Source organism: Aeromonas sp. INTO2, from assembly GCF_049860605.1.
GTDB lineage: Bacteria > Pseudomonadota > Gammaproteobacteria > Enterobacterales > Aeromonadaceae > Aeromonas > Aeromonas caviae.
Genome location: NZ_CP187588.1, coordinates 1,112,161 through 1,573,533, shown reverse-complemented (window position 1 = coordinate 1,573,533; position 461,373 = coordinate 1,112,161). Strand labels below are relative to the sequence as shown.

Here is a 461,373-nt window from a genome sequence, read left to right as displayed (position 1 = left end):
CCAAAACAGGCTTGTCAGCGATGGAGCTAAAGCGCCAGTTGGGCGTCAAATATGACACCGCCTGGATGCTCAAGCACAAGCTGCTGCAAGCCATGAAAGAGTCCGATGACAAGCAGCCCATCAGCGGCATCATTCAGCTCGATGATGTCTACTGGGGTGGCGAGCGCCGTGGTGGCAAACGGGGTCGGGGCGCGGCAGGCAAGACGCCGTTTGTGGCAGCAGTGGCCCTGAACAAGGAAGGACATCCAATCAAGATGCGGATGACGGTGGTCGATGGTTTCAAAACCAAGTCCGTTGCTGATTGGGCAAAACGGCATATTGCCAGTGGTAGCGCGGTGATATCCGATGGATTGGCCTGTTTCAAAGCGGTCAAGGAGGCCAATTGTGAGCACCTGGGTGTTGTCACCGGGGGCAACCTGGACTGGCTGGATCATCCGGCATTCAACTGGGTAAACACGATGATAGGAAATGTGAAAAACTCGCTGCGGGGCAGTTGCCATACGCTCGGAGCGAAGCATTTACCAAGGCATCTTGCGGAATACTGCTTCCGGTTTAATCATCGTTTTGACCTCAAGAGCATGTTGGTTGAATTGGGGCATGCAGTCGTGGCAAGCCCTCCGATGCCATATCGGCTCTTGAAGCTGGCTGAGGGTCATGGGTAATCAGGTAAAACATTGGGTTCGCAACGTAGAGAAAGAACCTCGACTCTCTTTCAAACTACCTGTTGCAGGTGGTTATTTCTATCCGGATTTCGTGTGTGAATTGACTGATGGTCGTTTGCTGGTTGTCGAATACAAGGGTCAACACCTGCAAGATAACGCGGATAGTCGGGAGAAAGCAGCAGTTGGAGCACATTGGGAGAAAACCAGTGGTGGGCAATGCCTTTTCTTGATGGCAACGGCAGACAATAAAGGGGCTAATGTATCAAGCCAAATTAACTGAAAATCGATGCTAGATAGACAATGTTTGGCCTCGTAAAAAATCGAGGCGTTATACCAAATCTAACAAATAAAAAGGGACTGCAAAACGCGCTGCGCTTTCAGTCCCGCTTATTTTAAGATTATTACTTTCATCAGATGTGCATTTCACGTTATTGGTGAAGGTGTTTTAACCTCATACATATCATGTTCAAACTTCTTACACATCAATAAGATTGATGGAGCAAGCCAGACTAACTTTCAATAGTTAGTTTTGCTCGAACCAACATCAATAATGGCTATACTTTTACTCTTGAGAGTACATTTATCGCCATTTTGTAATTTTCTATAATAGTAGATTCATTCACATTGTCAGCCCCCATCTCTGCAAGGAAATTCTCAGCAGATTGGTAGTCTCCACCTGGCATATAGTAACTAGGCATGTTGCTACGGGCCCAATCAGAATGTACTTGATCATAAGTAACAGTACGACCATTCTCATCATTGTAAAATGCATCAGCAAGATCATCATAATATGTCTTAATAGACACACATGTACAGGACCTTAAGCGGCGAGTCCATTTAAAACGCCTTCCAAGGTCCTGTTCTGTATCGACTTTCTCTGCTTGGTTCGGCAGGCGTTCTTGGCCAAATAATCGGCAGCCCATTCCAATCTTTCCCTTATTTCTGTCAGCGCCCTATGGGCCACTGCTTCCAATAGCGGTAGCCACCACGTCGCACTGTTCTTCGACGCTTTCAGCATCGATAGCGCCCCACTCATCACACTCTGCGCGACCCGTCTCTTCATCACCAGCGACAGCAGGCTCGTCCACACCAACCCCTCGGCAATCGCTTTCTCGCCCGTCACAAACCCCTTGAGCCGGTTGTGCGATTTCCACTCTTTAAATAACAACTCCACCTGCCAACGGCAGCGATACAGGCTCATCACCTGCTCTGCTGACCATGCTGCTCGCGGTAGGTTCGTCATCCACAGACAGAACCGCTTTTCCTCAGCAAACCAGCGCCGGATCAACCGGTACTCGACCTGGCCGGACTTCACCACCATATCCAGTACCTCGGCCCGACAGCGTCGCCGTCCGGCCTCTCTCAGAGATAGTCCCGCCAGCTTGGGTACTTCCCGTCCATCACCGCGCCAGGCTTGGATTATCTTGGGGTTCAGGCTTTTCGTGCCGCGCACCAGATAAAATCCGCCAGCGTCGTTCACCTGCTCAAACCAAGCCCTGTCAATGTAACCTGCGTCAGCCAGCAGCAGGCAGTTGGTCAGCGTGTGGGCTTCAGGCAGAAATTGCCGTTCCCCTGCGGTATCGGCAGACACACTCATGCACAACGGGCTCTGCTCCGACAGTGACATGGTCATATGGCACTCGATAGCTGCCGGACTGATGGTCTTGAACCGGCCGGGAAAATCAGCAGCAAGGCGCCGATGCACCGCAAAGGAGGTGCCATCGTGCAGTAACACCTGCTTGAACGCGCCGAGGGAGGCTGCTTTGAGTTGATGGTCGATACGCAAGGCGATGGCCCGCTCGACCAGGGCTTTCATAAACAGGGCAAAGCTCTCTTTGCGCAGCTGATTGTGAAACGGTTTGTAAGAAACCTGATGGGTGTTTACCAGTTGCAAGGCATTGAAATGGCGGTGTAAACCGGCAATGTCATTGACCTGGTCGCCTCCCATGGCCCGCAGCAGTGCAGGTACGAGCATGGCTGGGGTAATGGCACGCTGACGCAGACAAAACTTGCAGAGCCGAGCAATGCGCTCGAGTGCGGCGGGAGCCAAGAGTTGCTCCAGATAGTAATTAGCGTTGATAATAGTCATAGGCTTCGCGCGTGTTGATTTTGTTTGGCGATAAAATCAGATCACAAACGAAGCCTTTTTTATATCTATTTCAATTGGTTGCCGCTAAAGATCCTGTACATGAATAGACACATCATCTAATGCTCTTGCAACAAGCATTGCAATGTCCTTATTTACAAGGACAAACGGGGGGAAATCATGAAGTTCATACATATAGTTACTATTTTTGAGCACCACATGCTTATCAAGGGCATAGGTGTTCCTGATTACCCATGACCCTCAGCCAGCTTCAAGAGTCGATATGGCATCGGAGGGCTTGCCACGACTGCATGCCCCAATTCTACCAACATGCTCTTGAGGTCAAAACGATGATTAAACCGGAAGCAGTATTCAGCAAGATGCCTTGGTAAATGCTTCGCTCCGAGCTTATGACAACTGCCCCGCAGCGAGTTCTTCACATTCCCTATCATCGTGTTTACCCAGTTGAATGCCGGATGATCCAGCAAATCAAGGTTGCCCCCGGTGACAACACCCAGGTGCTCACAATTGGCCTCCTTGACCGCTTTGAAACAGGCCAATCCATCGGATATCACCGCGCTACCACTGGCAATATGCCGTTTTGCCCAATCAGCAACGGACTTGGTTTTGAAACCATCGACCACCGTCATCCGCATCTTGATTGGATGTCCTTCCTTGTTCAGGGCCACTGCTGCCACAAACGGCGTCTTGCCTGCCGCGCCCCGACCCCGTTTGCCACCACGGCGCTCGCCACCCCAGTAGACATCATCGAGCTGAATGATGCCGCTGATGGGCTGCTTGTCATCGGACTCTTTCATGGCTTGCAGCAGCTTGTGCTTGAGCATCCAGGCGGTGTCATATTTGACGCCCAACTGGCGCTTTAGCTCCATCGCTGACAAGCCTGTTTTGGTTTGTGACAACAGGTGCATTGCCAGAAACCACTTGGTCAGTGGGAGCTTGGTGTTTGCGAAAATCGTGTTTCCAGTCAATGACATCTGATGACGGCAGTGATTGCATTGCCACACACGTGGCCGTCTTCTCAGGCGACAACAGGTCTTGTTGGCACATTCAGGGCAGACAAAGCCGTTAGGAAAACGCCAAGTGAACAGCGCGTTTTCGCACTGAGCCTCAGTGCCATAGTCCTTGAGAAACTCAAACAGGCTGTAGCCTTTCTGGAATCCTGATTACCCATGACCCTCAGCCAGCTTCAAGAGCCGATATGGCATCGGAGGGCTTGCCACGACTGCATGCCCCAATTCAACCAACATGCTCTTGAGGTCAAAACGATGATTAAACCGGAAGCAGTATTCCGCAAGATGCCTTGGTAAATGCTTCGCTCCGAGCGTATGGCAACTGCCCCGCAGCGAGTTTTTCACATTTCCTATCATCGTGTTTACCCAGTTGAATGCCGGATGATCCAGCCAGTCCAGGTTGCCCCCGGTGACAACACCCAGGTGCTCACAATTGGCCTCCTTGACCGCTTTGAAACAGGCCAATCCATCGGATATCACCGCGCTACCACTGGCAATATGCCGTTTTGCCCAATCAGCAACGGACTTGGTTTTGAAACCATCGACCACCGTCATCCGCATCTTGATTGGATGTCCTTCCTTGTTCAGGGCCACTGCTGCCACAAACGGCGTCTTGCCTGCCGCGCCCCGACCCCGTTTGCCACCACGGCGCTCGCCACCCCAGTAGACATCATCGAGCTGAATGATGCCGCTGATGGGCTGCTTGTCATCGGACTCTTTCATGGCTTGCAGCAGCTTGTGCTTGAGCATCCAGGCGGTGTCATATTTGACGCCCAACTGGCGCTTTAGCTCCATCGCTGACAAGCCTGTTTTGGTTTGTGACAACAGGTGCATTGCCAGAAACCACTTGGTCAGTGGGAGCTTGGTGTTTGCGAAAATCGTGTTTCCAGTCAATGACATCTGGTGACGGCAGTGATTGCATTGCCACACACGTGGCCGCCTTCTCAGGCGACAACAGGTCTTGTTGGCACATTCAGGGCAGACAAAGCCGTTAGGAAAACGCCAAGTGAACAGCGCGTTTTCGCACTGAGCCTCAGTGCCATAGTCCTTGAGAAACTCAAACAGGCTGTAGCCTTTCTGGAATTGGATTTTGCTTTTGGCCATGATCTCGCACCTCGATAACTGTACGTAAGATCAGTATAGTTCGTGGTAACTGACTGCTAATCATGGGTAATCAGGTAGGTGTTTTCATTCCGGTTAATGCCCCCCATCAAATGGACGAGTGCATTATTAATAACCTCAGATTCAATCGCACAGACGTCATCATTAACTTTTTCAATCATAATACAACCTCATATATTAACGAAGATTTTTCAGCACTTGTGTTTATCTATTGGTAGGTTGAAGACCTACCCCAAAGCAATGAGTTTATTGCCAAATAAAAACTTATAGGTTAACGCAAAACACATTCACTATTTGTAGTGATAAATGTATAGCGCGCGTCTAGTTGCAGTTAATTTAGGTTGATTTCATGCAAATGGCAATAGCAATTAGCAAAAATATCGAAAATATTTTTTTCATTAAATATGAACTGATTTTTGCTCTCTTTTTACTGTCCATAATGAGAAGTTTAAAACAATGAAAATCAAAAAAATCACACGGAGAAAAGTCATTTTCGTGGAAAAAATAATGGGGTTTCACATAATTATTTCCAACATAAAAAGTAAAAAAAAACAGTATAAAAATCTCGCCAAAAAATCATGAGATCATGAAAAAAAAGCTTAGATGTTCTGGAAAAAAACCGTGGCTTTTTTACGTGTGTAAACTGAGATTTCTATGCACCTACATGAGCAAAAAATCGATTACTAACAGACTGCCCCTTGCTCGACCAAGAACAAGCGTGGCGAGCGTGACGGCGAGATGCACCAGACCAAGAAGAAAGGCAATCAATGATACTTCGGCATGAAGGCTCATATCGGTGTCGATGCCAAGAGTAGCCTGACACACAGTCTGGAGACCACGGCAGCCAATGAGCATGACCTCAATCAAGTGGGAAATCTGCTCCATGGCGAGGAGGCATTTGTGTTCGCTGACGCAGCGATATCAGGGTGCGGAAAATCGTGAAGAGCTGGCGGAAAGGCACAATGTGGGCGATTGCGATTGCGATGCGACCAGGCAGGCTCAAGGAGCTCAACAAGCATCCGCGCCAAAGTGGAGCCCCCGTTTCGGGTCATCAAACGTCAGTTTGGCTTTGTGAAGGCGCGGTTCAAGGGGCTGCGCAAGAACGACAACCAACTGGCGATGTTGTTTACGCTGGTGAATCTGTTTCGCGTGGACCAGATGATACGGGCATGGGGGGGATAGCTGTGCCCAAAAATCGAGATAAGCCTCGAAAATGAGGCTAAATGGCGCTTAATAGCCGAATACTTGCGGCAAAAAGTTAGGTTTTTGGAGTGATGGGCATTTCAAATGCGGACAAAGAGCTCGTGGTGAAAGTGCGATCCACTTGTTCGCACCTTCCCTAGACTAACTGCTCGCGACACAAATCCCGTTATCCCGCAGCATTCCATCCGAACACCGTGCGACAGTGGAGTGAAACGCATCGCTGAGGTCGTAAACCGGATCGTGGAGCAAATTGAACTCGGTCACTAACAGGCTGGGGTTCATATGAGGATGGCTTGGGATTGCACCCAGCAGGTGGTTACGCAGATGCTGGGTCATCTGGAAAAAATTCTCGCCCGATAATAGGGGGGTATCCAATCGAATCAGCTCAGTGAATGGCTGTGGATAGCTAGAGTCGATGATATAGCCGCTGACCTGATAGGTGTATGTTCGAGCCCTTAGTCGCCTCTGGCATCTATGCCCATCCTCTGGTTGCGTATAGCACTGCTCCCGGGGTGGCTGCGGGATAAACTCGAGATGCGGCAGATCGGGATGACCCAGCAGGATAAATTGGGTGATCAGGCAGTGTCGAACGTCGGCGCTACCACAGCCAGCATTAAAACCAGCCTCGACGCTGTCACGTCGCAGTTGGTTGAAATGTTTAGCCAGCAAAATGGGTTGGTTATAGGATCTTTCATCGATAAATGGGAGCACAGATCCGGGCTCAGTGATATAGCCGTTTAGGTGGTAGATGAATGGGCCGATGAAAGGCTTTTTAGTTAAAATTATCATGATTAGTCCAGTGGGGGAAATTGGCAAACGGTTGCTGTTGTGATGATATAACAATCATCCTATTTGAATACTCGGGAGCAGAACCGGGAGCAGAACCCGATCACCAGCCCCACGAAAAATTAGTATAAATAGAGATATTGAAATTTTTAAATTTCTCCCGCCATTTCAAAATCCTATCGCATAGTTGATCCATCATGAGTCGCCATTGGGTATCTAAGAGAGTGCCCACGGTAAACCGAGAGATTTCCTCTGTCAAGTCAAAAAGCTGGATCATGCCATTGATTTTAAAGGAATTATTTATTGAAAAAATAATTGTACAAATTTTGCTCTTGATTTTTTTTTGCCCATTTTGGGTGTTTGTTGCACAGTTATTGACCGGCAATCCCCCCCCCGAAAAACTGGGGTGCTTATAAGTACAATTTTCTCGTATCTTGAATGCATGCACCCGTACCACTTGGCCGACGGGTCTCTCCTAACGAACTCAGAGTTGACCGTTAATACACTGAGATGAGTTCTTATTGACCGGCCTGCATTGCTAAACTCTGGATCATATATTCACATAGAACGCAGTTCTATGTGGAATTTATGAAAGTAAAGACGGCTTCCGATGAGACGCATTTTTACAAATGGCGATAAGGAGGAGAGTGCACTGAAAAAGAGGCAGCGTGAAGTTCAATCCCAGCCAGTAAAATAATAAAACCGTTTTTTTGTTTTCATGAAAAAATTCCTTTTTTATTTGAAAACAAACGGGGGGGTTAGATTTTTTTAAAATTAATACTTGATGCTTTCATACCTACTTATTTTCGAGATGTCAACCGATGAGGATAAGAGTAGATTTATCCTCATCGAGCCGGGGGATTGTTAAGGGGGTGCAATATATCACATGCAATACTTATATATATGTAGTTCATTGCACCATTGCATCCAATTAATTAGCGGATGTGGATGAATCTGCTAAATGTGTGATAGCAATGCCATCTGTTAATACATATTCAGTCCGTTCAGATGTCGCCACCCTTGTCACCCAACCATTATCGACACATTTTTTTATGTAATTTTTTGCCTGCCGTTCTTTTACAGAGAAATACTGGCAAAACCTCTCGGTCAATGTGGTGGCAGAAATCGCCTCTTGGCCTTCCAGTGCCTCCAGCAGCCCATGCATCAGCTTGTCGCGCTCCTCCCCGATGGCACTGACTAATGTCAGCCCAATACGATTAAGGAGTATTTCGTCAGGTGTTTCAACCGCCCTCGCACTGAACGTCAGGTTGTAGCGAGCGCCCTGACCCTCTCGTGTCCCCAGTGAGATGACACCATCGGCCTCACCATGAATTGAAGAAGCTCCCCGCATGCTCATTACGCCAGCGTTAACCCCACCTGCATTAGGCGATGCCTTTCTTGCGTGATGAACGATGATGTGTGCAGCTGAGCCGCTGATTTTTCGAATGGCTCGCATCACCTGACCCATTTCGCCATTGTCGTTTTCCTCTGCATTATGCATCCGAGCGAGGACATCCCAGATGATCAAATCCGGTTGAATGTCGTTGACAATATCTAGGGAAAGTGCGAACAAGTATCCCACGAACAAAAAATGAAAATTTTAGTCATTTAATATCAATGGGTTACCATTAAATGCTCTCGTGCCATATGACTTATTCGCACCTTCCCTAGTATTGCCTGTGATGCAATAGGATCTAATACATCTGTCGATTTATAATCGCCGCACCGCAAGAATGTTTTAATGTTTTTTGCATCGCCCAAGTTGGTCTGTTCCGACATGGTGTAGTACCGCTGCCAAAACAATCTGTCATTGACCTCAAAATCCATATACAATACGAGCGCTGGCCTTTTAATTTCCCAATTTAAAAATACACTACCGCTGGCTACAGCCAAGCCCAACTGCGTTGCAAGCAGCGATTTACCCGTTTTGGGCGAGCCACTAATAATCCACTGCTCGCCTTTTTCAATCAGATTATCCACCACCCAATTAGGGTTTTGCTGGCTGGAAATTAATCCCGCAGCAGGACTGAAATTATAATGCTTTTCATTATTCATAAACATACCTATATTATTGTGGTGACTTGGTACTGTTGATATGTCTCATCGTTTACATATATGCATAAGCTAATCATGCGTATATGTATAATTAACTACCCGTGTTGTTGCAGATAAAGCGTTTTTATGTATGGTATTGCGCTATCAATATAAAGGGCATGGATAATCAGGTATAAAAATGCCACCAATAATGGCGGCATTGGTCGTCTGTCCTCGATTAGCAACTGAGTCCGATCGCCCGAAGGCGTTCGAGCGCCTTATCCTGTGCAGCGTTCGAATAGTCAGGTTCCTGAGTGATCCGAGCCAGACGCTCAACCAGCCGCCTGCCACTTTCATCGAGCCTCACAGACACATCGAGCAATGACACTGTGTATTGAGTGTTACATGCCGATGCCAACGCAGCAGCCAGCACCCTGCTAGATCCGGTGCGCGGGTGTTCTGAAATGATTGCCAAAATTTCGTTTAGAATTTTCATCTATTTCCTCTATGTTGTTAAACAATATGGTACCTTTTCGGCTGTCATAAATTCTGCTGGTTAGATACTGGTTGTGATGTAAACACCCTCGATTGATCAGCACCAAGCGATGTTATGGCTGCGTTTTGTGTAATAACAAATAATCATCTAAACAGTTTTTATGGCGGGTATTGCGCCATCAATATGGATGACCGTCACCGATATATAGGCGTCAAGGTAGTTCTTCCTCGTGCCTCGTCAGACTCCACCTGGACACCTATATCCGGCTCATGTCATGCCATATTGACCGCTTCATACCCTCCATAAAAATGGGTTCTCCACCCCACTCCGGTCGCTGCGCAACCTACGGGGGTTCCGGGTTCGCTACTCTCACCACACCCACATTCTTACGTTCGTAAGAATGTTTTACCCCGCGTTCTTACGCTGTGTTGGCTCTGCGTTCTTACGGTTGCGACGAAGGCGTTCTTACGGTTGCGCCCCAGGAGGATTTGCCATGCTGTGATAGCAGCAAAGCTGTCCCCCTGTAGCCGCTCCCTTATCGGGATAAGTCGTCATCGGCATCGCGATGCCGATTGATGAATGCCGCCATGCCTCTCGGCTTTGTTGGGGCAGTTGAATCTGCGCTCGGCGAAGGCTCAGCCACTGTTGTGAGTGTAGCTACCTGGCGATAAGTTTTGTTATCCACAGAAAGCTCGGCGTGCGTTGTCCTGATATGGCTCAGGTCAGCATCCGCTGGGCAAGTGGGTAACACGTTACCATTAGCGGATTTACGATTGCCGTATTTGTCCACAGAAGACGTTGCCTGATGACCCATGATGTAGGCAATGCGCTGCCGGTCGAGCCCAGACGCTTTGAGCTCAGAGCCCATCTGATGGCGCCAGCTGTAAAAGGTCGGCAGCGATTTTCGCGTCGGCCAGAGGCTTTTGCCCGCCGCACGCAGCTTGTCCTGCAATGAGCCAATTTTTGCTTTCTTTGCCTCGGTCACCATAAGTTGCAATTCTTCTGGCGAAAGCGTGTCAAACTGTAAGACCCTATCTGCACCACGTTTGCCATCATGACTTTTTTTGGCTCCGATAACGGTGAGCCGATTACCCTGCGCAGTTATGGTGGCTAGTTCAGCAGGTCTTATCCCCGCGCGCATAAACAACAATATGGCCGCCAACATAGCGCTGTCATTACGCGCCTTAAAATACTGAATCAGTTCCACGAGGTCATCATTCTCGACCTTCTTAACTCTTTTTTGTTTTGCCTTAACCGGTATATCTGGCCTACTCAGGGCTTGAATTCGCTCGGCCGCGTCGGGAAAATTCAACAATTTTTGATGATATACCAGTGCACGGCGCAGTTTTCGCCAATAGCCAGGACTGCATTCTGAAGCGCGAGCCAACAATTCATCCGCAATGTTTTTTGCTGTGATATTGAGGCCTTTTTTCTTTAGGATTTCATAATGATTTTTTGCCAGTTTTTCATATTCCTTTTCCGTTGCCTGTGTAGCCATTCGGTCATCTCCCAGAGCGCTTGAATAACGCCTTCTTTAGATAGTGGGCAGGATTTCCCCACCCACGACGTGGATCCCTTTATTAAAGGTGCGATTTAGTTTTAAATTAATGCTGAATGCGTGATGTAAACAGTGATTTACTGCGCCACAGAAATTCGCTGCATTAAAACACTCATCAATCTCTGCATGACAACAGGAGTTGCCAGTAATGCGTCGACATCGAATTCGCTTTCAGTTTTTTTGTCTTCAGTTTTTGGATTACTGTTCGGCACATTAACTGGAGCCTGCTGACCAGCCATACAGGCATTAAATACCGTGTCTGCCTTACCCCTATAATCAGGGGCGTCCTCCATCAACCATTTGCCATAATGGCGTACCACCATCTCCGTACCGGTGTGCCCCATCTGACGGGCTATCCACTCGATGCTGATCCCCGCCGAGAGCAGTTGGCTTGCATAGGTGTGCCGAAATTGAGATGGCCCCCGATAACGCACCCCAGCAGCCTGACAGAACGGCCTGAAAAACCGCTCACGGAACTCATCAACCGAGGCATAACTGCGCCTTTTGGCGCTGTAGTAAGCCAGCAGGGTGCGTTGTTCACTCATCTGAGTGCGATTGTCCGACCTCGTGACCGTAATCTTCTTAGCCTTACGATGCTCCGCTAGCCTCATCAAGGTTTTGAGAGATCCAACAGCCTGTTCTGACAGCTCTATCGTGCGAATAGATCCCCTGGTTTTAGGCGTTTTGTACTGCCCATCAACCAACGCAAGGTCAACCAATAAGGTCTTCTTGTCGAGATTGACCGCCTCCGCACTGACCGCCATTAACTCACTGATACGCAGCCCCGTAGAGATACCGAGTTGGATGAGTGACACCTCCAGCAAATGGGTGTTTTTCAGGGCAAGAAATGCCTTAATTTCGTATTGATAAAATGGATCGGGTTCGTCCACCTCAAATTTACATTTTTTAATGCCATCCATTGGACTGGTATGAATAACACCATCGCTGACAGCTCGGGCAAAGACTTGCCTCAATATATCCAAATATTGATTGATGGTATTTCCTTTATATTTTTTGGTGCAAAATTTCACTACGAGCAGTTCAATGTCACTCGCACGATATGACGTCAGCGGTTTATCACCAATCCATTTTATCAACTGTTCTGCTTTACGCTTCGAAATGTCATAGGTTGTCTGCGCATACTGGTATTTTTTGATTTCCAGGTGCTGACGAATGGCTGCCGCCAGTGAATGCTCATCAACAATGACTGAACGCACAGTGTTGTGTTTAGTTTTTTGTTTTTGAACGGTCCTTTTATTGGTTTGTTTGTTCATAATCACCCTCATTACAGTTATAAATACTCCTTCAATTACAAAAACAGCAATAGCAAAACGTGATGCTCACGCATCGATACCGAGAGGGTAATAGTGCACCTAAAAACAGCGATATAAATTACTCTGTGACGCTATAAACAGATAAGTTTCACCTCAAAATCCTGTTAATTTGTCAAATGCCGAGTATACATTAGCGATGGCTGATGTCATTTAATCGATATAATCAAATGTTCCCGTCAGATTTTTACTCAACATTGCATCAAGTAAATACCATGTGTTATTCACTTCACCCGAATTTGGGTAATAACAACCCGTTCAGCGTATCGAAGATAGCTGTGATATTGGCGGTATTTTTTAAATCTGAAGGGGTGATAACCCTTGTTTGAACGAGATAAACGTGTCGGTGTGTTCTACGCCATATTCATTTCGTTTCGATCCTTCGTGTTTACTGTCGTTGTTATGTCCTTGTTAGCAGCTTTATCAGCATACTACAACGATTGAGGCCCACCTGTCAATGCAAATGACCCACAAATAAAAATAAATGTCAACATGTTTTTATTAGATTTTTTAAATATTTTCCAGTGCGCTTAAAATCATTATAAATCATGAAGATAGGGCCATACCCGCCCCATTAAACCGCCGAGAAATGCTCTCATATTGGTTTTTTCATGGGGGGGAGACAGCCCTGTTACCCAAAAAATATGCGTCATCTTTACGGTGATTTTCCCCCTGACAGCAGGTGGTGGGGTATCAGGTCGGTAGGAAGGGATTGGATTTTCTCATTCAGCAGCCTAATGTTCACACGTTTGCCATAGCGGCCAAACGTCAGGCCGTTTTTACTGTGTCCCGCAAGTTCGGCCACAATATGCTCAGCAACGTCCGCCTGCTGTAACTCATCGATGAAGGTATGCCGCAGTCCGTAAAGCGTGGGACGGCCCTGACCTACGATGCCAGCATCATTGAGGTGGCGTTGGAAGCGACAGGTGATGTTATGCGCCCAGTCGTCGTCTTTGCCTGATGGTTGGTCATCGAACAAAAATACCTTCCCTTGACTGCGACGACTCTCCACATAGTCCAGGAATTGATGTCCAATCAACGCACTATGCAACGGCACGGTACGGTACGCATTGGCAGTTTTGAGCTGTTGATCCGCCTCTCCCGCATCGACCATCAAACACCAAATCCCCTCAACCTGTTTGATGTTCTGAGTTTTGAGCTGGCAGGCCTCGGAAGGCCGCAACCCTGCGTACAGGCATAGCAGGGGCACCCACCAGTCCTGAATTCTCAACTTTTTGCCTTTCTGGGATTGTTTGCTGCGCAGGCTGGCAAACAGCTGAGCCAGTTGAGGGCGATGCCAGCGCACTCGCTCTTCATCCGCCCGTTTGCTCGGTCTTTTACCTGCCGTCAGCCCATCGAAAGGGTTACGACTGCAATAGTCCAGTGCCACGCACCAACGGAAGAACTGTTTCAGGGCTGCCAGATAATCGGTCTTAGTTTTGAAACTGATGTCGCTCTTGCGCAGCAAGATGTTGCGGTACTCCTGCGCCAAGGTTGGGGTCACCTGATCGGCTTTGACCCCTTTGGCCCAGGTGACGAAGGCGTTGATCCGAAGTTGGAGCTGGCCCACGGATTTATGTTGGATCCCCTCACTCGATTTGGCGTCGAGAAACTGTGTCAACGCCTGGGTAAGGGCAATCCCCTTGGCGGGGCAAGTCGAGGACTCGATGGGGGAAGCAATGGATTGGGAGGGCGTAAGAGATGCAGCAAATCCCGCAGCTTTGAAAGCGTCTAGATCGGCGCGGATCCAGCGATAGAAACTGCGGGGTGTAGTATCGGCAGGGGTAGCCGCGATTAGTGCACGAGTACGAGCTGCCACTGCTAGGTTGCGGTCTACGGCGAGCTGCCTATCTTTGGTGCAAAGGGAAGTACGGATAGCGAAGGGCAAGCCACGGTCACGTAATGACTTAGGCAGCGGGAGACGAGTGTAGTAGGTGCCGGAGGCATTTTTACTCAGATACATGATTGTTCCACCCAGTTGATCCAGGAAAAAAATCACGTAAGTCTAGAAATGAAAAAACCCGTTGAAATTCAACGGGTTATATTTGGCGGTGAGGGAGGGATTCGAACCCTCGATACGTTGCCGTATACACACTTTCCAGGCGTGCTCCTTCAGCCACTCGGACACCTCACCAAATTTTTACTGCTTTAAGTGGCTTTCGGAGCGCGCTGTGCGTGCATCTTGCCGACTTCGTCGGTGGGCAGCCTCTCGGATACCGCACCAAATTTTTGTCTGTGGTTTAACGTGTTCAGCCAACACGGTGTCCGCTGCGCCGTTGCGCTGGAACGGGGCGTAATTTAGGGGAAAGCCCCGCCGCCGTCAACGGCTTTTTAGCCGCAGCGAACCGTTCGCACATTAAACGCACAGTTCAGGTGCTGAGGTCAGTGAACGGATTCCGGTGCGACCTGGATTTCCGGCAGATTGAGGAAGCCAAGGCGTTCACATTCGGAAACCACTTCATGGGTGGCTGCCGTGGTGCTTTCAACGAACAGCAGGAACTGCTCGACGGTGAGACCCGCCTTGGTAAAGACGGTGTGACCCACAACGAGGCGTGGCAGGTTGTCATCGATGATGTCGAGGAACACCTTGAGGGACGGATATTGCATGTTGAGACGACCCAGTTCGGCCACCAGGGGCAGCAGCGATGAGGGGCGCACTTCCAGCTCGGATGAGAACAGCAGCCCTTCCTCTTCCACGAAGATCCGGCTCTCCTGGATGCCCTCAACGGACTGCAGGGAGACCATGTGGATGCCATGACACTGATCGCACACATAGTGCTCGATCCGGGCCTGTTGCAACCAACGCATTATCATTTCAGAGCTGGGGATATTCATCATTTTCACGACACGGTAGAGATCAAGGGGCGCAGTCTAAACCAATTTTCAGACAACCAAAAGCACACAGGCCGGATCCCCGTCGTCTCGCTTCTTTTTGACAGGCCCTGTGCCTATACTCAGCCATTCTCGTAGCGCACTCGCCTCCAAAGAGCCCGATGACCATCCAAGAAAAGTATCGCCTGCACCTCAAATCCCTCTCGGATGAACTGCTCGCCCTGCAAAAACCCATCCGCATCCTGGATGCCATCAAATGGCCCCGTCACCTGCAAAGCGACTTTCTGGCAAGTGGCGGCAAGGCACTGCCCGCCATCGACAGGCACTTCTATGAATCCCTCCCCCTGGGGTTCGATCCCCGCAACAAGTACCTTGAGCTCAAGGAGTTGAGGGACAGGATCCGCCGGCGCCTCGGCCCTCAGGACGATCTCGGCCGGATCCTGCAAGAGACGGTGGATCAGTACATGGTGGTCATCGAGATGCTGCGCCAGCGCGGGCAGCCTGACTTCCAGCGCTACAGCCAGCGGCTCTACGGCTCGGCAAGCGATCACCTGCGCGGGGATCGCAAGACCCTGAAGGAGCTGGGGGCCAGATTGTGCGACATCTTCTCCCTGCCCGGCGCCCGCCACCTGGTGCGTCCCTACCCCAAGGAGTTCGAGGGGGAAGTCGCGGTGGCGAGGTTGCAGGGCAAGCTGTCGAGCTACTTCAGCGACGGCACAGTCCAGGTCAAGCTCAGCGATGGCATTGTCTCCGATGCCGCCGCCGGGGGGGATTACATCAAGCTCAACTCCCACGCCCGTTTCTCGGAGCTCGATCTGCAGGTGCTGGAGGTACACGAAGGCTGGGTTCACGTCGGCACCACCCTCAACGGCCGCCAGCAATCTTACGCCACCTGGCTCGGCGCCGGCTCGCCCCGCATCACCGCCTGTCAGGAGGGGCTGGCAGTACTCATCGAGACCCTCACCTTCAGCTCCTTCCCGGACAGGGCCAAGCGCATCTCGGATCGGGTCATGGCCATCGACATGGCGGAGCGTGGCGCCGATTTCATCGAGGTGTTCCGCCACTTCGTGGCCAAAGGGGCCAGCGAGCACGACGCCTACAAGATCACCCAGCGGGTGTTTCGCGGAGGCATGGTCGAAGGGGGCGCCTGCTTTACCAAGGATCTCTCCTATGTGAAGGGCTATGTGGAGACGGTGAACTTCATTCGCAGCGCCGTGCTGGAGGGGGTGCCGGAGATCCTGCCCATGCTGTTCGTCGGCAAGGTGACCCTGGACGACATCCCCGTGCTCTATCAGCACTATCTGGAGGGGCTCATCGACGCCCCTCGCTACCTCCCTCCCATGTTTCGCGACCTCACCGGGCTCTACGTCTGGTTCGGCTTCGCCTCCGGCATGTCCCTGGTGGACATAGGCCGGGTACAGCAGCATTTTCGCCAGCTCTTCCACCGCCTGCCGGCGGCAGACCCCATCATCGCCCCTGTGGACATCGAGATCGACTGACCTCCACAGACAAAGAGGGCGCCAGATAGGCGCCCTCTTTGGTGTCCAGGCTGCACGAGCCAGCCACGGGTTACTTGAAGGCACGTCCTTCCAGATAGTGCTTGCGGCAGAGCGACACATAGCGATCGTTGCCGCCGATCTCCACCTGCTCACCGTCGCGCATCACCTGCCCCGCCTCGTTGACCCGCGAGTTCATGTGGGCCTTGTTGCCGCACCAGCAGATGCTTTTTAGCTCCTCGAACTTGTCCGCCAGACAGAGCAGGTGGTAGGAGCCGGGAAACAGTTCGCCGCGAAAATCGGTCTTGAGACCATAGGCGATCACCGGAATGTCCTGCTCGTCGACGATGCGGGCAAGCTGGTAGACCTGCTCACGGGTCAGGAACTGCGCCTCGTCAACGATGAAGACATCGATGTGCCGCTTTGCGTGACGCGCCTTGACCATCTCGAAGAGATCGCAGCTGTCGCTGAACACCTCCACTTTCAGCTCAAGGCCGACCCTGGCACTGATGACACCGGCACCGAAGCGATCGTCGATGGCGGGCGTCATGGCCAGCGGATACATGCCACGCTCCAGATAGTTGAAGTGGGCCTGGATGAGCTGGGTCGATTTGCCTGAGTTCATGGTGGCAAATTTGTAGTGCAGTGAAGCCATGATGGGGTTCCGAAACGGGAGTGATGGGGCGCATGCTAACCAAAGCCCCTGCCAAAACCAAGGGGCCCGCAGGCCCCTTGTTCTCTTATGCGACTGCCACGGCGCTATACGCCCGGGTTTTGCGCAAATGGTAACCGGAGAAGATCAGGAACCAGAGCCCGCTCACGGTGAAACCGGCCAGCGCGGAGTGCATCAGCCCCATCACCAGGTAGCCGAGCGCAGCGCCAAAGGCGATGGCCAGGGCATAGGGCAGTTGGGTCATCACGTGATCGATGTGATGGCAACCGGCCCCGGTGGCAGACAGGATGCTGGTGCTGGAGATGGGGGAGCTGTGATCCCCGAACACGGACCCTGCCAGTACGGCGGCCAGCATGGGCAGCATCAGACTGATGTCGCTGGCGGCCGCCATGTCGCCGGCGAGCGGCAGCATGATACCGAAGGTGCCCCAGCTGGTGCCGGTGGCAAACGCCATGGCGCAGGAGAGCACGAAGACCACGGCGGGCAGCACTTCCACCGGCAGATTGCCATTGGCCAGGGAGGCCAGGTATTTGCCGGTTTCCACATCGCGCACCACGGCGCCGATGGTCCAGGCGAACAGCAGGATGTTGATGGCGGGCAGCATGGCCATGATCCCCTGCGGAGCCGCCTTCATCCAGTTGCTTGCCCCGAGCTTGAGGCGCATGGCCAGACCGATGGAGACCACCAGGCTGCACAGGGCACCATAGACCAGGGAGGAGCCGACATTGGTGTTTTCGAAGGAGCCGAGCACGCTGAACGGCAGCCCCTTGTCGGCCAGCACCGCAGCCCCGGAGTCAATCATGAAATAGACGGTGGTCAGGGTGAGGGTCAGGATGGGCAGCACCATGTCAATCATGCCGCCATTGCTCTCTTCCGGACTCTCCATGTCGAGCCCGATGGGGCGCCCCTTGGACTCGTCCCACAGCTTGCCCTCCAGTGCCCACTGCTCATGCTGACGCATGGGGCCGATGTCGAGCTGGAAGGCGATCACCACCAGCACCATGATCAGGGTGAACACCGCATAGAGGTTCATGGGGATCATTTCGACGAAGGCGGAGATGGGGCTCTGGTCGGTCAGACCATGAGCCGCCATGATGCCGCCGACGAGGGCGATGATGTAGGCCCCCCAGGAGGAGATCGGCATCAGCACACAGACCGGCGCGGCGGTGGAGTCCAGCAGATAAGCCAGCTTGGCGCGGGAGATCTGGAAGCGATCGGTCACCGGACGGCAGATGGCCCCCACCGACAGGCTGTGGAAGAAGTCGTCGATGAAGAAGGCGAACACCATCAGACCGGTCAGGGACTTGGCACCCTTGCGGGTCTTGGCGCGGCGCTCCGCCCACTCGGCAAACGCCCGGGTCGCACCGGAGACGCTCATCAGACTGATGAGGCCGCCCAGCAGCAACATGAAGAGGATCATGTTGACGTTGTCACGATTGAGCGCACCGTCGACCCAGAAGATCCTGAGCACGGTATCGAGCATGTAATGCAGGGAAGCAAGGGGAGAAAACTGGTTGATCAGCAGGCTGCCTGCGACTATGCCCACCCCCAGCGACACCAGGACGCGGCGGGTGATGATCGCCAGCGCAACGGCCAGCAGGGGGGGAACGACGGACCAACCGGAGTCGGCGTAATGAACGATGTCCATGATCTCTTTGCACCTAAAGACAACAGGTGGAGATCTACCGAGAGGATCAAAGAAACAAAACCCATGGGGAGGGTATACTCCTCAGCCCCTTCAGGTAGCGCTCCATAGTGGATGACTATGGCAGTCCTGCACCTATTAGATGCAAAACCAGCAACCCGGTATGATGGCCTGGTCACTTCGGCGCCGACTCCTTTCATCGAGCATCGCAGGCATCACCCTCCGCTCGGTTACTCATAGGCAGCGCGCCTCTACTTAAAGGTATTCGCGGCACATTTTATCGAGCCGCCGGGTGATAGCAAGTTTTTTGATTAAATTTCAAGGTTTCTGTGGCCCCCATATCTGTAAAGGTAGTCAAATGGTTCATTAAAGACTCCGCTGGCGATATTTTCATCTGACACGAGCCCATTCGAAGATGTTGGCCCGTCAAACGGATAAAAATATCCTTCATACCTATTTCAAGACTTAATTTATCAGCCTAATTAATTATTTTGGCAGGCTTGACTTGGTGCCAAATACCCCTATAAATTATCGAAAAACCAGTTTTTCCCTTAAGGAAGGTGCGAATAAGTCATATGGCACGAGAGCATTTAATGGTAACCCGTTGATATTAAATGACTAAAATTTTCATTTTTTGTTCGTGGGATACTTGTTCGCACTTTCCTTAATATTTTGCTCGCGTGGTAGCCAATATGAACGAATTTCTGAAAGTGCTGTTGAATATCCGTAGCCTGCGTGCAGCTTGCCGCGATTTGACGCTGGAACAACTGGAAGAAGGCTTGGAAAAGCTCTCCACCATCGTCGATGAACGTCGGCAAGATGAATCCGCCGAACGCCAGGCCCGTGAAGAGCATCAAAAGAAAATTGCCGAATATGCCGAAATGCTGAAGGCCGCTGGGATCGATCCCGCCGAATTGGTCAACACCGTGGTGCCCGAGAATACCAAGGTCAGCAAACGTGCGCCCCGCCCCGCCAAATATCGTTATCTGGACAATGGTGTGGAAAAAACCTGGACCGGTCAGGGCCGCATGCCCTCGGTCATTGCCAAGGCCGTTGCTGAAGGCAAATCCGTGGAAGCCTTTGCTATCTGACAGCAATATCAGACCCCTTTCCACAGCAATAAAAAAACCTCGCAAGGCGAGGTTTTTTTATTGCTGCTTCGTGCGGTGGTCAGCCTCTGTCAGCCGCCTTGACCCAGAGGATCTCCGGGGTACCCGACGATACCAGCAGGTATCTGGCGATGGTGAAAAACCAGTCGCTCAGCCGGTTGAGGTAGGGCAAAACGGCCGGATTCACCCGCTCTACGCGGCTCAACCCAAGCAGCAGGCGCTCGCAGCGACGGGTCAGGGTACGCACCACATGTGCCTGGGCCGCCGCCCGCGAACCGCTCGGCAAAATAAAATTGCGCAGCACCGGCAACCCGGCACTGTAGGCATCGATCTGTTGCTCGAGCCTGTTCGTCCAAGCCTCGTTCACCTGCCACAGCGTATCCGTTTGTGATTCACTGGAAAATGCCAGCTCCCCCCCCAGATCAAACAGCTCCTGCTGCAACAATATGAGATCGGCCAGGAGAGTCGTCTCCCCGGCGGGTATTTCAGCCATCAACAAGCCTATTTGGGAATTCAGCTCGTCGATGGCGCCATAGGTCTCGACACGTTTATCGTCTTTGGCCAGGGAAGTGCCATCGGCCAGTCGCGTGAGCCCCTTGTCCCCTTGCCTTGTATATATTCTCATTCTGACATCCTGTTAATAATGGGAATAATCATGGACTCGAGTCCATTGAGCTTTATCTCGTAGGCCAGTGCCAGAGACTGGCCCAGGGTACCGGCTGGAAAACCGCTTCGCGCCATCCATACCAGATAGGGCTCGGGAATATCGATGATGCGCCGCCCCTTGTATTTCCCGTAAGGCATCTTGCTGGCCAGCGTCAGCAAGATGCGCTCATCGCTGAGTCCATCCATATCAATCGATATTCAGGTATTTATGGGTCTGGATGGAGAGTCGCCAGTTACGGGCGATGCAGGTCGCCATGGCCAGCTCCGTGGCCCTGGCTTTCTGGCTGATGGGTTGCAGCGCAATCATCACATCGGGGCGCAGCCGGGCGGTGGCCAGCAGGGCATCCAGCTCCTCGATATGGTGCTCGGTGGCCACCGGGTGCTTGATCTCGTTGGCCCGCTCCAGTGCAGAGACCAGCACCGGCAACCCACCCTTCATGCCGATCTTGGGGGAAACAGTCACCCAGGTCTGCTCATGGGTCAGCACCTCGCTGGTCCCGCTGGTTTCGATCTGCACCTGATAACCCGATGCCACCAGGGCCGAAGAGAGCTCGCGCAAGTCGTAGAGGCAGGGCTCACCACCGGTCAACACCACGTGACGGGCCCGGTAACCGAGCCGGGTAAAGCTGGCCAGGATATCTTCCGTGCTCATCTTGCTCCAGCCGTCGGACTCATTGGAACGATCGAGCACCTCGCCTGGGGCCACCTCACGCTCGGGGTCCACCACCCAGGTGTGGCGGGTATCGCACCAGGGGCAGCCCACCGGGCAGCCCTGAAGGCGAACGAAGATGGCGGGCAGGCCGGTAAATACCCCCTCCCCCTGGATGGTCTGGAAGATCTCGTTGATTGGGTAGTGCATCTTGGTCACGACTTGCTGCAAAAGGGGCGGATTATACCCCAAACCCGGGCTAGGCACAGGCTCAGGATCCGCTTTTCTCGCCCAGTCCGCTCTTCTCGTAAAGTCTGGCACGGATGCCGCTCTTGTCAGCCAGATAGTGATCCAGGCCACGGCGACGCAGCTCGCAGGCAGGACAGGCCCCGCAACCATCTCCCTGGATTCCGTTGTAGCAAGTGAGCGTCTGGTGACGCACGGTATCGAGGTGACCGTAATGATCCGCCAGCGCCCAGGTTTCGGCCTTGTCGAGCCACATCAGGGGGGTTTCGAAGCGGATGGGGCGATCCAGCCCCAGGGAGACCGCCTGATTGAGCGCCTTGACGAAGTCGTCGCGGCAATCGGGATAGCCGGAAAAGTCGGTCTCGCACACCCCTGTGATCACCGCTTCGGCGCCCACCTGATAGGCATAGATGGCCGCCAGGGTCAGGAACAGGATGTTGCGTCCCGGTACGAAGGTGTTGGGCAGGCCGTTCTCCTGAAGCTCGAAGCTCACCGGTATGTCGTCCCGGGTCAGCGCCGAAATGGCCAGCTCCCCGAGCATGGTCACATCCATTACCTTGTGGGCGGCGATCCCGAGCGCCGTCGCCAGATGGCGGGCGGTGTCAATCTCCGCCCGGTGGCGCTGGCCGTAATCGAAGGTGATGGCATGCACTTCGTCATAGCGGGCCTGTGCCTGCACCAGACAGGTAGTGCTGTCCTGCCCGCCACTGAAGACCACGACGGCTTTTTTCATGTTTTTCACTCCTCTGGGCAACTCAACGGCGGCGGCCTTGTGCAAAGTCATGCCACTGCCGGTTCAAATGGGTAAACAGGGTCATCAGCGGGGTGAAGCGCTCAGGCTCTCCTTCCCACCGGGACAACAGATGGTAGCCCGCCTCCAGGGTGGACAGTGCCTCCTCAAAGGGCTTCTTGCGAATGGAATATTGCCCGGCAATGGCGCCGAGGGTGATCCGCGGCAACCCGAGCAGTGCAGGCGAGCTGTGCAACATGCGATAGGCTTTGCGCCAGGTGCCATCGAGGAGGATGAAGTGGGCTCGCACGGTGCGCCCACGCCTCAGGAGATGCTCCCTTGCCTCTATCAGGGTCAGGGCCTCCTCATCGGGCCACAGCACGTAACACTGGACAGCGGGGTCGACAAGCAAGGCATTGAGCCCTTCGTCGTCGGAAAAATCCTCCCCCACATGGATGCGCACATCGGACAGGGACGCCGCCAGCAACGCCGCCGTCCCCTTGGGGTGACCTACTTCGGCAGGGTGTTGCAGGATATGGAGCGCAGCCAGGTTTGGCACCCGCTGAATATAATCGCACAGGCACGCTTTGAGGGCCCGGGTACAGCGTGTACAGTATCGGCTCTCTTTGTCGTTGGGCTGCTTCATGTTGTCAGAAAAATCGGGTCTGCTCTGGGTCATCGCGCTTTCGCTCGTCACTGCCTTGCTCTTTTTCACCGTGCCAAATCATCAGCTCGCCTTCGATCGCGACCTGATCGCCCAGGGCGAAGGGTGGCGCATCATAACAGGCAATCTGGCACACACCAATGGATGGCATCTGCTGCTCAACCTGAGCGGCCTGGCCGTGCTCTACAGCCTGTTTCAGGAGTACCTGACGGGATGGCGCCTGCCCGTGCTGTTGCTGCTGCTGGGAACGGCGGTCGGACTCGGCATCTGGTGGGGCTGCCCGCAAACCCAGTGGTACATGGGACTCTCCGGCCTGCTGCACGGATTGTTCGTATGGGGTGCCATGCAGGACATCCGCTTTCGCCGTCACTCCGGCTGGCTGATGCTGGCGGGCGTCGCCATCAAGCTCGGTGTGGACTTTTACAGTGCCGGCGAGAGCCCTGTCTCCGCCTTGATCGGTGCCAGGGTACACATCGAGTCACACTTCATCGGCGCACTCGCCGGCCTGCTGCTCGGCCTCTTCCCCATTCGTCTGGACGCCCAGGCCGTTCACTCCTGAGCTCCCCATAGGCAAGGCCAGCCCACGGCCAAAATGCAGCAGGCCGGATCTGGGATCCGGCCTGCGCTCATTCGCCCATTACGCCGTTACCGGCAAAGCTCGGCATTGATCGCCCCAAGCACGGCGGCGGGATCCGAGGACTGGGTGATGGGACGCCCGATCACCAGATAATCCGCACCCGCCTCCACCGCTGCCAGCGGCGTCATGACGCGGCGCTGATCGCCGGCAGCCGATCCGCTCGGACGAATGCCCGGCGTCACCAGCTTGAATTCGGCTCCCAGCAGCCCCTTCAGCACACTCGCCTCTTCCGCGGAGCAGACCACACCATCCAGCCCGGCCGTCTTGGCAAGGGTGGCCAGGCGGATCACCTGTTCTGCCGGCGTCACATCCAGACCCAGGGGCGCCATGTCGGACTGCTCCATGCTGGTCAGCACGGTTACCCCGATGAGCAGGGGCGCCTTGTCGCCGTATGGCAGCAACGCCTCTCTGGCGGCACGCATCATGCGTTCGCCACCGCTGGCATGGACATTCACCATCCAGACGCCCAGCTCCGCACTGGCCGCCACCGCCTTGGCGACGGTGTTGGGAATGTCGTGAAATTTCAGATCCAGGAAGACGTCGAACCCCTTGGCCACCAGTTGGCGAACGAACTGGGGACCAAACAGGGTAAACATCTCCTTGCCTACCTTGAGGCGGCACTGGGCCGGTGAGATCTGCTCAATGAAGGCAAAGGCGTCGGCTTCGTGCTGATAATCCAGCGCGACCAGTACTTTGGGGTCTTGCATGTCACTTCCTATGGATTGTTATGCCACAGCCAGGCGCAGCAGAGCCGAGGCCCGGTTGCACGCTGGCATCTGAAATTTTTGGGTATCCGTGCTCGCCCGGGCGTGCTGGCCTCGCTGGCGTTTACTCCCCATCCAGCCCTCGGATCGGCTTGATGGTGCCCCACTGCCGGCAGGAAGGGCATTGCCAGAACAGCGAATGGGTGGCAAAGCCGCACTGGCGGCACTTGTGGGTCGACTTGATCTTGATCTGCTCACCGACCAGCTGTTGCAGCAGCTCCAGGCTCTCCTTGGCAGGCCCCTCCTCGGCACTGGCCAACTGGAAACCGACCAGCTGATAAAAGCCCTTCATGGAGGGGTGGCGACGCAGTTGGCGCAGCACCAGCGCCCGAGCCTGACTCAACCCATCGCGGGCCTCCACCAGATTGGCCAGCGCCAGGGTCACGCTGACCCCCGCATGATCCTCTACCGCTTTTTCAAGCAGCGGGATCAGCTCCTGGCTGCGACCAAGCTGGCGATAGCATTCGAGCAGTTTTGGCATGGCTTCGGAGGCAAAGTCGATGTCCTGCTCGAACACCCGCAGGAGCTCCTTGGCCGCATCCTCGAACCTGCCCTCCTCCATCGCCAGATCGGCCAGCCGCAGGCTGGCGCGGGCACAGGCCGGGTGGGCACCGAGCGCGCGCTTGAGCTTGGCGATGCCCGCAGGCTTGTCACCATCGCGCAAGGCACTCTCCGCCTGTTCGCAATAGAAGTGGGATATGGGCTCGGCCAGCTTCTTGCCCTGGAATTTCTGCAGACGCCCCGCCACGGCGATGGCATTGTCCCAGTCACGCAACTGCTGATGAATGATCAGGAGCTGTGCCAGAGCCGTCTCTTCGAAATCGCTGTCATCACACAGCTCTTTCCAGAGTGCTTCGGCCCGATCGAGCAATCCGGCAGCCAGAAAATCACGGGCCAGCTCCTGCAAGGCAAGCTGACGCTGCTCACGGGTCAGCTGACGGGCAACCAGGTTCTGGTGGATCTTGATGGCGCGATCGACTTCGCCCCGTTGACGGAACAGGTTGCCGAGGGAGAGGTGGGTTTCGATGGTTTCGCTGTCGACTTCCAGCAGCTGGATAAAGAGATCCACCGCCTTGTCCGACTCGTCAGAGAGCAAATAGTTGAGGCCCGCCACGTACTGGCGGGAAAACTGGTTACTCTGTTGCTGGGTGTCCTGGCGAACACTCCTGCGGCCCATGTACCAGCCATAACCGGCAGCGATGGGCAACAGCAGGAAAAGCAGTTCAAGCATCGAGGGACATTATTCCTTGGTTGTCGACCGGGCAAGCTCCAACTCGCGAGATTGACGACGCATGGTTCGGTTCAGGGTGCGATTTTGCAGTTTGAGACGCAGGAACAGCAGACCAAACACCAGCCAGCCCAGCAGAAAACCGCCGGCGAAGAAGAACCCCAGCAACATGGAGAGCGAGAACTCCCCCTGGGCAATCAGGTAGTTGAACTGCACCAGCTGACCATTTTGAGAACCGATGGCAAGGGTCAGGACAAACACCAGCACCAGTGGAATGAGGGCCAAGATACGCTTCATGGGAGCTCCCTGTCTGTAGCGAATGAGTGACTGATTATCCTTAAAATCACAGGCAGACTCTAGCGCGAATGGGAAAAGAGTGTGAGAAACCCGACAACGGGCAGACTCCAAAACATAAAAATGAAAAAGGCATACTCAGGTATGCCGTTTTCTGCATTATTCGATGATGTTGACGCGTTCGCGCAACTCTTTGCCAGGTTTGAAGTGCGGGACATATTTCCCGGTCAGTTCAACCTTGTCCCCGGTCTTGGGGTTGCGACCCACGCGGGGCGCACGATAGTGCAGCGAGAAACTGCCAAATCCTCGGATTTCAATCCGGTCGCCGTTTTGCAAGGTCGATGCCATCTGCTCAAGGATCTCCTTGATGGCGGCTTCGACATCCTTGGCCGGCATATGCATGCGGCTGGCTGCCAGTTGTTCGATGAGATCTGATTTGGTCATAAGGTTAAATCTCCTTCCCCGATCACATGCAATAATCATTTTGCCAAGATAAAAAAGGGCGGCGCAATGCCGCCCTTTTCTTGCATCAAGGATTACTCACCCTTGGCGGCTTTGAACGCTTCCATCATGGCATTGCTGAACACAACTTCTTCTTGTTGGTTCAGGCTGTCGATGGCAACACGCTCATCAGCCTCGTCCTTGGCACGGACAGACAGGCTTACGGTGCGGTTCTTGCGATCAACGCCCATGAATTTGGCTTCAACTTCGTCACCAACAGACAGCACCAGAGTGGCGTCTTCTACGCGGTCACGAGCAGCGTCGGAGGCACGCAGGTAGCCTTCTACGCCGTCAGCCAGTTCGATCACGGCACCCTTGGCATCAACCTCGGTAACCTTGCCCTTCACAATAGCACCTTTCTTGTTGTCAGACAGGTACTTATTGAACGGGTCTTCTTCGATCTGCTTGACGCCCAGGGAGATGCGCTCACGCTCCGGGTCCACTTGCAGAACAACGGCTTCGATTTCGTCGCCCTTCTTGAATTCACGCACGGCTTCTTCGCCCTGGTTGTTCCAAGAGATGTCAGACAGGTGAACCAGGCCGTCGATGCCGCCATCCAGACCGATGAAGATACCGAAGTCAGTGATGGACTTGATCTTGCCGGAAACACGGTCGCCCTTGGCGTGAGTTTCGGCAAACAGCTGCCACGGGTTGGATTTGCACTGCTTCAGACCCAGGGAGATACGACGACGCTCTTCGTCGATGTCGAGAACCATCACGTCAACCACGTCGCCAACGTTGACAACCTTGGACGGGTGGATGTTCTTGTTGGTCCAATCCATCTCGGATACGTGTACCAGGCCTTCCACGCCTTCTTCGATTTCAACGAAGCAGCCGTAGTCGGTCAGGTTGGTCACGCGGCCAGACAGACGGGTGGTCTCCGGGTAACGCTTGGCGATAGCAACCCAGGGATCTTCGCCCAGCTGCTTCAGGCCCAGGGATACACGGGTACGCTCGCGGTCGAACTTCAGAACCTTGACAGCGATCTCGTCGCCAACGTTGACGATTTCGGAAGGATGCTTAACGCGCTTCCACGCCATGTCGGTGATGTGCAGCAGGCCGTCAACACCGCCCAGATCTACGAATGCACCGTAGTCGGTCAGGTTCTTGACGATACCCTTAACTTCTTGACCTTCTTGCAGGTTGGCCAGCAGGCTTTCACGCTCGGAGGTGTTCTCGGTCTCGATCACGGCACGACGGGAAACAACAACGTTGTTGCGCTTCTGGTCCAGCTTGATGACTTTGAACTCGAGTTCTTTGTTTTCCAGGTGAGCGGTGTCACGGATCGGACGCACGTCAACCAGAGAACCCGGCAGGAAGGCACGGATGCCATTCAGTTCAACGGTGAAACCACCCTTGACCTTGCCGTTGATGATACCGATAACGGTAGCTTGCTCTTCGTAAGCTTTTTCAAGCTGCAGCCAGGCTTCGTGGCGCTTGGCTTTTTCGCGGGACAGCTTGGTTTCGCCGAAACCATCTTCGATAGAGTCCAGAGCCACGTCAACGGAGTCACCTACGTTGATTTCCAGCTCGCCCATGGCGTTCTTGAATTCTTCAGCCGGGATAGCAGACTCGGATTTCAGACCGGCATCAACCAGTACGAAACCGTTCTCGATAGCAACGACAGTGCCCTTGACGATGGAACCTTGACGGGTTTCAACGGCGTTCAGGGACTCTTCAAAGAGTTGAGCAAAAGATTCGATCATTGTTTATGTCACAAATGAAACATCCACTTGCAATCCGGCACAAGCGGGGTTGTTTTAAATTATCTGCGCCATCCTTGGTGCAGACGACTGACATCAGTTTGCGCTGACATCACCAAGTTGTTGCTCTGCATAGGCAAGCACCGTTGCCAGCACTTCATCTATGGTCATGGACGTTGAGTCTACAACAAGAGCATCTTCCGCGGGTTTCAGAGGAGCGACGGCGCGATTTCTGTCGCGATCGTCACGTTCCCGAATCTCGGTTAAAAGACGCTCAAAGTTAACATCAAAGCCCTTATCTTGCAACTGCTTATAGCGGCGCTGGGCCCGCTCCTCGGCGCTGGCGTCGAGGAAAATCTTCACATCCGCCTCGGGGAAAACCACGGTGCCCATGTCGCGACCGTCGGCGATGAGACCGGGGGCTTGGCGAAATGCTCGCTGACGGCGCAGCAGGGCTTCACGTACCCGGGGAAACGCCGCAATTTTGCTGGCCGCGTTGCCCACTTCTTCAGTACGAATGGTGCGGGAAACATCCTCCCCTTCGAGGATCACCTTGACCAGCTCCCCTTCTACCTGGAATTGCACATCCAGATTGGCGGCCAGGGGAACCAATGCGGCTTCGGAATCGAGCTCCACATCGTGATGCAGGGCTGCCAGGGAGAGCACCCGGTAGATGGCACCGGAATCGAGCAGGTGCCAGCCCAGTTTTTCAGCCAGCAACTGGCACAAGGTGCCTTTTCCTGCTCCACTTGGGCCATCAATAGTCATCACGGGGGCCATCTGAGCCATAACGTTTCTCCTGCGCATTCGGCATCTTGACTGGTTGCACACATCCCTGTCGGGATGGGTTAATGGGCGCCGATTATACCCGAATGCGCCGTCGCTGGCAGTTGTCAGGGCACACAATTGCGCAAAAGTCGTCGTGATTGCACCTATTCTGACCAATCGGGTTAACCCACTTCTCACGCAAGGTTTTGTTCTTATGGTTGTTCCGGACAATGCGCGCTAAACTGGCCGCCCTTTTTTAAGCAGCTGTAGTCAGGAGCAACCATATGAGCAGCGTTACCCTCGTGGCCAAATCCAAGTTGCCGACCCCCTGGGGCACTTTCACGCTGGTTGGTTTTCAGGAAACCGGCACTGGCAAGGATCATGCCGCGCTGGTGATGGGCGATATCGCAGACGGCGAACCCGTGCTGGGACGCATTCATTCCGAGTGTCTGACCGGGGATGCCCTGTTCAGTCTGCGTTGTGACTGCGGCTTCCAATTGCAGGCCGCGCTGGAAAACATCGCCAAGGCGGGCCGCGGCGTCCTGCTGTATGTCCGTCAAGAAGGGCGAGGCATCGGCTTGCTCAACAAGATCCGGGCCTATCATCTGCAGGATCAGGGGGCCGATACCGTGGAGGCCAACGTGGCGCTTGGTTTTGCCGCCGACATGCGCGACTACACCATCTGCGCCGACATGCTCAAGGCGCTCGAGGTCAAGTCACTGCGCCTGATGACCAACAACCCACGCAAGTTGAAGGCGATGGAATCCTTTGGCATCCCGGTGGCGGAGCGCGTGCCCCTTCAGGAAGGTCGCAATCCCCACAACGAGTTTTATCTCTCCACCAAGGCAAACAAGCTGGATCACCTGTTCAAGAAATAAGGTTGCATCCACCTTGTCAGCATACGCCTCCAGATTGGAGGCGTTTTTATTGGTGATACCACTGAATCATTCAGTATCTGTAGCGCAATGATGAGACACATCCCCTTGCGCCAGCAAAAAATCCCGCAATGCCCGGTTCGCCATGGAGAGCGGATCCCCCCGCCGCCAGGCTACGCAGAGATCCAGGAAGATGGGGGGTGAAAAAGGGATGCCGGTGAGGGCCGGCTCCTCTTCCAGCGCCATGCGCAGGAAGGTGGTCACGGCGAATCCCTGGCGCACCACCGCCTTGAGCAGCGGGATGAGATTGCTTTCGAACGCGATGTCAGGCTCTACCCCCAGCCCCTGCGCCAACACCTCCATGTGTTCCCTGTGGTAGAAGCCTCGCCGGAACATGGCGAGCTCCTGGCCGAAGAACTGTGGCAGCGAGACCGCCTCAGCGCCACGCAGGGGGTGCTCCTCCCCCACCACCATCAGCATCTCTTCCCGCAGCAGCTGCGCCCCCTCGAGGGCCGGTGGCAGATCGCTGGTGATGAGGATGGCGAGATCCAGACTGCCATCCACCATGCGGCTGAGCAGCTCCCGGGTGCCCGCCTCCTCCACCCGGATCTTCAAACCGGGGTAGCGATGCTTGAACGCCATCAGGATTGGCGGGAAGTAATAGGATCCCATCATGTAGGGGATGCCGATGCGCACCTCCCCCCGCTCCAGCCCCTTGAGCTCGGCCATCTCGGCCTCGGCCTGGTGCATCTGGCGCAGCAGCCGTTCGGCGTGGCGGCAAAGGACCTCTCCCTCCGGGGTGAGGCGCACGCTGCGATCCTGTCGGTCAAACAGCCGCAGATCGAGCTGCTGCTCCAGCTTGGCGATGGCCATGCTGACAGCAGGCTGGGCCACGTTCAGCCCCTGGGCCGCCCTGGTGAAGGAGCCGGCATCGCGCACCGCCAGCAGGTATCCGAGCTGTTTCAGATCCATATCAATTTCATTTATCAGGGTAATAACTTAAATATATTATATTTATACGTTTCGTCGCACTACCCTGCACAAAAGTCGTCGGGACAACTCCATATGATCGAAGTAGGCAGTCGCGAATGGATACGTGCCACCCTGGCTCTCAGCCTGGGCTCCTTCCTGGTATTCCTCAATCTCTACCAGACCCATCCCCTGCTGCCACTCCTGGCAGAGGTTTTCTCCGTCAGCGCCCTGTCCGCCAGCTGGACGCTGGCAGGCTGCACCGCAGGGCTTGCAGGCTCCCTGCTCGTCTGTGCCCGTCTGGCTGATCGGTTCGGACGGCGGCGGATCATGCTGTGGACCCTGGCGGCCGCCATCCTGCTCTCCCTGTGCATCCCCTGGGTCACCCACTTTGATGTGCTGGTGAGCCTGCGCATCCTGCAAGGCGTCCTGCTGGCAGGGCTGCCCGCCACCGCCATTGCCTACATGGGGGAAGAGTTCAGCAAACGTGCCCTCATCGTAGCCGTCGGCGTCTATATCGCGGCCAACTCCCTGGGGGGCATCGCGGGCCGGGTGGTCGGCGGTCTGCTGGCTGGCTGGTTTGGTGACTGGCAGCACACCTTCCTCGGTATCGGGATCATCAGCCTCGCCCTGCTGCCACTGGTCATCTGGCTGCTGCCCGCCCAGCGCTGCTTCGTGGCCGTGGAGGCAGCGCCTGGGCAACTGCGCCGCGCCATCCAGAGTCACCTTGGCAATCCCCTGCTGGTGGGGGCCTATCTCATCGGCGGCCTCAACTTCATGGTCTTCCTGAATCAGTACAGCTATCTCACCTTCCTGCTGGCCAAGGCCCCCTTCTCCCTGCCGACCCAGTGGCTCGGCATGCTGTTTCTGACCTACCTCACCGGCACCGTCGCCTCTTCACTGAGCGGCCGCGGGGCCCATCGCTGGGGAGCACATCGTCTGCTGCTGGCGGGAATAACCTTGATGGCACTCGGCAGTCTGGCCCTGCTGCAGGGGAGCCTTGTCGCCATCATCGGGGGATTGCTTGTCTCGAGCTTCGGCTTCTTCCTGGCCCACGCCTGCGCCAGCGCCTGGGTCGGCCAGCACGTGGAGCACAACCGGGCGCTCGCCTCGTCGCTCTATCTGGTGGGGTACTACCTGGGAGCCAGTCTGGGTGGGCTTTATCTGCACCCCTTCTGGGAGCAGGGGGGGCTCTGGGGTCTGGTGCTCGGCATCGAGCTGGTGTTGATGATCACCGCGGGGTTGAGCCTCTGGCTCGGTCACTTGAAAGGACGTGTGGCGCCCGCTTGTACGTTGACGCCACAGGGTCAGGCTCCCGTCAACGGGCTCTCCCCTCACAGACCGTCATAATAGTCCGCCGGTACCGGCACCACGGCGCCGGTGCAGAGCTCTTCGTCTATCACCTCCTCAAGCGGGCGCAGATGAAACTTGATCTGCCCAGAGGGCAGCATCAATCCTATATCCGGATTGCGTTCGTCATCGATGTTGCCGGTCTTGAAGGGGACATCGGGATGCGTCGCCACCAAGGCCGTGAGCGAGGGCACCACCAGCTCGATATGTTCGAGCCCGGCCTGATGGCTTCGGCCCGCCTTGGGGGCGGCCAGTTCGATGCAGGGGACGGTCACCTGCTCCCAGCAGACAGGCTGGTGCAAGCGATAGGTGGCGATGGGACGACCGCCTATCATCCCCTCCACCAGCAAGACTCCGTGGGCGGCCAGCACCGCTTTCAACTCCAGATATTCCGGCAGGGTGGCGGCGCGGTAGCAGAGGTGATCCACCACGGGGGAGCCATTGACTCCCATGACGGCATGCATTTCCGTGAGCAGTTGACAAACAAATGGGGCCATGGGCCCCAGTGTGGAATCCAGGGGATGTGACATGATCACCATTTCTTCTTGGGTTGGAACAGGACGTCCAGTTCGTCCGTCTCTTTGTCCTTGATGTTTTGCAGCTCCTTCTCGCTGTGCTGCTGCAGGTGTTCTTCCAGCTGGCGCATCCCCTGACGCATGTCCTCTTCCCGCGCCAGCAGGTAGGGATCCTTGTCGGTGACATTGGCCAGCGCCCCCAGCCCCTTGGTGTAGAGCTGGCGGCAGGTGCCGTACTGCCCCTGGATCTGGGCATCCATGGCACGCTTGAGCAGGTTGGCGATGTTGATCTTGAGCTGCATCAGCTCGAGGCGGCGATCCTCCTGGGCAAAGCCCTGGGGATCTATCTTGCCCTTGTTGTGCTCGACCCGCAGCACGGCCCGCATCTTCTTCGCCAGTTGCAGCATCTGGATGGCCTGGCGGTCGGACTCCGGCGTCTTGAAATGCCCCTCGTCCTGGCTGCTGTAATTCTCCTGCACATTCTTGATCTGAAGCTGGACATCGGCGATGCGCTGCTTGACCTGCGCATTGGGCATCACCAGCGCGATGGCGCGGTAGGCATCCAGGATCCGGTGTTGCAACAGCAACACCATGTTTTTGGAAAAGGGCACCAGGTTGACGTTCAGCAACACCTCTTCGGTCTCGTCTGCCACCGCCTTGTGACGGGCAATGGCCTGGCGCTTGTCCGATTCGGCCTTCTGCTTGTATTGCTGCACCACGTTATAGGCGATGACCAGAAACAGGAGTGCGCCGATTGACAGCAATATCAGAGTTAAAATCATAGGGTGTTCACACTCCAGTCCCAATCCAATTGCGAGATCCTACAACAGCTTAGCCTCATAGGGTAGCGCCCAGATCCCGTATTGCCTCACAAGAACGCTCGCAGGCGGTGACCGCATCCGGTGCGTCATGCTCCATATCGCCCGCCGCCCCCATTACTTGAGGCAAAAACCCTTCGACTGCAGGAATCCCAGCATGAAGGGCCTCGCCTCCTTGCCCAGGATCCCCCTGATCTGCCCGCTCCAGGTCTGATCCTTGTTGTTGCTGCTGCGGGCCTGGTAGTAGTCGTGGATCTGCCCGTCGTACCGGGCCAGCAGGGCGCGATCCAGGGTGGCAGGATAGCGGTTCTCGTGCACCACCAGCGCCCGGGGCAGCCGCGGTTTTTGCTCCGGCCGCTGGGCGGGATGACCCAGGCAGAGGCCAAACAACGGGATCACCTGATGGGGCAGACCCAGCACCTCGCTCACCTCGGCCGGATTGTTGCGAATGCCGCCGATATAGACCCCCCCCAGCCCAAGTGACTGGGCCGCCAGCAAGGCATTTTGCGCCATCAGGGCGCCGTCGATGGCCCCGATCATGAGCTGCTCCACAAAGCCGGTGCGGGCCTCCGGCACTATCTGGCTGTGACGATGGTAGTCGGCACAAAACACCAGAAACTCCGCCGCTTCGACCACATAGGCCTGATGACCGGCCAGCTCCGCCAGGGTGGCCCGCAGCCCCTTGTCGGTGACCCGGATGATGCTGTTGGCCTGGAGGAAGCTGGAGCTCGCGGCGCTCTGAGCGGCGCTCAGGATCTGATCCAGCTGCTCTGCGCTGACGGGCTCTGGGGTGAACTGGCGAATGGAGCGATGGGAAAGAATGAGATCGATGGTCGGGTTCATGGTACCTCCGGGATGAAGGTCACACTCTACCCAAAAAAAGCGGGGGGCCCAAGGCCCCCCGTCACCCTCAAGGGGCAGGATAGACATAGGGGGCCTGCAGCCCAAGCGGGAACCCCAGCGCCCAGTAGAGCAGCAGGAAGCCCGTCCAGCTCACCAGGAAGGCCAGGGAGTAAGGCAGCATCATGGAGACCAGGGTGCCGATGCCTGTGCTCTTCACATACTGCTGGCAATAGACCACCACCAGGGGGAAGAAGACCATCAGCGGGGTGATGATGTTGGAGGCGGAATCCCCCACCCGATACGCGGCCTGAGTCAGCTCGGGCGAGATCCCCACCGCCATCAGCATGGGCACCAGGATGGGGCTGATGAGGGCCCACTTGGCGGAGGCCGAGCCCACCACCAGGTTGACGGTGGCCGTCAGCAGTATGATGCCGACGATTGTCACCTCTCCCGGCAACGCCAGGGCGTGAAGCACCTCGGCACCGGAGAGCGCCAGCAGGGTACCGAGGTTGGAGTCCCCGAACGCCTTGATGAAGAGGGCGCAGAAGAAGGCCATCACCATGTAGGAGCCCATCTTGTTCATGGTGGCCGACATGGCGTCGATCACATCCTTGCCACTCTTGAAGCTGCCGGCGACAAATCCATAGACGATCCCGGGCAGGATGAAGAGCAGGAAGATGAGGGGCACGATGGACTTCATCACCGGTGCGGCGAAGGTGGTGAGGGAACCGTCCGGTGCCCGCATCGGCGAGTCGCCGGGGGCCAGCGCCAGCCCCAGCAGCACCACGGCCGCCAGCATGGCGAACCCGGCCCAGTTGAAGGCCCGGCTCTCCTGGGCGCTGTAACGACCCATCTCGTCGGCGCTCTCCAGATCCTCGTTGAGGGGCACTTGCTTGAGGCGCGGCTCGACAATCTTCTCGGTGACAAACCAGCCCACGCAGATGATCAGCAAGGAAGAAGCGCCGGTGAAGATGATATTGCACAGGGTGTTGACCATGTAGTCAGGGTCGAACAACTGGGCTGCAGACTGGGTAAAACCCTGAAGCAGCGCATCCCCGCCGGAGGGCAGGAAGTTGGCGGCAAACCCGCCGGAAACCCCGGCAAAGGCTGCGGCAATCCCCGCCAGCGGGTGGCGACCCGCCGCATGGAAGATGATGCCGCCAATGGGGATCACCAGCACATAGCCGGCATCGGCGGCGGTATGGCTGACGATGGCCACCAGGATCAGCATGGGGGTCAGGAAGCGCGCAGGAGTGACCTTCAGGAGTTTCTTGAGGCCGGTGTTGATGAAGCCGGACTGCTCGGCGACCCCGACCCCCAGCATGGCCACCAGGACGATGCCAAGCGGCGCAAAGCCGGTGAAGGTGGTGACCATGCTGGCCAGAAACTCGGCCAGGCCCGCCCCGGTCAGCAGGTTGTTGACCACCACCGCCTCCCCGGTGCGGGGGTTGACCAGATCGAAGGAGAACTGGGAGCCTATCCAGGAGCCGACCCAGACGATCAGCAAGGCATAGAGGAAGAGCATGGCGGGATCCGGCAGCTTGTTGCCCGCCTTCTCCACCCCGTTCAGAAAGCGGTTCAACCAGCCGTTGGGAGGGGCCGGACGCTCGTTCACTGCAGCTTGACTCATTATGGTGATACTCCATTACCAAGGAATGAGCGCGCATACTAGCGATAACGTCTAATGGATCCCATGATATGAGACAAAAATTCGATTAATTATGTTTAATTTGGCATCTCGCACTTCATAAATGGGAGATGCCGCACATTTATCGACAACTTGCTCAATGGTTTGCGAGGGGGTAGCGACCCAGCCGGCACTGTACAGCGAACCCCGCCGCCGCCACCTCTTCCGGGGTCATGGGACGGCTGAACAGGAACCCCTGGAAGACATGGCAACCCTGGGTCTGCAGGGCCGCGAGCTCGTGCTCCTCCTCCACCCCTTCCGCCAGGATCCCGAGCCCCAGACTGGTGGCCATGGCCACCGTCGCCCGGATCACCGGCAGGTTGAGTCCCACCACGAAGGAGCGGTCCAGCTTGATGGTGTCGATGGGCAACCGGTTGAGGTAGGCCAGGGAGGAGTAGCCCGTCCCGAAGTCGTCGATGGCGATCTTGATCCCCTGCTCGCTCAGGGCGTCGAGGATCTCGATGCACCCCTTCATGTCGAGCATCAGCACCGTTTCGGTCAGCTCCAGGGTCAGCAGCGCCGCCTCCACCGAGAATACCTCGAGCAGTTGGGCCACCAGCTCCGGCAAACTGGCAGAGAGCTGGAAGCCCGAGAGATTGACCGACACCGGCACCCTCACCCCGTCCTGTCGCTGCCACTCCCCCATCTGGGCCAATGCGGTGGAGAGCACCCAGCTTCCAATTTCCCGGATGAGCCCCATCTCTTCGGCCAGCGGAATGAACTCCGCCGGCGACACATGGCCGAGCACGGGATTGTACCAGCGTACCAGGGCCTCGAAACCGATGACCCGACCTTGCGCCACATCCACCTGGGGCTGATAGCGCAGGCTGAGCTCCCCCCGACCGACGGCCTTGGCCAGGAACTGCTTGAGGGTCAGCTTGCGATGCAGGCTTTGCTGCATGCTGGGGGTGAAGCGCTGCCATCGAAGCCGCCCCATCTGCTTGGCCTGGTACATGGCCATGTCGGCACGGGTGATGAGGTTGTCGCCGTCATCCGCGTCGTCCGGGTAGATGGCGATGCCGATGCTGCCGCCGATGGTGACCTCGGGGACACCGCTCAGCTGCAGTGGCTTGCTCATCTGGGAGAGCATGAGATCCGCCACCTCCTGGGCCCGATCGCTCGCCTGGTTGAGGGGCACCAGGGCGGTGAACTCGTCCCCGCCAAGGCGCGCCAGCTCCACGTCCCGCGGGCAGATCTGCTTTAGCCGTCCGGCGACCCGCTCCAGCAGGCGATCCCCTGCCTTGTGGCCGTAGTTGTCATTGACCAGCTTGAAGTTGTCCAGATCCATGAACACCAGGGCAAAGCGACCCCCGAGGCCGCAATAGGCTTCCAGGGATTTCATCAGGCCGTAGCGGTTGAGCAGCCCGGTGAGGGAGTCGTGCCAGGCCAGGTGGCGATGCTCCAGCTCTTCGAGCTTGCGATCCGTGATGTCCCGCATGGTCAGCAGGATCCGCGCCCCCTGCTGGATATGGCGAAACTGGTACTGGAACCAGCGCATCCCCTTCTGGGTGCGGCACTCCCCTTCGGCCACCACTTCGTCCAGACGGGAGAGGCGACGATAGAAGGCCTCGTCCGCACCGGAGAAGATCTGGGGCAGCGTCAGAATGCCGGTGCCAAAGCACATGTCGAAGTGATGGTTGCCGCTCTCGAGGCGCCCCTCGTTGTCAAAGAGACAGGCCAGGGTGTCGCCGGTGGCGAGGGAGGACTCCTGATAGAGGGTGTCGGCATCGATGACCGCTTCCGCCATCATCATCTGCCGTCCGGCAAGCTGGATCCCGGAAAGACGCAGATAGACCTGCTTCTTGACCCCCTTAGGCGAGAGGGTCCACCACTCGTTGTAACTGCGCTCCTGCTGGAAATCGCCGAGATAGCGCTGCAGCAGCAGATCGATGGCGGCGGCCATGTCGGCGGAGAAATCCCGGGACTTCAGCTCGGCCAGGGAGCTCGCCTCCCAGAGCCCGAGGGCAGCATCGTTGGCCCAGTAAATATGATGACGCTGGATGTCATAGACCCAGACTGGCGTGTGGAGGACATCCATCACGGTGAGCAGGCGTTCGTCTAGCGTATTCATGTTGAGTGATGATTCATGCTGAAAGCTCATGGTCGAACCAGTCGCTTGCGCCCCCTGACAGGAACATTCACGCTGGTACAAAATCCGTTCCGGCCCATAATCGGATAACAAACGGATGAAAAAAGGCCGAAATCATATGAAAACGCTACATGTGATCCCCATGGTACGAAGAAATGGACCCACACTGGTATTGTTGGGCATGGTGATAACCATTGCTATGATTTTTATACTTTTTTTTCTTCGTGTACAACTACTAATCCCCGCCATTTCCCTCCTCCTCGCGGGCCTGATGACAATTCTTGTCGGGGTCTGGAAACTGGGTGAGCCTCATTTTAGTCTCTCTTTGTGTCAGGACTGCCTGCAATACCATCACAAGTACGGCGGCTGGATCCTGAAATGGAGAAATATTCAGCGAATTGACCAACCACGTATCCATTTGGGGTGGGATCTGGTGGAGCTGCCCTACATCGGTTTGAAAATAAAGGATTACGACGCTTTTTTGACGCTGATCACACCCCGGCTCGCCGTCCGTCTGCTGACCGAGCAGCGCGCCGTGCTGATGCAGGCCATGCGAAGCGAGCGCCCCGACTGCCCGACCGGAGGGTGCGGCAGTGGGCTCCTGGGAGAGGGACTGCTGGAGGAGAGCCGCTTCTGCTCACCCTCCGGCCAGCGCTATGAGGGGGTGATCGCCATGCTCGGCAACCGCATGGCACGGCTGCGGGATCTGCTGGGGTACGATCTGCTGGTGCCCGACAACAGCCTGGACAGATCCCCGAAAGATTTCGTCCATCTGCTCCAGCAATACCAGCGCGAGTCGAATCTAATCCAGATCAATTAAACGCCGGATTGCGCTTGCCAAGCCCGGTGACTCTTCATAAGGTCACTGGCTTGTTACAGCCAGAACACCCCCTAAAACCGCTTATGAAGTACATCGAAGAGTTCTATCTGTTCGTCAAGGTGGTGCAAGAGGGCGGTTTCTCCCACGCCGCCGCTGCGCTGGGCATGCCGACCGGCACCATCAGTCGACGTATCTCCCAACTGGAAGAGCAGCTCGGATGCAGCCTGCTGCACAGATCCACCCGCAAGCTGCGTCTCACCGACGAAGGGCTGCGCTATTACGAGCGCCTCTGTACCCCCCTTGCGGAAATAGAGCAGGCCACCGGCGAAATCCGGGGTGAGGAGACTGACATCAGCGGCCTCATCCGCCTCGCGGCCCCCATCGCCCTCTCCAACACCATCCTGGTCGACATGCTGGCGGACTTCGGCCTGCGCTATCCCGGGGTACAGTTTGACATCCGCCAGTCCAACGATCATGCCCTCCAGGCGGATCAGGACAGGGACCTGGTCTTTTTCAACGGCGAGCTTCCCCAGACCCTGCCCAACGCCCTCTGTCTGGGTCACATCCAGTACGGTCTGTTCGCCCCCCCTCTATCTGGAGAAGATGGGAGTGCCCTCCCACCCGACCCAGCTGGAAGAGCACGATCTCATCTACTGCTGGCCCCACCAGCACTGGCAACTGAGCGGGCGGGACGAACAGACGATCTGCATCAAGCGCACACCCCGCCTTTGCATCGACCAGACCCAGGCCGCCGTGCGGGCAGCCCAGCGCCACCTCGGCATCGTCAACGCCCCGCAGCACTACGTGCACCCCTTCCTGCAAGATGGTCAGCTCGTCCCCGTCCTGCCGGACTGGCAGTCGGGAAAACGTCCCTTCTACATGCTCCATTGCCAGCCCCGGTTCACCCCGTTGCGTGTTAAGATGTTCGCCGATTTCGTCGAGAAGCACTCCGAGCGCTATCGCACCCGTCAGCAGAACGATCAATTTTCACCGGCGCAGCCGCTGCCCGTTGCATCTGACGGCTGATGACCCACACTTAGCGCAATCCTCGTTGCATAGGTCGGCTAACACTATGAATGTATTGATATGTGATGACTCCGGGTTCGCGCGCAAACAGCTGGTGCGCGCCCTGCCCGCCGATTGGGATGTCACCTTGCACCAGGCAGCGGACGGGCTGGAAGGGGTCGAGCAGATCCTGATGGGGCACGGGGACCTGATCTTTCTCGATCTCACCATGCCGGAGATGGACGGTTATGGCGTGCTCGAGACCCTCAAGCGAGAGGGGGTGCGCAGCAAGGTGATCGTGGTCTCCGGCGACATCCAGCCGGAAGCCCATGAGCGTGTCATGGCCCTTGGCGCCCTCGATTTCATCAAGAAGCCGGCCTCCCCGGACACCCTCCTTGCCTTGCTCAAGCGCCACGGACTGTGGCAATCGGCCACCCAGGTGACGGCCATCCAGCCCCAGCCCGTCGCCAGCCACCAGGCTGCCCAGAGCAGCATCCAGTTCACCCCCGAGCTGCGGGATGTCTATCAGGAGCTGGCCAACGTCGCCATGGGCCAGGGGGCGGATCTGCTGGCCCGCCTGCTCGGCGCCTTCGTGCTGCTCCCCATCCCCAACGTCAACGTGCTGGAGGTCTCCGAGCTGCACATGGCGCTCTCGGCCGCCGCCGAGTCGGAGACGCTCTCTGCGGTCTGTCAAGGCTTCATCGGGGCCGGGATCGCCGGGGAGGCCCTGCTGCTGTTCCACGATGCCAGCTTCCAGGACCTGGCCCGCCTGATGAACCATCAGGGGGAGCTGGATCACGGCGCCGAGCTGGAACTGCTAATGGACACCGCCAACGTGCTGATCGGCGCCTTCCTGCGCGGCTACGCCAACCAGCTCGACACCCCTTTTAGCCAGGGTCACCCCGTGGTGCTGGGCCAGCACAGGCCCATTCAGGATCTCATTCGGACCAACCAGAGCCGCTGGCGCCGCACTCTGGCCATCGAGATCAACTATCGGGTGCAGGGCTATGCGGTGCAGTGCGATCTCTTGCTGCTGTTTACCGAAGATTCCATCGCCACCATGAACAACAAGATCATGCACATGCTCTGACCGTCCCGCGGCAGCAACCACCAGGAGTGACCATGGACATTCGGGAATTTCATTGGCTGATGAACATCGTCCAGAATCTGGACGTGGGGCTGGTCGTGCTCGACAGGGAGTACCGGATCCAGGTGTGGAACGGCTTCATGGAGAGTCACAGCGGCCGGTTGGCAGGCGAGGTGCGCGATCAAGGGCTGTTCTCGCTCTTCCCCGATGTGGACAAGGCCTGGTTCGAGCGCAAGGCCAACATGGTGTTCAAGCTCAACAACCGTGCCTTCAGCACCTGGGAGCAGCGCCCCTACCTGTTGCGCTTCTCCAACTACCGCCCCATCACGGGATCGGCCCCCTACATGTACCAGAACCTGACCCTGGTGCCGCTGGCCGACTTCGCCGGAGAGGTCACCCACCTGGCCATCATGATCTATGACGCCACCGACGAGGCCATGCTGATCACCGGCCAGCGCCAGGGATGACCGACCCTGCCATGACAACAAGGGCGCCCGATGGCGCCCTTGTTGTTGCGATGGGGAATGGCGTCAGCCACTCAGGTACTCGGTGAAGGCGTCGATCACCTCGTCGATGTCATCGTCGGTGATCTGCAGGTGGGTCACCAGCCTGAGCTCCCCGTAGCCGGAGAAGAGAATACCGCGCTCCTTCATGAAACCCAGCAAGGTGGCGGGATCTCCCTGGGTCAGGCGCAGGAATACCATGTTGGTCTGCACCTCCCCCAAGTTGAGTGCGATGCCTGGCAAGGCGGCCAGCCCCTCTGCCAGACGCCTAGCGCGGCGATGATCATCCGCCAGCCGGGCAACGTGCTGATCCAGCGCGAACAGGGCGGCCTGGGCCAGGATCCCTCCCTGGCGCATGCCGCCCCCCAGCATCTTGCGCAGCCGTCTGGCGCGGGCGATGAACGCAGCCGATCCCACCAGCAGGGAACCCACCGGTGCTCCCAGTCCCTTGGAGAGGCAGACGGAGATGCTGTCAAAAGGCGCCGCGATGGCGGCCACCGGTTCCCCGCTCGCCACCACCGCATTGAAGAGGCGAGCCCCGTCCAGGTGAAGCTTCAGCCCCTTCTCGTCGACGAATTCGCGCATGGCGCGCAGGTAGGTCAATGGCAGCACCTTGCCGTTATGGGTATTTTCCAGGCAGACGAGGCGCGTCTGGACGAAATGGGGATCATCGGGAGCGATGGCCCCCCGCACATCCTCGATGGCCAGGGTGCCGTCCGCCTGCATGGGGACGGATTGCAGGGCCACCGAGCCCAGCACGGCAGAGCCCTGAGCCTCATAGCGATAGATGTGGGAGGCCGCCCCCAGCACGGCCCCTTCCCCACGCTGGCAGTGACTCATCATGGCCAGCAGGTTGGACATGGTGCCGGAGGGCACGAACAGGGCCGCCTCCTTGCCAAGCAGTTCGGCGCCGCGGCGCTCCAGCGCATTGATGCTGGGATCTTCCCCATAGACATCGTCTCCCACCTCGGCATGCAGCATGCTCTGGCGCATGGCTTCCGTGGGTTGGGTCACTGTATCACTTCGTAAATCGATATAGCGCATGTCATCCTCCTGATGCAGGACGATGACATTAACCAGCCGACACCCGGCTGGCAAGAAACGGCAAGCGGGAATGTGAGCCCGGCGGCTCACCAGGGCAGCGACTGACCCTGCAGATCCACGAAACGGCCCGAGTGCGCGGGCGTCAGTGTGGCCATCAGATCCAGCAGGCGGACGGCGACCTCGGCGGGATCCTGCAGCAGGGCGGGATCCATCTCCTGAAGAAAAGGTTGCTGCATGGGGGTATTCATGAGGCCGGGATGCACGGTGATGACACCGGCGCCGGGAAAACGTCCGGCCCACTCACCCGCCAGGATCCGGGATCCCATGTTGAGGGCGGCCTTGCTCATGCGGTAGCTGTAATGGCACATGGCCTCCTGGCCCCCCTCCTCCAGGCATCCCGCCCGATCCGAGAGGGTGCAGAGCCAGAGCGTGCTCTGGGGTATCATGCGCCGGCTCAGATTGGCACCAAGGGCCAGGTGGGGCCAGGCATTGGCCAGCAGACTCTCTTCGAGCCATTGGGGGGTCACCTCCTCCACCCGCCGCTCCGGCATGTGGGCAAGATCATGGAGCAGGCCTATGGTGTTGATCACCACCGTCGGCAGGGTGGTGCTGTCATAGAGGGTGAAGAGGGCTTCAAAGGAGAGCGAGTCCACCTCCTGCAGCGGAAAGTAGCAGGCGGGATCCAGCCCCCTGGGCAGTTGCCTGCCCGCCAGCAACCACTCTTCGCCCCGTCTGGCCAGCTCCCGTGCCAGCGCACTGCCCAACCCGCCACTGCCCAGGATCAGATAGCTCATCTGCGTGTCCTTGGATTTGATCACTGCTTAGAGGGTATCAGAAGAATGGCGGACTGCCGGGAGCCCCCGTCAGGCTCAGGCCTCGGCCAGATGGCGCCCAAACTCCCGCGCCCGGGCCAGGTCCAGAAAACCGTCCGCCTGCTTGTGGCTGCGCAGGAACTGGTAATAGGCGAGCAGGGTCACCAGTTGCTCCTCGTCCGGCATGGGCTTTCCCGGACGAGTCTCCTGCACCAGCGCCCCCGCCGCCGCCAGCGCGTCCCTGTCCACCACCTCGGCCTGACGATAGAGATACCCGCAACCGGTGGCGAGCCACTCCAGCGAGCAGTTGGCCCCCATGGCAATCTGGTTCGCCTTGCCAAGGCCGGGCTCGGCCCCTTTCAGATACTTGCGGATCAGGGCTTCACTCAACCCCACCTTGCGGGCAAAGGCGCTCACACTCCCCTCCCCGATCAGGCTTTGCAGCCTGGCGGCAAATCCTTCCATCACCCCTTCTCCTCTCACTGACACCGGGATCTTGACCCGTCGGAGTCAGAACCATAGTTCGAATTCGCGAAGGGGGCATTATTGCCTTGTCCGCCGGAAGAGACCAAGATGCTGGCACATGATTTTGCCCCTTTCTTTTCGCATTTTTATGTCCAGAGGAGTCACCATGTCCGTATCCCGTCTGGCCCTGCACGAGCAAGGCCCCACCTTCTCCCGTCTCATCATGGGCTACTGGCGCCTGATGGAGTGGCAGCTCTCCCCCGCCGCCCTGCTGGACCTGATGAAATATCACCTTGATCTCGGGGTCACCACCATCGATCACGCCGACATCTACGGTGGCTACCAGTGCGAGGAGGCCTTCGGCCATGCCCTGCGCCTGGAGCCCTCCCTGCGCGATCGCATGGAGATCGTCAGCAAGTGCGGCATCGCCCTCACCGCCAATCCGGCCCACGCCCTGAATCACTACAACACCGGCAAGGGACACATCGTCGCCAGTGCCGAAGCCTCCTTGCAAAAACTCGGCACCGATCACCTGGATCTGTTGCTGATCCATCGCCCCGACCCCCTGATGAACGCCGACGAGGTGGCCGACGCCTTCATCACCCTCAAGCAGGCAGGCAAGATCAAGCACGCCGGGGTCTCCAACTTCACGCCCCATCAGTTCGCCCTGCTGCAATCCCGCCTGCCCTTCCCCCTGGTCACCAACCAGCTGGAGATCTCCCCGCTCCATCAGGAGGGGACGCTGGATGGTGCCCTGGATCAATGCCAGCAACTGCGCATCAAGCCCATGGCCTGGTCCTGCCTTGGCGGCGGGCGGCTGTTCCATGCCCCCGACTATGCCCCGCTGCGGGCGGAACTCGAGCAGATCCGCCAGGAGGTGTGCGCCGACTGTCTGGAGCAGGTGGTCTACGCCTGGGTGATGATGCTGCCGAGTCAGCCGCTGCCCCTCATCGGCTCCGGCAAACGGGAGCGGATCGCCGCCGCCGTGGCAGCCGAGTCCATTGAGCTCACTCGCCAGCAGTGGTTCCGCATCCGCAAGGCCGCTCTGGGTTATGACGTTCCCTGAGTCTGCACCAGACCCTGAAAACAAAAACGGCATGGAGGATTCCATGCCGTTTTCCGTTATCGAGACGATTCAACGATGGCGCTGGGGGCGACCACGGGGTGCATCCGTCTTCGGTTTGGCCTGATTGACCGTGATGGTGCGGCCGCCGACCTCGGTGCCGTGCAACTCGGCGATGGCCTTCTCGGCCTCACCATTGACCGGCATTTCAATGAAACCAAACCCCTTGGACTGACCGGTATCGCGGTCGATGATGATATCGACCTTGTCTACCTGCCCAAATTGGCTGAACACGGTTGTCAGTTCGTCGGCCGTCATCCGGTACGACAGATTACCTACGTAAATCTTCATGCCATCCACTCTCGATTCAAGGTGCCTTATCTATGCATCCACCGACCTGGGAGTAAGGGCACAACCCCCCTGCCGGACCAGCCACGGCATCATGCCATGGCACTTCCAGCTTCGTATCCCAAGTCCTTGATCTCTTGGGCTATCGGAGCAGGAAAGATCAAATCGAATCAGAGGCAGTATCTGAGCATTGGGATGAATTGTCGAGAAAATAGTCAGGCCGGGTGCAGCTCGGCCAGCAATGTGCCGAGGGCACGACGCCCATGCCAGGCACGTTTGAACCCGAATCGATAGACCCCGGGAGCCACTTCGTGAGTCCCTTCCCGGGACAACCCGAGCAGGCTGGTGGCCGTCGCCAGGGTCACCTCATCCAGCCCGAGATCCAGGCTGAAATCGAGCCACTGGCCATCGTGTCCCACCTTGCGATCCCGCTCCAAGCCCACCAGCACAGCTCTGGGCAGGGCCAACGCCCGGTCTTCGCCACCATTGAGCAGATAGAGATGGCGTTCATCCCAGGCAAGCTCAGCCAGACGCCAGCGCTGCCAGTTGCGCGGCAACACCATCATCACCAGCACGATACCGCCAAAGACCACCCCGACCCAGGGCAGCAGGCCCATGTCGGGATATCCCAGCCAGAGGGCGGCCACCACAGTGGCGAGACTCGCCAGCAACAGGCAGATCATCACCCCGTAAAACCGCCGGGCCGGGGGCATCAGCCAGCGCACGTTCTCTTGCGCTGCCAGCTCACTGACTCTCATCTTCTCTTCTCCTTCTGTGATGCGAACGGCCTTGCCGTCGCTGCGTTGCCGCGCATTGTGCGCGAGCGACGCGCCGCGATGCAACCGCCACCGCGACACGGATGACGGCCAGCCGCCACTCTTGGTATGCTTGGGGCTGTCTGAGCCCGCACTGGGCGCCATCCCGGGAGTCCCATGTTCGCCACCGCCCTGCTCTTGTCCGCGAGCACACTCTATGCCGAGGCCATCGGCGGCTACTCCGCCGGCTGCCTGAAAAATGCCGTGGCCCTGCCCCTCGAAGGTCCTGGTTATCAGGTGATCCGCACCAAACGGCTGCGCTATTACGGTCACCCCGACCTCATCCATTACCTGCAGCATCTGGCCAACCAGACCAGACTGGCCGGCATGCCGGATCTCTATATCGCCGACCTCGCCATGATGCATGGGGGGCCCTTTACCTCAGGTCATCGCAGCCACCAGACCGGCCTGGATGCCGACATCTGGTTCAGGATGGCTGACAGGCCCATTAGCCGCTGGGAGCAGGATGCCCCCAGGGAGTGGGCGCTGATCGACGAACCCAGCTACCGGATGCTGCCCGGCCGATTCGGCCCCAGGCAGCTCAATCTGCTGCGCCTTGCGGCTGATCGCCCCGAGGTGGCGCGTATCTTCGTCAACCCCGTCATCAAGGCCGAGGTGTGCAAACAGGCACCCGGTGAAGCCTGGGTCGGCAAGCTGCGCCCCTGGGTCGGCCACTTCAGCCACTTTCACGTGCGCCTGCGCTGCCCGGCAAACAGTCCGGACTGCCAGCCCCAGGCTCCCATTCCCCCCGGCAATGGCTGTGGGGAGGAGCTGGCCTCCTGGCTCAAGGACAAACCCCAGCTGCCCAAGGTGTCGATGAGCTACCGCGCCCCCCTGTTACCCAGGCGTTGTGAGGGCTGACCACAAGCTGTTATGGTGAACCTATTTCCGAGAGAAATATCAATGGAGAACAACAAGATGGCCACTTCACTCTGGCAGCGTGGTACCCGTGCCCTGCTGACCCTGACCCTGCTGCTGGGTTTGACCGGCTGCGGCATGAACACCATTCCGACCCTGGATGAGCAGGTCAAGGCGAGCTGGGGACAGGTCGAGAACCAGTACCAGCGCAGGGCCGATCTCATCCCCAACCTGGTGGCCACCGTCAAGGGGTACGCCAGCCACGAGCAGGAGACCCTCAAAGCGGTCACCGATGCCCGTGCCCGAGTCGGCAGCGTGCAGGTGAGTGACCCCTCCCAGCTCAAGGCGTTCGAGGCGGCGCAGGAGCAGCTCTCCAGCGCCCTCTCCCGGCTGATGGTAGTGGTCGAGCGCTACCCGGATCTGAAGGCCGATCAGCAGTTCCTGACCCTGCAGGCCCAGCTGGAAGGCACCGAGAATCGCATCGCGGTGGCCAGACGGGATTACATCGAGGCAGTACGCCAGTTCAATACCGAGATCCGTACCTTCCCCGGGGTCATCTGGTCCAAGCTGCTTTACTCCGATCTGGAAGCCAAACCCACCTTCAGCGCCAAACCCGGTGCCGATGAGGCGCCCAAGGTCAGCTTCCAATGAACGTGATGAGACACTGGCTGGCGCTCTGTCTGCTGCTCTGTGCCACGGCACTGCATGCCGCCCCCGATTTCCCGGCCCTGACCGGGCGGGTGGTGGACGAGGCCAATCTGATGTCCCGCAAGCAGGCCCACCAACTCGCACAGCAACTGGCCGTCTTCGAGAAGCGCAGCGGCGTCCAGCTGGTGGTGGTCTCCATCGACACGCTGGCGGGGGATACCATCGAAGAGTACGGCTACCAGCTCGGTCGCCACTGGGGCATCGGCCAAAAAGGCAAGAACAACGGCGTTCTGCTGATCATCGCCCAGGACGAGCGCAAGGTGCGCATCGAGGTGGGTTATGGCCTGGAAGGTGCCCTGCCCGACGCCATCGCCGCCAATATCATCCAGACCCGGATCCTGCCCGCCTTCAAGCGCGGTGACATGGTGGCCGGCATCCTCGCCGGCAGCCAGGGCATCATGCAGGCCCTGGCCGGGGAGTATCAGCCCGTGGACAACACCAGCAAGGCCGACAAGCAGGGAGGTCCCTGGCTCTTCATCCTGGTGGTGATTGCGATGATCGTGCTGCACAACCTGCGCGGCGGCGGCGGTGGGCCGGGAGGACGTCGCCGGGCCGCCTACATGGCCGGTGGATTCGGTGCCGGCTCCTTTGGCGGCCGCACTGGCGGTGGTGGTGGCGGTTTCAGTGGTGGCGGCGGCAGCTTTGGCGGCGGCGGTGCATCTGGCGGTTGGTAATCAGGGAAAAAGAGACAACAAGATGATTTCGAAACAGTTTTTCCACACCTTGCAGGCCAGGGTTCGACAGGCCGAGCAGGCCACGGATGCCGAACTGGTCACCGTGCTGGCCCCGGCCAGCGATGGCTATCGCTATATTCCGACCCTGTGGGCCGCCCTGCTCGCCATGCTCACCCCCCTGCTGGTCTTCCAGCTCGGCTTCTGGCTTGGCTGGTACGAGATCCTGCTGGTGCAGTGGTCGGTCTGGTTGCTGCTGAGCCTGCTGTTCCACTGGACACCCATCAAGATGCGGCTCATTCCCAACAAGGTACGCCGTCACCGGGCCGCCCTGATGGCCCGCCTGCAGTTTGTCGAGCAGGGACTTCACCGCACCCGGGACCGGCTCGGGGTGCTCATCTTCGTCTCGGTGGCGGAGCACTATGTGGAGATCCTGGTAGACGACGGGATCGCCCAGCACATCGACAACACCCAGTGGCAGCAGATCATCGACGACTTCGTGGTTCGGGTACGCAACAAGGAGGTCGAGCAGGGGTTCCTGGAGTGCGTGGAGCGCACCAGCGCCATTCTGACCGACGCCTTCCCCGCCACCCGGGATCAGAACGAGCTGCCTGACAGCCTGATCATTCTCGACAAGCCTTGAACGGGATTAAAAAACCGGCATTCTGTTCAAGGGATAGGCACTCGATAAAGATTATGAAAAATAAGGGGAAAAGTGGTTGACCCAGGCAGCCCTTTCCCCTAAATTACGCCCCGTTCCAGCGCAACGGCGCAGCGAACACCGTGTTGGCTGAACACGTTAAATCACAGACCAGAATTTGGTGAGGTATCCGAGAGGCTGCCCACCGACGAAGTCGGCAAGATGTACGCGCAGCGTGCTCCGAAAGCCACTTCAAGCAGTAAAAATTTGGTGAGGTGTCCGAGTGGCTGAAGGAGCACGCCTGGAAAGTGTGTATACGGCAACGTATCGAGGGTTCGAATCCCTCCCTCACCGCCAAATATAACCCGTTGAATTTCAACGGGTTTTTTCATTTCTAGACTTACGTGATTTTTTTCCTGGATCAACTGGGTGGAACAATCATGTATCTGAGTAAAAATGCCTCCGGCACCTACTACACTCGTCTCCCGCTGCCTAAGTCATTACGTGACCGTGGCTTGCCCTTCGCTATCCGTACTTCCCTTTGCACCAAAGACCGTCAGCTCGCCGTAGACCGCAACCTGGCAGTGGCAGCTCGTACTCGCGCACTTATCGCGGCTACTCCTGCCGATACTGCCCCCCGCAGTTTCTATCGCTGGATCCGCGCCGATCTAGACGCGTTCAAAGCCGCGGGGTTCATCCCTCCTCAAACACCTTCCACACCTCGTGAACCTTCTGTTGATGCCCCAGCTTGCCCCAGCAGTGGGATCATGCTCACCCACGCATTGGCGAGATTCATCGAGACTAAAACCAGTGAGGGGATCCAGCATAGGTCGGTGGGCCAGCTCCAACTTCGGATCAACGCCTTCGTCACCTGGGCCAAAGGGGTTAAAGTCGATGAGGTGACGCCCGCTCTGGCGCAGGAGTACCGCAACAGCTTGCTGCGCAAGACCAACCTCAGTTTCAAAACCAAAGGAGATTACCTCGCCGCCCTGAAACAGTTCTTCCGTTGGTGCGTGGCGCTGGACTATTGCAGCCGTAACCCTTTTGATGGGTTGACGGCAGGCAAGAAGCCGCACAAACGGGCGGATGAGGAGCGAGTGCGCTGGCATCGCCCTCAACTGGCTCAGCTGTTTGCCAGCCTGCGCAGCAAACAATCCCAGAAAGGAAAAAAATTGAGAGTTCAAGACTGGTGGGTGCCCCTGCTGTGCCTGTATGCCGGGCTGCGACCCTCCGAGGCTTGCCAGCTCAAAACTCAGAACATCAAACAGGTTGAGGGGATTTGGTGTCTGATGGTCGATGCGGGAGAGGCGGATCAACAGCTCAAAACTGCCAATGCGTACCGTACCGTGCCGTTGCATAGTGCGTTGATTGGACATCAATTCCTGGACTATGTGGAGAGTCGTCGCAGTCAAGGGAAGGTATTTTTGTTCGATGACCAACCATCAGGCAAAGACGACGACTGGGCGCATAACATCACCTGTCGCTTCCAACGCCACCTCAATGATGCTGGCATCGTAGGTCAGGGCCGTCCCACGCTTTACGGGCTGCGGCATAGCTTCATCGATGAGTTACAGCAGGCGGATGTCGCTGAGCATTTTGTGGCCGAACTTGCGGGACACAGTAAAAACGGCCTGACGTTTGGGCGCTACGGCAAGCGACTAGGTATTGCGTTGCTGCGAGAAAAAATCGAGTCAATCCCCAGCGATTTAGTCGATTTTTGAATATCAGGCGAAATAGGCATTTGAGTGGGTGAGGTATACCCGCTCACGTGCTTGCCTGGCAAAGTAACATGTTGATTTTCATCATTTAAATAGTGTGACAGGCTTCTGCTGTTACTGGTCGTTAATTTGACAATTTATTTATGTATGGAGATGGTATTCACCTGACAGTTGCCCACAAAAGGGAGTGGTCATACGGCTTCAAACCGGATAACAAAACGGTACCCCTACCGTGTTATCCGGAGTCACCGTATGACCACCAACGAGAAAGTAGCACGTCGCAAACTCAGCCTGCTAGAGCTCGCCAAAGAGCTCAATAACGTCAGCAAAGCCTGCAAGCTCATCGGCTACAGCCGTCAGCAGTTCTACGAAATTCGCCGTAACTATCAGACCTATGGCGCCGAGGGCTTGCTCGACAAACTACCCGGCTGTAAAGGGGCGCATCCCAACCGGGTCGCTCCCGAGATTGAACAGGCTATCCTCGATTACTCTCTCACCAGACCAACCCATGGCCCGCTGCGGGTCGCGCAAGAACTGGCTCTGCAAGGCATCAACGTCAGTGCGGGCGGTGTGCGTGGCGTGTGGCAACGTCACGACTTGCTCTCCAAGCATGACCGCTTGTTGCGCCTCGAGAAAACCCACAGGGAACAGACGATTGAGCTCAATGACGAGCAGATCCGCCTGCTCGAGCGCTTCAGCCCCGAGTTTCGCGAACGCCAAATTGAGGTTCACTACACCGGGGAACTGGTGGCGGTCGACACCTTCTTCGTCGGCGCACTCAAGGGGGTGGGCAAGGTGTATCTGCAAACCGTACTGGACTGCTACAGCCGCCACGCCTGGGGACGGCTCTACACCAGCAAGCTGCCGGTGACCTCGGTCCATGTGCTCAACGAAACGGTCCTGCCGTTCTTCGAGGCTCACGAGGCGCGGGTCTATACCATCCTGTCAGATAACGGGCGCGAGTTCTGCGGGCGCCCTGACCATCACCCCTACGAGCTGTTCCTGCAACTGGAGGGGATTGAGCACCGGACCACCAAGGTACGCAGGCCGCAGAGCAACGGCTTTATCGAGCGGCTACATCGCACCCTGCTGGATGAACACTTCCGTATCAAGGGGAGGACAACCTGGTATGAGTCGGTAGAGCAGATGCAGACAGACCTGGACAGCTATCTGGATCACTACAACACCCAGCGGCCACATCAAGGCAGGATGATGGAAGGACAGACTCCCTACAGCATGTTCAAAAAGGGTCTGAAATTGATACCGAAGGAAGTGCGCACTAAAGTAGCGTAAACAAGACACCGGTTTGAGGCCGGTGTCAGGTGATAACTAGATCTGTACAATTTATTTCAAATATATTGAAAATTGACATTAAATTAGGGAAAGTGCGAACAAGTATCCCACGGACAAAAAATGAAAATTTTAGTCATTTAATATCAATGTGTTACCAGTAAATGCTCTCGTGCCATATGACTTATTCGCACCTTCCTTAGTTTTTGTTAGGTTTCACTTTTTATTTGACTTGGTTTTTGCTGAATGTAATCCTGCGCGAAATTATAATAATAAAAACAGGGTGTACATGAAAAACAACAACAATCTAAAATCAGATCCTCGTGAAAAAACGTTCAAAACCGCAGTAGAGGAACACCTGAACATAAAATATCAACAGGTATCAGACGCAACCTATGATGTTTTGTGTAGAAAAGCCATGCAGCTTATCCGTAAATGGGGGAAAAAAAAGCTGGTTGATATTAATGCAACCGACATCGAAATGTATATTGCCAAACTGCTAAAACGCCTCAAAGGAAACACGGTCAATCAATATATTGACATTATGCGACAGGTATTTAACAGGGCCTATCGAGATGGCATTATAAAAATAAATCCGATGTGTCATGTCAAAAATTGTCGATTTGAGGTGGTAGAGCCTCAGCCATTCCTGCAATCAGAGATCCAGTTATTTATTGCACATCAACATATCAACCCTATTGGTGCAGCAATAATCCAGGTTGGTATTTCCACTGGACTGCGGATCAGCGAATTGTTGGCAATTAGCCGTGAGGCTATCGACCTGGATAAACGCACACTGCGTGTTGATCTAGCCCTGGTAGATGGTTGCTATAAAACACCGAAAACCAAAAGCTCCTGCCGAACAGTCGAGTTGACTGTCCCCGCGGTGCAGGCACTACGTACCCTTCTGGAGCATGCTAGGCATCGCAAAGAGAAAGCGATTTCGGTCATGTGTGCTGACAATCGTACGCGGATCAAACTGCGCCGGACTTTATTAGCCTATTATCCGGATAAGCGACGTCAATACACCAGCGTCGATGAATTCAGAGAGGATTTTTTTGAGCCGTTTTGTGCCACTGCGGGCGTTGCCTACCGAGGGCCATCGCAATTTAGACATACCTATGCCAGTCAACTGTTGTCCGCAGGTGTTAATATCGAATGGATTGCCAAACAGATGGGGCATACAAGTACCGCAATGATAAGGCGCCATTATGGAAAATGGTTAGTCGAGGATGCTGCGGATTTCAAAACATTAGCCGAAAACGCTCTTGCTCGTTGTTTCCGCCTTAATGAGAAGCCTGCTCTGGTTCCGGCCAACAACTCAGAACTGGACATGACTAAATTAATTGCCGACCCACAAATTCAGCAATATTTATTAGGGCTGGTTGCTCAATCAATGAAAAACATACATGTTGGTGAACCGCATTCTCAATCAGATTAGCGATGACTACTGTGATTCATATCGATATATTATTGATTCGATAATACGTTAAATAAGGGCCGTTAAGAGCCTAAGGAATAAAAATGGCTACAGAAAAAACAAAACTAGAATACGAAAGGTTGGCAAAACATTTCTATCTTCGCCTTGAAAGAAAAAACATCAAGGTTACAGCTAAAAACATTTCAGATGAGCTGTTGGCCTGCGCGCCTGAATATCGTCCTGACTACTGGCGTCGCCTGCGTGGAGCACTTGTCTGTCATCAAAAAAATCTGGGTTATGTCGAGGCCGCTGAGCGCATTATGGGATTACGTAATCCAGTCACGGCTCAAGGTAGCAATACTCCAATTAAGAAAAAGCAGAACAGGGTTAAGAGCATCAATCCTGCTGACCAAACCGCGCTGATCGATTATTTCAAAGCGCGGAATGATATAAGAATGGTTGCTGCGATAATACTATTTTCCTACACTGGTATCAGGCCAGCTGAACTTGCTGACATTACAGTAAATGGCGATAAAGTACGTATTGTGGGGGCAAAAAAAAGCCATGATGGTATTCGTGGTGCAGACAGGACTCTGCAATTTGAAGGCGTTGACCCTCGCTGGTTAAGCTCAATAGTCAGAGAAGCACAGTTCGCCAATATTAAATCGTTGCAAGATAAACTTCGCATTGCAGGACAAAATTTATGGCCGAAGCGCAATCATCTCCCTACATTTTATAGTTGGCGTCATCAATTGGGGTCAGAGCTCAAAGCATCCGGAATGGACCGCGTACAAATTGCCTATTTGATGGGACATCAGGCCACAGCCTCAGTTAATCGTTACGGAAATCGAAAATCAGCAAGAGGAGGACGTTTACCGAGTTGTCCTGCTGATGCTGACCTGAGCCACATTAGAGTGACTCACAGCGTGCCGTCTGCGGATAATAAAAGCTATATCCAGCCAAATACACCAATAATGGTGGTTGAGCCAAGTGAAGAATCAAATGTTAAGCGAAAAGGAATGGCTGCATTTATAAATAGAGACAAATCAAAAGATGATGGTTTCTCGCGGTAATATTCTCAATCTTTACTCATCAAAAATAGTCATGATTGGACATGTAAACACCTAATGATGGTCTTCATTGGCGTGAGAAATATAACATGTAGCGCTTACGGATGCGCACGTAAGTGCGCCATGAAAAGAGTCGTAAGTACGCAAAGAATACAACCGTAAGTATGATTTAAAACACACCGTAAGCACGGCTGTTGAAAACCATACTTACGCACGTAAGTATGGGGGTGTGTCGAGGTTACGAGACCGGAACCCCCGTAGGTTGCGCAGCGACCGGAGTGGGGTGGAGAACCCTTTTTTATGGATGGTATGAAGCGGTCAATATGGGATGACGAAGGAGGCGGGTATAGGGGTCAAGGTGGAGTCTGACTCGGGACGAGGAGGAACAACCTTGACGCCTATATCTCGGTGACGGTCATCCCATATTGATGGCGCAATACCATTCATAAAAACGGTTTGAATTTAATTGAGTGGAGCCATGTATGTTTTAACTACCCCACTCAATTAAAAAGTAGAAAATGGCAGAGGTTATATATAACAACAATCAGGTGATAACACCGAGGATAATAAAAATGAAAAATAATAAAAACAAAACAGCGGGGCATGATATTTCGTCATATGACGGTCAGAAGGACGGTGCTGCCACACAACAGGTGCAGCAGGCTGCCAGGTCGGTGATGCAGGGTAAACTGCTGACTCTGCCGGATATGAGCCCTACTGGCCGCCCCATCAAAACCAGCTCGAATTTGTTTGCTCTTATCACATTCAACGGTTGGGAGCCACGCTACAACCTGATGACGGGTGAGGCAGAACTGGCTGATGCGGATGGTGAGCGTCTGGGAGGCTCTGAGGCGGGTCAGCGATCCGCGCTGGTTGATGCCTGCCAGTTGGCAGGTGTGCCGGATGCCGTGATTGAGGAGCACCTGATCGCAATTTGTGAGCGCCACAGTTATCACCCTGTGCGTCAGTGGCTCGAACGTGGGGCACCGTGGGATGGGAAACCGCGCATCGATGCGGTTATTGCTACCCTCAATGCGGCAAATCCTGCCTATGCGAGTGCGGTGTTACATGCATGGCTGGTTGGGTGTGTCGCTGCACTCTATCAACCGCGCTGGTACTCGAAATTGGTGCCTGTGTTGGTGGGGGCACAGTCCTATCGAAAAAGCGCCTGGGTGAGCCGTCTGGCTGCTGTGGTGCAAAGTTCGACCCTCGATTGTGCCATCAATCCAGACAAGCCTGATGATGTTCGTCGCGCAGTGTCTGCATGGGTTGTGGAGCTGGCTGAGCTTGAGAGTACGACCCGACATGAGGCGGGTAGCCTCAAGGCTTTTTTGACCCGAGAGAACGACAGCTATCGCCTACCCTATGCCCGCAGCATGACCACCAAAAAGCGCCAGACTTCATTTATTGCCACGGTCAACGGGACGGATTTTCTCAAGGATACAACCGGTAACTCCAGATTTGCTGTTATCGAGTTGGCTGCGGCAGCTGATGTTGAGCGCCTCAATGCGGTCCTGGGCTGGAGCTGGAGTGCAGGCCGTTTGTCCCAGACAGACCCTGAGCAACTGCGCCAGTTTTGGCTGGAGGTAAGGGAGCGCTATGAGTCAGGAGCAACGTGGTTTCTGGATGATGCAACAGCTGCACTAGCTGCATCGGAAAACGATGCTCACACAGACAAGGGTCCATATTATGAGGTTATTTACCACCACCATCTATCGCGTCCACTGGCCTCATCTGAATGGCTCACGGCGAGCGGGCTGTGCGCCCGCCACGGTGAGAGGCTGAGCATGGCGAGTAGTTGGGGTAAGGCACTCCGGTTGCTCGCGAGCGAGGGCAAGCTCCAGAGCCGCAGGGTGCGTTCTAATAGGACCGAGTACCTGCTGCCCGTCGATAGCCCCAAAGAGAAGGGTAAAGCCGACAAGTGACTCTTAAGCCCTGCCGATAAGGCGGGGCTTTTTCTGCCCGTCTATTGGGCAAATGATTAATTGGTTAAGTGCATGTTAAGTGGTTTTTCTAGCTTCTTAACCAGCCTCAAACCCTCGCCATTACTGACCTACAGTGGTTTTTGGTTAATTGATTAAGGTGATTTATATATAAACACTGAGTAAACCTTGATAAGAGCCCATCCAGCACTCACCACGCTTCATGGCAACTTCCCTTACTCAGCTTAACCATCATTACCTCAAACGCAGTCATGGTAAGGGTTTGAGGCTGAGTAAGGGGGGATTCACTCGCTTAACCGCATCTAACCAAAGTAACCCATGACATCCAATAAAGATTACCGATCACCACCACTCGACAGGTGAATTAGGGCATGAGTTTGTAAAACGTAGGGAGACTCAGATTTTCTTATTGCCGTTGAGTGCTCAACGGCAGATTCGCCACATCAACCCCACTGCGTCCTTGTTGGTGATTATCAGGCCGGACGAGCCATGCCAAGCAACAAAGTCTTTTGATTGTTAATATTGTTTTTAGTCGTGATATAGCTCATGTTCCTGGTCGTAACATTATGATATAGTTGAACATATGACTGGGTTGATTTTAGGTTTCTCGTTTAATTGATTCAACATATTCGCGGAGGCCTCAATGGATGTGTATTTATTTATACTAAATGAATTAGTTTGCAAGTTTTGCACACGATATACTTATTGTCACCCCCCTGGCGTAAGGTTGTTGTTACAATGGTGTTTGGATTCTCAACTCTATTTTGCATACATCCAAAATGATAGATTGATCATTATACATTGATGAAGCGATTTTATTTTTAACTGATAAATATCACGTAATACTACAATTAGTAAGTCGCAGGAGTTATATGCCAGTAAAAGGTAGCATGATCACTACAGATGAATTTATATCAAAATGTAAGTTGATTCACGGTGATAAATACATCTATGACAAGACAGTATATACTGGGGCGCATAATAAAATTGTAATTATTTGTCCAGAGCATGGCGAGTTTGAAATGAGGGCTAGCGCTCATGCTGGAAAACAAAAACAGGGCTGTAAGGCTTGTGCTGGGCGACCCGAAGTAACAACTGAAATCTTCATAGCGAAATCAAAAGATAAATTTAAATCAAGATTTGAATATGATAAAGTGAAATATATAAATGCTTTCACGCACGTTACAATAACATGCCCAGAACACGGTGACTTCTCAATAATACCCAATAGCCACTTACATGGAAATGGCGGTTGTAAAGCATGCTCAGGGCGTCCTGATATAACAAACGAGCAATATATACAACGTTTAAAAGATAAGTTTGGGGACGATTATGATTATTCATCGGTTGAATATACCGGTGCCTTTAATGAAGTAAGCGTAATTTGCCGTCAACATGGGGAATTTAAAAAACAAGCTTTTCGTTTACCCCTATCAGAGGGGTGCCCTAAATGCTTACAATTTACACAGGATGATTTTTTGGCAAAGGCTATAAATACACATGGTAATTTATACGACTACACTGCCGTTAAATATATTAACACAAAAGAGTATATAACCATAATTTGTCGTGAGCATGGGCCTTTTGAACAGACGCCTAACCGCCATCTTGATGGGAGAGGATGTCCTGCTTGTGGAGTTGAACGTAATCTTCTAGCCAATAGGTCACCAGATGATTTTTGTATAGTATACTATTTGAAACTTTTATATAAGGGGCATTTTTTTTGGAAGATTGGAATTACCACAAAGAGCATTGATATACGCTATAAATTACTTGGAAAAGACGATGTAATCATTGCTGACTCGCAACAAATTAGCACTACCATTCAGATGGCCTTAAAAATTGAACATGAATTTATAAGAGTTTTTGGTGCACACTTAGAATATCGAGGCCATATTCTTAAAAATGCAAAAGGTGGAACTGAGTGTTTTAGCATAGATGTACTTGCATCAAAAGGCATGACTCTTTCCGAGTTTATAAAAAATACAGAAAATGCACTTTTAGATTAAATATAGGACTGTGATTTTTCATAAAAATCTAACAGTATAACAATTAATAAATATAATTTCATTGGAAATCATTAAAAACCCACTGCATATGCAGTGGGCGTATAGATAAGCTTACTTTAATCGTCTAAGTATAGGTTCAACAATCAGTTTTTTTATAAGATACAGAGCAAACGTATTATGGTAAAGATCAAAATACATCCCCGTAAATATAAATGTAACTGAGTCAATTGTCATCTACACTAGACGAACAGCCATCAGCTTTATGATCTATTCAAAAATATTAGTTAACATAATTATCCTCCTTTGAGTCTTTGCTCAAATGTTTCTACATAATTGTAGAAACAACCATTTATTAACTTATAACTAAAGTGAAGTCAATTGTTATTTCTGAAGTTAGGTAATGGGGATATAATCGTAATTTAACGGTAAGCGGTGGTAACTATACTTAATGGTGATCCCCTTCTACGAGCCAAAACAAAAAATATATGATCATGAGTTATCAGCAGTTTATTTAGGGAAGGTGCGAATAAGTCATATGGCACGAGAGCATTTACTGGTAACCCATTGATATTAAATGACTAAAATTTTCATTTTTTGTTCTTGGGATACTTGTTCGCACTTTCCTTAGATCAACAGCATGATTCCGATAGTCAGAATGTATGTTCACGTTCTTGACATTTAAGAATTTTTCTTTATAAAAGACGTAGAAAACTCATGGCAATAGCTTGAGTCAATTACGCTGTTTTTATAGTCGGCAGTTTCTGCGTAAGTCATTGAATGAAAAGGTTATATTTTTGCGGTGATATACAAAAGTGAGGGTTCGAATCCCTCCCTCACCGCCAAATTGTAAAAACCGACCTCAGGGTCGGTTTTTTTGCTTCAAGGCGTCTGCCAGCCCCCTGACAAGAGCAACCCGTCATCGGCGGGGGCCAGAAAAAACGGTTTGCCGCGATACCTGGCCGAGTGCCGCCCAGCCAATCCCATCCCTTCCGCCTCGCTGCTCTCTGCTCTCTGCTCTCTGTCGACAGGGGATATACCCCGAGGGCAGCCAGCCCTTTCTCGTTGACAGCGTATTACGCCAAGCAAAGAGAAAGTGACGATATAGATGACCAATATCCTCTCACAGATAGCACAGTATATTGTGATATCACCTGGAGAACTGCCTCGTCCTGCCATGCCGGCACCGTCAACCTGCTCTGCAGATCAGGCTGTACAGGCCGATGCCACCGGACAATACCGGGTCTGCGCAACCTCTCGGATATTGCTCACCGATTGGATATCGTTTTGAAAAACTGATAGTTAAATGGCTACACTAGCCTCACACATCGCATAGGGATATGGACAAATGAGTCTTATTGGCTTGCTGCTGGCCCTGGCAGCCATTCTGGGTGGCAACATGATAGAAGGGGGGCACCCCAGCGCCCTGCTCGATCTGCCCGCCTTTCTCATCGTGATCGGCGGTACCGTCGGTGCCGCACTGACCCAGTTTCCTTTCTCCGTGGTTGGTAAAACCCTCAAGCGCTTCAAGTGGCTCATCACTCCCCTGCGCCTCGACATGCTGGAGCAGGCCCAGCTGCTTGAAACCCTGGCGGGCAATGCACGGCGCAGTGGCATGCTGGCACTGGAGGGCATGATCGACGACATCAAGGATCCCTTCCTGCAAAAAGGGGTACAGATGATGGTCGATGGCTACGAGAAGACCAAAATCCACGAGGTACTGGAAAACGAGATCGAGTTCGAGCAGGAAGATATCGAACAGACCGTCAAATTCTACGAGGCCATGGGGGGCTACTGCCCGACCATGGGGATCGTCGGGGCCGTATTTGGCCTCATTCACGCCATGGGCCTGCTGGATGCCCCCGACAAGCTGGGGGGCGCCATCGCGGTGGCCTTTATCGCTACCATCTACGGGGTGTCGGCCGCCAACCTCATCTTCCTGCCCTTCGGCAACCGCTACAAGTCGTTTGCCCACCAGATCCGCCACTACAAGGAGATGACCCTCACCGGCATCCTCTGCATCGTGGACGGCGAGTCACAGCAACGGCTGCAAGTGACCCTTGAGCCTTACCTCGGAGGCCACAGTGGCGAAAAAGAAAAAGGCTGAGGCGCCGGAGAACCACGAACGCTGGCTGGTCTCCTACGCCGACTTCATGACACTGCTGTTCGCCCTGTTCGTGGTGCTCTACTCCTTCGCCATGGCCAAGCAGTCGGAGACTCGCGTGCTCATTCAGGGCTTTATCGAATCTCTTGGCAAGATAGGGCTGGTCTCCCTTCCCGCCGGCTCCCCCGTGATGCAAGGGGGCACAGGCATACTGGAACCCGAGTCCAAGACCACCCCCAATACCTCCCAGAAAGAGCAGGTGCTGGATACCCAGACGCCCGCAGCGGCGGCCGACCCTTTCAACGAGACCATCGGCTCCTCGGAGAAACCTACGGCCACGGAGTCCTGGCCCCACAAGACCAAGGAGCAGGATTGGGTCACGGTCACCAAGCAGAAGCTGGATCAGCAGCTCAAGAGCCAAATCGAGTCCAAGGAGATCGAGGTGGAGCAGCTTGGCAGCCAACTGGTGATCCGCATCGGCGAGAAGACCTTGTTCCCGGCCGACTCCGCCTTCTTGCAGCCCCAGTTCATTCCGCTGGTCAACAAGGTCTCGGACGTGCTGGCGGACATCCCCGGCATGGTGGTGGTCACCGGTCACACCGACAACTCCCAGGCGCCGGTGGAGCTCTATCGCAACAACTGGGAGCTGTCGGTGCTGCGGGCGGCCACCATCACCCACACCCTGCTGACCAACCCCAAGCTGGATTCACGACGGCTGATCGCCCAGGGGGTGGCGGATACCCAACCCCGTTATCCAAACGATACCACGGCTCACCGCCAGGCCAACCGCCGGGTGGAGATCGTGCTCTCCCAGGGCAAGGCGGCAGAGCAGAGCCTCCCCATTCTCCAACCCTGAAACAGACCCCGCCATGCGGGGTCTTTTGTTTCCTGCCATCCACCGGATTTTCAAACTATCCGGTTTTTTTCTGCTAAATAAAAACGATTGAAAACAATTCTCAAACGAGAAAGTTGACCCCGCTAGCAAAACACAATTTTCATCCCGTTGATTAATAATTAATCCTTTGAAATGACATGTAAATCAGTACGAAAGTGGCATACTACGTAACGTCATTGTTAAGTCACATGATTAATTTGGTTAGGGAAAAACCTATATGTTTGCTGATATTGCCGTCCAGCACTGGGCTTTTGCTGTCTATGTCATTGGCGCCATCTGTATCTGCTTGACCATGATAGGCCTGGCGGCCTTGCTGGGGGGACGCGCCTATGGCCGTGCCAAGAACAAACCCTTCGAATCCGGGGTGGATTCCGTCGGCAACGCCCGCCTGCGCTTCTCCGCCAAGTTCTACCTGGTCGCCATGTTCTTCGTCATCTTCGATGTCGAAGCCCTCTATCTCTTTGCCTGGTCCGTCTCCGTTCGGGAGAGCGGCTGGGTCGGCTTCATCGAAGCCACCATCTTCATCACCCTGCTGCTGGTAGGCCTCCTCTACCTGTGGCGCATTGGTGCCCTCGACTGGGCCCCGAAAAAGCGTGTCCTGACTGACAAGAAACCAGACTGAACTACCGATTATCTCTTTGAGGTTGCACCATGAAGTACACCCTGACCCGGATTGACCCGGATGCGCCCGTTGAGCGCTACCCCCAGGAACAGCGCCAGACCGTCGATGATCCACTGGCGCAGCAAGCGACCCGCGGCATCATGATCGGGCGCCTCGAAGAGGTGCTGCAAGACACCGTCAACTGGGGCCGCAAGAACTCCCTCTGGCCCTACAACTTCGGCATCTCCTGCTGCTACGTGGAGATGTGTACCGCCTTCACCTCTCCCCACGACGTGGCTCGCTTCGGTGCTGAGGTCATACGAGCCTCCCCCCGTCAGGCCGACTTCATGGTGATTGCCGGCACCCCCTTCATCAAGATGGCCCCTGTCATCCAGCGGCTCTATGAGCAGTTGCTCGAGCCCAAGTGGGTCATCTCCATGGGGGCCTGCGCCAACTCCGGCGGTATGTATGACATCTACTCCGTGGTACAGGGGGTGGACAAGTTCCTGCCGGTCGATGTCTACATTCCGGGCTGCCCGCCCCGCCCCGAGGCCTTCCTGCAAGCCCTGATGCTGCTGCAGGAATCCATCGGCAAGGAACGCCGCCCCCTCTCCTGGGTGGTGGGGGATCAGGGGATCTACCGTCCCCAGATGCAATCCGAGAAGGAACGCAAACGCGGCGAGCGGATCAACGTGACCAACCTGCGCACGCCGGATGAGATCTGATCATGAAACTGACTCGAGAATTCCCAAGCAATTACACCATGGCCCAGTGGCAAACCGCCGATCACGCCGATGCCCAGGTGGTCGGCGAGCTGTTCGCCCACTTCGGTGCCGAGCGCTTCACCGTGCAGAGCACCCGTACCGGCGTGCCGGTCATCTGGCTCTCCCGGGATCTGCTGCTGGACGTGATGGGCTTCTTGCAAAAGCTGCCCTCCCCCTTTGTGATGCTGTTCGATCTCAGCGCCACCGACGAACGGATGCGCAGCCATCGCCACGGCCTGCCGGAGAGCGACTTTACCGTCTTCTATCACCTCATCTCCATCGACCGTAACGCCGACGTGATGCTGAAGGTGGCGCTCAAGGAGAGTGATCTCCATCTGCCCACCGTCAGCCGCCACTTCCCCAACGCCAACTGGTACGAGCGGGAAGTGTGGGATCTGATGGGAATCACCTTCGATGGCCACCCCCATCTGACCCGCATCATGATGCCCAAGAGCTGGCAAGGGCACCCCTTGCGCAAGGACTACCCGGCGCGCGCCACCGAGTTTGATCCCTTCATGCTCGATGCGGTCAAGCAGGATCAGGAGCAGGACAACCTGCTGTTCAAGCCGGAAGAGTGGGGCATGGCCCGCGGCAACGAGAACGAGGACTACATGTTCCTGAACCTCGGGCCGAACCACCCCTCCGCCCACGGCGCCTTCCGCCTGGTGCTGCAACTCGACGGGGAAGAGATCCGCGACTGCGTGCCCGACATCGGCTATCACCACCGCGGCGCCGAGAAGATGGGCGAGCGCCAGTCCTGGCACAGCTACATCCCCTACACCGACCGGGTCGAATACCTGGGCGGCGTGATGAACAACCTGCCCTATGTGCTGGCGGTAGAGAAGCTGGCCGGCATCAAGGTGCCAGCGCGGGTCGACATGATCCGGGTGATGATGGCGGAACTGTTCCGCATCCAGAGCCACCTGCTGTTCCTTGGCACCTACATTCAGGACGTGGGGGCCATGACCCCGGTCTTCTTCACCTTCACGGACCGCCAGAAGATCTACACCATCATCGAGGCCATCACCGGAGCCCGCATGCACCCGGCCTGGTTCCGCATCGGCGGCGTGGCCCACGATCTGCCTGCCGGCTGGACCCGCCTCATCCAGGACAACCTGTTGAGCTGGCTGCCCAAGCGGTTGATGGAGTATGAAAAGGCGGCCATGCGCAACAGCATACTGCGGGGCCGCACCATCGGCGTCGCCGCTTACAACACGGCCCAGGCCCTGGCCTGGGGCACCACGGGGGGCGGTCTGCGGGCCACGGGGCTCAACTTTGACGTGCGCAAATGGCGCCCCTATTCCGGTTACGATCAGTTCGAGTTCGAGGTGCCGGTGGGCAGCAACGGGGACGCCTACGACCGCGCCACCGTGCGCATCGAGGAGATCCGCCAGAGCCTGTCCATTATCGAGCAGTGCATGAAAAACATGCCTGAGGGCCCCTTCAAGGCGGATCACCCGCTCACCACGCCACCGCCCAAAGAGCGCACCCTGCAGGACATCGAAACCCTGATCACCCACTTCCTGCAAGTCTCCTGGGGGCCTGTCATGCCGGCCGCCGAGTCCTTCCAGATGATAGAGGCGACCAAGGGAGTCAACAGCTATTACCTGACCAGCGACGGATCCACCATGAGCTACCGGACCCGGATCCGCACCCCGAGCTTTGCCCACCTGCAGCAGATCCCCTCGGTGATCCGCGGCCAGATGGTGTCGGATCTTATCGTCTACCTGGGCAGTATCGATTTCGTTATGTCAGATGTGGATCGTTGAGTCCTCTCGCTCCGGCAGCCGGGGCGAAGGGCAAGACGCGCAGTAAAGGGACAAGCCACAAAAGGTCAAGTCATGAGCCAATGTCAGTGTCACAATAACCAGACCCCACAAGGGCAAGGGGCATGTAGCAGCCAGCAGGGAGATTTCGTCCTGAGCCAGGCTGAGCGCGATGCCATCGAACACGAGAAACACCACTACGAAGATCCCCGTGCAGCCAGCATCGAAGCGCTCAAGATAGTGCAACAGGCCCGTGGCTGGGTGCCTGACGGCGCCATTCACGCCATCGGCGCCGAGCTCGGCATCCCCGCCAGCGACGTGGAAGGGGTCGCCACCTTCTACAGCCAGATCTTCCGCCAGCCAGTGGGTCGTCACATCATCCGCGTCTGCGACAGCATGGTCTGCTACATCAACGGCCACGAGCAGTTGCTTGCCGGTCTGAAAGAGGTCGTCAATCTGGCCCCCGGTCAGACCTCCCCGGATGGCCGCTTCACCCTGTTGCCCGTCTGCTGCCTCGGCAACTGCGACAAGGGGCCGGCCATCATGATCGATGACGATACCTATGGCGGACTCGATGCCGTCAGCCTGCTGAAAACCCTGGAGGCTTACCCATGAGCATTCAGCCAGGCAAGACGCTTGCCTCCCTCGGCACCGCCAATCGCATCCCCCGCACCGCCGAGACTCACCCTCTCACCTGGCGCCTGCGGGACGATGGCCAGCCGGTGTGGCTCGAGGAGTATCAGGCAAAACAGGGCTATGAGGCCGCCCGCAAGGCCCTTGGCCAGATGAGCCCGGATGACATCGTCAGCACCGTCAAGGACGCCGGCCTCAAGGGACGCGGCGGCGCCGGTTTCTCCACCGGCGTGAAGTGGGGCCTGATGCCCAAAGACGAGAGCATGAACATCCGTTACCTGCTCTGCAACGCCGACGAGATGGAACCCAATACCTACAAAGACCGCATGCTGATGGAGCAGCTGCCTCACCTGCTGATCGAGGGGATGATCATCAGTGCCCGGGCTCTCAAGGCCTATCGCGGCTACATCTTCCTGCGCGGCGAGTACGTGGATGCCGCCATCCACCTGCGCCGCGCCGTGGAAGAGGCCAAGGCCGCGGGGCTCCTTGGCAAGAACATCTTGGGCTCGGGCTTTGACTTCGAGCTGTTCGTCCACACCGGCGCAGGTCGCTACATCTGCGGCGAAGAGACGGCCCTCATCAACTCCCTGGAAGGACGGCGCGCCAACCCGCGGGCCAAACCCCCCTTCCCCGCCGTCTCCGGCGTCTGGGGCAAGCCCACCTGCGTCAACAACGTCGAAACCCTGTGCAACGTCCCCGCCATCATCGGCAACGGTGTGGCCTGGTATCAGGGGCTGGCACTGCCGGGTTCGGAAGATCACGGCACCAAGCTGATGGGCTTTTCCGGCAAGGTCAACAATCCCGGCCTGTGGGAGCTGCCCTTTGGCATCACCGCCCGCGAGCTGTTCGAAAACTACGCCGGTGGCATGAAGCCCGGCTATCGCCTGAAAACCTGGCAACCGGGCGGCGCCGGCACCGGTTTCCTGCTGCCCGAGCACCTGGATGCCCAGATGTATGCAGGCGGCATCGGCAAGGTGGGCACCCGCATGGGTACGGGCCTTGCCATGGCGGTGGATGACAGCATCAACATGGTCTCACTGCTGCGCAACATGGAGGAGTTCTTTGCCCGCGAATCCTGCGGCTGGTGCACCCCCTGCCGCGACGGCCTGCCCTGGAGCGTCAAGATCCTGCGGGCGCTGGAGCGGGGCGAGGGCCAACCCGAGGATCTCGCGACCCTGGAACAGCTCGTCAGTTTCCTGGGCCCGGGCAAGACCTTCTGTGCCCATGCCCCCGGCGCCGTCGAGCCCCTTGGCAGTGCGATGAAGTATTTCCGATCCGAGTTCGAGGCCGGGGTCAAGGCCCCCCATGACAATCACAAGCTGTTCAAGGGTATCCAGCCCAACCTGCTGGGCGAGCGCTGGTAAGCGCCAGGACGCATCGGGCAATAGCCGATTTCATAAAACAGGTTTCAGGGAAGTTGTATGGCAACCATTCATGTAGACGGTAAAGAGTACGAGGTAGACGGGGCAGACAACCTGCTGCAAGCCTGTCTGTCGCTGGGTCTGGACGTCCCCTATTTTTGCTGGCACCCGGCGCTGGGTAGCGTCGGCGCCTGCCGCCAGTGCGCGGTCAAACAGTATCAGAATGCCGACGACAAGCGCGGCCGCCTGGTCATGTCCTGCATGACCCCTTCCACCGATGGCACCTATATCTCCATCGAGGATGAAGAAGCGAAGGAGTTTCGCAAGACGGTAGTGGAGTGGCAGATGACCAACCATCCCCACGACTGCCCGGTGTGCGAAGAGGGTGGCGCCTGCCACCTGCAGGACATGACGGTAATGACGGGCCACAACAGCCGCCGCTACCGTTTCACCAAGCGCACCCACCAGAATCAGGATCTGGGCCCCTTCATCAACCACGAGATGAACCGCTGCATCGCCTGCTACCGCTGCGTGCGCTATTACAAGGATTACGCCGGTGGCGAGGATCTCGGGGTCTATGGCGCCCATGACAACGTCTACTTCGGCCGGGTCGAGGATGGCACCCTGGAGAGCGAATTCTCCGGCAACCTGGTGGAGGTCTGTCCCACCGGCGTCTTCACCGACAAGACCCACTCCGAGCGTTACAACCGCAAGTGGGACATGCAGTTCGCCCCCAGCATCTGCCAGGGGTGCTCGGTCGGCTGCAACATCAGCCCGGGTGAGCGCTACGGCGAGCTGCGCCGCATCGAGAACCGTTTCCACGGTGCCCTGAACCACTATTTCCTCTGCGATCGCGGCCGCTTCGGCTACGGTCACGTCAATCTGACCGACCGCCCGCGCCAGCCCCTGCTGCAGGATGGCAGTGACAAGCTGGCCATCACGGTGGATGGTGCCCTGAACCGGGCCGCGGATGCGCTGCGCACCGCCAGCGGCGTCATCGGCATCGGCTCACCCCGCGCCTCCTTGGAGAGCAACTTCGCCCTGCGCGAACTGGTGGGGGCTGCCAACTTCTACTCCGGGGTCGAGCGGAGCGAATGGAAATGCCTGCAGAAGATGCTGGACATTCTGGAGCACGGCGGCGTGCGTACTCCCAGCCTGCGCGACATGGAAGAGGCCGACGCCGTGCTGGTGCTCGGGGAAGATGTCACCCAGACCGCCGCCCGCATCGCCCTGGCCCTGCGCCAGGCGGTGAAAGGCAAGGGGCGCGAAATTGCCCGCAAGCTGAAGGTGGATCTCTGGCAGGTCGCCGCCGTGCAGACCCTGGCCCAGAACCAGCGCTACCCCTTGCTCATCACCAGTCTGGATGCCACCCGCCTGGATGACGTGGCGAGCAGCACCCTGCACGCCCCCCACGCGGATCAGGCGCGCCTCGGGTTTGCCATCGCCCACCTGCTGGATGCCAGTGCACCGACACCAACGGATCTCTCCCCCGAACAGCAGGCCCTCGCCGCCCAATGGGCCGACCTGCTTGGCAACGCCAAAAAGCCCCTCATCATCGCAGGCAATGGTGCCCGCAACGAGGCGCTGATCGAAGCGGCCAGCAACATCGCCCGCGCCCTCAAGGGCCGTGGCCAGGCCGCGGAGCTTGCCCTGGTGGCTCAGGAAGCCAACAGCCTGGGACTGGCCATGCTGGCCCGGCATGCCGCCCCGCTGGAGGCAGCCCTCGAGCGCATGGAAGGGGAAGAGAGGCTTGCCCTGGTCGTTCTTGAGAACGACCTCTACCGCCGAGCCTCCCGCAGCCGGGTGGACGCCGCCCTGGATCGCCTGCAACACCTGCTGGTCATCGACCATCAGGAGACGGCCACCGCGAAGAAGGCGGATCTGGTGCTGCCTTCCGCCAGTTTTGCCGAAGGCGATGGCACCCTGGTCAACATGGAAGGCCGCGCCCAGCGCTTCTTCCAGGTCTATGCTCCCGCCTTCTACAACGCCGATATCCAGGTGCGCGAAAGCTGGCGCTGGCTGGATGCCCTGCAAGGGAGCCAGCAACCGCGTTCGGTTCGCTGGAGCACCTTCGACGATGTGAGTCGCGATTGTGCCGCCAGCGCCCCGTTGCTCACCACCATGGGTGAAGCTGCACCCAACGCCGGCCTGCGCATTCGCGGCATGAAGCTCGCCCGGGAGCCGCACCGCTACAGTGGTCGCACCTCCATGCTGGCGAACCAGAACGTGAGCGAGCCCAGAGTCGCCCAGGATCCCGATTCGCCGTTCGCCTTCTCCATGGAAGGCTACGCCGGTGCCCGCCAGCCCCTCTCCCAGGTACCGTTTGCCTGGGCGCCGGGCTGGAACTCCCCCTCCGCCTGGAACAAGTTCCAGGACGAGGTGGGTGGCAACCTGCGTGCCGGGGATCCCGGTCGCCGCCTGCTGGAGCCGGGCGAAGGCAACCTGGGCTGGTTTGGCGCCATCCCGGCCCCCTTCCAGCCCGCCGCATCCCTGCAGGTGGTGAGCTATGACCAGCTGTTCGGTGGCGAGGAGCTCTCCGCCAGAAGCCCGGTCATCCAGGCTCGCATGGGGGAACCCACCCTGGTACTGAACCCGGCGGATGCCGCGCGCCTGGCACTGTCCCCTGACGCACTGGTGGCCTTCTCCTGGGGTGGCAACCACTGGCGCCTGCGTCTTCGCCTGAGCGATGCGCTGGCTCCGGGCCTGGCAGGGTTGCCACTCGGGGTGAACGGCCTGCCGACCGCCCTGCACCACGCCCTGATCGATAACCTGCAGGAGGTCATCGCATGAGCGACTCTCTGATGGATCTGCTGATCGAGGTCGGCAAGGCCCTGGTCGTGCTCGTGGGGATCGTGGGGGCTGGCGCCTTCATGAGCTTCATCGAGCGCCGCCTGCTGGCACTGTGGCAGGACCGTTACGGCCCCAACCGGGTTGGCCCCTTCGGCCTGCTGCAACTGGCGGCCGACATGGTCAAGATGTTCTTCAAGGAGGACTGGATCCCGCCCTTTGCGGATCGCCGGATCTTCGTGCTGGCCCCCATCATCGCCTTCACCGCCTTCATCCTGGCGTTTGCGGTGGTGCCCATCACCCCCACCTGGGGCGTGGCGGATCTCAACGTGGGGCTGCTCTATATCCTGGCGATCGCCGGGCTGGCGGTCTATGCCGTGCTGTTCGCCGGCTGGTCGAGCAACAACAAGTACTCCCTGCTCGGCAGCCTGCGCGCCTCGGCCCAGACCCTCTCCTACGAGGTGTTCCTTGGCCTCTCGCTCATGGGCATCGTCATCCAGACCGGCAGCTTCAACCTGCGTGACATCGTCGAGGCCCAGGCCGGCATGTGGAACGTGATCCCCCAGATCCTGGGCTTCGTCACCTTCCTGTTTGCCGGGGTCGCCGTCACCCACCGCCACCCGTTTGACCAGCCGGAGGCCGAGCAGGAGCTCGCCGACGGCTATCACATCGAGTACGCGGGCATGAAGTGGGGTCTCTTCTTCGTGGGGGAGTACATCGGCATCGTGCTGATCTCTTCCCTCATCGTGACCCTCTTCTTCGGTGGCTGGCACGGCCCCTGGCTGCCGCCCTTCATCTGGTTCGCCCTGAAGACCGCCTGTTTCATGGTGTTCTTCATCCTGCTGCGGGCCTCCCTGCCCCGCCCGCGCTTCGACCAGGTGATGTCCTTTGGCTGGAAAGTGTGCCTGCCCCTGACCCTGCTCAACATGCTGGTCACCGCTGCCGTGGTGCTGATGAATGCGTGAGCAAAACGAGATGGACATGACGATGATTCGGCGGTCTGCGGCAAGGAAACGCCCAGACGCCAGTGCTGATAAATGTGCAGTGAGGCACCTATGAAAATTACGAGCATTATCAAGGGTGTTGGCACCCAGTTGCGCAGTCTTGGGATGGTCTTCTCCCATGCCTGGCGCCCCCGTGAAACCTTGAGCTACCCGGAGCAGCCGGTCTACGCCGCCCCCCGTTTTCGCGGTCGCATCGTACTGACCCGGGATCCTGACGGCGACGAGCGCTGTGTGGCGTGCAACCTGTGTGCGGTCGCCTGCCCGGTCGGTTGCATCTCCTTGCAGAAGTCGGAGCGGGAAGATGGCCGCTGGTACCCGGAGTTCTTTCGCATCAACTTCTCCCGCTGCATCTTCTGCGGCCTGTGCGAGGAGGCCTGCCCCACCACCGCCATCCAGCTGACGCCGGATTTCGAGATGGGGGAGTATCGTCGCCAGGATCTGGTGTACGAGAAGGAAGATCTGCTGATAAGCGGCCCCGGCAAATACCCGGACTACAACTTCTACCGCATGAGCGGGATGGCCATCGACGGCAAACCCAAAGGGGATGCCGAGAACGAAGCCAAGCCCATCGATGTCAAGAGCCTGCTGCCCTAGGAGTCAACCATGGAACTGGCATTCTATGCCGCGGCCCTGGTCGCCGTTTACAGCACGCTGCGGGTGATCAGCACCAGCAACCCCATGCATGCGCTGCTCAATCTCATCATCTCCCTCATCGCCGTGGCTATGATCTTCTTCTGCCTGGGCGCCGCCTTTGCGGGGGCCCTGCAGGTGATCGTCTACGCCGGCGCCATCATGGTGCTGTTCGTGTTCGTGGTGATGATGCTGAACCTGGGGAGCGCCCAGGATCAGGAGAAGAAGTGGCTCACCCCCATGACCTGGGGTGGCCCGGCCCTGCTCTCCCTCATTTTGCTGGGCTTTCTGGCCCACGGCATTCTCGGCGTGACCGGCGGTGAACTGGGTCTGACCGAGGTCAGCGCCAAGGAAGTCGGTATCGCCCTGTTCGGCCCCTATGTGCTGGCAGTGGAGCTCGCCTCCATCCTGCTGCTGGCGGGTCTGGTCACCGCCTATCACCTGGGCCGCGAGGACAAGAGCGGGGAAGTGCTCTCCGTGCCTCGCACCACACAGGAAGGAGGTCAGCAATGAGCGACATCCCCGTGGTGATGCATGGCTCGCTGCCGGCAGCCCGCCCCCTTTCCATCCAGCAAGCACAAGGAGCATGGCGATGAGTGGAATTCCCATGGAGCACGGCCTCCTGCTGGCGGCCATTTTGTTTGCCATCGGCCTGTGCGGCCTGCTGATACGCCGCAACCTGTTGTTTATCCTCATGAGTATCGAAATCATGATGAACGCGTCCTCCCTGGCGTTCGTGGTGGCGGGTAGCCGCTGGGCCCAGGCCGACGGCCAGATCATGTACATACTGGTGATTTCTCTGGCGGCAGCGGAGGCCAGTATCGGCCTCGCCCTGTTACTGCTGCTCTATCGTCGTTACCACACCCTGAACGTGGACACTGTGAGCGAGATGCGCGGATGAGCCTCCTATATCTGACTTTCCTGTTCCCGCTGCTGGGATGGCTGCTGCTGGCCTTCTCCCTCGGCCGCCTCGGCGAGCGCACCTCGGCGCTCATCGGTGTCGGCAGCATCGGTCTCTCGGCCCTCACTACCCTGTGGGTCGGCATCGATTTTCTCAATACCATGCCGGAAGGCGGCGTCTATACCCAGACCCTGTGGCAGTGGATGACGGTGGGCGAGTTCCAGCCCGCCTTCCGTCTCTCCCTGGATGGGCTGTCGCTGACCATGCTGGGGGTCGTGACCGGGGTGGGCTTCTTCATCCACCTGTTCGCCTCCTGGTACATGCGCGGGGAAGAGGGGTATTCGCGCTTCTTCACCTACACCAACCTCTTCATCGCCAGCATGCTGTTCCTGGTGCTGGCCGATGACCTGCTGTTCGTCTATCTGGGCTGGGAAGGAGTGGGGCTGTGCAGCTACCTGCTGATCGGCTTCTACTACAAGGATCGCAACAACGGTGCCGCCGCCCTCAAGGCGTTCGTGGTGACCCGGGTCGGCGACGTCTTCCTCGCCATCGGGCTCTTCGTGCTCTACCGCGAGCTCGGCACCCTCAACATTCACGAGCTGCTGGTGCGCGCCCCCGCGATGTTCGCAGAAGGCTCCCCTGCACTGTCGTTCGCCTGCCTGATGCTGCTCGGCGGCGCGGTCGGCAAATCCGCCCAGCTGCCGCTGCAGACCTGGCTGGCGGACGCCATGGCGGGTCCGACCCCGGTTTCGGCGCTGATCCACGCGGCCACCATGGTGACTGCCGGCGTCTACCTGATAGCCCGCACCCACGGCCTCTTCCTGCTGGCCCCGGAGATCCTCCATCTGGTGGCCCTGGTCGGTGCCATCACGCTAGTGCTGGCAGGCTTTGCGGCGCTGGTGCAGACCGACATCAAGCGGATCCTGGCTTACTCCACCATGAGCCAGATAGGCTACATGTTCCTGGCCCTGGGGGTCGGCGCCTGGGAAGGGGCCATCTTCCACCTGATGACCCACGCCTTCTTCAAGGCGCTCTTGTTCCTCTCCGCCGGGGCCGTCATCGTTGCGACCCACCACGAGCAGAACATCTTCAAGATGGGAGGTCTGCGGCATCGCCTGCCGCTGGTCTATGCCTGCTTCCTGGTGGGGGGCTCGGCCCTGGCCGCGCTGCCGCTGGTGACCGCCGGTTTCTACAGTAAGGACGCCATCCTCTGGCAGGTGCAGGCCAGCGGCCAGAGCGCCCTGCTGTGGGCCGGTCTGGGTGGTGCCTTCCTCACCTCCCTCTACACCTTCCGCCTCATCTTCATCGCCTTCCACGGCAAGGCGCAGACCCAGGCTCACGCCGGACAGGGCCTTGCCCACCATCTGCCACTGCTGGTGCTGCTGGTGCTCTCCACCGGGGTGGGTGCATTGATAGTGCCGCCGCTCGCCGGAGTACTGCCGGCAGGCCCCGGGGATCACATCGAAGAGGGACGCCATGGCCTCGAGATCCTCTCCGGCGTCATCGCCGTGGCAGGCATTGCGCTGGCTGCCTTCCTCTTCCTCGGCGAACGTCGCCTGGCGAAGGGGATCGCACAGAGTGCACCGGGGCGGGCTCTGTCCACCCTCTGGTTCAATGCCTGGGGCTTTGACTGGCTTTATGAGCTGATTTGGGTCAAGCCCTACCTGCTGGCGACTCGCCTGCTCGGCAAGGATCCGCTGGACAGGATGATGAACCTGCCCGCCGTGCTGGCCCAGGGGGGGCATCAGCTGCTGGCCTGGACCGTCTCCGGCAAGTTGCGCTGGTACGCAGCCTCCATGGGGATGGGCGCCGCCCTGATACTGGCCCTGCTGCTGCTCGGCTGATCCATGAGCCCAATATTGTGTGGCAGGCTCAGCGCCTGCCCGACTAGAACCTAGATGAGAGCTGATATCGTGACCTTACTCTGGATCTTGCTAATTCCCTTCATCGGCGGCTTGCTCTGCTGGCAGATGGAGCGGCTCGGCGGACAGTTTGTCCGCTGGGTGGCCCTCGCCTCCATGAGCGCCTGTCTGGTGCTCTCCAGTGCCATCTGGCTCGGTGGTGACTTCACCCTCGCCAACCCCGGCCTCCCCGTCTGGGCAGCCGAGTGGCAACAACCCTGGATCCCCCGCTTCGGCATCTCCCTGCACCTCGCCGTGGACGGGCTGTCGCTCCTGATGGTGATCCTCACCAGCTTCATCGGCGTGCTGGCCATCCTCTGTTCCTGGAAGGAGATCGTCCAGCGCATCGGCTTCTTCCACCTCAACCTGCTGTGGATCCTGGGGGGCGTGCTCGGCGTCTTCATGGCGGTGGATCTGTTCCTCTTCTTCTTCTTCTGGGAGATGATGCTGGTGCCGATGTACTTCCTGATCGCGCTCTGGGGCCACTCGGTCACCGATGGCAAGTCGCGCATCAACGCCGCCACCAAGTTCTTCATCTACACCCAGGCGAGCGGCCTCATCATGCTGGTGGCCATCCTGGGCCTGGTACTGACCCACCACGCCGCCACCGGTGTCTTCACCTTCAACTATCAGGAACTGCTCAACACCCCCATGAGCAGCACGGTACAGTGGCTGCTGATGCTGGGCTTCTTCATCGCCTTCGCGGTCAAGATGCCCCTGGTGCCGCTCCATGGCTGGCTCCCTGATGCCCACAGCCAGGCGCCCACCGCAGGCTCCGTGGACTTGGCGGGCATCTTGCTGAAAACCGCGGCCTACGGCCTGCTGCGCTTCACTCTGCCGCTTTTCCCCGAGGCGTCCGCCGAGTTTGCCCCCTACGCCATGGTGCTCGGCCTCATCGGCATCGTCTATGGCGCCCTGCTGGCCTTTGCCCAGACCGATATCAAGCGGCTGGTTGCCTACACCAGCATCTCCCACATGGGCTTCGTGATGATCGCCATTTACTCCGGCAGCGAGCTCGCCCTGCAAGGGGCAGTGGTACAGATGATTGCCCACGGGCTCTCGGCCGCCGGCCTCTTCATCCTGTGCGGCCAGCTCTACGAGCGCCTGCACACCCGGGATCTGCGCCAGATGGGCGGTCTCTGGGGACGGCTGCGCTACCTGCCCGGCGTGATGCTGTTCTTCTCCGTCGCATCCCTCGGGATGCCGGGGACCGGCAACTTCGTCGGCGAGTTCCTGATCCTCATCGGCAGCTTCCAGGTGGCCCCCGTCATCACCGTCATCGCCACCTTCGGGCTGGTGCTGGCCTCGGTCTACTCCCTCATCATGCTGCAACGGGCCTGCTTCGGGACGCCCCTGGAGGCGAGCATGCTCAAGGGGCTGGATACCCGGGAGCTGACCATGATGCTGACCATCGCCGGCCTCTTGGTGCTGCTCGGTCTCTATCCCCAGCCGGTGCTCGACACCGCCAGCAGCAGCCTCCTGAGCGTGCTGCACTGGTACGCGCTGCCGGGCACGGGGGCGCTGCAATGATGCTTTCTCTTTCGCCTTCCTTGTCCATGTCGGGAGCACTGTCATGACGTTTACTGTTTCTCAACTGCTGGCCCTGCTGCCCCTGTTGCTGACCACGGGGGCCATGGTGGCCCTGATGCTGGCCATCGCCTGGAAGCGCTGTGACGACACCGCCTTCGTGGTCACCATCATCGGCCTCAACCTCGCGCTCTTCTCCCTGCCCATCGTGATGGCCCAGGGGGATCAGGGGGTCACTCCCCTGCTGCAAGTGGACGCTTACGCGGTCTTCTACATGGGGCTGGTGCTCATCGGGGCCCTGGCCACCTGTACCTTCGGTCGCACCTGGCTCAAGGGCTATCCGGACAACCGGGAAGAGTTCTACCTGCTGCTGCTCATCGCCACCGCAGGTGGTCTGGTACTGGCGGCCTCCCGTCACCTCGCCTCGCTCTTCATCGGGATCGAGATGCTGACCCTGCCCATGTTTGGTCTGGTGGGGTATGCCTATCGCGAGCGGCACTCGCTGGAAGCCAGCATCAAGTACATGGTGCTCTCCGCCAGTGCCACCGCCTTCCTGCTGTTCGGCATGGCACTGCTCTACGCCCAGGCCGGAAGCCTAAGCTTCAGCGATCTCGGTGTGACCCTGGCCCAGAGCCCGGCTCACCATCCGCTGCTGATGGGGGGCTTTGGCCTGATGCTGGTCGGCTTTGCGTTCAAGCTGTCCCTCGCCCCCTTCCACCTCTGGACCCCGGACGTCTATGAAGGGGCGCCGGCACCGGTGGCCACCTTCCTCGCCACCGTGAGCAAGATAGCCGTGTTCTGCGTGCTGCTGCGCTTCTACCTGGCAGTACCCGCCACCTCGGATCCCATGATCCACTGGCTGCTGGCGGCCATGGCAGTCATCTCCATCGTGGTCGGCAACCTCCTGGCGCTGATCCAGACCAACATCAAGCGGATGATGGGTTACTCCTCCATCTCCCACTTCGGCTATCTGCTGGCGGTGGTGGTGGCAAGCCGCCTCGGCGAGATGCCGGTGGAAGCGGCGGGTGTCTACCTGCTGATGTACCTGTTCACCAGCCTGGGGGCCTTCGGCGTCATCAGCATGATGTCCAGCCCCTATCGCGGCAAGGATGCGGACTCCCTGCACAGCTATCGCGGTCTGTTCTGGAAGCGCCCCTATCTGACGGCGGTGATGACGGTGATGATGCTCTCCCTCGCGGGTATCCCCATGACGCTGGGCTTCATCGGCAAGTTCTACCTCATCGGCGTCACCGTCGATGCCAAGCTGTGGTGGCTCAGTGGCGCCATCGTGCTCGGCAGTGCCCTGGGGCTCTACTACTACCTGCGGGTCATGGTCACCCTCTACCTGCGTGAACCCGGTATGCAACTGCGCGATGCCAGGGCCGACTGGGCCTTCTCCTCCGGGGGCCTGGTGGTGCTGCTCTCCGCCATTCTGGTGGTATTGCTCGGCATCTACCCCCAGCCCGTCATCAGCCTGGTGCAGGGCTTCCAGCACGTGGTGCTGCGCTAGCCTCAGGTTCACAGTTCACACAGCAAAACCGGCCTCCGTGGCCGGTTTTTTATGTCCGCCAAGGCCCGGTCCGGCTTGCCCGTCTGGCAGGCGATACCAGATCGGTCCTCTCAATCCATGCCATATCCTCCAGCAAGCAGCTCGCCGAGCAGCGAGCTGAAGATGGCCTTGCCCCCATCGTGCTCGCCTCCTCCTGCCCTCCCCATTCTCAGACACATGCCCATAAAAAACCGGCCACTGGGGCCGGTTTTTGGTTTCTTGCTGGCGCTTAACCCAGGCGAACCCGAGCATTGCGGAACATGCGCATCCAGGCGCCATCCTCTCCCCAGTTGTCCGGGTGCCAGGAGTTGGCCACGGTGCGGAATACCCGCTCCGGGTGCGGCATCATGATGGTGGCGCGGCCGTCCGTACTGGTCACCGCGGCGATACCGTCAGGGGAGCCGTTGGGGTTGGCCGGGTATTGCACGGTGACGTTGCCGCGGTTGTCCACGAAACGCAGCCCCACCAGACCGCTCTGTTGCAGCGCAGCCAGGTGAGCAGCATCGCGCACTTCCACGCGCCCTTCCCCGTGGGAGACGGCAATCGGCATCACGGAGCCAGCCATCCCGGCGAAGAAGGCGGACGGGGAGTCCTGCACTTCCACTAGGCTGAAGCGCGCCTCGAAGCGCTCGGAGCGGTTGCGCACGAAGCGCGGCCAGAGATCGGCCCCCGGGATGAGGTCACGCAGGTTGGACATCATCTGGCAGCCGTTGCACACCCCCAAGGAGAGGGTATCGCCGCGCTCGAAGAAGCGCTGGAACTGCTCACGGGCGTTGTCGTTGAACAGGATGGACTTGGCCCAGCCTTCCCCCGCCCCCAGCACGTCGCCGTAGGAGAAGCCGCCACAGGCCACCAGGGTCTGGAAATCTTCCAGCTTGATGCGCCCCTCGAGGATGTCGCTCATATGCACGTCCACCGCAGTAAAACCGGCGCGATCAAAGGCGGCCGCCATCTCCACGTGGGAGTTGACCCCCTGCTCGCGCAGCACCGCCAGACGGGGAGAAACCCCGCGAGCGATATAGGGCGCGGCCACGTCGTCGGACGGGTTGTAGGTGAGCCTGGCCTGCAGACCCGGATCGGTGGCGTCCTGGCGGGCGGCATGCTCCTGATCGGCGCACTCCGGGTTGTCCCGCAGGCGCTGCATCTGCCAGCTGGTCTCGCCCCAGATGGTGCGAAGGGCGGTGCGGCTGGCGCGATAAACCTCGCTGCCGGCACGCTGGAACAGGATGAGGTCGTCTTCGCGCACCGTGCCCAGCACGTGGGAGCAGGCTGCCAGACCGTGACCGGCCAGCAGGGTCAGCACCGCTTCCTTGTCTTCGCGACGAACCTGGATGACGGCACCCAGCTCCTCGTTGAACAGGGCCGGCAGCAGGTCGCCACCCACGCGATCGAGCTGGATGTCGAGGCCGCAGTGACCGGCAAACGCCATCTCGGTCAGGGTGACGAAGAGGCCGCCGTCGGAGCGGTCGTGGTAGGCAATCAGCTTGCGATCCGCCACCAGCGCCTGGATGGCGTTGAAGAAGCCCTTGAGCTGGACCGGGTTGTCCAGATCCGGGGCGCTTTGCCCAAGCTGGCGATAGACCTGGGCCAGGGCGGAGGCGCCGAGGCGCTGCTTGCCGTTGCCAAGGTCGATCAGGATAAGGTCGGTCTCACCGAGATCGGTACGCAGTTGCGGCGTCACGGTATTGCGCACGTCCTCGACCCGGGCAAACGCCGAGATGAGCAGGGAGAGCGGCGAGGTGACGCTGCGCTCCTCCCCGTCCTGCTGCCAGCGGGTCTTCATGGACATGGAGTCCTTGCCCACCGGGATGGTGATGCCAAGGGCCGGGCAGAGCTCCTCGCCCACCGCTTTCACGGCTTCGTAGAGGCCCGCATCTTCCCCCGGGTGACCCGCGGCAGACATCCAGTTGGCGGAGAGCTTGACCCGCTTGAGGGAGCCGATATTGGCCGGTGCCAGGTTGGTCAGGGCCTCGGCCACCGCCATGCGGGCGGAGGCGGCATGAGAGAGCAGCGCCACCGGGGTGCGCTCGCCCATGGACATGGCTTCACCGTGGTAGCTGTCGTAGGTCGCGGCGGTGACGGCGCAGTCAGCCACCGGGATCTGCCAGGGGCCGACCATCTGGTCGCGGTTGACGAGGCCCGTTACGGTGCGATCGCCGATGGTGATGAGGAAGGACTTCTCCGCCACGGTCGGCAGGCGCAGCACGCGCTCGGCGGCGTCGCTGAGGGTGATGCCGTCCAGTTGCAGCGCCTTGCCCTGGGCGGGCAGGCTCTGCACGTCGCGGTGCATCTTGGGCGCCTTGCCAAGCAGCACGTCCAGCGGCAGATCGATGGGCTGGTTGTCAAAGTGATCATCAGAGAGAGTGAGATGCTTCTCTTCGGTGGCGGTGCCGATGACGGCATAGGGCGCGCGTTCGCGCTCGCACAGGGCCTTGAACAGAGGCAGCTTGTCCTGGGCCACGGCCAGCACATAACGCTCCTGGGATTCGTTGCACCAGACTTCCAGCGGGCTCATGCCCGGCTCGTCGTTCGGGATGGCACGCAAGTCGAAGCGACCACCGCGATCCCCGTCGCTCACCAGCTCCGGCATGGCGTTGGAGAGACCACCGGCGCCCACGTCGTGGATGAAGATAATCGGGTTGTCGTCCCCCAGTTGCCAGCAGCGGTCGATCACTTCCTGGCAACGACGCTCCATCTCGGGGTTGTCACGCTGCACGGAGGCGAAGTCGAGATCTTCGGCAGACTGACCGGACGCCATGGAGGAGGCTGCGCCGCCACCCAGGCCGATGTTCATGGCCGGACCACCCAGCACGATGAGGGCCGCCCCCACCGGGATCTCCCCTTTCTGAACGTGCTCGCTGCGGATGTTGCCGATACCACCTGCCAGCATGATGGGCTTGTGGTAGCCGCGCACCTCGACGCCGTTGTGGCTCGGCACCTGCTCTTCGAAGGTACGGAAGTAACCCAGGATGGCAGGGCGACCGAATTCGTTGTTGAAGGCGGCGCCGCCAAGGGGCCCTTCCTGCATGATGTCAAAGGCGCTGACGATGCGGCTCGGCTTGCCGAAGTCCTGCTCCCAGGGCTGCTCGAAACCGGGGATGCGCAGGTTGGAGACGGAGAAGCCCACCAGGCCCGCCTTGGGCTTGGCGCCACGGCCTGTCGCACCCTCGTCGCGGATTTCGCCGCCGGAGCCGGTGGCGGCCCCCGGGAAGGGAGAGATGGCGGTAGGGTGGTTGTGGGTCTCCACCTTCATCAGGATGTCGACACGCTCCTGGTGATACTGGTACTCACCGTTGGCGGGGCTCGGGAAGAAGCGGCCACCCTGGCTGCCTTCCATCACCGCGGCGTTGTCTTTGTAGGCAGACAGGACATGATCCGGCGTCTGCTCGAAGGTGTTCTTGATCATCTTGAACAGCGACTTGGGCTGCTGTTCGCCGTCTATGGTCCAGTCGGCGTTGAAGATCTTGTGACGGCAATGCTCGGAGTTCGCCTGGGCAAACATGTAGAGCTCGATGTCGTTGGGATTGCGACCCAGCCGGGTGAAGTTGGTCACCAGGTAATCTATTTCGTCATCGGCCAGGGCCAGACCCAGGGTCACGTTGGCCTCTTCCAGGGCGGCGCGACCACCACCCAGCACATCTACCTGGGTAAAGGGGCGCGGCTCGTGGTGAGCAAACAGGGCGGCGGCCTCGTTCATCTCGGCAAAGACCACTTCCATCATGCGATCGTGCAGCAGGGCCACGATCTCGCTACGCTGGGCCACGCTCAGCTCACCCTTGGCCTGCACGTAATAGGCAATGCCGCGCTCCAGCCGCTTGACCTGTTTCAGGCCGCAGTTGTGGGCGATGTCGGTTGCTTTGGAAGACCAGGGGGAGATAGTGCCGGGGCGGGGGGTAACGAGGAACAGCTGACCGCTGGGGGTGTGTTCCGGGATGGTCGGGCCGTAGCGCAGAAGCTGGCCCAAGGTCGCTCGCTCGGGGGGCGACAGCGGGCTCGTCAGCTCGGCAAAATGCACGTATTCCGCATAGACGCTTGCTATCTCTACTCCTCTCTGTGCGCAGCTCTGCAGCAGCTTGTGGACACGAAACTCAGACAGTGCTGGGGCACCACGCAAGATTTCCATATACCTTTCTCACCAAGTTTTAGAGTGTGGGGGGATTTGAGACGCGCGTATTATAGGGATCAGGCCCATCCTGAACAAACGTTTTTCTCATCTCGCGCGGTGTGACTCCCTTCATACTCTCTGGTATAAAGGTGCCTCTTTTTTGACAAATGCCGATTTTTTCAACAAGGGTACTCACCTACTTGCGCTGCATTTTTCGACTGTTCATCGGGATGATGTTGACGCTGGCCCTGGCCGGTTGCGACTTCTATCACCCCTCCAGCCAACTGGAGCAGATCCGCCAGCGAGGCGAGATCCGGGTTGGCACCCTCTATGGCCCCACTTCCTATTACCAGCGTGACGACACCGCACTGGGGTTCGACTACGAGCTGGCGCAGCTTTACGCCGACTGGCTGGGGGTCAAGCTGACCATAGTACCGGCCTACAGCACCGCCGAGCTGGTCGAGCAACTGCAAAAGGGCAAGCTGGATCTCGCCGCCGCCGCCATCGTCGTGACCCCGGAGCGGCGCAAGCTGTTCCGCTTCGGCCCTGGCTTCTACCAGGTCTCCCCCAAGCTGGTCTATCGCAACGGCTCCTCCAGGCCCAAGAACCTCGGTGACATCAAGGGCAACATAGTGGTGCCGGCGGGCTCTACCGGCGAGGACCTGATGAAGGAGCTGGCCAAGCAGTACCCCAACCTGAAGTGGAGCACCAATCGGGATGCGGACGTGGAGGAGCTGCTCAAGCAGGTCGCCGACGGCAAGGTGGACTACACCGTGGTGCAGGACACCATACTGGCCCGTACCCAGCGCTACTACCCCGAACTCACCGAAGGCTTGACCCTCGCCAGCAAGCAGACCGTGGCCTGGGCCATGACCAAGCTGCCCGACGACAGCCTCTACGCCAGCATCATCGACTTCTTCGGTCAGCGCTTCATGGATGGCGCCATCGCCAAGCTCGACGAGAAGTACTTCGGCCACGTACAGAACTTCGACTTCGTCGACACCCGAACCTTCTTGCAACGGGCCAAGAGCCTGCTGCCCAAGTACCAGGCGCTGTTCCAGACCCACGCCAAGGATATCGACTGGCGGCTGCTGGCCGCCATCAGCTATCAGGAATCCCACTGGGATCCCCAGGCTCGCTCCTACACCGGGGTGCGCGGCATGATGATGCTCACCGGCCCGACCGCCAAGGCGATGGGGGTAAACGATCGCACCCACCCGGAAGAGAGCATCAAGGGGGGCGCCCGCTACCTGCAGGAGATGATGGCGAAGGTGCCCGACTCGGTCCCGGCGGACGAGAAAGTGTGGTTTGCCCTCACCGCCTACAACATCGGCTACGGCCACATGATGGATGCCCGCCGCCTGACCAAGGAGCTGGGCAAGAACCCGGACGCCTGGAGCGACGTGAAAGAGGTGCTGCCCCTGTTGCAGCAGTCACGCTGGCATCGCAAGGTACGCTATGGCTATGCCCGTGGCGGCGAGGCGCGCAACTATGTCAACAACGTGCGCCAGTACTACCAGAGCCTGCTCTGGCTCGACAACGAACAGCAGAAGGCCCATCGTCGGGAGGAGCTGGACGAGGACGACAGCAGCGAGCCGGACGTGCCGGCACAGCGTCCGGCCATCATCGCCGAAGTGGTCAAACAGATCATCACCCCCTAGCCTCGCCGGGGGGTGTGTTTTCCTGCCCTGTTCTCTGTTACCATCCTTGGGTATACGAGGGGCGCTGGAGCGAACTTATTGCAATGTATTCATTGCGTTGCAGTTCCTGCCAAGGGCCCTTTCGGCCCCACGCAAGACCAGGGAGGAGAACAGGATGCGAGCACGCAGAAGAGCCATGTTGGCCCGAAAAACCAAATGTGCCTGGAGCCCGAGACGCAAGCTCAAGCTGGCCGACATGAAACGCAAGATCTGGCACAGAAACCGCTCCTTCACGCTGCTGATAGCGGAGCACACAGTATAAACCCGGCATCAGCCGGGTTTTTTTATGCCTTGTCAGGCTGCGCTTCAAACAGAACGGTGCGTTTGGAGACCAGGGTGTTGCAGTGGTTGCAAAAATAATCCACCGCGCCGCAAGCCCGAAGCCGCTCCAGCTCCTGCCCGCAGGCAGGACACAGGGCCCGGATGCGATAACGGGCCTGACACTGGCCACACGTCGTCTCGCGGCTGCGGCTGTCCAGTTCGCCCTGACAGGCAAGGCAGGTCAGCGTGTTAATTCTCTTCTCGACTCCTCTTTAGGTCACTGTGCACCGGCATTACCCGCAGCCCCTCCCCCGGTTTGTCTGCCCTGAAGAGGGCCACCAAGAAAAACGGCTGCCGGTAAGGGCAGCCGCAGGGCTTTATTTCTTCGCTTTGGCCTTGAGCAGGCGCTTGCGCTGGCGCTCCTGGCTCAGGGTCAGGGTGTTCTTCTTGCCCTCGAACGGGTTGACCGACTCCTGGAACTCCACCCGGATCGGGGTACCCATGATCTTCAACGACTTGCGGAAGTAGTTGATGAGGTAGCGCTTGTAGGAGTCCGGCAGGTCGTTCAACTGGTTGCCGTGGATCACGATGCGCGGCGGGTTGTAGCCACCGGCGTGGGCATACTTCAGCTTGACCCGGCGACCATTCACCATGGGCGGCTGGTGATCTTCCTGGGCCATTTGCATGATGCGGGTCAGCATGGCGGTGCTGGTACGGCGAGTCGCGGACTCGTAAGCCTCGTTGATGGATTCGAACAGGTGGCCCACACCGCTGCCGTGCAGGGCGGAGATGAAGTGCACCCGGGCGAAGTCGATGAAGCCCAGACGTCTGTCCAGCTCGTTCTTGACGTCCTCTTTCACCTTCTGATCCAGGCCGTCCCACTTGTTGACCACCAGTACCACGGAGCGGCCGCTGTTGAGCACGAAGCCAAGGATGCTCAAGTCCTGATCCGTGATGGTCTCCCGGGCGTCAATGACCAGCAGGCAGACGTTGGCATCTTCAATCGCCTTGAGCGTCTTGATGACGGAGAACTTCTCCACCGTCTCGTGCACCTTGCCACGGCGACGCACGCCGGCGGTGTCGATGACCACGTATTTCTGATCGTCGCGCTCCATGGGGATGTAGACGGAGTCGCGGGTGGTACCCGGCATGTCGTAGACGATGACCCGATCTTCACCCAGCATGCGGTTGGTCAGGGTCGACTTGCCGACGTTGGGACGACCGACGATGGCGAACTTGATGGGCAGGTCGGCGAACGGCGTCTCCTTGGTGTCTTCCCGGGTGTCGAGCTCACCGGCAGCCACCATGCGCAGCAGGGCCTCTTCGTCGAACTCCTCCAGCTCCTCTTCCTCTTGTGCCTCGGTGGCAGAGCCGACCAGGGTCTCGAGGTGAGGGGCCAGGGCCAGCTCCAGCAGGCTCAGTACGCCACGGCCGTGGGCGGCCGCCATCTGGTAGACCTCGCCCAGGGCCAGACCGTAGAACTCGGACACCGCGGAGTCGCCGTCGATGCCGTCGGTCTTGTTGGCCACCAGAAACACCTTCTTGTGGGTCTTGCGCAGGTGCTCGGCGATGGCCTGATCCGCCGCAGTCAGACCGGCGCGCGCATCCACCATGAAGAGCACCACATCGGCCTCTTCGATGGCCAGCAGGGACTGCTCAGCCATCTTCAGCTCGATCCCCTCCTCGGTGCCATCGATACCGCCGGTATCGACCACGATAAATTCCAGCTCGCCCAGCTTCGCCTGGCCATATTTGCGGTCCCGGGTCAGGCCGGGGAAGTCGGCAACCAGGGCATCCCGGGTACGGGTCAGGCGGTTAAACAGGGTGGATTTCCCCACGTTGGGGCGGCCCACCAGGGCAACTACAGGAGTCATAAAAGCCTCATTCTCAAGACGACAAAGGCTCCGGGTCCGAAGACCAGGAGCCGGATATTCACATTATCGGACGATCAAGGACGCTTGAGGGCGTACAACTTGCCGTCACGGCTCTGCACATACAGGGTGTCACCCTCCACCAGCGGAGCGGCATAGAGACCACTGCTATCGAGCTGCTGCATGGCCTTGATGGTCCCGTCGGTACGGTCCAGCCAATACAGGTAACCTTCCACATCGCCGACCACCACATAGTCACCCAGGATGACGGGGGCGGTCACGGTGCGGTTTTCCAGCTGGGTGTTGGACCACAGCTCGAGACCGTTGCGACGATCGACCGCAAACAGATGGCTGCGGCTGTCGGTCAGCACGATGGCATTGCCGGTCACCGCCATGTCGCGATAACCGGAATACTTGCGCTTCCACACTTCGTCGCCGCTCATCAGCTTGCGCGCCATCAACTGGCCGTTGTAGGCGATGGCGTAGAGCTCATCACCGGCAATCAGCGGGCTGGCATCGACGTCCACCATCCGATCCAGCTCGGTGGCGCCGCGCGGGTCAGCCACCTTGGATTGACGCACCGGCTGGCCGTTGCTCAGCAGGGCGATGCCCACCTTGCCATCGGCGCGGCCATAGATGACGGCACCGTTGGTGATGATGGGGGCGCCGGCACTGCGCAGGGTCAGGGGCGGCTGCTCTTCGGACAGGGTCCACTGCAGCTTGCCCTCGTCGGTATCGAGCGCCACCAGGCGACCGGAGGTGGTCAGCACCACCACGCGGCCATCCTCGACGGCGGGGCTCGCCACCACTTCCCCCGGCACAGTGGTCTGCCACAGCACTTCGCCGTTGGCCTCGTTCAGGGCGTAGACCACCCCGTTTTCGGACCCGAGGAACAGCTTGCCGTAGCGGGAAACCAGGCCGCCGGAGAGACGGGCGCTGCGCTTGTCGGCGTTGATGGGCAGATCTGCCAGATCCACGCTCCACAGCTCCTTGCCGCTCTCGCGCTCGAAGGCGGTCACATCGCCATCACGGGCCGCTGCATAGATGCGGTCCTCTTCCACCACCGGCTTGAGCTGGGAGTAGAAGTTGCCGATGCCATCCCCGACCGAGGAGGACCAGGCGGTATCGGCAGTGAACGCGGACTCGACCTTGGGCAGGGGCGCCATGGGGTTGAGATCCTCTTCCGAACTAAACAGGGAGCACCCCTGCAAGGCGAAGGAGACAGCCACCCCCAGCGCCATTCGCTTGTACAGATTACGCATCCGGAGCCTCGCCCGCAGTGACGGCTGGCAGCGCCAGATCATCCATCTTCAGCTTGAGTTCGGCGCTGCTCTGCAGGCCGCCGGCATCCGCCGCTGCCTGATAGGCATCGCGCGCCTCTTCGGCCTTGCCCTGCTTTTGCAGGATGTCGCCGCGCACTTCCGCCACCTGGGCCTTGAAGGCGTCGTTGTTGATCTTGCCAAGCTGGGCCAGGGCCTCGTCTGCCTTGCCCTGATCGCTCAGGACCCGGGCCAGACGCAGGGCGGCGATGGGCTTGATGCTGTCGTCGCCACTGGCGGCCACCTGGGTCAGCTGCTCGGCAGCCAGATCCAGCTTGCCCGCCTTGACGGCGGCCGCAGCCAGTTGCAGAGCGGCCAGCTCGGCATAGGCGTCCCCCTTGTGGGCGGTAATGAAGCTCTTTGCCAGCTCCAGGGCGGCGTCGTCCCCCTTGGCGAGCTGGGCGGTCATCTCGTTGTAAGCCTGGGAGGCGGCTTCCTGGTTGTTCTGCTGCATCTCGTTGTAGTAGCGCCAGCCAAAGAGGCCGACCAGACCGATCACGGTCCCGGCGATCACCGAGGTACCGTTCTCTTTCCACCAGTTCTTGATGACCTCAACCTGTTGTTCTTCAGTGGTATACACTTCCACAGCTTACTCTCCTTTCGCTGCCAGCAGGGCGATGGCGGCATCGACCGAGACGGTCTGTTGCTCGGCCTGGCCACGCAGATATTTGATGGTGATCTCCCCGCTTTGCACCTCGGTCTCCCCAAGGATCAGGGCAATGGCCGCGCCGCTCTTGTCGGCACGCTTGAGTTGTTTCTTGAAGTTGCCGCCGCCGCAGTGGCTCATGAGGCGCAAGTCCGGCAGGGCATCGCGCAGGCGCTCTGCCAGGGCAAAGCCAGCCTGCTCCGTCCCCTCACCCACCATGCAGAGATAGACATCCACCGCCGGGCGGATGTCAGCATTGAGCTCGAGGGTTTCGAGCATCAGCACCAGACGCTCCATGCCCATGGCAAAGCCCACCGCCGGGGTCGGCTGGCCACCGAGCTGCTCCACCAGGCCGTCGTAGCGACCACCGGCACAGACGGTGCCCTGGGCACCCAGGCTGTTGGTCACCCACTCGAACACGGTCAGGTTGTAGTAGTCGAGGCCGCGCACCAGACGCTCGTTCACCTCGAACTGGATGCCGGCCGCCGTGAGCAGGCGCTTGAGCCCTTCGAAATGAGCCAGGCTCTCTTCGCCCAGGTGATCGAACAGACGGGGCGCCCCCACCAGGATGGCCTGCACTTTTTCGTCTTTGGAGTCGAGCACCCGCAGGGGGTTGCTGTACATGCGGCGCTGGCTCTCTTCGTCCAGCTGATCCTTGTACTGCTCCAGGTAGGCCACCAGGGCATCGCGATAGGCGGCGCGCTCGGCACTCTGACCAAGGGTATTGAGCTGCAGGGTGACGTGATCCTGGATGCCGAACAGACGCCACAGGCGGTGGGTCAGCATGATGAGCTCGGCATCGATGTCCGGCCCGTTGATGCCGAACAGCTCGACCCCGAACTGGTGGAACTGGCGATAGCGACCTTTCTGGGGACGCTCGTGACGGAACATGGGGCCCATGTACCACATCCGGCGTTCCTGGTTGTAAAGCAGACCGTGCTCGATGCCGGCACGCACACAACTGGCGGTCCCTTCCGGACGCAGGCTCAGGCTGTCGCCGTTGCGGTCTTCAAAGGTGTACATCTCTTTTTCGACCACGTCGGTCACTTCACCGATGGCACGCTTGAACAGATGGGTCTGCTCGACGATGGGCATGCGCACTTCGCTGTAGCCATAGCTGGCCACGACCTGGCGCAGGATCTGTTCTACTTTCTGCCATACCGGGCTCTGCTCCGGCAGGCAATCATTCATACCGCGAATAGCTTGGATCTGTTTTGCCACGTTGATACTCGAGAAAAAGAGGTAAAATTTGGCCGCATTATAGGGATTTTCGACCCCGAGGTAAAATCGGGTGCCCGGATGCGGGATGTAAAATCAACAACCTAAAGCCGGGGCCACCCCAGGTGGCCCCGTCATGGTTCAACCTTTGTCCACCTGGATCTGGTTGGCCGGATCCAGCATGGCAGCCCGGGCACGGATACGACGCTCCAGGGTCGGGATCAAATCCTTGTTGTCGAGCCGGTCGACCCGCTGGCCCCCCTCGTAGAAGGCACTCTTGTTGGCGGCGCCCGCAAGGCCGAGATCGGAAACCAGCGCCTCCCCCGGACCGTTCACCACACAGCCGATGATGGAGACATCCATCGGGGTGATGATGTCTTCGAGCCGCTCTTCCAGGGCATTGACCGTGCCGATGACGTCGAACTCCTGACGGGAGCAGGAGGGACAGGCGATGAAGTTGATGCCGCGGGAGCGGATGCGCAGGGACTTGAGGATGTCGAAGCCCACCTTCACCTCCTCCACCGGATCGGCGGCCAGAGAGATGCGCAGGGTGTCGCCAATCCCTTCGCTCAGCAACATGCCAAGGCCGATGGCGGACTTGACCGCGCCGGCGCGAAAACCGCCCGCTTCCGTGATGCCCAGATGCAGGGGTTGATCGATCTGCTTTGCCAGCAGGCGATAGGCACCGACCGCCAGGAAGACATCGGACGCCTTGACGCTCACCTTGAAGTTCTGGAAGTCGAGGCGATCCAGGTAATCCACGTGGCGCATGGCGGACTCCAGCAGCGCCTCCGGGGTCGGCTCGCCGTATTTCTCCTGGAGATCACGCTCAAGGGAACCGCCGTTGACGCCGATGCGGATGGGGATGTTGTAGTGACGGGCACAATCCACCACCGCACGCACCCGCTCTTCGTTGCCGATGTTGCCCGGGTTGATGCGCAGGCAGTCGGCCCCGTATTCGGCCACTTTGAGGGCGATGCGGTAGTCGAAGTGGATGTCGGCCACGATGGGGATGCGGGTCTGCTGCTTGATGAGCTTGAACGCTTCCGCCGCCTCCATGGTGGGGACGGAGACCCGGACGATGTCGGCCCCGACCCGCTCGATCCGCTGGATCTGCTCGACGGTAGCGGCCACGTCCGTGGTCTTGGTGTTGGTCATGGTCTGTACCGTGATGGGGGCATCGCCCCCAACCGGCACGTTGCCGACCATGATCTGTCTGGATTTGCGACGAACGATGGGTGATTCGTGTGCGGGCTTTTCGTGAACAGACATGGCGGACTGATTACTCCTGCGGCAGTGAGAAGCGGGCAGTCCGGCCGTTGTTGTAACGGCTCATGTCGAAGGACTTGCCCTGATATTCGAGATTGACCGCCATGGGCGCGCCAATGATGAATCTGAGTGGCTCGGGTCCTTCCAGTACCAGTTCGTCGTTCGCCTTCTTCAGACCGCTGAACAGGGTCTTGCCGTTGGCATCCTTGACGTCCAGCCAGCAATCGGCGGTGAAGCTCATCTTGAGCTGGGGCGCCTTGGCGGGCTCGGTGGTCGTGCTCTCGGCCGTCGAGACCGCACCGGAAACGTCCGTCGGGACGGCTGCGCTGGCATCCGTAGCGACCACAGGCAGGGTCGCGGTGGCACCGCTCACCACAACCTGGGTGGACACGGCATCGGACACTGCGGGCAGCACGGGCTCGGCGATCTCCACGGCGGGGGCAACATTCGCTTCCGGCGTATTGACGGTCGCGCTCATCTCGGTCGCCGCCAGGGCGTCGTCTCCGGCAGAGCGGCGCGCCGTGCTCTGCCACCACCAGGCGACGGAGAGCCCGATCAGCACCAGGATCACCAGCCAGGTCACCACCTTGAGCCGGCTGTCATTGGCCTGCTGGCGGGAGCGACGGGAGAAGCTCTGCATGTCGATATTGTCGGGGGGAGTCAGTCCCAGCTTTTCGTAGGCGGCGAGGATGGTCTCCTCGGGGATGCCCACGAGCTTGGCATAGGCCCGCAGATAGCCACGAATGAAGGTATGGGACGTGTGCTTGTCATAGGTATCCGCTTCGATGGCGGCGATCAGGGTCAGACGAAGGTGAATGCGGGACGCAACCTGTTCCCGGGTCCAGCCGAGCTGTTCACGGGCGTTGCGCAGCAGCTGGCCTGGGCCCGCTGCCTGGGAGTCGTCTTGGAAATCGTGTGGCTGTTCAGTAGTCATTGGCTAAGTAACGCTTGGCTTGTTGCGAAGTGGGATATTGCCTTACCAGCTCAGTCCCGAATTGGTGAAGTAATGCCGGTTTGTCCATGGCCTGGGCCAGCCGCAGCCGGAGCCAGAGGCTCTCCTCGTTCTCCTCTGCCACATCGGCAAAGCGCGCGAGGTAAGACTGGACATCAGGAAGCTTGCCATCTTTCATGGAAAGCTCGGCCATGTCCAGCAATAACCTAGGATTGCGGGGATTATACCCCAAGGCCAGACGATAATACTCGCCAGCCTTGTCATTTCTGTGATTTTGCATCGAGCAGAGCGCCGCATTCTCGTAGGTATCGGCGATCTTCACGTAATCGGGCTGGCTGACGGCCTGCAAGAACGCCTTTTCCGCTTCGTCGAAGCGGCCACGGTTGCAGAGGAAGGCGCCATAGTTGTTCATCGCGTCAGCATTGGACGGATCCATGGCCAGCGCTTTCTTGTAGCTCGCCTCGGCGGCCTTGAAATCCGACACCTGCTGGTAGAAATAGGCAAAACCGATGTAGACCTGAGGATTGTTGGGATCGTACTGAAGGGCGCGGTCGAGATTGAATTTGGCCTGCTCGGCATTGCCCTGGCGCAGATACTGGATACCCAGATCGAGACGAGTCTGGGCGGCGGCCTTGAGGTCGGGGCCCACTTCACGTTGGGTCGAATTCTGGCCAGCGTAAGTGGTCTCTGTGACACAGCCTGGCAGCGCACAGAGCGCTGCCACTACGATCAATGTACGGATATCCATTTCCTGTCTATACAATGGCTTAGGAGTTAAACCATTTTGACGGAAATCCCATCCTGTTGCATCCGATTTTTCATGGTGCGCTTGGTGCGGTCAATCACCTCCCCCACCAGCTGCCCACAGGCGGCGTCGATGTCGTCACCACGGGTCTTGCGCACGATGACGGTCAGGCCGTATTCCATCAGCACCTTGGAGAAACGGTCGATACGGCTGTTGCTCGGCTTGCCAAACGGGTTGCCCGGGAAGGGGTTGAACGGGATCAGGTTGATCTTGCAAGGGGTTTCCTTGAGGACCTTGGCCAGCTCATGGGCATGCTGCATGTCGTCGTTGATGTGATCGAGCAGCACATACTCCACGGTCACCCGGCCGCCGTTGGCGTTGGACTTGGCCAGATAGCGGCGTACCCCGGCAAGGAAGGACTCGATGTTGTACTTGTCGTTGATCGGCATGATCTCGGAACGCAACTGGTCGTTCGGTGCATGCAGGGAGATGGCCAGGGCAACGTCGATCTGGTCCCCCAGCATGTCCAGCGCCGGCACCACACCGGAGGTGGAGAGAGTGACGCGGCGCTTGGAGATGCTGAAGCCGAAGTCATCCATCATCAGCTTCATGGCAGGTACCACGTTGGCGAGGTTGAGCAGCGGCTCACCCATGCCCATCATCACCACGTTGGTGATGGGGCGTTTGCCGCCCACCACTTTGGCGGCACGCCACACCTGGCCGATGATCTCGGAGACTTTCAGGTTGCGGTTAAAGCCTTGCTGGGCGGTGGAGCAGAAGGTGCACGCCAGGGCACAACCCACCTGGGAGGAGACGCACAGGGTCGCGCGGTCCGCTTCCGGAATGTAGACGGTCTCCACCTCCTGATCTCCCACCTGCAGCGCCCATTTGATGGTGCCATCGGCGGAGCGCTGTTCACGGCTGATCTCGGGGGCACGGATCTCGGCAATGGCCTTGAGCCGCTCGCGCAGCGCCTTGTTGACGTTGCTCATCTGATCGAAATCATCACAACCGAAGTGATAGATCCACTTCATTATCTGGTCTGCCCGGAACGGCTTCTCGCCCAACTCGACGAAGAAGGCACGCATGGCATCCCGGTCGAGATCCAGCAGGTTGGTTTTTGTTTCGCTCATCAGGGGCCTCAGCTCACACACTTCATAAATTATCGGCTGACCTACGTCAGGGGGCGGCATTGTACAAATAATGGGTCTGGCTTTCCACCTGGAGAATAAGTGGATATTGGCAGGATGACCAAAAAACAAAAGGGAGCCGAAGCTCCCTTGGTCACCAGCAGACAACATCAGCCGCGCGGGCAGATCTCGTCGTCGGAGAAGAAGTAGGCGATTTCACGGGCCGCAGAGGCCGGGGCATCGGAGCCGTGGACGGCGTTGCGATCGATGCTCTCGGCGTAGCAGGCGCGCAGGGTGCCGGCCAGTGCCTCTTTCGGGTTGGTGGCGCCCATGATTTCACGGTGACGGCGGATGGCGTCTTCACCTTCCAGCACCTGTACCATGACGGGGCCAGAGGTCATGAAGCCGACCAGACCATCATAAAACGGCTTGCCCTGGTGCTCGGCGTAGAAACCGGCGGCCTGTTCGCTGGTCAGGTGCAGCATCTTGGCGGCGATGACTTTCAGGCCGGCGCTTTCGAAGCGGCTGTAAATGGCACCAATCAGGTTCTTGCTGACCGCATCCGGCTTGACGATGGAGAAGGTACGTTCGATAGCCATTGAGTTCTTTCCTTAACTACAGAGTTTTATTGTAGGAATCCATGTTCGGCGGCGATTATACGTAAACAAAAAACGAAATAACACACAAAAAATCAACTTTTTGTTAAACAAAAGAATCCTTGAAACAACATGGTGACTCATCTTGTGCCAGGGCAGAGAGAAAAAATGTGCGCTTGCGCACGATCGGCATGCTAATGCCTCAAAACCGTATCAATTGCTCAGCAAAGCAGCACTGGAAAGGGCACCCTGAGGTGCCCTTGTGATGCCGTTCACTGGCTCAGCGCGTCTCCGCCATCAGGGTATGGGCGATGGTGCGCATCCCCAGGGTATTGGCCCCGGGCGCCCACAGACTGTCACCGTTCTCGCTGAAACAGGCGGCGAGATCGACATGCAGCCAGCCTCTTCCCTCATCAGGGACAAAGCGGGAGAGGAAGCCTGCCGCATTGGAGGCCCCCCCCGGTCCGCCGCCCGGCACGGGGCGGCTGTTGGCGGTGTCGGCATAGTGGGACGGGCACTGCTGGCGATGCCAGGGCTCCAGCGGCAGCGGCCATGCTGGCTCCTGCTCCGCATCCGAATAGGCCATGGCGCGGCTCACCAGCCCCTTGTCCAGTCCAAACAGGGCGTTGTAACGCCCCCCCAGCGCCATCACGGCCGCCCCGGTGAGGGTGGCAGCGTCGATGATGAGCGGCGCACCAGACTCGCCGGCCAGTTGCAAGCCGTCGGCCAGGATCAGACGCCCTTCGGCGTCGGTGTTGACCACCTCCACCGTGGTGCCGTTCTTGTAGGTGAGGATGTCACCCAGCTTGTAGGCATGGCCGGATACCAGGTTCTCGGCGCAGCAGAGGATGAGCTTCACCCGCTTGTCGAGGCCACGCAGAATAGCCAGCGCCAGCGCGCCGGTGACGATGGCGGCGCCGCCCATGTCGTGTTTCATGGTCAGCATGCCCTGGGAGGTCTTCATGGAGTAGCCGCCGGAATCGAAGGTGATCCCCTTGCCCACCAGGGCGGCCGCTACCGGCGCCTTGGGATCCTTGCCCGGATTGAAATCCAGCTCCAGCATCACGGGCTCGCGGTCACTGCCACGACCCACTTGATAGAGACCGACCCAGCCCGCCTGTTGCAGCGCCTCTCCCTTGAGGATGCGATGGCTGATCCGGTCCGGTGCCAGCTCGGTGAGGAAGGCGGCGGCTTCGACCGCCAGCTCCAGCGGCCCCAACTGCTCCGGGGTGGCGTTGGTCATCTCCCGCACCCAGCGCCCGCACAGCCAGCGCGCCTCCAGCTCCTCCCTGTCCTCCTCGGACGAAGTGGCCCACTGCAACCCCACTTCCGCCTTGGGCGTCTGCAGCCCCTGGGCAAAGGCCCACTGCTGCTCCCGCTCCCAGTGGCCAGCCAGGACCACCTGCTGGATCCCCTGGCTGCACAGGCGCCGCGCCGCCTGCTGGATATCCAGCAAGGGAGTGGCGCTCACCAGATGGATCACCATGCCGTCGGCACGGTGGGAGAGCAGTGCCCCCTCCCCCCACTCGGCCGGTGCAAACTCTCGGCTCAACCAGACGTTCATGCGCACACCTCCTGCAGCCAGCGGGCAATCGTGCGAAGACCATGGCCCTTGGCCCCGGTCGCCCAGAGATCATTGCCCGACTTCTGATAGGAAGCGGCCAGGTCCAGGTGCACCCAGCCCTTGCCTTCGTCACGGACGAAGCGCGACAGGAACGCCGCTGCCGTGGTGGCGCCGGCAGTGCCTTCGGCGGATGCCACATTGCCCAGCTCGGCAAAGGCCGAGGTGAGCTGGCCTGCGTGCCAGGGTTCGAGCGGCAGCGGCCAGGCCTTCTCGTTTTCGGCGTTGGCGGCAGCCAGCGCGCGCACCTGCTCCGCCTCATCGAGAGCAAACACGGCGTTGTAGTCGCGGCCCAGCGCGGTCTTGGCGGCGCCGGTCAGGGTGGCAGCGTCGAGGATGTAGGCAGCCCCGCTTTCGCTGGCGGCCAGCAGGCCGTCTGCCAGCACCAGGCGACCTTCCGCGTCGGTATTCTGGATCTCGACCGAGATGCCGTTGCGATAAGTGAGGATGTCGCCGAGCTTGAAGGCGTGGCCGGAGACCAGGTTCTCGGCGCAGCAGAGGATGAGCTTGACCCGCTTGTTCAGGCCACGGCTGATGGCCAGCGCCAGGGCGCCGGTCACCATGGCGGCGCCGCCCATGTCGGACTTCATCGGCAGCATGTTGTCGGAGGACTTCATGGAGTAGCCGCCGGAATCAAAAGTGATCCCCTTGCCCACCAGCGCCGCGACCACGGGGGCGTTGGCATCCCCGGTCGGGTTGTAGTCGAGCTCCAGCAGCACCGGCTCGCGCTCGCTGCCACGGCCCACCGACCAGATCCCGATATGACCCGATTCACGCAAGGCTTCGCCAGCGGTGATGCGGGCGGTCACCTTGTCACCGCCGAGGCTGCGAATGAGCAGCAGAGCGGACTCCGCCAGACTCATGGGGTAGATGGCTTCCGGGCAGCCGTTGGTCACCTCGCGCACCCAGTGGGTCGCCTTGAGCAAGGCGGCGAGTTCGGCCGCTTCCTGCTCACTCTGCTCGCCGAAGTCGAGCTCGCGAACCCCCTTGGCGGCATAGAAGCCCTGGGCAAAGGCGTAACGACGCTCCCCATTCCACCCCTCGCCCACCAGCTTGATGCGCTTGATGCCGCTCGACTCGAGGCGTCTGGCCCCCCGCTGGATGGCGCGCAGCGCCTCCTTCTCCTGGCCAGCGGCCAGATGGAGATGAGCCTCATCCCCGTTGAAACTGAGCAGGGCACCCTCGCCCCAGTGGGCGGCGGCAGCCTGGGACGACAACCTTACGTTCATCATGTCAGCCATGTTCTCTTGCTTCCTTTTTATTGGCACTTTCATCAACGAATAGGGAAATCACGGGCGCAAAAAAGGCCGCTCCCTCAAGGGTCACGGCCTTCACCATATCATTACTGCACCATGAGATGCTGCACGCGCAATTCACTCATGTGTAATTAAGGGGTCATCAGTGGCGCTCGGACGCCAGATTCAGGGTGTACTTGGGCAGTTCCACCACCAGATCCTCGTCCGCCAGTCTGGCCTGGCAGCTGAGACGGGATTCCGGCTCCAGCCCCCACGCCTTGTCCAGCATGTCGTCTTCCAGCTCGTCGCTCGGCTCGAGGGAGTCGAACCCTTCCCGCACCACGCAGTGGCAGGTAGTACAAGCACAGGACTTCTCGCAAGCGTGCTCGATCTCGATGCCATTGCGCAGCGCGATATCCAGAATGGTTTCACCGGTCGCACCTTCGAGGGCCGCGCCGTCCGGACAGAGCTCGGGATGGGGCAGAATAATCAGTTTTGGCATATCACACCTTGTTGACGTTTTGTCCGGTCAGCACCTTGCGGATGGAGGCATCCATCCGGCGGGCTGCAAATTCGCCACTGGCAGCGTCCGCCGCCTCGATGGCCTCTTTGATCTGGTTGGTGGTGCCCGTGCTGCGCATGGTCAGCAGATGGGCGATAGCGGCATCCAGCTCGGCCCGCTCGGCGGGGCTCAATAAAGCCTCGCCATCGGCGGCCAGGGCGGCGTTGAGGCTCTCGACCACCCGGTCGGCCTCGACCTGCTGCTCCGCCAGCATGCGGGCGTCCATGTCCTGCTGGGCATTGACGATGGAAGCGCTCAGCATGTTGAGGATGTCATCTTCCCCCAGCCCGTAGGAGGGCTTGACCTGGATCTCGGCCTGCACGCCGGAGGATTTCTCCATGGCGCTGACCGACAGCAGACCGTCCGCATCCACCTGGAAGGTGACGCGAATGTGGGCGGCGCCGGCCGCCATGGGCGGAATGCCGGTCAGGGTGAAGCGGGCCAGGGAGCGGCAATCCGCCACCAGCTCGCGCTCCCCCTGCACCACGTGGATGGCCATCGCGGTCTGGCCATCCTTGAAGGTAGTGAACTCCTGGGCGCGGGCCACCGGAATGGTGGTATTGCGCGGGATCACCTTCTCGGCGAGGCCGCCCATGGTCTCCAGACCCAGCGACAAGGGGATAACGTCCAGCAGCAGCATCTCGGCGTCAGGCTTGTTGCCCACCAGGATGTCGGCCTGGATGGCGGCACCGATGGCCACCACCTTGTCGGGGTCGATGCTGGTCAAGGGCGTGCGGCCGAAGAACTCGCCCACCCGCTCGCGCACCAGCGGCACCCGGGTCGAGCCGCCGACCATCACCACTTCCAGTACCTCTTCCTGCTCGAGACCCGCATCGCGCAGGGCGCGCCGACAGGCCTGCAGGGTGCGTTTGACCAGGGGCTGGATCAGCTCGTCAAACTGGCTGCGGGTGACGGTACCCTGCCAGCCGGCAAAGGCGCAGACAAGGGCATCGGCATCGGTGAGGCCGTGCTTGATGCTGGCCGCCGCATCCAGCAACTCGCGCTGGGTACGGGCATCGAGTTGACCGGACAACCCGGCTTGCTCTTTGAGCCAGTCCGCCAGCAGATGGTCGAAATCGTCACCACCGAGTGCCGAGTCGCCACCGGTGGCCATCACCTCAAACACCCCGCGATGCAGACGCAGGATGGAGATATCGAAGGTTCCGCCACCCAGGTCATAGACGGCGATCACCCCTTCCTGGCCGGAGTCGAGGCCATAGGCGATGGCCGCCGCGGTGGGCTCGTTCAGCAGGCGCAGCACATGCAGACCGGCCAGTCTGGCCGCGTCCTTGGTACCCTGACGCTGGGCATCGTCAAAATAGGCGGGCACCGTGATGACCACGCCGTCGAGGTCTCCCCCGAGGGACGCGGCACCGCGCTCGGCCAGTTTTTTCAGGATCTCGGCCGAGACCTGCACCGGATTGACCAGCCCCTGGCGGGTCCGCAACTGAGGCATACCCGTCTCGGTAGCCACGAACTCGTAAGGCTGCTGGCGGGTATCGATGTCGGCCAGCGCCTTGCCCATCATCCGCTTGACCGAGACGATGGTGTTGTGGGGATCGAGGGCCGCCTCACGCTTGGCATCGAAGCCAACCCGGATGGTATCGGCCTGGTAATGGACCACGGAAGGCAGCAGATCACGCCCCTGCTCGTCACAGAGGGTGTCGGCCTGGCCGCTGCGCACGGCGGCGACCAGGGAGTTGGTGGTGCCAAGATCGATGCCGACGGCACGTTTATGCTGGTGAGGCGCGGCGCTCTGGCCTGGCTCGGCAATTTGCAGTAATGCCATGGGTAATCACAATTCCTGCGTTAGAGGGTCAAGACTCGAACAGCGAGTCTTCGAATCGTTCCAGCTCCTCGAGGAGCTTGTCGACAAATTTGAGCTTGCGAACGCAATCCGCCGCCTGCAGATCCTCACCCCTGGTGAGAGAGTCGGTCAGCCGTTGCATCAACGCCTGGTGATCATGCCTGATCTCCTGGCGAAAATCCTTGATGGCCCCCTCAGGGTCGGCGTCGCCCTTGAGATCAGCCAGCCGCTCTCGCCACTCCAGCTGTTGCATCAGAAAGGCAGGATCTTGCAGTGTCTGCTGCTCGCCGCGAATATCGGTGCCCCGCAAGGAGAGCAGATACTCGGCTCGGCGCAAGGGGGCCTTGAGGGTGGTAAACGCATCGTTGATCTGGGCAGCACGCTGCACGGCAGCAAGCTGCTCCCGCTCGGGGGCTGTCGCAAAACGATCGGGATGGAACTGGGTCTGCAGCTGACGATAGGTGTCAGCCAGTTGGCGAGTATCGAGCTCGAAGCCCTCAGCCAGCCCGAACAGCTCGAAATGATTCATCCTTCGTCCTCAGACAATAGCGCTGGGAGTGCAACCACACTCGTCTTGAACTTGAAAGCAGTGGCATGGACTGGCGTCCACACCACTGTGTTGATGAGCAAGGTGTTGATCACAAGAGACTCGCCGCAACAGGGCTCACCCTTGGGGCTGCGAGGCGTTGCAAACATGGGCGATCGGTCAATCGAACCACTTACACGCTGAAGCTTTCGCCACAACCACATTCGCCCTTGGCATTCGGGTTGTTGAACTGGAAGCCCTCGTTGAGGCCTTCCTTCACGAAGTCCAGCTCGGTGCCATCCAGGTGGATCAGGCTCTTGGCATCCACGATGATCTTGACGCCTTTCTGCTCGAATACCTGATCCTCGGCAGCCAGCTCATCCACGAACTCGAGCACATAGGCAAGGCCAGAACAGCCGGTCGTCTTGACGCCGAGGCGCAGGCCGATGCCCTTGCCCCGGTTGATCATGAAGGAGGAAACCCGCGCCGCTGCGGCATCTGTCATGGTTATGGCCATACTGCTCTCCGGACCTTAAAGACCTTTCTTCTGCTTGTAATCGGCGATGGCGGCCTTGATGGCATCCTCCGCCAGAATGGAGCAGTGGATCTTCACCGGCGGCAGCGCCAGCTCTTCGGCGATGTCGGTGTTCTTGATACCGGCCGCTTCGTCCAGGGTCTTGCCCTTGACCCACTCGGTCACCAGGGAGCTGGAGGCGATGGCGGAACCACAGCCGTAGGTCTTGAACTTGGCATCTTCGATGATGCCATCGTCGCTGATCTTCAGTTGCAGCTTCATGACGTCACCACAGGCCGGTGCACCGACCATGCCGGTGGCGACGCTGGGATCGTTCTTGTCAAAACCACCGACGTTGCGGGGATTCTCGTAGTGGTCGATTACTTTTTCACTGTAAGCCATATCTAACTCCTGCTAATTCCGTTGTTCACCAGACCCTTGCCATGCTGGCAAGGATCAGTGATGTGCCCATTCGACCGTGTTCAGATCGACGCCATCCTTGAACATCTCCCACAGGGGGGACATCTCGCGCAGACGACCGATGGAGTCGCAGATGAGCTTGATTGCGTAGTCGATCTCTTCTTCGGTGGTGAAGCGACCGATGCTGAAACGGATGGAGCTGTGTGCCAGCTCGTCGTTCAGGCCCAGGGCGCGCAGCACGTAGGAAGGTTCCAGGCTGGCCGAGGTACAGGCAGAACCGGAAGAGACCGCCAGATCCTTCAGTGCCATGATGAGGGATTCCCCTTCCACATAGGCGAAGCTGACGTTCAGGTTACCCGGTACACGCTGATCCAGATCCCCGTTGATATAGACTTCTTCGATGTTCTTGATGCCATCCCACAGACGCTGGCGCAGGGCCATGATGTGCTGGCTCTCGCTCGCCATCTCTTCCTTGGCGATGCGGAAGGCTTCCCCCATGCCGACGATCTGGTGGGTTGCCAGGGTACCGGAGCGCATGCCGCGCTCGTGGCCACCGCCGTGCATCTGGGCTTCCAGACGAACACGGGGCTTGCGGCGCACATACAGGGCGCCAATGCCTTTCGGGCCGTATACCTTGTGGGCGGACATGGAGAGCAGATCAACCTTGAGTGCTTCCACGTCGACCGGGATCTTGCCCACGCTCTGGACGGCGTCCACGTGCAGCAGGATCTTGCGGGAACGGCACAGCTCGCCGATGGCAGCGATGTCTTGCACCACCCCGATCTCGTTGTTGGCGTGCATGATGCTGACCAGGATGGTGTCATCACGCAGGGCGCCTTCGATCTGCTCAAGAGTGAACAGGCCGTTGGGCATGGGCTCAAGGTAGGTCACCTCATAGCCTTCCCGCTCCAGTTGGCGGCAGGTATCCAGCACGGCTTTGTGCTCGGTCTTGGAGGTGACGATGTGCTTGCCCTTGCCGGCGTAGAAATGGGCGATGCCCTTGATGGCCAGGTTGTTGGACTCGGTCGCACCGGAGGTAAAGACGATCTCGCGCGGGTCCGCGCCGATCAGCTCTGCCACTTGATTACGGGCCAGATCCACCGCCTCTTCGGCCTGCCAGCCGAAACGGTGGGAACGGGAGGCTGGGTTGCCGAACAGGCCGTCCATGGTGAGGCACTGCATCATTTTTTCTGCGACACGCGGGTCCACCGGACAGGTTGCCGAATAATCAAGGTAAATAGGCAGTTTCATCTTTTTCTCCGTTACGACGGGGTCACACAGCGACTCGTCGTGGAAAGCACGTTTATAGTTGGACTTTCAAGCTCACATCACCGCGTTCGGCCCGATCAACCAGGGACAACACGGTCTTCATTTGTTCATCTTGCTTGCCGGCGATACGGCGCACATCGGCCTGACCAACCAGCTCGGCCAGGGTGATATCCCCCAGAAAACTGGAGATGCGTTCGCTCAGATCCCGCCACAAGGAGTGGGTCAGGCACTGGGTACCACCGTGGCAGCCCCCTTTGCCGAGGCACTTGGTCGCATCGACCGATTCATCGACCGCGGTGATCACCTGACCGACCGAGATCTCGCCAGGGGCCAGACCGAGGCGATAGCCGCCACCGGGGCCACGTACGCTGCTCACCAGACCATGCTTGCGCAGACGAGCAAACAGTTGTTCCAGATAGGACAAAGAGATGCCCTGGCGCTCTGAAATATCAGCCAGGGGCACGGGCCCCTGCTCTGCATGCAACGCCACGTCGAGCATGGCTGTCACCGCGTAACGTCCTTTTGAGGTCAGTCTCATATGCCTTACCGTCTTGCGAACCAATCAATATGTGGCATATGGTCACATACCCGACTAAATCAGTCAAGTATATGCTTGAGTAAATCAGTCGGGATTAATCCTGTGCCCTGGACTTCTGGACAGAGGTGAGAATGCCCCGCAGGATGTTCAACTCCACCGCTTCGGGTCTGGCCCGATTGAACAGACGACGCAGTTTGCTCATCACATGGCCTGGGTGGTCATCGGCAATGAATCCCGTCTTTTGCAACGTCTGCTCCAGATGCTGATAAAACCCTTCCAGTTGCTGGGCGCTGGGGTACTCGACCCGCTCATCCTCCGGCTCCTGGTTCTGTACTTCCAGCCAGCGCATCCGCACCTCGTAACAAAGGGTCTGCACTGCCATGGCCAGATTGAGGGAGCTGTATTCTGGATTGGCGGGAATGGCCACATGGAAGTGGCATTTTTGCAGTTCGTCATTGGTGAGGCCGGTGCGTTCACGGCCAAACACCAGCGCGACCGGGTGCTCCATGCCCTCGGCAACCAGCTTCTCGCCCGCTTCACGGGGATCCAGCATGGGCCAGCTCAAGGTGCGGGAACGGGCACTGGTGCCGATGACCAGACCACAGTCGGCAATGGCCTCGTCCAGGGTCGGCACGATTCGGGCGCGAGCCAGGATATCGCTGGCCCCCGCCGCCAGGGCGACGGCCTCCTCATCCGGCTGGGCCTGGGGATCGACCAGCACCAGTTGAGTCAGTCCCATGGTCTTCATGGCCCGCGCCGCGGATCCCATGTTGCCGGTGTGAGAGGTGTTTACCAACACGATACGAATCTGATCCAACATGCCCAGTCAATCTTCAGTCAAAAATGGCGCGCAATTGTAACATAACCAATCGCTATTTTGGCACCGCTTCCAACCAGGCATTTCTGCACAAACAGGCAGATGACGCCTCCCCACCCTGCGTGGTCACGCTGACAGTGGGGTACTGCGGCTAAAGTTCGCCTGTTCGCAGCACTCGGGCTCAGCTCATTGTCGCGGCAGTGGGCACGTGCGTCTCGCGGGCACGCTCGATAAAGGTCGCCAGATCCATCAGGGGGTATTTCATCAATCCCAGCCCGTCCAGATCCAGGCTGTCCATCAGATTTTTCACCTCCAGGCCCAACTCTGTATCCCCCTCTATCTTCAGCCGGCGCTGGAAGAAGAGGGAATCCGGGTCTTCACGGCGCCCGGCGATCAGAACAAGATCCTGGCTATTGCCGCTGAAACAGACATCGGCGTGCTCACACTTCCTCGCCACTACCAATTTGCCCTCCTGCTCGCTGATAAACCAGCATAGCCCCAGATCGCTGACTTCCACTTTCAGCCACTTGCCCGTAAGAAACGCAAATTCCCCCTCTTCGATGGCCTCCCGGAATACCCTGCCCAGCAGGGCCTCCATCAGGTTTTGTTGCAGCGGGAAGGGCACCAGCTTGAGGGGGTGGCGCAAGAGACGGGGTGCCTGTTCGACCAGGCGACGTTGCAGATGTTGAAACACGATAAACTCCCAGTTTTTTGCGCATTCAAGCACAGCCCCTTCGGCAAGATCCTGTTGAAAATCAAACTTGTGCCCACTTACCTCAAGAAGGGTAAAGCCACCTAAAGCTGCCTCAGGTCAAAAAGCGGGAGGGCAAGCATGAATACAATCGGGCCACTTTTGCATTTTTGCCCTCTCGGAGCGTACCCGATGGAATTACTCTGCCCGGCAGGCAGCCTGCCGGCACTGAAGACAGCCGTGGATAACGGGGCCGATGCGGTCTACATCGGCTTCAAGGATGACACCAATGCCCGCCACTTCGCCGGGCTCAACTTCACCGACAGCAAGCTGGAAAGAGCGGTTGACTATGTCCACCAGCATGGCCGCAAGCTGCACATCGCCATCAATACCTTTGCCCACCCGGGCTCCGATGCCCGTTGGAAGCAGGCCGTGGACAAAGGGGTGGCGCTCGGTGCCGATGCCCTGATCATCGCCGATCTCGCCGTGCTCGATTATGCCAGCCGCCGCCATCCCGACATGGAGCTGCATGTCTCGGTCCAGGCCAGCGCCACCAACGCCGCTGCCATCCGCTTCTACCAGCAGCACTTCAACGTCGGCCGGGTGGTGCTGCCGAGGGTGCTCTCCATGCATCAGGTCAGGCAGCTGGCCCGCGAGACTGACGTCGGCCTCGAGGTGTTCGCCTTCGGCAGCCTCTGCATCATGGCGGAGGGGCGCTGCTACCTCTCCTCCTACATGACCGGCGAGAGCCCCAACACCGTCGGTGCCTGTTCACCGGCCAAGTTCGTGCGCTGGGAAGAGACCCCGAGCGGCCTCGAATCCCGCCTCAACGAGGTGCTGATCGATCGTTACGGCCCGGGGGAAAATGCCGGCTACCCGACCCTGTGCAAGGGCCGCTTCGAGGTGGATGGCCAGACCTATCACGCGCTGGAGGAGCCCACCAGCCTCAACACCCTCGGCCTTCTGCCCGAGCTGTTCCAGACCGGCATCCAGTCAGTCAAGATCGAGGGACGCCAGCGCAGCCCCGCCTATGTGGAGCAGGTGACCCGGGTCTGGCGCGCCGCCATCGACGCCTATCAGGCCAACCCCGAGGCCTATCAGGTCAAGGCTGAGTGGGATGCCCAGCTCGCCCGTGTCTCCGAGGGGAGCCAGACCACCCTCGGTGCCTATCATCGCCAGTGGCAATAAGGAGCCCTGTTCATGAAATTCTCTCTCGGCCCCCTGCTCTTCTACTGGCCCAAGGCCGACACCCAGGCCTTCTATCAGGCGGCCGCCGCCAGCCAGGCCGACATCGTCTATCTGGGAGAAACCGTCTGCAGCAAGCGGCGCGAACTGAAAGTGGATGACTGGATTGCCCTCGCCAGTCAGGTGGCGGGCTCCGGCAGGCAGGCGGTGCTCTCCACGCTGGCGCTGATCTCTGCCCCCTCCGAGCTAAAGGAGGTCAAGCGACTGATCGACAACGGCGAGCTGATGATCGAGGCCAACGATCTGGGGGCCGTCCAGCTCGCCAGTGAAGCCGGGCTGCCGTTCGTCTGCGGCCCCGCCATCAACGCCTACAACGCCGACGTGCTGCGCATGCTGCTTAAACAGGGGATGCAGCGCTGGGTGATGCCGGTGGAGCTCTCCCACGACTGGCTGATGCAGCTCAATCAGGATCTGGGCAGGGAGCGCCAGCAGTTCGAGGTGGAGGTGTTCGCCTATGGTCATCTGCCGCTCGCCTACTCGGCACGCTGCTTCACCGCCCGCTCCCTCAACCGGCCCAAGGACAACTGCGAACTGGCCTGCATCGACTACCCCACCGGGCGACTTGCCAGCAGTCGCGAGGGGCAGAAGGTGTTCAACCTCAACGGCATCCAGACCCAGTCCGGTTACTGCTACAACCTGGGCAACGAGCTCAAGGGGATGGAGGGCCTGGTGGATGTGGTGCGCCTCTCGCCCGAAGGCATGGAGACCCTGGAGATGCTGGAGCGCTTCAAGGCCAACGAACAGGGGATGGCCCCCCTGCTCTTGCTGCAGGAGCGGGACTGCAACGGTTACTGGCGCCAGATCCCCGGCATGAGCCTGGTGGAGTAGCGGCGCACCCCGTGTCACCAGACAGCAAAAAGGCCTCGTCAAGAGGCCTTTTTCATGGGGATCAAACCCGTTTAGTCACGCTTTGCCGCTCTTGCCCTGGGCTCCGGGTGGCTGGGGCTTGCGCGCCATCAGTTCCAGCTCCAGCAAGGCATAGCGATGCTCGATGAAGTCATAGACGTTGTTGGCCAGCGCCAGCTTGAAGTAGCTGATGGCTTCCTTGCGGTTACCCTTGGCCAGCTCGAACTTGCCGAGGTAGAAGTAAGTCTCGCACAGGCGCTCGGCGAGCTCCCTGTTGTCCTTGACCCCTTTCACCACGTTGCTCATCAACTGGGTGGCATTGATGTCGCCCGTATAGAGGCGCACCAGATCCCAGTTCCAGGCGTCGTCGTCATACTTGTTGAGCCGCTCGCGCATCCGGCTCATGGCCGCCGGTCCGTTGAGCTTCTGCTCGGCCAGATAGAGCCAGATCACCCGATAAGGGTCTTCTGGTTGCGCCTCGTAGAAGCGCTTCATATCCGCCGCGGCAAGCTCGGGGCGATTGCCGTAATAGAGCGCGATTCCCCGGTTGAGATAGGCGTAGTCGTAATCCGGGGCGAGCTCTAGGGCGGAGTCGAACGCCTCATAGGCCTCGTCGTAGTTCTGCTGTTGAACCAGATAGACACCGATGAAGTTGTAGGCCTCGGCAAAATCCGGCTTCTCCCGCAGGGCGCGGTTGAAGTCGAGTCGCGCCAGGGAACGCAAGCCCACCCGGTCAAACACCACGGCACGCTCATAGAAGAGTTCTGCCCGCTGTTCGGTCGTCAATTCCATTTCACTGAGCATCTGCCCGAGTCGCGCCAACGCCAACTCGCTCTGGTAGGAGACCTGCAAGGGGGTCGCCAATACCAGTGAAGCGGGTTGCGGCTTGGGAACTTGAGGCGCTTTTACCTGACTGCTACTGCTGCAACCCCACAAGGGGAGCAACAACAGGATACCCGTGAGGTATCCAATCCCTATCCTGACGTTCAATGAACACTCCGACGCTTACGCTTGACCCCGCATATGGTAAAGATCACGGGGCCGTTTGTCATGTGGCGCAGCCCCTCTCCCTCAAATAAATCAGGATTCGACAGGGTATCCGGCATCGCTCCAGCCGCGAAAGCCTCCATCGACGCTGACGACCCGGGAATAACCCATCTTCTGCAGGTTATCCGCCACCAGGATGGAGCGAAATCCCCCACCACAATAGAGGTAGAGTTCGGTGTCGGGATCCGGATACCGGGTCTCGATGTCACGCTCTATCACCCCACGCCCGAGATAGGTGGCCCCCGGCAGATGGCCCCTGGCCCACTCGCTCTCTTCGCGCACGTCGATCAGATGAAATGCTCGGCCCTCATCCTGCCAGCGCTTGATCTGGTGCACATCGGTTTCCTGCACCTGCGGGCGGATGGACTCTACCAGGGCCAGAAAACGGGGATTGTGTTGCATGGGCTTGCTCCTTGCTTTGGGTAATGGATGCTGGGTTGTGGGGAGCATCATGACTCACCCCGGCCACAAGAGAAAGGGCGCCTTGCGGCGCCCTTGTCTGTTACGGCAGGATCTCTTGCTGATCCGCGCCCTCTTTTTCCACCTGGGTCGGCAGCATGTGCTCCCGCTTGATCCCGAGGAACATGGCTGAGGCGCTCGCCACATAGATGGAGGAGTAGGTCCCGAAAGCCACCCCGATCACCATGGCGATGGAGAAACCGTGGATCAGAGGCCCGCCTTTGAGCAGCAGCGCCACCACCACCACGAAGGTCAACCCCGAGGTGATGATGGTCCGGCTCAGGGTCTCGGTCATGGAGAGATCCATGATCTCCGCGGTGTCCCCACGGCGTACCTTGCGGAAATTCTCCCGCACCCGGTCGAACACGACTATGGTGTCGTTCAGGGAGTACCCCACCAGCGTCATCAGCGCCGCCAGCACGGTCAGGTCGAACTCGTACTGGAAGTAGGCGAAGATGCCGAGGGTGATGATCACGTCGTGAGCCAGGGAGAGGATGCCCCCCGTGGCCAGACGCCACTCGAAGCGCACCGCCACGTAGATCAGGATACAGAGGATGGAGGCCAGCATGGCCAGGGCACCGTCGGTGGCCAGCTCGTCACCCACGGAGGGACCGACGAACTCGACACGCTTGAGCACGGCGCTCTCGTCGACCAGCTTGGCGGCCGCCAGGACCTCGTTGCCCTGCTGCTCGACCTTGACGCCCTCTTGGGGGGCCATGCGCACCAACACATCACGGCTGGAGCCGAAGAACTGCAGGGTCGCCCCGTCAATCTTCTGCTGATCCAGCGCCTCGTGCATCTTGTCCAGGCTCACCGACTGCTGGAACCCCACCTCGATGGTGGTACCGCCGGTGAAGTCCAGCCCCCAGTTCAGGCCACGATCGTACAGAACGTAGAGGGCGAGCACCGTCACCAGAGCAGAGAGGACCATACCCAGCTTGGCGAAACGCATGAAGGGGATGGGCTTTTCAAAATGTAGAATTTGAAACATGTCTCTTCCTTAGATCGGCAGCTTGTCGATGCGCCGTCCACCCCAGGCCAGGTTGATGATGGCGCGGGATACCGTGATGGCAGTGAACATGGACGCCGTCAGGCCGATCCCGAGGGTCAGGGCGAAGCCCTTGATGGCACCGGTACCGATACCGAACAGGATCACGCAGGTGATGAGCGAGGTGACGTTGGAGTCGGCGATGGTGGAGAAGGCGCGGTCAAAGCCCAGGTGAATGGCTTGCTGCACCCCGCGACCATTGCGGATCTCTTCACGAATACGCTCGTAGATCAGTACGTTCGCATCCACCGCCATCCCCAGCGTCAACACGATACCGGCGATGCCCGGCAGGGTCATGGTGGCCCCCGGGATCATCGACATGATACCGACGATGAGCACCAGGTTCATGGTCAGCGCCAGATTGGCCACCCAGCCGAAGGCACGGTAGTAGATCCCCATGAAGAGCACGATCACCAGCATGGCCCAGCCGATGGCTTCCATCCCGCTGTCGATGTTCTGCTGACCCAGGCTCGGGCCTATGGTGCGCTCTTCGACGATCTGGATGGGGGCAATCAGGGCACCGGCACGCAGCAGCAGCGCCAGGTTGTGGGCTTCGTTGGCGTTGTCGATCCCGGTGATGCGGAACTGGCTACCCAGGCGAGACTGGATGGTGGCGACGTTGATCACCTCCTCCTGCTTGCGGAACTTGCGCTTGCCGTCCGGACCAGGCTGACCCACCGGCTTGTACTCGATGAAGACGGTCGCCATCCCCTTGCCAACGTTGTCCTTGGTAAAGTTGGCCATCTTGTTGCCACCCTGACCATCGAGCTTGATGTTGACCTGGGGACGGCTGTATTCATCGAAACCGGACTGGGCACCCACGATGTGGTCACCGGTCAGGATCACGCGCTTTTGCAGTACCACGGGACGACCGTTGCGATCGTTGTAGACCTTGGAGCTCGGCGGCACGCGGCCTGCGGCAGCGGCCTGGATATCGGCAGCCTCATCGACCATGTGGAACTCCAGGGTCGCGGTGGCACCCAGGATCTCCTTGGCACGGGCGGTGTCCTGGATCCCCGGCAACTCGACGATGATACGCTCACCGCCCTGCTGCTGGACCAGCGGCTCGGCCACACCCAGTTCGTTCACCCGGTTGCGGATGATGGTGATGTTCTGCTCGAGGGCATACTTCTTCACCTCTTTGACCTTGGCTTCGCTCAGACTGGCCAGCAGGATGAAGTCATCCCCTTTCTGGTCGGTGGTGAAGACAAGATCCGCATTCTGGCGACGCAGGAAGGAGAGTGCCTTGGCCTGATCGGCCTCGTCACGGAAGACCACCTGCACCTGATCCCCGACCCGGCGCACACCGGAGTAGCGGATCTTCTGGGTGCGCAGTTCGGCGCGGAAATCCTGCACCATCTGTTCCTGCTGCTTGGCCAGCGCTTCGGCCATGTCCACTTCCATCAGGAAGTGCACACCGCCCCGCAGGTCAAGACCGAGCTTCAGGGGCGCCGCGCCGATGGCCTCAAGCCAGGCGGGGGTGGACGGTGCCAGGTTGAGGGCGGTGATGAAATTGTCGCCCAGCTTGTTGGCCACGATGTCACGCGCCTTGAGCTGGTCTTCGGTGTTGTTGAAACGGATCAGGATGAAGCCGTGCTCGAACGCCGCATGCTTGACCGGGATCTTCGCCTCGTCGAGGGTTTCCTTCACCTGGTCGAGGGTTTCTAGTTTGACTTCGGCACCACGGCTGGCAGAGACCTGCAAGGCCGGGTCTTCGCCGTAAAGATTGGGGGCTGCATATAGAAAACCGATGGCGATCACGACGATCACCATCAGGTATTTCCACAGCGGATAGCGATTTAACACGCTGTGCTCCTCGGGAGATTAGAGGGACTGGATAGAACCCTTGGGCAGAACGGCAGAGACGAAGTCACGCTTGATGGTGACCTGGGTCTGATCGTTCAGGGCCAGCACAATGTAGTCGCTGTCGGCGGAAACCTTGGCGATCTTGCCGACCAGGCCACCGGAAGTGAGCACTTCGTCGCCCTTGGAGAGGGAGCTCATCAGATTGCGATGCTCCTTGGCACGCTTGGCCTGGGGACGGTAGATCATGAAGTAGAAGATGAGACCGAACACGGCCAGCATGATGATCATTTCCATGCCACCACCCTGTGCTGCCGGAGCCGCGCCTTCTGCATACGCCTTGGAGATAATGCTCATTTAACAACCTCTTATTGATGTAGATTTGAATACTAACTTATATGTCGTTGTTATTTCACGTCATTTTCAGCCAGTGGAGGCACAGGCTTCCCTTGCCGACGGTAAAACTCAGTTACAAAGTCGTCTAATTTACCCTGCTCGATCGCGTCCCGCAAACCCTGCATCACGCGCTGGTAATAACGCAGGTTGTGGATGGTATTCAGACGGGCACCGAGGATCTCGTTGCACTTGTCCAGATGGTACAGATAGCTGCGGGTGTAGTTCTTGCAGGTGTAGCAATCGCAGTCCGCATCCAGGGTGCTGGTGTCTTCCCGGTACTTGGCGTTGCGGATCTTGACCACCCCATCGGTGGTAAAGAGGTGACCGTTGCGGGCGTTGCGGGTCGGCATCACGCAGTCGAACATGTCGATACCGCGGCGCACCCCTTCCACCAGATCCTCCGGCTTGCCCACCCCCATCAGGTAGCGCGGCTTGTCGGCCGGAATTTTCGGGCAGACATGGTCAAGGATGCGATGCATGTCCTCTTTGGGCTCACCCACGGCGAGACCGCCGACCGCGTAACCGTCGAAGCCGATCTCAAGGAGACCGTCCAGCGACACATCCCGCAGCGGTTCGTAGACAGAACCCTGGATGATGCCGAACAGGGCGTTCTTGTTGCCGAGCGCATCGAACTTGTCACGGGAGCGCTTGGCCCAGCGCAGGGACATCTCCATGGACTTGCGCGCTTCCTCGTAAGTGGCCGGGTACGGGGTGCACTCGTCGAAGATCATCACGATGTCGGAACCCAGATCGTACTGGATCTCCATGGACTTCTCGGGATCGAGGAAGATCTTCTCGCCGTTGATGGGATGACGGAAGTGCACCCCCTCCTCGGTGATCTTGCGGATGTGCCCCAGACTGAATACCTGGAAACCACCGGAGTCGGTCAGGATCGGCCCCTGCCAGTTCATGAAGTCGTGCAGATCGCCGTGGGCGCGCATCACTTCCTGACCCGGGCGCAGCCAGAGGTGGAAGGTGTTGCCAAGCAGGATCTGGGCACCGGTCTCACGCACCTCTTCCGGTGTCATCCCCTTGACGGTGCCGTAGGTGCCGACCGGCATAAAGGCCGGGGTCTGGACCACGCCACGTTCGAACACCAGTTGACCGCGACGGGCACGCCCATCGGTGGTTTTCAATTCAAATTTCATTGCTACCTCTATTCAGTCAGAGAAACAGTCTGACAACAAAGGGCCCGAGGGGCCCGGTAATATGAAGCCGGCCGGCATACTGACAAGCAGAGCCTGAACGACTTCTGAAGGGCAAGGCTTAACCCTGCACCCGGCGACGGGTGACGAACATGGCGTCCCCGTAGCTGAAGAAACGGTACTGTCCCGCCACGGCGGCCTGATAGGCGGCCATCACGTTGTCATAGCCGGCAAAGGCGCTGACCAGCATGATCAGGGTGGATTCGGGCAGGTGGAAGTTGGTGATCATGGCATCGACCACCTGGAACTCGTAACCGGGGAAGATGAAGATGTCGGTGTCATTGAAGAAGGGCGCCAGCGGCTTGCCCTGGGCCAGGGTCGCCTTGGCCGCACTCTCGAGGGATCGCACCGACGTGGTGCCCACCGCAACCACCCGACCGCCTCGGGCGCGAGTCGCCGCGATGGCATCCACCACCTCCTGAGGCACTTCGGCGTATTCCGAGTGCATGTGGTGATCTTCAATCTTGTCGACGCGCACCGGCTGGAAGGTGCCCGCCCCCACGTGCAGGGTCACGAAGGCCATCTCCACGCCCTTGGCACGGATCTGCTCGAGCAGCGGCTCGTCGAAGTGCAGACCGGCGGTCGGCGCCGCCACGGCACCCGGCTTCTGGTTGTAAACGGTCTGGTAGCGCTCCTTGTCGGCATCCTCGTCGGGACGGTCGATGTAAGGGGGCAGCGGCATGTGGCCGATGGCATCCAGAATGGTCAGCACAGGGCGCGGGTCGAGGAAGTGGATCTCGAACAGAGCGTCGTGGCGGGCACGCATCTCGGCCTCGACGGGCACGCCGTCGGCACCGCCATCCAGAAGGAGACGGGTACCTGGCTTGGGGGACTTGGACGAGCGGACGTGCGCCAGCACGCTGTGCTCGTCCAGAATGCGCTCCACCAGCACCTCCAGCTTGCCGCCGCTGGCCTTCTGGCCAAACATGCGGGCCGGAATAACCCGGGTATTGTTGAACACCAGCAGATCGCCGGGGTTGAGCTGGTCAAGCACATCGACAAAATGACCGTGGCGCAGGGCGCCGGTTTGACCATCGAGCTGCAGCAGGCGGCTGGCGGTACGCTCCGCCATGGGGTAGCGGGCAATCAGCTCGTCTGGCAGATCAAAATGAAAATCGGATACTTGCATCTTTCACCTCGGGGGAATCGGCGGCTAGTCTAGTTATCCCCCTCTTCCAAGGCAACCCAAAAGACTAAAAACCCAAGGAAGACAAGGGATAGCGGGCCATTTTGTGAGGCTGGGCCCGTTAAAAAACCTTTAAGGTTTTGTATTGACCCCGATCATGTTCTGGCGACGGGGGCTGGGCTAGGGTGGAAGCAGACACACAAGGAGGCCCACCATGATGACCCTCTCCGAGATCATGACTGAACACCCCTTTACCCTGGGTCCGGAAAACAGCGTCAAGCAGGCGATGGAGCTGATGCAGCAGGAGCGGATCCGTCACGTTCCCATCGTCGATGAACACCAGCATCTGCTCGGTCTGGTCACCCTCTCGGACATCCTGGCCACCCGCGAGTCCAAACTGCTGCTGATCAATCCGGAGCGGGAGGCGGAGTTCACCGACAGCGTCCAGCTCGACGAGATCATGACTCGTCAGGTGGCGAGCGTGGATCCCCACGCCGGCATCAAGGAGGCGGCCCTGTATCTGCAGCGCCACAAATATGGCTGTCTGCCGGTACTCAAGGGGCGCAAGCTGGTTGGCATCGTCACCGAGTCGGACTTCATCGCCGTGGCCATCAATCTGCTGGAGCTGATGGAGGAGCAGGAGCCCCCAACCGACTTTTGATCTTAAAATTCTGTAATAAAATTACAATAAAAGCGTTTTCAGCCTAATTTAACGGCTATTTAAGTGAAACACTTTCAATTTGACTGTAAAATTACACCACAAAACTTGCGTTGTGACATTTATCACACTATGATGCCCACCATGCAATGGTTGCCGAAGAGGAGATGAGGATTGTGCACCCGCCATCTTCTCTTCATATGTTTGCAAGTTTGCACACCCCGTAGTTAGTCTTTGCTGTAAAGCATATTTATCGCCATTCCTTGTTTGATGACCCGGCCCTGTCTGTGCGACGGCGCCGGGATTTTTTTATCCCTCTTTTTTCTACTGCGCCGCCTCGTCTGCCCCCTTCTCTGCTCACGCAATGAAAACAAATCCGGCCCAGCCCTTGAAAATGTGACATGCAGGACAGAAATTGAACTTCGACAATGAGTTATCTCCGAAGGCCTGAGATATTCATGTTAGGTACAGTTGTGATGGTCTATCTAATAAATAGATTTATGTGATTCAAAATTGTGGCTTTGACCGATTAGAAAAAGTCACTATGATGACTCCATCGAAAGTTAAGCGCCTCGTCTGGCACGACTCTTCAACACCAGACAGGCATATGTACATCACCAAGGAGCAAATACATGTCTACCTACATCAACACTGAAATCAAGCCGTTCAACGCCACCGCCTACCACAATGGCAAATTCGTTCAGGTGTCTGACGCTGACCTGAAAGGCAAGTGGTCCGTGGTGTTCTTCTACCCGGCTGATTTCACCTTCGTCTGCCCGACCGAGCTGGGCGACCTGGCCGACAACTACGCCGAATTCCAGAAGCTGGGCGTCGAGATCTACGCCGTCTCCACCGACACCCACTTCACCCACAAGGCCTGGCACGACACTTCTGACACCATCCAGAAGATCCAGTACCCGATGATCGGCGACCCCACCGGCACCATCACTCGCAACTTCGGCGTGATGATCGAAGAAGCTGGCCTGGCTGACCGCGGTACCTTCGTCATCGACCCGCAAGGCGTCATCCAGATCGTTGAAATCAACGCTGGCGGCATCGGCCGTGACGCACTGGAACTGCTGCGCAAGGTCAAGGCTGCCCAGTACGTTGCTTCCCACCCGGGTGAAGTGTGCCCGGCCAAGTGGAAAGAAGGCGACGCCACCCTGGCCCCGTCCCTGGATCTGGTAGGCAAAATCTAAGCCTCCCCGCTCTGAAGACCGGCCCGTTCAAGGGCCGGTCTTGTTTACGGCCCTCAGAAAATGCGCCGGTCTGCTGTGTGGACCTCTGTTTTCTGTATCCGGTCATCGTGCCGACCCGCATTCAGCAAGAAGGAATTCGACCATGTTAGATACCAACCTCAAACAACAACTCAACGGTTACTTGCAGTACATCGTCAATCCCATCGAGATCAGCGTGTCCGGCAATGACAGCGACAAATCCGCCGAACTCCTGGCATTGGCCAGCGAGATCGCCGAGATGTCCCCCAAAATTTCCCTGACCGATGGCACCAATGCCCGCAAGCCTTCCATGAGCATCGCGCCCCAGGGCCAGGCCCCGCGCGTGCACTTTGCCGGCATTCCCATGGGTCATGAATTCACCTCCCTGGTGCTCGCCCTGCTGCAAAGCGGCGGTCACCCCTCCAAGGCCGATCCGGCCGTGCTGGAGCAGGTGAAGAACCTCAAGGGCGAGTTCCACTTCGAGACCTATATTTCCCTCTCCTGCCACAACTGTCCGGACGTGGTACAGGCCCTGAACCTGATGTCCACCCTGAATCCCGGCATCACCCACACCATGATCGACGGTGCCCTGTTCCAGGATGAGGTGAACGAGCGTCAAATCATGGCGGTCCCGAACGTCTACCTGAACGGTCAGCCGTTCAGCCAGGGCCGCATCTCGCTGGAAGAGATCGTCGCCAAACTCGACACCGGCGCTGCCGAGCGCAAGGCGCAAGAGCTGAGCGAAAAAGCGCCTTATGACGTGCTGGTGGTGGGCGGTGGCCCGGCCGGCGCCGCCGCGGCCATCTATGCCGCCCGCAAAGGCATTCGCACCGCCATTGTCGCCGAACGTTTCGGTGGCCAGGTGATGGACACCGTCGGCATCGAGAACTTCATCTCCGTGCCCTACACCGAGGGCCCCAAGCTGGCCGCCAGCCTGGAGCAGCACGTCAAGCAGTACGGCGTGGAAGTGATCACCGAGCAGCGCGCCGCCGCCATCAGCAAGGATGGTTACGTCAACGTGGACCTCGCCTCTGGCGCCACCTTGAAGAGCCGCGCCGTGATCCTGGCGACCGGTGCCCGCTGGCGCGACCTGAACGTGCCGGGTGAACTCGAGTACCGTACCAAGGGTGTGGCCTACTGCCCCCACTGTGACGGCCCCTTCTTCAAGGGCAAGCGCGTGGCGGTGATCGGTGGCGGCAACTCCGGCATCGAGGCAGCCATCGATCTGGCCGGCATCGTCGAGCATGTCACCGTGGTGGAGTTCGCCGATACCCTGCGTGCCGACGACGTGTTGCAGAAGAAGGCCCGCTCCATGGGCAACATTGACATCATCATGAGCGCCCGCACCACCGAAGTCATCGGCGATGGCAGCAAGGTGGTGGGCATGGATTACGAAGATCGCACCACCGGCGAGATCAAGCATCTGGCTGTGGCCGGCATCTTCGTCCAGATAGGCCTGGTGCCGAACACCGAGTTCCTCAAAGGAAGCGAGATTGCCCTGACCCGCTTTGGCGAAATCGAGATCGACACCAAGGGTGCCACCTCCCTGCCCGGCGTCTATGCCGCAGGGGATGCCACCACGGTACCGTTCAAGCAGATCATCATCTCCATGGGGGCAGGTGCCACCGCCGCTCTGGGTGCGTTTGATTACCTCATTCGCAACCCGGCGCCGGAAGCACAAGCTACCCAGGCCGATGCCGTGACCGCCTGATAACCGCCGCCCAACAAAAAACCGACTCCCTGGAGTCGGTTTTTTTATCCCTGTCGTTGGGTCGCCAGCCTTCAACGCCCTTGCGGCGCGTCCCTCTCCTGCCCCTCTTCCCTCACCGCTCTCTCTTCTGCATCAGTCGCGGGATAGCTCGCCGGCACTGCCTCCCCTTCCAGATCCGTTCTTGGCTCCAGCTCCGCCGTCATGGGGGTGTTGGGGGGCACCGGCATGAAGACCTGGTGCTCCGTCAGCGGAATGGGGGCTCGCTTACGCCTGCGCCAGCCGAGATAGGCCGACAGCAGCAGACCGCACAGGGCAAAGTAGACGAACAGCCCCTGTGGTCCGAACGTTGCCATGGTAAAGGGGGCCAGCAGCGGACCCGTCATGGCCCCCAGGCTGTAGGCAAGCAGCAGCCCCTGGTTTGCCCCCAGCACCTGATCCGGGCGCAGTTCATCGCAGGCATGGCTGAGGCTCAAGGGATAGATGGAGAACGCCATGCCCCCCAGCAGGAAGACAAGAGTCCCCTCGACTGGCTCGCGCCAGGGCTCCGGCAGCAGCACCATCAACAACGCGATCAGGGTCAGCAGGGCGCAGAGCAGCAGGATCACCAACCGTCTGTCGTAACGATCAGATGCACGTCCGATGGGATATTGCAGACACATCCCCCCCAGGATCACCAGCGCCATCATGTCCGCCACCTGGGAGAGGGAGGCGCCGCTGTCGGTGAAATAGAGCGGCAACAGCCCATAGATGGCCCCGAGGATGAGGCCGGAGGTAAAGCTGCTGCCCATTCCCGCCGGAGTGAGGCGCACCAGCTCCAGCACTCCCACCGGCTGGGGTGCCACCATGGCCGGCGTCGCCACTCGGGAGAGAGCCAGAGGCACCACGGAGAGAGTCGCCGCCATGGCGCACAGGGCGAACGGCGTCAGCACCATGGGGTCCACCTGCTTGAGCAGCTGCTGGCCCAGGGCAAGTGAGCCGTACAGCAGGATCATGTAGAGGGACATCAACCGCCCCCGGTTCGCAGGGGTGCTTGAGACCAGCATCCAGGACTCCAGCACCACGAACAGGCCGCCGGTGGCAAACCCCCCGATCAGCCGCAGCGCCGCCCAGGTGACAGGCTCCACCACCATGCCGTGCAGCAGAAACAGAAAACAGAGCAGGGAGGCATAAGCCGCATAGGCCCGGATATGACCCACCCGGATGATGAGGCGGGCATTGATGAAGGTCCCCAGCACCAGGCCGCCGAAATAGGCAGCCGACACCAGACCGATGGCCTGGGCGGACACCTGCTCGGCGGAGAGACGCACCGTCAGCAGGGTATTGAACAGACCGTGACCCAGAATGAAGATCACCAGACTGGTCAGGGGGGACAGCAACCTTGTCAGTGCCATGGAGCCTCCTCGCAACAAAAGGGTCATGGTAGCCCCTGCCTCCCGCCCCCTTCAACCCGAATGCCCTCCCCCTGCGGGGCTATGCTTGACGGGAACCCCACATGGAGATCCGAAAGATGAGACTCATGCTGTTGTTGGCCGCCCTGCTCTTTTGCGGCAGCGCCCTCGCCTTCCACTGCCCCATGGACATGAAGAAGATAGACGACGCCCTGGCCGCAGGCCCCGCCCTCAGTGCCGAGCAACTGGCCGAGGTGAAGCAGTTGAGAGCGGACGGAGAGACCCTGCACAACGCGGGCAAGCATCAGGAATCGGTCGATACACTGGCCAAGGCCATGGCCATTCTCGGCATCGATCAGGGCTGATACCGCCCCTTCGCCGCGCGACGGTCTCTTTCGCATCGCCCGGATACAGACCGCCAAAATGAAACAAGGCCCTCGCCATCACTGGCGGGGGCCTTTTCACTGCGGATGTCAGCGCTGAACGGGGCTACACCCGGCCACTGTAGACCAGGGTGCAATAGTTGAAGGCTATCTTGCCGTCAACGGCATGGCGAGCAAACTCGCGGCGAACGAGCGCCGTCATCTGATCGTGGGCCGGCGTGCCCGCCACAGGCGCATAGGAGGAGGAGTTGAGCCGTCCAAGCACCCCGTCAAGATCGAACAGCTGGCTGTTCTCGAAGCGATCGAGCCGGTACTCCCCGGTGAAGAAGGCGCGAAAATCCGCCTCACCGAGGTTGCGATGATTGACCTCCTCGTAATCCCCCGAGTAGGCGTGCAGCCCCTCTTCATAGGCCTTGAGAAACGGGGTGTTCGTCAGCCTGTCATTCCAGATGAGGGCGACCTGGCCACCGGGCTTGAGCAGCCGCTGGCACTCCTGCCGAAAAGCCGCGCGATCGAACCAGTGAAACGCCTGGGCGACCGTCACCAGATCCATCGCCCCCGTGGGCAGGCCCGTGGCTTCCGCACTGCCGTGCAGCCAGCCGATGTTCCCCACCTGAGCGAGCAGCCGTTTGGCGGCAGCCCGCATATCGTCATTGGGCTCCACCGCCCAGACCCGCGCGACCCGGGGGGCCAGCAGGGCGGTCAGGATGCCGGTGCCCGCGCCGATGTCCGCCACCTGGGCCTCTGGCCCCATGGCCAGCTCCCTTGCCAGAAAATCCAGCATGGCGGCGGGATAACCGGGTCGATATTTCACATAGGCCTCGACCCGGGTCGAGAATCGCTGGGTACTGTCCATGGCAGACTCCTCTCTTGCTGCGGCCTTCATGCCAGCTCCCGGCCTGGTGACCAGGATCCCCATGCCACTACACTTGACCCCATCATGCAAGCCCCAAGCGGGTGGCAAACGGCGTACAGGCTGGCTTGTCACCCAGCGAAGCAGCAGGCGCTGCGGGCGGCAGGATACCCATCGGGGCGCCCGCTCACGGGCGTCGAAGGACAAACACCAGGATGGAGCTGCGACACAATGAGACCAGTCAAGAACAGGATTTGCCTCTGGTATGACGGGAATGCCGAGGAGGCCGCACGGTTTTACGCCAGCCTCTTCCCCGACTCCGCCGTCGGTGCCGTACACCGGGCCCCGGCCGACTATCCCGCCGGCAAGAAAGGGGATGTGCTGACGGTCGAGTTCAGGGTGATGGGGATCCCCTGCCTCGGCCTCAACGGCGGGCCCGGGGTCAGCCACAACTGGGCGTTCTCGTTTCAGGTGGCTACCCAGGACCAGGCCGAGACGGATCGCTACTGGCACGCCATCATCGACCATGGCGGTCAGGCGAGCGAGTGCGGCTGGTGTCAGGACAAGTGGGGCATCTCCTGGCAGATCACCCCTCAGGTCCTCACCGAGGCGATAAGCGATCCCGACCCCGAGGCAGCGAGACGCGCCTTCGAGGCCATGATGCAAATGGACAAGATTGACATTGCCACCATCGAGGCGGCGCGCCGGGGCGAGTAGCCCGTTCGCACGGGCGCCACACACAACAAGGCCACCCCTGGGGGTGGCCTTGTGCATATTGGCTGTCAGTCTTACTGCGCCGCGATTACTTGGCGTAATCCTCGGTGGGTACGCAGGAGCAGAACAGGTTGCGATCACCATAGACGTCGTCGATGCGGTTGACCGACGGCCAAAGCTTGCTGGCGCGCACGGCCTCCGACGGGAACACCGCCTCGGCGCGGCTGTAGCCACGGTTCCACTCTGCATCCATCACGTCGTCCTGGGTGTGCGGCGCATGAACCAGGGGGTTGTCGGCGAGGCTCCAGTGACCGTCCTGCACCCGGGCAATCTCGGCGCGGATGGCGGTCATGGCTTCCACGAAGCGATCCAGCTCGCGCTTGGATTCGGATTCGGTCGGCTCGACCATCAGGGTGCCCGCTACCGGGAAGCTCATGGTCGGCGCGTGGAAGCCGTAGTCCATCAGGCGCTTGGCCACGTCCATCTCGCTGATGCCACTGGCTTCTTTGAGCGGGCGGATGTCCAGGATGCACTCGTGGGCCACCCGGCCGTTGCGACCTGTATAGAGCACGGGGAAGGACTCGCCGAGCTTCTTGGCCAGGTAGTTGGCGTTGAGGATGGCGACCTGGGTGGATTTCTTGAGCCCCTCGTCCCCCAGCATGGCGATGTACATCCAGCTGATGGGCAGGATGCTGGCCGAGCCGAACGGGGCGGCAGACACGGCGCCGTTGTCACGGCTCTCCTTGTCGGTCTTGACCACGGCGTGACCGGCCACAAACGGTGCCAGGTGTTTCTTCACGCCGATGGGACCCATGCCCGGACCGCCACCGCCATGAGGAATGGCGAAGGTCTTGTGCAGGTTGAGGTGAGAGACGTCCGCGCCGATAAAGCCTGGCGCCGTCAGCCCGACCTGCGCGTTCATGTTGGCGCCGTCCAGGTACACCTGACCACCATACTGGTGAACGATGTCGCACACCTCCTTGATGGTCTCCTCGTACACCCCATGGGTGGAGGGGTAGGTCACCATCAGGCAGGAGAGCTGGTCTCCGACCTCGGCGGCCTTGGCCCGCAGGTCGTCCAGATCCACGTTGCCGGCCTTGTCACAGGCGGTGACGATGACCTTGAGGCCCGCCATCTGGGCGGAGGCCGGGTTGGTGCCGTGGGCAGAGGCCGGGATGAGGCAGACATCGCGATGCCCCTCGCCGCGAGACTCGTGGTACTTCTTGATGGCCAAGAGGCCCGCGTATTCGCCCTGAGCGCCGGAGTTGGGCTGCATGCAGACCGCATCGTAGCCTGTCACCTTCACCAGCCAGTCTTCCAGATCTGCCAGCAGCAGCTGGTAGCCCTGGGTCTGCTTGAGCGGCGCGAAGGGGTGCAGCTTGCCGAATTCAGGCCAGGTCACCGGGATCATCTCGGCGGTGGCGTTGAGCTTCATGGTGCAGGAGCCCAGGGAAATCATGGCGTAGTTCAGGGCCAGATCTTTCGCTTCGAGACGGTGGATGTAGCGCAGCATCTCGGTCTCGGAGTGGTACTTGTTGAATACCTCGTGGGTCAGCACGGCGTCGGTGCGCAGCAGATCCTGCGGAATGGCGTGATGAGTCTGGGCGGCCTGGTCGAGGGCCTCCACATCGAGGCCGTGACCCGCCCCAAGGAACAGGTCGAACAGCTCGGCTACATCGCCTCGGGTGGTGGTTTCAGAGAGGGACACACCGACTGCACCATCGAGATCCGCACGCAGGTTGATGCCGAGCCCTTCGGCCTTGGCAATGAGTGCAGCCTTGTCCGACGTCAGTACTGTGAGGGTATCGAACCAGCTTCCGTGCTTGAGGGCCACGCCCTTGGCGGTGAGGCCGAGCGCCAGGATGGTGGTCAGACGGTGCACGCGGGAGGCGATGGTTTTCAGCCCCACCGGCCCGTGGTAGACGGCGTAGAAGCTCGCCATGTTGGCCAGCAGCACCTGGGCGGTACAGATGTTGGAGTTGGCCTTCTCGCGGCGGATGTGCTGCTCGCGGGTCTGCATGGCCATGCGCAGGGCGCTCTTGCCACGGGCATCCTTGGAAACGCCGATGATGCGACCCGGCATGGAGCGCTTGTAGGCATCGCGGGTGGCGAAGAAGGCGGCGTGGGGGCCACCGTAACCCATGGGCACACCGAAGCGCTGGGCACTGCCGAACACCACGTCGGCACCCAGTTCACCCGGGGATTTGAGCAGCAGCAGGGAGAGCATGTCGGTCCCGACGCAGGCCAGCCCCTTCTGGGCCTGGACGGCGGCAATGAGGGAACGCAGATCGGTCACATTGCCGGTGGTGCCCGGGTACTGGAACATGGCACCGAACACCTCTTCGCTCACGGCCTCGCTCGCAGGGCCGACCACCACATCGAAACCGAAGTGGACCGCGCGCTCCTTGACCACGTCGATCACCTGGGGGTGAACGTCGTCGGCCACGAAGAAGAGGTTGGATTTGGATTTGGCCATGCGCTTGGCCAGCGCCATGGCTTCGGCGGCGGCGGTGGCTTCATCGAGCAGGGAGGCGCTCGCCAGATCCATGCCGGTGAGATCCAGGGTGAGCTGCTGGAAGTTGAGCAGGGCTTCGAGACGGCCCTGGGCCAGCTCGGGCTGATAGGGGGTGTAGGCGGTGTACCAGCCCGGGTTTTCCAGCACGTTGCGCAGGATGACGTGGGGCACGTGGGTGTCGTGGTAGCCCATGCCGATGTAGCTCTTGGCGATCTGGTTCTTGGCCGCATAGCCCTTGAGCTTGGCCAGGGCCTCCACTTCGGTCATGGGGGCGCCGATACCAAGCGGCCCCGGACGACGGATGGCGGCGGGGACCGTCTGCTCAATCAGATCGTCCAGGCTCTCGGCACCCACGGTGGCGAGCAGGGCCCGCAGTTCTTCCTCACCCGGGCCGATATGACGGCGGATGAAATCGGTTTTTTGCTCGAGTTCAAACAGTGACTGGGTCATTTCCCTATTTCCTGGTAATAGGTCCTGGCATGACATCCTGATAACCAAGACCTGATGTTCCTGTAGCCGGTCGATACCGGCTCCACTCATGTTCTGTGTCCGCCGCGGGCAGACGGGGAATGCGGCAAGGGCATCCCGAAGGCGCAAAGGCTGCGCCCATCCTGCAACCGCCATGGCCGCAGGATGGCAGTCATACAAGTGGGCCCTGCTGTGTTGGCAGGGCCCGGGGGCATTACTCTTCGTCCACCACGTTCTGGTAGCCTTCGGCATCCAGCAGGTTGGCGAGCTCGCCCGCGTCGTCCAGCTTGATGCGGAACAGCCAGCCGGCGCCGTAGGGGTCGGAGTTGACCAGCTCGGGGCTGCCTTCCAGCTCTTCGTTGACGGCCAGGATCTCGCCGCTCACCGGGCTGTAGATGTCGGAGGCAGCCTTGACGGACTCCGCCACGGCGCAATCTTCACCGGCGCTCACCTGCTTGCCCACTTCCGGCAGATCGACGAACACCATGTCCCCCAGCAGATCCTGGGCGTGCTCGGTGATGCCGACCACGGCTTCGCCGTTGGCTTCAACACGGACCCACTCGTGGGAGGTGGCATATTTCAGTTCGCTCGGGATATGGCTCATTTGTGCTTCCTTTATGCTCTTGGATCGCTTCAACAAAAATGGGGCGGCGAAGGTCACCCTCGCCGCCATCAATGATTACACCAGCGGCTGGCCGTTGCGCACGAAGGCCGGCTTGGTGACTTTCACGGTGACCTGCTTCTTGCGGATCTCCACCTGGGCCTGTTCGCCTATATCACGGGGCACCCGCGCCAGGGCAATGCTGTAACCCAGGGTGGGCGAGAAGGAGCCGGAGGTGATCACCCCTTCCCGTGTCTCGCCGCTCTCGCTGGTGAAGGTGACCGGCATGCCGGCACGCAGCACGCCCTTTTCTTCCATCACCAGACCCACCAGCTTGGGCTGGTTGCCTGCGGCCTTCTGGGCTTCCAGGGCGGCGCGGCCGATGAATTGGCGGGAGGCTGGCTCCCAGGCCAGGGTCCAGGCCATGTTGGCGGCGAGCGGAGAGATTGACTCGTCCATGTCCTGACCGTAGAGGTTCATGCCCGCTTCCAGGCGCAGGGTATCACGGGCACCCAGGCCACAAGGGGCCACGCCGTTGTCCAGCAGGGCCTGCCACAGATCGCACGCCTTCTCTTGGGGGACCACGATCTCGTAGCCATCTTCGCCGGTGTAGCCGGTGGTGGCGATGAAGAGATCCCCGGCCTGCACACCGAAGAAGGGCTTCATCCCTTCGACCGCCGCATTCTGCTCGGGGGTGAACACCTTGGCCGCCTTGGCCTTGGCGTGGGGGCCCTGCACCGCGATCATGGCAAGCTCGGGGCGCTCGGTCACGCTCACGGCAAAGTCGATGGCGTGATGGCGGATCCAGGCCAGATCCTTCTCGCGGGTGGCGGAGTTCACCACCAGGCGGTAGAAGGTATCGGTCAGGAAATAGGTGATGAGGTCATCGATGACGCCGCCTTCCGGATTGAGCATGCCACTGTAGAGGGCCTTGCCGGGGACGGTGAGTTTGGCCACGTCGTTGGCCAGCAGGTGTTGCAGGAAGGCTTTGACCCGCTCGCCGGTCAAATCGACGATGGTCATGTGGGAGACATCGAACATGCCTGCATCGGTGCGCACCACATGGTGCTCTTCCAACTGGGAACCGTAGTTGATGGGCATCTCCCAACCGTGGAAGTCCACCATCTTGGCACCCGCTTCCAGGTGTTTCGGATGCAATACAGTAGTCTGGATCATTGCTGTGTTTCCTTAAGCGTTCGCGACAACACTCGCAATCCGCCCCGGCTCGTCGGGAACTACGGACCACAAGCTCTGTGCTCGTTCCCGCCCGGGCGGGCAGGAGTGATTCCTTGAACGGAGCGGATTATATGACAAGCGTGCCGGGGCACCGCTCAAAAAAAACTAATCCTCACCCAACTCACTGACACCAGACACTAAGGCAAAAACAGTGATAAAAACAGCCAAAACCGCGCCATTGCGGGATTTAATGTTGATTTTTACCGTTCCGTCACAATTTACAGAAAAACGTTTCGCTTCTCGCCAACATTAAAGGCTGACACCCCGAAGGGGCATCTCGCCCTGTCAGATTAGTTTTTTTGTTAAAACCCCGGGGTAATATTAGATTTTTTCACCTTTGGCCAGGGTGGGCAGCTCCCCATCCAGCCCCATGGCGGCCCGGATCATGCCCTGCTTGAGGGGGCCAAGACCGTCGACGGTGCGAAGCCCCACCCCGCGCACCAGCTTCTTGAGGGGGTTGCTGCCCGCAAACAGTCGCTTGAGCCCCTCCATGGCCGCCAGCATGCGCGCCGCCTCGCTCTTGCGCCAGCGCTCGTAGCCCCGCAGGTTGGCGAGCAGGCCGATGTCCGCGCCCTTGCCGTGATGAATGAGGATCTGCTCCGCCAGGGCGGCGGCATCCAGCAAGCCCAGATTCACCCCCTGCCCCGCCAGCGGGTGGATGGTGTGGGCCGCATCCCCCACCAGCACCAGGCGCTCGCGGGCAAAGTCGCGGGCGTAGCGGGCGGTGAGCGGAATGGCGCTGCGAGCCCCCTCCACCTTGCACAGCCCGAGGCGCCCATCAAAGGCGGCGGTGAGCTGGCGGTTGAAGCCGTCGTCATCCAGGGCGCAGAGCGCCTCGGCGTGGGCCGCGGGCACAGACCACACGATGGAGCAGAGGTCGGGCTGCCACAGGGGCAGGAAGGCGAGCGGCCCCTGGGGGGTGAAGATCTGGCGCGCCACCGCCTCATGGAGCTCGGCACAACGCACCGTCGCCACCAGGGCGTGATGACCGTAATCCCAGCTGGTGAGGGGAATGTCTGCCTGACGGCGCACCCAGGAGTGGGCGCCGTCGGCGGCCACCAGCAGCTTGGTCGAGAGGGCCTGGCCATCTTCCAGCAGCAGCAGGGCGCCCGCTGGCCCGCACTGCAGGCTGGTGGCCCGGGCCGGGGTCAGCATCTGGATATTGCTGGCCCCCGCGATGGCGTCCAGCAGCGCAAGCTGGATCACCCGGTTCTCGACGATGTGGCCAAGAGCCCCCTGACGCAGGCTGGCGGCATCGAAATCGATGTGGCCGAAACTGTCCTGCTCCCACACCTGCATCTTCTCGTAGGGCTGCAGGCGGCGCGCCACTATGCCGTCCCAGACGCCGACCCCTTGCAGGATGTGCTGACTCGCGAGGCTCAGGGCACTGACCCTGTTGTCCGGCGTCTCACCGAGCGTTGCATCGGGCAGTCGGCCTTCCACGATGGCCACCTTGATCGCCCGGTTCTTGAGGGCGGCAGCGAGCCCCAGGCCCACCATGCCCCCCCCCACGATCACCACATCCACATCTTGCATCTGCATTCTCTTGTGTCCTTTCCGGGCGGGTCGCCAGGATCTGCGAGGCGACGCCCACAGGCGTGCCTCTTGCTCGAAATCGTCTTTGCCGCCCAGGGCGACAGCGCTTATTGGCCGCACACCTCGTTCACGAATCCCAGGGTGTGGGAGGCGAGCGGTGCCTTGAGCCAGGGCACTCTGCCCATCAGGGAGAGCGCCAGATTGCGGCCCACCACCAGGGGAGCGTGATGGTTTGAGAAGAGCTGGGCCAGGGAGGACGTGAGCCAGACGGTCTGGGCCTGATCGTCCCGCCGCTGCTGCCAGTAGCCGCTTAACACCTCAAAGCCGCCGATGTCTTCCCCCGCCGCGAGCGCACGGGCCAGGGTCCGGGTCAGCACGTCCAGATCCCGCATGCCGAGGTTGAACCCCTGACCAGCGATGGGGTGCAGCAGGTGGGCGGCGTTACCCACCAGCACGGTGCGCTGGGCCAGCGGGTAGTCGGCCACCGTCAGCACCAGCGGATAGAGGTGGCGCACGCCTGTACGCTCGATGCGCCCGAGGCGCCAGCCAAAAGCCTCCTGCAGACGGGCGAGAAAGGCGGCGTCATCCAGTGCAAGCAACCCCTGTGCCTCGTCCCGCGGCACGCTCCACACCAGAGAAGATAGGCCGTCCTGCATGGGCAGCAGGGCCAGCGGCCCTCCATCGGTGAAGCGCTCGAAGGCCCGCCCGGCGGGATCCTCGGCGGTCTTGACGGTGGCGATGATGGCGCTCTGACCATAATCGTGGCGACTGACCGGCATCTTGAAATGTTGGCGCACGAAGGAGTGGCCCCCGTCGGCCGCCACCAGCAGCCGGGTGCGGTAGCGCGTGCCGCCCTCCAGGGCGAGCGACACTTCCCCCTCGTCGGGGTCGATGGCCTCAAGCCTGGCCGGGCACAACATACGGATCTGCGGGCAGGCGGCGATCGCCTCTTGCAGCACGATGCCCGCCGCCGACAGCTCGATCACCTGACCGAGGGCGGGTAGACCATACTCCGCCGCCGACAGCCGGGTCTGGCCGCAGTGGCCCCGATCCGACACATGGATATGGGTGATGGGGGAGCAGTGGGGCGCCAGGTGCGGCCAGAGGCCGTGACGGGCCAGCGCCTCGCAGGTACCGGCGGAAAGCGCGATGGCACGGGCATCGAAACCGGGATGAGCATTGAGCTCGGGCGCACTCGCCTCCAGCAGCAGGATCTGCAGGGGGGCGCCATCCTGTCCTTTCAGGGCGGCAAGGGAGAGGGCCAGCACGGCACCGCTCATACCACCGCCGACGATAGCCACGTCGACGTGAACCAGATCAGATTGAGACATGAGAAGAGGGCATAGGCGAAAAAACGTGGGCCAATCCTACCACAAAGGTGGCGGACGGGATGCGAAGCCACGGGCAAAAAACCGCTTTGGCGCCATGGGTTAGCAGAGTACCTCCCCTGCTCTCACCCCTTGTAAAACAGAAAGAGCGCCGTGATGCGCTCTTTCATTGACCCGCTGGGCGGGCAGATCAGTGCAGGGTCGGCGGCGTGCTCGGCGCGGCCGGGCGCTTGCCAAACTCCTCGAACGCCATCATGACCCCGAGGCGCACGTGTTCGTAGAGCACCAGGAAGGAGGCTTCGTTCTCTTCATCTTCCTGATCGAACTCGGCAGAGACCTGGGTGATGCTGGCGATGTCCTGAATCATCTCCTGCAGCTCTTCGGATGCCTTGGAGAGCTCCTGTTGCACCACGCCAAAGCCGGCCAGGAAGGCCTGGGACCAGTCCACCAGCGAGTCGATGCGCTCATCGAGCGGCGCCTCGTCGCTTGGCAGCAGCAGCTCGACGCCCTTTTGTGCCATCAGGCTCTCGATCACCTCGTGATAGAGGTCGGTCATCACCTGGCGCACCGGTGCCGGCAGACCGAAACCGTCGTTGATCAGATCATTGAAATGGGGCTGCCAGCTTTTGTCGTCCAAGGCCACGCCACCGCACACCAGGCCGCATATCACGCCATGGGCCTCGACGGCCGTCGCCATGAGGTCGTGCTGTGCCATCAGGTCCGCCACGGCGGCGTATTTCAGGGGGTTTGTTTTGCTCATCTAGGATCCGCTCAAAGTTCAGGCAAATATGCAGAATTTATGGCCGAGATCCTAGCATTCTCCCCCTGCCAGAGCCAGCAAGGCCTTGAAACTTCTGCATCTGCGCTATATAGTCCCGCCCAGTTGTCCACGTGGATATAGGCGGAAATCAGCCCCGCCGTATTGAGGAAGGCATGAGCATAGAGGCCGTAGAAATCGTCATTCTGGGACGTCCCTACAAGGTGTCCTGTCCCCTGGGACAACAAGATGCCCTGCGCCAGGCCGCCGACCAGCTGACCGACAAGCTCATCGAGCTTCGTCAACGTTCCAAGGTCTCCAGCAACGAACAGCTGGCCGTCATGGCAGCGCTCAATTTCTGTCACGAGCTCTGCCTTGAAAAAGAGAAAAACCACCAATACTCTGAGACCATGGACAAGCGGATCAAGATGCTGCAACGCACCATCGAAGCCGCCTTGATCGAGCACGGACAATACGGTGAATCCAGCGAAGAGGCGCAACAGCCCTAATCGCACCGAGTTTTGAAATTCCCTGGAGTGTTTGTCAGCCGGTTCAAGTCCCCGAGCCGATATTCATACCAAACAGGGGGTCTGCCTTCTGGCTATTGAGCATGCTCGGCCCGACCGAGAAGCCTGCGGCCAGATTAGATCTCCGCCTTGAACCGACGGTTCAAGGGCCCAAACCGGCAACGGCATCTCCGGGGTACCTACCCAAAAAAAGCCCGTCATCACGACGGGCTTTTTCTTTGCCTGCGCGGTCCCCCCCTTCCACTCGCCTGCGGCGTCTCGCCACCCGGCAGGAGGCAGTAAAAAGCCCGCCAACGGGGCGGGCTCTTGGCCGTGTCAGACGGCCATCTGCTCGTGGGGCGCGCCGTGGTGGCGCAGCCACACAAAGCTCAAGGCCACGATCAGCACCATCACCGTCATGATGGCCCCCAGGGTCACCTGCCCCGTCATCGGGAAGCTGGCGGCCAGCAGGGTTACCACGCCAGCCCCCAGATTCTGCATGCCCCCGAGTACGGCTCCCGCGGTGCCAGCCTGGCCCGGGAAGGGCTCGATGGCACAGGAGGTGGCGGTCGGATAGAGAATGCCGCTGCCAATGAAGTAGACCGCAGCCCCGCCCACCAGGGAGGCGGCGCTCACCATGCCGAGCAGCCCGGGTACCAGGATGATGAGCGACCCCAGGGCCAGGAAGGCGATGCCAAGGCGCATCAGCTTGCCCTGGCTCAGGCGAAAACTCAGTCTGGCGGAAAGCCAGGCGCCGAACAGATAACCGGGCAGCGGCAGCACGAACAGCACGCTGACGGTGCGGGCACTCAGCTTGAGCACGTCCCCCAGCAACACCCCGGCCGCCGCCTCGAACACCGCGAGGCCGGCAAAGGTGGCCATCAGACAGAGCAGGTTGCCCTGAAAGCGCGGGTTGCCGAGCACATGACGATAGGCGGCGCCCACCCGCAGCGAATGCTGGCGGGCGGATGCTGGCAGCGTCTCCCCAAACCAGGCCAGCAGCGCCAGGGTGGTCAGGGCACCAAAACCGAACAGGAACCAGTAGCCGGCACGCCAGTTGAACAGCTCGGTGAGCCAGCCGCCCAACACAGGTGCCAGCAGAGGGGAGAAGATGACCCCCATGCTCACCAGGCTGTTGGCACGGTTGAGCTCGGCGCCACTGTAACGGTCGCGCATCACGGTCCGGCTCATGGCGCCCCCTGCGCCGGTGCCCAGCCCCTGGATCAGGCTGCCCGCCAGCAAGGCGGTGAAGCTTGGGATCAGCTGGATGGTGAGGGTGCCGACCAGGAAGATCATCATGCCGATGATGAGCACAGGGCGACGACCGATGCGATCCGACAAGGGGCCATAAACGAACTGGGAGAGGCCGTAGGGAATGAGGTAGCAGGCCATCACCGCCTGCAGCTGGCCGGAGGCCACATGGAAGTCCACCGCCATCATGGGAATGGAGGGCACATAGAGGGTCTGGGTCATCTGACCCACGGCGACCATCAGAATGGTCAGGAAGAACAGGGGATAGAAGCTGTGCCGATACATATGTCGTCCGAAAAAGATCAAAAAGCCGCCACCCTCCGGGCAGGGATCTGCAGGAGGTGTCTGACAAAGGTCGTTGAAGAGGAACAAGGCGGAGGACCCGCACCCGCCAGCAGCAGGACGCTCTCTGGCTTACGACAATATTAGTGATTCATATCACAAAAAACGAACAAAACTTTATAATCTGCTTACCCAAGTTTTTCTAATGCGACGGGGCCCAAGGCCCCGTCACTGTCATCTCATCATGAGGGAAGGATTCATCCTGCCCCCTCTTTACCCCACTCTTCTCACCTCGGCCGACGCGCCTTCGAACATGGGGGGGCCCGCCTCCCCCAGTCTCAGACAACGAGGGGCAACCTTGCCGGCCAGCCCCTCGTCATGGGTCACCAGCAGCAGGGCGCAGCCTATCTCTCCCAATTCCTCCAGCAGACAGGCGATGGTCTGTTGCTGGCTCAGGGGATCGAGCCGGGACGTGGGCTCATCGGCGAACAGCAGCACGGGGCGCAGCAACAGGGCCCGGATAAGCGACAGCCGCTGCAGCTCCCCTCCCGAGACCTGGTTTGGCAGGCGCGTCAGCAGCCGTTCATCCAGCCCCAACCGGGCCAGATAGTCGACAAGCCGATGGCGGGGCAGCCTGTGCAGACGCAGCACATCATCGAACTGGGTGGCGAGGCGCACCCGGCTGGCAAAGGCCTGCACCGGATCCTGATAGAGCTTCTGCCAGCGGCAGGGGGCTACCCCTTCCCGTCGCAGCACCTCCCCTTGCAGGGGGCGTTGCAGACCCAGCAGCACGTTGCCGAGGGTGCTCTTGCCCGCGCCGCTCGGCGCCATGATGGCCATTCGCTCCCCTTGCGCCAGGGCAAGGTCCAGCCCCGTGAACAGGGGTTGATCCCCATATCCCATGGCAAGCCCCTTTCCGCGGATGAGCCAGTCTCCGGTGGGAGGGACGGCCGCCTCGGGCCAGGCGGAGGGCTCCGCCGCCAGCAGGGCCCGGGTATAGGCATGGGATGGCGTGTGCAGCACACGCTCGGCGGGCCCCTGCTCCACGATCTCTCCTCCCTTGACCACCAGCACCCAGCCCCCCAATGCGCGAGCCAGGGAGAGATCATGGGTGATGGTCAGCAGATGGCGTCCACGGGCCAGGTAGCCCAGCAACAAGGCACCCAGCCTGGCTGCGGCCCGGCTGTCGAGCCCCTTGGTGGGCTCGTCGGCCACCAGCAGACGGGCCTCCCCCAGGGTGGCGGCGGCAAAGGCCGCACGCTGGGCCATGCCTCCCGAGAGCTGGTGTACAAAGGCGCCCTCCCGCCCGGCCAGTCCAAGCCGCTCGAGGGCGGCGCGGGCCCGCGATCGGGCCTCCTTGCCCCCTGGCAGCCACCCCTCCTCCACCTGGGCAAGCAACCCCATGGTGGGATCCAGCGCCAGCACCGGCTCCTGGGGCAACATCGCCAGCTCCCGCCCCCAGAGAGTGCGCAGGCGAGGCGTGTCGGCCAGGTTGTGATGGCGGCCACCCGACACCATCTCACCCCGGCCTGTCAGAGGGGCTGGCAACGTCCCCATCAGGGCATGAGCCAACAGGGATTTGCCCGAACCGCTCTCCCCGATCAGGGTCAGGGCGGTGCCGGGATGAATGGTGAAATCCAGCGCCTGCAACAGGGTTTTCTGGCCATCATCGACCTGCAACCCCTTGATTTTAATGGCCGTCATGAGGTGGCTCCTTGTGAAGATGGCATGTCAAGGCCGCGCGTCTGATGAAGCAGCACCAGGGCCAGCAACATCAGCCCCATGACAAGAATGGGGGCCAGTAGCAGACGGGGAGCCTCCTGATAGTGGGGCAGCGCCTCCGTCATCATCAGCCCCAGCTCCGGCGTGGGCGGCTGAATGCCCACTCCGACAAAGCCCAGGGTAGAGAGGGTTAGAATGGCACCCGCTAGGCCGAAGGCCATCATGGTGAGCAACTGGGGGGCGAGCTCGGGCCAGAGATGGCGCCGCACCACATGGGCATGGCCGAATCCCAGCAGACGGGACGCCTCCACCTGGGGCGAGGCGAGCAGCCCCCGGCTGCGGGCACGCACCACCCGGTAATACTCCACCCACTGGGCCATGGCCAACCCGAGATAGAGGATGGCAAAGCCACCCTGGGCCATGGCGGAGAAGAGCAGCACCAGCAACAGGCCTGGCAGGGCCAGCACGCCGTCGGCCAGGCTGCGCAGCAGACCGTCGACCCAGCCGCCGCGCCAGGCTGAGAGCCAGCCCAGCAATGACCCCAGCAGCGCCGCCGTGATGACGCACAGCAGTCCCAGCAGCAGGGAGAGCCGGGTCGCCGCCGCGAGGCGCGCCATCAGGCTGCGCCCCATCTGATCCCGCCCGAGGGGCTCCTGCCAAGAGGGATCAGCCAGAAACTGTGCCAGAACCTGAGCCGCCGGATCGGGCCAGAGCACGGGGCCCAGCAGGGCAAACAGCACCACCAGCAGGAGCAGACCCAGCCCCGTTTTGACAGACAACGACATGATCAGGACTCCTTGGGACCACGGGGGTCAATGGCAAGACAAAGCAGGTCGGTGAGGGTGTTGAGCAGCACGAAGAGCACCGCCAGCACCAGCACGGTCCCCTGAACCATGGGGATGTCGCGCCAGAAGATGGCGTGCACCAGCGCATGGCCGATCCCGGGCCAGGCAAACAGGCTCTCGACCACCACGACTCCCTCGATGAGCAGCACCAGCTGCACGCTGGTGTAGGCGATGATGCTGACCCCGGTGTTGCGCAGACCGTGGCGCCAGAAAACCCGGGCCGGCGAAAGCCCCTTGGTGAGGGCAAATCGGTAATAACCGGACTGCACCACGGTGAGCACGCTTTCACGCACCACCCGGGAGAGCACGCCGGAGAGCCCCAATCCCAGGGTCAGGGCGGGCAGCAGCAGGTTGCTCCCCTCCCCGTGCCCTGCCGCACTGACCCAGCCCAGCTCCACCGAGAGCATCACCATGAGCACCAGGCCGAGCAAGAAGGGGGGCAACGCACGCATCAACACGCTCCAGCCCAGGGTCAGGCGATCACACCATCCCCCCGGGCGCAGCGCACTCAGGCTGCCAAGCGGCAGCGCCACCACCAGCGCCAGCACCACGGAGGCGCTCGCGAGCGTCAGGGTGGCGCCCAGGTGATGACCCACGTCGGTGGCGACCGGTGCGCCCGTCACCAGGGAGCTGCCGAGATCCCCTTGCAGCAAGGCCCACAGCCAGTCGCCAAAACGGATAAGGGCCGAGCCGGCCAGCCCCAGCTCGCTGCGCACCGCGTTGGCCGCCTCGGCGGTGACATAGTCATAGCCATAACGACCCGCCGCGATGCGAAAGGCGATGTCTCCGGGCAGGGACTGCACCATCAGAAAACAGAGTCCGGCCACCAGCAGGGCAACCACCAGCGCCTGCACCAGACGCTGACCCAGTATCCCCATGACGCGAGACAAGGGTGTCGCTGTCATCGTGCGCTCCATGTCAACTTGTCCAGGCCATAGCTGCGCTCCTGGGGATCGAGTTCAAATCCCTCCAGCCCCCGACTGACTGCCGCGCTCTGGCGGTACCAGGCGATGGGCAGGAGCGGCAACTCCTGTTGCAGTGTCGTGGCTATCTCCCGGCGAGCCGCAGCGGCGTCTGTGGGCGACAAGGCTTGCGTGGCAAGGCGGGTCAGTGTTTGCGTCATGGCCGGGGAGTGCCAGTTCATCACCCCCCAGTCCGCACCGGCAGGGGCCAAGTCCCCCAGCAAAGTGACCAGGGGATCCGGTACCAGGGCATAATTGCGGGCGTAGAGACCAAGCTGGAGCGAACCGTCCTGATGGCCCGCCGGGATCTCGCTCGAGTTGCCCACCGCCACCTTGAGAGCCACCCCCACCGCCTTCCACTGCGCCTGCAGTGCCGTGGCGAGGAGCGGCAGCTCCGGACGGTCAGGGAAGGTACGTAGGGTCAGGGCGAAGCGCTCTTCCCCCTTGCGCAGCACACCGTCCTCCCCCGGCTGCCAGCCTGCCGCCGCGAAGGCCGCCCGGGCCGCCTTGACGTCATAGGCAAGCGGCGTCAACCCGAGCTGGTGCCACTCCCCCAGAGTGGGAGGAAAGAGCTGGGTTGCCGCCATCTCGGGATCCCGCAGCAGGGCGGCTGCCATACCACGACGATCGATGGCGAGACTCAGGGCACGGCGCACCACCGGATCACTCAGACGGGGATCGGCGCCATTGAGCTTGAGCTGGATGGTTCGTGGCAGGGTGACCGAGGCGATGGAGACCCGTGACGCCTGCTGCAAGCGGCGGATGCTGACCGGATCCAGCCCCCAGGCGATGTCGGCCTGACCGCTCTCGGCCATCAGGGTGCGGCTCTCTGCGCGCCCCACCGTCAGGTAGCTGACCTCCTCGATCGCGGGCCTGGCCCCCTGCCAGCCGTCGAAACGCACAGTCTCTATCCGCTGGGGTTGTTGCAGGCGGGTGATGCGGTAGGGGCCAGAGCCTATCACCTGGGTTACCTCCCCCTTGGTATCGTAGGCGGCCTTCGCCAGGATCTGGGTGCTGGGGTGGGCCAGCACGGCGGGCAGGGAGGCGAAGGGTTCGCTCAGGGTGACCTTCAAGACGCCATCTCCAGATCCGATGGACGCAATAGGAGCGCTGGTCATCACGCCGGGCTTGCGCCAGGCCTGTTGCAAGGCAAAAGCGGCCTGCTCGGCGCTCACCTCGCTGCCATCGTGAAAACGGGCCCCGGGGCGCAACGTGAATCGCCACTGCAGACCGTCATCGCTACGCGACCACTCACTGGCAAGCCCGGGTTGCAGATTGCCTTTCCCATCGACATCTACCAGGGTCTCCGCCACCTGCATGCGAGTAAAGAAGACCCCGTTGCTGGCGGGGTCGACACAGTGGATCTCCCAGGGCCCCACCATGGCAAGCGGTTTGCCGTCGGCTGCAGTCGTTCCTGCCATCAGAGCCAGGGCGAACCACCCGGCTGCGGTGCATTTTTTTGTCATCCTTTCCATCCAAGCTTCATGTTCATCAACCAAAGAAATGGCGTTATAACATAACAATTAATCAGGAAAAATGACTTTTGATTTTTGATAAATGGCTTATTTGAAAGACAAAAAGCGACTGCGATGCAGATCGTCAAACAACGGGGAGTCAAAGGGGAATAAAAAAGATGGCCCGTCAGGGCCATCATGATGGTGTCAGCGAGTCACCATCTGCTGCGCCCGCTTGACCTGATCCTCGGGGCTTTCATTGCGCGGTGGAATGGTGATGCCCTTCTGGCAGGCGGGCCTGGCTTCCATGCGTGCCATCCAGGCCTGCAAATGCACCAACCCCTCGATGGAGATACCACTCCAGTCGTGGATGCGCACCCAGGGCCAGGTAGCGATGTCGGCGATGCTGTACTCGTCCGCCAGATACTCATGGTGTGCCAGATGACCGTCGAGCACCTCGAACAGGCGTCGCCCCTCCTTCTGGTAACGCTCGATGGCGGCCGGGATCTTCTCGGGGAAATAGCGATAGAAGACGTTGGCCTGCCCCATCATGGGACCGACGCCTCCCATCTGGAACATCAGCCACTGGATGGCCTGGGAGCGGCGCTTGGGATCCTGCGGCAGCAACTTGCCGGTTTTTTCCGCCAGATAGAGAAGGATGGCGCCGGACTCGAACACTGCGAAGTCACCATTGTCCCGATCGACGATGGCCGGGATGCGGCCATTGGGGTTGATGGCCAGGAACTCGGGCTTCTTCTGCTCCATGGTCGCGAAATCAAGGGGAATGACCTTGTAGGGCAGCCCCAGCTCTTCGAGGGCAATCGACACCTTGAACCCGTTGGGCGTGGCGGCAGTGTACAACTCTATCATCTTGGACTCCTTGAACGTTCAGGGGAAAGGATCAGGCCTGGGCGCTGGACCGGGCACTCACCCGGTCATGCCAGTCCTGCAAATGGGGCTGTTCGGGGGTGATACGCAGGCCGACCACCTTGCCAAAATCAATGGTACAGAGGGCAAGAATGTCGGCGATGGTGAAGCGTTCCCCCGCAATATAGGGCACCTCGGCAAGACGGGCATCAAGCTTGTCAAACCAGATCTGAGCCTGTTGCTTGCACTCCTCCCCCCATTCGGGGAAGACCCGCTCCCGGTCTTTGTAAAAACCGGTGATATGACGAAACGCCATACCGGTCGGCAGCCAGAGGTTGAACTCGATGAAGCGACTCCACATCTCTATGGTGGCGCGCTCCAGCGCGGTGCTGCCAAACAGGTTCGGCTCTGGGTGGAGCTCTTCAAAATAGCGGCAGATGGCCAGGGTTTCACTCAGACAGGTTCCGTCATCGAGTTCCAGCACAGGAATGCGCCCGGCCGGGTTCTTGGTCAAAAAGGTGGGCGCCAGGTTTTCCCCCGCCCCCAGATCGACCTGCTGATATTCCATCTCGATCCCCTTCTCCGCCAGAAACATTCTGACCCGACGGGCATTGGGGGCTCGTCTCAGCTCATAAACCTTCATGTCACCTCCGTCGACGAACACACGGTGAACCGCGGCACAGGCCATAGCAAAGCGGCACAATGTCGGTCAGTTATGACAAATATTGTGCCCCTTGAACAGCCCGCATCGAGGGGAGATGATTAGCTGCTCAGTACCCCTGGTTGGCGCTGGCGCAGCAAGATAAGACGGGAAAGCAGCGGGAAATAGGATTCAAACTTGCTTTGCAGCACCAGGCTGCAGGCAGGATCCGCCAGTTCGGCCTCATCCAGCAGAATACCGTTGGAGACGAAATAAAAATGCGGATCCCTGACATCCGGCCCCTGTGGAGGATGTTCATACTGTCGATGCACCAACAGGGGAAGCACCGGCAATCCCAGTGCACTGCCTCCTGCCGGCCAGAGCGGAACAGGCCAGGCAGCCCCCTCTTCTTCCAGCAGCAGGATCGCCGCTTCGTCCTTCGACGGTTGCCACTGCTGGGGCTGCGCCACCCGGACCTCGGTGACATAATCGCTCTCTTCGCTGGCGGCACGCAGTGCGGCCAACACACCCAGAGTCGTCGGCGACGACGGTTTCTGACTGACTAATGACAGATTCATGGCTCATATCCCTATGCTCACCACAGCCTGTTATCCGGCTGTCGCGATAAGACTAGTTGATTACAGGTCTTTATTGGAGCCGTCAGATCTGTCAGTCACCACCCTGACCGAATGAGGGCATAGCAGTTGCTATTCCCGAATATCTTGGTAAGATGTCGCGTCCTTTTATCCCCCGTTCTTTAACATCCAGTGGTGAACCTATGCATCCGATGCTGAATATCGCCGTGCGCGCTGCGCGCAACGCCGGTCAAGTAGTAGTAAAAGCCTTTTCTCAACCTGAGAACATCGAGGTTATCCAGAAAGGCAGCAATGACTTCGTGACCAACGTTGACCGTGACGCCGAAGCGGCCATCATTCACACCATCAAAAAATCTTACCCGGAACACAGCATCGTTGCTGAAGAGTCTGGCGAGATTGCCGGTACCAATCCGGACTACCAATGGATCATCGACCCACTGGATGGCACGACCAACCTGGTCAAAGGCATTCCGCACTTTGCCGTTTCCATCGCTCTGCGCGTCAAGGGCAAGACCGAACAAGCCGTTGTCTACGATCCCATCCGTGACGAGCTGTTCACTGCCACCCGCGGCAGCGGCGCCCAGCTGAACGGCTACCGCATCCGTGTCGGCAAGGCCAAAGAGCTCTCCGGCACTATCCTGGCCACCGGGTTCCCGTTCAAGCAGAAGCACCACATCGAACCCTACCTGAAGATGTTCCAGAGCATGTTCATCGAGTGTGCCGATATCCGTCGTGCTGGCTCCGCCGCGCTGGATCTCGCCTATGTGGCCGCTGGCCGCGTCGACGGTTTCTGGGAAATCGGCCTGAAACCCTGGGACACCGCCGCCGGTGAGCTGCTGGCCAAAGAAGCCGGCGCCATCGTCACCGACTTCGTCGGTGGTCACAACTACGAAAACTCCGGCAATATCGTGGTGGCCAACCCCCGCGTGCTGAAAGAGATGCTCGGCAAGATCCGCGAAAACCTGCCGGAATCCCTGGCCAAGTAATCCCTGATACCCGTGAAAAAAATGCCAGTCGGTTCGCCGACTGGCATTTTTTATTCCTGACTACAGCGAAAATCCCGCCCCTCTCGATGACTCAACGGGATCAGATAGTGCCGTTGCGTCCCATGTTGATCACCACCCGGCGGTTCTTGGCTCGGCCAGCTTCCGTTTCGTTGGAGGCCACGTGCTGTTTCTCACCGTGCCCTTCCACCGAGATCTTGCCCTCCTCGATGCCGAGATCCACAAACACCTGCTTGATGGCATCCGCCCGCTTCTCGGAGAGCTTCTGGTTTGGCCAGCGGCCGCCATAGCTGTCGCTGTAGGCGTCGATCACCACCACATCGATGCTCTTGTCTGCCTTCACATAGTCACCGATCATCGCCAGCCGCCGCTTGGAGGCCGGTGACAACTGATCGCTGTTCTTGTCATAGGAGAGCACGCTGAAGGCGATGTCGTTGAAGCTGTAGGGCAGCAAGCCACTCAGGCAGTCCATGAACGCCTGGTACTTGACCCTGAAATTGACCGACGAAAGCGATACCCGCACCGGCCTGTCCTGACGATACCAGTCGCGATACTGGAAAGTCGGCATACGCCCTCCTTCCAGCTCGTCCAGCATGGTCCAGGCGGTCTGCCCCGCCACCAGGCCGTCAAACTGCTGATAGAACTGCAACTGGCTGATCTGTCGCCCGGCCACCCCGGGACGCCAGCTGGGGGGCATGATCCCGAGGCTCACTGTCTGGGTACGCGCCTGGGGTCGCTGCCCCTTTAGCTCGAAATCCAGATTGATCTTGCGCCCGGCCCGGCTGACAAAGGCCCCGGTTCCCCAGCGGGGAATAGGATGCTCCAGCCTGCACTCCACCTGGGTATCAGAGGTCAGGCGCCAGACGGATTGATCCAGACCGGCGCCAAATTCGGTCACGCCCGCCTGCAACTGCATACTCACTGATATGCTGATCAACCCCAACACCCAAGCATTCAACGGCTTGTCCTCCACACTATCTCGAATTATCTATCGGCAGCGGCAGGACAAGCTTTAGGTCAAAACGCTCAATGGGGGGAAGATGGAGCCATCAGCTTGAAGCTGGCGATGCGTCCCGCCAGCTCCCGGGCCAGGGCATCCAGTTCGGCACTGTGTTGTTGCAAGGTATGGGAGTGCTGGCGATGGGCCTCATACACATCGCGGATGGTCATCACGTTTTGCTGGATGTCGTCGGTCACGTAACGCTGCTCCTCGGTGGCGGTGGCCACCTGGGCCGTCATGTCGCTCACCTTGCGCACCTCGTTGACGATGTCGGTCAGCTCGCTCCCCGCCCGTTTGGCCTCCGTCACGCTAAGACCGGCCTGTTCGGTGCCCGTGTGCATGGCAGCCACCGCCTCGTTGGCCCCCTGGCGCAAACGGCCCAGCATCCGCTCTATGTCGTCCGCCGCCTGCTGGGTACGGGAGGCAAGCGCTCTCACCTCGTCGGCCACCACCGCAAAGCCGCGCCCGGATTCACCGGCACGGGCCGCCTCAATGGCGGCATTGAGGGCCAGCAGGTTGGTTCTGTCCGAGATCTGCTTGATGAGGTTGAGCGCTTCGCCCACCGACTCGGTATCCTGATGCAGGCTGTCCACCAGTTGCTGGGTATCACTCAGGGTACCCGCCACCTGCTGGATAGTGTGGATGGTCTGATCCACCTCCTTGTCACCCTGCTTCGCCCGGCCGATGGCCTGCTGAGTCGCCTGGGAGGTCTGGGTGGCGTTGCGGGCAATCTCCGCCACAGTCGATGCCATCTCGGTGGCGGCAGTCGCCACCAGATCCACCTGCCCGCATCCCCTGACTACGCCGGCATTCACCTCGGCAATGACCTCGGCCGAGCTGGCGGCGCTGCGTATCAGCACGTCACAGGAGTGGCGCACAGCCAGCAGCAAACTCTCCAGGTGCCCGAGGAAATGGTTCAGATCCCGCGCCAGGGCCCCCAGCTCATCCCCGGATCGCCAGTCGACCCGCACGGTCAGGTCGTTCTCCTGCACCAGGCGCTTGAAGGTCTGGTGCAGGGCCATGAAGCCCAGATGCAGATCCCGCACCACCCGCCAGCAGACGAAGGTGGTCAGGACGATGCACAGCAACACGCCAGCCGCCCCCCACCAGAAGTCACTGGCACTCCCGACCCGCATCTGTTCAACCCGCTCGAAGAGCTGTTGATAAAGGCTGTCTTCTATCTCCTTGAGCAGGCCTATCTTGTCGGTACTCAAGGCAAACCAGGCCTCCGCATCGACACCAAAACTGCCGCTTGCCGCCTTGTCCAGGGCCAGTTTCTCCATGGCGGCCACCTTGGCCACCACGGGTGAGGCGAGGCTGTCGTTCAGCAACTGACGCTGGGCTGGACTCGCCACCGCCTGGAAACGTTCGAGATAGGTGTTCTGGGCCGCCAGCAGGGAGATGAACTGCTGCAACAGCGCAGGCGTGAAGCTGTCACGGCCAAAGACGTTGCTGAGCGTCGCCCGCTCCAGTCCCGCACGCTCCTTGCTCTGCAGGAAGGCGGCGTAGGCATTGGTCTGCAAGGCGATGGTGGCATCCATGCTGTCGACGCTTATCTTGTCCACCACCGCCAGCAGGGCGGTCACGAGGCGGGTATAGAAGCCGACCTGTTCCGCCACCTCGACCCCCAGGGCGCTGACCCGCTCACGCATGGCGGTGAGTCCCGCCACTCCCTGCTGCACCTCGGTCAGCGCCAGCAAGGCAGGATCCTGATGAAAACGCTGCAACAGGCTGTCCACCACCTTGCGCTGGGCAGGCAGCGCATCGCGAAACTTGTTGCCGCCAGAGCCGAGGAAGCCGGCCGACATGCCGCGCTCCCGTTGCAGCTCATGGGCCAGCTGCGCCGCCTCCTTCACCACCGCCAGCGCGACCAGGGCGCCGCTCATCTCCTGTTCGACCCGATAACGTTCATAGACGTACCGGCCGGAGAAAAACAGCAGGGCCAACAGCGGCAGACAGACCACCAACATCATCTTGTGTGCCAATCCCAGCTTCTTCATCGTCCTCTCCCTCCATGGTTGACGTCGCCCATTATAAGCACAGGTGTTTCAAAATGGTCCTCTTGCCGTCCCATGGCGGCAGATAAGGGACAAGGGCACGCTTTTTTGCCATAATGCCGCCTCCTTTCACGCCGACCGAGATACCATGACCGACGCCGTTCACACCCTCAAGGGCCGTTTTCGCGGCTTTTACCCCGTCGTCATCGATGTTGAAACCGCCGGATTCAATGCCAAGACCGATGCCCTGCTGGAAATAGCCGCCCACACCCTCAAGATGGATGAGCAGGGCTGGCTCGTCCCTGACCAGATCTTCCATTTTCATGTCCAGCCCTTTGAGGGCGCCAATCTGGAGAAAGCGGCGCTGGAGTTCACCGGCATCGACCCCTTCAACCCGCTGCGGGGCGCGGTGGACGAGAAGGAAGCACTCACCGAGATCTTCAAGGGGGTGCGCAAGGGCATGAAGGAGCAGGATTGTGGTCGCGCCATCATAGTGGCCCACAACGCCACCTTCGACCACGGCTTCGTGATGGCCGCCGCCGAGCGGGCCGGCCTCAAGCGCAATCCGTTCCACCCCTTCGCCACCTTCGACACCGCCGCCCTCTCGGGTCTTGCCCTGGGACAGACGGTGCTGGCCAAGGCCTGTCAGAGCGCCAATATCCCCTTTGACAACAAAGAGGCCCACTCGGCCCTCTACGACACCGAGCGCACCACAGAGCTCTTCTGCCACATCGTCAATCGCTGGAAGAGCCTGGGAGGTTGGCCTCTGGCCAACCCGGATGAAACGACGGACACCGAAGACGAGGGCTGAACACTCCCAGCCCCTGCCCAGACAGGCTGCCCATGGCAGCCTGTCTGCATGAGGGGACCTGTCTGGGCAAGGAAGAAGGGCCATTTTCCCGGTTCCCGTTCACCGCCAGCAGAAGATGCGTCCCTTGGCCGGGATCTGCCGATTTTTTTCTCGACATTTAGCCTGTTTTTCGCAAACTAGCTGGCTTTCATACGACTGACAGCAACACAATCCATAAGGAAATCAAATGAATCCTGTTGTTATCGCGGTGGCGCTGATGCTGGTGCTCAGCCTGCTGCGGATCAATGTGGTGGTCTCCCTCGCCATCGGTGCCATCGTGGGTGGCCTGCTCGGCGGACTCTCCCTCGAGCAGACCCTCAGCACCTTCACCGGCGGCCTGGGCGGCGGTGCAGAAATCGCCCTCTCCTACGCCATGCTGGGGGCTTTCGCGGTAGCCATCTCCCGCTCCGGCATCACCGATCTGCTGGCCCGCAAGGTCATCAACCAGCTCGGCAAGGATGCCAGCAGCACCCGCATTCTCTGGGTCAAGAGCCTGCTGCTCACCTCGGTGCTCGCGGTCTCCATCTCCTCCCAGAACCTGATCCCGGTGCACATCGCCTTCATTCCCATCCTGATCCCGCCGCTGCTGCATGTCATGGCCCAGATGCAGATCGACCGCCGTCAGGTGGCCTGCGTCATCACCTTCGGCCTGACCGCTACCTACATGCTGCTGCCGGTGGGCTTTGGCGGCATCTTCCTGAACAACATCCTGGCCAAGAATCTCGTCGACAACGGCGTACCGGTGGAATTCAGCCAGTTGCCCCTGGCGATGGCCATCCCGGTATTCGGCATGTTCCTCGGCCTGCTCATCGCCGTCTTCTTCAGCTACCGCAAGCCGCGTCAGTATGATCTGGAGAAGATCCTGGCCGCCGAACCCGAGACGGTCGAGCTCAATCTCAACCACATCTGGGTCGCCCTGCTGGCCATCGCCGTGGCACTCGGTCTGCAACTGATGACCAACAGCATCGTGCTGGGGGCGCTCGCAGGCTTCATCATCTTCACCTGCGGCGGCGTCATCAAATTCCGCGAGAGCCAGGATGCCTTCACCCAGGGTGTGCGCATGATGTCCCTCATCGGCTTTATCATGATCTCGGCCGCAGGCTTCGCCGCCGTCATGAAGGAGACCCACGGGGTGGAGAGTCTGGTGCAGTCCGTCTCCAGCATGATGGCAGGTCACAAGGGACTGGCGGCCTTCCTGATGCTGCTGGTGGGCCTGCTCATCACCATGGGGATCGGCTCCTCCTTCTCCACCGTGCCCATCATCGCCACCATCTATGTGCCCCTGTGCATCCACCTCGGCTTCTCGCCCATGGCGACCATCGCCCTGGTGGGCACCGCGGGCGCGCTGGGGGACGCGGGCTCCCCCGCCTCCGACTCGACGCTCGGCCCCACATCGGGCCTCAATGCGGACGGTCAGCACGACCACATCTGGGACAGCGTGGTGCCAACCTTCATCCACTACAACATCCCCCTGGTGATCTTCGGCTGGATTGCCGCCATGGTGCTCTGAGTCCATCCCGAGCAGACAGACAAAAGGCGACCCCGGGGTCGCCTTTCTTGTCTTGCACATGCCTCAGATGACCGGTTGCAGCCCCCGCCTGCCGGCCAGGGCGCAGAGACAGGCAACCAAGGCCAACCCCATGCCGGCTGCTCCCACCCCGAGCCAGTGTCCCTGTTGCCAGACCAGCATCCCCAGGCTGGAGCCGAGGGTTCCCCCCAGGAACATGCCGGTCATGAAGAGGGTATTGATGCGCCCCCTGGCCTCAGGTCTCAGACCATAGATGCGCTGCTGATGGGCGATGAGTGCGCTCTGCACTCCGAGATCCAGCAAGATGACCCCGCACGCCAGCCCGGCCAGAGAGAGCCACAGCTCGAAGCAGATCCAGGCAAGCACCACCAGCACGGCGCCGGCCAATACCACTGGTCTGGCCCCCAACCGATCCGCCATCCGGCCTGCCAGAGGGGCCGCCACCACCCCAGCCACCCCGATGACGCCGAACAGACCCGCCATGTCGGCCCCCAACCCATAGGCAGGTTCGGCCAGGTAGAACGCCAGCACGGTCCAGAAGGCGCTGAAGGAGGCAAACAGCAAGGCCTGGGTCAGGGTCGCGCGGCGCAAGGCGGGCTCCTCGCGCCACAGACCGACCAGAGAGTGAAGCAGACGGCCATAACCGAGGGGAGAGCGCGGCAATCCGGACGGTATCATCCTGGCCATCAGCAGAGCCCCCGACAGGGCCAGGGGAATGGCCAGCCAGAACATGGCGCGCCAACTGCCATAAGCGGTGACCAGGCCAGCGACGGTGCGGCTGAGCAGTATTCCGGCCAGCAGGCCGCTCATCACGCTGCCGACCACGGCACCACGGCGGGCGGGATCTGCCAGGGCCGCCGCCACCGGGACTATCTGCTGGGCCGCCGTGGCCCCGATGCCGAACAGGACGGAGGCCAGCATCAAGGTGGTGGCACTCGTGGCCGTGGCCGCCAGCAGGGAGGCCAGCGCGATCAATGCAAACTGCCCCGGAATGAGCCAGCGGCGCTCGACTACATCGCCAAGCGGCACCAGCAAAAGCAGGCCCATGGCATAGCCGAGCTGGGTCAGCATGGCGATCAATGGCATGCCCGAGTGCCCGGGAAAGTCCTGTGCCATCACCGCCAGCATGGGCTGGTTGTAGTAGATGTTGGCAACTGCCAGGCCGCATGACAGGGCCATGGCGAAGAGCAGGGAGGGCCCGGGGGTTGCGGCCCCTCCGGCAGAAGGCGATGTACTCATGATCTTCTCCTCGTGGTAGAAGGGCTCCCGCCAGGATACGGGCCCCATGCGCACAGCCTACCCGGGGAGCGTCGCCACCAGTAGAGCGGTGGGGACCATAACAGTTATTCCGCTGGCGTATGCCCCACGCCGGGCAGGCCGGTCACGAATGCCAGAAAGGCGCTCGCCTTGGCACCGGGCTGGCGACCTGCCGGGAGCAGGGTCCAGAGCTCCTGCATGGGCAGTTGCCACTCGGGCAGCACCGCCACCACCTCGCCGCGGGCAAGCTCTTGGGCAAACATCCACTCCGAGGCAATACCGAGCCCCAGTCCTGCCAGCACGGCTGCGCGCATGCCTTCGGCCGCCGAGACCGTCAGCCTGCCTTCTCCGGAAACCACCTTCTCTTCGACGCCGCGGCGAAATCGCCACTGTTGCCCCATTCCGGGCCGTGGACTGTAAAGCACCAGATCATGCTGTTGCAGGGCCTGAGGGGTCTCAGGCTCTCCTTTGGCGGCCAGATAGGCCGGCGTCGCCAACACCCGCACGTCGCTTCGGGCGAGGCAGCGGGCGACCAGCGACGAGTCAGCCTGTTTGCCGATCCGCAGAGCCACCTCGATGCCCGCCGAAATGAGATCCACATTGCCGTCATCCAGCAGGATCTCCAGATCCAGTCCCGGGTGAGCCGCCAGAAAACCGGCAAGATGGGGAATGATATGCAGGCGGGCGAAGGTGACGGGAGCGCTCACCCGCAGACGCCCGCTCAGGCCCGCCCGGCATTGCTGCACCATGGCATCGGCCTCGTTGACCTGGGCCAGGATCTCTCTCGCCCGCAGATAGTAGGCCTCTCCGGCCTCGGTAGGCGCCAGCCCCCGGGTCGAGCGCAGCAACAGGCGGCTACCAAGGTGCGCCTCAAGCTGGGCAATCAATCTGGAAACCGTGGGTTGCCCCATCCCCAGTCGGCGGGCCACCGCCGAAAACGAGCCGGTCTCCACCGCCAGCACGAACACCTCCATCACCCCCAAGCGATCCATTTATGGCTCCTCTGCCCTGTGGCACTGTTCGTGGCACAAGGTAGCACCGGGCCTGCCCTCTCGCACCCTCGTTCTGGCAGGAGGCACAAGAAAACCGCGTCAAGGGCGGTCCTGCCATGGGAGAAAGGTGTCGGGATGAAATATCAACCAGGAACGATCGAACAGAGGGACTCGAAGACAAGGCTACAGGGGCTCGATTGCCCCAAGGCTACCCCAGTGCCACTTCCTGAATGGCGGCGCTGTGGGCGAAATAGCGGTGACAGAACTGCATGAACTCCGGCAGCGGCAAGGGACGCGAGTAGAAATAACCCTGGATCTCATCCACCCCTATGGTGAGCACCGCCTTGAGCTCATCGCTGTTTTCCACCCCTTCTGCCACGACACGCACCCCCAACTGATGAGAGAGGGTGGTGATGGTCTCGACGAACAGCGCCTGACGGGGATCCTTGTCGATGGCGGTGATGAAGGAGCGGTCGATCTTGAGCTTGTCGAAAGAGAGTTCACGCAGGTAAGAGAGCGAGGACCAGCCGGTCCCGAAGTCATCGAGGGCCACCCGCACCCCTATCTGGCGCAGGGAGTGAATGATCTGCTTGCTGAGGGCGATGTCATCGAGGGCGATGGTTTCGGTCAGCTCCACTATCAACTGGTGCAGCCCCAACGGCCCATCTTCCATCTTCTCTTCAATCTCCCTGGCCAACCCCATGTTGAACATGGAGTTGGAGAGGTTGATGGAGATCTCGAGCGGTGCTAGCACCTCCTCCGGGAAGCCGGACAGATCGAGCTGCATGCGCCGGATGATCCAGCCCCCGAGCGCCTCGCCCAACCCGTTCTCTTCTGCCAGCGAGATGATGTCGAGGGGGGCAATAAAGCCATATTCCGGATGATGCCAGCGGATCAGCGCCTCGGCCCCCAGCCTCACTACACTCTGGCCGCGCACGATGGGCTGATAGTAAAGGGCCAGTTGCGGGCATTGCGGGCATTGCGGGCATTGCGGGCAGTGGATAAGCTCCCGCAGCTCGGTCGACAGCCGGCGTTTGCGCTGATAGTGCTGATACATGCTGCTGGAGAAGAGCACATTGTCATTCAGCCGTTTGCGCTTGGCGCTGTCGAGGGCGATATCGGCAAACAACAGCATCTCTTCCGGTGAATGATCCGGTTTCACGTACTGGCTGGTGCCCATGAAGACCCGCACCCGGTGCGCCGGATCGGCGGCAAACACCAGATCCGCCAGCTCGCTGCGCAGTTGCTCCAGAAACGGGAAGCGCAGATAGGTGGGCATGGTGCCGGTGATGATGAGGGTGAACTCGTCACTGCCGGTTCGGGCAGCGAAGATCCCCTGGCCAGAGGCGGCCTTGATCCGCGCCGCAAGCCGTTTGAGCAAGGCGTCCCCCACTTCGTAACCCAGACTGTTATTGACCTCCCTGAAATGCCCCAGATCCATGAGGCAGACGGTGATGCTGCTGCGCCGCCCGGGGTGGCTGGTCCACTGCTGGAGGTGCTTGATGAGCGCCGCCCGGTTAGGGAGACGGGTGAGAGGGTCGTTCCACGCCAGAAAATGCTGGCGACGCACTTCGCGAAACAGCACCATCAACATCACCATAGTCGCCAGCATCAGAAACCCCAGGATGAAGAAGTTCTGGGTTCTCGACTCGTTGAGCAGCTCACGCTGGGCGATGGCAGAAGGCCCGGTAAAGTTTTTCACCATCACGTCCCGCACCCCGCGCATCTCGTCATCGAGCGCGGCCGTGAACATCTTGAGTGCGGGGGAATCCGGCTCCCCTTGCACCACATCCTGCTCATAATGTTCGAAGAGAGCGAGGATCTTGCCGACCGCCTTGTCCGCACCGAATCGGGCCCTGACCGACTTTGCCTCCTCCCCGTGCAGGAAGACATCGAGCCGGTTCCAGGCAATGTCAAAGCGTTTGTTCATCTCCTCCCGGCTGACGGCACCGGCACGATAGAGCTGCAAGCCCTCTTCGAAGGCGTGGATCTCCAGCTCGAGCTGGGCCAGTGCCCAGGCGGAGAGCTGGGTGTAGCGCGTCACCTCATTGAACGCGCGGTCATAGTTCCAGACCGACCAGAGGGTCACCCCCAAAAAGGTGGTCACCATCAGGATCAGGCTCAAGAACTTGCTGCTCAGCATCTTATTTGCTCTCCAGCGCCGTCAGCTGCCACACCATCCGGCTGTGATAGATCTCCTTGTTGAGTTCGGGATGGTCGGTGAGGGGATAAATGACCCAGAGCGGCCCCTTGTTGCGCAGGGTCAGAGCCTTGCCATCCTGCTTCTCGGCCACCAGCACCGGGTACTTCTCCCCGTCTTCCAGCGGCAGTGCGGCCCAGTATTCATTGACCGCGAGGGCCTTGACCTCCTGGCTCTTGAGACCGTAGATCCTGACCAGGTCCCGCAGCAACACCCCGCGATAGAGGTGCTCCCCCTCGGTCCAGGGCGTCCCCGTCTTAACTTCCGTCTGCGGCAAGGCCTCAAACTCGGCACGGGTCAGCACCACCTCCCCCTTGCCATTGCAGCACCCCGCCCCCGCAATTCTGAAGAAGGGCTCCTCCGCCAACACCATACCCGACACGAGCCATCCAGATATCAGCAACACCTTGCCAAGCCACTTGCCCATCACGCACCTCCCTGTCATACGGTTTATTTATTCATCTCACTCTGCTGACTCATATGCAAACAACAGAATGCACCTTCAGACCAAAGTCGCAGTCGTTTGCAACCAGCAACGATTGTGCGTCTTCCAAAAGTATCCAATCGATTCCCAAAGAATGACACCAGGCGCCACCCCCAGGCAAATGGATTGCACCATTTTTCTTTCACTGGCTCCTCATCAAACCGGATGCCCACCACGGCCGGAAAAAGGTGACAATCTTCGCTACGCATCTGAAAAAAAGACACAAAAAGGGCCACTCCATGGAGCGGCCTTCTCATCAGTGCAGTCAGGGTTTAGCTGTCGCGGCGCTTGTTGCCACCGAATTTGCGACCCTTGTCGAAACCGCCTTCACGGCGATCCTTGTTGAAGGGACGGTCACCCTGGGGACGGCGATCCTTGTTGAAAGGACGGTCGCCACGGAACGGACGATCACCACGGGGCGGACGGGGAGCAGTGTTGCCACCGGCCGGCACTTCGGTGTAACGGGTGATCTGCAGCGGACGCTGGCAGACACGGGCCTTCTTGATCACTTCCAGCACCTCGGCGCTCATGCCCTTGGGCAGATCGACGGTGGAGAAGTCATCGGCGATGTCGATGTTGCCGATGAAGCGGCTCTCGATGTTCGCTTCGTTGGCGATGGCACCCACGATCTGGCCCGGCTTGACGCCGTGATGGGCGCCCACGTCGACACGGTAACGCTCCATCTCCACGTCCGGGTTGTCTTTCAGCGGACGCGGTTCGAGGGACGGCATGCGACGGGCCGGACGATCGCCACGGTCACCGAAGTCACGACCGCCACGGTCGTTGAACTCACGACGCTCGAAGCCACCGCGATCGTTGCCAGCGTTGAACACCGGATCCGGAATGGAGTCATCCAGCAGCAGCGGTTGATCGCCCTGTACCAGCTTGGCCAGTGCAGCAGCCAGCTCCAGCGGATCGGCAGAATCTTCTTCAATCAGCTCGTTCACCAGGTTGTGGTAGATCTCGAGCTCTTCACCCATCATGGTTTCGCGGATGCGCTCCTTGAACTTGGCCAGACGGTGCTGGTTGATGTCCTCGGTGCTCGGCATCTTCATCGGCTCGATGGCTTGACGAGTGGCGTGCTCGATGGCACGCAGCATGCGACGCTCGCGCGGCGCCACGAACAGGATGGCTTCACCCTTGCGACCGGCACGGCCGGTACGGCCGATACGGTGAACGTAGGATTCGGTGTCGTAGGGGATGTCGTAGTTCACTACGTGGGTGATGCGCTCAACGTCCAGACCGCGGGCGACCACGTCGGTGGCGATCAGAATGTCCAGCTGGCCCTGACGCAGCTTGTCAACGGTACGCTCACGCAGTTTCTGCGGGATGTCACCGTGCAGCGCTTCACAGGCGTGACCACGGGCAGCCAGCTTGCCCGCCAGCTCTTCGGCGGCGTTCTTGGTACGCACGAACACCAGCAGGGCTTCGTAGGATTCCACTTCCAGCAGACGGGTCATGGCGTCCAGCTTGTGCAGACCGGTCACCTGCCAGTAACGCTGGCGAATGGTGGTGGCGGTCGCGGTCTTGGAGGCGATCTTGATCTCTTTGGGCTGCTTCAGGTGCTTCTGGGCAACACGACGGATCTGCTCCGGCATGGTGGCAGAGAACAGGGCAACCTGACGACCGGCCGGGCACTGATCCATGATCCAGTCCACGTCGTCGATGAAGCCCATGCGCAGCATTTCGTCTGCTTCATCCAGCACCAGGGCTTTCAGACCGGAGAGGTCCAGGTTCTTGCGACGGATCAGATCCATCACGCGGCCCGGGGTACCCACGACAACCTGGGCACCGCGGCGCAGGGCGCGGGTCTGGGTTTCGTAGGAGGCGCCGCCGTAGATGGGCAGCACGTGGAAATCGGGCATGTGGTGGGCGTAGCGTTGGCACGCCTCGGCCACCTGCAGAGCCAGTTCGCGGGTCGGCGCCAGCACCAGGATCTGGGTGTTACGGTTACCAGCTTCCAGACGAGACAACAGAGGCAAGGCAAAAGCAGCGGTCTTCCCTGTACCGGTTTGTGCCTGCCCCAGCAGATCGTGTCCCGCCATCAGGTGGGGGATTGCTGCGGCCTGGATGGGAGACGGGCGCTCATAGCCCACGTCCTGCAGCGCTTTCAATACGGGCGCGGCCAGTCCAAGCTCACTAAAAAGGGGCAGTTGTTCGGTATCAGACATAGATTCTTCCAGATTAAGGCAGGCGGCTAACACCGCGGAATAGCAAAAAGGCGGCGATTATAGCGCCACTTTGTTCTGCTGTCTTGAAAAATGTGATAGGTGTCTCAAGACGTTGGCAATTATAGAGGGATCTCGCGACTATGGCTTGCTTATTTTTCACTCATGATGCGTTATTGCGGATCACGCTTCGCCAGAGTCCTTGTCCCGCTTGTGCTTGAGCACCGCCATGGTCAATCGGCTGGTGCACAATAAACGACCACGTTCATCGCGAATCTCGATCTGCCACACCTGAGTCGTCGCCCCCAGATGCAGCGGCGCGCAGCGCCCCGTCACCATCCCTTCCCGCTTGGCCCGTAGGTGATTGGCATTGACCTCCAGCCCCACGCAATAACTCTCCTCCCCCACCGCCATGTTGGCCGCAAGCGATCCCAGCGTTTCCGCCAGCACCACGGAGGCGCCGCCGTGCAGCATGCCGAGCGGTTGATGGGTGCGGTGATCCACCGGCATGGTGGCCTCCAGCCAGTCGGGGCCAAAGGCGGTGTAGACGATATCGAGGTGGGCCATCAGGGTGTTGCGGGAGCTGGCATTGAGCCCCTCCAGGCTCATGGGTTTGCGCCAGATGGGACTGCTTTCTTGACTCATGGTGAGCGGACTCCTTGCGTGATCAACGGGTTATCGCTGCGCTGTAGCGGCAAACCAGCAGTGTCGGCGAAAAAGGCGCAAAAAAAAAGATGCCCACGCCGGGGCATCTTGCATCGAGATTGACCCTCACCAGGGATAGGTCACCCCTGGCCACTCGCCCCAGAGCTGGTCGCGCCCCGGCAGACGCGGCTCGGACCAGCGCCATACCTTGCCGAGCCAGGCGCGCAGTTCGGCTTCGAGTTCGCTGTCAGTGAGCGGCGCCTCGGCCACCTTCCAGAAGAAGAGCTCCACCTGCACCTCCGGCAGCACCGATGGATAGAGGTAAACCCCGCCCCAGAAGCGGGGCTCCCTGTCCGGGCTCCAGAGGCCATAGGCAAAGGAGCGCTTGGCCAGGAACTCGGAACGTTGCCACTCCAGATCGGCCTCGTGTTGGCTCAGGCTGAAACTGGCGGAAGGCCACACATCGTCCGGGCGAAACAGCTGATGAAGCTGCTCGCGCTCGCGCAGGATGGCGACAAACTCCACCACGGCCTGGGACGGCGTGGTGGGGAGCAACAGAAAATGCGGGTGCCGATAGGCCTTTGGCACCCGGAATCCCTTGGGAAAGTGGAGCATCAGAGCAGTTCCAGCAGGGCCTGCAGCGGGTGCTTGAGCTTCTCCCCCTCCATCCGCTTGACCTGGCTGCGGCACGAATAGCCGGTGGCCAGGCAGCGAGCCTTGGGCAGGCGTTCAAGAGGCTCGGCCCAGCTCAGACCGTAGATCCCCTTGGAGTTCTCCACCTGTTTGGCGTCGTGACCATAGGTGCCCGCCATGCCGCAGCAACCCACCGACACCGGCTGCAAACGCGCACCGAAGCGGCCGAACAGGGTGCTCCAGTCACCGTGGGTGGTGGGCTTGGCGGTCTTCTCGGTGCAGTGGGCAAACAGATACCAGGGGTCGGCGGCAGCCTCTCCCCGCAGCGGCAGCGCCTCGGCAGGCAGGGAGAGCAGCCACTCCTGGGGCAGCAGCACCTGGAAATCACCGCGGGCGGGGCCGAGCGCCTTCACGTACTCATCTCGATAGCAGAGCACCAAAGAGGGGTCGACCCCCACCATGGGGATGCCGAGGGCCGCCACCTTGTTGAGGAACTGGGCGCTGCTGGCTGCGGTGCGGGCGAAGGCGCGCAGGAATCCCTTCACGTGCTGAGGCTTGCCGTTGGGTTTGAAGGGCAGCAGGTAGGGCTGATAGCCCAGCTTGCTGGCCAGCTTCACCAGGTCACGCACCACGGGGGCGTCGTAGTAGCTGGTGAAGGGATCCTGCACGATGAGCACCACTTTTTGGCGCTGCTCGGGGCTCATGGCCTCCAGGCCCGGCAGATCGAAATAGCGGGCGCGGTGATCCCGCAGCTCCTCGGCCAGGGTCGGTACGGAGAGCAGCGGCACATCCACCATGCCGATGCTCTTCTCGGTCGCCTTCTGGGCCCACTCTTTTTCGAGGAAGAAGTTGACCAGTTTCGGCGCCTTGGCCAGCAGGGGCGCATAGCTCTCTACCGTGCCCACGAAGTAATCCTTGGGGCCGCGCAGATAGCGGCTGTGATAGAGCTGCATGAAGCGGGCGCGGAAGGTGGGTACATCCACCTTGATGGGGCACTGGCTGGTGCATGCCTTGCACGCAAGGCACCCCTCCATCGCCTCCATCACCTCGTGGGAGAAGTCATACTCGCCCCGGGCGCGGGCCACCGTATTGCGGAACTTGTCGACGATCTGCTTGAAGCGCAGACCGCCGCTTTGCAGCGCCACCTCTTCGGCAAGGGGATCGAAGCCCTGCTCCGACAACTGGCGCAGCCATTCACGCATCAGGCCAGCCCGCCCCTTGGGGGAGTGACGGCGGTCGCGGCTGATCTTGACCGAGGGGCACATGGGGGAGTCGGTCTCGAAGGTGAAGCAGAGACCATTGCCGTTGCAATCGAGGGCCCGGGTATAGCTCTCGCGCACGGCAATCGGGATCTGGCGGTCGAACTTGCCGCGCTTGGGCCCGTCCACCGAGACAAGCGAAGCGCCGCTGCCATAAGGCATGCAGATCTTGCCCGGGTTGATGCGGTTGGCCGGGTCAAATGCCCCCTTGACCCGTTGCAGCTCTTCCCACAGCTCGCCGAAGAAGGCGGGGCTGTATTCGGAGCGAAAGCCCTTGCCGTGCTCCCCCCACATCAGGCCGCCGTATTTGGCGGTGAGCGCCACCACCTGATCCGAGATGCGCCGCAGCAGCACCTCCTGCTCCGGATCGCACAAGTCCAGCGCCGGGCGCACGTGCAGCACCCCGGCATCGACATGGCCGAACATACCGTAGTCAAGGCCGTGAGCGTCCAGCAGGGCGCGAAACTCCATGATGAAGTCCGCCAGGGATTCCGGCGGCACGGCGGTGTCTTCGGTGAAGGCCACCGGCTTCTTGCGCCCCTCGGCGTTGCCGAGCAGCCCCACCGACTTCTTGCGCATGCCATAGATGGTCTCGATGCTCGGCAGGTGGTCGCACACCTGATAGCCAATGATCCCCGCCTCCCCCCTGGCCAGCAGGGCGTCGATGCGCCGGCACAGCTCCGCCACCTTGGCCTTGTGCGCATCCTCGTCGGTGTCGGCAAACTCGACGATGTTGAGCCCCTGCAGATCCTTGCCCGGCACATCCTGGATGAGATCCTTTACCGAGTGCCAGATGATGTCGGCGCGGGCCAGTCCCAGCACCCGGGAGTCCACCGTCTCCACCGACAGCGCCTCGGCCTCAACCATAAAGGGGGCATTGCGCAGAGCCGACGGGAAGCTGTCGTACTTGACGTTGACGAGCGTGCGGTAGCGCGGGATGGGGGTGATGTTGAGCCGGGCTTCGGTGATGAAGCCCAAGGAGCCTTCCGAGCCGCACAGCACCCGGCTCACATCCAGAGTGTCGGTATCGGGCTGATAGAGGTGCTTGAGATCGTAACCGGTCAGAAAGCGGTTGAGCTTGGGGAAGGTGGCTTCGATGTCGGCGCGCCGCTCGCGGCCGATGCGATAGAGGGTGCGATAGATCTCCCCTTCACGGGTCTCGAGGGCCAGCTTGTCCGCCAGACGCTGACCGGTCACCGGCTCGGTCGCCATGAGATCGCCGTTTTCCAGCACGGCCTTGAGGCCGAGCACATGATCCGAGGTCTTACCGTACACCAAGGAGCCCTGCCCCGAGGCATCGGTGTTGACCATGCCCCCCAGGGTAGCGCGGTTGGAAGTGGAGAGATCCGGCGAGAAGAAGTAGCCGTGGGGCTTCAAATAGGCATTGAGCTGGTCTTTGACCACCCCGGCCTGGGCCCGCACCCAACCCTCTTCCAGATTAATTTCCATGATCTGGTTCATATGGCGCGAGAGATCGACGATAATGCCGCCGCCCAAGGATTGGCCATTGGTGCCGGTACCGCCGCCGCGAGGGAAGAAACTCAAGGTTGCGTACTCGGGCCCCTGGGCCAGCTTGAGCATCACCGCAATATCGTCCGCGCTGCGCGGATAGAGAACCGCCTGAGGTACGACCTGATAGACGCTGTTATCCGTCGCCATCGCCAACCGGCTTGCATAAGACTTTTCGATATCACCACGAAATGCTGATCGCGCCAGCAACTCAAGAAACTGCAGGGTTGTAGGTGACAAACTGTCCTGGTAATCGAGTCTCGGGATCATGAATCCTTGTTCCCATCCTTTGCTTGATGCCGGCATTCCGGCGACAACGACCGTTCGGACCTGCCTCTTTGCGGGTGTCCGAACCAGTCCGCTCACATGTGAGCGGGCAGTATATCAGCTAGAAAACCGCTTGCGCGCGCAATCTTCACCATTTGAAAGGAGGACTTTTATGGCTCACTACAGCCATGTTATCAGTACGCTTATTCGCACCGAAAAACAGGCGCTGACCCTGTCGCTGTTTGGTTGCATCACCTTTGCCATTTTCGGGATCGGCTATGGTCTGTTCGTCGGTTCCAACGCCATCATGCTGGACGGCATCTTCACCCTGTTCAGCATGGGCATGACGGGCCTTGGGCTCATCACCGCCTACCTGGTCACCCGCCCCTCCGACGCCCGTTTCCAATACGGCTACGCCCACTTCGAACCCATCGCCAACGTCATCAACGGCGCCATCATTCTGCTGCTCTGCCTTGGCGCCCTCTATGGCGGCATCACCTCCCTTCTGGCGGGCGGACGAGAAATAGATCTCGGCCACGCCCTCATCTATGCCGTCGTCTCCACCTTCTTCTGCGGCATCCTCTATCTCATCGAGGCCGACGTGGCCGAGCGGGTCAACTCCGAGCTGGTGCGGGTGGACTCCAAGGAGTGGCTGGTGGATACCCTGCTCAGCGCCACCCTGCTCATCGGCTTTCTGGTCGCCATCGGGCTCGATACCCTGGGTTACGGCCACTACAACCGCTATATAGACCCGGTGCTGGTCTCGCTGCTGGCCCTGTGTGCCACCCTCATTCCCATCAAGGTGCTCGGTCGCAACCTGCGGGAAGTGCTAAAAATTGCCCCCAAGGGGGATGTTTCCCGGCTGGTGGCCAGCGAAGTCGAAGCCCTGCGCCTGCGCCATGGGGTCGAGTGCTACAGCCACCTGGCAAAAAGCGGCCGCCGCTTCGATCTCGAGCTCAACATCCTGGTGGCCCCCGGCCAGGAGTGGCCCGTCGAGCGCCAGGATGCCCTGCGCCAGGAGCTCTGGTCCCGCCTCGGCGACACCCTGGGAGACGCCTGGCTCTCGGTCTGCTTCACCCGCGAGAAACGCTGGTTGTAAGCCGCAAGGCGGGGCTTCCCTGGCAAGCCCCGCCTGTCCCTGTTGCCCTGTTGGGCGAGCGCCTCCCCCTGCGCGTCCAGACCCCCTTGCCAAATGGCGGCGAGTCGTTATCATCAGGGCTCACTTTTGACCCGAGGTTTTATTGCCCATCATGGACAATCCCCGAAGTAGCCCTTCGTCTTTTCCCATCAAAGCCTATCTGTACCTGCTCAACCAACGCCTCTGAAGCGATCGTCTCCGTCACCACGGCCACGCCGTGACCACGATTCACTGCATCTGTCTTCATTGAGGTCAATCACATGGAATTCTTGCTGGACCCGTCAATCTGGGTCGGTCTGCTTACCCTGATCATCCTGGAAATCGTTCTCGGGATCGACAACCTGGTCTTCATCGCCATCCTGGTGAAAAAACTGCCCCCCGCCCAGCGGGACAAGGCGCGCATCATCGGTCTCTCCCTGGCCCTGCTGATGCGCCTGGGACTGCTCACCATCATGTCATGGCTGGTCACCCTCACGGCTCCTCTGCTGCACATCTGGGATCACCCCTTCTCCGGTCGGGATCTCATCCTGATGGGAGGCGGCCTCTTCCTGCTGTTCAAGGCCACCTCCGAGCTGCATGAGCGACTCGAGGCCAAGCCCGAGGAGCAAGGCGGCACCGGCGTCTATGCCGGGTTCGGGGTGGTGATCGCTCAGATCCTGGTGCTGGATGCGGTCTTCTCCCTGGACTCCATCATCACCGCCGTCGGCATGGTGGATCACCTCGGCGTCATGATGGCGGCCGTGACCATTGCCATGGTGGTGATGGTGCTCGCCTCCAAGCCCCTGACCCGCTTCGTCAACGCCCACCCCACTGTGGTGGTGCTCTGCCTGAGCTTCCTCTTGATGATCGGCTTCAGCCTGGTGGCGGAGGGCTTCGGCTTCCACATTCCGAAGGGCTACCTCTACGCGGCCATCGGCTTCTCGGTGCTCATCGAGTTCTTCAACCAGCTCGCCCAGCGCAGTGCCCTGCGCCATGAGGCGCGCCAGCCCCTGCGCGAGCGCACCACCGCCGCCATCTTCAAGCTGATGGGGGGGAACAAGCGCTCAGCCCACCCGCAGGAGGACGAAGAAGAGGTGCAGGCTCAGCCCCTGCCCCCTGGTTTCGGTGAAGAGGAGCGTTACATGGTGAGCGGCGTGCTGTCGCTGGCCGAGCGTTCCATTCGCACCATCATGACCCCGCGCTCCGAGATGGAGTGGATCGACGTGAGCGACAGCGAGGACGAGATCCGCGCCCTGCTGCAACGGGCCCCCCACAGCCTGTTCCCGGTCTGTGACGGGGAGCTGGACGAGATCATCGGGGTGGTCAAGGCTCGGGATCTGCTGTTTGCCCTCAACGAGGGGCAATCCCTAGCAGCACTAGCCAGACAGAACGAGCCCGTCATCGTGCCCCAGACCATCAACGTGATCCGGCTGCTGGCGGAGCTGCGCCAGGCCAGGGGCAGCCTCATTCTGGTGGCGGACGAGTTTGGCGTCATCCAGGGGCTGGTCACCAACCACGATCTGCTGGAGGCCATCGTCGGCGAGCTGCCGGACGAGGACGAGACCCCCGATGTGGTGCGCGAGGGCGAGCACTGGCTCATCCACGGCACCACCAACATCCACCAGGTGGAGCAGACACTGAACTGCGACGGTCTGGTGAGCGAGAGCGACGAGTACGTGACCCTGGCGGGCATGTTGCTCTCCCACTTCGGCAGCCTGCCCGACGTCGGTCAGCAGTTGCACCTCGGCCAGTTCTGCTTCGAGGTCATGGCCGTGAGCGAGCGGCGCATCGAGCGAGTACGGGTCACCCCACTCTCCCCCTGATCATCGGTGGCAATGCAGCAAAAGAGGGCCTTTGGCCCTCTTTTTTCTGGCCCGAGCCCGGCCCCTCCCGCGCCATTGCTGCGATAACGGCAATTCTCTTCTGCAATACCCCCTCTTTTTCACAATAACAATCCCCTCTAGAGTCACCTCACTCCCAAAGATTGAGGAATCCATCATGCACCACGATCCCCTGTTCTGCCCCCTTCGCCTCGGCCAGCTGCACCTTGCCAACCGCATCGTCATGCCCCCCATGACTCGCTCCCGCGCCAGCCAGCCCGGGGACGTGGCCAACGCCATGATGGCGACCTACTACGCCCAGCGTGCCGGGGCCGGCCTCATCATCAGCGAAGGCACCCAGATAGATCCCCTGGGCAAGGGCTACGCCTGGACACCGGGCATCCACAGCGCCGAGCAGGTGGCAGGTTGGAAGCAGGTAACCGATGCCGTCCACGCCGAGGGTGGCATCATGTTCGCCCAGCTCTGGCACGTGGGCCGGGTCACCCATCCTGACAACATCGGCGGCGCCCAGCCCCTCTCCTCCTCCGCCATCCAGGCCAAGGGAGTGAAGGTGTTCGTCGACAACGGCAGCGATGCCCCGGGGTTTGTGGAGACCGTCACCCCGCGCGCCATGACCCAGGCCGACATCGACGCCGTGGTGGGGCAGTTTCGCCGGGCCGCCCGCAACGCCATGGAAGCGGGCTTTGACGGCATCGAGTTGCACGCCGCCAACGGCTACCTCATCAACCAGTTCCTCGACTCCGAGTCCAATACCCGCACCGACGGCTATGGCGGTTCGCTCGAAAACCGGCTGCGTTTCCTCAAAGAGGTGACCGAGGCGGTCTGTGACGAGATCGGTCCCGACCGGGTCGGGGTACGCCTTGCGCCCCTCACCACCCTCAACGGCACCGTGGATGCCAACCCCCAGGAGACCTATCTGGCCGCCGCGCGCCTGCTGGGCAAGCTCGGCGTGGTCTATCTGCACGTCGCCGAAGCGGACTGGGACGACGCCCCCCTGATGGCGGAGAGCTTCAAGCAGGGGCTGCGCGACGCCTTCCCCAACACCCTCATCTACGCCGGCAAGTACGATGGGGAACGCGCCCGCGCCGCCATCGAGGCAGGCTGGGCCGACATGATTGGTTTCGGTCGCCCCTTCGTGGCCAACCCCGACTTGCCGAACCGCCTGCGCCACGGCCATCCGTTCGCTCCCCATGATCCCGCCACCCTGTTTGGCGGCGGCGAGAAAGGGCTGACTGATTACCCCGTCTATGGGGCAGAGCGGACATAAGGCGGCTCGCGCCGAACGCCTTATCGGGCGGCCCCCACCAGCGTGGGGTCCGCCTGGTTGTCTTGCCAGTGCAACAACAACTCAAGACATTGTTACGCCATATGACTCAATCTGCGCTCCCTCTCTTTCAAGGAGTCACCATGACCCATACCCAGGCCTGGTGCTGGCACGCCCCCGGCGAACCGGACCAGCTCACCCTCACCCGGCAAGCGCTCCCCACCCCCGGGCCCGACGAGGTCCTCGTCGCCAACCGGATCATCGCCTTCAATCCGGTGGACTGGAAACTCATCGAACAGGGTCATCCCCACTGGCAGCCAGGCCATGTGCCCGGCGTCGATGGCATGGGCACCCTGGTGGCTTTGGGGGCCAACGTCACCCACCTGCGCCCCGGCACCCGGGTCGCCTATCACACCGACTTGCGCCACGGCGGCAGCTTTGCCCGCCACACCCTGGTGCCGGCTCGCGCCCTGATGCCGGTGCCCGATGCCCTGAGCGACGAGGCGGCCGCCGCGCTCCCCTGCCCCGGCCTCACCGCCTGGCAGGCGCTGGCCAAGCTGCCGCACCTGCACGGGGAGGCCCTGCTCATCTCGGGGGCTGGCAGCAGTGTCGGCCGCTTCGCGGTGCAACTTGCCCTCCAGAAGGGGGCCCGCGTCTTTGCCAGCGCCAGCCCGCGCCACCACCAGTGGCTCAAACAGCTAGGCGTGCAGGGGGTGGCGGACTATCGGGATCCCGACTGGCTGGCCCAGTTGCAGGCCGCCAACGGCGGTGAACCCTTCGAGGGGATCATCGATCTGGTCTCCAGCCAGCAGGCAGAAGCCTTGCTGCCTGCCCTTGGCTATTACGGCCACATGGTGACGGTGCTCGGGCGCATCGCGCGCAACCCGCTGCCCGCCTTTAGCCATTGCCACTCGTTGCACGAGATTGCCCTCGGCGCCCAGCACGCCTTTGGCTCGGACAAACAGTGGAGCCGTCTGGTAGCGGCCGGTGTCGCCATGATGGCGCAGATGGCGAGCGGCGAGCTGACCCTGCCGCCGCTGGTGGTGGGCGACTTCGACGCCCTGCCCGCCCTGCTCACCCGCGTCAAGCAGGAGGGACAAGGGGAAAAGTATCTGGTGAGGGTGGGTTGATACCCGCCCAACGATGGCACAAAGAGGCCCGCCATGGCGGGCCTCCTCCATTCAAGATGTGCAAGGCGGCCTGCTCAGTGCAGGCTCACCCCGTGCAGGGCGGCATGGAGGCGAATGTCCCGGGTCAGACGCACCTTGTCCGCGAGGCTCAGCCAGCTCGCCTCCACGGCATTGAGACTGAGGCGGCACAGCTGCTCCTGGCTGGCGACAAGCCCGTCGGCCAGGGCCTGGAAGTTGGCCCCCAGGTATCCCCCGAAATAGGCGGGATCGTCGGAGTTCACGGTGACGCAGAGCCCCTGCTCCAGCAGCCTCAGCACATTGTGGTGGGCCATCTGGTCAAACACCCTGAGCCGCACGTTGGAGAGGGGGCAGACGGTGAGGGGCAGCCGTGTGTCGGCAAGATAGCTCAGCAGCGAGGGATCCTCGACGCAGCGCACCCCGTGATCGATGCGTTGCACCCCGAGCTCCCGGATCGCCTGCCAGATGTAGTCCGCAGGTCCCTCCTCGCCGGCGTGGGCCACCACCGGCAACCCCAGTTCCCTGGCCCGGGCAAAGACCCGGGCAAACTTGCTGGGCGGGTTGCCCTGCTCCCCCGAATCGAGGCCGACCCCGTGCAGGCGCACCAGGTGCGGCATGGCCTCTGCCAGGGTGGCGAATGCCGCCTCTTCACTCAGGTGGCGCAGGAAGCTCATGATGAGCCGCCAGCTGATGCCAAAGGCTGCTTCGCCAGCCTGCAACGCCCGCTCGATGCCCCCCAGCACGGTGGCAAAAGGCACGCCGCGGGCGGTGTGGGTCTGGGGAGCGAAAAAGATCTCCACGTGCACCACGTGATCGGCAACGCAGCGCTCGAGATAGGCCCAGGTGAGGTCGAAGAAGTCCTGTTCGTGGATGAGCACGCTGGCGCCGAGGTAGTAGAGATCGAGGAAGGATTGCAGGCCGTCGAACTCATAGGCGGCGCGCAGGCTGTCGACATCGGGCCAGGGCAGCGCCACCCCGTTGCGCTGGCCGAGGGCGAACATCAGCTCGGGTTCGAGGGTCCCCTCGATATGCAGGTGCAGTTCCAGCTTGGGCAAGCCGGCAATAAAGTGCTCCATGATGACGGCTCCATCGTCAGACTCCGTGCGGACACCACCGGGGCGGCGCCCTCTCTTCGCCTTCATTGCGCACCCATCTGGCCCGCCGGAGGAGACTTGTCATCAAAGGGCCTTATAATGGCGGCACAAAAACCATAACCGATTGAAGAGACGAACAGAGGGATGCCCTGTCCCCGCTCTTGCGCCCTACAAGGAGAATTCATGAAGAAAAACGTCATCTGTGACATTGACGGCGTCATCCTGCACAACAACGATCTCATTCCCGGCGCCGACCGCTTCGTCCACCGCCTGCTGGAGCAGGGCAGCAAGCTCCTGTTCCTCACCAACTACCCGGCCCAGACCCAGAAAGATCTGCAAAACCGCTTCCGCTCCGCCGGAATAGAGGTGCCCGAGGAGTGCTTCTACACCTCCGCCATGGGCACCGCCGACTTTCTCAAGCGCCAGGATGGCAAGAAGGCCTATGTGATTGGCGAAGGGGCCCTGACCCACGAGCTCTATAAAGCCGGCTTCACCATCACCGACATCGACCCGGACTTCGTGGTGGTGGGAGAGACCCGCAACTACAACTGGACCATGATGCAGCAGGGCGCCAAGTTCGTGGATCAGGGGGCCCGCTTCATCGCCACCAACCCCGACACCCACGGCCCCCTGATGTACCCGGCCTGCGGCGCCCTGTGCGCTCCCATCGAGCGGATGACCGGCAAGAAGCCCTTCTATGTCGGCAAGCCGAGCGCCTGGATCATTCGCGCGGCTCTCAACCGGATGGAGGCCCACTCCGACGACACCATCATCATCGGCGACAACCTGCGCACCGACATCCTGGCTGGCTTCCAGGCCGGTCTCGAGACGGTGCTGGTGCTCTCCGGGGTGAGCAAGGTGGCGGACATCGACCGCATGCCGTTTCGACCGAACCACATCTTCGACTCCGTGGTGGACATCGACATCGTCTGATCCCGGGTGCCGCCCTTCCGGTAGCCTTCAGCCTGCACGGGCCCCCTTGGCAAAGGGGGCCCGTTTCGTTTAACGTAAGCGCAACATCGTTAAACAAACTAAACGGGAGCAGGATGCTCCTTCGCCACTCAAGGACGCACCATGAAGAGCCTGAACGACTGGATCCTGCTGGACAAGCACACTGTCTCCCCCACCCCGCTGATGCCAGCCCCCGAGCGCATCAGGGCCGGAACGCCGAGCCAGACGGCATGGAACCACTACTCCGACCCGAGCCAGCAGTTTCACGTGGGCTTCTGGGCTTGCGAGCCGGGCTGCTGGGCCGTTCACTATACCGAACACGAATACTGCCAGATGCTGGAAGGGGAGGCGGTGATCCACGACGAGCAGGGTGGCCGGCTGCACCTCAAACCAGGGGATCAGTTCGTCATTCCCGCCGGTTTTGTCGGGCAGTGGGAGACCCTCACCCCTTGTCGCAAGCTCTATGTGATCTTCGAACCCGCCGCGACTTGACGCGCACGTCAACCCTGACCCTCTCTCTTCAGGCGGCCGGACGGTCGCCATCCCCTGGCGCAACTTGACGCTTACGGCATGATTTTCTGCGGTTTTCCCGCTTGCAAAAGGGTTTTCCGCTAGGCATTGTGATTGGCGAGGAATGTAAATGGAATTTCGAGCCCAAACGTGGGGGGCTCATATAAAAATCAAGAGGATTACCGCCAATGTGTTCTATTTTCGGCATTCTGGACATCAAGACCGACGCCACTGCCCTGCGCAAATCGGCCCTGGAGATGTCCAAGCGACTGCGTCACCGCGGGCCTGACTGGTCCGGCGTCTACAGCTCCGACAAGACCATCCTGGTGCACGAGCGCCTGGCCATCGTCGATCCGGGCAACGGCGCACAGCCTCTCTACAACCCCGAGCGCACGCACGTATTGGCCGTCAACGGCGAGATCTACAACCACAAGGAGCTGGAGAAGAACCTCAAGGTCGACTTCCAGTTCCAGACCCACTCCGACTGTGAAGTGCTGCTGGCCCTCTACAAGGAGAAAGGCCCGGCGTTTCTGGACGATCTGAACGGCATCTTCGCCTTCATCCTCTATGACGCCGAGCAGGATACCTACCTGATTGGTCGCGACCACATGGGGATCATCCCCCTCTATACCGGCCGCGACGAACACGGCAACTTCTATGTCGCCTCCGAGATGAAGGCCCTGGTGCCCGTGTGCAAGAGCGTCGAGACCTTCCCGCCGGGACACTACCTGTGGAGCAAGGATGGCGAGCTTAAAACTTGGTACAAACGTGACTGGATGGAGTACGCGCCGGTCGAGCACAACGTCAGCGACAAGGCCGAGCTCAAAGCGGCCCTGGAAGCGGCGGTCAAGCGCCAGCTGATGTGCGACGTGCCCTATGGCGTGCTGCTCTCCGGTGGTCTGGATTCGTCCGTCATCTCCGCCATCACCAAGCTCTATGCCGCCCGCCGGGTGGAAGACGATGGCAAGAGCGAAGCCTGGTGGCCCCAGCTGCACTCCTTCGCCGTCGGCCTGGAAGGGTCGCCGGATCTCGCCGCCGCCCGCAAGGTGGCCGATCACCTGGGCACCATCCACCACCAGATCCACTTCACCGTGCAGGAAGGGTTGGATGCCCTGCGGGACGTCATCTATCACCTCGAGACCTATGACGTCACCACCATCCGCGCCTCCACCCCGATGTATCTGATGGCCCGCTACATCAAGGCGATGGGGATCAAGATGGTGCTCTCCGGCGAAGGCTCCGACGAGCTGTTCGGCGGCTACCTCTACTTCCACAAGGCCCCCAACGCCCGTGAGTTCCACGAGGAGAACGTGCGCAAGCTCGCCTCCCTGCACCTCTATGACTGCCTGCGGGCCAACAAGTCCATGGCCGCCTGGGGTGTGGAAGGCCGCGTGCCCTTCCTCGACAAGGAGTTCATGGACGTGGCGATGCGCCTCAATCCCGCCGACAAGATGTGCGGCAAGGGCAAGATCGAGAAGCACATCCTGCGGGAAGCATTCGAGGATCTGCTGCCCCATGAAGTGGCGTGGCGCCAGAAAGAGCAGTTCTCAGACGGCGTGGGCTATTCGTGGATCGACAGCCTGAAAGCCATGGTCGAGGAAGAGGTGACGGATCAGATGTTCGAGGCCGCGGCGTTCCGCTTCCCCGTCAACACCCCGCTCACCAAGGAGGCGTACTACTACCGCGCCATCTTCGATGAGCACTTCCCGCTGGAGTCCGCCGCCCGCACCGTGCCCTACGGCAAGTCGGTCGCCTGCTCCACCCCGACCGCGCTCGAATGGGATGCCAAGTTCAAGGAGATGGCCGACCCCTCCGGTCGCGCCGTGATGGACGTCCACCAGCAGGGTTATTGATCGCCTCTGACCTGAATACAAAGCCCCTCTCGAGGGGCTTTGTTGTTTTCTGCCATTCCATTGCCGCTTTTTGCCTTTCCCTTCCCTGTTTGCGGCTTGGCGCAGGAAACGCCTCGTGTCACATTGTCTGCGCCTGGAAGCAAAGATAACGACACAAGGAAGAGACCATGAAACGACTGTTACTGCCCCTGATACTGGGCACCCTCCTTTTCAATGGCGCCGCCTGCGCGGGCGACCACCTCTGGAGTCAGAGCCTGCCCGCTTACAGCCAGGGTTATGACGAGACGCGGGATCCGGCCCGCGATCTCGCCGCCGCTACCGCCAAGGCCAGTGCCGAGGGCAAGAAAATCCTGCTGCTGGTGGGGGGCGAATGGTGCAGCTGGTGCCAGGAGATGAACCGCTTTCTAGACCGGGAACCCGATCTCGCCGGCCAGCTCAACCGCACCTTCGTGGTGGTCAAGGTGAACGTCAGCGAGCAGAACAAGAATGAATCCTTCCTGAAAGCCTATCCCGAGTATCTGGGGGTCCCCCACTTCTACGTGCTGGATGCCAAGGGCAGGCTGCTCGAGTCCTTCAACACCGGGCTGCTGGAGAAGGGGAAGAGTTACGACGGGGAGAAACTCGGCAAATTTATCGCCTATTTCCAGCCAAGGACCACCCACGGCTGACTCGCCAGTCCATAAAACAGGGCCCCGCACGGTCAGTGACAGTGCAGGGCACTGATGGCTACCAAACAGGGAAGTGGCATGTCTGCGACAAACAGGCCATCCATCACCCCGGACAAGGACGAAAAAGATGTTGCGAATACTGGGCAAGGCGTCGTCAATCAATGTGCGCAAGGTACTGTGGACTTGCGCCGAACTGGCCCTCCCCTTCGAGCTGGAGGAGTGGGGATCCGGCTTCAGACCCACGGACACCCCGGCGTTTCTGGCGCTCAACCCCAATGCCATGGTGCCCGTCATTCAGGATGAGGATTTTACGCTGTGGGAGTCGAACACCATCATCCGCTACCTGGCGACGCGCCATGGTGCCAATGTACTCTATCCCGCCGAGGCGAGAGCCAGGGCCAGGGTCGATCAATGGATTGACTGGCAGGCATCGGACTTGAACACCGCCTGGCGCTACGGCTTCCTGTCGCTGGTGAGGCGCTCCCCCCAGCATCAAGACCATCAGGCCCTTCACGCAGCTTGCCTGCTGTGGTCTCACTGCATGGAGATCCTGGAGAGACAGCTTCAAACAACCGGAGGATATGTGGCCGGTCCGCACTTCTCGCTGGCAGACATTCCCATGGGGCTGTCAGTCAACCGCTGGCTGGAGACGCCCTATGATCGCCCGTCGCTACCCGCCGTGGACGACTACTACCAGCGACTGAAAGAGCGGCCGGGGTTTCGACGCTATGGGGCCAATGGCACGCCCTGAGGCGAGCAAGATAACCCGGGCAAGGAAAGAGACGGCAGACCGGGCCAACGCACTGGCCCGGTCTGCACAGCTTCAGGGCTGGGCATCCGGCTGATTGGCGGGGGCAGCCTTGATAAAGGCCTGCAACTGCTCGCAGTTGGCGACGATGCGCGCAATGGTGGGGTAGTCATCCAGGGTCATGTCAAAGCGGCGGGCATTGTAGACCTGGGGCACCAGCATGCAGTCCGCCAGGGTGACCTCGTTGCCCACGCAATAGATGCCGGCGGTGGTCATGAGAAGCTGCTCCAGCGCGGTAAAGGTCTCGTCTATCCAGTGGCGATACCAGGCATCCCGCGCCATCTTGCTCTGCCCCAGCTCCTGCTCCAGGTAGTGCAGCACGCGCAGGTTGTTGAGGGGGTGGGTGTCACAGGCGATCATGTTGACTATCTGGCGCACCCGGGCACGTTCGATGGGGGCAGACGGCATCAGGGGGTAGGCGGGATAGGTCTCGTCGAGGTACTCCATGATGGCCACCGACTGACCCAGATGCACGTCATCGTCCACGAGAAACGGCACCAGCCCCTGGGGATTGACCCGGCGGTAGGCCTTCTCCTTCTGCTCACCCTGCCGCAAGTTGACCGGGTGTTGCTCATAATCGAGCCCCTTGAGTTGCAGTACCAAACGCACGCGAAAGCTGGCCGATGAGCGCCAATATCCAAACAACTGCAGCATAGTGTGTCCCTGTGGTGGCAGGTGTCTGCCACCTGCCGTGTCGCCCGCCCCTCCAGGGATCGGGCTCTCCTAGATCGCCCGCTCGGCCGTTGCTTGCGTGACCCGCTGCAAAATGGTGCCAAACAGACTCATCCCGTTGCGATCCTGCATCGCGATGGACACTGTATCACCAAAGCGCAGAAAGGGTGTAGTGGCTTGACCTGACTCGATAATTTCCAGCATCCGCCGCTCGGCAAGGCAGGAGGATCCCCGGCTTCTGTCGTAGTTGGAGACGGTGCCCGAGCCGATGATGCAGCCCGCCCCGAGCGGCCTTGTCTTGGCGGCATGGGCAATCAGCTCATCAAAGTTGAAGGTCATGTCCACCCCGGCGTCGGGCTGCCCGAACAGGGCGCCGTTGAGGTGGGTCACCAGGGGCAGGTGGACCTTGCCATCGCGCCAGTCATCCCCCAGCTCGTCCGGGGTGATGGCCACCGGCGAGAAGCTGCTGGAGGGCTTGGACTGGAAGAAGCCGAAGCCCTTGGCAAGCTCCCCGGGAATGAGGTTGCGCAGGCTCACGTCGTTGACCAGCATCAAGAGTTTGATGTGGCTCGCCGCCTCCTGCGAACGGGTGCCCATGGGCACGTCGTCGGTGATGACGGCCACTTCAGACTCAAAATCGATGCCCCACTCCTCGGAGCCCATCACGATAGGACCACGGGGCGGCAGGAAGCTGTCAGAGCCTCCCTGATACATCAGGGGATCGTGCCAGAAGCTTTCTGGCATGTCGGCGCCGCGGGCCTTGCGCACCAGCTCCACGTGATTGACGTAGGCACTGCCGTCAACCCACTGGTAGGCGCGGGGCAGCGGGGAGAGGCACGCCTCCTCATCGAAGGGGAAGGCGTCGGGGCAGGCGCCCTCGTTGAGTCGCTGATAAACCTTCGCCAATTGCGGCGCCACTTCGCCCCACTGGTCGAGGGCCGACTGCAGGGTCGGGGCAATGGTCGTCACGTGGACGGCGCGCGCCAGATCGCGGCTCACCACCACCAGGGCGCCGTCGCGCTTGCCATTGTTCAGGGTTGCCAGTTTCATATCGAATTCCTTATTTGCCGAGCGTCTCTGGACGCTGCCAGCTGGTGACATAACCGGGGTGTTCGACCCCTTCGCAGATCGGGCCGACGGCCAGGGCATCACGGGTGTCGAGCATCACCGCCACCTCGTCGGTGAAGGTCTTGGCATGAGCCAGTCCCGCCGCAAAGGCCTTGGGATGGGGACCATGGGTGAAGCCGGCAGGGTGGAAGGTGACCATGCCCCGCTTGATGTTGTCCCGGCTGAAGAAGTCCCCGGCGTGGTAGAAGAGCACTTCGTCGAAGTCGTCGTTGCTGTGGTAGAAGGGCACCCGCAGGGCGCCTGGGTCACTCTCGATGGGACGCGGCACGAAGGTGCAGACCACGAACCGGCTCGCCACGAAGGTGGAGTGAGCCGAGGGAGGCAGGTGGTAGCGGTGGCTCATCAGCGGGCGGATATCCCGCCAGTTGAGGCGCACCACGCACAAGTCCCCGTGCCACCCTTGTGCATCCAGCGGGTTGAACGGCCAGGTGACGACCGAGACCTGATCGTGGCGCTTGATCTGCAGCGACCAGGGGTTTTCATCCTGCTGGGCCAGGAAGCGCTCGTTGATGGCGGGCACGTCCAGGGCCGCCGGATCGAAGATGGCGTGATTGCCCACCAGTCCCTTGTCCGGCAGCTGATAACTGTCTTCCGTCGCCTCTATCATCAGGATGAAGAGGGGCGCGGTGGGCTCGATGCGCCACATGGTGCCACGGGGGATCACCACATAGTCGCCATCTCTCAAGATGAGGTGCCCGTAGTCGCAGTAGAACTCGCCTCCCCCCTCGTGAATGAACAGGAGCTCGTCGCCATCGGCGTTTCGCACCAGAAACGGCATGGGCTCATGCAGGCGCCAGATGCGGTAGCGGCAGTGGGGGTTGCTGAGAATATCCGGCATCACCCAGGGGGAGAGGGAGCTCACCTCCTCCTGCAGATCGTTCAAGTCAAACGCCCGTGGCCGAAGCGGCCCTTCCCAGTTGACCCAGTCGGTGGGAGCATGCTTGTGGTGCATGTGGGTGGCCGGACCGAAGAAGCCCGAGCGCCCCAGCTCGCGCTCATAGATGGCCTGCTCCGGCAGATCGGCATGGGCCTGGCGGGAGTGGGTTCCCTCCCGATGGGGGAAGCTTATCCAGTTACGCATCGCTCGGTTCTCCGTTTTTCTGGCCCTGCGCGGCACTGTTCACCTCCCCTTGCGTGGATCCGTCCAGCACGCCACGGCGGATCTGATCCAGCTCGATGGATTCGAACAGTGCCTGGAAGTTGCCCTCACCAAAGCCCTCGTTGCCCTTGCGCTGGATGATCTCGAAGAACACGGGCCCGATCACGGTGTCGGTGAAGATCTGCAGCAGGATGCCGTCCTTCGTCGGCGAGCCGTCGATGAGGATGCGCAGCTCTTTGAGCGCGGCCAGATCCTCCTGATGACCCACGACCCGGCTGTCCACCTTCTCGTAGTAGGTGTCCGGCGTCGGCATGAAGCCGGTTCCCCGCCCTCTGAGCGTGCGGATGGTGTGATAGATGTCGGCAGAGGCGAGCGCGATGTGCTGGATCCCCTCCCCCTTGTACTGGCGCAGGTACTCCTCTATCTGGGACTTGTCGTCCGCCGACTCGTTGATGGGAATGCGAATTTTGCCGCAGGGGGCCGTCATGGCGCGCGAGTGCAGTCCGGTCAGCTTGCCCTCGATGTCGAAGTAGCGGATTTCCCGGAAGTTGCCGATCCGCTCGTAGAAATTCGACCAGAGGTTCATGTTGCCACGATGGACGTTGTGGGTCAGGTGGTCGATCTCATATAGCCCCGCGTCCACCTCGGCCATGCGGGCCTGCCAGTCGGTGTAGAAGATAAAGTCCACGTCATAGATGGAGCCCCGCTCGCCATAGCGATCGACAAAGGAGAGGGTACTCTCGCCGATGCCGTAGATGGCGGGGATGTTGAGTTCCATGGGGCCGATTTTGCCCACAAACGGCTTGGCCCCCTGGCCAATGGCGTACTGCTGGGCACGGCCGGCATCGCTCACCCGAAACGCCATGCCGCACACGCTCGGACCATGGGCCCGCGCAAACTCCTCCGCCTGGGAGTGGGGCTCGGCATTGACCACGAAGTTGATGTCCCCCTGGCGATAGAGCCAGCACTGCTTGTGCCTGTGCTTGGCCACTTCGGCAAAGCCCAGTGAGACGAACAACGCCTTGAGGGCCGCAATGCCCTTGAGATCCGGCGCCGTGTACTCGACGAACTCAAACCCGTCGGTGCCAAGGGGGTTGATGGTGTGAGTACGGGAAGAAGGGGTGGTCATGATGCGCTCCTTGCGATGAACTGATAACGAAACGGTTCACGCCGCAAGGGCTCGACAGGCAGCCCGCACGGCATTGTTAACAACTTGTTTCATTAGAGTGGCGAGCGCAGGGAATGAGAAGGGGCGGCTTTCAGATAGTTTGGCGGGGATCCGCGCCAAAAAATGTAAATGAAATGTGACATAGCAGCCCCAACCTTGCACTGCGCTCGTTAGCGTCCCGCAAGGCTGTCAGCTTTGCCTTACAGCGACCAATAACGGGGTTCGATATGGGGCAGCACCGCCCTCGCCTTTAGCAATCGAGTCCTTTGCGGGTTGATGAGCCAGGCCTGCGCCCCCAACGCCAGCAGGGGCAGATCGTGCAGGCTGTCACTCAGGGTGAGTGCGGCCTCCAGGGTCAGGAGCTCGGGCAGCAGCTTGTGCCTGCCATGGCAATAGAAGCGCGGCACCAAGCCGCCGAAACGGTAACCCATCCGCGAGCCGATGATGCGGTGAGGGAGCCTTGGCAGTTGACGATGGAGCTGGGCACGGACCAGGGCGCGGGGACTGGCGGAGATGACCCAGCAGCGGTGCCCCTCCCCCGTCAGGAGGGCTCGCGCCTCCCGATACAGACCGGGCCGGGTCAGGCTGTACTGCCGTACCAGGGCGCGCCAGGCCAGGGGGGATAGCCCGAGGGTGATGGCCCACCAGATGAGTGCAATGCCGCGACTGCGCTGACCTGGCAGCAGATAGATCACGGCACCGAACGCCATCAGTGGCCACAGCAGCAGCGGCCAGATACGGCGGCGCAAGATGAAACGCAGCAACCCCGCATGGCTGTCATCCGGCGCCAGGGTGTCATCGAAGTCGGCCAGGATCCAGCCACGGGCTGGGACTCTCGCGGTTGCAGCGCTCATTCGGTGATCTCTGCGATGGCGGCATGCAACTCGGGCAGGAGGAACAGCGCCCCCTCATCGGGCGGACAAACGAGATCGAAGCTCTCACCTGCCAGGGTGAAGGCGAGGCGCCAGGCGTGCAGATAACCGCGATCCGCCGCCGTGCCGCCGTAACGCTCATCTCCGAGGATGGCGGCTCCCACGCTCTTCAAGGCCACCCGGATCTGGTGGGTCTTGCCGGTCCGGGGCTTGATGCGATAAAGGCGCAGCCCCTCGCGCACCGAAACGGAGTCGAACCAGCTGATGGCCGGGTTATCCTGGGTGCGGCTCAGCATCCAGCTGCCGCCTCGCCCTTTTTCCATGTCCCCCTTCACCCAGCCCTGCTTCTTCTTCGGCTTGCGATCGGAGAGTGCCAGATACTGCTTGCTCACTTCCCGCGCCGCGAAAGCCATGCTGAGGGCGCGATTCGCTTCGGCGGTGCGGGCCAGCAGCACCAGCCCAGAGGTCATCTTGTCCAGTCGATGGACCGGATAGAGGTCAAGACCGGTATCCATTCTGACCCGATTGACGAGACCCGGCTCGCCGGCATCATCGTGCATGCCAATGCCCGGACGCTTGTTGATCACCATGAAATCTTTGTGCTGCAATAGTATCCGGTACATGTATAACCCTTTAGAATGTTACTTGTTAACAACTTGAATGCAGGCCTGCAGGCCATCTTCATGGACCCTCAGCACAAGAATCGCACGAATGAAAAAATGCCTGTTTTGGCTGTTGTTGCTTGGCATCACTTGCTTCTCGCCCCTCCAGGCCAGTGAACGGACACGTGATCTGCCGGAGAAGGTGGTATTGCAGTTGCGCTGGCTGCATCAGCCCCAGTTTGTGGGCTATCACATGGCCAAGGCCAAGGGGTATTACGCCGACGCCGGTCTGGATGTCGAGATAAGGCCAGGTGGCAAGGGAATAAGTCCGGTTCAGGAGGTGCTGGCCGGACGCGCCGACTTTGGCGTCGGCAACACCGAGGTGCTGACCCACTACGCCCAGGGCAAGCCACTGCTGGCGCTGGCCAGCGTCTACCAGCACTCTCCCTCCATCTTCCTGGCACGCCGCGACAGCGGCATTCTCACCGTTGCGGACATGCGTGGCAAACGGATCATGATGTTTCCGGGTCATCAGGATGCCGAACTGCTGGCCACCCTCTACTATCAGGGGCTTCACGAGCGCCAGCTCATCCCGGTACCCACTTCGGTCAACATCGACGATCTGATCGCTGGCCGGATAGACATCTTCAACGCCTATCTGAGCAATGAGCCCTTCTATCTGGAAGAGCGCGGCATCTCGGTGTCCGTCATCAACCCTCGCAACTACGGCATCGATTTCTACAGCGACATTCTCTTCACCACCCAGGCGCAGGAGCGGCTCAATCCGGAGCGGGTGGCACGTTTTCGTGCAGCCAGCCTCAAGGGATGGCGCTATGCCCTCACCCACCCCGAGGAAGCCATCGCCCTGCTGCGCACGGAGTATGGCGTCAACCGCAGCCAGGCCCACATGGAATACGAGTTGCAGATGAGCAAGGAGATGATCCAGCCGCTCTATGTGGAGATCGGGTATATGAATCCGGATCGCTTCGCTCACATCATGCGGCAGCTGGTGGAGATAGGCCTCCTTGCCAAACCGGTCTCCCTGACCCGTTTCCTCTATCAGGTCCCCTCAGAACAGTGGATCTTCTGGCGTCCATGGTTCCTGCTGAGCCTGGGTGTTGGTGGTCTCATCCTGCTGCTCTCCCTCTATCTTCTGATGAGCAACAAGCGGCTCAACCAGGAAGTGGCCCTGCGCAAGCAGCGAGAGCAGGAGATACTGCAACTGGCCCGCCTCGATCCCCTTACCGGGCTGCCCAATCGACTGAGCCTGATGGAGCAGTTGAAACACCAGGTGCAAAGCGACAATCCGGGCTGCCTGCTGTTTTGCGATCTCAATGACTTCAAGCGCATCAACGACAACTTCGGCCACAGCCAGGGGGATGCCATCCTCTGCCAGCTGGCCCGACGGATCCACGGCGCCATCGGCCACCAGTGCTATTTTGCCCGCTTGGCGGGGGATGAGTTCATCCTGCTGCTGCCGGGCTACGATATCCGTCAGGCAGAGGAGGTCACCGCCGTGATCCGCCAGGCCATGCAGGCCCCCTTCGTGGTCAATGACCAGCCGATGCAGGTGGGCATCAGCATCGGCGTCAGCCACTACCAGCATGACTGGAGCCCGGAGCAGTGGCTCATCCAGGCCGACAGGGCCATGTATTGTGACAAAGGTGGCCGCGTCATCACGCTGGCGGAGCAGTCCGGCTGACTGGCTCATCTCCCGGCACACACAGCCGATACCCCCATGAAACCAATAAACAGGAAGGCCACCCCAGGGGTGGCCTTCCTGCATTGCATGAGTCTGACCGCTCTTACCCGAAGGTCTGCCCCAGGGATTTGAGCTGGCGAGCCTTGGTGAGCAGGATGTCGCTCGAGGCGTCCATGTCCTGCATCTTGTTGCTGTTGGTGTGGGAGTGCTGGGAGATGGCGTTGACGTTGCGGCTGATGTCCTCCACCACCGCCTGCTGCTCCTCTGCCGCCGTCGAGATCTGGGCCGAGAGGTCCACCACCCGTTCTATTTCCGCCAGCACCTGATGCAGGCTCTCTGATCCCTGGCGGGTCAGGGTCACGCAGGATTGGGTCTGTTGCAGGTTCTGCTGCATCATGCCCTTCCAGCCGTTCAGGGTACGCTGGATCTGGCCTATGCTGCTCTGGATCTGCTCGGTCGCCTTGTGGGTGCGCGTGGAGAGGGTTCGCACCTCGTCCGCCACCACCGCAAAGCCTCGCCCCTGCTCCCCTGCCCGCGCCGCCTCGATGGCGGCGTTGAGCGCCAGCAGATTGGTCTGATCCGCAATGCCCTGGATCTCGCTCATCAGCACACCGATGCGGTCCGACTCCTCCGCCAGTGCCACGGCGGCCGTGAAGGCATGCTCTGCCTGGGTGGCCAGCTCCGTCACCCTGTGCTGGGTATCTTCCAGCTGTTGATCGGTATTTTGGCAGTGCGCCTTGGCCTGGGCTATCTGGTTATCCGTCTCAAGGATATTGCGGGCAATCTCGTGGGCTGTCGCCGCCATCTCGGTGATGGCCGTCGCCACCTGCTGGGTCTGGACATCCTGTTCGGCGATGTCGGCGCTTGCCTCGCTGGAGGCTGTTTTCAGATGCACCGCGAGATCCTGCAGGGAGAGGGTCGCATCGTCCACTCGTCCAAGGACGGTGCGGATCCTGGCCTGCAACAGCTTGATGTGGAAGTCTGCAATGGCACTGGCATCCTCCCCCGAATAGATGAGCCGGGTCAGGCTGTCATATTCGTCCGCGAGCTGTCGCAGATAACGGGGGGTAGTGATGAGGGTGTCACGATAGATCAGGGCCAGCCACAAGAGAGGCAACAGGGTGAACAACGGCCCCCAGGGCCCCATCAGATAGCCCCCCCCCGCCAGCATCAGCAAGACACCGACGATGGCCAGCCCGTGGCGCATCGGGCGCAGGCTCAATCCGCCCTTTCGCTCCCCCCGCTCCACGCTCTTCAATCTGGCATAGGTGCGCCCGGCCACGGCTTTCATCTCCGGCGCGGCGCGACTGCGGACCGACTGGTAGCCATTGATCCGCCCCTGCTCGAAGATAGGGGTGACATAGGCATCCACCCAATAGTAACGCCCATCCTTGCAGCGGTTTTTCACCATGCCGCGCCAGGGTTTGCCCTGCTTGAGCTTGCCCCAGAGGTCAGCAAAGGCAGCCTTGGGCATGTCCGGGTGGCGAACCATGTTGTGGTGCTGGCCGATGAGCTCAGCCCGGCTGTACCCCGCTACCCGGCAGAAGTGATCATTGGCGTAGGTGATCACACCCTGCAGGTCCGTAGTGGAGACCAGCTGTTCATTGGCAGGAAAATCCACCTCTTCGTCGATGAGATGAACCTGGCTTTTCTTCATGGCGCACACCCCTTGTTTGATCACCCACTGAGCGTAGCCAAACGCCTACGGGCAAGCAACGCAGAGACCCAGTCGGGGAGGATGGCTGAGACACAATTTGCATCCTGTTTGACGCCGCGCAAGATTATGACCCCAAAAGACCAGGTTTGGCCAAAAAACACTCGGCATTTTCCCAGGTTCACCTCTCTCCCACACGATGCATCACACCAAAAAATGGTTCCAACGAGTCTGTGTTACTGGTGTTACCAGGGGCCCGTCAGGGGAGAGCACACTTGATACGACCTTGGACCTAAGCATAATTGACGTTAACGTAAACGTAGTGTGAGATGATGCCATTCACCCTACACATCCAGCAGACACGCACCCCATGAAAGGAGTCACCATGTCCAACCTCTCCCCCTCGGCCGGCAAGCGTTTTCGCACGGCCCTGGCCAACGAAAAGCCCCTGCAGATAGTCGGCACCATCAATGCCTACATGGCGCTGATGGCCGAGCGCAGCGGCTTCCAGGCCCTCTATCTCTCCGGCGCCGGGGTGGCGAACGCCTCCTATGGCCTGCCGGATCTCGGCATGACTTCCATGAATGACGTGCTCATCGATGCCGAACGCATCACTGCCGCCACCCAGGTGCCACTCCTGGTGGACATCGACACCGGCTGGGGGGGCGCCTTCAACATCGCCCGCACCATCCGCGCCTTCGAGCGCGGCGGTGTGGCCGCCGTCCACATGGAAGATCAGGTGGCCCAGAAGCGTTGCGGCCACAGGCCCAACAAGGCCGTGGTCAGCGTCACCGAGATGGTGGACAGGATCAAGGCGGCGGTGGATGCCCGCCAGGACGAGAGTTTCGTCATCATGGCCCGCACCGACGCCCTGGCGGTGGAAGGGCTGGGCTCGGCCCTGGAGCGCGCCGCCGCCTATGTGGAGGCGGGCGCCGACATGATCTTCGCCGAAGCGGTCACCGAGCTCGAGCAGTACGACCGTTTCAGGCAGGCGGCCGGGATGCCGATCCTCGCCAACATGACCGAGTTCGGCAAGACCGAGCTGTTTGACAAGGAGGCGCTCGCCTTGCATGGCGTCGACATGGTGCTCTACCCCCTGAGCGCCGCCCGCGCCGCCAACCAGGCCGCCCTCAACGTCTATCAGACGCTTCGCCGCGACGGCCACCAGCGCGCCGTGGTCGACACCATGCAGACCCGGGAGTCCCTCTACGATTTTCTCGGTTACCACCACTACGAGCAGACCCTGGACAGGCTGTTCACCCAGGATCTTTCGACCAAGGAATAAGACGGCGACCGGCCGCCTTATGCTGGCGGCTGGCGCATCAACGGACTGAATGAGGAAACATGTGATGAGCGCCCTGCCCGAAACCACCGGCTTCAAACCGAAGAAATCCGTCGCCCTTTCCGGCACCGCCGCCGGCAATACCGCCCTGTGCACCGTGGGCCTCAGCGGCAACGATCTGCACTACCGTGGCTACGACATCCTGGACGTGGCCACCAGCTGCGAGTTTGAAGAGATAGCCCACCTGCTGGTGCACGGCCACCTGCCCAATGTGGCGGAGCTCGCCGCCTACAAGGCCAAGCTCAAGGCCCTGCGCGGCCTGCCCACCGGGGTCAGGACCGCCCTGGAGCAGTTGCCTCCCTCCGCCCACCCCATGGACGTGATGCGCACCGCCGTCTCCGTGCTGGGGTGCCTGTCGCCGGAGAAGGACGATCACAACCACCCGGGCGCCCGGGACATCGCCGACAAGCTGATGGCCTGTCTCGGCTCCGTGTTGCTCTACTGGTACCACTTCAGTCACAACGGTAAACGCATCCATGTGGAGACCGACGACGACTCCATCGGCGGCCACTTCCTGCACCTGCTGCACGGGCACAAGCCACGCGACTCCTGGGTTCGCGCCATGCACACCTCTCTCATCCTCTACGCCGAGCACGAGTTCAACGCCTCCACCTTCACCGGCCGCGTCATCGCCGGCACCGGCTCGGACATGTACTCCTGCATCACGGGAGCCATCGGTGCCCTGCGCGGGCCAAAGCACGGGGGCGCCAACGAGGTGGCTTTCGAGATCCAGAAGCGCTACGAGAACCCGGACGAGGCGGAGGCCGACATTCGCGCCCGCATCGAGAAGAAGGAGGTGGTCATCGGCTTCGGCCACCCGGTCTACACCGTCTCCGATCCCCGCAACAAGGTGATCAAGGAGGTGGCGCGCGAGCTCAGCCAGGAGCAGCACAACACCAAGATGTTCGACATCGCCGAGCGGCTGGAGTCCACCATGTGGGAGGCCAAGAAGATGTTCCCGAACCTCGACTGGTTCAGCGCCGTCAGCTACCACATGATGGGGGTGCCCACCGCCATGTTCACCCCGCTGTTCGTCATCGCCCGCACCTCAGGCTGGTCGGCCCATGTCATCGAGCAGCGCATCGACGGCAAGATCATCCGCCCGAGCGCCAACTACGTCGGCCCGGAGGATCTCCAGTTCGTGCCGCTCAAGGAGCGCAAGTGATGATCAACACGCAATATCGCAAGCCCCTGCCCGGCACACAGCTTGACTACTTCGACGCCCGGGAGGCGGTCAACGCCATCGCCCCCGGCGCCTGGGACAGGCTCTCCTACACCGCCCGCGTCCACGCCGAGAACCTGGTTCGCAAATGCGATCCGACCATCCTCGGCGAGTGCCTCGGCCAGATAGTCCATGGCAAGCGCGATCGCGACTTTCCCTGGTTCCCGGCGCGGGTGGTGTGTCACGACATCCTGGGGCAGACCGCCCTGGTGGACCTCGCGGGCCTTCGCGACGCCATCGCCGAGCAGGGGGGCGATCCCGCCCAGGTGAACCCGGTCGTGCCGGTGCAGCTCATCGTCGACCATTCCCTGGCCGTTGAATGTGGCGGCTTTGACCCCCAGGCATTCGAGAAGAACCGCGCCATCGAGGATCGGCGCAACGAGGATCGCTTCCACTTCATCGACTGGACCAAGCAGGCGTTCAAGAACATCGAGGTGATCCCGCCTGGCAACGGCATCATGCACCAGATCAACCTGGAGAAGATGTCCCCTGTCATCCACGCCGATCGCGGTTTGGCCTACCCGGATACCTGCGTCGGCACCGACAGCCACACCCCCCACGTGGATGCCCTCGGCGTCATCGCGGTGGGGGTGGGCGGGCTGGAAGCCGAGAACGTGATGCTGGGACGCGCCTCCTGGATGCGGCTGCCTTCGATCGTCGGCGTGGAGCTCTCCGGCAAGCCGCAACCCGGCATCACCGCCACGGATCTGGTGCTGTCGCTCACCGAATTCCTGCGCCAGCAGAAGGTAGTCGGCGCCTACCTGGAGTTTCGTGGGGAGGGGGCCGCCGCCCTCACCCTCGGCGATCGGGCCACCATCTCCAACATGGCGCCGGAGTATGGCGCTACCGCGGCCATGTTCTTCATCGACCAGCAGACCCTCGACTACCTCAAGCTCACCGGCCGTGACGACGAGCAGGTCAGACTGGTGGAAACCTATGCCAGGGAGGCCGGTCTCTGGGCCGATGCCCTGGCGGGCGCCCAGTACGAGCGGGTGCTGCACTTTGACTTGTCGAGCGTGGTGCGCACCCTGGCTGGCCCCTCCAACCCCCATCGCCGCCTGCCGGTATCGGCATTGGCCGAGCGCGGAATCGCGGTGGACCTGGACAAGGCTCGTGCCCAGGAGGCTGACGGCCTCTTGCCCGATGGCGCCGTCATCATCGCCGCCATCACCAGTTGCACCAACACCAGCAACCCGCGCAACGTGATTGCCGCAGGCCTGTTGGCCCGCAACGCCAACCGGCTCGGCCTGATGCGCAAGCCCTGGGTCAAATCCTCCCTCGCCCCCGGCTCCAAGACGGTCGCGCTTTACCTGAAAGAGGCGGGGCTGATGGATGAGCTGGCACAGCTCGGCTTCGGCGTCGTGGCGTTTGCCTGCACCACCTGCAACGGCATGTCCGGCGCGCTGGATCCCGCCATCCAGCAGGAGATCATCGAGCGGGATCTCTACGCCACGGCGGTGCTGTCCGGCAACCGCAACTTCGATGGCCGCATCCACCCCTATGCCAAGCAGGCGTTCCTCGCCTCCCCGCCCCTGGTGGTGGCCTACGCCATCGCAGGCACCATCCGCTTCGACATCGAGAAAGATGTGCTGGGGGTAGTTAACGGCAAGGAAGTGCGCCTCAAAGACATCTGGCCGAGCGACGAGGAGATCGACGCCGTGGTTCGCACGGCGGTCAAACCGTCCCAGTTCCGCCAGGTCTATATCCCCATGTTCACCATAGAGGAAGACCAGGGCCCGAAAGTGGCGCCCCTGTACGACTGGCGTGCGCAGAGCACCTATATCCGTCGCCCGCCTTACTGGGAGGGGGCACTGGCGGGCGAGCGCACCCTGCGTTGCATGCGGCCCCTGGCGCTGTTGCCGGACAACATCACCACAGACCACCTCTCCCCTTCCAACGCCATCCTGCCGGGCAGCGCGGCGGGGGAATACCTGGCGAAGATGGGCCTGCCGGAGGAGGACTTCAACTCCTACGCCACCCACCGCGGCGATCACCTGACCGCCCAGCGCGCCACCTTCGCCAACCCCCAGCTGGTCAACGAGATGGCGGTGGTGAACGGCGTGGTGCAGAAGGGGTCCCTCGCCCGCGTCGAGCCGGACGGCAAGGTGATGCGGATGTGGGAAGCCATCGAGACCTACATGGCGCGCAAGCAGCCCCTCATCATCGTGGCCGGTGCCGACTACGGTCAGGGCTCGTCCCGTGACTGGGCGGCCAAGGGGGTGCGCCTTGCCGGGGTGGAGGTGATCGCAGCGGAAGGCTTCGAGCGCATTCACCGCACCAACCTCATCGGTATGGGGGTGCTGCCGCTCGAGTTCAAACCGGGCACCACCCGCCTCACGCTGGGCCTCGATGGCACCGAGACCTATGACGTGGTGGGGGAGCGCCAGCCGCGCACCGATCTCACTCTGGTGATCCGCCGTCGCAGCGGCGAAGTGATCCAGGTGCCCATGACCTGCCGCCTCGACACCGCCGAGGAGGTCTCGGTCTATGAGGCGGGCGGCGTGCTGCAACGCTTCGCCCAGGATTTCCTGGCGTCGACCGCGCAAAAGGCCGCAAGCTAAATCGCAACCCCGCTCCGCACCTTTGAAAAAGGGGAAGGCATAAAGCACCCTCTCTCTTTGGGAGAGGGTTGGGTGAGGGAACATGCGTCTCCCTCGCCCGACTCCCCCTTCGGGCACCTTCTCTCCAGCAGAGAAGCTTCTTTCACCCTTTTTTGGACGATTTCTATGGCCCACCAACCACAAGTCAAAATCCCGGCCACCTACCTTCGCGGCGGCACCAGCAAGGGGGTCTTCTTTCGCTTATCTGACCTGCCCGAGCGCTGCCAGCAGCCGGGCCCGGCACGGGATGCCTTCTTCCTGCGGGTCATCGGCAGCCCCGACCCCTACGGCGCCCACATGGACGGTATGGGGGGGCCACCTCCTCCACAGCCAAGTGCGTGATCCTCTCCAAAAGCCAGCAACCCGATCACGATGTGGACTACCTCTACGGCCAGGTCGCCATCGACAAGGCATTCGTGGACTGGAGCGGCAACTGCGGCAACCTCTCCACCGGCGCCGGGGCCTTCGCCATCCACGCCGGCCTGGTGGACCCGTCCCGCATCCCGGAGCACGGCACCTGCGAGGTGCGCATCTGGCAGGCCAATATCGGCAAGACCATCCTCGCCCACGTGCCGGTGACGAACGGCCAGGTGCAGGAGACAGGCGATTTCGAGCTGGACGGGGTCACCTTCCCCGCCGCCGAGATCGTGCTGGAGTTTCTCGACCCGTCCGACGAGGGTGAAGACGGCGGCGCCCTCTTCCCCACCGGCAATCTGGTGGACGATCTGGAGGTACCCGCGTCTGTTGTAAAGAGCGGCGTACTGAAAGCCACCCTGCTCAGCGCCGGCATCCCCACGGTGTTCGTCAACGCCGAGGACATCGGTTATGAGGGCACCGAGCTGCGCGAGCAGATAAACACGGACCCCGAGGCCTTGGCACGCTTCGAGGCAATCCGGGTTGCCGGTGCCCTGCGCATGGGGCTCATCAAGCGCCCCGAAGAGGCGGCCACTCGCCAGCACACCCCGAAAATTGCCTTCGTCGCACCCGCCAAGGATTACCGTACCGCCAGCGGCAAGGAGATTATTGCCGGCGAGATCGATCTGCTGGTGCGGGCCCTCTCCATGGGCAAGCTGCACCACGCCATGATGGGCACCTGCGCCGTGGCCATCGGCACGGCGGCGGCCATTCCCGGCACCCTCGTCAATCTGGCCGCCGGGGGCGGCGAGCGCGAAGCGGTGCGCTTTGGTCACCCCTCCGGCACCCTGAGAGTCGGAGCCCAGGCAGAGCAGGTAGCGGGACAGTGGACGGTCACCAAGGCGGTGATGTCCCGCTCCGCCCGCATCCTGATGGAAGGCTGGGTGCGGGTCCCTGGAGATGCCTTCTAGCCCGCTGCGGCATCACACCGACCAGGCCAGCCAGACGAAAAGAGCCCCAAGGCGACTGCCTCAGGGCTCTTTCTTGGATGTTTCAGGCTGTGGAAATCACATCATCATTGTGGTCTTGCCACACACTCCACCTTTCTTGGCACATTGTGCTTCGCGTCCCCGCCGATGAGCCGCTTGACCTGCCCGGGTGGGCAGCGACCGTCATCCACATAGGCGGTCTCCCCAAGGGGCAGCCTGCCTGGGGGCGGATCCTGACTCAGATAGGTGACGGGAATGGGCGCAGGCGCAAACCCACTGCACCCCGACATCAGGAGTGCGCCGCACCACAGAGCCAGCATGCCTCCCCTCTTTCCTGCAACCGCCATCGCTCACTCCCTGCCTCTGTCGGGGCACCGACCCGGCGCCCCTCGTTTCGGCAGTCTACCCAGGGATGGCGCCGGGCCGACACCCGTCTCCGGCGCCGTTGTGACGATTCCAGACACAGGCAAAAATATCGGCTTTTCACGGCTTCGACCCGTAGTAGTGGGTCAGCAGGGCATCGGCCTCGTCCACGGAGATCGCCATCTGCGGCCAGCGCACGGCCTTCTCCCTGATGTCCCGCAGGCTCCCCAGCTCCGGGCGCAGTGCGCTGCCGAGGTGGCGGTTCAGGGCATCAAAGCGGGCGATCACCCCCTGTCGGCTGAAGTGCCCGGGCGCCAGATCCAGCCGATAGCCCTGAAACAGCCACTGGAGTCCCTGATAGACGGCGGGGTGGTAGACGCTGTGGTGATCCTCCTCCTCGAAGTAGCGGCTGGTGACGTTCAGGTTTGCGCCGGGCGCTGCCACCACCTGCCGGGCAAACTGCTGCAGGCGATCCCGGTGAAACGCCGAGCGCCCGAATCCCGGGGTGAAGGGGTTGTTGGCCACCGCCATGAACAGCGAGGAGGCGTGCTTGAGCGGCCCGGTCAACTCCGACGCGATGCGCTCGTAATTGCGGGGGTAATCGAACCAGAGGCTGGCGTCGATGGCGATCACTCCCTGGAACTGGCCGCCGTCTTGCGCCTGTGCATCGAGCGCCAGCAGGCCGCCGAGGGAGTGGCCCACCAGCAGGGCTGGCGCCTGGGTCCGAAACCTCTCCTCGATGAGGGGGCGCAGCTCCTCACTCAGATAGCGCAGGAATCGGGGCCCGCCCCCCGTCACGGCATAGCCGGGCCCCGCCGGTGACCCATTGGGCAAGGTCATGGTGTGGCTCGGGGTGTAATCCCGCATCCGGTCGGTGTTGTGGACCGCGACGATGATGAGGGGGGGGATAGCAGGATTGAGCCCGGCCCGCAGGGCCCGGGTGATGCCGACAACCTCCAGCAGACTCTTCTCCCCGTCGAGCAGATAGAGCACGGGGAACCGAGCCCCGGGCTCGCGTTCATATTCCCGGGGCAGGGAGACGCTGTATTGCCGCGTCTCCCCCAGCAGGGCCGAATGGTGGGTGAAGCGCTGGGCGTAGTGGAGCATGTCTGCCTGGGCAGAAGAGAGTGTGATCATGGTGAGCAGCAGGGTGATGAGTCTTGTCATGAGATGAACCAGGATTGTGTCGCCAGCCTTGGGGATCCCCCGTAGGGCGGCGCACAGAGACGACAACAGGGCCCGCAGGCCCTGCTGTCGTCGGTCGTTACAGCTTGTAGGTGAAGCCTGCCATCAGGTTCGCCGGCTCGCCGTACATGTTGAAGGTGCTGGTGGAGCCGACCCGGTAGAAGTACTCCCGGTCGAGCAGGTTGTAGAGGTTCAGGGTCGCCTGCATCTTGTCGTTGATCTCGTAACGCACCGCCGCATCGAACAGGGCATAGCCCCCCTGATGGGTCTCGACCCCCTTCTGGTTGAAGCCGTAGTCGCTCACCGCCGTCATGCCTGCCCCGAGGTGCAGCCCCTGCACCCAGTCGGCCAGGTGGTAGTCGGTCCAGAGTGAGAGGGCGTGACGGGGGATGGTGTCGAATTTCGGGTTGTGATCCCCGGCCTTCTCCTCGATGTCGGTGAAGGTATAGCCGGTCATCACCATCCAGTTCTGGCTGAGATAGCCGCTCGCCTCCAGCTCCACCCCTTGCGTCTCCACCTTGCCGGTAGCCCAGTAGGTGTTGGTGATGGCAATGCCCTGATCGTCGTAGGCCTGGGCCGCGATGTTGTCGTCCTTCATCAGGAAGAGGGTCGCCCGGGTGTTGAGCAGGCCGTCACGCAGCGAGGACTTGATGCCGGTTTCCCACTGGCTGCCCTCCCGGGGCTTGAGCAGGTTGCCGCTCTCGTCCTGGCTGGTCTGGGGCTTGAACACCTTGGAGTAGCTGGCATACCAGGCGTGTTCGTCGCTCAGGTCATAGACGACCCCCGCGTAGGGGGTGAGCTTGCCGTTGAACGCACTGGACTCGCCGCTCTGGGCTCCGGAACTCAGGGTCGTGCTGACGGCATCCAGATCGTACCAGGAGACGCGGGCCCCGGTGATCACCGCCAGCGGCTCCATCAGCCGCCAGGTCACCTTGCCATACAGACCGAGCTCCGACTGCTCCTCATGGTCATTCTTGGTGTAGCTGTAGTCCGGCTTGGCGACCCGGGTCGGGTCGAAATCGAACACATTGATCTTGCCGAGGTTGCGGTTGGTGTAGGTCTGGATGTCCGACTCGTAGAGCTTGTAGTCGGAGCCCAGCACAAACTCGCTCTTGTGCCCCAACAGATCGAACATCTGACTGTAGTTGGCATCGAAGGCCATGTTCTTCTGCTGGTTCCCCTGGCCGTTGAACATCAGCCCGGTGTTGCCCGCCGCGTCCACGGGGCCGTTGGTGAAGGTCTGCTCCAGCCGCATGTCGTGATCCATGTAGCGGGCCGAGACCTGACCCACCCCGCCGTTGGCAAAGGCGTGTTGCAGCGAGGCCCCCACATCCGTGGTGTCGGCGTCGAAGAAGTCTTCAGCCGACCCCAGGTAGGTGCTGCGGCCGATGTCGAGCAGGGAGCCGTCCTTGTACGCCGGCAGGCCGTTGGTGGGCAGGATGTCCTTGGTCTGGTGCAGGGCGTAGACGGAGAGGCGGGTGCGATCCGAGAGATCGAACTCCAGGGTGCCGTAGTAGGTACCGTTGTCGTTGTTGTTGTAGTCCACCTGGTTCTTGATGTCGGCGTTGGCCACCACGACGCGACCGCGCAGGGAACCCTCGTCGTTGAGTGCGCCCCCCATGTCCGCCTCCAGGTAATGCCTGTCCCAGCTGCCATAGCGCGCCGTGACCGAGCCCTTGAAGGCGTCGGTCGGACGCTTGAGCACCATGTTGATCACGCCCCCCAGCTCGCTGGTGCTGTTGAAGAGGCCGGAGGGGCCCCGCATGATCTCCACCCGATCCACCGCCGCCAGCGACGGCAGGGTGCCGTACTTGCTCTGCATGGGCGATGGCAGGCCGTTGAGGTTCACCTCGTCGTACTCATAGCCGCGGGAGAAGATGGAGGAGCGACCGCTGTCATTGACCAGGGTGCGCAGACCCGGCGTGAACTTGGCCAGATCGTCAACCGCCACGAAGTTGCGCTCCTCGATGTAGTCGTTGGTCAACACGGTGATCGACTGGGGGATGTCTTTGAGGGCCGCCGGCGTCTTGGTGCCGACGGTGGCCGAGTCGACCCCATAGCCTCCCGTCTCCTCCGACGGCGACATCCCGTAGAGTGGATTGCCATAGACGACCAGGGTTTCGTCCGGCTTGATGTCCGGTGTGTGTGCCCCTGCCGGGGCGGCAAAGGTGACGGCCAGAGCGGCAGAGATGGCCAGAGCCAGCGGGCTTCGCGCTTTATCCTTCAAGACAACCATAGTAAGAGTGACCTCAAGATAGAGATGATAATCATTTTCATTTGATTTTCCGGGGGCTAATATATCACTCCATCTTCCGCCGCAGTTTTGCGGTGTGGTCATTTCACTCTTCGACATGGTCAAATTGCACATGACTGACACAGTGGCAAGGGACACCAGCGCACGCCAGCGGGGGCGCTTCACCGGCAGGGTGGAGAACCTGGTGATCCAGGAGGGTCTTCGCTTTCACAACAAGGACATCGTTCACAAGGCAGACTTCGCCACCGAGCGGGAGTTGCCGCCGCAGTTGATCATCGCCATTCCCCTCGAGAGCCGGGCCCTGATGACCTATGGCGCCACTCACAGGCTCAAGGGGGGTCGCTTCCATGAGTCCGACCCCATAGTGGCAACCGCCATCCTCTATACCGAGCCCGACATCGTGCAGGGGGCGGCCAAAGCCCAGGTGCGCAGCCGCAGCATCGTCCTCTCCCTGGACCACACCTGGCTCGCCCACAACCTGGCACAGGCGCATCGCAAGGCTTTCGCACAGACCTTCAGCCGCCATCTGAGCCGCGTCGACTGGACCCTGCCCACGGCGCTTGGACAGATTGCGGAAGCGCTCAATCTCACCAGCAGCCAGAACGCCTCCGAGATGCTGATGCGCAAGGCCTTTGCCCTCAGTGTCTGGGAGAGCCTGATGACCCACCTCCAGCAGGCCGCCTCCCCCTGCTGCCAGCGCCAGAACGAGCAACCGACGCGCCTCAAGATGCTGCTCAGAGATGAAAAAGTGGACGAGATGACCCTGACCGAGATCGCGGCCACCCTCGGCATGAGCGTCTCCACCTTGCAGCGAGCCGCAAAAAAAGAGCTGGGCATGAGCCTGCAGCGCTACCTTCGCCAGCGAAAGCTGCAAGAAGCGCGGGCCAGGCTGGAGGCGCGCAGCCTCTCTCTGCAAGGGGCCGCCGCCCACGCCGGCTATGACCATGTGGCCAATTTCATCACGGCGTTTAGAAAGCAGTTCGGCTTCTCGCCGACGCGGATCGCCAGACAGGGTAAAGTGTAGGAGCTGGCGCTCTCTGCAACGCCTTGAGCCTCCTTGTTCATGCGCAATACATCTTTGTTCTGGGATAGTAGGCACCACGCAGGTGGGGTGGCGCTTGAAATCAGCGCTCGTCATCCACACATTCAGTGCATACAATGCGTTAACGAAGCACAACTGGTCGCTTCACCCCGGAAATCAAGAGGACATCAAGATGGATACCCGTTCTATCTACACTGGCACCCAGGGTGCCGTGCGCGACACCAACAAGGTGCTGCGCAACACCTACATGCTGCTCTCCCTCACTCTTGGCTTCTCAGCCGTGGTAGCCGGGGTAGCGACCGTCATGAACATGCCGCCCCTGCACTGGGCCGTGTTCCTCATCGGTGTCTACGGCCTGATGTTCCTGACCGAGAAGAACCGTGACAACGGCATGGGGCTGGTGTTCACCTTCGCCCTGACCGGCCTGCTGGGCTATAGCCTCGGCCCCATCATCAACATGTACATGAACAATGGCGGCGGCGAGATCGTGATGACGGCGCTGGGCGGTACTGCGCTCACCTTCTTCGGCCTGTCTGCCTATGCCCTGACCACCAAGCGGGATCTTTCCTTCCTCGGCGGCATGCTGTTCGTCGGGTTCTGGGTACTGCTGGTAGCCATGGTTGCCAATATCTTCCTGCAGATGAGCGCCCTGAGCCTGGCCCTGTCCGCCATGTTCATGCTCTTCTCCTCCGGCGCCATCCTGCTGACCACCCAGCAGATCGTGCGCGGCGGCGAGACCAACTACATCTCTGCCACCGTCACCCTGTATGTCTCCATCTACAACATCTTCCTGAGCCTGCTGAGCCTGCTTGGCGGCAACCGCAACTGATGGATGCTTAAGATGCACAAGACCCCGCTTCGGCGGGGTTTTTATTGGCGCCCATTCCTGTCAGGATAAGTTGCAAATCAAGGATATGAAGCGAAGTGGCCCTGATCCAAATCAGGGCCGTTTCGTTATCGACAGGTTATGCTGTCACTTTCGTTTCGCTCAAGGGTTGCCTTCATCCCATGCCCATGGACTTCTCAGGTTTATTGCGCCGTCTGCTGACCGACAGCCACATCTATTTCGCCCTCAAGGTCCTGCTCGCCATCGCGGGGCTGCTCGCCTTCGCGCTGGCTACCGGTGACATCCAGCTCACCGTGCTGCTCTCCCTCGGGGTGGTGGCCGGTGCCATCGCCGAGACCGACGACAGCCTCTGGGGCCGGGTCAAGAACCTCGCCATGACCCTGCTCTGCTTCCTGTTCGCCTCATTGTGCGTGCAGTATCTCTTCCCCACTCCCTGGCTCTTTGCCATCGGGCTCGCGGGCTCCACCTTTATCTTCGTCATGGTGGGTGCCCTCGGCCAACGCTACGCCACCATCAGCTTTGGTTCCCTGCTGATTGCCATCTACACCATGCTGGGGGCCGCCAAGGCACCGGATCTGCTCTATCAGCCGCTGGCCCTGTGCGCCGGGGCCCTCTGGTACGGCCTGGTGTCCCTGGTCTGGCTCTGGCTGCTGCCCTACAAGACCCTGCACGAGCAACTGGCCCAGAGCTACTTCGCCCTCGCCCGCTATTTGCAGGAGAAATCCCGCTTCTTCCCGGCCGACGAACACGGCGCCCAGGCCATCCGCCACAATCTGGCCCAGCTCAACATCAACCTGGTCAATGCCCTGAACCAGGCCAAGACGGCGCTCAATGCCCGTCTTCATGCCCCCGGCCGCCACGGGGTTGCCCCCGAGCTCGCGGGCCTGCTGCGCCTCTACCTGCTTGCCCTGGAGATCCAGGAGCGGGCCACCTCCAGCCACTACCCCTACAGCAAGCTGGAAGCGGAGCTCAAGCAGGGCATCGTCCTCGACGGCTTCCAGGAGGTGCTGTCACAGCTTGCCGATGCCTGTCAGCAGCTTGGCTACGCCATCCTGGTGCACAAGCCCTACACCCACCACAAACGCATTCACTGGACCCTGGAGGCCCTCGGCGATCAGCTGGAGTTCACCCACCTCAAGCAGCACTACCCCAAGACCCTGCTGACACCGATGAAGTTCCTGCGTCGCAACCTGGCCAGCATCAACCAGTTGCTGCAAAGCGCCGAAGAGCTGCAAAACCCCGCCGCGCCCCCCACCAGCCTGCCTCCCCTGGCACGGCCGGTCGCCCTGCCCCTGCTGGCATTGCTCAGGCAGCACCTGACCCCGAACTCCATGGTGTTTCGCCATGCCCTGCGGCTCTCCCTCGGGCTGGTCGTGGGCTATGGCATTCTGCAGGCGTTTCACCTGGACAAGGGGTACTGGATCCTGCTCACCGTATTGTTCGTCTGCCAGCCGAGCTACAGTGCAACCCGCCGTCGCCTGGTGCAGCGGATGCTCGGCACCTTCGCCGGCATCCTCATCGGCGTGCCCGTGCTCTGGCTCTTCCCCGAGCTGCACCTGCAGCTCGGGATCATGGGGCTCGCCGCCTTCCTGTTCTTCACCCAGGTGCGCAGCAACTACAGCGCCGCCGTCTGCTTCATCACCCTCTACGTGCTGATGGCGTTCAACCTGCTGGACGGCATCGGCTTCGCCATCCTGGGGCCCCGCCTGCTCGATACCCTGCTAGGCTGCCTGCTCTCCTACGCCCTGGTGGCCTGGCTCTGGCCGGACTGGCAATACAAGCGGCTGCCGACCCTGATTGCCAACTCCCTGTCCGCCAATGCGAAGTACCTCTCGGCGGTGCTCGCCAGCCTGCATCGCCAACGAGATGAATCCCTGGACTACCGGGTGGCCCGCAAGTGCGCCCACCTCGCCGACAGCGAGCTGGCCATGGCCTGGCAGAGCATGCTGGTGGAGCCGAGCAAGCGCCGCCGCTTCCTCGACCTCTGCTTCACCCTCACCTGGCGCAATCATGCCCTGCTCTCCTACATCTCGGCGCTCGGGGCCCATCGCGACAAACTCGAGCCCATCGAGGGGCTGGAGGAGATCAGCCGCCACATCAGCCAGACCCTGGAGCAGGCCGCCGGCCACCTGGCGGGGGAGATGCCGATCCCGCTCGCGGGAGCCTGTCCGGCCATTGCTCCGGAGAGCAGCGAGGAGCAGCTGATGCTGAGCCAGCAGCTCACCCTCATCAGCCAGCTGGCGGACGAGCTGCTGATGCTGGCCAACGACGGCCAGTTGTTGACCCGGCAGGATCAGGCCTGAGGACGCGGATCTCGCGACCAGAACCCCTGGCGACAGGGCCATGATCGGTGAAGGGGCGCGGCGGTGCCTCCGCACCGGTTGCCGATCCGGGGTCAAGGCGCTACCATGCCCGCCCAATCTCAATAACCCAGTCCCGACAGCCCCTTTGTGAGGAGCCCTTATGTCTGAGCATCATCAGCTGGAATTCAACGGCCAGGCCATCGAGACCGATGCCCAGGGCTATCTGCGTCATGTCACGGACTGGAGCGAGGCGCTGGCCCTGGTGCTGGCCGAGCGGGAGGGGATAGTGCTGGAGGCGCCCCATTGGGAAGTGGTGCGGTTCGTGCGGGCCTTCTACCTGGAGTTCAACACCTCCCCCGCCATCCGCGCCCTGGTCAAGGCGATGGAAAAACAGTACGGCCCGGAGAAGGGCAACAGCCGCTACCTCTACAAGCTGTTTCCGGAGGGGCCCGCCAAGCAGGCCACCAAGATCGCGGGCCTGCCCAAGCCGGTGAAGTGTATCTAGGCTCTCTCTGCTGCCCGATGGCCATACTCCCCTCCCCGTTTTGCACACAAAAAAAGACCGCGCCCATGTTGCCATGAGGCGCGGCCTTTTCATTTCATCACCCTGTCAGGGGTTGTAGGCCACCACTGAGCCGCTCAAGCCGGTCATCTGGCTGATCCGGCTCTGCATGCCCTGCAACTTCGCCTTGGAGACATCCGGCCCAATGAAGACCCGGTTGATCTGCCCCTGCACCGGGGTTCTCGGCGAGGTCTGGGCCGAGTAGCCCGCCGCCCTCAGCTTGCTCACCAGGGCATTGACGCTGTCTGCATTCTTGAAGGCGCCGAGCTGCAGGATCCAGCTTCCCTGGGCCGACGTGGCGGCAGGAGCCGGGGCCGGCTGGGCCATCTTGCTCGCTATAAGATCATCCATGGATTTGATCTGGCCCGCCTGCGGCTTGGCCTCCACCGGCTTTTGCACCTCGACCGGCTTGGGGGGCACCGGCTTGGGCTTGGGTTGCTCCACCGGTTTCTTGGCGATCACTTCCGGCTTGGGCTCGGGTTTGGGCTGGGGCTTGGGTTGCACCACGGCCTGTACCGGCTGCTGCTGGGTGATGGGAGCCTGACTGGCTCCCGCTGGATTGGCTCCCCCCTGATTGGCCAGGGTCACGGTATCGCCAATCTCCTCTACCTGCCACTGGGTCGCGGCAGAGGCCTGCTGCTGACTCGCCAGATGCTCGGCCGGCAGGGTGCTCGCCGCCGAGACCTGAAGCGCAGGTTTGGCGGGCTCGAGCTCCGGACGCAGGGGGATCTTGGCGAAGGCCTCGTCCTTCTGCTCCAGCTTGTTGCCGTCCATCAGGTCCGGCAGAAAGATGACCACCAGGGCGACCAGGATGACGGTCCCCACCAATCTGTTTTGAAACTTCGAAGCCAAGTTAATTTCCACCCATGTTACTTAGGATCCATTGCAATCTTGCACTCTTCGCAAAGAACGCCTCCCCTCACGCCGGCTGGCGAAGCCGGGTCCCTCGCCACCCACTTGGCCTGAAAGGGGATTATCCAGTGCAAAACCCGGCCCGTCGTCACGATGACGGAGCCAGGGGAGCGAACGGCTCAGACCGAGCCCAGAGCCAGCACGTCGGCGACAGTGTAAAACGAGCCGAACACAATGACCATATCGTCAGGACTCGATGCGGCCAAGGCGGCGCCGTAGGCATCCCCCACGCAGGCAAAAGTGAGCGCCACGCCCCGGTCGCCGCCAAGGGCCGTCGCCAACTGGTCGGCCGTGGCCGCGCGCGGGCCGTGGAGGCTTGCCAGGAACCACTCGTCAATCACACCGTCAAACTCGGCCAGCGACCCCGCCATGTCCTTGTCCTTGAGCATGCCAACCACGGCGCGGCGCCTGCCCTTGCCGGGGAGCAGGCGCAGCTGGCTGGCGAGATAGGCGGCAGAGTGGGGATTGTGGGCCACGTCGACGATGACCAGCGGCGAGGTTTGCAACTGCTGCATCCGGCCAGCCAGGCGGGCATTGGCCAGGCCGTCGCGGATGGCGGACTCCGCCAATGGCAGACCGAGGGACTCCAGGGCCGCCAGCACGGTGACCGCATTCATCAGCGGCAGGGCCGGTTTGGGCAATCCCGACCAGTGGTGCAGGCCGTGATAATCCCAGTCACCTTCATGCTCGTCACCACGAAAATCGATGCCGACCTGACGCAGGCAGGCGCCGAGGCGCGCCGCTTCGCTTGCAATGGTCGACGGCGGATTGGGCTCCCCGCTGATGGCGGGTTTACCTTTGCGATAGACGCCAGCCTTCTCCACCGCCACCGCCTCCCGGGTATCCCCGAGCCAGTCGCAGTGATCCAGGGCAATGGAGGTGATCAGGGCGACGTCCGATTCCACCACATTGGTGGCATCGAGCCGCCCCCCCAGCCCCACTTCCAGCAAGAGCACATCGGGCGCGGCGCGGCGAAACAGCCACAGACCCGCCAGGGTGGCGAACTCGAAGAAGGTGAGGGCGATGTCGCCCCGGGCGGCTTCCACCTCGGCAAAGGCCGCGCAGTGATCGCCATCCGCCAGCTCCTGGCCATTGACGCGCACCCGCTCGGTAAAGCGCAGCAGATGGGGGGAGGAGTAGACACCGACCCGGTTGCCGGCGGCCATCAGGATGCTGGCCGCCATGGCGCAGGAGGAGCCCTTGCCGTTGGTGCCCGCCACCGTGATCACCTTGAACGGCAGTTTGGTGAGGCCCATGCGGCGGGCAACCGTGCCGACCCGCTCCAGCCCCATGTCGATGTTGGCCGGGTGGATCTGCTCCAAATAAGAAAGCCAGTCGACTAGCGACCGGCTTTGGGATTGTTGCATGTGTGAACTCATCTTCAGTCTTCGATGACCTGAGTGTTCATCAGCTTGGCCAGCAGACCAGCCAGACGGTTGCGCATTTCGCGCCTGTCGATGATGAGATCGATGGCACCCTTCTCCAGCAGGAACTCGGAGCGCTGGAAGCCTTCCGGCAGTTTCTCGCGCACGGTCTGCTCGATGACGCGAGGGCCGGCAAAGCCGATCAGCGCCTTGGGTTCGCCTACGTTGATGTCACCCAGCATGGCCAGACTCGCGGAGACGCCACCCATGGTGGGGTCGGTCAGCACGGAGATGAAGGGCAGGCCCGCCTTGGTGAGGCGATCTAGGGCCGCACTGGTCTTGGCCATCTGCATCAGGGAGAACAGGGCTTCCTGCATCCGCGCACCACCGGAGGTGGAGAAGCAGACCAGGCCGCGGCCCTCCTTGATGCTCTCCTCGACGGCGCGCACGAAGCGGGCACCGACCACGGAGGACATGGAGCCCCCGATGAAGGAGAACTCGAATGAACAGGCGACGACCGGTACCCCCTTGAGGGTCCCCTTCATCACCACCAGCGCATCCTTCTCGCCCGTCTCTTTCTGGGCGGCAGACAAACGATCCTTGTAGCGCTTGGAATCCTTGAATTTCAGGATGTCTTGCGGCTCCAGCTCGGCCGCGACTTCGCTGCGTCCCTCGGTGTCGAGGAAGCTCTCGAGACGGGCACGTGCGCTGATGCGCATATGATGGTCACACTTGGGGCACACTTCGAGATTGCGCTCCAGCTCTGCCCGGTAGAGCACCTGTTCGCAAGCAGTACACTTGGTCCACACCCCTTCCGGAATGTTGTGACGACGCGGTGTGGTGATCTTGCTCTTGGGAAGGATCTTCTCAAGCCAGCTCATGGAATTCCTTAATGCATTTGTGCCTGACAAAACACATCGAGCCTTGATTGTTCAATGACTTAACGGCTCGATGGCAATAAACGACGGATCATTAAACCACAAATTTTCGGGCCCAGTTACTAAAAACTGGTCGTACCCGGTGCCGAGTCCGGCAGCCACAGCGGGCCGAGGGGCGGCCGGGGCAACCCGAATTCGGCCGGGTAATCCACATCCACCAGATAGAGGCCGCCCGCCTTGGCGGTCGGGCCCGCCAGGTTGCGATCCTTCGCCGCCAGCACCTCGGCAATCCACTCCACCGGTTGAAGCCCCTGCCCCACCAGCAGCAGGGAGCCGGTGATGTTGCGCACCATGTGATGCAGGAAGGCGTTGGCCTTGATGTCGAGCACGATGTAGGGGCCGGAACGGCTAACACACAGGTGGGTCACATTGCGCCAGGGGGTGTTGGACTGACAGGCGACAGCCCGGAAGGTGCTGAAGTCATGCTCCCCCAGCAGGCTCTGGCCGGCCTGGTGCATCAGCGTCGCATCGATGGCTTCGTGGTAGTGGCTGACGCCTTGGCCCAGGATCGCCGGGCGGTAGTTGTGGTTGTAGATGACGTAACGGTAGCGACGGGCGGTGGCGCTGAAGCGGGCATGGAAATGCTCGTCCACCTCCCTGACCCAGCGCACGGCGATGTCAGGGGGCAGGTTGGAGTTGAGCCCCAGGGTCCAGGCGCCTTCTGCGCGGTTCGACTCGGTATCGAAGTGGATCACCTGGCCGGTGGCATGCACCCCCGCATCGGTGCGACCGGCACACTGGATGGAGACGGGGTGGTTGGCGATGCGGCTGAGGGCTTTTTCCAGCTCCTCCTGAACGCTGATCACTTCGCGCTGGCGCTGCCAGCCGAAGTACCGGCTGCCGTCATATTCAATACCAAGGGCAATTCGCATGGGTAACGGTGTCTTCTGATGAAAGGATGCAGTGAAAGAAACGGGGCGGATTATACGCGCTCGAGCTCAAAAGTCCCAGACCGGGCGAGGCCGCGGTGCGGGGCCCCCAAAGAGAGAGGGCAGCCCGCGGGCTGCCCTCTCTGGTGCATGGATGACAAGGGCCTGCCTAGCCCAGGCGCTTGAGCAGCTTCTGCGCCTCGCTGCGCTGGTACTCGCTGCCCTGGGCCACCGCCTCTTCCAGCAGCTCGCGGGCGCTCTCCTTGTCGTCGATCTCGAGGTAGGCCCGGGCCAGATCCAGCTTGGCCCCCACCCCGCCGTCATCGGCATCCACATCAAAGCCGTTGGACTCCGGCAGCACCTCGGGGAAACCGTCCAGCCCCACATCCAGAGAGAAGCCCTGATAGGGTTCCTGCTCCGTGCTGCTGGCATCGGCATCGGCCAGCAGCTTGTCGATTTCAACGAAGTCGCTGTCTTGCACCTGTTCGCGGGGTTTCACCTCCCCCTGATGGGACTCCACCTCGGCGAAGGCATCCTCGAAGTCCGCCAGGGCCAGCTCGCTGGGATCCCACTCGGACGCCGTCGGCTTGGTGGGCTCCAGCCCGAGCTCGGCCAGCATGTCGTCTACATCGTCCTTGCCAAACCCCGTCTCGTCGATGTGTGGCGCCTTGGTGGCAAGCTCATCGTCGGTCGGCTCGCCAAACCCGGTCTCTAGATCGCTCAGATCGAAGTTGGCCAGTGTCTCGTCACGCTGGCTGCGGCTCTCCTTCTGGGCCTGGGCCAGATCCGCTTCCAGATCCGCGTCCAGCTCGGCAAACAGGGCGGCCTGCAGCTCCTCCTCGGTCATGATCTCGTCATGACCACGAGCAGAGGAGGTGGGCTCGTCGGAGAGATCGAGTTCCGGCACCACGGGCAGATCGAAGTCCCCCTCGTGGGCCAGATCCAGCTCGGGCACCAGATCCGGATCCCGGTTCGCCGTCGTCACCGCAGGCTCCACATCAAAAGCGGAGAGCGCCGTCTCGTCATCCCGGAAGATGACATCGGCGGCAGCACTGGCGCCATCTTGCTTCCTGCTCACTTCCGGCTCGTTGAGATCCGGCATGCCATGGAGGGGCTCGTCATCCGCGATGCCCACCGTCATCAGCTGATCAAACTCGCTGTTCTCGTCTCCCATGACCATGGAGGTCGACTCGGAGAGGCTCTTCTCCTGCTCTTCCAGCTCGCGGCGGGCACGAGCACGCAGCCAGAGCGTGACCAGGGCAAGCACCAGGAGTACCGGCAGCAGGATGATCATGGCGAGATTGAGCGGCGAAGAGAGCAGCTCCATCAGCCAGCTCTGTTTGGGCACCGGCGCCACCACGGGAGGCGTCGGATTGGCCTTGAGTTCCGCCACCTCTTTTTGCAGGGCGGTCTGATCCTGCAACTGCGCCTTGAGGGTCTCCACCTCTTCGGTCAGGGCTTGCAAGCGCAGCTTGAGCCTGTGGTTCATCTCGGTGACCTGGCCGAGCTGGGCGTTGGCATCTTCCAGGGCCAGCGCCATCTCGGTGGAAGGTTTGCCCACCGCAGTGGCGGGCAGGGGCGCCGGCGCCGTGCTGGCGGCGCTGCTCGCAGCAGCGCTCACCACCACGGGGGTGGAGACAGCCGCCTTGGCGGTCTCCTTCACCTCGGGGGCTGGAGCCGTTGCCTTGGGTGCCGCCGGGATCGGCGCCGCCTTGGGCGGTGTATTCTTGGCCACCACAGCCGGCTTGGCCGGAGCAGGCTTGCTCACCACCGGCTGGGCGACGTGGGATTGCTTGTTGGCCAGGTATTTGGGGCTCAGCCCCTTCCAGCTCGCGTTGTCGCTGTTGAAGCGACGGCGTGCTTCGGCATCCGTGATGCGCCCCGCCTCTGCGGCGGTGGGCAGCAGGATGTGGGAACCCACCAGAATATGGTTGATGTTGCCGTCTGCGAAGCTTCGGGGGTTCTTGTCATAGATGGCCACCATGGTCTGGTAGACGCTTACCCGGTTGGACGGGCGATGCTTGCTCGCCAGACTCCAGAGGGTATCGGTGGGACGCACGGGACCATAACTGCCAGCCGACGCAGCAGGCACCTGACGCACGATGGGCTCGGCTCTGGGCAGGGTGACGGGCGCCACGGGCTGGGCCCGGGGCTCTGGTTGCACCGCGGGGGGCGGTGAGCCATCCGGTCCCTTGAGTTCGACAAAGAAGGGTTCTCGCGCCCCCTCTTCGGCCTGAACCGTGCCCAGAAGCCCCAATGCGAGTAGCGTTGCCAGCGTTATGCGGGAATGTCCCATATTCGTTCCTTCGTATGACGGCCCTATCACATTGAAAAATCTGGATAGTTACCCCAAAACAATCGGCTCAATATAAATCAGGCGCCGGTCTCAAGCCAGCGATCCGACATATTTCGCGCCCGGCGGCGACCAGAAAGCAGCCCCAGACGCGAACCAGAGTGTAGAAAAAAACCTAGTCCACTGATATCACACGGTATTCCAAAAACCGGAGAGTGGGTTCCCGGTCACATACCGGGACCAGGGCGCCCACATCAAGGCGGGGTTCCCTCCCCGCCCGGGGCCGACAACCGGCCTCAGAGGTAGTCGCGTACCAGCAGTTCGGCAATCTGCACGCTGTTGGTTGCCGCGCCCTTACGAACGTTATCGGCCACAATCCACATATTGATACCACTCGGATGAGAAATATCCTGGCGTACCCGCCCGACCATCACATCATCCTGACCGGTGGCATCGCGCACCGGGGTCGGGTAGTCCCCTTCATCATCAAACAGGGTGACGCCCGGGGCATTGCGCAACAGATCCTTGACCTGCTCGGCGTCCAGCGGCTGGTGCAGCTCCACATGGACCGCCTCGGCGTGACCATAGAAGACCGGTACCCGCACGCAGGTAGGGTTCACGGCGATGCTGGCATCCCCCAGGATCTTCTGGGTCTCCCACACCATCTTCATCTCTTCCCGGGTGTAGCCGTTGTCGGTGAAAGCATCGATCTGCGGGATCAGGTTGAAGGCGATCTGCTGCGGATAGAGGGTCGGCTCCACCGGGCGGCCGTTGAGCAGGTGGGCGGTCTGGCCCGCCAGCTCGCTCACCCCTTCCTTGCCGGAGCCGGAAACGGATTGGTAGGTCGCCACGTTGATGCGACTGATGCCTACCTCGTCGTGCAGGGGCTTGAGGGCCACCAGCATCTGGATGGTGGAGCAGTTGGGGTTGGCGATGATGTTGCGGTTGCGAAAATCGGCCAGCGCATCCGGGTTCACTTCTGGAATGACCAGGGGAATGTCCTCGTCGTAGCGGAAGCAGGAGGTGTTGTCGATGACGATGCAGCCGTGCTCGGCGGCGATGGGCGCCCATTTGGCCGAAACCTCGGCACCGGCGGAGAAGAGTGCGATCTCCACCTGGCTCCAGTCAAAGGCCTCCACATCAAGGATGTCGACGTTCTTGCCGCCAAAACGCACCGTGTCCCCAGCGCTGCGACTGGAGGCGAGCGGATAGAGGGTCGCTACCGGGAAGGCGCGATCCTCCAGGATCTCGATCATGGCCTGACCCACGGCGCCGCTGGCACCCAATACCGCTACGTTGAATTGCTGACTCACTGATCTGTTCTCCTGTGATGCGGCCCGTCGGGGCCGGGCATGAGGGCCCCGACTGGCACGCGTATCGGTTTGATGACAGGCCCGCCTGATGCCGGGCCGGGGGGAGGCGCCGCCTGGGCAAGCCCCTCCCCTTGTTGAAATCGGGTTTATTGCTCCGAGACGGCAAAGCCCAGTCGGGCCAGTCTGTCGTCGGCGAAGGGCCCTTTCAGTTGCAGGGCGCCCAATTCGCGCCGCTCGGGGTAGCGCTTGCGCTGCTCATCGAAGCTGCCGGGCAGCCCGATCCGTTTGCGAAAACGGGCGTCGTCCCGGCGCACGTCATAAACAAGGTGGACAAGCTGCTTGATGAGCGCCTGATCCGCCGGCTGCCCCGGCGTCAGCTCGCGCACCTCGGGGGCAGGCAGCAGGGATTGCAGATCCTGGCGCGGGGTGCGCCCCAGTTGCCGGCACAGCGCCTCATAGAGCATCCAGGTGCCACGGGCCTTGCCTTCCAGGCTGTAACCGGCGATGTGCGGGGTCGCCAGCTCGGTATGGGGCACCAGTTCTTTGAGGGGCTCCGGCTCTCCTTCCCACACGTCCATCACCAGTCGCAGGGGATTGGATCCCTGCTGGCGGACAAGCAGGGCACGGTTGTCCCACACCTCGCCGCGGGAGGCGTTGATGAGGATCTGCCCGGCCGGACGCTCGGCGATCTCCTCGGCTCCCAGCAGGTGGAAGGTGGCCTCATCCCCTTCACGAAGATAGGGGACATGGAAGCTGACGATGTCGGCATCCAGGGCAGTGCGGTAATCCACGAAGTCGCCAGCGGCGCCGCTACGGGCCAGGGGCGGGTCGCAGCGCAGCACCTTCATCCCGAGCGCCTCGACCTTGCCGGCCACGCTCTCGCCGGTGTTGCCGGCGCCGATGACGGCGAGGCTCATCTCGCTCAAGGTCAGCTCATGGCGTTCCGCCAGAACCAGCAGGGCGGAGAGCACGTAGTCCCCCACCGACACCTTGTTGCAGCCGGGGGCGCTGAAGAAGGGGATGCCCCGCGCCGCCAGCAGCCCCTGATCGATGTGATCCGTGCCGATGGTGGCCGTGCCGACAAACCCCAGCCTGGGGCAACTCGCCAGGAGCGCTTCGTTGACCCGGGTCACGGAGCGCACCAGCAACACATCCGCCTCTTGCAGATCCGCGGCCTTTATTTCTCGTCCCGGCAGGGGAACCACTTCACCAAATTCCGCAAACAGCTCCACCGCATGGGGCATATTTTCATCAACAACGATCTTCATCGGCACGCATCTCGTCCACAAGGGCCACAGGCGCGCCATTCTAGCCCAAACGCGACGGATTTTCAGAGGCTTGTTGGCAGACCGTTCTGCGGCCATCTTTCCGCCTTCCGGCCTCAGGTGCGGGCACGATGCCCGGCAGCATCATATGTAACAGCCTGTTGCCCTCGCCCCCTTCGCCTTGACCAGAGCAACCTGACTGGCACAATGACGTCTCTTTTTAGCCGCTCGCGCCACCGAACCGGACCCCTTGATGCCGACTCACTCCTCTTCGTTGCCACGCCGCAAGGTGCTTCATTTCAATGCCCTCCTGCTCCTCCCCCTGCTGCTGCTCGTCTGCCTGCCCTGGCAGCCGTTCATGACCCAGGCCCTGCAATCGGGCTGGCTATGGTGGCCCTACGCCCTCACCCGCATGGTGGACTTGCCGGGGCTGGTCTTCACCATCGCCGCCCTGCTGCTGCTCACAAGACACAAGCTGACGCTGGACGGTCGCGCCCTGCTGGCGCTGGCTGGCGCCCTCTTTGCCGTACTGGCGAGCGACTGGGTCATCAAGAGCCTCATCAAGCTGCTGACCGAGGAGCCCAGGCCCTACCTCATCTGGCTGGAGAGCCAGGAGCTGATCCCCGCCATCCGCCAGTTCTATGGGGGAAGCCAGGCCCTTCGCAGTGAACAGGTCCACGCCGCGACCCAGTTGCTGGCGCTGCCCGCCTGGCTCGGCCAGCACTGGCAGGCAGAGGTCAACTACGCCTTTCCCTCCGGTCACAGCATCGCCGCCATGAGCCTCGCCCAGTTCTTCGGCCTGATCTGGCTGGCCCGGGCACCCGCCGGGGCCTGGCTGCTGCCACTCTGGGCCATCGGGATTGGCCTCTCGCGCACCCTTATCGGCATGCACTGGCCCCTGGATGTGCTGGCAAGCGCCCTGCTTGGCAGCCTCACCGCCCTCCTGGCCGCCCGCTGGTGGTTGCGCCACTACTGACGTCCAATAAAAAACGGGCACCTGGGTGCCCGTTTTTATCGCTTGTACGCCACTCACCCCTTCTGCTGCCAGCCCTCGGGATACTTGTAGCCGACGAAGCGCTTGGCGGCATAAGCCTTGAATTCAGGGGAGTTGTAGGCGGCCGCCACATCCTTGGCGAACGGCTTGCCCGCATCGGCGCTCTTGACCACCACCCAGTTGATGAAGTCATAGCTGCGCTCGAGGAAGAGGCCGGAGCTGAACGGGATCCCGCTTGAGGCGGCAAAGTTGCCGTTGATGACGGAGAAGTCCACATCCTCACGGGAGCGCGGCAGCTGCGCCGCCTCCAGCAGCACCAGCTTGAGGTTGTGGGGGTTCTTCACCACGTCGAACTCGCTCGCCTTGAGGGGATTGATCCCCTCCTTGAGGCTCAGCCAGCCCAGATCCTGCAACATCAGCAGCGCCCGCGCCTGGTTGGTGGGGTCGTTCGGGATGGCGACCGTGCTTCCCTCTTTCACCGCCTTCAGATCCCCCAGCTTGCCGGCGTAGAGCCCCATGGGGCCGGTCGGCACCTGGGTGATGGGCGCCAGAGAGAGACCCCGGTCTTTGGCGAAGCTCTCCAGATAGGGCTTGTGCTGGAAGCAGTTGACGTCAAGCGACCCGTCCGCCAGGGCGATGTTGGGGGTCACGTAATCGGTGAACTCCACCAGTTTGACCTTGTAGCCCTTGGCTTCGAGCTGCGGCTTGATAGAGTCGGTCACCATGTCGGCAAAGTCGCCAACCGTGGTGCCGATGACGATCTCCTTCTTCGCCTCATCGATGGCAAAGGCGGACAGCGGCAGGCTGCTGGCGAGCAACGCCAGGGCGGAAAGGGTGAAGAAGGAACGACGTTGCATAAAAACTCCCTGTCAACATGATCATCAAAACGGTGAGCGGTCGGGGGCGCGAACATGCAGTCAGCGCACAACCATCTAGCCATCCAAACGGCTAACTGAGCATACCATAACAGAGCTCGTAGCCTTCGCCAAGCAACAAAACCGGGCAAGCTTGGCCAGCACGAAGCAAAGCGCATCCCGCAACTGGATGAAAAATCTTTGACAGAGCGCGCAGTTATGCGCCTTGCCCTCTCCCTGCCTGGCGTCAAACTGACTTATTGTGGTCATTCGATACCCATTTCAACGGGTTTCCATAAGGTCCTGATGGGCTGCTCTACACCCAGGCAACACAAGGAGTCACCGTGTTCGATCATGTAGAAATCAAGGTGGTGCGTTTTGACTCCTGTCAGCACTTCTACGCCACCGTGCTGGCTCCTCTTTTGATAGAACTCAAATGGTCTGATGAGACGGCGGCCGGTTTTGGCCTGATGGGCCGCGATCACGTGGGCTTTCTGATTGAGCGGGGGCAGCAGGGCGCCTCCTGCCATCTCGCATTCAGGGCCGACGACGCGACACAGGTGGATGCGTTCCATCACGCGGGGATCAAGGCAGGTTTTGCCTGCAATGGGTTGCCGGGACTGCGTCCCCACTATGCCCCCAATTACTACACCGCCTTCCTGCGCGATCCCGATGGCAACAACATCGAGGCGATGACCTACCTTGAATGCCCAGACACGGCAAGCGAGTGAAGCAGCGCCACTCAGTCAGCCAACGAAAGCCTTCAGGCGAGGCTGTCCGCCACAAACAAGGAGACATTCATGCTTGAGCAAAACACCACCGGCCTGCTGGTGGTCGATATCCAGGGCAGGCTCGCCCGCCTGGTCGAGGAGAGCGACGCCCTGATTGCCAATACCGCCAGGCTGGTGCAAGGGGCCAGGGTGCTGGGGCTGCCGGTTGTCTGGCTGGAGCAGAACCCGGACAAGCTCGGTGCCACCGTGCCCGAATTGCAGTCGCTGCAGGCAGGCGATCTTGTGCTGCCCAAATACAGCTTCGGCGCCCTGGGGGAGCCGACGGTGGCGACCGCGTTGGCCGAAAGCGGGGTCGAGCATTGGCTGGTATGTGGCATCGAGACCCATATCTGCGTCTACCAGAGCGTGCTGGGGCTTCTCGCCAGCGGTGCCCGGGTCTCGCTGGTGGTGGATGCGGTGTCGTCCCGCTCCGCCGCCAACCGGGATCTCGCCATCGGCCAGCTTGCGGCCAGGGGAGCTGCGCTGACGTCGGTGGAGATGTGTCTTTACGCGCTGATGAGGGATTGCCGCCATCCGGCATTTCGCCAGATCCTCTCCCTGGTGAAATGACCGCCATGATGGACAACATGGCGCCCTTTCTGTTCGCCCTCATCGCCTTCGGGGCGGCACTCATGGTGACGGTGACGGGGATGGCGGCCACCCGTCACTATCTTGCCTGGCTCTGGCTGGGGATCATGCTCTTCTTCGGGCTGTGGTGGACGCTGCTGGGGATGCCGCCGCTCCTTGCCGAACCAGCCCCTCTCTGACCATGCCGCCCGGACGGCTCAGCCCCCCAGACGCTCCTGCAGATAGTCGTATCCTCCCCCCTCCCTTGGCACGAAGCTCAGCCTGTGGGTCAGACCGGGGGGCGCATCATCGGCATGATGGGAAACGAACAACAGCTGGGTTCCCTCGCCCACGAGGCGCGCCACCATCTCCCGTACCAGGTGACGGTTGAGGGGATCCAGTCCCTGCAGGGGTTCGTCCAGGATGAGCAGCGGCGGATGTTTGACCAGGGCACGGGCGATCAGCACCAGTCGCTGCTGACCGAAAGAGAGAGAGTGGAAAGGCTGCGCCCCCTGATCGGCCAGCCCCAGCAGGGCCAGCCACTGGTTGGCCAGCGCCAGCTGACGATCCCCCGGCCGGGTATAAAGCCCGATGGAGTCGTAGAAACCGGAGAGGATCACTGTCTGCACCGGGCAGCTGACACGATAGTCCAGATGCAGCGCCGGGCTCACGAGCCCGATATGGCGCTTGATCTCCCAGATGCTCTCGCCGCTGCCCCGCCGCCGTCCGAACAGATGGAGCTCATTGTTGTAACCTTGCGGGTGATCTCCGGTGATGAGGGAGAGCAGGGTCGACTTGCCAGCGCCGTTTGGTCCCACCAGTTGCCAGTGCTCCCCCTCGTCAATGGTCCAGTCGAGCCCGTCGATGATCACCTGATCTCCGTAAGCGATACGCATGGCTTTCATGACGACCCGAGGGCCGGGAGGCAAGGGCTCGGGTGTCGTCAGCGGTGGCGGCAAACGGGGGGACGTGGTTTCGGCGCGAGCCAGCTGGGCCACCTCCTGGCTGCCGAGCACCGCCTCGCGCTCCCCCGCCAGCAGCAGACGACACTCGCCGAGCAGGCCGAGGTGAGTGGCAAAGGGGGGGATCTCGTCAAAACGGTTGACGATCACCACCAGACGCAGCCCCTCTGACACCAGGTCGGCCAGCAACATCATCAAAGAAGCCCTGGCCCCCTGATCCAGGCCATCGAAGGGTTCGTCCAGCACCAGCAGCTCGGGTCGCCCCAGCAGGGCCCGGGCCAGCAGCAGCTTGCGCCCCTCCCCGCTCGAGAGGTAGCGATAGGGGCGCTCCCACAGGGATTCAATGCCAAAACGGGCCAGCAGCGCGCGTGCCTCATGCTCCTCGCCCCCCGCCTCCAGCATCAGGGTCGATACCCGATACCCCGCCTCCTCCTCTTCTCCCAGCATGTCGGTATTGCGCCGCTGCCAGTCCAGCTCCCCCAGCTGTTGCTGCGACTCGAACGAGAGTCGCTCGGCCCGGACTCGGCCCCATACCGCTCCGGCACGCACGGCCAGCTCGCCGCACAGGGCCGACGCCAGCGCCGTCTTGCCGCTGCCGTTGCTGCCGACGAAGGCCCAGCAGGCCTGCGGGGTGAGACAGAGTTCGGGAATAACCAGGGTGTGGTGGCCACGCAGGGCCAGGGTGGCGGATTGCCACTGCAATGAGGTCATGGGATCGTCCTGTGATGGGTGCGGAGCGCCTTGCTCTTTCCCCTTGTAACAGAAAAAGGGGGGCGCAGACAAAAACGGCGCCATTGCGGCGCCGTGTCATCAAAAAGCGGGGACGGGTTTAGCCGGCCTTGTGCTGCTCGGCCAGATAGAGCCAGGTGTCGACCACGGTATCGGGGTTGAGCGACACGGAATCGATCCCCTGCTCGACCAGCCAGGCGGCGAAGTCCGGGTGATCGGACGGCCCCTGGCCGCAGATCCCCACGTACTTGCCCGCCTTGCGGGCGGCGGCGATGGCCATGGCCAGCAGCGCCTTGACCGCTTCGTTGCGCTCGTCGAACAGGTGGGCGATGAGCCCGGAGTCCCGATCCAGCCCCAGGGTCAACTGGGTCATGTCATTGGAGCCGATGGAGAAGCCGTCGAAGTGCTCGAGGAACTTGTCCGCCAGCAGCGCATTGGAGGGCAGCTCGCACATCATGATGACTTTCAGGCCGCGCTCGCCACGGCGCAAGCCGTTCTCAGCCAGTATCTCCACCACCTGCTCCGCCTCACCCAGGGTACGCACGAAGGGGATCATCACCTCGACGTTGGTCAGCCCCATGACATCCCGCACCCGTTTCATCGCCTCGCACTCGAGGGCGAAGCAGGGGCGGAAGCTGTCGGCGATGTAGCGCGACGCGCCACGGAAACCGATCATGGGGTTCTCTTCATGGGGTTCGTAACCACGGCCCCCCACCAGGTTGGCGTACTCATTGGACTTGAAGTCCGACATCCGCACGATGACCCGCTCAGGCCAGAAGGCGGCCGCTAGGGTGGCGATCCCTTCCGTCAGCTTGGCCACGTAGAACTCCCGTGGGCTCTCGTAGCCCGCGATCATCCTGGTGATGGTGGCCTGGAGTTCCGGGGTCTGCTGATCGAACTCCAGCAGCGCCTTGGGGTGGACCCCGATCATGCGGTTGATGATGAACTCGAGGCGGGCCAGGCCCACGCCGGCATTCGGCAACTGGGCAAAATCGAAGGCGCGGTCCGGATTGCCGACGTTCATCATGATCTTGATGGGCAGGCGCGGCATGTTGCCCACCTCGGTCACCGCCACGTCGAAGTCGAGCTCGCCGTCATAAATGAAGCCGGTATCCCCTTCCGCACAGGAGACGGTGATGAGCTGACCATCCTGGATGTGGTCGGTGGCGTTGCCGCAACCCACCACTGCCGGAATGCCAAGCTCCCGGGCGATGATGGCGGCGTGACAGGTGCGTCCACCCCGGTTGGTGACGATGGCGGAAGCGCGCTTCATGATGGGCTCCCAGTCCGGGTCGGTCATGTCGGTGACCAGCACATCGCCGGGCTGCACTTCATCCATCTGGCTGATGGAGGAGATGACACGGGCCGGACCCGCGCCAATCTTGTGGCCGATGGCGCGCCCCTCGATCAGCACCTTGCCGGTTTGCTTGAGGGCAAAGCGCTCGAGGGTATTGGCTTCCTGGCGGCTACGCACGGTTTCCGGACGGGCCTGAACGATGTAGAGCTTGCCATCCTGACCATCCTTGGCCCACTCGATGTCCATCGGGCGACCGTAGTGCTGCTCAATGATGAGGGCCTGCTTTGCCAGGGCCATCACTTCCTCGTCCGTGATGCAGAAGCGGTTGCGCTCGGCATCGGTGGTGTCGACCACCTTCACCTGACGGCCATGACCGGCATCCCCGGAGTAGGTCATCTTGATGAGCTTGGAGCCCAGCGTCTTGCGCACCACAGCAGGGCGCCCGGCCTTGAGGGTCGGCTTGTGCACATAGAACTCGTCCGGGTTGACGGCCCCCTGCACCACCATCTCGCCCAGGCCCTGGGCGCCGGTGATGAAGACCACGTCGTTGAAGCCGGATTCGGTATCCAGGGTGAACATGACGCCGGAGGCGGCGAGATCCGAGCGAACCATGCGCTGTACCCCGGCGGAGAGAGCGACGCCCTTGTGGTCATAGCCCTGATGGACCCGGTAGGAGATGGCGCGATCGTTGAACAGCGAGGCAAACACATGCTTGATGGCAGTCATGACGGCATCGATACCGCGCACGTTGAGGAAGGTCTCCTGCTGACCGGCAAACGACGCATCCGGCATGTCTTCCGCAGTGGCAGAGGAGCGCACGGCAAAGGATGCCTCGAGCCCCGCACTCAGCTTGTCATAGGCCTCGCGCACCGCCTGCTCCAGAGCGGGCTGGAAGGGTGCTTCCACCACCCAGTCACGGATCTGCTGACCGGCCTTGTTGAGGGCGGCGATGTCATCCACATCCAGGCTGTCGAGCAGGTCGTGGATCTTGCCGTTGAGGCCGCTTAACTCCAGAAACTCGTTAAACGCAAAGGCGGTGGTCGCAAACCCGCCCGGCACGGACACGCCGACCCCCGAGAGGTTGCTGATCATCTCGCCAAGGGATGCATTCTTGCCGCCGACGCGTTCAACGTCCTGCATACCGAGCTGTTCGTACCAGAGTACGTACTGTTGCATTTGCATGTCTCCAGGTTGGGGGGCCAGGGTGACAATTCACCTGCTGTGCCAAGTCGTGTGTTTTTGTTAGTGTCTGTTGCCAACGACCATGAAAACGTTTTCTATTTATTGTCAAAAAAATCCCCGAGCAAGAGTTGGGGATGGTCGTTTGACACAGGCATTCTACAATAGCGACACAAAAAGGTAACGACTCAGGTTTGCAAGCGAGTTCACAACTTGGGCATGGCAGATCTGTTGACAAAAACGATATGGTTTCGAGAGATACTTATTTCTCGCCGCCCCCTGGAGCGCACCACAGGAGTCCGCAGTGCACACCGTATTCTATGTATCCGACGGCACCGCCATCACCGCCGAAGTCTTCGGCCACGCCGTGTTGAGCCAGTTCCCCCTGGCCTTCGAGCAGGTCACCATCCCCTTTGTCGAGACCCAGGAGAAAGCGCGCCAGGTACGGGCACGCATTGACGAGCAGTTTCGCCAGACCGGGGTGCGCCCCATCCTGTTTCACACCATCGTCGACCCCATGGTGCGTGAAGAGGTGCTCAAGGCCCAGGCCAGCAGCCACGATTTTCTCAACACCTTCGTGAGCCCTCTCGAACAGGAGCTCGGTATCAAGGCCGAACCCAGGTTGCATCGCACCCATGGCATGGAAAACCGCAAGCTGTACGACGATCGCATCGAAGCGGTCAACTTTGCGCTGGCCAACGACGATGGCATCACCACCAGGGAGTATGACGAGGCAGACATCATCCTCATCGGGGTCTCCCGTTGCGGCAAGACACCGACCAGCCTCTATCTGGCACTGCAATTTGGCATTCGCGCCGCCAACTATCCCTTTATCGAGCAGGACATGGGATCGCTGGAGCTGCCCGCCGCCCTCAAGGCCAATCGCCACAAATTGTTCGGCCTCACCATCATGCCGCAGCGGCTGCACGAGATCCGCAACCAGCGCCGCGCCAACAGCCGCTACTCCTCGCTTGATCAATGCAAACAGGAGCTGGCCAGCGTCGAGAGGCTGTTCCGCCAGGAGGCGATCCGCTTCCTCGATACCAGCTCCCACTCGGTCGAGGAGATCAGCGCCAAGATCCTGGAAGCGACCGGCCTTCGCCGCCAGCTCTGCTAACCTGCAAGGCTGCGACAGCACAACGCACCATGAGACAGAGGAGTGGCAAGATAACGAAACAGAGAAACAGGATGAAAAAATGATGCCAGCATCATCGCTGGCATCCCATCACTCGCGGGGCAAGCAGGCTCAGGGCTTGTTGAGTTCCTTGTTGTTCATCAACATGCCGTGAAAATTAATGAGTCCCCTGCCCTTGCGGACTCGCTCGCTCAGCCAGCAAGCTGGCACCAGCCCCATCCCGGCAGCAAGGATGAGCACCATGGCGATGTGGTTCACCAGGTAATCCGCTCCCAACCAGCCCCAGACAACAAGGCTGCTCATCGCCATCGTCAGCAACATGGGGGATAGCCAGATCCCGAGCCAGAGCACGACCATCACCAGGCCACCGACTATACGCTCCATCATATGAGTCCCTTTTTATCAAAGGGCAACAAGGCCATGAAAACCGGACTGAGTCAATAGATGGAAATCCATCAGAACACAAAACCAGCAACCACTCTCAAACCCCCTTTCCAGATCATGAAAAACCTGCATGTCGCACAAAATAGCAGCCGATGATGAGGAAAACAGGTGCATGAATGATCGATTATCACTATTCTGCTCGGGTTGGTAGCCGCTACAAAAAACAGCCAGCGGCAAACCGTAACGATATAAATACGGATTTCGTCACGTTTTCGGCACAAGATGCCGCGCCAGGCAGAGGACGTGCTGTGGCTGACGGGACGCGAGCCGAGTGATTTCAGCGACGTAAGGAAGGAAGCATGGATCTTCAACAACACGGCGACGAGCTCAAGCGCGGTCTGAAAAACCGCCATATCCAGCTTATCGCACTGGGCGGTGCCATCGGTACAGGCCTGTTCCTCGGCATTGCCGACACCATCAAGATGGCGGGCCCTGCGGTGCTGCTGGGCTATGCCATCGGCGGCTTCATCGCCTTCCTCATCATGCGCCAGCTGGGCGAGATGGTGGTGGAAGAGCCGGTTGCCGGCTCATTCAGCCATTTTGCCTACAAGTACTGGGGTGACTTCGCCGGCTTCGCCTCCGGCTGGAACTACTGGGTGCTCTATGTGCTGGTGAGCATGGCCGAGCTGACGGCAGTCGGTATCTATGTCCAGTACTGGTGGCCCGAGATCCCGACCTGGATGTCGGCGGCTTTCTTCTTCGTGCTGATCAACGCCATCAACCTCTCCAACGTCAAGGCGTTCGGCGAGATGGAGTTCTGGTTCGCCATCATCAAGGTGGTTGCCATTCTCGGCATGATCGGATTCGGCGGCTGGATGCTGTTCTCCGGCAGCGGCGGCCCCGAGGCCACGGTCAGCAACCTCTGGGCCCAGGGTGGCTTCTTCCCCAACGGCGTCGGCGGGCTGGTGATGGCAATGGCCTTCATCATGTTCTCCTTCGGCGGTCTGGAGCTGGTCGGCATCACGGCAGCGGAAGCGGACAATCCCGAGAAGAGCATCCCAAAGGCCACCAATCAGGTGATCTACCGCATCCTCATCTTCTACATCGGTGCCCTCACCGTACTGCTCTCCCTCTATCCCTGGGGCAAGGTAGTGGAAGGCGGCAGCCCGTTCGTGATGATCTTCCATGCGCTCGACAGCAACCTGGTAGCCAACGTACTTAACCTGGTGGTGCTGACCGCCGCGCTGTCGGTGTACAACAGCTGCGTCTACTGCAACAGCCGCATGCTGTTTGGCCTGGCCAAGCAGGGCAACGGCCCCAAGGCCCTGCTCAAGACCAGCAAGAGCGGCGTGCCCCTGACCGCCATCACCATCTCGGCCGCGGCCACCCTGCTGTGTGTGCTCATCAACTACCTGATCCCGGGCAAGGCCTTTGGTCTGCTGATGTCCCTGGTGGTCTCCGCCCTGGTCATCAACTGGGCCATGATCAGCCTGGCGCACCTCAAGTTCCGCAAGGTGAAGGCCGCAGAAGGGGTCACCACCAAGTTCAAGGCACTGTGGAGCCCGTTTGGCAACTACCTCTGCCTCGCCTTCATGGCCGCCATCCTGGTGATCATGTACATGAACGACGGCACCCGCATCTCGGTCGAGCTGATCCCGGCCTGGGTCCTGGTACTCGGTATCGGCTATCTGCTCAAACAGAAGAGCCAACGCAAGCTGGCGACCAACCTGGGCTAGGCATCGAGCCTCCTCCAACAAAAATGCCGGTCACTGACCGGCATTTTTTTATTCCATTCCCGTTTCACCTGACCCAGTTCGCGGCTCACTTGTCCTGCCAGCCCCTGCAATGACAAACCCGAGGGGTTGCCTCGGGTTTGAGTGATGGACAAAGGGGCTGTGTTATTCCAGCAGGAAGACGGCTTCTACATTGTCAGTGATGCTGATCTGCTGCTGTTGATAGCTGTTTTCCATCATGTCGGCGGCAGGGGCTGCCGCAGCCTTCATGGCACGGGTATAGACCGGCATGGGGGAACTGTTGCGGTATTCAACGCTATATACCTTGCCAAGCTTCATGCCGAAAGCCTTGGCCAGGGATTCCGCCTTGCTCGTGGCATCAGCAACAGCACCAAGCCGGGCCTGCTCCTTGATGACCTGTGGTGACTTCAGGCCGTACTCTATCTGGGTCACGGACTCCAGACCCGCCTTGAGGGCGGTGTCCATCAGCTGGCTCAACTTGTCGAGCTGGTAGAGTTTGACCGCCAGCTGACGCTGGGCACGGTAACCCACCATTTCGGGTTGCTTGTTCTGGGGGTACTGGTACTCGGGGGAGATCACCAGATTGCCAGCCTCCACGTCGCTGCGCTTGATGCCGAGGCTCTCCAGCTGGCCAAAGAAGGCTGCTACCTTGGTATCTACCTGCTGTTTGGCCTTGATGCCCTGCTTCTCCAGTGCCGTGACGGCGACATTGAGCGTCAGCATGTCTGGTTCAGCCTTCTGCTCCGCATAGCCACTGACGACCAGATGGGGGGCCTGAGGAACCTCGATGGCAAGCAACGGAGCACTGACAACCAGCGCGGACAGGGTAAGAAGGGGACGCCACATAAAAAACCTCCATCATTTAGATGGAGGTCATTATGCATGTCGTCGATTGGGATTCATATATCGTGTGTCGGCGGGATCTGGTCCAGCACCTGATTGGTCATGTCGATATTGATGCTGATCTCCCCTCCTCCTGAATTGCCATGGCTTGTCATCACGGGAGCAGGCGCCGGGCTGCCAAACAGCGATTCATCCTCAAAGTGGAACGAATCCCACGACAGAACATGACCTTGTGATAGCAGATTCGGCTCGGACGTCGTCACAACGGCCAACGCACCCCAGTCAAGCTCCTCACCGTGGCTTAGCAGCCCCTGCAAGGAGGTATCGCTCAGGCTCTGCAACGAATACTCCTGCTGCCCCCACTCATGGCCGACCAGCACCATCATGTGGGGCAGGGGGGCATCCTCTGCTGGCGTGAAGCTGATACGAGAGGCGGCAAAGTCCACATTGAGCAACCCCGCCACCTCACCATCTTCGCTCTCCAGCTCCAGACCGTTGAGCGTGTCACCCGTCATCGTGGCCTGATAGCCAAAGCGGCCGGTGCAGACGATATTGTCCTGCCCGTTCCAGCTATAGCGAATGCCGTCGATGTCGACCCAGTTGAATGACTGCATGGTGACCCTCTCCTGATACTGCAGCTATCTTATCTGCCCACTCCATCAAATAACAGGGGCCGGGCACACCCGGCCCCCATAACCTGCTTACGGATCGACCTTGAGGTTGCCCTGATCCAGCAGATCCTGAATGATCTGCAGATTGGATTTGCCAGCCGTCAGATCCACGTTGTCAAAGAGGATGGTATGAGTCGTGGTGCCACTTCCCGCGCCATCCAGATCAATGGTCAGAGTCGACTTGCCACTGCCCGGACCAGGAGCAAAGGTAAGATAGTGATCCAGTGTGCTCGCATCGGCATGCTCACCACTGAGCAGTTCACTCAGGTCCAGGACATCTCCATTGGCCCCCGTGGTGAAGTCTTTGATGGTATCCGTGCCTCCTGCATCACCTGCCATCCATTTGAAGGTATCCTTGCCAGCCCCACCAGTCAGGGTATCACTGCCGGTACCCCCAATCAGCAGGTCGTCACCACCACCACCACTCAAGATGTCGTTACCTGCCAGTCCGCTCAGGACGTTGGCATTGCCATCGCCGGTCAGGCTGTCGTTGAACATGGACCCTACCAGGTTTTCCATGTTGCTCAGGCTGTCTGTCCCTGCCCCTCCGGTATTCTGATTGGCGCCATTGACTGTGACCGTGACCCCAGCAGAGCTGTCGAAGTAACTGGCCGTATCATTGCCGTTGCCGCCATTCAAGGTGTCGTTGCCGAGCCCCCCAAGCAGGATGTCGTTCCCGGCATTGCCGTTGAGCGTATCGTTTCCAGATCCCCCAATAAGGATCTCGTCGAGATAGCTCCCGGTAAGTGTCGAACCGCTCTGCACATCCACATACACCTTGGCCGTATCTGTGGTCGTGCTATTGGTGTAGTTGAACGAACCCTCGTAAGAGTTGGGAGTCGCATTGCCGGAGGTATCATCAAATGTTACCGAGCCTGCATTGTCTGTGACGGTCCCTCCAACGGCTCCCGAGACGCCCGTGATCATCTGGGTCGCAGCCAGAGGCCCGGTGTCATTGGCAAGCAGGGCCCAATCCGGAATGGTCGCAGGGTCCTGGTTGGTGATGATAAAGTCATCACGAACCACGGTAGGACCGACCGCCGGGTTGATAACGATGGACAAGGTGCTGGACGCAGTATCCCCATCGTTGTCTATCACACTGTAACCCACGACCTGGTTTATCCCCCCGACCGGAATGGATGACGGCGGAGTATAGGTGTAGGCGCCGTTGTCCATGTCCACCTTGAGGATGCCGCCTGCAAGTGTAATGGTCCATTCGTTGGTCGTTGTATTGAAGGTCCCGGCTGATGTCCCTCCCGAGACGCCGGCGGAGTCCGTCTTCTGGTTGTAGGTATAAGTCACCCCTCCCACGGTAATGGCATTGAGCCAGCCACCATCGGCCCCGGCACTCGCCGCTACACCGTTGATAAGTTGTCCTGCCAGGGGCGGGGCTACCACGGTGCTCAAAAGGGTCGCGGTCAGTTGGCTGAAGTCAGTCACCACCACTGCGGTGGTATTCGCCGGGCTGGCACCACTGACCCCGTTGTAGGCAATGGGATCCAGTGCAGACTGGGTCGCTCCCGAGCCCATCCCGAGCGCGTACGAATTGATGTTGTTCGCCGTCAGGAAATTGGCCCAGTCCTTGGTTTCACCGCTCAGTGTCGTGCCGTCACCATCGATCCCGTTCCCACCGCCAAGCGAGTTGTTGCCATCAGGAACTGTGGCGGGGGTACCGCTCAACGAGCTGGCATTTGGCAGACCATCCGACATGAAGTAAGAGACATTTTGCGCATTAGCGAGTTTACCTGTATCGCCAAAGGCTTTGATTGCCTCGTTCAACGCATCATCGTAGTTGGTCGAGTCAGTGGGGGTAAGGCCAAGGATGATCGCCTTGGCTACATCGATCGAGACCCACACCCCGGTCGGATTGGCGGCTGAAGTGGAGAAGGTCACGATATTGACCATGACGCTGCCGTAGGCGCTGTATTTGTCCAGCAGCTCCAACGCGGACTTCTGCATCACCTGCATCCGAGTCATACCTTGATAGCCCGATGGGTCACCCATACTGCCGGAGATATCGAGGATCAACATCAGATTCGTGTTCTGCACCTGAGTCGCCTGGCCTGCATTGGTAACAGCATTGGCAATGGGGGCATCATCGCTGATCACAACCTGCAGGTTACCCGTGCCACTGTCGCCACTGGCATCCGTAGCCGACACGACGAAACTCGGACCATTCGCTGTATCACTGTTGCCTTGAACGTTGTGAGTCAGCACATTGTCTTTGAGCGTGTAGGTATAGTTCACCGTGTAGACACCGGCTGTGGGGCCGCTGACACCGGTTACCGTCAGCATTCCTTCCGTATTGTTGATCAAGGTCTGACTGCCGCCACTGGTCAAATTGTAAGCCTGCCCACCGATGGTCAAGGTAGTCAGATTTTCACCTTGGGTGTTGATGGTGAAGCTGCCATTGAATATCTCCGAATTACCACTGGCAGCCGTCCCCTCAGGCAGTCCCTCCTCATCAACCGTCGCATTGCCGATGGTCAATACAGGGACACGGGTATCCTGAGCAATATTGATGGTAAGAGTTGCCGGATCCGTATCACCATCGCCATCTTTGAGCGTGTAGGTAAATACCTCCGAGGCCCCCACGGGAACCGATGCCGCCGTGAGCGTATAACTGTATTCGCCATCCAGCCCCATGGTCAGCGTCCCATACAGCCCGGTCACGGTGAATCCACCGGCAGGATTACTGTCTGAATTGCCGTTCGAGCTCACGACCTGGCTGATTGCCGCACCATCAGCCCCCATGACGTCCACCCCGGTACCGGCTGTGCCGCCGATGGTACCCGCCCCGGTAATGACATTCCCCGTCACCGGAGTGAACACACCTTCAGTCGCACTGTCACCATCATCGTTGGCCGTCGGCACGTCATCGACAATCTGCACGCTCAGGGTGTTCGAGGCCGAGTCCCCGTCGCTGTCCACCAGGCTCACCGCGAAGTCTTCGAACAGGCTGTTGTTGCCGTTCGCCGTCGGGTGCGCCTCGTTGTCGTTCAGGGTGTAGCTGTAGCTCACCAGCCCCGTCGCCGGGTTGTACCCGGTGATGGTCAGGGTATTGCCCAGCGGCGTGGTCACCCCGCTCAGCGGGAAGCCCGCCACCACCCCGTTCACCACGATGTTGATGCCACCCACGCTCAGGGTCTTCACCCCGTCCGGCGCGCTGATGGTGAAGTCCCCCGTCACCGTGGTCGACTCCTTGCTGCTGTCCGACCCCGCCGACTCATTCTCGCCGCGGGTCGCCAGCAGGTCGTCTTCGTACACCTTCACATCCCCGCCCTCGCCCTTGGGCGTCAGGTTAGTGATGGTCACCCCGTCATCGTCGTTCTTGATGGTCAGGGTCAGGGTCGCCGTGCTCACGTCTCCGTCCGCATCCGTCAGGGTGTAGGTGAACACTTCACTGCCCACCCCGCCCCCGGTCAGCGCCTTGAAGTCACCGTCGTTCGGGTTGAGGGTGTAGATGTAGGTGCCGTTGGCATTGAGCACCAGGCTGCCGTAGGTCCCGCTCAGGGTGCCCGCAGTCACCGCCGCGCCATCCGCCCCCTGCACGTCGTTGGTGATGACGTTGCCATTGAGGACCAGGTTGTTCTCGCTCGCCACCGTCAGGTTGACGTCGCTCACCGCCGTCGGTACGTCATCGACAATCTGTACGCTCAGGGTGTTCGAGGCCGAGTCCCCGTCGCTGTCCACCAGGCTCACCGCGAAGTCTTCGAACAGGCTGTTGTTGCCGTTCGCCGTCGGGTGCGCCTCGTTGTCGTTCAGGGTGTAGCTGTAGCTCACCAGCCCCGTCGCCGGGTTGTACCCGGTGATGGTCAGGGTGTTGCCCAGCGGCGTGGTCACCCCGCTCAGCGGGAAGCCCGCCACCACCCCGTTCACCACGATGTTGATGCCACCCACGCTCAGGGTCTTCACCCCGTCCGGCGCGCTGATGGTGAAGTCCCCCGTCACCGTGGTCGACTCCTTGCTGCTGTCCGACCCCGCCGACTCATTCGCGCCGCGGGTCGCCAGCAGGTCGTCCTCGTACACCTTCGCATCCCCGCCCTCGCCCTTGGGCGTCAGGTTGGTGATGGTCACCCCGTCATCGTCGTTCTTGATGGTCAGGGTCAGGGTCGCCGTGCTCACGTCTCCGTCCGCATCCGTCAGGGTGTAGGTGAACACTTCACTGCCCACCCCGCCCCCGGTCAGCGCCTTGAAGTCACCGTCGTTCGGGTTGAGGGTGTAGATGTAGGTGCCGTTGGCATTGAGCACCAGGCTGCCGTAGGTCCCGCTCAGGGTGCCCGCAGTCACCGCCGCGCCATCCGCCCCCTGCACGTCGTTGGTGATGACGTTGCCATTGAGGACCAGGTTGTTCTCGCTCGCCACCGTCAGGTTGACGTCGCTCACCGCCGTCGGTACGTCATCGACAATCTGTACGCTCAGGGTGTTCGAGGCCGAGTCCCCGTCGCTGTCCACCAGGCTCACCGCGAAGTCTTCGAACAGGCTGTTGTTGCCGTTCGCCGTCGGGTGCGCCTCGTTGTCGTTCAGGGTGTAGCTGTAGCTCACCAGCCCCGTCGCCGGGTTGTACCCGGTGATGGTCAGGGTGTTGCCCAGCGGCGTGGTCACCCCGCTCAGCGGGAAGCCCGCCACCACCCCGTTCACCACGATGTTGATGCCACCCACGCTCAGGGTCTTCACCCCGTCCGGCGCGCTGATGGTGAAGTCCCCCGTCACCGTGGTCGACTCCTTGCTGCTGTCCGACCCCGCCGACTCATTCGCGCCGCGGGTCGCCAGCAGGTCGTCCTCGTACACCTTCGCATCCCCGCCCTCGCCCTTGGGCGTCAGGTTGGTGATGGTCACCCCGTCATCGTCGTTCTTGATGGTCAGGGTCAGGGTCGCCGTGCTCACGTCTCCGTCCGCATCCGTCAGGGTGTAGGTGAACACTTCACTGCCCACCCCGCCCCCGGTCAGCGCCTTGAAGTCACCGTCGTTCGGGTTGAGGGTGTAGATGTAGGTGCCGTTGGCATTGAGCACCAGGCTGCCGTAGGTCCCGCTCAGGGTGCCCGCAGTCACCGCCGCGCCATCCGCCCCCTGCACGTCGTTGGTGATGACGTTGCCATTGAGGACCAGGTTGTTCTCGCTCGCCACCGTCAGGTTGACGTCGCTCACCGCCGTCGGTACGTCATCGACAATCTGTACGCTCAGGGTGTTCGAGGCCGAGTCCCCGTCGCTGTCCACCAGGCTCACCGCGAAGTCTTCGAACAGGCTGTTGTTGCCGTTCGCCGTCGGGTGCGCCTCGTTGTCGTTCAGGGTGTAGCTGTAGCTCACCAGCCCCGTCGCCGGGTTGTACCCGGTGATGGTCAGGGTGTTGCCCAGCGGCGTGGTCACCCCGCTCAGCGGGAAGCCCGCCACCACCCCGTTCACCACGATGTTGATGCCACCCACGCTCAGGGTCTTCACCCCGTCCGGCGCGCTGATGGTGAAGTCCCCCGTCACCGTGGTCGACTCCTTGCTGCTGTCCGACCCCGCCGACTCATTCGCGCCGCGGGTCGCCAGCAGGTCGTCCTCGTACACCTTCGCATCCCCGCCCTCGCCCTTGGGCGTCAGGTTGGTGATGGTCACCCCGTCATCGTCGTTCTTGATGGTCAGGGTCAGGGTCGCCGTGCTCACGTCTCCGTCCGCATCCGTCAGGGTGTAGGTGAACACTTCACTGCCCACCCCGCCCCCGGTCAGCGCCTTGAAGTCACCGTCGTTCGGGTTGAGGGTGTAGATGTAGGTGCCGTTGGCATTGAGCACCAGGCTGCCGTAGGTCCCGCTCAGGGTGCCCGCAGTCACCGCCGCGCCATCCGCCCCCTGCACGTCGTTGGTGATGACGTTGCCATTGAGGACCAGGTTGTTCTCGCTCGCCACCGTCAGGTTGACGTCGCTCACCGCCGTCGGTACGTCATCGACAATCTGTACGCTCAGGGTGTTCGAGGCCGAGTCCCCGTCGCTGTCCACCAGGCTCACCGCGAAGTCTTCGAACAGGCTGTTGTTGCCGTTCGCCGTCGGGTGCGCCTCGTTGTCGTTCAGGGTGTAGCTGTAGCTCACCAGCCCCGTCGCCGGGTTGTACCCGGTGATGGTCAGGGTGTTGCCCAGCGGCGTGGTCACCCCGCTCAGCGGGAAGCCCGCCACCACCCCGTTCACCACGATGTTGATGCCACCCACGCTCAGGGTCTTCACCCCGTCCGGCGCGCTGATGGTGAAGTCCCCCGTCACCGTGGTCGACTCCTTGCTGCTGTCCGACCCCGCCGACTCATTCGCGCCGCGGGTCGCCAGCAGGTCGTCCTCGTACACCTTCGCATCCCCGCCCTCGCCCTTGGGCGTCAGGTTGGTGATGGTCACCCCGTCATCGTCGTTCTTGATGGTCAGGGTCAGGGTCGCCGTGCTCACGTCTCCGTCCGCATCCGTCAGGGTGTAGGTGAACACTTCACTGCCCACCCCGCCCCCGGTCAGCGCCTTGAAGTCACCGTCGTTCGGGTTGAGGGTGTAGATGTAGGTGCCGTTGGCATTGAGCACCAGGCTGCCGTAGGTCCCGCTCAGGGTGCCCGCAGTCACCGCCGCGCCATCCGCCCCCTGCACGTCGTTGGTGATGACGTTGCCATTGAGGACCAGGTTGTTCTCGCTCGCCACCGTCAGGTTGACGTCGCTCACCGCCGTCGGTACGTCATCGACAATCTGTACGCTCAGGGTGTTCGAGGCCGAGTCCCCGTCGCTGTCCACCAGGCTCACCGCGAAGTCTTCGAACAGGCTGTTGTTGCCGTTCGCCGTCGGGTGCGCCTCGTTGTCGTTCAGGGTGTAGCTGTAGCTCACCAGCCCCGTCGCCGGGTTGTACCCGGTGATGGTCAGGGTGTTGCCCAGCGGCGTGGTCACCCCGCTCAGCGGGAAGCCCGCCACCACCCCGTTCACCACGATGTTGATGCCACCCACGCTCAGGGTCTTCACCCCGTCCGGCGCGCTGATGGTGAAGTCCCCCGTCACCGTGGTCGACTCCTTGCTGCTGTCCGACCCCGCCGACTCATTCGCGCCGCGGGTCGCCAGCAGGTCGTCCTCGTACACCTTCGCATCCCCGCCCTCGCCCTTGGGCGTCAGGTTGGTGATGGTCACCCCGTCATCGTCGTTCTTGATGGTCAGGGTCAGGGTCGCCGTGCTCACGTCTCCGTCCGCATCCGTCAGGGTGTAGGTGAACACTTCACTGCCCACCCCGCCCCCGGTCAGCGCCTTGAAGTCACCGTCGTTCGGGTTGAGGGTGTAGATGTAGGTGCCGTTGGCATTGAGCACCAGGCTGCCGTAGGTCCCGCTCAGGGTGCCCGCAGTCACCGCCGCGCCATCCGCCCCCTGCACGTCGTTGGTGATGACGTTGCCATTGAGGACCAGGTTGTTCTCGCTCGCCACCGTCAGGTTGACGTCGCTCACCGCCGTCGGTACGTCATCGACAATCTGTACGCTCAGGGTGTTCGAGGCCGAGTCCCCGTCGCTGTCCACCAGGCTCACCGCGAAGTCTTCGAACAGGCTGTTGTTGCCGTTCGCCGTCGGGTGCGCCTCGTTGTCGTTCAGGGTGTAGCTGTAGCTCACCAGCCCCGTCGCCGGGTTGTACCCGGTGATGGTCAGGGTGTTGCCCAGCGGCGTGGTCACCCCGCTCAGCGGGAAGCCCGCCACCACCCCGTTCACCACGATGTTGATGCCACCCACGCTCAGGGTCTTCACCCCGTCCGGCGCGCTGATGGTGAAGTCCCCCGTCACCGTGGTCGACTCCTTGCTGCTGTCCGACCCCGCCGACTCATTCGCGCCGCGGGTCGCCAGCAGGTCGTCCTCGTACACCTTCGCATCCCCGCCCTCGCCCTTGGGCGTCAGGTTGGTGATGGTCACCCCGTCATCGTCGTTCTTGATGGTCAGGGTCAGGGTCGCCGTGCTCACGTCTCCGTCCGCATCCGTCAGGGTGTAGGTGAACACTTCACTGCCCACCCCGCCCCCGGTCAGCGCCTTGAAGTCACCGTCGTTCGGGTTGAGGGTGTAGATGTAGGTGCCGTTGGCATTGAGCACCAGGCTGCCGTAGGTCCCGCTCAGGGTGCCCGCGGTCACCGCCGCGCCATCCGCCCCCTGCACGTCGTTGGTGATGACGTTGCCATTGAGGACCAGGTTGTTCTCGCTCGCCACCGTCAGGTTGACGTCGCTCACCGCCGTCGGCACGTCGTCCAGCACCACGACATCCAGCCCTGCACTGGTCGTGTCGCCATCGAGGTCCGTCAACACAACGTTGAAGCTCTCCGTCAGAGCCCCATCATTTGCAGGTTTGTTATGTGTTTCGTTATCGTTCAGGGTGTAGCTGTAGGTCACGCTGCCAACCCCTGTCACCGGGTTGTAGCTGACGCCGGTCACCAGCAGTTGATTTCCCAAAGGACTGGGGATCCCCTGGGGGAAGGTGGTCAAGACCTGGCCATTGCTGATCAGCGTCACACCTCCCAGCGTCAGGCTTTGTACTCCATCTGCCGCATTGAATGTAAAGGTACTGCTCTTGGTCAAGGCTGCGCCATCGGAGGCTGAGCCATCCGGCAATGCGGCTTCATCAAGGACAAGCTCACCACCCTCGACCTGCAATCCATTCAGCGAGACAGGCTCATCTACAGGGGTGATGGTGATGGTCAGAGTGGAGTCGTTGGTATCATCCCCATCCGTTACGGTGTAATTGACCGCAGGTACAGGGCCTGTGTAGTTCAGCGCAGGGGTAAAGGTATAGGAGCCGTCGGCATTGATGATCAGCGTACCAATCCCATCCAGCGTGCTCTCAACGCCGGCAGCAATTCCCTGATTGCTACCCCAGCTATAGGAAATGACAGACGTATCAAGGGGACCATCCGGATTGTTGCTGTTGTCGAGCACATTGCCACTGATGGCCTGATCTTCCTGGGTAACAGCAGACTCATCCTGATCATCGAGCTGATTCTCGGGCAGAAGATCGTCTTCCTGCAGCACATTCTGATCGATCAACGTGTCATAGCCGGTATCGAATCCGGCCTCAGCTATGGTCGCATCTCCGATGCGATCTATGACAACAAAACCACCATTGCCACTGGCCCCAGCGACCCCGCCGATACCGCCACCACCACCGGCGGCAGGTGCCCCACCGGCAGCAGAGGCTTCGAAGTTCTTGGTCGGGTCAACCCCTTGCAGGATGGATTGTTGCAACGCCGCAATTTCTGGCGACACTTCAGGCGAGCCTTGCTGATGATTGGCAACCGATGAGGAAGATTGCCCCTCTGGAGGCATCTCTGTCCCTGCCGGGACACCATTGTCCGCTGCAGGTTTGTCATCGTAGGGCGCCAGCATCAATTTGGCATCATCAGCGATATTGAGTCTGGCGCCAGGCTGCAGGATCTCGCCAGGCTGGAGAGGGCGACTGCTGCCATCGGCAAGCAGGATCTGAACGTTGCCTTCTACGGAAGAGACGACCACGGTTTTGTCGATGATTTGGGTGCGCATATCCATTGCTCCAGGGTGACAGATCTTGATGCCTACACTCTAGATACGCCCCCGTCCTGCTTCCGTTGCAAAAATGTACAGGGTTGAGTCTCTTTGACTTCATCCGATGCAGCGAATCGAACGAATATTTTTTACATATAAAAATCAATTAAGTAACAGCGCGAGTTTTAGTGATATTACCTGTTTGTCGCGTAAAAATGATGTACATATTCTAAACAGATATAAAAAAGGGCCCTTAATGGGCCCCTTTCTATCGAGTTGTACCGCTTATGCCAGTGGAAATGCAGGGTGAACGAACCCCTGATAACCATCGATATGCAAACTGGACAACAATTCAACCTGCCGTTGATCTTCCACCCGGGTGGCGATGGTCGTGACACCCGCATTGTGGGCAGCCCGACAGACAGCCGCCAGAAAGGAGGTATCGGCGCCTGGTTCCATGACCTGGCTGGTATACCCGTGGTCCACCTTGACATAGGTGGGGGTCAGCTCTTCCAGATAGCCGAGGGACTGGAAGTGCCGGCCATAGTGATCGACCCCCCACAAGAAGCCGTGCTCTCGCAACAGCTCAACCAGATGAGTCACATACTCTTTGTGTTTCATGATGGCCGCTTCCGGGATCTCGAACAGCAGTCGCTCCTTCAGCTCCACGTTCAGCGACAGATAGCCTCTGAGCCATGTCAGGAACTCATCCGAACAGAGAGAACCCGCCGTGATATTGACTGCCAACACCAATTCCGGTTGCTGCTTGAACAAGGGGACGCAGGCTTCCAGCACCGCCTTGTCAAACTCTGCCCCCATCTTGAACTGCTCGATCGCAGGCAAGAACTGCCCTGCGAAGTAATCTGTTCCATCTCGCGAGATGGCCGCGAACAACTCGGCATGCAGGCGGGTACCATCATCGAAGCGACATGCAGGCTGTGCCTTGAAGCGCCAGAGATGTCTGGCAATGGCATCCTGCACCAGGTCTCGCCAGGCAAGGCGTCCCATCAGTCCCTGCTCATTGCCGCCTTCCATCACGACGGCACCGCGCCGCTCATTGCGCGCTTTGCCAAGGGCGTTATCCGCCTTCGTCAGCAGGGCCGAGAGATCGTCATTGCCATCACGGCCGGCGATGCCGACGACGGACAGCGCACCGCTTTCTCCCATGGGATTGACAACCAGATCGGCGATACGGCTGTTGATGAGCTCCGCCAGCTCCTTGAGCTGAGACAGATCATCGGTGGGGCAGAGCAAGGCATACTCCGTCGCCGAGATCCGGGCCAGCGCCGCGCCATCCCAGCCATCCAGCAGTTCCCTGAGCACCTGTGCAATGGACTTGACCATGTTGTCCCTTGCAGCAAAGCCCTCTTCCCGATAGAGATCGTCCAGCATGTCGACGGCCACCAGCATGACCCCGCCCTGCCCGGCCTCCGCAATCCAGGCATTGACCTGCCCGACGAAGTAAGAGCGGTTGCCAAGCCCGGAGACGGCATCCACATAGACGCGGGCTCGCAGATTCTCGGCTTCGTCGGCCTGCTCTTTGAACTGCACGGCAAGCTTGCTGGAAAGGGTATTGATGGCCTGTACCACTTGCCGCAGCTCGCGGGTCTTGGGCTCGGGAATGGCGTGGCCGAAATGGTGCAGCTCGATTTCAACCGCCTGATCGCAAATCAGCTTGAGCGGTTTGAGCAGATAATTGAGCGCCCGCATCAGCAAGAGAGTAGTGACGAGAAAGCCGACCAGGAACCAGGTGGCCAGTTCGCTCATTCCTTTCCAAAGCTCGTAGTAGGCTTGTCCAGGGTGGCCGACGACCTTCAGCTTGCCCAGTTGCAGCCAACCCGACGTCAAAATCGATTCATTGGCCACTTCAGGGAACAGATCCAGCCCAATGAACCACTGTGGGACCCCTTCAATATGGCTGCTGTTCTCCAGCTCGATGACATCCTTGGAGGCCAGCAGATCGAGACGGACCAGCTTGTAGTAACCCCCGTCGAACACCGCCTTGATCACGGATTCGGCACTGACCTTGTCGCCGTTCTCCAGATAGGGGGTCAGCGCCAGACCCAGTGCGGTGGACGTATTGATGACGGTGGTCTCCTGCTGCTGCGCCAGGTAGTTGCGGGTCGAATTGAATTGCACCCAATAGGTGGCGGCAAACAGCAATCCGAACAGCAGCAGCATGGTTGCCAATAGTTGTCTGTAGAGCGTCATAGGTTAATCATCCAAATTGACCGCAGGCCGAGCCAATCGCCCCGATGTCATGCGATTGCGTAAGTCTGTCCATAATCCCAAGCGGGATGATTGCCCGGCCAGTTCCCCTTGACCACGCGCTTTCATCAGCCACAAGTGACTACCGTTAAAACTGTAAATTGGCAACAAATCCGCCCGTTGGGTCGCCGGGCGAATTGAGCCGACAAGATTGTCCAGAATCAGGGGTACTGCCGCAGGCGCCTCATAGTAGGCAACGACCATATGAAACTGGTTATAATCCAATGCCTTGACATATACCATTCGCATTTTTTCATCAGGGATGCCAAGTTCCAGCAAGGTAAAATACTTGGAAATGCTGAAGTCTTCACAATCTCCTCCTGCTGCGCCCAGAAATTCCAGCGGTGTCGCCCAATAATCCTTCTTGTGCCACAACTTGATGTCATCGATGAAACGCATCTGGTTGAAGAACTGGTTCACCTTCTCCAGCTTCTGCCGATCCGTCAGCCCCGCTGCCTTGTTCTGCATTGCCAAAGTGCGCCAGCTGGTGACCCGTTTGCCGGCCCTGGGGCCATAGGTCTCCTCCGCGCGCTTGACCAGTTTCATATCCTCCGGTGAGAGAGGCTGGCTGGCGCTGAGCAGCAGGGGGATCGCCAGCAGGGCCAGCCATAGCAGGCGAACCCGCCAGGGCGCACGTGCACCTGCTACAGCTCGATACCCATCACGTCGGCTCCAGCCTGTCGATGCCACTTCTTTCTGTGTCATGACGCCGCCATCATCCCCTGACCACCGGACGCATAAAAGAATGACTGCAGCACGCTGCAGCCATTCCCCTTGCCTGATATGACATCAGTGGCAGGGCCATCAGTTGTTGTTGGCCTGCCATTCAGCCGGTTGCTGCACATTCAGGGCATTGAGCAGACCACCGGTGGCATTGAGGATACGATAATCTGCCAACAGGGAGTCGTACTCGGCCGTGATGTAGCTGCGGCGAGCCTCGAACAGTTCGTTCTCCGTGTTCAGCACGTCCAGCAAGGTCCGTTGGCCCAGGCCGAATTGCTTCTTGTAGGCCTGTACGGTGTCATAGCTGGCGTCCACGTGCTCTTTGAGGAAGACTTTTTGCTTGGCCAGCGACTCTTTGGCGTTCCAGGCGAGGCGGGTCCCCTCTTCCACCTGACGGAAGGCATTCATGTGAATGTCTTTGGCCTGGGAATAGAGGGCTGAGGTTGCCTTGCTTTCTGCCAGATCGGACCCACCGCGGAACAGGTTGTAACGCATCCGGACCATGGCGGTGAGATCGTCGTTACGGCCTTTGACCGCATCGATGTCCTCGTTCCAGTTCTGATCCACTTCAAAGGCTACGTTCGGGTAGAACCCGGACTTGGAGCCTTCATGCTGATACTTCGCCTCTTCGATGTCCTGCAGGGATGACAGCAGGGTCGGGTGAACCTCTGTTGCCGTCTTCAGCGCATCTTCCAGCGTTGCGGGCAGGAGTTGGGTGTTCGGTACTGGCTGAACGAGATCCTTGGGCACTTCATTGACGACACGGATGAACTCGCTCTCGGCATCCCGATAGTTGTTCTCCGCCGCCGCCTGGTTGGAGTACGCCCGAGCCACACGACCGTCGATCTGGGTCTGGTCAGCGGTCGACCCCAGACCGGAGTCGGTCCGTTTCTGGATGTCACTGCGGATCTGTTCGTGGGTTTCAAGGTTCTGCTTGGACAGCTCCAGGATCTCCTGCTGACGCAGCATGTTGAGGTAGACCTCGGCCACGCGCAGGGCCGTGTTCTCCGCCTCGGAGATCATCGCCAGGCGCTGGGCCTGGGCGGCGGCATCGGTCCGTGCCACGTTGCTGCTGACATCAAAGCCGTCAAACAGCATCTGGCGAAGGCTGATCCCGGCCTCCTTGCGCGTCATGGAGTCATCGATCGTCTGTGAATTGGGACCTGCGGCACGGGTCGAGGGACTGTCAGTCTTCTCGTAACCGACGCCACCACGCAGATCAATGGTGGGGTAATAGCCGCCCTTGGCTCCATCATGCTGATACAGTCGTGCCTGATAGAGATCAAAAGCTTCCTTGATTTTCGGATGGGTAGCCAGTGACTGCGCCACTGACTGTTCCAGCGTCTGTGCCTGGCTCAGGCCCGGGAACAGTATGGTGCCACTAACCAGCATGGCAACAATCGTCTTCTTCATGGTATCTCCAGTCATGTTGTTTTTAGATTGTTGGCTTATCGTTCTCTCAGTGCCGACTGCTTAGCCCTCAAGATGGGTTTCAGCAAGTAGTCTAGGACACTTTTTTTACCAGTAATAATATCTGCACTGGCTAACATACCGGGGATGATGGGAAGTGCGTTAAGCTCATCGCCCAGATAACTCTTCTCGGTTCGTACTCGCACCAGATAGAAGGAATTGCCCTCCTCATCCTGGATTGAGTCGGCACTTATCTGTTCAACCTTGCCATGTAAACCTCCATAAATAGTGAAATCATAGGCAGTTATCTTGACCACGGCCTCCAGTCCGGGTCTGAGGAACGCGATGTCCTTGGGCGACACCTTGGCTTCAACCAGCAGGGTGTCTTCCAGCGGCACTATCTCCATCAGGTCCATGCCCGGCTGAACGACCCCACCCAGCGTATTAATCTTGAGCTTTTTGATGGTCCCCTTGAGAGGCGCAATCACACTGGTACGATCGACTCTGTCCCTGAGGCCGACCTGGCCCTCTGACAACTGGCTCAACTTGCCTTGACGTTCGTTCAGCTCGGTCTGGGAGTCCGCCCGGAATTTCAGGGCGATATCATTTCGCTTCGAGATGGTCTCCCGCAGTACCGAGTTGAGCTTGGGCACCAGCAGGCGGTTCGCCTCCAGCTCCCCTTGCATTTCGTTGACCTGCCGCTCCAGTTTAATTAGCTCCACTTGAGGAACTATACCCTCTTTTGCGAGAGGACGGCTGATGTTCAGCTCCTGACGAGCCAAATCAACGCTGCGACCTACGGTCCGGATCTTGGCATTGAGCTCTATGGTCTCCTGCTCTTTCTGCTCGATCTGCTGTCCCAGGATGTAGAGCTGGTTCTTGAGGTTGTTTAACCGCGCCTCCTGCACCGATCTTTCACGGGCGGCATATTCGGCAAATACATTCTCGTACCCTTCGGGGAACTCGATGGCCTGTTTGTCGATGGCAACCTGTTCACGCCAGCCCAGATTGGGCTCGTTCTTGACCACCACGCTGCGAATTTCGGCGCGCAGGCGGGCGATATCCCCCTTGAGGGTGACCAGCTCCTGCTCCCGTTCGCGAAAATCCGACTTGAAGCGGGTATCGTCGATGCGCAGCAGTGGCTGTCCCTTCTCGACGATGTCCCCCTCCTTGACGAAGATCTCCTTGACGATCCCCCCTTCCAGGTTCTGGATCACCTGCAACTGGCGCGACGGTATCACCTTGCCCTGGCCGACGGTCACTTCATCCAGCTCTGCCCAGGCAGCCCAGACGATGGCGCTGACAAAAAACAGGAAGCAGGCCCACAGCAGGACTCTGGCACGGGTGGGTGTCGTCAGCAGCACGGCGGCGGCACCGTCATCCACGTACTCGAGATGTTCGGGTGCAGGCAAGACCGTATCTGAGGGCGTTTTCTTGAACCAGTGGTTAGCCATTCGCCGTCTCCTGCACCCGCACCTTGCCTTCCTTCAATTGCTGCAACACCACCTCTTTGGGACCGTCCGCCACTATCTTCCCCTGCTCCACGACGATGACACGGGAAGCGACATCCAGCATGGAGGTCTTGTGGGTGATGAGGATAAGGGTGGTTTCGGGGCCGAGCCGCGCCAGCTCCTGCTTCACGTGCATCTCTGACTGGTTGTCCATGTTGGAGGTCGGCTCGTCCATCACCAGAATGGGGGGATCGTTGAGCAGAGCGCGAGCCAGCAGGATGGACTGACGCTGGCCACCGGAGAGCTGACGTCCCCCTTCGCCAATCTGTCTGTCGAGACCGTTGGGATCCCGGTTGGTAAAGTTGGTGACCCCGGCCCGCTTGGCGGCGCGCAAGACACGGGCATCGTCCACCAGGGGATTACCCAGCATGATGTTGTCCCGCACGGAACCAAAGAAGAGGGTCACATCTTGCGGCACACAGCCGATGTTGCGGCGAATGATGGTCGGCGGCAGTTGGTCCAGCTCAAAGCCATCCAGACGCACCAGGCCGTCAGTCGGGCGATAGAGGCCCATCAGCAATTTCTCCAGCGTGGTTTTACCCGCACCAATCCGCCCGATGATGGCCACCTTCTCACCCGGCTCGATGCGCAGGTTGATGTTGTGCAGGGTACTGCTCTCCATGCCCGGATACTTGAAGGAGACATTTTCAAACTCGATGCGCCCCTGGATGACCGGATGGTGGATGTACTGCCTGCCCTCCTCCTGCTCACCCGGCGTCATCATGATCTTCTCCAGGATCTCGAGCGCCGACTTGGCCTGGTTGTAGCGGGTGGAGAGTACCGAGAGCTGCACCATGGGGGCGATGGCCCGGCTCGACAGCATCACGGCCGCTATCATGCCCCCCATGGTCACCAACCCTTCCGAGATCTGGTAAACACCGACGATCACCAGTCCCACTGTCACCACCTGCTGGATGTAGCTCGCCAGAGAAGACATGGAGTTGGTGATGCGCCGGGTCTGCACGCCCCAGGTCGAGATGTGGGACACCGCCTGCTCCCAGCGGTGCTGGAACATGCTCTCGGCCCCGAAAATCTTCACGGTCTCAAGGCCCGAGATGCTTTCGATCAGATTGGCGTTCTTCTGGGAGGCGAGCCGGGAGCCCTCCTCGATGGATTGCTTCAGCGGTGCCTGAATGTAGAAGCTGTAGGCCACCAGGATCAGGATGGCGATGATGGGCACCACCACCATGACACCGGCGAAAATCCAGATGATGAAGAGGAAGAATATGGCAAACGGCAGATCGATCAGGGTGGAGACGGTGGCCGACGTGAAAAACTCGCGCACCGATTCAAACTCCTGCAAGTGCTTGGCAAAGGCACCGGTCGACGCAGGCCTGGACTCCATCTTCATGCCCATCACCTTGGCAAAGATTTTGGCCGACAACAGCACGTCGGATTTCTTGCCTGCAATATCGATGAAGTAGCTGCGCAGCTGGCGCATCACGAAGTCGAAGGTGAACACCACCATGGCTCCAACCGCCAGCACCCAGAGGGAGTCGAATGCCAGGTTGGGCACAATCTTGTCATAGACGTTCATGGTGAACAGGGGGCTGGCGATGGCAAACAGGTTGATGAGGATCGAGGCCACCAGCACATCCCGATAGATACCGCGGGACTCGAACAAGGTGCTCCAGAACCAGTGACCATCACGGGTCTCCAGCACTTTGGGCGAGCGCTCATCAAACTTGAACTGCCGCTTGACGTAGAACAGACGACCATTGTACTCGTCACCCAGCTGGGCAAGACTGACCCATTGGGCCGCGTCTCCGGCCTGGGGAAAGATGACCCTCGCCTGGGTCCGTTCTTCATTCCATTCAAGCAAGATGCAGGCGCCGCCATTGCGCGTCTGCAAGACGCAGGGCAGCAGCAGGGAGGAGATCTGTTCAAGGGGCTGAATCACTTCGCGGGCAGAGAGACCACCCCGCTCGGCGGCACGACTGAAGAGCGCCGTGCTGAGACGCCCGGAGACCAGTGGCAAGCCGGTGGTGAGAGCATCCTGACTGTTGGGCACCCCGTAAAAGCGGGTCAAAAAGACCAGGCACTCCAACAGTTCATCTATATGGCTGGTTTCTGCTTGCATAGCATCCCATCAAACATGATTCAGAAGGTTGTCTCGGGGCCGAATATCCAAAGCCCGGCGGCGATCCGGAAAAACAGAACAGACCTCGCCACCCAGACCCACAACCCGATTAGCGCACAGAGCCGGGACACTGCATGTCTCGCCTCCCTCACAGATTTTCATGCCGGAAACGGAGGGGACATGCCGGGCACCTGATGTTGCCAAGAAATATGCCACCCGGTACGAAGAAAGCCCGCCCGGTATACAAACTGCAAAGAGTTATTGATAACTATATCTTTTTTCAAGCCGACCATCTTATCAAGGTGACTTGAACGAAACTATACTCCAAAGACTGAATTTCATCTAATAACCCACTGTTTTTTTGACGAAATTAGAGTTGGCACTCGCCTGTGGAAGGGAGAGAAAAAGGGCGTCCCAGGCAGTGTCCCTGAGGGCCTGAGCGTGCCAGCGCCGCGGCAATGGCGGTCATGGCGCTCCAGCGTTTCTCGCACCAGGCGGGGGCCAGCAGGGTCGGGCGGCGCGCCGACGCCGAGACCCTGTGATAGACCACCTCGGGAGGCGTGTACTGGATCATGGCGACCGCCGCCGCCACATACTGCTCCATCGTCAACACATCCAACCGTCCCGCCTGCCACGCCTTGCCAAGAGTGCTCCCCTCCACCACATGCAGTGGGTGAAGCTTGATCCCCTCGACGCCGGTCTCCACGACACGGTGGAGGGTTTCCAGGCTGTCCATCGGCACCTCGCCGGGCAGGCCCACGATGAGGTGGGCACACACCTTGATGCCTCGCAGATGGGCTCGGGCAACGGCATCGGCATAAGCGGCATAGCCGTGACCCCGATTGATGCGTTGCAACGTTTTGTCATTGGCACTTTGCAGCCCGAGCTCCAGCCACACCTCGTAACCTCTGGCCTGATAACCTGCCAGCAGATCCAGCACCGCATCGGGTACACAATCAGGGCGAGTTCCGACGCAGAGCCCCACCATGTCGCTCACCGACAAGGCTTCTTCATACATGCGCTGAAGGTACTCCACTTCGGCATAAGTACTGGTATAGGCCTGAAAGTAGGCCAGATAGCGCCTGGCCCGGGTTACCTCGTCCCGGCGTGCCAGCAGTTGCTGCACCACGGAGAGTTGCTGGGCCGACTCGTCGGCAAAGGAGGAGACATTGCAGAAAGTGCAGCCACCCCGGCCCAGGGTGCCGTCCCGGTTGGGGCAGGTAAAGGCCCCGTGAATGGAGAGTTTGTGGATCTTCTGGCCGTGGCGTTGCTTGAGATCCTGGCCAAATGTATTGATGAGTTCGTGTAACTGCATGACACCTCCGAAATGAGGTGTCATTCTAGCGACGCAGCCCGGCGGGCAGGCTGCGCTGGATCAATCCCGCTCTCTACCCAAAAATCATATAAATATTCACGTTAGATGTGATAAATACCCAACAGTCGGCATTCACGGTCACTTTTGACAACCTGTCACTCCTGCAACCTGGAGAAAAGTGTCATAACCTCTCGCCCATAACCGGCTGTAACTACTGAAAAAATCCTGTTTAGTCTGCTTATGGACAAATGCAAGACGCAGGATCCTGAAATGTGATTCCCGCCAAGCACACCAGAGATGACTTTGTAAAATTACTACAGTTTCCCGCCACCATGCAGTCAACCACCAAACCGTCCATAACCAGAATATAAAGCCGAAAAATAAATAAAAGGCAGTCATAAATACACAAAAATGCTGATTGAGTCTCAAAAACCCACATTTTGTTATGGCGATGTAACATTGCAAACAAGCGGGATGTCCAATTGACCTTGCCCGAAAATCCCATTAGTTTGGAGATTCGCCACCTCAGGCGGACGGAACCACAAGAGCCAATCGCAATTTATGCAGTCTGTTGATGACAGTGCGATGGAAGGCCGAGCAAGGGAGAAATGCAATGTCACTATATGATCCAAAGCTGGAGAGGGATAACTGTGGCTTCGGCCTGTTGGCCCACATGGAAGGGGAAGCCAGCCACAAGCTTGTCCGTCTCGCGATGTCAGCCTTGGCTCGCATGCAGCACCGCGGCGGTATCTCCGCCGATGGCAAGACCGGCGACGGCTGCGGCCTGTTGCTGCAAAAACCCGACAGCTTCTTCAGAGCTGTCGCCGAAGAGAAGGGATGGCACCTGGGCCGCAACTACGCGGTCGGCATGCTGTTTCTCAACCCGGACCCCGTATTGGCCCAGGCCACTCGCGACATCATCGACGAGGAGCTGGAAAGAGAGACCCTGAGTCTGGTCGGCTGGCGCAAGGTGCCCATCGATACCAATGTACTCGGTTCCATCGCCAAGGCGTCCCTGCCCAGTATTGAACAGGTCTTTGTCAACGCGCCCCCGGGCTGGGTCGACAAGGATCTCGAGCGCCGCCTCTATATCGTGCGCCGCCGCATCGAGAAACGCATCAGCGACGACTACTTCTATGTGGTCAGCCTCTCCAACTTGGTCACCGTCTACAAGGGACTGTGCATGCCGGTGGATTTGCCGCGCTTCTATCTGGATCTGGCCGACATCCGCATGCAGGCCGCCATCTGCGTGTTCCACCAGCGTTTCTCCACCAACACCAGCCCACGCTGGCCGCTGGCGCAGCCGTTCCGCTACCTCGCCCACAACGGCGAGATCAACACCATTGCCGGCAACCGCCAGTGGGCCAAGGCGCGCAGCTACAAGTTCGCCACCCCGCTGATCCCCGATCTGCAAGAGGCCGCCCCCTTCGTCAACACCACGGGGTCGGATTCCTCCAGCCTCGACAACATGCTGGATCTCTTCCTGGCCGGCGGCATGGACCTGTTCCGAGCCATGCGCCTGCTGATCCCGCCTGCGTGGCAGAAGCACCCGAACATGGATGACGACCTGCGCGCCTTCTACGACTTCAACTCCATGCACATGGAGCCCTGGGACGGCCCGGCCGGCATCGTCATGACCGACGGTCGCTACGCTACCTGCGCACTCGACAGAAACGGTCTGCGTCCGGCACGTTACGTCATCACCAAGGACAAGTTCATCACGCTGGCCTCCGAAGTGGGCACCTGGGACTACACCCCGGACGAAGTGCTGGAGAAGGGCCGTGTCGGCCCGGGGGAGCTGTTCGTGGTCGATACCAGCAACGGCAAGATCTGGACCAGCTTCGAAATTGATGACGATCTCAAGAGCCGTCACACCTACAAGCAGTGGATGGACAAGCACTGCAAGCGCCTGGTGCCCTTCGAGCAGATGGACGATGCCAGCACGGGATCGCGGGAATTCCCGGATGACCGGCTCAAGACTTACCAGAAGCTGTTCGGCTACTCCTTTGAAGAGCTGGATCAGGTGATCCGCGTGCTCGGCGAGAATGGTCAGGAGGCGGTGGGCTCCATGGGGGATGACACCCCGATGGCGGTGCTCTCCTCCAGCCAGCGTACCCTGTACGACTACTTCCGCCAGATGTTCGCCCAGGTGACCAACCCGCCCATCGATCCCCTGCGGGAAAATCACGTCATGTCCCTGGCCACTTGTATCGGCCGCGAACAGAACGTGTTCAACGAGACCTTCGGTCACGCCCACCGGGTGCTGTTCCAGTCGCCGATCCTGCTCTACTCCGACTTCCATCAGTTGCTGGCCCTGGAAGGGGAGCACTACCGCCATGCGGTGCTGAGCCTCAACTACCTGCCCGAAGAGGGGCTGCAAGCCGCCCTCGAGCGCCTCTGCCACGAGGCCGCTGAAGCGGCCCGCAGCGGCGCGGTGCTGCTGGTATTGTCAGACCGGGACATCAGCCCTGATACCCTGCCCATCCCGGCCGCCATGGCGGTGGGTGCGGTGCAGCGTACCCTGGTGGACAACAACCTGCGCTGCGACGCCAATATCCTGGTGGAGACCGCGAGCGTGCGCGACCCGCACCACTTCGCCGTGCTGCTGGGCTTTGGCGCCACCGCCATCTACCCCTATCTCGCCTACGAGACCCTCGCCAAGCAGGTAGAAGAGGGCGTGCTCAAGATGAGCCTGCGCCAGGCCATGCTCAACTACCGCAACGGCATCAACAAGGGCCTCTACAAGGTGATGTCCAAGATGGGCATCAGCACGGTGGCAAGCTACCGCTGCTCCCAGCTGTTCGAAGCCGTCGGCCTCTCCAAGGCTGTGGTCGAACTCTGCTTCCGCGGCGTATCGAGCCGCATCCAGGGTGCCGACTTTGCCGACATCCAGCAGGATCAGATCAATCTGTCCCGTCTGGCCTGGCTCGGCCGCAAGCCGCTGACCCAGGGCGGCCTCTTGAAATTCGTCCACGGCGGCGAGTACCACACCTACAACCCGGACGTGGTGCAGACCCTGCAAGTGGCGGTGCGCTCCGGCAACTACAGCGATTACAAGGAGTACGCGCGTCTGGTGAACGAGCGCCCGGTGGCGACCCTGCGCGACCTGCTCACCTTGAAGAAAGTCGACAACCCGGTGGCGCTGGATCAGGTCGAGCCTGCGGCCAAGCTGTTCCCCCGCTTCGACTCCGCCGCCATGTCCATCGGCGCCCTGGGCCCTGAAGCCCACGAGGCCCTGGCCATCGCCATGAACCGCCTCGGCGGTCAGAGCAACTCCGGCGAAGGCGGCGAGGATCCCAAGCGCTTCGGCACCGAGAAGAACTCCCGCATCAAGCAGGTGGCCTCGGGTCGCTTCGGCGTCACCCCCCACTACCTGATGAACGCGGACGTGGTGCAGATCAAGGTGGCCCAGGGCGCCAAGCCCGGCGAGGGTGGCCAGCTGCCCGGTGACAAGGTGACGGCCCAGATAGCCAAGCTGCGCTACTCCGTGCCCGGCGTGACCCTGATCTCCCCGCCGCCCCACCACGACATCTACTCCATCGAGGACTTGGCCCAGCTCATCTTCGACATCAAGCAGATCAACCCGAACTGCCTGGTGTCGGTGAAACTGGTCTCCGAGCCCGGCGTCGGCACCATCGCCTGCGGCGTGGCCAAGGCCTATGCGGACTTCATCACCGTCTCCGGCTATGACGGCGGCACCGGCGCGAGCCCGCTCACCTCGGTCAAATACGCCGGCTCCCCCTGGGAGCTGGGGCTGGCCGAAACCCAGCAGGCCCTGGTCGCCAACGGCCTGCGCCACAAGGTGCGGCTGCAGGTGGACGGTGGTCTCAAGACCGGTCTCGACATCATCAAGGCGGCCATCCTCGGCGCCGAGAGCTTCGGCTTCGGTACCGGCCCCATGGTGGCGCTCGGCTGTAAATACCTGCGTATCTGCCACCTGAACAACTGCGCCACCGGCGTCGCCACTCAGGATGAGAAGCTGCGCCGCGAACACTTCACCGGCCTGCCGGAGATGGTGATGAACTACTTCAAGTTCATCGCCGAGGAGACCCGCGAGCTGATGGCCGAGCTCGGTGTCACCCAGCTCACCGACCTCATCGGCCGCACCGACCTGCTGGAAGCCCTGCCCGGCCTCACCGCTCGTCAGGCCAAGCTGGACTTGTCCGGTATCCTGGCGGCCCCGGTTGCACCGGCAGGCTCCAGTCTGTTCAGCCAGCAGCACAACCCCACCTTCGATAAGGGGCCCTTGAACCTCAAGATGGTGGAAGACCTGCTGGACGCGGTGGAAAACATGAGTGGCGGCGAGTTCCGCTACGACATCCGCAACACCGACCGCTCCGTGGGTGCGCGTCTGTCCGGCGAAATCGTCAAGCGCCACGGCAACCAGGGCATGGCGGCCGATCCGGTCAAGGTGCACTTCAACGGCACCGCCGGCCAGAGCTTCGGCGTCTGGAACGCCGGTGGCCTTGAGATGATCCTCACCGGGGATGCCAACGACTACGTGGGCAAGGGGATGACCGGCGGCAAGCTGGTGATCAAGCCCCACGTCGGCGTGGCATTCAAGTCCCACGAGGCGGCCATCATCGGCAACACCTGCCTTTACGGCGCCACCGGCGGCAAGCTCTATGCCGCAGGCACTGCCGGCGAGCGTTTCGCGGTGCGCAACTCAGGGGCCCTCGCGGTAGTCGAGGGGATCGGTGACAACGGCTGTGAATACATGACAGGCGGCATCGTCACCGTGCTCGGCAAGACCGGCGTCAACTTCGCGGCGGGCATGACAGGCGGCTTCGCCTACGTGCTCGACGAGTGCGGCAACTTTGCCAAGCGCACCAACCCCGAGCTGGTCGAACTGCTGGAGGTGGCGGATCTTGCCATCCACCAGGAGCACCTGCGCGGTATCATCACGGCGCACCTCAACGAGACAGGCAGCTCGCGTGCCGAGGAGATCCTGGCCAACTTCGACTCCTATGTGCCCAAGTTCAGGCTGATCAAACCCAAGTCCAGCGACGTCAAGTCCCTGCTTGGCCACACCAGCCGTTCCAGTGCAGAACTCAGAATCCAGGCGCAATAAGGAGGGAACCCTATGAGCCAGAACGTATTCCAGTTTATCGATGTCCAGCGGGTCGACCCGCCCAAGAAGCCGCTCAAGATCCGCAAGATCCAGTTCGTGGAGATCTACGAGCCCTTCAACCAGGCCCAGGTTGGCATGCAGGCAGATCGCTGCCTCGACTGCGGCAACCCCTATTGCGAGTGGAAGTGCCCGGTACACAACTACATCCCCAACTGGCTGAAGCTGGCCAACGAGGGACGCATCCTGGAGGCGGTGGAGCTCTCCCACCAGACCAACAGCCTGCCGGAGGTATGTGGCCGCGTTTGCCCGCAAGACAGACTGTGTGAGGGTGCCTGCACCCTCAACGACAGATTCGGCGCCGTCACCATCGGCAACATCGAAAAGTACATCACCGACAAGGCGTTCGAGATGGGCTGGCGCCCGGATCTCTCCAAGGTGGTCAAGACCGACAAGCGGGTCGCCGTCATTGGCGCGGGCCCCGCGGGCCTTGCCTGTGCCGACGTGCTGGCACGCAATGGCGTCACCCCTGTGGTGTTCGACAAGTACCCGGAGATCGGCGGCCTGCTCACCTTCGGTATCCCCTCCTTCAAGCTGGAGAAAGAGGTGATGCAGCGCCGCCGCGAGATCTTCGAGGGGATGGGGGTGGAGTTTCGCCTCGAGACCGAAGTGGGCCGTGACGTCACCTTCGCCGACCTGCTCGGCGAGTTCGATGCGGTCTTCCTCGGGGTCGGCACCTACAAGTACATGAAGGGCGGCTTTGCCAACGAAGAGGCGCCGGGGGTCTACGACGCCCTGCCCTACCTCATCTCCAACGCCAACCGGCTGCTGGGCTTTGAGAAGGCGCAAGCCGATTACATCGACTTCGCCGGCAAGCAGGTAGTGGTGCTGGGGGGCGGCGACACCGCCATGGACTGCGTGCGCACCGCCATCCGCCAGGGGGCCGATCGGGTGATCTGCGCCTACCGCCGGGATGCCGAGAACATGCCGGGCTCCAAGCGGGAGGTGAAAAACGCCCAGGAGGAAGGGGTGGAATTCATGTTCAACCTCCAGCCCATCGGCGTGGAGCTGGACGCCCACGGCCGCACCTGCGGCATCAAGGTGGTGAGCACAGAGCTCGGCGCCCCCGATGCCAATGGCCGCCGCAATCCGGTAGTCATTGAAGGCTCCGAGCAGGTGCTGCCCGCCGATGCGGTGGTGATGGCGTTCGGCTTCCAGCCCAACCCCCAGCCCTGGATGGCAGAGCACGGCGTCGAGCTCGACGGCCGGGATCGCATCAAAGCGCCCGAGAAGGCCGAGTACGCCTTCCAGACCAGCAACCCCAAGGTGTTCGCCGGTGGTGACGCGGTGCGCGGCTCGGATCTGGTGGTGACCGCCATTTATGAGGGTCGCAAGGCGGCCGAAGGGATCATGGACTACCTGGCCGTGTGATCTGCCGTTATAACCAAGCAGCCATGCAAACAGCCCCGCTCCTGCAGGGCTGTTTTTTTTATCTCGCTCTCAATCCGCCAGAACCGGCTAGATACTCCAGCTCTCCGGCAGCCGTTCGGTGAGGGTGGAGATGTATTCGAAGGTACGTGCCCGCTTGGGGGTGGTGAACATCTGACGCGCACTGCCCGCCTCCACCACCTCCCCGGCCTCCAGGAAGATCACCTGCTGCGCAATCTGGGCTGCAAGACGCAAGTCATGGGTGGCGATCAGCATGGTGGTCCCCTCACTGGCCAGCTGGCGCAGCACGGCCACCACCTCCTGGGCAAGCTCGGGATCCAGTGCCGAGGTAGGCTCGTCACAGAGCAGCACCTTGGGGGATGGCGCCAGCGCCCGGGCAATGGCGACCCGCTGCTGCTGACCGCCGGAGAGGGTGGCAGGCACCGCCTCGGCCTTGTGCCTGAGCCCCACCTTGTCGAGTAGTTGCAGGGCGCGCGCCACTGCCCTCTCCCTGGGCCACTTCAACACGGTCACCAACCCTTCCATCACGTTCTCCAGCACCGTCATGTGCGGGAACAGCTGGAAATTCTGGAACACCATGCCGGTCTGCTGGCGCAGGGCCAGCACGCTTTGCCGTGACAGATGCCGGGTAAAGTCGAGCTCGCGGCCCCCCAGCACCAGCTGGCCTGCATCGGGTCGCTCCAGCAGGTTCACACAGCGCAGCAAGGTACTCTTGCCGCTGCCGGAGGGACCGATCAGGGCGGTGACGCTGCCCGCGGCCATCGCCAGCCCCACCCCTTTCAACACGCGCTGCCCCGCAAACTGTTTCTCGATGCCACTCAAGCGGATCATAGGGCGACCTCCCGGGTCTCTTTGTAAGCCAGTCGCTGCTCCAGCTTGTCTTGCAGGGTGGAGAGCACCGAGCTGAACAACAGGTAGATGAGAGCCGTCTCGACATAGAGGATGAGCGGCTCATAGGTGACAGAGGCGAGTCGCTGGGCCGCCTGAAACAGCTCGGGCACGGTCACCGCCGCCGCCAGCGACGTGTCTTTGACCAGGGAGATGAAGGTGTTGGAGAGCGGTGGCACCGCGATGCGCGCCGCCTGCGGCAGGATCACCCGCCACATCACCTGGGGCCAGTTCATGCCGATGGAGTAGGCCGCCTCCCACTGCCCCTTGGGGATGGCCGCCAGGGTGGCACGAATGATCTCCGAGCTGTAGGCACCGATGTTGAGGGTGAAACCGATGACGGCGGCGGTGAAGGCGTCCAGCACGATGCCGGCGCTCGGCAGACCGTAAAAGATCAGAAACAGCTGCACCAGCAGCGGCGTGCCCCGAATAAGCCAGACATAGAAGCGGACCAGCATCACCAGCGGGGCCGGACCATATAATCTGGCCAGCGCCACCGACAAGCCGAGCACGATTCCCAGCACGAAGGTAATCAGAGTGAGTGGCACAGAAAAAATAAGCCCCGCACTGAGCAGGGGCCAAAAAGAGTCGATCATTAACTGCAACCAGGCCGGCACGTTAATATCCTCAGTTGTTATTATGTTGCCGCGATATTATTGCGAGACGTCGGCGCCGAAATATTTCTGCGATATTTTCTGATATTCGCCATCCTGCTTGGCATTGCGCAGCGCCTGATTGATGGCAGCCAGCAACTCGGGTTGCCCCTTGGCGAGCAGGGCGGCAGATTGCTCCCCCTTGGCCTCGCTGGCCGCCACCTTCAATTTGGCGTCTGGCTTCTGTTTCTTGAAGTCGAGGAAGGAGAGGCTGTCGTTGATGGTGGCATCCACCCGCCCGGTCAGCACCAGTTCGAGTGACTGGTTGAATCCCTCGGTGGCCACCACCTCGGCACCCGATGATTTCGCCAGGTGGGCGAAGTTGCTGGTCAGGGACTGGGAGGATTTCTTGCCCTTCAGATCGGCAAAACTCTTGATGCTTTGGTTGTCGCTGTGCACCACGATCACCGCCTTGGAAGTGATGTAGGGGTCTGAAAAATCATATTTTTTCAGCCGTTCAGGGGTGATGGCCACTTCGTTGAGCACCAGGTCGTAGCGCTTGGCGTCCACCCCGGCGATAAGCCCGTCCCACTTGCCCTCGACGAACTGCGGCTTCACGCCCAGACCGCTTGCTATCAGCTCGCCGATCTCCACGTCAAAGCCCACCAGCTTGCCGCTCTTGTCGTGGTAGGTGAAGGGAGGATAGGTCCCTTCGGTGCCGATCTTGATCACTCCGGCCCGCTGGATATCGGCCAGGCTTGACTGTGCCTGTACCGATGTCATCAGTGCCAGCGGCAGTGCCGCCATTAAAAACAGGGAGTGCCGTTTTTTCATTATTCACCTCGTTATATTTATGAACATCCAGAGCGCTTGCCAACCACCACAAAATAAAACCAGCCGGTTATCATGTTTAATTTAAATTAATTATCGGCAGAGATAACCTTCATAGTGCTTGCTGGCGGTATGGATGAAACATAACGTGGCTCATGGCATGACCCAACCATGAAATACGGGATATTTAGCGAAATAATGAATAACGAATAAATAATGGCCGGGCTGGCCGAGGAATTGCCCCGCTGGCGGCGCTCCGTCAGCGGAAACCATATCAGGCGGGTTGCAGCTCCCGCGGGATGGCAGAGTGGCCCAATCACGACACAACGTATCAATCGGGCCAAAATTCAGTCTGATGGCAAATGGGATTGCCACGCACCACGTGGAAGGTAAAGCCGCGATGGCGCGCGCCTTGACGTCACCGTCAGTGATCACCCCTTCGGTCACCACCTCCCGCCCTGCTCCAGCAGGCGGACGATGTCGACATTCCAGGGCCCGGCCGCCGGGTAGCGCCGATGGATCTCGACGAAGTTGACCCGCCCCTCGCGCCGCTCCCCCGACGTTGGCCAGTCACAGAGAAAGTCATCGCTCAGCCACCTGGGGGTCTTGACGAAATCGTTGCTTTGCATGGCCTGCCAGTAGGCCTCCACAACTGCTTTTGGTTCCATGGTCTTGTTTTCCATGCCTTTCCCCTACAACCGCACCACCAGCCACTCCCCCTTGCCCACCGGCACCAGGGAAGTCAGGAAATCGGGGTCACGCCGCACCTGTGCCATCCACTCCCTCATCTCGTCCTCATGGGAGATGGCATTGTCCACCACTAGCAGGCCACGAGGGGCAAGCAGGCGCTGGATCTCTGGCCACCAGGCCTGGTAATGGCGGCGATCGGAGTCCAGAAAAATGAGCTGATAGCCCGCCGTCGGCAGGCAGGGCAACAGGCTGCCGGCATCCCCCGCCAACTGCTCAATCCAGGGAGTGAGCCCGGCCCGCTCAAAGTTGGTCGCCGCCATGGTCCGTTTGCCCTCGTCCAGCTCGATGGTGGTGACCCGGCCCCCCAGCCGTTTCACTGCCTCGGCCAGCCAGAGGGTGGAGTAACCGTTGGAGGTGCCGATCTCCAGCACAGCCTGCGCCCCCCTCGTCTGCACCAGCACCGCCAGCAGTTCGCCGGTGTCGCGGGTAATGTTGAGCATCTTGCTGCCACGGGAGTGTTGCGCGCCGTCATTCTGCTCGCCAAAGCGCTCCAGCTCCCGTTTCAGTTGTTCCAGTGCCATGTCCCCTCCTTGACGGTGTAAACGAGTCGGCCCGGTGCATGGCATGGCTGGACCGCCCCTCATGTTCATCATTTTGCTATCGACCCACTCGGTGGCCCATCCCCTGCGTCATCCGGATAAAGACAACACCCTGGCTCACTATGTGATCACGCTGGTGCACTGCTGCTGGCGGGAAAGCCAATCGTCACGCAGTCTGGCGGTGGCCACCCGCGCCGTCGGGCTGCTGGATACCAAGGGCAAGCCGCAGATCGCCTAGGGGGCCACCCGGGTAAAGTCGATGGCGGGGCAGCTGGGCGCCACGCCCTTGGTCAGCGTCAGGGGCTGAGCACGATAGCTGAGCCGGTAGCGGCCCGGTTGGGACAGATCGTAGGCCTGCGCCAGATCCGCATCGGCCTGGCTCTGCTCCCCTGCCCCCAGGTGCAGGAAGTCGCCGTCCCCGGGGGTACCTCGCTTGGCAAGCGGCCCTCGATAGTCCAGCGGCTGCCCATCGCGGGTCAGGTCGATGGCATCGGCAAACCACCCCTCGAAGGGGGTGAACCAGGTCAATACCTCGAGGGGCGTCTCCCCCCGGTTGGTCAGGGTCATCACCAGGGGCAGGGGTTCGTTCACCCCGCTCTCTGCGCTGACCGACAGCTCGCACTGCAAGGGCGCCAGTGCCAGGGTGGTGAGCAAGAGTGTCATCATGGTGCCTCCGTCAAAAAAGGGGCCATCCGGCCCCTGTTTGCAACTCAATTTTCGCTCGGGGTATTCTCGGCGAAATATTCATGGTTGTCGGCATTGTTCAGGGCCTTCTGGGGATCCGTGCTCGCCAGATTGCGCGCATTGGCCTGACCGTATCCCAGATCGTCGGTGCCCGCCACCACGTTGAAGTGGCTCAGCTCGTGGACAATGGTGCCGGCGCGGGAATCGGTCCCGGTGACCGGCGCTGTCCAGAAGCTCTTGCACAGATAGACCTTGTAGGGCTGGTCCGGATAGACATAGGCAAAGTAGCTCTGCTTGCAACCGCAGTCGAAGGTGAGCGGCTTGTTGTCGATGGCATCCTTGATCTTGCTGAAGTTGGTCTCGGCCTGGTTCCAGCGGGTGGCGTCATAGGCGCCAAACCAGCTGCGGTAGCGCTGCCCATTCGGCTTGTCCACCGCGAGGTAGCTGCTGGAGTTGTTGGCGATGCCACTCGCGGCATCGAGCGCCGCCAGGATGTCGCTCTTCTGGGTGTTGGTGCAACGGCCGCTGAAGCTGACCGAGGCGCTCACTGCCTGGGGCTCGGCCACCGCCGCCTTGGCCAGCACCCGATCGTCGCTCACCCCGTCCACCCAGAGGGTCACGGCATTGGACTCGCTCGCCTGGGCCTGTTTGGCCTTGGCCGCTTTCCCCTCCTGCGCCACGGTCGGCAGCAGGTAACGGATGCTGTACTGGCCCTGGGCGCTCATGTCGTAGAGACCGGAGACCTCCGCCTGCACAGTCAGGCTCTGGCCTGCCTTGAGCAGTTGATAGTCCTTGTCACTCGGGGCGGCCCGCTTGATCAGGGCCCCTTCGTAATCCACCGGCTGGCCGTCACGCTCCACCTGGAACAGGGGGGCATCCTCGCTGCCCGGCAGTTGCCATTTGAGCAGACGAACCGGCTTCTCCCCGGTGTTGGTCAGGGTCAGGTTGACGCGCACATCGTCTGTGCTGCCCTCCACCAGAGTGAGCCGGGCATCGAGTCCGGCGGCGCAGAGCGGGGACGCCAGCACGCCGGCCAGCAACAGGGCAATTGGAGTCGCTTTCATCATGTTTCCTCATTCATTGAGTGTCGCCTTGTCAGGCGGTCTGCTTCCTTTAAGGCCCTCTTTGGGGCCCATCCACCCTAGAGCAGAAGCACCACCCCACCATCCCTCCATATGGGGGACGCCCCCCATCAGAGGGGGAGCTCCTTGGCTGCGACAAAGATTGCCCGCCCGGCCCGAGCGTGCAGGCAACCCCGTGGGGTGCATTTGCCATAAAAAACCCGGCGCAGGGCCGGGTGACGGGATGAGAAGGCGGGATCAGGAGGACAGCAGCGCCAGGGCAGGCTGCGCGTTGCCCGGCATCAGCCGATAGGCCTTGTGGTGCTTGACCAGGGTGGTTTTCTTGTTGCCCTGGCTCAGCAGCAGGCCCCGGGCAAATGCCGCCTCGGCCAGTACCTGCTCGTCCCCGCGCACATAGAGGGTGAGGGGCTTGACCAGCTCACCTCCCTCGATATGGCCCTGATACTCGCTGGCCGAGATGATCAGGCTGGATTGCCCCTGACTCAGCAGCCGCTGCCGGGTGTTCAGTTCGCTGTCGGTGAACACCAGCCAGCCCGCCCCCTCCAGCGCCAAAAGCAGATCGGCCAGGCGCGCCCCCAGCTGTACCGGCTCATGCATGGCACGCTCATACTGGCGCTGCACCCGCTCAAGCAGCCCCTTGAGATCGGCCCCCGCCCCCAGCGTCCGCCCCAGTTGCACCCAGGCCTTGAGATCCTCCATCACCAGCCGGGAGAAGCGTTTCTCCTTGAGAGAATCCGCCATCCAGGTACAGAGAAAGTGGCTCTCCTGGGCGGGGGTGCGTTTGCCCGTCTTCTGGGCAGCGGTGCGCTCCAGCTCCGCCAGGCTCTGGCGGGCCATCTCGAGCAGGGCCTGATTGTAAGCAGGAAGGGTCATCTCGGATCCTCTGAAACGGGGCGGCCAGGGGCCGCGTCATCGACAGCACAAAGGCGCCAGTGGCGCCTTTGGAGAGTAAACGCCCCTCCCCGACCGGGAGGGTGCGACGTTGCCTTATTTCGGCTGACGGGGCTTCTTGGCCGCCGCCAGACGCTTGAGGCGCTGACCTTGCAGTTTCGCCTCGGCCATGGCCTGGGCGGCGGCATTGTCTTCACGCTGCGGGCGCTTGCCGAAGCGGCGGCGCTCCTGCAACTGCTTGATGAGGTCGTCACGGCTGCTCACCTCGTAACCCGGCACCATGATGCGGCGGATCTTCTGGCCGATGAGGGCCTCGATCTCCAGCAGGGTGCGCTCCTCCTCGCGACTGACGAAGGAGATGGCCATGCCGCTCTTGCCAGCGCGACCGGTTCGGCCGATACGGTGCACGTAATCTTCCGCGAGGAACGGCAGATCATAGTTGACCACGTATTCCAGGCTCGGAATGTCCAGGCCGCGGGCGGCCACCTCGGTGGCCACCAGCACCCGCAGCTTGCCTTCGGTGAATTCACGCAAGGCACGGCGACGGCTCCCCTGGGCCTTGTCACCGTGCACCACGGCAGACTTGATGCCGTCGAGGTTGAGCTCCTCCACCAGTTCATCGCAGCTCTCGCGGGTGCTGGCAAACACCAGCACCTGCTGCCAGTTCTGCTTGCCGATAAGCTCGGAGAGCAGCTCGCGTTTGCGCTTCTGTTCCACCGGATAGACGGTGTGGCTCACGGTGTCGGCAGTAGAGTTCTGCTTGTCGACGGCCACCACCTGGGGTTTGTCCAGCATGAGGTTGGCCAGCTTTTTCACCGCCTCGGAGAAGGTGGCGGAGAAGAGCAGGTTCTGGCGGGTCTTGTTGACCGCCTGCAGGATCTGCTGCACATCGGCGCTAAAGCCCATGTCGAGGATGCGATCCGCCTCGTCCAGCACCAGAGTCTCGACCCCGGAGAGGCTCAGGTTGCAGGCGGTGAGGTGCTCGAGCAGACGGCCAGGGGTGGCCACTATGATGTGTGCGCCCGCTTTGAGCTTCTTGGCCTGCACATCCTGTTTGCCGCCACCCACGATGGTGAGGGTAGTGATATCAAGATACTTGGCGAAATCGTTGATATTGCTCGCCACCTGGGCTGCCAGCTCGCGGGTCGGGGTCAGGATCAGCACGCGGGCATTGGAAGGCTGCACCGGCGCCGGGTTGTCTACCAGACGTTGCAGGATGGGCAACGCAAAGGCGGCTGTCTTGCCGGTACCGGTCTGGGCACTGGCCAGCACATCGCGACCACGGCGAATGGCCGGGATGGCCTGGCTCTGCACAGGGGTCATCTCCTGATAACCGCAATCTGAGATGGCGCGCAAAATCTCGGGGGCAAAATCGAACGATTCAAATCTCATGTTGGGTTCCTGTGTTCCAGCGGAGCTGTAGTTGGCGTGGGTGGCCTGGGCCGGCGTGTGGCCTGGCATCGGCGAGGCATGGAGCCAAGGACGGCTGGGTCTGACATCAGATCAGAAGATGAGCCGGAAAATGGCGGGCGCGAAGTGTAACAGATAGGCGACAGGAATGCCGCCTCAAATGGCCTGTATTTTTCCGGGGGCTGCGCCCGCCAGACGCGGCAGCAGGCGCAGCCCGGGCAGTGAGATCAGCGCACCCGCTTGCTCGGACGCTTGAGCAGCCGCATGCCGATGGCCGCCACCGCGATGACGAACAGCCCGAAAGAGGTGACAAGCAGGCACTTGGTCAGCAGCTCCTGATGATGGGCAAAGACCGGGGTCGCCATCACCATCTTGCCCACCATGCTCAATACCAGGGACCAGAGGAAGGCGCTGGCAAAACTCGCCACGGCCACCCGCAGCAGGTGCAGGCGGGAGACTCCCATCAACATGGGGGTCAACACTCTCACGAAGGGGATGAAACGGGACACGAACATGGCCCAGAAGCCGTAACGATCCAGCAGTCGGGAGGCCCTGGGCAGGCTCCCTTCCGGGATCATTCGCTCCACATGGCCCATGAAACGGGTGCCATGCAGTGCCTGCCCTTGCCAGTAGGCGAGCACGCTCCCTATCCCGGCCGCGAGCGGCAGATAGAGCAAGGTCACCTCGGGCCCCAGCACCCCCATGCCCACCAGACCGCCCGCCAGCAGCACCAGGCTGTCACCGGGCAGGGGCAGAAAGACGAAGCTCGATTCAAGGAAGAGGATCACCACCAGACAGGTGACGAGCAGACCGATTGCCTGCATTTGTATAAGCTGATCAAAATCCTGATGCCATATGGCAAGCAGCATGTCCTGCATCTGGTGTGACTCCCATCAACGTAATGCGCATTCGTCATGATGACCCGAAGGCCCCGTCTGGTAATCCATCCCTGCTACCACCCCAATGTTCGTATGGGAGGCCTCTTATACACCCGGGGAACTGAACAATAAATTAATGTCTGTGATTTCTGCCCAGCGGTTCACCCTTCTCGCGACCCCCTGCCCCCGCCAAAGCGAGGGCAGCTTGGCCCATCAGGCCAATGCGCACACCCCAAAACAGGACGGGTCGGCCCTTGCCAGGCTGCCAAGCCAGATGAAACCCGTTACAGTGTGAACATGCCCCGATGGACGGGGTACTCATGGAGCCAGGTATGGCAAGACAGCTCTCTTCTCACACACTTTCCTTGCTGGCGGTTATTGTCGGCGTCTCTGCCGGTCTTGTGACAAAGGCCCGCGCCAGCGACGAGAGCCTGGTTCAACAGCGCGCCAACGCCGTCGTCTCCCTGATGAGCTACGCCGTGGTGCCGGATATCACCGCCAGCAACCTGAATATCGGCAGCGGCACCAACGACACCTCTGCCCTCACCATCACCCAGCTCGGGGGTGGCGCTACCCTGAGCGAGGATGTTCCCCTCTATCTGGAGGGCACCCTGGGCTACAGCCGCTACGATCCCCAGTTCGTGTTCACCGATGGCAACGAGACCCGCACCATTCCCACCAAATGGAACAGCCTGAGCGCCACCGGCGGCATCGGCTGGGATGTCGGCGTCCACCGGGATCGCGTTGGTGGCAATCTGGTGCTGCGGCCCATCGCCAATGTCACCCTGGGCACGGTGGCCAGCGACCTTCGCATCGGGGCCGCCCTGCTCGAGCACAGGAGCGGCCAGAATCTGGACTTCCTCGACGGCGGCACCCTCAATGTCTATGGCCTCGGCGGCTCATTGATGCTGGACTATGAGCTCTTCTCCGCCGCCCAGGACATCGATGCCGAGCTGCGCTACTCCTACCAGCATCTGCAAAGCTTCACCGGCACCGCCGAGAGCGTCAGCGGTCAGGCCGATGCGGAAAACCTCGGGCTTTACCTGCGCCGCCGCGCCCCCCTGTGGGACTGGACCCTGCTGGACAGGCCCCTTCGCTACGTGCTGGAAGGAGCCAGAACCGAATACCTGGGGCAGCAACGGGGGCTGCTCGGCTTCAACAGCCTCAACTCCCTGGGACTTGGCCTCGAACTCGACAGCAGCAAGTACGACATCCTGGTGACCCGCACCCGGCTGGTGGCCCGCTATATGTTCAGCAACAGTACCAGCGGCTACTCCATCGGGCTGGCGATGAGTTTCTAGCGCCGCAAGGCGACATGAACCGTCCCCATCACCAAATCTCTGACTGAACGCACATTTGACTCAATTGCCACTGTCAGGCCCCACCTGTATCTCCTAGCATGGGGATACGGACGGTGGGTGAAGACGTGAAGCAGAACCACGCCGGGGATTGTGGTCAGGCTGACTGCCTACTGTTGAGCAGAGAACACATGACATTTCCAGGGACAGGGAGCTTGTTATGGCCAAATTTCTGAATACCAGCGCAACCAACTATTTCCTCGAAGAGCTGATAAAGGATGCCAAGGAGCGGTTAATCCTGATCAGCCCCTTTCTCAAACTCAATGACAGGATCAAGGAGCTGCTGACCGACAAGAACCGGCTCAAGATCGATGTGCGGATCGTCTATGGCAAGAGCGAACTCCAACCGGAAGAGATCAGCTGGCTCAAGGAGCTCACCTATATCCGCACCAGCTTTTGCAAAAATCTCCATGCCAAGTGCTACCTCAATGAGGAGATGTGCATTGTCACCAGCCTGAACCTCTACGAATTCAGCCAGGTGAACAACAACGAGATGGGGGTGTTGATCCGGCGGGCGGATGACAGTGAGCTGTACCGCGATGCCTACGATGAAGCCCAGCGCATTATTCGGGTGAGCGAGGAGGTGCGCATCACGTTGGAGCGCGTCGCAAGCGACAGTGACCCACAGGACAACGTGGCCGCTCATGCAGGTACAGCACCGGTTTGTCCAAAATGCGGCACAACCATGGTACTGAGGACCAGCAAACGGGGAGATACCAAGGGCAACAGCTTCTGGGGCTGCCCCGAATACCCCAAGTGTCGCAGCATCATCCCCATCGAGACCCATCCCTGACCGGGATCTGTGAAGGCTAAATCACATGGATATCACTGCTACCATAGCGCTGCTGCTGACTCAGCTCTGGTTTCTACTACCACTGCTGTTGATTGCCACCCTGCTCAAAACGGCCTGGTTCAAAGGGATGGTCGGGGAGTGGTTTATCAATCTCTGTATTCGGCTATTTCTCGACAAGCGGGAATATCGCCTGCTCAAGGACGTGACCCTGCCCACCCCCCAGGGCAGCACCCAGATCGATCACGTGATCGTCTCCCGCTTCGGGCTATTCGTGATTGAGACCAAGAACATGAAGGGCTGGATATTCGGCAACCCGACCCAGAAACGCTGGACCCAGCAGATCTATCGCCGCAGGCACCACTTTCAAAATCCGCTGCATCAGAACCACCTGCATATGATGACCCTCAAATCCCTGCTGGGGCTCTCAGACAACCAGCTTCACTCCATCATCTTCTTTATCGGCGACTGCACCTTCAAGACCCCTATGCCGCAGAGCGTTATGAACCGTGGGCTCATTCGCTACGTCAAGGGTATAACCACGCCGGTATTGGCCGAGAGCGAGGTCGCTCACGTTGTCGACACCATTCAACAAGGGCGACTTGCCGCCAACTGGCAGACTCACAGACAGCATGTGGCACAGCTCAAGGCCCGCCACGGGGAAGCCCCCACCAAGCCTGTGCCAGCCAGCGTGCCGAGCGCTCACCACCCTGCACCGCCAACGGCCATTTATCCGGCGAACCTCCAGAGCCCCATGTGCCCCAGGTGTGGCAACCCCATGGTGCTGCGCACTGCCGGTCGAGGTGACAACAAGGGAAAACCGTTCTGGGGATGCCGTGAATTCCCCACATGCAGGGGGACCAGAGCGCTGATGAAGTAGATGGGAAGGCTGAACGACTGAGGCATAAAACAAAGGCGGCCAATTGGCCGCCTTTGTTACTTCTGCAAATCAGCGGATCGTTGCCATCTTCTGCACGCAGCGCTGCTCGCGCTCATCCACCCGCTTGGCAAACCAGGCGGTGGTGAGGTTGCGGGTGATCTTGGGACTCTTTAGCTGGATACCGGGCAAGATGGCGCGGGGTTGCCGTGTCCCGGCCTGTTTGTCGGCCAGAGCGAAGACCCTGTGGTAGAGATCGCTTTTGGCAAAGTCGCTGCTGTCCCCGAGCTTCAGGCTCTGGTGAATGGCCTGCTTGCTCATGTTGACGCGGCTGGCGATGCTGTGGACCGCGAGTTCGGTCTTGCCGGGCAAATCCGAGTCGTAACGGATGAGATCCCCGTCCAGGGCCAGGGGCTTGCCACTCACCCGGCTTACCGCCGCCTGGAAGGCCGCATTGCGGCTCGCGTACCAGCCCGCATTGAAGTCGGCGAAGCGATAGAGGGTATCCGGGTAGTCGGCGGGATAGCCGAAGATGTGTTTGGTGCCAAACCAGATGCCGCCCCGACGAGTGAACACCTCGTGGCGAATGGACTCCTTCACGGGATAGGGGTAGCCACGGGCGTTGGCTTCGGCAAAGGCGACGCTCACCTGCATGGGGCCACCGGTGCGCACCGGGTTGAGGTTGCCAAAGAGCTGCTTGCCCATGGGGACGCTGCCTATCATGTCTTCGAAGATCTCGCTCATCTCCCGTTCGGTGCGAAGCTTGTCGATGCGCTCGGCATAGCTCTTGCCGGTGGGGGATTGGATGGAGAGGGCCGTGCGCACCATGAACTCGGGGATGAGCAGCTTGCCGGCCCGGGCATTGATCTCCTTCCAGGCAATCTTGTTGAGGTTGGGCACCACGGGGTCCGCCTGATAGGTCGCCTCCTGCTCCGCCACCGCCAGCACGCTGCAGACGTTGTGATCGCTCACCGTCAGCCCCTGGGTGGTGAGCGCCGTCACCACGTCATTGGCCCAGCCCGGCTTGTCCACCACGTTGCGCGGCAGGAAGCGCACGATACGGCTCTTCATGTCGGCCGGTTTTTGCGGCTGCATCGCCTTGGGAATGGGGCGCCCCGCCGGCGTCGCCGGGCTGGTCGGGGCGGGAGGCTCGCTGGCACAACCCGACAGCAGGGCAAGGGTAAGCAGTGACAACCAGCGCCAATGGGCATGAAACAAAGAGTAAGAGGGGATCATGAAGGCTTCCTGAAGAGCGGGACCTGCCCCTCATCGCGAATGAGAGGGCTCGAATGCATGGAGGCGGACATTGTAGGGAACAAGTCTGACAAGATGAAGGCGGATGAACCTGCTGGCCCGCTGGCTGCGGCATCCCCTGGCGCCATCACGCCAGCTCCACCCGGTTGCGTCCCAGGTGCTTGGCCTGATAGAGGGCGAGATCGGTACGCTGCAGCAGGGCATCCACCCCCTCCCCGCTCTGGCTGATACCCAGGGCAAGGCTCACGGTGAATCTTACCCCGTCACCTGAGACCAGCTCTTCGGTCGCGCACCTTATCTGCTCCGCCAGCGCACGGGCCTTGTCGCCCGTCATGCCGGGCAGCCAGATGGCAAACTCCTCTCCCCCAAGGCGTGCCACCACCCCATCCAATGGGCAGAGCTGGCGCAGCAGGGTGCTGAATTCACGAAGTACATTGTCGCCGATGGCGTGGCCATAGCGATCGTTGATCAGCTTGAAGTGATCGAGATCCAGCAGCAGGAGCGGCGTCCCCTCCTCTCCGTGCGCCTCCAGCACGGCGCGAAACGCCCGGCGATTGGAGAGCCCGGTCAGCTCGTCTGACATGGCAAGGGAGGAGAGTCGCATCTGGGTGCCATACATCTGCTGCACCATCAGCAGCACACCCCAGGCCGAGGCCAGCATGCCGATCGTGCGCAGGCTGTCTTCCACCGTGGAGAGCCACCAGGGCTGGAAATAGACCTCATCCATCAGATCGATGACGCCGGAAACGAGCCAGAGGGTCAGCCCGCCGGTGAGGGAGAGATAGGTTCTCAAGGTGATCTGGGCACACTGCACCACCCAGAACATGAACAGCAAGGTCAGCACGTTGAGCGCTTCGGCCAGAGCCCCGACGGTATAGAGGTTGTGCTCTGCCAGGGGATCAAAGCTGACCCCGGCCAGGATCCCCGTCAGCAGCAGACAGGGCAGGCTCACCAGCGCGAAACGACGGCAGGGAGGAAGCGAGAAGAACCGGGCGGGGTGAACGGATAACCTGAGGGGAGTCTTCATCATGTTTTGGGCTCCAAGCGCGCATGTCTTCTATCCCGAATGGCAGCCGTTGGCTGCCATCGCCAGCGAACCCCGACGGCATTCCTGGTGGCAAATCACTGATATTGTGGGCCGATTTTTCCATAAAAAACAATCCCCTCACCATATGGGTCAGGGGATTGTTGCAACGGGGACGGCGCGATCTGCCGTGAATCCGGGCGGGCGGCCCTTCCCTGCTCGCCCTCACGGCAAGCGGGCAGTGCCGCCTCAGGCGCTCTGGCGCAGGGCCTGATGCTGGGCGGCGCCGTTGATCACCGCCTGCAGGGAGGCGTTGACCACGTCGCGACCGACGGCAACGCCACACATCCGGGTGCCCTCGACGCTCAGCAGCACATAGGCGGCGGCGCGGGATTCGGTGCCGGCGGTGAGCGCATGCTCGGAGTAATCCAGCACATCGATGTGCATGCCGGTCTGACGCTGCCAGCCGTTGACCAGGGCGGTGATGGCTCCCTCCCCTTCACCGCACAATTGCAGGGTGCCGTGGGGGGTCTGCAACTCCAGGCGCAGGCTCTCCTGACTGTCATGACCGAGCTGGAAGCGCCCGATGCGATAGCCGTGGGCCGGCTCAAGATAGTGCTGCTCGAACAGGGTACGGATCTGCTCCGGGCTGATTTCGCTGCTGCTCGCCTCAGCCTCGGCCTGCACCCGGCGGCTGAAGTCGATTTGCAGCCAGCGCGGCAGTTGCAGACCGAGGTCACGCTCCAGCAGATAGGTCACCCCTCCCTTGCCGGACTGGCTGTTGATGCGGATCACCGCCTCGTAGCTGCGACCAAGATCGGCAGGGTCGATGGGCAGGTAAGCCACGTCCCAGTAGTGATCCGGTTTTTCTGCCGCGAGAGACTTGCGGATGGCGTCCTGGTGGCTGCCGGAAAACGCCGTGTAGACCAGCTCGCCGGCATAGGGGTGGCGCGGGTGCAGGGCAATCTGGGTGCAGGCCCCCACGGTGGCGACGATGGCATCCATGTCGGACAGGTCCAGCTCGGGGTCAATCCCCTGGCTGTAGAGGTTCATGGCCATGGTGACGATGTCCATGTTGCCGGTACGCTCCCCGTTGCCGAGCAGGGTGCCCTCGATGCGATCCGCCCCCGCCAGCACCGCCAGCTCGGCGGCGGCCACCCCGCAGCCTCTGTCGTTGTGGGTGTGGATGGAGATGCTCACCTCGGATCGCGCCTTCAAATTGCGGCAGAACCACTCCACCTGATCCGCAAACACGTTGGGGGTGCTCACCTCCACCGTGGCGGGGAGGTTCAGGATCATCGGGCGGGCAGCGGCGCGCCACTCGTCGATGACGGCGTCACACACCTCGACGGCGAACTCCACCTCGGTGCTGCTGAAACTCTCCGGGGAATACTGGAAACTCCACTCGGTGCCCGGATTGCGGGCCGCATACTCCCGCACCCAGCGCGCCCCCTGCACGGCGATGGCCTTGACCCCGTCCTTGCCTGAGTTGAACACATAGTTGCGCTGGGTCGGGTTGACCGAGTTGTAGACGTGAACGATGGCCCGCTTCGCCCCCTTGAGCGCCTCGAAGGTGCGGGCGATCAGATCTTCGCGCGCCTGCACCAGCACCTGGATGGTGACGTCATCGGGGATGAGGTTGCGCTCGATGAGTTCGCGCACAAAATCGAAGTCGGGCTGGGAGGCCGCCGGGAAGCCCACCTCGATGTGCTTGAAACCGATATGGGTCATCAGCGCCCACATTTGCAGCTTCTGGGCCACCGTCATGGGCTCGACCAGCGCCTGGTTGCCATCGCGCAGGTCCACGGCGCACCAGAGCGGTGCCCGCTCCAGTACCCGGTTGGGCCACTGGCGATCCGCCAGGTTGATCACGGGGGCACGGCGGTATTTGCGATGATCGAAGCTCATATTCAGATTCCCTTGACGGATGGGCGAGGCGCCGGACGACCGGGCCGACAGGCGGGTGGGGCAAGGAGGGGAAGCGGGTTGGTGCGGTAACACCGTCCCTGACGAGTCGCGCGGCGGTAACCCCGCGACCGGTTTTCCTGCGGCCCCCGTCGGTCACCGGGGCCGGCCACGGCAGCCGGATCGGGCTGCGGGCGCTGATCCTCTCGCACGCCACCTTTCGGTGTGTCGGCGCAGACGACCTTGTTTGTATGAGCACCCAGTATAGGGAGGTCGTGGGGGCGAGAGATTGCGAAGATTGCACCATTTCATGTCAATTAAGCAATATGGATGCAGTTTATGTCCAATAACGGGGTGAGTCTCACCACTCCTGATGGATTATTCGCCATCTCACCCATCTTCCTTGAAGGCGTTTCCCCGGAAGTGGCAGGGCGCAGGCAATAAAAAACCCCGCCATTGCTGGCGGGGTTTGCGTGCATCGAGCGGGCAGCGTGCTGCCGGTGCTCTTAGCGGTTGTTCACCTTCTCGTGCAGCTCCTGCACCGAGTTCACATTGGCGGTGGCATCGACACTGATGGCCATGCAGGTGGCGAAGGCCGCGTGCAGCGTGGTGGTGTAGGCCACCTTGTGCTGCAGGGCGCCACGGCGCAGCTGCTTGGAGTCCTCGATGGCCTGACGACCCTCGGCGGTGTTGACGATATAGGTGTACTCGCCATTCTTGATGCGATCCAGAATGTGCGGACGACCCTCGTGCACCTTGTTCACCAGACGCGGGTTGATGCTCGCCTCGCCCAAGGTCACGGCGGTGCCGTGGGTGGCGTCGAGGTCATAACCCAGCTCCATCAGCTTGGCGGCCAGGTTGACCACCCGCTCCTTGTCGCCGTGGCGAACGGACAAGAGGGCGCGACCTTCGCTCGGAACCTGGTGACCGGCACCCAGCTGCGCCTTGGCATAGGCCTCGGCGAAGCTGCTGCCCACCCCCATGACTTCACCGGTGGAGCGCATTTCCGGCCCCAGCAGCGGGTCCACACCCGGGAACTTGGCGAACGGCAGTACCACTTCCTTCACCGAGTAGTAGGGCGGGATGATCTCGGTGGTGAAGCCCTGTTCTTTCAGGCTCTGACCGGCCATGACGCGGGCGGCAATCTTCGCCAGCGGAGCGCCGGTGGCCTTGGAGACGAAGGGCACGGTACGGGCGGCACGGGGGTTCACCTCGATGAGGTAGATCTCGTTGTCTTTCACCGCGAACTGCACGTTCATCAAGCCCACCACACCGAGTTCCAGCGCCAGCTTGCGTACCTGCTCGCGCATCTCGTCCTGGATGGCCTTGGACAGGGTGTAGGGCGGCAGGGAGCAGGCGGAGTCACCGGAGTGGATGCCGGCCTGTTCGATGTGCTCCATGATGCCGCCGATAACCACATCGGTACCGTCGCAGATGGCGTCCACGTCCACCTCGGTGGCGTCGTCCAGGAAGCGGTCCAGCAGCACAGGCGACTCGTTGGAGACGCTCACTGCCTCGGCGAAGTAGCGGCGCAGGTCCTGCTCGTCATAGACGATTTCCATGGCGCGGCCACCCAGCACGTAGGAGGGGCGAACCACCAGCGGGTAGGTGATGCGCGTGGCCAGTTGCACGGCCTGCTCCAGGGCGGTGACGGTGCCGTTTTCCGGCTGCTTGAGGCCGAGGCGCTCGACGGCGGACTGGAAGCGCTCGCGATCTTCCGCGCGGTCGATGGCATCCGGGCTGGTACCAATCACCGGCACGCCGTTCGCTTCCAATGCCCGCGCCAGTTTCAGCGGAGTCTGGCCGCCGTACTGGACGATGACGCCCTTGGGCTGCTCGACCCGCACGATTTCCAGCACGTCTTCCAGGGTGACCGGCTCGAAGTAGAGACGGTCGGAGGTATCGTAGTCGGTGGAGACGGTTTCCGGGTTGCAGTTGACCATGATGGTCTCGTAACCGTCTTCGCGCAGGGCCAGGGCCGCGTGCACGCAGCAGTAGTCGAACTCGATGCCCTGACCGATACGGTTCGGGCCGCCACCGATGACCATGATCTTGTCGCGGTTGGTGGGGTTGGCCTCGCACTCCTCGTCGTAGCTGGAGTACATGTAGGCGGTGTTGGTAGCGAACTCGGCCGCGCAGGTATCGACCCGCTTGTAGACCGGGAAGATGTTGTGGCGGGCACGCAATTTACGCACTTCACCTTCGGCCACGCCGAGGATCTTGGCCAGACGGGCGTCGGCAAAGCCTTTGCGCTTGAGGGCGCGCAGGAAGTCGGCGTCAAGACCGGCCATGCCGCGCTCTTTCACCTGCTCTTCCAGTTTCACCAACTCTTCAATCTGCACCAGGAACCAGGGGTCAATCTTGGTCAGCTTGAACACGCCGTCCATGGAGAGGCCGGCGCGGAAGGCGTCGGCGATGTAGAAGATGCGCTCGGCACCAGCATCCTGCAGCTCGTGACGGATGCGGGTCAGGGAGTCGGGGGCGTTCAGGTCAACCATGGGGTCGAAGCCGGTCTTGCCGGTCTCGAGGCCACGCAGGGCCTTGTGCAGGGACTCCTGGAAGTTGCGGCCAATGGCCATCACTTCACCCACGGACTTCATCTGGGTGGTCAGACGGTCGTTGGCACCGGCGAACTTCTCGAAGTTGAAGCGCGGCACCTTGGTCACCACGTAGTCGATGGCCGGCTCGAAGGAGGCCGGGGTACGACCACCGGTGATGTCGTTCATCAGCTCGTCCAGGGTGTAACCGATGGCGAGCTTGGCGGCGATCTTGGCGATGGGGAAGCCGGTCGCCTTGGAGGCCAGTGCAGAGGAGCGCGACACCCGCGGGTTCATCTCGATGATGACCATGCGGCCGTCTTTGGGGTTGATGCCGAACTGGACGTTGGAGCCGCCGGTCTCGACGCCGATCTCGCGCAGCACCGCCATGGAGGCGTTGCGCATGATCTGGTACTCCTTGTCGGTCAGCGTCTGGGCTGGCGCGACCGTGATGGAGTCACCGGTGTGGATGCCCATGGGGTCGAAGTTTTCGATGGCGCAGACGATGATGCAGTTGTCGTTGCGATCCCGCACCACTTCCATCTCGTACTCTTTCCAGCCGATGAGCGACTCGTCGATGAGCAGCTCCTTGGTCGGGGAGAGATCCAGACCGCGCTCGCAGATCTCCACGAACTCTTCGGTGTTGTAGGCGATGCCGCCGCCCGAGCCACCCATGGTAAAGGAGGGACGGATGATGCAGGGGAAGCCGACCATCTGCTGCACGCCCCAGGCCTCTTCCATGTTGTGGGCGATGCCGGCACGGGGGCACTCGAGACCGATGCTGCGCATGGCCTTGTCAAAGCGGGAGCGATCTTCGGCCTTGTCGATGGCGTCGGCGGTGGCGCCGATCATCTCGACACCGAACTCCTTGAGCACGCCATGCTGCTCCAGCGCCAGGGCGCAGTTCAGCGCAGTCTGACCACCCATGGTGGGCAAGATGGCGTCCGGGCGCTCTCTCTTGATGATCTCGCGCACCACTTCCCAGGTGATGGGCTCGATGTAGGTGGCGTCGGCCATCTCCGGGTCGGTCATGATGGTGGCCGGGTTGGAGTTCACCAGGATGACGCGGTAGCCCTCTTCTTTCAGGGCCTTGCACGCCTGGGCGCCGGAGTAGTCGAATTCGCAGGCCTGGCCGATGACGATGGGGCCGGCGCCGAGGATCAGGATGCTCTGTAGGTCGTTACGTTTTGGCATGGCTCTCTTTATCCTCTTAGGCGCGATACTGCTTAATCAATTCAATAAAGTGGTCGAACAGACCGGCACAATCGTGCGGGCCCGGGCTCGCTTCGGGGTGACCCTGGAAGCTGAAGGCCGGACGGTCGGTGCGATGGATGCCCTGGAGCGACCCATCGAACAGGGAGACGTGGGTGGCACGCAGGCACTCGGGCAGGGTCTGCTCGTCCACCGCAAAGCCGTGGTTCTGGGCGGTGATCATCACGGTGTTGTCGTCCAGGCTCTTCACCGGGTGGTTGGCACCGTGGTGGCCGAACTTCATCTTGATGGTCTTGGCGCCGGAGGCCAGGCCCAGCAACTGGTGGCCCAGGCAGATACCGAACACAGGGGTGTTGGTATTGAGGAAAGCCTTGATAGCTTCGATGGCGTAGTCGCACGGCTCGGGGTCGCCGGGGCCGTTGGAGAGGAAGATGCCATCCGGGTTCATCGCCAGTACCTCGGCGGCCGGGGTCTTGGCCGGCACCACGGTCAGGCGGCAGCCACGGTCCACCAGCATGCGCAGGATGTTGCGCTTCACGCCGAAGTCGTAGGCCACCACGTGGTATTTCAGCTCATCGGCCGCCGGGGTGACGTGACCCTTGCCGAGCTGCCAGCTGCCTTCAGTCCAGCTGTAGGATTCGCTCACGGTCACTTCCTTGGCCAGGTCCATCCCCTTCAAACCGGGGAAGGCGCGGGCCTGTTCGAGGGCATGGGCTTCATCGAGCTGCTTGCCGGCCAGGATGCAACCGGCCTGGGCGCCTTTTTCACGCAGGATGCGGGTCAGCTTGCGGGTGTCGATGTCGGCGATGCCAACGATGTTGTGAGACTTGAGGTAATCGGAGAGGGATTGCTGATTGCGGAAGTTGGAGGCCAGTATCGGAAGGTCCCGGATGATGAGGCCCTGAGCATGGACCTGACTGGACTCTTCATCTTCGCTGTTGGTGCCGGTGTTGCCTATATGGGGGTAAGTGAGGGTAACGATCTGACGGGAATAGGAGGGATCTGTGAGGATTTCCTGATAACCCGTCATCGACGTGTTGAAAACCACTTCACCAACGGAACATCCCTCGGCGCCTATCGACACGCCTTTGAACACAGTTCCATCTTCCAGCACTAGCAATGCAGTGTGATTCAAGACAACCTCCAGTTATTTAGCTTTAAATTCAGCAATTTACCTGGGTGTTGCGGGCTCGGTTCCGGTCTTTGACAGGACTCGAACCCGGCAGATTTCTGGCAAATTGGGCGCATTCTACTTAAAAACGATCTCATTTCAACGTCTTTTCTCGTTTGAAATGCATCTAAATTCAATAAACAAGCAACATTACCCATTATCTATGCACTCGGTTGCTTTGCAACCCCCTCTTCAAAAAGAAAAGCCAAACACAGACCACAAAGCGGCACCCGATGCCATGCAACGTACAAAAATCCAAATTTACCACTTAATAAACAGCAAGATAGAAAATCAAAAAACAAACAACACAACAACAAAAACACCATTTGAAGCCAGAAAAATGAACCACAAGAATGGAAAACGTTTTTCTTGGATTGCATTTTTAGTCTGTTTCACATCAGGGCAAAATGCCCCCCGCAGGAGAATATTGAGACCCAGACCCGTTACCCCTTGATGACATTTTTGTCGCAAGAGGGTGGCAGGCTTGTAAGAATGGCAGGATTTAGCGAGGTTCACTCAAAAAGTGATGATTAAGGCTTATTTCTACAAAAAAGTGACAAAAAACCCCGGCGGACCGGGGTTTGGCAACCAGTACGGGAGTCTGCACTCCCCCTGAAGACGGTTTATTTCAGACCGAGCACATCCTGCATGTCATAGAGACCAGCCCCTTGCTGGCCGAGCCACTTGCCCGCCCGCACTGCACCGTTGGCGAAGGTCAGACGGCTGGAGGCCTTGTGGCTGATCTCGACCCGCTCGCCGATGTCGGCGAACATGACGGTGTGCTCCCCCACCAGATCGCCGGCGCGGATGGTGGCAAAGCCGATGGTGTTGCGATCCCGCTCACCGGTGATCCCCTCACGGCCATAGACGGCGCACTCTTTGAGATCCCGGCCCAGGGTTTTCGCCACCACTTCCCCCATGGAGAGCGCGGTGCCGGACGGTGCATCCACCTTGTGTCTGTGGTGCCCCTCGATGATCTCGATGTCGGTGTACTCCCCCATCACCCTGGCCGCCTGCTCCAACAGCTTGAACACCAGGTTGACCCCGACCGAGTAGTTGGAGGCGAAGACGATGCCGATCTGCTTGCCCGCCTCGTGCAGGGCCGCCTTGCCCGCCTCGTCAAAGCCGGTGGTGCCGATAACCATCTGCTTGCCATGCGCCAGTGCAAAGGCGAGGTTCGCCAGAGTCACCTCGGGGCGGGTGAAGTCGATGATGAGATCGAACTCGTCCTTCACCTTCTCCAGACTGTCGCTGATGATGACGCCAAGGCGCCCCAGGCCGTTGAGTTCACCCGCATCCAGACCGATCACGGCAGAGCCCGGTCGTTCCAGCGCCGCTCCCACCACCACGCCCTCGGCGTTGGCGATAGCCTCCAGCAGCACCTTGCCCATACGACCATTACAGCCCATCACGGCCACACGGATCGGATTGTCCATCTCCACCCTCTCATCTCTTTATTATGGAAAGAGACCGTTTTACCAGCCCGCGTCCCCTTTGAAAAGCCCGATCTGGCCCGCCAAACCACCCCGACATTTAAACGATAAATTCAATAAAAACAGAATAAATAACGGAATAACCAGACAAGTCAGAATCACGAAGCAAAAAGCCCTATCCATCTGGACGGCTATCTTGACCCGGGCGGGCCGACTCACTACTGTTGGCCCCCCATGGTGGCAGGATGCCCGCCCTGTGCCCGCCCCGGAGGCGCCACAGGCAACGACAGGAGGTCATTGTTCAAGTTTCGAGGAACACATGATCCAGACCCAACCCCGTGCCAGAGCCCTGCTGCCCCTTCTGGTCTTTCTTGCCCTCTTCATCGGAACCGGTACCTGGCTGACCCTGCAGGGGGTCGAGTTTGCCTTCTACCAGCTCCCCGCCCCCGTTGCCGCCCTGCCTGCCGTCATGCTGGCCCTGCTGATGGGACGCGAGGGGTTCAACAAGAACCTCGAGACCTTCTTCAAGGGGGTGGGCGAGAGCAACATCATGGCCATGTGCCTCATCTATTTGCTGGCGGGCGCCTTCGCCACCGTGGCCAAGGCCACCGGAGGGGTGGATGCCACGGTCGCCCTCGGCCTCTCCCTCATTCCGGGCTGGTGCCTGCTGCCGGGGCTCTTCCTCATCTCTGCCTTCATTGCCACCGCCATGGGTACCTCCATGGGCACCATCGGCGCCGTGGCACCGGTGGCGCTGGGCGTCGCCCAGGCCGCCGGCATCGATCCGATGCTGATGGCGGGGACCATCCTCTCCGGCGCCATGTTCGGGGACAACCTCTCCATCATCTCAGACACCACCATCGCTGCCACCCGCAGCCAGGGCTGCGAGATGAAGGACAAGTTTCGCGAGAACATCAAGATTGCCGCCCCCGCCGCCGTGCTGGTGATCCTGCTCTATCTGGTGCTGGGCTCCACCGGTGAAGCGCCGGCCCCCACCGCCGAGGCGGACTTGCTCAAGGTCACCCCCTATCTGCTGATCCTGGTGCTGGCCCTCTCTGGCATGAACGTCTTCATGGTACTGGGGCTCGGCATCCTGGCGGCCGGTGGCGTGGGGCTGCTTGGCAGCTACTCCCTCGGCCAGTTCAGCAAGGACATTTACCAGGGCTTTACCAGCATGCAGGAGATCTTCCTGCTCTCCATGCTCATCGGCGGTCTGGGTGCCCTGATGGAACGCCAAGGGGGGCTCGCATGGATAAGTGAGCGCATCGCCGCCCTGATTGCCCGCTTCACCCGCCACCACGATGGCGAGCAGAACGAGAAGGCGGCCGAGCTCGGCATCGCCGGTGTGGTGAGCCTCACCAACCTGTGCACCGCCAACAACACCGTGGCCATCATAGTCGCGAGCAAGGTGGCCAGGGATCTGGCGGACCATCACGGGGTCACCCCGCGCCGCGCCGCCTCCATGCTGGACATCTTCTCCTGCGTGGTACAGGGGCTGATTCCCTGGGGCGCCCAGGCGCTGCTGCTGGGTTCCATCTTCGCCCTCTCGCCGATCCTGGTCGTGAGCATGAGCTTCTACCCCATGGCGCTGGCCCTGGCCGCCATCGTGGCCGTCTTCCTCAAGCACCAGATGGGCGCAGTGGCTCCCGCCCCCCACCGTTCCTGACGCCCGACCTCAGGGGCCGCCCGGCTGGCGGCCCCGCCATCGGCTTTTCATCCCGTCGGCCCCTTGCTAAGGTAGCGCCAGCCCACCTTTGCCCAGGAGTCCCCATGCCGGATACCCAACCCGAACGCCAGAACCTGCGCCAGCTCATTCGCCAGCGCAGAAAAAGCCTGAGCCAGGCCGAGCAGCAGGCGGCGGCCCAACAGCTGGTCGAACGCTTCCAGGAACACCCCGGCATCCTCGCGGCCAGGCGCATCGCCCTCTATCTGGCCAACGACGGGGAGCTCGATCCCCTGCCCGCCATCCACTGGCTGTGGGCCCGGCAAAAGGAGGTCTACCTGCCGGTGCTGCACCCCTTCACCCCGGGTCACCTGCTCTTCTTGCGCTACACCGCCACCACCCCCATGACCCGCAACCGCTACGGCATCGCCGAGCCCGAGCTCGACGTGCAGCAGGTGCTGCCCCACAGCATGCTGGACATCATCTGCACCCCGCTGGTGGCCTTCGATGAGGCTGGCAACCGCCTCGGCATGGGGGGCGGCTACTACGATCGCACCCTCGCCTGCTGGCACGAGCACCAGCTCGGCCCAAGACCCCTAGGGCTCGCCCACGACTGCCAGCAGGTGGATGCCGTCCCCCGGGAGCAGTGGGACGTGCCGCTCCCCCAGATCATCACCCCCAGCCGCAGCTGGCACTTTGCCTGATCAGGTGGGGGCGCCCCCTTCGGTTCAATAAACAGGAAAACGATTTACATCTTGGGGATTTTTGCGCCGGAAAGTGAGCACCATGGTCGCTCTGGGGGGGATGCTTGGATATAATGCGCCCGCTTTTTCCATAAGGATCCATCATGACTCAAGATGAAATGAAGAAGGCGGCCGGTTGGGCTGCGCTCAAATACGTGGTACCCGGCACCATCGTCGGGGTGGGCACCGGCTCTACCGTCAATCACTTCATCGACGCACTGGCGACCATGAAAGACCAGATCAAGGGCGCGGTGTCGAGCTCCATCGCCTCCACCGAGCGCCTCAAGGGTCTCGGCATCCCGGTGTTTGACCTCAACGACATCGATGCCCTCTCCGTCTACGTGGATGGCGCCGACGAGATCAACGCCAGCCGCGACATGATCAAGGGGGGCGGCGCCGCCTTGACCCGCGAGAAGATCGTCGCCGCCGTGGCCGACCAGTTCATCTGCATCATCGACAATACCAAGACCGTCGATGTGCTGGGCACCTTCCCCCTTCCGGTGGAAGTGATCCCCATGGCCCGCGAATACGTGGCCCGCGAGATCCGCGCCCTTGGCGGCAACCCGGTGTGGCGTGAAGGGGTGGTGACCGACAACGGCAACATCATCCTGGACGTCAAGGGCATGGCCATCACCGATGCCAAGGCTCTGGAAACCCGCCTCAACAGCATCGTGGGCGTGGTCACCAACGGCCTGTTCGCCCACCGTGGCGCCGACGTTGTGCTGATCGGCACCCCCGAGGGTGTGATCACCAACTAAGGCCCGCTCCCCGGACCTCTCCCTCCGGGCAAGCCCCCGCCCCGGTCAGTCAATCTGACTGCCCCAAATGGACAACGGCGCCTCATGGCGCCGTTTCTGGTTATCCCTCAATGGCTTGTAGCAGCACATCTGCAACAATCGTTGATAACTTCAAAGAATTTGACTTTCGTCACAAATATTCCCTCTCCCAAACGTTTTTGCTACTTTACGGTTTTCTTCACACTGCAAGCCTGAACGCATTTTTCAAAACAATAGAGGGAACGTCATGACAGCCAAGTTTTCGCTGGACAAGGATAAGATCAAGGTACTGCTGCTGGAGGGAGTCCATCCCAACACGGTGGAGACCTTTCGGGCAGCCGGCTACACCAATGTGGAATATCTGAAGACGTCCCTGTCGGAAGAGGAGTTGATCGAGCGCATTCGTGACGTGCATTTCGTGGGCCTGCGTTCACGCACCCAGATCACCGAGAAGGTGCTGGATGCCGCCACCAAGCTGGTGGCCATCGGCTGCTTCTGCATCGGCACCAACCAGGTCTCCCTCGACGCCGCCCACGTGCGCGGCATCCCCGTCTTCAACGCCCCCTTCTCCAACACCCGCTCCGTGGCCGAACTGGTACTGGGGGAGATCCTGCTGCTGCTGCGCGGCATTCCCGAGAAGAATGCCAAGTGCCATCGCGGCGTCTGGGAGAAGCTGGCCAACCGCAGCGTCGAAGCCCGCGGCAAGAAGCTCGGCATCATCGGCTACGGCCACATCGGCACCCAGCTTGGCATCATCGCCGAGATGATCGGCATGAAAGTCTACTACTACGACATCGAGAACAAACTCTCCCTTGGCAACGCAATCCAGGTGCCGAACCTGGTGGAGCTGCTCAACATGTCTGACGTCATCAGCCTGCACGTACCGGAAACCGCCTCCACCAAGGATCTCATCGGTGCAGAGCAACTGCGCATGATGAAACCGGGCGCCATCTTCATCAACGCCTCCCGCGGTACCGTGGTGGACATCGACGCCCTGGCCGACGTCATCAAGAGCGGCCACCTCTCCGGCGCCGCCATCGACGTCTTCCCGGTGGAGCCCAAGTCCAACGACGAGGAGTTCCTCACCCCCCTGCGCGGCCTGGACAACGTGATCCTGACCCCCCACATCGGCGGCTCCACCCAGGAAGCCCAGGAGAACATCGGTCTGGAAGTAGCCAACAAGCTGGTCAAATACTCCGACAACGGCTCCACCCTCTCCGCGGTCAACTTCCCGGAAGTCTCCCTGCCCGGCCACAAGGGCTCCAGCCGCCTGCTGCACATTCACCGCAACCAGCCCGGCGTGATGAACCAGATCAACCAGATCTTCGCCGACGAGGGGATCAACATCGCCGGTCAGTACCTGCAGACCAGCAGCGAGATCGGTTACGTGGTCATCGACGTCGAAACCGAGCACAGCGAGAAGGCCCTGGCCCGTCTCAAAGAGATCAATGGCACCATACGTGCCCGGATCCTGCACTGATAAGCCCTTATCTGCGCAGTAAAAAGCCCGTCGTGATGACGGGCTTTTTTATGTCAGAAGAAAGCTTGCTCTCGCAACCTACCACCAGCCCAGCAGGTTGCGGCCCACCAGGGCGCCCCACACCAGGGCGTTCAAGGTCAGGGCGATGAAGACGGCGGCGGAGCCCAGATCCTTGGCGCGGCCCGAGAGTTCGTGATGCTCGGAGCCGATGCGATCCACCACCGCCTCCACGGCAGAGTTGAGCACCTCGACGATCACCACCAGCCAGCTGATACAGACGAGCAGCAGGATCTCGTTGAGGGAGTCACCTATCCAGAATGCCAGCGGCATCAGCAGCAGGATGAGCAGCAGCTCCTGGCGGAAGGCGGCCTCGTTGATCCAGGCCGATTTGAGACCTTTCATGCTGTAACCGGTTGCGTTGATGATGCGGGTGATCCCGGTCGCGCCTGGCTTTGCCACGATAACTACCTCATTTGAAATGGCTTTTGGGTTCACATCCTATCAGAGCCGCCCAAGGTTTCCATCGGGTGACTTTTGCTTTATTTTATTCCCTTGCATTTTGGCATCCCGCCCACCTTATCCACTCGAGAATTGAGTCGTATGTCCATTCACACCGATGAATTGCGCACCCGTCGCCTGGAGGCCCTGATCACCCCAAGCGAGCTGGCGCACGCCTTCCCGTTAACCGACACCATCGCCCAGAACCTGCTGGATGCCCGCCGCCAAGTGGAAGCCATTCTGTCCGGTGAAGATCAACGCCTGCTGGTCATCGTCGGCCCCTGCTCCATCCACGACCCCGCCGCCGCCCACGAATACGCCCTGCGTCTGAACACCCTGCGGGAAGAGTACAAAGAGAGCCTGTGCATCGTGATGCGCACCTACTTCGAGAAGCCGCGCACCATCGTCGGCTGGAAGGGGCTCATCAATGATCCGCGCCTGGACGGCAGTTTCGACGTCAATGAAGGGCTCAAACTGGCCCGCAAACTGCTGGTGGACATCAACGAGACCGGCATGCCCACCGCCACCGAGTTCCTGGACATGGTGACCGGCCAGTACATCAGCGATCTCATCACCTGGGGCGCCATCGGCGCGCGCACCACCGAGTCCCAGGTTCACCGGGAGATGGCCTCCGCCCTCTCCTGCCCGGTGGGGTTCAAGAACGGCACCGACGGCAACACCCGCATTGCCATCGATGCGGTGCGCGCCGCCCGTCACAGCCACATCTTCTACTCCCCGGACAAGGACGGCAAGATGACCATCTACCGCACCGCCGGCAACCCCTACGGCCACGTGATCCTGCGCGGCGGCCACCGTCCCAACTACGACACTGCCAGCATCGACGAGGCGTGCGAGGCTCTGGCCCAGGTGGGCCTGCCGGAGCGCCTGGTGGTGGACTTCAGCCACGGCAACAGCATGAAGGATCACCGCCGCCAACTGCTGGTGGCCCAGGATATCTGCGATCAGCTGCGCCGCGGCCGCACCGGCATCGCCGGCATCATGGCCGAGAGCTTCCTGGTGGAAGGGCGTCAGGACGTGGAGAACGGCTGTGCCGCCACCTTCGGCCAGAGCATCACCGATGCCTGTCTGTCGTGGAGTGACACCGAAACCCTGCTGGCCATGCTGGCAGAAGCCGCCCAGGTGCGGCTGGAGAAAACCCGCCAGGGTTAACGGCTGCGCCATCATCCTTCGGCCAGAGCATCACGGATGCCTGCCTGTCATGGGAAGACACCGAGACCCTGCTCGCCATGCTGGCCGAAGCGGCCAAGGTCCGTCTGGACAAGCTGGGCTGAACAGCGAATATAAAGCAAAGGGGCCAGTATTCCTGATACTGGCCCCTTATTCTTGCAGGCGGCCGATTACGCTTCGCTAATCGACCCTACAAACGCTATCTCTCCTCTGCGCCCCGTTCTCAAAGACTCGGCATAAACCAGGTGCGGCCGGCTGCCTCGATACGATCGGTGCGGATCTGGAACACCCGCTCCAGCAGCGCCTCGTCGATGATCCCGACGTCCCCTTCCCCCACCACGCGGCCCTGTTGCAGGCAGAGCACGCGATCCGCCCAGTCGATGGCCAGATTGATGTCGTGGATCGCCACCACCACCAGCAATCCCTGTGCGGCCAGTTGCTTGAGCAGCCGCAGCAGCGCCATCTGGTGATGCAGATCCAGCCCCGCCAGGGGTTCGTCCAGCAGCAGCACCCGCCCGGTCGGATTGAGGCTTGGCCACAGTTGCAGCAGGGTGCGGGCGATCAGCACCCGCTGCTGCTCCCCCCCGGACAATCGGCTGAAGTCCCGTGCCAGCAGAGGCGCCAGTTCCAGGGCGTCGCACACATCCGCCACCGCCTGCGCCTGGGCATCGGGGCCCCCCTCCTCCAGCCCCAGGCTCAGCACCTGGAACACCGGGATGTGGAACAGCTGGGGCTGGCGCTGGGGCAGCATGGCGCGCCGCGTTGCAAGCTCGGGCCAGCTCAGGGTCGTGATGGCCTCTCCTCCCAGCAAGACGGCGCCATCGGCGGGCAGCAGGCCCGCCAGGGCCCCGAGCAGGGAGGACTTGCCGCTGCCGTTGGGGCCGAGCAGGGCCACCAGCTGACCGCCGGACCAGGCGAGATCCAGGGGGGCGAGGCGATGGGGGATGGCCAGGGCGCGTGCCTCCAGCCGCCAGGGGGCGGGATCAGCGGGACACATCGGCATCTTGCCTCAGCAGCAGATAGATAAAGAGCGGGGCACCCACCGAGGCGGTGATAACCCCGATGGGCAACTCACCGGCGTGCAGCGCCGAGCGGGCCACCAGATCGGCCCCGAGCAGCAGGGCGCCGCCCCCCAGCGCCGAGGCGGGCAGCAGGAAGCGCTGATCGCTGCCGCCGCACAGGCGCAGCAGGTGAGGCACCACCAGGCCGACGAAGCCGATGACGCCGCACAGGGAGACCGCCACCCCGGTGAGCAGACAGACCGCCAGCACCAGGCGTACCCGCATCCTGTCCACGTTCAGCCCCATGAGGCGGGCCTGGGTCTCTCCCAGCAGCAGTTGTTGCAGTGCCCGCCCCTGCCAGCAGAGCCAGCCGAGGGTGAGGGGCAGCACCAGCCACCACCAGGCGAGCTGCTGGCTGCCGTAGGCGAGGCTGCCCATCATCCAGAACATGAATTCCCGCAAGGCGCCGTCGTCGGCGAAATACATCAGCCAGGTCATGGCCGCATTGGTGAGGATGCCGATGGCGACCCCGAACAGCAGCAGCCGCCCATGGCCGAGCCGTGCCCGGCGTGCGAGACGGATGAGCAGCATGGTCACCACCAGGGCGCCGCCAAAGGCCGCCAGCGACAGCCCCCAGCCCGGCAGATAGAGCCCGAGCCCCTTGGCCACCGCCATCGCCACCATGGCGGCCAGCCCAGCGCCGCTCGAGACGCCGAGCAGGCCGGGTTCCGCCACCGGGTTGTGCAGCATCACCTGGAGCACGGCACCGCCGCAGGCAAGGGAGGCCCCCGCCAGAAGAGCCAGCAGGGCGCGCGGCAGGCGCAGCTCCAGCAGGATGCGCAGCTCCAGATCCCCCAGCGGCTGCCAGGGCAGCAGCACGAACTCCCCGAGGGCGAGGGAGAGCAGGAACAGGGCCAGGGTCAGCAACGACAGCAGGAGCAGCCAGCGGCGCTGCCAGCGCTGCTGGCGACGGATGAGAGAGAGATACACGGGATCCCCAAGAAGCGAGGCCCGCCGGGGGGCAGGCAGGAAAGCTGCATGATAACAGCGCGTTACCACCCAAGGTCAAGGCTGGTAGGGCTTGGCCAGCGCCGCTATCTCGCCGCTCTCCACCATGGCTTGCAACGCCTGCGCCAGCTTGGGGCCCAGCTCGTGGTGAGGTGAGTGCTTGCTCATCCCGAGGTAGAGCACCACCGGGTTGGGGGGCTGGAAGGGCGCCTTGACGAGGCCGGCGTCGTTGCGCTGGCTCAGGGCGTAATCCACCTGGCAGTCGGTCCCTATCATCAGGGGCAGGTGACCCCGCTCCACCATGCGCTGCAACTGGTCTTCGGTGGGGACCCCGTGCTTGTCGAGCTGGGTGTCGCCATCGAAGGGGGGGAAGTAGGCGGAGTTGAGCACATAGCCTATCTCGCGGCCCCGCAGATCCTCGTAGCGCCTGAGGCCGGCCACGGCGGCGGGCTTGCCATAGAAGGCAGGCCGGCACTGGTAATAGGACGGCTGCAGGTAGTCGATGAAAGCGGCCCGCTCCTCGGTGTGAGCCAGCCCTATCATCAGATCCGCCTGACCGGTCTGCATCTGTTTGAGTGCCCGTCCCCAGGGCACCCGTTTGAGGGTGAGCACAATGCCGCTGCGTGCCTGCAACTGGCGCAGAATGTCGATATCCAGCCCCTGGAAGTCGTCGTTCTCTGCCAGCATGCGAAACGGCGGCCAGACATCGGTGGCCACCGTCAGGGTCGGCGCACCTTGCGCCCAGCAGGCAAACAACAGACAAAGCGCACCCCAGCTTGTCTTGCCCATCCAGCTTTCGCCTTCTTTTGTTACATCCTTGTGAGCTAAAAATACCCTCAAGCACCACTTATGAAAACCCATGGAGTCGAGATAAAATGCATTGATTTAAAAGGAGAACCTAATGAACCCCATCATGACCAGTATCGGCCTGCTCATCTGCAGCAACGTCTTCATGACGTTTGCCTGGTACGCCCATCTCAAGAGCATGAATCACAAACCCTGGATCATCGCCGCCCTGGTGAGCTGGGGGATAGCCCTGTTCGAATACCTGTTGCAGGTGCCCGCCAACCGCATCGGCCACACCGTGCTCTCCGTCGGCCAGCTCAAGATCCTGCAGGAGGTGATCACCCTCACCGTGTTCGTTCCCTTCTCCATCTTCTATCTGAAAGAAGATCTGAAGTGGGACTACCTCTGGGCGGGTCTGTGCATCCTGGGCGCGGTCTTTTTTGTGTTCCGCGAAAAACTGACCGGCGCCTGAGGCTGTACACTCAAGCCATTCATCATCCCCCAGCCCTTTGAGCGACGAGGCCCCTCATGGAATTGAGAGACATGCTGCAGATCCTGGCCAAACAGGACGGTTCCGATCTCTATCTCTCCACCGGCGCCCCCCCCTGCGCCAAGTTCAACGGCGCCTTGCGCCCCCTCACCCAGGAGCCTCTGGGGCCGGGCGAGGTGGCCCGCATCGCCTACGACATCATGGATCTCGAGCAGAAACAGCAGTTCGAGAAAGAGCTGGAGATGAACCTCGCCATCTCCCTGCCCCAGATAGGCCGTTTTCGGGTCAACATCTTCAAGCAGCGCAATGAAGTCTCCCTGGTGGCGCGCAACATCAAGACCGAGATCCCCCGCTTCGAGGATCTCAAACTCCCCCCGGTACTCCTCGACACCATCATGGAGAAGCGGGGTCTGGTGCTCTTCGTCGGCGGCACGGGGTCCGGCAAGTCCACGTCGCTCGCGGCCCTTATCGATCATCGCAACCGCAACAGCGGCGGCCACATCATCACCATCGAGGATCCGGTGGAGTTCGTCCATCGCCACCAGAAGAGCATCATCAACCAGCGAGAGGTGGGGGTGGATACCCGCAGCTTCCACGCGGCCCTGAAGAACACCCTGCGCCAAGCGCCGGATGTCATCCTCATCGGTGAAATCCGCGATCGGGAGACCATGGAGCATGCCCTCGCCTTCTCGGAAACCGGGCATCTGGCCATCTCCACCCTGCACGCCAACAACGCCAACCAGGCGCTGGATCGCATCATCAACTTCTTTCCGGAGGAGCGCAGACCCCAGCTGCTCAACGACCTTGGCAACAACCTCAAGGCCTTTGTCTCCCAGCGGCTGGTGAAGACCACGGACGGCGGGCGCCGGGCGGCGGTGGAGGTGATGCTCGGGACCCACACGGTGCGCGATCTCATCAAGCGCGGCGAGTTTGGCGGCCTCAAGGAGATCATGGAAAAATCCAGGGCCCTTGGCATGGTGACCTTCGACAGTACCCTGTTCGATCTGGTGGTCGAGGGGGTGATCGACGAGGAGGAGGCGGTGAAGAACGCGGACTCCCAGAACAACCTGCGCCTCAAGATCAAACTCTGGCGGGAGAAGGGCCAGATAGGCAACAGTGCGGCGGCGAGCGGCTGGAGCCTGGAGCCCACCAAGGACGAGGGCGACCTCTTCTGAGACGGGCCCGGCGGCCACGAAAAAGGGAACCCTCGGGTTCCCTTTTGCATGTGGGCAGGTGTCAGCCCTTCTGGATCAGCCCTATCTGGCCGGGCTCGCACCACTCGAACGTCACCTCTTCGTGCTTGCCGCAGCAGGAGCCGCCACACAGGCGGCTCTCCCGCTTGGCGACGCGCCCCTTGCGCATCCAGACCCCGAGCATGGCCTCTACCGCATCCTCGGAGGTGTGGAAGTGGCGGGCCAGCGCCCGCCGGCTCACCTTCTTGTGCAGGGCCAGATAGTCCCCCAGTTCACGCAGGATCACAGAATACCCTCCCTCTCGGCGCACTCGTCCCTGACCATGAGCCCCTTCACAGGGTCACCACCTTGCGGGCGACGATGTCGCCGTGACGACGCCCCAGCCACCAGAGCAGCACCAGGGAGAGCAGATAGCTCAGGCTCCAGACCAGGCTCTGCGCCGGGTGGGCGGCGAAGGTCGCCAGTTGATAGAAGAGGGTGGCGCACAGGAAGGCGACGTAGTTGCACCAAGCGGCGGTGAACAGGGCCCACTGACGACCGGTCTCTCGCACCAGAGCCCCCATGGCGGCGGCGCAGGGCATGTAGAGCAGCACGAACAGCAGGTAGGCAAAGGCCCCGGCCACGCCGTCGAAGTGGGTCTGCATGTTGCCGTAGGTGGAGGTGTCCACCTCCTGGGCCTCGGCGGCCGCCTGCTTGTCCTCCAGATCCCCCACCTTGAGCCCCATGGGATCGGCGGGGTCGATGTCCGCCAGGTTGGCGGGAATGGTGGCCAGCGCCGCTTTCAGGCTGCCCAGCAGGGAGTATTCACTCTCCTCCTCATCACCGGCGCCGCCGGCGTAGAGGCTGTTGAGGGTAGCGACCACCGCCTCCTTGGCAAAGATGCCGGTGAGGATGCCCACCGTGGCCTGCCAGTTGTCGTCCCGCACGCCTATGGGATGCAGCACCGGGGTCACGGACTGGCTCAGCTTGCTCAGCACCGAGTTCTCCTGATCCTGGTTGCCGAAGCTGCCGTCGGTGCCCAGCGAATTGAGCACGCTCAGCACCGCCACCATCAGGACGATGGTCTTGCCCGCGCCGAAGATGAAGCCCTTGAGTTTCTGCCAGGTGCGCAGCCCCACGTCCACCGGACGGGGCCACTCGTAATCGGGCATCTCCATCACCATGGAGTCGCTCTTGCCCGGCAGCAGGGTGCTGCGCAGGAAGAGGCCGGTGAGCACCGCCACCAGGATGCCGAACAGATAGAGACCGAACACCAGGTTCTGCCCCGACTCGGGGAAGAAGGCCACCGCGAACAGGGCGTAGACCGGCAGACGGGCACCGCAGGACATGAAGGGTGCCATGGCCGAGGTCATCAGCCGCTCGCGCTCCGACCCCAGGGTGCGAGTCGCCATCACCGCGGGCACGGTGCAGCCAAAGCCCATCAGCATGGGGACGAAGGCCTTGCCGGGCAGGCCGAGGCGACGCATCAGGGCATCCACCACGAAGGCGGCGCGGGCCAGATAGCCGGAGCTCTCCAGCACCGCGAGGAAGAGAAAGAGGCAGCCCACCACGGGGATGAAGGTCGCCACCGTCTGCAAACCGGCACCCACGCCGTCCGCGAGCACGGCCCCCAGCCAGTCGGGGGCACTCATCAGCCCCAGCAGGTGGTGCACTCCGTCCACGAACAGGGCCCCCCCGAGGATGTCGAAGAAGTCGATGAAGGCGCTACCCACCTTGATGGCGAACATGAACATCAGGTACATCACCAGCAGGAAGAAAGGGATGCCCACCCAGCGGTTGAGCAGCACCCTGTCCAGCCGTTCGCTCTGAGCGACGGTGAGCTTGTCCTGATGACGGCACGCCTGCTGGCACCAGTGGTGGATATGGCCGTAGCGCAAATCAGCGAGTTGCAGGTCGATGTCCTGGGCGTGGTGGGCGCGGCTCACCACGTTGTCGGCCGCCGCCTGCTGCCCCGCCGCCAGGGTCTCCTGCATGGCGATGTCTTCCTCCAGCAGGCGCAGGGCGCGACCACGGCGATGCAGATGATGGGGGGCGAGCAGGGTCTCCAGCTCGGCGATGTCTCCCTCGAGGGGCTGACCGTAGTCGAGCACCAGGGCGGGCTGGGACTGGCCGATATACTGGTGGATCCCCTCTTTGAAGGCCGCCACCTGCTGGCGATTGTGGGCCGAGAGTGACACCACGGGGCACCCCAGCGCCTTGGCGAGCAAGGCCTCGTCGATGGTGATGCGCCGCTTTTGCAGCAGATCCATCTTGTTGAGCACCACCACCATGGGCAGCCCCAGCTCCCGCAGTTGCAGGGTAAGGTAGAGGGAGCGCTCCAGGTTGGCGGCATCGATGACGTTGAGCAGCAGATCCGGCTGCTGGCGCTGGACGAAGCGGCTGGCGATCTGCTCGTCCAGGCTCGCCTCCTGGTTGGCCAGGGCATAGATGCCGGGCAGGTCCACCAGGGTGTATTCCTGCCCGCGGGCAGCAAAGGCCCCCATCTTCTTGTCGACGGTGACCCCGCTCCAGTTCCCCACCTGCTGGCGGGAGCCGGTCAGGGCGTTGAACAGGGAGGTCTTGCCGCTGTTGGGATTGCCCACTGTGACCAGGTTGTAGCTCATACCGGCTCCACCTCGATTTGCTGGGCCAGACCCCGCTGCATGGAGAGGCAGATGCCCTGGCACTGGATCTGGAGCGGGTCCCCCAGGGGGGCGGCCCGCAGATAGAGGATCTCGGTCTGGGGCAGCAGCCCCATCACCATCAGCTTGCGCCGCAAGGCGCGGCCAAGGTGGTTCATGTGCGTGATGCGAGCGCTCTGTCCCGGCGACAGCTCTGTGAGTACCATGACGGGCTCCTGAAGTTAAACAAGAATAATTCGCTTTTAATGGGGGGATTATAAGCTGTGCCCTCAACATTTATTTGCGTAAAATCAAACTCCGCTTAGCTAACCGACAAAGTATTGCCATGAGTCACGACAACAACAGCCGCCTGGTCTACAGCACGGACGGCGGCATGATCAAGGAATCCGCCCCTGCCCAGCACGCCTCCCCCTTCCCCGACGACGGGGTCGTGCGCATCCGCCGCGAGACAAAGGGACGCAAGGGGGCCGGGGTCATCAGCATCCACGGCGTTCCCGCCGACCAGCAGAAGGCCCTCGCCACCCTGCTCAAGAAGAAGTGCGGTACCGGCGGCGGTCTCAAGGAGGGGATCATCGAGATCCAGGGGGACAAACGGGACCTTATCAAGGCCGAACTGGAGAAGGCCGGCTTTCAGGTCAAGCTGGTGGGGGGATAATTCCCCATCCCGCGCCTTGCCTCACCGGGGGTTTTTCCCTAGAATGCCCGCTCCCATCGAGGGGGAGTAGTCTCGCCACGGACCCGTTTCGTGCGCGATCCTGATCAACATACTTGGTGCCAACTCACCATGGTCAGGGTGATCCGGGCAATGCCGGATTTGACAAGACCTTTGACGGGCCAGTGCCAAAACCGGGGACGGATGGCACAGGCTTGTCTTTGGTTTATAACAATTCCGTCCCCCGGTCATTTTTATGGAAGCCTTGTTAACCTCCACCATCAGCGTTGCCATCGCCGAGATCGGCGACAAGACACAGCTGCTGGCCCTGTTGCTCATCTGTCGTTTTCGCAAACCCTGGCCCATCATCGCCGGCATGCTGGCTGCCACCCTGCTCAACCACGCAGGGGCCGCCTGGATAGGGGAATTCATCAGTCGCTGGATGGATCCCAAGGTGATGACCTGGCTGGTCGCTGGTGCCTTCATCGCCATGGCCGCCTGGATCCTGGTGCCGGACAAGATGGACGATGAAGAGAGTTCCCTGGACAAGTACGGCCCCTTCATGGCCACCTTCGTGCTCTTCTTCATCGCCGAGATCGGTGACAAGACCCAGATAGCCACCGTGCTGCTGGCAGCCAAGTACGACTCCCTGATCCAGGTGATCACCGGCACCACCCTCGGCATGATGCTGGCCAACGTGCCCGTGGTGCTGCTCGGCAAGCTCGGGGCCGACAAGCTCCCCCTCAAGGGGATCCGCATTGCCTGCGCCATCCTCTTTGCGGGGCTTGGCATCTCCACCCTGATCTTCGCCTGACCTCCATAGAAGCCGGCGGGGGATCAGCGTGAGCACTGATCGCCACCGCCGCCCCGGACGTCCTTCAGGCCCCCTCCTCACGGCGGGGGCCTTTTTAGTGCAAAGACATGGCCCCGTGCCGCGACCTGTGTCGCAGCGCCAACGGCGCCCCTGCCCCGAGACGCGGCTCCGTGCCATAATGCCTTATCTTTCAGGCATCACGGCTTCAGGAGCCCCCATGCACCTCACCTCAAGACAGACCCTGCTCGACTGGGTCAGGCGCGGCCGCCTGCCACGGGCCTCGCTGCCTGCCGCCCTGGCCCTGTGCGATCTGCCCCCCGGTCCTGCCCGCTGGCAGTGGCTGTTCGACAGGCTGCTGCTCTGGCTCGGCTGCCTCTGCCTTGGCGCCGGCCTCGTCTTCTTCGTCGCCTTCAACTGGCAGGCCCTGGGGCGCCTCTCACGTCTCGCCCTGCTGGAGCTGCCGTTGCTCGCCATGCTCCTGGTGCTCTGGCGCAAACCCATGAGTGACACCCCGCGCCAGGCCCTGCTGCTGGCCCTGGCCCTCAACCTCGGCGCCCTGCTCGCCCTGGTGGGCCAGACTTACCAGACCGGCGCCGACCCCTGGCAGCTCTTCGCCACCTGGGCCCTGATGCTGCTGCCGCTGGCGGCCCTTGGCAGAAGCCCGCTGCTCTGGACCCTGGCCTGGCTGCTCGGTCAGCTCGCCCTGGTGCTCTACTGGCGGCTCGGCCTTCTCGATCTCTTCTTCTCCTTCAACGAGGAGGCCCTCGGCTGGTGCCTGACCCTGCTCAACGCCGCCCTCTGGGGTCTGCTCATCCTGGTGCCCGCCCGCTACGCCCTGATGCCCTCCTGGCTCGCGGGGCTGGCCGCGGGGCTCGGCATCACCCTGCTCACCCTGCTGGCCCTGTTCGATGCCGCTTCTCCCTGGGTCTGGCCTGCCTGGCTCGCCTGGCTCGGCGCCGCCTACCTGCGCTGGCACCACAGGTTCATCGCCGGGCTCGCCATGGGGTGCCTGAGCCTCATCGCCGTGATCCTCGCGGCCCTTGGCAAGTGGATGGAACCGGACATGAACGGCTTCTTGCTGCTGGCTCTCATCGCCATCGGCCTGTCGGTGATGGCCAGCCGCTGGCTGCAACAACAACGGAGGCTGCATGTCTGATCTCACCCCCTGGGAGCGCCTGCGTGCAGCCCAACTTGTGGAAGGGGATGCCCCCCGGGATGAACAGCCCCACTGGTCGGGCCGTTTTCTGCTCGGCATGGTGGGCTGGATAGCCGCCCTCTTCCTGCTCTTCTTCCTCTTCATGGCCTTCGAGCAGCTGACCCGCGACCCCAACAACGCCCTCACCATGGGGATGGTGCTGATGGCCGCCGCCCTCGGTCTCAACCGCATGGCGACCCGCAGCGATCTCTGGGATCAGTTTGTGCTGGCGCTGGCGCTGGCGGCAGATGCCTGGCTGCTCTACGGCCTGCTGGACAGGCTGGATCTGAACGTCGCGTGGCTCTGGTTCGGTCTGACCGCCTTCTCCCTCGGGGTGGCCGCCCTGTTCGAGCACTGGCTGATCAGGCTGTTCCACAGCTTCGCCGCCGCCATCCTGCTCACCCTCGCCCTCGCCTGCCTCGGCCTGCACCTGCTGGCCCTGCCGCTGGTGATGGGCGCCGTCGCCCTGTGCTGGCTGCAGGCGGAGCGCGATCCCGCCCGCCATCTGCTCTATGAATCCCTCACCCTGGGGCTGGCACTCTCCCTGCTGGTGCTGGGACGGCTGCACCACCCCCTGTGGGAGGGAGGCACCAGCGTGCTCAATGAGCTCGGCAGCTCCCGCCTGCCCCTCTGGCTCAATCCCCTGCTCTGCGCCGCCCTGCTGCTCGCGGTCATGGTTCGCCTCAGGCTGCCGCTGCGCTACGGGCTGCCGCTGGTGGTGATCAGCGCCATCATTCCCGGCATGGGGGCTGGCGCCCTGGTGCTGGTGCTCGGCTTCTACGCCGGCAGCCTGGCCCTGATGACCCTGGCAGGCCTCCTGCTGCTCGGCTTTGGCTCCCTCTATTACTACGATCTGGGGCTGACCCTGATGACCAAGTCCTGGCTGCTGCTCGCCTCGGGGGCCCTGCTGCTCGGTACCCGTCAGTGGCTCAAGCACCTTCACCACAGGAGCCCCTCATGAGACGCCTCGCCTTTTTGCTGACCGGTCTTGCCCTGCTCGCCGGCATCAACGCCATCGTCTGGCGCTTCGAGCACGCCATGAGCCAGGGGGAGGTGGTGCTGATCGAGCTGGCACCGGTCGACCCCCGCTCCCTGATGCAGGGGGACTACATGCGCCTGAACTACGCCCTCGCCCGCCAGCTGGCGGGCCGCCAGGCCGCCGCCGGCCCCCACACCCTGGTCGTTCGCCTGGATGAACATCAGGTGGTGCACTGGGTGGAAGGGGGCAAGTCCGAGGCCCCGGGCCCGGGGGAGCGTCTGCTCAAGGTGCGCCAGCGCGACGGCCAGTGGTTTATCGGGCCTGACGCCTTCTTCTTCGAAGAGGGCACGGGAGATCAATATGAGTCGGCCCGCTACGGCGAGTTTCGCCTGCAAGAGGATGGCAACACCCTGCTGGTAGGGCTGAGGGACGAAGCGTTCACCCCCCTGGGTCACACCCGCCCGGCCTGGTAAAAAGGGGGCGCCGACCCGGTTGTGAGTGGCAAGATGATGACAACCCCCGGCGGATAACGTCTTCGCCGGGTGGCGAAACGCCGTGACTTGGCAACACTTGAAACTGGGCACTCGGCAGCAGGACGGTCAGGATGAACATAGACATTGCAGTCCCCCTTCGCAGACTGGTCGCCTGCGCCGCCCTCGCGGCCATGGTCTGGGGCACTCCCGCGACCCAGGCCAGCCCGGCGCTCGCCAGCCTGCACTACCTCACCGAAGAGTACAAACCCTACAACTTCACCGGGGAGGATGGCGCCCCGACCGGCTTTGCCATCGACCTGCTGCACCTGGTGTGGCAAAAGACCGGCACCCCTGTCCAGCCCGTCAGCATCCTCCCCTGGGCCAGGGGCTACTACCTGCTGACCCAGAAACCCAATGTGGTGCTCTTCTCCACCGCCCGCACCGAGGCGCGCAATCCCCTGTTCAAATGGGCCTGCCCCATCGGCTATGCCGAGATAGTGCTGATGGGGCTCGCCAGTCGCCCCCTGACCTTGACCCGCCTGGAAGATGCCCAGCGCTACACCATAGGCGCCGTGCGATCCGATGTGGGGGAGCAACTGCTGCTCAACGCCGGCTTCGACGAGCAGAAGATCATGACCGCCAACCGCCTCTCCCTGGCCCTGCGCATGCTCACCTCGGGCCGGGTCGAGCTGATCTCCAGCAACAAGTCCACCCTGCTGGATCTCATCAAGACCCAGCAGCTGGATCCCGCCCAGTTCGAGGTGCGCTGGATGTTGAGCTCCGAGCAGTACTGCTTCGCCTTCAGCCACCCGGTTGACGATGCCCTGGTCAGGGAGTTCCAGATCGGCCTGACACAGGTGCTGGCCAGCAGCGACTTCCAGCAGCTCCAGCACAAATACTTCCCCTCCCCCTGACCCCTTCCCCCGCCGGGGCCGCCAAGGCCCCGGCCCGCCTTTGAGCCAGCGCACGAAACCCGTTTAATGTTCGCCACTTGCAACGACAAGGGGTGACGCAGACCGTCCTGGGTCCGTAATATAGGGCGCAGGAGCCTGTTGGCCCCTTTTTCACGGCAAGGGGCAGGGCGCACGGTGGCAGCGACAGTCAGGGGCGGCAGCGTGCCCGCCGACCGCCTTCATCGGGCAGCGCCGCGCTCACGCCCTTCCCCGCCATCTCTGCGATCTCTTGGGAACACACATGCACAACACAGCGAAATGGTTGATGAGTCTCTCGGTCTGCGCCCTTCTGATGGCCTGCGGCGGTGACAAGACCACCGGCAAGGCCTGTCTCGGGTCAAACAACGACACCCTGGTGGAGGGGATGCAGGACAAGTGCAAGGCGGGGGACATTGTCGCCACCAAGCACCCGGCCTATTTCTGCGATTTCAACTACGCGGTCACCTTCAACAGCTACAACTCCGCGATTTGCGTCTACTCCGGCGGCCTGAAACCGGAGAGAACCACGGAAAAATCATAACTGGCGACCCATTTTCCCCGTCTGACACGAAGAGGGCGGCAGGATATGTGGTCAATGCCCGGGCGGCGGTGCCGCTCAGGCCATCCGGGGGCGGCTTCGCCCCTATTTCACCCGCATCAGACGGTGACGCTGCCCGGCGCACTCGAGCTGGAGCACCTGGGATCGGGCCATGGCCTCCACCCTGGCCAGCATCTCGGCGTTGTAGCCTTTGCGGCGCATCCATTGCAAAGGCTCCTCGAAGCCCCCTTCGTTGACCACGAAGGTATCTGTGTAGGACTCCTTGACGATGCTGACCACCCAGATGCGCTGCTGAAACTCGCAGAGTCCGGCCACCAGGGTGGCCGCCCGGCCAGGGCGCGCACACGGCGGGCAAGAAGATGAACCATGATATGGGCTCCGAACCGATAAAAGAGAAAACAGACTGGCACCCGGGTGGACGCGCCACCCTGTGCCCTCTCAACCCGCCCCGCTCCTATCGCGGGGCAGACACCTGACTGGAAGGAGGCGGGTTCCCGCCCTCCCCTGCGGCCCGGCGCTGGCGCTTGACCGCATACATGCTCGCATCGGCCCGGTTCAGCGCCTCCTCGACGCTGACCTCGGCCGGCATCACGGCCACCGCCCCCACGCTGGCACCGGGATAATGGATCACCTTGTCCCCCACCGGCAGTGACAGCACGCTGTGCTCGAACAGGCGCTGGCGAAACGCCGCCACCGCCCCGTCCAGCGTGTCAGCGTCCGGGAAAGGCCCCATGCCCACGGCCACGAACTCGTCCCCCCCAAAGCGGGCCAGCAGATCGCCGCCGCGCAGGGTCTCGCTCAGTTGCCGCGCCATGGCGGTGAGCAGCCTGTCCCCCGCCTCGTGGCCATGCTCGTCGTTGATGGCCTTGAAGCCATCGAGATCCACAAAGGCGATGAGCACCGGATGCCCCGCCCGCTCCGACAACGAGAAGAGGCGGGTGAGCTCCAGCATCAGGGCGCGGCGGTTGGGGAGCCCGGTGAGGGGATCGGAGAGGGCCAGGCGCGAGAGCTCGTCGTTGGCCTGCTGCAATTGCCGCAGCAGTTGCTCCCGCTCCACCTGTTCGGCAATCAGGTGCGCGAAGAAGGCGATGAGCTGCTGCGCCCCCGCCACCGCGGGCTTTTGTTCGGTACTGGCGCCGCACAGGGTGCCATAGAGGGAGCCGGTGGAGGTGCGAACCGGGCTGCTCAGATAGGAGCGAATGCCGAGCTCGCTGGCCGCCTGGGAGTCCCCCCACAGAGCGGCGACGTCATCGGTGTAGCCAATCTCATCGTCGATGGCACGGCGACACAGGGTATCGCTCCACTCCACCGTCATCCCCTCGGGGATCTGCAGCCCGGCCGCATTGCGGGCAAACAGAACATGCTGGCTGCTTTGCCCGAGGTCAATCTCGGTGAGATAGGTCGACTCCAGCCCGGTCACCGACGCCAGCATTTCCAGCAAGGGGCGGGTCAGGCTCTCCAGATCCCGCGCCTCTGTAACCCGCTCCGACAGGGCCTGCAATATCTTGTCCATGCCTCTCTCCCAGCTTGCATGTCATGTCCGCACACCTTAGCCAACTCGGGGCACGCCAGACAAGTGCGAGAAAGGGGTAGACCGGGAAAACACCCACCCGCTCACGGCCTGGCGGGCGCGCCGCCACGCCCGGGGCCCCCCCGGCGGCCCGCCCCGGGCCATAACTTTGAACCAGCGCAAAAAACCCATCATTTCTGACACATCCCTCAGCAATAGCCGTGGATCGGGCCCCGTCGGCTCCGTAGGATGGTAATGGGTGCCCGTTGGCCCCTGTTTCGTCCCGTCGGGTCAGCGGCGCATTGTGGTAGCGAGAGCCAGGGGCGGTAGCAATTCTGGCGGATGCCAGCCCGGCATCCCGCGCCTGCGGCAAGGGGCGAGGGTGTCACCCTCGACGGGAGTGCCCGTCAGCCTCGAGGCTCCATCCTCTCCCCTGCGGGTAAGACGTTAGAAACCATTGGTAGAGTCGAGTAGGGTCGATTAGCGAAGCGTAATCGTCCGCGGTAACAGTCCCCTCTCCCCTTGCGGGAGAGGGTCAGGGTGAGGGGTTCGGTAACGCCATTGCCTGGCGAATGCCACCCCACGCCTCAATGGCATGGCTTCGCCATGCAGGACACGAGGGCGCTGCCCTCGACCGGGTTTCGCCCTTATCCCCTCGCCCCTTTGGGGGAGAGGGCCAGGGTGAGGAGTCGGTAACATCATTACTCGATGTCGTAGACCGCTGGATTGACATGGCTTCGCCATGCAGGACACGAGGGCGCTGCCCTCGACAGGGTTTCGCCCGCCCTTCGGGCTTGGGCGAGTGACTTTTCTTTGCGTGGCCAAAGAAAAGTCACCAAAAGAAAGGCCACCCCCACTTGTTCGCCCTCCTGCGTTGGGTTCCCTCGGTTCAGGCAAAAGGTCTGGCGGAACGACGCAGACGGTACATCCCTGTACCGCCTGCGTCTGCGCCGTCGTCCATGACGGCGCTCCTGACCTTGTGCCCTCACCTCGGCGAACAACAGGGGGGCAACACCCAACCCGCAGCACCGAGGCCGGTTAACAGGCGCAGGGTACACCAAGCGCAGCGCATTGCACTGTGGTAACCCCCCGTCTATTCGGGGCAAAAATCGGGCGGGTTGTTATCTCAGAGCCAACCCCTCGCCCACCCCATGGCGTGACCAGATTGCCTCACCAATGAAACAAGAATTATCAACGTAGCTTCATTGGTGAAAAAATCATGGTGAGTATAACGACAAGCGGCACCCATCCCTATCGGGAAACGGTTTTATATTGAAGGCCCGAGAGTGAGTATTTCACTGTAATAACACCTTATTTCTCGAACGTCCTATTATGTTTTTTAATCGAACCTATAACCATTAACCACAATTAATAAACCACATAAGTGATAAGCATGAAAATTTCAATTCTCCATTTAAGTGACATTCATATAAAAGGAACAACGGAGGAGGAATTTCTTGAAAAAATAGTTCCAAATCTTACTAATCTCACATCCTATCATGCATCATCCTCTGACGTTATATTCATAGCGATCACCGGAGACATTGCATTCAGCGGTAAAGAACATGAGTATTTAATAGCATCTAGGTTTATAGAGAAACTAAAAAATGACATTAATGCAGATACTAAAAAGCCTGTTGAGATAATCATAGTGCCTGGAAATCATGACTGTAACTTTAGCAATGCAAACCAAGCCAGATCTATCTTACTTCAATTTTTAACATCTAATAGTAATTCTAGTTTAGAGAATGAAACCATAAATCAAATTGCATCTATACAAGATGAGTATTTTAAGTTTGAAAAAGACGTAAATCCTAATTACATCGAACACTCTAAAATCTTTAAAACATTTGACTACGTACATGTCAATACAACAGTTAGATTTGCACTAATAAATACATCTTGGTGCTCAGAGTTGCATGAAAAACAAGGAAAAATGATAATTCCAAACAATGCAATTAATTTCGGTAAAATCAACCAAAGCGATATTGTAATAACTCTATTTCATCACCCGTTCAATTGGTTTTCACAAAGTTGTTATCATGACTTCAGGAAAAACACCAGAGAGCATTCAAACTTCATAGTAACAGGCCATGAACATCAGCCTACCGTGACCGATACATATGAACAAAACTCTGGCGAATGTGTTTTTATCGAAGGGGCATCATTGCATGATGATTCTAACAACTCAGAGTTTTCAGTCATCAATATTGATACAGACTCACATCACTACATTATTTCAACCTATAAATATGACCCTGCGGAGCAAATATACGTTGCCAACTCAGAATGTACAAATACATATGGCTGTGATACAAAACATAAGAATGGTAGCTTGTCCTACTCATTTGAAATACTAGAAAACAATAATGACTTGGGCGGTGCATTCCAAAACTCAGGCACGGACCATCTAAAGATTAGTGATATATATGTTTACCCACATATTAAAGAAATAGGAAACGATGTAGACAACCATCTATATGATGCATCCGAGTTAAAAAAAGTTGATTTTATTGGTGAGTGTATAATCCTAAAAGGTGATGAAAAAACAGGAAAAACTACCCTACTTAAAACACTCCTAGTTGAACATTTAAAAAATGGCCTACATCCAATTTATATGGATGGGAAGGAATTAAAAATATCAAAGCCGAATCAACTTACACGCAGTATAGAGTCAGCAATAAATGCCCAATACACTAAAGAATCTGCTTTCGACACTTACAAACAAGTACCGAAGGAAAAAAGAATTTTGTTTTTTGATAATTTTGACGAAATTCAAGTAAAATCAACAAGTGGGCTAGACTCCATTCTTAATGAGCTAAAAAGTACCTTTGGAAACATCGTTATCACAGTAAATGAACTTTTTGATCTAACTTCATTTATTAATGAGCATACTGTAAACCCTTTTAATGGATATAGAAATTTCTCTATTCAACCATTTGGCTTTAGAAAACGGAATGAACTTATAAAAAGATGGTATAGCGTTGGTAGTAACAAGTTTGAAGATGAGTCTTTGCTTTTCAATAAAGTAGATAAAGCTGAGAAAAACATTGGTATCATAATATCTAAAAACCTTATTCCACCAGCTCCAATTTATCTTTTGACATTAATGCAAAGCATGGAAGCTGGACATGGCAGTGAGTTGAATGAGAGTTCACTAGGTGAATATTATCGTTTCCTAATCACACAGTCCCTACTTAATAATGGGATAAAAAGAGAAAATCTTACTGAATACTTTGAGTATTTATGTCAACTATCTTGGTATGTCCATCAGAACACAAGAGAACAATTAACGCACGAAGAGGTAAGCAATTTTAACAGTATTTTTAGTAATGAGCGTCATACCGTAGAGCTAAGAACTAGGCTTGGAGAGCTGTGTGCAGCAAACATATTGTCAAACTATGGAGGACTCTACTCATTTAAGTACCCTTACATATACTATTTCTTCAAAGGGCTATATTTGAGTGATAATATTGAGCTACACGTATGTGTTGAACATATAAATCATTGCTTCAAACACCTTTATGTTAGATCAAACGCACATACTATACTATTTTTAGCTCATCATGCTGGTTCAAGCTCGACTAGAACTTTAATTGAGTGTATGAAACATGCAATGTCATCATTGTTTCGAGATAATTCGCCTGTCACGTTCGAAACAGATGAGGGATTAACCAACATTGTTCGACATTCACCTAATTTAATATATAACAAAACTTCACCTGAAGAACATCGCCAAAGAGTAAATGAAACTAAAGATCTTGCAGACAGTGATAATGATGGTCTATCAGAAATTGAAGAAGACAACCCAGACGATCTAAGTCTTGTTGCACAGATAACTACTATGTTCAAAGCGATCGAAATTGCGGGTCAATTTTTGAAGAACCAATACGCAAAAATCAACCGCTTAGAAAAAAGAGAGATTTTAAACGAAATATTTTCAGCACCATTGAGAAGCTTAGATAATTTCTATGAGTTTATAAGAGAGAATCCGGATGCACTCATATCCGAGATTGAGAAAAAAATTGAGCGAAAAGGAATATCAAATGATAAAGAAAAAATTAGGGTTGCTTCACAACAAACTGTGTCAGCACTAATTCAATTCCTTTCCGTAATATATTTAACAAAACCGGCTCAAGCAGCAAACTCAGCTAACTTATTTGAGGATATTTTTCATATTGTTGATGATAAAAAAACGACATCATACAAAATGATTAGATTGGCTCAATTACTTGACTCACCGAGTGCAATTCCAAGGGGGCACATCGAGGAAATTTTAAAAGAGTCAAAAAACAATATCTTTGTCAAAAAGATACTTCAAATAATAGTAATAAAACGGCTTTACATGTACAGAACCGCAGAGGCTGACATGCAATGGATCAATAGTAAGCTAGATATTGACATCACCAAACAGAAAGAAATTTCATATATTAAAGGCTCAAATCTATTTCTCACCAAAAAATAAACCTAGTTTTTTACAACCTCAATAAACACGCTAGAAACATTGAGCAATGTGATAGTTAAAAACCGCGGCCTTGAGTTGCGGTTTTTATTTATATTGCCCAGATAATTTTTACCAAAACGCTATTTCCCCCTTGCACTGCTCCAAGGCAGGATAGGCAGCCAATATGCAAGATGAAGCCACGGACTGGCACGGTATTGGCTCCCCCTGCAATCCGCCGAGTCGAGTTCAGCGGGTCAGGAGCGCCATCAGGGATGATGGCGCAGCCGCAGTCGGCACAGGGATGTGCCGTCTGCTGCGCTCCGTCCGACCCGTTGGACGAGACGAGGGAACCCGCGAAGCGGGCGGTTTGCCGGGGGAGAAGACCTTTGGTGACTTTGGGTCTTTCCAAAGTCACTCGCCCCAGCCCGAAGGGCGGGCGAAACACCTTCGAGGGCAAGGCCCTCGCCCAAACAAAAACCGCAGCCCCAGGGCTGCGGTTTTCTTATTGGCTCAACCTGTTGGCACTAGGCGCCAACAGCGCCACCGGCCTTAGGCACGGCGCCAGCTGGTCTTGCCTGCGCTGTCTTCCAGTACGATGCCCATCTCGGTGAGACGGTTACGGGCGGCATCCGCCGCGGCCCAGTTCTTGTCGGCGCGGGCCTGAATGCGCTCGGCGATCAGGCGCTCGATCTCGGCGACCTCTTCGTCCACCTCAATACCCTTCAAGAAAGCATCCGGATCCTGTTGCAGGATGCCGAGCACGGCGCCCAGTTCCCGCAGGCGGGCACCGAGGCCGGCGGCGACAGCGATGTCTTCGGCCTTCTGGCGGTTGATCTCGCGCACCAGGTCGAACAGGGCAGAGTAGGCTTCCGGGGTGTTGAAGTCATCGTCCATGGCATCTTTGAAGCGAGCCACCTGCTCGTCACCACCGGCGGCGGCAGCCGCCGGCAGGTCGCGCAGGGCGGTGTACATCCGCTCCAGGGCGGCGCGGGCCTGCTTCAAGTTGTCTTCCGAGTAGTTGAGCTGGCTGCGGTAGTGACCGGACATCAGGAAGTAACGGACGGTTTCGGCGTCGTAGTGGGCCAGCACATCGCGGATGGTGAAGAAGTTGCCAAGGGATTTGGACATCTTCTCTTTATCCACCATCACCATGCCGCTGTGCATCCAGGTGTTGACGTAGTCGCCGCCGTGGGCGCAGCAGGACTGGGCAATCTCGTTCTCGTGGTGCGGGAACTGCAGATCGGAGCCGCCACCGTGGATGTCGAAGTGGTTGCCAAGGTGCTTGGAGTTCATGGCGGAGCACTCGATGTGCCAGCCAGGGCGACCCGGGCCCCAGGGGCTGTCCCAGGTCGGCTCGCCGGGCTTGGACATCTTCCACAGCACGAAGTCGAGCGGATTGCGCTTGGCATCCACCACGTCGACCCGGGCGCCGGCCTGCAACTGCTCCAGATCCTGGCCCGAGAGCTTGCCGTAGTCGGTGTAGGACTCGACGATGAACATCACATCGCCGTTGTCCGCCACGTAGGCGTGCCCTTTTTCCAGCAGGGTTTCAACCAGGGCGATGATCTCGCCGATGTGCTGGGTGGCGCGGGGTTCGATGTCCGGGCGCACCATGCCGAGGGCATCGAAATCCTGGTGCATGTCGCCGATGAGGCGCTCGGTGAGATCGTCACAGGTCACGTGCGTTTCGGCGGCGCGCTTGATGATCTTGTCATCCACGTCGGTGACGTTGCGCACATAGGTGAGGTCGTACCCTGCATAACGCAGGTAGCGAGCGACGACGTCGAAGGCGACGAAGGTACGGCCGTGGCCGATATGACAGTGATCATAGATAGTGACGCCACACACATACATGCCCACCTTGCCCGGGTGGATAGGTTTGAATTCTTCTTTTTGACGAGTGAGTGTGTTGTATATCTTCAGCATCTTATGACCACTGCCTGTGAGTAAAATGGCCTGCCATTCTAACCGCATCCGGTATAGAAAACGAGGCAGAAAAAGCCCCCTCTCCCCCCTGCCATCTATGCCGCAGGGCCCTGATGGGCTAGAATTGCCACCACTTTATGCCATACACCTGCGGGCACCTTGCTGCCTGCGTCAAAATGAAAGGACAACTCATGGTTACTCTGCACACCAACCACGGCGACATCACCCTGACCCTGAACGCGGAAAAAGCCCCGGAGACCGTGGCCAACTTCCTGCAATACTGCCGTGACGGTCACTACGACAACACCATCTTCCACCGCGTCATCGACGGCTTCATGATCCAGGGCGGCGGCTATGCCCCGGGCTTCGAAGAGAAAGAGACCCGCGCTCCCATCAAGAACGAGGCGGCCAACGGTCTGTCCAACAAGGTCGGCACCATCGCCATGGCCCGCACCATGGAACCACACTCCGCCAGCGCCCAGTTCTTCATCAACGTGAACAACAACGACTTCCTGGACTTCAAGTCCGCCACCACCCAGGGCTTCGGCTACTGCGTGTTCGGTGAAGTGACCGCCGGCATGGACGTGGTCAACAAGATCAAGGGCGTGAAGACCGGCAACTACGGCCGCATGCACCAGGACGTTCCGACCGAAGACGTCGTCATCACCAAGGTGACCCTTGCCGAGTAATCCCTGCCGGCCAGGCTCTGACACAACTGCGGCCCCGGCCGCAGTTTTTCCATCTGCCGCCCCCAACTGGCGCCGCCTCGACTATCTGGCCCAGGGCAACGCACGTCAGCGCTCGGCCCACGCCCTGCTGAGCGGCGGCCTGTGGAATGAGCTTGGCCCCCTGTGCAACGATCTGGCCCTGGTGAGCACGATCGCCATCGGGCTGGATAGGCCCGGCAGCGATCTCGACATCCTCTGCCAGCATCCGGATCCGGCCTTCCTTGCCGCGACACTGGCAGCACAAGGCTGGCAGGTGCGAAGCAAGGGCGAGCAGGTCTGGATCGCCGAGCAGCGACGCCACGGGCCAGATGGCCAGTGCTGGCCAGTCGAGCTCTACCTCACCCCTGATCCCCTCGAGATGTGTCATGGCTGGCGCCACCTCAGCCTGATGGCCGCCCTGCTTGAGCGCTTTGGCGCCCCCTTCCACCGGGAGGTGCTGCGCCTGCGCGTTGATGAAGGGCTCAAGGGGGAAGCGGCCATGTGCCGCCTGCTGGGTCTGTCCGGCGACCCTTACGAGGCGTTGCTGACCCTTGAGGGCGTCAACCTTGCGGGGCTCTGCTGCCCTTCCCTCCCCCACCCGCTCGACGTGCAAGGTCACAGGCCTTGTCCGCACCCAGGCGGGACTCTCTTACCATGATGCCCAGGAACTCATGAGCACCCTCTTTATCAGTGACATTCACCTCAGCCAAGGCAGGCCCGACATGACGGCGGCCTTGGTGCGCTTTCTGGCCGAAGACGCGCCCGGTGCCGACGCCCTCTATGTGCTGGGGGATCTGTTCGAATTCTGGATTGGGGACGACGACCCCAACCCGCTCCACCGCGAGGTGGCCGATGCCTTTCTCGCCCTGAGCCAGCAAGGGGTGCCCCTCTACTTCATTCACGGCAACCGCGACTTCCTCTTGGGGCACCAGTTTGCCAAACGGGCCGGCATGACCCTGCTCGGCGACCCCTGCGTCATCGAGCTGTACGGCGAGCGGGTGCTGCTGAGCCACGGGGATCTGCTCTGTACCCGGGACGAGGGCTACCAGAAGTTTCGCCGCATCACACAACAGAAGTGGCTGCGCTGGCTCTTCCTGCGCCTGCCGCTCTCGCGCCGCCAGGCCATCGCCCACAAGATGCGCGGCCAGAGCCAGATGGAGAATGCCCACAAGAGCCAGATCATCATGGACGTGACCCCGGAGGCGGTGGACGACATGCTGCGCCAGCACGGCTGCCGCCTGATGATCCACGGTCACACCCACAGGCCCGCCATCCACGACTTCACCCTGGATGGGCGTGCGGCGCGGCGCATCGTGCTGGGAGACTGGTTCGAGCAGGGGTCGGTGCTGGTCTGCTCCCCCGCCGGGCAGCGCCTCGACACCCGCGCGCTCGGCTGAGGCCCTCTGCCTGCCATGGTCAGGAGCGAGTCTCATATGACCGTTTCTGACTCACGCCGTGCTGTGGCGGGATACAAGCTGGATCCCTGCATATACTCTGGTTCTCTGCACACAACGAGGAGAAGACCATGGGATTTCTTACTTGGGTGGTACTGGGGCTGATCGTCGGCATCCTGGCCAAATGGATCATGCCGGGCAAGGATGGCGGCGGTTTCTTCATGACGGTGATCCTGGGGGTGGTCGGCGCCATGGTGGGGGGCTATGTCAGCACCCTGCTCGGGATGGGAACGGTCACCGGCTTCAACCTGCCGAGCATCATCATCGCCACCGTTGGCGCCCTGATCGTGCTGTTTGTCTACAACAAGCTGCGCAGTTGAGACGCAGCCACCCATCGATGCGAGGGCGCCACTGGCGCCCTCGCTGTTTTCTGCCCCGCTGGCGCCAGCTTGTCTCGACTACCCGATCTCATCCACTCGTTTCGTCCCTTCGATGCAGCGCTTGCATCATTTCTAGTTGAGGCGTCTAATAAGCCCCATGCAAGCCAATGACCCCCTGCCCCGCCGCCCTCGCGGCCGCCCTGCCCAGCACGGGCACACCTATGCCGATACCCGGGATCTGTTGATCCGCCGGGGCATGGAGCTGCTGACCGAGCAGGGCATCGCCGCCACTTCCATCGAGCGGGTGTTGCAGTCGACCGGGATCCCCAAGGGCTCCTTCTATCACTACTTCGCCACCAAGCACGACTTCACTCTGGCGGTCATGGATGCCTATCACCACTACTTCTGCCGCAAGCTGACGCGCTATCTGGAGGATGAGAGCCTGCCCCCCCTGGCCCGTCTTGTTGCCTTCGTCGACAGCGCCTGCCGGGGCATGACCCGTTATGGGTTCCAGCGGGGCTGTCTCGTGGGTAACCTGGGTCAGGAGGTGGTGCAGCTCTCCCCCGAGCTGCGCCTGCGCCTCGAGCAGATCCTCCTCGACTGGGAGGCGCTGCTCGCCCGCTGCCTGAGGGACGCGGTGACGGCGGGGGAGCTGCCCCCTGATTGCGACTGCCCCGCCCTCGCCCATCAGTTCTGGATCGGCTGGGAAGGGGCCGTACTGCGCGCACGCCTGGTGGGCGATACCGAGCCCATGCTCTCTTTTCTCAATTTTTTCATGAAGTTAGCAAAGTGATTTTTTTACGAAGATTAATAGTCAGTCAGTCCAATTAATGGGAGTAGACAAGATGTTCAACGGTATTCTGATCGAGAAAGACGAGGCGGGTTATCGCGCCAGCTACCAGAGCCTCTCCGAGGAGATATTGCCTGCCGGGGATGTGACCGTGGCGGTAGAGTGGTCTTCCCTCAACTACAAGGATGGCCTGGCCCTCACCGGCGCCTCCCCCGTGGTTCGCCGCTTCCCTCTGATCCCCGGCATCGACTTTGCCGGTACCGTGCTGGAGAGCCAGCATCCCGACTGGCACCCCGGCGACAAGGTGGTGCTCAACGGATGGGGTGTGGGCGAGACCTACAGTGGCGGGCTGGCAGAGCGGGCACGGGTCCGGGGCGACTGGCTGGTCGCCCTGCCTGAGCGCTTCCAGCCCCGGGACGCCATGGCCATCGGCACCGCAGGGTACACCGCCATGCTCTGCGTGATGGCGTTGGAGAAGCACGGCATCCCCCCCGGTGACGGTGACATTCTGGTGACGGGCGCCAACGGCGGCGTGGGCAGCGTGGCGATCACCCTCCTGGCCAAGCTGGGTTATCGGGTCGTGGCCGCCACCGGGCGGCTGCACGAGGCCGACTATCTGACGTCCCTCGGCGCCGCCGAGGTGATCGATCGCGCCGAACTGGCCACGCCGGGACGCCCGCTGGGCAAGGAACGCTGGGCCGGCGTCATCGACACCGTCGGCAGCCACACCCTGGCCAATGCCTGCGCCACTACCCGCTACGGCGGCGCCGTGGCTGCCTGCGGTCTCGCGGGAGGGATGGACTTCCCCTCCACCGTCATGCCCTTCATCCTGCGCGGCGTCACCCTCTATGGCATCGACAGCGTGATGGCACCGCGCCCGCTGCGCCAGCAGGCCTGGGCCCGACTGGCCGAGGATCTCGACCTGACCCGCCTCAACCTCCTCACCCGGGAAGTGCCCCTCTCCCAGGTCGTGACCCTGGGGGATGCCTTCCTGGCAGGCCAGGTGCGCGGCCGGATCCTGGTCAATGTCCAGGGGTGATGACTGACGCGATATGAGCCGGCTCGCCTGACCAGGTCAGGCGAGCCTCTCCAGGGCATTTCGCAGCCACACGGAGTGAATCGCTCCCAGTTCCCTAGACACCTCACAGCCTTAAAATGAGGCAACTATTGGAGGTGTTATGACCCGTCAGCGTTATCCAGAAACATTCAAAATCGAAGCCGTTAAACAAATCACCGAGCGCGGGCGGCCGGTGGCTGACGTTGCACGTGCCATCGGGGTATCCAGCCACAGCCTGTATGCATGGCTCAAGCAGTACGGTAAGCCTGCTGACCAGCAGATAGAAGAGTCTGCCTTGCAAGCCGAGATCCGCCGCCTGAAAACTGAACTGCGCCAGGTCACCGAGGAGCGCAATATTCTAAAGGAGGCCGCCGCGTACTTTGCCAGCGAGTCAAGGAAAGGTACGCGTTCATAACCTCCCGACTCGACCGGTACAGTGTCGTTACCCTGTGCCAAACCCTGGGGGTTCACCGAAGTGGCTTCTACGCGTGGTTGAAACAGCCCACATCGCCACGACAGCAGGAGGACGAACGACTGACCGGATTGGTCAAGCAATCCTGGCTGGAAAGTGGTGCTGTCTACGGTTATCGCAAGATCCATCGCGACCTTCGTGACGCAGGGGAAGCCTGCGGCAAGCACCGTGTGGCCAAATTAATGAAGCGGGAGGGACTGCGTTCGCAAACGGGCTATCAACGCCGCAAGGGGCATTATGGAGGCAAGAGCACGCAAGCTGCCCCAAACACGCTGGCACGTCAGTTTAAGGTGCCAGCCCCCAACATCACCTGGGTGACTGACATTACCTACATTCGCACTCAAGAAGGGTGGCTGTACCTGGCGGTGGTGCTCGACCTGTTCTCTCGCCAGATCGTCGGCTGGGCGATGAAGTCACGCATGACGGCAGACTTGGCGGTTGATGCGTTATTGATGGCCGTCTGGCGGCGCAAACCCAAGCAGCCGGTACTGGTGCATTCGGATCAGGGCAGCCAGTTTATCGGTGGTGAATGGCAGGACTTTCTGAAGGCCCACAACCTGCGTTGCAGCATGAGCCGACGGGGTAACTGTCACGACAACGCGGTCGCCGAGAGCTTCTTTCAGTTGCTCAAACGGGAGCGGATCAAGCGCAGGATTTACGCGACAAGAGACGAAGCCCGCAGCGATGTGTTTGATTATATCGAGATGTTTTACAACCCAATCAGGCGTCATGGTTCCAATGATGGGCTGTCGCCGGTAGAGTTTGAAAGGCAGTTTATTTTTCAGCAACAAAGTGTCTAGAAAACCAGGGGCGATTCATCAGTCCTCACCGACAAGCCCCTGCCCTGGATACCCGTATTCGCCGACATGAGGCCCTGTTCGCCCACGACTGCGAACCATTGTCTTGCCCACTGACAGACCCCCGTTAAACAATCGATGCATCGAACAAATAATTCAGAATAGGAATACGTTTTATTTATCACCGCATATAAAAAGGGCGCATCACCTTGTATTAAACCTGTTTTTTGTATGGAAAAGCCCGAATCAAATGACAGGGTGCATTACACTCAAAACGACGCTTCATACCCAGAAAGTGTGAAGGGTTCGTCAACGAAGAGATGTTGGATGATTCTATTTTCTTGGCTGGGGTGTGCTTATGTTCGACTCGAAACTTAAAAAAGAGCTGGCAGCAGAACGAGAGAGGGCCTTGAAAAGCGAGGCACTGGATCATGCCATGCACGATCATCTTCCCATGATTGAATTCACTACCGATGGTTATATTCTCGATGCCAGCCCGCTTTTTCTTCATTCCGTCGGCTACTCCCTCAATGAGATCGTGCAGCAGCATCACGCCATGTTCTGCATGAAAGAAGATACCGACTCTCCCTCCTATCGGGAATTCTGGCGAGATCTGGCAAATGGGCACAGCCAGCATGGCACCTTCCACCGGGTTGGCAAACAAGGCAAGGAAATATGGCTGGAAGCCACCTATTTCCCCGTCAGCCAGGGTGGAAAAATAATCAAGATCATCAAAATAGCGTCAGATGTGACAGTGCAACATGATCTGCTCATGACTCAAAAAGCAATATTTGAGGCGCTGGATCGCTCCCTTGCCGTCATCGAGTTTGAACCGACTGGTGTTGTTATTTCCGCCAACCGTAATTTCCTGGATACCATGGGCTATCGACTCGATGAAATTAAAGGCCATCAACATCGCATGTTTTGTGATGAGCTGTTTTATCGGGAACATCCCGATTTCTGGCAGGAGCTGGCTCAGGGGACGTTCAAATCGGGGCGCTTTCAGCGATTTGATAAAAAAGGCCATGAAGTCTGGCTGGAGGCAACCTACAACGCTGTGCGGGGCAGCCATGGCAAGGTGATCAAGGTCATCAAGTTTGCCTCCAATATCACCCCGCAGATCAGCAAAGATCAGGCCGTACAACATGTGGCCAAGGTGGCAAATGAAACATCTGTCACAACCAAATCCTCCGCCATCAAAGGAGAGGACATGTTGACCACCGTCGTCTCCACTTCGGACAATATTGTCAGGCAGATGGAACATGCCAGCACCTTGATGAGCAAGCTCCACGCTCAATCCCAGAATATCACCGCCATCGTATCCACCATCAGCAGCATTGCAGACCAGACCAACCTGCTTGCGCTCAATGCCGCCATCGAAGCGGCGAGAGCCGGCGAACAAGGCAGAGGCTTTGCCGTCGTGGCCGATGAAGTTCGTCAACTGGCGGCAAGAACCTCCCAATCGACCAACGAAATCGCCAATGTCGTCAGCCAGAATCAGCAGCTCACCAGGCAGGTCAGCGAGCAGATCCAGTCCGCGGCAGACGGTGCCATCCACGGGCAAAAGCAGATCGATGACGTTGCAAAAGTGATGGAGGAGATAAGACACGGAGCAGAAGAGGTGTCGACCATCATCTCGGAACTCTAGATAAATCTGGGAAGCACTCCGGAGCCTGCCATCGAGCAGGCTCTTTGATGTTCACACCAGGGGTCGCAGCTTGGCACGTGCAGATTCAAGAGATGAACCGACTCTTCAGGTCGCTGCCATTCTGGCAGTCAATTGACTAGAAACAAAAAGGCCACTATTGCTAGTGGCCTTAGTAAGTCTTTGATTTTAATGGTGCCCGAGGCCGGAATCGAACCGGCACGACGCGAACGTCGAGGGATTTTAAATCAAAGAGCCTCGTTCGCATCTCATTGCATGAAATAGCAAACAGATGGAGCGAGTGACACCGCTAATTCACAACGAATGGCATCACGTCATAGTCCATCGCATACCGCTTATCACAGAATTCGCAAAGATGAGGGGGATCACCCCGTCGATGCAATCCCGTGCAGACCCGCTTTCAGGTTCCATCTGTAACAGTCAAAGTCAACTCAAGCGCAATGAATCTCCTTTGCGCATGATGGAAAAAAGATAACATCCTGTTTTACTTCACGAAAAAACCAAGGTGTAAGAACCCCATTGGGGGATAATCAGATACTGTGATGCTTGCCCCAAATCCCAATGGATAGACTCTTACAGGTCAGCTAACCTGACCTCACCACATCTCCATAAGACGCATGAAATGGAATTCTCGTCGCTCGCGGTATCTGTTCTGGCAACTACTGGCTTGTTCTTGGGCCCGATCTTCTTATCTGTCGGGATCATCTTGTTAATCAGAAAAAGGCTTCGCTCACATAGGGTCAGTCCGTTGACCGCCGACCTGCTCAGGCCTGCGGGCCACACCCTGCAACAGCAAATCCAGGACCTGCAGATAGACCTCTTTTCCCAAATGCTATTCACGCCATTGACCATGATGATGATCGGGTTCTACCTCTTGTTACAGAGCTACATCGATAAGAGGGCTATGAGCACGACTGTGATGCTGATTTCCGGGGTTGTTATGCTGGGTCTCTTTCTCTATGGCACAACCAAAACTTACAAAATGGCCAACAAGGTTCAACACCTCAAGCTGGGTTACTCCTGTGAACTGGCAGTGGGTCAGGAGCTGGACCAAATCGTTAGGCCCCAACAGCACCCCTATCGGGTTTACCACGATATCCCGTTTGATGGATTCAACATCGACCATTTGATCATCTGCCCTAACGGGGTCTTTGTCATCGAGACTAAGGGTCGCTCCAAACCCATCAACAATGGAGAAAAACAGTTCAAGGTTCGGGTCGAAAATGATGCGCTTCACTTCCCAAACCATGTTGAAAAAGCGCCGCTCGAACAGGTCCGCCGTAACGTCACCACTGTGCGTAACTGGCTCAACAGTGCAACTGGGACCGAAGTCCCGGTAGGTGGCGTTCTGGTTCTGCCTGGCTGGTTTGTGGATTTACGCCAGAAGACCACCTTCCCCTACATCGTCAGTGCCGCTGCACTCCCCAAGCAACTCCCCCAATTTAGGGCTGGCTCACTTGAACTGGCCCAGATCCAAGCCATCGCGCACCAGGTAGAGCAAAAAGTACGGGACGTAGCCAAGGCTGGCTAAGAGAGCTTCATTGCCGACTGATATTCCATCAGGTTGGAAAAAACTCAGCCCTCTACTGAATGACCACCGCTGGAAGCTCTTAGAGCAACGCTAATGGGGATATATGCATAACACGCATGTATCCCCCATCAGATCACTTGACCTCAAACAGGTTGGGCTTCAAAACGAGCTTGTTCTTCCAGTTCATCTAGCCGTGCGAGAAGCGCTTTCAGAGGGATCTCTCGGTTAAACCACCAGTCAGTCGACCAAATACGGTGAATATTCCAGCCTAAACCTTCAAGCACCATTTGGCGCAAGCGATCTCGATCACGAGCACTCGGTGCGGAATGATAAGTAGCGCCATCGCACTCTACTCCCAGCAAAAATTTTCCTGGAGCATGAGGGTTGACTACAGCCAGGTCGATGCGATAACCGGATACAGGCCTTGTTGCTCAAATCGGGGAACTATCTGACATCTCGGTGATCTGATCCTGTAGCGCAGTCTCCGAGAGCATCAGATGGGCAAGTCCAAGCACAAGATCAGCAACTGGCAGCAGTACAACCAAGCCTTGGTGCAACGCGGTTCGTTGACCATCTGGATGGACGAACAAGCCATTAAGCAGTGGCATTGCCTGGTCCACCATGGCCGCCGAGGGAGAGGTTTCCACTACAGTGACACCGCCATTGAGACGGCCCTGATGCTAAAAGGCTTGTTCAAGTTGCCGCTGCGGGCGCTAGAAGGCTTCATTAACTCGTTGTTCCAACTGATGGCGGTGCCTTTGCAGTCGCCGGACTATAGCTGTATCAGCAAGCGCGCCAAGACCGTCGACATCAAGTACCGCGTCCCCAGCCAAGGCCCGGTGGCTCACTTGGTCATTGATGCCACCGGCCTCAAGGTCTATGGCGAAGGCGAATGGAAAATTCGCAAACACGGCAAGGAGAAGCGACGAGTGTGGCGCAAGCTCCACTTGGCGGTGGATGCCACAACCCATGCGGTCATCGCTGCCGAAGTCAGCCTGGAGACGGTGGCGGATAACGAGGTGTTACCGACGTTGCTCAACCCCTTACGACGCAAGATAAAACAGGTCAGCGCCGATGGTGCGTATGACACCAAGGCCTGTCATGCGCTACTGAAGAAGAAGGGGGCGAAAGCCACCATACCGCCGAGAAAAAATGCGGCACCGTGGGAGGAAGGCCATCCCCGCAACGAGGCGGTGACGGCGCTCAAGGCCGGTGAACTGAAGCAATGGAAGAAAGACTCCGGCTATCACCAGCGCTCGATAGCCGAGACCGCCATGTACCGGTTCAAGCAACTCATCGGGCCAACGCTGAGCCTGCGGAACTACAACGCCCAGGTGGGCGAAATCCTGGCTGGCGTGAAGGTGATGAACAAGCTGACAGGGCTTGGTATGCCTGTTCGCCAGCCAGTGAATTGAGTGGTATCAACGGGTTGGGGAACGGCCATCCAGCGACGGATTTGATCAACAACGCCCCGGATACACCCACTTGTGGCACAACACGCCACCCACGGTTACGCAAGGCGTCAATGACCTGATACTCAAAAGGACTGTCAGGTTCCCGCCCAGATGGTATGGCTTGTTCAGTCAAAACACGTGCGCCATGCAAAGCGAAGTCCAGATAGGCTTTTAGGTCTGCCACCCCCCTGGCATTGGTGCGCGATAGATCAATGTCCTCTGGCCGTAGGCTTGAGAATATCTTGACTTTGTGTCGAGCACGGGTCACAGCGACGTTAAGGCGGCGATGGCCCCCTTCCTTGTTCATTGGACCGAAATTCATACTCAACTTTCCACTTGCATCCTTAGCAAAGGTAATTGAGAACAAGATGATGTCACGCTCGTCACCCTGAACATTCTCCAAATTCTTGATGAAGAGTTCTTCCGAGCCAGCCTGGAGTTATTGTCAAATGTGGTGTATGGAGTCAGGCGGCGTTCCTGTCTGACTCTTCCTGCATCTGTATTCCGTCCTTGAACTTCACGTTGTTTACCACCAACGTCAGCAGCGCAAATCCCTTGAGCCGCTTCCAGTTCTTTTGGGCCGACTCCAGCAGCTTATAAACCATCGCCAGCGTGGTCTCCCGTGAACCACAGTTTCTCGCTCGCTTGGTGCGTAACCGGACCGTCGAAAACGTTGACTCTATCGGGTTAGTCGTCCGGATACTGACCCAGTGCTCCGCCGGAAAATCATAGAACGCCAGCAGTTCATCCCGGTCTTTAACCAGTTTATCCATGGCCCCTGGATACTTCGCTTCAAAACGGGTCAGGGTGCGATCAAACGCCTTGTGAGCATCCTCTCTCGTCTCGGCCATCCAGATATCATGCAGCGCCTCCTTGACCTTGGGCTGTACCGACTTGGGCAGCACCGACAAGACATTCGCTGTCTTGTGAACCCAGCAGCGCTGATGGGCTGTGTCCGGGTAGCACTTGGCCAGCGCCTTCCAAAAGCCCAGTGCCCCATCCCCGATGGCCAGCTTGGGACTGAGGGTGAGCCCTCTGCCTCGCAGTCCCATCAGCACCTCCGTCCAGCTTGTCTCTGACTCCCGGTGACCATCCTCCACCGCAACCAGCTCCTTGCGCCCGTGCTCGGTCACCCCGATGATGACCAGCAAACAGAGCCGGTCATCCATGCGCACGTTGCTGTATATCCCGTCGGCCCACCAGTAGACATAGCGAGACTTGGTCAGGTCTCGTTGTCGCCACCGCTGGTGCTCATCAATCCAACCTTGCTTGAGCCGGCAGACGGTGTTGGCTGACAGCCCCTTGGCCTGGTCGCCGAGCAGCGCACAGAGGGCCTCCTGATAGTCCCCACTGGATATCCCCTTGAGGTAGAGCCACGGCAACAGCTCCTCGATACTGCGGGAGCGCTTGAGATAGGGCGGCAGCAGGGTGCTGGTGAAGTTGATACCGGAGCCGCTGCGGTCGCGTACCTTGGGCACTTTGATTTCAACGTCTCCGATGCCGGTTTGGATAGTCCGCTGGGGCAGATACCCGTTGCGCACTACCGCCTGGCGGCCATCAGGGAGTCGCAACTCTCGATGCTGCTCAAGCATGATGGCGAGCTCCGCCTCCACAGCGTGTGCAATCAGGTCCCTGGCTCCGGCGCGTAGCAGCTCGGTGAGCATGTCGCCGGGCTTGCCTTCTGGTTGTGGCAGGACAGTGAGGGTAGAATGTTTCATGGCGTATCCGCTCTGTTGATTGAGATTCTTGCAGGAATCAATCAGCAGGATACGCCACTCCTTCTATCCCTCCGTACACCAGAAATCACCATAACTCGCCAGCCTGTGCAATAGCCTCATCCAGTTGCCGATTCGCAAGGCGCCGCTGATCCATTAGTTTCTCTATCAGAGCCTGTTGAGTAGAGTTAAAGGTAATGACTCCAATTGAGAACTTCTTGCCTGCACCTGAGAGATAGTGCTGCTCGATCTCATCAACGATCTTGGCCGCTTCAATTTTGTTTGTGCGCGACTTGCCGGGCTCATATATCCCTTTCGAATCAACAAACTCCACAGAGTTATCCGTTTCCACGGGACTTGGGAAAGTAACTAAATCCGACCCGTAATACTGGTGGTTACTGAATGTAATCAACCCTTCGTTACGTGAACGATAGTGCCAAGCCAACCGAGACAACGGCATGCCACAGGACAAACATTCATCCAGAATAGATTCCATCTCAATGAGACTTTCATCATCAAAGTTTCCAGAGGCATCCGAGGCACTAAAGAAGTTGGTCGGAGGTAGCTGTTTAGGATCACCAACACAAATCAATTGCTTACCGCGTGAGATTGCACCAACAGCATCCCACGTCGGTATCTGCGAGGCTTCATCAAATATAACTACATCGAACATCTGAGTGCTCGTGTCTAGATACTGTGCAACGGACTGAGGTGACATCAGTAAACAGGGTTTTAAGCGTGGCAGCACTGCGGAGGATTTTTTAAGCACCTCTCTTATCGGACGATGCATCTTCTGCTTCTGCGCTTCATGGCGCAAAAACCCTATTTCCCCTTTCAAGTCACCCGTCAATTCTGACCCAGTTGGAATCTTGCCGCGCAACTTGGCCTGTACATACTGAACTGTGAGTTTCTGGAAACGCTCATCAGCCTTTTGGAACTCTGCAATTTTATGGGCTTGTGATGCGCCAGAGAAGTTCGCGAGCAACGGCTCTCTATCCAAAATGCACTTTAGCCACCAGCTAGCATAAGACACCACAAAATGATCTTTAAGATCAGCAAGATCTACTGCACCTTGCTCGACCTGCTCAATCAATCCCTGCAATCCAAGTAATAAAGCCTTCGCACGGGAGTCATTCCAGACACACCATGGTTGGATTTCCTGTTTATGTGACTGCCACTGAGCATGCATTGAACGTATGCAGCCCAGTAAGCCCACTTTGGCCGAGCCCCCCAAAAATTCGTTATTACCAGTGAGCTCCCTAAGGCTGGTGAACTGCGCTATGAACCCCGAATATGAATTCCTGTAAGCCTGGGCCACGTTATAGAGCCGCCCACCCGGTCTAAAGGACTCATTTTGATCAGAAAGCAGCACTCGAAGCGAACTTCGGGCGATGTCTAACTGCTCCATCTGTGCGTCAAAGGCTTTTTGCACAGATAAAGCCAGATCATCCATCCAGCGAAGATAGGCTGCCGCCTCACTCCAATCGGTATTCTCGGCCTTAAAAACATCTCCCAAGGGAAGGTGCGAACAAGTCCCTGATATGAGATCATGTTTGTCATCTGGAGCCATGGAACAGGGTTCATCATGAGTCATCAACTTACCTTCGCCGACAGTGAATTCAGCAGTAAGCGCCGTCAGACCAGAAAAGAGATTTTCTTGTCCCGCATGGAGCAGATTCTGCCATGGCAAAACATGGTGGAAGTCATCGAGCCGTTTTACCCCAAGGCTGGTAATGGCCGGCGACCTTATCCGCTGGAAACCATGCTACGCATTCACTGCATGCAGCATTGGTACAACCTGAGCGATGGCGCGATGGAAGATGCTCTGTACGAAATCGCCTCCATGCGTCTGTTTGCCCGGTTATCCCTGGATAGCGCCTTGCCGGACCGCACCACCATCATGAACTTCCGCCACCTGCTGGAGCAGCATCAACTGGCCCGCCAATTGTTCAAGACCATCAATCGCTGGCTGGCCGAAGCAGGCGTCATGATGACTCAAGAGTTATGGTGATTTCTGGTGTACGGAGGGATAGAAGGAGTGGCGTATCCTGCTGATTGATTCCTGCAAGAATCTCAATCAACAGAGCGGATACGCCATGAAACATTCTACCCTCACTGTCCTGCCACAACCAGAAGGCAAGCCCGGCGACATGCTCACCGAGCTGCTACGCGCCGGAGCCAGGGACCTGATTGCACACGCTGTGGAGGCGGAGCTCGCCATCATGCTTGAGCAGCATCGAGAGTTGCGACTCCCTGATGGCCGCCAGGCGGTAGTGCGCAACGGGTATCTGCCCCAGCGGACTATCCAAACCGGCATCGGAGACGTTGAAATCAAAGTGCCCAAGGTACGCGACCGCAGCGGCTCCGGTATCAACTTCACCAGCACCCTGCTGCCGCCCTATCTCAAGCGCTCCCGCAGTATCGAGGAGCTGTTGCCGTGGCTCTACCTCAAGGGGATATCCAGTGGGGACTATCAGGAGGCCCTCTGTGCGCTGCTCGGCGACCAGGCCAAGGGGCTGTCAGCCAACACCGTCTGCCGGCTCAAGCAAGGTTGGATTGATGAGCACCAGCGGTGGCGACAACGAGACCTGACCAAGTCTCGCTATGTCTACTGGTGGGCCGACGGGATATACAGCAACGTGCGCATGGATGACCGGCTCTGTTTGCTGGTCATCATCGGGGTGACCGAGCACGGGCGCAAGGAGCTGGTTGCGGTGGAGGATGGTCACCGGGAGTCAGAGACAAGCTGGACGGAGGTGCTGATGGGACTGCGAGGCAGAGGGCTCACCCTCAGTCCCAAGCTGGCCATCGGGGATGGGGCACTGGGCTTTTGGAAGGCGCTGGCCAAGTGCTACCCGGACACAGCCCATCAGCGCTGCTGGGTTCACAAGACAGCGAATGTCTTGTCGGTGCTGCCCAAGTCGGTACAGCCCAAGGTCAAGGAGGCGCTGCATGATATCTGGATGGCCGAGACGAGAGAGGATGCTCACAAGGCGTTTGATCGCACCCTGACCCGTTTTGAAGCGAAGTATCCAGGGGCCATGGATAAACTGGTTAAAGACCGGGATGAACTGCTGGCGTTCTATGATTTTCCGGCGGAGCACTGGGTCAGTATCCGGACGACTAACCCGATAGAGTCAACGTTTTCGACGGTCCGGTTACGCACCAAGCGAGCGAGAAACTGTGGTTCACGGGAGACCACGCTGGCGATGGTTTATAAGCTGCTGGAGTCGGCCCAAAAGAACTGGAAGCGGCTCAAGGGATTTGCGCTGCTGACGTTGGTGGTAAACAACGTGAAGTTCAAGGACGGAATACAGATGCAGGAAGAGTCAGACAGGAACGCCGCCTGACTCCATACACCACATTTGACAATAACTCCGGAAGTTGAAGACCAGACTGGATTTTCCCTTCAGCACCATTCCAGATCTAACCAGTTCCTGATCCAGAATACTCATCAATGCCTGACTGACAGGCAGGGCAAAATCGCCCGCAAATGGGATCGTCATAATCACCTCAGATTGATTGTTTAGGGGGGCTCACCCTTGGACAGGTGAGCACTATGCAGGGGTTATTCGATGGTAGAAGTTACGGTACAGAGCTCATTGGTTAGCGAACCCAAGCGCTCAAGGTAATCAGGCACCAGTTCATGCAGCATCGGATTGCCGTCAGCCTTCTGGGAGTTATGGTGATTTCTGGTGTACGGAGGGATAGAAGGAGTGGCGTATCCTGCTGATTGATTCCTGCAAGAATCTCAATCAACAGAGCGGATACGCCATGAAACATTCTACCCTCACTGTCCTGCCACAACCAGAAGGCAAGCCCGGCGACATGCTCACCGAGCTGCTACGCGCCGGAGCCAGGGACCTGATTGCACACGCTGTGGAGGCGGAGCTCGCCATCATGCTTGAGCAGCATCGAGAGTTGCGACTCCCTGATGGCCGCCAGGCGGTAGTGCGCAACGGGTATCTGCCCCAGCGGACTATCCAAACCGGCATCGGAGACGTTGAAATCAAAGTGCCCAAGGTACGCGACCGCAGCGGCTCCGGTATCAACTTCACCAGCACCCTGCTGCCGCCCTATCTCAAGCGCTCCCGCAGTATCGAGGAGCTGTTGCCGTGGCTCTACCTCAAGGGGATATCCAGTGGGGACTATCAGGAGGCCCTCTGTGCGCTGCTCGGCGACCAGGCCAAGGGGCTGTCAGCCAACACCGTCTGCCGGCTCAAGCAAGGTTGGATTGATGAGCACCAGCGGTGGCGACAACGAGACCTGACCAAGTCTCGCTATGTCTACTGGTGGGCCGACGGGATATACAGCAACGTGCGCATGGATGACCGGCTCTGTTTGCTGGTCATCATCGGGGTGACCGAGCACGGGCGCAAGGAGCTGGTTGCGGTGGAGGATGGTCACCGGGAGTCAGAGACAAGCTGGACGGAGGTGCTGATGGGACTGCGAGGCAGAGGGCTCACCCTCAGTCCCAAGCTGGCCATCGGGGATGGGGCACTGGGCTTTTGGAAGGCGCTGGCCAAGTGCTACCCGGACACAGCCCATCAGCGCTGCTGGGTTCACAAGACAGCGAATGTCTTGTCGGTGCTGCCCAAGTCGGTACAGCCCAAGGTCAAGGAGGCGCTGCATGATATCTGGATGGCCGAGACGAGAGAGGATGCTCACAAGGCGTTTGATCGCACCCTGACCCGTTTTGAAGCGAAGTATCCAGGGGCCATGGATAAACTGGTTAAAGACCGGGATGAACTGCTGGCGTTCTATGATTTTCCGGCGGAGCACTGGGTCAGTATCCGGACGACTAACCCGATAGAGTCAACGTTTTCGACGGTCCGGTTACGCACCAAGCGAGCGAGAAACTGTGGTTCACGGGAGACCACGCTGGCGATGGTTTATAAGCTGCTGGAGTCGGCCCAAAAGAACTGGAAGCGGCTCAAGGGATTTGCGCTGCTGACGTTGGTGGTAAACAACGTGAAGTTCAAGGACGGAATACAGATGCAGGAAGAGTCAGACAGGAACGCCGCCTGACTCCATACACCACATTTGACAATAACTCGCCTTCTGGATCAACTTCAGTCCGTCCGAGCGCAGAATGGCTGATAAGAATCCGGCATTGTTGGCACTGCCACCTTTAAACAGTCGCTTCATGACGCTGGATTTAAAGGGCTTGTCTGCGGGCAAGGAGCGCAACACCTCGTCAATGGCCGACAGCGCAATCCACTCCTTGCTATGCAGACCCCCACCCTGATTGCCGGTGATTTTCAGGAACAACTCGCCACTCTCTTCATGACGCCCGATGGCATAGAAAATCAAGCCTTCTGATCGAGCACTGAGTTTCTCGGCGGTATGGTTGAGCAAGGTGAGTATGGGGGCTGGGCCGCCGGGCACGGAGTCTGCGGTATCGCCGGGTCCAGGCCTGGCCTTGTCGGCGTCAGCCGCAAGGGCTGGCGAGAGGGGGTCGGCGCAGCCGCTTGCTCCGGATGTGAGTGGGCTCTCGTCGGCTGGCGTGGTGCTGGCAGGTTTAGGGGTCTCTTCAACGCGGTTTTTACGGGGTCTTGTCATGATAGTTTCCTTACAACGTCGTTAGATAACCGGAGATTGCGATCTCCAGTTCATCGGTAGATGGGTCATAGATAAAGGGTCATAGAAAACGCGATAGCGTGGCAGGACCGACTCCATCACTGTCACAGTGATCTCATTCGGTCCTTGGCGGATTGACGGTGGTGCGACTTAACCGGCAGTGCAGCTAATGCCGAGGTGATGACCGATAAGTCATCCAGATAACCGGCAAATGGAATGGGATCTGGTACCACGTCGAACGGGTTTACCAGATAAGCCAGCGCACCGATGATGAGCGCATAGCACCAGACCGGCAGATCGCCATCCGTGAGCAGGACATACAAGAGCACAGCCTTCTCCAACAGCTCCTTAATCCCCTTGATCTCTTTTAACTTGCGCATGATGTCGCTATGGCTGGGGTTACTCATGGTGCATCGCCTCCAGGGTGGGAAGCAGCGGTGCATCTGAGTGGATCAGCAGGTATATCCCCGCCCCCTCATCGTTGAGGATGGCCAACAACAGACGCCAATCTTCGGATATGGCGAGCTCTTGCTCCGGGTAACGCAAACCGAACATCACCTGATTCTGGGTATGCTGTGGCATGGCCTGGAACTCACTCACCGAGTCCGTCATCTCGATAATGACCAGACTACAACCGGTCGCGTCCCAGAATGCCCTCGCCTCCTCTACTGATGAAAAGGGCTCGATAATTTGCTCCATGACCGAGACATGGAGTGCCGGGTAGGCCGCGAGCAATGCATCCTCCGGCCATGCCATACAAGTTTTCATCGTGTTTCTCTCCAATAAAAAGGCCCTTAAGCTCAGATGAACTTAAGGGCCTGGGAACTGTGACATGTGGACCAACAGCCGATGTAACAGCGCTGTCTGGTTATTAATATCTGTTTATAAACAATACCTTTTCGGTCACTCCGCCTGGATCATAGACGAGAGACCTTCGCTGATATTGCGACTGCGCTCAGAAGTCAGCTTTGCATACCGCTGGGAGGATTGAATGCTGGCGTGGGCCAGTTGCGCCTTGACGTCATACAGGCTGTATTGACCGGAAGAGACCAAGGCGCTGGCGACCGAATGGCGAGCCGTATGGAAGCAGACCTCATCACGGTCTTCGATACCCGCTTTCTGCAACACCCGTTCATAGGCACATCTGGGTTCACCGATGGGCTTGCCCTGACAGCGAATATGCTGGCTCGCGAACACATAGGGATTACCGGCTATTCTGGGGAGCTTCTCCAGAATATCGATAGCCAATGTGCTCAGGTAAATGATCCGGCTCTTGCCATTCTTGGTCAGGGGTACGAACAGCGTCTTATCCTCCCAGTTCACATGTTCCCATTTAGCGAGTAACACCTCTGATTTTCTTGCCCCCGTCAGGTAGAGCATCGCGATGAAGCTGCCTGCGGCTTGATTGCGATCCTGCAATGCCACCTCAATGACCCGTTTCATCTCTTCAATCGATAGGAAGCGTGTCCTGGCATTGTCCTCCTTCAACAGCTTGATCTTGGCCGCCTCGTTGGTGTCCAGAATGCCCCAGCGCACCGCATAGCTGCCCATGGTCTTTAACTGGGCCAGCACACGGTTGGCAGTACTCGGTGCGTAGGCCGTCTGCTGAGGGTTGTTGGGGTGAACCATCTCCGATTGCAACTGCAGGACATCCATCGCCTTGAGTTGCCGGTAACGCATGGCCCCAAAGCGTGGTTCTATGTTGTGTTTAAACCGCTGAATATCGCTGTTGATCGACCGTTTGCCGATGGTCTTAAGGTGCGGCAAAAAAGTCTGCCAGAAGAACTCCGAAAGGGTAGGCTCGGTTTTGTAGCTATCCCGCTCTGCTACCGGGTCGATGCCTTCTGCCAACATCGCCTTGTACTTGCGGGCAATGGTCCTGGCTTGGCTCACATCGATATCGCCGAATCGCCCCAGGGCGATGCTGCGCTTCTTGCCCTGGAGGGTATAGCGCAGTAGGAAACGCTTACTGCCCTGGCTTTTTCCTGACAAGAGTTTTAAGCCGATGACCTCTGTATCGGAGAACTCCAGTTCAGTAGCACCAGCCTCTCGTTGTTGTGCGGGCAAAGCCTTGATGGCTGCATTGGTAAAGCGAAATTTGGTCTGCATAGATACCTCCGATGATGGGTTAGATCATGGGATTAATATCTGTTTCAAAGAGGATTCAATGCGGGTTTGGGGCGGGTGAAGAGGAAGGTGTAACGGTGAGTGGCACTTGTCTCAGCACCAGAGACAGGCCCCGGAAAGGCCCGGAGCGCAGGCTAACCACGTGTCCTTGGCTATGTTGGAGCAAAGCGCAGGTTGTTCGCAACGAGTAGCAGGAAGTAGTAAGTCGCTTAGACAAGAAATGGACAAGAAAGGAAAAGTGAGAGACTGGAAACTCTGGGTAGCAGAAACAAAAACGACGCAATGAAGCGTCGTATCTGTCTAATCTGAAAGGCTTTTTTCTTTAATCTTAATGGTGCCCGAGGCCGGAATCGAACCGGCACGACGCGAACGTCGAGGGATTTTAAATCAAAGAGATTCGTTTGCATCTTATTGCATGAAATAGCAAGCAGATGGAGCGAGTAACACCGCAAGTTCGCAGCAAATCGCACCCCGTCATAGAACATCGCATACCGCTTATCACAGAATTCGCAAAGATACGCCGCCGTGTTGGTCTTGCCCCCGATCTGATAATCTCTGAGCCTTCGCATTTGCAATCGTTTCAGTCGGAGTCCCCCATGGCAGCCTATTCCCCTCCCTTCACCCTGACCCACGCCATGTTGAGCCGGGTGGCGGAGATCGCAGAATTGGTGGGGCAATGGCGCTCGACGCAGAGCTCGCAAGTCCCCATGCTGCGCCGGGAAAACCGGATCCGCACCATCCAGGCATCCCTGGCTATCGAGCACAACACCCTGAGCCTGGATCAAGTCACGGCAGTGATCGACGGCAAACCTGTACTGGGATTGCCCCGTGAGATCCAGGAGGTGCGCAATGCGTTTGCCGCTTATGAAGCAATGTCGGCTTGGGCCCCTACCTCTTCTGCAGATTTGCTCAGGGCCCATGGACGTTTGATGCACGGGTTATGCGATGACGCAGGGCAATGGCGTAGCAGTGGGGTCGGCATCTATCGAGGTGAGCAATTAGTGCATATGGCTCCCCCCGCGACTCAGGTTCCGCGTCTGATGGAGCAACTGATGCAATGGTTGGCAGAAACAGAGGCCCATCCCTTGATCGCCTCTTGTGCCTTGCACTACGAGTTGGAGTTTATTCACCCCTTTTCCGATGGAAATGGTCGTATGGGACGCTTGTGGCAAACGGTGATCTTGAGCCGTTGGCAACCAGTGATGGCCTTCCTGCCGGTGGAAGCGATCATCAAAGAGCGCCAAGAGCACTACTACCACCAATTAAGTCAGGCCGACAGGCTGAGTGACTGCACCGATTTTATTCTGTTTCTGCTAGAGGCGCTGCGAGATGCGTTGGCCGAAGCGATTACCGCACAGCCGACATCTCAGCCCACCCCGCCAGAAAAAGTGAGGGTAGAAACGCCGGTAGAAATGAAGGTAGAAATGCGGGCAAAAACACCGGATGCAGTGTTGGCGCTCTTAGCGAGCGAGCCTGCCCTGACCCTGACACAAGTAGCCGAGCGAATAGGCAAATCGACCAGCACGGTGGAGCGAGCAGCTGCCGCATTGGTTAAAGCGGGGCGATTGCGCTTTGTTGGTCCGCGCAAGGGTGGGCATTGGGAAGTGTTGTCATAGGACTGCTTGCTAAGGCCACCGAGTGAGTTGCTACAGCCGCCCAGCTTCCGGCTCGCATCAGTAAACATATAACCAGCCAAGTAAACCCAAGCGCAACGAACCCCATTTGCGCACAAAGGAGGCGCAGTAACTCTCTGTTTTATCTCACTAACACCACAAGGTGTAAGATCTCCATTGGGGATAATCAGATACTGTGATACTTACCCCACATCCCAATGGATAGACTCCTATAGGTCAGCTAACCTGACCTCACCACATTCCCCAAAAGACGCATGAAATGGAACTCTCGTCGCTCGCGGTATCTGTTCTGGCAACTTCTGGCTTGTTCTTGGGCCCGATATTCTTATCAGTTGGGATCATCTTGCTAATAAGAAAGAGGCTTCGCTCACATAGGGTCAGCCCGTTGACCGCCGACCTGCTCAGGCCAGCGGGTCACACCCTGCAACAGCAAGAGTTATTGTCAAATGTGGTGTATGGAGTCAGGCGGCGTTCCTGTCTGACTCTTCCTGCATCTGTATTCCGTCCTTGAACTTCACGTTGTTTACCACCAACGTCAGCAGCGCAAATCCCTTGAGCCGCTTCCAGTTCTTTTGGGCCGACTCCAGCAGCTTATAAACCATCGCCAGCGTGGTCTCCCGTGAACCACAGTTTCTCGCTCGCTTGGTGCGTAACCGGACCGTCGAAAACGTTGACTCTATCGGGTTAGTCGTCCGGATACTGACCCAGTGCTCCGCCGGAAAATCATAGAACGCCAGCAGTTCATCCCGGTCTTTAACCAGTTTATCCATGGCCCCTGGATACTTCGCTTCAAAACGGGTCAGGGTGCGATCAAACGCCTTGTGAGCATCCTCTCTCGTCTCGGCCATCCAGATATCATGCAGCGCCTCCTTGACCTTGGGCTGTACCGACTTGGGCAGCACCGACAAGACATTCGCTGTCTTGTGAACCCAGCAGCGCTGATGGGCTGTGTCCGGGTAGCACTTGGCCAGCGCCTTCCAAAAGCCCAGTGCCCCATCCCCGATGGCCAGCTTGGGACTGAGGGTGAGCCCTCTGCCTCGCAGTCCCATCAGCACCTCCGTCCAGCTTGTCTCTGACTCCCGGTGACCATCCTCCACCGCAACCAGCTCCTTGCGCCCGTGCTCGGTCACCCCGATGATGACCAGCAAACAGAGTCGGTCATCCATGCGCACGTTGCTGTATATCCCGTCGGCCCACCAGTAGACATAGCGAGACTTGGTCAGGTCTCGTTGTCGCCACCGCTGGTGCTCATCAATCCAACCTTGCTTGAGCCGGCAGACGGTGTTGGCTGACAGCCCCTTGGCCTGGTCGCCGAGCAGCGCACAGAGGGCCTCCTGATAGTCCCCACTGGATATCCCCTTGAGGTAGAGCCACGGCAACAGCTCCTCGATACTGCGGGAGCGCTTGAGATAGGGCGGCAGCAGGGTGCTGGTGAAGTTGATACCGGAGCCGCTGCGGTCGCGTACCTTGGGCACTTTGATTTCAACGTCTCCGATGCCGGTTTGGATAGTCCGCTGGGGCAGATACCCGTTGCGCACTACCGCCTGGCGGCCATCAGGGAGTCGCAACTCTCGATGCTGCTCAAGCATGATGGCGAGCTCCGCCTCCACAGCGTGTGCAATCAGGTCCCTGGCTCCGGCGCGTAGCAGCTCGGTGAGCATGTCGCCGGGCTTGCCTTCTGGTTGTGGCAGGACAGTGAGGGTAGAATGTTTCATGGCGTATCCGCTCTGTTGATTGAGATTCTTGCAGGAATCAATCAGCAGGATACGCCACTCCTTCTATCCCTCCGTACACCAGAAATCACCATAACTCCAACAGCAAATCCAAGACCTACAGATAGACCTCTTTTCCCAAATGCTATTCACGCCATTGACCATGATGATGATCGGGTTCTACCTCTTGTTACAGAGCTACATCGATAAGAAGGCTATGAGCACGACTGTGATGCTGACTTCTGGGGTAGTCATGCTGGGTCTCTTTATCTATGGCACAACCAAAACTTACAAAATGGCCAACAAGGTTCAACACCTCAAGCTGGGTTACTCCTGTGAACTGGCAGTGGGCCAGGAGCTGGACCAAATCGTTAGGCCCCAACAGCACCCCTATCGGGTTTACCGAGTTATTGTCAAATGTGGTGTATGGAGTCAGGCGGCGTTCCTGTCTGACTCTTCCTGCATCTGTATTCCGTCCTTGAACTTCACGTTGTTTACCACCAACGTCAGCAGCGCAAATCCCTTGAGCCGCTTCCAGTTCTTTTGGGCCGACTCCAGCAGCTTATAAACCATCGCCAGCGTGGTCTCCCGTGAACCACAGTTTCTCGCTCGCTTGGTGCGTAACCGGACCGTCGAAAACGTTGACTCTATCGGGTTAGTCGTCCGGATACTGACCCAGTGCTCCGCCGGAAAATCATAGAACGCCAGCAGTTCATCCCGGTCTTTAACCAGTTTATCCATGGCCCCTGGATACTTCGCTTCAAAACGGGTCAGGGTGCGATCAAACGCCTTGTGAGCATCCTCTCTCGTCTCGGCCATCCAGATATCATGCAGCGCCTCCTTGACCTTGGGCTGTACCGACTTGGGCAGCACCGACAAGACATTCGCTGTCTTGTGAACCCAGCAGCGCTGATGGGCTGTGTCCGGGTAGCACTTGGCCAGCGCCTTCCAAAAGCCCAGTGCCCCATCCCCGATGGCCAGCTTGGGACTGAGGGTGAGCCCTCTGCCTCGCAGTCCCATCAGCACCTCCGTCCAGCTTGTCTCTGACTCCCGGTGACCATCCTCCACCGCAACCAGCTCCTTGCGCCCGTGCTCGGTCACCCCGATGATGACCAGCAAACAGAGCCGGTCATCCATGCGCACGTTGCTGTATATCCCGTCGGCCCACCAGTAGACATAGCGAGACTTGGTCAGGTCTCGTTGTCGCCACCGCTGGTGCTCATCAATCCAACCTTGCTTGAGCCGGCAGACGGTGTTGGCTGACAGCCCCTTGGCCTGGTCGCCGAGCAGCGCACAGAGGGCCTCCTGATAGTCCCCACTGGATATCCCCTTGAGGTAGAGCCACGGCAACAGCTCCTCGATACTGCGGGAGCGCTTGAGATAGGGCGGCAGCAGGGTGCTGGTGAAGTTGATACCGGAGCCGCTGCGGTCGCGTACCTTGGGCACTTTGATTTCAACGTCTCCGATGCCGGTTTGGATAGTCCGCTGGGGCAGATACCCGTTGCGCACTACCGCCTGGCGGCCATCAGGGAGTCGCAACTCTCGATGCTGCTCAAGCATGATGGCGAGCTCCGCCTCCACAGCGTGTGCAATCAGGTCCCTGGCTCCGGCGCGTAGCAGCTCGGTGAGCATGTCGCCGGGCTTGCCTTCTGGTTGTGGCAGGACAGTGAGGGTAGAATGTTTCATGGCGTATCCGCTCTGTTGATTGAGATTCTTGCAGGAATCAATCAGCAGGATACGCCACTCCTTCTATCCCTCCGTACACCAGAAATCACCATAACTCGGGTTTACCACGATATCCCGTTTGATGGATTCAATGTCGACCATTTGATCATCTGCCCTAACGGGGTCTTTGTCATCGAGACTAAAGGTCGCTCCAAACCCATCAACAATGGAGAAAAACAGTTCAAGGTTCGGGTCGAAAATGATGCGCTTCACTTCCCAAACCATGTTGAAAAAGCGCCGCTCGAACAGGTCCGCCGTAACGTCACCACTGTGCGTAACTGGCTCAACAGTGCAACTGGGACCGAAGTCCCGGTAGGTGGCGTTCTGGTTCTACCTGGCTGGTTTGTGGATTTACGCCAGAAGATCACCTTCCCCTACATCGTCAGTGCCGCTGCACTCCCCAAACAACTCCCCCAATTTAGAGCTGGCTCACTCGAACTGGCCCAGATCCAGGCCATCGCGCACCAGGTAGAGCAAAAAGTACGGGACGTTGCCAAGGCTGGCTAAGAGATCTTCATTGCCGACTGATACGCCATCAGTCAGCAAACTTATCCCTCCCCCCCTTGAATGCCCCTCAGATTGAAGCTCTTGGGGTATAGAGGAATACAGGGGGATTCGCAGCGATGAATTTGAAGCCACCCATTGCGGGTAAAAAGCCAGCGGCGCTATTGTACTAATTCTTTTTTTGCACAAGGAGTGTGCTCGATGTCTATCTCGCCCACATGTACAGGATCTTTAGCTACAACCAATTGAAATAGATAGAAAAAAGGCTTCGTTTGTGATCTGATTTAATCGCAAAAAAAAACCGACACGCCCGAAGCCATGACTATTATCAATGCAACCCAGTACCTCAAGCAACGAGTTATGGTGATTTCTGGTGTACGGAGGGATAGAAGGAGTGGCGTATCCTGCTGATTGATTCCTGCAAGAATCTCAATCAACAGAGCGGATACGCCATGAAACATTCTACCCTCACTGTCCTGCCACAACCAGAAGGCAAGCCCGGCGACATGCTCACCGAGCTGCTACGCGCCGGAGCCAGGGACCTGATTGCACACGCTGTGGAGGCGGAGCTCGCCATCATGCTTGAGCAGCATCGAGAGTTGCGACTCCCTGATGGCCGCCAGGCGGTAGTGCGCAACGGGTATCTGCCCCAGCGGACTATCCAAACCGGCATCGGAGACGTTGAAATCAAAGTGCCCAAGGTACGCGACCGCAGCGGCTCCGGTATCAACTTCACCAGCACCCTGCTGCCGCCCTATCTCAAGCGCTCCCGCAGTATCGAGGAGCTGTTGCCGTGGCTCTACCTCAAGGGGATATCCAGTGGGGACTATCAGGAGGCCCTCTGTGCGCTGCTCGGCGACCAGGCCAAGGGGCTGTCAGCCAACACCGTCTGCCGGCTCAAGCAAGGTTGGATTGATGAGCACCAGCGGTGGCGACAACGAGACCTGACCAAGTCTCGCTATGTCTACTGGTGGGCCGACGGGATACAGCAACGTGCGCATGGATGACCGGCTCTGTTTGCTGGTCATCATCGGGGTGACCGAGCACGGGCGCAAGGAGCTGGTTGCGGTGGAGGATGGTCACCGGGAGTCAGAGACAAGCTGGACGGAGGTGCTGATGGGACTGCGAGGCAGAGGGCTCACCCTCAGTCCCAAGCTGGCCATCGGGGATGGGGCACTGGGCTTTTGGAAGGCGCTGGCCAAGTGCTACCCGGACACAGCCCATCAGCGCTGCTGGGTTCACAAGACAGCGAATGTCTTGTCGGTGCTGCCCAAGTCGGTACAGCCCAAGGTCAAGGAGGCGCTGCATGATATCTGGATGGCCGAGACGAGAGAGGATGCTCACAAGGCGTTTGATCGCACCCTGACCCGTTTTGAAGCGAAGTATCCAGGGGCCATGGATAAACTGGTTAAAGACCGGGATGAACTGCTGGCGTTCTATGATTTTCCGGCGGAGCACTGGGTCAGTATCCGGACGACTAACCCGATAGAGTCAACGTTTTCGACGGTCCGGTTACGCACCAAGCGAGCGAGAAACTGTGGTTCACGGGAGACCACGCTGGCGATGGTTTATAAGCTGCTGGAGTCGGCCCAAAAGAACTGGAAGCGGCTCAAGGGATTTGCGCTGCTGACGTTGGTGGTAAACAACGTGAAGTTCAAGGACGGAATACAGATGCAGGAAGAGTCAGACAGGAACGCCGCCTGACTCCATACACCACATTTGACAATAACTCCTAACTAAGTGGCGTCAGGCCAAGGCGTAACTGACATTATTGCTAGCAAACCGAGAGTGAATCGCAACCCGTTACAGCTGGGAAGTGTCTACATCACTGGTGGCGATTCACCCCACATCAACCAACTCTCTACATGAGGAGTCACCATGCCACATAAAACCCCGCTGCTCTCTGCTTTGACCTGTGCCGTCAGTCTCATTGCCTCACCCGCCATTGCCGCAAATACGGGCTTTAAAACCCTGACTGTCGGCCTACCCATCACCACGCTCCAAGCGGTCAACGATGGTCTGATACGCTACGACTGGCGCAGTGACATTGATGAAGAATTTCGCGGCAAACCCAAGGCAGGCGAGGGATTCTTAGGACGACCAACTACGGGTGAGTATTACTATGCAGTCTACCAACATAAAGTGTTCTCCTTCGGCGGTACCCAGGCATCGTACCAAGACGACTCCGTTGCTTCTGTCAGACAGGCTAAGGCAGACTTTGAGGAATTAGTCAGTCAGGCGACCAATACCTTGAAAGTCAAGCCAGTGATCATCCGCACAGTGAAGGATAAATCGGTACCGTTTTTTGAATGTGTAACCGACAGCATGTGTGGTAATTACAGCGCAACCTACACCATTGGTGCCAACGAGGTCTCGATCAAATTGATGCAAGACCGTGATGCAGAGAACGGTGGCCGCCAGCTCAACGCGGGAATGCGCGAGATCCTTAAGTAAAATGCTGCTTCTGAATCGCCCCGGCTTCGCTAGACACTTTTGAGCCGTTCGGAATATTGCTTCTCACACTCTTCTGGCGGATCCACACCAACACAATGATGGGATACCGCCAGCAGAAGCCGAAAAGCGGCTTAACTATGTGTCCGGATTTAGTTGACCACTACAAAATGACTTTGAAAGTTATCATTGCGATACCTAGGCTGCATTTCGTTTTCGTTGAGATTCATTGCTTAACGCCGCCTGTAATTGTTTCTGAAGCGCGGCCACGTTGACCTGAACCTCTCGCATTGTGCGCTTTGGCTCGGCGCAATGATACAGACATAACAGCGCCAGGGAGCCAACCAGGGGGATAATCACATAACAATGCTGGAGCAGAACGGCGTTAACCGGGTAGACGAACTCCTGTAACCGGATGATGAACTCCAACCCCAGCGAAAATGCTCTGCCGCTATTGAGGGTAGTTGCCGCGGAGAAGGTCTGATATGCCTTGGCTTCGACCAGGGGATTAGCTGCATAATACAGAGCCGACACCCCCGTTGAGACCAGGGCTATAGCTGCGGTCATGGCTTTCAAGGTGCGAGCCTTGCTCTGCTCATCGAGCAAACTGCGGAAGATCAAGGTGGTGAGCTTCATCATGTGGCCAAACCCCCCGAGCAGCGACAACAGCAGGGCCAGCGGAACAACTACCAGGGTCTTGACCGCGGAATCGGCCTTCTCAGCCAGCGGTCCCGGCCCCACGAATCGAGCGGTGGACGAATCCACCTGCGCTTGTAGCCTGGCGATGATGCTGTTTGCTATTGGGCGGTACACCTGGCGCTCGATGTCAGCAAACTCCGTCACAAGCGGGATCCGCCTAATTCCGTCTACTCCCAGCTGCTCGCGCACCGCGGCCTGTACCGGTTTGAGCAGCATGAACGATTCGATTGTCACGTAGCGACTGGGATTGCTGATCCCCATCGAGTCGCCCAGAGCCTTCCAGGTGTCACGATAGGCTTTCTGCCGCACCACAGCCTCGAAAGTCTTGCGATCGGTAGGGCGCCAGTTATTCGGCACTGGCACCCCAGCCTCGCGCACCTTTTGACGTACCTGGGCAAATTTAGAGGACGGGGAGTTATGGTGATTTCTGGTGTACGGAGGGATAGAAGGAGTGGCGTATCCTGCTGATTGATTCCTGCAAGAATCTCAATCAACAGAGCGGATACGCCATGAAACATTCTACCCTCACTGTCCTGCCACAACCAGAAGGCAAGCCCGGCGACATGCTCACCGAGCTGCTACGCGCCGGAGCCAGGGACCTGATTGCACACGCTGTGGAGGCGGAGCTCGCCATCATGCTTGAGCAGCATCGAGAGTTGCGACTCCCTGATGGCCGCCAGGCGGTAGTGCGCAACGGGTATCTGCCCCAGCGGACTATCCAAACCGGCATCGGAGACGTTGAAATCAAAGTGCCCAAGGTACGCGACCGCAGCGGCTCCGGTATCAACTTCACCAGCACCCTGCTGCCGCCCTATCTCAAGCGCTCCCGCAGTATCGAGGAGCTGTTGCCGTGGCTCTACCTCAAGGGGATATCCAGTGGGGACTATCAGGAGGCCCTCTGTGCGCTGCTCGGCGACCAGGCCAAGGGGCTGTCAGCCAACACCGTCTGCCGGCTCAAGCAAGGTTGGATTGATGAGCACCAGCGGTGGCGACAACGAGACCTGACCAAGTCTCGCTATGTCTACTGGTGGGCCGACGGGATATACAGCAACGTGCGCATGGATGACCGGCTCTGTTTGCTGGTCATCATCGGGGTGACCGAGCACGGGCGCAAGGAGCTGGTTGCGGTGGAGGATGGTCACCGGGAGTCAGAGACAAGCTGGACGGAGGTGCTGATGGGACTGCGAGGCAGAGGGCTCACCCTCAGTCCCAAGCTGGCCATCGGGGATGGGGCACTGGGCTTTTGGAAGGCGCTGGCCAAGTGCTACCCGGACACAGCCCATCAGCGCTGCTGGGTTCACAAGACAGCGAATGTCTTGTCGGTGCTGCCCAAGTCGGTACAGCCCAAGGTCAAGGAGGCGCTGCATGATATCTGGATGGCCGAGACGAGAGAGGATGCTCACAAGGCGTTTGATCGCACCCTGACCCGTTTTGAAGCGAAGTATCCAGGGGCCATGGATAAACTGGTTAAAGACCGGGATGAACTGCTGGCGTTCTATGATTTTCCGGCGGAGCACTGGGTCAGTATCCGGACGACTAACCCGATAGAGTCAACGTTTTCGACGGTCCGGTTACGCACCAAGCGAGCGAGAAACTGTGGTTCACGGGAGACCACGCTGGCGATGGTTTATAAGCTGCTGGAGTCGGCCCAAAAGAACTGGAAGCGGCTCAAGGGATTTGCGCTGCTGACGTTGGTGGTAAACAACGTGAAGTTCAAGGACGGAATACAGATGCAGGAAGAGTCAGACAGGAACGCCGCCTGACTCCATACACCACATTTGACAATAACTCAATGGCTGCCCAACCAACGTGGATGACTGTAAGTCAGCCAAACGCGCCAAGCTGGTCGGGCAGAGTGTACCGGTGACGACGCGCACCGTCCGCCTGGTGCGGGTGATCCTGCAAGAGTGCCCAGGGATAGAGCTGGGGGTGCATATTCCGGCCGATCATGAACACCAATTCCGATTCAACGTGAACACCATTTCCGGACCAATGTGAACGCTCATTCCGGTTCAACCTGAACACTTCGCCCCTCCTTTCCGGAAACAGTGTTCAACATCCCGGAATCACTGTTCACATTCACCGGAATCATCCTTAACGCATTGATTTAAAAACCTTTGATACGCTCTCCCTTTTGCCAGGGAAGAGCCTATGTCTGCCAAGAGGATTGCAATGCGTAAAATTCGTGAAGTGCTGCGACTGCGGCTGGAAGCTGACCTCTCTGTTCGCCAAATCAGTATCTGTACCAAGGTCAGTGTCGGCTCCATCCAGAAACTCCTCAAAAGTGCCCAGGCGCTCGGCCTTACCTGGCCCTTACCTACCGAGCTTGATGATGGCCGACTGGCTGCCCTGTTCTATCCGCAGGCCGATACCACCATCTCGGCCCGCCATGTTGTGCCGGATTGGCCCTCTGTCCATCAGGAGCTCAAGCGCAAGGGGGTCTCCAAACAGCTGCTCTGGGAGGAGTACACCCAGCGCTATCCCAATAGCTGTTACAGCTACTCCCAGTTCTGTGACCGTTACAAGTCCTGGTGTCAGTTGCAAAAGCGCTCCATGCGCCAGATCCACAAGGCGGGGGAAAAGCTCTTTATCGACTACTGCGGGCCCACGGTGCCCATCGTGTCGCCGACTACGGGTGAGGTCCGTCAGGCACAAGTCTTTGTCGCCGTGCTCGGTGCGTCCAACTACACCTTTGCCGAGGCCACCTGGTCCCAGTCACTGCCGGACTGGCTGCAAAGCCATGTCCGTGCCTTTGAGTTTTTCGGCGGGACACCGGTACTGCTGATCCCCGACAACCTCAAGAGCGGTGTCAGCAAGGCTTGCCGATACGATCCCGAGCTCAACCCCAGCTACCAGCAGTTGGCCGAGCACTATCAGGTGGCGGTGATGCCAGCTCGCCCTTACAAGCCTAAGGACAAAGCCAAGGCCGAGGTGGGTGTGCAGATCGTCGAGCGCTGGATCCTGGCTCGTCTACGCCATCAGACCTTCTTCTCGCTTGCCGAGCTAAACCAGTGCATCCGGGCTTTGTTGAATGAGCTCAACGAGCGCCCGTTCAAGCAGCTGCCCGGTAACCGACGCGAGGCGTTTGAGCAGTTGGACCGCCCGGCACTGGGGTCACTACCGGTGCATCCCTATCGCTATGTCGCCATCAAAACGGTCAAGGTCAACATCGACTATCACGTCAGTTATGAGCAGCACCATTACTCGGTGCCGCACCAGTATGTGGGTCAGCAACTGGAGCTCCATGCGGGCGATACCCTGCTTCAGGTCTATCACCAGCAACAGCTGGTCGCGAGCCATCCGCGTAAAACCATCCCGGGGATGAGCACACTCCCTGAGCACATGCCGGAACGTCACAGCAAGCAGCAACGCTGGACGCCAGGGCGTCTTAAGCAGTGGGCTGCCGACATCGGACCGGGCACCTTGTGCTGGGTTAGCGAACGGCTGGCAGAGAAAGCCCATGCCGAGCAGGCATACCGACTCTGCCTGGGACTGCTGAGTCTTAGCCGGGAGTATCCGCCATCACGAGTCGAAGGCTGTTGCCAGCTGGCCAACCGGGAAGGACTGGTGCGGCTCAAGCAGCTCAAGTCGGTGCTGACCAGTGGCCGCGACCAACTGCCCGCAAGTCCGCTCAGTTATCCAGAACTGCCGCAAGAGCACGAGAACATCCGCGGCCCCCAGAGCTTCCACTAACGAGGAAAAAACCCATGACCCAACAAACGCTGACCCGCTTGAGACACCTGAAACTGACTGGCATGGCGGATGCCGTGCAACAACAACTGGAACAGGCAAGTACCTACGAAGGGCTGCCCTTCATCGAGCGGCTAAGCCTGCTGGTCGAACACGAACAACTGAGCCGGGAGCAGCGTAAACAAGCTCGGCTGGTCAAGCAGGCGAGGCTCAAACTCCAGGCCACGGTGCAAGAGGTGGACTACCAGTCTGCACGCAACCTGGAGCGGTCACAGGTGGCAAACCTGGCCCAAGGAGAGTGGCTGCGCCGGGGCCAGAACCTGCTCATTACCGGCCCCTGTGGCTGCGGAAAAACCTACCTAGCCTGTGCGCTGGGCTACCAAGCCTGTCAGCAGGGGCACAGCACTCGTTACTACCGGCTGCCGCGTCTGCTACTTGAGCTGAGCCAGGCCAAGGTAGATGGCAGTTACGCCAGACTGCTGGGTCAACTGGCAAGGATAGAGCTGCTGATCCTGGATGACTGGGGACTGGAAGCGGTGAATGCCGAGCAGCGCAACGCCCTGCTGGAGATCATGGATGATCGGTACGGGAAATACTCGACGGTCGTGGTCAGTCAGCTGCCAACGGAAGAGTGGTACGCGAGCTTGGGGGACAACACTCTGGCAGATGCGATCCTGGACCGGCTGATGCACAACGCTCACCGGCTGTCACTGAAGGGAGAATCGATGAGAAAGAGGAGAAGTGAGTTGACCCAATCTGAACACTCGAGTTAGAAACGGGGTGACGTGAGCGCGTTAAGGATCAGGGTGTTCACGTTGGCCGGAATGGCTGTTCAACTTCGCCGGAATACGCAGGGGGCACTGTTCAAGCCCGAGGACATGCCACAGCTCCAAGAAAGGCTGAACAACGTCAAGGCAGGGATGGCGCAAATCACGCAGAATGCGCCGAGTCATGAAGTGATAACCGACTGATTGATATAGCAATATCTGGTTGGTGTAATAAGGCGATTGGGGGAGCAACCATTATGTTGCTTCCCCTTCTCTTTTTACTAGCAATGTGATGATGCCGAAGCGCACCAGAAGAAGCACCAGAGTCGATTTAGACGACCGATAGCCTGACAGTGTGACCCGTTAGCATGAATCGTCACTGGGCCGGGTGTGTCGACTATCTTGAATCTCATATGAACCAGCGAAGTAGGATTTCATGTATAGCAAATGGAGATGGCCAGCCTTGAAGGTTGCTAGATGGGGAGGGATTACCCGGGCAAGACGCCATTTTTTGCGGCTGTAACACTCATCAAGGAGGAGCATTCTATCAGCATGATAGATGACGGTGGTTGAGGGGCGATGGTAATCAGGATGTGTTTTTTGCTATTACCCATGCAGCTATAGCACTTACAGCTACCGCCCCCCAATGGTTCATTATTTGAAAAAGTAAGCTTCGATACTTCTCTCTATTTCTGGCATCCCAAAAATACAACCATGCTACATAAGCATTTTCAAAAACTGATGAATACTCAAGCAAACTATCAACCCTTTGAAATATTAGATACTGCTTAATAGACTTAAGCATCCTCTTTTTTGTTAATTCATTGGGGTCTTTACAGCTATAAATAATAAGACTCCTGCTTTCCAAAAGCTTGTCATCGTTTTTAGCTGGCATGAGGATAATATCAAAACTTCCTATTGCTGACGTTGTTATCGATAAGGCTGCTCCAACTTCCTTTCTTCTGACGAAGTTAGTTGATCTCTCGTCCTTGGTAATGACCATATTTCCTGTAAACCTGAGAGGATGGCTCACCTGTACGCAGTCGTAACCAATATATCTTTTGTCGGAGAAATCACTATTAAGGTCGTTATCTATATAAAACTCTCTGCCATTAATATTAAATCCAGCAAAAGCTTCACGGAATATCACTTCAATTTCTTGCTTCTTGATATTCCAATTGATCGTAGCGTAACGACGAAGCCTCTCAGCTTTCTCCCGTTTTATTTTCTCTCTCTCGATAACTGACTTCACACTTCCTCCTTAGGTACATAACACCACTTTAAAAGGCCGAAAAAGCGTGGCTTTTGAGGACCCAGAGAGCGCAGAGAACTCTTTGTTATGCATATCTATCTACTTCATACATAAAGTTATTGTGTTGAAGCAAAGGAATGTAATCAAATTCCTCTCCCTCGCCTTCCTTCCAAATTACATATTGGCAACCATCAAAATCATCTAGAGTAGCTAAACCTTTATATACCAGCGTAGGTACAATAGTTAGATCCAGAACGGTCATATTTGAGAATGTTAGCCACACATGAAGCTCTAGGCTCTCATCAGGACAGAAGCCTTTTGCTATTGTCTTTTTTATCGATGACTTTGAAACCTTATAAATATCCCTATTCCTGAACTTCACATTCCCAACAGTTATTGCAACAGGAACTAAATCTCCTATGGGCTGTGACATCCAGTTTTCATAAAACTGCTGAGATACACTATGACATAAGTTTTCAAGGCTCTGGGGTGAGTTCTCTATAAATCTTTGCGCAGTATTACCAAGATTTTGTTCTAAAAAATAATTAAGATCCTTATCAAGCAGCCGACTTTTAATTACACTAGCAACCTCTTCATAGTTAAGGTTAGCTCGCTTGTGTTCCATGTCGAATTCTTCCAAAAACCTGATCGAATCAACAAATTTATTCAGATAGCTCATTGTTTTATCCATGATGAAGCATAACGTAACGTTAAGTGGTGAGCAACGCAACCACCGAACCTAAGCCATTAGGCTGTAAACACTAAAGCTGATTCAAACTCAACATGCCAAGCGTTGTGCATCCGTTTTAAACGCGTTATTATGTGCGTGGTCATTGAATGTGATGAACAATTAGAGAACGACCATTAGCCTGTAGTTTTGGTATGATTTCATATTGCCCTTTAATTTCAAATTTATAGTCCCATCGACCTACCTTCTTTTCATAAGATTTAGCATCAATCAAACCTTGAGGCAAATGTTCGACTACACCAGCTTTAACTAGTTGAATGCAGAAACCTTCATGTGCCTCTTCTGATTCAACAATTCGTTCAACCTTTGCTAAATCAGCCAGCATATCCATACAATCTTCTTTGCTTGCACCTTTAAAATACTTTAATTCTATTACTATAGTTTTTGATTCTGTCTGGATATGTAAATCAACTCTACTTCTCCGGTTTTCAGTGGAACTGCCATGCAAGCGATAGGATTGGTAGTCACTTTGCAAAGTGTGTTCAAACCGAATAATTGCCTCTGGTAAGGCTTTATATAGTTCACCGAATAACACGGACTGAAAATCAACCTCCCTATCAATAGGGTAAGGGTTGTCAATTCTTAGCATTGAGCTATCTAACGCTTCCAATACTGCCTTTTTCACTGCAACTCCTAATTTAACTAGTTGAGTACATAACGCGTGCCATCACCGGGAGGAATGGAGCGCAGCGTAATTCCTGTCCGAGTGCATGGCATTGTTAGCCCCTTTTTAGCTCCTTCGGAAGGAACGCATCGATTTCAGCATCCGAAAACGTCATATCTTCGAGTTGCTGTAGAGCTTCCTGAGCCTTCTTGTAAGCTTCATACGTAGTACTCGGCGCGCCCGAGTAGACGGCGTGCAACTGCTCTAGAAGTACGTCCCGTTCCGTTTGAAGTGATTCAAGAGGCTTTTCGCCCATACGTAGGTCTGTAATCAGAGAGAGATACTTCTCCCTAATAATCCACAGATCGGCACCAGCCTGCCGATGTTTCTGGGCGAGTTCGCCCAAGTCGTAGTTCTTTGTGTAGGCGTTCAAGACCAGCAGCACCGTTGAGATGACGATGCCGACAAGCGCACCAATATCACCAGCCCCGAATACAGCAGCAATAAATCCACCGGTCGTTAAGGCTGACAATATGATTTGCCAAAGCTTAACTGTGGAAAGTCGTTTCAGAAGAATATCCGCGCACTTCTCATGGGTCTTGTGGGAATACACAACACGCCCAAAACATTCGCGCAATTGACCTTCCAAGATTGCTCGCGAATCTGGCGTATCACTAGTCTGGGAATGAGGTTCCAAATATATCTCTCCACTTCTGTTTTGCCGACCACTCCTGTTTCGGATTAGCTGTCTCGTGCCCTATTGCCTCGACTGCGATGTTGTAGCACCGCGTCGCCTTCCATTGAAACAGAGTTATTGTCAAATGTGGTGTATGGAGTCAGGCGGCGTTCCTGTCTGACTCTTCCTGCATCTGTATTCCGTCCTTGAACTTCACGTTGTTTACCACCAACGTCAGCAGCGCAAATCCCTTGAGCCGCTTCCAGTTCTTTTGGGCCGACTCCAGCAGCTTATAAACCATCGCCAGCGTGGTCTCCCGTGAACCACAGTTTCTCGCTCGCTTGGTGCGTAACCGGACCGTCGAAAACGTTGACTCTATCGGGTTAGTCGTCCGGATACTGACCCAGTGCTCCGCCGGAAAATCATAGAACGCCAGCAGTTCATCCCGGTCTTTAACCAGTTTATCCATGGCCCCTGGATACTTCGCTTCAAAACGGGTCAGGGTGCGATCAAACGCCTTGTGAGCATCCTCTCTCGTCTCGGCCATCCAGATATCATGCAGCGCCTCCTTGACCTTGGGCTGTACCGACTTGGGCAGCACCGACAAGACATTCGCTGTCTTGTGAACCCAGCAGCGCTGATGGGCTGTGTCCGGGTAGCACTTGGCCAGCGCCTTCCAAAAGCCCAGTGCCCCATCCCCGATGGCCAGCTTGGGACTGAGGGTGAGCCCTCTGCCTCGCAGTCCCATCAGCACCTCCGTCCAGCTTGTCTCTGACTCCCGGTGACCATCCTCCACCGCAACCAGCTCCTTGCGCCCGTGCTCGGTCACCCCGATGATGACCAGCAAACAGAGCCGGTCATCCATGCGCACGTTGCTGTATATCCCGTCGGCCCACCAGTAGACATAGCGAGACTTGGTCAGGTCTCGTTGTCGCCACCGCTGGTGCTCATCAATCCAACCTTGCTTGAGCCGGCAGACGGTGTTGGCTGACAGCCCCTTGGCCTGGTCGCCGAGCAGCGCACAGAGGGCCTCCTGATAGTCCCCACTGGATATCCCCTTGAGGTAGAGCCACGGCAACAGCTCCTCGATACTGCGGGAGCGCTTGAGATAGGGCGGCAGCAGGGTGCTGGTGAAGTTGATACCGGAGCCGCTGCGGTCGCGTACCTTGGGCACTTTGATTTCAACGTCTCCGATGCCGGTTTGGATAGTCCGCTGGGGCAGATACCCGTTGCGCACTACCGCCTGGCGGCCATCAGGGAGTCGCAACTCTCGATGCTGCTCAAGCATGATGGCGAGCTCCGCCTCCACAGCGTGTGCAATCAGGTCCCTGGCTCCGGCGCGTAGCAGCTCGGTGAGCATGTCGCCGGGCTTGCCTTCTGGTTGTGGCAGGACAGTGAGGGTAGAATGTTTCATGGCGTATCCGCTCTGTTGATTGAGATTCTTGCAGGAATCAATCAGCAGGATACGCCACTCCTTCTATCCCTCCGTACACCAGAAATCACCATAACTCATTGAAACATGCCTTTCCCGTAAACGTATTGACCGCTGCCTGGCGCCTTCCAGTACTCTTGATCTTTGTCTTGGTCTGCCATAAAGCGGAAAAAATCGCGACACATGTAATCGTAATACAGGAACGATTTGTCTTTGTACTGCCAAGTATCGATGAACTGGTACGCTAGCGTATCAAGAAGTAGCCCCCCGATCGGGACGTCCCATTTTCGTTTCCACGCACGCATCATCCGGCATAGGGGGACCAAGTTCCCGTTGCAGGCTGCATTTCGCGTCCTTATGGCGGTGATTTCTGGTTTTGGGTTTGTGACTCTCCAACGGCCACCATTGTTCGCATCGGGATAAGTGAAACTATCGTCTTTATTGATAAATGCAGGCACTACCTCGAAGGTGATGCCATCTGTGAACGGCACAAGGATGACCTGTCCGTCGCCCCGTATGCTTGTGGTCGCGTATGTCTTTTCTATGGACTTCTTGACTGCTTGGAGTAAGGCGGATTGGCCGTTTCCGGTATGGCCGTCGTACTGTCGGTAAACTTCATAAGGCAACTGGAAAATCATATCCAGGTCGCTGATGCCATGGATTGCCGTATTTCTCCCATAAGAGCCGACGTATAGACTGTGGGCAGTCTCCGAGGTTGTGGTCCAATAATCCGTGTTCAGTCGCCGGGTAATGGCCTTGTACCTCGTTGAGATTGTCCCCCCGTCTTGGACGCGGAGATTTTCACAGAATGTGCTGAACCAGTCAGCTAAGCCCATACGCTCTCCTTGGCTAACAGTGATTAGATGGAAGGTGGCACTAATCCGTTAGCAGCGCCTTCCATCTAACTCCGCCCTAATTTCATCACTGTAAAGTAAAAATTTAAATTAAATCATAGCATTACCAGCAACCTTTGGGTGGCTTAACGTATTCACTTGCCCCCCTTCTTTTTGCGCTATCATTACCACTGTATAAAAAGTCAGTTGATAAGTCATGGATGCGCTGCCAAACCACACCAGTGTGAACAGATGCATAAGAGCCCTACCATACCAGTAGATTGAAACATTTAACATTTGCCATCATCACAGAATGGGCGATTACTCGACGACACTTGATTTGCTTTGCGCAAAACGCACTCGTTGCGCCAGACACTATGCACATAACCTTATGATATTTAATGGAAATAATGCTTGGTGGAATAACACTATTGGGGGATACACACATATCTGTCTTTTCACTCCTCGTTGATGACAAAAAAACAAGCCTCCCTGCCACAGGCCGAGGGATACTTGTTTTGGGGGGGATGGTGGCAGAGAGGGATACCTTAAACCGACGAAGGATGGACTAACCTACTGAGCCGCCGACCGGTTTCGAGTAGGGTTAGTCCATGGCTCCTTGCCCTGCATGGAAAGGTGAACACAGCAGCACCACTGCCAGAACCAAACCGCCGCTGGTTCCTGTTCCTCTCCTGTCCGGTGCGACGGTTACGCAGCCACTGAGACGGTAAACACGCCCATCTGGTAGTAACTGACGAAGTTCGACTCCCACATCGTATAGAGCTCCCTGGCCGACGCTGGTCCCATCTGGCCGTAACGGAGCAGGTAGTATTCTTCGCTCAAAAAGTTGAAGTCGATCTCTTTGACCAACTCCGCCATATCCTCCGGCCCCTGATAGCTAAAGTCCGTCACGTAATCGAACTGCCACTGGTCTTTACGCTTTAGCAGCCGTATTTCTACCGGATGAAACCCGCCACGAACCGGGCCGTAATCCGGGTCTCGGAAGTTGAAGACCAGACTGGATTTTCCCTTCAGCACCATTCCAGATCTAACCAGTTCCTGATCCAGAATACTCATCAATGCCTGACTGGCAGGCAGGGCAAAATCGCCCGCAAATGGGATCGTCATAATCACCTCAGATTGGTTGTTTGGGGGGCTCCCCCTTGGACAGGTGAGTGCTATGCAGGGGTTATTCGATGGTAGAAGTTACGGTACAGAGCTCATTGGTTAGCGAACCCAAGCGCTCAAGGTAATCAGGCACCAGTTCGTGCAGCATCGGATTGCCGTCTGCCTTCTGGACCAACTTCAGCCCGTCCGAGCGCAGAATGGCTGATAAGAATCCGGCGTTATTGGCACTGCCACCTTTAAACAGTCGCTTCATAACGCTGGATTTAAACGGCTTGTCTGCGGGCAAGGAGCGCAACACATCGTCAATCGCCGACAGCGCAATCCACTCCTTGCTATGCAGACCCCCACCCTGATTGCCGGTGATTTTCAGGAACAGCTCGCCACTCTCTTCATGACGACTAGATTGGCCCCTTGAAGATCCAGACACTTCGCCCCTCTTAACTTAAGAGGTAGTCTTGGAGCTATGTTCAGTACTAGTCACAACGAGAAGATGGTCGAAGTGTTAACAGGGGCCGAGCGCCGTCGACGCCGGACTCCACAAGAAAAGATCGCCATCGTGCAGCAGACCTTTGAGCCCGGGATGACCGTCTCTCATGTTGCTCGCTTGCACGACGTCAACGCAAACCAGCTTTTCAAATGGCGTAAGCAATTCCAAGAAGGGTCTCTCACGGCGATCACCGCCGGTGAGGATGTTGTTCCTGCTTCCGAGTTGGCTGCTGCCATCAAGCAGATCCGAGAGCTTCAGCGTCTGCTCGGGAAGAAGACCATGGAGAACGAGATCCTCAAAGAAGCCGTGGAGTATGGTCGAGCAAAAAAATGGATTGCGCATGCGCCCTTGTTGCCGGGGGACGACGATTAAGTGCTGTGAGCCAGGCTCTTAATGTATCGCGTGCGCAGCTATCCGTTCGTGTTCATCGAAAACCGGGTTGGCAAGATGGTCGTCATCATCGCCAGCGTGATGATGCAGCCTTACTTGGCCGTATCATGGAGGCGATGGCAGAGCTTCCCTCCTATGGCTATCGCCGGGTCTGGGCGCTGTTACGGCGTCAGTCTGAGGCAACAGAACAACCTGTGGTAAACGCTAAGCGGGTATATCGCGTCATGCGCGAGCATGGCTTGCTGCTGGAAAGAAAACCAGCTGCACCATTGGCCCAGCAGGCACATAAGGGGTGTGTTGCCGTCAAGGAGAGCAATCGACGGTGGTGCTCAGATGGCTTCGAGTTTCGCTGCGATAACGGTGAAAAACTACGAGTCACGTTCGCCATGGACTGCTGCGATAGGGAGGCGTTGGACTGGGCGGCCAGTACCGGGGGTTACGACAGTGACACTGTGCAAGATGTCATGCTGAGGTCTGTCGAACGTCGCTTTGGGGATTCGTTGCCGGCATCACCGGTGGAGTGGCTGACTGATAATGGCTCGGCGTATCGCGCCCATGAGACCCGCGCGTTTGCACGAGAAATCGGGTTGGAGCCCAGAACGACAGCAGTGAGAAGCCCACAGAGTAACGGTATAGCGGAGAGCTTCGTGAAGACGATGAAGCGAGACTATATCGAGATGATGCCAAAACCGGATAGCCGAACAGCGGTAGGCAATTTGGCTATTGCGTTTGAGCATTATAACGAGCACCACCCGCACAGCGCCTTGGGATACCGTTCACCACGGGAATTTCTGCGCAGTCGGGTATCACAACCCTAAGCGGGAAAAAGTGTCTGGATCTATGGGGTCAAATCCAACGACCGATGGCATAGAAAATCAGCCCTTCTGATCGGGCACTGAGTTTCTCGGCGGTATGGTTGAGCAAGGTGTGTATGGGTGCAGGGCAGCCGGGCACGGAGTCTGCGGTGTCGCCGGGTCCAGACCTGGCCTTGTCGGCTTCAGCCGCAAGGGCTGGCAAGAGAGGCTCGGCGCAGCCGCTTGCTCCGGATGTGAGTGGGGGCTCTGTGGTTGGCGCGGTGTCGGGAGTGTTTGATGCTGCTGCCGTGTTACTGACAGATTTAGGGGTCTCTTCAACGCGGTTTTTACGGGGTCTTGTCATGATAGTTTCCTTACAACGTCATTAGATAACTGGAGATTGCGATCTCCAGTTCATCGCTAGATGGGTCATAGATAAAGGGTCATAGAAAACGCGATAGCGTGACAGGACCGACTCCATCACTGTCACAGTGATCTCATTCGGTCTTTCGCAGATTGGCGGTGGTGCGACTTAACCGGCAGTGCGGCTAATGCTGAGGTAATGACCGATAAATCATCCAGATAACCGGCAAATGGAATGGGATCGGGTACTACGTCGAACGGGTTTACCAGATAAGCCAGCGCACCGATGATGAGCGCATAGCACCAGACCGGCAGATCGCCATCCGTGAGCAGGACATACAACAGCACGGCCTTCTCCAGCAGCTCTTTAATCCCCTTGATCTCTTTTAATTTGCGCATGATCTCGCTATGACTGGGATTACTCATGGTGCATCGCCTCCAGGGTGGGAAGCAGCGGTGCATCTGAGTGGATCAGCAGGTAAATCCCCGCCCCCTCATCGTTGAGAATGGCCAGCAGCAGGCGCCAATCTTCGGATATGGCGAATTCTTGCTCCGGGTAACGCAAGCCGAACATCACCTGATTCTGGGTATGCTGTGGTAAGACCTGAAACTCGCTGACCGAATCCCCCTGCTCGATAATGACCAGACTGCAACCAGTCGTGTCCCAGAATGCCCTCGCCTCCTCTACTGATGAAAAGGGCTCGATAATTTGCTCCATGACCGAGACATGGAGTGCCGGGTAGGCCGCGAGCAATGTTTCCTCCGGCCATTCCATACAAGTTTTCATCGTGTTTCTCTCCAACAAAAAGGCCCTTAAGCTCAGATGAACTTAAGGGCCTGGGAACTGTGAAATGTGGACCAACAGCCGATGTGGCAGCGCTGTCTGGTTATTAATATCTGTTTATAAACAATACCTTTTCGGTCACTCCGCCTGGATCATATGCGAGAGACCTTCGCTGATATTGCGACTGCGCTCAGAAGTCAGCTTTGCATACCGCTGGGAGGATTGAATGCTGGCGTGGGCCAATTGCGCCTTGACGTCATACAGGCTGTATTGCCCGGAAGAGACCAAGGCACTGGCGACCGAATGGCGAGCTGTATGGAAGCAGACCTCATCGCGGTCTTCGATACCGGCTTTCTGCAACACCCGTTCATAGGCACATCTGGGTTCACCGATGGGCTTGCCCTGACAGCGAATATGCTGGCTCGCGAACACATAGGGATTACCGGCTATTCTGGGGAGCTTCTCCAGAATATCGAGAGCCAATGTGCTCAGGTAAATGATCCGGCTCTTGCCATTCTTGGTCAGGGGTACGAACAGCGTCTTATCCTCCCAGTTCACATGTTCCCATTTAGCGAGTAACACCTCTGATTTTCTTGCCCCCGTCAGGTAGAGCATCGCGATGAAGCTGCCTGCGGCCTGATTGCGATCCTGCAATGCCACCTCAATGACCCGTTTCATCTCTTCAATCGATAGGAAGCGCGTCCTGGCATTGTCCTCCTTCAACAGCTTGATCTTGGCCGCCTCGTTGGTGTCCAGAATGCCCCAGCGCACCGCATAGCTGCCCATGGTCTTTAACTGGGCCAACACCCGGTTGGCGGTACTCGGTGCATAGGCCGTCTGCTGAGGGTTGTTGGGGTGAACCATCTCCGATTGCAACTGCAGGACATCCATCGCCTTGAGTTGCCGGTAACGCATGGCACCAAAGCGTGGTTCTATGTTGTGTTTGAACCGCTGAATGTCGCTGTTGATCGACCGTTTGCCGATGGTCTTGAGGTGCGGCAAAAAGGTCTGCCAGAAGAACTCCGAAAGGGTGGGCTCAGTTTTGTAGCTATCCCGCTCTGCTACCGGGTCGATACCGTCTGCCAGCATCGCCTTGTACTTGCGGGCAATGGTCCTGGCTTGGCTCACATCGATATCGCCGAATCGCCCCAGAGCGATGCTGCGCTTCTTCCCCTGGAGGGTATAGCGCAGTAGGAAACGCTTACTGCCTTGGCTTTTTCCTGACAAGAGTTTTAAGCCGATGACCTCTGTATCGGAGAACTCCAGTTCAGTAGCGCCAGCCTCTCGTTGTTGTGCGGGCAAAGCCTTGATGGCTGCATTGGTAAAGCGAAATTTGGTCTGCATAGATACCTCCGATGATGGGTTAGAGCATGGGATTAATATCTGTTTCAAAGGGGATTCAATGCGGGTTTGGGAGGGGGTGAAGCGGAAGGGGTAACGGTGAGCGGCACTTGTGTCAGCACCAGAGACAGACCCCGGAAAGGCCCGGAGCGCAGGCTAACCACGTGTCCTTGGCTATGTTGGGGCGAAGCGCAGGTTGTTCGCAACAAGTCGCAGGAAGTAGTAAGTCGCTTAGACAAGAAATGGACAAGAAAGGAAAAGTTGGAGAGAAATCTTGGAGAGAGTTAAAAACAAAAACGACGCAATAAAGCGTCGTATCTGTTTAATCTGAAAGGCTTTTTTTCTTTAATCTTAATGGTGCCCGAGGCCGGAATCGAACCGGCACGACGCGAACGTCGAGGGATTTTAAATCCCTTGTGTCTACCGATTTCACCACTCGGGCACCGCAATCGGTATCAAGCTCGCGTGGCGGGCTTGTCAATATGGAGGCACGTTCCGGAGTCGAACCGGACTAAACGGATTTGCAATCCGCTGCATAACCGCTTTGCTAACGCGCCATGCAAAAGAGAGGAGCTCTCTATTGTCTGAATTTGGAGCGGGAAACGAGACTCGAACTCGCGACCCCGACCTTGGCAAGGTCGTGCTCTACCAACTGAGCTATTCCCGCATCGGTCTGGCTGACTGCCTGACTGTGAGAACGCATTCTAGCGATGTTCCCCGCCCAGTCAACCAAAAACATTTAATACGCTGATCGTTCGGGTGTTTTTTACCCTTGTCCCACACTTTTGCCGCTCATGGCCGTTTCTCGGCGCCAGTGGCAGAGAAACGGCCATCTTCCCGTCGGGACTAGAACCGGGAGTGGTAGCTGAGATCGCCCCAGGCGGCCTTCATGTACTGGAACATGGACCAGAAGGTGAGCACGGTGGCCACGTAGAGCAGCACATAGGCGAGCCACACCATCCAGATGTCGTATTGCCAGATGAGGCCGGTGAGCGACACCATCTGGATCATGGTCTTCCATTTGCCAATCCAGCTGACGGCCACCGAGGAGCGCTTGCCAAGCTCGGCCATCCATTCACGCAGGGCGGAGATGATGATCTCCCGGCCAATCATGGTCATGGCGGGGATGGTGACCCAGACGGTGTTGTAGTGCTCGACGATGACCACCAGGGCCGCCGCCACCATGATCTTGTCGGCCACCGGATCGAGGAAGGCGCCAAAGGCGGTGGACTGGTTCAGCTTGCGGGCAAGATAGCCGTCAAACCAGTCGGTTGCGGCCGCCAGGATAAAGACGATGGCCGCCGCCATGTAGGACCACTGATAGGGAAGGTAGAACAGGATGACGAAGACGGGGATGAGCAAAATCCGAAAGAACGTCAGCAGGTTAGGAATATTTGTCATTATTTTCAGCCACTTCTTGTATGCCGCTACATGGTAGCCCCAAGCCGATCGCGGATGCAACCGAACTGGCGCCCGCCTTGGTCCATTAATCCATCAATAACCTCAGGATGCCGGTCATTATGGCATTTGGGAGCCCCCTGCGTCACGGCTCTTGTGCGCAGGCGGCACGCCCTGATGCCCCCTGGCGTGACCACCTTCACACCAAAGGCAGCGCTAGAGCGAGTGCAATGCGTCGTGGATGGACTGGGCCAGCTCCTGGCTGATGCCGGGCACCTTGGCGAGCTCGTCCACCCCGGCTTTTTTCACCTCCTGCAAGCCACCCAGGTATTTGAGCAGCGCCTGTCGCCGTTTCGGCCCCACCCCGGGAATGTCCTCCAGGGTACTGGTGGTGCGCGCCTTGGCGCGCCTGGCCCGGTGGCCCGTGATGGCAAAGCGATGGGATTCATCGCGAATGTGCTGGATGAGGTGCAAAGCGGGCATGTCTGCCGGCAGGTGCAGCTCTTCGTGGCTGTCCCCCAGGATCAGGGTTTCCAACCCCGCCTTGCGGGTCACCCCCTTGGCGATGCCCACCAGCAGCGGGTATTTGCCGCCGAGAAACTCCAACTGGCGCGCCAGGATTTCCTCCGCGCGGCGCAACTGGCCGAGACCGCCGTCGATAAACAGCACATCCGGCACCTTGTCCGGCTCCTGCTGCTTGCCAAAGCGACGCTCCAGCGCCTGCTCCATGGCGGCGTAGTCATCCCCGCCGGTGATACCGTCGATGTTGAAGCGGCGGTATTCCGAGGAGAGCGGCCCCTCCCGGTTGAACACCACGCAGGAGGCCACGGTGCGCTCCCCCATGGTGTGGGAGATATCGAAACATTCCATGCGGGCGATGGGGCTCTCGAGCTCCAGCAGCTCCTCCAGCTGATCGTAACGGGCGGTGATGGTGCTCTTGTGGGCGAGGCGCGAGCGCAGCGCGGTCTGGGCGTTGATGGAGGCGAGCTTGATGAAGCGGGCCCGCTCGCTGCGTGTCCGGCTCACCACCCGCACCTTGTAGCCGGCGGTCTGGCTCAGGGTGTCGGCGATGACGCTCTCATCCTCCAGCGCCACGTCCAGCAGCACCTCGCTCGGGATCTGCCGTCCCCCCTGCCCCGACAGATAGAACTGCAGCAGGAAGGATTGCACCACCTCGTCAAGCGGGGTATCGGCCGGCACTTTCGGGAAGTAGCTGCGCGATCCCAGCACCTTGCCCTGGCGGATGAAGAGCACGTGGATGCAGGCGGTCCCCTGCTCGAAGGCCACCCCCACCACGTCGAGCTCGTCCAGCACGTTGCCGCTCACCGACTGCTGCTCGGTGACCCGGCGCAGGGCCTGGATCTGATCCCGGTAGCGGGCCGCCTCCTCGAAGCGCAGATCGCCGCTGGCGGACTCCATCTTGCCCACCAGTTCGCCGATCACCTGCTGGTTCTTGCCCGCGAGGAACAGCTTGGCCAGCGCCACCTGCTGAGCATACTCGGCCTCGCTCACCAGCCCCGCCACGCAGGGGCCGGCGCAGCGCTTGAGCTGGTAGAGCAGGCAGGGGCGGGTACGGTTGGCATAGACGGCATCCTCGCACTGGCGCACCGGGAAGATCTTCTGCATCAGGTGCAGGCTCTCGCGTACCGCGCCACCGGAGGGGTAAGGGCCGAAATACTCCCCCTTCACCTTGCGGGCGCCGCGATGGACGCCGATGCGCGGGTGCCGATGGTCGGTGATGATGATCCAGGGGTAGGACTTGTCATCCCGCAGCAGCACGTTGTAGCGGGGCTGGTACTGCTTGATGAGGTTGTGCTCGAGGATCAGCGCCTCGGTCTCGGTGTGGGTGACCGTTACCTGCACATCGGCAATCTGGCGCACCAGGGTGCGGGTCTTGATGCTGTCGACATTGGTCCGAAAGTAGGAGGCGAGCCGTTTTTTCAGATCCTTGGCCTTGCCCACGTAGATGACGGTGCCGCCGCTGTCGTACATGCGGTAGACACCGCTCTGGTGGGTGACGGCACTCAGGAATGCCTTGCTGTCAAAATGGGGCTCGGGAGAGAGGGTCATCGGCAACTCGACTCAACGGATGAATGCAAAAAGACGGGGAGAGCATACTGCCCACAGCCTGCAAAAAGCAAAAGGCGGCCGGTGCCGCCTTTGGTGTCCACACGCCCCCGTTACAGGGTATCGGCATCCAGCATGCCATAACGAATGGCCAGATGGGTCAGCTCCACGTCACCGTTGATCCCCAGCTTGCTGAACAGGCGGTAGCGGTAGCTGTTGACCGTCTTCGGGCTCAGGTTGAGTTGCTCGGAGATGTCGGTCACCTTCTGCCCCTTGGTGATCATCATCATGATCTGCAGCTCCCGCTCGGAGAGGGACTTGAAGGGGTTCTCGTCGGCGGAGGCGAACTGGCTCAGGGCCATCTGCTGGGCGATCTCCGGGGAGATGTAGCGCTGACCGGAGTGAACCAGGCGAATGGCGTGGATCATCTCGTCCGGCGCGGCCCCCTTGGTGAGGTACCCGGCGGCGCCCGCCTGCATCACCTTGGTGGGGAACGGATTTTCTGAATGAATGGTCAGCACTATGATGCGTACATCGGGGCGGATCCGCAGGATCTTGCGGGTCGCTTCCAGACCGCCGATGCCCGGCATGTTCATGTCCATCAGGATCACATCGGGGTGATGTTGCCGACAGAAGGCCACCGCGGTTTCCCCGCTCTGCGCCTCGCCCACCACCTTGATCCCGCGGACGTCTTCCAAAATGCGTCTTATCCCTGTACGCACCAACTCATGATCATCGACCAGGAATACATTAATCACCCAAACACCCCGTTTTTTATCTCGTTATATGCCAGTTAGGGTTAACACGGCGTCTTGCATCATAACCAAACTCGATGATTTGGCAAACCATGGGCGGGAAAAGTTTGAAATTGCTCGTAAAATCCGTTTTAAATCAAATTATTATACAAAGAATCAATTAAAAAACGGCGCCCTGGGGCGCCGTATTGCATCAAAGCCGTTCCGCCAGCCTCAACCGGCCAGCAGCGCACGTACCTTGTCGAGATCGGCCTGGGTGTCCACCCCCACCGGCGGGGCTTGCAGCGCCTGGGCCACGTGGATCTTCTCCCCGTACCAGAGCACCCGCAGCTGCTCCAGGGCTTCGACCTGCTCGAGCACGCTCGGTGCCCAGTCCACGTAACGCTGGATGAAGCCGGCGCGATAGGCGTAGATGCCGATGTGGCGCTGGTAGTGATCGCCAATCTGCTCGCGGCTCCCCGCAACGCGATCGCTGGCCGCAAAGCGGTCCCGATCCCAGGGGATGCTGGCGCGACTGAAATAGAGGGCATACCCCTCCCGGTCGGTCACCACCTTGACGGCATTGGGATTGAACGCCTCTTCGGCATCCCTGATCGGCACCGACAGCGTCGCCATGGGCGCGCTGGCCGCGGCCAGGTTGTCCGCCACCTGGCGGATGATGACGGGGGGAATGAGGGGCTCGTCCCCCTGCACGTTGACGATGATGGTATCGGCGGCAAAGCCGTAGTGACGGCACACCTCGGCCAGACGCTCGGTGCCGGACTGGTGATCCGGTGAGGTCATGCACACCTCGAACCCGGCAGCGGCGGCAAAGGGGGCCAGGACCTGCTGCACCCGCTCGTCATCGGTGGCGACGATCACCCGATCGGCACCCGATTGCAGGGCCTTCTCCACCACGTGCTGCACCATGGGCTTGCCGTGAATGTCGGCCAGCGGCTTGCCCGGCAGCCGGGTGGAGGCGTAACGGGCAGGAATGACGACGACGAAACTCATGGCTTCAGCTCTTCCAGCGCCAGGTGACGGGCCCGGTTCTCCAGCAGCACCGGGATCCCCTCCTCCAGGGGATAGGCCAGTCTGTCGAAACGGCAGATGAGCTCCTGAGGGCCCTCGGCGTGCGCTTGATAGTGCAGTTTCCCCTTGCAGACCGGGCAGGCGATGATGTCGAGCAATTTAATATCCAGTGCCACAACGAAACTCCTTTAACGATTTCCCACAGGCGATCTTGCCTGGCATGTCAATGTGCAGGGCCAGCCCCCGAGTCCGGGCGCTGGCCGTCTGTTCCAATCCGGTGGCACCCCGTCAGGGCGCCTGATGCCCGTCCCCTCTTCCGGACTGCGGGCCCAGGGTGCGCAGCAGCGCCTCCCCCAGGGCATCGGGCAGCTCGGCGCTGACCGGCAGATACCACCAGTTGTCCGGGGCGAAGGGGCGGCACTTGACCGCATCCTTCTCGGTCATCAGCAAGGGGCGCTGGCCGAAGCGGGCCAGCAGCTCGGCGGCGTCGAACGCCTGGTGATCCCCGTAGCCGACGCTCTGCACCAGCTCGTAACCAAGGGCGGTCAGGGTGGCGAAGAAACGGGGGGGATGGCCGATGCCTGCCAGGGCATCCACCGGCCCCGAGAGGGGGGCAGTGAGAGGCGCATCGTCGCACACCCGGCGCAGGGTATCCGGCACCAGGCGCATGGCGTACTCACCACGGGCGGGTTCACCGCCGTTGCAGATGATGGCGTCCACCCGCTTGAGGCGGGTCGTGGGCTCGCGCAGCGGCCCCATGGGCAGCAGACAGCCATTGCCAAAGCGGCGCGCACCGTCCACCACCACCAGTTCGATGTCACGGGCCAGGGCATAGTGCTGCAGGCCGTCGTCGGTGACGATGATGTCCACCTCACCGCTTTGCTCCAGCAACCGCACAGCATCGGCCCGTCTGGGGGCCACCGCCACGGGGCAGCCGCAGCGTCTGGCGATGAGCACGGGCTCATCCCCGGCCTCGGCCGGGGTACTGCTCTCATCCAGTCGATAGGGGTAATGGGGCGCCTTGCCGCCATAGCCGCGGCTCACCACGCCCGGGCGCCAGCCCCGGGCCTGGAGTTGTTCCACCAGCCAGACCACCACCGGGGTCTTGCCGTTGCCCCCCACCGAGAGATTGCCCACCACCACCACCGGCAGGGTGGCCCGATAGGCGCTGAACCAGCCCCGGCGATACCCCAGACGGCGGACGCCGCTGATGAGGGCAAACAGCAGGGCGAAGGGGGCCAGCCCCCAGCGCCAGAGGCTGTTCCCGTACCAGAGTCTGGCCAGCATCAGCCCTTGTTACCCGTGGCTGTATTACCAAACTGAATGGCCCGCAGCTGGGCATAAGTACCATGCATGTCCATCAGGGTTTGGTGGTTGCCGCGCTCGACGATGTGTCCCTCGTCGATCACCAGGATCTCGTCCGCCTTCTCGATGGTGGAGAGGCGGTGGGCGATCACGAGGGAAGTGCGCGCCTTGCACAGCTCGTCGATGGCCGCCTGGATGTGACGCTCGGACTCGGTGTCCAGGGCCGAGGTGGCTTCGTCCAGCAGCAGCACCGGGGAGTCCCGCAGCAGGGCGCGGGCGATGGCGATGCGCTGGCGCTGGCCGCCGGAGAGGGAGGCGCCGTTCTCGCCGATGACGGTGTCATAACCTTCCGGCATCTTGCTGACGAAGTTGTCAGCATGGGCGATGCGGGCCGCCTGCTGGATCTCGTCGCGGCTGTACTTCTCTTCCGCCGCGTAGGCGATGTTGTTGGCCACGGAGTCGTTGAAGAGGTGCACGTGCTGGGAGACCAGGGCGTACTGCTTGCGCAGCTCGCTCAGGCGGTATTCGCGGATGTTGACGCCATCCAGCAGAATTTCCCCCTCTTCGATGTCATAGAAGCGGGTCAGGAGGCTCGCGATGGTGCTCTTGCCGGAGCCGGAACGACCCACCAGGGCCACCGATTTCCCTGCCTCCACCTTGAAGCTGATGTTGCGCAGCGCCGGTGTCTCCTTGGTCGGGTAGGTGAAGGTGACGTTGCGAAACTCGATTTCACCTCGGGCACGTTCCAGGGTGCGGGTGCCGGTGTCCTGCTCCGGGGTGGAGTCCAGCAGACCGAACAGGCTCTGGCAGGCGGTGATGCCGCGCTGGAACTGGTTGTTCACGTCGGTCAGGCTTTTCAGCGGCTTGAGCAGCATCATCATGGAAGTGACCATGACGGTGAAGGTGCCCGCAGTCAGGGTCGCCTTGACGCTGTCGATGGTGGCGACATAGAGGAAGACCGCAAGGGCCACGGAGGCCACCATCTGGACGATGGGGCTGCCGATGGCGTCGGCGGCGACCATCTTCATGGTCTGCTGGCGCATCCGGTTGCTCACCTGGTAGAAGCGCTTGTCCTCCACCTCCTGGCCCCCGAACATCAGCACCTCTTTGTGCCCCTTGAGCATCTGCTCGGTGGAGGTGGTGATGTCACCCACCGCCTGCTGGATGTGGCGGCTTATCTTGCGAAAACGTCGGCTGATGATGCTGATGAGGATCCCGACCAGGGGCCCCACCACCAGGAAGATTACCGACAACTGCCAGGAGTGCCAGAACATCAGGCCCAGCAGACCGATGACGGTGGCCCCTTCCCGCACCAGGGAGACCAGGGTCGAGCTCGCGGCGGACGACACCTGACCGGCGTCATAGGTCACCTTGGAGAGCAGGTTGCCGGTGTTCTGGCGGTCGAAGAAGCTCATGGGCATGGCCATCAGGTGGCTGAACACCTGCTGCTGCAGGCGCATCACCACGTGGTTCCCGACCCAGGCCATGCAGTAGTTGGAGAGGAAGGCGGCGCAGCCGCGCAGAGCCACGATGCCGAGGACGAAGAAGGGCATCCACTTGAGCACGCTGCTGTCGTTGCCGTTGAGCCCCTGATCGATGAGCGGTTTGATGGAGTAGACGAAGGTGGTATCCACGGCCGCGTAACCCAGCATGCCAATGATGCCGCCCACCAGACCCAGCTTGCGATCCCGGACATAACCGAGCAGGCGCTTGAAGACGGTCCAGCTCTCTTGTGAGGTTTCTTGTTGCATGAATAGCCGTTAATAAGGGAAATGACGGGCTATTCTAGCCAAACCTTGGAGCTACACCAAGCGCCGCTGGCGCGATGGCTACAACCCGGGTCACAAATGAAGGCCGCCCCTTGCCGGGCTGGCTCACCGGATCCTCACTCCCTTCCCCATACTTGCGGCTGCCACCAGGGGCCCCCACGCCGGTACCAGGGCCCCTGCTCCCGCTCGGCCCGGATCCTGAGCCCCGCGTCCCCCGGCTCGATCAGGATGGCGCCCGCCTCCCCCGTGACCCACTGCCGCGCCCCCTGGTATCGCGCCACCACCTCGGGGCGGGGAAAGCCCCACTGGTTCATGAAGCCTGCGCTGTGCACCACGAAGGCAGGTTTCACCGCCGCCACGAAGGGAGCCGTGGAGGAGGTGCGACTGCCATGATGCGGGCTCACCAGCAGGGTACTGGCCAGCCCCGCGCCCTCCTCCAGCGCCAGCAGGCGGCGCTCCGCCTGCTGCTCGATGTCGCCGCTCAGCAGCAGCCGATGGCGCCCGTCGTCCAGCTGCACCACGCAACTGTCGTTGTTGCGCCCCGCCCCGGCTGCCAGGGGCCAGAGCACCCGTACATCCAGTCCCTGCCAATGCCACTGCTGACCTCGGCGGCAGGCCTGGGTAGCCGGTGCAAAGGGGAAGGAGGAGAGCTCCCGGCGCACCGCCATGCTCTGCAGCAGAGCCTGCCGGTTGCCCGCGTGATCCCTATCTCTGTGGCTGATGATCAGGGTGTCGATCACCCGGATGCCGAGCCGGTTGAGCAGAGGCAGGATGGCCGCATCCGCCATGTTGTAGCCCCCGGGGTAGCGATCCCCGGTATCAAACAGGATGGCCCGCTCCCCCCGGGTGACGAGCACCGAGAGCCCCTGCCCCACGTCCAGCACCCGCACCTGCCAGGAAGCGGGAGCAGGCCAGAGGGCGAGCAGCAGGGCCGCCGCCACCGGCCCCCCCAGGGTGCGCCCTCCCGGCAGGTGCCATCCCGTCCACAGCAGGATCAGCAGGGCGCTGGCGGGCATCAGCCAGCCGGGCACCGGCCACCAGAGCTGCAGGCGATCCGCCAGCTGCGTGAGCCCCCACAGCACCCACTCCAGGCCGAAGGCGGAGACCCAGAGCAGGCCGTGGGCCAGCAACGTGGAGAGGGGCGCCACCAGTACGCCGACGAGCGCCAGGGGAATGATGACAAGGCAGAACAGCGGCAGTGCCAGCAGATTGAGCAGAAACGCCAGGGGCGCCATCCCCTCGAACAGCAGCAGTTGCAGGGGCAGCAATCCGAGCAGCAGCAGAAGTTGCAGCCGCACCAGGCCGGGGCGATCGTGCAGCAGGCTCGCCAGCAACAGCAGGGCCACCGCCAGAAAAGAGAGCCAGAACCCCGCAGAATAGAGGGCGAAAGGGTCCCACAATGTCAGCACCACGAAGGCCCACAGCCAGATCCGGTGGCTCGGCCAGTCCCGCTTTAGCCAGCGCAGCAGGCTCCACACCAGCACCATGATGAGGGCACGCTCGGTGGCCACCGCAAACCCCGCCAGCCAGCTGTAGGTGGCCGCGAACAGGAGTGACACGCAGATAGCCCCGCGCAGCCCGAACAGCCGCCCGAGCCACCAGCCGAGCACCGCTACCAGAGCGATATGCTGGCCCGAGATGGCGATGATGTGGGTCAGGCCGCTGCCGCGAAAGAGTTCCCACTGGGCATCCGTGATCCCTCCCTGTTCCCCGAAGGTGAGGGCCGCCAGCAGGGGGGCCTGCGCCATCCCCTCCCAGGCGCGACTCGCCGCCGCCAGCCAGCGATCGCGCACACCCGGGGGCACGGCATCCAGGGCGATGACCCGGCGCAGGTTGCCGGTGGCGGTGATTCCCTTGCCAAGGAGCAGGCGCCGCCCATCCATCCCCGCTTCGTTGGCCAGGCCATGGGCCGGCTTGAGAGAGGTCACCAGGGTGACGCGGCTGCCGGCAGGCAACGGCGGCAACACCTGATAGGCATTGACCCGCACCAGGGGTGGCACGATGAGGGGGCGATCGTCCAGGGTGTCGAGGCGCAGCAGCAGGCGCGCAAATTTATCCCCCTCTTTCTCTCCCGAAGACTCCGTACTTTGCACGTGTGCGGTTATGATGTGGCTCGTTTTTTTGCCAAGCTGATCCAGCCAGGCAAGCCGGTAGTGCAAATTCACCTGCATCCAGAGGATGCCGAGCAGCAGAAACAGCAGCCGCCAGCAACGACCACCGGCGAGGGGGAGCGCGAGCAGCAGCATCAGGCCACCCCATTCCCATGAAGGCAGCCATGGCCAAAGCAGTGAGGAGCTTGCCCCCAGGGCAAACGACAACAGACGCAGATCCATGGAGCAAGTATTTAGCAAGGTTCAGAACATGCCCAAACGAATCATACAGCGCTGGCTACCCGACCCGGCGACCCTCAAGGAACACAAGCACTTGCGACTCTTTGGCAAGCTGCTGCTGGATGCCAACCTCTGGCATCTCAACCGGCGCTCCGCCGCCGGTGCCTGTGCGGTCGGCCTCTTCATGGCCTGGGTTCCCCTCCCCTGCCAGATGCTGCTGGCCGCTGGCGGCGCCATCGCCTGCCGGGTCAACCTGCCCCTCTCGGTAGCCCTGGTCTGGCTCTCCAACCCCCTGACCATGCCACCGCTGTTTTATGGCGCCTATCTGGTGGGCTGCCAGTTGCTGGGGCAACCCTCCCAACACATCGAGATCACCTTCACCTGGGCCTGGCTGGTGTCGGTGTTCGAGACGGTGGCCCCGCCGCTCTTGCTGGGCTCCCTGGTGCTTGCCCTGCTGAGCGCCCTCGTCGGCTATGTCCTGGTTCGCGCGGGCTGGCGCCTGAGCACGGTGCGCCAGTGGCAAAAACGCAAGGTGGCGCGCCCATGCTGAATCGCTGGTTGGCCCGCTTCAAGATTGACCCCGATACCCTGCGCCAACAGAAGTGGTTCGCCCTCTTTGGCGAGCGACTGCTGACCCCCGCCCTCTGGCAAGGGGGAACGCGGGCCCTCTGTGGCGCCGTGGCGGCCGGGCTGTTCGCCAGCTGGGTCCCCATGCCCATGCACTCTCTGGTGGCCGTCGCCCTGGTGCTGGCGTTCAGCTTCAACCTGCCGCTGGCCCTCTTGGCGGTCTGGTTCAACAACCCGCTGACACTCCCCTTCATGTACCTCTACGCCTATCGGGCCGGTTGCCTGGTGCTGAACGAGACGCCAGCCCCCTTCCATCTCACCTGGTCCCTGCACTGGCTGGAGCAGGAAGCGGCTATCCTGGTGCCCCCCTTCCTGCTCGGCAGCCTGCTGCTGGCGGTGCTGAGCGCTGCCGCCGGCGCCTTGCTCACCCTGCTGCTGTTGCAACTGGGCAAGCTGACCCGCCCCCGCTAGGTTGCCAGCACGCTGTCCTTGTCTCGGGCGGCGTGCCTTGCCATCGTCTGCCTCTGCCACCACACTCCTTGTAACCCGTTGTTTTTCGACCCCCATTCGAAACAAGGAGCCCACCATGGCCGAACCGCTCACGCTGGCCCATGCCAATGGCAACCCCCTCTCCCTGCTCCCCGCCATGGCCAATCGCCACGGCCTCATCACCGGGGCCACCGGCACCGGCAAGACAGTCACCCTGCAAGTGCTGGCGGAGGGGTTTTCCCGCCTCGGCGTGCCGGTCTTTCTGGCAGACGTGAAGGGGGATCTGAGCGGCCTGGGCGCCGCCGGCACCCCCTCTGCCAAGCTGGATGCCCGTCTGGCCCAGCTCGGCCTTCAGGCACCCGACTTTGCCGCCAGCCCCACCCTGTTCTGGGATCTCTTCGCCGAAGAGGGCCACCCGGTGCGGGCCACCGTCTCCGACATGGGGCCCCTGCTGCTTGCACGCCTGCTCGGCCTCAACGACACCCAAAGCGGGGTGCTGGAGCTGGTGTTCAAGGTGGCGGACGACGAGGGGTTGCTGCTGCTCGATCTGAAAGACCTGCGGGCCATGGTGCAGTTTGCGGGGGAGCACGCCAAGACTCTCACCACCCGCTACGGCAATGTGTCGACCGCCTCCATCGGCGCCATCCTGCGCAACCTCCTCACCCTGGAGAGCGCGGGCGGCGATCACTTCTTCGGCGAGCCCATGCTGGACATCCAGGATCTGATGCAGACCGACGAGGCGGGCCACGGCCATATCAATGTGCTGGCCGCCGGCAAGCTCACCCAGTCCAGCCGCCTCTATGCCTGCTTCCTGCTCTGGCTGCTCTCCGAGCTGTTCGAACAGTTGCCCGAGATAGGGGATCCGGAAAAGCCCGAGCTGGTGTTCTTCTTCGACGAGGCCCACCTGCTGTTCAAGGATGCGCCCAGGGCACTGCTGGAGAAAATTGAGCTGGTGGTGCGCCTCATCCGCTCCAAGGGGGTGGGCGTCTATTTCGTGACCCAGAGCCCGGCCGACATCCCCGACAGCGTGCTGGGGCAGCTTGGCAACCGAGTGCAACACGCCCTGCGCGCCTTCACCCCGAGCGATCAGAAGGCGGTACGCATCGCCGCCAACACCCTGCGGGCCAACCCTGCCTTCGACGCCGCCGGAGCCATCACTGAACTGGGGGTCGGGGAAGCGCTCATCTCCCTGCTCGACGAGAAGGGGCGGCCCAGCGTGGTGGAGCGCGCCTTCATCGCGCCCCCGGCCAGCCGCATCGGCCCCCTGAGCGCGGCCGAGCGCCAGGCGCTTATTCAGGGCTCATTGCTCTACGGCAGATACGACACCCAGGAGGACAGGGAGTCCGCGTTCGAGCGGCTTCAGGAGGCATCGCCCGCCGCCGGTGACGAGACCGCTTCCCCACAGACCGACCAGGGTGGCGGTCTGCTGGATGCCTTGAATGGCATCCTGTTCGGTCGCACCGGCCCCCGTGGTGGCCAGCATGACGGGGTGGTGCAGACCGCCGCCAAGAGCGTGGCCCGCACCCTCGGCAACGAGGTGGGACGCCAGCTGATGCGCGGGGTGCTCGGCTCCCTGCTGGGGAGCAGCAAGCGGCGCCGCTGATGCCGGAAAATGAAAAAGCCCGCCGTGTCGGCGGGCTTTTTATGGCTGAAGCAAGGCGCTTGGCGCAGATGCTTCTCTCTTACAACACCTTGGCGATGGCGTCGCAGAGGGGATCAATGTTGGCGCGGGTGATGCCTGCCACGCTGATCCGGCCGGAGCCGACGATATAGATGGCGAATTCGCTCTTGAGGCGCTCCACCTGATCCTTGGAGAGACCGGAGAAGGAGAACATGCCGTTCTGTTCGCGGATGAAACTGAAATCCTGGTTCACCCCCCGCTCGGCCAGCTTCTCCACCAGCAGCTCGCGCATCTCGCGAATGCGCACCCGCATGGCGGCCACTTCTTCCACCCACTCCGCATAGAGGGCCGGGTCGCTCACCACGGTGGTGACAACGGCGGCGCCATGTGACGGCGGATTGGAGTAGTTGGCACGAATGACGGTCTTCACCTGGGTGAAGGCGACGTCGGCCACCGCCTTGGTCGCGCAGACCAGGGTGAAGGCGCCGACCCGCTCGTTGTAGAGGCCGAAGTTCTTGGAGAAGGAGCTCGCCACCAGCAGCTCGTCGTGGCACTCGGCGAAGATGCGAAGGCCTTCGGCATCCTCTTCGATACCCCGGGCGAAGCCCTGATAGGCAAAGTCAAAGAGCGGCAGCCAGCCGGCGGCGGCACTCTGCCTGGCCAGGGCGCGCCACTGCTCGGTGGTGGGGTCGATACCAGTCGGGTTGTGGCAGCAGCCGTGCAGCAGCACCAGATCCCCCGCCTGCGCGTCAGACAGGGAGGCCTGCATGGCGGCGAAGTCGAGTCCCTTGGTGGCGGCGTCGTAGTACTTGTACCACTTGACGGTCAAACCGGCCGCCTGGAACACGCTGACGTGGTTCGCCCAGGTGGGATCGGAGATCCAGATGGTCTTGGCGAGATTGTTGCGTACCACGAACTCGGCGGCGATACGCAGGGCACCGGTACCGCCCGGCGCCTGCGCCGTCTTGGCGCGGCCGCTGGTCACCAGGGCGGCATCACGGCCGAACAGCAGTTGCTGCACGATGCGGCCGTATTCGATATTGCCTTCGATACCGAGGTAGTTCTTGGTCTTCTCGTCGGTCAAGAGCTTCTGCTCGGCTTGCTTGACGCAGTGAAGGATAGGAGTGGCACCGGTCTCATCCTTGTAGATACCGACCCCCAGATTGATCTTGTGGCTGCGAGTGTCGGCACGGAAGGCTTCGGTCAGGCCCAGGATCGGATCCGCTGGGGCGGCAACAACCTTTTCAAACATGGTATTCCCTGTAGTCCGTTGAGTTCGTTGGCTGGCAAAGTAGGTTGGCAAACAAAAGCGCCCGTTCAGGGAGCGCTTCGTCAGCTCTTTATACCACTGCCTTCCATAGGGGAAAACCGCTTTCTCGGCGCCGCCTCAACCAATCCCGTGCCAATCCGGTGCCAGGGCACACACCTCGACCGACAGACCCCGATTCGACTCCACCAGATCATTGCACTGCGCCAGCAGCGCACGGGGGATACGGCTCGGCTCCCAGGGCCGGCCATCCCCCAGGGGAGCCCCGTAAGCCGCCTTGATGGGCAACAGATCCCGGGGCAACCACCAGCTCGCCGGTCTCCCCAACCGCTGGGCCAATGCCAGTACCCTGTCGACCCCGGCCGGATCCAGGGCAGTGAGGTGGCTCCAGAGGGTCTGGGGCGGCAAGGCGGCGATCAGGGGCTCCAGCGTGCCGGGATCCTCGGCGGGATACCAGACCAGCAGGGCGTCGGCGGGCAGTGGCAACTCGGCGAAGGCGCCGACGGCATCGGTCGTGATCACCCGCTGTATCTCCCCCTCTCCCCAGAGGATCTTGCCAAGCTGCGCCAGGGTGCGGGCTGGCAGCGCCACCTCCCCCAGGGTCTGGAGCCAGGGAGCGGCATCCAGCAGGGTGCCGCCGCTGAGAAACAGGCTGAACGGCCGTGTGGCCCGCAGACGAAGGGGCAGATCGCTGCACAGCCGGATCCCCTTGTCTTCGAAGTCGATCTGCTCGATGGGGCTGAAATGACCCTCCCCCTTGCGATACAGGGCCGCCAGCACCCGCTCGTTGACCCGCTCCCCCAGTTGCCAACCGTGGGATTGCAGCCACTCCTCGGGTTCCGGCGGGGCACTGGCCATCTTCGCCAGCATCAGCTCCCGAGTCAGATAGCGGTGCCCGGCAGGGGTGAGCTCATAGTGATGATTGCCAAGGGCCAGCAGCAACTGGTTGTCCCGAAGCATGCCGATGAGCGGCTGCCATTGACGACCGCGAACAGCCTGGGGGCCGCCGCTCAGCAACTGCTGTGCCAGCGCGCGCCACTCGGGGTGGGTGAAATCGATCAAAGGCATCCTTCCCTGTCGGCAAACCATCCTTCAACGAATTGAATAATCTAGCGATTTACGACGAAGGAGCCAAGGGCGGAAAAGAGACAACGTGACCTGGCGCAGCACCGGACGTCGAAAGGAAGCGAAAGAGGTGAAAGGCAGATAAAACAAAACGGCCAAGCAAGCTTGGCCGTTTCATCAACTCTTTCACGATTCCCTATGAGAGGGAGCCTTGATTAGAAGTTGTATTGCATACCAACAGTCCACTCGTCATCTTGCTGACTCAGGCCTTGGATTTTGTATTCGGTGTAAGCTTTCAGCTTGGAGTTGAAGGCGTATTCAACACCCATGGAGGTGAAATCTACGGTGTCTTCGTAAGAAGTTACACCTTCCACTTTCGCTTCAGCGAAGTTGTAGCCAGCCAGGAAGGTCCAGGCGTCTACGTTGTAGGAAGCAGCCAGCTCGTAGCCACGCGCCTTGGCATCGTTGAAGCCGTCGAACTTGTAGGTGGATTCGTTATACAGGGCAGCGAAGTAGAAACCCTGATAGGTGTAGCTTGCGGCAACAGCCCAGTCATTCTTGTCGGTCAGATCAGCGCGACTGAAAGTACCGTTTTCGGAAGTGATGGTGAGGCTGGAGGCATCTTCGAAGCTCTTGGACTCGTAACCTGCGGCCAGACCCAGACCAAAGTCGAAGTCATAGGTTGCGCCCAGGGTGTAGCCGTGGTCCATTTTACCTTCAACACCAGACCAGCCAGCGTAGTTCGCATCATAGCTGCCGTTGTTGGTGATGTAGCCACCTTTCAGGCCAAAACCGTTCCACTGACCGTTATAGATAGCCTGACCTTCTTGACGACCATCATAGACGTTGGCCATGTCACCGTAGTCGTTGAAGATATCGGTCTTGGCGACGGTTGCATTGTAGAAAGCAGTTTCTGTCTGACCAAACAGGAACTGGCCATACTGGGAACCATCGAAGCCAGCATAGATGTGACGAGCCTTCAGCTCACGCTTGTCGCTGCCATAGGAGTTTTCGGAGGCCAGTTGCCACTCAGTTTTGGCAACGCCAGACCAGGTGTCATTCAGAGCCATTTTACCGGACCAGCCCAGACGGGCATAGGTGGTCAGCTCACCATCATTCTTGGAGTAAGAATCTGCGTCTGCATCGTAGGAGTCGTACTCGCCGAAGTACTGGGCATGTACACGACCGTAGATGTCGATGGATTTGACCCCATAGATCCAGACACTTTTTCCCGCTTAGGGTTGTGATACCCGACTGCGCAGAAATTCCCGTGGTGAACGGTATCCCAAGGCGCTGTGCGGGTGGTGCTCGTTATAATGCTCAAACGCAATAGCCAAATTGCCTACCGCTGTTCGGCTATCCGGTTTTGGCATCATCTCGATATAGTCTCGCTTCATCGTCTTCACGAAGCTCTCCGCTATACCGTTACTCTGTGGGCTTCTCACTGCTGTCGTTCTGGGCTCCAACCCGATTTCTCGTGCAAACGCGCGGGTCTCATGGGCGCGATACGCCGAGCCATTATCAGTCAGCCACTCCACCGGTGATGCCGGCAACGAATCCCCAAAGCGACGTTCGACAGACCTCAGCATGACATCTTGCACAGTGTCACTGTCGTAACCCCCGGTACTGGCCGCCCAGTCCAACGCCTCCCTATCGCAGCAGTCCATGGCGAACGTGACTCGTAGTTTTTCACCGTTATCGCAGCGAAACTCGAAGCCATCTGAGCACCACCGTCGATTGCTCTCCTTGACGGCAACACACCCCTTATGTGCCTGCTGGGCCAATGGTGCAGCTGGTTTTCTTTCCAGCAGCAAGCCATGCTCGCGCATGACGCGATATACCCGCTTAGCGTTTACCACAGGTTGTTCTGTTGCCTCAGACTGACGCCGTAACAGCGCCCAGACCCGGCGATAGCCATAGGAGGGAAGCTCTGCCATCGCCTCCATGATACGGCCAAGTAAGGCTGCATCATCACGCTGGCGATGATGACGACCATCTTGCCAACCCGGTTTTCGATGAACACGAACGGATAGCTGCGCACGCGATACATTAAGAGCCTGGCTCACAGCACTTAATCGTCGTCCCCCGGCAACAAGGGCGCATGCGCAATCCATTTTTTTGCTCGACCATACTCCACGGCTTCTTTGAGGATCTCGTTCTCCATGGTCTTCTTCCCGAGCAGACGCTGAAGCTCTCGGATCTGCTTGATGGCAGCAGCCAACTCGGAAGCAGGAACAACATCCTCACCGGCGGTGATCGCCGTGAGAGACCCTTCTTGGAATTGCTTACGCCATTTGAAAAGCTGGTTTGCGTTGACGTCGTGCAAGCGAGCAACATGAGAGACGGTCATCCCGGGCTCAAAGGTCTGCTGCACGATGGCGATCTTTTCTTGTGGAGTCCGGCGTCGACGGCGCTCGGCCCCTGTTAACACTTCGACCATCTTCTCGTTGTGACTAGTACTGAACATAGCTCCAAGACTACCTCTTAAGTTAAGAGGGGCGAAGTGTCTGGATCTTCAAGGGGCCAATCTAGTCGAAGGTGGTACCGTCTTTGTCATAGATGACGGCAGCGTTAGCTGCGGATGCAAACAGAGCCGGGATAGCAATAGCCAGAATTGTCTTTTTCATAGTTTCCAATGCCTACTGCAATTAAACACTAAGTTGTTGTTATTCCCTGTGTTAGCGATGTTCTTTGCATCACTATGGGGCCTGAGACTAGCACCGGGTTTTGCAATCCGCAATGAAAAAACTTGGAACTTTCCCGTGATTCCATAGTCATAGGGGAAAAAATGTGATCCAGGTCCCACCCCATTCCCTCGATGCGAGGACAACGTTTGTAGCGAAAAACGCTGCTTTTTTATGCCGGCTGAGGGGAGTCGTCCATCCCCAACCGCTGTGTTGGCATATTTGGCGGCGGCCATGCAAGGGGCTGTCATCCCTGCCTCGACCCGGGCGCCGGGTTGCGGGTATCCTGTCACTCCAATCCCAGCCATGACCCGCCAAGCCATGTTATCGACCCGTCTCAAAGCCAGTATTCGCGCTACCTATCGCCAGATAGCCGACGGCCTGCCCGGCTTTGTGCCCCGCAGGGAGCAGAACTTCCTGGTGGCCGAGATAGCCAAGACCCTCACCGGGGAGTACGACAGGTCTCGCCGTATCCTGGTGGCCGAGGCGGGCACCGGTATCGGCAAATCCCTCTCCTATGCCCAGGGCGCCATCCCGGTGGCGCGGCTCACCCAGAAGAAGCTCATCATCTCCACCGCCACGGTGGCGTTGCAAGAGCAGCTGATCCACAAGGATCTCCCCTTTTATCACCGTCACAGCGAGCTGCCGTTTCGCTTCATGCTGGTCAAGGGGCGCCAGCGTTACTGCTGCGAGCACCTGCTGGAGCAGGCGGCAAACGGCAGCGAGATGGCCAATTTCGAACTCGACTTCGGCGCATTGAGCAGACACAAGCCATCGGATGCTGACAAAGCGTGCTACCAGGGGCTGTGGCAGGCCTACACCGAAGGCAAGTGGGACGGGGATCGGGACAACTGGCCCAAACCCATTACGGACCCTTGCTGGGATCGCATCGCAGCCGACCGCCACACCTGCAACAAGGCCCTGAGCCACCATCAGCACTGCCCCTTCCATCGGGCCCGCAACGACATGGACGCAGCAGACGTGCTGGTGGTCAACCACGCCCTGCTGCTCTCCGACCTCACCATGGGGGGCGGCATCATATTGCCGCCGCCGGACGAGTGCATCTATGTGCTGGACGAAGCCCATCACCTGCCCACCATCGCCCGGGATCACGGCGCCGCCAGCGCCAGCATCAAGGGATCCCGCCGCTGGCTGGAAAAGCTGGTGCAAAGCGCGGGCAAGCTGGCCAGGACGCTGAACAAGGAGAGCCTCCTCGACCCCCAGCTCAAACTGCAGGATGCCCTGGCCTCTCTCCAGCCGGATCTCAAGGCCCTCGAGCAGTGGCTCGCCAGCAATGATCACCTCTTTGGCGGCGAGCCCCACCACAGATTCGCCGATGGGGTGCTGCCGGATCCCCTGCCCATGCTGGCGGAAAACCTCAAGGAGGCGAGCAAGAAGGCGTTGCGGGCGCTGGACAGAATGCAGGGGGCCATCGGCGAGGCGCTCAAGGATGGCGAAATTCGTCGCAAGGAGGCCGAGCCTCTGCTGGCGGAGAGCGGTTTTCACCTGCAACGGCTCGAGAGCTTCTGCGCCCTCTGGGAGATGCTGAGCCGCCATGTTCCCACCGGCAAGACCCCCCTCGCCCGCTGGATGGCCAGAAGCGAGGACGGGGACATCTGGTTGCACGCCTCCCCCATCGAGGTGGGGTATCTGCTGGAGGAGTGGCTCTGGTCCCGCTGTCTCGGGGCCGTGCTGGTGTCGGCGACCCTCACCGCCCTCTCCTCCTTCAGTTATTTTCGCCACCAGGTGGGGCTCAAGGAGCATGACGGCACCCGCTATCTGCGGCTGCGCTCCCCCTTCGACTACCACAAGGCCGAACTCTATCTGCCCAAGATGGCCCATGAGCCCAGTGCCCCCGCCTTCACCCAGGAGTTGATCGATACCCTGCCCCGTCTGCTGGCAGGCAAGGAGGCCAGCCTGGTGCTCTTCTCCTCCTATCGCCAGATGAACGAGGTGGCGGTGGGGCTGCGGGCCAAGGGGATGTCGCTCCTGGTACAGGGGGAAGCGTCCCGCAGCGCCCTGCTCCTCCTGCACAAACAAAAGTGCGACGGCGGCCAGGCCAGCATCCTCTTTGGCACCGGCAGCTTCTCGGAAGGGCTGGATCTGCCCGGCCACTACCTCACCAACCTGGTGATCACCAAGCTCCCCTTCGCGGTGCCCAACTCCCCCGTGGAAGAGGCAACCGCCGAGTGGATAGAGCAGCGCGGCGGCAACCCCTTCCTGCAACTGACGGTGCCGGAGGCGTCGCGCAAGCTCATCCAGGCCTGTGGCCGCCTCATCCGAAAAGAGGCGGATCGGGGGCGGGTCACCATCCTGGACCGGCGCCTGCTGACCAAGCGCTACGGCAAGGGGCTGCTGGACGCCCTCCCCCCCTTCACCCGACGCATCGAGTGACACGGCTGACGCCCGCCATGCGATCCCCTGTCTCTCATGTCAGGAGGGGGCAGGAAGATAGAAGAGCACGCTGCCCGCAGGACTCGGGGCAGCGGGATCCACACCCCGCACACCGTAAGGCGCCATAAACGGCTATTGCCGCTGTGGGGCAAACCTGTAAAAATGACCCCCTATTTTTCAGTGGGCAATTGCCTGACTGTTCAAGGAGATGAAATGAAACTGACTGTTCTGGTACCGGCCCTGGCTGGTCTGTTGTGGGCAGGTAGCGCCCTGGCCGCTAGCCAACTGGAAATTACGAATCCCTATGTCATCCAGCTGCTCGATGGCGAACCCGTCAACCCCCAGCTGCTCGACAAAGCCACCGTCTTCTCCCTGGAGCCCGGCAGGCACCAGGTCGTGGTCGCCTTCGAGGGCAACTACTCCAGCCGCAGTGAAACCAAGCTGGTCACCGCCGAGCCCCTGGTGATCAACTTCACCGCCGCCGACAACCAGCAACTCTTCCTCGACTTCAAGAAGCCCCGCAAGGAAGAAGAAGCCAAGCGTTTCGTCAAGGAACAGAACGTCGTTCTGAAAGACAAATCCACCGGCCAGGTCCTGAAATCCGAGCAGTTCGTCATGCCGACCGTGGGTGGCTTCCAGCTGACCCGTGACTATCAGCAGGAGCTGCTGAAGATGGGCAAGGCCTTCAACCAGCCCAAGACCGTTTCCGTCTCCACCGCCGCCGTGATGGCTGCCGCCAGCGCACCGGTGGAAGTGGCCCCGAGCAAGGCCATGAGCAACCCGGAAGCCCTGACCCAGCTGCAGAGCTGGTACAACAAGGCCGATGCGGAGACCCGCAAAGCCTTCCAGATCTGGGTGATCCAGCAGCAGTAAGGCGCATCGCACGCCTGCATCGAGGGGAGCCTGGCTCCCCTTTTTCATACCCGTTCATGGCCGATGCTTCATGTCACTGCGCATCTTCTATCACCCCCACTACTCCGCCCTGACACTGCCCGAGCGTCACCGCTTCCCCCTGGCCAAGTACCAGGCGCTGTTTGAACGCCTCGTCGCCCTCGACTATCCGCTGGCACAGGCCACCCCTGCCAGCCGTGAGCAGATAGAGAAGGTGCACGATGCGGCCTATGTACAGGCCGCCCTCGCCGGCACCCTCGATGAAGGGGCCATTCGCCGGCTCGGCTTTCCCTGGTCTCCCCTGCTGATAGAACGTACCATGCACTCGGTCGGCGCCACCCTGGCCGCCAGCCGCCACGCCCTTGCGCAGGGCTGCGGACTGCAGATCTCCGGCGGCTACCACCACGCCCACCGGGGGTTTGGCAGCGGCTTCTGCCTCTTCAACGACCTTGTGATCGCAGCGCGAACCTGCCTGGACGAGGGACTCTGCGAGCGGGTACTGATCGTGGATCTCGATGTCCATCAGGGAGATGGCAGCGCCGCCCTGTGCACGGGCAGCCGTGACATCATCACCCTCTCCCTGCACGGAGAACACAACTTCCCCCGCCACAAGCCGGCCTCCCATCTGGACTTTCCCCTGCCAAGCGGCATGGAGGACGACGCCTATCTCGAGACCCTGAACCAGGCCCTCGCCCTGGCTCATCGCCTCTACGCCCCCGACTTCATCCTCTATCAGGCCGGGGTGGATGTGCACCGGGACGACGAGCTGGGCTACCTCTCCCTGAGCGACTCCGGCGTGCGCCAGCGCGATGCCATGGTCTTTGACTCTGCGCTTCGCCACGGGCTGCCCATCACCGCCGTACCGGGCGGGGGTTATCGGCGAGACTGGCAGCAGTTGATCCCGCTGCACTTCTCGCTCTTTGAAGTAGCAAGGCACCGGTTTGGTTGAGCGGCACCGCCCGGCCCATGACGAAAAAGAGGCGACCCTTGGGTCGCCTCTTCTATATACGTGCACAGGGATGATGGCGCCGTCTGCCCTCAGGCATGGGCCATCGGCGTCGGGTGCTCGCCCATCTTGCGCAGCAGCATCAGCAGATAGACCAGGGAGACCCCGGCAGTCACCATGAACAGCAGATGATCCGAGTAGTGCTGCATCAAGAGCGCCGTCAGGGTCGGCCCGAGCAGGCTGCCGATGGTGTAGCTCAGCAGCAGCGCCTGGTTCATGGCCACCAGTTGATGCTGCTCCACCTTCTCGCAGGCCCAGGCCATGGCCACCGGATAGAGCGTGAAGCCCGCGGCCCCCAGAATGAACAGCGTCGGTCCCATGGCCGCGTTGCCGAGCATCGCCATGGCCCCCAGGATCACCACCAGCACCTGTACCCGCAGCACCGGCAGGCGCCCGAAACGATCCGCCAGACGCCCCACCGGCCATTGCCCCAGGATGCCGGCGCTCACCATCACCGCCATCCAGTAGCCGATGGCCCCGTCGCTCACCCCCTGGTGGTTCAGATAGAGCGGCATCAGACCATAAAGCACCCCCAGCACGATGCCGGAGAGGATGCAGCCGTTCACCCCCAGACGCGCCTGACGCAGGCGCAGCATCGGCCAGACCGGAGTCCTGGCCTGAAGGTTGCCTGACGGACTGGCGATGCGGGTGAACAAGAGCGGCAGCATGGCCGTCAACACCAGGGCGGTCACCCAGGGCAGCACCGCCATCAGCGACGTCGGTACCTTGCTCACCAGCAGTTGCCCAAGCACGGTGCCCACGTAATAGACCATCATGTAGGCGGCCAGCAGGCGCCCTCGATTGCGGGCGTTGCCGCTGCACATCAGCGCGCTCTCCACCACCACCCAGATCATGGCGCAGCCGACCCCGGCGATGAATCGCCAGGCGAGCCAGCTCCAGAACGCCAGGGTCATGCCGAGCCCGACGCAGCCTGCGGCAAAGAGCGCACTGGCCAGGTAGTAACTGCGATTGAAGCCGCAGCGGGCGATGAGTCTGCCCGCCAGCAGGGTTCCCAGCAGGTTGCCGGTGAAATAGGAGGAGCCGACCATGCCGACCTGCCAGGTGGGCAGATGCTCATGGGCGAGCCAGAGCGGAACCAGGGTATTCAATACCGCGATGGCCAGGGTCAGCAACAGCAGGCCACAGAGCAGGAGCAGCACCGGGCGGGAGTATGTGGTCATGGATAGAACCGTGGGGAGAGGCAAAATGCGAGCGCATCATGCCACCGCCTGTGCCTTTGTCAATCGGCACTGAGGCCGGGTCGCAAGGTTTTTCTGCCCACCGTGATGGCAACGCGGCACGGCCCTCCCCTGACGGGAGCCTCATCCCCTTGATTGACCGACACCTTGGTCATGATGAGGGGAAGCGGGCGGTTGAATATCGACTCTGTGCCTCCCTCACGCCAGAGCGCCATGACCAGAAGAGGCGGCCCAGGGCCGCCTCTTCTTGCTATCAAGCACAACCTATCGTGCACAACGCCGGTCAGCGCTGGCGCTTCTTGGCGTACTTGCGACGAGCCCGGGCCTGGCGCTCCTCTTCCCGCTCCGCCTTCTCCCTGGCTTTCTGCTCAGCCTCGGCCTGGGCTTCCACTATCTCGAGGCTCACCATCTCTGGCGTCTCCAGGGAGATCCGCCCCAGCATGCCGGACCGGAATTCATTGACCAGGATTTCCGAGGCCTTGTGCAGATCCGCAAGCCCCCCCTTGCGCATGAAGCCGCGCTGACGGGCAATGAGATCCAGCAGCTCGATCTCGGTCTCCGGCAGCTCGCTCAGCTGGTAGCGTGCCTTGATGCGCTCTGGATAGGCCTTGATGAAGTAGTCGGCGGCAAACATGGCGATGTCGGCGTAATCGAAGACGGTATCCTTGATGGCCGCCGTGATCGCCAGTCGATAACCGCAGGAGGGCGGATTGAGCTTGGGCCACAGGAAGCCAGGGGTGTCCGTCAGGATGACGTGGTTGTCGAGCTTGATCCGCTGCTGGGACTTGGTCACCCCCGCCTCGTTGCCGGTCTTGGCGATGATGCGCCCCGCCAGGGTGTTGATCAGGGTGGACTTGCCCACGTTGGGGATGCCCATGATCATGGCGCGCACCCCGCGCAGCTCGAAGTTGCGCTCCGGCAGCATCTCGTGGCACAGGGTCAGCAGTTGCTTGATCATCGTAGGCTCCTGCTGGGTCAGGGGCAGTGCCTTGATCCCCTTTTCCTGCTCCATGTGGGCCACCCACAGCTCGGTGATCTCGGGGTCGGCAAGGTCTGCCTTGTTGAGCACCTTGATCACCGGCGTCTCCCCGCGCAGCTCCGGCACCAGGGGGTTCTCGCTGGAGAAGGGGATGCGGGCGTCGAGCATCTCGATGATGACATCGACCTGGGGCATGACCTCTGCAATCTCTTTGCGGGCCTTGTGCATGTGGCCGGGGAACCAGTTGATGGACATATCCGTTACTCTCTCATTGGCATGCGGTCCCCTCTCGGGGCTGCGGGCGCTCGGGGTTGCGGGTGCGTGGTGATGCGCCAGACCGCTGGCACTCATCGCAAGGGGGCGCATTTTACCTGCTGCGGCCCCGATTTGACAGGCTATTCTGGCCGGGTGTTGTCACCCGGGTGGCCGGATGCCCGCCACGCCACCGGGAGGTGAGTGGCAGAACACAATCAACATAACCCATTGATATAAGATAACATTTGCAAGGCGCTTTCACCGTATTGTCATCTCTCTTCACTAAAAGTGTCATCTGCCCCCTCTAGGCTGCGCTCAGGTTTCACAAGGAGCGAACCCCAATGAGAAAGATGGCAGGACTTGCAGTGATGATAGGCGCCGCCCTGGCCGCCGGCTGCAACTCCAACAACGACAGCAACACCCCGGAACCCAGCGCCAAGAACGTGATCTTCTTCCTCGGCGACGGCATGGGTCTCAACACCCTCACCGCCTCCCGGATCTATGGCGTCGGCGAAGAGGGCAGCCTCACCATCGACACCCTGCCGGAAACGGCCTTCATCAAGACCTTCTCCCACGATGCTCAGGTGACCGACTCGGCCCCCTCCATGGCGGCCTACATGACCGGGGTCAAGAGCAACAACGGCGTCATCAGCATGGACAGCGACGCCACCCAGGAGAGCGATTGCAGCCAGAGCGGCGGCAAAGCGGTGACCACCCTGCTGGAGCTGGCCAAGGCCGATGGCCGTGGCACCGGCGTGGTCACCACCACCCGGGTCACCCACGCCACCCCGGCCGCCACCTATGCCCATATCTGCAACCGGGACTTGGAGGCTGATATCGCCGTCCAGATGGTGCCGGGGGGCAGCGGTTACAACAGCGCCCTGAAGGAGGGGCTGGACGTGGTGCTCGGGGGCGGCAGCGGCTTCTTCCTGCCCAGCGCCGACAAGGGCAAGCGGACCGATGGTCGCAACCTCATCGACGAGATGAAGGCGAAGGGCTATCAGTTTGCCGCCACCCTGGACGAGCTGAACCAGGCCGATGCGAGCAAGCCGCTGCTGGGCCTGTTTGGCTCAAGCCACATGAAATATGACCTGGACCGACCAGCCAGCGAGCCGTCACTGGCCCAAATGACCCTGGCTGCCATCAAGCAGCTCAAGGGCAAAGAGAAGGGCTACTTCCTGATGGTGGAAGGGGGGCGCATCGACCACGCCCTGCACGACACCAACGCCAAGCGCGCCCTGCAGGATACCCTCGCCTTCGACAACGCCATCCAGGCCGCCATCAATGAAGTGAAGAAAACCGATCCCGAGCTGAAAAACACCCTGATCGTGGTCACCGCCGACCATGACCACACCCTGGTGCTCAACGGGTACGCCAAGCGCACCGGCAAGACCACGGCAGGCAATGCGGGCGTGCTCGGGCTGGTGAAGAACTACGAGACCGGCGAGCCGAGCAAGGATAGCGATGGCATGCCCTACACCATCATCGGCTTTGGCAACGGCTACAACCGGGTGGACGGCCCGCGCAGCAGCGTGGCGGCCCTCGACGACGCCACCGTCTCCGCCGACGACTATCACCAGGAGGTGGTGGTCAAGGTGGGCGAGATAGGCAACGAGACCCACGGCGGTACCGATGTCTTCCTCGGCGCCATCGGCCAGGGAGCGGAGCGCTTCCACGGCTCTCTCGACAACACCGCCGTGTTCGGCAAGATCAAGGCTGCGGCCAAGCTGTAAGGGATTATCAGGATGAACATCACCATGAAAAAGACGCTGGTCTGCACCGCCCTGCTCGGCACGCTTGGCGGCCTCTCCCAGGCGCACGCCGCCGATGCCAAGAACGTCATCCTCTTTATCGGTGACGGCATGGGTCCCACCGTGCTCACCGCCACCCGCCTGTTCAAGGTGGGGGAAGAGGGGGATCTCGAGATGATGAAACTGCCCCAGAGCGCGCGCATCAAGACCTTCTCCCACGATGCCCAGACCACGGACTCCGCCCCCTCCATGGCGGCCTACACCACCGGCGTCAAGATGAACAACGAGGTGATCGCCATGAGCAGCGACACCAGGGCCGTGGCACCGTCCAAGGATGCCAACGGCAACAAGGGCATCAACAACTGCACCAGCGACAACGGAAGCCCGGTGCCCACCATTCTCGAGCTGGCCAAGGCAGCCGGCAAGTCGGTGGGAGCCGTCACGACCACGGAGCTCACCCATGCCACCCCGGCGGCGACCTATTCCCATATCTGCCACCGGGATGCGGCCTACGCCATCGCCGAGCAGGCGGTACCGGGCGGCGCCGGCTTCAACCAGGCGCTGGGGGATGGGGTCGATGTGCTGATGGGGGGCGGCGCCAACCACTGGACGCCCTACAGCGCCAGCAACAAGGGCGGCCGGGCCGACGGCCGGGATCTCACCGCCGAGCTGACCGCCCGGGGCTACCGCTATGTCACCACCAAGGATGAGCTCTCTGCCGTCAACTCGGGCAAGGTGCTGGGACTGTTCAGCACCAAGTCCCACCTCGACTACGAACTGGACCGCGTCGCCAAGGGGGCGGCCAGTACCCAGCCGTCCCTCTCCGAGATGACCGCCAAGGCGATCGATCTGCTCAGCCAGAACAGCCAGGGCTACTTCCTGATGGTGGAGGGGGGACGTATCGACCACGCCCTGCATGCCACCAACGCCAAGCGATCCCTGACCGATGCGGTGGCGCTGGACGAGGCGGTCAAGACGGCCCTCGGCAAAGTGGATTTGAGCGATACCCTGATCGTGGTCACCGCCGACCACGACCACACCATGACCATCAACGGCTATTCAGCCAAGGGCAACAAGGTGCTGGATCTGGTCAAGAACGCCGATGGCTCGACCCAGAACGACGCGGACGGCAAGCCGTTCACTACCCTGGTATTCGGCAACGGCCCCAACCGCCAGGACCAGCGTCCCACCCTCACCAGCGATGAGGTGATGGCGGATGACTACCTGCAGGAGACCGGGGTCAAGCTCGGCTCCGAGACTCACGGCGGCGGAGATGTGATGCTGTTCGCGGGCGGCGCAGGCAGCAGCCAGTTCAAGGGCACCCTCGACAACACCCGGGTGTTCGGCAAGCTCAGGGAGGCCCTCGGCCTGTGATAAAGGGGCCCGGCACCTCGCCGGGCACCTTTTCCGTCGAGCGAGAGACGATGATGAAATATCTGCTTTCTTTATGGCTGCTGGGCAGCGCCCTCTCCTTCCCCCTCCTGGCCGACGAGGTGCCCGATCTGGCCGCCCGCATCCGCTACGTGGACAGGGTGACCGGCAGCGACGGCATCACCCGGGAGAGCCAGTGGCAGGAGAAGTGGCTGCGGGTCGGTGACCAGGTGTGGAGCCAGCGGCTCATTCCCGTTCCCCTGGCCCGTGCCTATCACGCCACCCATGATGCCCGCCCCGGCCACAAACACTTCACTCACCAGATGGCGGCACGCTGGGTCACCCGCAGCGAGGGAGACGCACTCCAGTTGCGCTACGCCGATGCCTGGCACAACCAGCTGGTGGAGGTACCGCAGGAGGAGTACGGCCAGGTGGCCTTCAAACCGGAGTGGGCGCGGATCCGCCACCTCATCAACCCTTCCCTGTTAGAGGGAATGACACCACTGGATGAGGCCGCCCCCGACCAGGCGAACTGGTATGAGACCCGCGAAGGTCGCCAGCGTACCCGCATCCTCTGGTCGAGCCGCTGGCAGTTGCCCCTGGTGGTGGAGTCGGCAAGCCTCGACGGTTATCGCAGCTACCGGATGGAGGTGACGCTCAAGCCGCTGCCAAAGACCCTCCCCTGGCAGCAACTGGCAGGGTACCAGACCCTGGATCTGCGGGATTTCTTCGACTGATCCCCCCAGGCTGCAATCGCCTGGCTGACATGACGTAACGGGATGTTACACTCTCTGTACTCATCCCGGACCCGAACATCCATGCGCCTTGTTACTCTGCTTCTGCAGCTCTCCCCTCTGATCGTCTGCGCCTTTTCGGCCCGTGCCGTGGTCGTCGTGGCCGCGGACATTCCCCCCTATGTGATCCGCGCCCAGCAGGGTGCGCCGAGCGGCATGGCCATCGAGGTGCTGGAGGAGGCTGCCCGCCGCCTCGGGGAACCGCTCGAGATCGAGTTGATGCCGCTGGCTCGCGCCCTCAGCCAGGCCAGCCACCGCCCGGATGTCCTGTTGTTGCCCCCGGCCCGAAATCCCCAGCGCGAACCACTGTTTCTCTGGATTGCCCCCCTGCTGGAGGAGGCCTTCGTGCTGGTCAGCCATCGCCGTCACCATCCAGAGCCGCTCTCCATGAAGACGCTGCCTGGCCTCACCGTTGGCGTGATGCGTGGCTCCCATAGCCAGAGCCTGATCCAGCCGCTGACAGGGGTGACCCAGGAGCTGGTCACCGAGGAGGTCAGCAACGCCAGCAAGCTGGCGCGCGGCCGCATCCAGGCCTGGGCGGTGGCCTGGAACACCGCCCGTTACAACCAGCAGCGGGCGGGTCTGCCGCTCCCGGATCTGGTGCGGGGCGAGACCTTGCAGCAGAGCACCCTCTACCTGGCCGCCAGTCCCCGCTTCTCCCGCAGCGAGGCGCTGCGCTGGCGCCGGGTCATTCAGGAAATGAGGGAGGATGGCAGTCTCGCGCGCATCCTGCACCAGTACGATTACCAGGCTCCCTGATGAGACAGTCAGTCCAATTGCCAAACCACCCCAGAATGGTTATGGTATCTCCATGAAAGCAATCATGATTTTTTCCAGTACGCTCACACCCCGCTGAGCCCCCGCCCTCGCCCCGCTGCGCGAGTCGCTCGGGGGCATCGCTTTTGCTGTCTGCTTTTTACCCTTGCACCGTTTTTTGTCGACCAGTCTGCCCGTCATCCTGGTCCCTTCAGTCATTGATAAGGAAATACCCTATGAAACAGCCTCATCTCGTCATCTCCAGCCTGGATCTGGATCGCATCGAACAGCTGCTTGGCAACCACCCCCAGCACCTTGCCCTGCAAGAGGAGCTGGATCGCGCCGAGATCCGCGAACCCGCCGACATGCCGCCGGACGTGGTGACCATGAACAGCACGGTGCGCTTCAAGATGCAAAACAGCGGCAACGACTTCTGCCTGACGCTGGTCTATCCGAAGGATGTGCAGGGGGACGAATCGAAGATCTCCGTGCTGGCGCCAGTGGGCAGCGCCCTGCTGGGGCTCAAGGTGGGTGACAGCATCGCCTGGCCGGGGCCGGCCGGTCGCACCATCCAGGTGGAGATCCTGGAAGTGGTCTATCAGCCGGAACGCGCGGGGGAGTTGCACCGCTGACAGGCTGCCAGGCTGCCATTCAGATCTGATGCGACCAGGTGGCTGACTCGGTATGCCTTTGTCCGGTCGGAGCTAAGGGCCACCGGCCGGGCATGACCTGACGGGGGATCAGGCCCCCTGACAGATCCGGTTCTTGCCCTCCCGCTTGGCCTGATAGAGAGCGCGATCTGCCTGGCTGAACAGGGTGTCAAAGTGCCATTCGCGGGCGCTGGGCGCCCACCCCAGGCTGGCCGTCACCCGGACCCCCTTCAGCCCCAGCGTTTCTATCCCCTGGCGGATCTGCTCGCAGCGCGCCTGCTGGGCCAGGGGGTCCCGCTCGGGCAACAGCAACACAAACTCTTCCCCGCCGAAGCGGCTGGCCACCAGATCCCGCTGGCCGGCAAGATAGCGACCCACCGCCTCCAGCACCCTGTCCCCGGTCTCGTGACCGTGGCGATCATTGATCTGCTGAAGTCGTCGAGATCCAGCACCACCAGCGCCCCCAGCCTTGCCATCGTCACGCAGTGATCCATGAAGCCGCGCCGGTTCAGGAGGCCGGTCAGGGGATCCTGGCTGGCCTGTCGACGCAGGGCCAGGGCCCGGTACTGGGTACAGAGCAGCAGCACCCCGAAGGTCGACAGATAGTTGCCCATCAGCATGGAGAGGAAGGGGAGCACATTGACCGCATGCTGATCCATCAGGACCCGCACCTCGCCGCCGAGCAGGGCCCCCATGCGCACCAGATTGAAACCGTAGAGCAGGATGTTGACCACGGTGAACACCAGCACAGCAGGCAGATAGTCAGGGTAGCCATGGCGCCATATGAGCCAGACAATCACCGCCCCCACCATCATGTAGCTCAGGCAGGCCAGCAGCACCCGGGGGGCCATCTTGTCGTTGAAGATGACACTCCAGCAGAGGATCAGCAGGTAGACCAGCATGAAGAGGGTGAATGCCCGCCAGTTTGGCGGCTCCCCGAAGAAGCGCTGGATGGCGAGTGGCATCAGGGCGAGGCAGAAGGTGATGAGCAGGTTGGCCAGCCAGATCCCCGCGATATGGGGGGCAAATGCCTGCATGAAGAAGAGCGATTGCGCCGCCAGGGCACAGAGGCTGGACCACCACCAGAGCCCGAGACCGGGTATTTCCCTGTGGGTCCACCAGATGATGGAGAGGGTGATGAATCCCAGGCTGTAGCCCCCAAGGGCCATCAACATCAGGGTAAATACGTCCAGATTGAGCAGAATTGAGGCGTCCATTCCCGAACCTTCCAATGGGGATGGCTGAGTATATGGGAAGCCCATGACAAGACACAGAGGGAGCCTATGGGCCGGGCAAAAATATTTGCCCGACTCGCACGCCCCATTCCTCGTGAAGCGGGCCGGACAACGCCCTGTCTGTGCCCGGATTTTCCACCGAGACGGCCGCCGGATATTTTGCACTTGAACCGGCGCCATTAGATAGATATGTTGTTTTCATGTGGTTTTATGAGTCACCACGAGGGATAAAAGTCTCCATAACTTATTGAGTCTTCTGGCACAAACAGGTTTTGGTACATTTTTCATCCAACGAACCATTCATAGAATCTCATATGGGGCTTTTGCCCCGACCAAGACAATAATCCTGTCTTGCCTGCTGCCGGATGCAGCAGTCTCTTGTGCTATGGAGTCGCACGGGAGCAGGTTCAAGGCCGACCACATTTACGACAGAGACGTCATTTATGATCAAAAAACTCATTCTCTCTACCCTGCTGCTGTGCGGGCTGGCCAACGCCGCGCCCACTTCCACCCTGGATGCCGTGCTGGAGCGCGGTGTGCTGCGGGTCGGCTTCGATGCCGGCTATCAACCCTTCGAGATGACCAACAAGCAGGGCCAGTACATCGGCTTTGACGTGGATCTCGCCAAGATGGTCGCCAAGGAGATGGGCGTGAAGGTGGAGTTCGTCAACACCGCCTGGGACGGCATCATCCCCGCGCTCTTGACCGACAAGTTCGACGTCATCATGGGCGGCATGACCGTCACTCCCCAGCGCAACCTGCGCGTGAACTTTGCCGATCCCTACATCGTCGTCGGCCAGACCATCGTGCTTCGCAAAGACAAGGCGGGCGAAATCAAATCCTTCCAGGACCTCAACGATCCCAAATACAAGATCGCGGTCAAACTCGGCACCACCGGCGAGCAAGCGGTCAAGCGCATGATCCCCAAGGCCACCCTGCTGCAGTTTGAAACCCAGGATGACGCCAAGCTGGAAGTGATCAACGGCAAGGTGGATGCCTTCGTCTACGACCTGCCCTACAACGCCATTTTCGCGTCCCAGAACCAGGGCGCCGTGGTGCACCTCGACAAGCCGTTCACCTTCGAGCCGCTGGCCTGGGCCATCCGCAAGGGAGATCAGGACACCCTCAACTGGTTCAACAACTACCTGCGCCAGATCAAGGGCGACGGCAGCTATGACCGTCTCTACAAGAAGTGGTTTGAATCCACCGCCTGGCTGAACCAGCTCAAATAACCTCTCAAAGGGGCGGCATGCCGCCCCTTCACGCAGACTCCCCACACGATAACGACAAAAGAGGTTGTGACAGTGATCAACCCCAAACTCACAAGACAGATGGAAAAACAGCCCAATCAGCTGCTCTGGCACGGGCTCTTCCTGCTGCTGGTGCTGGCCGCCATTTTCGGCATCTACAAGGCCGTGCAGGCAGTGGATTACACCTGGCGCTGGGAACGCATTCCCCAGTACATCGCCTATCAGGCAGAACAGAAACACTATGCCGAGTTTGACGGCACTGTGGTCGCAGACAAGGGACAGCTCTTCCTGCAAGACGATCTCGACCCCAGCCGCCGTCAGGCCATCGCCCCCAAGGGCTCCCAGCTGGCTGAAGGGGATACCGTCTTCCTCGGCGATACCCTGGATGTGCAACTGAGCTGGACCGCCGGCCCCATCGCCTGGGGCGTCTGGGTCACGGTCAAGCTCTCCCTGGTGGCGGGCATCTTCGCCATCCTGCTTGGCACCCTGGCCGGGCTCGCCCGCCTCTCCCCCAATCCGGCCCTGCGCAACCTGGCCGTGACCTATGTGGAGCTCATCCGTGGCACCCCGTTGCTGGTGCAGATCTTCATCGTCTATTTCTTTATCGGCACCGTGCTGAACCTCGACCGATTCACCGCTGGTGTGGCGGCGCTCGCGGTCTTCACCGGCGCCTACGTGGCGGAAATCGTGCGCGCCGGCATCAGCTCCATTCACAAGGGGCAGATGGAAGCGGGCAGAAGCCTTGGCATGACCTCGGCCCAGACCATGCGGTACGTCATCCTGCCCCAGGCCTTCAAACGGGTGCTGCCACCGCTAGCGGGCCAGTTCATCAACCTCATCAAGGACTCCTCTCTGGTCTCCGTCATCTCCATCACGGATCTCACCAAGGCGGGGCGCGAAGTCGTCAGCTCCACCTTCAGCCCGTTCGAGGTGTGGTTCACCGTGGCTCTGCTCTATCTGGTGCTGACCGGCACTCTCTCCTTCCTGGTGCGTCGTCTGGAGGTGAAATATGCGCGCAGCAACTGATCCCGTTATCAAGGCGCCATCGGTGTCGAAACGTTCTGCCATCACCGGCACTCCCTGCCCCTTCCCGGCGCGTCGTCTGGAGGTGAACTATGCGCGCTGCAACTGATCCCATCATCAAGGCGACCGGTGTAGAGAAGTTCTACGGCACCGAGGTGCACGCCCTGAAAAACGTCAGCACCCAGGTGGCCGAAGGGGAAGTGGTGGTGATCGTGGGGCCGAGCGGCTCGGGCAAGTCGACCTTCCTGCGCACCCTCAACCAGCTGGAGACCATCAACGATGGCAATATCGTGGTCGACGGCATCAGCCTCACCGAACCCGGGGATGTCAACAAGCTGCGGGAAGAGGTGGGCATGGTGTTCCAGTCCTTCAACCTCTTCCCTCACCTGACGGTGCTGGACAACATCACCCTGGCCCCTCAGAAGGTGAGAGGGCTCTCTCGCCAGGAGGCTGAGGAGCGGGCCAAGGCCCTGCTGCTCAAGGTCGGTCTCTCCAACAAGGCCCAGAGCTACCCCTCCCAGCTCTCCGGCGGCCAGCAGCAGCGGGTGGCCATTGCCCGGGCGCTCGCCATGCAGCCGCGCATCATGCTGTTCGACGAGCCCACCAGCGCCCTCGACCCCGAAATGGTGGGAGAGGTGCTGGACGTCATGAAGGGGTTGGCCCGCGAAGGGATGACCATGGTGGTAGTGACTCACGAGATGGGCTTTGCCCGGGAAGTTGCGGACAGGGTGCTCTTCATGGAGAGCGGCGAGCTGCTGGTGGACGAGAAACCCGCCGACTTCTTCGACAATCCCCCCTCCCCGCGCCTGCGCCAGTTCCTGAGCCAGGTACTCTGACGAGCGCACCGATATTGGCAATCCGGTAAAGGGGCAAACCCGGGCTCGATCAACCGCGCAGCGGTGTCATGCAAATCAAGAAGAGGGAGCCCAGGCTCCCTTTTTTGTTCCAGGTGGCTCGCCCCTAGAATCGATACATGCCCGTCAGGCCGACGAAGTGCTGCTCGGGCTGCACCACGGGTGCCAGCAGCCAGCGATCCGTCCCGTAGGCACCGGCGGCGGCCCCCAGCGCATTGGCCCCCGCATCCAGGGCGGAGAAGGGCCCCTGACCACTGGCCCGCTCGATCAGCTCTGCGGCGATGCCGATGCCGGTCGAGATGCCAAAACCAATCCAGCCCCTGTGCTCCCGATAGCCATAGTGATCCGCGATGGCCGTAAAGCCCGCCCCCATGGCCGCACCACCGACAACATGGCTCAACTCGCTGTTGAAACTGTCATTGGCCATCGCACTCGCACTGAGCAGGCCGAGCATGAGACAAACAGGCGTCCCGTTCATTTTCTCTCCCTCCCAAGGTACTGCCGCTTGCGGTAGATGCCGCGCGCGCTCCTTCTTCAGTGTAAACAGGGAGGCAAGGCCGGGCCGCGTCAGACAGGAGGATCACCATCAAATGTTAATGAGTTTTTAACATCATCCGGTATGCTGACATCCAACTGGTCCAACCGGATGGCTCACATGGATGTGCAACTGCTCCTGCTCTACCTCTCGCCTCTCTTTCTGGTCTTCATCGGCTGGGAGATGCTCTACCTGCGAAAACACGGCGCCGCCTATCCCACTGCGGGCTACCAGTGGAAGGATCTCTTCGCCAATGCCACCCTGGCACTGATGCATCAGGGGGGCGATGCCCTGGCCGCCATTGCCATCGCCTATCTCTATGACACCCTCTGGGGCTGGCGACTATTCGATATCGAACTGAACCTCTGGAGCCTCTTGCTGCTCTTTCTGTTGCAGGATCTCTGCTACTGGCTGTTCCACTTCGCGAGCCACCATGTCCGCTGGCTCTGGGCCTCCCACGTGGTGCACCACAGCTCGGAGCGGCTCAACCTCTCCACCGCCTTTCGCCAGAGCCTGATGTACCCGGTCTCCGGCATGTGGCTGTTCTGGATCCCCATGATCCTCATCGGCTTCCCCCCCGAGGCGGTGGTCGCCACCGTGCTCTTGAGCCTGGGTTTTCAGTTCTTCGTCCACACCCAGGTGGTGGGCAAGCTGGGCAAACTTGAATGGATCTTCAACACCCCGTCCCACCACAGGGTGCACCACGCCAGCAATGCCAGATACATCGATCGCAACTTCGCCGGCGTGCTCATCATCTGGGACCGGCTGTTTGGCACCTTCGTGGAAGAAGACTGGGGCGAGCCGTGCCGTTTCGGCATCACCAAGCCAATCCACAGCTTCAACCCCCTCACCCTCACCTTCCACGAGTGGCGCGACATGCTGCAAGAGGCCCGGGGCCTCCCCTGGCGGCAAAAGCTCGCCGTGCTGTTTGGCAAACCGGCGGGCCCCACCAGCGGTTGACCCACCGACCAAGATAAAAAAGAGCGCCCAGGGGCGCTCTTTTTCATGACAGGGACAACCCCCGGGTCAGACGTGAACGAAGGACCAGACGGCGGGGATCAGGCTCAGCAGCGTCACCCCGGCCAGCAGCCGTTCGCGACCGCTGAGCCGCTGTTCGGCGCCGAGCTGGCGACGGCTGTAGAGAAACAGCAGCAGACCCGGCCCGTAGAGCAGAAGCGACAGCAGCAGGTACTCCACCCCGGCGGCGTAGAGCAGCCAGAAACCATAACCGCTCGACACCAGCGCCACCACCTGCATCAGGCCGCGGCCCTGCCCCCCCTTGCCACTGAAGACCAGCTTGAGCAGGAAGAGGCCGATGAGCAGGTAGGGCACCAGGATCATGGAGGTGGAGATGAGCAGCAGGTTGGTGTACCCCTTGCCAAGCAACCACACCAGCAGCAAGCAGCCCTGCACGGTCAGGCTGGTGAGCCAGAGCGAGGCGATGGGGGTGCCGTTGTGGTTCTCGCGCCGGAAGATGGCCGGGAAGGCCCCGTGACGCGCCGCGCTGAACGGCACCTCGGCCGAGAAGAGGGTCCAGCTCACGTAGGAGGCGAGCACCGACACGATGAGGCCGGCGCTGATGAGCAACTTGCCCCAGGAACCCGTCATCTGGGCCATCAATCCCGCCATGGAGGGGTTAGGCAGGGCCGCAAGCTCCGGGCGGCTCAATATTCCGAGCGCCAGCACCGAGATGAGCACATAGAGCAGCAGCGCCAGCACCACACCGAGCACGGTGGCGGTGCCCACGTCCCGCTTGTTTCTCGCCCGGGCCGAGAGCACCGCTGCCCCTTCGATGCCGGTGAAGACCCAGAGGGTGATGAGCATGGTGTTGCGCACCTGCTCGGAGACCGGTACCGCCAGGGTGCTGCCCTCCTGATCCGCCGCAAAGGTGACCGGATCGAACCAGTAGCAGGCGAACAGGATGAACAGCAGCAGCGGCAGGCTCTTGGCCAGGGTCGCCACTAGGTTGAACAGGGCCGCCTGCTGCACGCCGCGGGCCACCAGCAGGTGCACCGCCCAGAGGATGCAGGACTCGCCGACAAAAGCTGCCAATGTGTTGCCCTCGCCAAACCAGACCCGCTCCGGCGTGTCGACGAAGCTGCCCAGCGCCGCGAAGGCGATCACCAGATACCCCACCACGCCGATGGTGGCACAGAGCCAGTATCCCCAGGCGGAGAAGAACCCCACCAGCTCGCCAAAGCCGGCTCGGGCATAGCTGTAGATGCCTCCGTCGAGCTCGGGTTTGAGCCGCGACAGGTAAAGGAAGCTCATGGCCAGCGCCAGTATGCCGACCCCGGTGACGGCCCAGCCGATCAGCACGGCGCGGGCGCCCGCCACATCGGCCATGTTCTGGGGCAGGCTGAAGATGCCGGCCCCCACCATGGAGCTGAACACCAGCGCAGTGAGGGACCAGAGCCCGATCTTGCTCTCTTTCATGGGCGCTCCTTAACGCAGCCGGCTGGCCAGCGCCTCGATGTGTTCCGGGCCGATGCCGCAGCAGCCGCCGATGAGGTTTGCCCCGGCTCTGCGCCAGCGCTCGGCCCAGCCGAGGTAATCCAGCGGCCCCAGATCGCCGCGGATCTCGTCCAGACCGTCATTGGCAGTCGCCTCCTTGGGCTGGGGCGGGAAGGCGTTGGCATAGGCGCCGAGGCGAACGTCGGTGCGCCCCTGAACCTGCAACGCGGCGACGGCCACCTTGAGCGCCCCTTCAATCACCTCGGGCTGGCAGCAGTTGAACAGGATGGCATCCACCCCGGCCGACGCCAACGCGGCCACGGCATCCGCCACCCGCTCGCCGGAGCGCAGGGTGGGCTCGCTGCCCGGCGCCTCATCTTCCAGAGTAAAGGAGACCCAGAACGGCTTGCCGTCCTCGGGCAGCAGGGCCTTGAGGGCCAGGGGTTCGGCGATGAGGCTCATGGTCTCCGCCAGCCAGAGATCCACATGGGGTGACAGGGCCCGGATAAGCGGTGTCGCCAGCTCGCTCACCCGCTCGGCTTGATAGAGGTCCGCACGATAGGAGCCAAAGAGCGGCGGCAAGGAACCGGCCACCTTGACGGCTCCCCCCTGCTCGTCGGCCACGTCTCGGGCCAGTTGCCCGGCCAGAGCTGCAAGTGCCTCCCCTTGGGCGGCAAAGCGCGCCTCGCCGATATGGAAGGGAACCAGGGCATAGCTGTTGGTGGTGATCACCCGGGCACCGCTCGTCGCATAGGCCTGGTGTACCTCGCGCACCGTCTCGGGCGCTTCCATCAACGCCAACGCCGACCACTCCGGTTGACGGAACGGCGCACCACGCCGCGCCAGTTCACGACCCATACCGCCATCGAGTACCCACAAATCCTGCTTGTCCATCTCTGTCTCTCTGCGTCTCCCCGCCATGACGGGTGTTTATTGTGTGAAATCACATTAAGCCATCAAAACATCTAGACGGCTAGAAATCCCAGATATCATGACCCAAAGTAGAACAAGAGGCAATCGGGGGCTACGAACAAATCCGGGCAAGCTCAGGATGATGGCGGCAAAGGGAGGTATCCCCGGCACAGGTATCACCTGGCCAGACACTGAAACGACAAGAGGCCACCCCGGGGGGTGACCTCTTGTGAAACAGGGGATCAAGGCGGGCACAGCCGCCGATAACCAGAGGGACTCAGCGCCCGGCCAGCACCCGCTTGGTCTGCTTGACCCAGTCGGAGACCCGGCCCTGATGGGGATAACCCTGCCAGATTTGCTCCCACTGGGCGGGGCTGAGCGGGCGGCCCAGCCGACGCTGCACCCCGGCATAGAGGTAGTCGTGGGCCGTGGTGCGGGCCTGGGCCGAGGTGAGGAACTTGGCAACAGGGTCGGTGAGACGTACGTCCCGCATGCCGAGCAGCGGATAATCGCTGTGCACCGCCGCCAGCATGGTCTCGCGCATGGCCGATTCGATGTAACCCCGGGCAAACAGGGCGGTGACCGATTCAAGCGACCCTTGATCCGGGCCGTGATACTCCTCGTCGAACACCGGGCTGGGCTCTGCCACGGCGCTTTGCACCACCGCATCGGGATCCTGCTGCGGGACCACCACGGCAGGCTGGGGAGCGACGGGTTTGACAGGCGTCACCGGCTTGCGCGGTGCGCTCTGGCTGCAGGCACCCAGTGCCAGGGTGAGCGCCACACAGGCCAGCGCACGGGAATGAGTCTTCATCTTCATGATTGTTAACGAACTCCTTTAGGATTCCTGAGCGGGCTTCTCATTGCTCGCAGGTTCTACCCGGGTGACCAGCAACTGGTCAATCTTGTAACTGTCGATGTCCACCACTTCGAACTTGTAACCGGCATATTTGACCGAGTCGGTGCGCTTGGGGATCTTGCGCAGCATGTACATGATGAAACCGGCGATGGTCTCGTAGTTCTGGTTTTCCGGGAACTCCTCGATGTCGAAGGCGCGCATCACGTCGGAGATGGGGGTCACCCCGTCCACCAGCCAGGAGTTCTCGTCCCGCTGGACGATCTGCTCTTCCACCACGTGGGTGGCCCACTCCCCCATGACGGTACTCATCAGGTCATTCATGGTGACGATGCCCACCACCAGGGCGTATTCGTTCATCACCACCGCAAAGTCGCCGCGATGGTTCTTGAAGTACTCCATCGCCTCGTAGAGGTTGAGGGTGTCGGGAATGATGATGACGTTCTGCACCAGGGAGCCGCTGTTGAGATCGATGCTCTGGCCGCTGATGACGCGGATCAGCAGCTCCTTGGCATCCACGAACCCCTTGATGCTGTCGAGGTTGTGGTCGCACACCAGGAACTTGTTGTGGGGGTGCTCGGCGATCTTCGCCTTGATGCTCTCTTCCCCCTCTTGCAGGGTGAAGTAGATGAGGCTCTCCCGCGCCGTCATGGCGGAAGTGACACCCAAGGACTGGAGCTCGAACACGTTCTCGATGAGCTGGTGCTCCTCGCGCTGAATGACACCGGCTTCGGCACCTGCATCCATCACCGCATAAATATCGTCGGAGGTGATCTCGTCGTTGCGCACCATGGAGATGCGCATCAGCCGGAACAGGCCGTTGGCCATGCCGTTGAACAGCCACACCAGCGGCATCAGCAAGGTGACGCACAGCATCATGGGACGCACCACCACCACGGCGATCCGCTCGGGCATGGTCATGGCAAGGCGTTTGGGCATCAGGTCCGCTATCAGGATGAACATGCCGGTGACGAAGACGAACGAGGCCGCAGAGCTAATCTGGCCGAGCCAGGGCCCCTGGTAGAAGCCGGCTATCAGCTCCCTGATGGCGGGATTGAGGGCGGATTCCCCCAGGATACCGCCGAGGATGGCAACGGTATTGAGGCCTATCTGCACCACGGTAAAGAAGTTGCCCGGCTGGGCCTGCAATGCCAGCACCTTCTCGGCGTGGCGGTTGCCCTCGTCGGCCATCACCTGCAACTTGATCTTGCGGGAGGCGGCAAGGGAGATCTCGGAGAGTGAGAAGAACACGCTGCCGGCGACCAGCAGCATCAGAAAGAACAAACTATCGGCAAAACTCATGATTAACCTATTGCTACAGCCGCCTTAGCACAAGACGGCAAACTGGGCCCGGGAAACCGGACCGTGACTCCATCCGGGACTCACACAGGGGCCATATTCTAGCAGAAAAGCGCCCGCTGGGTGGCGTTATCTTGAACTGCCGTGCCATGCAATGAAAAAGGCGCTCAAAGCGCCTTTTTATTCAATCAGAGTTGGATTCCCGTCGTGCAGCCGCGACGGGAGCTCCACCCAAGGCGCCCTATCAGCCCTTGCCCAGCAGATCGCTCAGGTCATCGGCCTTGGTGTGACGCACATCCTTGCCCTTGACGTAGTAGACGATGTACTCGCAGATGTGCTGGCAGCGATCGCCGACCCGCTCGATGGCCCGTGCCGCCCACAAGACGTTCAGCACCTGCGGTATAGTGCGCGGATCTTCCATCATGTAGGTCATCAGCTCGCGGATGATGGACTCGTACTCCCGGTCCACCTTGTCATCTTCCTTATAGACCGCCAGGGCGGCATCCAGATCCATGCGGGCGAAAGCGTCGAGCACGTCGTGGAGCATCTTGATGGTGCGACGCCCCATGTTCTCCAGCGACACCAGCGGTGGCTGGGGTTTGTTGGCGTTGTCGGTCAGCATGCGGGCAATCTTGTCCGCCACGTCGCCAATCCGCTCCAGATCCGTGATGGTCTTGATGATGGCCATCACCAGCCGCAGGTCGGACGCGGTGGGCTGACGCTTGGCGATGATGCGGGTGCACTCCTCGTCGATCGCCACTTCCATGGCGTTGACCTTGTGGTCGTTGGCCACGATCTTGCGCGCCGCATCCAGATCCTGGCCATGGATGGCGGCGATGGCGTCGGTGAGTTGCTTCTCCACCAGCCCCCCCATCACCAGTACCTGGTTGCGCACGCTCTCAAGCTCGGCATTGAACTGACCGGAGATGTGTTTGTTGAGGTTCATATTGTCCATACCAGTAATCCTTGTTGCTCCGATTATGCCTTAGCCGTTGAACTGACTGCCAATCTGTTTGTTGATGCCCATCTTGTTCATCTCAATCACCCTTGTTGCACCAACATGCCTTAGCCGTTGAACTGACTGCCAATCTGCTTGTTGATGCTCAACTTGCTCATCTCAATCACCGGCATCCCTTAGCCGTAACGACCGGTAATGTAGTCTTCGGTCTTCTTCTTGGCCGGGGTGGTGAAGATGGTGTTGGTATTCGAGTACTCGATGAGTTCCCCCATGTACATGAACGCGGTCTGATCCGAGACCCGCGCCGCCTGCTGCATGTTGTGGGTCACGATCACCACGGTGAACTGGCTCTTGAGCTCGTTGATGAGCTCCTCGATGGTGAGGGTGGAGATGGGGTCCAGCGCCGAGGTCGGTTCATCGAGCAACAGCACTTCCGGCTCGATGGCGATGGCACGGGCAATCACTAGACGCTGCTGCTGACCGCCGGAGAGACCAAAGGCGTTGTCATGCAGACGATCCTTCACCTCCTCCCATAGGGCGGCACCGCGCAGGGAACGCTCGGCGGCCTCGTCCAGAGTACGGCGGTCATTGATGCCCTGCAGGCGCAGGCCGTAGACCACGTTCTCGTAGATGGACTTGGGGAAGGGGTTGGGGCGCTGGAACACCATGCCCACCTGACGGCGAAGGGCGGAGACATCCACGCTCTTGTCATAGATGTTGTGGCCGTGCAGCTGGATCTCCCCCTCGATGCGGCAGATCTCCACCAGATCGTTCATCCGGTTGATGCAGCGCAGCAAAGTGGACTTGCCGCAACCGGACGGGCCGATGAAGGCGGTGACCTGACCCTTGGGGATCTTCATATTGACGTTGAACAGCGCCTGCTTGTTGCCGTAGTACAGGTTGAGATCCTTCACCTCCAGCGCAGTCTGCTCCGGGGTCAGGTTGAGCAGGTCGGTGGCGGTGTGCGGGGCCGAACTCGGTGTTACGTTGATCATCTGTTTACCTCAAATTCTCTTGGTGGCAGCGGGCAAACGTCTTGCCCGCTGCCGGAATATCTGGTTGGCAGGGAAGGTCCCTGCCCGTCTCTGTAATGGCTGGATTAATGTTCCAGCGACCGGAATTTCTCGCGCAGGTGGTTACGAATACCGATCGCCGTCAGGTTGAGGCCGACGATCACCGTCACCAGCAGGAAGGAGGTGGCGTAGACCAGAGGACGCGCCGCCTCGACGTTCGGGCTCTGGAAGCCCACGTCATAGATGTGGAAGCCCAGGTGCATGAACTTGCGCTCCACGTGCAGGTACGGGAAGTTGCCGTCCATCGGCAACGTGGGAGCAAGCTTCACCACCCCCACCAGCATCAGCGGCGCCACCTCGCCCGCCGCACGGGCAATCGCCAGGATAAGGCCGGTCATGATGGCCGGGCTGGCCATGGGCAGCACGATGCGCCAGAGGGTCTCGGCCTGGGTAGCACCCAGCGCCAGCGAACCCTGGCGAATGGTGCTCGGGATCCGGGCCAGCCCCTCTTCGGTGGAGACGATCACCACCGGCAGGGTCAGAATGGCCAGGGTCAGGGCTGACCAGATGACTCCGGGGGAACCGAAGGTCGGGCTCGGCAGCGCTTCCGGGTAGAAGAGGCGGTCGATGCTGCCCCCCAGGGTGTAGACGAAGAAGCCCAGACCAAACACGCCGTAGACGATGGAGGGCACCCCCGCCAGATTGATCACCGCGATACGGATGATCTTGGTCAAGCTGTTCTTGCCCGCGTACTCATGCAGGTAGACCGCCGCCACCACCCCGAGCGGGGTCACGATGATGGCCATCAGGATCACCATGAAGACGGTGCCGAAGATGGCCGGGAAGACGCCGCCCTCGGTGTTCGCCTCCCGTGGGTCATCGGAGACGAACTTGCCTATCTGGTGGAACCAGTGACCCACCTTGGCCATCAGGCTCATGTCGTTGGGCCAGACCACATCCAGCACCCGGGACATGGGCATGGTCACCAGCTCGCCGCGCATGTCCTTGACGGTGATGCTGTCTCTGTCCGCCTGGGTACGCAGGGAGAAGAGCTCTTTCTCCAGCACCTGATAACGGTCGTTGAGCGCCTGACGCTCGCTCGCCAGCTCGGCTTTAAGCTGATCGGTCAACTTGTCATCCAGCTCGGCCTTGCGCTCTTTCAGGCGCAGGCGCTCCAGCTGATAGTTGATGCTGCCAATGGCCCCTTTTTGCAGGTCGTTGGCTTGGCTTGAGAGGCCGTTGGCACGGGCCAGCACCCGCTGCAAGGCGGGATGCAGATCCGTGGTCAGCTCCTGGCCATCTTCCTTCACCGAGGTGATGTAACCATAGAAGTTGCCGTTGGTGGCGCGTTCCACCATGGCGAGCTCCGCCGGCTGGGTGCGCGATTTGATATCGGTCTCCAGCACCCAGCGAAAATCGAGGTCCACGAACTCCCGGTTGCCGGTCTTGACCAGATAACGGGTAATCTCTTCGCGATCCTCCCCTTCCAGCGCCTGGCCTGCGGCGCGCAGGCGCTCCACCGGCACCAGCTCCCGGTCGTTGATCTCGCCAATCAGGACGCTCTTGTTGCCGCTTGCATCTTCAAGTTGCCACTCATAGATGGGATGGGGCCAGAAATAGACCAGACCACGCCAGCCGATCAGCAACAACAGACCCAGTACGGCCACCAGACTCAGGCTGACGGCGCCCCCCGTCATCCAGATCCAGGGGGCCCCCGATTTAAACCACTTACCCATTGTCGATTCCTTAGTCCTTACAGAGAGCTGTACTTTTCACGCAACCGCTGGCGGACGAATTCGGCCAGGGTATTGAACAAGAAGGTGAACACAAACAGCACGAAGGCGGCGAGGAAGAGCACCCGGTAGTGGGAACTGCCCACTTCCGATTCCGGCATCTCCACCGCAATGTTCGCCGCCAGGGTCCGTAGCCCCTGGAACATGGAAAAGTCCATAATGGGGGTGTTGCCTGTGGCCATCAGCACGATCATGGTCTCGCCCACGGCGCGGCCAAGGCCCATCATCACCGCCGAGAAGATGCCCGGACTCGCGGTGAGGATCACCACCCGGCTCAGGGTCTGCCACGGGGTCGCCCCCAGCGCAAGCGAGCCCTGGGTCAGGTGCTTGGGCACCGAGAAGACCGCGTCTTCGGCGATGGAGAAGATGGTGGGGATGACCGCAAAGCCCATGGCAATACCAACCACCAGAGAGTTGCGCTGGTCAAACTTGATGCCCATGTCGTGGGTCAGCCAGATGCGCGAATCACCGTGCATGAAGGCGTTCTCGATGATGGGGCTCAAGGCGAAAGCGCCCCAACCGATGAACAGCAGCACAGGGATAAGCAGAATGGCGTGCCAGCCTTCCGGCAGCCAGGTGCGGCCGCGCTCCGGCAGATAATTCCACACCAGGGCGGTGAGCAGCATACCCATGGGCAGCAGGATCAGCAGCAGGATCACCCCGGGCAGGGCCCCTTCGATGATGGGAGCGAGCCACAGACCCGCCAGGAAGCCGAGGATGACGGTCGGCAGCGCCGCCATGATCTCCACCGTCGGCTTGACGTATTTGCGCAGCCCCGCCGACATGAAGTAGGCGGTATAGATGGCGCCGGCGACGCCGAGCGGCACCGCGAACACCATGGCATAGAAGGAGGCTTTCAAGGTACCGAACACCAGGGGCACCAGGCTCAGCTTGGCTTCGAAGTCGTTGCTGGCGGAGGTGGACTGCCACACGTACTGGGGCTCGGGATAGCCTTCATACCACACCTGTTGCCAGAGGGCAGACCAGGTTACCTCGGGGTGATCGTTCTCGACGTCAAAGACCTTGAAGTCATCCCCCTGCTGGGTCAACAGCAGGTTGTGGCGAGGAGAGATGGCAACAGCAGCCAGGTTGCCCCCGTCAACCTTCTCGCCAAGCAGCTTGGCTTCGCCGGTGGCATGGAAGAAGTTGATGGTGCCGTCGCTGCCTGCGCTGATGAAGCCCTTGCGAAAGTGCTCGGGGGTCAGCAGGGCGACCGGCGCGTCACCCTTGAAGTCACGGATCTGGGTGAACTGGCGCTTGCCATCCTTTGCCACCTCGAACCACTGGGAGATGACGCCGTTGTCGTTGCCCACCAGCAGGGAGGACGCACCGGAGAGCAGGGCCACCTGGGTCACGCTGGCATTGGGGGCGTTGATCTCCATGACATTGCGCAGGGAGATGTCGCTCAGGTTGTGGATGTCATAGACCGACAGGCGGTTGCCCTCGCGCACGAACAACAGACGCAGGTTCGGGGTCAGCAGCATCTGGTCAACATGGCGTGGCAGGGACGGAATGGTGTAGGTCTGGTTGCTCCACTCGATTTCGCCGGAGAGGAAGTTCTCCTCGCCGCTCATCACCATCAGCACACCACGACCATCTTCGGTCACGGCCGCGGTCGCCATCTTGTCCTTGGTCGCCTCGAAGACCATGCGCGTCAGCGCCTTGCCCTGGGGATCGATCACCACGGGGGTCTCGCCGAAGGGATATTGCAGGCTGGGCTCGATGACGCGCACGTCATTGGGATAGGAGATCTTGAAATAGGGTTGCACCACCTGGGCCTTGCCGTCGGCAAACCCATAGGCGATGAGTTTCTGGCCCGGCGCAGGCGGCGCGACCGCCGTGATCTCGCCGTTCACCTGTGCCTCGCCAATCACCTGTCCGGTCTTGATCTTGCCATCCGGTTGCACGGCAAAGAATTTGACCTTCCCCTGGTCGCTGAAGCGGTAACCTATCTCGTTTTGCTCCTCGACCCCGAGCCAGGCGGTCTTGCCCTTGATGGGCAGGGTGAAGGAAGCGGTGCTCTCCATGCTGGCGCCATTGAAGAGGGGCTTCACCACATAAAGCAGGTAGAAGAAGATGAGCAGCAGCGCCACCAGCACCAGGGCTCCCCCTGTGGTGACGCCATATTTGGCCAATTTATCCTTGATCCGGCGTTTTCGACTGCCCGCCATGACCAGATTTAACGATTCCGATGACATGCAAGACCTCAATGTGAGCTAGGCTTGGCGGCATTATATGGCGGATGCATGACAGTTTTGTTACATCAACAGCGGCAAAGAGCGCAGGCTCCATCGGGGGGTGGCAGTTGGTATTCGGGGGGAAGCAGGCAGCCGGTCTGGCAGTGAAATAAAAGCAAACGGGGCCATCAGGCCCCGCTGTCATCTTGAGGAAGCGCCTCTTTCGCGGCGAGTCTGGCCGCCTTCTTCTCGGCGCGGCGCCGTTTGAAGAAATCCGACAGCTGGGCCGAGCAGGCGTCGGCGAGCACCTCCCCCGTCAGTGCCACCTGGTGGTTGTGGCGGGGATCCAGCAGGATATCGAACACAGACCCTGCCGCCCCCGTCTTCAAATCCCGGGCACCATAGACCACCCGCTTGACCCGGCTGTGGATGAGGGCGCCGGCACACATGCAGCAGGGCTCCAGCGTCACATAGAGGGTGGTGTCGAGCAGGCGATAGTTTTCAAGCTGCTTGCCCGCTTCCCGAAGCGCCATCACCTCGGCATGGGCACAGGCGTCGTGCTCGCTGATGGAGCGATTCCACCCCTCTGCCACTATCTTGTCCCCCAGCACCAGCACGGCGCCCACCGGGATCTCGCCTATCCCCTCTGCCCTGGCTGCCAGGGCCATGGCATGGCGCATCCAGCGTTCGTCCTCCTCGCGCTGGCTGATCTGTGCTGCAACTTCAGATGGTTTCACGCCCTGATCCTCTCGTCGATATGATGTCAGCTTGCCTGGCCCCTGCACGGCATCGGCCGCGCACTCCCGGATTGCTGCGTCCCGGCCCTGGGCACACCGGGCCCCTTCCCCCTCGCGCTAGCCGGTAGCCCACGGCAGAAGATGCTGTCAATGAAAGAGAGGCCAAAGGCCCCGGCGACATCGGAACGCCCCGAGTTGGGTGTTCGCCACCCTGTGCCCGCCTAAGGGGGCGGCGATTATGCCAAAACTCCGGCCGGGGCCCAAGTTGCATCTTGGCTGAACAATAAAGAAGCAGTCGGCATCTCCCTGATAAAAAAGGAGTTGCGCCCGCCAAATCATCCGATTAGACTTCCTCCCCGTCAGCCGAGCTGACCCCGTCGGTGTGTAGCGCAGCCAGGTAGCGCATCTGCATGGGGTGTAGAGGGTCGGAGGTTCGAATCCTCTCACACCGACCAAAATCCCCGAAAATAGCCCAGTCAAACGACTGGGCTATTTTTTTGCCTGCACACCCGACGCTTGCCTCTTTTTCCTCTCGCCTCCCCCGTTCATCGGGTCGCCGCTTTTTATTGGCATGAATTTTATACAGAACCACTTGAAGCTTTCATAAAGTGCCGCTAGGATACGCAACTTTTCCGCCGGCCATAAAAACAGGGAGGTGGACACTAGGGTGATGGAATCACCGACCGGCTTGCAATCAATGAGGCAAGCATCCATGACCCAAGCTGTTGACTCCCAGCCCGTTCAGCCCCTGATCTCCCCCACGCCCTCCGAGCTCGATTCCGCAGAGCACGGGTTTGGCAGTTCAGTGCACCTCGATGTGATCGATCTCGCCGCCCCGGATGAAGATTACTGAGACGAGCCCGTGCCATAGTGCGGTTCAAGACGCCGGTTTTGCTGTCCGGCACCGCCCTTGACCCCGGCCAACAGACCGCCACCGCAAATAACGACAAAATGCTAGTTTTTCTTCAAAAACCAGTTTAATTGACCATCTAATCCGCCCCAACCTCCCTCTCCTTCATGGACACGCCTTGATACAAACCTACGTTATTGCTCGTCATTTCCCTCTCTCCTGTTCGCCTTCGCCATTTTGACCCAATTTGACATTTTAGTTTTAAACACCAGTTCACTACCCGGTCACTTCATAGCCCCCATGCAGGCTGGATTGAACGAAGGCATTTCATACAGCTGTTCTTGCAAAGCTTGGAGTAATGTCGGGATTTGTTTTTGCATTTGTAATTTTATTACGTAATTAGTTACATTTTTAACCCATCCCCTCTACCGAAATCCTCTCCCCTGCCGCCCCGGCAACCCAAGAGCATAACCATCTGCAAAGAGCTTTTACACTAATCACATAAATCCATTTAAAACAGCACCTTAACCATAATCAAAAAACACCTGTTTTAAAAATCAAGTTGACGAATCCGCCATTCTTTTGCACCTTATGAATCGTGTTACCCCGCTGTTACGGGGAGTTTGAAAGAAAGGGATATAGACGTTAGTCGTAGTTAATAAATTCAAAATGTAACTTTTGGAGGAGTACCCACTATGTCGGCACCGGCCCAGACCATCAGCAGCACCCGCCTGCGCATTCAAGGCGAGATGCTTCCCGATTACGCGCAGATCCTGACGCCGGATGCGGTGGCCCTGGTGTCCGAACTGGTGGAACGTTTCGCTCCCCAACGCAATGAACTGCTGAAGCAGCGAGTCGCACGCCAGGCCCGTATCGATGGCGGCGAGTTGCCGGACTTCCTGCCAGAGACCGCCCATATTCGCGCTGGTGACTGGACGGTGCGCGGCATCCCCGCCGATCTGCAGGACCGCCGTGTGGAGATCACCGGCCCGGTCGAGCGCAAAATGGTGATCAATGCCCTCAACGCCAACGTCAAGGTCTTCATGGCCGACTTCGAGGACTCACTGGCCCCAGCCTGGAACAAGGTGATCGAGGGCCAGATCAACCTGCGCGATGCGGTCAACGGCACCATTGCCTACCAGAGCCCGGAGGGGAAGGCCTATACCCTGAATCCCAATCCGGCCGTGCTCATCTGCCGGGTGCGCGGTCTGCATCTGCCGGAGAAGCACGTCACCTTTGATGGTACCCCCATTCCCGGCGGCCTGTTCGACTTCGCCCTCTATTTCCTGCACAACCACAAGGCGTTGCTGGCCAAGGGCTCCGGTCCCTACTTCTACGTACCCAAGCTGCAGAGCCATCTGGAAGGGCGCTGGTGGAGCGAGGTGTTCGCCTGGACCGAGGACAAATTCGGTCTGCCCCGCGGTACCATCAAGGCCACCGTGCTCATCGAAACCCTGCCGGCGGTATTCGAGATGGACGAGCTGCTCTATCAGATGAAGGATCACATCGTCGCCCTCAACTGCGGCCGCTGGGATTACATCTTCAGCTATATCAAGACCTTGAAGAATCACCCCGATCGCGTCCTGCCGGATCGTCAGGTGGTGACCATGGACAAGCCGTTCCTCTCTGCCTACTCGCGACTCCTTATCAAGACCTGCCACAAGCGCGGCGCGCTGGCGATGGGGGGCATGGCTGCCTTTATTCCGGCCAAGGACGCGGCAGTCAACGAACAGGTGTTTGCCAAGGTGCACGCGGACAAGCAGCGCGAGGCCGACAACGGCCACGATGGCACCTGGGTCGCCCACCCCGGTCTGGCCGATACAGCCATGGCGGTGTTCAACGCCACCATTCCGGCGGGTGCCCAGAACCAGATCGGCGTGCTGCGCGAGCAGGATGCCCCCATCACGGCCGCCGACCTGCTGGCCCCCTGTGAGGGTGATCGCACCGAGGCGGGTATGCGCACCAATATCCGCGTCGCCCTGCAATACCTGGAAGCCTGGATCAACGGCAATGGCTGCGTGCCCATCTACGGACTGATGGAAGATGCCGCCACCGCCGAGATCTCCCGCACCTCCATCTGGCAGTGGATCCGCCACGGCAAGACCCTCTCCAATGGTCAGGCGGTGACCAAGGCGCTGTTCCGCCAGATGCTGGCCGAGGAGCAGGAGGTGGTCAGAGGCGAAGTGGGCGAGGCCCGCTGGCAATCGGGCCGTTTCGCCGAGGCGAGCGCCCTGATGGACGAGATCACCTGCGCCGACACACTCATCGATTTTCTGACGCTGCCCGGCTACGAGCGGCTGTGAGACCCGGGCCGGTAACGGCCCCCATAACAAGTCAATGGAAACGTGAAATCAATGAAAGAGGGAACTGATATGGCACTGACCCGTGAGCAACAGATCCAGGCTATCGAGAAAGACTGGGCAGAAAACCCCCGCTGGAAAGGGATCAAGCGCGGCTACAGCGCCGAGGACGTGGTAAACCTGCGTGGCAGCCTGCAACCGGTGCACACCCTGGCCCAACGCGGTGCCGACAAGCTGTGGGAATTGATCCACGGCGGCGCCAAGAAAGGCTATGTAAACTGCCTCGGCGCGCTGACCGGTGGTCAGGCGGTGCAACAGGCCAAGGCAGGCATCGAGGCAATTTACCTCTCCGGCTGGCAGGTGGCGGCGGACAACAACCTCTCCTCCACCATGTACCCGGATCAGTCCCTCTACCCGGCCAACTCGGTGCCGTCGGTGGTGGAACGCATCAACAACTCCTTCGCCCGTGCCGACCAGATCCAGTGGGCCAACAAGGTGGGCCCGCAGGACAAGGGCTTCACCGACTATTTCCTGCCTATCGTGGCGGATGCCGAAGCCGGTTTCGGCGGCGTGCTGAACGCCTTCGAGCTGATGAAGGGGATGATTGAAGCGGGCGCCGCCGGCGTGCACTTCGAAGATCAGCTCGCTTCCGTCAAGAAGTGCGGCCATATGGGCGGCAAGGTACTGGTACCGAGCCAGGAAGCGGTGCAGAAATTGATCGCGGCCCGTCTGGCAGCCGACGTCTGCGGCACCACCACCCTGGTGATCGCCCGTACCGACGCCAACGCCGCCGACCTGCTGACCACGGACGCCGATCCCTACGATGCCGGCTTCCTGACCGGTGAGCGCACCTCAGAAGGCTTCTACAAGGTGCAGGCCGGTATCGAGCAAGCCATCTCCCGCGGTCTGGCCTATGCCCCTTACGCCGACATGGTGTGGTGCGAAACCGCCAAGCCGGATCTGGACGAGGCACGCAAGTTTGCCGAGGCCATCAAGGCCCAGTACCCGGACAAGATCCTGGCCTACAACTGCTCACCGAGCTTCAACTGGAAGAAGAACCTGGACGATGCCACCATCGCCCGCTTCCAGCAGGAGCTCTCCGACATGGGCTACAAGTACCAGTTCATCACCTTGGCGGGTATCCACAACATGTGGTTCCACATGTACGAGCTGGCCTACCAGTACGCCCGTGGCGAAGGGATGAAGCACTATGTCGAAATGGTGCAGCAGCCGGAGTTCGCCGCTGCCGAGCGCGGCTACACCTTCGTGGCACACCAGCAGGAAGTGGGTACCGGTTACTTCGACAAGGTGACCACCGTCATTCAGGGCGGCCAATCCTCGGTGACCGCGCTGACCGGCTCGACCGAAGAAGATCAGTTCCACTGATAGCTGAGTAATGCTCGCAAACAAACCCCGGCCAAGTCCCGGGGTTTGTCGTTATGGGGCCTAGGCTGTGTTCTCAAAATGCTGGTTTTCTGTCCACACATAACTCGCGCAAGTAGCGAAGGCAGAAAGCCAGTTTGATAAAGGCTGCAAAACTCTTGGCTAGCTTTTCATATCTCGTTGAAAACCGACGAAACTTCTTCAACCAACCGAAGCACCGCTCCACGACATTGCGCCTGCGGTAATGCACCTTGTCCAGTACCAATGGACGCCCCTTATGGCGCCGTTGCTGGTCGCTGCGTTGCGGAATGACCGCTTTTATCCTTCTCCGCCGTAGCTCGGCTCGAAAGGCTTTGCTGCTATAGGCCTTGTCTGCGGCAAGATGCGCTGGCCGTGTTCGGTAGCGACCTGATGACGTTGGTATCCTCGCCATGGCCAGCGCGCTTGTTGCATAGCTGATTTCTGCTGATTGCCCCGGTGATAGGCAGAAGCTCAGTGGTAAGCCATGACCGTCCGTGACCAAGTGAATTTTGCTGCCGAAACCTCCCCGCGAACGGCCAAGGGCTTGATTCATTGAGGTGTTTTTTTACGTGCACCGGCAGCATCTTTGGATGCTCTGACATTGGAGCCGTCCAGGCACCACAGGTCGAAATCGATGAGCCCTTCTTCATTGAGCTTGAGTTGCAGCGCTTCCAGAATGGCATCAATCCGGCCTGCATCCTGCCAACGCCGGAAGGTGTTGTAGACCGAATTCCATGGTCCGAAACGTTCTGGAAGGTCTCGCCAAGGAGCTCCGGTGTGGAGTATCCAGAGAATGCCATCGAGCACTTGGCGCGGTTCACGGGTAGGGCGCCCGATCAGGCTTCGAGAAGGAAACTGGGGCTCGATAAGCCCCCATTGTGCATCAGTCAGCTGATAACGGCGGGACACGGAATTGATCTTAAGCTGTTGAGAAGATGTGAGATTATATCTTCATCACTTTAAGAACACAGCCTAGAACCTATCCCAGTAGGCGTAATCGTTGAAGGCAGTTTGAACACGGACAGCGCGCAGAAACCGGAGCGTACTGTAGTACGTGAGGATTTCGAGCACTGCCCAGGTTCAAAATGGCGAATAAGATAGCCTAATGGGATAGGTTTTCAGAGCTCGAGGATCTCTTTGACGAAAGGGATGGTCAGCTTGCGCTTGGCGCGAAAAGAGGCGTTGTCGAGACGATTGAGGGTGGCAAGCAGGGTGCGCATGTCGCGGGAGAGGCGATTGAGCAGGAAACGGCCCACGTCGATGGGCAGCTTGAAACCCCGCAGCTCGGCGCGCAGTTGCAGGGCGCTGAGTTTGCCCTCGTCGTCCAGCTCGTCGAGGTGGAAGCTCACTCCCCAGTCGAGACGGGACGCGAGATCCGGCAGTTGCAGCCCCAGCTTGCGTGGCGCGCTGCAGCCGGTAACGATGAGCGTCCCCTCCCCCTTCTCCTTCCAGCGATTGTAGAAGTCGAACAGGGCCCGCTCCCACAGGGCGTTGCCGGCGATCGCCTCCAGGCTGTCAAGACAGACCAGGGGCAGGCTCTCCAAAGCATCGAGCATGCTGGGGTCAAGCTGTTCGAACTGATCGAGGGAGAGATAGGCCGCCGCCGCGTCGCGGGCGTTGACCTCGGCACAGGTGGCATGGAGCAGATGGGAGCGGCCCGACCCCTTGGCTCCCCAGAAATAGAGGAAGGGCGAGCCCTGACCGATGGCCGCATTCTTGAGGGCGGTGATCAGATGGGCGTTGTTGCCGGGATAAAAACTGACGAAGGTTTCATCATCCGGTAGTTGTACGGCTAAAGACAGTTGGGCCGGTTGCTTCACTCGTTGGGCTTTGACTGTGATATTTGCGGGCAAGTGTATCACCAGCGGGGCAGATAGAGAACCGCCCGGACCATGCCGGGCGGTCAGGATCCTTCCCCGGGATCAGGGCTGCGACCATTGATAGCGCAGGCCGCTCTCGTTGTCTTCCACCTGATGCAGGCGGCTCTCAAGTTGCAACCCCCTCACCAGCTCGGCCTTGTCCCCCTGCAGCGAGAGGTTGAAGGTCACCTTGTCCCCTTCCAGCTTGCCGATGGCCACCTTGGTGACACTGGCCATCCCCTGCAGCAGCTTCTGGATCTGGATCATGCCATCGATGTCGGACAACCCCTCCACCACCAGGGTCTGGCTGGAGGCGACACCGGAGAGACGGGTACCGTACTGCTGCACCAGCCAACCGGCAAGGGCATCGGCAAAGCCCTTTGCCACCTCGGCCTGGGTACCTGAACCCGAGCCCTTGGTCAGCTCGGTCAGCTCTCCTGCCTGCGCCCCCGGCTTGGCCCCATAAAGACCCCAATCGATGCTCCAGGCCTCCCCCTCCGGGGTGAGTTTGCCGAGCACCACCATTTCGGCGCCGTAACGCTGGCTCGCCTTGAGCACGGGATCGGCAAAGCGGCCCCAGACATCGGTGGCATTGACCGCCATGTTGTCATCCAAGTCCATCAGCGGGAGACTGACCGGCAGCCCCATGGCCTGGGTCTGGGCACGCAGCGCCTCGGACCAGCCATCGCCGGACTGATCCGGCAGAATGCGCCGCTCCCCTTCGTCGACCACCAGCCAGATGGCGACCTGCGGCCGCACCGGGCCAAGCAGGGCAAACTTGCTCTGGCCGACCAGGGCGTTCACCTTGGCCACATTGAAATCCGCCTTGAGAAACTTGACCGAGCCGATGTCCTGATAGCTGTATTGCTGCACGTAATCCGCCGGCGCCGCCAGGGCCTTCACCACATCCGGCTGGGTGAGGATATCGCGCTTGCCCGTCACCTTGACGAGCACATCCCCCAGCGCCTGAGACTGGGCGGCCGTCATGTCGCCACTGGTGGGAGCCTTGCCCTGATAGAGGTCGGTTACCTGGGCGGCCGACACCACGAGAGGCAGACAGCAGCAGAGGAGAGTCGCTAAGCGTTTCAGCATAAAGAAGATTCTCGAAATGGGGGATGGTGCTTATGGTAGCGGCAAGGCGCGCATGGCAGCAAGCAAAGGGGGGAGAAACAGCGGAGCCGGCAGGGTGCCGGCTCCGTTTGCGCGCCTTGGGCGCGGCGATGGGGTGATGCTTACTTGGTGCCGAAGATCTTGTCGCCAGCATCCCCCAGACCCGGGACGATATAGCCCTTCTCGTTCAGCCCCTGGTCGATGGAGGCACAGAACAGCTCCACGTCCGGGTGAGCGGCTTCCAGGGCCTTGATGCCTTCCGGCGCGGCAACCAGCACCAGCACCTTGATGGACTGGCAACCTTTCTTCTTGAGCAGGTCGATGGTGGCGATCATGGAGCCGCCGGTGGCCAGCATGGGGTCGATGACCAGGGCCAGACGCTCTTCGATGTTGCTGACGATCTTCTCGAAGTAGGGGACAGGCTGCAGGGTCTCTTCATCGCGATAGATACCGACCACGCTGACGCGGGCGCTCGGCATGTGCTCCAGCACGCCGTCCATCATGCCAAGACCGGCGCGCAGGATGGGCACCACGGTGACCTTCTTGCCCTTGATCTGGTCGACTTCCACATGGCCGTTCCAGCCATCGATGGTCACTTTTTCGGTTTCGAAGTCAGAGGTCGCTTCGTAGGTCAACAAACTGCCCACTTCCTTGGCCAGTTCACGGAAACGCTTGGTGCTGATGTCGCCTTCGCGCATCAGGCCGATCTTGTGCTTGACCAGGGGGTGTTTGACTTCAACGACTTTCATTATTATCTCCTCTAACCGGCGCCAAAAAATCGCGGAATCATACAACAAAAGCCACGGCTTGTAGAGCTTTTCGATTCAAAAACGCGCAAACGATTTTCTTTCTGGTTTTTCGTACCCGCTGGTAGAATACGCCCCGAATTTTACCCTCCACTTCTTTATATGACGGGGAATACGCGTGACTGACAAAACCTCACTGAGCTACAAGGATGCTGGCGTAGATATCGATGCCGGCAATGCACTGGTTGAACGTATCAAGGGCGTGTCAAAACGCACTCGTCGTCCTGAAGTCCTTGGTGGTCTTGGCGGCTTTGGGGCCCTGTGTCAAATCCCTGCTGGCTACAAGGAACCGGTACTGGTCTCCGGTACCGACGGGGTGGGCACCAAGCTGCGTCTGGCCATCGACCTGAAGAAGCACGACACCGTGGGGATCGACTTGGTCGCTATGTGCGTCAATGACCTCATCGTGCAGGGCGCCGAGCCCCTCTTCTTCCTCGACTACTATGCCACCGGCAAGCTGGACGTGGACACTGCCGCTGCCGTGGTCACCGGCATCGGCGCCGGCTGCGAACAGTCCGGCTGTGCCCTGGTCGGCGGTGAAACTGCCGAAATGCCTGGCATGTATGAAGGGGAAGATTACGACATCGCCGGTTTCTGCGTCGGTGTGGTGGAAAAGAGCGAGATCATCGACGGCAGCAAGGTTGGCGAAGGGGATGCCCTGATCGCCCTGGCCGCCAGCGGTCCCCACTCCAACGGCTTCTCCCTCATTCGCAAGATCCTGGAAGTCTCCAAGGCCGACGTGCAGCAGCCGCTGGGTGACACCACCCTGGCCAACGCCCTGCTGGAGCCGACCCGCATCTACGTGAAGCCCGTGCTCAAGCTCATCAAGGAGTGCGAGATCCACGCCCTGTCCCACATCACCGGCGGCGGCTTCTGGGAGAACATCCCGCGCGTGCTGCCCGCCAACACCCAGGCGGTCATCGACGAGCAGAGCTGGCAGTGGCCGGCGGTGTTCAGCTGGTTGCAACAGGCAGGCAACGTCACCCGCCACGAGATGTATCGCACCTTCAACTGCGGCGTCGGCATGATCATCGCCCTGCCGGCGGATCAGCTGGACAAGGCGCTGGCCCTGCTCAAGGCCGAAGGCGAGAACGCCTGGCACATCGGCCACATCGCCAAGGCGGCCGATGGTGAGGAGCAGGTCATCATTCAATGAATGATCGGATCAACGGCCAGATGACCTCCCCTATGAAACGCATCCTCGTCCTCATCTCAGGCAGCGGCAGCAACCTGCAGGCCATCCTCGACGGCTGTGCCGGCGGCAAGATTGCCGGTCAGGTGGTCGGCGTCATCAGCAACAAGGCTGATGCCTATGGCCTGGTGCGTGCCAGGGAAGCCGGGGTGGCAACCGCCATCCTGGCCCAGCAGCAGTTCGCCAGCCGGGAGGAGTATGATGCCGCCCTGCTGGCCCTGATGGCGGATTATCAGCCGGATCTGGTGGTGCTGGCCGGCTTTATGCGGATCCTGAGCGCCGACCTCGTGCGCCACTTCGCGGGGAGGATGATCAACATCCACCCCTCGTTGCTGCCGAAATACCAGGGTCTGCACACCCACCAGCGCGCCATCGAGGCCGGTGATGACGAACACGGCGCCAGCGTCCACTTCGTCACCGAAGAGCTCGACGGCGGCCCGGTTATCCTCCAGGCACGGGTCCCCATCTTCGAAGGGGACAGTGCAGACGAGGTCGCCGCCCGGGTCCAGGTGCAGGAGCACAGCATCTACCCCCTGGTGGTGCAGTGGTTCTGCGAAGGGCGCTTGCAGATGCGAGAAGGGTCTGCCTGCCTCGATGGCAAGCAGCTTGGCCTGGCAGGCTATGCCAGCGAGTAACCGCGAGCAGCAGTAAGACACCACAAGGGAGGCTCAGGCCTCCCTTGTCATTTCTATCGACCAGCGCAATGGCTGTCATCACGTCCGATGACGCCGCTGCGCGGCTAATCGGCCCTACACCGGATTGTCGATATCGATAAAGGTGACCTCCAGCCCGTGCACGGTGGCGAGCCACTCTCCCAGCGCCTTGACGCCGTAGCGCTCGGTGGCGTGATGGCCTGCGGCGTAGAAGTGCATGCCCATCTCGCGGGCAGTGTGGATGGTCTGCTCGGAGGCTTCGCCGGAGATGAAGGCATCGATGCCCTGCTCCGCCGCCTGGCTGATGTAGCTCTGGCCACCGCCGGTGCACCAGGCCACGGAGCGGATGAGCTCGGGACCACTGTCACCACAATGAAGCGGCTCGCGACCGAGACGCTCGGCAATCAGCTTGGCAAAATCGCTGCCGCTCATGGGCTCCTCCAGCTTGCCCACCATGGCCACGCTCTTGCTGTTCCAGGGTTCGAGACCGCGACGCACCTTGATGCCGAGCAGCCTGGCAAGCTGGGCGTTGTTCCCCACCTCGGGGTGCACGTCCAGCGGCAGGTGGTAGGCAAACAGGTTGATGTCGTGGGTCAAGAGGGTCTTGAGACGACGCTGCTTCATGCCGGTGATCTGGGCCGGCTCACCGCTCCAGAAGTAGCCGTGATGAACCAGGATGGCATCGGCCCCGGCGGCCACGGCGGCATCGATGAGGGCCTGGCTGGCGGTGACGCCGGTCACCACCTTGCGAATGCGCTCGCGCCCCTCCACCTGCAGGCCGTTGGGGCAGTAATCCTTGATGGCATGGGGTTCGAGCAGGTGGTTGAGCAGGCTTTCCAGTTTACGATGAGAGATCATGGGGGTCTCCTAGCTGGGCTCCCCACGCACTGTGCGGGGAGCCGGATTCCGATCGTCAGGGCCCATGATAATCGAGCTGGACCGGCAAGGCCATGCGCCTGTCAGGCCTAGGCGGGCAGCTCGATGCCGGCGTCACGCATCTGGGCCAGCTTGTAGCGCAGGGTGCGCGGGCTGATGCCGAGCTTGTCGGCCACCGCTTTGCGACTGCCGTTGCACTCCTGCAGGGTGTCCAGAATGATCTGGTGCTCCTGCTGCTTGAGTTCGCCGCCGAGCCCCTCCCCTGACAGCCGCTCGAGCGGGCGCACCAGGGTCTCGTCCGTCTCCTCCAGGATCAGGTGCTCACAGTCGATGAGGCCGTCTGGACAGAGGATCAGGGCGCGCTGCACCACGTTGTCGAGCTCGCGCACGTTGCCGGGCCAGGGGTGAGCCATCAGACGCTCTCGGGCGTCCTCTGCGAGCTGCGGCGTCGGCAGCCCCATCTGGCTGGCATGCAGCGCCAGCAGATGCTCCGCCAGGGGAAGAATGTCCCCCGGGCGCTCCCAGAGCGCCGTCCAGCGCAGGGGGAAGACGTTGAGGCGGTAGTAGAGATCCTCGCGGAACAACCCGTCCTGCACCGCTTTTTTCAGATCCCGGTTGCTGGTGGCAATGACCCGCACATCGAGGGGGATCATCTTGCGGCTGCCGAGCCGCTCCACCTCTTTCTCCTGCAAGACCCGCAGCAGCTTGGCCTGCAGCCCCAGATCCATCTCGGTGATTTCGTCGAGCAGCAGAGTTCCTCCCTGAGCCTGCTCGAACTTGCCAGGGCACCCCTGTACCGCACCGGTGAAGGCGCCCTTCTCATAGCCAAACAGGGTCGCTTCCAGCATGTTCTCCGGAATGGCGGCGCAGTTGATGGCGACGAAGGCCTGCTCTGCCCGGCTGGAGTGGTCGTGAATGTAGCGAGCCAGCACCTCCTTGCCCGTCCCGCTCGGTCCGGTCACCATGACGGTGGCTTCGCTTCTCGCCACCCGGGTCGCCAGCTGGAACAGCTCCGCAGTCCTGGGGTCCCCGTACACCACGGCACGCTTCTCCACCTTCTGGGCCGGCACATAACGGCTGACCTGGTTGAGCAGCACCTCGGGGGAGAAGGGCTTGGCCAGATAGTCGATCGCCCCCTCGCGCATGGCGCGCACCGCCCCGTCGATGTTGGCGTAGGCAGTCATCAGGAGCACAGGCACCTGGGGATATTGCTGGCGGATGTTGGCGAGCAGGGTCAGACCATCCATGCCCCCCATCTGGATGTCGGAGATCACCATGTCAAAGCGCTGACGGGACAGGGCAAGCAGGGCCCGCTCGCCGCTGTCCACCTCGCGGCACTCATAGCCACCGAGCAGCAGGGTATCCACCAGCGCCTCGCGCAGGCCGTTGTCATCTTCCACCACCAGAATACGAGCCTGGGTCATGCCACACCTCCTACAACCAACATGGCCTTGTCGAGAATCATCTTCACCGGCGCTCCGGCTTTTGCGCGCATCATGCCACGCCCCCCAACTGAACCTGTTGCTGATGCAGGGGGAAGGACAGGGTAAAACAGGTGCCCTCGCCAGGGACCGAGGCCACGCTTACCTCCCCCTGATGGGCTCGTACCACCGACTGCACCACCGCAAGACCGAGGCCCGTGCCCTGGGAACGGGTGGTAAAGAAGGGTTCGAAGATCTGGTTGAGCAGGGAGGGGGCCATCCCCTTGCCGTTGTCGATGACCCGCATCTCCACCCGGTTGCCGCTGCGTACAGCGCTCACCAGGAGCGAATCGGCGCCGGCCTGCCGGGCATTGGCGATGAGGTTGTTGATGGCCCCCGCCAGGGCACTGCTGTTGGCAAGCAGACAGAGATCGGGCTCAGGGGCCTCCAGATGCAAGGCGCACCCCTGCTGCTGGCAGAAGGCTTCGGCCCCCGCCTGCACTTCCGCCAGCAAGCCCTGCACCGAGAGGGGTGCCACCACCTGGTTGTCGCCATTGCGGGCAAACAGCAGGATGTCGTTGATCTGCTTCTCGAGATCCTGCAGGCGCGCCATCAATTTTTGCTGGAACTGGCTGCGGGATTCAGGCTTGAGGGTGCGGTTGGCCAGGTTGGCCGCATAGAGCATGGCCGCGGAGAGCGGGGTGCGGATCTGGTGCGCCAGGGAAGCCGCCATGTTGCCAAGGGCGGAGAGGCGCTTCATGTGGTTGACCCTGTCCTGCAACTGGCGGGTCTCGGTCAAGTCGGTAATGAACACCAGTTGGCCGGGCTGATCCGGCAGCGGCTGAGTCGACAGCTGGACCCGGCGGCCGTCGCGCAAGGAGATCTCGTGACCGTCATCCTCACGGGGTTCGAAACAGCGGGCGATGATCTGGCGCCAGGAAAGGCCTTCAAGTGGCTCTCCCAGCAGCGCCAGGGCGGCAGGGTTTGCGCGGGTGATCAGCCCCTCGCCATCGAGCAGCAGCACGCCGGTCGGCAGCGCCGTGAAGATGGCGTAAAGCTGACTCACTTCATGTGACTGGAGAGGGGCATCCTGCTGCAAGATTGTCATAAAGCTGACCTCAAACTGGCGATTGAGTCAGCTTATTCAATTTCCATGCCATAAAAATAGGCTTTATTTATCAATGCATTGGCTCAATGCGTCAAAGCATTGACCTCAATTGTCCTTGCTCATGCCGTACTTCTTCATCTTCTCCACCAGGGTAGTGCGGCGCATGCTGAGCAGGTCGGCGGCGCGGGCCACCACCCCGTCCTGGGACTCCAGGGCCTGGCGGATCAGCTCCACCTCGAGGTCGGCCAGCATCTCCTTGAGGTTGACCCCCTCTTGAGGCAACTGCATGGGCAGGGGCATGGCGATGCCCGGATCCAGCTCTGGTGGGGACTGGAACACGGCAGCCAGGGCGTCCCGCTCGTCCATCTCGGTGAGCCGCTCATCTCGTGGCTCGCAGGGCAGCAGGCGATAGCGGCCGGGCAGATCCGCCACATCGACGATCTGGTTCGGATAGAGGATGAGCAGGCGCTCGATGAGGTTGGACAGCTCGCGCACGTTGCCGGGCCAGGCGTACTGCATCAGGGACTCCATGGCGCGCTGGGTCAGACGGATGATCCCCTTGTGCTGTTCGGCATGGCGATTGAGCAGCTCCTGCAGCAGCAGCGGGATGTCGTCGGCCCGATCCCGCAGGGGGGGCGTCTCGATGGGGAACACATTGAGGCGGTAGTAGAGATCTTCGCGAAATGCCTGGGTGCGGATCATGGCTTCCAGATCCCGGTGGGTCGCCGCGATCACCCTCACATCTGCCTGGACGGCCTTGCCGCCCCCGACCCGGTCGAACTGGCGCTCCTGCAGCACCCGCAGCAACTTGACCTGCATCGGCAGCGGCATGTCGCCGATTTCGTCGAGGAAGAGGGTGCCCCCCTGGGCCAGTTCGAAGCGGCCGCGCCGAGCGGCAATGGCACCGGTGAAGGCCCCCTTCTCGTGACCGAACAGCTCGCTCTCGAGCAGTTCAGCCGGAATGGCGCCGCAGTTGATGGGCACGAAGGGGCCCGCGCTTCGGGCGGACAGCTCGTGGATGGCGCGAGCCACCACCTCCTTGCCGGTCCCGGACTCACCGAGGATCAGTACGTTGGCGTCGGTCTCGGCCACCTGGCCGATGAGACGGCGCACCTCCTGGATGCCCCTCCCCTTGCCCACCAGCAGGCGCAGCAGGGTCTGACCCTTGTCGTGGGTCTGATGACGGGGATGCAGGGAGATGAAGGCTTGGCAGAAGTGCAGATGACGGGTGAGGGACTCATAGGTAAAGGGCGCCTCGGCCACCCCGATGAAGTTGCTGCAGCCATGGCTCGCCGGCATCAGGGAGAGAAAGGGCAGACGAGGGTGGGCGGCAAGCAGCTCACTCAGGGCGCGCTCGCGCAGTTCCCCGGCCAGAATCCCCTGCAAGGGCCCGGCAGTCTCGATGGCCACATCGAGATCGCTCTCCACCACCTCCTGCCAGGGGATCCCCATGAAGGAGAGCACAGTCCCCAGTTGCTGGCGCCGCACATCATCGGCATCAACAAGCAGCACACCCATAGCCATCCTATCCATATTTTCACACCTGACGCCAAGTTATTGTTTTTTAAGTGCTTATTAAAACCAATTTCGCACTGTGTCATAAGGGGGACAAAGTGCCAAAATTCTGGCGGATTGTCAAAACTTGTCGCATCCTCCCGGCCCCTGGCGGGACGGGGATCACGCTTCCAGCCAGATTGAGTATCGGATGAAAACCAGCGAAGGGGAAAGAATGACGCCGACAGGGTGCGGCGTCAGAGGAGGGATCAGTGTTTCACGCTCTCCTGGGGAGCGGCATAGCGGCACTCGGGAAACCGGCTGCAGGCGAGGAACAGGCGACCGGCATGGGGACCCTTTCGTGCTTCCCGTGCCACCAGGGGCGCGGCACAGCGGGGGCAATGAGGGGTCGTCTCCCGGGGCTCCTCCTCATCCGGATCGAGGAAGGGATTCTCCTCCATCAACACCGGCATTGCCTCTTCGGCCTGTGGGGACGGCACCTGGGGCTCCCTGGCAGCCCCCGGGTGTGACGTGCCCAGATCGACGCCATCGAGCAGCAGCGGGCTGAAGGTCGGTTCGCGGCGCTCGCCGGGCAGCAGGTCATCCACCGGCGCCGTCATTCTCGCCAGCAGGGGCAGCAGTTGCTTCCGCAACTCGTCGACCTGGTAGTGGCTGCTGGCCGGGATCTGCAACAGCGGCAGGCCGGCGCCATCGCAGGCCGCCTTCAGGAAGAGATCCCGCGCCTTGCGCTTCTGGTGGCGGTGCCCCTCGTCATCCAGCTCCACGGCACACAGGAAAGAGAGATCCGCCGGGTGGCAGAGCAGAAAATCGAAGTGCTTCTCCCCTATCTTGCCGAGCGCCTGCTGGCGCTTGCCCTTGCCAAGGTGCGCCTCGGGCGTCAGTACATAGGAGGCTCGTACCTTGGCAAAGACACGGGCCTTGTCCCCCACCGCCTGATCCAGCACCCCGAAGAAGGTGCGCTCCGCTGGGCTCATCAAGGTTTCCTGCAGATCATAGGGCTCGGCTTTGCCCCCTTTCTCCCTGCGCCAGACGATCACCAGCAGGAGCAACCCCAGCAACACGGCTCCCGATACGACAAGGCTATTCATACACGCACATCCCGTTTACAAGACAAATTCAGTTCACACCAGAGGAAGGGGCACACTCTACCACGGGGAAAGCGACTCAGGCAGCGCAGAAATCAAGCCCGTCCCGGCATTCGCGTTTTTTCACTGAATTTGCGCAAGGCGGGCTTCATATGGCCTGTCACAGCAGGCACAATGCTAGAGCCCATGGACGTTCTGGCGCACTCCCCGTCACCGCCAGGCGTCAACGGACCCCACGCAGCCCCATTCAAGGAGAGCAGGATGCAAAAGCAATTGGTCGTCACCGTGATCGGCGCAGACAAACCCGGGATCGTCGAGAGCCTGGCCGATACCATCACCCGGCAGCAGGGCAACTGGCTGGCCAGCTCCATGAGCGAGCTGGCGGGGCAATTTGCCGGCATTTTGCACGTCGCCGTGCCTGACGAGCATTACCGCAGCCTGTGCGAGGCCCTGGTGATGCTGCCTGGCCTCACCGTGAGCTTCGCCGAAGGGCAGCTCAGCCCGCAACCGGCCCATCAGGTGATGCTGAGCGTCACCGGCAACGACAGACCGGGCATCGTCCATGAAGTGGCCAGCATCCTGCGCCAACTCAACATCAACGTCGCCGACCTCACCACAGGTTGCGAACCTGCGCCCCACTCAGGCGCCCCCCTCTTCTATGCCCACGCCCTGGTGGCCCTGCCGCCGCAGCTCGAACTGGACGATCTCGTCACGGCCCTGGAGTCCCTCTCCGACGACCTCGTCGTCGACATCGATCAGGATCTGAGCGAATAGTGTCGCCTGTCATAAATTTGTCATGGTTTGACGCCATAACTTCCGCGCAGACGCAACCAGAGCAAAGAGGCACCAGATGAGCACCGACAAGCAGTATGAAGAGAAAGAGCTTAGCTGGCTCTCATTCAATGAACGGGTGTTGCAAGAGGCGATGGACAAGACGGTACCCCTCATCGAGCGGGTCCGCTTCCTCGGGATTTTCTCCTCCAATCAGGACGAGTTCTTCAAGGTACGGGTGTCGGACGTCAAGCGCCGCATCCTCATCAACGAAGTCCACGGCGGCGACGACGAGGCCAAGGTGCTGCTGCGCGCCATCCAGCAGAAGGTGATGGCGCTCGGCGAGGCGTTCGACAACACCTACAAGGAGCTGCTGATCGCGCTGGCCCGCCACAACATCTTCCTGGTGAACGAAAGCCAGCTCTCCGAGTCCATCCAGCAGTGGCTGCGGATCTTCTTTCGGGAAAAAGTGCTGCGCCACATCATCCCCATCCTCCTCAACAAGGAGGTCAACCCGGTCAAGTTCCTGAAAGACGAGCACACCTATCTCGCCATCGAGATGAAGAAGAACGGCCAGGTGATCCAGTACGCCCTGGTGGAAGTGCCCACCGACGATCTGCCCCGCTTCTTCCAGCTACCGCCGGAGGGCACCCGTCGCAAGAAGCAGATCATCATCCTGGACAACGTCATCCGCTTCTGTCTGGACGAGATCTTCAAGGGCTTCTTCGACTACGACGAGATTGCCGCCTACGCGGTCAAGCTGACCCGGGATGCCGAATATGACCTCTCCGACCAGCTGGACCTCAGCCTGGTGGACAAGATGAGTGACGGCTTGAAACAGCGCCTCACCGCCATGCCGGTGCGCTTCGTCTACGAGCGGGAGATGCCGGCGGCCATGATAAGCTTCTTGAAGCTCAAGCTGCAGATCAGCTCCTACGACGCCATCATGCCCGGTGGGCGCTATCACAACTTCAAGGATTTCATCGGCTTCCCCAATGTGGGCCGGGATTATCTGGAAAACCCCAAGCTGCCGGCACTGGACTGCCGCGACTTTGACGGCTTCGTCAACGCCTTCGACGCCATCGCCAAGCAGGACATCCTGCTCTACTACCCGTACCACAAGTTCCACCACTTCACCGAGCTGGTGCGCCAGGCGGCCTTCGACCCGGCGGTCAGCGCCATTCGCATCAACATCTACCGGGTGGCCAAGAAGTCGCGGATAATCCACTCCCTCATCGACGCCGCCAACAACGGCAAGAAGGTGACCGTGGTGGTGGAGCTGCGCGCCCGCTTCGACGAGGCGGCCAACATCGACTGGGCCAACATCCTGACCGACGCAGGCGTCAAGGTGGTGTTCGGGGTGCCCAGCCTCAAGATCCACTCCAAGCTCTGCCTCATCACCCGCCACGAGAACGGCGAGGCGGTGCGCTACGCCCATATCGGGACCGGCAACTTCAACGAGAAGACCGCCAAAATCTACACCGACTTCTCCCTGCTGACCCGTCATCCGGACATCACCGCCGAGGTGGAGAGCGTGTTCGAGTACATCGAGTACCCGTACCGGCGCTACAAGTTCAACCACCTGCTGGTCTCCCCCATCAACAGCCGCCGCCAGCTCTATCGCCTCATCGACAACGAGCTGGCCAACGCCAAGGCGGGGCAACCCAGCGGCATCACCCTCAAGATCAACAACCTGGTGGACAGAGACCTCATCAACCGGCTCTATGCCGCCGGCCAGGCCGGGGTGCCCATCCAGATGATCATCCGGGGCATGTGCGCCCTGCGCCCGGGGGTGCCGGGTCTGAGCGACAACATCCGGGTCATCAGCATCATCGACCGTTTCCTCGAACATCCGCGGGTGATGGTGTTCCACAACAAGGGCAATCCCCAGCTCTATATCTCCAGTGCCGACTGGATGAGCCGCAACATCGACGGTCGCATCGAGGTGGGCACCCCCATCTATGACGAGCGGCTCAAGCAGCGCATCCTCGACATTCTCGAGCTACAACTGAGTGATACCTGCAAGGCGCGGGTGATCGATGCCGACCAGAAGAACGAATACGTGAAGCGGGGCAACCGCCGCAAGGTCCGTTCCCAGGTGGCGATTTACGACTACCTCAAACGCATAGAGTCAAACCATGGACAATAGTCTGTACGCCGCTGTCGACCTGGGCTCGAACAGCTTCCACATGGTCATCGCCCGCCTCACCGAGGGGCGGATGCAGATCATCGATCGCATCAAGGAGCGAGTGCGCCTCGCCGAAGGGATGGACGAGCAGCGCCGCATGTCCCCGGAGGCCATGGCGCGCGGGCTGGACTGCCTCGCCCTGTTCGCCGAGCGGCTCACCAACATCAAGCCGGATCAGATCCGCATCGCCGGCACCTACACGTTGCGCCGCGCCAGCAACGCCCGCGACTTCGTGCGCGAGGCGGCCAAGGTGCTCAACCACCCCATCGAGATCATCAGCGGCCAGGAAGAGGCCCGCCTCATCTATCAGGGGGTCGCCCATACCCAGCACATCGAGGGCCAGGTGCTGGTGGTGGACATCGGCGGCGGCAGCACCGAGCTCATCATCGGCGAAGGGTTTGAGCACAAGGCGCTCACCAGCCGCAAGATGGGCTGCGTGAGCTTCACCCAGAGCTTCTTTGGCAACGGCAAGCTCGGCGAGAAGGCCTTCAACGCCGCCGTGTTGGAAGCCCAGCATCAGCTCGCCCCCATCATCAACCAGTACCGCAAGCTGGGCTGGCAGAGCTGCCTCGGCAGCTCGGGCTCCATCCGCACCGTGCGCGACGTGTTGCAGGGGGAAGAGTGGACCGATGGTGCCATCACCCTGGCGGGACTCGAGCGGCTGAAGGAAGAGATGCTCAAGCACAAGCGGGTCGACCAGCTCAAGCTGGCGGGCCTCACCGAGGAGCGTCAGGGGGTGTTCGCCGCCGCGGTGGCCATCCTGCTCGGGCTCTTCACCTCCCTGCCCATCGAGCGGATGGAGTACTCCGACGGCGCCCTGCGCGAAGGGTTGCTCTACGAGTTCGAGGAGCGCCTGCAGCATCACGACATTCGCGAACGCACCGCGCTTGCACTCAGCACCCACTATCGCATCGACAAGCGCCAGGCCACCCGGGTGGAGAGCAGCGTCCTCTCCCTGTTCGACGCCCTGAGCGGCCCCTGGGAGATGCCGGAAGAGCCCTATCGCGCCATCCTCGGCTGGGCGGCGCGGTTGCACGAAATCGGCCTTGCCATCAACTACAGCGGCATCCACAAACACTCCGCCTACATCTTGCAAAACACCGACCTGCCCGGCTTCAACCAGGACGATCAGGCCCTGCTGGCGGCCCTGGTGCGCTTTCATCGCAAGGGGCTCAAGCTCTCCGAGCTGCCGGCCCTGCCCAACCACGACGAGCAGACGGTGCTGCGCTGCATCCGCATCCTGCGCCTCGCGGTGGCGGCCCACCACAGGCGTCAGGACAACCTGCTGCCCGAGTGGAACGTGCAGGCCGCCGGGGATCAGCTGGTGGTCACCCTGCCGCTCGACTGGTGCGACGAGAACAAGTTGCTGATGCAGAACCTGGAAAAGGAGCACCGCTACTGCCACGAGCAGGGCTGGCCCTTGCTGTTCCAGCTCGGGTGATCCGCCCCTCTGTGCAAAAAGGCAGCCGATGGCTGCCTTTTTTGTCTCTTGTCCTTTCCTACTGCAGATCCGGCAGGATCAGCTTGGCTATCTCGAAGTAGATGATGAGGCCGGTACCGTCCACAAGGGTGGCGATGAAGGGGGCGGAGACCACCGCCGGGTCGATGCGAAAGCGACGCAGCACCATGGGGATCACCGAGGCGACGGTGGCGCTCCAGAGCACGATGGCGACAATGGTCAGGGTCACCACCATGCCGATCTCGGGCCCCACTCCCAGGCTCCAGGCCCGCACCCAGGCCGCCAGCGCGATGGCGGCCGAGATGAGCAGACCGGTGGAGATCTCCTTCTTCAGCACGGTGCCGAGGTTTTTCAGGCTCACCTCCCCCACCGCCATGGCGCGCACTATGGTGGTGGTGATCTGGGTACCGCTGTTGCCACCGGTGCCGATGAGGAGCGGGATGAAGAAGGCCAGGGCGATGGCCGCCTCCAGCTGCTCTTCAAAGGCTCGCAGCACGGTGCCTGTGTAGGCTTCCGCCACGAACAGGATCAGCAACCAGCCCACCCGCTTGCGCCACAACTGCCAGGGGGTGGCCTGCAGATAGGGGGTATCCAGCGGCGAGGAGCCCCCTTGCAGCTCCGCATCCTCGGTGGACTCCAGCTCCAGGATGTCGGCGGCATCGTCCACGTGGAAGACCCCCACCAGACGCCCCTGATCTTCCACCGGCAGGAGCGAGAGGTCGCGGTCGATGAGCAGGCGGGCCGCCAGCTCCTGATCCGCCCGGGCGTTGATGCGCACCGCCTCCCCCTCCATCAGCTCCCCTACCGGCAACAGGGGATCGGCGATCAGCAACGACTTGAGGGAGACGCTGCCAAGCAGGCGCTGCTCGCCGTCAACCACATAGAGATGACCGAACAGCCTGGCCTGATCCCAGGCGCCGTGGATCAGCTGCTTGGCGCTTTCAACTGTTGCATCGGCCTCCACTGCCAAGTATTCGTGGCGCATGTTGGCCCCCACCGACTCGTTCGGCCAAGCCAGCAGGGACTGGAAGGCTTTGCGGGTGGGGTCCGGCAGCCGGGCGAGCAGGGTCTTGCGATCGTGCTCGTCGAGCCTGCGCAGGATGGCCAGCAGGTCCCGACGGGCCAGGGTGCCCTGCAGTATCCCCACGATGCTGCCATGCAGCCTGAGCAGCAGATGGCCGGCACACTCCGCCGGGAGGGAGGCGAGCAAGGACGCCCCTTCCGGCATGGAGAGGGTATCGAAGATGCAGTTGAGCTCTTCCGGGCGCAGGGTCAGAAGCTGATCGGCACGGGCCACCGGATCCAGGTTGTGCGCCAGCCAGTTGCGCAGGGCAACCGGGTCGAGCAGTTGATGACGATTGAGCAGGGTGTGTGTTTTCTTCATCACAGATGTCCTCATGTGATTTCAGGCGAACCTGAACGCCTCCGGCACCTGGCCGGATGCAACGGCAAGAAAACAGCAATTTGATTGACGAGTAACAGGCAGGAAATGACGCCGTCCGGCGTGTTTTCATCCCCACGTACCAGCTTTAGCACTGCATAACGTATCCGGCATGCCGGAAGCCACTTGGGTTGACACCTTAATCCGATGAAAACTGTCCTGATCTTGGGCGTCTCTGGACGTCGTGAGATCAGTGGCCTGTGTTTATGCAGGAGCCTCGCCTAACGAGATGCTGCGAACATTGATTGCACGGCGCTACCGTGCGGGCGGCATCATCTGCCCAGGCGCAGGTCGAGTCAAGGCAAACGGGCCCCTGGCAACGGGTTGTTACAAATTGGCCGGACGGCGGGCCCTTCATGAAACGAGGCTCTCCCGTGCGTGGCACGGGGGAGCCTGCGGTCAACGGATGAACGTCAGCGGATATAGTCGAAGAGGGTCAGCTTGCTTATCTTGCTGAAGGCGAGCTGGGAGGCGCTCATGGCAGCATCCTCCTTGGAGAGGGCCGCGATCACCTCGTACATGTCCGCCTCGGACACCTTGGCCCGCGCCTGCTGGTTCAGGGTGCTGAGTCCATCGTTGGAGCTCATCACCTGCTCCAGGCTGTTCATCCTTCCCCCCAGCTCCCCCAGTCCCCGGTCTATCTTGGTTCTGGCGTTGCTCATGTGGGTGGTGGCATCGGAGACCGCCAGCTGGAAATCGCTCTCGGACAGGGTCGGATCGCGCATGGCGGAGATGAAATCGGACATGCCATTGAGGATGTTGTCGTTTTTCGGGGTATCCAGCACGAAGTTCTGGGTCGCCGATCCCGCAGGGAGGTCGAGGGTGAGCGCCAGGCCGTTGAAGGGGATCTTGTTGCCCGCCACATAGTCGCCGCTTTGCAGCAGGGTGCCACCGCTGTCACGGATCTCGTAGGTGTCCGGCGGCCCGGCCAGGGTGCTGACCGCATACTGGTTGCTCGGCAGGGAAGCATCATAGTTGTTGCGATAGAAACTCTCGAAGTTCCCCTGATCCGCCACCGACACCTGGATGTTGCCACTGGCAGCGCTGGCGGTGCGCCGGGTCGCCACCATCTCGAACAGATCGAAACCGGAGTCGTTGGCCGGGATCTGCACCGTGGGAGAGACCTGGATGTTGCGCTGCCCCGTGTCCCCCTGAAACACATAGTTGCCGCTGGCATCCTTGACGAAGGGCTGGGTCTTGCTCTGATTGCCGCCGAAGATGTACTCCCCCTGGGAGTTCTTGCTGTTCATCAGGTCGAACATCTGCTTTTGCAGCCCCTCCAGTTCGCTCGCGATGGCGTTGCGCTCCTCGGAGCCCATGGCGGAGTTGTTCGCCTTCTGGATCAGGGTCTGGGCACTCAGCATGGCGTTGTTGAGGGAGGTGAGCACCGTCTCCTCGTGGCCCAGGCTGTTCTCCAGCAGGCTGCCGTTGACGCCGTACTGCTTGAAGAGATCGATCTCCTTGGTCAGCGCCATCTTCTGGCTCATGCCGGCCGGGTCCTCCCCGGAGCGGGAGAATTTATCCCCCGTCATCAACTGGTTGTAGGCGGTGTTCTGGCGCTCGCTCACCTTGCTCATGGAGGCAAGGTTGCGGTCATAGATCATGTTGGTGGTGATGCGCATGACTTACCTCACGGAGGAGAGCAGGGTGTCGAAGATGGTCTTGGCGGTGTTCACTATCTGGGCCGAGGCCGCATAGGACTGCTGGAAGCGGATGAGGTTGGCCGCCTCCTCCTCCAGATTGACGCCGGAGACACTCTCGAAGATGGCGGTACTCTGGGTCAGCTTCGCCTCGTTGGCCTGCAGCAGGGTCTTGGCCTGGCTGGTCTTGTTGCCAATGCCGCTCACCAGACCCGAGTAGGCATCGTTGAAGGTCATCTTGTCGTTGCTGGTGGCGGCGTTGTTGTTCTTGCGCACCACCTCCTTGTTCTGCAGCTCCGCCAGCGCCAGGCCGTTGGCGTTGTCCGCAAAGCCGTCCTTGTTGTAGCTGAGCGTGAAGCTGTCGCTGGCCTCCACCTTGCCGGTGATGCTGAACTCATAGCCCGGGCTCTGGGTCGGATCGGCGTAGACCTTGGGCCCCCCCAGGGGGCTCTCGAGGGCGGCCATCAGGTTCTTTCCCTTGCTGGAGGCGGGGGCCACACCGAGCAGGTTGTTGTTCTTGTCATAGACCTCATAGTTGCCGCTGCCGTCGATCTTGATGACCTGGGGGGCACTCGGGTCCAGAGTGTTGGTGCCAAAACCCGAGCCCGTGCCGGTGTTGTAGACACCGCCCAGCGTTATCTCGCCCGAGCCCAGGTTCTGGGATCCCTTGTCCGCCTTCAGGGGGGATGCCAGCGCGATATCCTCGGGACGGGTGATCGCCTGCTCCAGGTTGGCAGCCGCATTCCGGGTGGGTTGCAACAAGATCTTGTCACCTGCGACCGGAGTGCCGGAGAGATCGATTTCGATGCCGTGCCCCGCCACCTCGAAGGTGGCTGGCGGCGTGGTCCCCGTGGCGAGCGAGGTACGCTGCCCGCTGCCGTCGATGGCGAATACCTCGTAACCGGTGGCGCTGTTGAACCGCACCTCGTAGTCGAAGGTGGTGACCTCGCTCCCCTTGCCGGGGACGAAGCTGACGCTGGCTGCCCCGTTACCCTGGTTGCTGGCGTAGGGCAGCCCCTGGCTTCCCTTGAGGGTGAAGAGATCCCCCCCAAGCTCGTTGTCGAGATCCATCCCCAGCCGGTTCTGCTGGTTCATGGCATCCCCCAGGGCGACGGCCAGCTGCCCCAGCTCCCGCTTGGCGGGCTCCAGATCCCGGCGCGCGGTGAAGAGGCCACCGATGGCACCGCCAATATCCTTGTCGTTGATGCTGGCCTGGTTCTTGCCCAGGGTCAGCTGCAGGGAAGGCTCACGGGAATCCGGGTCCCCCGGCACCACCTTGAACTGGGCCACGCCGCCATCGAGCACCAGGGAGTGTCCTGTGCTCATGTTGACCAGCATGCTGCCATTGGGCTGGGTCACGGTGCGGATCTCCATCTTCTCGGAGAGCTGGCGAATGGCCTCATCCCGCTGATCGAACAGCATCAGGTTCTCTTCAGGGGAGCCCTGGGTGCGGACGATGGCCTGGTTCAGATCGTTGATGCTGTTCAGCAGGCTGTTCACCCTGTCCGTCTCGTCCCCTATGGTGGCGTTGATGGTATCGGACTGCTTGTCGAGCTGGGCGGAGAGGGTATGGAATCTGTCCACCATGCCGCTCAGTTCACTCAGGGTCGTCTTGCGCCCCCCGATCTCGGACGGTGACTCGTTGGCGGTGTGGAAAGCCTTGAAGTAGGAGGTGATGGTGGTCCCCACGCTGTTGCTGGCATCACCGAGCAGGCTGTCGAGCCGGAACAGTTGATCGTAGCGGGTGTTGGCCGCCTGATAGGCGGACGTATCCCGGCGCACCTCGGCCTGGGCATAGGCGTTGATGATGCGCTCGCTCACCATGTCGCCCGTCCCCAATCCGACGGAATTGGTATAGATCAGGGTGCGTTCACGTACATAGCCCTGGCTATTGACGTTCACTATGTTGTTGCTGGTGGTCTGCAGCAGTCGCTGCTGGGCCAACACACCCGAGGTCCCAATTCCAAGCAGATCGCTTGCCATAGCTTACAGCTCCATCTCTGTGTTCCTGTCTGCAATGTTGCCGGGCGTCGAGTAACCGGCGATGGCATCACTGCGCAACACTTGTTTAAGTTTCCTGGCGTACTGGGGATCGGTGGCATAACCGGCCTGCTGCAACGCCTCGAAGTAACGATCCGGGCTGTCCACCTTGGCCAGCGCCCCCTTGTAGCGACTCCCAGAGGTCAGGAAATCCACGTAGTCGTTGAAGCTCTCTTCGAACGACTCGTAGGAGCGAAACGCCGCCTTCTGGCGCGAGGCCACCCCTTGCTCGTATTCCAGGGTGCTCACCACCGCCTTGGGGCCTTCCCAACGCGGATCGGCCTTGATGCCGAACAGGTTGTGCGTCACGTTTCCGTCTGCATCCTTGATCACCCGCTTGCCCCAGCCACTCTCAAGGGCGGCCTGGGCCACCAGCACCGCCGGGCTCAACCCCAGCTTGTCCGCCGCCTTCTTGGCCAGCGGCATCAGCCTGTCGACGAACTCTTCCGGGCTGTCAAACACCTTGGCGCTGCCATCCAGGGCCGAAGGCCTCTGGCTGCTGCCCATGGGCGGCACGGTGCGGTGGGGGCGTCTTGGCATGGCCAGCGTACGCTCGGCCCCATTCAGCTCACCCTTCATTTCGTTATCAGCAAAATCTTTGCCAACTTTGGAGGCAGCAATCAGATCGTTGGAGGCACTGGGGGGTTGATAGGGCTTGTAGACCCGCTCGGTACGCTGGGGCAACTTGAGTACCCGGCCATCCTGATGGGTGAAGGTCTGCTCGGGTGAGAGCTGCCTGGCCACCATCTCGGCGATGCCCAGCCCCCCCTTGCTCGACATGTCGGCAACCCGCTGCTCGTCCAGCATCCCTTCATAGAACTGGGTGTAGCTGCTGTTCATCGGGTTGCCCTCGGTGAGCACCGAGTTGGCCTGGCGCATCCCCTTGAACAGGGTCTGGGTGAAGATGGATTCGAACTGGCGGGCGGCCGCCATCAGGGCCCTTTGCTTCCCCTCCTTGCTCAGGCTCATCTGGCGCAGTTTGTCCAGGTTCTGGACGTCCTGCACCATGCCAATATTGATACCGCTCTGGGTGTCGAACTCTGCCATAACCTACCTCTTTGCCGCCCGTGGCAACCGCTTGCCGCTCACGAAATTACAGAATGACCAGTTGGCCCTGGATCGCGCCCGCCTGCTGCAGCGCCTCCAGGATCGCCATCAGATCCCCGGGGGCGACCCCCACCTGGTTCACCGCCCGCACCAGGTCGTCCAGGGTCGCGCCGGTATCGAGCTTGAACATCCGACCGGGATCCTGCTGCACGTTGATGGTGGAGTTGTTGGTGACCGCCGTCTGCCCGCCAGCGAGCGGATTGGGTTGGGAGACCTGCTGGTTCTCGGCGATGGTGACCGTCAGCCCACCGTGGCTGATGGCCGCCGGGCGCAGCTTGACCTCGCTGCCGATGACGATGGTCCCGGTGCGCGAATTCACGATGATCTTGGCGGACTCGCTCGCCGGGTCCACTTCCAGGTTCTCGATGGTGGAGAGGTAGGAGACCCGCTGGGCCGGATCCCGCGGCGCGAATACCTTGATGGAGGTAGCGTCCATCGCCTGGGCGGTGTTCGGACCCACCAGATCGTTGACCACGTCCGCCAGACGGCGGGCGGTGGTGAAGTCCGGCCGGTTCAGGTTGAAGGTGATGGTGTCGCCCTGGCTGAAGGAGTTGGGAACCTCCCGCTCCACGGTCGCCCCGTTGGCGATGCGCCCCACTGTGGGCGTGTTCACCACCACCTTGGAGCCGTCCGCCCCTTCGGCCCCGAGGCCACCGACCACCAGGCTGCCCTGGGCCACCGCATAGACGCGGCCATCCAGCCCTTTCAGGAAGGTCTGGAGCAGGGTGCCGCCACGCAGGCTCTTCGCCTCGCCGATGGCGGAGACGGTGACGTCTATGGTCTGGCCCGGCTTGGAGAAGGGGGGCAGATCCGCGTGGATGGCCACCGGTGCCACGTCCTTGATCTTGGGCTTGATGTTGTCAGGCACCTTGATGCCGAAGTTGTTGAGCATGGTCCTGAAGGTCTGCTCGGTGAAGGCGTTGTTCTTCTCCCCCGTGCCGGGCAGGCCCACCACCAGACCGTAACCGATCAGCTGGTTGCTGCGCACCCCTTCCACCGAGGCGAGGTCCTTGATGCGGGATGCGTGCGCCAGCCCGAAGGGCAGCAGGCAGCACAGCAGGGCAAGCAGACGGAATCGGTTCATGACATCTCCTAACAAAACCTTCCTGATCCGGGGCCCGTGAACGCCCCGGACTCTTGAGTCTTAAATGGGCCACCAGGGGCCGTTGAAGAAGCTGGTGAGCCAGCCCTGTTCCTGGGTGTTCGCCAGATCCCCGGTACCGCCGTAATAGATACGCGCATTGGCCACCCGCTGGGAGGAGACGCTGTTTTCCGAGCTCACGTCCTCCGGGCGCACCAGACCGGTGATACGGATATATTCGTTGCCATTGTTGAGCATGATCCACTTCTCGCCGCGCACCAGCAGGTTGCCGTTTGGCAGTACCTTGACCACGCTGACCGAAATGTTGCCCTGCAGGCTGTTGCTCTGATCCGCCTTGGCCTGCCCCTTGAAGGCACTGTTCTGGCCGATGGAGGCCGACAGATCGTAGGGCCCCGCCGTGACCGGCACGCCACCCAGGGTGACGGGGTCGAGCGCCAGCTTGTTGTCCTTGCCGCTCTGGGTGTTGGCCTTTTTCGACGCCGAGGTCGACTCCGCCAACTGGATGGTGATGATGTCACCCACCCGGTGCGCCTTGATGTCCGAGTAGATGCCGTTGACCTGCTCGGGCTGGAAGATGGCGCCGGTCGGGCGCACCGACACCGGCTCCGACTCCCCGTAGACGGGGGCGAAATCCGGGTCATCCGGTTTGGCGGTATTGGGGGTACTGGTGCAACCCGCCAGGGTCAGCAGTCCCAGCATCCATATGGCTTTCATCATGGCACTCCTTTCATCAGGTCCGCTGGGTCAGGAAGGACATCATGGAGTCGACGGCGGAGATGACCTTGGAGTTCATCTCGTAGACCCGCTGAGCTTGGATGAGATTCACCAGCTCCTCGGTCACGTTGACGTTGGAGGTCTCCAGCATCCCCTGCTTGATCACCCCCAGCCCGTCCGCGCCGGCAGTCCCCTGAATGGGGGCGCCGCTGGACTGGGTCTCGAGGAAGAGGTTCTCCCCCATGGGCTGCAGGCCGGTGGGGTTGACGAAGTCCGTGGTGTTGATCTGGCCCACCACCTGGGACTGGCCATCCCCCTTGAGCTGGACGGAGACCTGGCCATCCTCCCCCACGGTGACGCTCTGGGCGTTCTCGGGGATCTGGATCTCCGGTTGCAACGGGTAACCGTTGCCCGGGGTGACGATGGTCCCCTCGTCGTTCAGGGTGAACTGGCCGTTGCGGGTATAGGCGGCGCTGCCATCGGGCAGCTGGATTTCGAAGTAGCCGCGACCGCTGATCATCAAGTCAAGGGAGTTGTCCGTGGTCTGGACGTTGCCCTGACTGTGGTTTTTCTGGGTGGCGACCACCTTGGCCCCCGCCCCCAGCATCAGGCCGGAAGGGAGCTCGGTGTCCGCCGAGGAGCGACCGCCAGGCTGGTTGATGTTCTGATACAGCAGATCCTCGAAGATGGCTCGCGCCTTCTTGTAACCCACGGTGCTGGCGTTCGCCAGGTTGTTCGAGGTGACCGAGATGTTGGTCTGCTGGGCATCGAGGCCGGTCTTGCTGATCCAGAGTGCAGGATTCATGGGGTGCTCCTTGATTAGCTGATACGCAGCAGCTGGGTTTGTGCCTCGTCGTTCTCCTCGGCGGTCTTCATGATCTTGACCTGAGTTTCAAACTGACGTTGCAAGCGAATAAGGTTGGTCATCTCGTCGACCACGTTGACGTTGCTCCCCTCAAGGGAGCCGGCGATGAGGCCCACATCCGCAGACGCGGCCTCATTCTGGCCATCCTTACGGCGAAACAGGCCGTCCTGGCCTTTCTCCACCGCATCTGCCGCCGGGTTGACCAGCTTGATACGCTGGAAATCTTCCGGCAGGTTGGCGGCGGCCCCCTCGGGACGGCCGCTGATGGTACCGTCACGATTGATCTCTATTTTCTCCATGGGCAGGGGCAGCACGATGGGCTGACCGGCATCATCCACCACATTCAGACCGGTGGAAGTCTGCAGATTGCCGGTGGCATTGAGCTGCAGGTTGCCCATGCGGGTATAGGCTTCCGCACCGTTGGGATCCTGCACCGCAATCCAGCCTGGCCCATCGACGGCAACGTCAAGATCCCGACCCGTGGTCATCAGCATGCCGTGCTGCAGGTTCTGGCCCGGCCGCTCGGTCATGGCGAACACCCGCGTGGGCAGCCCTTCGCCAAACGCCTGCATGCTGCGCGCCTGCTCGAAGTCAGACTTGAAGCCAATGGTGTTGGCGTTGGCAAGGTTGTTGCCACGAACAGCCAGGCTGTTCATGTTCTCCTTGGCCCCGGACATGGCGATGTAAAGCAGGTGATCCATGGGATCCTCCGTCAAACAGATGACTCTCACAGCTCAACTGCAAGTTGAATGCCAAGAGAGATGACGAAGACGGAATGAAAGGAGGAAATGAGGCGGGACGGAAATGACAAGGGGCGCCGAAGCGCCCCTGCCAACTACCCGCCGTCTTAGCGGATCTGCAGTATGTTCTGCTGCAGGGAGCTGTTCACTTCCAGGGAACGGGAGTTCGCCTGGAAGTTGCGCTGGGCAGTGATGAGATCGACCAGCTCGGTGGTGAGGTCCACGTTGGACTGCTCCAGCGCCGACGACTTGATGGAGCCGAACGTGCCGGAGTTCGGGGTGCCGGGCAAGGCATCGCCAGAGAGCAGGGACTGGCGCCAGGAGGTGTCGCCGACCTGGGTGAGCCCCTGGGCATTGGCAAACTTCGCCATGGCCACCATGGCCACCTTGACGGTGGTGGCGTTGCTGTAAGTGGCGGAGACGATGCCATCCGCGGTGATCTCCACCTTGGTTAGCCGACCGACGGTGGAACCATCCTGGGTCAATTTGTTGACTTCGAACGGTGAAGCGTACTGGGTCACGGTGCCGAGCTTGATTTCAAACTGTTGAGTCCCATCCGCCCCATTGGTAATGATGCCAGCACCTGGCTCCCCAGTGACCGGTGTACCTGCAGCAGGTGAACCTAATGAGACCGTCTTGATGACCGCCGGAGTGGTTGGCGTGATCATCTTGCCAGAGGCATCGAAGGTGACGCGGGCACTCAGGGGCGCCTGGTTCAGGCCAGCAGCCATGGCGGTGGGGGCACCACCCGAGATATCGATGGGCTTGTCCCCCTCATAGAGGTACATGCGCCAGGCCGTCGGCACCGCCGCCTTGGTCGAGTCGGCAGGATCCGCCTCCTTGGTGAAGTACTGGGTGATGGTGTGGGGCTCTCCCAGGGAGTCGTAGACCACCACGGAGGTGGAGGAGGAGTAGGTGTCCGAATCCTTGGGATCGAACTTGGAAGCATCCGCCGGAGGGAGGGCCGGTGGTGTATAGGGCGTTCCCCCCGCCGCCAGCGGCGTGGCCGTGGAAGGCAGGTTGAAACTCGCATCGACCTGTGAAGTCTGCACCGGCTCACCGGCCTTGTCCGGGATCTGGATGGGCTTGGTGGCGTTGATGCTCACCGCCTTGGGGGTGCCGTCAGAGTTGATCTCGTACCCCTGCAGATAACCGCCGGAGTTGCTGACCATGTAGCTGCTTTCATTGAGCTTGAAGGCGCCCGCACGGGTGTAGGTGCGATCCAGGTTGGTCAGGCCGTCCGAGGTCACGAAGAAGCCGTTGCCCTGGATGGCGAGATCCAGCGCGTTGTTGGTGAATTGCAGCGCGCCCTGGTGGAACTGCTGGGCCACAGCGCCAGTCGCCACCCCGTTGCCAACCTGGGTCTTGCCGTTGACGAAGATGGAGTTGGCGTAGACGTCGGCAAACTCGGCACGGGACTCCTTGAAGCCGGTGGTATTGACGTTGGCAATGTTGTTCGCGGTGACGTTCAGGTCTTTTTGAGCCGCATTGATGCCGCTGAGGGCATTGTTGAATGACATGTCTTTCTCCTTAGATCACTGCGTTAGAGGACGAAGCCGACTGGGTGGTGGTCTTGCCGGTCGTCGCGCCAATTTCCAATACATCGGTCAGGTAGATGCCACCCAGTCCCTTGAGTTTGAGGGTGCTGGGGTTGGTGCTCGTTCCCAGGGTGACGCTCTCCACCTTGGCGTAAGTCAGGGCGGGGACGCTCTCCGACTTGCCGTCGACGGTGGCATGCGCCTCTATCGAATACTTGCCGCTCTTGGCCTCGTTGCCGGACTTGTCCTTGCCATCCCATTCGAAGGCCACGTTCCCCTTGTGGCTCCCTTCGATGGCGAACTCCCTGATGACCTGGCCGCTCTCGTCCTTCACCGTCACCTTGATGTTGCTGCCGCCATCGCCGGTGGCGATGACCCCCGTGAGGGTGCCCCCCTTCTCCACGTAACCCGTGTTGGACGGGATCAGCACGTTCTGCCCCACCAGCGCGGAGGCCTGCAGCGCCTGGCTGGAGGTCATCAGGCTGTTGAGGCTCTCCATCTGGGTGGAGAGGCTGCTGATCCCCTGAGACGTCGACATCGAGGTCATCTGGGAAAGCATCTGGGCGTTGTCCACCGGTTTGAACGGATCCTGATAGGAGAGCTGCATGGTCAGCAGCTTCAGGAAGGACTCCTGATCCAGCTCCTTTTTCTGGGTACTGGTGTTGACCGTACTGGTCTGGGCCGACGTCGTCCGGTTGACGCCCAGCAGGCTGTCATAGGTATCTGCCACTTATGCTCCCCCCTCTAGGGCGTGCCCACTGGGCCGATTGTTGCCGCCTGGCAGGCGATCACGGGTCACTCTCATCCGGGTTCACCTCTGTCAGGACTTGCCCAGACCCAGGGTCTGCTGCAACATTTTCTTGGCCGCATCGGCCACCTGGACATTGGTCTGGTAGCTGCGCGACGCCGCTATCATGTCCGCCATCTCTTCCACCATGTTGACGTTGGGCTTGAAGATGAAGCCATCCTTGTCCGCCATGGGGTGATTCGGGTTGTACTCCTTGAGCAGGGGCGCATCACTCTCGACGATGCCCTTCACATCTACCCCAACCGAAGCCTGCTTGTCGGACATGGCCTGATCCAGCTGGGCGGCAAAGACTGGCCGCCTGGCGTGGTAAGTTTTTTCCACGCTGGAGCTGACACTGTCAGCGTTGGCCATGTTGCTCGCCACCGTGTTGAGGCGAACGGACTGCGCGCTCATGGCAGAGCCTGCAATGTCAAAGACCTTGAACAAACTCATCCTTGCTCTCCTTTTAGTGCCTTGAGCAGGCCGCTTATCTTGCTGTTCATGAATTCAAGGGAGGCCTGGTATTCGAGGCTGTTGCGCAGGAACTCGCTGCGCTCCTGCTGCACGTCCACCGTGTTGCCGTCACCGGTATCCGGTTGCAGGGGATTGCGGTACTGGGTCGTGCCCGGGGTATCCATCTGCAAGGCGAAGTGCTTCTCGCTGGTGGTGCTGAGCCCGAACCCTTGCTGGCCCTGGGCATCCTGCAACGCCTGTGAGAAGTCGATGTCACGAGCCTTGAAGCCCGGCGTGTCCGCATTGGCGATGTTGCTGGACAACACCTCGGCACGCTTGGCGCGCACGCTCAGCGTGTACTGATGAACACCGAATGCCTTGTCGAATGAAATTGCCATAGCACACCTCCTGCTTCATGAATATTTAGCAAGAGGTGTGCCAAGAGGGTATTGAGCGGGGTTATTTGACCTTGTAGACGATGCCGGGGTTGCAGCGGATCATCTCGAACTTGTCGGTGAGGCCGGCCAGAGACTCGGAGGCCCCCAGCATCAGGTAGCCGCCAGGATTGAGGCTGCTGGCGAACTGGTTGAGGATCTTGGATTTCACTTCGGGCGCAAAGTAGATGAGCACGTTGCGGCAGAAGATGATGTCAAACTTGCCGAGCAGGCTGTAGCTCTCCAGCAGGTTGAGGGGACGGAAGCTGGTCAATTTTCTGACACGCTCCACCACCCGCATCTTGTTGTCGCCACAGGGTTCGAAAAAGAGTCGCTTGCGCTCGGGGGAGAGCCCGCGAGCCAGCGCCAGGCTATCGTAGACCCCCTCCTTGCACTGGTTGAGCATGGTGCTGGAGATATCGGTCCCCACTATCTGCACCCCGCCCGGCAAGGTACCCGGCCGCTTGACTTGCTGCTCCAGCGCCGTCATGGCGATGGAGTAGGGTTCCTGCCCGGATGAAGAGGCGGCAGACCATATCTTGATGGGACGACCGCTCTTGCCAAGCTCCGGGAAAATCTTGTCGCTCAGCAGCTGGAACGGATAGGTATCGCGAAACCACAGGGTCTCGTTGGTGGTCATGGCATCGACCACCGCCATCTTGAGCTCCCGCTCGCGCACGCTCATCGCCCGGGTGACCAGATCAGACAGACTCTCGATACCAAACTGAGTCATCAAGGGCGACAGGCGGCTCTTGACCAGATACTGTTTGTTGTCACCCAGCACTATGCCGCTCTGTTGCGCCAGAAAATTGCTGAATTGCCTGTATAAGTCGTCCGAAAGTGTCTTCATGCAGTTGTTCTTCTTGATTAGAGAGCGCCTTGTACGGCCTTGGCCAATTCATCCGGCTGGAATTTGGCAATGAAATTGTTCGCTCCGACTTTCTGCACCATGGCCTGATTGAACACCCCACTGAGGGAAGTGTGCAGGATAACATGCAAATCCTTGAGGTTGGGATTGTTGCGGATCTCGGCGGTGAAGGTATACCCGTCCATCTCCGGCATCTCGATGTCCGAAATGACCAGGGCTATCTGATCCTTGATGGGACCGTTCTTGGACATCTCCAGCAACATGTTGAGCGCTTCCCGTCCATCCTTGGCCAGCACGCACTGCACCCCGATTGCCTCCAGTGCCCGTTGAACCTGCTTGCGCGCCACCGAAGAGTCGTCTGCAACCAGCACGGGACGCCCGTGAGGATTGCGCTCCACGCTTGCTTCCACCAGTTCGGTGGACACCTCGGTGGAGACCGGTGAGATCTCGTTGAGAATGCGCTCCACGTCCAGGATCTCCACCAGCTCACCATCTACCTCGGTCACCGCCGTCATGTAGTTGATGCGACCTGCCCCTTTGGGTGGCGGCAGGATGGACTCCCAGTTCATGTTGATGATGCGCTCGACCGAGTGGACCAGGAACCCCTGAATGGAGCGGTTGTACTCGGAGATGATGATGAAGCACTTGGAGAGGTCCTGAATGGGGCGCTTGCCCATCGCCATGCTGAGATCGATCACCGAGATGGTCTGGCCACGGATATGTGCCACGCCGCGAATGCAGGAGTTGAGCTTGGGCATGACGGTCAGAGGGGGACACTGCAGCACCTCGCGTACCTTGAATACGTTGATGCCAAATCTTTGACGTCCATTGAGACGAAACAACAGCAGCTCCAGCCTGTTTTGTCCCACTAGCTGGGTTCGCTGGTTGACCGAGTCCAGAATACTCGCCATAAACACTCCCTAAAAATGCTTGGCACTGATCGTGCATGTCATTATGCATGCACATTGGCTTGCATCAGATCATCGTTGTTTCAACAACCGAATAATTCTGGAGCAAGCATAGTTAACTACGGTGGTATACGTGAATAACTTATCGACCGGTAAGCAAAAATGATTAGTAGACTTTTCCTTATCTTACTGCCGTTTTGCAGTCTGTCTCACGCCATGGCGTCCGAGGTCACCGACTATCTGCAAGAACAGGCACAGGCGTTCGTGCTCGACCAGCTCGATATTCCCCTCGATGCACAGGCCGACGTCAAGGCCGGTACCATTGACGAGCGCCTCCCCCTCACGCGCTGCGAAGATGCCCTCACCATTTCCCTCCCCGCCAGGATGGAGATCCGTCGCAACACCACCGTCTACCTCAAGTGCGAGGGAGAGAAATCCTGGGATCTCTATCTACCGGTCCGGGTCAGCATCCAGAAACCCTATGTCACCGTCGCCGTCCCGGTTACCAAGGGAGACATTCTGAGTGAACCCATGCTGACCCTGGCATACCAGGACCAGACCCTGATCCGTGGCGACTACCTTACCGACCCGACCGCCCTCATCGGAGTACGCAGCAAGCGTGAGCTCAAACCGGGCCAGCCAATCAGGCTGACCCAGGTATGCGTGGTCTGCAAGGGGGACCAGGTCACCCTTAGCGCCGAAAACAGCAGCATGCAGATCAAAACCATGGCCCGCGCCTTGCAAGATGGCAGCTTCGGAGACATGATCCGGCTTGTCAACACGCGCTCGGGCAGAACGGTGCAAGGCCAGGTCAGTGCAGTGGGCTCCGTGGTCGTGACATTCTGACACATGAATGCACTGCGCAATTTTTTTCTAAAGTTCTGACCGCCGTCACCGATATACAGGTAAGCGAACAGCAAAGCAGACGAAGGTAAACCTTATGGCTATCAACAATATCAACAACTTGGCTAACAACCGCCTGCAAAACAGCGGCAACAGCCAAGGTGTAGCCACCAAGTCGGCGACCTCCAGCGAGGGCAGCCGTGCGACCACCGTCAAGAGCGACTCTGTCTCCTTGACCAGTGAGGCGCAGCAATTGCAGCAGATGCAGAAGACCCTCAACACCGCCTCCACCGGTAACGAGAGCCGCGTCGAGAGCCTGAAGAAGGCCGTGGCCAGTGGGGAGTACAAGGTCAACAGCGAAGCCGTGGCCAGAAAGATGTTCAGCTTCGAAGCCGATCTGGATAAACGGTTGGGATGATGGACCTCCCTTCGCTGCTGCGCGCTCAGGACGACAACCTCTCCCAGATGCAAGGCTTGCTGGCAGAGGAGTTCGACCTCCTCAAGGCTCACCGGGCCCTTGCCTTGCCGGCACTCGCCGATCGCAAGCAGCAACTGTTGGTGGCCATCGAGACGCTGGACAAGACTCTGGCGGAGTTGCCCGACCTCCAGCAACAGCTGGGCGCCTTCCCGACCCAATTGCAGGCCCTTCAAGCCAAGCTGGAAGCCTGTCAGGAGCAGAACAACCTCAATGGACGTCTGCTCGAACTCAGCATTGTCTCCAATCGCCGTCTCGCCAGCTTCCTCAGCAAGCTCAGAGACAGCAGCTCCCTGACCTATGACGCCAAAGGTAATACCCGCTCAGGCACCCGCTCTTTCGGGATCAAGGCCTGATCTCCTCTCCCCCTTCTGATTTTCTCTCCTTGTCAGCCCCTAGTCAGAGCACCAGCTGCATCAGGGTTTCTCCATCCTTGCAGGCATGGATGCTCAAGCAGCCCTCGTCATAGCGCCCATAACTGGCCACCCACTCGCCCCTTGGAAAACAGATAGACCCCGGGTTTATCAGGAAAATCTCTCCCTCCTGGCGCAGCACAGGCACGTGGGTATGACCGCTGATGAACAGGCTCCCTGCTGGCAGGGGCACGTTGCCGGGCTCATAGAGATGACCGTGGCTGACAAACCAGCGCCGCCCATCCACCAGCAGCTGGTTGTAGGGCGCCGTGATGGGGAAGTGGAGCAGCATCTGGTCCACCTCCGAATCACAATTGCCACGCACCGCCATGATGCGGGGGGCCAGCTGGTTGAGCCTTGCCGCCACGGCGGCAGGATCATACCCCGCCGGCACCGGATTACGCGGCCCGTGATTGAGCAGATCCCCGAGCAGCAGATAGTGATCAGGCTGCCAGGGAGCGAGTTGCGCCAGCACCTGCTCGAGGGCAGTCAGACTGCCGTGCAGATCCGAGATAATGGCAATCTTCATTCCACACTCCTCATGGCTGGCTGAAATAGAGATCCTTGGTGGCGATGGCGCCCTTGAGGTTGCGGCTCGGCAAGCCGCGCAGTGCCGGGTCCACCAGTCGCATCTGGTTGTAGTGATAGACGGGGATGACGGGCACCTCCTCCATCAGCAGTTGCTCGGCCTGATGATAGATCCCGGACCGGGCGTTGGCATCCAGGGTCTCGGAGGCCTGCTGCAGCAGACCATCGAAGGCGGGGTTGCAGTAGCCGCTCTCGTTCTGGGGATCCTGGCAGCGGAAACTGCCAAGCATGGACGACGGCTCGACATAATCACCAAACAAAAATGAACGGGCCAGCATGAAATCACCACTGTCCTTGGCGACCTGATAGGCATTCCACTCCATGTTGTTGAGAGAGACCTCGACCCCCAGCGGTTTCCACATGGCCGCCACCGCCAGGGCCAGCTTCTTGTGGTTCTCCGACGTGTTGTAGGTCAGCGTCAGCCTGAGGGGATGGGCGCTGTTGTAGCCCGCCTGGGTCAACAGCGCGGCGGCCCGGGCCAACCGGGTCGGCTGGTCTTCCCGGGAGAGGGGGATATCCAGCTCGTCATAACCCGGCATGGCGGGCAGCAGTGACCAGGCTGAGCCCTCCCCCTGGCCGCTCACCTTCTCGGTCAGCAGGTGGCGATCGATGGCCATGGAGAGCGCCTGGCGCACACGCACATCCTGCAACTCGGGGCGATTGAGATTGAAAGTGTAAAGATAGGTGCCAAGCAGCGGCAGACCCCATATCCGCTCCGGTGCCTCCTGCATGGTCTTCTGGTAGTACTCCAGCGCCACCTTGTTGGTGAGCTGGATCTCCCCCGCTTCGTAACGCAGCCGCTCCCCATGCTGGGACGCGAGCGGCAGGTAGGTCACCCGCTGGATCCGGGTATGGGCGTCATCCCAGTACTGGGGGTTGCGTTCGGCTTCGATGCGCTCGTTCACCACCCAGCTCGCCAGCTTGTAGGGGCCATTGCTCACCATCTTGCCTGGCTGGGTCCACTGCTTGCCAAACTGGGCGATGACCCGCTCGTTGACCGGCACGAAGGGGCGCTGGCTGACCAGTTGCAGGAAATAGGGAACGGGGCGCTCCAGGGTCACTTTCAGGATCTGGTCGCTTTCTGCCTCCACCCCCAGGGCATCGAGGTCGAGCGCCCCGGCATAGATGGACTGGGCATTGTTGATGCCGGTCGCCAACAGCAGGCCGGCGGAGGGGGAAGCCTGCGCCGGGTTCAGCAGCCGCCGCCAGGCGTAGACGAAATCCCGGGCGGTGAGGGGCTCGCCGTTGGACCATTTGAGCTGGGGGCGCAGGAAGAAGCGCCACACCAGCCCATCCTCGCTGGTCTCCCAGCGCTGGGCCTGGGCGGGCACTATCTTGCCCTGACCATCCTCGCTCACCAGCCCCTCGAACAGGTCCACCAGCACCACCTCCCCCGGGAAACCGGAGCGGATCAGGGCCGGATCGAGGGACTCGGGTTCGGCACCATTGCCCTTGACCAGGGTCTGCCTGTCCGACAGCACGGGCTGCTGCACCACTGTAGTGGCCTGAAGCGGCGGCACCGCCATCAACCCGAACAGCAAGGGAGAGAGCCAGCGGCGGGCTGGCCTGGCGGCGAAACGGTAAAACATGACATCAACCTCGTTCAATTCTTTTGACTGCAATGGGGGGAAGGCCGGCGGCGCGCCTGGAACCGAATGCATCATGCCGCGCTTGTTATCCCCGAAGACGACCCGTATTGTATCGGGCCTGCCCGATAGAGGGAGTCTTTCGGGCTATTTTTTTCAAGGTTTTATGACGACACGGCCGCCACGGGTGGGCGCAATCGCCAGAAGGCGCACTCCCCTGCCCCGTTGGCAATCGGACCGGGGCGATGTGTCGCCTGCAAGTCCGGTTGTCGTCTACCGTTTCAGGGGTCTTTATGGGTTACGAATGGCTGGCGCTGGCTGCCGCCAGTTTATGGGCGATCGCCGCCCTCATCTCCGTCAAACCGGCTCGCCATCTGGGGGCCTTTGCCTACAGCCGCTGGCGGATGTTCCTGGTCAGCCTGATGCTGGCCAGCGCAAGTCTGGTGACGGGAGGCTGGCAGACCCTCACCGAGAGCGCCCTTCCCCTGCTGGCCCTCTCCGGCCTCATCGGCATCTTCGTCGGCGACACCGCCCTCTTTGCCTGCATGAACCGGCTCGGCCCCAGGCGCAGCGGTCTGCTCTTCTCCTGCCACGCCCTCTTCTCCGCCCTGCTCGGGCTCTGGCTCTTTGGCGAGCGGCTCGATGGTTGGCGCCTGCCAGGCGCCTTGCTGGTCCTGGCCGGGGTCATGCTCGCCATCCTGTTTGGTCGTCGTGGCGACAACCCGCAGAACGAATGGGAGCAGGTGCGTGGCCGCCTCGTGGTAGGCATAGCCCTTGGCCTCACCGCAGCCCTGTGCCAGAGCCTGGGAGCCATCATCGCCAAGCCGGTGATGGTGAGCGGCACCGTGGACGCGGTGAGCGCTTCCGGCGTGCGCATGGGCAGCGCCCTCTTGGCACACTGCGTCTTGCGGGCGCTGCGCCTGCCGCTCGCCATGCCGCACAACCCCATCAACCGGCAAGTGCTCGGCATGATAGGCATCAACGGATTTCTGGCAATGACGCTGGGAATGACCCTGATCCTGGTGGCCCTGCGTCAGGGAGATGTGGGCATGGTGGCCATCTTGTCTTCCACCACGCCGGTCATTCTGCTGCCCTTGCTGTGGTGGCACTCGGGGATGCGTCCCTCGCTCCCCGCCTGGGCCGGTGCCCTGCTCGCCACCCTGGGCACGGCCCTGGTGCTGGGAATGGGGAACTGAGCCCCGTCTCTCCTGCAAGAAGGAAGGACCAACACGCCCATCGGCGGCACTGAGCCGCCGATGCTCCCCCGTGCCGGACAGGGAGAGAGGCGATCGCGCCCCTAGAACAGAGCCACTTCCTCTTCGGTCAGCTCCCGGTATTCCCCCGGTGCCAGCTCATCGTCCAGAGCCAGATCGCCGATGCGTTCCCGATGCAGCCCGACCACCTTGTTGCCGATGGCAGCGAACATCCGCTTCACCTGGTGATACTTGCCCTCGTGGATGGTCAGGCGTGCTTCCCGCTCGTCCAGGATTTCCAGCTCCGCAGGGCGGGTCTTGTCGTTCTCGTTGCGCAGGTAGATACCGTCGGCAAAGAGCGAGATAGCCTCTTCACTCACGGGATCAGCCAGCCAGACATGGTAGGTCTTCGCACACTCGTGCCGGGGCGACGTGATGCGATGGGACCACTGGCCGTCATCGGTGATCAGCACCAGCCCGGTGGTATCGAGATCGAGGCGTCCCACCACGTGCAGTTTGCCCATGGCCGGCTCGTCGAGCAGGTGGAACACGGTGGCGTGATCCGGGTCCTCGTTGGAGCAGACATATCCTTCCGGCTTGTGCAGCATGAAGTAGCGATTCTGCAGGTTCAGGGTCAAGGTCACACCGTCAAACTCGATCTGGTGTTGCTCATTGATGTGAAAGGCGGGCTGCTTGACCAGCACGCCGTCTACCAGCACTTCCCCCTGACGGATCAGCTTGCCCGCCTGGGAACGGGTCAAATCGGAGCAATCGCAAAGAAATTTGTCGAGCCGCATGCAAAAACCTCGGAATCCATCATGATTGGGGGCGACATTATATCGGTCAGACCCGACAACACCAGTACTAAGCGACAGGGACTCAAGATGGCGCCTGACGCCATGATGTGCCAGTGATAGACTGCCGTCAGCAGACCGACATCACACATAATAATAAGCCCAGGATGTACCCATGAAGCCGACGAAGTCTCACCCCGTCATCCCCGTCAGCCAGTTGAAACCTGGCATGTATGTTATTGCCATTGCCAGCCAGACCGGCGCCATGGAGATTGCCCAGACCGGCATGGTGACCACCCCCCAACAGGTGGAGGCGCTGATCCGGCGCGGCGTGCTGACGGTGCGGGTGGATCTTGCCCGCAGCAAGCTGCCGGGAGGGGGCTCGGCAAGCCCGGCGGATGTGGTGACAAACGGGGCGGGCTCCTCTCGTCAGATCGGCAGTGGTGAAGGGCGCGAGCTCAAGATCCGTCGGCTCTATCAGGAAGCGCGTGAACTCCAGGGCAAGTTCATTCGCCATCTCAAGGCCGGAGAGCCCATCGACATCACGCCCCTTGCCGCCGTGGCCGAAGAGATGGTCGATACCATGTTCACCCACGGCGATGCCATGCTCTGTCTGGCGCGGATCCGTGCCAAGGATGCCTACCTGATGGAGCACTCCATGAATGTCGCCATCCTCCTGGCGAACTTCGGCCGCTACCTGGGGCTGGATCGCAGCGTGCTCAAGGAGCTGACCCTCGGTGGCCTGCTCCACGACGTGGGCAAGATCATGACCCCGGACGAGGTGCTCAACAAACCGGGCAAGCTCACCGATGAGGAGCTGGAGGTGATGCGCGAGCACGTGGTCCACAGCCACGACATCCTGGCCGCCACCGCCGGCATCACCCCCATCATGCTGGAGGTGGCCGCCAACCATCACGAGCGGATCGATGGCACCGGCTACCCGCGGCGCCTCAAGGGGGATCAGCTCTCCCTCTACACCCGCATGAGCGGCATCGTCGATGTCTACGATGCGGTGACGGCAGACAGGGTATACAAACAGGGCATGCAGCCAACCCAGGCGTTTCGCATTCTGCTCAAGGGGGTTGATCTGCATTTTGATGCCGACCTGGTAACCAGATTCATCAAGTGCATGGGGGTCTATCCGGTGGGTACCCTGGTGCAGCTCTCCAACCAGCGCCTGGCCATCGTGATGCAGCGCAACGAACAGCAACCGCTCAAGCCCGTGGTCAAGGTGATCTATCACGCAGGCCATCGCCATTATCTCGAGGTGCAGTGGCTGGATCTCGCCAAAAACGGGGTTCAGGAGACCATAGAGAGCACGGTGGACCCCAAGGAGTTTGGCATCAACCTGGCCAACTTCGTCTAACCTGTCCGGCTTGTTGGCGGCTGCTCACGGCAATGGCGAATCAGGAACTCCTCATCCAGCGGGGAGAGATCGAAGCGCAGGCAGGCCTCTTCGATGGCCCGGATGTCGTGTTGATGGTGTTCGCTGAGCCAGCGCACCGCGCGGCGCAAGTCTTCACCATGGGGCAGCAGGGTATGGTCGCTCATGGAATACCTCCGGTCAGCCATCGACGCCAGCCCGTCAATCCGGGCTCTCACTTTTAGCTTAGCCCGCCCGCACTCGCCCGGCAGACACCTGCGCCCTTGACGGTGCCCACCCTGTAGCAGGTATGCTCGACCCCTTCGGCGCCCTGCCGTGCCGGCGCCGCTCAAACAAGGATGCTGCATGCAAACCAAGGACAAGTGTCTGGCCGCCCTGGTCATTCTCTGCTGGGGACTCAACTTCGTTGCCATCAAGTGGGGGCTGGAAGGCATCCCCCCACTGCTGCTGGGAGCACTGCGTTTCGTCGGAGTCGTCTTCCCCGCCATTCTGCTGGTCCCCAGGCCTGCCATGCCCTGGCGCTGGCTGCTGGCCTATGGCGGTGCGATCAGCCTGGGCCAGTTTGCCTTCCTGTTCTGCGCCATGAAATTCGGCATGCCCGCCGGCATGGCCTCCCTGGTGCTGCAATCCCAGGTGGTCTTCACCCTGCTGTTCGCCATGATCTGGCTGGGAGAGCGCTGGCAGCCCCACCACTGGGTAGCACTGCCGCTGGCGGGAGCAGGTCTTTATCTCATTGCCACCCATGGGGAGGGCAACCTCACCCTCATCGGGTTTGTGCTGACGCTGTGCGCAGCCGCCTGCTGGGGCCTCGGCAACGTCATCAATCGCCAGATAGGTCTGCGCTATCGCACCTCTCTGCCGAGCCTGGTCGCCTGGGGCGGGCTGGTGCCCATCCTGCCCTTCTTCGCGCTCTCCTGGTTGTTCGAGGGGCCCGAACTCATCGCAAGCAGCCTGCTCAACATCCGTTGGCAGGGCGTCTTGTGCGTGCTCTATCTCTCGTTTATCGCCACCTGGCTCGGTTATGGCCTGTGGGGGAGGCTGCTGATGCGCTATCCGGTGGCCCAGGTTGCCCCCCTCTCCCTGCTGGTGCCCTGTGTCGGCATGGTGGCCGCCGCCCTGCTGCTCGATGAACACCCCACTCCCCTGCAATGGCTGGGCTCGGGTCTGGTACTGCTCGGCTTCGTGGTGCATCTGCTGGGGGGCAAGATGCGCTTCTTGAAGACCCAAACCGAGGATTGACCTCGCCCGGGAAACTTCCCATCATGGGTCAGGCCCTCTTGGGCCCACCCCGTTATTTCGGCAGGACGCCATCATCAGGAGAGCAAGGACATGCGTCATCCGTCACTTTCGATCATCCCCTCTTTACCAGGCATCATGCGGGTCACGGCCATGCTGCTCCCCTTCTGCTGGAGCCCGTTCGGCTGGAGTGCCACCCTGCCGGCAGATCTCAAATGGGAGAGCAACGACACCGACCCCGTCTATGCAGACCCCGAGGCCAAGCGAGGCGGCACCTTCCGGGATTTCATGTCGAGCTTTCCGCTCACCTTGCGCAAATACGGGCCGGATTCCAACGGCGGTTTTGCAGCCTACGTGCGCGAGACCAACCTGCCGCTCCTGAGCACCCATCCCGTGACGCGTAATCCCATCCCCATGCTGGCCAACCAGTGGGCTTTCGGCACGGATAACAAGACGCTCTATTTTCGCATCAACCCCAAGGCCCGCTGGTCGGACGGCCAGCCCGTCACTGCGGATGACTGGGTCTTCACCCTCAAGATGATGCGCAGCAAGGAGATCAACGACCCCTGGTACAACAACTACTACAGCACCCAGATAAGCGAAGTGACCAAGTTTGACGATCACACCCTCGCCATCACCAGCGGCACCGAGAAGAGCCGGGAAGATCTGCTCGAAGCCCTCCCCTTCACCCCGGAACCCAGCCACGCCATCAAGCTGACCGCCAACTGGGTCAAGGAGTACAACTGGAAGGTGCTGCCGGTCACAGGCCCCTACCAGATTGGCGAGCTCAAGAAGGGCAAGTCGGTTACCTTCGACCGGGTCAAGGATTGGTGGGGGAACGACGAGCGCTACTTCCAGCACCGCTTCAATCCGGATCGCATCGAGATCAAGGTGCTCAGGGATCAGAACATCGCCTGGCAGCACTTCCTGCGCGGTGAGCTCGATACCTTCCCCCTCGTGATGCCCAACTGGTGGCACGACAAGAGCAAGACCGCCGAATTCGAGAAGGGCTATATCGAGCGGATCTGGTTCTACAACCAGACGCCTCAGCCCCCCATGGGGCTCTATCTCAACACCGCCGATCCCTTGCTGAGCAATCTCGACGTCAGACTCGGCATCCAGCACGCCCTCGCCCTGGACAAGATGATCGCGACTTTGCTGCGGGGGGACTACCAGCGTCTCAACACCTATGGCTCGGGCCAGGGAGAGTTCACCAATACCGACCTCAAGGCGCGCCCCTTCGATCCCGCACTTGCTCGCGAATTCTTTGCCAAGGCCGGCTTTACCAAGACCGGACCGGATGGCATCTTGCGAAACGACAAGGACCAACCCCTCTCCCTCAGCATCACCTACACCACGGCGGAACATGCCCAGCGCCTAACCCTGCTGCGGGAAGAGGCGAAAAAGGCGGGGCTCAACCTCGAGCTCAATCTGATGGATGCGTCTGCCGGCTTCAAATCCATGCTGGAGAAAAAACACCAGAGTGCCTGGATGGCCTGGAGCGGTGGTCGTTATCCCGCCTATTGGGAACACTTCCACAAGGTCAATGCCAACAAGCCCCAGACCAACAACATCATGAACATCGATGACGACAGGATCTCGGCCCTGGTGGAGCAATACGACAAGGCGTTCGATTTCGGCAAGAAGGCCGACCTCTCCCGCCAGATCCAGCAGCGACTCTATGAGCTCGCCAGCTTCGTCCCCGCCTATCAGGTGCCCTATACCCGGGCCGGCGCCTGGCGCTGGATACGCCTGCCCAAGGTGCCGGCAACCCCCCAGAGCGACTTGCTCTACTGGCCCCTCGACGGCTCCAACTCGGGTTACAGCTTCGGCGGCCTACTCTGGATTGACGAAGCGACAAAGGCGCAGACCCGGGCCGCCATCAAAGGGGGGCAGACCTTCCCGCCAGTGACCATCACGGATACCACCTACCAACAGAAATAGGGCAGCTGGCACCGTCAGCCCCAAAACAATCTATGGTCACCCCCTTTTTTGCAACCTTGATTTCGGGTGTTGTGGTTGGCTTGCTTAAATCTATCCGGCGTCTTGATGGAGAATGTTCTCCGCGCCACGATGAGAATCGCGCCTGACTGTCCTAAAAAGACCCTCGGCCTAGAAAGCCTATTCTTTTGCCAGGTTATCAGTCAGGCCGGTATGCCGTTCACGTCATCCAATATCACAGTCGCAAAACCAGGTGGGTGTGTCAGTACAAAAGTAAATAGGGGCGCGTCAGGTTGGCATTGCCCGAAATTCGGTATGCCGTGCCGCCAGCGCCCAAGCCGTGCGGGCCAACTTGTTGGCTAGTGCACAAGCCACAACATTCGAATGTCGCCGAGTCAACATAGACCTGACCCAATCAGCCAATCGTCCCGTTTGCCGCTCTAGCCGTTGCATATAGGCTCGTGCACATTGCACCAACAATCGTCTAAGATTTTTGTCGCCACGCTTGCTGATACCCTTCAGGTTTGCCCGGCCCCCAGTACTGTACTGGCGTGGCACCAATCCGACTGACGCCGCGAAATCACGACTACATCGATAGTGTTTTCCGTCACCGAGCTCGGCGGCCAACACGCTGGCAGTGATCGGGCCGACACCAGGGATTGTCATCAGACGCTGACCAAGATCGTCATCGCCAAGCTGGCTGGCCAGTTCCTTGTCGATCTCGGCAATTTGCTGCTCCAGATACTTGAAATGGGCATGCAGCCTCTCCAACATGGTAATCAGTCGCGCTGGTAACTCGTGTTCAGCCATCACAGAAGGCAGGCGCTTGATGGCGGCATGACCGACGGGCAGACTGATGCCAAATTCGAGTAAAAAGCCGTGTATCTGGTTCGATGCCTTAACCCGATCGCGCACAAACGATTCGCGCACACGATGCAGTGCTCCCAACGTTTGCTGGCTTTCGGTCTTGGGCGTTACAAACCGCATGGAGGGACGGCAGGCGGCCTCGCAAATAGCTTCAGCATCGATGAAGTCGTTCTTGTTGCTCTTGACGAATGGGCGCACGAATTGAGGCGAAATGAGCTTACTCTCATGCCCAAATTCAGCCAGCCGACGAGCCATGTAATGGGCTCCGGCACATGCCTCCATGACGATGGTGCATACAGGAAAAGTTGCGAGGGATTCGATGAGCTTTGTCCGGTTGAACTTCTTGCGAAGAAGAGCCTTGCCGAACCGGTCTTGACAGTGAATGTGAAAAGAGTGTTTACCGAGATCAATACCAATAAGCGCAACGTTTTCCATGATGGCCTCTCCTGAAAGAAAAACACCCTGTCAGCGTACCGCTCACAGGGTGGGGGTGACCATCTCATTAGACCCCGCACATTGGCGGGGTCTTTGTTACAACCGGGATGGCACCAGGCAGAGGGCGCTCAGCCGCGTTTGGCCTGCTTTTGCGCAATGGCGTCGGCGACGTCGGCCGGGTCCAGCACAATGCCTTCCTGATCCGGCGTCGGGAACACGGCCACGCAGAGATCATCCTGCTCCATGCCGTCCACCCAGCGATCCAGCCACACCTTGAGGGTGATGGACTGCGGCTTGCACTCGGCCCACTCCCCTTCGGCCCAGGCCTTGGCGTAGTCGGGATGCGGCCATACCGGGATGCAGTCTTCCTCTTCGGTCGTCAGCATCATGACGCCGTGTTCGTCGGTCAGGACAAACAGCTCTTCGTGCTCGACCAGCTTGCTGATGAAGTGATCAAAGCGGTAATCGGCGTTCAGTTGCAGCGCGGCATTGCGCTCGGTGTCGCTAAGTTCATAGCTCATCGGTCAAGTCTCTCGTTCAATAAAGGGCGACATGTTCACATCTTGCCGACCCCTTGTCCAGCAGGAGTATTGACATCCTCCCCCACCTTAGCGCTTCGCGTCACAGGAGGGGGATTCCCATTACTGGGTGATAGCTGCTCGCGCAGTACCGGGTTCCTGCTTCATCGGGCGGCCTGATTGCACCACGCCTCCACAGGCTAAAACGGCGTGTCCCGCCGCTAAAATATTGCGAGCGCCGTTCACATCGGCGTTCGCCTCATAACCACACGCAGCGCATTTAAACTGGCTTTGCGTCTGGCGGTTATCCTTCGCAGTATGCCCACAACAGGCGCACTGCTGGCTGGTGTAGGCCGGGTTTATCGCCAACACCTGACCGCCTCGCCATGCCTGCTTATATTCGAGCTGGCGGCGCAGCTCAAACCAGCCCTGATCTAATATCGAACGATTCAGCCCTGATTTTGCCCGGACGTTGCGCCCCGGCTGGCTGGTCGTGCCCGCTGCTGATTTTGACATGCTGGCAACCTTCAAATCCTCAATGACGATCATCGCGTGGTTTTTGCTGATAGTCGTTGTGACCTTGTGAAGGTAATCGCGGCGGGTATTGGCGATATGTGAGTGCAGCCGCTGGATCTTGGCTTTTTGTTTCTTCCAGTTGCTGCTGAACTTTACCTTTTTGCTCAACTGGCGTTGGAGCCTTGCCAGCTTGGTCTGATTGGTTTTGAAGCTGTTGACGGGCTCAAACACCGTGCCATCTGACAGGGTTGCGAGCTTGGCGATCCCCGCATCTAGCCCGACCATTGAGCCGGAGGGGTGAATTGGCTCAAGCGTCTCCTGCTCGACCTGAAAGGAGATATACCAGTGCCCGGCTGCTTGGCTGACGGTCGCGTTTTTAATTTTCCCTTCAACTGGCTGGGACTGACGGAACTTGACCCACGCCAGCCCGGCAGGCAGCTTCACGCGACCCTTTTCAAGGCGGCAATACTTGTCGAAGTTGACGAACCGGATAGCGTCGCGGTTGTCGCTTTTTTTCTTGAATACGGGTGCCTTGGCGGCGAGTTTCTTATCAAAGCAGCGCATCCACGCGCCATGCAAATCCTTGAGCTTCTGCTGGAGGTTGTCGGTATATGCCTCGGCCAGAAAGGCCATTTCTGGGTCTTTCTTCCAACTGGTGAGCATCCTGTTCAGCTCAAAGGCAGAAGGCAGTTTTTCGCCAGCATCCAGAATGCGTTTGGTTTCTGCCAGCCCGTGATTCCAGACATAACGAGCACAACCGCCCAACTGGCGCAGGCGTTGCGCTTGTTGTTCGGTCGGTTCGAGTCGGAATTTGTAGGCTTTCAGAATTTGCATTTAGCGCTCAGTGTGTAGCATTATTGCCATATCTATTAAGCCCGATTGAGTGACAGAATGCAATTCACTAAAATTAATAAATCACGCCATGCGGCCTACGCTTTGCACGTACATTTGGTGTTTATCACCAAGTATCGAAAGCCGATATTGGGGGATCTGCATCACGCTTCCTTCGGTCAGTGTGCGGCAGAGGTTTGCAGAGATTTTGGTGCGGAACTGAAAGAGTGTGACGGAGAGGCTGATCATGTTCACATGCTGATAGAGTACGCGCCAACGGTGCAGCTATCGGTACTGGTGAACTCGTTAAAGGCGGTCACATCAAGGCGACTGCGTAATGAATTTCTGGACTTGAGAGGTGCTTACAGCAAACCCGTACTCTGGTCACGCTCTTACTTTGCGGGCTCTTACTTTGCGGGCTCTTGCGGCGGAGCACCGTTGGAGGTGATCAAGCAATACATTCAAAACCAGCGGGGCTGACGCCCCGGTGAAATTCCCCTCCCACCTACGTCGGAGGGAGTCCCCTTTCGCATTTAAGATGGGTCAACCGTCTTTCCATCGCCTCACCCCAGCTCGGGGGTCAACAGCCGGAGTCCCGCGGTCTCACCCAGTCGCTCCCTCAGCCAATAGGCGGACTCCACTTCCACAAAGCAGAGCTGATCCCGCCCCTCAGCGACCCCCACCATGATCTGCTCAAGCCGTGCTTGCTGGGCGGCACTCCAGGCAGCAACCAGCTTGCCGCCATGGGCCTCGTCCACCACCTCACGGCGTAGCTCGAACAGGTTATCGGTGATCGGGCTGTTTATCTTGCTCGGGTGGCGCCAGTACATCTGCAGGTTGTCCAGCATCTCCTCATCGTAACTTGCCAGCGCATCGAGCTCCGGCGTCTCTTTGCTCTGGGCCGCGAACTCGCACCAGCCTGCCGACAAGGTAGCCAGACTCTGGGCATCCTTGCCATGCTGGCGCAGGGTTGTCACGTCTTCCCCACGAATGGTCGGCAGCCAGAGATCTCCTTGATGTTGCGCCAGGAGAGGGAGCAGCAAGGAGGGAGCATAAACAGGAAAACGGGGACCCAGAGAGTGCAGCAGAGAGACCAGAGTAACAGTGATCATGAGACGCGCCTTGAACAAGATGACCTAGCATCACGCCTGGTCATGAGGGTGAACGAGGGTGCCATTCTAGCATGTTTGCCTTGCTGGGGGCGTTTGCGTCCAGCCGGGCCGGTGATAGATAGCGTCCAAAAAAGCAGCGTTTGAACCAGAGCGGCCCCGATAAAGGCCAATTGTTTGAGCCAGCGCCCACTAAAGAGGCACCGGGGATGCTAGGTTGCATACATCTTTAGCGTAAGGAGTGCATCCATGAGTGGGATCAACCAGGTTTCTGACGATTTTGTGAATGAGCTGAAAATACTGGCGTGTTTTGATCCGGCCAACATGAGCCTGGGGATCAAGCTGCGCAGCGACATGTCGGAAGCGCTTTGCCAGGCGGCAGCGCGCCTGCACAGCCAGGGCCTGATCACCGCAGCAGATGGTGGCTATCTGACCCCTTTCGGCATGACCATGCTGGAGCATCTCCAACACCTGCTGGTCGCACTCAAGCCGAATTGAGCGGTTGTGGTGCCCAGAGCGAGAAGTTGAGCAACTCCCAGCGCTCTCCTTGTCGCAGCAGACAAGCAAACAGCAAAGGACCTTCGGGTCCTTTTATCTTGCCATCGACCAGCCACTCTCCCGCCCGTTTTGGCACCGGCTGTACCCTGATCTCATCGGGTTTCACCGCGTTTCCCAGACGAACATGTACAAACTGTTGACACACGGACACGGCATCATTCACCGCAGGATCCGGCGTTGGCGGGCTGGCCTGACCGGTCAACGCCACGGTCAGCAAGAGGGAGGAGAGCAGGGTCATGACGCGTATTGATGAAGCCATGAAAACAAAAAGCCGTGGCACCAGAGGTACCACGGCTTTCTTAAATTCTGCAAGAATTACAGAGCAGTTACGTTCTCAGCCTGCGGGCCTTTTTGACCTTGGGTCACAGAGAACTGTACGCGCTGACCTTCAGCCAGGGTACGGAAGCCGTTACCTTGGATGGCGCTGAAGTGAACGAAAACGTCCGGGCCGTTTTCTTGCTGGATGAAACCAAAACCTTTGGTTTCGTTGAAAAACTTAACGGTACCGGTGATCATGTTAGACATATCTTTAAACCTGTATTCAAAATAATTACTTATGCTTTTCAGCGGATAAAGCTCAAAAAACGGGATTACTTATGAACAACAGGAAAAGATGTAAAACATCATATTCATTGACATAACTATCGCCTTTTCAAGCTGGTTAACATTATACGTGCCTTTGTCGATTACGCAAACAAATTTGTACCCCGCCAGCGGCGGGGTACAGCGGGTCAGACCTGTGCCGACTCCAGTGCCTGGACCAAGGCTTTGAGGAAGCGAGCCGCCTCTCCACCGGTGCAGGCTCTGTGGTCAAACGTCATCGACAAGGGAAGTGCACGCACCGGGCGCGCCTCACCGTGGATGAACACCACCTTCTCGAACAACTTGCCCGCACCTATGATGGCCACCTGGGGTGGTGTGACGATGGGGCTGGCGTAACGGCCAGCGATGGCGCCAAAGTTGGTGAGGGTGATGGTTGCCCCCTGCAGCATTTCCCGCGGCACGGCACGGGCCTTCACATCGGCGATCATCCGATCCAGTCCCTGCCGTATGTCAGCCGAGTCCCGTTCAGCCACGTTCTCCATCACGGGCACATAGAGCCCATGCTTGGAGTCAACCGCGATGGCCACATTGACCTCCCTGAACAGACGCCGCGACAGGGTCTCTCCGTCAAACCACGCATTCATGGAGGGTTCGGCCCGACACGCCACGCCGATCGCCTTGATAAGGCGCACAGTCACATCTTCATCCGGGCGCCAGTGGCGCAAGTCCACTTCGTCGGTGATGCTCACCGGCACCACAGTCCGGTGCGAGAGCTCCATCGCCTTGGCCATGGCCCGGCGCGAGCCTTTCAGGAATTCGTTGCCGCTCTCCTGCTGGGCCTCGAACGCCTGCTGCACATCCTGCTCGGTCACCATGCCAGCGCTGCCGGTTCCCTTGACCTTGTCGATGTCCAGCCCCAGTTTTTGCGCCAGCAGACGGACCGCTGGCATGGCTTGCACCAACGTACCGCCGGGCGCCATGGCCCCCACCACGAAATGATCCTCGATATGCTGCTGATGGGCGCTGACCTTGCCAACGACGGTGCCGTCATCCTCGCCCCCTTCAAACTCCACCAACGGTGCCCCGATGTGGAGGATGTCCCCCTCCTGCCCGCACAATCTGGCGATGACCCCGGCCACCGGCGAGGGCACATCCACCAACGCCTTAGCCGTCTCCACCGACAGCAGTACCTGATCTACCTGCACCGTATCACCGGCGCTCACCTTCCACTCGACGATCTCGGCCTCGGCCAGTCCTTCGCCCAGATCCGGCAATTTGAAAAATTTCATGACCTGCTCTCCCTCTGCTGGGACATCACCAAACATTGACAGACACCATGGAGCCCTGTGGCCCAGGCACTTGCGCATCCGTACCTGTCGCGCGTCATAGCCACTGGTTCTCCATCAGTTGCCGAGCTGCCTGCGCGATCTCCTGCTCGGTGATGAGGTAATACTCCTCGTTGCGATAGTAGGGGACGGCGGCATCCACGCCGGTGAGGCGTCTTGGCGGCGCCTTGAGGGCAGTCATCGCCTCTTCGGTCACCTGGGACACGATTTCGGCACCCACCCCGAAACTGCCACAGGCTTCGTGTACTACCAGCAACCTCCCGGTCTTGCGTACCGAGGTCAGGATGCTCTCCATGTCCAGGGGTTTGATGGTGGCAAGATCCAGCACCTCGCACTGGATGTCCTGCTCCGCCAGCAGGTTCGCCGCCCGCATGACTTCCTGGATGCAGGCTCCCCAGGCCACCACAGTGATGTCCCGGCCGGGACGCAGGGTAAAGCAGACATCCAGCGGCAGGCCGATGCCGTCATCCACCACATCCGACTTCATGGAGCGATAGATGCGATCCGGCTCGAAGAACATCACGGGATCCGGATCCCGAATAGCCGACAGCAGCAGGCCGTAAGCTCGCTTCGGGCTCGAAGGGATCACCACCCGCAGCCCGGGGATATGGGCAAACAGGGCCTCGACGCTCTCGCTGTGGTGCTCGGGCGAATGGATGCCGGCGCCGTAGGGGGAGCGGTAGACGATGGGACAGGTGACACGGCCACGGGTTCGGTTTCGCATCCGTGCCGCCTGGCAGATGATCTGCTCCATGCCCGGGAAGATGAAGCCCTGGAACTGGAACTCGGCCACGGGTTTGAGCCCCTGGGTCGCCATACCCACCGCCACTCCGGCGATGAGCCCTTCGGCCAGCGGCGTATCGATGACCCGCTTGAACCCGAATTTATCGCGAAGCCCCACTGTGGCGCGAAACACACCGCCGTTGACCCCCACATCCTCCCCCAGTACCACCACATCAGGATCGCGTGCCATCTCGTGGTGCAACGCCAGATTGATCGCTTCGAGCAGCGTGATATCGCTCATAGTCCGCCCCCGCTCTGCTGCATGCCCTTGGCGATGATGCGTTGACGCTGGGCAAGATAGGCCTTCGGCAGCTCGGCAAACTGGTAATCGAGCAGGGTCTCCGGCGCCTGGGGCGTGATGGCCTCGTAGGCGGCAACGGCGCGTTCCACTTCCCGGCCCGCCTCTGCCAGCAGTGCCTGTTCCTGCTGCTCATCCCACCAGTCCCGTTCAAACATGAACTGGCGCAGCCGCTTGACCGGTTCCCTGGTCCAGGCCGCTTCCACCTCGGCGCCGTCACGATAGCGAGTCGCATCATCGGCGGTGGTGTGATCCCCGAGCCGGTAGCTGACGGCTTCGATGAGCGTCGGCCCCTTGCCGCTGCGAGCCCGCTCGACGGCGGCGCGGGTCGCCTCATAGACCGCCACCACGTCATTGCCGTCCACCTGGAGGCTGCGCACCCCGGCTCCTATGCCCTTCTGGGCCAGAGTGGGCGCGCTCGACTGCAACTTGCGCGGCACCGAGATGGCCCATTGGTTGTTGTTGATGATCATCACCATGGGGAGATGCCAGACACCGGCACAGTTGAGCCCCTCGAGGAAGTCTCCCTTGGAGGTGCCGCCATCGCCGATGGTCACCACGGCGACCCTGGGCTGGTTGCGCAGCTTGAAGGCGGCCGCGATGCCGGCAGCATGGGTGATCTGGGTGGCGATGGGAACGCAGATGGGCAAGTCTTCCGACAACTCGCCATCGGCCTTGTAGAAGACACTGCCCCGTTCATCGCCGCCCCAATACTGCAGGTTCTGCTCCATGGGCACGCCCCTCACGTAGAGAGTGGGCATGTCCCGGTAGTAGGGCACATAGACATCCTCTGGCTGCATGGCGAGCCCGACCCCGATCCCCACCGCTTCCGCCCCGAGATGGGAGGGAAAGGTGCCGAGTTTGCCGGTTCGCTGCAGTGCTATCGCTTTCTTGTCGTAACTGCGCACGATCACCATGTTGCGGTAGAAGGTGTGCAGCATCGCCTTGTCCAGCCAGGTCGGCAGTGTCGCGACCGGGCGCCCCTCCTCATCGAGGTAACGAAGGAAGGGAATGTCGACATAGGTCATAACTGGCTCCTTGCCGTTGTCAGCGTCACCACCATGAGGTGACACTCAAAATGTAAACAACATGTTAACTAAAGGGCAACGAGATTCATCCAGGTAAGACCAGTAGAAACTTCTTTTATTTTCGAAGGTAATCGGAACTTTCGGCGAGCAGAAACAAAGAAGGGAGCCTGTTCAGGCTCCCTGTTATATCGAGTTCGGGATCATACCCATCACCGCCATGCTGCTTGCCACCGCCCGTGGCGCAGGATCAGCATGACAAAAAGGCGTCAATTCACTCCCACAAACGGGTGGGTACCACCAGCAGCATGGTGCGCTGTCCGATGGCCACGTTGGCGTTGGGGAAGACCACCGCCTCCCGCGGTTTCTCTACCCTGTATTGCTGATCCCCATCTTCTGCCAGCACAAAACCCTGGGGAAATTCGGTGAAATTGTCCACATCGCTGGCAAACAGGAAGCGGAACTGCTCCGACTGCTTGTTGATCACCCGATCTATGGCAAAAAGGGTGAAGTCATCGGCTCGCCATGGCTCGAGGGCTACCTCATCCCGGGTCACCAGCTCCTGCAATGTCTGGCGCACCTCGATGAAGCGAGTCATGTCGTTTTCACCGAAAGGCCGCACCTTGCCCAGCTCCACCGTAAAGGCATGGGCGCCGTGCTGGTGCGAGCTGTAATAGCTGAAGGTGGTAGTCGGGCCGCTCGAGAGCAGTATGGTGCGCACGCCGCAGGCACCGAGGAAACGTACCTGCTCCTTGCAGTGGGGGCGTTCGTGGGGGAAGGGATAGACGGCAAACTTCTCGTGGCGCGAGCCGCGAATGGCGGTATGCAGATCGTAGTGGTAACGGGGCCTGCCCGAGTCGGCAAAGAAGCGGCTCACATACTGCTCCAGACGCATGGCGCGGATGCGCTCCCGGTTGCACAGCCCCTCCCCCTTGCTGTGGGCACCCGAGAAGAGGCGGTTCATGTTCTCTTCCACCTCCCTCACCCCGTGGTTCATGGCGGCGGGGTTGCCAAAGAGGAAGAGCACCCGGTGACGAACCTTGAGCTCCTCTGCGAGCAACCGGGTCAGCAACTGGTTGCAGATCTCGATAGGGGCGGTCTCGTTGCCGTGGATGCCGCAGGAGAGGACGATGTCCTTGTGCCCGGGTTGCCCCGCCTCGGAAGCGGGTTCCAGGCAGATCACGCCGGTATCCCACACGCTCACCCGGGTACCGTCGGTCAGATTGAAGGCGAAAGGCTCGAGCTGCCACTCATGGCGGCGCGTCAGGGCCAAAAAGTCATGCTGGGGAATCATCCGTCTCACCCTTTAGTCTGGAATGCCATGGCCGGATTATACGCAAGGCAACCGGGCTTAAAATCAGTTTTTAAACAAATTCAAACAGTAAGGATACAAAAGTGGCGAGAATGAGTGACAACTCATGCAACAGAGTCAAGCGGGGGAAACACGGGAGAGGGAAAGCGGTGAACGGGTATCGGCAGGTGAAGGCAGCATGCCTTCGGCAGACTAGTGGGCATCATGCCCCTGGTATCAGCAGAAAAACAAGGCATCCATGCCCGGCTGATCAACCACGCCAGAACGGCTTGGTGGTCTCTTGATAGCGGTCGGCTTCGTTCAGACCGATGTCCTTGAGCAGGTAGGCGGGCAGCTCGGAGAGCTGGCGACGGCTGCGGCTGCGTTCCAGCCAGGTCAGGACGGTCATCTTGACGCGAGCAACCAGATTCGATTCGCTGGAATGCTGGTAACCGGCTTCGGTATAAGTCATGTTGGCCATGATATGGCTCCTCTCTCTCGTTCTGCGCAAGGCTCGGATTTGATGCGCAAAGCTTAGTCAGGGCGGGGAGGTGCCTCAATTGACGAATTTTGATACATGACATTAGTAAAAGTAATGGTTGATATCGCTAAGGAAAGAGCCATAACTATATGATTTTAAAATGAAATAATGCTAAAACTTTCCCCCTTTCAACCTGGCAGCATTTTCTCCTGCGCCACCCACTTCTAACTATGCACTTTCCCACGCTAGCTATGCACGGCACGACGGCGAGTCAGCAGGGTGCAAACTCTCGGCCACCAGGGTTTGTTAACAAATAGATCGCAGCAAGATCGTTATTTAACAAAAAGTTACGAACAGGCAACCTGAACCGGATGCCCCCATGTCACCCCCATCCTCAGGGTGGCACCGGACACTTGGCACCCTGCCATCATACTGGTATGGTTATTTATACAGTGGTTTATCATGCAGCCTCCCCACACTGCCCCAATATCATGCTGAACAGGGGAGCGGCACACACACAGGATCTGCCGATGGACACCTTTACCCCCACCGCCGCCCTGCGTCAACAGATGGCCCTGCTGGAGGCGTCGCTGGCACGTCTTGCCAGGCAACTGGGCCAGCTCGAGCTGCTGGAGGCTCATGTCTATCCCCTCCCGGCCGTGGCCCAGGGGGAAGAGCATGAGCCCATCGAGGCCATCGAGGTGGGCTATCTCTCGGGCGAGGCGGCCCTGGCCGCCACCCTCGCCGCCTTTCAGGACCACAGCGCCCGCCCCGGCTGCTCCACCAAGGCGACCCACCGTCTGCCCGGCTGGCTGCGCTTTCCTGCCGCCAGCGCCAGGGAGCTGGCCCCCGTCATCGAGGAGATCAACGCGCACAAGCTCGCCTTCAAGGCCATGGTGCAGGCGGCGGGCGGGCGGGACGAGAAGTTCGAGCTGGTGCACGGTGCCCTGCCCGGTGTCATCACCCTGCAGGTCTATCGCAAGCTGACCTGGCTTCGGGGGGATCTGCATTCGCTGGGCTTCACCTGGGCCGACAAGCAGAGCATCAGCCGCCTCAGCCGGGAGCAGGTACTGGAGATGCTGGAGCGAAGCCGCCGGTATGTACCGGCGCTCTTTGACAACGAAGAGTGGAGCAAGATGGTGGATCAGGAGGTATACGACATTCGCCGCCTGCCGGCGGATGCCGCCCTGCGGATCCGCAGGCCGGTCAAGACCCACCCCATGATCAACCTGCTCTGGCAGGACCGGGAGCCCCGCAAGCAGCAGATCAAGGCGAGCCTTCCCCTGCTGCTCTGCTCCGATACCCAGCCGGCCGTCACCCATCTGGGCCACTACCCACCCAAGCTGCGCCAGGCACGCCGGGATCGCAAGATTGGCGGTGACCCCATCATAGAGCGGCTGCACCTCTACCTCTATCAGGGGTAGCGCAGGCTCGGCACCGCCACAAACGACAAGGGGAGCATCACGGATGCTCCCCTTGTCACATCGAGCGACAGCCCGCCGTCAGCTCATCAGCAGTGCCCGCAGGCTCTCCACATCCAGCCCCTTCACCTCGGACTGGCCGCTCAGGAGGCCGTCGGCCAGTGCCCGCTTCTCGTCGTGCAGCGCCACTATCTTCTCCTCCACCGTCTGCTCGCACACCAGGCGATAGACGGTCACCGGCTGGGTCTGGCCCATGCGGTGCGCCCGATCGCTCGCCTGATCCTCCACCGCCGGGTTCCACCAGGGATCGAGGTGCAGCACGGTGTCGGCCTGGGTCAGGTTGAGGCCCGTGCCCCCCGCCTTGAGGCTGATGAGGAAGAGCGGCACCGTTTCATGGCGAAAACGCAGAATGGACTCCTGACGGGACTTGGCCGAGCAGCCCCCATCCAGATAGCAGTAGTCCCACTGCCGCTGTTCGATACGGCTGCGCAGCAGGCTCAGCAGATCGACAAACTGGCTGAACACCAGCACCCGGTGGCCACCATCGATGGCTTCGTCCAGCAGCGCCATCGCCTCGTCCAGCTTGCTGCTGGTCTGGGACCACTCCGGCATCACCAGCTGGGGGGAGCAGCAGAGTCGGCGCAGCCGGGTCAGGCCGCTCAGCACATGCATCAGGGCACGGCCATCGGCACTTTGCACCTGCTGCACCACCTCTCGCCGGGTCGCCTCGTAGAGCTGACGCTCCTCGGGGGAGAGGCTGATGTGATGGATGATCTCGGTCTTGTCCGGCAGCTCCGTCAGCACCTGTTGCTTGAGGCGGCGCAGGATGAAGGGGCTGATCACCGCCCGCAGCATCGCCATGTGCTGGGGATCCTTGACTGCCTTGCCAAAGCGGCGCTTGAACTCCCCGAGGCTCCCGAGCAGGCCGGGGTTGATGAAGCTGAACAGGCTCCACAGCTCCCCCAGATGATTCTCGATGGGGGTGCCGGAGAGGGCGAGGCGAAAATCCCCGTCGAGCTGGAACAGCAGCTTGGCGCGCTGGGTACCGGCATTCTTGATCTGCTGTGCCTCGTCCAGCACCATGCTCGACCAGCGGCGGGACTTGAGCGCCTGGGAGAGACTGCCGAGCATGCCGTAGTTGACCAGGACGATCTGTCCAGCCCTGGCCCCCTGGATCAGGGTCTCCCGCTCGGCGGGATGGTCGAACACCACCACCTCGAGCTCAGGGGCAAAGCGGGCCACCTCCTCCTGCCAGTTGGTGACCACTGACTTGGGCACCACCACCAGCGCCGGGCCCAGGTGCTGGCGCATACGCAGCACGATGAGGGCCTGCAAGGTCTTGCCCAGGCCCATGTCATCGGCCAGACAGGCGCCAAAGCCGTGATGGGCCAGGGTCGCCATCCAGCGTACCCCCTCCTTCTGATAGTCCCGCAGCGCCGTCAGCAGCTCGGGGGGACAGCTCACCTCCTGCTGCCACTCCTGCTGAAGGTTCTGCCAGGCGGCATCCCCCTCGGTGGTGATGACGGAGAGCAGGCGGGCCAGCGGATAGGCCAGCTTGTTGTTGATGCGCTGCTCGTTGTCCAGCATGGCGCCGAGCACGGTGAGGCGTTCCACCAGCTTGTCGCTCAGCATCAGGCTGGTCTTCTCGTCGAGCTGCACCGTGCGCTGGCCCGGAGTCAGCTGGCGCAGGATGAGGCGAAGATCGAGGATCTGGTGCTCGTCCAGCGAGAGCGCCCCCTCCACCTGGAACCAGTCCTGACGCCGCTCGATGCGAAGGCTCAGGGCCGCCTCATCAAGGCTCTTGAGGCGGGCGCTGTCCTGGTGCCAGTGCACCACCACACCGGCGTCCACCAGCTCGGGCAGGGCGTTGACCAGGGTAAGCGCCTGCTCCCCGTCCAGCTTCCACTCGTTGCCGGGCAGGCCGATGGGCAACTGGTTGCGAAGGCGCTGGGCATCCTCTTTCTCGGCAGCCAGATCCCGCTGCCAGTAGTGATACTCCCGGATACCCTGGCGCACGATGGCCTCCCCCTTGCCCAGAGGCAAGGGCGGCAGGTCCCCCTCCCGGGTCACCAGCTGGACCACGAGCTGCCCCTCCTGCCAGTCGAGCAGGACGGAGGGAACGCCGGGCCAGGGGGCCAGCTCGGCATTGCCCCTGAGCCCCGCCACCTGGCTGTGCCAGGGAAGATCGGGGATCGCATCCAGCGTGCGTTGCAGCTCCTCGAGCCCGGCCGGCGGCAATGCCGGAATGGCCTCCAGGGCCGGTAATCTGTCCAGCAGTGCCTGCGGTGTCAGAATAAGCTGCCACAAATCCTGAGCCAGGGGGACGATGTGCGCACCGCGGGCGGCGGGAGCAGGATGTAGTCTGGCGCTCATGCCCTCCCCGCTCTGTACCAGTTGCAGCAGGGGGGCGCTGACGGCCAGTTGCAGCTTCTGTCCCTTGGCATTGAAGAGGCGAGGATGGTTTGCCAGGGGCACCCAGGCATCCCGGGGCAGCTTGCCCATGTTGCGCGGCAGGGTGCGCACCAGTGCCCAGTCCGCCTCGTCCAGCAGGCTGGCGTACTGGGTGGAAAGCAGGGCCGGATCGACCCTTCGCCCGGCGGTCCACTCCCCCTTGGTGCTCTGCTTCTGGATCTTGCACTCAAGCTCAGGCCCCTCTGCGTGGAGCAGCCAGACCAGCCGCTCCTGGGGCTTGCGCACCCCGCTCGAGCGTCCCAACCCCTGCAGCCAGTTGAGCCAGCTTGCAGAGGCGGGGGCCTTGCCTTCCTCCTCGGTGGCATCCTCTTCCTCCCCTTGAGCAGGGCGCAGCGCGCGCAGGGGCCAATGGGCGGCCTCCCGGCCCAGCAGGAGTCGCAGCAGATCCTGGCAGAAGGCCATCAGTCGATGCCGGGGCTCGGCGTCCAGCACGTGGGAGAGGTCCCACTTGTGCAAGATGGTCACCTGGGGGCTCTGCTCGCCGTGGCGCGCCAGGGCGCAGAGATCGAGCCAGAGGTAACCCCAGTGGAGCTCCTCCAGCGGCAGTTGCAGGGTATCGAACAGGCCGACCGCCTGGCCGTGGCGATCTCCGGCCCACTGCCCCAGCAGATCGGCCAGCAGGGGGGAGTAATGGCCCAGACTGCGCTGCCACTTCTTGCGCTGCTCGCTCCCCTGCACCGGATCTGCCTGTTGCAACCAGCCGAGCCAGAGCAAGGCGCTGAACATCCGAGGCCAGGGCGACGCCTCTTGCCCCTGCCACTGGCCAAGCGCCCCCAGCAGCCGCTCGGCCAGGGGCTGCTCATCCCCCTGCTGCGCCAGTTGTTGCAGTGCAGGCCAGTGAGTGGTTACCTCGCCCCCAAAGGAACCGCAGAGCCACTCCCATTCGCGGGCGCGAGCCTGGATCTGGCCAGAGAGCGCCGGGGAGCAGGAGGCGACCAGCGTTGCCAGCGGCCAGCCCTCGTCAGGCTCTGCGTCAAGCAGGGCCTGCAGGGCGAAGTGCTCGAGCAGCAGGGCCTGCCAGGCGGGGCTGGAGCCTGCCAGCAGGCGGGGAGCATCGGGGAGATCCAGGAGGCTCAGGAGCTCGGCACTCTGGTAATAGGCCGGGATCTGCCCCGCCTCCCCCAGACAGAGCTCGCGCACCACCTCCTGTGCCCGCTCCAGGCCCGTGACCGAGGGGATGCGGGACCACTGCGGCATGGGGCACTCCCCCGCACGCACCGCCAGGATCAGGGTCAGGGTTCCCTCTGCCGTCAGACTCCACTGCTGCTCCGTTCGTTGACGGACAAGCCCCCACTGCTGCAACTGATCGAGGGTGTCGAGCAGCGCACGCCCGGGTGCGCCCGGGGCATAGAGGGTGTCTTGCAGGTAACGAGTGCTGGCGGCGCGCTGCAATTGCAGCTCGCACAGCAGGGCATGGCAATCTGAAGAGAGGGTGAAGGCTGACATCAGAACTCACGGGCAAGTGCAAAGGCGGAATTTTAACGGGAAAGCGGCGGCGGCTCGACCCTTAAGCGCGAAATAGTGCAAAAAAGCTGGCGCCTTTGATGGGTACGCGAGCGACAGGGCTGACAGGGCACTCGCCCCTGCCACCGGGCAACGGGCCACAGGAGGGGCGCGGTCATCAAAAAAGGCGCCGCAGCGCCTTCTGGAAACAGATTGTTGGCTCAGCCTTCCAGCCGGGCCAGACGGGCTTCCAGCCCCTGCAACTGCCCCTTGAGGTGCTCGACCTCTTCCTCGAGCGCTGCCAGTCTGTCTGCCGCCGGTGACACAAGGTTGCCAGCGGGCGCCACGTCGGCCAGCGCCTGCAGATCCACCTCGCCACTGAACAGGTGCGCGTAGCGGGATTCCCGCTTGCCCGGCTCACGGGGCAGCTTGACCACATAGGGCCCCCGCTCGATGAGGGTGGCCAGCACGGCATCCACCTCGGTCACATCCTCGAAGCTGCACAGCCGGTTGGTGCGCGAGCGCAGCTCACCCGGGGTCTGGGGGCCCCGCAGCAATAGCTCGCAGATAATGCCGAGCTCCTGGGCGCTGAACTTCAGTTCACCGAACTCGGTGTTGCAGAAACGGTGCTGATAGCGGGGCACCCGGGCATTGAAGCCGGCGGTGTTGACCACCAGACGGCGGCGGATCAGTTCGTCGATGACGGCGCGGATATCCAGCTCGGCGAGCTCGAGCACGGGTTCACGGTTGCTCTTCTGGTTGCAGGCATTGACCAGTGCATTGAGAGAGAGAGGGTACTGATCCGGCGTGCAGATCTCTTTCTCTATCAGGCAGCCGATCACGCGCGCCTCTAATGGGCCTAGTACTATCTCCATTTCATACTCCCTTGCCAAACAAGACGTTAAGACGGTTATCTTAGCCAAGGCGCTCTCGCCGTCCAGCACTGAACCGCATTTTTGCGAGCCGATGAAACCCTTGATGAAACATCGTACAATCCGGCCGCAACCAGGGGGCTAGCCCCCGGACATCATACCGCCAGGCAGCCCCCTAGATGGACTTGTCGACCCGGGTATCCGTTCCCGTGGTCAGGATGCGCACCTTGTCCCCCTTGTTGAACCTGAGCGCGGGCTCCTGATCCTGCACGACGTTGAGCAGTTTTCCCGCCTCGGTCTTGATCAGCAGCTCGACCGTCTGCTTGCCCTGCACGCTCTGCTGGTTGCCCTGACGGCGACGGGAAGCCTCAGCCCCCGCCACGGCCCCCACAGTGTAAGCGCCGCTAAATCGACCTACTTGCCTTCGTTGTATTGCGCCACTTTTTTTGCAATGGGCTCCAGCGGGACGTTCCAGGGTAGCAGAGCTTCGAGTTTTTCCAGGCTATCAGCATCGCCGATCTGCGCCAGCACATAGTTGATATACGCTGATGGCTCCAGGTCATTTGCTTTGGCTGTCTCCAGCAACGAGTAGCAGGTCGCGCTGGCCTTGGCGCCTTGCGCGCTGTCGGCGAACAACCAGGCCTTGCGCCCCACGGCGAACGGGCGGATCGCGTTCTCCGCCAACACATTGCTGATGTGTAGATCACCCCGCTCGCAGTAGCCGACCAGATAGGGCCATTGCCCCAGCGTGTATTCCATCGCCTGTCGAGTCAGCGAGCCTTTCATCACCTTGCCGACGTTATTGTCCAGCCAGGTTTTGAGCTCCGCCAACAGGGGCATGCTACGTGTCTGCCGTGCCTGATAACGCTCGGCATCACTGCGCTCCTTCTGCTCCCGCTCGATGGCATAGAGTTTACCTATGTACCCCAATGCTACATCGGCCAGGCCAGTGCTGGCTTTGCTCTTGCCTTTGTCCTTGCCTTTGCCCTTAGGTGCGGCTCGGGTCGCTTCGATGAATTTGCGCCGAGCATGATCCCAGCAGCCAATCCGGGTGAGACCGCTCTCTTTGCACACCTGGCTATAGCCGGAATAGCCATCAGCTTGCAGTATGCCGCTAAAGCCCTCCAGCAGACGCACGGGTACGCTTCCGGCGCGTGACGGATCATATTCAAATAATACAGAGGGGCGGCCCGGCGGACCGCCGCGGGTCACCCACATCCATTTGTCCGATTGCGCGGTTTTGCCCTCTTCTTTGAGCACCTGGATCCGCGTCTCGTCGGCTTGCAGGTACGTCGCGTGGTTCTGCTCCTCGCGCAGCAGGTTCATCAATGGCTGGAACACCTCATCCAGCCGGATGATCCAGTGGGCCATATTGGTGCGGCTCACCTCCTGCCCTAGGCGCTTGAACATCTGCTCCAGACGGTACAGTGGCAGGCCATCAGCATACTTAGAGGTAATGATGTAGCCCAGCAATGACGGCGTGGCGATACATTTGCCCAGCGGGTGTACGGGGCGGTTGGCCGCGAGGATCACCTCTTCGCCATCACGCTCGAACACCGCCTTCTCTTGCCAGATCTCCAGCACCTTGAGTTGAGCCGGAATGAACTGCAACTCCTCTTTGACCTTGGTAAAGAACACCTTGCTGGCCCCGGCTTTCTGCTCATCGCTGAGGGTGAGTTCGATGCGCTCGCGCAGCAGTGAGGCGGAGAAGCCACGTTGACGCGGCTTGGCCTTTGCTTCGGCAGTTTGCGGCAGGTCATCGGGTAACTGGGCCAGCAGGGCGTCCATGTCCGCTTCCAGCTCTGCCTCATCAAAGAGCTGGAGCTGATGGAGTTTCTCGCTGCTGGCGGCAAAGCGCTGGATCCTGCGCAGACGCAGCAGCTCTTCGAGTAACAGGATATGGGCGTCACGCCGCTGGATAGCCTCTTCTTTGGATTGAAGAGCTTCGTCTTTTAACGCCAACTGTTGCTGAAAACCCGCAATAACCGCCAACAACTCAGCGGCGCCAAGGCCGCTGAGATCAGGTGATGGGGTGAGGTTTTCTGGCGTAGTTTTCATGGGGAAATTATAACAAAAACAAGGCGGTAAAGCACGAGATTGGTGGTATTAAAGCGTCTCGTAATGCAGTGTTTTATGGCCCTGCATCAAGGAGATATCGTAGCCATCGAGCAACCAGTTGATCTGCTCGGAAGAGAGGGAGAGTAGCTCATCGGCAGACGATGGCCACTTGAATTTCTCCTCGGCCAGCGCCTTGTAATAGAGCACAAAGCCGTTGTCCTCCCACATCAGACACTTGATCTTGTTGCGGCGGCGATTGGTAAAGGCATAAAGGGCGCCGGTGAACGGGTTGTGCCCCAGTTGCTGCTCGACCAGCGCCGCCAGGCCGTGGGCCTGTTTACGAAAATCGATAGGAGCCCGATAGAGGTAGATCTGCGGCATGGTCAGTGCCGGACGCAAGTAACGAGGGCGCATTACAACTGCCTCATGATAGCGCCGAGCAAATCGATATTGCCCGGATGTAACCCGGAGAGAGTGATCCCGTTGGGTAAGGTGAGCGTCAAGCCGACTTCGGTCCCGACAGGAGCAGGCATGGCTACTCTGACAAAGCCAGGAAGAGAGTCCGAGTCTACAGGCTGTTCGAGCTTTTTACGCCAGTAAGCAAACTGGTGATAGACCCGATATTCCGCACCTGATTTAGGAATAAATTTGCCGATAGCGCTCACCCAATACCTCCAAAATGATCTGCTGGTCTCCTGTTAGCTCCGTTACTTGTGGCGGAGCTTCTCCCAGTCGATATTCATGGATGCCACCAAAGCGCAAAAAGATCCAACGGGCCGTCGGCTGCTGGGTCGGTTTCTTTTTCATATCCGCCACACTGCGATTCTGCTCACCTAATCCCTGCCGGATCCGGTGCTCCAACGCTGCGTAAATCATCAGGCTACAGGTCATCACCATGAGCAACGCTTCAATCCGCTCCGGCTTTTTCAGGTACAGTGAGGAGGTTAAAAACTCCGGGCTCTTGAGAAAACGAAAGCCCCGTTCGACATTCTGCTGCGCTTTATAGGTGGCCAAAAGTTCGGCCATGGTCAGCGTATCGCTGTGGTCATTGGTCGCCAGGATGAACACCCCGGTCTGGTTGCGGGCCTCTTCAACGCAAGCCAGGCTAGTTGCCGCCAACCCAGTGATTTGAAACTGATGGCCAATTGGCTCTTCGCCACGCTTGGGTCTGCCACGTCCTGTATAAACGGGTTCACCTACCACTTCGGCATCCAGTTGCAGCAGCATCAAGCTGGCGGTAAAACAGCTCAACTCAGCTTGGGCATCCGCCTCACAAGCAAAGCGTCGGGCACACAATTTGGCGAAGGCTTTGAGCTCGCGGGTACTGTCTTTGAGCAGGTTTTTGGCCAATGTCTGCTGCTCGCGGTGGCTGGCTTGTTCGCTGCGCACCAGCAACCAACGTTGCGCGACCCCGGCATAATTCGCGTGTTGCCAACGGCCATGATAGCCATTGCCCAGAGCGGTCAGCGGTTGTGCACCTATGGTTGCCACGGCCTGCTTTGCCTCATTGAGAGTGACGGGCACCCGGGTCACAAATAGTTGCTGCTGTTGCGCCAGTAATTGCAAGGTATCGGCGCAGTACAGTGCGGCATCGCCGACCAGATAACGGCACTCCTGCGCGGCCTTGAGACTGCTCAAATGGCGACGAACGGTCTGGGCAAAGGCTTTGGTGTCATTACTATTGCCGCTCAGGGCCTGCATATAGACAGGTAGGCCAGCCTGATTTTCACAGATGAGCTCAAGGATCACTTGATTCAGCTCTGGCCGGTGATCACGACTATAACCACGCACCAGTTGCAGCTTACCGACCAGATCCCCATCGGCACAGTCATAGGCGCCATCGACGTGGAAGCTGGTAATATCGAGGTGCACTGCGGTGCTTTTGAGCCCCAGCCGCTCGACAACTTGCGCCGCCATCACCTGATACAAGGCGCTGACATCGGCCTCAAAGAGGGCATCGAGACAGCGACCGAGCACATCATCATTGAGGTCATCAGCACAGATCCCGGGGCCAATCAGGCGCTCAACCGGCTTGTTAGCGAAGAATTGCGGGAAGATGTGCAGGGTGCTGCTGTGAAAGCCGAGGCCGTTCACTATCATGGCGACCAAGGCTTCACCATGTGAGACCTTGAAAGGCGGGGTTTTGGGGAGCAAGGCATCGATCATGCGGGCAATGCCCAGTTCCTGGCAGAGTGCGGCGACCAAACCAAGGTGATCGAGGTTACGGATCGAGATAGCGGGTGCGGCCATGATGATCTACCTGCAAAAGAGAGTAATAGATCAGAACGGCCGATCGCCGTCAAGCACTGAAAATAGCAAAATCAGGTGCGGAATGACGGATAGACCAGTGCCTGGCTTTTGCAAAAGGCGTGGCCGGAGAGGCCGGAGTCAAGCCAGGCAGTGATCTGCTGCTGCCAAAAATCAGCACGTTCTTGAGTGGTCATAGTGAAAATCCAGCGAAGAGGTAATGGATTTCAAGTGTGACGAGCTGATTTTGGGAAAAAAAGATGCCGATTCAAGGGCGCTTACCCCACAGTGGTGGCGACTGTCTGGCCCGAGCCACCACCAAATTGGCTGCCGACGGCCGCCCCCAGGGCCGCAGCCCCTATGGTGCGAAGGGGCCGGGTAGTTCCCTGCCGGGGCGCCTCCTGGGTGAGGAGGCGGCTCTCCTGTACCGTGCCGTATTCCACCTGGGCGCTGGTGCCCGCGACAGCAGGCGAACCCGTCAGGGCGAGCAGGCTGATGACGATGAATGCACTCTTCTTCACGATATCCACTCCGGTGACGACCAAGACCCGATGACGCCGACCCCGCCTTGGGCCACGCCATCCCCCCGGGGAGACTACACCACCAAAGCTGACTGCCAGCTTGCCCGGGGTGGAAATGATCACGGCCGCGAGGCGGCCGTGATGGAAAGACACCGAGGGCTGTCACTCCGGACTATGAAGAGGGCTTGCGCTCCAGGGTGGTGGCGACCGACCTGGCCGCCGATCCGGTGAGCAAGGGCTCACCCGGGTAGAGCTGCAGGGCTCGGGAGCGCAGGCTCTCTGCCTCCGCCGTCCGTCCCAGCGCCTTGAGGGCGAGCACCATGTTGGCGTAGATGTTGGCTCGCGGGGTGTGACGCACAAAGGTCTCACCCCAGTCGAGATAGGCCTCCAACTCGGTTGGGTTGTTGGCCCGCAACCCCACCGCCAGCCGCACCGCATTCACGTCAAACTCCACCCGGGTCAGCCAGGCCATGGGATTGACGATGTCCAGCAGCAGGGCAGGCTGCTTGTAACCGCCGCGCTCGTACTGGGTCACCACCCAGGCGGTGTGGATGGCCGTCAGCATAAAGGGCACCACGATGAGGGGAATGGCGATGGCCGCGAAACGCAGCAGCAGCCAGGGGCGATAGGTATACTCCCGCCAGCTGGCCTCGCCCCCCTCCTCCACCTCCGCATCCAGCACATGGACGAGCAGCAGCAGGGCCCACCAGTGGGCGATGGCGTGGTAGAACGGGTACTCGGTCTGGGTATGCAGCAGGATGGGCGTCACCAGCGCCAGCAGGGCCGGGCCCCTGACCCAGCCAGCCCGGCTCACCCGCCACAGCAGCGCCCCGCCCATCAGCACCATGCCGAACATGGGGGCGATGCCCCCCTCCACCGCCCAGTAGAGGAACTCGCTGTGGGGGTGGTCGAGGTTGTATTCGATCTGCACCATGGCGGGATGTTGCGCCTTGTCGGCCATATAGTGCTGCAGGAAGACGGACTCGAAACTGCCGTAGCCCCAGCCGGTCCAGGGAGCCTCGGCAATCAGCTTCGCGGCATAGGGCCAATAGATGGAGCGCATGCCGCCGGACTGGTAGATTTCGAGCCCCCGCTTGACACCACTCATTCCATACTGGGAGACCAGCCCGAACGCAACCCCCAGGACAACCAGACCCAGCATCCGGCCCAGCTGGCGCTGACGATAGAGCTGCGGCACAAGCAGGATAAGAGCCAGCGCCCCGCCCAGTTGCCCTACCCGGGATTGCAATACCACCAGCAGCAAGCTGGTGGACATTATCACCCCATAGCGCAGCCCCTGGAGCCAGGGATTGCCCTCCCTCCGTAGATCCAGCCAGATGGCCAGCGCCAACCCGGTCGCCATAAAGCTCGCCATCACATTGGGTTGCTGGAAGATGCCGTAGGGGCGGTTGGCCCGAATGTCATAGCCTATCCAGTTGCCCGGCGTCAGCAGGTAATATTGCACCAGGCCGAGCAGCGCCTCGATGGCGACGGCCCCGAGCAGCAGATAGAGCAGCCTGTCGCGGGCCGGACGCCCCAGCCGCCACTGGTAGAGACCGAAGAGGAACAGCAAACCGGCAAAGAGACCCAGCAGGCGCGGGATGGCGTAATCCTGGAGCTCGAAGCCGGGATAGGCCATGGGCAGCAACAACAGCAAGGCCCCCAGCCAGAGCCCCAGCTGCAAGGATGAGATCACCAGCCGCTGGCGCAGTGTCACCTGCCACAGGCCGAGGGCGATGACCAGGCTGGCGAAGATCCAGCCCCAGGCGTTGAAGGGCAGATAGAGCCCGGCCCCCCCCGGATTGTGCATAAAGAAATGCATGCCCAGCAGCCAGTAAAGGACGCTGACGATCACCATGCCCCTCGTCGTTGTCATCATTTTTTGCGGCCCCTTTCATCCATATAGGCAACCCCCATGTGCTGCGCCCAAAAAACAAAAAGGGGCTGATGCCCCCTTCGCTCATAGATAAACACTATACCTGTGCCTGTTCCGGCCTGCGAAACGCATGACGCACCAGCACAATTCCCACCCCCAGCATACCGCCGAGCAGGGTGGCCAGCACCACGATCAACGGGCGTTTGGGTTTGTCGCGGCTCAGGGGCTCATCAGGCGCATCCAGATAGGAGAAAGGACGAAAGGTCGCCTCCTCCAGAGAGATACGCTTCATACGCGCCATCTGAACTTGCAGAGCTTGCAACTCGGGCTTGTAGACCTCGATGTCGAGGGACTTCAACAGGGCAAGCTTCTTTTCCAGCGCCTTGGTCCCTAGGGTGATGGAGAGGCGCTCCTGAGCTGCGTAGTTTTCCAGCGGGGCGACAACGCCTGCCGCCTTGGCAATGCTGTTAGCCAGCTCAGTCTCGGAGATATCTTGTTTCAGCACGCGCTTGGCATCTTCCAGCATGAGCTCATAGCGGGTGACCATCCCCTGCAGCTGGAGAGAGCGCTGATCATCGAGCTGACGAACCATCCGCTGCTGCTGCAAGTTGATGATGTAGTCGATATAGCCCTGCAGCATCGCCAATGACGCCTCAGCAGTCGGGGCGGCAAAAGCGATCTCGACACCCGGCTTCTCACCCTTCTTATCCACAGGCTGTGCCACTACCAACTTGCTCCAATCACGCAGCCAGCGGCGCTGCGCCTGCTCGTCGAGCCCAAGCGTCTTTACCTGTTCGGCAAACAGCGGGCTGGTTTTCAGATAGTCCTGATGGTTTTCGTAAGCATTGAACTCCTGCACAAACTCCTCATAGAGAGCCTTGCCAGCGGGGAAGCCCTCTAGCCCGAGCGCGGCAGCCTGCACCGATACTTTCTGCATCGGCAGCAGATCTTCCTGCTTGGGCCCAATAATCACCGCCTTGGCGGACCACTGCTGGGGAGCTGTCAGCGCATAGCCCACGCCAGCCACGGCAAAAAGCGCAGTAATAAGGAGGATCAACCCTTTCTGTCGCCACAGCAGCAGCACCAGCTCGCGCAGATCGATTTCGTCAGCAGTGGCTTGCCAGCCCTGTGGCAATTGAGCGTCAGAGTTGGGGTTTATCTCTTTGTTGGTCATAACAGCGGTCATTTCCTAATCAGTTTGGAGAGTGAATAAAAGGGGCCTGACGATCCTTGTCCGACAAAACCAAGGACATATTTTCCATTAGCGGCCAGGCAAAAGTCAGTGTGGGAGAGACTCAATTTAATTAGGCTCACTGGCAGTTTTTGGTTTAATTCTAGAGAGAATACGCCAGATATTATTAAGCAACTGGTAATAGAGGAAAAATACCAGAGTAAATAACAACAAGCTGACCCACTCCGGCACGCCGCCATATTCAAGGGCAATCCCCACAACAGCCAACAGGGTCGCAGTACCGCAGATCACCACCAAGGCTTGATGGGATGAAAGCCCCGCCCGCAGGCAGATATGATGCAGATGTTCGCGATCCGGCTTGAATGGCGAGACACCTTTCCGAATACGCCGCACCATGATGCAGGTCATATCCATCAGCGGAATGGCAATTAACCAGAGCGCCGTGACCGGGTTCATCTGCGCTTTTGGCCCTTGGGTGCCCTGCAACAATACCCAGATCACGGTAAAGCCGATCAGCATGCTGCCCGCGTCCCCCATAAAGACCTTTTTGCGCCAGCCAAAGGGGAAGCCCAGATTCAAGCAGATATAGGGTACCACCACGATCATCATCATCAGGCAGAAACGAGCCAAAGGGAGTTGTCCATCGGCGTAGTGGATATAAGCGAGCGCACCGAAAGTCACCATAGTGAGCCCACCTAATAAGCCATCGATACCATCCACCATATTAAAGGCATTAATAGCACCAAGCACAGCAAAGATGGTGACGATATAGCCAAGCGGCCCCAAATCCACTTCATAGCTAAAGAAAATATGACCAAGACTCTTTAAGGAAAGCCCGGCGGCAAAGATCATCGCGCAAGAGATCAGGATCTGCACCACCAACCTGACGCGATAATCAACATCATATTTATCATCGATGGCCCCCATCATCACCAATACGGAAGCACAGAGCACATAAACATCCGAATTAATAAGTAACTCTGGTTTAAGCCATAGCGCTAGCATCAGCGTAAAATAGATTGAAATCCCCCCGACTAAAGGAACCAATCCCTGATGTAGTTTTCGCTCATTGGGACGGTCAACTAAATTTATTTTTTTAGCTACACGCCTTAATATAAATAAGAAAGAAAAGGCTGCCACAAAAAATGACAAATATTCCATACGATACACCAGGAGTATAATGAATATGTAAATGCGTTGACTTTAATGTCAACAATATGAATAAAAACATCACGACATAAATTTAAAGCAAATTTTTCAACCAGCTATTTAGCGTATATTTATTTAAAATAATTGGATCTATGGACTCAAACTCTGACAACAAAAAATTTTCGTCAATTTTAGGGTTTTTACGATCTACCACACAAATGTTATTGGAGTTGTAGAAGTCATACTCAACCACATTTTTATTTGTTGTAATTAATTTCTTTTGTAATCCCAGCATTTCAATAGTTCGCATTGTCAAACCATTTTGATTGGGATGCTCAACATCAATGACAAACGCGGAATGCATTAAAATCTCTGTAATTTGTGCAGAAGACATGGAGTTAAAAGAAATCTGGTTAAAAGATAGTCCTGTCATTTCACTGCTCAAACATTTTTTCATGAAAAAAAGCAGCTTACTTGGACAATAAAAGAATAAAAAATTACTACTAAGTGATACCGATGAAAACTGCGCCATTACTTTATTAACGAATGCATAGCGGTCACTGTGTGCCGTACCAATGAATGCTGCATTGTAATGCGTTATTATAGAATCGCTAGCACTGTAATTTCTAATGTCATATTTGCGAGTAAAAAACAACGGCAGAAAATTAACATTACTATTATTTATAGTATCTGTTTTATCAAAAGTGGCCACCTTATCAAATGCATCAATAAGATTAGCTGCATTTTTTTTATTTCTTATTGAATCCCACATATAGAGTACAGTATGAATACTTGGGCAGCTCTTTTTGATGCGCTGAATAAAATCTAAGGGGATCGTCTCAGGATTAACCACCAATAATAAATCATATTTTTCTGTATCGGCTTTAGCTAAGATCGAATCATAATATTTACATATTTTTCTACGTATGAATAATTTAAAGTTAATTCTATTGAAAATTTTATAAATCGAAGAGCTGAATGGACGCTCATCATAAAAATCTACGACAGCCCCCAACTGAATCAATTCATTTTCTATTTCTCGCTCATAGCCAAAAAAGCGAGGACATATAAATAGTATGCTCTTACCAGCTAAATCATTCATTTTATTTACCAATGCTAAAAACAGCGCCTTGGCTACTAATAAACCAAGGCACCGTCATGATATTTATTTGTACAGACCTTTCTTTTTCATTTCATCGATGGATTGATCATAACGGTCACTTTGTACATCTTGTAAGTTCACCCAATCGGTAAATTTTTTCATACCTTGAACAAAACTAACCTTGGGTTCAAACTCCAAATCCTGCTTGGCCTTGGTCAAATCGGCGTAGTTGTGGCGAATATCACCGACTCGATAGTTACCGCTCACCTGAATCTTAGAATCACTCTGATAAATTTCCTTGAGGGTTTGTGCCACAGTCAATACATCTGTGCATACGCCAGCACCGACATTGTAGGCCTTGCCCGCAGCCTTATCACTATTTATCGCCAGACAAATAGAATCGACAACATCATCGATATAAACAAAATCACGACTTTCCTTACCATCTTCGAAAATATTAATATCATTGCCATTTTTGATTCGCGTAGAGAAAATCGACAAAATACCAGTGTAAGGATTAGAAAGTGATTGGCCGGCACCATACACATTTTGGAAACGCAACGCAACCGTATCAACCCCCACACTATTACCGGTGATCAAGAACATTTGTTCTTGCACTTGCTTCGTCACACCATAGATTGACGAAGGATGGATTTTACTCTCTTCATCGGTTGCCATAAGATCAGCATCAATCCCACAAACTGGGCATTTAACATTGAAATCTCCTTGCTGCATAGTGATATCATCACGTGCTCCAGGATAAACAATGCCATGAACCTGGCAATGATACTTTCCCTCACCATAGATTGAGCGAGAGGACGCAATTATCATTTTTTTTATGTGGTGTTTTTCATTAGCCAATAGATCAAGAAAAATAGCACTACCACCAATATTCACATCGCTATAGCGCTTAATTTGATACATAGACTGGCCCGTACCTGTTTCAGCTGCTAAATGAACTACAGTGTCAACACCCTCTAGCGCAGTTAACCAATCGTCTTTAGATTCAACGGTACCTTTAATAAAGGTAACTTTTTCTTTAATTGCCACATAGAGCGGTGATAAATCAGGATTATTACCGTGTATTTGATGAGATAAATTATCCAATACAGTTACTACATAGCCATTATCAACCAACTTCAATGCTAAATTTGAGCCAATAAAACCAGCACCACCAGTTATCAGTACATGTTTTTTCATTATATAATCCTAAATTATGATTTAGCTAAATTAGCTAAAAATTCACCACTACTATCTGTGCGCTTCCAACATTTATCATTCATATCATAACGCTTAATGATAACTGCTGGCGAACCAGCTAGCATACAATAATCATCTATCGTCCCTTTGACGACAGAGTTTGCACCAACTATGCAAAAATTACCTAACTTTGTACCAGGTAGTATAACGGCGCCATAACCAATAAAAGAATTATGGCCAATATAGGTTTTTGATATTTTCAATGGTTGCTGCATCACATGGACAGCCATATCATCAAACGTATGGTCTACATCCGCAATATAAACATTTGCAGAAATCGTCGTATTCGTGCAGATTCTAACTTCATCTGCACAAATAGCATGAAGATTTTGACCAATGGAAACATCATCCTCAATAATAAAATCCCCTGAGTGATACACCTCAATTCTGGCATTGGGATAAATTCTAACCTTACGGCCGAAATAAAAACCTTTAAGACCTGATAAGTAAAGAGGCTTGCCTATGTAGCTAAAAAAGCCAAATTTACCTACAAAAAAACTTAAAAATATCGCTCGCAGCATCCATATTATTTTTTTCATGTCATATTCCAAAATAGAAGTTTAGAACACGTTCCTGACTCCAATCTAAGGCTAAACTATGAAAGAAGAAGTCTATTGACTAATGAATTCCAATCAGGCAATACATCCTTATCATTTTTTTTAGAAGTTTTATCGTATACCAAATTTCCATTTATAAAACAGATTAAATCAACTGCTAGAGCCTTATGATCGTTCACATTAATAAACTTGACCTTATCATATTCTCCTAACGTCTCATGAGCATAGGGTAAATTGGCCAACAATATAGGTTTATTAAAGTCTTTAGCCTCAACTATTGGTAGGCCCCACGTTTCAAGCTTTGAAGGGAAAAGGATAAGATCAGCCGATAGATAATAAGTGTTAACCTGTTCCCTATTAAGACAACCGACGAATTTCACTGAATTTAAATGTGAGTATTTGGCATACAACCATTTAGCATAACGTGACTCAGTTCCATCGATAGTGATAATAAGTTCAAATTCCTTTGAAATAGAACGATCAAAATTACGCTCAATGAATTCAACCGCATCAAGAAGCAGTTCAAAATTTTTAAACATTCTAGGTAGAGCTGGATAAAAGAATCTAAATATGTTTTTCTCTTGTTCAATAACTTCAAACTGCTCCTTTTCTAGTGAGATAGATTCTTTTGAATTAGGTTTAGCAACTATTGTTTTTTTTATTTTGAACTCAGACTCAAATAAATCAGCAAACCATTTTTGCTGACAAATTACCGCCTCATTCGATGAAATATTTAATTTGTAAAGAAACTTATATAGTTTTGAAAAAAGGAAAAATTTATAATCAAAAACAAAGTCCTTTAGAGTAGCATCGTAAGCTGGCGAAGGATTATGACAATATACATACTGTTTTATATTCGCAGATCTGCATAGAATAGGGGTCATATCATGCATCGCAAGCCAGATATCAGGTTTTATTTTTTTGGATAAAAACCAACAATAACCATATTCAAACAAACAACGTAAAAGCCAACTTTTTTTTACTATGGGAAATTCTATAAACTGTATATTACGCCTCATACAACTATCAAAAAGAGAAATATTATTTACCAAACAAATCAATTCAACATTCTCAATCTTGGAAAAAGCTACTACTGCATCTTGAAATACTTTTAGCGGCCCACCCTCGATGAGATTAACTCCAGAAATTACGACTTTCATTGGAAAATCACCATGATAATGAATAAAATCATTTAGGCTTTCGATTGTGTTAAAAAATAGTTTCAACACTAATAAAATAGCGTTAAATTACCGAATGACATATCCCAATAGGAAAGATAAAAAAGCTTTGCATAATAAATTAAATCTAAACTTTCTTATTGCCCACAGCGTGGAAGACATTGTCTGTAATAGCAATCGCACATTAAAATACTTTATTAATGCTGCTGCGTTAGCTAAAAACACTTCTTTCCTTCTAAATTCTCCTGATGCTCCACTGATATGGGATAACTGGTGCTCCAACGCAGACTTCGAAACAGTGTACTCAAATGAATGCTCGTTAATGAAATAACAAAAAGCCGTATCAATCCCATAGAGATCAAACGACTCATCAAAGACAAAACCATTAATATCTTTAATTTCGATAATTGCATCATGGGAAATTGCTAAACCACTAGTAATGGTCTGAATCCCATTTTTATTTATAACTGGATAATGTTTAATGCTTTGACAGAAAATTTCAGGAAAGAAAATTTTAAATTTTTTACAATTTAGCTCAGTGAGATAGCAACTATTAACACAGGTATCATCATCAAAAAAAACATATTTATTAGCCTGATAAAGCTCAAGCGTTTTATTATATATTTTGGATAGCGATCCATTAATAAGAACCTGATGAATTGTTATAAAATCTGGTATATTATCATTTTTAGAGATTTCAGGGCCATTATTAAAAACTACGACAATACTATTAGCATTTAAATTAGGTAAGTTATCAATTAAGGATGAAATAGTTTCACTATCTACTGGCTGTTTTTTATATAGGACAACACAAAAACACAAATCAAACATCCCTCATCCTCTTATATTTTGTATAAGTTGGAAAAATCATTTTCTTTCCTGAATGAAAAGCTCATATGAATAATATAAGCTTGACAAAAAGAAAAAACATAAAACGATGTTTATGTATCTGCTTTTATAATAATCTCTTAAAGAAGATATTAATAACACATAAAAAGGACCCGCTATTTCAATAATCCTTAATGAAATAACAAATAGGTCTCTTACAACAAAAATTATAGTGAAAAATAAGACCCCAAGAACTAAAAATACTCTGTGCCGATGTTCTAATATATTCCATTTCAAAAAAAGAAGAATCGTTGTAATATAAAAAATGATAAATCTAATAGAGAACAAATTAATTCTTTCTCCAGTTACCTTTTGCATTTCCATATATGTTAAAATTTTATATCTGATAGATGATATCGGAACCCAATTAAGTATAGATTCCAAAACTGACAGACCGTCATAAGACAAAATAAAAAATAAAAATGAAGCCGTCAATATGAAATATTGTAATCGCAGCCCAACAATTAAAACAGAAAAATAAAAGACAAATGGAAACATTAATGTGGACTGATGAATAATTGGAGCTAAAGAAATAACTATCACCCCAGCCAGCTTTTTATTTTCAAAATATAAAAACACCCCAAGAAATAAAACCGATATGGCCAAACCAATCCTGATTTGAACTAACTCATGTAAAAAGAGATACGATGATATGTATAATATTGCAAACGTATATTTTTCTTTATATTGTTTTAATGCATATACCTTTATCATGATTGATAAAAAGGCATACATAAATATTAGAAACGAAAACCCCAACCCAAGATATACTGATATTAAAGACAAATAGACATATGATTGCTCAATTACAACATCACGTCCCATGATAGCATCTATATAAAGGTCATAATAGACAGGCATATCTGGTAGTAAATAAAGCGGTTTATTTGCTGTGAATATACTGACAAAAAGTGCAAAAAAAAATGCAACAAGAACAAACTTTGATATTTTAAGACTTTTCATCTCGTATCATCTTTTTGTATTTTATAAGGAAGGTGAGAACAACATTAGATGCGAAATAGTGTCACTATAACCTATTGATTTTCAATTAATAGATTTTCACTTTCAGCGTAATGGGTACTTAATCACCCCCACCTTAAAGCTGGTTCAAGGTTGAAAACTATTACCCTATATGATGGTGCAATACATCATTCATTTTTTTACCAATGATATTCCACGATAAATTTTTTATTATAGATTGATTAACCAAGACTTCTCTCTGAATATCATGCCGATTCATTGTTAAACATTTGTTTATGCCAGATATAATTCCTTCCTCTGAGAAATGAGTGATTTTTAACTCACTTGATGTATTACTTAATGGCGCGTAATTAGATATCACTAAGCATCCAGCAGCCATAGCCTCAGCACATGGGTAATGAAATGCACCATCTTCTATGAGTCCTGTTGCAATAAAAATGTCATTTAATTTATAAAAACTCGCCAAGTCTGCGTCATTTTCAACTGAGTGATACATCATATTTTTTATAGTAAAATGCATGTCTGGCATATGCACTGCAACATTAACATTTACCTTATCTGATAAATGGTTTTCTTCTATAAAATTAGCAAGAACTTGTAATATTTCTTTTGTACCTTTATAAGGTTCTTTTCTACCAACAATACCAACATTAATAACACCATCAATATCTGGCAGTACCGAATCATAAAACAATTCATAATCGATACCGGCTGGGACTACTGCCGAATAATTATTAATAATTTCAGGTAATAACACCTTGCTATTAACTATTTTATTAAATGGAAGCAGGTATGTCATCAGAGCAACTAATTTAAATAGTGGTCTTTTGTAGAATAAAACCTCATATGCTTGAATATAATAAAATCGCTGTTTTTTGGTTAACAAAAAAGCAGCAATGTATGCAGTTATATGATAGTTTGCAACAACGATATCACCATCTAACTCTCTGCATTTTCTCCATATCCCATAACAATTTTCGATAAATCTTGATATTTTGTTAATACGTTCTGATCTTTCACAAAAAATAATATTAGCACTAGTATTATAATAGGGAGGCAAATCTGATTTTAAAGTCACAAAATAAACATCATTACCTTGTGTTACTAACTCTGTGGCAATTTTAGATAAAACTCTTTCGCCTCCAGATCGCCCCATACCTAAGACTGGAATGATAATTTTCATCAGAAACAACCTATTATATGAATTATTTTGTCAATGAAAAACTACTTTTATATCTTTTTATATCTAAGAGCTTAGACAAAGCATCGAGTCATTACCTAGCAAATTTCTTAACATTAAAAGAGATGACAAAAAAATACGCTATATAATTCACCAAATAAGCAACAACTGCTCCACCAACCCCAAGTTTCGTCACAAATAAAAAGCTTAACGCAACAAATGATAGTGAAAATATTATCTCCGTACTTATAAACCACTTCGTTGCACCACGAGATAACATCGGATAGGCATACAACCAACTAGCAATTTTAATAACATCGCCGCAGAGTTGAACAGCAAACAGATCACGGGCAGCACTAAATTCCTTGGTAAATAGTAGCCAAATAGCGACATCACGCAGCAGATAGACACTCCATGCCAAGATTGCAACAATAGGCAATACAATGCGAGATGTTTTATGTATTTCACTCACAATGGCATCAGCCCCCACTAACGATGAAAGGCGCGGTAAATAATAAGTGCTCAACGCCATGGTGATTACGCCAAGATAAACTTCTGATATTTTCCATACCGCCTGCCACTGGCCAGTGGCTTCCCAGCCTACTTGGTCGATCAGAATATTTCTGACCAAGATCAGTGATGTCGGAACCGTCAATGCAGTGGTGATGGCCATCAGCATATAGCCACCGATCGCCTTTCTGGCTTCTCTATCGGTCGTGCCCCACCAATAACGCAATTTAAACCAGGATTGACGCAGGTTAGCTGCCAACATGATCACGCCAATTAAGGCGGCCTGCACCGCCGTCGCCAACAAGGCCCCTTTGATATTGGCCTGAAGGATCATGGTTAACATCATAGCGCCAGAGATCAGGACTGATAGCATTCCTAGGCTAACATAACGGCGATACTGTTGTTGACCATTGATCACCGAATTACACAGCGTACCTATTGCTGAAAGCGGTAGCACTGCCACGGTGACCATCACAATCCAGGCAAGGGTTTTATCTTTAAATAGCCAGGTTGCGATATGATCCGCTAACAATAATCCAACAGGTATTGTAATTGCCGAAATCATCAGTACCCATTGCAGAGATGCTCGCCACCAAGGGGCACAGGCCTCAAATCCCTCACCTTGCTTTTCTGCGGTATAGCGAACAATGCCGCTGCCCACTGGTGCATTGATAATGCCATTGAGGCTAGTCACCATACTCTGGACTTGGCCCAACATTGCCATGCCGGTGGGGCCAGTATAAACGGCCACCACCTTGGCAATCACAAAGCCCATCGCCATCCTGAGCAGTGTTAGCAACCCAGTCATGGCAGTGACTTTCAGTAAACGTTTCATACTTTGAAGCCATTTATCGCATGAATAACAGCCTCTATCGCTTCATCGCTCATGGTGGGATCTATGGGAAGCGATAATACCTGTTGGTGAATTTGTTCGGTCAGTGGCAATTGGTAATCCCGGAACTGCGGATAAGCCTGCTGCTTGTGAGGGGGAATAGGATAGTGGATCAAGGTTTGAACCCCTTGCTCGGTCAACCACTGCTGCAATGGTTCACGCACCTCAGTTCGCACCACAAATAGATGCCAGACATGGGCACTTTCTGTTTCAACGTGGGGCAATGTCACCAACGGATTGTTGATGCCAGCGCGGTAAAGTCGAGCAATTTCCTGACGACGGGCCGTTTCTTTCTCCAGATAAGGCAATTTAACCCGCATCATCGCAGCCTGGATCTCATCCAGACGGCTATTTACCCCTTGATAGAGGTTTTCATATTTTTTGTGGGAACCGTAATTGCGCAGCGCCTTCAGCGTCTGGGCCAGCTCGTCATTATTCGTGGTGACAGCCCCAGCATCACCAAGCGCTCCTAGGTTTTTGCCGGGATAGAAGCTAAAACCGGCTGCATAGCCCCAATTACCGGCGCGCTTGCCCCCAATTTCTGCCCCGTGAGCCTGAGCACAATCTTCGAGCACCAACAGGCCATACTCTTTGGCAATGGCCATCAACTCAGGCATAGGGGAAAGCTGACCATAGAGATGCACCGGCAAAATGGCTTTGGTATTAGGGGTAATGGCTGCGCGAACCAGTGCAGGATCGAGGTTATAGGTATCCGCATTGGGCTCAACCAGCACAGGCACCAGATTGTTTTCGGTAATGGCTAGCACAGAGGCAATATAGGTATTGGCCTGAACAATCACCTCATCACCGTCCTTAAGTTTGCCAAGTTCTTTCCAGGCTCTCAGCACCAAGATCAGCGCATCCAGACCATTGGCAACACCGATGGCATGTTTGACACCACAGTAGGTGGAAAATTCAGTTTCAAACTGAGCCAGCTCGTTTCCCATAATATACCAACCAGAGTCGATAACACGGGCACAGGCATCTTTCAGTTCTTGTTGATATTGAGCGTTAACAGTCTTCAAATTCAGAAATTCAATCATTTTTAGTTCTCTATATAACGAATAATTTTAGCTGGATTACCAACAACAACGGCATAATCGGGAACATCTTTGGTTACCACTGCACCGGCACCAACCATGGCATGGCGGCCAACTGTAATCCCTGGCAACAAAGTTGCATTTGCCCCTATTGAGCAATTTCGCTTTAGGTGAATGCGAGAAAATTGTGCAGGATATACTTTTGAACGGGGTATTTTATCATTGGTGAACGCAACACAAGGGCCGATAAATACGTCATCCTCTATCGTTGTGCCATCCCAAATAAAAACACCAGATTTGACGGTAACTCGATCGCCAATCGTTACATCATTCTCAATAAGAGTGTGAGCACATATATTGCATTCGGCACCTATTTTTGCGTTTTCTAAAATGACAGAAAACTGCCAAACTCTCGTTCCTTCACCAATTTGATTAGATTGAACATCGCTGAGAGGATGAATATACATATTTACAGTTTTCCACTTAATGCAATAAAGCTCTCATAGTCCCTAATATAATCAGACTCATCATATACATCGCTTGCCAATACCATCAGCACACAATCAGGGCTAAAATCATACATTTCATGCCACTGCATGGCGTCAATGAATAGTCCTCTGACGGCTGAATCAAGAACTATGCTTTCTTTGTTAACACCATCATCCATGACAAAACGACAAGAACCGCTGACACATATAGCAACCTGTTGAAGTGCTTTATGAGCATGAAAGCCTCTAGCTATATCAGGCTTGGTACCGAACAAATAATAAACACGCTTAATATCAAATGGTATTTGACGATTGCCCTCTATCGCAACTAGCTGCCCTCTTTCGTCACCGAGAATATTAAAATCCAATAACTTTATGAGCATAATATACCTTAAAATAATTCCGCGCTTTTAAATTCTGTCGCTAGCTTATCTTTATCCGACATAAATACATTATCAGATAGCCAATCAATGCCCAGATCTCTATCATTCCATAAAATCGCGCGTTCACATTGTGGATTGTAATAATCAGTTGTCTTATAGAGAAACTCCGCCGTTTCACTCAAGGTAACAAACCCATGAGCAAACCCTTCCGGGATCCAGAATTGGCGTTTATTCTCGGCTGAAAGGTGAACTCCGACCCACTGACCAAAAGTGGGGGAACTTTTGCGAATATCGACCGCGACGTCAAATACCTCACCAGCAACACAACGCACCAGTTTGCCTTGGGCGTTAGGGGGGAGTTGATAATGTAAACCTCGCAGCACGCCTTTGCTAGATTTGGAGTGATTGTCCTGAACGAAATTCACCATGCGGCCAATGGCTGTTTCAAATTGCTGCTGGTTAAAACTTTCAAAGAAAAACCCGCGCTCATCACCAAAAACTTTGGGTTCGATAATTTTTACGTCGGGGATTCTAGTGTCGATGATGTTCATTTTGATCTCGAGAATCAGGATTCGGGAGCAGGGAATGGGGAGTAGGAAGTCGGGAACCGTCAGTGACAAATCCCAATGCGCATTCACCAATCCCCTTTCACTTGCCAACCATCTTTAGTAGATATTGACCATAAGCATTCTTGGCCAACGAAGCCGCGAGTTCACGCACTTGGTCGGCAGTAATAAACTTCTGGCGATAGGCAATCTCTTCCGGGCAGGCCACCTTCAACCCCTGACGAGTTTCGATGGTCTGAATAAAGTTGCTCGCCTCAATCAGGCTCTCATGAGTGCCGGTATCCAGCCAGGCATAGCCACGGCCCATCATTGCCACCGACAGATTGCCTTGCTCCAAGTAGATGCGATTCACATCGGTAATTTCCAGCTCACCACGCGGCGACGGCTTCAGGCTCTTGGCAATCTCGACCACGCTGCTGTCATAGAAGTAGAGCCCCGTCACCGCATAGTTGCTCTTGGGCTCCACCGGCTTCTCTTCCAGTGAAATGGCCGTTCCCTGTTTATCAAACTCCACCACCCCATAGCGCTCAGGGTCATGCACGTGATAGGCAAACACGGTGGCTCCACTGGATTTGGCCGCCGCACCTTCCAACTGCTTTTGCAGGTCGTGGCCGTAGAAAATATTGTCGCCCAGCACCAGCGCACAGGGGTCTGAACCTATGAACTCCTCACCCAGAATAAAGGCTTGTGCCAACCCGTCCGGACTTGGCTGCACCTTGTACTGCAGATTCAAGCCCCACTGGCTGCCATCGCCCAGCAACTGCTCGAAGCGAGGGGTATCTTGCGGGGTGCTGATAATCAAAATATCGCGGATCCCCGCCAGCATCAGGGTGCTGAGTGGGTAGTAGATCATCGGTTTGTCATAGATGGGCAGCAACTGCTTGCTGACAGCCATGGTGACGGGATAGAGACGAGTGCCTGAGCCGCCGGCCAGAATAATACCTTTACGTTTAGTCATCGTGCTTGATTTCTTATCTTTGAATTATGTAACCCAGCAAAGTGAGTGCGCTTAAATGGCACTCATTTTGCGTTTTATCCCTGTTGGAGCGTGGGACTGTATACCCACGCTATCTCTATTTTCTTATTTTCCGAGGATCTCGGTCAGCATCCGCTCAACACCGACAGTCCAGTCCGGCAGGCGCAGGTTAAAGGTGCGCTGGAACTTGGTGGTATCGAGTCGTGAGTTGTGGGGACGTTTGGCTGGCGTTGGAAACGCGCTGGTCGGTACCGCATTGAGTTGCGTGACTGCCAGTTCAACCCCTGCCTCTCTGGCTTTGGCAAACACCAGCTGCGCATAGTCAAACCAGGTCGTGGTGCCGGAGGCGATCAGATGATAGAGACCCGCCACCTCAGGTTTGGTTTGCGCCGTACGGATCGCATGGGCCGTGCAGTCGGCCAGCAACTCCGCGCCGGTTGGCGCACCGAATTGGTCGTTGATGACCGACATCTCGCTGCGCTCCTTGCCAAAGCGCAGCATGGTCTTGGCAAAGTTGGCGCCACGAGCGGCATACACCCAGCTAGTGCGGAAGACAAGGTGACGAGAGCACAGCGTGGCTGCCTGCTCCCCCGCCAGCTTGGTCTCGCCGTAGACGTTGAGTGGAGCGGTTGCATCGGTTTCAACCCAGGGCCGCTCGCCACTGCCATCGAATACATAGTCCGTGGAGTAATGCACCAGCCAGGCACCCAACGCCTCAGCTTCTTTGGCAATTGCAGCCACGCTGGTGGCATTGAGCAGTTCGGCAAACTCCCGCTCGCTCTCGGCCTTGTCGACGGCGGTGTGGGCCGCAGCATTCACAACCACATCCGGCCTGAGCAGGCGTACCGTTTCCGCAACGCCGGCCGGGTTGCTGAAATCACCGCAATAGTCGGTGGAATCAAAATCAACCGCGGTAACCTGGCCCAACGGGGCGAGTGAGCGCTGCAACTCCCAGCCTACCTGGCCATTCTTGCCGAACAACAGGATATGCATCAGGCACGCTCCCCGTAGTTTTGCTCGATCCAGGATTGATAGGCCCCGCTCTTGACATTGCCGACCCACTGCTGGTTTTCCAGGTACCACAGCACGGTCTTGCGGATACCGGATTCGAAGGTCTCTTGCGGCTGCCAATCCAGCTCGGCGCTCATCTTGCTGGCGTCGATGGCATAACGACGGTCGTGACCTGGGCGGTCAGTCACATAGGTGATTTGATCGCGATAGGACCCGGCTTTTGGCACCATCTCATCGAGCAGATCGCAGATGGTGTGTACCACCTCCAGATTCTGCTTCTCGTTATGACCGCCGATGTTGTAGGTCTCCCCTACCACGCCCGTGGTCACTACTCTGTAGAGCGCACGAGCATGGTCTTCCACATAGAGCCAGTCACGGATCTGGTCGCCCTTGCCATAGACAGGTAACGGCTTGCCATCCAGCGCGTTAAGAATGACCAGCGGGATCAGCTTCTCGGGGAAGTGGAACGGGCCGTAGTTGTTGGAGCAGTTGGTGACCACGGTCGGCAGGCCGTAAGTCCGACGCCAAGCGCGCACCAGATGGTCGCTGGAAGCCTTGGAGGCAGAATAGGGGCTGCTGGGGGCATAGGGGGTGATTTCGGTAAAGAGCGGCAGTGCAACACCGGGGGCGACTTCATCCGGATGGGGCAAGTCACCATACACCTCGTCGGTGGAGATATGGTGGAAGCGGAAGGCCGCCTTGCGTACCTCGTCCAGACCGTTCCAGTAGGCGCGAGCCGCTTCCAGCAGCATGTAGGTGCCGACGATATTGGTTTCGATGAAATCGGCTGGGCCGGTGATGGAGCGGTCAACATGGCTCTCGGCGGCCAGGTGCATCACGGCGTCCGGCTGGTGAGTGGCAAAGACCCGATCCAATTCGGCGCGGTTGCAGATATCGACCTGCTCAAACGCGTAACGATCGCTGTCGGATACCTCTGCCAGGGATTCCAGGTTGCCCGCATAGGTCAGCTTGTCGAGGTT

At 59.6% G+C, this 461,373-nt stretch carries 400 protein-coding genes, 6 tRNA genes, 1 other RNA gene, 11 pseudogenes and 2 riboswitches (2 of these 420 cut by a window edge); of the genes and pseudogenes, 153 read left to right on the top strand and 265 right to left on the bottom strand.

The genetic code is table 11. The annotated features are described in order from the left end of the window. A pseudogene (locus tag ACPW74_RS07425) lies at nucleotides 1-662 on the top strand (IS1595-like element ISKpn3 family transposase) (its annotated part extends 172 nt beyond the left edge of the window); the annotation flags it as partial. Further along, on the top strand, nucleotides 655-942 hold the full coding sequence (locus ACPW74_RS07420) for a hypothetical protein (RefSeq protein ID WP_425858825.1): 288 nt from the start codon (nucleotides 655-657) through the stop codon (nucleotides 940-942). The pseudogene ACPW74_RS07425 and the gene ACPW74_RS07420, both read left to right, overlap by 8 nt. A gap of 274 nt (nucleotides 943-1,216) precedes the next feature. Here the strand turns inward: ACPW74_RS07420 and ACPW74_RS07415 are convergent, their stop codons facing one another. The 4 genes from ACPW74_RS07415 to ACPW74_RS07400 all read right to left on the bottom strand — a co-directional run bounded on the left by ACPW74_RS07415 (nucleotide 1,217) and on the right by ACPW74_RS07400 (nucleotide 4,883). Further along, nucleotides 1,217-1,468, bottom strand: a complete 252-nt coding sequence (locus tag ACPW74_RS07415) for a hypothetical protein (protein WP_425858823.1) — start codon at nucleotides 1,466-1,468, stop codon at nucleotides 1,217-1,219. A gap of 14 nt (nucleotides 1,469-1,482) precedes the next feature. Continuing rightward, nucleotides 1,483-2,751 (bottom strand): IS4-like element ISApu1 family transposase, encoded by a 1,269-nt coding sequence (locus ACPW74_RS07410; RefSeq protein WP_011191342.1) that lies wholly within the window; start codon nucleotides 2,749-2,751, stop codon nucleotides 1,483-1,485. A gap of 245 nt (nucleotides 2,752-2,996) precedes the next feature. Further along, nucleotides 2,997-3,908, bottom strand: a complete 912-nt coding sequence (locus ACPW74_RS07405; protein ID WP_425859196.1) for an IS1595-like element ISKpn3 family transposase — start codon at nucleotides 3,906-3,908, stop codon at nucleotides 2,997-2,999. Nucleotides 3,909-3,932: 24 nt separating this feature from the next. Next, on the bottom strand, nucleotides 3,933-4,883 hold the full coding sequence (locus tag ACPW74_RS07400; RefSeq protein WP_005342491.1) for an IS1595-like element ISKpn3 family transposase: 951 nt from the start codon (nucleotides 4,881-4,883) through the stop codon (nucleotides 3,933-3,935). Between the two features lie 711 nt (nucleotides 4,884-5,594). Between ACPW74_RS07400 and ACPW74_RS07395 the strand changes: the two are divergent. After that, nucleotides 5,595-6,083 (top strand): annotated as a pseudogene (locus ACPW74_RS07395) (IS5 family transposase); the annotation flags it as partial. Between the two features lie 162 nt (nucleotides 6,084-6,245). Here ACPW74_RS07395 and ACPW74_RS07390 read toward each other — a convergent pair. The 8 genes from ACPW74_RS07390 to ACPW74_RS07355 form a co-directional block, all read right to left on the bottom strand. Next, a complete protein-coding gene (locus ACPW74_RS07390) occupies nucleotides 6,246-6,893 on the bottom strand; it encodes a hypothetical protein (RefSeq protein WP_125602602.1) in 648 nt (215 codons plus the stop codon). A gap of 928 nt (nucleotides 6,894-7,821) precedes the next feature. After that, nucleotides 7,822-8,463 carry an AAA family ATPase gene (locus ACPW74_RS07385; RefSeq protein ID WP_425858821.1) on the bottom strand — a complete coding sequence of 214 codons (642 nt, stop codon included), beginning with the start codon at nucleotides 8,461-8,463 and terminating at the stop codon, nucleotides 7,822-7,824. Between the two features lie 41 nt (nucleotides 8,464-8,504). Then, the gene (locus ACPW74_RS07380; protein WP_425858820.1) at nucleotides 8,505-8,945 is read right to left on the bottom strand and encodes an AAA family ATPase; all 441 of its coding nucleotides are present in this window, start codon (nucleotides 8,943-8,945) and stop codon (nucleotides 8,505-8,507) included. A gap of 1,010 nt (nucleotides 8,946-9,955) precedes the next feature. Beyond that, nucleotides 9,956-10,918 (bottom strand): site-specific integrase, encoded by a 963-nt coding sequence (locus tag ACPW74_RS07375; protein WP_425858818.1) that lies wholly within the window; start codon nucleotides 10,916-10,918, stop codon nucleotides 9,956-9,958. Nucleotides 10,919-11,055: 137 nt separating this feature from the next. Continuing rightward, the gene (locus ACPW74_RS07370; protein ID WP_425858816.1) at nucleotides 11,056-12,252 is read right to left on the bottom strand and encodes a tyrosine-type recombinase/integrase; all 1,197 of its coding nucleotides are present in this window, start codon (nucleotides 12,250-12,252) and stop codon (nucleotides 11,056-11,058) included. A gap of 712 nt (nucleotides 12,253-12,964) precedes the next feature. Further along, complete coding sequence (locus ACPW74_RS07365) at nucleotides 12,965-14,272, bottom strand: site-specific integrase (protein ID WP_425858814.1); 1,308 nt, start codon at nucleotides 14,270-14,272, stop codon at nucleotides 12,965-12,967. 83 nt (nucleotides 14,273-14,355) lie between these two features. Further along, a tRNA-Ser gene (locus tag ACPW74_RS07360) sits at nucleotides 14,356-14,443 on the bottom strand. 248 nt (nucleotides 14,444-14,691) lie between these two features. After that, nucleotides 14,692-15,147 carry a YbjN domain-containing protein gene (locus ACPW74_RS07355; RefSeq protein WP_160839247.1) on the bottom strand — a complete coding sequence of 152 codons (456 nt, stop codon included), beginning with the start codon at nucleotides 15,145-15,147 and terminating at the stop codon, nucleotides 14,692-14,694. Between the two features lie 155 nt (nucleotides 15,148-15,302). Between ACPW74_RS07355 and ACPW74_RS07350 the strand changes: the two genes are divergently transcribed. Then, nucleotides 15,303-16,640: a flavohemoglobin expression-modulating QEGLA motif protein gene (locus ACPW74_RS07350; RefSeq protein WP_114522776.1), complete on the top strand. Its 1,338-nt coding sequence runs from the start codon at nucleotides 15,303-15,305 to the stop codon at nucleotides 16,638-16,640. 70 nt (nucleotides 16,641-16,710) lie between these two features. Here ACPW74_RS07350 and ACPW74_RS07345 read toward each other — a convergent pair whose 3' ends face one another. Beyond that, nucleotides 16,711-17,292 carry a thymidine kinase gene (locus ACPW74_RS07345; protein ID WP_010674989.1) on the bottom strand — a complete coding sequence of 194 codons (582 nt, stop codon included), beginning with the start codon at nucleotides 17,290-17,292 and terminating at the stop codon, nucleotides 16,711-16,713. Nucleotides 17,293-17,377: 85 nt separating this feature from the next. Further along, a complete protein-coding gene (locus ACPW74_RS07340) occupies nucleotides 17,378-18,958 on the bottom strand; it encodes a Na+/H+ antiporter NhaC family protein (protein ID WP_279981424.1) in 1,581 nt (526 codons plus the stop codon). Between the two features lie 87 nt (nucleotides 18,959-19,045). Continuing rightward, nucleotides 19,046-19,217, bottom strand: a riboswitch (Lysine riboswitch). A 430-nt stretch (nucleotides 19,218-19,647) separates the two neighbouring features. Between ACPW74_RS07340 and ACPW74_RS07335 the strand changes: the two genes are divergently transcribed. Beyond that, nucleotides 19,648-20,046 carry an H-NS family nucleoid-associated regulatory protein gene (locus ACPW74_RS07335; RefSeq protein ID WP_201901170.1) on the top strand — a complete coding sequence of 133 codons (399 nt, stop codon included), beginning with the start codon at nucleotides 19,648-19,650 and terminating at the stop codon, nucleotides 20,044-20,046. Nucleotides 20,047-20,125: 79 nt separating this feature from the next. Here ACPW74_RS07335 and ACPW74_RS07330 read toward each other — a convergent pair whose 3' ends face one another. The 5 genes from ACPW74_RS07330 to ACPW74_RS07310 all read right to left on the bottom strand — a co-directional run bounded on the left by ACPW74_RS07330 (nucleotide 20,126) and on the right by ACPW74_RS07310 (nucleotide 23,034). Next, nucleotides 20,126-20,689: a cob(I)yrinic acid a,c-diamide adenosyltransferase gene (locus ACPW74_RS07330; protein ID WP_041211547.1), complete on the bottom strand. Its 564-nt coding sequence runs from the start codon at nucleotides 20,687-20,689 to the stop codon at nucleotides 20,126-20,128. Continuing rightward, nucleotides 20,686-20,916 carry a DUF3820 family protein gene (locus ACPW74_RS07325; protein WP_039038687.1) on the bottom strand — a complete coding sequence of 77 codons (231 nt, stop codon included), beginning with the start codon at nucleotides 20,914-20,916 and terminating at the stop codon, nucleotides 20,686-20,688. The genes ACPW74_RS07330 and ACPW74_RS07325 overlap by 4 nt, the downstream gene beginning before the upstream one ends. Nucleotide 20,917: 1 nt before the next feature. Next, complete coding sequence (queE, locus tag ACPW74_RS07320) at nucleotides 20,918-21,589, bottom strand: 7-carboxy-7-deazaguanine synthase QueE (protein WP_010674994.1); 672 nt, start codon at nucleotides 21,587-21,589, stop codon at nucleotides 20,918-20,920. A 61-nt stretch (nucleotides 21,590-21,650) separates the two neighbouring features. Then, complete coding sequence (gene queC / locus ACPW74_RS07315; protein WP_128273342.1) at nucleotides 21,651-22,358, bottom strand: 7-cyano-7-deazaguanine synthase QueC; 708 nt, start codon at nucleotides 22,356-22,358, stop codon at nucleotides 21,651-21,653. A gap of 22 nt (nucleotides 22,359-22,380) precedes the next feature. After that, nucleotides 22,381-23,034: a tRNA-uridine aminocarboxypropyltransferase gene (locus tag ACPW74_RS07310; RefSeq protein ID WP_425858809.1), complete on the bottom strand. Its 654-nt coding sequence runs from the start codon at nucleotides 23,032-23,034 to the stop codon at nucleotides 22,381-22,383. On the opposite strand from ACPW74_RS07310, the gene rrtA reads away from it, so the two are divergent. Beyond that, a complete protein-coding gene (gene rrtA, locus ACPW74_RS07305) occupies nucleotides 23,000-23,578 on the top strand; it encodes a rhombosortase (RefSeq protein ID WP_425858808.1) in 579 nt (192 codons plus the stop codon). The two genes, ACPW74_RS07310 and rrtA, sit on opposite strands and share 35 nt — an antisense overlap. Nucleotides 23,579-23,664: 86 nt before the next feature. Here rrtA and pyrF read toward each other — a convergent pair whose 3' ends face one another. From pyrF to cmk, 6 genes are all read right to left on the bottom strand, one after another. After that, nucleotides 23,665-24,363 (bottom strand): orotidine-5'-phosphate decarboxylase, encoded by a 699-nt coding sequence (gene pyrF / locus ACPW74_RS07300; protein ID WP_069785130.1) that lies wholly within the window; start codon nucleotides 24,361-24,363, stop codon nucleotides 23,665-23,667. A gap of 121 nt (nucleotides 24,364-24,484) precedes the next feature. Beyond that, nucleotides 24,485-25,651, bottom strand: coding sequence for a lipopolysaccharide assembly protein LapB (gene lapB / locus ACPW74_RS07295; RefSeq protein WP_128313407.1), 1,167 nt, complete (start codon nucleotides 25,649-25,651; stop codon nucleotides 24,485-24,487). A gap of 9 nt (nucleotides 25,652-25,660) precedes the next feature. Beyond that, nucleotides 25,661-25,945, bottom strand: coding sequence for a LapA family protein (locus ACPW74_RS07290; protein ID WP_010675000.1), 285 nt, complete (start codon nucleotides 25,943-25,945; stop codon nucleotides 25,661-25,663). Nucleotides 25,946-26,101: 156 nt separating this feature from the next. Beyond that, a complete protein-coding gene (gene ihfB / locus ACPW74_RS07285; RefSeq protein ID WP_005299934.1) occupies nucleotides 26,102-26,386 on the bottom strand; it encodes an integration host factor subunit beta in 285 nt (94 codons plus the stop codon). Between the two features lie 92 nt (nucleotides 26,387-26,478). Beyond that, complete coding sequence (gene rpsA / locus ACPW74_RS07280; RefSeq protein WP_010675001.1) at nucleotides 26,479-28,149, bottom strand: 30S ribosomal protein S1; 1,671 nt, start codon at nucleotides 28,147-28,149, stop codon at nucleotides 26,479-26,481. 93 nt (nucleotides 28,150-28,242) lie between these two features. Beyond that, nucleotides 28,243-28,935, bottom strand: coding sequence for a (d)CMP kinase (gene cmk / locus ACPW74_RS07275; protein ID WP_041215039.1), 693 nt, complete (start codon nucleotides 28,933-28,935; stop codon nucleotides 28,243-28,245). Between the two features lie 263 nt (nucleotides 28,936-29,198). Here cmk and ribA point away from each other — a divergent pair, with 263 nt between their 5' ends. Then, nucleotides 29,199-29,792, top strand: a complete 594-nt coding sequence (gene ribA, locus ACPW74_RS07270) for a GTP cyclohydrolase II (protein WP_010675003.1) — start codon at nucleotides 29,199-29,201, stop codon at nucleotides 29,790-29,792. Nucleotides 29,793-29,858: 66 nt separating this feature from the next. On the opposite strand, the gene ACPW74_RS07265 is transcribed toward ribA, so the two are convergent. Then, the gene (locus ACPW74_RS07265; RefSeq protein ID WP_104453015.1) at nucleotides 29,859-30,761 is read right to left on the bottom strand and encodes a LysR family transcriptional regulator; all 903 of its coding nucleotides are present in this window, start codon (nucleotides 30,759-30,761) and stop codon (nucleotides 29,859-29,861) included. A gap of 93 nt (nucleotides 30,762-30,854) precedes the next feature. On the opposite strand from ACPW74_RS07265, the gene ACPW74_RS07260 reads away from it, so the two are divergent. Continuing rightward, the gene (locus ACPW74_RS07260; RefSeq protein ID WP_104453016.1) at nucleotides 30,855-32,108 is read left to right on the top strand and encodes an MFS transporter; all 1,254 of its coding nucleotides are present in this window, start codon (nucleotides 30,855-30,857) and stop codon (nucleotides 32,106-32,108) included. Here ACPW74_RS07260 and ACPW74_RS07255 read toward each other — a convergent pair. The 5 genes from ACPW74_RS07255 to ACPW74_RS07235 form a co-directional block, all read right to left on the bottom strand. Continuing rightward, nucleotides 32,093-32,647 carry a VOC family protein gene (locus ACPW74_RS07255; RefSeq protein WP_199770479.1) on the bottom strand — a complete coding sequence of 185 codons (555 nt, stop codon included), beginning with the start codon at nucleotides 32,645-32,647 and terminating at the stop codon, nucleotides 32,093-32,095. The two genes, ACPW74_RS07260 and ACPW74_RS07255, sit on opposite strands and share 16 nt — an antisense overlap. After that, on the bottom strand, nucleotides 32,641-33,405 hold the full coding sequence (locus ACPW74_RS07250) for a hypothetical protein (protein ID WP_010675007.1): 765 nt from the start codon (nucleotides 33,403-33,405) through the stop codon (nucleotides 32,641-32,643). The genes ACPW74_RS07255 and ACPW74_RS07250 overlap by 7 nt, the downstream gene beginning before the upstream one ends. A gap of 153 nt (nucleotides 33,406-33,558) precedes the next feature. Then, complete coding sequence (gene nfsA / locus ACPW74_RS07245) at nucleotides 33,559-34,284, bottom strand: oxygen-insensitive NADPH nitroreductase (RefSeq protein ID WP_010675008.1); 726 nt, start codon at nucleotides 34,282-34,284, stop codon at nucleotides 33,559-33,561. Between the two features lie 67 nt (nucleotides 34,285-34,351). Beyond that, nucleotides 34,352-35,914, bottom strand: a complete 1,563-nt coding sequence (locus ACPW74_RS07240; RefSeq protein ID WP_279981425.1) for an AbgT family transporter — start codon at nucleotides 35,912-35,914, stop codon at nucleotides 34,352-34,354. Nucleotides 35,915-36,068: 154 nt separating this feature from the next. Next, complete coding sequence (locus tag ACPW74_RS07235) at nucleotides 36,069-38,009, bottom strand: putative bifunctional diguanylate cyclase/phosphodiesterase (protein WP_029314665.1); 1,941 nt, start codon at nucleotides 38,007-38,009, stop codon at nucleotides 36,069-36,071. Between the two features lie 148 nt (nucleotides 38,010-38,157). On the opposite strand from ACPW74_RS07235, the gene ACPW74_RS07230 reads away from it, so the two are divergent. The 4 genes and pseudogenes from ACPW74_RS07230 to ACPW74_RS07215 all read left to right on the top strand — a co-directional run bounded on the left by ACPW74_RS07230 (nucleotide 38,158) and on the right by ACPW74_RS07215 (nucleotide 41,439). After that, nucleotides 38,158-38,880, top strand: coding sequence for a DUF2982 domain-containing protein (locus ACPW74_RS07230; protein ID WP_425858803.1), 723 nt, complete (start codon nucleotides 38,158-38,160; stop codon nucleotides 38,878-38,880). Between the two features lie 83 nt (nucleotides 38,881-38,963). Then, a pseudogene (locus ACPW74_RS07225) lies at nucleotides 38,964-39,906 on the top strand (LysR family transcriptional regulator). 46 nt (nucleotides 39,907-39,952) lie between these two features. After that, nucleotides 39,953-40,975, top strand: coding sequence for a response regulator (locus tag ACPW74_RS07220; RefSeq protein WP_042016635.1), 1,023 nt, complete (start codon nucleotides 39,953-39,955; stop codon nucleotides 40,973-40,975). A 32-nt stretch (nucleotides 40,976-41,007) separates the two neighbouring features. Further along, the gene (locus ACPW74_RS07215) at nucleotides 41,008-41,439 is read left to right on the top strand and encodes a PAS domain-containing protein (protein WP_039038700.1); all 432 of its coding nucleotides are present in this window, start codon (nucleotides 41,008-41,010) and stop codon (nucleotides 41,437-41,439) included. A 63-nt stretch (nucleotides 41,440-41,502) separates the two neighbouring features. Here ACPW74_RS07215 and ltaE read toward each other — a convergent pair whose 3' ends face one another. The 3 genes from ltaE to ACPW74_RS07200 form a co-directional block, all read right to left on the bottom strand. Then, on the bottom strand, nucleotides 41,503-42,519 hold the full coding sequence (gene ltaE, locus ACPW74_RS07210; RefSeq protein WP_042016636.1) for a low-specificity L-threonine aldolase: 1,017 nt from the start codon (nucleotides 42,517-42,519) through the stop codon (nucleotides 41,503-41,505). Between the two features lie 86 nt (nucleotides 42,520-42,605). Then, nucleotides 42,606-43,313: a short-chain dehydrogenase gene (locus tag ACPW74_RS07205; RefSeq protein ID WP_104454288.1), complete on the bottom strand. Its 708-nt coding sequence runs from the start codon at nucleotides 43,311-43,313 to the stop codon at nucleotides 42,606-42,608. Between the two features lie 75 nt (nucleotides 43,314-43,388). Then, nucleotides 43,389-43,796: a transcriptional regulator gene (locus ACPW74_RS07200; RefSeq protein ID WP_039038703.1), complete on the bottom strand. Its 408-nt coding sequence runs from the start codon at nucleotides 43,794-43,796 to the stop codon at nucleotides 43,389-43,391. A gap of 166 nt (nucleotides 43,797-43,962) precedes the next feature. Between ACPW74_RS07200 and ACPW74_RS07195 the strand changes: the two genes are divergently transcribed. Then, nucleotides 43,963-44,862 (top strand): aldo/keto reductase, encoded by a 900-nt coding sequence (locus ACPW74_RS07195; RefSeq protein ID WP_223956575.1) that lies wholly within the window; start codon nucleotides 43,963-43,965, stop codon nucleotides 44,860-44,862. A 69-nt stretch (nucleotides 44,863-44,931) separates the two neighbouring features. On the opposite strand, the gene ACPW74_RS07190 is transcribed toward ACPW74_RS07195, so the two are convergent. Both ACPW74_RS07190 and ACPW74_RS07185 read right to left on the bottom strand, forming a co-directional pair. Further along, a complete protein-coding gene (locus ACPW74_RS07190) occupies nucleotides 44,932-45,210 on the bottom strand; it encodes an RNA recognition motif domain-containing protein (protein ID WP_029314670.1) in 279 nt (92 codons plus the stop codon). Between the two features lie 212 nt (nucleotides 45,211-45,422). Beyond that, a complete protein-coding gene (locus ACPW74_RS07185; protein ID WP_202043558.1) occupies nucleotides 45,423-45,965 on the bottom strand; it encodes a hypothetical protein in 543 nt (180 codons plus the stop codon). A 174-nt stretch (nucleotides 45,966-46,139) separates the two neighbouring features. On the opposite strand from ACPW74_RS07185, the gene mepA reads away from it, so the two are divergent. The 26 genes from mepA (at nucleotide 46,140) to nuoN (ending at nucleotide 76,730) form a co-directional block, all read left to right on the top strand. Continuing rightward, the gene (gene mepA / locus ACPW74_RS07180) at nucleotides 46,140-46,883 is read left to right on the top strand and encodes a penicillin-insensitive murein endopeptidase (RefSeq protein ID WP_041215028.1); all 744 of its coding nucleotides are present in this window, start codon (nucleotides 46,140-46,142) and stop codon (nucleotides 46,881-46,883) included. Between the two features lie 42 nt (nucleotides 46,884-46,925). Continuing rightward, a complete protein-coding gene (locus tag ACPW74_RS07175; protein ID WP_010675022.1) occupies nucleotides 46,926-47,531 on the top strand; it encodes a LemA family protein in 606 nt (201 codons plus the stop codon). Beyond that, a complete protein-coding gene (locus tag ACPW74_RS07170; protein WP_045524444.1) occupies nucleotides 47,528-48,262 on the top strand; it encodes a TPM domain-containing protein in 735 nt (244 codons plus the stop codon). Before ACPW74_RS07175 ends, ACPW74_RS07170 begins: the two co-directional genes overlap by 4 nt. 22 nt (nucleotides 48,263-48,284) lie before the next feature. Continuing rightward, nucleotides 48,285-48,902, top strand: coding sequence for a TPM domain-containing protein (locus ACPW74_RS07165; protein WP_010675024.1), 618 nt, complete (start codon nucleotides 48,285-48,287; stop codon nucleotides 48,900-48,902). 266 nt (nucleotides 48,903-49,168) lie between these two features. After that, nucleotides 49,169-49,256, top strand: a tRNA-Ser gene (locus ACPW74_RS07160). Nucleotides 49,257-49,339: 83 nt separating this feature from the next. Further along, nucleotides 49,340-50,620, top strand: a complete 1,281-nt coding sequence (locus ACPW74_RS07155) for a tyrosine-type recombinase/integrase (RefSeq protein ID WP_425858797.1) — start codon at nucleotides 49,340-49,342, stop codon at nucleotides 50,618-50,620. A 249-nt stretch (nucleotides 50,621-50,869) separates the two neighbouring features. Beyond that, complete coding sequence (locus ACPW74_RS07150) at nucleotides 50,870-51,910, top strand: IS481-like element ISAs19 family transposase (RefSeq protein WP_042017433.1); 1,041 nt, start codon at nucleotides 50,870-50,872, stop codon at nucleotides 51,908-51,910. 286 nt (nucleotides 51,911-52,196) lie between these two features. Continuing rightward, on the top strand, nucleotides 52,197-53,348 hold the full coding sequence (locus ACPW74_RS07145; RefSeq protein WP_247626361.1) for a tyrosine-type recombinase/integrase: 1,152 nt from the start codon (nucleotides 52,197-52,199) through the stop codon (nucleotides 53,346-53,348). Between the two features lie 83 nt (nucleotides 53,349-53,431). Next, entirely contained in the window at nucleotides 53,432-54,400 is a 969-nt protein-coding gene (locus tag ACPW74_RS07140) for a site-specific integrase (protein ID WP_425858795.1), read from the top strand. Nucleotides 54,401-54,969: 569 nt separating this feature from the next. Continuing rightward, the gene (locus tag ACPW74_RS07135) at nucleotides 54,970-56,322 is read left to right on the top strand and encodes a VapE domain-containing protein (protein WP_425858793.1); all 1,353 of its coding nucleotides are present in this window, start codon (nucleotides 54,970-54,972) and stop codon (nucleotides 56,320-56,322) included. An 890-nt stretch (nucleotides 56,323-57,212) separates the two neighbouring features. Beyond that, the gene (locus ACPW74_RS07130) at nucleotides 57,213-58,349 is read left to right on the top strand and encodes a hypothetical protein (RefSeq protein ID WP_425858792.1); all 1,137 of its coding nucleotides are present in this window, start codon (nucleotides 57,213-57,215) and stop codon (nucleotides 58,347-58,349) included. Nucleotides 58,350-59,694: 1,345 nt separating this feature from the next. Next, a complete protein-coding gene (locus tag ACPW74_RS07125) occupies nucleotides 59,695-60,453 on the top strand; it encodes a flagellar motor protein (protein ID WP_039038709.1) in 759 nt (252 codons plus the stop codon). Next, complete coding sequence (locus tag ACPW74_RS07120; protein ID WP_279981429.1) at nucleotides 60,431-61,306, top strand: flagellar motor protein MotB; 876 nt, start codon at nucleotides 60,431-60,433, stop codon at nucleotides 61,304-61,306. The genes ACPW74_RS07125 and ACPW74_RS07120 overlap by 23 nt, the downstream gene beginning before the upstream one ends. Before the next feature lie 256 nt (nucleotides 61,307-61,562). Beyond that, nucleotides 61,563-61,967: an NADH-quinone oxidoreductase subunit A gene (locus ACPW74_RS07115; protein ID WP_039038710.1), complete on the top strand. Its 405-nt coding sequence runs from the start codon at nucleotides 61,563-61,565 to the stop codon at nucleotides 61,965-61,967. Nucleotides 61,968-61,996: 29 nt separating this feature from the next. Then, the gene (locus tag ACPW74_RS07110; RefSeq protein WP_010675028.1) at nucleotides 61,997-62,671 is read left to right on the top strand and encodes a NuoB/complex I 20 kDa subunit family protein; all 675 of its coding nucleotides are present in this window, start codon (nucleotides 61,997-61,999) and stop codon (nucleotides 62,669-62,671) included. 2 nt (nucleotides 62,672-62,673) lie between these two features. Next, the gene (nuoC, locus tag ACPW74_RS07105) at nucleotides 62,674-64,479 is read left to right on the top strand and encodes an NADH-quinone oxidoreductase subunit C/D (protein WP_041211563.1); all 1,806 of its coding nucleotides are present in this window, start codon (nucleotides 62,674-62,676) and stop codon (nucleotides 64,477-64,479) included. A gap of 72 nt (nucleotides 64,480-64,551) precedes the next feature. Next, nucleotides 64,552-65,091, top strand: coding sequence for an NADH-quinone oxidoreductase subunit NuoE (nuoE, locus tag ACPW74_RS07100; RefSeq protein ID WP_010675030.1), 540 nt, complete (start codon nucleotides 64,552-64,554; stop codon nucleotides 65,089-65,091). Further along, entirely contained in the window at nucleotides 65,088-66,473 is a 1,386-nt protein-coding gene (gene nuoF / locus ACPW74_RS07095; RefSeq protein ID WP_042016644.1) for an NADH-quinone oxidoreductase subunit NuoF, read from the top strand. Before nuoE ends, nuoF begins: the two co-directional genes overlap by 4 nt. Nucleotides 66,474-66,530: 57 nt before the next feature. Then, the gene (gene nuoG, locus ACPW74_RS07090; protein WP_277855975.1) at nucleotides 66,531-69,260 is read left to right on the top strand and encodes an NADH-quinone oxidoreductase subunit NuoG; all 2,730 of its coding nucleotides are present in this window, start codon (nucleotides 66,531-66,533) and stop codon (nucleotides 69,258-69,260) included. Continuing rightward, nucleotides 69,257-70,222 carry an NADH-quinone oxidoreductase subunit NuoH gene (gene nuoH, locus ACPW74_RS07085; protein ID WP_010675033.1) on the top strand — a complete coding sequence of 322 codons (966 nt, stop codon included), beginning with the start codon at nucleotides 69,257-69,259 and terminating at the stop codon, nucleotides 70,220-70,222. Before nuoG ends, nuoH begins: the two co-directional genes overlap by 4 nt. A 90-nt stretch (nucleotides 70,223-70,312) precedes the next feature. Continuing rightward, nucleotides 70,313-70,855 carry an NADH-quinone oxidoreductase subunit NuoI gene (nuoI, locus tag ACPW74_RS07080; protein ID WP_010675034.1) on the top strand — a complete coding sequence of 181 codons (543 nt, stop codon included), beginning with the start codon at nucleotides 70,313-70,315 and terminating at the stop codon, nucleotides 70,853-70,855. Nucleotides 70,856-70,864: 9 nt separating this feature from the next. Beyond that, nucleotides 70,865-71,404, top strand: coding sequence for an NADH-quinone oxidoreductase subunit J (gene nuoJ, locus ACPW74_RS07075; protein WP_010675035.1), 540 nt, complete (start codon nucleotides 70,865-70,867; stop codon nucleotides 71,402-71,404). 79 nt (nucleotides 71,405-71,483) lie between these two features. Continuing rightward, nucleotides 71,484-71,792, top strand: a complete 309-nt coding sequence (gene nuoK / locus ACPW74_RS07070) for an NADH-quinone oxidoreductase subunit NuoK (RefSeq protein WP_279981432.1) — start codon at nucleotides 71,484-71,486, stop codon at nucleotides 71,790-71,792. Next, entirely contained in the window at nucleotides 71,789-73,636 is a 1,848-nt protein-coding gene (nuoL, locus tag ACPW74_RS07065; RefSeq protein ID WP_279981433.1) for an NADH-quinone oxidoreductase subunit L, read from the top strand. Before nuoK ends, nuoL begins: the two co-directional genes overlap by 4 nt. Before the next feature lie 69 nt (nucleotides 73,637-73,705). Beyond that, the gene (gene nuoM, locus ACPW74_RS07060; protein ID WP_279982284.1) at nucleotides 73,706-75,223 is read left to right on the top strand and encodes an NADH-quinone oxidoreductase subunit M; all 1,518 of its coding nucleotides are present in this window, start codon (nucleotides 73,706-73,708) and stop codon (nucleotides 75,221-75,223) included. A gap of 43 nt (nucleotides 75,224-75,266) precedes the next feature. Then, on the top strand, nucleotides 75,267-76,730 hold the full coding sequence (nuoN, locus tag ACPW74_RS07055; protein ID WP_039038715.1) for an NADH-quinone oxidoreductase subunit NuoN: 1,464 nt from the start codon (nucleotides 75,267-75,269) through the stop codon (nucleotides 76,728-76,730). Nucleotides 76,731-76,998: 268 nt separating this feature from the next. Here nuoN and purL read toward each other — a convergent pair whose 3' ends face one another. Further along, complete coding sequence (gene purL / locus ACPW74_RS07050) at nucleotides 76,999-80,892, bottom strand: phosphoribosylformylglycinamidine synthase (protein WP_425858787.1); 3,894 nt, start codon at nucleotides 80,890-80,892, stop codon at nucleotides 76,999-77,001. A gap of 149 nt (nucleotides 80,893-81,041) precedes the next feature. On the opposite strand from purL, the gene mltF reads away from it, so the two are divergent. Beyond that, nucleotides 81,042-82,535, top strand: coding sequence for a membrane-bound lytic murein transglycosylase MltF (gene mltF / locus ACPW74_RS07045; RefSeq protein WP_109112009.1), 1,494 nt, complete (start codon nucleotides 81,042-81,044; stop codon nucleotides 82,533-82,535). A gap of 323 nt (nucleotides 82,536-82,858) precedes the next feature. Here mltF and ACPW74_RS07040 read toward each other — a convergent pair whose 3' ends face one another. The 21 genes from ACPW74_RS07040 to ubiT all read right to left on the bottom strand — a co-directional run bounded on the left by ACPW74_RS07040 (nucleotide 82,859) and on the right by ubiT (nucleotide 102,584). Then, nucleotides 82,859-83,089 carry a zinc ribbon domain-containing protein gene (locus ACPW74_RS07040; protein WP_201920681.1) on the bottom strand — a complete coding sequence of 77 codons (231 nt, stop codon included), beginning with the start codon at nucleotides 83,087-83,089 and terminating at the stop codon, nucleotides 82,859-82,861. A gap of 123 nt (nucleotides 83,090-83,212) precedes the next feature. Next, nucleotides 83,213-84,709: a ribosome biogenesis GTPase Der gene (der, locus tag ACPW74_RS07035; protein ID WP_010675045.1), complete on the bottom strand. Its 1,497-nt coding sequence runs from the start codon at nucleotides 84,707-84,709 to the stop codon at nucleotides 83,213-83,215. A gap of 74 nt (nucleotides 84,710-84,783) precedes the next feature. After that, nucleotides 84,784-85,968 (bottom strand): outer membrane protein assembly factor BamB, encoded by a 1,185-nt coding sequence (bamB, locus tag ACPW74_RS07030; RefSeq protein ID WP_039038719.1) that lies wholly within the window; start codon nucleotides 85,966-85,968, stop codon nucleotides 84,784-84,786. Continuing rightward, nucleotides 85,961-86,611 carry a YfgM family protein gene (locus ACPW74_RS07025; protein WP_041215021.1) on the bottom strand — a complete coding sequence of 217 codons (651 nt, stop codon included), beginning with the start codon at nucleotides 86,609-86,611 and terminating at the stop codon, nucleotides 85,961-85,963. The genes bamB and ACPW74_RS07025 overlap by 8 nt, the downstream gene beginning before the upstream one ends. 3 nt (nucleotides 86,612-86,614) lie before the next feature. Continuing rightward, nucleotides 86,615-87,892, bottom strand: coding sequence for a histidine--tRNA ligase (gene hisS, locus ACPW74_RS07020; RefSeq protein WP_042076595.1), 1,278 nt, complete (start codon nucleotides 87,890-87,892; stop codon nucleotides 86,615-86,617). 138 nt (nucleotides 87,893-88,030) lie between these two features. Continuing rightward, entirely contained in the window at nucleotides 88,031-89,161 is a 1,131-nt protein-coding gene (gene ispG, locus ACPW74_RS07015) for a flavodoxin-dependent (E)-4-hydroxy-3-methylbut-2-enyl-diphosphate synthase (protein ID WP_010675049.1), read from the bottom strand. Between the two features lie 10 nt (nucleotides 89,162-89,171). After that, nucleotides 89,172-90,092 (bottom strand): RodZ domain-containing protein, encoded by a 921-nt coding sequence (locus ACPW74_RS07010; protein WP_319915608.1) that lies wholly within the window; start codon nucleotides 90,090-90,092, stop codon nucleotides 89,172-89,174. Continuing rightward, nucleotides 90,082-90,873, bottom strand: coding sequence for a PilW family type IVa pilus biogenesis/stability lipoprotein TapF (gene tapF / locus ACPW74_RS07005; RefSeq protein ID WP_080768047.1), 792 nt, complete (start codon nucleotides 90,871-90,873; stop codon nucleotides 90,082-90,084). The genes ACPW74_RS07010 and tapF overlap by 11 nt, the downstream gene beginning before the upstream one ends. A gap of 11 nt (nucleotides 90,874-90,884) precedes the next feature. After that, nucleotides 90,885-91,988 carry a bifunctional tRNA (adenosine(37)-C2)-methyltransferase TrmG/ribosomal RNA large subunit methyltransferase RlmN gene (locus ACPW74_RS07000; protein WP_041213014.1) on the bottom strand — a complete coding sequence of 368 codons (1,104 nt, stop codon included), beginning with the start codon at nucleotides 91,986-91,988 and terminating at the stop codon, nucleotides 90,885-90,887. Nucleotides 91,989-92,155: 167 nt separating this feature from the next. Beyond that, a complete protein-coding gene (gene ndk, locus ACPW74_RS06995; protein WP_045524435.1) occupies nucleotides 92,156-92,584 on the bottom strand; it encodes a nucleoside-diphosphate kinase in 429 nt (142 codons plus the stop codon). A gap of 277 nt (nucleotides 92,585-92,861) precedes the next feature. Then, nucleotides 92,862-94,145 (bottom strand): aminopeptidase PepB, encoded by a 1,284-nt coding sequence (gene pepB, locus ACPW74_RS06990; RefSeq protein WP_039038726.1) that lies wholly within the window; start codon nucleotides 94,143-94,145, stop codon nucleotides 92,862-92,864. Next, a complete protein-coding gene (pepB, locus tag ACPW74_RS06985; RefSeq protein ID WP_219603704.1) occupies nucleotides 94,142-95,443 on the bottom strand; it encodes an aminopeptidase PepB in 1,302 nt (433 codons plus the stop codon). Before pepB (ACPW74_RS06985) ends, pepB (ACPW74_RS06990) begins: the two co-directional genes overlap by 4 nt. 157 nt (nucleotides 95,444-95,600) lie before the next feature. Beyond that, on the bottom strand, nucleotides 95,601-95,939 hold the full coding sequence (gene fdx, locus ACPW74_RS06980) for an ISC system 2Fe-2S type ferredoxin (RefSeq protein WP_005299781.1): 339 nt from the start codon (nucleotides 95,937-95,939) through the stop codon (nucleotides 95,601-95,603). 1 nt (nucleotide 95,940) lies between these two features. Continuing rightward, the gene (gene hscA / locus ACPW74_RS06975; protein WP_223919277.1) at nucleotides 95,941-97,788 is read right to left on the bottom strand and encodes a Fe-S protein assembly chaperone HscA; all 1,848 of its coding nucleotides are present in this window, start codon (nucleotides 97,786-97,788) and stop codon (nucleotides 95,941-95,943) included. Between the two features lie 28 nt (nucleotides 97,789-97,816). Further along, nucleotides 97,817-98,335, bottom strand: coding sequence for a co-chaperone HscB (hscB, locus tag ACPW74_RS06970; RefSeq protein ID WP_010675057.1), 519 nt, complete (start codon nucleotides 98,333-98,335; stop codon nucleotides 97,817-97,819). A gap of 190 nt (nucleotides 98,336-98,525) precedes the next feature. Next, a complete protein-coding gene (iscA, locus tag ACPW74_RS06965; RefSeq protein WP_010675058.1) occupies nucleotides 98,526-98,849 on the bottom strand; it encodes an iron-sulfur cluster assembly protein IscA in 324 nt (107 codons plus the stop codon). 15 nt (nucleotides 98,850-98,864) lie between these two features. Continuing rightward, nucleotides 98,865-99,248: a Fe-S cluster assembly scaffold IscU gene (iscU, locus tag ACPW74_RS06960; RefSeq protein ID WP_010675059.1), complete on the bottom strand. Its 384-nt coding sequence runs from the start codon at nucleotides 99,246-99,248 to the stop codon at nucleotides 98,865-98,867. Nucleotides 99,249-99,302: 54 nt separating this feature from the next. Next, nucleotides 99,303-100,517: an IscS subfamily cysteine desulfurase gene (locus ACPW74_RS06955; protein WP_010675060.1), complete on the bottom strand. Its 1,215-nt coding sequence runs from the start codon at nucleotides 100,515-100,517 to the stop codon at nucleotides 99,303-99,305. A 52-nt stretch (nucleotides 100,518-100,569) separates the two neighbouring features. Then, nucleotides 100,570-101,073: a Fe-S cluster assembly transcriptional regulator IscR gene (gene iscR, locus ACPW74_RS06950; RefSeq protein ID WP_025327241.1), complete on the bottom strand. Its 504-nt coding sequence runs from the start codon at nucleotides 101,071-101,073 to the stop codon at nucleotides 100,570-100,572. A 94-nt stretch (nucleotides 101,074-101,167) separates the two neighbouring features. Beyond that, nucleotides 101,168-101,893, bottom strand: a complete 726-nt coding sequence (trmJ, locus tag ACPW74_RS06945) for a tRNA (cytosine(32)/uridine(32)-2'-O)-methyltransferase TrmJ (RefSeq protein ID WP_042880722.1) — start codon at nucleotides 101,891-101,893, stop codon at nucleotides 101,168-101,170. Nucleotides 101,894-102,071: 178 nt separating this feature from the next. Next, nucleotides 102,072-102,584, bottom strand: a complete 513-nt coding sequence (ubiT, locus tag ACPW74_RS06940; RefSeq protein ID WP_104453299.1) for a ubiquinone anaerobic biosynthesis accessory factor UbiT — start codon at nucleotides 102,582-102,584, stop codon at nucleotides 102,072-102,074. Between the two features lie 189 nt (nucleotides 102,585-102,773). On the opposite strand from ubiT, the gene ubiU reads away from it, so the two are divergent. Both ubiU and ACPW74_RS06930 read left to right on the top strand, forming a co-directional pair. Next, the gene (gene ubiU, locus ACPW74_RS06935; protein ID WP_010675064.1) at nucleotides 102,774-103,769 is read left to right on the top strand and encodes a ubiquinone anaerobic biosynthesis protein UbiU; all 996 of its coding nucleotides are present in this window, start codon (nucleotides 102,774-102,776) and stop codon (nucleotides 103,767-103,769) included. A gap of 12 nt (nucleotides 103,770-103,781) precedes the next feature. Further along, nucleotides 103,782-104,654, top strand: a complete 873-nt coding sequence (locus tag ACPW74_RS06930) for a U32 family peptidase (RefSeq protein ID WP_279981437.1) — start codon at nucleotides 103,782-103,784, stop codon at nucleotides 104,652-104,654. Between the two features lie 75 nt (nucleotides 104,655-104,729). Here the strand turns inward: ACPW74_RS06930 and nlpI are convergent, their stop codons facing one another. The 7 genes from nlpI to queA form a co-directional block, all read right to left on the bottom strand. Next, nucleotides 104,730-105,662, bottom strand: coding sequence for a lipoprotein NlpI (nlpI, locus tag ACPW74_RS06925; protein WP_280520777.1), 933 nt, complete (start codon nucleotides 105,660-105,662; stop codon nucleotides 104,730-104,732). Between the two features lie 90 nt (nucleotides 105,663-105,752). Beyond that, nucleotides 105,753-106,121, bottom strand: a complete 369-nt coding sequence (locus tag ACPW74_RS06920; protein WP_279981438.1) for a rhodanese-like domain-containing protein — start codon at nucleotides 106,119-106,121, stop codon at nucleotides 105,753-105,755. A 100-nt stretch (nucleotides 106,122-106,221) separates the two neighbouring features. Then, nucleotides 106,222-107,169, bottom strand: a complete 948-nt coding sequence (gene secF / locus ACPW74_RS06915; RefSeq protein WP_039038736.1) for a protein translocase subunit SecF — start codon at nucleotides 107,167-107,169, stop codon at nucleotides 106,222-106,224. A gap of 9 nt (nucleotides 107,170-107,178) precedes the next feature. Continuing rightward, nucleotides 107,179-109,032, bottom strand: a complete 1,854-nt coding sequence (gene secD / locus ACPW74_RS06910; protein ID WP_039038737.1) for a protein translocase subunit SecD — start codon at nucleotides 109,030-109,032, stop codon at nucleotides 107,179-107,181. A gap of 18 nt (nucleotides 109,033-109,050) precedes the next feature. Continuing rightward, nucleotides 109,051-109,386 carry a preprotein translocase subunit YajC gene (yajC, locus tag ACPW74_RS06905; protein ID WP_010675070.1) on the bottom strand — a complete coding sequence of 112 codons (336 nt, stop codon included), beginning with the start codon at nucleotides 109,384-109,386 and terminating at the stop codon, nucleotides 109,051-109,053. A 50-nt stretch (nucleotides 109,387-109,436) separates the two neighbouring features. After that, nucleotides 109,437-110,573: a tRNA guanosine(34) transglycosylase Tgt gene (tgt, locus tag ACPW74_RS06900; protein WP_010675071.1), complete on the bottom strand. Its 1,137-nt coding sequence runs from the start codon at nucleotides 110,571-110,573 to the stop codon at nucleotides 109,437-109,439. A 118-nt stretch (nucleotides 110,574-110,691) separates the two neighbouring features. Next, entirely contained in the window at nucleotides 110,692-111,759 is a 1,068-nt protein-coding gene (gene queA, locus ACPW74_RS06895) for a tRNA preQ1(34) S-adenosylmethionine ribosyltransferase-isomerase QueA (RefSeq protein ID WP_010675072.1), read from the bottom strand. A 211-nt stretch (nucleotides 111,760-111,970) separates the two neighbouring features. On the opposite strand from queA, the gene ACPW74_RS06890 reads away from it, so the two are divergent. From ACPW74_RS06890 to ahpF, 3 genes are all read left to right on the top strand, one after another. Then, entirely contained in the window at nucleotides 111,971-112,417 is a 447-nt protein-coding gene (locus ACPW74_RS06890) for a CBS domain-containing protein (protein ID WP_010675073.1), read from the top strand. A gap of 629 nt (nucleotides 112,418-113,046) precedes the next feature. Continuing rightward, nucleotides 113,047-113,613, top strand: a complete 567-nt coding sequence (gene ahpC, locus ACPW74_RS06885; protein WP_010675074.1) for an alkyl hydroperoxide reductase subunit C — start codon at nucleotides 113,047-113,049, stop codon at nucleotides 113,611-113,613. Nucleotides 113,614-113,755: 142 nt separating this feature from the next. Continuing rightward, nucleotides 113,756-115,342 (top strand): alkyl hydroperoxide reductase subunit F, encoded by a 1,587-nt coding sequence (ahpF, locus tag ACPW74_RS06880; RefSeq protein ID WP_042016663.1) that lies wholly within the window; start codon nucleotides 113,756-113,758, stop codon nucleotides 115,340-115,342. A gap of 71 nt (nucleotides 115,343-115,413) precedes the next feature. Here the strand turns inward: ahpF and ACPW74_RS06875 are convergent, their stop codons facing one another. Further along, complete coding sequence (locus ACPW74_RS06875; RefSeq protein ID WP_425858780.1) at nucleotides 115,414-116,733, bottom strand: MFS transporter; 1,320 nt, start codon at nucleotides 116,731-116,733, stop codon at nucleotides 115,414-115,416. A gap of 116 nt (nucleotides 116,734-116,849) precedes the next feature. Between ACPW74_RS06875 and ACPW74_RS06870 the strand changes: the two genes are divergently transcribed. Then, a complete protein-coding gene (locus ACPW74_RS06870; protein WP_041215012.1) occupies nucleotides 116,850-117,095 on the top strand; it encodes a hypothetical protein in 246 nt (81 codons plus the stop codon). Between the two features lie 124 nt (nucleotides 117,096-117,219). Here ACPW74_RS06870 and ACPW74_RS06865 read toward each other — a convergent pair whose 3' ends face one another. Further along, a complete protein-coding gene (locus ACPW74_RS06865; protein WP_010675078.1) occupies nucleotides 117,220-117,969 on the bottom strand; it encodes a class I SAM-dependent methyltransferase in 750 nt (249 codons plus the stop codon). A gap of 228 nt (nucleotides 117,970-118,197) precedes the next feature. Between ACPW74_RS06865 and ACPW74_RS06860 the strand changes: the two genes are divergently transcribed. After that, nucleotides 118,198-118,683 carry a VOC family protein gene (locus tag ACPW74_RS06860; RefSeq protein WP_425858778.1) on the top strand — a complete coding sequence of 162 codons (486 nt, stop codon included), beginning with the start codon at nucleotides 118,198-118,200 and terminating at the stop codon, nucleotides 118,681-118,683. Between the two features lie 85 nt (nucleotides 118,684-118,768). Here the strand turns inward: ACPW74_RS06860 and gcvP are convergent, their stop codons facing one another. The 6 genes from gcvP to ACPW74_RS06830 all read right to left on the bottom strand — a co-directional run bounded on the left by gcvP (nucleotide 118,769) and on the right by ACPW74_RS06830 (nucleotide 127,124). Further along, a complete protein-coding gene (gcvP, locus tag ACPW74_RS06855) occupies nucleotides 118,769-121,645 on the bottom strand; it encodes an aminomethyl-transferring glycine dehydrogenase (protein ID WP_279981443.1) in 2,877 nt (958 codons plus the stop codon). A 232-nt stretch (nucleotides 121,646-121,877) separates the two neighbouring features. Further along, nucleotides 121,878-122,267 (bottom strand): glycine cleavage system protein GcvH, encoded by a 390-nt coding sequence (gene gcvH / locus ACPW74_RS06850; RefSeq protein ID WP_010675081.1) that lies wholly within the window; start codon nucleotides 122,265-122,267, stop codon nucleotides 121,878-121,880. 75 nt (nucleotides 122,268-122,342) lie between these two features. Beyond that, entirely contained in the window at nucleotides 122,343-123,440 is a 1,098-nt protein-coding gene (gene gcvT, locus ACPW74_RS06845) for a glycine cleavage system aminomethyltransferase GcvT (protein ID WP_010675082.1), read from the bottom strand. 381 nt (nucleotides 123,441-123,821) lie between these two features. After that, nucleotides 123,822-125,042 (bottom strand): FAD-dependent 2-octaprenylphenol hydroxylase, encoded by a 1,221-nt coding sequence (locus ACPW74_RS06840; RefSeq protein ID WP_279981444.1) that lies wholly within the window; start codon nucleotides 125,040-125,042, stop codon nucleotides 123,822-123,824. A gap of 101 nt (nucleotides 125,043-125,143) precedes the next feature. Further along, nucleotides 125,144-126,367 carry a 2-octaprenyl-6-methoxyphenyl hydroxylase gene (gene ubiH / locus ACPW74_RS06835; RefSeq protein WP_425858776.1) on the bottom strand — a complete coding sequence of 408 codons (1,224 nt, stop codon included), beginning with the start codon at nucleotides 126,365-126,367 and terminating at the stop codon, nucleotides 125,144-125,146. Between the two features lie 187 nt (nucleotides 126,368-126,554). After that, nucleotides 126,555-127,124: a UPF0149 family protein gene (locus ACPW74_RS06830; protein WP_042864005.1), complete on the bottom strand. Its 570-nt coding sequence runs from the start codon at nucleotides 127,122-127,124 to the stop codon at nucleotides 126,555-126,557. A gap of 173 nt (nucleotides 127,125-127,297) precedes the next feature. Here ACPW74_RS06830 and zapA point away from each other — a divergent pair, with 173 nt between their 5' ends. After that, the gene (zapA, locus tag ACPW74_RS06825) at nucleotides 127,298-127,630 is read left to right on the top strand and encodes a cell division protein ZapA (RefSeq protein ID WP_010675086.1); all 333 of its coding nucleotides are present in this window, start codon (nucleotides 127,298-127,300) and stop codon (nucleotides 127,628-127,630) included. A gap of 16 nt (nucleotides 127,631-127,646) precedes the next feature. After that, nucleotides 127,647-127,829, top strand: a non-coding RNA gene (gene ssrS, locus ACPW74_RS06820) — 6S RNA. A 134-nt stretch (nucleotides 127,830-127,963) separates the two neighbouring features. Here ssrS and emrD read toward each other — a convergent pair. The 8 genes from emrD to ACPW74_RS06780 form a co-directional block, all read right to left on the bottom strand. Beyond that, entirely contained in the window at nucleotides 127,964-129,163 is a 1,200-nt protein-coding gene (emrD, locus tag ACPW74_RS06815) for a multidrug efflux MFS transporter EmrD (protein WP_279981447.1), read from the bottom strand. A 270-nt stretch (nucleotides 129,164-129,433) separates the two neighbouring features. After that, nucleotides 129,434-130,864 (bottom strand): ABC transporter ATP-binding protein, encoded by a 1,431-nt coding sequence (locus ACPW74_RS06810; protein ID WP_425858773.1) that lies wholly within the window; start codon nucleotides 130,862-130,864, stop codon nucleotides 129,434-129,436. Continuing rightward, on the bottom strand, nucleotides 130,861-131,667 hold the full coding sequence (locus tag ACPW74_RS06805; RefSeq protein ID WP_223919282.1) for an ABC transporter permease: 807 nt from the start codon (nucleotides 131,665-131,667) through the stop codon (nucleotides 130,861-130,863). The genes ACPW74_RS06810 and ACPW74_RS06805 overlap by 4 nt, the downstream gene beginning before the upstream one ends. A 2-nt stretch (nucleotides 131,668-131,669) precedes the next feature. Further along, nucleotides 131,670-132,632: an ABC transporter permease gene (locus ACPW74_RS06800; RefSeq protein ID WP_223919283.1), complete on the bottom strand. Its 963-nt coding sequence runs from the start codon at nucleotides 132,630-132,632 to the stop codon at nucleotides 131,670-131,672. After that, the gene (locus ACPW74_RS06795) at nucleotides 132,629-134,155 is read right to left on the bottom strand and encodes an ABC transporter substrate-binding protein (protein ID WP_223919285.1); all 1,527 of its coding nucleotides are present in this window, start codon (nucleotides 134,153-134,155) and stop codon (nucleotides 132,629-132,631) included. The genes ACPW74_RS06800 and ACPW74_RS06795 overlap by 4 nt, the downstream gene beginning before the upstream one ends. Before the next feature lie 195 nt (nucleotides 134,156-134,350). Continuing rightward, entirely contained in the window at nucleotides 134,351-135,013 is a 663-nt protein-coding gene (locus tag ACPW74_RS06790; protein WP_041215003.1) for a glutathione S-transferase family protein, read from the bottom strand. Between the two features lie 31 nt (nucleotides 135,014-135,044). Further along, complete coding sequence (locus tag ACPW74_RS06785) at nucleotides 135,045-135,653, bottom strand: glutathione S-transferase family protein (protein ID WP_048207874.1); 609 nt, start codon at nucleotides 135,651-135,653, stop codon at nucleotides 135,045-135,047. A gap of 119 nt (nucleotides 135,654-135,772) precedes the next feature. Next, nucleotides 135,773-136,228 carry a hypothetical protein gene (locus ACPW74_RS06780; protein WP_048207895.1) on the bottom strand — a complete coding sequence of 152 codons (456 nt, stop codon included), beginning with the start codon at nucleotides 136,226-136,228 and terminating at the stop codon, nucleotides 135,773-135,775. Between the two features lie 200 nt (nucleotides 136,229-136,428). On the opposite strand from ACPW74_RS06780, the gene suhB reads away from it, so the two are divergent. Beyond that, nucleotides 136,429-137,232: an inositol-1-monophosphatase gene (suhB, locus tag ACPW74_RS06775; protein WP_039038754.1), complete on the top strand. Its 804-nt coding sequence runs from the start codon at nucleotides 136,429-136,431 to the stop codon at nucleotides 137,230-137,232. Between the two features lie 100 nt (nucleotides 137,233-137,332). On the opposite strand, the gene ACPW74_RS06770 is transcribed toward suhB, so the two are convergent. Continuing rightward, complete coding sequence (locus ACPW74_RS06770; RefSeq protein WP_039038755.1) at nucleotides 137,333-138,208, bottom strand: flagellar protein MotY; 876 nt, start codon at nucleotides 138,206-138,208, stop codon at nucleotides 137,333-137,335. A 68-nt stretch (nucleotides 138,209-138,276) separates the two neighbouring features. After that, on the bottom strand, nucleotides 138,277-140,250 hold the full coding sequence (locus ACPW74_RS06765) for a methyl-accepting chemotaxis protein (RefSeq protein WP_181824811.1): 1,974 nt from the start codon (nucleotides 140,248-140,250) through the stop codon (nucleotides 138,277-138,279). 145 nt (nucleotides 140,251-140,395) lie between these two features. Between ACPW74_RS06765 and rnt the strand changes: the two genes are divergently transcribed. Continuing rightward, the gene (rnt, locus tag ACPW74_RS06760; RefSeq protein WP_010675098.1) at nucleotides 140,396-141,058 is read left to right on the top strand and encodes a ribonuclease T; all 663 of its coding nucleotides are present in this window, start codon (nucleotides 140,396-140,398) and stop codon (nucleotides 141,056-141,058) included. A gap of 226 nt (nucleotides 141,059-141,284) precedes the next feature. Beyond that, complete coding sequence (locus tag ACPW74_RS06755; protein ID WP_039038758.1) at nucleotides 141,285-142,607, top strand: Na+/H+ antiporter family protein; 1,323 nt, start codon at nucleotides 141,285-141,287, stop codon at nucleotides 142,605-142,607. A gap of 63 nt (nucleotides 142,608-142,670) precedes the next feature. Here the strand turns inward: ACPW74_RS06755 and ACPW74_RS06750 are convergent, their stop codons facing one another. The 8 genes from ACPW74_RS06750 to ydiJ all read right to left on the bottom strand — a co-directional run bounded on the left by ACPW74_RS06750 (nucleotide 142,671) and on the right by ydiJ (nucleotide 154,042). Next, complete coding sequence (locus ACPW74_RS06750) at nucleotides 142,671-143,864, bottom strand: MFS transporter (RefSeq protein WP_114522782.1); 1,194 nt, start codon at nucleotides 143,862-143,864, stop codon at nucleotides 142,671-142,673. 104 nt (nucleotides 143,865-143,968) lie between these two features. Further along, on the bottom strand, nucleotides 143,969-144,874 hold the full coding sequence (locus tag ACPW74_RS06745; protein WP_114522761.1) for a LysR family transcriptional regulator: 906 nt from the start codon (nucleotides 144,872-144,874) through the stop codon (nucleotides 143,969-143,971). Nucleotides 144,875-145,082: 208 nt separating this feature from the next. Beyond that, on the bottom strand, nucleotides 145,083-147,017 hold the full coding sequence (locus ACPW74_RS06740; protein ID WP_223919288.1) for a putative bifunctional diguanylate cyclase/phosphodiesterase: 1,935 nt from the start codon (nucleotides 147,015-147,017) through the stop codon (nucleotides 145,083-145,085). A gap of 1 nt (nucleotide 147,018) precedes the next feature. Beyond that, nucleotides 147,019-147,501, bottom strand: a complete 483-nt coding sequence (locus ACPW74_RS06735) for a molybdopterin-binding oxidoreductase (protein ID WP_043154943.1) — start codon at nucleotides 147,499-147,501, stop codon at nucleotides 147,019-147,021. A gap of 329 nt (nucleotides 147,502-147,830) precedes the next feature. Further along, nucleotides 147,831-149,729, bottom strand: coding sequence for a DEAD/DEAH box helicase (locus ACPW74_RS06730; RefSeq protein WP_029314717.1), 1,899 nt, complete (start codon nucleotides 149,727-149,729; stop codon nucleotides 147,831-147,833). Between the two features lie 180 nt (nucleotides 149,730-149,909). Then, nucleotides 149,910-150,371, bottom strand: a complete 462-nt coding sequence (locus tag ACPW74_RS06725) for a hotdog fold thioesterase (RefSeq protein WP_042882837.1) — start codon at nucleotides 150,369-150,371, stop codon at nucleotides 149,910-149,912. A 126-nt stretch (nucleotides 150,372-150,497) separates the two neighbouring features. Continuing rightward, entirely contained in the window at nucleotides 150,498-150,986 is a 489-nt protein-coding gene (locus ACPW74_RS06720; protein ID WP_114522760.1) for a hypothetical protein, read from the bottom strand. After that, nucleotides 150,986-154,042 carry a D-2-hydroxyglutarate dehydrogenase YdiJ gene (gene ydiJ / locus ACPW74_RS06715; protein ID WP_200163617.1) on the bottom strand — a complete coding sequence of 1,019 codons (3,057 nt, stop codon included), beginning with the start codon at nucleotides 154,040-154,042 and terminating at the stop codon, nucleotides 150,986-150,988. The genes ACPW74_RS06720 and ydiJ overlap by 1 nt, the downstream gene beginning before the upstream one ends. A 169-nt stretch (nucleotides 154,043-154,211) precedes the next feature. Here ydiJ and ACPW74_RS06710 point away from each other — a divergent pair, with 169 nt between their 5' ends. From ACPW74_RS06710 to ACPW74_RS06695, 4 genes are all read left to right on the top strand, one after another. After that, nucleotides 154,212-155,138, top strand: a complete 927-nt coding sequence (locus ACPW74_RS06710; RefSeq protein ID WP_041214996.1) for a cation diffusion facilitator family transporter — start codon at nucleotides 154,212-154,214, stop codon at nucleotides 155,136-155,138. 299 nt (nucleotides 155,139-155,437) lie between these two features. Then, complete coding sequence (locus tag ACPW74_RS06705; protein WP_103260304.1) at nucleotides 155,438-156,979, top strand: TerC family protein; 1,542 nt, start codon at nucleotides 155,438-155,440, stop codon at nucleotides 156,977-156,979. 175 nt (nucleotides 156,980-157,154) lie between these two features. Next, nucleotides 157,155-158,264, top strand: a complete 1,110-nt coding sequence (locus ACPW74_RS06700; RefSeq protein WP_201925971.1) for an alkene reductase — start codon at nucleotides 157,155-157,157, stop codon at nucleotides 158,262-158,264. Nucleotides 158,265-158,404: 140 nt separating this feature from the next. Next, entirely contained in the window at nucleotides 158,405-159,391 is a 987-nt protein-coding gene (locus tag ACPW74_RS06695; RefSeq protein ID WP_223919293.1) for a zinc-binding dehydrogenase, read from the top strand. 74 nt (nucleotides 159,392-159,465) lie between these two features. Here ACPW74_RS06695 and ACPW74_RS06690 read toward each other — a convergent pair whose 3' ends face one another. Next, complete coding sequence (locus tag ACPW74_RS06690; protein ID WP_201890110.1) at nucleotides 159,466-160,485, bottom strand: adenosine deaminase; 1,020 nt, start codon at nucleotides 160,483-160,485, stop codon at nucleotides 159,466-159,468. A gap of 201 nt (nucleotides 160,486-160,686) precedes the next feature. On the opposite strand from ACPW74_RS06690, the gene ACPW74_RS06685 reads away from it, so the two are divergent. From ACPW74_RS06685 to ACPW74_RS06665, 5 genes are all read left to right on the top strand, one after another. Continuing rightward, on the top strand, nucleotides 160,687-161,436 hold the full coding sequence (locus tag ACPW74_RS06685; RefSeq protein WP_010675115.1) for an HAD-IIA family hydrolase: 750 nt from the start codon (nucleotides 160,687-160,689) through the stop codon (nucleotides 161,434-161,436). Nucleotides 161,437-161,577: 141 nt separating this feature from the next. Further along, on the top strand, nucleotides 161,578-161,946 hold the full coding sequence (locus tag ACPW74_RS06680; RefSeq protein WP_041213049.1) for a cupin domain-containing protein: 369 nt from the start codon (nucleotides 161,578-161,580) through the stop codon (nucleotides 161,944-161,946). Nucleotides 161,947-162,152: 206 nt separating this feature from the next. Next, entirely contained in the window at nucleotides 162,153-163,817 is a 1,665-nt protein-coding gene (gene asnB, locus ACPW74_RS06675) for an asparagine synthase B (RefSeq protein ID WP_279981456.1), read from the top strand. A gap of 167 nt (nucleotides 163,818-163,984) precedes the next feature. After that, a complete protein-coding gene (locus tag ACPW74_RS06670; RefSeq protein WP_279981457.1) occupies nucleotides 163,985-164,485 on the top strand; it encodes a thioredoxin family protein in 501 nt (166 codons plus the stop codon). 127 nt (nucleotides 164,486-164,612) lie between these two features. Continuing rightward, nucleotides 164,613-165,236 carry a glutathione S-transferase family protein gene (locus tag ACPW74_RS06665; protein WP_279981458.1) on the top strand — a complete coding sequence of 208 codons (624 nt, stop codon included), beginning with the start codon at nucleotides 164,613-164,615 and terminating at the stop codon, nucleotides 165,234-165,236. 72 nt (nucleotides 165,237-165,308) lie between these two features. Here ACPW74_RS06665 and maiA read toward each other — a convergent pair whose 3' ends face one another. From maiA to ACPW74_RS06635, 6 genes are all read right to left on the bottom strand, one after another. Further along, nucleotides 165,309-165,947 carry a maleylacetoacetate isomerase gene (gene maiA / locus ACPW74_RS06660; protein WP_010675120.1) on the bottom strand — a complete coding sequence of 213 codons (639 nt, stop codon included), beginning with the start codon at nucleotides 165,945-165,947 and terminating at the stop codon, nucleotides 165,309-165,311. A 69-nt stretch (nucleotides 165,948-166,016) separates the two neighbouring features. Next, nucleotides 166,017-167,015, bottom strand: a complete 999-nt coding sequence (locus tag ACPW74_RS06655; protein WP_279981459.1) for a fumarylacetoacetate hydrolase family protein — start codon at nucleotides 167,013-167,015, stop codon at nucleotides 166,017-166,019. 10 nt (nucleotides 167,016-167,025) lie between these two features. Further along, nucleotides 167,026-168,174, bottom strand: a complete 1,149-nt coding sequence (locus ACPW74_RS06650; RefSeq protein ID WP_266141963.1) for a homogentisate 1,2-dioxygenase — start codon at nucleotides 168,172-168,174, stop codon at nucleotides 167,026-167,028. Continuing rightward, nucleotides 168,167-169,321, bottom strand: coding sequence for a 4-hydroxyphenylpyruvate dioxygenase (gene hppD, locus ACPW74_RS06645; protein ID WP_279981460.1), 1,155 nt, complete (start codon nucleotides 169,319-169,321; stop codon nucleotides 168,167-168,169). The genes ACPW74_RS06650 and hppD overlap by 8 nt, the downstream gene beginning before the upstream one ends. A gap of 239 nt (nucleotides 169,322-169,560) precedes the next feature. Beyond that, on the bottom strand, nucleotides 169,561-170,214 hold the full coding sequence (locus ACPW74_RS06640) for an HAD family hydrolase (RefSeq protein ID WP_279981461.1): 654 nt from the start codon (nucleotides 170,212-170,214) through the stop codon (nucleotides 169,561-169,563). Then, the gene (locus ACPW74_RS06635; protein ID WP_201920746.1) at nucleotides 170,211-170,855 is read right to left on the bottom strand and encodes a TIGR01621 family pseudouridine synthase; all 645 of its coding nucleotides are present in this window, start codon (nucleotides 170,853-170,855) and stop codon (nucleotides 170,211-170,213) included. Before ACPW74_RS06635 ends, ACPW74_RS06640 begins: the two co-directional genes overlap by 4 nt. A gap of 88 nt (nucleotides 170,856-170,943) precedes the next feature. On the opposite strand from ACPW74_RS06635, the gene ACPW74_RS06630 reads away from it, so the two are divergent. Beyond that, on the top strand, nucleotides 170,944-172,536 hold the full coding sequence (locus ACPW74_RS06630; RefSeq protein ID WP_104453066.1) for a GGDEF domain-containing protein: 1,593 nt from the start codon (nucleotides 170,944-170,946) through the stop codon (nucleotides 172,534-172,536). A gap of 103 nt (nucleotides 172,537-172,639) precedes the next feature. On the opposite strand, the gene ACPW74_RS06625 is transcribed toward ACPW74_RS06630, so the two are convergent. Then, nucleotides 172,640-174,193 carry a methyl-accepting chemotaxis protein gene (locus ACPW74_RS06625; protein ID WP_214005645.1) on the bottom strand — a complete coding sequence of 518 codons (1,554 nt, stop codon included), beginning with the start codon at nucleotides 174,191-174,193 and terminating at the stop codon, nucleotides 172,640-172,642. A 382-nt stretch (nucleotides 174,194-174,575) separates the two neighbouring features. On the opposite strand from ACPW74_RS06625, the gene prpB reads away from it, so the two are divergent. The 4 genes and pseudogenes from prpB to prpF all read left to right on the top strand — a co-directional run bounded on the left by prpB (nucleotide 174,576) and on the right by prpF (nucleotide 180,679). After that, nucleotides 174,576-175,475, top strand: a complete 900-nt coding sequence (gene prpB, locus ACPW74_RS06620) for a methylisocitrate lyase (RefSeq protein WP_279981462.1) — start codon at nucleotides 174,576-174,578, stop codon at nucleotides 175,473-175,475. A 64-nt stretch (nucleotides 175,476-175,539) separates the two neighbouring features. After that, nucleotides 175,540-176,697, top strand: coding sequence for a bifunctional 2-methylcitrate synthase/citrate synthase (gene prpC, locus ACPW74_RS06615; protein ID WP_010675128.1), 1,158 nt, complete (start codon nucleotides 175,540-175,542; stop codon nucleotides 176,695-176,697). Next, nucleotides 176,697-179,315 carry a Fe/S-dependent 2-methylisocitrate dehydratase AcnD gene (acnD, locus tag ACPW74_RS06610; protein ID WP_279981463.1) on the top strand — a complete coding sequence of 873 codons (2,619 nt, stop codon included), beginning with the start codon at nucleotides 176,697-176,699 and terminating at the stop codon, nucleotides 179,313-179,315. Before prpC ends, acnD begins: the two co-directional genes overlap by 1 nt. Before the next feature lie 165 nt (nucleotides 179,316-179,480). After that, nucleotides 179,481-180,679 (top strand): annotated as a pseudogene (gene prpF, locus ACPW74_RS06605) (2-methylaconitate cis-trans isomerase PrpF). Between the two features lie 104 nt (nucleotides 180,680-180,783). On the opposite strand, the gene ACPW74_RS06600 reads toward prpF, so the two are convergent. The 3 genes from ACPW74_RS06600 to ACPW74_RS06590 form a co-directional block, all read right to left on the bottom strand. Next, the gene (locus ACPW74_RS06600; protein WP_102983837.1) at nucleotides 180,784-181,017 is read right to left on the bottom strand and encodes a DUF6719 family protein; all 234 of its coding nucleotides are present in this window, start codon (nucleotides 181,015-181,017) and stop codon (nucleotides 180,784-180,786) included. Nucleotides 181,018-181,180: 163 nt separating this feature from the next. Then, nucleotides 181,181-182,227, bottom strand: a complete 1,047-nt coding sequence (locus tag ACPW74_RS06595; protein ID WP_279981465.1) for an alpha/beta hydrolase — start codon at nucleotides 182,225-182,227, stop codon at nucleotides 181,181-181,183. 97 nt (nucleotides 182,228-182,324) lie between these two features. Further along, a complete protein-coding gene (locus ACPW74_RS06590; protein WP_425858760.1) occupies nucleotides 182,325-184,481 on the bottom strand; it encodes a TonB-dependent siderophore receptor in 2,157 nt (718 codons plus the stop codon). Between the two features lie 130 nt (nucleotides 184,482-184,611). Here ACPW74_RS06590 and ACPW74_RS06585 point away from each other — a divergent pair, with 130 nt between their 5' ends. From ACPW74_RS06585 to ACPW74_RS06570, 4 genes are all read left to right on the top strand, one after another. Beyond that, nucleotides 184,612-185,523 carry a helix-turn-helix transcriptional regulator gene (locus ACPW74_RS06585; protein ID WP_223919301.1) on the top strand — a complete coding sequence of 304 codons (912 nt, stop codon included), beginning with the start codon at nucleotides 184,612-184,614 and terminating at the stop codon, nucleotides 185,521-185,523. A 190-nt stretch (nucleotides 185,524-185,713) separates the two neighbouring features. Further along, nucleotides 185,714-186,370 carry a Bax inhibitor-1/YccA family protein gene (locus ACPW74_RS06580; protein ID WP_010675134.1) on the top strand — a complete coding sequence of 219 codons (657 nt, stop codon included), beginning with the start codon at nucleotides 185,714-185,716 and terminating at the stop codon, nucleotides 186,368-186,370. 179 nt (nucleotides 186,371-186,549) lie between these two features. Further along, nucleotides 186,550-188,691: a YccS family putative transporter gene (yccS, locus tag ACPW74_RS06575; protein WP_223919302.1), complete on the top strand. Its 2,142-nt coding sequence runs from the start codon at nucleotides 186,550-186,552 to the stop codon at nucleotides 188,689-188,691. Between the two features lie 160 nt (nucleotides 188,692-188,851). After that, nucleotides 188,852-189,196, top strand: a complete 345-nt coding sequence (locus tag ACPW74_RS06570; RefSeq protein ID WP_042078532.1) for a TusE/DsrC/DsvC family sulfur relay protein — start codon at nucleotides 188,852-188,854, stop codon at nucleotides 189,194-189,196. Between the two features lie 105 nt (nucleotides 189,197-189,301). Here ACPW74_RS06570 and dedD read toward each other — a convergent pair whose 3' ends face one another. The 7 genes from dedD to ACPW74_RS06535 all read right to left on the bottom strand — a co-directional run bounded on the left by dedD (nucleotide 189,302) and on the right by ACPW74_RS06535 (nucleotide 198,210). Then, a complete protein-coding gene (dedD, locus tag ACPW74_RS06565) occupies nucleotides 189,302-190,105 on the bottom strand; it encodes a cell division protein DedD (protein WP_425858757.1) in 804 nt (267 codons plus the stop codon). A 179-nt stretch (nucleotides 190,106-190,284) separates the two neighbouring features. Further along, the gene (gene folC, locus ACPW74_RS06560; protein ID WP_279981469.1) at nucleotides 190,285-191,544 is read right to left on the bottom strand and encodes a bifunctional tetrahydrofolate synthase/dihydrofolate synthase; all 1,260 of its coding nucleotides are present in this window, start codon (nucleotides 191,542-191,544) and stop codon (nucleotides 190,285-190,287) included. Nucleotides 191,545-191,546: 2 nt separating this feature from the next. Further along, on the bottom strand, nucleotides 191,547-192,410 hold the full coding sequence (accD, locus tag ACPW74_RS06555; RefSeq protein WP_041214977.1) for an acetyl-CoA carboxylase, carboxyltransferase subunit beta: 864 nt from the start codon (nucleotides 192,408-192,410) through the stop codon (nucleotides 191,547-191,549). A gap of 119 nt (nucleotides 192,411-192,529) precedes the next feature. Further along, a complete protein-coding gene (gene truA, locus ACPW74_RS06550) occupies nucleotides 192,530-193,339 on the bottom strand; it encodes a tRNA pseudouridine(38-40) synthase TruA (protein ID WP_041214976.1) in 810 nt (269 codons plus the stop codon). 166 nt (nucleotides 193,340-193,505) lie between these two features. Further along, a complete protein-coding gene (locus ACPW74_RS06545; protein ID WP_279981470.1) occupies nucleotides 193,506-195,632 on the bottom strand; it encodes a FimV/HubP family polar landmark protein in 2,127 nt (708 codons plus the stop codon). Between the two features lie 293 nt (nucleotides 195,633-195,925). Beyond that, a complete protein-coding gene (locus tag ACPW74_RS06540; RefSeq protein WP_279981471.1) occupies nucleotides 195,926-196,942 on the bottom strand; it encodes an aspartate-semialdehyde dehydrogenase in 1,017 nt (338 codons plus the stop codon). 146 nt (nucleotides 196,943-197,088) lie between these two features. Beyond that, a complete protein-coding gene (locus ACPW74_RS06535; protein ID WP_279981472.1) occupies nucleotides 197,089-198,210 on the bottom strand; it encodes a 4-phosphoerythronate dehydrogenase in 1,122 nt (373 codons plus the stop codon). Between the two features lie 250 nt (nucleotides 198,211-198,460). Between ACPW74_RS06535 and ACPW74_RS06530 the strand changes: the two genes are divergently transcribed. Further along, entirely contained in the window at nucleotides 198,461-199,183 is a 723-nt protein-coding gene (locus ACPW74_RS06530; protein ID WP_029314731.1) for a phosphatase PAP2 family protein, read from the top strand. Between the two features lie 53 nt (nucleotides 199,184-199,236). On the opposite strand, the gene ACPW74_RS06525 is transcribed toward ACPW74_RS06530, so the two are convergent. Continuing rightward, the gene (locus ACPW74_RS06525; protein WP_041214971.1) at nucleotides 199,237-200,058 is read right to left on the bottom strand and encodes a MetQ/NlpA family ABC transporter substrate-binding protein; all 822 of its coding nucleotides are present in this window, start codon (nucleotides 200,056-200,058) and stop codon (nucleotides 199,237-199,239) included. Between the two features lie 341 nt (nucleotides 200,059-200,399). Between ACPW74_RS06525 and ACPW74_RS06520 the strand changes: the two genes are divergently transcribed. The 3 genes from ACPW74_RS06520 (at nucleotide 200,400) to ACPW74_RS06510 (ending at nucleotide 201,592) form a co-directional block, all read left to right on the top strand. Beyond that, nucleotides 200,400-200,786, top strand: coding sequence for a VOC family protein (locus tag ACPW74_RS06520; RefSeq protein ID WP_279981473.1), 387 nt, complete (start codon nucleotides 200,400-200,402; stop codon nucleotides 200,784-200,786). Between the two features lie 69 nt (nucleotides 200,787-200,855). After that, nucleotides 200,856-201,395, top strand: a complete 540-nt coding sequence (locus tag ACPW74_RS06515; protein ID WP_279981474.1) for an isochorismatase family protein — start codon at nucleotides 200,856-200,858, stop codon at nucleotides 201,393-201,395. Between the two features lie 17 nt (nucleotides 201,396-201,412). Then, nucleotides 201,413-201,592 carry a hypothetical protein gene (locus ACPW74_RS06510; RefSeq protein WP_223918067.1) on the top strand — a complete coding sequence of 60 codons (180 nt, stop codon included), beginning with the start codon at nucleotides 201,413-201,415 and terminating at the stop codon, nucleotides 201,590-201,592. Nucleotides 201,593-201,610: 18 nt separating this feature from the next. Here the strand turns inward: ACPW74_RS06510 and modF are convergent, their stop codons facing one another. Together modF and ppsA are read right to left on the bottom strand one after the other, a co-directional pair. Continuing rightward, complete coding sequence (gene modF, locus ACPW74_RS06505) at nucleotides 201,611-203,065, bottom strand: molybdate ABC transporter ATP-binding protein ModF (RefSeq protein WP_202041625.1); 1,455 nt, start codon at nucleotides 203,063-203,065, stop codon at nucleotides 201,611-201,613. Between the two features lie 118 nt (nucleotides 203,066-203,183). Further along, entirely contained in the window at nucleotides 203,184-205,556 is a 2,373-nt protein-coding gene (gene ppsA, locus ACPW74_RS06500) for a phosphoenolpyruvate synthase (RefSeq protein WP_201935029.1), read from the bottom strand. Nucleotides 205,557-205,863: 307 nt separating this feature from the next. On the opposite strand from ppsA, the gene ppsR reads away from it, so the two are divergent. Beyond that, nucleotides 205,864-206,676 carry a posphoenolpyruvate synthetase regulatory kinase/phosphorylase PpsR gene (gene ppsR, locus ACPW74_RS06495; RefSeq protein ID WP_010675153.1) on the top strand — a complete coding sequence of 271 codons (813 nt, stop codon included), beginning with the start codon at nucleotides 205,864-205,866 and terminating at the stop codon, nucleotides 206,674-206,676. Nucleotides 206,677-206,805: 129 nt separating this feature from the next. Here the strand turns inward: ppsR and ACPW74_RS06490 are convergent, their stop codons facing one another. Continuing rightward, on the bottom strand, nucleotides 206,806-207,081 hold the full coding sequence (locus ACPW74_RS06490) for a hypothetical protein (RefSeq protein ID WP_081000923.1): 276 nt from the start codon (nucleotides 207,079-207,081) through the stop codon (nucleotides 206,806-206,808). A 356-nt stretch (nucleotides 207,082-207,437) separates the two neighbouring features. Here ACPW74_RS06490 and ACPW74_RS06485 point away from each other — a divergent pair, with 356 nt between their 5' ends. Further along, a complete protein-coding gene (locus ACPW74_RS06485; protein WP_201890125.1) occupies nucleotides 207,438-208,814 on the top strand; it encodes an amino acid permease in 1,377 nt (458 codons plus the stop codon). 162 nt (nucleotides 208,815-208,976) lie between these two features. Here ACPW74_RS06485 and ACPW74_RS06480 read toward each other — a convergent pair whose 3' ends face one another. The 9 genes from ACPW74_RS06480 to ACPW74_RS06440 all read right to left on the bottom strand — a co-directional run bounded on the left by ACPW74_RS06480 (nucleotide 208,977) and on the right by ACPW74_RS06440 (nucleotide 229,133). Continuing rightward, entirely contained in the window at nucleotides 208,977-209,678 is a 702-nt protein-coding gene (locus tag ACPW74_RS06480) for an SIMPL domain-containing protein (protein WP_010675156.1), read from the bottom strand. Nucleotides 209,679-209,731: 53 nt separating this feature from the next. Next, on the bottom strand, nucleotides 209,732-210,289 hold the full coding sequence (locus ACPW74_RS06475) for a hypothetical protein (protein WP_279981475.1): 558 nt from the start codon (nucleotides 210,287-210,289) through the stop codon (nucleotides 209,732-209,734). 87 nt (nucleotides 210,290-210,376) lie between these two features. Next, the gene (locus ACPW74_RS06470) at nucleotides 210,377-219,844 is read right to left on the bottom strand and encodes a retention module-containing protein (protein WP_425858749.1); all 9,468 of its coding nucleotides are present in this window, start codon (nucleotides 219,842-219,844) and stop codon (nucleotides 210,377-210,379) included. Between the two features lie 267 nt (nucleotides 219,845-220,111). Continuing rightward, the gene (locus ACPW74_RS06465) at nucleotides 220,112-222,037 is read right to left on the bottom strand and encodes an EAL domain-containing protein (RefSeq protein WP_223920376.1); all 1,926 of its coding nucleotides are present in this window, start codon (nucleotides 222,035-222,037) and stop codon (nucleotides 220,112-220,114) included. A gap of 3 nt (nucleotides 222,038-222,040) precedes the next feature. Then, nucleotides 222,041-222,784, bottom strand: coding sequence for a transglutaminase-like cysteine peptidase (locus tag ACPW74_RS06460; RefSeq protein ID WP_424930935.1), 744 nt, complete (start codon nucleotides 222,782-222,784; stop codon nucleotides 222,041-222,043). A gap of 114 nt (nucleotides 222,785-222,898) precedes the next feature. Then, entirely contained in the window at nucleotides 222,899-224,230 is a 1,332-nt protein-coding gene (locus ACPW74_RS06455) for a TolC family outer membrane protein (RefSeq protein ID WP_010675164.1), read from the bottom strand. A gap of 35 nt (nucleotides 224,231-224,265) precedes the next feature. Then, nucleotides 224,266-225,681 (bottom strand): HlyD family type I secretion periplasmic adaptor subunit, encoded by a 1,416-nt coding sequence (locus tag ACPW74_RS06450; protein WP_010675165.1) that lies wholly within the window; start codon nucleotides 225,679-225,681, stop codon nucleotides 224,266-224,268. Further along, entirely contained in the window at nucleotides 225,674-227,818 is a 2,145-nt protein-coding gene (locus ACPW74_RS06445) for a type I secretion system permease/ATPase (RefSeq protein ID WP_039040368.1), read from the bottom strand. Before ACPW74_RS06445 ends, ACPW74_RS06450 begins: the two co-directional genes overlap by 8 nt. A gap of 370 nt (nucleotides 227,819-228,188) precedes the next feature. Beyond that, on the bottom strand, nucleotides 228,189-229,133 hold the full coding sequence (locus tag ACPW74_RS06440; RefSeq protein WP_202007234.1) for a TIGR01212 family radical SAM protein: 945 nt from the start codon (nucleotides 229,131-229,133) through the stop codon (nucleotides 228,189-228,191). Nucleotides 229,134-229,746: 613 nt separating this feature from the next. Between ACPW74_RS06440 and gltB the strand changes: the two genes are divergently transcribed. After that, entirely contained in the window at nucleotides 229,747-234,204 is a 4,458-nt protein-coding gene (gltB, locus tag ACPW74_RS06435) for a glutamate synthase large subunit (protein ID WP_202007232.1), read from the top strand. Nucleotides 234,205-234,216: 12 nt separating this feature from the next. Next, nucleotides 234,217-235,632 carry an FAD-dependent oxidoreductase gene (locus tag ACPW74_RS06430; protein ID WP_041214964.1) on the top strand — a complete coding sequence of 472 codons (1,416 nt, stop codon included), beginning with the start codon at nucleotides 234,217-234,219 and terminating at the stop codon, nucleotides 235,630-235,632. Between the two features lie 87 nt (nucleotides 235,633-235,719). Here the strand turns inward: ACPW74_RS06430 and ACPW74_RS06425 are convergent, their stop codons facing one another. The 5 genes and pseudogenes from ACPW74_RS06425 to ACPW74_RS06405 all read right to left on the bottom strand — a co-directional run bounded on the left by ACPW74_RS06425 (nucleotide 235,720) and on the right by ACPW74_RS06405 (nucleotide 239,233). Further along, nucleotides 235,720-236,481 (bottom strand): amino acid ABC transporter ATP-binding protein, encoded by a 762-nt coding sequence (locus tag ACPW74_RS06425; protein ID WP_202007230.1) that lies wholly within the window; start codon nucleotides 236,479-236,481, stop codon nucleotides 235,720-235,722. Continuing rightward, nucleotides 236,478-237,134 (bottom strand): amino acid ABC transporter permease, encoded by a 657-nt coding sequence (locus ACPW74_RS06420; RefSeq protein ID WP_202007228.1) that lies wholly within the window; start codon nucleotides 237,132-237,134, stop codon nucleotides 236,478-236,480. Before ACPW74_RS06420 ends, ACPW74_RS06425 begins: the two co-directional genes overlap by 4 nt. 57 nt (nucleotides 237,135-237,191) lie before the next feature. Next, nucleotides 237,192-237,965, bottom strand: a complete 774-nt coding sequence (locus ACPW74_RS06415; protein ID WP_202007226.1) for an amino acid ABC transporter substrate-binding protein — start codon at nucleotides 237,963-237,965, stop codon at nucleotides 237,192-237,194. Between the two features lie 331 nt (nucleotides 237,966-238,296). Beyond that, nucleotides 238,297-238,645: pseudogene (locus ACPW74_RS06410) on the bottom strand (nuclear transport factor 2 family protein); the annotation flags it as partial. Nucleotides 238,646-238,654: 9 nt separating this feature from the next. Then, on the bottom strand, nucleotides 238,655-239,233 hold the full coding sequence (locus ACPW74_RS06405; protein ID WP_201901233.1) for an O-methyltransferase: 579 nt from the start codon (nucleotides 239,231-239,233) through the stop codon (nucleotides 238,655-238,657). A 61-nt stretch (nucleotides 239,234-239,294) separates the two neighbouring features. On the opposite strand from ACPW74_RS06405, the gene ACPW74_RS06400 reads away from it, so the two are divergent. Then, complete coding sequence (locus ACPW74_RS06400) at nucleotides 239,295-239,489, top strand: hypothetical protein (protein WP_182976761.1); 195 nt, start codon at nucleotides 239,295-239,297, stop codon at nucleotides 239,487-239,489. Here the strand turns inward: ACPW74_RS06400 and ACPW74_RS06395 are convergent. The 5 genes from ACPW74_RS06395 to ACPW74_RS06375 form a co-directional block, all read right to left on the bottom strand. Next, a complete protein-coding gene (locus tag ACPW74_RS06395) occupies nucleotides 239,486-239,917 on the bottom strand; it encodes a hypothetical protein (RefSeq protein ID WP_041213092.1) in 432 nt (143 codons plus the stop codon). The two genes, ACPW74_RS06400 and ACPW74_RS06395, sit on opposite strands and share 4 nt — an antisense overlap. 44 nt (nucleotides 239,918-239,961) lie before the next feature. Beyond that, nucleotides 239,962-241,002, bottom strand: a complete 1,041-nt coding sequence (locus tag ACPW74_RS06390; RefSeq protein WP_029314738.1) for a M35 family metallo-endopeptidase — start codon at nucleotides 241,000-241,002, stop codon at nucleotides 239,962-239,964. Nucleotides 241,003-241,254: 252 nt separating this feature from the next. Beyond that, nucleotides 241,255-241,890: a DUF2913 family protein gene (locus tag ACPW74_RS06385; protein ID WP_041213094.1), complete on the bottom strand. Its 636-nt coding sequence runs from the start codon at nucleotides 241,888-241,890 to the stop codon at nucleotides 241,255-241,257. Between the two features lie 114 nt (nucleotides 241,891-242,004). After that, on the bottom strand, nucleotides 242,005-243,300 hold the full coding sequence (locus tag ACPW74_RS06380; RefSeq protein ID WP_010675179.1) for a DEAD/DEAH box helicase: 1,296 nt from the start codon (nucleotides 243,298-243,300) through the stop codon (nucleotides 242,005-242,007). A gap of 245 nt (nucleotides 243,301-243,545) precedes the next feature. Then, a complete protein-coding gene (locus ACPW74_RS06375; protein ID WP_010675180.1) occupies nucleotides 243,546-244,196 on the bottom strand; it encodes a DedA family protein in 651 nt (216 codons plus the stop codon). A gap of 332 nt (nucleotides 244,197-244,528) precedes the next feature. On the opposite strand from ACPW74_RS06375, the gene ACPW74_RS06370 reads away from it, so the two are divergent. From ACPW74_RS06370 to ACPW74_RS06360, 3 genes are all read left to right on the top strand, one after another. Continuing rightward, the gene (locus tag ACPW74_RS06370) at nucleotides 244,529-245,497 is read left to right on the top strand and encodes an autotransporter domain-containing protein (RefSeq protein ID WP_202007222.1); all 969 of its coding nucleotides are present in this window, start codon (nucleotides 244,529-244,531) and stop codon (nucleotides 245,495-245,497) included. 217 nt (nucleotides 245,498-245,714) lie between these two features. Beyond that, nucleotides 245,715-246,347, top strand: a complete 633-nt coding sequence (locus tag ACPW74_RS06365; protein WP_052816477.1) for a topoisomerase DNA-binding C4 zinc finger domain-containing protein — start codon at nucleotides 245,715-245,717, stop codon at nucleotides 246,345-246,347. Between the two features lie 25 nt (nucleotides 246,348-246,372). Continuing rightward, complete coding sequence (locus tag ACPW74_RS06360) at nucleotides 246,373-247,224, top strand: nuclease-related domain-containing protein (RefSeq protein ID WP_128271680.1); 852 nt, start codon at nucleotides 246,373-246,375, stop codon at nucleotides 247,222-247,224. A 69-nt stretch (nucleotides 247,225-247,293) separates the two neighbouring features. Here ACPW74_RS06360 and ACPW74_RS06355 read toward each other — a convergent pair whose 3' ends face one another. The 6 genes from ACPW74_RS06355 to dapB form a co-directional block, all read right to left on the bottom strand. Further along, nucleotides 247,294-248,457, bottom strand: coding sequence for a DUF1615 domain-containing protein (locus tag ACPW74_RS06355; protein WP_164882116.1), 1,164 nt, complete (start codon nucleotides 248,455-248,457; stop codon nucleotides 247,294-247,296). Between the two features lie 145 nt (nucleotides 248,458-248,602). After that, nucleotides 248,603-249,505, bottom strand: a complete 903-nt coding sequence (locus ACPW74_RS06350) for a GGDEF domain-containing protein (protein WP_202007218.1) — start codon at nucleotides 249,503-249,505, stop codon at nucleotides 248,603-248,605. Between the two features lie 243 nt (nucleotides 249,506-249,748). Continuing rightward, entirely contained in the window at nucleotides 249,749-251,407 is a 1,659-nt protein-coding gene (gene leuA, locus ACPW74_RS06345; protein ID WP_180911019.1) for a 2-isopropylmalate synthase, read from the bottom strand. A 503-nt stretch (nucleotides 251,408-251,910) separates the two neighbouring features. Continuing rightward, nucleotides 251,911-255,135 carry a carbamoyl-phosphate synthase large subunit gene (carB, locus tag ACPW74_RS06340; protein ID WP_202007216.1) on the bottom strand — a complete coding sequence of 1,075 codons (3,225 nt, stop codon included), beginning with the start codon at nucleotides 255,133-255,135 and terminating at the stop codon, nucleotides 251,911-251,913. A 16-nt stretch (nucleotides 255,136-255,151) separates the two neighbouring features. Next, nucleotides 255,152-256,288, bottom strand: coding sequence for a glutamine-hydrolyzing carbamoyl-phosphate synthase small subunit (gene carA / locus ACPW74_RS06335; protein ID WP_048207941.1), 1,137 nt, complete (start codon nucleotides 256,286-256,288; stop codon nucleotides 255,152-255,154). 659 nt (nucleotides 256,289-256,947) lie between these two features. Further along, nucleotides 256,948-257,760 (bottom strand): 4-hydroxy-tetrahydrodipicolinate reductase, encoded by an 813-nt coding sequence (gene dapB, locus ACPW74_RS06330; protein ID WP_010675190.1) that lies wholly within the window; start codon nucleotides 257,758-257,760, stop codon nucleotides 256,948-256,950. Nucleotides 257,761-258,076: 316 nt separating this feature from the next. Here dapB and ACPW74_RS06325 point away from each other — a divergent pair, with 316 nt between their 5' ends. The 4 genes from ACPW74_RS06325 to serA all read left to right on the top strand — a co-directional run bounded on the left by ACPW74_RS06325 (nucleotide 258,077) and on the right by serA (nucleotide 262,419). After that, nucleotides 258,077-259,423 carry a Na+/H+ antiporter NhaC family protein gene (locus ACPW74_RS06325; RefSeq protein ID WP_201985100.1) on the top strand — a complete coding sequence of 449 codons (1,347 nt, stop codon included), beginning with the start codon at nucleotides 258,077-258,079 and terminating at the stop codon, nucleotides 259,421-259,423. A gap of 104 nt (nucleotides 259,424-259,527) precedes the next feature. Then, a complete protein-coding gene (locus tag ACPW74_RS06320; protein ID WP_039040382.1) occupies nucleotides 259,528-260,124 on the top strand; it encodes a 5-formyltetrahydrofolate cyclo-ligase in 597 nt (198 codons plus the stop codon). A 143-nt stretch (nucleotides 260,125-260,267) separates the two neighbouring features. After that, nucleotides 260,268-260,921 carry a ribose-5-phosphate isomerase RpiA gene (gene rpiA, locus ACPW74_RS06315; protein WP_039040383.1) on the top strand — a complete coding sequence of 218 codons (654 nt, stop codon included), beginning with the start codon at nucleotides 260,268-260,270 and terminating at the stop codon, nucleotides 260,919-260,921. A gap of 265 nt (nucleotides 260,922-261,186) precedes the next feature. Then, the gene (serA, locus tag ACPW74_RS06310; RefSeq protein WP_039040384.1) at nucleotides 261,187-262,419 is read left to right on the top strand and encodes a phosphoglycerate dehydrogenase; all 1,233 of its coding nucleotides are present in this window, start codon (nucleotides 261,187-261,189) and stop codon (nucleotides 262,417-262,419) included. Between the two features lie 78 nt (nucleotides 262,420-262,497). On the opposite strand, the gene ACPW74_RS06305 is transcribed toward serA, so the two are convergent. Then, nucleotides 262,498-262,878, bottom strand: coding sequence for a diacylglycerol kinase (locus ACPW74_RS06305; RefSeq protein ID WP_109112397.1), 381 nt, complete (start codon nucleotides 262,876-262,878; stop codon nucleotides 262,498-262,500). Nucleotides 262,879-263,019: 141 nt separating this feature from the next. Here ACPW74_RS06305 and ACPW74_RS06300 point away from each other — a divergent pair, with 141 nt between their 5' ends. Continuing rightward, nucleotides 263,020-264,087 carry a 3-deoxy-7-phosphoheptulonate synthase gene (locus ACPW74_RS06300; protein ID WP_041213104.1) on the top strand — a complete coding sequence of 356 codons (1,068 nt, stop codon included), beginning with the start codon at nucleotides 263,020-263,022 and terminating at the stop codon, nucleotides 264,085-264,087. Nucleotides 264,088-264,328: 241 nt separating this feature from the next. Here the strand turns inward: ACPW74_RS06300 and ACPW74_RS06295 are convergent, their stop codons facing one another. From ACPW74_RS06295 to ACPW74_RS06285, 3 genes are all read right to left on the bottom strand, one after another. Then, entirely contained in the window at nucleotides 264,329-265,102 is a 774-nt protein-coding gene (locus ACPW74_RS06295; protein ID WP_201927883.1) for an ATP-binding cassette domain-containing protein, read from the bottom strand. After that, complete coding sequence (btuC, locus tag ACPW74_RS06290; RefSeq protein ID WP_202007214.1) at nucleotides 265,089-266,096, bottom strand: vitamin B12 ABC transporter permease BtuC; 1,008 nt, start codon at nucleotides 266,094-266,096, stop codon at nucleotides 265,089-265,091. The genes ACPW74_RS06295 and btuC overlap by 14 nt, the downstream gene beginning before the upstream one ends. A gap of 75 nt (nucleotides 266,097-266,171) precedes the next feature. Next, the gene (locus tag ACPW74_RS06285; RefSeq protein WP_039041212.1) at nucleotides 266,172-266,903 is read right to left on the bottom strand and encodes a substrate-binding periplasmic protein; all 732 of its coding nucleotides are present in this window, start codon (nucleotides 266,901-266,903) and stop codon (nucleotides 266,172-266,174) included. 112 nt (nucleotides 266,904-267,015) lie between these two features. On the opposite strand from ACPW74_RS06285, the gene ACPW74_RS06280 reads away from it, so the two are divergent. Then, nucleotides 267,016-267,372: a DMT family protein gene (locus tag ACPW74_RS06280; protein ID WP_010675200.1), complete on the top strand. Its 357-nt coding sequence runs from the start codon at nucleotides 267,016-267,018 to the stop codon at nucleotides 267,370-267,372. A 56-nt stretch (nucleotides 267,373-267,428) separates the two neighbouring features. Continuing rightward, nucleotides 267,429-268,565, top strand: a complete 1,137-nt coding sequence (tapW, locus tag ACPW74_RS06275; RefSeq protein ID WP_029314740.1) for a type IVa pilus ATPase TapW — start codon at nucleotides 267,429-267,431, stop codon at nucleotides 268,563-268,565. A gap of 61 nt (nucleotides 268,566-268,626) precedes the next feature. Here tapW and ACPW74_RS06270 read toward each other — a convergent pair whose 3' ends face one another. The 3 genes from ACPW74_RS06270 to ACPW74_RS06260 are packed head-to-tail and all read right to left on the bottom strand — an operon-like array spanning nucleotide 268,627 to nucleotide 271,410. Continuing rightward, complete coding sequence (locus tag ACPW74_RS06270; RefSeq protein WP_010675202.1) at nucleotides 268,627-268,869, bottom strand: FeoC-like transcriptional regulator; 243 nt, start codon at nucleotides 268,867-268,869, stop codon at nucleotides 268,627-268,629. Nucleotides 268,870-268,915: 46 nt separating this feature from the next. Beyond that, nucleotides 268,916-271,186, bottom strand: a complete 2,271-nt coding sequence (gene feoB, locus ACPW74_RS06265; RefSeq protein WP_042014990.1) for a Fe(2+) transporter permease subunit FeoB — start codon at nucleotides 271,184-271,186, stop codon at nucleotides 268,916-268,918. Next, nucleotides 271,183-271,410, bottom strand: coding sequence for a FeoA family protein (locus tag ACPW74_RS06260; protein ID WP_202007212.1), 228 nt, complete (start codon nucleotides 271,408-271,410; stop codon nucleotides 271,183-271,185). Before ACPW74_RS06260 ends, feoB begins: the two co-directional genes overlap by 4 nt. Before the next feature lie 119 nt (nucleotides 271,411-271,529). On the opposite strand from ACPW74_RS06260, the gene ACPW74_RS06255 reads away from it, so the two are divergent. From ACPW74_RS06255 to ACPW74_RS06225, 7 genes are all read left to right on the top strand, one after another. Beyond that, nucleotides 271,530-271,859: a translation initiation factor gene (locus ACPW74_RS06255; RefSeq protein ID WP_202007210.1), complete on the top strand. Its 330-nt coding sequence runs from the start codon at nucleotides 271,530-271,532 to the stop codon at nucleotides 271,857-271,859. A gap of 253 nt (nucleotides 271,860-272,112) precedes the next feature. Beyond that, complete coding sequence (locus ACPW74_RS06250; protein WP_010675206.1) at nucleotides 272,113-272,670, top strand: TMEM165/GDT1 family protein; 558 nt, start codon at nucleotides 272,113-272,115, stop codon at nucleotides 272,668-272,670. Nucleotides 272,671-272,887: 217 nt separating this feature from the next. Beyond that, entirely contained in the window at nucleotides 272,888-273,826 is a 939-nt protein-coding gene (locus ACPW74_RS06245; protein WP_151028705.1) for a DUF2157 domain-containing protein, read from the top strand. After that, entirely contained in the window at nucleotides 273,819-274,826 is a 1,008-nt protein-coding gene (locus ACPW74_RS06240; protein WP_103242925.1) for a DUF4401 domain-containing protein, read from the top strand. Before ACPW74_RS06245 ends, ACPW74_RS06240 begins: the two co-directional genes overlap by 8 nt. Then, entirely contained in the window at nucleotides 274,823-275,317 is a 495-nt protein-coding gene (locus ACPW74_RS06235) for a GDYXXLXY domain-containing protein (RefSeq protein WP_202007208.1), read from the top strand. Before ACPW74_RS06240 ends, ACPW74_RS06235 begins: the two co-directional genes overlap by 4 nt. 191 nt (nucleotides 275,318-275,508) lie before the next feature. Further along, on the top strand, nucleotides 275,509-276,231 hold the full coding sequence (locus ACPW74_RS06230) for a substrate-binding periplasmic protein (protein WP_202007278.1): 723 nt from the start codon (nucleotides 275,509-275,511) through the stop codon (nucleotides 276,229-276,231). 280 nt (nucleotides 276,232-276,511) lie between these two features. Next, complete coding sequence (locus ACPW74_RS06225; protein WP_029314742.1) at nucleotides 276,512-276,790, top strand: hypothetical protein; 279 nt, start codon at nucleotides 276,512-276,514, stop codon at nucleotides 276,788-276,790. A 102-nt stretch (nucleotides 276,791-276,892) separates the two neighbouring features. On the opposite strand, the gene ACPW74_RS06220 is transcribed toward ACPW74_RS06225, so the two are convergent. Together ACPW74_RS06220 and ACPW74_RS06215 are read right to left on the bottom strand one after the other, a co-directional pair. Further along, nucleotides 276,893-277,123 carry a hypothetical protein gene (locus ACPW74_RS06220; protein ID WP_223937900.1) on the bottom strand — a complete coding sequence of 77 codons (231 nt, stop codon included), beginning with the start codon at nucleotides 277,121-277,123 and terminating at the stop codon, nucleotides 276,893-276,895. 139 nt (nucleotides 277,124-277,262) lie between these two features. Continuing rightward, nucleotides 277,263-278,321: a GGDEF domain-containing protein gene (locus tag ACPW74_RS06215; protein ID WP_202007206.1), complete on the bottom strand. Its 1,059-nt coding sequence runs from the start codon at nucleotides 278,319-278,321 to the stop codon at nucleotides 277,263-277,265. 1,390 nt (nucleotides 278,322-279,711) lie between these two features. Here ACPW74_RS06215 and ACPW74_RS06210 point away from each other — a divergent pair. Then, nucleotides 279,712-282,783: a metallophosphoesterase gene (locus tag ACPW74_RS06210; RefSeq protein ID WP_102948574.1), complete on the top strand. Its 3,072-nt coding sequence runs from the start codon at nucleotides 279,712-279,714 to the stop codon at nucleotides 282,781-282,783. A gap of 528 nt (nucleotides 282,784-283,311) precedes the next feature. Here the strand turns inward: ACPW74_RS06210 and cysS are convergent. After that, the gene (gene cysS, locus ACPW74_RS06205; protein WP_102948575.1) at nucleotides 283,312-284,688 is read right to left on the bottom strand and encodes a cysteine--tRNA ligase; all 1,377 of its coding nucleotides are present in this window, start codon (nucleotides 284,686-284,688) and stop codon (nucleotides 283,312-283,314) included. A 191-nt stretch (nucleotides 284,689-284,879) separates the two neighbouring features. Here cysS and ACPW74_RS06200 point away from each other — a divergent pair, with 191 nt between their 5' ends. From ACPW74_RS06200 to ACPW74_RS06160, 9 genes are all read left to right on the top strand, one after another. Next, nucleotides 284,880-285,377, top strand: coding sequence for a peptidylprolyl isomerase (locus tag ACPW74_RS06200; protein WP_010675220.1), 498 nt, complete (start codon nucleotides 284,880-284,882; stop codon nucleotides 285,375-285,377). Then, on the top strand, nucleotides 285,367-286,053 hold the full coding sequence (locus ACPW74_RS06195; RefSeq protein WP_102948576.1) for a DUF4269 domain-containing protein: 687 nt from the start codon (nucleotides 285,367-285,369) through the stop codon (nucleotides 286,051-286,053). The genes ACPW74_RS06200 and ACPW74_RS06195 overlap by 11 nt, the downstream gene beginning before the upstream one ends. Nucleotides 286,054-286,066: 13 nt before the next feature. Further along, nucleotides 286,067-286,792: a UDP-2,3-diacylglucosamine diphosphatase gene (gene lpxH / locus ACPW74_RS06190; RefSeq protein WP_102948577.1), complete on the top strand. Its 726-nt coding sequence runs from the start codon at nucleotides 286,067-286,069 to the stop codon at nucleotides 286,790-286,792. 128 nt (nucleotides 286,793-286,920) lie between these two features. Beyond that, a complete protein-coding gene (locus ACPW74_RS06185; protein ID WP_010675223.1) occupies nucleotides 286,921-287,169 on the top strand; it encodes a GlsB/YeaQ/YmgE family stress response membrane protein in 249 nt (82 codons plus the stop codon). A gap of 157 nt (nucleotides 287,170-287,326) precedes the next feature. Continuing rightward, a complete protein-coding gene (locus ACPW74_RS06180) occupies nucleotides 287,327-287,962 on the top strand; it encodes a TetR/AcrR family transcriptional regulator (protein WP_102948578.1) in 636 nt (211 codons plus the stop codon). Between the two features lie 52 nt (nucleotides 287,963-288,014). Beyond that, complete coding sequence (locus tag ACPW74_RS06175) at nucleotides 288,015-288,998, top strand: MDR family oxidoreductase (RefSeq protein ID WP_102948579.1); 984 nt, start codon at nucleotides 288,015-288,017, stop codon at nucleotides 288,996-288,998. A 139-nt stretch (nucleotides 288,999-289,137) separates the two neighbouring features. Then, a protein-coding gene (locus ACPW74_RS06170) for an IS3 family transposase (RefSeq protein ID WP_102948580.1) occupies nucleotides 289,138-290,288 on the top strand; the annotation gives its coding sequence in 2 pieces (ribosomal slippage) (nucleotides 289,138-289,375 and nucleotides 289,375-290,288; 1,152 coding nt in all). A 355-nt stretch (nucleotides 290,289-290,643) separates the two neighbouring features. Next, nucleotides 290,644-291,933, top strand: a complete 1,290-nt coding sequence (locus ACPW74_RS06165) for a methyl-accepting chemotaxis protein (RefSeq protein WP_102948581.1) — start codon at nucleotides 290,644-290,646, stop codon at nucleotides 291,931-291,933. 640 nt (nucleotides 291,934-292,573) lie between these two features. Beyond that, complete coding sequence (locus ACPW74_RS06160) at nucleotides 292,574-293,482, top strand: nuclease-related domain-containing protein (RefSeq protein WP_111899575.1); 909 nt, start codon at nucleotides 292,574-292,576, stop codon at nucleotides 293,480-293,482. Nucleotides 293,483-293,625: 143 nt separating this feature from the next. On the opposite strand, the pseudogene ACPW74_RS06155 reads toward ACPW74_RS06160, so the two are convergent. Further along, a pseudogene (locus ACPW74_RS06155) lies at nucleotides 293,626-293,892 on the bottom strand (hypothetical protein); the annotation flags it as partial. 87 nt (nucleotides 293,893-293,979) lie between these two features. Between ACPW74_RS06155 and ACPW74_RS06150 the strand changes: the two are divergent. Next, on the top strand, nucleotides 293,980-294,897 hold the full coding sequence (locus ACPW74_RS06150) for an IS5 family transposase (RefSeq protein ID WP_336580497.1): 918 nt from the start codon (nucleotides 293,980-293,982) through the stop codon (nucleotides 294,895-294,897). 283 nt (nucleotides 294,898-295,180) lie between these two features. Here the strand turns inward: ACPW74_RS06150 and ACPW74_RS06145 are convergent. The 3 genes and pseudogenes from ACPW74_RS06145 to ACPW74_RS06135 all read right to left on the bottom strand — a co-directional run. Further along, nucleotides 295,181-295,348: pseudogene (locus ACPW74_RS06145) on the bottom strand (AAA domain-containing protein); the annotation flags it as partial. A gap of 52 nt (nucleotides 295,349-295,400) precedes the next feature. Beyond that, nucleotides 295,401-296,654, bottom strand: coding sequence for an IS256 family transposase (locus ACPW74_RS06140; RefSeq protein WP_113069873.1), 1,254 nt, complete (start codon nucleotides 296,652-296,654; stop codon nucleotides 295,401-295,403). A gap of 85 nt (nucleotides 296,655-296,739) precedes the next feature. Continuing rightward, on the bottom strand, nucleotides 296,740-297,369 hold the full coding sequence (locus ACPW74_RS06135) for a DEAD/DEAH box helicase (protein WP_425859192.1): 630 nt from the start codon (nucleotides 297,367-297,369) through the stop codon (nucleotides 296,740-296,742). 867 nt (nucleotides 297,370-298,236) lie between these two features. Here ACPW74_RS06135 and ACPW74_RS06130 point away from each other — a divergent pair. From ACPW74_RS06130 to ACPW74_RS06120, 3 genes and pseudogenes are all read left to right on the top strand, one after another. Continuing rightward, nucleotides 298,237-298,650, top strand: a pseudogene (locus ACPW74_RS06130) (IS5-like element IS5B family transposase); the annotation flags it as partial. 97 nt (nucleotides 298,651-298,747) lie between these two features. Then, entirely contained in the window at nucleotides 298,748-300,001 is a 1,254-nt protein-coding gene (locus tag ACPW74_RS06125) for an IS256 family transposase (RefSeq protein ID WP_113069873.1), read from the top strand. A 424-nt stretch (nucleotides 300,002-300,425) separates the two neighbouring features. Beyond that, entirely contained in the window at nucleotides 300,426-301,679 is a 1,254-nt protein-coding gene (locus ACPW74_RS06120) for an IS256 family transposase (RefSeq protein ID WP_113069873.1), read from the top strand. Here the strand turns inward: ACPW74_RS06120 and ACPW74_RS06115 are convergent. The 4 genes from ACPW74_RS06115 to ACPW74_RS06100 all read right to left on the bottom strand — a co-directional run bounded on the left by ACPW74_RS06115 (nucleotide 301,659) and on the right by ACPW74_RS06100 (nucleotide 304,340). Next, nucleotides 301,659-302,213: a hypothetical protein gene (locus ACPW74_RS06115; protein ID WP_425858730.1), complete on the bottom strand. Its 555-nt coding sequence runs from the start codon at nucleotides 302,211-302,213 to the stop codon at nucleotides 301,659-301,661. The genes ACPW74_RS06120 and ACPW74_RS06115 overlap by 21 nt on opposite strands. Nucleotides 302,214-302,335: 122 nt before the next feature. Next, a complete protein-coding gene (locus ACPW74_RS06110; RefSeq protein ID WP_025201450.1) occupies nucleotides 302,336-302,638 on the bottom strand; it encodes a YkvA family protein in 303 nt (100 codons plus the stop codon). Further along, entirely contained in the window at nucleotides 302,631-302,987 is a 357-nt protein-coding gene (locus tag ACPW74_RS06105) for a hypothetical protein (protein ID WP_102948586.1), read from the bottom strand. Before ACPW74_RS06105 ends, ACPW74_RS06110 begins: the two co-directional genes overlap by 8 nt. 147 nt (nucleotides 302,988-303,134) lie before the next feature. After that, nucleotides 303,135-304,340 (bottom strand): tyrosine-type recombinase/integrase, encoded by a 1,206-nt coding sequence (locus tag ACPW74_RS06100; protein WP_102948587.1) that lies wholly within the window; start codon nucleotides 304,338-304,340, stop codon nucleotides 303,135-303,137. 614 nt (nucleotides 304,341-304,954) lie between these two features. Between ACPW74_RS06100 and ACPW74_RS06095 the strand changes: the two genes are divergently transcribed. Next, nucleotides 304,955-305,974, top strand: a complete 1,020-nt coding sequence (locus tag ACPW74_RS06095; RefSeq protein WP_187364501.1) for a Fic family protein — start codon at nucleotides 304,955-304,957, stop codon at nucleotides 305,972-305,974. Between the two features lie 479 nt (nucleotides 305,975-306,453). On the opposite strand, the gene ACPW74_RS06090 is transcribed toward ACPW74_RS06095, so the two are convergent. Further along, complete coding sequence (locus ACPW74_RS06090) at nucleotides 306,454-307,707, bottom strand: IS256 family transposase (protein WP_113069873.1); 1,254 nt, start codon at nucleotides 307,705-307,707, stop codon at nucleotides 306,454-306,456. A 429-nt stretch (nucleotides 307,708-308,136) separates the two neighbouring features. Further along, complete coding sequence (locus ACPW74_RS06085; RefSeq protein WP_113069873.1) at nucleotides 308,137-309,390, bottom strand: IS256 family transposase; 1,254 nt, start codon at nucleotides 309,388-309,390, stop codon at nucleotides 308,137-308,139. On the opposite strand from ACPW74_RS06085, the gene ACPW74_RS06080 reads away from it, so the two are divergent. The 3 genes and pseudogenes from ACPW74_RS06080 (at nucleotide 309,382) to ACPW74_RS06070 (ending at nucleotide 312,387) form a co-directional block, all read left to right on the top strand. Then, a complete protein-coding gene (locus ACPW74_RS06080) occupies nucleotides 309,382-309,936 on the top strand; it encodes a nuclease-related domain-containing protein (protein ID WP_425858727.1) in 555 nt (184 codons plus the stop codon). The two genes, ACPW74_RS06085 and ACPW74_RS06080, sit on opposite strands and share 9 nt — an antisense overlap. A gap of 449 nt (nucleotides 309,937-310,385) precedes the next feature. After that, nucleotides 310,386-311,637: pseudogene (locus ACPW74_RS06075) on the top strand (IS256 family transposase). Nucleotides 311,638-311,811: 174 nt separating this feature from the next. After that, nucleotides 311,812-312,387, top strand: a complete 576-nt coding sequence (locus tag ACPW74_RS06070) for a hypothetical protein (protein WP_025201459.1) — start codon at nucleotides 311,812-311,814, stop codon at nucleotides 312,385-312,387. A gap of 195 nt (nucleotides 312,388-312,582) precedes the next feature. On the opposite strand, the gene ACPW74_RS06065 is transcribed toward ACPW74_RS06070, so the two are convergent. After that, nucleotides 312,583-313,440 (bottom strand): hypothetical protein, encoded by an 858-nt coding sequence (locus ACPW74_RS06065; RefSeq protein ID WP_425858725.1) that lies wholly within the window; start codon nucleotides 313,438-313,440, stop codon nucleotides 312,583-312,585. 152 nt (nucleotides 313,441-313,592) lie between these two features. Between ACPW74_RS06065 and ACPW74_RS06060 the strand changes: the two genes are divergently transcribed. Next, a complete protein-coding gene (locus tag ACPW74_RS06060; RefSeq protein WP_113069873.1) occupies nucleotides 313,593-314,846 on the top strand; it encodes an IS256 family transposase in 1,254 nt (417 codons plus the stop codon). 61 nt (nucleotides 314,847-314,907) lie between these two features. On the opposite strand, the gene ACPW74_RS06055 is transcribed toward ACPW74_RS06060, so the two are convergent. Beyond that, nucleotides 314,908-315,033 carry a hypothetical protein gene (locus ACPW74_RS06055; protein ID WP_425858724.1) on the bottom strand — a complete coding sequence of 42 codons (126 nt, stop codon included), beginning with the start codon at nucleotides 315,031-315,033 and terminating at the stop codon, nucleotides 314,908-314,910. Between the two features lie 201 nt (nucleotides 315,034-315,234). On the opposite strand from ACPW74_RS06055, the gene istA reads away from it, so the two are divergent. Further along, nucleotides 315,235-316,776 carry an IS21-like element ISAs29 family transposase gene (gene istA, locus ACPW74_RS06050; protein ID WP_111809685.1) on the top strand — a complete coding sequence of 514 codons (1,542 nt, stop codon included), beginning with the start codon at nucleotides 315,235-315,237 and terminating at the stop codon, nucleotides 316,774-316,776. Between the two features lie 14 nt (nucleotides 316,777-316,790). Next, a complete protein-coding gene (istB, locus tag ACPW74_RS06045; protein ID WP_000194037.1) occupies nucleotides 316,791-317,546 on the top strand; it encodes an IS21-like element ISAs29 family helper ATPase IstB in 756 nt (251 codons plus the stop codon). Between the two features lie 580 nt (nucleotides 317,547-318,126). Here the strand turns inward: istB and ACPW74_RS06040 are convergent. The 8 genes from ACPW74_RS06040 to ACPW74_RS06005 all read right to left on the bottom strand — a co-directional run bounded on the left by ACPW74_RS06040 (nucleotide 318,127) and on the right by ACPW74_RS06005 (nucleotide 324,640). Beyond that, nucleotides 318,127-318,792: a hypothetical protein gene (locus ACPW74_RS06040; RefSeq protein WP_128272789.1), complete on the bottom strand. Its 666-nt coding sequence runs from the start codon at nucleotides 318,790-318,792 to the stop codon at nucleotides 318,127-318,129. 85 nt (nucleotides 318,793-318,877) lie between these two features. After that, a complete protein-coding gene (locus ACPW74_RS06035; RefSeq protein ID WP_128272792.1) occupies nucleotides 318,878-319,471 on the bottom strand; it encodes a hypothetical protein in 594 nt (197 codons plus the stop codon). A gap of 151 nt (nucleotides 319,472-319,622) precedes the next feature. Further along, the gene (locus ACPW74_RS06030) at nucleotides 319,623-320,165 is read right to left on the bottom strand and encodes a hypothetical protein (RefSeq protein WP_202007781.1); all 543 of its coding nucleotides are present in this window, start codon (nucleotides 320,163-320,165) and stop codon (nucleotides 319,623-319,625) included. Between the two features lie 94 nt (nucleotides 320,166-320,259). After that, a complete protein-coding gene (locus ACPW74_RS06025; RefSeq protein WP_202007779.1) occupies nucleotides 320,260-320,793 on the bottom strand; it encodes an SLATT domain-containing protein in 534 nt (177 codons plus the stop codon). A 187-nt stretch (nucleotides 320,794-320,980) separates the two neighbouring features. Next, nucleotides 320,981-322,234, bottom strand: a complete 1,254-nt coding sequence (locus ACPW74_RS06020; RefSeq protein WP_113069873.1) for an IS256 family transposase — start codon at nucleotides 322,232-322,234, stop codon at nucleotides 320,981-320,983. A gap of 95 nt (nucleotides 322,235-322,329) precedes the next feature. Continuing rightward, complete coding sequence (locus ACPW74_RS06015) at nucleotides 322,330-323,088, bottom strand: SMODS domain-containing nucleotidyltransferase (protein WP_425858722.1); 759 nt, start codon at nucleotides 323,086-323,088, stop codon at nucleotides 322,330-322,332. Nucleotides 323,089-323,793: 705 nt separating this feature from the next. Beyond that, nucleotides 323,794-324,213 carry a DUF2787 family protein gene (locus tag ACPW74_RS06010; RefSeq protein WP_202007777.1) on the bottom strand — a complete coding sequence of 140 codons (420 nt, stop codon included), beginning with the start codon at nucleotides 324,211-324,213 and terminating at the stop codon, nucleotides 323,794-323,796. Between the two features lie 61 nt (nucleotides 324,214-324,274). Then, nucleotides 324,275-324,640 carry a hypothetical protein gene (locus ACPW74_RS06005; protein WP_425858720.1) on the bottom strand — a complete coding sequence of 122 codons (366 nt, stop codon included), beginning with the start codon at nucleotides 324,638-324,640 and terminating at the stop codon, nucleotides 324,275-324,277. Between the two features lie 63 nt (nucleotides 324,641-324,703). On the opposite strand from ACPW74_RS06005, the gene ACPW74_RS06000 reads away from it, so the two are divergent. Continuing rightward, nucleotides 324,704-325,908 (top strand): IS3 family transposase gene (locus ACPW74_RS06000; protein WP_086008128.1). Its coding sequence is split into 2 segments (ribosomal slippage): nucleotides 324,704-325,022 and nucleotides 325,022-325,908, totalling 1,206 coding nucleotides; the frame shifts between segments, so codons are not numbered across the junction. A 462-nt stretch (nucleotides 325,909-326,370) separates the two neighbouring features. Here the strand turns inward: ACPW74_RS06000 and ACPW74_RS05995 are convergent. The 14 genes from ACPW74_RS05995 to ACPW74_RS05930 form a co-directional block, all read right to left on the bottom strand. Next, a complete protein-coding gene (locus ACPW74_RS05995) occupies nucleotides 326,371-326,673 on the bottom strand; it encodes a YkvA family protein (protein WP_182958024.1) in 303 nt (100 codons plus the stop codon). Further along, nucleotides 326,666-327,022: a hypothetical protein gene (locus ACPW74_RS05990; RefSeq protein ID WP_202007802.1), complete on the bottom strand. Its 357-nt coding sequence runs from the start codon at nucleotides 327,020-327,022 to the stop codon at nucleotides 326,666-326,668. The genes ACPW74_RS05995 and ACPW74_RS05990 overlap by 8 nt, the downstream gene beginning before the upstream one ends. Nucleotides 327,023-327,169: 147 nt before the next feature. Beyond that, nucleotides 327,170-328,375, bottom strand: coding sequence for a tyrosine-type recombinase/integrase (locus tag ACPW74_RS05985; RefSeq protein WP_223937897.1), 1,206 nt, complete (start codon nucleotides 328,373-328,375; stop codon nucleotides 327,170-327,172). A 352-nt stretch (nucleotides 328,376-328,727) separates the two neighbouring features. Continuing rightward, nucleotides 328,728-328,814: transfer RNA gene (locus tag ACPW74_RS05980), tRNA-Leu, on the bottom strand. Nucleotides 328,815-328,855: 41 nt separating this feature from the next. After that, a tRNA-Cys gene (locus ACPW74_RS05975) sits at nucleotides 328,856-328,929 on the bottom strand. 34 nt (nucleotides 328,930-328,963) lie between these two features. Next, nucleotides 328,964-329,039 (bottom strand) — tRNA-Gly (locus tag ACPW74_RS05970). Between the two features lie 179 nt (nucleotides 329,040-329,218). Continuing rightward, the gene (pgsA, locus tag ACPW74_RS05965; protein WP_010675229.1) at nucleotides 329,219-329,773 is read right to left on the bottom strand and encodes a CDP-diacylglycerol--glycerol-3-phosphate 3-phosphatidyltransferase; all 555 of its coding nucleotides are present in this window, start codon (nucleotides 329,771-329,773) and stop codon (nucleotides 329,219-329,221) included. A 213-nt stretch (nucleotides 329,774-329,986) separates the two neighbouring features. Next, nucleotides 329,987-331,840: an excinuclease ABC subunit UvrC gene (gene uvrC, locus ACPW74_RS05960; RefSeq protein ID WP_202007401.1), complete on the bottom strand. Its 1,854-nt coding sequence runs from the start codon at nucleotides 331,838-331,840 to the stop codon at nucleotides 329,987-329,989. Nucleotides 331,841-331,950: 110 nt separating this feature from the next. Continuing rightward, the gene (gene uvrY / locus ACPW74_RS05955; RefSeq protein ID WP_010675231.1) at nucleotides 331,951-332,595 is read right to left on the bottom strand and encodes a UvrY/SirA/GacA family response regulator transcription factor; all 645 of its coding nucleotides are present in this window, start codon (nucleotides 332,593-332,595) and stop codon (nucleotides 331,951-331,953) included. A gap of 210 nt (nucleotides 332,596-332,805) precedes the next feature. Continuing rightward, nucleotides 332,806-333,585 carry a 3-deoxy-manno-octulosonate cytidylyltransferase gene (gene kdsB, locus ACPW74_RS05950; RefSeq protein ID WP_010675232.1) on the bottom strand — a complete coding sequence of 260 codons (780 nt, stop codon included), beginning with the start codon at nucleotides 333,583-333,585 and terminating at the stop codon, nucleotides 332,806-332,808. Beyond that, nucleotides 333,582-333,779, bottom strand: coding sequence for a Trm112 family protein (locus ACPW74_RS05945; RefSeq protein ID WP_010675233.1), 198 nt, complete (start codon nucleotides 333,777-333,779; stop codon nucleotides 333,582-333,584). The genes kdsB and ACPW74_RS05945 overlap by 4 nt, the downstream gene beginning before the upstream one ends. 112 nt (nucleotides 333,780-333,891) lie before the next feature. After that, nucleotides 333,892-334,890: a tetraacyldisaccharide 4'-kinase gene (gene lpxK / locus ACPW74_RS05940; protein WP_128297414.1), complete on the bottom strand. Its 999-nt coding sequence runs from the start codon at nucleotides 334,888-334,890 to the stop codon at nucleotides 333,892-333,894. After that, nucleotides 334,890-336,659 (bottom strand): lipid A ABC transporter ATP-binding protein/permease MsbA, encoded by a 1,770-nt coding sequence (gene msbA, locus ACPW74_RS05935; RefSeq protein ID WP_128297415.1) that lies wholly within the window; start codon nucleotides 336,657-336,659, stop codon nucleotides 334,890-334,892. The genes lpxK and msbA overlap by 1 nt, the downstream gene beginning before the upstream one ends. Before the next feature lie 134 nt (nucleotides 336,660-336,793). After that, nucleotides 336,794-339,010 (bottom strand): DNA internalization-related competence protein ComEC/Rec2, encoded by a 2,217-nt coding sequence (locus ACPW74_RS05930; RefSeq protein WP_425858714.1) that lies wholly within the window; start codon nucleotides 339,008-339,010, stop codon nucleotides 336,794-336,796. Between the two features lie 28 nt (nucleotides 339,011-339,038). Here ACPW74_RS05930 and ACPW74_RS05925 point away from each other — a divergent pair, with 28 nt between their 5' ends. From ACPW74_RS05925 to ACPW74_RS05915, 3 genes are all read left to right on the top strand, one after another. Continuing rightward, nucleotides 339,039-339,557, top strand: a complete 519-nt coding sequence (locus ACPW74_RS05925) for a DUF2062 domain-containing protein (RefSeq protein ID WP_010675237.1) — start codon at nucleotides 339,039-339,041, stop codon at nucleotides 339,555-339,557. Next, complete coding sequence (locus tag ACPW74_RS05920) at nucleotides 339,551-340,045, top strand: DUF2062 domain-containing protein (protein WP_128343763.1); 495 nt, start codon at nucleotides 339,551-339,553, stop codon at nucleotides 340,043-340,045. Before ACPW74_RS05925 ends, ACPW74_RS05920 begins: the two co-directional genes overlap by 7 nt. Before the next feature lie 115 nt (nucleotides 340,046-340,160). Further along, on the top strand, nucleotides 340,161-341,666 hold the full coding sequence (locus ACPW74_RS05915) for a helicase HerA-like domain-containing protein (protein WP_182975860.1): 1,506 nt from the start codon (nucleotides 340,161-340,163) through the stop codon (nucleotides 341,664-341,666). Nucleotides 341,667-341,745: 79 nt separating this feature from the next. Here the strand turns inward: ACPW74_RS05915 and ACPW74_RS05910 are convergent, their stop codons facing one another. From ACPW74_RS05910 to ACPW74_RS05895, 4 genes are all read right to left on the bottom strand, one after another. Then, nucleotides 341,746-342,936, bottom strand: coding sequence for an amino acid aminotransferase (locus ACPW74_RS05910; protein ID WP_010675240.1), 1,191 nt, complete (start codon nucleotides 342,934-342,936; stop codon nucleotides 341,746-341,748). Between the two features lie 135 nt (nucleotides 342,937-343,071). Then, the gene (locus ACPW74_RS05905; RefSeq protein ID WP_425858711.1) at nucleotides 343,072-344,013 is read right to left on the bottom strand and encodes a hypothetical protein; all 942 of its coding nucleotides are present in this window, start codon (nucleotides 344,011-344,013) and stop codon (nucleotides 343,072-343,074) included. A 218-nt stretch (nucleotides 344,014-344,231) separates the two neighbouring features. After that, nucleotides 344,232-345,209, bottom strand: a complete 978-nt coding sequence (locus ACPW74_RS05900; RefSeq protein WP_425859190.1) for a porin — start codon at nucleotides 345,207-345,209, stop codon at nucleotides 344,232-344,234. Between the two features lie 42 nt (nucleotides 345,210-345,251). Further along, nucleotides 345,252-346,456, bottom strand: a protein-coding gene (locus tag ACPW74_RS05895) for an IS3 family transposase (protein WP_086008128.1) whose coding sequence is annotated in 2 segments (ribosomal slippage) — nucleotides 345,252-346,138 and nucleotides 346,138-346,456 — 1,206 coding nt in all. Because the reading frame shifts where the segments join, the coding sequence is not laid out codon by codon here. A gap of 565 nt (nucleotides 346,457-347,021) precedes the next feature. Between ACPW74_RS05895 and dinG the strand changes: the two genes are divergently transcribed. The 3 genes from dinG (at nucleotide 347,022) to ACPW74_RS05880 (ending at nucleotide 350,934) form a co-directional block, all read left to right on the top strand. Further along, entirely contained in the window at nucleotides 347,022-349,094 is a 2,073-nt protein-coding gene (gene dinG / locus ACPW74_RS05890; protein ID WP_104454378.1) for an ATP-dependent DNA helicase DinG, read from the top strand. Between the two features lie 213 nt (nucleotides 349,095-349,307). Then, nucleotides 349,308-349,967 carry a YccT family protein gene (locus ACPW74_RS05885; protein ID WP_039040268.1) on the top strand — a complete coding sequence of 220 codons (660 nt, stop codon included), beginning with the start codon at nucleotides 349,308-349,310 and terminating at the stop codon, nucleotides 349,965-349,967. 70 nt (nucleotides 349,968-350,037) lie between these two features. Then, entirely contained in the window at nucleotides 350,038-350,934 is an 897-nt protein-coding gene (locus tag ACPW74_RS05880; protein ID WP_104454379.1) for a histone deacetylase family protein, read from the top strand. An 89-nt stretch (nucleotides 350,935-351,023) separates the two neighbouring features. Here ACPW74_RS05880 and ACPW74_RS05875 read toward each other — a convergent pair whose 3' ends face one another. Both ACPW74_RS05875 and ylqF read right to left on the bottom strand, forming a co-directional pair. Continuing rightward, nucleotides 351,024-352,172 (bottom strand): MFS transporter, encoded by a 1,149-nt coding sequence (locus ACPW74_RS05875; RefSeq protein WP_104454380.1) that lies wholly within the window; start codon nucleotides 352,170-352,172, stop codon nucleotides 351,024-351,026. Nucleotides 352,173-352,473: 301 nt separating this feature from the next. Further along, a complete protein-coding gene (gene ylqF, locus ACPW74_RS05870; RefSeq protein ID WP_182975864.1) occupies nucleotides 352,474-353,424 on the bottom strand; it encodes a ribosome biogenesis GTPase YlqF in 951 nt (316 codons plus the stop codon). 341 nt (nucleotides 353,425-353,765) lie between these two features. Between ylqF and ACPW74_RS05865 the strand changes: the two genes are divergently transcribed. The 5 genes from ACPW74_RS05865 (at nucleotide 353,766) to rnk (ending at nucleotide 358,728) form a co-directional block, all read left to right on the top strand. After that, entirely contained in the window at nucleotides 353,766-355,157 is a 1,392-nt protein-coding gene (locus ACPW74_RS05865) for an alkaline phosphatase (RefSeq protein WP_049636848.1), read from the top strand. 24 nt (nucleotides 355,158-355,181) lie between these two features. Next, nucleotides 355,182-356,549 (top strand): alkaline phosphatase, encoded by a 1,368-nt coding sequence (locus ACPW74_RS05860; protein ID WP_174218574.1) that lies wholly within the window; start codon nucleotides 355,182-355,184, stop codon nucleotides 356,547-356,549. A gap of 50 nt (nucleotides 356,550-356,599) precedes the next feature. Beyond that, the gene (locus tag ACPW74_RS05855) at nucleotides 356,600-357,283 is read left to right on the top strand and encodes a hypothetical protein (RefSeq protein ID WP_029314749.1); all 684 of its coding nucleotides are present in this window, start codon (nucleotides 356,600-356,602) and stop codon (nucleotides 357,281-357,283) included. 81 nt (nucleotides 357,284-357,364) lie between these two features. After that, entirely contained in the window at nucleotides 357,365-358,099 is a 735-nt protein-coding gene (locus tag ACPW74_RS05850; RefSeq protein WP_425858708.1) for a substrate-binding periplasmic protein, read from the top strand. Between the two features lie 233 nt (nucleotides 358,100-358,332). After that, nucleotides 358,333-358,728 carry a nucleoside diphosphate kinase regulator gene (gene rnk, locus ACPW74_RS05845; RefSeq protein WP_010675253.1) on the top strand — a complete coding sequence of 132 codons (396 nt, stop codon included), beginning with the start codon at nucleotides 358,333-358,335 and terminating at the stop codon, nucleotides 358,726-358,728. 108 nt (nucleotides 358,729-358,836) lie between these two features. Here rnk and ACPW74_RS05840 read toward each other — a convergent pair. Then, a pseudogene (locus ACPW74_RS05840) lies at nucleotides 358,837-359,963 on the bottom strand (GGDEF domain-containing protein). A 461-nt stretch (nucleotides 359,964-360,424) separates the two neighbouring features. Here ACPW74_RS05840 and ACPW74_RS05835 point away from each other — a divergent pair. From ACPW74_RS05835 to ACPW74_RS05820, 4 genes are all read left to right on the top strand, one after another. Further along, nucleotides 360,425-361,213: a transporter substrate-binding domain-containing protein gene (locus ACPW74_RS05835; RefSeq protein WP_010675255.1), complete on the top strand. Its 789-nt coding sequence runs from the start codon at nucleotides 360,425-360,427 to the stop codon at nucleotides 361,211-361,213. A 99-nt stretch (nucleotides 361,214-361,312) separates the two neighbouring features. Further along, the gene (locus ACPW74_RS05830; protein ID WP_199769699.1) at nucleotides 361,313-362,257 is read left to right on the top strand and encodes an amino acid ABC transporter permease; all 945 of its coding nucleotides are present in this window, start codon (nucleotides 361,313-361,315) and stop codon (nucleotides 362,255-362,257) included. Beyond that, complete coding sequence (locus ACPW74_RS05825; RefSeq protein WP_267893444.1) at nucleotides 362,241-362,363, top strand: hypothetical protein; 123 nt, start codon at nucleotides 362,241-362,243, stop codon at nucleotides 362,361-362,363. Before ACPW74_RS05830 ends, ACPW74_RS05825 begins: the two co-directional genes overlap by 17 nt. Beyond that, nucleotides 362,347-363,090 carry an amino acid ABC transporter ATP-binding protein gene (locus ACPW74_RS05820; RefSeq protein WP_010675257.1) on the top strand — a complete coding sequence of 248 codons (744 nt, stop codon included), beginning with the start codon at nucleotides 362,347-362,349 and terminating at the stop codon, nucleotides 363,088-363,090. The genes ACPW74_RS05825 and ACPW74_RS05820 overlap by 17 nt, the downstream gene beginning before the upstream one ends. A gap of 124 nt (nucleotides 363,091-363,214) precedes the next feature. On the opposite strand, the gene ACPW74_RS05815 is transcribed toward ACPW74_RS05820, so the two are convergent. Further along, complete coding sequence (locus ACPW74_RS05815) at nucleotides 363,215-363,586, bottom strand: hypothetical protein (RefSeq protein WP_104454382.1); 372 nt, start codon at nucleotides 363,584-363,586, stop codon at nucleotides 363,215-363,217. Between the two features lie 177 nt (nucleotides 363,587-363,763). Between ACPW74_RS05815 and ACPW74_RS05810 the strand changes: the two genes are divergently transcribed. After that, entirely contained in the window at nucleotides 363,764-364,603 is an 840-nt protein-coding gene (locus ACPW74_RS05810; protein WP_199769700.1) for a sterol desaturase family protein, read from the top strand. 66 nt (nucleotides 364,604-364,669) lie between these two features. Here the strand turns inward: ACPW74_RS05810 and ACPW74_RS05805 are convergent, their stop codons facing one another. The 9 genes from ACPW74_RS05805 to tadA form a co-directional block, all read right to left on the bottom strand. Next, nucleotides 364,670-366,079, bottom strand: a complete 1,410-nt coding sequence (locus tag ACPW74_RS05805; protein ID WP_104454384.1) for a basic amino acid/polyamine antiporter — start codon at nucleotides 366,077-366,079, stop codon at nucleotides 364,670-364,672. Nucleotides 366,080-366,088: 9 nt separating this feature from the next. Next, nucleotides 366,089-366,991 (bottom strand): homocysteine S-methyltransferase family protein, encoded by a 903-nt coding sequence (locus ACPW74_RS05800; RefSeq protein WP_069652537.1) that lies wholly within the window; start codon nucleotides 366,989-366,991, stop codon nucleotides 366,089-366,091. A 295-nt stretch (nucleotides 366,992-367,286) separates the two neighbouring features. Next, nucleotides 367,287-367,829, bottom strand: a complete 543-nt coding sequence (locus ACPW74_RS05795; RefSeq protein WP_425858704.1) for a hypothetical protein — start codon at nucleotides 367,827-367,829, stop codon at nucleotides 367,287-367,289. Nucleotides 367,830-367,847: 18 nt separating this feature from the next. Then, nucleotides 367,848-369,167, bottom strand: coding sequence for a hemolysin family protein (locus ACPW74_RS05790; RefSeq protein WP_041213150.1), 1,320 nt, complete (start codon nucleotides 369,165-369,167; stop codon nucleotides 367,848-367,850). A 241-nt stretch (nucleotides 369,168-369,408) separates the two neighbouring features. Then, the gene (gene phoU / locus ACPW74_RS05785; protein ID WP_029314752.1) at nucleotides 369,409-370,119 is read right to left on the bottom strand and encodes a phosphate signaling complex protein PhoU; all 711 of its coding nucleotides are present in this window, start codon (nucleotides 370,117-370,119) and stop codon (nucleotides 369,409-369,411) included. 179 nt (nucleotides 370,120-370,298) lie between these two features. Beyond that, a complete protein-coding gene (gene pstB, locus ACPW74_RS05780; RefSeq protein ID WP_010675264.1) occupies nucleotides 370,299-371,117 on the bottom strand; it encodes a phosphate ABC transporter ATP-binding protein PstB in 819 nt (272 codons plus the stop codon). A gap of 104 nt (nucleotides 371,118-371,221) precedes the next feature. Then, nucleotides 371,222-372,871, bottom strand: coding sequence for a phosphate ABC transporter permease PstA (gene pstA / locus ACPW74_RS05775; protein WP_042017560.1), 1,650 nt, complete (start codon nucleotides 372,869-372,871; stop codon nucleotides 371,222-371,224). 17 nt (nucleotides 372,872-372,888) lie between these two features. Beyond that, nucleotides 372,889-375,126 (bottom strand): ABC transporter permease subunit, encoded by a 2,238-nt coding sequence (locus tag ACPW74_RS05770; protein WP_104454385.1) that lies wholly within the window; start codon nucleotides 375,124-375,126, stop codon nucleotides 372,889-372,891. Nucleotides 375,127-375,293: 167 nt separating this feature from the next. Then, entirely contained in the window at nucleotides 375,294-375,842 is a 549-nt protein-coding gene (tadA, locus tag ACPW74_RS05765) for a tRNA adenosine(34) deaminase TadA (protein ID WP_080768115.1), read from the bottom strand. A gap of 378 nt (nucleotides 375,843-376,220) precedes the next feature. Between tadA and ACPW74_RS05760 the strand changes: the two genes are divergently transcribed. The 4 genes from ACPW74_RS05760 to aceA all read left to right on the top strand — a co-directional run bounded on the left by ACPW74_RS05760 (nucleotide 376,221) and on the right by aceA (nucleotide 380,378). Then, nucleotides 376,221-376,297 (top strand) — tRNA-Pro (locus ACPW74_RS05760). A 257-nt stretch (nucleotides 376,298-376,554) separates the two neighbouring features. Then, nucleotides 376,555-376,695 (top strand): hypothetical protein, encoded by a 141-nt coding sequence (locus tag ACPW74_RS05755; RefSeq protein WP_010675269.1) that lies wholly within the window; start codon nucleotides 376,555-376,557, stop codon nucleotides 376,693-376,695. A gap of 692 nt (nucleotides 376,696-377,387) precedes the next feature. After that, nucleotides 377,388-378,995, top strand: coding sequence for a malate synthase A (gene aceB / locus ACPW74_RS05750; RefSeq protein WP_425858702.1), 1,608 nt, complete (start codon nucleotides 377,388-377,390; stop codon nucleotides 378,993-378,995). 69 nt (nucleotides 378,996-379,064) lie between these two features. Beyond that, complete coding sequence (gene aceA / locus ACPW74_RS05745; protein ID WP_104454386.1) at nucleotides 379,065-380,378, top strand: isocitrate lyase; 1,314 nt, start codon at nucleotides 379,065-379,067, stop codon at nucleotides 380,376-380,378. 73 nt (nucleotides 380,379-380,451) lie between these two features. On the opposite strand, the gene ACPW74_RS05740 is transcribed toward aceA, so the two are convergent. The 4 genes from ACPW74_RS05740 to upp form a co-directional block, all read right to left on the bottom strand. Continuing rightward, a protein-coding gene (locus tag ACPW74_RS05740) for an IS5 family transposase (protein ID WP_103261584.1) occupies nucleotides 380,452-381,305 on the bottom strand; the annotation gives its coding sequence in 2 pieces (ribosomal slippage) (nucleotides 380,452-380,963 and nucleotides 380,963-381,305; 855 coding nt in all). A 209-nt stretch (nucleotides 381,306-381,514) separates the two neighbouring features. Next, nucleotides 381,515-382,216, bottom strand: a complete 702-nt coding sequence (gene hda, locus ACPW74_RS05735) for a DnaA inactivator Hda (protein WP_010675272.1) — start codon at nucleotides 382,214-382,216, stop codon at nucleotides 381,515-381,517. A gap of 102 nt (nucleotides 382,217-382,318) precedes the next feature. Continuing rightward, a complete protein-coding gene (locus ACPW74_RS05730) occupies nucleotides 382,319-383,347 on the bottom strand; it encodes a DUF2066 domain-containing protein (protein ID WP_104454387.1) in 1,029 nt (342 codons plus the stop codon). Nucleotides 383,348-383,487: 140 nt separating this feature from the next. Continuing rightward, entirely contained in the window at nucleotides 383,488-384,114 is a 627-nt protein-coding gene (gene upp / locus ACPW74_RS05725; RefSeq protein WP_425858700.1) for a uracil phosphoribosyltransferase, read from the bottom strand. Nucleotides 384,115-384,289: 175 nt separating this feature from the next. Between upp and purM the strand changes: the two genes are divergently transcribed. Further along, the gene (gene purM / locus ACPW74_RS05720; protein ID WP_010675274.1) at nucleotides 384,290-385,327 is read left to right on the top strand and encodes a phosphoribosylformylglycinamidine cyclo-ligase; all 1,038 of its coding nucleotides are present in this window, start codon (nucleotides 384,290-384,292) and stop codon (nucleotides 385,325-385,327) included. Between the two features lie 32 nt (nucleotides 385,328-385,359). Then, on the top strand, nucleotides 385,360-385,998 hold the full coding sequence (gene purN, locus ACPW74_RS05715; protein WP_010675275.1) for a phosphoribosylglycinamide formyltransferase: 639 nt from the start codon (nucleotides 385,360-385,362) through the stop codon (nucleotides 385,996-385,998). A gap of 114 nt (nucleotides 385,999-386,112) precedes the next feature. Here the strand turns inward: purN and ACPW74_RS05710 are convergent, their stop codons facing one another. From ACPW74_RS05710 to ACPW74_RS05690, 5 genes are all read right to left on the bottom strand, one after another. After that, a complete protein-coding gene (locus ACPW74_RS05710; protein WP_042864115.1) occupies nucleotides 386,113-386,874 on the bottom strand; it encodes a Nif3-like dinuclear metal center hexameric protein in 762 nt (253 codons plus the stop codon). Nucleotides 386,875-386,981: 107 nt separating this feature from the next. Further along, the gene (locus ACPW74_RS05705; RefSeq protein WP_010675277.1) at nucleotides 386,982-388,316 is read right to left on the bottom strand and encodes a sigma-54-dependent transcriptional regulator; all 1,335 of its coding nucleotides are present in this window, start codon (nucleotides 388,314-388,316) and stop codon (nucleotides 386,982-386,984) included. Between the two features lie 70 nt (nucleotides 388,317-388,386). After that, nucleotides 388,387-389,421, bottom strand: a complete 1,035-nt coding sequence (locus ACPW74_RS05700) for a sensor histidine kinase (protein WP_010675278.1) — start codon at nucleotides 389,419-389,421, stop codon at nucleotides 388,387-388,389. A 105-nt stretch (nucleotides 389,422-389,526) separates the two neighbouring features. After that, a complete protein-coding gene (locus ACPW74_RS05695) occupies nucleotides 389,527-390,945 on the bottom strand; it encodes a sigma-54 dependent transcriptional regulator (protein WP_041213159.1) in 1,419 nt (472 codons plus the stop codon). 239 nt (nucleotides 390,946-391,184) lie between these two features. Continuing rightward, entirely contained in the window at nucleotides 391,185-392,024 is an 840-nt protein-coding gene (locus ACPW74_RS05690) for a DUF2726 domain-containing protein (protein WP_425858697.1), read from the bottom strand. Nucleotides 392,025-392,282: 258 nt separating this feature from the next. Here ACPW74_RS05690 and ACPW74_RS05685 point away from each other — a divergent pair, with 258 nt between their 5' ends. From ACPW74_RS05685 to ppx, 3 genes are all read left to right on the top strand, one after another. Continuing rightward, nucleotides 392,283-392,795, top strand: a complete 513-nt coding sequence (locus ACPW74_RS05685) for a glycine cleavage system protein R (RefSeq protein ID WP_010675281.1) — start codon at nucleotides 392,283-392,285, stop codon at nucleotides 392,793-392,795. Between the two features lie 76 nt (nucleotides 392,796-392,871). Continuing rightward, entirely contained in the window at nucleotides 392,872-394,941 is a 2,070-nt protein-coding gene (gene ppk1, locus ACPW74_RS05680; RefSeq protein ID WP_010675282.1) for a polyphosphate kinase 1, read from the top strand. Further along, nucleotides 394,931-396,421, top strand: a complete 1,491-nt coding sequence (ppx, locus tag ACPW74_RS05675) for an exopolyphosphatase (protein ID WP_042864118.1) — start codon at nucleotides 394,931-394,933, stop codon at nucleotides 396,419-396,421. Before ppk1 ends, ppx begins: the two co-directional genes overlap by 11 nt. Nucleotides 396,422-396,479: 58 nt before the next feature. Here ppx and mgtE read toward each other — a convergent pair whose 3' ends face one another. The 14 genes from mgtE to ACPW74_RS05605 all read right to left on the bottom strand — a co-directional run bounded on the left by mgtE (nucleotide 396,480) and on the right by ACPW74_RS05605 (nucleotide 411,079). Further along, nucleotides 396,480-397,823 (bottom strand): magnesium transporter, encoded by a 1,344-nt coding sequence (mgtE, locus tag ACPW74_RS05670; RefSeq protein WP_103260422.1) that lies wholly within the window; start codon nucleotides 397,821-397,823, stop codon nucleotides 396,480-396,482. A gap of 123 nt (nucleotides 397,824-397,946) precedes the next feature. Beyond that, nucleotides 397,947-398,116, bottom strand: a riboswitch (M-box (ykoK) riboswitch). A 177-nt stretch (nucleotides 398,117-398,293) separates the two neighbouring features. Beyond that, a complete protein-coding gene (gene flgL, locus ACPW74_RS05665; RefSeq protein WP_010675285.1) occupies nucleotides 398,294-399,502 on the bottom strand; it encodes a flagellar hook-associated protein FlgL in 1,209 nt (402 codons plus the stop codon). A 3-nt stretch (nucleotides 399,503-399,505) separates the two neighbouring features. Continuing rightward, on the bottom strand, nucleotides 399,506-401,503 hold the full coding sequence (gene flgK / locus ACPW74_RS05660) for a flagellar hook-associated protein FlgK (protein ID WP_128271704.1): 1,998 nt from the start codon (nucleotides 401,501-401,503) through the stop codon (nucleotides 399,506-399,508). Nucleotides 401,504-401,506: 3 nt separating this feature from the next. Further along, nucleotides 401,507-402,607: a flagellar assembly peptidoglycan hydrolase FlgJ gene (gene flgJ, locus ACPW74_RS05655; protein ID WP_425858693.1), complete on the bottom strand. Its 1,101-nt coding sequence runs from the start codon at nucleotides 402,605-402,607 to the stop codon at nucleotides 401,507-401,509. A gap of 46 nt (nucleotides 402,608-402,653) precedes the next feature. Continuing rightward, complete coding sequence (locus tag ACPW74_RS05650) at nucleotides 402,654-403,751, bottom strand: flagellar basal body P-ring protein FlgI (RefSeq protein ID WP_010675288.1); 1,098 nt, start codon at nucleotides 403,749-403,751, stop codon at nucleotides 402,654-402,656. A 60-nt stretch (nucleotides 403,752-403,811) separates the two neighbouring features. Beyond that, on the bottom strand, nucleotides 403,812-404,483 hold the full coding sequence (flgH, locus tag ACPW74_RS05645; RefSeq protein ID WP_010675289.1) for a flagellar basal body L-ring protein FlgH: 672 nt from the start codon (nucleotides 404,481-404,483) through the stop codon (nucleotides 403,812-403,814). Between the two features lie 16 nt (nucleotides 404,484-404,499). After that, nucleotides 404,500-405,288 carry a flagellar basal-body rod protein FlgG gene (gene flgG, locus ACPW74_RS05640; RefSeq protein WP_010675290.1) on the bottom strand — a complete coding sequence of 263 codons (789 nt, stop codon included), beginning with the start codon at nucleotides 405,286-405,288 and terminating at the stop codon, nucleotides 404,500-404,502. 14 nt (nucleotides 405,289-405,302) lie between these two features. Beyond that, a complete protein-coding gene (gene flgF / locus ACPW74_RS05635; RefSeq protein WP_010675291.1) occupies nucleotides 405,303-406,049 on the bottom strand; it encodes a flagellar basal-body rod protein FlgF in 747 nt (248 codons plus the stop codon). Between the two features lie 146 nt (nucleotides 406,050-406,195). Next, entirely contained in the window at nucleotides 406,196-407,608 is a 1,413-nt protein-coding gene (flgE, locus tag ACPW74_RS05630; RefSeq protein WP_128271702.1) for a flagellar hook protein FlgE, read from the bottom strand. A gap of 10 nt (nucleotides 407,609-407,618) precedes the next feature. Beyond that, the gene (locus tag ACPW74_RS05625; RefSeq protein WP_045524147.1) at nucleotides 407,619-408,356 is read right to left on the bottom strand and encodes a flagellar hook assembly protein FlgD; all 738 of its coding nucleotides are present in this window, start codon (nucleotides 408,354-408,356) and stop codon (nucleotides 407,619-407,621) included. A 90-nt stretch (nucleotides 408,357-408,446) separates the two neighbouring features. Then, a complete protein-coding gene (flgC, locus tag ACPW74_RS05620; RefSeq protein ID WP_005329775.1) occupies nucleotides 408,447-408,866 on the bottom strand; it encodes a flagellar basal body rod protein FlgC in 420 nt (139 codons plus the stop codon). Continuing rightward, nucleotides 408,863-409,264: a flagellar basal body rod protein FlgB gene (flgB, locus tag ACPW74_RS05615; RefSeq protein ID WP_010675294.1), complete on the bottom strand. Its 402-nt coding sequence runs from the start codon at nucleotides 409,262-409,264 to the stop codon at nucleotides 408,863-408,865. The genes flgC and flgB overlap by 4 nt, the downstream gene beginning before the upstream one ends. Nucleotides 409,265-409,325: 61 nt before the next feature. Further along, nucleotides 409,326-410,150, bottom strand: a complete 825-nt coding sequence (locus ACPW74_RS05610; RefSeq protein WP_010675295.1) for a CheR family methyltransferase — start codon at nucleotides 410,148-410,150, stop codon at nucleotides 409,326-409,328. Between the two features lie 17 nt (nucleotides 410,151-410,167). After that, a complete protein-coding gene (locus ACPW74_RS05605; RefSeq protein WP_010675296.1) occupies nucleotides 410,168-411,079 on the bottom strand; it encodes a chemotaxis protein CheV in 912 nt (303 codons plus the stop codon). A gap of 237 nt (nucleotides 411,080-411,316) precedes the next feature. Between ACPW74_RS05605 and flgA the strand changes: the two genes are divergently transcribed. From flgA to ACPW74_RS05590, 3 genes are all read left to right on the top strand, one after another. Continuing rightward, nucleotides 411,317-411,922, top strand: coding sequence for a flagellar basal body P-ring formation chaperone FlgA (gene flgA, locus ACPW74_RS05600; RefSeq protein WP_425859187.1), 606 nt, complete (start codon nucleotides 411,317-411,319; stop codon nucleotides 411,920-411,922). A 94-nt stretch (nucleotides 411,923-412,016) separates the two neighbouring features. Continuing rightward, entirely contained in the window at nucleotides 412,017-412,337 is a 321-nt protein-coding gene (flgM, locus tag ACPW74_RS05595; protein WP_425858688.1) for a flagellar biosynthesis anti-sigma factor FlgM, read from the top strand. Beyond that, nucleotides 412,334-412,750, top strand: coding sequence for a flagella synthesis protein FlgN (locus tag ACPW74_RS05590; RefSeq protein ID WP_039040232.1), 417 nt, complete (start codon nucleotides 412,334-412,336; stop codon nucleotides 412,748-412,750). The genes flgM and ACPW74_RS05590 overlap by 4 nt, the downstream gene beginning before the upstream one ends. Nucleotides 412,751-412,793: 43 nt before the next feature. On the opposite strand, the gene yfcE is transcribed toward ACPW74_RS05590, so the two are convergent. Continuing rightward, nucleotides 412,794-413,336, bottom strand: coding sequence for a phosphodiesterase (gene yfcE / locus ACPW74_RS05585; RefSeq protein WP_425858686.1), 543 nt, complete (start codon nucleotides 413,334-413,336; stop codon nucleotides 412,794-412,796). Nucleotides 413,337-413,346: 10 nt separating this feature from the next. Next, on the bottom strand, nucleotides 413,347-414,984 hold the full coding sequence (locus ACPW74_RS05580; RefSeq protein ID WP_161957681.1) for a peptide ABC transporter substrate-binding protein: 1,638 nt from the start codon (nucleotides 414,982-414,984) through the stop codon (nucleotides 413,347-413,349). 290 nt (nucleotides 414,985-415,274) lie between these two features. Between ACPW74_RS05580 and ACPW74_RS05575 the strand changes: the two genes are divergently transcribed. Then, nucleotides 415,275-416,177: a DMT family transporter gene (locus ACPW74_RS05575; RefSeq protein ID WP_201935605.1), complete on the top strand. Its 903-nt coding sequence runs from the start codon at nucleotides 415,275-415,277 to the stop codon at nucleotides 416,175-416,177. A 101-nt stretch (nucleotides 416,178-416,278) separates the two neighbouring features. Here ACPW74_RS05575 and rsuA read toward each other — a convergent pair whose 3' ends face one another. Further along, nucleotides 416,279-416,971: a 16S rRNA pseudouridine(516) synthase RsuA gene (gene rsuA / locus ACPW74_RS05570; RefSeq protein ID WP_039040228.1), complete on the bottom strand. Its 693-nt coding sequence runs from the start codon at nucleotides 416,969-416,971 to the stop codon at nucleotides 416,279-416,281. A 172-nt stretch (nucleotides 416,972-417,143) separates the two neighbouring features. Between rsuA and ACPW74_RS05565 the strand changes: the two genes are divergently transcribed. Continuing rightward, nucleotides 417,144-418,334, top strand: coding sequence for an HD-GYP domain-containing protein (locus ACPW74_RS05565; RefSeq protein ID WP_201935607.1), 1,191 nt, complete (start codon nucleotides 417,144-417,146; stop codon nucleotides 418,332-418,334). Here the strand turns inward: ACPW74_RS05565 and ACPW74_RS05560 are convergent. Next, nucleotides 418,331-418,519 (bottom strand): hypothetical protein, encoded by a 189-nt coding sequence (locus tag ACPW74_RS05560; protein ID WP_010675305.1) that lies wholly within the window; start codon nucleotides 418,517-418,519, stop codon nucleotides 418,331-418,333. The two genes, ACPW74_RS05565 and ACPW74_RS05560, sit on opposite strands and share 4 nt — an antisense overlap. A 178-nt stretch (nucleotides 418,520-418,697) precedes the next feature. Here ACPW74_RS05560 and ACPW74_RS05555 point away from each other — a divergent pair, with 178 nt between their 5' ends. Together ACPW74_RS05555 and ACPW74_RS05550 are read left to right on the top strand one after the other, a co-directional pair. Then, a complete protein-coding gene (locus ACPW74_RS05555; RefSeq protein WP_010675306.1) occupies nucleotides 418,698-419,591 on the top strand; it encodes an EamA family transporter in 894 nt (297 codons plus the stop codon). A gap of 135 nt (nucleotides 419,592-419,726) precedes the next feature. Further along, entirely contained in the window at nucleotides 419,727-421,532 is a 1,806-nt protein-coding gene (locus tag ACPW74_RS05550) for an extracellular solute-binding protein (protein WP_425859186.1), read from the top strand. Between the two features lie 285 nt (nucleotides 421,533-421,817). On the opposite strand, the gene ACPW74_RS05545 is transcribed toward ACPW74_RS05550, so the two are convergent. The 3 genes from ACPW74_RS05545 to ACPW74_RS05535 all read right to left on the bottom strand — a co-directional run bounded on the left by ACPW74_RS05545 (nucleotide 421,818) and on the right by ACPW74_RS05535 (nucleotide 424,699). Next, a complete protein-coding gene (locus tag ACPW74_RS05545; RefSeq protein WP_052815087.1) occupies nucleotides 421,818-422,831 on the bottom strand; it encodes an IS110-like element ISAeca3 family transposase in 1,014 nt (337 codons plus the stop codon). Between the two features lie 128 nt (nucleotides 422,832-422,959). Then, nucleotides 422,960-423,352, bottom strand: a complete 393-nt coding sequence (locus ACPW74_RS05540; protein WP_010675308.1) for a DUF2750 domain-containing protein — start codon at nucleotides 423,350-423,352, stop codon at nucleotides 422,960-422,962. Nucleotides 423,353-423,472: 120 nt separating this feature from the next. Further along, nucleotides 423,473-424,699, bottom strand: a complete 1,227-nt coding sequence (locus ACPW74_RS05535) for an RNA-guided endonuclease InsQ/TnpB family protein (protein WP_021141234.1) — start codon at nucleotides 424,697-424,699, stop codon at nucleotides 423,473-423,475. Nucleotides 424,700-424,756: 57 nt separating this feature from the next. On the opposite strand from ACPW74_RS05535, the gene tnpA (ACPW74_RS05530) reads away from it, so the two are divergent. After that, a complete protein-coding gene (gene tnpA, locus ACPW74_RS05530; protein ID WP_102948632.1) occupies nucleotides 424,757-425,176 on the top strand; it encodes an IS200/IS605 family transposase in 420 nt (139 codons plus the stop codon). 83 nt (nucleotides 425,177-425,259) lie between these two features. Here tnpA (ACPW74_RS05530) and ACPW74_RS05525 read toward each other — a convergent pair whose 3' ends face one another. Next, a complete protein-coding gene (locus tag ACPW74_RS05525) occupies nucleotides 425,260-425,808 on the bottom strand; it encodes a hypothetical protein (protein WP_201933261.1) in 549 nt (182 codons plus the stop codon). Between the two features lie 246 nt (nucleotides 425,809-426,054). Here ACPW74_RS05525 and ACPW74_RS05520 point away from each other — a divergent pair, with 246 nt between their 5' ends. After that, nucleotides 426,055-426,303 (top strand): TIGR02647 family protein, encoded by a 249-nt coding sequence (locus ACPW74_RS05520; protein ID WP_010675310.1) that lies wholly within the window; start codon nucleotides 426,055-426,057, stop codon nucleotides 426,301-426,303. On the opposite strand, the gene ACPW74_RS05515 is transcribed toward ACPW74_RS05520, so the two are convergent. From ACPW74_RS05515 to ACPW74_RS05485, 7 genes are all read right to left on the bottom strand, one after another. Then, the gene (locus ACPW74_RS05515) at nucleotides 426,290-426,601 is read right to left on the bottom strand and encodes a hypothetical protein (RefSeq protein WP_089503662.1); all 312 of its coding nucleotides are present in this window, start codon (nucleotides 426,599-426,601) and stop codon (nucleotides 426,290-426,292) included. The two genes, ACPW74_RS05520 and ACPW74_RS05515, sit on opposite strands and share 14 nt — an antisense overlap. A gap of 77 nt (nucleotides 426,602-426,678) precedes the next feature. After that, nucleotides 426,679-426,888 (bottom strand): cold-shock protein, encoded by a 210-nt coding sequence (locus ACPW74_RS05510; RefSeq protein ID WP_005302803.1) that lies wholly within the window; start codon nucleotides 426,886-426,888, stop codon nucleotides 426,679-426,681. A 206-nt stretch (nucleotides 426,889-427,094) separates the two neighbouring features. Next, nucleotides 427,095-428,195 carry a dihydrolipoamide acetyltransferase family protein gene (locus ACPW74_RS05505; protein WP_053288328.1) on the bottom strand — a complete coding sequence of 367 codons (1,101 nt, stop codon included), beginning with the start codon at nucleotides 428,193-428,195 and terminating at the stop codon, nucleotides 427,095-427,097. Nucleotides 428,196-428,289: 94 nt separating this feature from the next. After that, a complete protein-coding gene (locus tag ACPW74_RS05500; RefSeq protein WP_052814703.1) occupies nucleotides 428,290-429,276 on the bottom strand; it encodes an alpha-ketoacid dehydrogenase subunit beta in 987 nt (328 codons plus the stop codon). Beyond that, the gene (gene pdhA, locus ACPW74_RS05495; RefSeq protein WP_223952974.1) at nucleotides 429,273-430,361 is read right to left on the bottom strand and encodes a pyruvate dehydrogenase (acetyl-transferring) E1 component subunit alpha; all 1,089 of its coding nucleotides are present in this window, start codon (nucleotides 430,359-430,361) and stop codon (nucleotides 429,273-429,275) included. The genes ACPW74_RS05500 and pdhA overlap by 4 nt, the downstream gene beginning before the upstream one ends. Nucleotides 430,362-430,632: 271 nt before the next feature. Then, nucleotides 430,633-431,652 carry a succinylglutamate desuccinylase gene (gene astE / locus ACPW74_RS05490; RefSeq protein WP_190284031.1) on the bottom strand — a complete coding sequence of 340 codons (1,020 nt, stop codon included), beginning with the start codon at nucleotides 431,650-431,652 and terminating at the stop codon, nucleotides 430,633-430,635. A gap of 268 nt (nucleotides 431,653-431,920) precedes the next feature. Next, nucleotides 431,921-432,130, bottom strand: a complete 210-nt coding sequence (locus tag ACPW74_RS05485; protein ID WP_010675316.1) for a DUF1127 domain-containing protein — start codon at nucleotides 432,128-432,130, stop codon at nucleotides 431,921-431,923. A gap of 530 nt (nucleotides 432,131-432,660) precedes the next feature. On the opposite strand from ACPW74_RS05485, the gene ACPW74_RS05480 reads away from it, so the two are divergent. Beyond that, nucleotides 432,661-433,554: a DNA replication terminus site-binding protein gene (locus tag ACPW74_RS05480; protein ID WP_319910584.1), complete on the top strand. Its 894-nt coding sequence runs from the start codon at nucleotides 432,661-432,663 to the stop codon at nucleotides 433,552-433,554. Nucleotides 433,555-433,632: 78 nt separating this feature from the next. Here ACPW74_RS05480 and ACPW74_RS05475 read toward each other — a convergent pair whose 3' ends face one another. The 28 genes and pseudogenes from ACPW74_RS05475 to rfbB form a co-directional block, all read right to left on the bottom strand. After that, nucleotides 433,633-437,469, bottom strand: coding sequence for a DEAD/DEAH box helicase (locus ACPW74_RS05475; protein WP_190284029.1), 3,837 nt, complete (start codon nucleotides 437,467-437,469; stop codon nucleotides 433,633-433,635). Nucleotides 437,470-437,687: 218 nt separating this feature from the next. Beyond that, nucleotides 437,688-438,341, bottom strand: coding sequence for a YceH family protein (locus ACPW74_RS05470; protein WP_128318179.1), 654 nt, complete (start codon nucleotides 438,339-438,341; stop codon nucleotides 437,688-437,690). A gap of 172 nt (nucleotides 438,342-438,513) precedes the next feature. Further along, nucleotides 438,514-438,720 (bottom strand): hypothetical protein, encoded by a 207-nt coding sequence (locus ACPW74_RS05465; RefSeq protein ID WP_182936076.1) that lies wholly within the window; start codon nucleotides 438,718-438,720, stop codon nucleotides 438,514-438,516. A gap of 32 nt (nucleotides 438,721-438,752) precedes the next feature. After that, on the bottom strand, nucleotides 438,753-440,396 hold the full coding sequence (gene tnpC, locus ACPW74_RS05460; protein WP_190284028.1) for an IS66 family transposase: 1,644 nt from the start codon (nucleotides 440,394-440,396) through the stop codon (nucleotides 438,753-438,755). Nucleotides 440,397-440,444: 48 nt separating this feature from the next. Further along, nucleotides 440,445-440,810 carry an IS66 family insertion sequence element accessory protein TnpB gene (gene tnpB, locus ACPW74_RS05455; RefSeq protein ID WP_041205730.1) on the bottom strand — a complete coding sequence of 122 codons (366 nt, stop codon included), beginning with the start codon at nucleotides 440,808-440,810 and terminating at the stop codon, nucleotides 440,445-440,447. Then, complete coding sequence (tnpA, locus tag ACPW74_RS05450) at nucleotides 440,810-441,061, bottom strand: IS66 family insertion sequence element accessory protein TnpA (protein ID WP_128318181.1); 252 nt, start codon at nucleotides 441,059-441,061, stop codon at nucleotides 440,810-440,812. Before tnpA (ACPW74_RS05450) ends, tnpB begins: the two co-directional genes overlap by 1 nt. Then, a complete protein-coding gene (locus ACPW74_RS05445) occupies nucleotides 441,033-442,646 on the bottom strand; it encodes an IS1634-like element ISAs25 family transposase (RefSeq protein WP_128318182.1) in 1,614 nt (537 codons plus the stop codon). Before ACPW74_RS05445 ends, tnpA (ACPW74_RS05450) begins: the two co-directional genes overlap by 29 nt. Nucleotides 442,647-442,717: 71 nt before the next feature. Further along, nucleotides 442,718-442,840, bottom strand: a complete 123-nt coding sequence (gene tnpA, locus ACPW74_RS05440) for an IS66 family insertion sequence element accessory protein TnpA (protein WP_257622757.1) — start codon at nucleotides 442,838-442,840, stop codon at nucleotides 442,718-442,720. A gap of 81 nt (nucleotides 442,841-442,921) precedes the next feature. Continuing rightward, entirely contained in the window at nucleotides 442,922-443,164 is a 243-nt protein-coding gene (locus tag ACPW74_RS05435) for a hypothetical protein (RefSeq protein ID WP_182936074.1), read from the bottom strand. Between the two features lie 172 nt (nucleotides 443,165-443,336). Further along, complete coding sequence (locus ACPW74_RS05430; RefSeq protein ID WP_425859184.1) at nucleotides 443,337-445,040, bottom strand: Wzy polymerase domain-containing protein; 1,704 nt, start codon at nucleotides 445,038-445,040, stop codon at nucleotides 443,337-443,339. Nucleotides 445,041-445,137: 97 nt separating this feature from the next. Then, on the bottom strand, nucleotides 445,138-446,214 hold the full coding sequence (locus tag ACPW74_RS05425; protein ID WP_425858675.1) for an LPS O-antigen chain length determinant protein WzzB: 1,077 nt from the start codon (nucleotides 446,212-446,214) through the stop codon (nucleotides 445,138-445,140). A gap of 126 nt (nucleotides 446,215-446,340) precedes the next feature. Then, nucleotides 446,341-447,393, bottom strand: coding sequence for a UDP-N-acetylglucosamine--undecaprenyl-phosphate N-acetylglucosaminephosphotransferase (gene wecA / locus ACPW74_RS05420; protein WP_425858674.1), 1,053 nt, complete (start codon nucleotides 447,391-447,393; stop codon nucleotides 446,341-446,343). Nucleotides 447,394-447,475: 82 nt separating this feature from the next. Then, complete coding sequence (locus ACPW74_RS05415; RefSeq protein WP_425858673.1) at nucleotides 447,476-448,483, bottom strand: hypothetical protein; 1,008 nt, start codon at nucleotides 448,481-448,483, stop codon at nucleotides 447,476-447,478. Nucleotides 448,484-448,546: 63 nt separating this feature from the next. Beyond that, complete coding sequence (locus ACPW74_RS05410; protein ID WP_425858671.1) at nucleotides 448,547-449,683, bottom strand: NAD-dependent epimerase/dehydratase family protein; 1,137 nt, start codon at nucleotides 449,681-449,683, stop codon at nucleotides 448,547-448,549. Nucleotides 449,684-449,697: 14 nt separating this feature from the next. Continuing rightward, on the bottom strand, nucleotides 449,698-450,282 hold the full coding sequence (locus tag ACPW74_RS05405) for an acyltransferase (RefSeq protein ID WP_425858670.1): 585 nt from the start codon (nucleotides 450,280-450,282) through the stop codon (nucleotides 449,698-449,700). A 56-nt stretch (nucleotides 450,283-450,338) separates the two neighbouring features. Next, on the bottom strand, nucleotides 450,339-451,460 hold the full coding sequence (locus tag ACPW74_RS05400; protein ID WP_425858668.1) for a glycosyltransferase: 1,122 nt from the start codon (nucleotides 451,458-451,460) through the stop codon (nucleotides 450,339-450,341). Nucleotides 451,461-451,547: 87 nt separating this feature from the next. Further along, on the bottom strand, nucleotides 451,548-452,309 hold the full coding sequence (locus ACPW74_RS05395; RefSeq protein WP_425858666.1) for a hypothetical protein: 762 nt from the start codon (nucleotides 452,307-452,309) through the stop codon (nucleotides 451,548-451,550). A 36-nt stretch (nucleotides 452,310-452,345) separates the two neighbouring features. After that, nucleotides 452,346-453,329: an EpsG family protein gene (locus ACPW74_RS05390; protein ID WP_425858665.1), complete on the bottom strand. Its 984-nt coding sequence runs from the start codon at nucleotides 453,327-453,329 to the stop codon at nucleotides 452,346-452,348. 160 nt (nucleotides 453,330-453,489) lie between these two features. After that, complete coding sequence (locus ACPW74_RS05385) at nucleotides 453,490-454,530, bottom strand: hypothetical protein (protein WP_158654937.1); 1,041 nt, start codon at nucleotides 454,528-454,530, stop codon at nucleotides 453,490-453,492. A gap of 91 nt (nucleotides 454,531-454,621) precedes the next feature. Then, on the bottom strand, nucleotides 454,622-455,872 hold the full coding sequence (locus ACPW74_RS05380; protein WP_103244590.1) for an O-antigen translocase: 1,251 nt from the start codon (nucleotides 455,870-455,872) through the stop codon (nucleotides 454,622-454,624). Next, entirely contained in the window at nucleotides 455,869-456,972 is a 1,104-nt protein-coding gene (locus ACPW74_RS05375; protein WP_103244589.1) for a DegT/DnrJ/EryC1/StrS family aminotransferase, read from the bottom strand. The genes ACPW74_RS05380 and ACPW74_RS05375 overlap by 4 nt, the downstream gene beginning before the upstream one ends. A gap of 2 nt (nucleotides 456,973-456,974) precedes the next feature. Next, nucleotides 456,975-457,145 (bottom strand): DapH/DapD/GlmU-related protein, encoded by a 171-nt coding sequence (locus ACPW74_RS05370; protein WP_414429570.1) that lies wholly within the window; start codon nucleotides 457,143-457,145, stop codon nucleotides 456,975-456,977. A gap of 168 nt (nucleotides 457,146-457,313) precedes the next feature. Further along, a pseudogene (locus ACPW74_RS05365) lies at nucleotides 457,314-457,436 on the bottom strand (N-acetyltransferase); the annotation flags it as partial. A 2-nt stretch (nucleotides 457,437-457,438) separates the two neighbouring features. After that, complete coding sequence (locus ACPW74_RS05360) at nucleotides 457,439-457,840, bottom strand: sugar 3,4-ketoisomerase (RefSeq protein ID WP_103244587.1); 402 nt, start codon at nucleotides 457,838-457,840, stop codon at nucleotides 457,439-457,441. A gap of 8 nt (nucleotides 457,841-457,848) precedes the next feature. Beyond that, nucleotides 457,849-458,391 carry a dTDP-4-dehydrorhamnose 3,5-epimerase gene (rfbC, locus tag ACPW74_RS05355; protein ID WP_103244754.1) on the bottom strand — a complete coding sequence of 181 codons (543 nt, stop codon included), beginning with the start codon at nucleotides 458,389-458,391 and terminating at the stop codon, nucleotides 457,849-457,851. Between the two features lie 97 nt (nucleotides 458,392-458,488). Continuing rightward, complete coding sequence (rfbA, locus tag ACPW74_RS05350) at nucleotides 458,489-459,364, bottom strand: glucose-1-phosphate thymidylyltransferase RfbA (RefSeq protein ID WP_425858662.1); 876 nt, start codon at nucleotides 459,362-459,364, stop codon at nucleotides 458,489-458,491. Between the two features lie 123 nt (nucleotides 459,365-459,487). Further along, nucleotides 459,488-460,375, bottom strand: coding sequence for a dTDP-4-dehydrorhamnose reductase (gene rfbD / locus ACPW74_RS05345; RefSeq protein WP_103244585.1), 888 nt, complete (start codon nucleotides 460,373-460,375; stop codon nucleotides 459,488-459,490). Further along, on the bottom strand, nucleotides 460,375-461,373 hold the 3' portion of the coding sequence (gene rfbB / locus ACPW74_RS05340; RefSeq protein ID WP_425858659.1) for a dTDP-glucose 4,6-dehydratase. The gene runs 87 nt beyond the window's last position; only the last 999 of its 1,086 coding nucleotides appear in the window; its start codon lies off the right edge, out of view; its stop codon occupies nucleotides 460,375-460,377. Before rfbB ends, rfbD begins: the two co-directional genes overlap by 1 nt.

Excerpts from the sequence above, each read along its gene's own strand:
- purL (WP_425858787.1), bottom strand. The coding sequence starts at position 80,892 with ATGGAAATCTTGCGTGGTGCCCCAGCACTGTCTGAGTTTCGTGTCCAC.
- ACPW74_RS06140 (WP_113069873.1), bottom strand. The coding sequence starts at position 296,654 with ATGAAACATTCTACCCTCACTGTCCTGCCACAACCAGAAGGCAAGCCC.
- ACPW74_RS05520 (WP_010675310.1), top strand. The coding sequence starts at position 426,055 with ATGAGTGGGATCAACCAGGTTTCTGACGATTTTGTGAATGAGCTGAAA.
- ACPW74_RS05385 (WP_158654937.1), bottom strand. The coding sequence starts at position 454,530 with ATGAAAATTATCATTCCAGTCTTAGGTATGGGGCGATCTGGAGGCGAA.
- ACPW74_RS05480 (WP_319910584.1), top strand. The coding sequence starts at position 432,661 with ATGGACACCTTTACCCCCACCGCCGCCCTGCGTCAACAGATGGCCCTG.
- ACPW74_RS06875 (WP_425858780.1), bottom strand. The coding sequence starts at position 116,733 with ATGGCACTGACAAGGTTGCTGTCCCCCCTGACCAGTCTGGTGATCTTC.
- ACPW74_RS06035 (WP_128272792.1), bottom strand. The coding sequence starts at position 319,471 with ATGAGCTATCTGAATAAATTTGTTGATTCGATCAGGTTTTTGGAAGAA.
- ACPW74_RS06240 (WP_103242925.1), top strand. The coding sequence starts at position 273,819 with ATGTCTGATCTCACCCCCTGGGAGCGCCTGCGTGCAGCCCAACTTGTG.
- iscA (WP_010675058.1), bottom strand. The coding sequence starts at position 98,849 with ATGGCCATAACCATGACAGATGCCGCAGCGGCGCGGGTTTCCTCCTTC.
- ACPW74_RS05560 (WP_010675305.1), bottom strand. The coding sequence starts at position 418,519 with ATGAGCGACCATACCCTGCTGCCCCATGGTGAAGACTTGCGCCGCGCG.
- ACPW74_RS05850 (WP_425858708.1), top strand. The coding sequence starts at position 357,365 with ATGCGCCTTGTTACTCTGCTTCTGCAGCTCTCCCCTCTGATCGTCTGC.
- mepA (WP_041215028.1), top strand. The coding sequence starts at position 46,140 with ATGTTCGCCACCGCCCTGCTCTTGTCCGCGAGCACACTCTATGCCGAG.
- ACPW74_RS06380 (WP_010675179.1), bottom strand. The coding sequence starts at position 243,300 with ATGAGATTTGAATCGTTCGATTTTGCCCCCGAGATTTTGCGCGCCATC.
- iscR (WP_025327241.1), bottom strand. The coding sequence starts at position 101,073 with ATGAGACTGACCTCAAAAGGACGTTACGCGGTGACAGCCATGCTCGAC.
- ACPW74_RS06215 (WP_202007206.1), bottom strand. The coding sequence starts at position 278,321 with ATGGACAAGATATTGCAGGCCCTGTCGGAGCGGGTTACAGAGGCGCGG.
- ACPW74_RS06280 (WP_010675200.1), top strand. The coding sequence starts at position 267,016 with ATGAACCCCATCATGACCAGTATCGGCCTGCTCATCTGCAGCAACGTC.
- ppk1 (WP_010675282.1), top strand. The coding sequence starts at position 392,872 with ATGAGCACCGACAAGCAGTATGAAGAGAAAGAGCTTAGCTGGCTCTCA.
- cysS (WP_102948575.1), bottom strand. The coding sequence starts at position 284,688 with ATGCTGAAGATATACAACACACTCACTCGTCAAAAAGAAGAATTCAAA.
- ACPW74_RS07420 (WP_425858825.1), top strand. The coding sequence starts at position 655 with ATGGGTAATCAGGTAAAACATTGGGTTCGCAACGTAGAGAAAGAACCT.
- ACPW74_RS06105 (WP_102948586.1), bottom strand. The coding sequence starts at position 302,987 with ATGGCATGGCCGGAGGATGCATTGCTCGCGGCCTACCCGGCACTCCAT.
- ACPW74_RS06740 (WP_223919288.1), bottom strand. The coding sequence starts at position 147,017 with ATGCTGAGCAGCAAGTTCTTGAGCCTGATCCTGATGGTGACCACCTTT.
- ACPW74_RS07240 (WP_279981425.1), bottom strand. The coding sequence starts at position 35,914 with ATGAGTCAAGCTGCAGTGAACGAGCGTCCGGCCCCTCCCAACGGCTGG.
- ACPW74_RS05580 (WP_161957681.1), bottom strand. The coding sequence starts at position 414,984 with ATGTTTTACCGTTTCGCCGCCAGGCCAGCCCGCCGCTGGCTCTCTCCC.
- trmJ (WP_042880722.1), bottom strand. The coding sequence starts at position 101,893 with ATGTTGGATCAGATTCGTATCGTGTTGGTAAACACCTCTCACACCGGC.
- ACPW74_RS06870 (WP_041215012.1), top strand. The coding sequence starts at position 116,850 with ATGAGACTCATGCTGTTGTTGGCCGCCCTGCTCTTTTGCGGCAGCGCC.
- ACPW74_RS07365 (WP_425858814.1), bottom strand. The coding sequence starts at position 14,272 with ATGTATCTGAGTAAAAATGCCTCCGGCACCTACTACACTCGTCTCCCG.
- ACPW74_RS06920 (WP_279981438.1), bottom strand. The coding sequence starts at position 106,121 with ATGCAACACAATCCCCGTTTTCTGGCCCTGGTAGAGTCCATCCGCCCG.
- ACPW74_RS05815 (WP_104454382.1), bottom strand. The coding sequence starts at position 363,586 with ATGAACGGGACGCCTGTTTGTCTCATGCTCGGCCTGCTCAGTGCGAGT.
- yccS (WP_223919302.1), top strand. The coding sequence starts at position 186,550 with ATGCCCATGGACTTCTCAGGTTTATTGCGCCGTCTGCTGACCGACAGC.
- ACPW74_RS05430 (WP_425859184.1), bottom strand. The coding sequence starts at position 445,040 with ATGACAACGACGAGGGGCATGGTGATCGTCAGCGTCCTTTACTGGCTG.
- ACPW74_RS05710 (WP_042864115.1), bottom strand. The coding sequence starts at position 386,874 with ATGATCTCTCATCGTAAACTGGAAAGCCTGCTCAACCACCTGCTCGAA.
- ACPW74_RS06180 (WP_102948578.1), top strand. The coding sequence starts at position 287,327 with ATGCAAGCCAATGACCCCCTGCCCCGCCGCCCTCGCGGCCGCCCTGCC.
- ACPW74_RS06110 (WP_025201450.1), bottom strand. The coding sequence starts at position 302,638 with ATGAGTAACCCCAGCCATAGCGACATCATGCGCAAGTTAAAAGAGATC.
- leuA (WP_180911019.1), bottom strand. The coding sequence starts at position 251,407 with ATGAGCTTCGATCATCGCAAATACCGCCGTGCCCCCGTGATCAACCTG.
- ACPW74_RS05380 (WP_103244590.1), bottom strand. The coding sequence starts at position 455,872 with ATGAAACGTTTACTGAAAGTCACTGCCATGACTGGGTTGCTAACACTG.
- nuoK (WP_279981432.1), top strand. The coding sequence starts at position 71,484 with ATGAGTGGAATTCCCATGGAGCACGGCCTCCTGCTGGCGGCCATTTTG.
- ACPW74_RS06060 (WP_113069873.1), top strand. The coding sequence starts at position 313,593 with ATGAAACATTCTACCCTCACTGTCCTGCCACAACCAGAAGGCAAGCCC.
- ACPW74_RS06250 (WP_010675206.1), top strand. The coding sequence starts at position 272,113 with ATGGAAGCCTTGTTAACCTCCACCATCAGCGTTGCCATCGCCGAGATC.
- ACPW74_RS05415 (WP_425858673.1), bottom strand. The coding sequence starts at position 448,483 with ATGAATGATTTAGCTGGTAAGAGCATACTATTTATATGTCCTCGCTTT.
- ACPW74_RS06360 (WP_128271680.1), top strand. The coding sequence starts at position 246,373 with ATGGATATCACTGCTACCATAGCGCTGCTGCTGACTCAGCTCTGGTTT.
- rnt (WP_010675098.1), top strand. The coding sequence starts at position 140,396 with ATGACCGACGCCGTTCACACCCTCAAGGGCCGTTTTCGCGGCTTTTAC.
- ACPW74_RS07115 (WP_039038710.1), top strand. The coding sequence starts at position 61,563 with ATGTTTGCTGATATTGCCGTCCAGCACTGGGCTTTTGCTGTCTATGTC.
- ACPW74_RS07220 (WP_042016635.1), top strand. The coding sequence starts at position 39,953 with ATGAATGTATTGATATGTGATGACTCCGGGTTCGCGCGCAAACAGCTG.
- ACPW74_RS07140 (WP_425858795.1), top strand. The coding sequence starts at position 53,432 with ATGGCTACAGAAAAAACAAAACTAGAATACGAAAGGTTGGCAAAACAT.
- ACPW74_RS06125 (WP_113069873.1), top strand. The coding sequence starts at position 298,748 with ATGAAACATTCTACCCTCACTGTCCTGCCACAACCAGAAGGCAAGCCC.
- ACPW74_RS06080 (WP_425858727.1), top strand. The coding sequence starts at position 309,382 with ATGTTTCATGGCGTATCCGCTCTGTTGATTGAGATTCTTGCAGGAATC.
- ACPW74_RS05565 (WP_201935607.1), top strand. The coding sequence starts at position 417,144 with ATGAAGCCGACGAAGTCTCACCCCGTCATCCCCGTCAGCCAGTTGAAA.
- ACPW74_RS06085 (WP_113069873.1), bottom strand. The coding sequence starts at position 309,390 with ATGAAACATTCTACCCTCACTGTCCTGCCACAACCAGAAGGCAAGCCC.
- ACPW74_RS06750 (WP_114522782.1), bottom strand. The coding sequence starts at position 143,864 with ATGAGTACATCGCCTTCTGCCGGAGGGGCCGCAACCCCCGGGCCCTCC.
- ACPW74_RS06840 (WP_279981444.1), bottom strand. The coding sequence starts at position 125,042 with ATGCAGATGCAAGATGTGGATGTGGTGATCGTGGGGGGGGGCATGGTG.
- ACPW74_RS07355 (WP_160839247.1), bottom strand. The coding sequence starts at position 15,147 with ATGATGAATATCCCCAGCTCTGAAATGATAATGCGTTGGTTGCAACAG.
- ACPW74_RS07310 (WP_425858809.1), bottom strand. The coding sequence starts at position 23,034 with ATGACCCAGAGCAGACCCGATTTTTCTGACAACATGAAGCAGCCCAAC.
- yajC (WP_010675070.1), bottom strand. The coding sequence starts at position 109,386 with ATGAGCATTATCTCCAAGGCGTATGCAGAAGGCGCGGCTCCGGCAGCA.
- ACPW74_RS05485 (WP_010675316.1), bottom strand. The coding sequence starts at position 432,130 with ATGGCCAACATGACTTATACCGAAGCCGGTTACCAGCATTCCAGCGAA.
- folC (WP_279981469.1), bottom strand. The coding sequence starts at position 191,544 with ATGAGTTCACACATGCAACAATCCCAAAGCCGGTCGCTAGTCGACTGG.
- lapB (WP_128313407.1), bottom strand. The coding sequence starts at position 25,651 with ATGCTTGAACTGCTTTTCCTGCTGTTGCCCATCGCTGCCGGTTATGGC.
- carB (WP_202007216.1), bottom strand. The coding sequence starts at position 255,135 with ATGCCAAAACGTAACGACCTACAGAGCATCCTGATCCTCGGCGCCGGC.
- ACPW74_RS05835 (WP_010675255.1), top strand. The coding sequence starts at position 360,425 with ATGATCAAAAAACTCATTCTCTCTACCCTGCTGCTGTGCGGGCTGGCC.
- ACPW74_RS07175 (WP_010675022.1), top strand. The coding sequence starts at position 46,926 with ATGGAGAACAACAAGATGGCCACTTCACTCTGGCAGCGTGGTACCCGT.
- ltaE (WP_042016636.1), bottom strand. The coding sequence starts at position 42,519 with ATGCGCTATATCGATTTACGAAGTGATACAGTGACCCAACCCACGGAA.
- rpsA (WP_010675001.1), bottom strand. The coding sequence starts at position 28,149 with ATGATCGAATCTTTTGCTCAACTCTTTGAAGAGTCCCTGAACGCCGTT.
- ACPW74_RS07345 (WP_010674989.1), bottom strand. The coding sequence starts at position 17,292 with ATGGCTTCACTGCACTACAAATTTGCCACCATGAACTCAGGCAAATCG.
- ACPW74_RS06395 (WP_041213092.1), bottom strand. The coding sequence starts at position 239,917 with ATGATGACACTCTTGCTCACCACCCTGGCACTGGCGCCCTTGCAGTGC.
- gcvP (WP_279981443.1), bottom strand. The coding sequence starts at position 121,645 with ATGACCCAGTCACTGTTTGAACTCGAGCAAAAAACCGATTTCATCCGC.
- rnk (WP_010675253.1), top strand. The coding sequence starts at position 358,333 with ATGAAACAGCCTCATCTCGTCATCTCCAGCCTGGATCTGGATCGCATC.
- ACPW74_RS06585 (WP_223919301.1), top strand. The coding sequence starts at position 184,612 with ATGACTGACACAGTGGCAAGGGACACCAGCGCACGCCAGCGGGGGCGC.
- pdhA (WP_223952974.1), bottom strand. The coding sequence starts at position 430,361 with ATGACCTATGTCGACATTCCCTTCCTTCGTTACCTCGATGAGGAGGGG.
- ACPW74_RS05885 (WP_039040268.1), top strand. The coding sequence starts at position 349,308 with ATGAAACTGACTGTTCTGGTACCGGCCCTGGCTGGTCTGTTGTGGGCA.
- secF (WP_039038736.1), bottom strand. The coding sequence starts at position 107,169 with ATGTTTCAAATTCTACATTTTGAAAAGCCCATCCCCTTCATGCGTTTC.
- ACPW74_RS05995 (WP_182958024.1), bottom strand. The coding sequence starts at position 326,673 with ATGAGTAATCCCAGTCATAGCGAGATCATGCGCAAATTAAAAGAGATC.
- ACPW74_RS05830 (WP_199769699.1), top strand. The coding sequence starts at position 361,313 with ATGGAAAAACAGCCCAATCAGCTGCTCTGGCACGGGCTCTTCCTGCTG.
- ACPW74_RS05875 (WP_104454380.1), bottom strand. The coding sequence starts at position 352,172 with ATGACCACATACTCCCGCCCGGTGCTGCTCCTGCTCTGTGGCCTGCTG.
- ACPW74_RS05445 (WP_128318182.1), bottom strand. The coding sequence starts at position 442,646 with ATGGCCGCACCCGCTATCTCGATCCGTAACCTCGATCACCTTGGTTTG.
- ACPW74_RS05925 (WP_010675237.1), top strand. The coding sequence starts at position 339,039 with ATGCCCAAACGAATCATACAGCGCTGGCTACCCGACCCGGCGACCCTC.
- ACPW74_RS05705 (WP_010675277.1), bottom strand. The coding sequence starts at position 388,316 with ATGACCCAGGCTCGTATTCTGGTGGTGGAAGATGACAACGGCCTGCGC.
- ACPW74_RS07170 (WP_045524444.1), top strand. The coding sequence starts at position 47,528 with ATGAACGTGATGAGACACTGGCTGGCGCTCTGTCTGCTGCTCTGTGCC.
- ACPW74_RS07410 (WP_011191342.1), bottom strand. The coding sequence starts at position 2,751 with ATGACTATTATCAACGCTAATTACTATCTGGAGCAACTCTTGGCTCCC.
- ACPW74_RS06800 (WP_223919283.1), bottom strand. The coding sequence starts at position 132,632 with ATGACAGCGACACCCTTGTCTCGCGTCATGGGGATACTGGGTCAGCGT.
- ACPW74_RS06685 (WP_010675115.1), top strand. The coding sequence starts at position 160,687 with ATGAAGAAAAACGTCATCTGTGACATTGACGGCGTCATCCTGCACAAC.
- ACPW74_RS05790 (WP_041213150.1), bottom strand. The coding sequence starts at position 369,167 with ATGAGTTTTGCCGATAGTTTGTTCTTTCTGATGCTGCTGGTCGCCGGC.
- ACPW74_RS07155 (WP_425858797.1), top strand. The coding sequence starts at position 49,340 with ATGTATCTGAGTAAAAATGCCTCCGGCACCTACTACACTCGTCTCCCG.
- ACPW74_RS07265 (WP_104453015.1), bottom strand. The coding sequence starts at position 30,761 with ATGGATCTGAAACAGCTCGGATACCTGCTGGCGGTGCGCGATGCCGGC.
- rsuA (WP_039040228.1), bottom strand. The coding sequence starts at position 416,971 with ATGCGGCTCGACAAATTTCTTTGCGATTGCTCCGATTTGACCCGTTCC.
- ppx (WP_042864118.1), top strand. The coding sequence starts at position 394,931 with ATGGACAATAGTCTGTACGCCGCTGTCGACCTGGGCTCGAACAGCTTC.
- ACPW74_RS05410 (WP_425858671.1), bottom strand. The coding sequence starts at position 449,683 with ATGAAAAAACATGTACTGATAACTGGTGGTGCTGGTTTTATTGGCTCA.
- serA (WP_039040384.1), top strand. The coding sequence starts at position 261,187 with ATGACAGCCAAGTTTTCGCTGGACAAGGATAAGATCAAGGTACTGCTG.
- ACPW74_RS06370 (WP_202007222.1), top strand. The coding sequence starts at position 244,529 with ATGGCAAGACAGCTCTCTTCTCACACACTTTCCTTGCTGGCGGTTATT.
- ACPW74_RS05795 (WP_425858704.1), bottom strand. The coding sequence starts at position 367,829 with ATGAAGATGAAGACTCATTCCCGTGCGCTGGCCTGTGTGGCGCTCACC.
- ACPW74_RS07165 (WP_010675024.1), top strand. The coding sequence starts at position 48,285 with ATGATTTCGAAACAGTTTTTCCACACCTTGCAGGCCAGGGTTCGACAG.
- hppD (WP_279981460.1), bottom strand. The coding sequence starts at position 169,321 with ATGACCACCCCTTCTTCCCGTACTCACACCATCAACCCCCTTGGCACC.
- truA (WP_041214976.1), bottom strand. The coding sequence starts at position 193,339 with ATGCGAATTGCCCTTGGTATTGAATATGACGGCAGCCGGTACTTCGGC.
- ACPW74_RS05865 (WP_049636848.1), top strand. The coding sequence starts at position 353,766 with ATGAGAAAGATGGCAGGACTTGCAGTGATGATAGGCGCCGCCCTGGCC.
- rfbC (WP_103244754.1), bottom strand. The coding sequence starts at position 458,391 with ATGAACATCATCGACACTAGAATCCCCGACGTAAAAATTATCGAACCC.
- ACPW74_RS06390 (WP_029314738.1), bottom strand. The coding sequence starts at position 241,002 with ATGATGAAAGCGACTCCAATTGCCCTGTTGCTGGCCGGCGTGCTGGCG.
- ACPW74_RS06650 (WP_266141963.1), bottom strand. The coding sequence starts at position 168,174 with ATGCGTAACTGGATAAGCTTCCCCCATCGGGAGGGAACCCACTCCCGC.
- ACPW74_RS06055 (WP_425858724.1), bottom strand. The coding sequence starts at position 315,033 with ATGATCGGCCGGAATATGCACCCCCAGCTCTATCCCTGGGCACTCTTG.
- ACPW74_RS06630 (WP_104453066.1), top strand. The coding sequence starts at position 170,944 with ATGAAAAAATGCCTGTTTTGGCTGTTGTTGCTTGGCATCACTTGCTTC.
- ACPW74_RS06860 (WP_425858778.1), top strand. The coding sequence starts at position 118,198 with ATGAGACCAGTCAAGAACAGGATTTGCCTCTGGTATGACGGGAATGCC.
- ACPW74_RS07290 (WP_010675000.1), bottom strand. The coding sequence starts at position 25,945 with ATGAAGCGTATCTTGGCCCTCATTCCACTGGTGCTGGTGTTTGTCCTG.
- ACPW74_RS07340 (WP_279981424.1), bottom strand. The coding sequence starts at position 18,958 with ATGGACATCGTTCATTACGCCGACTCCGGTTGGTCCGTCGTTCCCCCC.
- ACPW74_RS05390 (WP_425858665.1), bottom strand. The coding sequence starts at position 453,329 with ATGAAAAGTCTTAAAATATCAAAGTTTGTTCTTGTTGCATTTTTTTTT.
- fdx (WP_005299781.1), bottom strand. The coding sequence starts at position 95,939 with ATGCCAAAACTGATTATTCTGCCCCATCCCGAGCTCTGTCCGGACGGC.
- ACPW74_RS05525 (WP_201933261.1), bottom strand. The coding sequence starts at position 425,808 with ATGATCACTGTTACTCTGGTCTCTCTGCTGCACTCTCTGGGTCCCCGT.
- lpxK (WP_128297414.1), bottom strand. The coding sequence starts at position 334,890 with ATGCTGGCCAGACTCTGGTACGGGAACAGCCTCTGGCGCTGGGGGCTG.
- ACPW74_RS06480 (WP_010675156.1), bottom strand. The coding sequence starts at position 209,678 with ATGTGGCGTCCCCTTCTTACCCTGTCCGCGCTGGTTGTCAGTGCTCCG.
- ACPW74_RS05920 (WP_128343763.1), top strand. The coding sequence starts at position 339,551 with ATGCTGAATCGCTGGTTGGCCCGCTTCAAGATTGACCCCGATACCCTG.
- acnD (WP_279981463.1), top strand. The coding sequence starts at position 176,697 with ATGATCAACACGCAATATCGCAAGCCCCTGCCCGGCACACAGCTTGAC.
- ACPW74_RS07205 (WP_104454288.1), bottom strand. The coding sequence starts at position 43,313 with ATGAGCTATCTGATCCTGGGCAGTGGCGGGTTGGGCAGTGCGCTGGCA.
- ACPW74_RS06600 (WP_102983837.1), bottom strand. The coding sequence starts at position 181,017 with ATGCTGGCTCTGTGGTGCGGCGCACTCCTGATGTCGGGGTGCAGTGGG.
- nuoJ (WP_010675035.1), top strand. The coding sequence starts at position 70,865 with ATGGAACTGGCATTCTATGCCGCGGCCCTGGTCGCCGTTTACAGCACG.
- modF (WP_202041625.1), bottom strand. The coding sequence starts at position 203,065 with ATGACCTCATTGCAGTGGCAATCCGCCACCCTGGCCCTGCGTGGCCAC.
- ACPW74_RS06185 (WP_010675223.1), top strand. The coding sequence starts at position 286,921 with ATGGGATTTCTTACTTGGGTGGTACTGGGGCTGATCGTCGGCATCCTG.
- suhB (WP_039038754.1), top strand. The coding sequence starts at position 136,429 with ATGCATCCGATGCTGAATATCGCCGTGCGCGCTGCGCGCAACGCCGGT.
- flgH (WP_010675289.1), bottom strand. The coding sequence starts at position 404,483 with ATGAAAGCCATATGGATGCTGGGACTGCTGACCCTGGCGGGTTGCACC.
- istB (WP_000194037.1), top strand. The coding sequence starts at position 316,791 with ATGACCCAACAAACGCTGACCCGCTTGAGACACCTGAAACTGACTGGC.
- ACPW74_RS05540 (WP_010675308.1), bottom strand. The coding sequence starts at position 423,352 with ATGAGCTATGAACTTAGCGACACCGAGCGCAATGCCGCGCTGCAACTG.
- ACPW74_RS06735 (WP_043154943.1), bottom strand. The coding sequence starts at position 147,501 with ATGGGCAAGTGGCTTGGCAAGGTGTTGCTGATATCTGGATGGCTCGTG.
- pstA (WP_042017560.1), bottom strand. The coding sequence starts at position 372,871 with ATGGGTAAGTGGTTTAAATCGGGGGCCCCCTGGATCTGGATGACGGGG.
- ACPW74_RS06350 (WP_202007218.1), bottom strand. The coding sequence starts at position 249,505 with ATGATGAAGACTCCCCTCAGGTTATCCGTTCACCCCGCCCGGTTCTTC.
- ACPW74_RS06670 (WP_279981457.1), top strand. The coding sequence starts at position 163,985 with ATGAAACGACTGTTACTGCCCCTGATACTGGGCACCCTCCTTTTCAAT.
- ihfB (WP_005299934.1), bottom strand. The coding sequence starts at position 26,386 with ATGACCAAATCAGATCTCATCGAACAACTGGCAGCCAGCCGCATGCAT.
- ACPW74_RS06525 (WP_041214971.1), bottom strand. The coding sequence starts at position 200,058 with ATGCAACGTCGTTCCTTCTTCACCCTTTCCGCCCTGGCGTTGCTCGCC.
- ACPW74_RS07260 (WP_104453016.1), top strand. The coding sequence starts at position 30,855 with ATGATCGAAGTAGGCAGTCGCGAATGGATACGTGCCACCCTGGCTCTC.
- ACPW74_RS06095 (WP_187364501.1), top strand. The coding sequence starts at position 304,955 with ATGGCAGCCTATTCCCCTCCCTTCACCCTGACCCACGCCATGTTGAGC.
- ACPW74_RS06160 (WP_111899575.1), top strand. The coding sequence starts at position 292,574 with ATGGAATTCTCGTCGCTCGCGGTATCTGTTCTGGCAACTACTGGCTTG.
- bamB (WP_039038719.1), bottom strand. The coding sequence starts at position 85,968 with ATGCGTAATCTGTACAAGCGAATGGCGCTGGGGGTGGCTGTCTCCTTC.
- flgE (WP_128271702.1), bottom strand. The coding sequence starts at position 407,608 with ATGTCATTCAACAATGCCCTCAGCGGCATCAATGCGGCTCAAAAAGAC.
- ACPW74_RS06325 (WP_201985100.1), top strand. The coding sequence starts at position 258,077 with ATGATCCAGACCCAACCCCGTGCCAGAGCCCTGCTGCCCCTTCTGGTC.
- ACPW74_RS06400 (WP_182976761.1), top strand. The coding sequence starts at position 239,295 with ATGTTCATCATTTTGCTATCGACCCACTCGGTGGCCCATCCCCTGCGT.
- queA (WP_010675072.1), bottom strand. The coding sequence starts at position 111,759 with ATGCAAGTATCCGATTTTCATTTTGATCTGCCAGACGAGCTGATTGCC.
- ACPW74_RS06100 (WP_102948587.1), bottom strand. The coding sequence starts at position 304,340 with ATGCAGACCAAATTTCGCTTTACCAATGCAGCCATCAAGGCTTTGCCC.
- ACPW74_RS06785 (WP_048207874.1), bottom strand. The coding sequence starts at position 135,653 with ATGAAGGTTTATGAGCTGAGACGAGCCCCCAATGCCCGTCGGGTCAGA.
- ACPW74_RS05425 (WP_425858675.1), bottom strand. The coding sequence starts at position 446,214 with ATGACCAACAAAGAGATAAACCCCAACTCTGACGCTCAATTGCCACAG.
- ACPW74_RS05650 (WP_010675288.1), bottom strand. The coding sequence starts at position 403,751 with ATGAACCGATTCCGTCTGCTTGCCCTGCTGTGCTGCCTGCTGCCCTTC.
- ACPW74_RS06590 (WP_425858760.1), bottom strand. The coding sequence starts at position 184,481 with ATGGTTGTCTTGAAGGATAAAGCGCGAAGCCCGCTGGCTCTGGCCATC.
- der (WP_010675045.1), bottom strand. The coding sequence starts at position 84,709 with ATGACTCCTGTAGTTGCCCTGGTGGGCCGCCCCAACGTGGGGAAATCC.
- ACPW74_RS07370 (WP_425858816.1), bottom strand. The coding sequence starts at position 12,252 with ATGAACAAACAAACCAATAAAAGGACCGTTCAAAAACAAAAAACTAAA.
- purN (WP_010675275.1), top strand. The coding sequence starts at position 385,360 with ATGAAACGCATCCTCGTCCTCATCTCAGGCAGCGGCAGCAACCTGCAG.
- ACPW74_RS06485 (WP_201890125.1), top strand. The coding sequence starts at position 207,438 with ATGGATCTTCAACAACACGGCGACGAGCTCAAGCGCGGTCTGAAAAAC.
- ACPW74_RS06470 (WP_425858749.1), bottom strand. The coding sequence starts at position 219,844 with ATGCGCACCCAAATCATCGACAAAACCGTGGTCGTCTCTTCCGTAGAA.
- ACPW74_RS06070 (WP_025201459.1), top strand. The coding sequence starts at position 311,812 with ATGCCACATAAAACCCCGCTGCTCTCTGCTTTGACCTGTGCCGTCAGT.
- ACPW74_RS05550 (WP_425859186.1), top strand. The coding sequence starts at position 419,727 with ATGCGGGTCACGGCCATGCTGCTCCCCTTCTGCTGGAGCCCGTTCGGC.
- ACPW74_RS05985 (WP_223937897.1), bottom strand. The coding sequence starts at position 328,375 with ATGCAGACCAAATTTCGCTTTACCAATGCAGCCATCAAGGCTTTGCCC.
- ACPW74_RS07235 (WP_029314665.1), bottom strand. The coding sequence starts at position 38,009 with ATGGATGTCCTCCACACGCCAGTCTGGGTCTATGACATCCAGCGTCAT.
- ACPW74_RS07335 (WP_201901170.1), top strand. The coding sequence starts at position 19,648 with ATGAACGAATTTCTGAAAGTGCTGTTGAATATCCGTAGCCTGCGTGCA.
- flgK (WP_128271704.1), bottom strand. The coding sequence starts at position 401,503 with ATGGCAAGCGATCTGCTTGGAATTGGGACCTCGGGTGTGTTGGCCCAG.
- mltF (WP_109112009.1), top strand. The coding sequence starts at position 81,042 with ATGCCGATTTTTTCAACAAGGGTACTCACCTACTTGCGCTGCATTTTT.
- ACPW74_RS05605 (WP_010675296.1), bottom strand. The coding sequence starts at position 411,079 with ATGGCGAGTATTCTGGACTCGGTCAACCAGCGAACCCAGCTAGTGGGA.
- ACPW74_RS05515 (WP_089503662.1), bottom strand. The coding sequence starts at position 426,601 with ATGACCCTGCTCTCCTCCCTCTTGCTGACCGTGGCGTTGACCGGTCAG.
- ACPW74_RS07130 (WP_425858792.1), top strand. The coding sequence starts at position 57,213 with ATGCCAGTAAAAGGTAGCATGATCACTACAGATGAATTTATATCAAAA.
- ndk (WP_045524435.1), bottom strand. The coding sequence starts at position 92,584 with ATGGCTATCGAACGTACCTTCTCCATCGTCAAGCCGGATGCGGTCAGC.
- ACPW74_RS06710 (WP_041214996.1), top strand. The coding sequence starts at position 154,212 with ATGGCTCACTACAGCCATGTTATCAGTACGCTTATTCGCACCGAAAAA.
- ACPW74_RS06780 (WP_048207895.1), bottom strand. The coding sequence starts at position 136,228 with ATGAATCTGTCATTAGTCAGTCAGAAACCGTCGTCGCCGACGACTCTG.
- ACPW74_RS07215 (WP_039038700.1), top strand. The coding sequence starts at position 41,008 with ATGGACATTCGGGAATTTCATTGGCTGATGAACATCGTCCAGAATCTG.
- ACPW74_RS06635 (WP_201920746.1), bottom strand. The coding sequence starts at position 170,855 with ATGTACCGGATACTATTGCAGCACAAAGATTTCATGGTGATCAACAAG.
- feoB (WP_042014990.1), bottom strand. The coding sequence starts at position 271,186 with ATGAGCTACAACCTGGTCACAGTGGGCAATCCCAACAGCGGCAAGACC.
- ACPW74_RS06535 (WP_279981472.1), bottom strand. The coding sequence starts at position 198,210 with ATGAAGATCGTTGTTGATGAAAATATGCCCCATGCGGTGGAGCTGTTT.
- ACPW74_RS05915 (WP_182975860.1), top strand. The coding sequence starts at position 340,161 with ATGGCCGAACCGCTCACGCTGGCCCATGCCAATGGCAACCCCCTCTCC.
- ACPW74_RS05805 (WP_104454384.1), bottom strand. The coding sequence starts at position 366,079 with ATGAAAGAGAGCAAGATCGGGCTCTGGTCCCTCACTGCGCTGGTGTTC.
- ACPW74_RS06135 (WP_425859192.1), bottom strand. The coding sequence starts at position 297,369 with ATGTCACCTCAGTCCGTTGCACAGTATCTAGACACGAGCACTCAGATG.
- tnpC (WP_190284028.1), bottom strand. The coding sequence starts at position 440,396 with ATGAAAACTACGCCAGAAAACCTCACCCCATCACCTGATCTCAGCGGC.
- ACPW74_RS06255 (WP_202007210.1), top strand. The coding sequence starts at position 271,530 with ATGAGTCACGACAACAACAGCCGCCTGGTCTACAGCACGGACGGCGGC.
- ACPW74_RS05610 (WP_010675295.1), bottom strand. The coding sequence starts at position 410,150 with ATGAAGACACTTTCGGACGACTTATACAGGCAATTCAGCAATTTTCTG.
- ACPW74_RS06425 (WP_202007230.1), bottom strand. The coding sequence starts at position 236,481 with ATGATCCGCTTGAGTGGCATCGAGAAACAGTTTGCGGGGCAGCGCGTG.
- tgt (WP_010675071.1), bottom strand. The coding sequence starts at position 110,573 with ATGAAATTTGAATTGAAAACCACCGATGGGCGTGCCCGTCGCGGTCAA.
- ACPW74_RS06665 (WP_279981458.1), top strand. The coding sequence starts at position 164,613 with ATGTTGCGAATACTGGGCAAGGCGTCGTCAATCAATGTGCGCAAGGTA.
- ACPW74_RS05755 (WP_010675269.1), top strand. The coding sequence starts at position 376,555 with ATGACCCAAGCTGTTGACTCCCAGCCCGTTCAGCCCCTGATCTCCCCC.
- ACPW74_RS05730 (WP_104454387.1), bottom strand. The coding sequence starts at position 383,347 with ATGCTGAAACGCTTAGCGACTCTCCTCTGCTGCTGTCTGCCTCTCGTG.
- ACPW74_RS06690 (WP_201890110.1), bottom strand. The coding sequence starts at position 160,485 with ATGGAGCACTTTATTGCCGGCTTGCCCAAGCTGGAACTGCACCTGCAT.
- ACPW74_RS06445 (WP_039040368.1), bottom strand. The coding sequence starts at position 227,818 with ATGCAAGCAGAAACCAGCCATATAGATGAACTGTTGGAGTGCCTGGTC.
- prpB (WP_279981462.1), top strand. The coding sequence starts at position 174,576 with ATGTCCAACCTCTCCCCCTCGGCCGGCAAGCGTTTTCGCACGGCCCTG.
- asnB (WP_279981456.1), top strand. The coding sequence starts at position 162,153 with ATGTGTTCTATTTTCGGCATTCTGGACATCAAGACCGACGCCACTGCC.
- ACPW74_RS07325 (WP_039038687.1), bottom strand. The coding sequence starts at position 20,916 with ATGGATGGACTCAGCGATGAGCGCATCTTGCTGACGCTGGCCAGCAAG.
- dinG (WP_104454378.1), top strand. The coding sequence starts at position 347,022 with ATGTTATCGACCCGTCTCAAAGCCAGTATTCGCGCTACCTATCGCCAG.
- ACPW74_RS06640 (WP_279981461.1), bottom strand. The coding sequence starts at position 170,214 with ATGAGCGCTGCAACCGCGAGAGTCCCAGCCCGTGGCTGGATCCTGGCC.
- ACPW74_RS06720 (WP_114522760.1), bottom strand. The coding sequence starts at position 150,986 with ATGCTCCACTTTCCCAAGGGATTCCGGGTGCCAAAGGCCTATCGGCAC.
- ACPW74_RS05555 (WP_010675306.1), top strand. The coding sequence starts at position 418,698 with ATGCAAACCAAGGACAAGTGTCTGGCCGCCCTGGTCATTCTCTGCTGG.
- accD (WP_041214977.1), bottom strand. The coding sequence starts at position 192,410 with ATGAGCTGGCTTGAGAAGATCCTTCCCAAGAGCAAGATCACCACACCG.
- tnpA (WP_257622757.1), bottom strand. The coding sequence starts at position 442,840 with ATGACCACTCAAGAACGTGCTGATTTTTGGCAGCAGCAGATCACTGCC.
- ACPW74_RS07400 (WP_005342491.1), bottom strand. The coding sequence starts at position 4,883 with ATGGCCAAAAGCAAAATCCAATTCCAGAAAGGCTACAGCCTGTTTGAG.
- ACPW74_RS06355 (WP_164882116.1), bottom strand. The coding sequence starts at position 248,457 with ATGATCCCCTCTTACTCTTTGTTTCATGCCCATTGGCGCTGGTTGTCA.
- ACPW74_RS06570 (WP_042078532.1), top strand. The coding sequence starts at position 188,852 with ATGTCTGAGCATCATCAGCTGGAATTCAACGGCCAGGCCATCGAGACC.
- ACPW74_RS07125 (WP_039038709.1), top strand. The coding sequence starts at position 59,695 with ATGAGTCTTATTGGCTTGCTGCTGGCCCTGGCAGCCATTCTGGGTGGC.
- ACPW74_RS05855 (WP_029314749.1), top strand. The coding sequence starts at position 356,600 with ATGATGAAATATCTGCTTTCTTTATGGCTGCTGGGCAGCGCCCTCTCC.
- queE (WP_010674994.1), bottom strand. The coding sequence starts at position 21,589 with ATGCACTACCCAATCAACGAGATCTTCCAGACCATCCAGGGGGAGGGG.
- ACPW74_RS06230 (WP_202007278.1), top strand. The coding sequence starts at position 275,509 with ATGGTCTGGGGCACTCCCGCGACCCAGGCCAGCCCGGCGCTCGCCAGC.
- ACPW74_RS06115 (WP_425858730.1), bottom strand. The coding sequence starts at position 302,213 with ATGACAAGACCCCGTAAAAACCGCGTTGAAGAGACCCCTAAACCTGCC.
- pgsA (WP_010675229.1), bottom strand. The coding sequence starts at position 329,773 with ATGACAAATATTCCTAACCTGCTGACGTTCTTTCGGATTTTGCTCATC.
- ACPW74_RS07190 (WP_029314670.1), bottom strand. The coding sequence starts at position 45,210 with ATGAAGATTTACGTAGGTAATCTGTCGTACCGGATGACGGCCGACGAA.
- ACPW74_RS05500 (WP_052814703.1), bottom strand. The coding sequence starts at position 429,276 with ATGAGCGATATCACGCTGCTCGAAGCGATCAATCTGGCGTTGCACCAC.
- ACPW74_RS06235 (WP_202007208.1), top strand. The coding sequence starts at position 274,823 with ATGAGACGCCTCGCCTTTTTGCTGACCGGTCTTGCCCTGCTCGCCGGC.
- ACPW74_RS06580 (WP_010675134.1), top strand. The coding sequence starts at position 185,714 with ATGGATACCCGTTCTATCTACACTGGCACCCAGGGTGCCGTGCGCGAC.
- ACPW74_RS07230 (WP_425858803.1), top strand. The coding sequence starts at position 38,158 with ATGAAAAAAGGCCGAAATCATATGAAAACGCTACATGTGATCCCCATG.
- ACPW74_RS06700 (WP_201925971.1), top strand. The coding sequence starts at position 157,155 with ATGCACCACGATCCCCTGTTCTGCCCCCTTCGCCTCGGCCAGCTGCAC.
- ACPW74_RS06725 (WP_042882837.1), bottom strand. The coding sequence starts at position 150,371 with ATGAGTCAAGAAAGCAGTCCCATCTGGCGCAAACCCATGAGCCTGGAG.
- ACPW74_RS06375 (WP_010675180.1), bottom strand. The coding sequence starts at position 244,196 with ATGCAGGACATGCTGCTTGCCATATGGCATCAGGATTTTGATCAGCTT.
- ACPW74_RS06450 (WP_010675165.1), bottom strand. The coding sequence starts at position 225,681 with ATGGCTAACCACTGGTTCAAGAAAACGCCCTCAGATACGGTCTTGCCT.
- ACPW74_RS05910 (WP_010675240.1), bottom strand. The coding sequence starts at position 342,936 with ATGTTTGAAAAGGTTGTTGCCGCCCCAGCGGATCCGATCCTGGGCCTG.
- lpxH (WP_102948577.1), top strand. The coding sequence starts at position 286,067 with ATGAGCACCCTCTTTATCAGTGACATTCACCTCAGCCAAGGCAGGCCC.
- nuoE (WP_010675030.1), top strand. The coding sequence starts at position 64,552 with ATGAGCCAATGTCAGTGTCACAATAACCAGACCCCACAAGGGCAAGGG.
- rrtA (WP_425858808.1), top strand. The coding sequence starts at position 23,000 with ATGTTGTCAGAAAAATCGGGTCTGCTCTGGGTCATCGCGCTTTCGCTC.
- ACPW74_RS06795 (WP_223919285.1), bottom strand. The coding sequence starts at position 134,155 with ATGACAAAAAAATGCACCGCAGCCGGGTGGTTCGCCCTGGCTCTGATG.
- ACPW74_RS06285 (WP_039041212.1), bottom strand. The coding sequence starts at position 266,903 with ATGGGCAAGACAAGCTGGGGTGCGCTTTGTCTGTTGTTTGCCTGCTGG.
- nfsA (WP_010675008.1), bottom strand. The coding sequence starts at position 34,284 with ATGAACCCGACCATCGATCTCATTCTTTCCCATCGCTCCATTCGCCAG.
- flgJ (WP_425858693.1), bottom strand. The coding sequence starts at position 402,607 with ATGGCAGAGTTCGACACCCAGAGCGGTATCAATATTGGCATGGTGCAG.
- ACPW74_RS06245 (WP_151028705.1), top strand. The coding sequence starts at position 272,888 with ATGCACCTCACCTCAAGACAGACCCTGCTCGACTGGGTCAGGCGCGGC.
- ahpF (WP_042016663.1), top strand. The coding sequence starts at position 113,756 with ATGTTAGATACCAACCTCAAACAACAACTCAACGGTTACTTGCAGTAC.
- nuoL (WP_279981433.1), top strand. The coding sequence starts at position 71,789 with ATGAGCCTCCTATATCTGACTTTCCTGTTCCCGCTGCTGGGATGGCTG.
- ACPW74_RS06625 (WP_214005645.1), bottom strand. The coding sequence starts at position 174,193 with ATGAAGAAAAGCCAGGTTCATCTCATCGACGAAGAGGTGGATTTTCCT.
- flgF (WP_010675291.1), bottom strand. The coding sequence starts at position 406,049 with ATGGATCACCTGCTTTACATCGCCATGTCCGGGGCCAAGGAGAACATG.
- ACPW74_RS06260 (WP_202007212.1), bottom strand. The coding sequence starts at position 271,410 with ATGGTACTCACAGAGCTGTCGCCGGGACAGAGCGCTCGCATCACGCAC.
- ACPW74_RS06150 (WP_336580497.1), top strand. The coding sequence starts at position 293,980 with ATGGGCAAGTCCAAGCACAAGATCAGCAACTGGCAGCAGTACAACCAA.
- ACPW74_RS05375 (WP_103244589.1), bottom strand. The coding sequence starts at position 456,972 with ATGATTGAATTTCTGAATTTGAAGACTGTTAACGCTCAATATCAACAA.
- pstB (WP_010675264.1), bottom strand. The coding sequence starts at position 371,117 with ATGATCAACGTAACACCGAGTTCGGCCCCGCACACCGCCACCGACCTG.
- ACPW74_RS05545 (WP_052815087.1), bottom strand. The coding sequence starts at position 422,831 with ATGGAAAACGTTGCGCTTATTGGTATTGATCTCGGTAAACACTCTTTT.
- rpiA (WP_039040383.1), top strand. The coding sequence starts at position 260,268 with ATGACTCAAGATGAAATGAAGAAGGCGGCCGGTTGGGCTGCGCTCAAA.
- ACPW74_RS06225 (WP_029314742.1), top strand. The coding sequence starts at position 276,512 with ATGCACAACACAGCGAAATGGTTGATGAGTCTCTCGGTCTGCGCCCTT.
- zapA (WP_010675086.1), top strand. The coding sequence starts at position 127,298 with ATGAGCATAGAGGCCGTAGAAATCGTCATTCTGGGACGTCCCTACAAG.
- ACPW74_RS05690 (WP_425858697.1), bottom strand. The coding sequence starts at position 392,024 with ATGAATAGCCTTGTCGTATCGGGAGCCGTGTTGCTGGGGTTGCTCCTG.
- dapB (WP_010675190.1), bottom strand. The coding sequence starts at position 257,760 with ATGGACAATCCGATCCGTGTGGCCGTGATGGGCTGTAATGGTCGTATG.
- ACPW74_RS06020 (WP_113069873.1), bottom strand. The coding sequence starts at position 322,234 with ATGAAACATTCTACCCTCACTGTCCTGCCACAACCAGAAGGCAAGCCC.
- prpC (WP_010675128.1), top strand. The coding sequence starts at position 175,540 with ATGAGCGCCCTGCCCGAAACCACCGGCTTCAAACCGAAGAAATCCGTC.
- ACPW74_RS06385 (WP_041213094.1), bottom strand. The coding sequence starts at position 241,890 with ATGACCCTTCCTGCTTACAATCAGGCCCTGCTCGAGATGGCCCGCCAG.
- hscB (WP_010675057.1), bottom strand. The coding sequence starts at position 98,335 with ATGAATCATTTCGAGCTGTTCGGGCTGGCTGAGGGCTTCGAGCTCGAT.
- ACPW74_RS06455 (WP_010675164.1), bottom strand. The coding sequence starts at position 224,230 with ATGAAGAAGACGATTGTTGCCATGCTGGTTAGTGGCACCATACTGTTC.
- ACPW74_RS06865 (WP_010675078.1), bottom strand. The coding sequence starts at position 117,969 with ATGGACAGTACCCAGCGATTCTCGACCCGGGTCGAGGCCTATGTGAAA.
- aceB (WP_425858702.1), top strand. The coding sequence starts at position 377,388 with ATGTCGGCACCGGCCCAGACCATCAGCAGCACCCGCCTGCGCATTCAA.
- nuoI (WP_010675034.1), top strand. The coding sequence starts at position 70,313 with ATGAAAATTACGAGCATTATCAAGGGTGTTGGCACCCAGTTGCGCAGT.
- ACPW74_RS06955 (WP_010675060.1), bottom strand. The coding sequence starts at position 100,517 with ATGAAACTGCCTATTTACCTTGATTATTCGGCAACCTGTCCGGTGGAC.
- ACPW74_RS05700 (WP_010675278.1), bottom strand. The coding sequence starts at position 389,421 with ATGACAATCTTGCAGCAGGATGCCCCTCTCCAGTCACATGAAGTGAGT.
- ACPW74_RS07330 (WP_041211547.1), bottom strand. The coding sequence starts at position 20,689 with ATGAGAATATATACAAGGCAAGGGGACAAGGGGCTCACGCGACTGGCC.
- ACPW74_RS06165 (WP_102948581.1), top strand. The coding sequence starts at position 290,644 with ATGTTCGACTCGAAACTTAAAAAAGAGCTGGCAGCAGAACGAGAGAGG.
- ACPW74_RS07380 (WP_425858820.1), bottom strand. The coding sequence starts at position 8,945 with ATGAATAATGAAAAGCATTATAATTTCAGTCCTGCTGCGGGATTAATT.
- ispG (WP_010675049.1), bottom strand. The coding sequence starts at position 89,161 with ATGTCTGTTCACGAAAAGCCCGCACACGAATCACCCATCGTTCGTCGC.
- nuoF (WP_042016644.1), top strand. The coding sequence starts at position 65,088 with ATGAGCATTCAGCCAGGCAAGACGCTTGCCTCCCTCGGCACCGCCAAT.
- ACPW74_RS06440 (WP_202007234.1), bottom strand. The coding sequence starts at position 229,133 with ATGCAGTTACACGAACTCATCAATACATTTGGCCAGGATCTCAAGCAA.
- msbA (WP_128297415.1), bottom strand. The coding sequence starts at position 336,659 with ATGCAACAAGAAACCTCACAAGAGAGCTGGACCGTCTTCAAGCGCCTG.
- tnpB (WP_041205730.1), bottom strand. The coding sequence starts at position 440,810 with ATGCGCCCTCGTTACTTGCGTCCGGCACTGACCATGCCGCAGATCTAC.
- ACPW74_RS06745 (WP_114522761.1), bottom strand. The coding sequence starts at position 144,874 with ATGGATCGCTTGGGGGTGATGGAGGTGTTCGTGCTGGCGGTGGAGACC.
- ACPW74_RS06755 (WP_039038758.1), top strand. The coding sequence starts at position 141,285 with ATGAATCCTGTTGTTATCGCGGTGGCGCTGATGCTGGTGCTCAGCCTG.
- upp (WP_425858700.1), bottom strand. The coding sequence starts at position 384,114 with ATGAAAGTCGTTGAAGTCAAACACCCCCTGGTCAAGCACAAGATCGGC.
- ACPW74_RS05395 (WP_425858666.1), bottom strand. The coding sequence starts at position 452,309 with ATGTTTGATTTGTGTTTTTGTGTTGTCCTATATAAAAAACAGCCAGTA.
- ylqF (WP_182975864.1), bottom strand. The coding sequence starts at position 353,424 with ATGTCCATCAACTGGTTCCCCGGCCACATGCACAAGGCCCGCAAAGAG.
- queC (WP_128273342.1), bottom strand. The coding sequence starts at position 22,358 with ATGAAAAAAGCCGTCGTGGTCTTCAGTGGCGGGCAGGACAGCACTACC.
- ACPW74_RS07145 (WP_247626361.1), top strand. The coding sequence starts at position 52,197 with ATGAAAAACAACAACAATCTAAAATCAGATCCTCGTGAAAAAACGTTC.
- ACPW74_RS06415 (WP_202007226.1), bottom strand. The coding sequence starts at position 237,965 with ATGAAAAAACGGCACTCCCTGTTTTTAATGGCGGCACTGCCGCTGGCA.
- nuoG (WP_277855975.1), top strand. The coding sequence starts at position 66,531 with ATGGCAACCATTCATGTAGACGGTAAAGAGTACGAGGTAGACGGGGCA.
- cmk (WP_041215039.1), bottom strand. The coding sequence starts at position 28,935 with ATGGCTCAGATGGCCCCCGTGATGACTATTGATGGCCCAAGTGGAGCA.
- ubiH (WP_425858776.1), bottom strand. The coding sequence starts at position 126,367 with ATGTCTCAATCTGATCTGGTTCACGTCGACGTGGCTATCGTCGGCGGT.
- ppsA (WP_201935029.1), bottom strand. The coding sequence starts at position 205,556 with ATGCAACAGTACGTACTCTGGTACGAACAGCTCGGTATGCAGGACGTT.
- flgC (WP_005329775.1), bottom strand. The coding sequence starts at position 408,866 with ATGAGTTTGTTCAAGGTCTTTGACATTGCAGGCTCTGCCATGAGCGCG.
- mgtE (WP_103260422.1), bottom strand. The coding sequence starts at position 397,823 with ATGAAGAAAACACACACCCTGCTCAATCGTCATCAACTGCTCGACCCG.
- ACPW74_RS07200 (WP_039038703.1), bottom strand. The coding sequence starts at position 43,796 with ATGGAAGGATTTGCCGCCAGGCTGCAAAGCCTGATCGGGGAGGGGAGT.
- kdsB (WP_010675232.1), bottom strand. The coding sequence starts at position 333,585 with ATGAGTTTCGTCGTCGTCATTCCTGCCCGTTACGCCTCCACCCGGCTG.
- ACPW74_RS06300 (WP_041213104.1), top strand. The coding sequence starts at position 263,020 with ATGTCCATTCACACCGATGAATTGCGCACCCGTCGCCTGGAGGCCCTG.
- flgG (WP_010675290.1), bottom strand. The coding sequence starts at position 405,288 with ATGAATCCTGCACTCTGGATCAGCAAGACCGGCCTCGATGCCCAGCAG.
- ahpC (WP_010675074.1), top strand. The coding sequence starts at position 113,047 with ATGTCTACCTACATCAACACTGAAATCAAGCCGTTCAACGCCACCGCC.
- ACPW74_RS06655 (WP_279981459.1), bottom strand. The coding sequence starts at position 167,015 with ATGAAACTGGCAACCCTGAACAATGGCAAGCGCGACGGCGCCCTGGTG.
- ACPW74_RS06010 (WP_202007777.1), bottom strand. The coding sequence starts at position 324,213 with ATGACGATCCCATTTGCGGGCGATTTTGCCCTGCCTGCCAGTCAGGCA.
- ACPW74_RS07375 (WP_425858818.1), bottom strand. The coding sequence starts at position 10,918 with ATGGCTACACAGGCAACGGAAAAGGAATATGAAAAACTGGCAAAAAAT.
- ACPW74_RS07350 (WP_114522776.1), top strand. The coding sequence starts at position 15,303 with ATGACCATCCAAGAAAAGTATCGCCTGCACCTCAAATCCCTCTCGGAT.
- ribA (WP_010675003.1), top strand. The coding sequence starts at position 29,199 with ATGAGCAGCGTTACCCTCGTGGCCAAATCCAAGTTGCCGACCCCCTGG.
- ACPW74_RS05825 (WP_267893444.1), top strand. The coding sequence starts at position 362,241 with ATGCGCGCAGCAACTGATCCCGTTATCAAGGCGCCATCGGTGTCGAAA.
- ACPW74_RS06545 (WP_279981470.1), bottom strand. The coding sequence starts at position 195,632 with ATGGGACATTCCCGCATAACGCTGGCAACGCTACTCGCATTGGGGCTT.
- rfbA (WP_425858662.1), bottom strand. The coding sequence starts at position 459,364 with ATGACTAAACGTAAAGGTATTATTCTGGCCGGCGGCTCAGGCACTCGT.
- ACPW74_RS06320 (WP_039040382.1), top strand. The coding sequence starts at position 259,528 with ATGCCGGATACCCAACCCGAACGCCAGAACCTGCGCCAGCTCATTCGC.
- ACPW74_RS07250 (WP_010675007.1), bottom strand. The coding sequence starts at position 33,405 with ATGATTTTAACTCTGATATTGCTGTCAATCGGCGCACTCCTGTTTCTG.
- ACPW74_RS06490 (WP_081000923.1), bottom strand. The coding sequence starts at position 207,081 with ATGATGGAGCGTATAGTCGGTGGCCTGGTGATGGTCGTGCTCTGGCTC.
- ACPW74_RS05575 (WP_201935605.1), top strand. The coding sequence starts at position 415,275 with ATGGGTTACGAATGGCTGGCGCTGGCTGCCGCCAGTTTATGGGCGATC.
- pepB (WP_039038726.1), bottom strand. The coding sequence starts at position 94,145 with ATGAACGTCTGGTTGAGCCGAGAGTTTGCACCGGCCGAGTGGGGGGAG.
- nuoH (WP_010675033.1), top strand. The coding sequence starts at position 69,257 with ATGAGCGACTCTCTGATGGATCTGCTGATCGAGGTCGGCAAGGCCCTG.
- gcvH (WP_010675081.1), bottom strand. The coding sequence starts at position 122,267 with ATGAGCCATATCCCGAGCGAACTGAAATATGCCACCTCCCACGAGTGG.
- ACPW74_RS07110 (WP_010675028.1), top strand. The coding sequence starts at position 61,997 with ATGAAGTACACCCTGACCCGGATTGACCCGGATGCGCCCGTTGAGCGC.
- gcvT (WP_010675082.1), bottom strand. The coding sequence starts at position 123,440 with ATGATCCAGACTACTGTATTGCATCCGAAACACCTGGAAGCGGGTGCC.
- pyrF (WP_069785130.1), bottom strand. The coding sequence starts at position 24,363 with ATGCAAGACCCCAAAGTACTGGTCGCGCTGGATTATCAGCACGAAGCC.
- ACPW74_RS05535 (WP_021141234.1), bottom strand. The coding sequence starts at position 424,699 with ATGCAAATTCTGAAAGCCTACAAATTCCGACTCGAACCGACCGAACAA.
- ACPW74_RS05810 (WP_199769700.1), top strand. The coding sequence starts at position 363,764 with ATGGATGTGCAACTGCTCCTGCTCTACCTCTCGCCTCTCTTTCTGGTC.
- ACPW74_RS06475 (WP_279981475.1), bottom strand. The coding sequence starts at position 210,289 with ATGCAGTCATTCAACTGGGTCGACATCGACGGCATTCGCTATAGCTGG.
- emrD (WP_279981447.1), bottom strand. The coding sequence starts at position 129,163 with ATGTATCGGCACAGCTTCTATCCCCTGTTCTTCCTGACCATTCTGATG.
- ACPW74_RS07185 (WP_202043558.1), bottom strand. The coding sequence starts at position 45,965 with ATGAGAGTCAGTGAGCTGGCAGCGCAAGAGAACGTGCGCTGGCTGATG.
- astE (WP_190284031.1), bottom strand. The coding sequence starts at position 431,652 with ATGATTCCCCAGCATGACTTTTTGGCCCTGACGCGCCGCCATGAGTGG.
- hscA (WP_223919277.1), bottom strand. The coding sequence starts at position 97,788 with ATGGCATTACTGCAAATTGCCGAGCCAGGCCAGAGCGCCGCGCCTCAC.
- phoU (WP_029314752.1), bottom strand. The coding sequence starts at position 370,119 with ATGGACAATATGAACCTCAACAAACACATCTCCGGTCAGTTCAATGCC.
- ACPW74_RS06930 (WP_279981437.1), top strand. The coding sequence starts at position 103,782 with ATGAAATTCTCTCTCGGCCCCCTGCTCTTCTACTGGCCCAAGGCCGAC.
- ACPW74_RS07010 (WP_319915608.1), bottom strand. The coding sequence starts at position 90,092 with ATGACTACTGAACAGCCACACGATTTCCAAGACGACTCCCAGGCAGCG.
- ACPW74_RS05475 (WP_190284029.1), bottom strand. The coding sequence starts at position 437,469 with ATGTCAGCCTTCACCCTCTCTTCAGATTGCCATGCCCTGCTGTGCGAG.
- maiA (WP_010675120.1), bottom strand. The coding sequence starts at position 165,947 with ATGCTGCAGTTGTTTGGATATTGGCGCTCATCGGCCAGCTTTCGCGTG.
- ACPW74_RS05590 (WP_039040232.1), top strand. The coding sequence starts at position 412,334 with ATGATGGACCTCCCTTCGCTGCTGCGCGCTCAGGACGACAACCTCTCC.
- tnpA (WP_102948632.1), top strand. The coding sequence starts at position 424,757 with ATGCAATTCACTAAAATTAATAAATCACGCCATGCGGCCTACGCTTTG.
- ACPW74_RS06510 (WP_223918067.1), top strand. The coding sequence starts at position 201,413 with ATGGCGCCCTTTCTGTTCGCCCTCATCGCCTTCGGGGCGGCACTCATG.
- ACPW74_RS06595 (WP_279981465.1), bottom strand. The coding sequence starts at position 182,227 with ATGACAAGACTCATCACCCTGCTGCTCACCATGATCACACTCTCTTCT.
- ydiJ (WP_200163617.1), bottom strand. The coding sequence starts at position 154,042 with ATGATCCCGAGACTCGATTACCAGGACAGTTTGTCACCTACAACCCTG.
- ACPW74_RS05405 (WP_425858670.1), bottom strand. The coding sequence starts at position 450,282 with ATGAAAAAAATAATATGGATGCTGCGAGCGATATTTTTAAGTTTTTTT.
- ACPW74_RS05685 (WP_010675281.1), top strand. The coding sequence starts at position 392,283 with ATGCAAAAGCAATTGGTCGTCACCGTGATCGGCGCAGACAAACCCGGG.
- gltB (WP_202007232.1), top strand. The coding sequence starts at position 229,747 with ATGTCACTATATGATCCAAAGCTGGAGAGGGATAACTGTGGCTTCGGC.
- ACPW74_RS06175 (WP_102948579.1), top strand. The coding sequence starts at position 288,015 with ATGTTCAACGGTATTCTGATCGAGAAAGACGAGGCGGGTTATCGCGCC.
- nuoN (WP_039038715.1), top strand. The coding sequence starts at position 75,267 with ATGACGTTTACTGTTTCTCAACTGCTGGCCCTGCTGCCCCTGTTGCTG.
- ACPW74_RS05990 (WP_202007802.1), bottom strand. The coding sequence starts at position 327,022 with ATGGAATGGCCGGAGGAAACATTGCTCGCGGCCTACCCGGCACTCCAT.
- ACPW74_RS07135 (WP_425858793.1), top strand. The coding sequence starts at position 54,970 with ATGAAAAATAATAAAAACAAAACAGCGGGGCATGATATTTCGTCATAT.
- aceA (WP_104454386.1), top strand. The coding sequence starts at position 379,065 with ATGGCACTGACCCGTGAGCAACAGATCCAGGCTATCGAGAAAGACTGG.
- ACPW74_RS06465 (WP_223920376.1), bottom strand. The coding sequence starts at position 222,037 with ATGACGCTCTACAGACAACTATTGGCAACCATGCTGCTGCTGTTCGGA.
- ACPW74_RS06295 (WP_201927883.1), bottom strand. The coding sequence starts at position 265,102 with ATGTGTCCCGCTGATCCCGCCCCCTGGCGGCTGGAGGCACGCGCCCTG.
- ACPW74_RS05400 (WP_425858668.1), bottom strand. The coding sequence starts at position 451,460 with ATGAAAGTCGTAATTTCTGGAGTTAATCTCATCGAGGGTGGGCCGCTA.
- ACPW74_RS06210 (WP_102948574.1), top strand. The coding sequence starts at position 279,712 with ATGAAAATTTCAATTCTCCATTTAAGTGACATTCATATAAAAGGAACA.
- ACPW74_RS06430 (WP_041214964.1), top strand. The coding sequence starts at position 234,217 with ATGAGCCAGAACGTATTCCAGTTTATCGATGTCCAGCGGGTCGACCCG.
- ACPW74_RS05800 (WP_069652537.1), bottom strand. The coding sequence starts at position 366,991 with ATGGACAAGCAGGATTTGTGGGTACTCGATGGCGGTATGGGTCGTGAA.
- ACPW74_RS05505 (WP_053288328.1), bottom strand. The coding sequence starts at position 428,195 with ATGAAATTTTTCAAATTGCCGGATCTGGGCGAAGGACTGGCCGAGGCC.
- ACPW74_RS06790 (WP_041215003.1), bottom strand. The coding sequence starts at position 135,013 with ATGATAGAGTTGTACACTGCCGCCACGCCCAACGGGTTCAAGGTGTCG.
- ACPW74_RS05360 (WP_103244587.1), bottom strand. The coding sequence starts at position 457,840 with ATGCTCATAAAGTTATTGGATTTTAATATTCTCGGTGACGAAAGAGGG.
- ACPW74_RS06810 (WP_425858773.1), bottom strand. The coding sequence starts at position 130,864 with ATGACGGCCATTAAAATCAAGGGGTTGCAGGTCGATGATGGCCAGAAA.
- flgM (WP_425858688.1), top strand. The coding sequence starts at position 412,017 with ATGGCTATCAACAATATCAACAACTTGGCTAACAACCGCCTGCAAAAC.
- ACPW74_RS05770 (WP_104454385.1), bottom strand. The coding sequence starts at position 375,126 with ATGTCATCGGAATCGTTAAATCTGGTCATGGCGGGCAGTCGAAAACGC.
- ACPW74_RS06730 (WP_029314717.1), bottom strand. The coding sequence starts at position 149,729 with ATGTCTGATACCGAACAACTGCCCCTTTTTAGTGAGCTTGGACTGGCC.
- ACPW74_RS06890 (WP_010675073.1), top strand. The coding sequence starts at position 111,971 with ATGATGACCCTCTCCGAGATCATGACTGAACACCCCTTTACCCTGGGT.
- ACPW74_RS05470 (WP_128318179.1), bottom strand. The coding sequence starts at position 438,341 with ATGGAGATAGTACTAGGCCCATTAGAGGCGCGCGTGATCGGCTGCCTG.
- pepB (WP_219603704.1), bottom strand. The coding sequence starts at position 95,443 with ATGGCTGACATGATGAACGTAAGGTTGTCGTCCCAGGCTGCCGCCGCC.
- ACPW74_RS05880 (WP_104454379.1), top strand. The coding sequence starts at position 350,038 with ATGTCACTGCGCATCTTCTATCACCCCCACTACTCCGCCCTGACACTG.
- ACPW74_RS05860 (WP_174218574.1), top strand. The coding sequence starts at position 355,182 with ATGAAAAAGACGCTGGTCTGCACCGCCCTGCTCGGCACGCTTGGCGGC.
- tapW (WP_029314740.1), top strand. The coding sequence starts at position 267,429 with ATGGAATTGAGAGACATGCTGCAGATCCTGGCCAAACAGGACGGTTCC.
- ACPW74_RS06405 (WP_201901233.1), bottom strand. The coding sequence starts at position 239,233 with ATGGCACTGGAACAACTGAAACGGGAGCTGGAGCGCTTTGGCGAGCAG.
- ACPW74_RS07000 (WP_041213014.1), bottom strand. The coding sequence starts at position 91,988 with ATGAGCGAAACAAAAACCAACCTGCTGGATCTCGACCGGGATGCCATG.
- ACPW74_RS06515 (WP_279981474.1), top strand. The coding sequence starts at position 200,856 with ATGCTTGAGCAAAACACCACCGGCCTGCTGGTGGTCGATATCCAGGGC.
- ACPW74_RS06365 (WP_052816477.1), top strand. The coding sequence starts at position 245,715 with ATGGCCAAATTTCTGAATACCAGCGCAACCAACTATTTCCTCGAAGAG.
- ubiU (WP_010675064.1), top strand. The coding sequence starts at position 102,774 with ATGGAATTACTCTGCCCGGCAGGCAGCCTGCCGGCACTGAAGACAGCC.
- ACPW74_RS06695 (WP_223919293.1), top strand. The coding sequence starts at position 158,405 with ATGACCCATACCCAGGCCTGGTGCTGGCACGCCCCCGGCGAACCGGAC.
- ACPW74_RS06765 (WP_181824811.1), bottom strand. The coding sequence starts at position 140,250 with ATGAAGAAGCTGGGATTGGCACACAAGATGATGTTGGTGGTCTGTCTG.
- ACPW74_RS06090 (WP_113069873.1), bottom strand. The coding sequence starts at position 307,707 with ATGAAACATTCTACCCTCACTGTCCTGCCACAACCAGAAGGCAAGCCC.
- rfbD (WP_103244585.1), bottom strand. The coding sequence starts at position 460,375 with ATGCATATCCTGTTGTTCGGCAAGAATGGCCAGGTAGGCTGGGAGTTG.
- flgL (WP_010675285.1), bottom strand. The coding sequence starts at position 399,502 with ATGCGCATCACCACCAACATGATCTATGACCGCAACCTTGCCTCCATG.
- ACPW74_RS06120 (WP_113069873.1), top strand. The coding sequence starts at position 300,426 with ATGAAACATTCTACCCTCACTGTCCTGCCACAACCAGAAGGCAAGCCC.
- ACPW74_RS06705 (WP_103260304.1), top strand. The coding sequence starts at position 155,438 with ATGGAATTCTTGCTGGACCCGTCAATCTGGGTCGGTCTGCTTACCCTG.
- iscU (WP_010675059.1), bottom strand. The coding sequence starts at position 99,248 with ATGGCTTACAGTGAAAAAGTAATCGACCACTACGAGAATCCCCGCAAC.
- ACPW74_RS06680 (WP_041213049.1), top strand. The coding sequence starts at position 161,578 with ATGAAGAGCCTGAACGACTGGATCCTGCTGGACAAGCACACTGTCTCC.
- ACPW74_RS07255 (WP_199770479.1), bottom strand. The coding sequence starts at position 32,647 with ATGGTGATCATGTCACATCCCCTGGATTCCACACTGGGGCCCATGGCC.
- ACPW74_RS07195 (WP_223956575.1), top strand. The coding sequence starts at position 43,963 with ATGTCCGTATCCCGTCTGGCCCTGCACGAGCAAGGCCCCACCTTCTCC.
- istA (WP_111809685.1), top strand. The coding sequence starts at position 315,235 with ATGTCTGCCAAGAGGATTGCAATGCGTAAAATTCGTGAAGTGCTGCGA.
- ACPW74_RS07150 (WP_042017433.1), top strand. The coding sequence starts at position 50,870 with ATGACCACCAACGAGAAAGTAGCACGTCGCAAACTCAGCCTGCTAGAG.
- ACPW74_RS07390 (WP_125602602.1), bottom strand. The coding sequence starts at position 6,893 with ATGATAATTTTAACTAAAAAGCCTTTCATCGGCCCATTCATCTACCAC.
- flgB (WP_010675294.1), bottom strand. The coding sequence starts at position 409,264 with ATGGCAATTTCATTCGACAAGGCATTCGGTGTTCATCAGTACACGCTG.
- ACPW74_RS06830 (WP_042864005.1), bottom strand. The coding sequence starts at position 127,124 with ATGAGCAAAACAAACCCCCTGAAATACGCCGCCGTGGCGGACCTGATG.
- ACPW74_RS06530 (WP_029314731.1), top strand. The coding sequence starts at position 198,461 with ATGCCGACTCACTCCTCTTCGTTGCCACGCCGCAAGGTGCTTCATTTC.
- ACPW74_RS05510 (WP_005302803.1), bottom strand. The coding sequence starts at position 426,888 with ATGTCTAACATGATCACCGGTACCGTTAAGTTTTTCAACGAAACCAAA.
- ACPW74_RS06805 (WP_223919282.1), bottom strand. The coding sequence starts at position 131,667 with ATGTCGTTGTCTGTCAAAACGGGGCTGGGTCTGCTCCTGCTGGTGGTG.
- nuoC (WP_041211563.1), top strand. The coding sequence starts at position 62,674 with ATGAAACTGACTCGAGAATTCCCAAGCAATTACACCATGGCCCAGTGG.
- ACPW74_RS05695 (WP_041213159.1), bottom strand. The coding sequence starts at position 390,945 with ATGGCTATGGGTGTGCTGCTTGTTGATGCCGATGATGTGCGGCGCCAG.
- ACPW74_RS05820 (WP_010675257.1), top strand. The coding sequence starts at position 362,347 with ATGCGCGCTGCAACTGATCCCATCATCAAGGCGACCGGTGTAGAGAAG.
- ACPW74_RS05930 (WP_425858714.1), bottom strand. The coding sequence starts at position 339,010 with ATGGATCTGCGTCTGTTGTCGTTTGCCCTGGGGGCAAGCTCCTCACTG.
- yfcE (WP_425858686.1), bottom strand. The coding sequence starts at position 413,336 with ATGAAGATTGCCATTATCTCGGATCTGCACGGCAGTCTGACTGCCCTC.
- ACPW74_RS06200 (WP_010675220.1), top strand. The coding sequence starts at position 284,880 with ATGGTTACTCTGCACACCAACCACGGCGACATCACCCTGACCCTGAAC.
- ACPW74_RS06015 (WP_425858722.1), bottom strand. The coding sequence starts at position 323,088 with ATGGGCTTAGCTGACTGGTTCAGCACATTCTGTGAAAATCTCCGCGTC.
- ACPW74_RS06420 (WP_202007228.1), bottom strand. The coding sequence starts at position 237,134 with ATGATCGACTCTTTTTGGCCCCTGCTCAGTGCGGGGCTTATTTTTTCT.
- wecA (WP_425858674.1), bottom strand. The coding sequence starts at position 447,393 with ATGGAATATTTGTCATTTTTTGTGGCAGCCTTTTCTTTCTTATTTATA.
- uvrC (WP_202007401.1), bottom strand. The coding sequence starts at position 331,840 with ATGACCCTCTCTCCCGAGCCCCATTTTGACAGCAAGGCATTCCTGAGT.